Origin of the sequence: Thiovibrio frasassiensis, assembly GCF_029607905.1 — a bacterium.
Taxonomy (GTDB): domain Bacteria; phylum Desulfobacterota; class Desulfobulbia; order Desulfobulbales; family Desulfurivibrionaceae; genus Thiovibrio; species Thiovibrio frasassiensis.
Genome location: NZ_JAPHEH010000001.1, coordinates 2,050,142 through 2,511,514, shown reverse-complemented (window position 1 = coordinate 2,511,514; position 461,373 = coordinate 2,050,142). Strand labels below are relative to the sequence as shown.

Annotated in this window: 413 protein-coding genes, 5 tRNA genes, 1 pseudogene and 2 riboswitches (1 of these 421 running past the window's edge); of the genes and pseudogenes, 211 read left to right on the top strand and 208 right to left on the bottom strand. The window is 56.0% G+C overall.

Translation table 11 applies throughout. The annotated features are described in order from the left end of the window. Positions 1–191 precede the first annotated feature (191 nt). The 6 genes from uvrC (at position 192) to pilB (ending at position 9,693) form a co-directional block, all read left to right on the top strand. On the top strand, positions 192–2,045 hold the full coding sequence (gene uvrC / locus OLX77_RS11720; protein WP_307633790.1) for an excinuclease ABC subunit UvrC: 1,854 nt from the start codon (positions 192–194) through the stop codon (positions 2,043–2,045). 225 nt (positions 2,046–2,270) lie between these two features. Next, entirely contained in the window at positions 2,271–3,104 is an 834-nt protein-coding gene (gene nifU, locus OLX77_RS11715) for a Fe-S cluster assembly protein NifU (protein WP_307633789.1), read from the top strand. Then, on the top strand, positions 3,104–4,321 hold the full coding sequence (gene nifS, locus OLX77_RS11710) for a cysteine desulfurase NifS (protein WP_307633788.1): 1,218 nt from the start codon (positions 3,104–3,106) through the stop codon (positions 4,319–4,321). Before nifU ends, nifS begins: the two co-directional genes overlap by 1 nt. Positions 4,322–4,345: 24 nt before the next feature. Then, positions 4,346–5,302, top strand: a complete 957-nt coding sequence (locus OLX77_RS11705) for an FAD-dependent thymidylate synthase (RefSeq protein ID WP_307633787.1) — start codon at positions 4,346–4,348, stop codon at positions 5,300–5,302. Between the two features lie 101 nt (positions 5,303–5,403). Next, positions 5,404–7,167: a formate--tetrahydrofolate ligase gene (locus OLX77_RS11700; RefSeq protein ID WP_307633786.1), complete on the top strand. Its 1,764-nt coding sequence runs from the start codon at positions 5,404–5,406 to the stop codon at positions 7,165–7,167. A gap of 309 nt (positions 7,168–7,476) precedes the next feature. Continuing rightward, complete coding sequence (gene pilB, locus OLX77_RS11695) at positions 7,477–9,693, top strand: type IV-A pilus assembly ATPase PilB (protein WP_307633785.1); 2,217 nt, start codon at positions 7,477–7,479, stop codon at positions 9,691–9,693. A 16-nt stretch (positions 9,694–9,709) separates the two neighbouring features. Here pilB and OLX77_RS11690 read toward each other — a convergent pair whose 3' ends face one another. After that, entirely contained in the window at positions 9,710–10,045 is a 336-nt protein-coding gene (locus tag OLX77_RS11690) for a hypothetical protein (protein ID WP_307633784.1), read from the bottom strand. Positions 10,046–10,102: 57 nt separating this feature from the next. Here OLX77_RS11690 and folD point away from each other — a divergent pair, with 57 nt between their 5' ends. The 8 genes from folD to OLX77_RS11650 all read left to right on the top strand — a co-directional run bounded on the left by folD (position 10,103) and on the right by OLX77_RS11650 (position 27,684). Continuing rightward, positions 10,103–10,990, top strand: a complete 888-nt coding sequence (folD, locus tag OLX77_RS11685; protein ID WP_307633783.1) for a bifunctional methylenetetrahydrofolate dehydrogenase/methenyltetrahydrofolate cyclohydrolase FolD — start codon at positions 10,103–10,105, stop codon at positions 10,988–10,990. Positions 10,991–11,179: 189 nt separating this feature from the next. Further along, positions 11,180–13,174: an anaerobic carbon-monoxide dehydrogenase catalytic subunit gene (gene cooS, locus OLX77_RS11680; protein ID WP_307633782.1), complete on the top strand. Its 1,995-nt coding sequence runs from the start codon at positions 11,180–11,182 to the stop codon at positions 13,172–13,174. A 59-nt stretch (positions 13,175–13,233) separates the two neighbouring features. Beyond that, positions 13,234–15,885, top strand: a complete 2,652-nt coding sequence (locus OLX77_RS11675; protein ID WP_307633781.1) for an acetyl-CoA decarbonylase/synthase complex subunit delta — start codon at positions 13,234–13,236, stop codon at positions 15,883–15,885. A gap of 71 nt (positions 15,886–15,956) precedes the next feature. After that, complete coding sequence (gene acsB / locus OLX77_RS11670) at positions 15,957–18,161, top strand: acetyl-CoA decarbonylase/synthase complex subunit alpha/beta (RefSeq protein WP_307633780.1); 2,205 nt, start codon at positions 15,957–15,959, stop codon at positions 18,159–18,161. Between the two features lie 121 nt (positions 18,162–18,282). Next, positions 18,283–19,638, top strand: coding sequence for an acetyl-CoA decarbonylase/synthase complex subunit gamma (acsC, locus tag OLX77_RS11665; protein WP_307633779.1), 1,356 nt, complete (start codon positions 18,283–18,285; stop codon positions 19,636–19,638). A gap of 73 nt (positions 19,639–19,711) precedes the next feature. Further along, positions 19,712–23,827, top strand: a complete 4,116-nt coding sequence (gene fdhF / locus OLX77_RS11660) for a formate dehydrogenase subunit alpha (protein WP_307634077.1) — start codon at positions 19,712–19,714, stop codon at positions 23,825–23,827. Positions 23,828–23,984: 157 nt separating this feature from the next. Next, positions 23,985–27,038 (top strand): FAD-dependent oxidoreductase, encoded by a 3,054-nt coding sequence (locus OLX77_RS11655; protein WP_307633778.1) that lies wholly within the window; start codon positions 23,985–23,987, stop codon positions 27,036–27,038. 13 nt (positions 27,039–27,051) lie between these two features. Next, entirely contained in the window at positions 27,052–27,684 is a 633-nt protein-coding gene (locus tag OLX77_RS11650) for a hydrogenase iron-sulfur subunit (protein ID WP_307633777.1), read from the top strand. A gap of 113 nt (positions 27,685–27,797) precedes the next feature. Here the strand turns inward: OLX77_RS11650 and OLX77_RS11645 are convergent, their stop codons facing one another. From OLX77_RS11645 to fdhF (OLX77_RS11625), 5 genes are all read right to left on the bottom strand, one after another. After that, positions 27,798–29,225, bottom strand: coding sequence for a methyl-accepting chemotaxis protein (locus tag OLX77_RS11645; protein WP_307633776.1), 1,428 nt, complete (start codon positions 29,223–29,225; stop codon positions 27,798–27,800). Positions 29,226–29,767: 542 nt separating this feature from the next. Continuing rightward, a complete protein-coding gene (locus OLX77_RS11640; protein ID WP_307633775.1) occupies positions 29,768–30,163 on the bottom strand; it encodes a hypothetical protein in 396 nt (131 codons plus the stop codon). Between the two features lie 83 nt (positions 30,164–30,246). Next, on the bottom strand, positions 30,247–31,092 hold the full coding sequence (locus OLX77_RS11635) for an FAD/NAD(P)-binding protein (protein WP_307633774.1): 846 nt from the start codon (positions 31,090–31,092) through the stop codon (positions 30,247–30,249). A 31-nt stretch (positions 31,093–31,123) separates the two neighbouring features. Beyond that, entirely contained in the window at positions 31,124–32,185 is a 1,062-nt protein-coding gene (locus tag OLX77_RS11630) for a 4Fe-4S dicluster domain-containing protein (protein WP_307633773.1), read from the bottom strand. Between the two features lie 14 nt (positions 32,186–32,199). Continuing rightward, positions 32,200–34,239 (bottom strand): formate dehydrogenase subunit alpha, encoded by a 2,040-nt coding sequence (gene fdhF / locus OLX77_RS11625; RefSeq protein WP_307633772.1) that lies wholly within the window; start codon positions 34,237–34,239, stop codon positions 32,200–32,202. A gap of 182 nt (positions 34,240–34,421) precedes the next feature. Here fdhF (OLX77_RS11625) and OLX77_RS11620 point away from each other — a divergent pair, with 182 nt between their 5' ends. After that, positions 34,422–35,288 carry a YitT family protein gene (locus OLX77_RS11620; protein WP_371877476.1) on the top strand — a complete coding sequence of 289 codons (867 nt, stop codon included), beginning with the start codon at positions 34,422–34,424 and terminating at the stop codon, positions 35,286–35,288. A gap of 35 nt (positions 35,289–35,323) precedes the next feature. On the opposite strand, the gene OLX77_RS11615 is transcribed toward OLX77_RS11620, so the two are convergent. Further along, on the bottom strand, positions 35,324–35,824 hold the full coding sequence (locus OLX77_RS11615; protein ID WP_307633770.1) for an MgtC/SapB family protein: 501 nt from the start codon (positions 35,822–35,824) through the stop codon (positions 35,324–35,326). A gap of 95 nt (positions 35,825–35,919) precedes the next feature. After that, positions 35,920–36,267 carry a transcriptional regulator gene (locus OLX77_RS11610; RefSeq protein ID WP_307633769.1) on the bottom strand — a complete coding sequence of 116 codons (348 nt, stop codon included), beginning with the start codon at positions 36,265–36,267 and terminating at the stop codon, positions 35,920–35,922. A 107-nt stretch (positions 36,268–36,374) separates the two neighbouring features. On the opposite strand from OLX77_RS11610, the gene OLX77_RS11605 reads away from it, so the two are divergent. Continuing rightward, entirely contained in the window at positions 36,375–36,833 is a 459-nt protein-coding gene (locus tag OLX77_RS11605; protein WP_371877510.1) for a hypothetical protein, read from the top strand. Between the two features lie 84 nt (positions 36,834–36,917). Continuing rightward, positions 36,918–38,171: an MFS transporter gene (locus OLX77_RS11600; protein ID WP_307633767.1), complete on the top strand. Its 1,254-nt coding sequence runs from the start codon at positions 36,918–36,920 to the stop codon at positions 38,169–38,171. Positions 38,172–38,221: 50 nt separating this feature from the next. On the opposite strand, the gene OLX77_RS11595 is transcribed toward OLX77_RS11600, so the two are convergent. The 6 genes from OLX77_RS11595 to OLX77_RS11570 all read right to left on the bottom strand — a co-directional run bounded on the left by OLX77_RS11595 (position 38,222) and on the right by OLX77_RS11570 (position 41,977). Further along, positions 38,222–38,665 carry a hypothetical protein gene (locus tag OLX77_RS11595; protein WP_307633766.1) on the bottom strand — a complete coding sequence of 148 codons (444 nt, stop codon included), beginning with the start codon at positions 38,663–38,665 and terminating at the stop codon, positions 38,222–38,224. A 109-nt stretch (positions 38,666–38,774) separates the two neighbouring features. Beyond that, complete coding sequence (locus OLX77_RS11590) at positions 38,775–39,563, bottom strand: SAM-dependent methyltransferase (protein ID WP_307633765.1); 789 nt, start codon at positions 39,561–39,563, stop codon at positions 38,775–38,777. 4 nt (positions 39,564–39,567) lie between these two features. Then, the gene (locus OLX77_RS11585; protein WP_307633764.1) at positions 39,568–39,942 is read right to left on the bottom strand and encodes a hypothetical protein; all 375 of its coding nucleotides are present in this window, start codon (positions 39,940–39,942) and stop codon (positions 39,568–39,570) included. 14 nt (positions 39,943–39,956) lie between these two features. Beyond that, positions 39,957–40,127 (bottom strand): helix-turn-helix domain-containing transcriptional regulator, encoded by a 171-nt coding sequence (locus OLX77_RS11580; protein WP_307633763.1) that lies wholly within the window; start codon positions 40,125–40,127, stop codon positions 39,957–39,959. Positions 40,128–40,247: 120 nt separating this feature from the next. Beyond that, complete coding sequence (locus tag OLX77_RS11575; RefSeq protein ID WP_307633762.1) at positions 40,248–41,135, bottom strand: hypothetical protein; 888 nt, start codon at positions 41,133–41,135, stop codon at positions 40,248–40,250. Positions 41,136–41,365: 230 nt separating this feature from the next. Further along, positions 41,366–41,977 (bottom strand): hypothetical protein, encoded by a 612-nt coding sequence (locus tag OLX77_RS11570; protein WP_307633761.1) that lies wholly within the window; start codon positions 41,975–41,977, stop codon positions 41,366–41,368. Here OLX77_RS11570 and OLX77_RS11565 point away from each other — a divergent pair. Continuing rightward, positions 41,969–42,403: a hypothetical protein gene (locus tag OLX77_RS11565; protein WP_307633760.1), complete on the top strand. Its 435-nt coding sequence runs from the start codon at positions 41,969–41,971 to the stop codon at positions 42,401–42,403. The genes OLX77_RS11570 and OLX77_RS11565 overlap by 9 nt on opposite strands. A gap of 64 nt (positions 42,404–42,467) precedes the next feature. Here the strand turns inward: OLX77_RS11565 and rlmN are convergent, their stop codons facing one another. The 3 genes from rlmN to serC form a co-directional block, all read right to left on the bottom strand. After that, on the bottom strand, positions 42,468–43,511 hold the full coding sequence (rlmN, locus tag OLX77_RS11560) for a dual-specificity RNA methyltransferase RlmN (RefSeq protein ID WP_307633759.1): 1,044 nt from the start codon (positions 43,509–43,511) through the stop codon (positions 42,468–42,470). Then, on the bottom strand, positions 43,511–44,383 hold the full coding sequence (locus tag OLX77_RS11555; protein ID WP_307633758.1) for a radical SAM protein: 873 nt from the start codon (positions 44,381–44,383) through the stop codon (positions 43,511–43,513). Before OLX77_RS11555 ends, rlmN begins: the two co-directional genes overlap by 1 nt. A 336-nt stretch (positions 44,384–44,719) precedes the next feature. After that, complete coding sequence (gene serC / locus OLX77_RS11550) at positions 44,720–45,802, bottom strand: 3-phosphoserine/phosphohydroxythreonine transaminase (protein WP_307633757.1); 1,083 nt, start codon at positions 45,800–45,802, stop codon at positions 44,720–44,722. A 348-nt stretch (positions 45,803–46,150) separates the two neighbouring features. Between serC and miaA the strand changes: the two genes are divergently transcribed. The 10 genes from miaA to OLX77_RS11500 all read left to right on the top strand — a co-directional run bounded on the left by miaA (position 46,151) and on the right by OLX77_RS11500 (position 57,166). Then, positions 46,151–47,107, top strand: a complete 957-nt coding sequence (gene miaA / locus OLX77_RS11545) for a tRNA (adenosine(37)-N6)-dimethylallyltransferase MiaA (protein ID WP_307633756.1) — start codon at positions 46,151–46,153, stop codon at positions 47,105–47,107. Positions 47,108–47,116: 9 nt separating this feature from the next. Beyond that, a complete protein-coding gene (gene pgsA / locus OLX77_RS11540; RefSeq protein WP_307633755.1) occupies positions 47,117–47,680 on the top strand; it encodes a CDP-diacylglycerol--glycerol-3-phosphate 3-phosphatidyltransferase in 564 nt (187 codons plus the stop codon). 60 nt (positions 47,681–47,740) lie between these two features. After that, on the top strand, positions 47,741–49,486 hold the full coding sequence (gene recJ, locus OLX77_RS11535) for a single-stranded-DNA-specific exonuclease RecJ (RefSeq protein ID WP_307633754.1): 1,746 nt from the start codon (positions 47,741–47,743) through the stop codon (positions 49,484–49,486). Between the two features lie 212 nt (positions 49,487–49,698). After that, the gene (purB, locus tag OLX77_RS11530; RefSeq protein WP_307633753.1) at positions 49,699–51,144 is read left to right on the top strand and encodes an adenylosuccinate lyase; all 1,446 of its coding nucleotides are present in this window, start codon (positions 49,699–49,701) and stop codon (positions 51,142–51,144) included. 8 nt (positions 51,145–51,152) lie between these two features. Beyond that, complete coding sequence (locus tag OLX77_RS11525) at positions 51,153–51,371, top strand: DUF4911 domain-containing protein (RefSeq protein ID WP_307633752.1); 219 nt, start codon at positions 51,153–51,155, stop codon at positions 51,369–51,371. A 152-nt stretch (positions 51,372–51,523) separates the two neighbouring features. After that, the gene (miaB, locus tag OLX77_RS11520; RefSeq protein ID WP_307633751.1) at positions 51,524–52,852 is read left to right on the top strand and encodes a tRNA (N6-isopentenyl adenosine(37)-C2)-methylthiotransferase MiaB; all 1,329 of its coding nucleotides are present in this window, start codon (positions 51,524–51,526) and stop codon (positions 52,850–52,852) included. Positions 52,853–53,028: 176 nt separating this feature from the next. Further along, positions 53,029–53,679, top strand: coding sequence for a histidinol phosphate phosphatase domain-containing protein (locus OLX77_RS11515; RefSeq protein ID WP_307633750.1), 651 nt, complete (start codon positions 53,029–53,031; stop codon positions 53,677–53,679). A 30-nt stretch (positions 53,680–53,709) separates the two neighbouring features. Next, positions 53,710–54,453: a C39 family peptidase gene (locus tag OLX77_RS11510; protein WP_307633749.1), complete on the top strand. Its 744-nt coding sequence runs from the start codon at positions 53,710–53,712 to the stop codon at positions 54,451–54,453. Further along, positions 54,450–55,931: a RimK family ATP-grasp domain-containing protein gene (locus tag OLX77_RS11505; RefSeq protein WP_307633748.1), complete on the top strand. Its 1,482-nt coding sequence runs from the start codon at positions 54,450–54,452 to the stop codon at positions 55,929–55,931. Before OLX77_RS11510 ends, OLX77_RS11505 begins: the two co-directional genes overlap by 4 nt. Then, entirely contained in the window at positions 55,928–57,166 is a 1,239-nt protein-coding gene (locus OLX77_RS11500) for a carboxylate-amine ligase (RefSeq protein ID WP_307633747.1), read from the top strand. Before OLX77_RS11505 ends, OLX77_RS11500 begins: the two co-directional genes overlap by 4 nt. 75 nt (positions 57,167–57,241) lie before the next feature. On the opposite strand, the gene OLX77_RS11495 is transcribed toward OLX77_RS11500, so the two are convergent. From OLX77_RS11495 to OLX77_RS11485, 3 genes are all read right to left on the bottom strand, one after another. After that, positions 57,242–57,703: a ComEA family DNA-binding protein gene (locus OLX77_RS11495; RefSeq protein ID WP_307633746.1), complete on the bottom strand. Its 462-nt coding sequence runs from the start codon at positions 57,701–57,703 to the stop codon at positions 57,242–57,244. Further along, positions 57,684–59,276, bottom strand: a complete 1,593-nt coding sequence (gene cimA, locus OLX77_RS11490; protein WP_307633745.1) for a citramalate synthase — start codon at positions 59,274–59,276, stop codon at positions 57,684–57,686. The genes OLX77_RS11495 and cimA overlap by 20 nt, the downstream gene beginning before the upstream one ends. 194 nt (positions 59,277–59,470) lie before the next feature. Continuing rightward, positions 59,471–60,787, bottom strand: coding sequence for an aspartate kinase (locus OLX77_RS11485; RefSeq protein WP_307633744.1), 1,317 nt, complete (start codon positions 60,785–60,787; stop codon positions 59,471–59,473). 421 nt (positions 60,788–61,208) lie between these two features. On the opposite strand from OLX77_RS11485, the gene OLX77_RS11480 reads away from it, so the two are divergent. Together OLX77_RS11480 and OLX77_RS11475 are read left to right on the top strand one after the other, a co-directional pair. Further along, positions 61,209–62,543 (top strand): M23 family metallopeptidase, encoded by a 1,335-nt coding sequence (locus tag OLX77_RS11480; protein ID WP_307633743.1) that lies wholly within the window; start codon positions 61,209–61,211, stop codon positions 62,541–62,543. Between the two features lies 1 nt (position 62,544). After that, complete coding sequence (locus tag OLX77_RS11475) at positions 62,545–63,012, top strand: tRNA (cytidine(34)-2'-O)-methyltransferase (RefSeq protein WP_307633742.1); 468 nt, start codon at positions 62,545–62,547, stop codon at positions 63,010–63,012. Here OLX77_RS11475 and gptM read toward each other — a convergent pair. Together gptM and OLX77_RS11465 are read right to left on the bottom strand one after the other, a co-directional pair. Next, the gene (gptM, locus tag OLX77_RS11470) at positions 62,993–64,321 is read right to left on the bottom strand and encodes a geopeptide radical SAM maturase (protein WP_307633741.1); all 1,329 of its coding nucleotides are present in this window, start codon (positions 64,319–64,321) and stop codon (positions 62,993–62,995) included. The genes OLX77_RS11475 and gptM overlap by 20 nt on opposite strands. 253 nt (positions 64,322–64,574) lie before the next feature. After that, a complete protein-coding gene (locus tag OLX77_RS11465; protein ID WP_307633740.1) occupies positions 64,575–66,494 on the bottom strand; it encodes a TonB-dependent receptor plug domain-containing protein in 1,920 nt (639 codons plus the stop codon). Between the two features lie 236 nt (positions 66,495–66,730). Here OLX77_RS11465 and OLX77_RS11460 point away from each other — a divergent pair, with 236 nt between their 5' ends. Genes OLX77_RS11460 through OLX77_RS11445 form a run of 4 tightly spaced genes read left to right on the top strand, consistent with a single transcriptional unit; the run spans position 66,731 to position 70,516 of the window. Beyond that, on the top strand, positions 66,731–67,672 hold the full coding sequence (locus OLX77_RS11460) for an ABC transporter substrate-binding protein (RefSeq protein ID WP_307633739.1): 942 nt from the start codon (positions 66,731–66,733) through the stop codon (positions 67,670–67,672). Then, the gene (locus tag OLX77_RS11455; protein ID WP_307633738.1) at positions 67,669–69,375 is read left to right on the top strand and encodes a sensor histidine kinase; all 1,707 of its coding nucleotides are present in this window, start codon (positions 67,669–67,671) and stop codon (positions 69,373–69,375) included. The genes OLX77_RS11460 and OLX77_RS11455 overlap by 4 nt, the downstream gene beginning before the upstream one ends. 17 nt (positions 69,376–69,392) lie before the next feature. Continuing rightward, entirely contained in the window at positions 69,393–69,857 is a 465-nt protein-coding gene (locus OLX77_RS11450; protein WP_307633737.1) for a response regulator, read from the top strand. Then, positions 69,854–70,516: a response regulator gene (locus OLX77_RS11445; RefSeq protein ID WP_307633736.1), complete on the top strand. Its 663-nt coding sequence runs from the start codon at positions 69,854–69,856 to the stop codon at positions 70,514–70,516. Before OLX77_RS11450 ends, OLX77_RS11445 begins: the two co-directional genes overlap by 4 nt. Positions 70,517–70,580: 64 nt before the next feature. On the opposite strand, the gene lpxB is transcribed toward OLX77_RS11445, so the two are convergent. After that, positions 70,581–71,750: a lipid-A-disaccharide synthase gene (lpxB, locus tag OLX77_RS11440; RefSeq protein ID WP_307633735.1), complete on the bottom strand. Its 1,170-nt coding sequence runs from the start codon at positions 71,748–71,750 to the stop codon at positions 70,581–70,583. A 13-nt stretch (positions 71,751–71,763) separates the two neighbouring features. Beyond that, positions 71,764–72,732: a Gfo/Idh/MocA family protein gene (locus OLX77_RS11435; RefSeq protein WP_307633734.1), complete on the bottom strand. Its 969-nt coding sequence runs from the start codon at positions 72,730–72,732 to the stop codon at positions 71,764–71,766. Positions 72,733–73,038: 306 nt separating this feature from the next. Here OLX77_RS11435 and OLX77_RS11430 point away from each other — a divergent pair, with 306 nt between their 5' ends. Both OLX77_RS11430 and OLX77_RS11425 read left to right on the top strand, forming a co-directional pair. Next, positions 73,039–76,767 (top strand): AsmA family protein, encoded by a 3,729-nt coding sequence (locus tag OLX77_RS11430; protein WP_307633733.1) that lies wholly within the window; start codon positions 73,039–73,041, stop codon positions 76,765–76,767. Between the two features lie 37 nt (positions 76,768–76,804). Beyond that, positions 76,805–77,146, top strand: a complete 342-nt coding sequence (locus OLX77_RS11425; RefSeq protein WP_307633732.1) for an ArsR/SmtB family transcription factor — start codon at positions 76,805–76,807, stop codon at positions 77,144–77,146. Here the strand turns inward: OLX77_RS11425 and OLX77_RS11420 are convergent. The 5 genes from OLX77_RS11420 to OLX77_RS11400 all read right to left on the bottom strand — a co-directional run bounded on the left by OLX77_RS11420 (position 77,108) and on the right by OLX77_RS11400 (position 84,020). Next, a complete protein-coding gene (locus tag OLX77_RS11420; RefSeq protein WP_307633731.1) occupies positions 77,108–77,581 on the bottom strand; it encodes a PilZ domain-containing protein in 474 nt (157 codons plus the stop codon). The two genes, OLX77_RS11425 and OLX77_RS11420, sit on opposite strands and share 39 nt — an antisense overlap. Positions 77,582–77,737: 156 nt before the next feature. Continuing rightward, a complete protein-coding gene (locus OLX77_RS11415) occupies positions 77,738–78,355 on the bottom strand; it encodes a tetratricopeptide repeat protein (protein ID WP_307633730.1) in 618 nt (205 codons plus the stop codon). Between the two features lie 146 nt (positions 78,356–78,501). Continuing rightward, on the bottom strand, positions 78,502–81,996 hold the full coding sequence (locus OLX77_RS11410; RefSeq protein ID WP_307633729.1) for a YhaN family protein: 3,495 nt from the start codon (positions 81,994–81,996) through the stop codon (positions 78,502–78,504). Then, positions 81,993–83,261, bottom strand: coding sequence for a metallophosphoesterase family protein (locus OLX77_RS11405; RefSeq protein WP_307633728.1), 1,269 nt, complete (start codon positions 83,259–83,261; stop codon positions 81,993–81,995). Before OLX77_RS11405 ends, OLX77_RS11410 begins: the two co-directional genes overlap by 4 nt. 3 nt (positions 83,262–83,264) lie before the next feature. Then, positions 83,265–84,020, bottom strand: coding sequence for a sulfite exporter TauE/SafE family protein (locus OLX77_RS11400; protein WP_307633727.1), 756 nt, complete (start codon positions 84,018–84,020; stop codon positions 83,265–83,267). 181 nt (positions 84,021–84,201) lie between these two features. On the opposite strand from OLX77_RS11400, the gene nadC reads away from it, so the two are divergent. Further along, a complete protein-coding gene (nadC, locus tag OLX77_RS11395) occupies positions 84,202–85,035 on the top strand; it encodes a carboxylating nicotinate-nucleotide diphosphorylase (protein ID WP_307633726.1) in 834 nt (277 codons plus the stop codon). A gap of 4 nt (positions 85,036–85,039) precedes the next feature. On the opposite strand, the gene OLX77_RS11390 is transcribed toward nadC, so the two are convergent. Both OLX77_RS11390 and OLX77_RS11385 read right to left on the bottom strand, forming a co-directional pair. Next, on the bottom strand, positions 85,040–87,664 hold the full coding sequence (locus tag OLX77_RS11390; protein ID WP_307633725.1) for a hybrid sensor histidine kinase/response regulator: 2,625 nt from the start codon (positions 87,662–87,664) through the stop codon (positions 85,040–85,042). After that, positions 87,664–88,470: a phosphate/phosphite/phosphonate ABC transporter substrate-binding protein gene (locus OLX77_RS11385; RefSeq protein ID WP_307633724.1), complete on the bottom strand. Its 807-nt coding sequence runs from the start codon at positions 88,468–88,470 to the stop codon at positions 87,664–87,666. Before OLX77_RS11385 ends, OLX77_RS11390 begins: the two co-directional genes overlap by 1 nt. Between OLX77_RS11385 and OLX77_RS11380 the strand changes: the two genes are divergently transcribed. From OLX77_RS11380 to cobA, 6 genes are all read left to right on the top strand, one after another. Further along, positions 88,469–88,783, top strand: coding sequence for a hypothetical protein (locus OLX77_RS11380; protein WP_307633723.1), 315 nt, complete (start codon positions 88,469–88,471; stop codon positions 88,781–88,783). The two genes, OLX77_RS11385 and OLX77_RS11380, sit on opposite strands and share 2 nt — an antisense overlap. Before the next feature lie 19 nt (positions 88,784–88,802). Then, complete coding sequence (locus tag OLX77_RS11375) at positions 88,803–89,387, top strand: D-sedoheptulose-7-phosphate isomerase (protein ID WP_307633722.1); 585 nt, start codon at positions 88,803–88,805, stop codon at positions 89,385–89,387. Positions 89,388–89,410: 23 nt separating this feature from the next. After that, on the top strand, positions 89,411–90,361 hold the full coding sequence (locus OLX77_RS11370) for a GSU2086 family protein (protein WP_307633721.1): 951 nt from the start codon (positions 89,411–89,413) through the stop codon (positions 90,359–90,361). Positions 90,362–90,424: 63 nt separating this feature from the next. Next, a complete protein-coding gene (locus tag OLX77_RS11365) occupies positions 90,425–90,643 on the top strand; it encodes an FmdB family zinc ribbon protein (protein WP_307633720.1) in 219 nt (72 codons plus the stop codon). Positions 90,644–90,701: 58 nt separating this feature from the next. Beyond that, positions 90,702–91,640 (top strand): hydroxymethylbilane synthase, encoded by a 939-nt coding sequence (gene hemC / locus OLX77_RS11360; protein ID WP_307633719.1) that lies wholly within the window; start codon positions 90,702–90,704, stop codon positions 91,638–91,640. Positions 91,641–91,704: 64 nt separating this feature from the next. After that, positions 91,705–93,252 (top strand): uroporphyrinogen-III C-methyltransferase, encoded by a 1,548-nt coding sequence (gene cobA, locus OLX77_RS11355; RefSeq protein WP_307633718.1) that lies wholly within the window; start codon positions 91,705–91,707, stop codon positions 93,250–93,252. A 6-nt stretch (positions 93,253–93,258) separates the two neighbouring features. On the opposite strand, the gene OLX77_RS11350 is transcribed toward cobA, so the two are convergent. Both OLX77_RS11350 and OLX77_RS11345 read right to left on the bottom strand, forming a co-directional pair. After that, on the bottom strand, positions 93,259–94,110 hold the full coding sequence (locus OLX77_RS11350) for an HDOD domain-containing protein (RefSeq protein ID WP_307633717.1): 852 nt from the start codon (positions 94,108–94,110) through the stop codon (positions 93,259–93,261). A gap of 5 nt (positions 94,111–94,115) precedes the next feature. Continuing rightward, positions 94,116–94,610 (bottom strand): rubrerythrin family protein, encoded by a 495-nt coding sequence (locus OLX77_RS11345; RefSeq protein ID WP_307633716.1) that lies wholly within the window; start codon positions 94,608–94,610, stop codon positions 94,116–94,118. Between the two features lie 205 nt (positions 94,611–94,815). Here OLX77_RS11345 and OLX77_RS11340 point away from each other — a divergent pair, with 205 nt between their 5' ends. Beyond that, positions 94,816–96,069 carry a D-alanyl-D-alanine carboxypeptidase/D-alanyl-D-alanine-endopeptidase gene (locus OLX77_RS11340; RefSeq protein WP_307633715.1) on the top strand — a complete coding sequence of 418 codons (1,254 nt, stop codon included), beginning with the start codon at positions 94,816–94,818 and terminating at the stop codon, positions 96,067–96,069. A 32-nt stretch (positions 96,070–96,101) separates the two neighbouring features. Here the strand turns inward: OLX77_RS11340 and OLX77_RS11335 are convergent, their stop codons facing one another. The 7 genes from OLX77_RS11335 to OLX77_RS11305 form a co-directional block, all read right to left on the bottom strand. Beyond that, positions 96,102–96,380 (bottom strand): hypothetical protein, encoded by a 279-nt coding sequence (locus OLX77_RS11335; protein ID WP_307633714.1) that lies wholly within the window; start codon positions 96,378–96,380, stop codon positions 96,102–96,104. A 145-nt stretch (positions 96,381–96,525) separates the two neighbouring features. Continuing rightward, the gene (locus OLX77_RS11330) at positions 96,526–97,125 is read right to left on the bottom strand and encodes a DNA-3-methyladenine glycosylase I (protein WP_307633713.1); all 600 of its coding nucleotides are present in this window, start codon (positions 97,123–97,125) and stop codon (positions 96,526–96,528) included. Positions 97,126–97,207: 82 nt separating this feature from the next. Continuing rightward, positions 97,208–97,642 carry an HNH endonuclease gene (locus tag OLX77_RS11325; protein WP_307633712.1) on the bottom strand — a complete coding sequence of 145 codons (435 nt, stop codon included), beginning with the start codon at positions 97,640–97,642 and terminating at the stop codon, positions 97,208–97,210. A gap of 52 nt (positions 97,643–97,694) precedes the next feature. Further along, positions 97,695–98,348 (bottom strand): hypothetical protein, encoded by a 654-nt coding sequence (locus tag OLX77_RS11320; protein ID WP_307633711.1) that lies wholly within the window; start codon positions 98,346–98,348, stop codon positions 97,695–97,697. Positions 98,349–98,458: 110 nt separating this feature from the next. Further along, on the bottom strand, positions 98,459–99,802 hold the full coding sequence (gene rlmD, locus OLX77_RS11315; RefSeq protein ID WP_307633710.1) for a 23S rRNA (uracil(1939)-C(5))-methyltransferase RlmD: 1,344 nt from the start codon (positions 99,800–99,802) through the stop codon (positions 98,459–98,461). A 505-nt stretch (positions 99,803–100,307) separates the two neighbouring features. Beyond that, positions 100,308–100,823, bottom strand: a complete 516-nt coding sequence (locus tag OLX77_RS11310) for a 3-isopropylmalate dehydratase small subunit (protein ID WP_307633709.1) — start codon at positions 100,821–100,823, stop codon at positions 100,308–100,310. A 36-nt stretch (positions 100,824–100,859) separates the two neighbouring features. Beyond that, on the bottom strand, positions 100,860–102,143 hold the full coding sequence (locus OLX77_RS11305; protein ID WP_307633708.1) for a 3-isopropylmalate dehydratase large subunit: 1,284 nt from the start codon (positions 102,141–102,143) through the stop codon (positions 100,860–100,862). Positions 102,144–102,461: 318 nt separating this feature from the next. Between OLX77_RS11305 and OLX77_RS11300 the strand changes: the two genes are divergently transcribed. The 17 genes from OLX77_RS11300 to OLX77_RS11220 all read left to right on the top strand — a co-directional run bounded on the left by OLX77_RS11300 (position 102,462) and on the right by OLX77_RS11220 (position 124,954). Beyond that, entirely contained in the window at positions 102,462–104,144 is a 1,683-nt protein-coding gene (locus OLX77_RS11300; protein WP_307633707.1) for a GAF domain-containing protein, read from the top strand. A 98-nt stretch (positions 104,145–104,242) separates the two neighbouring features. Further along, on the top strand, positions 104,243–106,039 hold the full coding sequence (locus OLX77_RS11295; RefSeq protein WP_307633706.1) for an extracellular solute-binding protein: 1,797 nt from the start codon (positions 104,243–104,245) through the stop codon (positions 106,037–106,039). 98 nt (positions 106,040–106,137) lie between these two features. Next, a complete protein-coding gene (locus OLX77_RS11290) occupies positions 106,138–106,983 on the top strand; it encodes a PstS family phosphate ABC transporter substrate-binding protein (RefSeq protein ID WP_307633705.1) in 846 nt (281 codons plus the stop codon). A gap of 3 nt (positions 106,984–106,986) precedes the next feature. Continuing rightward, entirely contained in the window at positions 106,987–109,305 is a 2,319-nt protein-coding gene (locus OLX77_RS11285; RefSeq protein WP_307633704.1) for a hybrid sensor histidine kinase/response regulator, read from the top strand. Between the two features lies 1 nt (position 109,306). Then, positions 109,307–110,368 carry a microcin C ABC transporter permease YejB gene (locus OLX77_RS11280; protein WP_307633703.1) on the top strand — a complete coding sequence of 354 codons (1,062 nt, stop codon included), beginning with the start codon at positions 109,307–109,309 and terminating at the stop codon, positions 110,366–110,368. Beyond that, a complete protein-coding gene (locus OLX77_RS11275) occupies positions 110,369–111,397 on the top strand; it encodes an ABC transporter permease (protein ID WP_307633702.1) in 1,029 nt (342 codons plus the stop codon). It abuts the gene before it with no gap. After that, on the top strand, positions 111,397–111,831 hold the full coding sequence (locus OLX77_RS11270; protein ID WP_307633701.1) for an endonuclease domain-containing protein: 435 nt from the start codon (positions 111,397–111,399) through the stop codon (positions 111,829–111,831). Before OLX77_RS11275 ends, OLX77_RS11270 begins: the two co-directional genes overlap by 1 nt. A 131-nt stretch (positions 111,832–111,962) precedes the next feature. Then, the gene (locus tag OLX77_RS11265; protein WP_307633700.1) at positions 111,963–113,552 is read left to right on the top strand and encodes an ABC transporter ATP-binding protein; all 1,590 of its coding nucleotides are present in this window, start codon (positions 111,963–111,965) and stop codon (positions 113,550–113,552) included. Between the two features lie 147 nt (positions 113,553–113,699). Then, entirely contained in the window at positions 113,700–116,522 is a 2,823-nt protein-coding gene (locus OLX77_RS11260) for an autotransporter outer membrane beta-barrel domain-containing protein (protein WP_307633699.1), read from the top strand. Positions 116,523–116,701: 179 nt separating this feature from the next. Then, a complete protein-coding gene (locus OLX77_RS11255) occupies positions 116,702–117,565 on the top strand; it encodes a TraB/GumN family protein (RefSeq protein ID WP_307633698.1) in 864 nt (287 codons plus the stop codon). 378 nt (positions 117,566–117,943) lie between these two features. After that, a complete protein-coding gene (locus OLX77_RS11250; protein WP_307633697.1) occupies positions 117,944–119,494 on the top strand; it encodes a nickel-dependent hydrogenase large subunit in 1,551 nt (516 codons plus the stop codon). A 166-nt stretch (positions 119,495–119,660) separates the two neighbouring features. Next, positions 119,661–120,614: a hydrogenase small subunit gene (locus tag OLX77_RS11245; RefSeq protein WP_307633696.1), complete on the top strand. Its 954-nt coding sequence runs from the start codon at positions 119,661–119,663 to the stop codon at positions 120,612–120,614. A 13-nt stretch (positions 120,615–120,627) separates the two neighbouring features. Then, positions 120,628–122,955, top strand: a complete 2,328-nt coding sequence (locus OLX77_RS11240) for an ATP-binding protein (protein ID WP_307633695.1) — start codon at positions 120,628–120,630, stop codon at positions 122,953–122,955. A gap of 118 nt (positions 122,956–123,073) precedes the next feature. Beyond that, the gene (locus OLX77_RS11235) at positions 123,074–123,604 is read left to right on the top strand and encodes a chemotaxis protein CheX (protein ID WP_307633694.1); all 531 of its coding nucleotides are present in this window, start codon (positions 123,074–123,076) and stop codon (positions 123,602–123,604) included. Next, a complete protein-coding gene (locus OLX77_RS11230; RefSeq protein ID WP_307633693.1) occupies positions 123,604–124,008 on the top strand; it encodes a response regulator in 405 nt (134 codons plus the stop codon). The genes OLX77_RS11235 and OLX77_RS11230 overlap by 1 nt, the downstream gene beginning before the upstream one ends. 131 nt (positions 124,009–124,139) lie before the next feature. Continuing rightward, positions 124,140–124,568 carry a hypothetical protein gene (locus OLX77_RS11225; protein WP_307633692.1) on the top strand — a complete coding sequence of 143 codons (429 nt, stop codon included), beginning with the start codon at positions 124,140–124,142 and terminating at the stop codon, positions 124,566–124,568. Positions 124,569–124,609: 41 nt separating this feature from the next. Beyond that, entirely contained in the window at positions 124,610–124,954 is a 345-nt protein-coding gene (locus tag OLX77_RS11220) for a cytochrome c3 family protein (RefSeq protein ID WP_307633691.1), read from the top strand. A 45-nt stretch (positions 124,955–124,999) separates the two neighbouring features. On the opposite strand, the gene OLX77_RS11215 is transcribed toward OLX77_RS11220, so the two are convergent. Next, the gene (locus OLX77_RS11215) at positions 125,000–126,460 is read right to left on the bottom strand and encodes a phospholipase D-like domain-containing protein (RefSeq protein ID WP_307633690.1); all 1,461 of its coding nucleotides are present in this window, start codon (positions 126,458–126,460) and stop codon (positions 125,000–125,002) included. A 301-nt stretch (positions 126,461–126,761) separates the two neighbouring features. Between OLX77_RS11215 and OLX77_RS11210 the strand changes: the two genes are divergently transcribed. Continuing rightward, positions 126,762–127,745, top strand: a complete 984-nt coding sequence (locus OLX77_RS11210) for an HD-GYP domain-containing protein (protein ID WP_307633689.1) — start codon at positions 126,762–126,764, stop codon at positions 127,743–127,745. Between the two features lie 79 nt (positions 127,746–127,824). On the opposite strand, the gene OLX77_RS11205 is transcribed toward OLX77_RS11210, so the two are convergent. From OLX77_RS11205 to OLX77_RS11175, 7 genes are read right to left on the bottom strand one after another with little or no spacing between them, the layout of a single operon-like run. Then, complete coding sequence (locus tag OLX77_RS11205; protein WP_307633688.1) at positions 127,825–128,832, bottom strand: hypothetical protein; 1,008 nt, start codon at positions 128,830–128,832, stop codon at positions 127,825–127,827. Further along, on the bottom strand, positions 128,822–129,499 hold the full coding sequence (locus tag OLX77_RS11200) for an ABC transporter ATP-binding protein (RefSeq protein ID WP_307633687.1): 678 nt from the start codon (positions 129,497–129,499) through the stop codon (positions 128,822–128,824). Before OLX77_RS11200 ends, OLX77_RS11205 begins: the two co-directional genes overlap by 11 nt. Positions 129,500–129,503: 4 nt before the next feature. Beyond that, positions 129,504–130,700, bottom strand: a complete 1,197-nt coding sequence (locus tag OLX77_RS11195) for an ABC transporter permease (RefSeq protein ID WP_307633686.1) — start codon at positions 130,698–130,700, stop codon at positions 129,504–129,506. 5 nt (positions 130,701–130,705) lie between these two features. Then, positions 130,706–130,984 carry a hypothetical protein gene (locus OLX77_RS11190; protein WP_307633685.1) on the bottom strand — a complete coding sequence of 93 codons (279 nt, stop codon included), beginning with the start codon at positions 130,982–130,984 and terminating at the stop codon, positions 130,706–130,708. A 4-nt stretch (positions 130,985–130,988) separates the two neighbouring features. Beyond that, on the bottom strand, positions 130,989–131,504 hold the full coding sequence (locus OLX77_RS11185) for a nitrous oxide reductase accessory protein NosL (RefSeq protein WP_307633684.1): 516 nt from the start codon (positions 131,502–131,504) through the stop codon (positions 130,989–130,991). 11 nt (positions 131,505–131,515) lie between these two features. Further along, positions 131,516–132,043 (bottom strand): TlpA family protein disulfide reductase, encoded by a 528-nt coding sequence (locus OLX77_RS11180; protein WP_307633683.1) that lies wholly within the window; start codon positions 132,041–132,043, stop codon positions 131,516–131,518. Positions 132,044–132,070: 27 nt separating this feature from the next. Beyond that, positions 132,071–132,757, bottom strand: a complete 687-nt coding sequence (locus OLX77_RS11175; RefSeq protein WP_307633682.1) for an ABC transporter ATP-binding protein — start codon at positions 132,755–132,757, stop codon at positions 132,071–132,073. A 324-nt stretch (positions 132,758–133,081) separates the two neighbouring features. On the opposite strand from OLX77_RS11175, the gene OLX77_RS11170 reads away from it, so the two are divergent. After that, positions 133,082–134,266: a hypothetical protein gene (locus tag OLX77_RS11170; protein ID WP_307633681.1), complete on the top strand. Its 1,185-nt coding sequence runs from the start codon at positions 133,082–133,084 to the stop codon at positions 134,264–134,266. 104 nt (positions 134,267–134,370) lie between these two features. Continuing rightward, the gene (locus tag OLX77_RS11165) at positions 134,371–135,564 is read left to right on the top strand and encodes an ABC transporter permease (RefSeq protein WP_307633680.1); all 1,194 of its coding nucleotides are present in this window, start codon (positions 134,371–134,373) and stop codon (positions 135,562–135,564) included. 24 nt (positions 135,565–135,588) lie between these two features. On the opposite strand, the gene cobJ is transcribed toward OLX77_RS11165, so the two are convergent. The 13 genes from cobJ to OLX77_RS11100 form a co-directional block, all read right to left on the bottom strand. Continuing rightward, on the bottom strand, positions 135,589–136,284 hold the full coding sequence (cobJ, locus tag OLX77_RS11160; RefSeq protein WP_307633679.1) for a precorrin-3B C(17)-methyltransferase: 696 nt from the start codon (positions 136,282–136,284) through the stop codon (positions 135,589–135,591). Then, on the bottom strand, positions 136,281–137,282 hold the full coding sequence (locus tag OLX77_RS11155) for a cobalt-precorrin 5A hydrolase (protein WP_307633678.1): 1,002 nt from the start codon (positions 137,280–137,282) through the stop codon (positions 136,281–136,283). Before OLX77_RS11155 ends, cobJ begins: the two co-directional genes overlap by 4 nt. Positions 137,283–137,285: 3 nt before the next feature. Continuing rightward, on the bottom strand, positions 137,286–138,065 hold the full coding sequence (gene cobM / locus OLX77_RS11150) for a precorrin-4 C(11)-methyltransferase (RefSeq protein WP_307633677.1): 780 nt from the start codon (positions 138,063–138,065) through the stop codon (positions 137,286–137,288). Further along, positions 138,062–138,787 (bottom strand): precorrin-2 C(20)-methyltransferase, encoded by a 726-nt coding sequence (gene cobI, locus OLX77_RS11145; RefSeq protein ID WP_307633676.1) that lies wholly within the window; start codon positions 138,785–138,787, stop codon positions 138,062–138,064. Before cobI ends, cobM begins: the two co-directional genes overlap by 4 nt. Further along, positions 138,784–140,022 carry a precorrin-6y C5,15-methyltransferase (decarboxylating) subunit CbiE gene (gene cbiE / locus OLX77_RS11140; protein ID WP_307633675.1) on the bottom strand — a complete coding sequence of 413 codons (1,239 nt, stop codon included), beginning with the start codon at positions 140,020–140,022 and terminating at the stop codon, positions 138,784–138,786. Before cbiE ends, cobI begins: the two co-directional genes overlap by 4 nt. Positions 140,023–140,094: 72 nt before the next feature. Then, positions 140,095–141,303: a cobalt-precorrin-5B (C(1))-methyltransferase CbiD gene (cbiD, locus tag OLX77_RS11135; protein ID WP_307633674.1), complete on the bottom strand. Its 1,209-nt coding sequence runs from the start codon at positions 141,301–141,303 to the stop codon at positions 140,095–140,097. A 6-nt stretch (positions 141,304–141,309) separates the two neighbouring features. After that, positions 141,310–141,948 carry a precorrin-8X methylmutase gene (locus OLX77_RS11130; protein ID WP_307633673.1) on the bottom strand — a complete coding sequence of 213 codons (639 nt, stop codon included), beginning with the start codon at positions 141,946–141,948 and terminating at the stop codon, positions 141,310–141,312. After that, positions 141,945–143,333 (bottom strand): cobyrinic acid a,c-diamide synthase CobB, encoded by a 1,389-nt coding sequence (locus OLX77_RS11125; RefSeq protein ID WP_307633672.1) that lies wholly within the window; start codon positions 143,331–143,333, stop codon positions 141,945–141,947. Before OLX77_RS11125 ends, OLX77_RS11130 begins: the two co-directional genes overlap by 4 nt. After that, positions 143,323–144,294: an ABC transporter substrate-binding protein gene (locus OLX77_RS11120; RefSeq protein ID WP_307633671.1), complete on the bottom strand. Its 972-nt coding sequence runs from the start codon at positions 144,292–144,294 to the stop codon at positions 143,323–143,325. Before OLX77_RS11120 ends, OLX77_RS11125 begins: the two co-directional genes overlap by 11 nt. Positions 144,295–144,298: 4 nt before the next feature. After that, the gene (locus OLX77_RS11115; RefSeq protein WP_307633670.1) at positions 144,299–145,090 is read right to left on the bottom strand and encodes an ABC transporter ATP-binding protein; all 792 of its coding nucleotides are present in this window, start codon (positions 145,088–145,090) and stop codon (positions 144,299–144,301) included. Beyond that, entirely contained in the window at positions 145,087–146,118 is a 1,032-nt protein-coding gene (locus tag OLX77_RS11110) for a FecCD family ABC transporter permease (RefSeq protein WP_307633669.1), read from the bottom strand. Before OLX77_RS11110 ends, OLX77_RS11115 begins: the two co-directional genes overlap by 4 nt. Before the next feature lie 6 nt (positions 146,119–146,124). After that, complete coding sequence (locus OLX77_RS11105) at positions 146,125–147,114, bottom strand: sirohydrochlorin cobaltochelatase (RefSeq protein WP_307633668.1); 990 nt, start codon at positions 147,112–147,114, stop codon at positions 146,125–146,127. A gap of 109 nt (positions 147,115–147,223) precedes the next feature. Then, positions 147,224–147,425: riboswitch (cobalamin riboswitch) on the bottom strand. A gap of 69 nt (positions 147,426–147,494) precedes the next feature. After that, a complete protein-coding gene (locus OLX77_RS11100) occupies positions 147,495–148,469 on the bottom strand; it encodes a hypothetical protein (protein ID WP_307633667.1) in 975 nt (324 codons plus the stop codon). Between the two features lie 93 nt (positions 148,470–148,562). Then, positions 148,563–148,744: riboswitch (cobalamin riboswitch) on the bottom strand. 168 nt (positions 148,745–148,912) lie between these two features. Here OLX77_RS11100 and OLX77_RS11095 point away from each other — a divergent pair. Together OLX77_RS11095 and OLX77_RS11090 are read left to right on the top strand one after the other, a co-directional pair. Beyond that, the gene (locus OLX77_RS11095) at positions 148,913–149,491 is read left to right on the top strand and encodes an FmdE family protein (RefSeq protein ID WP_307633666.1); all 579 of its coding nucleotides are present in this window, start codon (positions 148,913–148,915) and stop codon (positions 149,489–149,491) included. 28 nt (positions 149,492–149,519) lie between these two features. Next, on the top strand, positions 149,520–150,545 hold the full coding sequence (locus OLX77_RS11090) for a molybdopterin-binding protein (protein ID WP_307633665.1): 1,026 nt from the start codon (positions 149,520–149,522) through the stop codon (positions 150,543–150,545). Between the two features lie 3 nt (positions 150,546–150,548). Here the strand turns inward: OLX77_RS11090 and arfB are convergent, their stop codons facing one another. The 5 genes from arfB to OLX77_RS11065 form a co-directional block, all read right to left on the bottom strand. Continuing rightward, positions 150,549–150,962: an alternative ribosome rescue aminoacyl-tRNA hydrolase ArfB gene (gene arfB / locus OLX77_RS11085; RefSeq protein ID WP_307633664.1), complete on the bottom strand. Its 414-nt coding sequence runs from the start codon at positions 150,960–150,962 to the stop codon at positions 150,549–150,551. A gap of 53 nt (positions 150,963–151,015) precedes the next feature. Further along, the gene (locus OLX77_RS11080; protein ID WP_307633663.1) at positions 151,016–151,567 is read right to left on the bottom strand and encodes an HPF/RaiA family ribosome-associated protein; all 552 of its coding nucleotides are present in this window, start codon (positions 151,565–151,567) and stop codon (positions 151,016–151,018) included. Positions 151,568–151,653: 86 nt separating this feature from the next. Next, positions 151,654–152,139: a BCAM0308 family protein gene (locus tag OLX77_RS11075; RefSeq protein WP_307633662.1), complete on the bottom strand. Its 486-nt coding sequence runs from the start codon at positions 152,137–152,139 to the stop codon at positions 151,654–151,656. Positions 152,140–152,224: 85 nt separating this feature from the next. Beyond that, on the bottom strand, positions 152,225–152,593 hold the full coding sequence (locus OLX77_RS11070; RefSeq protein ID WP_307633661.1) for a TraR/DksA family transcriptional regulator: 369 nt from the start codon (positions 152,591–152,593) through the stop codon (positions 152,225–152,227). Positions 152,594–152,778: 185 nt separating this feature from the next. After that, on the bottom strand, positions 152,779–154,230 hold the full coding sequence (locus tag OLX77_RS11065; protein ID WP_307633660.1) for a tetratricopeptide repeat protein: 1,452 nt from the start codon (positions 154,228–154,230) through the stop codon (positions 152,779–152,781). A 145-nt stretch (positions 154,231–154,375) separates the two neighbouring features. Between OLX77_RS11065 and OLX77_RS11060 the strand changes: the two genes are divergently transcribed. Next, entirely contained in the window at positions 154,376–155,578 is a 1,203-nt protein-coding gene (locus tag OLX77_RS11060; protein ID WP_307633659.1) for a M20 metallopeptidase family protein, read from the top strand. 98 nt (positions 155,579–155,676) lie between these two features. After that, on the top strand, positions 155,677–156,255 hold the full coding sequence (locus OLX77_RS11055; RefSeq protein WP_307633658.1) for a class I SAM-dependent methyltransferase: 579 nt from the start codon (positions 155,677–155,679) through the stop codon (positions 156,253–156,255). Between the two features lie 3 nt (positions 156,256–156,258). Here OLX77_RS11055 and OLX77_RS11050 read toward each other — a convergent pair whose 3' ends face one another. The 7 genes from OLX77_RS11050 to OLX77_RS11020 form a co-directional block, all read right to left on the bottom strand. Next, on the bottom strand, positions 156,259–157,173 hold the full coding sequence (locus OLX77_RS11050; protein WP_307633657.1) for a GGDEF domain-containing protein: 915 nt from the start codon (positions 157,171–157,173) through the stop codon (positions 156,259–156,261). Positions 157,174–157,201: 28 nt separating this feature from the next. Beyond that, on the bottom strand, positions 157,202–157,732 hold the full coding sequence (locus OLX77_RS11045) for a V4R domain-containing protein (protein WP_307633656.1): 531 nt from the start codon (positions 157,730–157,732) through the stop codon (positions 157,202–157,204). A 117-nt stretch (positions 157,733–157,849) separates the two neighbouring features. Beyond that, the gene (locus OLX77_RS11040; RefSeq protein WP_307633655.1) at positions 157,850–158,065 is read right to left on the bottom strand and encodes a hypothetical protein; all 216 of its coding nucleotides are present in this window, start codon (positions 158,063–158,065) and stop codon (positions 157,850–157,852) included. A 100-nt stretch (positions 158,066–158,165) separates the two neighbouring features. After that, positions 158,166–159,230, bottom strand: coding sequence for a glucosaminidase domain-containing protein (locus tag OLX77_RS11035; protein ID WP_307633654.1), 1,065 nt, complete (start codon positions 159,228–159,230; stop codon positions 158,166–158,168). Positions 159,231–159,399: 169 nt separating this feature from the next. After that, the gene (locus OLX77_RS11030; RefSeq protein ID WP_307633653.1) at positions 159,400–159,732 is read right to left on the bottom strand and encodes a hypothetical protein; all 333 of its coding nucleotides are present in this window, start codon (positions 159,730–159,732) and stop codon (positions 159,400–159,402) included. Between the two features lie 75 nt (positions 159,733–159,807). Beyond that, entirely contained in the window at positions 159,808–161,871 is a 2,064-nt protein-coding gene (locus OLX77_RS11025; protein WP_307633652.1) for a DNA topoisomerase IV subunit A, read from the bottom strand. 2 nt (positions 161,872–161,873) lie between these two features. After that, positions 161,874–163,712 carry a DNA topoisomerase IV subunit B gene (locus OLX77_RS11020; RefSeq protein ID WP_307633651.1) on the bottom strand — a complete coding sequence of 613 codons (1,839 nt, stop codon included), beginning with the start codon at positions 163,710–163,712 and terminating at the stop codon, positions 161,874–161,876. Between the two features lie 290 nt (positions 163,713–164,002). On the opposite strand from OLX77_RS11020, the gene OLX77_RS11015 reads away from it, so the two are divergent. From OLX77_RS11015 to OLX77_RS11000, 4 genes are read left to right on the top strand one after another with little or no spacing between them, the layout of a single operon-like run. Continuing rightward, a complete protein-coding gene (locus OLX77_RS11015; protein WP_307633650.1) occupies positions 164,003–165,775 on the top strand; it encodes a M3 family oligoendopeptidase in 1,773 nt (590 codons plus the stop codon). Next, positions 165,775–166,146, top strand: a complete 372-nt coding sequence (locus OLX77_RS11010; protein WP_307633649.1) for a translation initiation factor Sui1 — start codon at positions 165,775–165,777, stop codon at positions 166,144–166,146. Before OLX77_RS11015 ends, OLX77_RS11010 begins: the two co-directional genes overlap by 1 nt. Then, the gene (locus OLX77_RS11005) at positions 166,143–166,439 is read left to right on the top strand and encodes a GIY-YIG nuclease family protein (protein WP_307633648.1); all 297 of its coding nucleotides are present in this window, start codon (positions 166,143–166,145) and stop codon (positions 166,437–166,439) included. Before OLX77_RS11010 ends, OLX77_RS11005 begins: the two co-directional genes overlap by 4 nt. Positions 166,440–166,457: 18 nt before the next feature. After that, positions 166,458–167,366 (top strand): TIGR01777 family oxidoreductase, encoded by a 909-nt coding sequence (locus OLX77_RS11000; protein WP_307633647.1) that lies wholly within the window; start codon positions 166,458–166,460, stop codon positions 167,364–167,366. A gap of 42 nt (positions 167,367–167,408) precedes the next feature. On the opposite strand, the gene OLX77_RS10995 is transcribed toward OLX77_RS11000, so the two are convergent. The 4 genes from OLX77_RS10995 to OLX77_RS10980 form a co-directional block, all read right to left on the bottom strand. After that, a complete protein-coding gene (locus OLX77_RS10995) occupies positions 167,409–167,879 on the bottom strand; it encodes a chemotaxis protein CheX (protein WP_307633646.1) in 471 nt (156 codons plus the stop codon). Between the two features lie 229 nt (positions 167,880–168,108). Then, positions 168,109–169,839 carry a thioredoxin domain-containing protein gene (locus tag OLX77_RS10990; protein ID WP_307633645.1) on the bottom strand — a complete coding sequence of 577 codons (1,731 nt, stop codon included), beginning with the start codon at positions 169,837–169,839 and terminating at the stop codon, positions 168,109–168,111. Then, positions 169,814–170,287 (bottom strand): thioredoxin domain-containing protein, encoded by a 474-nt coding sequence (locus OLX77_RS10985; protein WP_307633644.1) that lies wholly within the window; start codon positions 170,285–170,287, stop codon positions 169,814–169,816. Before OLX77_RS10985 ends, OLX77_RS10990 begins: the two co-directional genes overlap by 26 nt. A gap of 195 nt (positions 170,288–170,482) precedes the next feature. After that, on the bottom strand, positions 170,483–172,591 hold the full coding sequence (locus OLX77_RS10980; RefSeq protein WP_307633643.1) for a hypothetical protein: 2,109 nt from the start codon (positions 172,589–172,591) through the stop codon (positions 170,483–170,485). A 214-nt stretch (positions 172,592–172,805) separates the two neighbouring features. On the opposite strand from OLX77_RS10980, the gene OLX77_RS10975 reads away from it, so the two are divergent. Genes OLX77_RS10975 through OLX77_RS10960 form a run of 4 tightly spaced genes read left to right on the top strand, consistent with a single transcriptional unit; the run spans position 172,806 to position 175,347 of the window. Continuing rightward, positions 172,806–173,465, top strand: coding sequence for a class I SAM-dependent methyltransferase (locus tag OLX77_RS10975; RefSeq protein ID WP_307633642.1), 660 nt, complete (start codon positions 172,806–172,808; stop codon positions 173,463–173,465). A gap of 31 nt (positions 173,466–173,496) precedes the next feature. Beyond that, positions 173,497–174,243, top strand: coding sequence for a pirin family protein (locus OLX77_RS10970; protein WP_307633641.1), 747 nt, complete (start codon positions 173,497–173,499; stop codon positions 174,241–174,243). A 28-nt stretch (positions 174,244–174,271) separates the two neighbouring features. Next, positions 174,272–174,664, top strand: coding sequence for a hypothetical protein (locus tag OLX77_RS10965; protein ID WP_307633640.1), 393 nt, complete (start codon positions 174,272–174,274; stop codon positions 174,662–174,664). Positions 174,665–174,690: 26 nt separating this feature from the next. After that, a complete protein-coding gene (locus tag OLX77_RS10960; RefSeq protein ID WP_307633639.1) occupies positions 174,691–175,347 on the top strand; it encodes a metallophosphoesterase in 657 nt (218 codons plus the stop codon). 12 nt (positions 175,348–175,359) lie between these two features. On the opposite strand, the gene OLX77_RS10955 is transcribed toward OLX77_RS10960, so the two are convergent. The 18 genes from OLX77_RS10955 to OLX77_RS10870 form a co-directional block, all read right to left on the bottom strand. After that, complete coding sequence (locus OLX77_RS10955; protein WP_307633638.1) at positions 175,360–177,930, bottom strand: PEP/pyruvate-binding domain-containing protein; 2,571 nt, start codon at positions 177,928–177,930, stop codon at positions 175,360–175,362. Between the two features lie 36 nt (positions 177,931–177,966). Further along, positions 177,967–178,335 carry a response regulator gene (locus tag OLX77_RS10950; protein ID WP_307633637.1) on the bottom strand — a complete coding sequence of 123 codons (369 nt, stop codon included), beginning with the start codon at positions 178,333–178,335 and terminating at the stop codon, positions 177,967–177,969. Next, complete coding sequence (locus OLX77_RS10945) at positions 178,322–179,743, bottom strand: sensor histidine kinase (protein WP_307633636.1); 1,422 nt, start codon at positions 179,741–179,743, stop codon at positions 178,322–178,324. The genes OLX77_RS10950 and OLX77_RS10945 overlap by 14 nt, the downstream gene beginning before the upstream one ends. A 6-nt stretch (positions 179,744–179,749) precedes the next feature. Then, a complete protein-coding gene (locus OLX77_RS10940; protein WP_307633635.1) occupies positions 179,750–180,964 on the bottom strand; it encodes a GspE/PulE/PilB domain-containing protein in 1,215 nt (404 codons plus the stop codon). Then, a complete protein-coding gene (locus OLX77_RS10935) occupies positions 180,951–182,492 on the bottom strand; it encodes a DUF202 domain-containing protein (RefSeq protein ID WP_307633634.1) in 1,542 nt (513 codons plus the stop codon). Before OLX77_RS10935 ends, OLX77_RS10940 begins: the two co-directional genes overlap by 14 nt. Next, positions 182,489–185,104, bottom strand: coding sequence for a PEP/pyruvate-binding domain-containing protein (locus OLX77_RS10930; protein WP_307633633.1), 2,616 nt, complete (start codon positions 185,102–185,104; stop codon positions 182,489–182,491). Before OLX77_RS10930 ends, OLX77_RS10935 begins: the two co-directional genes overlap by 4 nt. A gap of 1 nt (position 185,105) precedes the next feature. Then, a complete protein-coding gene (locus OLX77_RS10925; protein WP_307633632.1) occupies positions 185,106–187,652 on the bottom strand; it encodes a PEP/pyruvate-binding domain-containing protein in 2,547 nt (848 codons plus the stop codon). Between the two features lies 1 nt (position 187,653). Next, positions 187,654–189,165: an ATP-binding protein gene (locus tag OLX77_RS10920; RefSeq protein ID WP_307633631.1), complete on the bottom strand. Its 1,512-nt coding sequence runs from the start codon at positions 189,163–189,165 to the stop codon at positions 187,654–187,656. Then, the gene (locus OLX77_RS10915) at positions 189,165–189,548 is read right to left on the bottom strand and encodes a response regulator (RefSeq protein WP_307633630.1); all 384 of its coding nucleotides are present in this window, start codon (positions 189,546–189,548) and stop codon (positions 189,165–189,167) included. The genes OLX77_RS10920 and OLX77_RS10915 overlap by 1 nt, the downstream gene beginning before the upstream one ends. A 15-nt stretch (positions 189,549–189,563) precedes the next feature. Then, a complete protein-coding gene (locus OLX77_RS10910) occupies positions 189,564–192,155 on the bottom strand; it encodes a PEP/pyruvate-binding domain-containing protein (RefSeq protein ID WP_307633629.1) in 2,592 nt (863 codons plus the stop codon). 88 nt (positions 192,156–192,243) lie between these two features. After that, positions 192,244–193,038 (bottom strand): TIGR02186 family protein, encoded by a 795-nt coding sequence (locus OLX77_RS10905; protein WP_307633628.1) that lies wholly within the window; start codon positions 193,036–193,038, stop codon positions 192,244–192,246. A 1-nt stretch (position 193,039) separates the two neighbouring features. Further along, the gene (locus tag OLX77_RS10900; protein WP_307633627.1) at positions 193,040–193,969 is read right to left on the bottom strand and encodes a sulfite exporter TauE/SafE family protein; all 930 of its coding nucleotides are present in this window, start codon (positions 193,967–193,969) and stop codon (positions 193,040–193,042) included. A gap of 12 nt (positions 193,970–193,981) precedes the next feature. Next, entirely contained in the window at positions 193,982–194,542 is a 561-nt protein-coding gene (locus OLX77_RS10895; RefSeq protein WP_307633626.1) for a putative universal stress family protein, read from the bottom strand. A 251-nt stretch (positions 194,543–194,793) separates the two neighbouring features. Next, positions 194,794–196,158 (bottom strand): sigma-54-dependent transcriptional regulator, encoded by a 1,365-nt coding sequence (locus OLX77_RS10890; protein WP_307633625.1) that lies wholly within the window; start codon positions 196,156–196,158, stop codon positions 194,794–194,796. Between the two features lie 940 nt (positions 196,159–197,098). Then, positions 197,099–197,710 carry a sigma-54-dependent transcriptional regulator gene (locus tag OLX77_RS10885; RefSeq protein WP_307633624.1) on the bottom strand — a complete coding sequence of 204 codons (612 nt, stop codon included), beginning with the start codon at positions 197,708–197,710 and terminating at the stop codon, positions 197,099–197,101. After that, complete coding sequence (locus tag OLX77_RS10880; protein WP_307633623.1) at positions 197,707–199,764, bottom strand: hybrid sensor histidine kinase/response regulator; 2,058 nt, start codon at positions 199,762–199,764, stop codon at positions 197,707–197,709. Before OLX77_RS10880 ends, OLX77_RS10885 begins: the two co-directional genes overlap by 4 nt. Before the next feature lie 132 nt (positions 199,765–199,896). After that, complete coding sequence (locus tag OLX77_RS10875; RefSeq protein WP_307633622.1) at positions 199,897–201,678, bottom strand: chloride channel protein; 1,782 nt, start codon at positions 201,676–201,678, stop codon at positions 199,897–199,899. Beyond that, positions 201,675–202,844 (bottom strand): deoxyguanosinetriphosphate triphosphohydrolase family protein, encoded by a 1,170-nt coding sequence (locus OLX77_RS10870; RefSeq protein WP_307634076.1) that lies wholly within the window; start codon positions 202,842–202,844, stop codon positions 201,675–201,677. Before OLX77_RS10870 ends, OLX77_RS10875 begins: the two co-directional genes overlap by 4 nt. Positions 202,845–203,125: 281 nt before the next feature. On the opposite strand from OLX77_RS10870, the gene OLX77_RS10865 reads away from it, so the two are divergent. The 8 genes from OLX77_RS10865 (at position 203,126) to OLX77_RS10830 (ending at position 211,987) form a co-directional block, all read left to right on the top strand. Next, positions 203,126–204,097 carry a histone deacetylase family protein gene (locus OLX77_RS10865; protein WP_307633621.1) on the top strand — a complete coding sequence of 324 codons (972 nt, stop codon included), beginning with the start codon at positions 203,126–203,128 and terminating at the stop codon, positions 204,095–204,097. Between the two features lie 2 nt (positions 204,098–204,099). Continuing rightward, entirely contained in the window at positions 204,100–204,765 is a 666-nt protein-coding gene (locus tag OLX77_RS10860) for a CBS domain-containing protein (RefSeq protein WP_307633620.1), read from the top strand. A 29-nt stretch (positions 204,766–204,794) separates the two neighbouring features. Next, on the top strand, positions 204,795–206,900 hold the full coding sequence (locus OLX77_RS10855; protein WP_307633619.1) for an acetate--CoA ligase family protein: 2,106 nt from the start codon (positions 204,795–204,797) through the stop codon (positions 206,898–206,900). After that, entirely contained in the window at positions 206,897–208,768 is a 1,872-nt protein-coding gene (locus tag OLX77_RS10850; RefSeq protein WP_307633618.1) for a bifunctional acetyl-CoA hydrolase/transferase family protein/GNAT family N-acetyltransferase, read from the top strand. The genes OLX77_RS10855 and OLX77_RS10850 overlap by 4 nt, the downstream gene beginning before the upstream one ends. A 50-nt stretch (positions 208,769–208,818) precedes the next feature. Further along, positions 208,819–209,616, top strand: coding sequence for a response regulator (locus tag OLX77_RS10845; protein ID WP_307633617.1), 798 nt, complete (start codon positions 208,819–208,821; stop codon positions 209,614–209,616). A 7-nt stretch (positions 209,617–209,623) separates the two neighbouring features. Continuing rightward, positions 209,624–210,049, top strand: a complete 426-nt coding sequence (locus tag OLX77_RS10840) for a response regulator (RefSeq protein WP_307633616.1) — start codon at positions 209,624–209,626, stop codon at positions 210,047–210,049. A gap of 114 nt (positions 210,050–210,163) precedes the next feature. Then, positions 210,164–210,538 carry a response regulator gene (locus OLX77_RS10835; RefSeq protein ID WP_307633615.1) on the top strand — a complete coding sequence of 125 codons (375 nt, stop codon included), beginning with the start codon at positions 210,164–210,166 and terminating at the stop codon, positions 210,536–210,538. Between the two features lie 165 nt (positions 210,539–210,703). Further along, entirely contained in the window at positions 210,704–211,987 is a 1,284-nt protein-coding gene (locus OLX77_RS10830; protein WP_307633614.1) for a class II fructose-bisphosphate aldolase, read from the top strand. Between the two features lie 109 nt (positions 211,988–212,096). On the opposite strand, the gene OLX77_RS10825 is transcribed toward OLX77_RS10830, so the two are convergent. Further along, on the bottom strand, positions 212,097–212,570 hold the full coding sequence (locus OLX77_RS10825) for a hypothetical protein (RefSeq protein WP_307633613.1): 474 nt from the start codon (positions 212,568–212,570) through the stop codon (positions 212,097–212,099). 41 nt (positions 212,571–212,611) lie between these two features. Further along, complete coding sequence (locus OLX77_RS10820) at positions 212,612–212,929, bottom strand: P-II family nitrogen regulator (protein WP_307633612.1); 318 nt, start codon at positions 212,927–212,929, stop codon at positions 212,612–212,614. A 208-nt stretch (positions 212,930–213,137) separates the two neighbouring features. Between OLX77_RS10820 and OLX77_RS10815 the strand changes: the two genes are divergently transcribed. Further along, positions 213,138–214,034, top strand: a complete 897-nt coding sequence (locus OLX77_RS10815) for an AEC family transporter (RefSeq protein WP_307633611.1) — start codon at positions 213,138–213,140, stop codon at positions 214,032–214,034. On the opposite strand, the gene OLX77_RS10810 is transcribed toward OLX77_RS10815, so the two are convergent. Then, positions 213,930–215,828: a YgiQ family radical SAM protein gene (locus OLX77_RS10810; protein ID WP_307633610.1), complete on the bottom strand. Its 1,899-nt coding sequence runs from the start codon at positions 215,826–215,828 to the stop codon at positions 213,930–213,932. The genes OLX77_RS10815 and OLX77_RS10810 overlap by 105 nt on opposite strands. Positions 215,829–215,978: 150 nt before the next feature. On the opposite strand from OLX77_RS10810, the gene OLX77_RS10805 reads away from it, so the two are divergent. The 6 genes from OLX77_RS10805 (at position 215,979) to OLX77_RS10780 (ending at position 220,501) form a co-directional block, all read left to right on the top strand. Further along, positions 215,979–216,482, top strand: a complete 504-nt coding sequence (locus OLX77_RS10805) for a Crp/Fnr family transcriptional regulator (RefSeq protein WP_307633609.1) — start codon at positions 215,979–215,981, stop codon at positions 216,480–216,482. A gap of 155 nt (positions 216,483–216,637) precedes the next feature. Continuing rightward, entirely contained in the window at positions 216,638–217,660 is a 1,023-nt protein-coding gene (locus tag OLX77_RS10800) for a helix-turn-helix transcriptional regulator (RefSeq protein ID WP_307633608.1), read from the top strand. A 23-nt stretch (positions 217,661–217,683) separates the two neighbouring features. Beyond that, positions 217,684–218,100 carry a hypothetical protein gene (locus OLX77_RS10795; protein WP_307633607.1) on the top strand — a complete coding sequence of 139 codons (417 nt, stop codon included), beginning with the start codon at positions 217,684–217,686 and terminating at the stop codon, positions 218,098–218,100. Positions 218,101–218,186: 86 nt separating this feature from the next. Then, positions 218,187–218,672 carry a QcrA and Rieske domain-containing protein gene (locus tag OLX77_RS10790; RefSeq protein WP_307633606.1) on the top strand — a complete coding sequence of 162 codons (486 nt, stop codon included), beginning with the start codon at positions 218,187–218,189 and terminating at the stop codon, positions 218,670–218,672. A gap of 135 nt (positions 218,673–218,807) precedes the next feature. After that, complete coding sequence (gene leuB / locus OLX77_RS10785; RefSeq protein ID WP_307633605.1) at positions 218,808–219,887, top strand: 3-isopropylmalate dehydrogenase; 1,080 nt, start codon at positions 218,808–218,810, stop codon at positions 219,885–219,887. Positions 219,888–219,967: 80 nt separating this feature from the next. Then, positions 219,968–220,501: a peptidylprolyl isomerase gene (locus OLX77_RS10780; RefSeq protein WP_307633604.1), complete on the top strand. Its 534-nt coding sequence runs from the start codon at positions 219,968–219,970 to the stop codon at positions 220,499–220,501. Positions 220,502–220,590: 89 nt separating this feature from the next. Here the strand turns inward: OLX77_RS10780 and OLX77_RS10775 are convergent, their stop codons facing one another. From OLX77_RS10775 to tatA, 3 genes are all read right to left on the bottom strand, one after another. After that, positions 220,591–222,372, bottom strand: a complete 1,782-nt coding sequence (locus tag OLX77_RS10775; RefSeq protein WP_307633603.1) for an eIF2A-related protein — start codon at positions 222,370–222,372, stop codon at positions 220,591–220,593. A 252-nt stretch (positions 222,373–222,624) separates the two neighbouring features. Next, entirely contained in the window at positions 222,625–222,840 is a 216-nt protein-coding gene (locus OLX77_RS10770; protein WP_307633602.1) for a Sec-independent protein translocase subunit TatA/TatB, read from the bottom strand. 50 nt (positions 222,841–222,890) lie between these two features. Further along, positions 222,891–223,085, bottom strand: a complete 195-nt coding sequence (tatA, locus tag OLX77_RS10765) for a twin-arginine translocase TatA/TatE family subunit (RefSeq protein WP_307633601.1) — start codon at positions 223,083–223,085, stop codon at positions 222,891–222,893. Between the two features lie 221 nt (positions 223,086–223,306). Between tatA and OLX77_RS10760 the strand changes: the two genes are divergently transcribed. Genes OLX77_RS10760 through OLX77_RS10745 form a run of 4 tightly spaced genes read left to right on the top strand, consistent with a single transcriptional unit; the run spans position 223,307 to position 226,143 of the window. Further along, complete coding sequence (locus OLX77_RS10760) at positions 223,307–223,582, top strand: ribbon-helix-helix domain-containing protein (protein ID WP_307633600.1); 276 nt, start codon at positions 223,307–223,309, stop codon at positions 223,580–223,582. Continuing rightward, complete coding sequence (locus OLX77_RS10755) at positions 223,570–224,493, top strand: metal ABC transporter solute-binding protein, Zn/Mn family (protein WP_307633599.1); 924 nt, start codon at positions 223,570–223,572, stop codon at positions 224,491–224,493. The genes OLX77_RS10760 and OLX77_RS10755 overlap by 13 nt, the downstream gene beginning before the upstream one ends. Positions 224,494–224,531: 38 nt before the next feature. Continuing rightward, positions 224,532–225,311 (top strand): metal ABC transporter ATP-binding protein, encoded by a 780-nt coding sequence (locus OLX77_RS10750; RefSeq protein WP_307633598.1) that lies wholly within the window; start codon positions 224,532–224,534, stop codon positions 225,309–225,311. Beyond that, entirely contained in the window at positions 225,298–226,143 is an 846-nt protein-coding gene (locus OLX77_RS10745; RefSeq protein ID WP_307633597.1) for a metal ABC transporter permease, read from the top strand. Before OLX77_RS10750 ends, OLX77_RS10745 begins: the two co-directional genes overlap by 14 nt. A gap of 41 nt (positions 226,144–226,184) precedes the next feature. Here the strand turns inward: OLX77_RS10745 and OLX77_RS10740 are convergent, their stop codons facing one another. The 6 genes from OLX77_RS10740 to rsfS all read right to left on the bottom strand — a co-directional run bounded on the left by OLX77_RS10740 (position 226,185) and on the right by rsfS (position 233,202). Beyond that, positions 226,185–227,516 carry an amidohydrolase family protein gene (locus tag OLX77_RS10740; protein WP_307633596.1) on the bottom strand — a complete coding sequence of 444 codons (1,332 nt, stop codon included), beginning with the start codon at positions 227,514–227,516 and terminating at the stop codon, positions 226,185–226,187. An 11-nt stretch (positions 227,517–227,527) separates the two neighbouring features. Next, positions 227,528–228,352 carry a purine-nucleoside phosphorylase gene (locus OLX77_RS10735; protein WP_307633595.1) on the bottom strand — a complete coding sequence of 275 codons (825 nt, stop codon included), beginning with the start codon at positions 228,350–228,352 and terminating at the stop codon, positions 227,528–227,530. A gap of 216 nt (positions 228,353–228,568) precedes the next feature. Continuing rightward, positions 228,569–229,648: an ATP-binding protein gene (locus tag OLX77_RS10730; RefSeq protein WP_307633594.1), complete on the bottom strand. Its 1,080-nt coding sequence runs from the start codon at positions 229,646–229,648 to the stop codon at positions 228,569–228,571. Positions 229,649–229,790: 142 nt separating this feature from the next. Continuing rightward, positions 229,791–231,182 (bottom strand): threonine synthase, encoded by a 1,392-nt coding sequence (thrC, locus tag OLX77_RS10725; protein ID WP_307633593.1) that lies wholly within the window; start codon positions 231,180–231,182, stop codon positions 229,791–229,793. Positions 231,183–231,235: 53 nt separating this feature from the next. Continuing rightward, positions 231,236–232,792, bottom strand: coding sequence for a 2,3-bisphosphoglycerate-independent phosphoglycerate mutase (gene gpmI, locus OLX77_RS10720; protein WP_307633592.1), 1,557 nt, complete (start codon positions 232,790–232,792; stop codon positions 231,236–231,238). A 26-nt stretch (positions 232,793–232,818) separates the two neighbouring features. Beyond that, complete coding sequence (gene rsfS, locus OLX77_RS10715; RefSeq protein ID WP_307633591.1) at positions 232,819–233,202, bottom strand: ribosome silencing factor; 384 nt, start codon at positions 233,200–233,202, stop codon at positions 232,819–232,821. Positions 233,203–233,387: 185 nt separating this feature from the next. On the opposite strand from rsfS, the gene OLX77_RS10710 reads away from it, so the two are divergent. Next, positions 233,388–233,609, top strand: a complete 222-nt coding sequence (locus OLX77_RS10710; protein WP_307633590.1) for a NifU family protein — start codon at positions 233,388–233,390, stop codon at positions 233,607–233,609. 16 nt (positions 233,610–233,625) lie between these two features. Here the strand turns inward: OLX77_RS10710 and OLX77_RS10705 are convergent, their stop codons facing one another. The 4 genes from OLX77_RS10705 to OLX77_RS10690 all read right to left on the bottom strand — a co-directional run bounded on the left by OLX77_RS10705 (position 233,626) and on the right by OLX77_RS10690 (position 236,062). Further along, on the bottom strand, positions 233,626–234,096 hold the full coding sequence (locus OLX77_RS10705) for a 23S rRNA (pseudouridine(1915)-N(3))-methyltransferase RlmH (RefSeq protein ID WP_307633589.1): 471 nt from the start codon (positions 234,094–234,096) through the stop codon (positions 233,626–233,628). A gap of 15 nt (positions 234,097–234,111) precedes the next feature. Further along, a complete protein-coding gene (locus OLX77_RS10700) occupies positions 234,112–234,513 on the bottom strand; it encodes a YkgJ family cysteine cluster protein (RefSeq protein WP_307633588.1) in 402 nt (133 codons plus the stop codon). Positions 234,514–234,577: 64 nt separating this feature from the next. Next, entirely contained in the window at positions 234,578–235,435 is an 858-nt protein-coding gene (gene speB / locus OLX77_RS10695) for an agmatinase (RefSeq protein ID WP_307633587.1), read from the bottom strand. Between the two features lie 54 nt (positions 235,436–235,489). Further along, entirely contained in the window at positions 235,490–236,062 is a 573-nt protein-coding gene (locus OLX77_RS10690) for a YqgE/AlgH family protein (RefSeq protein ID WP_307633586.1), read from the bottom strand. A gap of 225 nt (positions 236,063–236,287) precedes the next feature. Here OLX77_RS10690 and glgB point away from each other — a divergent pair, with 225 nt between their 5' ends. After that, positions 236,288–238,483: a 1,4-alpha-glucan branching protein GlgB gene (gene glgB / locus OLX77_RS10685; protein ID WP_307633585.1), complete on the top strand. Its 2,196-nt coding sequence runs from the start codon at positions 236,288–236,290 to the stop codon at positions 238,481–238,483. 11 nt (positions 238,484–238,494) lie between these two features. Then, the gene (locus tag OLX77_RS10680) at positions 238,495–238,689 is read left to right on the top strand and encodes a hypothetical protein (protein WP_307633584.1); all 195 of its coding nucleotides are present in this window, start codon (positions 238,495–238,497) and stop codon (positions 238,687–238,689) included. Between the two features lie 9 nt (positions 238,690–238,698). On the opposite strand, the gene OLX77_RS10675 is transcribed toward OLX77_RS10680, so the two are convergent. From OLX77_RS10675 to ispH, 4 genes are all read right to left on the bottom strand, one after another. Then, positions 238,699–239,784 carry a tRNA-queuosine alpha-mannosyltransferase domain-containing protein gene (locus tag OLX77_RS10675; protein WP_307633583.1) on the bottom strand — a complete coding sequence of 362 codons (1,086 nt, stop codon included), beginning with the start codon at positions 239,782–239,784 and terminating at the stop codon, positions 238,699–238,701. A 154-nt stretch (positions 239,785–239,938) separates the two neighbouring features. Further along, the gene (locus tag OLX77_RS10670; RefSeq protein ID WP_307633582.1) at positions 239,939–240,772 is read right to left on the bottom strand and encodes a J domain-containing protein; all 834 of its coding nucleotides are present in this window, start codon (positions 240,770–240,772) and stop codon (positions 239,939–239,941) included. A gap of 39 nt (positions 240,773–240,811) precedes the next feature. Beyond that, positions 240,812–241,864 (bottom strand): signal recognition particle-docking protein FtsY, encoded by a 1,053-nt coding sequence (ftsY, locus tag OLX77_RS10665; RefSeq protein WP_307633581.1) that lies wholly within the window; start codon positions 241,862–241,864, stop codon positions 240,812–240,814. 12 nt (positions 241,865–241,876) lie between these two features. Continuing rightward, the gene (ispH, locus tag OLX77_RS10660; protein ID WP_307633580.1) at positions 241,877–242,725 is read right to left on the bottom strand and encodes a 4-hydroxy-3-methylbut-2-enyl diphosphate reductase; all 849 of its coding nucleotides are present in this window, start codon (positions 242,723–242,725) and stop codon (positions 241,877–241,879) included. Positions 242,726–242,917: 192 nt separating this feature from the next. Here ispH and OLX77_RS10655 point away from each other — a divergent pair, with 192 nt between their 5' ends. Together OLX77_RS10655 and OLX77_RS10650 are read left to right on the top strand one after the other, a co-directional pair. Next, the gene (locus OLX77_RS10655) at positions 242,918–243,823 is read left to right on the top strand and encodes a DUF2156 domain-containing protein (protein WP_307633579.1); all 906 of its coding nucleotides are present in this window, start codon (positions 242,918–242,920) and stop codon (positions 243,821–243,823) included. A 164-nt stretch (positions 243,824–243,987) separates the two neighbouring features. Next, the gene (locus tag OLX77_RS10650) at positions 243,988–245,994 is read left to right on the top strand and encodes a tetratricopeptide repeat protein (RefSeq protein ID WP_307633578.1); all 2,007 of its coding nucleotides are present in this window, start codon (positions 243,988–243,990) and stop codon (positions 245,992–245,994) included. Between the two features lie 132 nt (positions 245,995–246,126). On the opposite strand, the gene lon is transcribed toward OLX77_RS10650, so the two are convergent. The 6 genes from lon to OLX77_RS10620 all read right to left on the bottom strand — a co-directional run bounded on the left by lon (position 246,127) and on the right by OLX77_RS10620 (position 252,209). Beyond that, positions 246,127–248,517, bottom strand: coding sequence for an endopeptidase La (gene lon / locus OLX77_RS10645; RefSeq protein ID WP_307633577.1), 2,391 nt, complete (start codon positions 248,515–248,517; stop codon positions 246,127–246,129). Between the two features lie 56 nt (positions 248,518–248,573). After that, positions 248,574–248,996 carry an Hsp20/alpha crystallin family protein gene (locus tag OLX77_RS10640; protein ID WP_307633576.1) on the bottom strand — a complete coding sequence of 141 codons (423 nt, stop codon included), beginning with the start codon at positions 248,994–248,996 and terminating at the stop codon, positions 248,574–248,576. A 41-nt stretch (positions 248,997–249,037) separates the two neighbouring features. Further along, positions 249,038–249,223, bottom strand: coding sequence for an ankyrin (locus OLX77_RS10635; RefSeq protein WP_307633575.1), 186 nt, complete (start codon positions 249,221–249,223; stop codon positions 249,038–249,040). Between the two features lie 129 nt (positions 249,224–249,352). After that, complete coding sequence (locus tag OLX77_RS10630) at positions 249,353–250,120, bottom strand: transcriptional repressor (RefSeq protein ID WP_307633574.1); 768 nt, start codon at positions 250,118–250,120, stop codon at positions 249,353–249,355. 25 nt (positions 250,121–250,145) lie between these two features. Beyond that, the gene (locus OLX77_RS10625; protein WP_307633573.1) at positions 250,146–250,865 is read right to left on the bottom strand and encodes an arginyltransferase; all 720 of its coding nucleotides are present in this window, start codon (positions 250,863–250,865) and stop codon (positions 250,146–250,148) included. A gap of 174 nt (positions 250,866–251,039) precedes the next feature. Continuing rightward, positions 251,040–252,209: an exo-beta-N-acetylmuramidase NamZ family protein gene (locus tag OLX77_RS10620; protein WP_307633572.1), complete on the bottom strand. Its 1,170-nt coding sequence runs from the start codon at positions 252,207–252,209 to the stop codon at positions 251,040–251,042. 191 nt (positions 252,210–252,400) lie between these two features. Here OLX77_RS10620 and OLX77_RS10615 point away from each other — a divergent pair, with 191 nt between their 5' ends. After that, positions 252,401–253,165, top strand: a complete 765-nt coding sequence (locus tag OLX77_RS10615) for an ATP-binding protein (protein ID WP_307633571.1) — start codon at positions 252,401–252,403, stop codon at positions 253,163–253,165. Positions 253,166–253,167: 2 nt separating this feature from the next. Then, a complete protein-coding gene (locus OLX77_RS10610) occupies positions 253,168–253,869 on the top strand; it encodes a class I SAM-dependent methyltransferase (protein ID WP_307633570.1) in 702 nt (233 codons plus the stop codon). Between the two features lie 4 nt (positions 253,870–253,873). Here the strand turns inward: OLX77_RS10610 and OLX77_RS10605 are convergent, their stop codons facing one another. The 4 genes from OLX77_RS10605 to xerA are packed head-to-tail and all read right to left on the bottom strand — an operon-like array spanning position 253,874 to position 257,339. After that, positions 253,874–254,392: a zinc ribbon-containing (seleno)protein DG gene (locus tag OLX77_RS10605; RefSeq protein ID WP_307633569.1), complete on the bottom strand. Its 519-nt coding sequence runs from the start codon at positions 254,390–254,392 to the stop codon at positions 253,874–253,876. 47 nt (positions 254,393–254,439) lie between these two features. After that, the gene (gene hslU / locus OLX77_RS10600; RefSeq protein WP_307633568.1) at positions 254,440–255,831 is read right to left on the bottom strand and encodes an ATP-dependent protease ATPase subunit HslU; all 1,392 of its coding nucleotides are present in this window, start codon (positions 255,829–255,831) and stop codon (positions 254,440–254,442) included. A 17-nt stretch (positions 255,832–255,848) separates the two neighbouring features. After that, a complete protein-coding gene (gene hslV, locus OLX77_RS10595) occupies positions 255,849–256,388 on the bottom strand; it encodes an ATP-dependent protease subunit HslV (RefSeq protein ID WP_307633567.1) in 540 nt (179 codons plus the stop codon). Between the two features lie 36 nt (positions 256,389–256,424). Then, positions 256,425–257,339 (bottom strand): site-specific tyrosine recombinase/integron integrase, encoded by a 915-nt coding sequence (gene xerA / locus OLX77_RS10590; protein WP_307633566.1) that lies wholly within the window; start codon positions 257,337–257,339, stop codon positions 256,425–256,427. Between the two features lie 192 nt (positions 257,340–257,531). On the opposite strand from xerA, the gene OLX77_RS10585 reads away from it, so the two are divergent. From OLX77_RS10585 to dxs, 3 genes are read left to right on the top strand one after another with little or no spacing between them, the layout of a single operon-like run. Next, a complete protein-coding gene (locus OLX77_RS10585) occupies positions 257,532–257,777 on the top strand; it encodes an exodeoxyribonuclease VII small subunit (protein ID WP_307633565.1) in 246 nt (81 codons plus the stop codon). A gap of 38 nt (positions 257,778–257,815) precedes the next feature. Next, on the top strand, positions 257,816–258,706 hold the full coding sequence (locus OLX77_RS10580) for a polyprenyl synthetase family protein (RefSeq protein ID WP_307633564.1): 891 nt from the start codon (positions 257,816–257,818) through the stop codon (positions 258,704–258,706). Positions 258,707–258,747: 41 nt separating this feature from the next. Further along, positions 258,748–260,640 (top strand): 1-deoxy-D-xylulose-5-phosphate synthase, encoded by a 1,893-nt coding sequence (gene dxs / locus OLX77_RS10575; protein ID WP_307633563.1) that lies wholly within the window; start codon positions 258,748–258,750, stop codon positions 260,638–260,640. Here dxs and OLX77_RS10570 read toward each other — a convergent pair. Next, a complete protein-coding gene (locus tag OLX77_RS10570; RefSeq protein ID WP_307633562.1) occupies positions 260,637–261,392 on the bottom strand; it encodes a PilZ domain-containing protein in 756 nt (251 codons plus the stop codon). The two genes, dxs and OLX77_RS10570, sit on opposite strands and share 4 nt — an antisense overlap. 202 nt (positions 261,393–261,594) lie before the next feature. Between OLX77_RS10570 and OLX77_RS10565 the strand changes: the two genes are divergently transcribed. Continuing rightward, a complete protein-coding gene (locus OLX77_RS10565) occupies positions 261,595–263,115 on the top strand; it encodes an MFS transporter (protein ID WP_307633561.1) in 1,521 nt (506 codons plus the stop codon). A gap of 42 nt (positions 263,116–263,157) precedes the next feature. Here OLX77_RS10565 and OLX77_RS10560 read toward each other — a convergent pair whose 3' ends face one another. Continuing rightward, positions 263,158–263,712, bottom strand: a complete 555-nt coding sequence (locus OLX77_RS10560) for an OmpH/Skp family outer membrane protein (protein WP_307633560.1) — start codon at positions 263,710–263,712, stop codon at positions 263,158–263,160. Positions 263,713–263,845: 133 nt separating this feature from the next. Beyond that, on the bottom strand, positions 263,846–264,379 hold the full coding sequence (pal, locus tag OLX77_RS10555; protein ID WP_307633559.1) for a peptidoglycan-associated lipoprotein Pal: 534 nt from the start codon (positions 264,377–264,379) through the stop codon (positions 263,846–263,848). 356 nt (positions 264,380–264,735) lie between these two features. Between pal and glgP the strand changes: the two genes are divergently transcribed. Next, positions 264,736–266,997: an alpha-glucan family phosphorylase gene (gene glgP / locus OLX77_RS10550; protein ID WP_307633558.1), complete on the top strand. Its 2,262-nt coding sequence runs from the start codon at positions 264,736–264,738 to the stop codon at positions 266,995–266,997. Between the two features lie 144 nt (positions 266,998–267,141). Here the strand turns inward: glgP and OLX77_RS13275 are convergent, their stop codons facing one another. The 9 genes from OLX77_RS13275 to OLX77_RS10500 are packed head-to-tail and all read right to left on the bottom strand — an operon-like array spanning position 267,142 to position 275,247. Next, positions 267,142–268,143: a peptidylprolyl isomerase gene (locus tag OLX77_RS13275; protein ID WP_371877475.1), complete on the bottom strand. Its 1,002-nt coding sequence runs from the start codon at positions 268,141–268,143 to the stop codon at positions 267,142–267,144. A gap of 31 nt (positions 268,144–268,174) precedes the next feature. Then, a complete protein-coding gene (locus tag OLX77_RS10535; protein ID WP_307633557.1) occupies positions 268,175–269,029 on the bottom strand; it encodes a UbiA-like polyprenyltransferase in 855 nt (284 codons plus the stop codon). Positions 269,030–269,066: 37 nt separating this feature from the next. Further along, positions 269,067–269,645 (bottom strand): UbiX family flavin prenyltransferase, encoded by a 579-nt coding sequence (locus OLX77_RS10530; protein ID WP_307633556.1) that lies wholly within the window; start codon positions 269,643–269,645, stop codon positions 269,067–269,069. After that, a complete protein-coding gene (gene ubiE / locus OLX77_RS10525; RefSeq protein WP_307633555.1) occupies positions 269,642–270,349 on the bottom strand; it encodes a bifunctional demethylmenaquinone methyltransferase/2-methoxy-6-polyprenyl-1,4-benzoquinol methylase UbiE in 708 nt (235 codons plus the stop codon). The genes OLX77_RS10530 and ubiE overlap by 4 nt, the downstream gene beginning before the upstream one ends. 4 nt (positions 270,350–270,353) lie before the next feature. After that, complete coding sequence (locus OLX77_RS10520; protein ID WP_307633554.1) at positions 270,354–271,214, bottom strand: menaquinone biosynthetic enzyme MqnA/MqnD family protein; 861 nt, start codon at positions 271,212–271,214, stop codon at positions 270,354–270,356. Continuing rightward, positions 271,198–272,415 carry an amidohydrolase family protein gene (locus OLX77_RS10515; protein WP_307633553.1) on the bottom strand — a complete coding sequence of 406 codons (1,218 nt, stop codon included), beginning with the start codon at positions 272,413–272,415 and terminating at the stop codon, positions 271,198–271,200. Before OLX77_RS10515 ends, OLX77_RS10520 begins: the two co-directional genes overlap by 17 nt. Before the next feature lies 1 nt (position 272,416). Then, entirely contained in the window at positions 272,417–273,472 is a 1,056-nt protein-coding gene (gene mqnC / locus OLX77_RS10510; RefSeq protein WP_307633552.1) for a cyclic dehypoxanthinyl futalosine synthase, read from the bottom strand. Positions 273,473–273,477: 5 nt separating this feature from the next. After that, complete coding sequence (gene mqnE, locus OLX77_RS10505) at positions 273,478–274,572, bottom strand: aminofutalosine synthase MqnE (protein ID WP_307633551.1); 1,095 nt, start codon at positions 274,570–274,572, stop codon at positions 273,478–273,480. A 3-nt stretch (positions 274,573–274,575) separates the two neighbouring features. Continuing rightward, the gene (locus OLX77_RS10500; RefSeq protein ID WP_307633550.1) at positions 274,576–275,247 is read right to left on the bottom strand and encodes a TetR/AcrR family transcriptional regulator; all 672 of its coding nucleotides are present in this window, start codon (positions 275,245–275,247) and stop codon (positions 274,576–274,578) included. Between the two features lie 374 nt (positions 275,248–275,621). Here OLX77_RS10500 and OLX77_RS10495 point away from each other — a divergent pair. Further along, positions 275,622–277,303: pseudogene (locus OLX77_RS10495) on the top strand (AMP-binding protein). A 61-nt stretch (positions 277,304–277,364) separates the two neighbouring features. Continuing rightward, complete coding sequence (locus OLX77_RS10485) at positions 277,365–280,187, top strand: AMP-binding protein (RefSeq protein WP_307633549.1); 2,823 nt, start codon at positions 277,365–277,367, stop codon at positions 280,185–280,187. A 94-nt stretch (positions 280,188–280,281) separates the two neighbouring features. Here OLX77_RS10485 and OLX77_RS10480 read toward each other — a convergent pair whose 3' ends face one another. Next, positions 280,282–281,280: an NAD-dependent epimerase/dehydratase family protein gene (locus tag OLX77_RS10480; RefSeq protein WP_307633548.1), complete on the bottom strand. Its 999-nt coding sequence runs from the start codon at positions 281,278–281,280 to the stop codon at positions 280,282–280,284. A 203-nt stretch (positions 281,281–281,483) separates the two neighbouring features. Beyond that, the gene (locus OLX77_RS10475; RefSeq protein ID WP_307633547.1) at positions 281,484–282,911 is read right to left on the bottom strand and encodes a mannose-1-phosphate guanylyltransferase/mannose-6-phosphate isomerase; all 1,428 of its coding nucleotides are present in this window, start codon (positions 282,909–282,911) and stop codon (positions 281,484–281,486) included. Positions 282,912–283,277: 366 nt separating this feature from the next. Between OLX77_RS10475 and OLX77_RS10470 the strand changes: the two genes are divergently transcribed. The 6 genes from OLX77_RS10470 (at position 283,278) to OLX77_RS10445 (ending at position 291,715) form a co-directional block, all read left to right on the top strand. Continuing rightward, positions 283,278–285,212: a DUF294 nucleotidyltransferase-like domain-containing protein gene (locus OLX77_RS10470; RefSeq protein WP_307633546.1), complete on the top strand. Its 1,935-nt coding sequence runs from the start codon at positions 283,278–283,280 to the stop codon at positions 285,210–285,212. After that, the gene (locus OLX77_RS10465; RefSeq protein ID WP_307633545.1) at positions 285,212–285,910 is read left to right on the top strand and encodes a 3'-5' exonuclease; all 699 of its coding nucleotides are present in this window, start codon (positions 285,212–285,214) and stop codon (positions 285,908–285,910) included. Before OLX77_RS10470 ends, OLX77_RS10465 begins: the two co-directional genes overlap by 1 nt. 282 nt (positions 285,911–286,192) lie before the next feature. Further along, on the top strand, positions 286,193–286,444 hold the full coding sequence (locus tag OLX77_RS10460) for a DUF4212 domain-containing protein (RefSeq protein WP_307633544.1): 252 nt from the start codon (positions 286,193–286,195) through the stop codon (positions 286,442–286,444). 12 nt (positions 286,445–286,456) lie between these two features. Beyond that, entirely contained in the window at positions 286,457–288,331 is a 1,875-nt protein-coding gene (locus OLX77_RS10455) for a sodium:solute symporter family protein (RefSeq protein ID WP_307633543.1), read from the top strand. 255 nt (positions 288,332–288,586) lie between these two features. Further along, complete coding sequence (locus OLX77_RS10450; protein ID WP_371877509.1) at positions 288,587–289,954, top strand: sigma-54-dependent transcriptional regulator; 1,368 nt, start codon at positions 288,587–288,589, stop codon at positions 289,952–289,954. 81 nt (positions 289,955–290,035) lie between these two features. Continuing rightward, complete coding sequence (locus OLX77_RS10445) at positions 290,036–291,715, top strand: two-component system sensor histidine kinase NtrB (protein WP_307633541.1); 1,680 nt, start codon at positions 290,036–290,038, stop codon at positions 291,713–291,715. A gap of 50 nt (positions 291,716–291,765) precedes the next feature. On the opposite strand, the gene OLX77_RS10440 is transcribed toward OLX77_RS10445, so the two are convergent. The 15 genes from OLX77_RS10440 to OLX77_RS10370 form a co-directional block, all read right to left on the bottom strand. Continuing rightward, positions 291,766–292,623, bottom strand: coding sequence for a cytochrome b N-terminal domain-containing protein (locus OLX77_RS10440; protein WP_307633540.1), 858 nt, complete (start codon positions 292,621–292,623; stop codon positions 291,766–291,768). Continuing rightward, positions 292,610–293,047, bottom strand: a complete 438-nt coding sequence (locus OLX77_RS10435; RefSeq protein ID WP_307633539.1) for a Rieske (2Fe-2S) protein — start codon at positions 293,045–293,047, stop codon at positions 292,610–292,612. Before OLX77_RS10435 ends, OLX77_RS10440 begins: the two co-directional genes overlap by 14 nt. A gap of 81 nt (positions 293,048–293,128) precedes the next feature. Continuing rightward, the gene (gene coaD, locus OLX77_RS10430) at positions 293,129–293,653 is read right to left on the bottom strand and encodes a pantetheine-phosphate adenylyltransferase (RefSeq protein ID WP_307633538.1); all 525 of its coding nucleotides are present in this window, start codon (positions 293,651–293,653) and stop codon (positions 293,129–293,131) included. After that, positions 293,646–294,230, bottom strand: a complete 585-nt coding sequence (gene rsmD / locus OLX77_RS10425; protein ID WP_307633537.1) for a 16S rRNA (guanine(966)-N(2))-methyltransferase RsmD — start codon at positions 294,228–294,230, stop codon at positions 293,646–293,648. The genes coaD and rsmD overlap by 8 nt, the downstream gene beginning before the upstream one ends. A gap of 2 nt (positions 294,231–294,232) precedes the next feature. Continuing rightward, positions 294,233–295,261 (bottom strand): aspartate-semialdehyde dehydrogenase, encoded by a 1,029-nt coding sequence (locus OLX77_RS10420; protein ID WP_307633536.1) that lies wholly within the window; start codon positions 295,259–295,261, stop codon positions 294,233–294,235. An 86-nt stretch (positions 295,262–295,347) separates the two neighbouring features. Continuing rightward, complete coding sequence (locus OLX77_RS10415) at positions 295,348–296,880, bottom strand: 2-isopropylmalate synthase (protein ID WP_307633535.1); 1,533 nt, start codon at positions 296,878–296,880, stop codon at positions 295,348–295,350. 57 nt (positions 296,881–296,937) lie between these two features. Next, positions 296,938–297,711, bottom strand: coding sequence for a CDP-diacylglycerol--serine O-phosphatidyltransferase (gene pssA, locus OLX77_RS10410; RefSeq protein WP_307633534.1), 774 nt, complete (start codon positions 297,709–297,711; stop codon positions 296,938–296,940). A 94-nt stretch (positions 297,712–297,805) separates the two neighbouring features. After that, entirely contained in the window at positions 297,806–298,450 is a 645-nt protein-coding gene (locus OLX77_RS10405; protein ID WP_307633533.1) for a phosphatidylserine decarboxylase family protein, read from the bottom strand. A gap of 129 nt (positions 298,451–298,579) precedes the next feature. After that, positions 298,580–299,062: an acetolactate synthase small subunit gene (gene ilvN, locus OLX77_RS10400; RefSeq protein ID WP_307633532.1), complete on the bottom strand. Its 483-nt coding sequence runs from the start codon at positions 299,060–299,062 to the stop codon at positions 298,580–298,582. Between the two features lie 128 nt (positions 299,063–299,190). Continuing rightward, a complete protein-coding gene (gene ilvB / locus OLX77_RS10395; protein ID WP_307633531.1) occupies positions 299,191–300,891 on the bottom strand; it encodes a biosynthetic-type acetolactate synthase large subunit in 1,701 nt (566 codons plus the stop codon). Positions 300,892–301,113: 222 nt separating this feature from the next. Next, the gene (locus tag OLX77_RS10390) at positions 301,114–301,980 is read right to left on the bottom strand and encodes a 1,4-dihydroxy-6-naphtoate synthase (RefSeq protein WP_307633530.1); all 867 of its coding nucleotides are present in this window, start codon (positions 301,978–301,980) and stop codon (positions 301,114–301,116) included. A 16-nt stretch (positions 301,981–301,996) separates the two neighbouring features. Next, positions 301,997–302,644 carry a futalosine hydrolase gene (gene mqnB / locus OLX77_RS10385; RefSeq protein WP_307633529.1) on the bottom strand — a complete coding sequence of 216 codons (648 nt, stop codon included), beginning with the start codon at positions 302,642–302,644 and terminating at the stop codon, positions 301,997–301,999. Between the two features lie 75 nt (positions 302,645–302,719). Continuing rightward, positions 302,720–303,109 (bottom strand): aspartate 1-decarboxylase, encoded by a 390-nt coding sequence (panD, locus tag OLX77_RS10380; RefSeq protein WP_307633528.1) that lies wholly within the window; start codon positions 303,107–303,109, stop codon positions 302,720–302,722. 10 nt (positions 303,110–303,119) lie between these two features. Next, positions 303,120–303,968 carry a pantoate--beta-alanine ligase gene (gene panC / locus OLX77_RS10375; RefSeq protein WP_307633527.1) on the bottom strand — a complete coding sequence of 283 codons (849 nt, stop codon included), beginning with the start codon at positions 303,966–303,968 and terminating at the stop codon, positions 303,120–303,122. Positions 303,969–304,023: 55 nt separating this feature from the next. Beyond that, complete coding sequence (locus OLX77_RS10370; protein ID WP_307633526.1) at positions 304,024–304,698, bottom strand: YfgM family protein; 675 nt, start codon at positions 304,696–304,698, stop codon at positions 304,024–304,026. A gap of 205 nt (positions 304,699–304,903) precedes the next feature. Between OLX77_RS10370 and xseA the strand changes: the two genes are divergently transcribed. Then, the gene (gene xseA / locus OLX77_RS10365; RefSeq protein ID WP_307633525.1) at positions 304,904–306,235 is read left to right on the top strand and encodes an exodeoxyribonuclease VII large subunit; all 1,332 of its coding nucleotides are present in this window, start codon (positions 304,904–304,906) and stop codon (positions 306,233–306,235) included. Between the two features lie 78 nt (positions 306,236–306,313). On the opposite strand, the gene OLX77_RS10360 is transcribed toward xseA, so the two are convergent. The 5 genes from OLX77_RS10360 to OLX77_RS10340 form a co-directional block, all read right to left on the bottom strand. Beyond that, a tRNA-Pro gene (locus tag OLX77_RS10360) sits at positions 306,314–306,390 on the bottom strand. Between the two features lie 168 nt (positions 306,391–306,558). Next, positions 306,559–306,831 (bottom strand): HU family DNA-binding protein, encoded by a 273-nt coding sequence (locus OLX77_RS10355; RefSeq protein WP_307633524.1) that lies wholly within the window; start codon positions 306,829–306,831, stop codon positions 306,559–306,561. Between the two features lie 204 nt (positions 306,832–307,035). Then, entirely contained in the window at positions 307,036–307,827 is a 792-nt protein-coding gene (gene larE / locus OLX77_RS10350; RefSeq protein ID WP_307633523.1) for an ATP-dependent sacrificial sulfur transferase LarE, read from the bottom strand. Between the two features lie 11 nt (positions 307,828–307,838). Further along, positions 307,839–309,008 carry a homocysteine biosynthesis protein gene (locus OLX77_RS10345; protein WP_307633522.1) on the bottom strand — a complete coding sequence of 390 codons (1,170 nt, stop codon included), beginning with the start codon at positions 309,006–309,008 and terminating at the stop codon, positions 307,839–307,841. Between the two features lie 44 nt (positions 309,009–309,052). Beyond that, a complete protein-coding gene (locus OLX77_RS10340; RefSeq protein ID WP_307633521.1) occupies positions 309,053–309,652 on the bottom strand; it encodes a CBS and ACT domain-containing protein in 600 nt (199 codons plus the stop codon). Positions 309,653–309,993: 341 nt separating this feature from the next. Between OLX77_RS10340 and pheA the strand changes: the two genes are divergently transcribed. Then, positions 309,994–311,079 (top strand): prephenate dehydratase, encoded by a 1,086-nt coding sequence (gene pheA, locus OLX77_RS10335; RefSeq protein ID WP_307633520.1) that lies wholly within the window; start codon positions 309,994–309,996, stop codon positions 311,077–311,079. Between the two features lie 47 nt (positions 311,080–311,126). Here pheA and moaA read toward each other — a convergent pair whose 3' ends face one another. Further along, positions 311,127–312,212, bottom strand: a complete 1,086-nt coding sequence (gene moaA / locus OLX77_RS10330; RefSeq protein WP_307633519.1) for a GTP 3',8-cyclase MoaA — start codon at positions 312,210–312,212, stop codon at positions 311,127–311,129. Between the two features lie 329 nt (positions 312,213–312,541). Here moaA and tsaD point away from each other — a divergent pair, with 329 nt between their 5' ends. The 4 genes from tsaD to OLX77_RS10310 are packed head-to-tail and all read left to right on the top strand — an operon-like array spanning position 312,542 to position 316,148. Beyond that, the gene (tsaD, locus tag OLX77_RS10325; protein ID WP_371877508.1) at positions 312,542–313,606 is read left to right on the top strand and encodes a tRNA (adenosine(37)-N6)-threonylcarbamoyltransferase complex transferase subunit TsaD; all 1,065 of its coding nucleotides are present in this window, start codon (positions 312,542–312,544) and stop codon (positions 313,604–313,606) included. Beyond that, positions 313,603–314,103 carry a DUF2062 domain-containing protein gene (locus OLX77_RS10320; RefSeq protein WP_307633517.1) on the top strand — a complete coding sequence of 167 codons (501 nt, stop codon included), beginning with the start codon at positions 313,603–313,605 and terminating at the stop codon, positions 314,101–314,103. The genes tsaD and OLX77_RS10320 overlap by 4 nt, the downstream gene beginning before the upstream one ends. Continuing rightward, a complete protein-coding gene (rsmA, locus tag OLX77_RS10315) occupies positions 314,100–314,978 on the top strand; it encodes a 16S rRNA (adenine(1518)-N(6)/adenine(1519)-N(6))-dimethyltransferase RsmA (protein ID WP_307633516.1) in 879 nt (292 codons plus the stop codon). Before OLX77_RS10320 ends, rsmA begins: the two co-directional genes overlap by 4 nt. Before the next feature lie 6 nt (positions 314,979–314,984). Beyond that, positions 314,985–316,148: an iron-containing alcohol dehydrogenase gene (locus OLX77_RS10310; protein ID WP_307633515.1), complete on the top strand. Its 1,164-nt coding sequence runs from the start codon at positions 314,985–314,987 to the stop codon at positions 316,146–316,148. Here the strand turns inward: OLX77_RS10310 and OLX77_RS10305 are convergent. Then, positions 316,117–317,019, bottom strand: coding sequence for a DUF3108 domain-containing protein (locus OLX77_RS10305; RefSeq protein ID WP_307633514.1), 903 nt, complete (start codon positions 317,017–317,019; stop codon positions 316,117–316,119). The two genes, OLX77_RS10310 and OLX77_RS10305, sit on opposite strands and share 32 nt — an antisense overlap. A gap of 180 nt (positions 317,020–317,199) precedes the next feature. Here OLX77_RS10305 and OLX77_RS10300 point away from each other — a divergent pair, with 180 nt between their 5' ends. Continuing rightward, positions 317,200–317,550, top strand: a complete 351-nt coding sequence (locus tag OLX77_RS10300) for a hypothetical protein (protein WP_307633513.1) — start codon at positions 317,200–317,202, stop codon at positions 317,548–317,550. 137 nt (positions 317,551–317,687) lie between these two features. Here the strand turns inward: OLX77_RS10300 and OLX77_RS10295 are convergent, their stop codons facing one another. Further along, on the bottom strand, positions 317,688–318,125 hold the full coding sequence (locus OLX77_RS10295; protein WP_307633512.1) for a periplasmic heavy metal sensor: 438 nt from the start codon (positions 318,123–318,125) through the stop codon (positions 317,688–317,690). A 392-nt stretch (positions 318,126–318,517) separates the two neighbouring features. Between OLX77_RS10295 and OLX77_RS10290 the strand changes: the two genes are divergently transcribed. Next, a complete protein-coding gene (locus tag OLX77_RS10290) occupies positions 318,518–320,323 on the top strand; it encodes an ATP-binding protein (RefSeq protein ID WP_307633511.1) in 1,806 nt (601 codons plus the stop codon). An 81-nt stretch (positions 320,324–320,404) separates the two neighbouring features. Here OLX77_RS10290 and murA read toward each other — a convergent pair whose 3' ends face one another. The 5 genes from murA to rho all read right to left on the bottom strand — a co-directional run bounded on the left by murA (position 320,405) and on the right by rho (position 325,499). Further along, positions 320,405–321,661 (bottom strand): UDP-N-acetylglucosamine 1-carboxyvinyltransferase, encoded by a 1,257-nt coding sequence (gene murA / locus OLX77_RS10285; protein WP_307633510.1) that lies wholly within the window; start codon positions 321,659–321,661, stop codon positions 320,405–320,407. A gap of 47 nt (positions 321,662–321,708) precedes the next feature. Next, entirely contained in the window at positions 321,709–322,566 is an 858-nt protein-coding gene (gene prmC, locus OLX77_RS10280) for a peptide chain release factor N(5)-glutamine methyltransferase (protein ID WP_307633509.1), read from the bottom strand. A 54-nt stretch (positions 322,567–322,620) separates the two neighbouring features. After that, positions 322,621–323,688 carry a peptide chain release factor 1 gene (prfA, locus tag OLX77_RS10275; RefSeq protein WP_307633508.1) on the bottom strand — a complete coding sequence of 356 codons (1,068 nt, stop codon included), beginning with the start codon at positions 323,686–323,688 and terminating at the stop codon, positions 322,621–322,623. Between the two features lie 198 nt (positions 323,689–323,886). After that, positions 323,887–324,096, bottom strand: a complete 210-nt coding sequence (rpmE, locus tag OLX77_RS10270) for a 50S ribosomal protein L31 (protein ID WP_307633507.1) — start codon at positions 324,094–324,096, stop codon at positions 323,887–323,889. 143 nt (positions 324,097–324,239) lie between these two features. Further along, positions 324,240–325,499 carry a transcription termination factor Rho gene (gene rho / locus OLX77_RS10265; RefSeq protein ID WP_307633506.1) on the bottom strand — a complete coding sequence of 420 codons (1,260 nt, stop codon included), beginning with the start codon at positions 325,497–325,499 and terminating at the stop codon, positions 324,240–324,242. Positions 325,500–326,121: 622 nt separating this feature from the next. On the opposite strand from rho, the gene OLX77_RS10260 reads away from it, so the two are divergent. Continuing rightward, on the top strand, positions 326,122–327,474 hold the full coding sequence (locus OLX77_RS10260) for a sigma-70 family RNA polymerase sigma factor (protein WP_307633505.1): 1,353 nt from the start codon (positions 326,122–326,124) through the stop codon (positions 327,472–327,474). A 107-nt stretch (positions 327,475–327,581) separates the two neighbouring features. Next, complete coding sequence (locus OLX77_RS10255; protein WP_307633504.1) at positions 327,582–330,077, top strand: DNA internalization-related competence protein ComEC/Rec2; 2,496 nt, start codon at positions 327,582–327,584, stop codon at positions 330,075–330,077. A gap of 64 nt (positions 330,078–330,141) precedes the next feature. Here OLX77_RS10255 and OLX77_RS10250 read toward each other — a convergent pair whose 3' ends face one another. Then, positions 330,142–331,224: a type IV pilus twitching motility protein PilT gene (locus OLX77_RS10250; protein ID WP_307633503.1), complete on the bottom strand. Its 1,083-nt coding sequence runs from the start codon at positions 331,222–331,224 to the stop codon at positions 330,142–330,144. A gap of 166 nt (positions 331,225–331,390) precedes the next feature. Here OLX77_RS10250 and OLX77_RS10245 point away from each other — a divergent pair, with 166 nt between their 5' ends. The 32 genes from OLX77_RS10245 (at position 331,391) to OLX77_RS10090 (ending at position 364,344) form a co-directional block, all read left to right on the top strand. Continuing rightward, a complete protein-coding gene (locus OLX77_RS10245; protein ID WP_307633502.1) occupies positions 331,391–332,254 on the top strand; it encodes a PHP domain-containing protein in 864 nt (287 codons plus the stop codon). Between the two features lie 292 nt (positions 332,255–332,546). Then, a complete protein-coding gene (locus OLX77_RS10240; protein ID WP_307633501.1) occupies positions 332,547–333,308 on the top strand; it encodes a nucleotidyltransferase family protein in 762 nt (253 codons plus the stop codon). Between the two features lie 251 nt (positions 333,309–333,559). Then, positions 333,560–333,982, top strand: a complete 423-nt coding sequence (locus tag OLX77_RS10235) for a response regulator (RefSeq protein ID WP_307633500.1) — start codon at positions 333,560–333,562, stop codon at positions 333,980–333,982. Between the two features lies 1 nt (position 333,983). Next, positions 333,984–336,278 carry a chemotaxis protein CheA gene (locus OLX77_RS10230; protein WP_307633499.1) on the top strand — a complete coding sequence of 765 codons (2,295 nt, stop codon included), beginning with the start codon at positions 333,984–333,986 and terminating at the stop codon, positions 336,276–336,278. 73 nt (positions 336,279–336,351) lie between these two features. Continuing rightward, complete coding sequence (locus tag OLX77_RS10225; RefSeq protein WP_307633498.1) at positions 336,352–337,734, top strand: sigma-54-dependent transcriptional regulator; 1,383 nt, start codon at positions 336,352–336,354, stop codon at positions 337,732–337,734. Positions 337,735–337,805: 71 nt separating this feature from the next. Next, entirely contained in the window at positions 337,806–337,988 is a 183-nt protein-coding gene (locus OLX77_RS10220) for a hypothetical protein (protein ID WP_307633497.1), read from the top strand. 276 nt (positions 337,989–338,264) lie between these two features. After that, positions 338,265–339,494 carry a BaiN/RdsA family NAD(P)/FAD-dependent oxidoreductase gene (locus tag OLX77_RS10215; protein WP_307633496.1) on the top strand — a complete coding sequence of 410 codons (1,230 nt, stop codon included), beginning with the start codon at positions 338,265–338,267 and terminating at the stop codon, positions 339,492–339,494. Positions 339,495–339,736: 242 nt separating this feature from the next. Next, positions 339,737–339,961, top strand: coding sequence for a SelT/SelW/SelH family (seleno)protein (locus tag OLX77_RS10210; protein ID WP_307633495.1), 225 nt, complete (start codon positions 339,737–339,739; stop codon positions 339,959–339,961). 21 nt (positions 339,962–339,982) lie between these two features. Next, positions 339,983–340,969, top strand: coding sequence for an adenylate/guanylate cyclase domain-containing protein (locus tag OLX77_RS10205; RefSeq protein ID WP_307633494.1), 987 nt, complete (start codon positions 339,983–339,985; stop codon positions 340,967–340,969). A 91-nt stretch (positions 340,970–341,060) separates the two neighbouring features. Beyond that, entirely contained in the window at positions 341,061–342,020 is a 960-nt protein-coding gene (locus tag OLX77_RS10200; RefSeq protein WP_307633493.1) for an HD-GYP domain-containing protein, read from the top strand. Positions 342,021–342,063: 43 nt separating this feature from the next. Further along, positions 342,064–342,897, top strand: a complete 834-nt coding sequence (gene ppsR / locus OLX77_RS10195; RefSeq protein ID WP_307633492.1) for a pyruvate, phosphate dikinase/phosphoenolpyruvate synthase regulator — start codon at positions 342,064–342,066, stop codon at positions 342,895–342,897. Between the two features lie 163 nt (positions 342,898–343,060). Next, a complete protein-coding gene (locus OLX77_RS10190) occupies positions 343,061–343,522 on the top strand; it encodes a hypothetical protein (protein WP_307633491.1) in 462 nt (153 codons plus the stop codon). After that, on the top strand, positions 343,519–344,634 hold the full coding sequence (locus tag OLX77_RS10185) for a sensor histidine kinase (RefSeq protein WP_307633490.1): 1,116 nt from the start codon (positions 343,519–343,521) through the stop codon (positions 344,632–344,634). Before OLX77_RS10190 ends, OLX77_RS10185 begins: the two co-directional genes overlap by 4 nt. 230 nt (positions 344,635–344,864) lie before the next feature. Then, positions 344,865–346,856 (top strand): ABC-F family ATP-binding cassette domain-containing protein, encoded by a 1,992-nt coding sequence (locus OLX77_RS10180; RefSeq protein WP_307633489.1) that lies wholly within the window; start codon positions 344,865–344,867, stop codon positions 346,854–346,856. A gap of 161 nt (positions 346,857–347,017) precedes the next feature. Then, positions 347,018–347,815: a carbonic anhydrase gene (locus OLX77_RS10175; RefSeq protein WP_307633488.1), complete on the top strand. Its 798-nt coding sequence runs from the start codon at positions 347,018–347,020 to the stop codon at positions 347,813–347,815. 4 nt (positions 347,816–347,819) lie between these two features. Further along, on the top strand, positions 347,820–348,863 hold the full coding sequence (locus tag OLX77_RS10170; RefSeq protein WP_307633487.1) for a deoxyguanosinetriphosphate triphosphohydrolase: 1,044 nt from the start codon (positions 347,820–347,822) through the stop codon (positions 348,861–348,863). 3 nt (positions 348,864–348,866) lie between these two features. Beyond that, positions 348,867–351,548, top strand: a complete 2,682-nt coding sequence (locus tag OLX77_RS10165; protein ID WP_307633486.1) for a valine--tRNA ligase — start codon at positions 348,867–348,869, stop codon at positions 351,546–351,548. A 334-nt stretch (positions 351,549–351,882) separates the two neighbouring features. Continuing rightward, positions 351,883–354,087 (top strand): AsmA family protein, encoded by a 2,205-nt coding sequence (locus tag OLX77_RS10160; protein ID WP_307633485.1) that lies wholly within the window; start codon positions 351,883–351,885, stop codon positions 354,085–354,087. A gap of 60 nt (positions 354,088–354,147) precedes the next feature. After that, positions 354,148–356,871 carry a cation-translocating P-type ATPase gene (locus OLX77_RS10155; protein ID WP_307633484.1) on the top strand — a complete coding sequence of 908 codons (2,724 nt, stop codon included), beginning with the start codon at positions 354,148–354,150 and terminating at the stop codon, positions 356,869–356,871. 210 nt (positions 356,872–357,081) lie between these two features. Continuing rightward, positions 357,082–357,423 carry a hypothetical protein gene (locus OLX77_RS10150; protein WP_307633483.1) on the top strand — a complete coding sequence of 114 codons (342 nt, stop codon included), beginning with the start codon at positions 357,082–357,084 and terminating at the stop codon, positions 357,421–357,423. Between the two features lie 83 nt (positions 357,424–357,506). Then, on the top strand, positions 357,507–357,995 hold the full coding sequence (locus tag OLX77_RS10145; RefSeq protein ID WP_307633482.1) for a hypothetical protein: 489 nt from the start codon (positions 357,507–357,509) through the stop codon (positions 357,993–357,995). 98 nt (positions 357,996–358,093) lie between these two features. Then, positions 358,094–358,693, top strand: coding sequence for a DUF6988 family protein (locus OLX77_RS10140; RefSeq protein ID WP_307633481.1), 600 nt, complete (start codon positions 358,094–358,096; stop codon positions 358,691–358,693). A 101-nt stretch (positions 358,694–358,794) separates the two neighbouring features. Further along, positions 358,795–359,514, top strand: coding sequence for a methyltransferase family protein (locus OLX77_RS10135; protein WP_307633480.1), 720 nt, complete (start codon positions 358,795–358,797; stop codon positions 359,512–359,514). Between the two features lie 218 nt (positions 359,515–359,732). Then, positions 359,733–359,951 (top strand): ParD-like family protein, encoded by a 219-nt coding sequence (locus tag OLX77_RS10130; RefSeq protein WP_307633479.1) that lies wholly within the window; start codon positions 359,733–359,735, stop codon positions 359,949–359,951. A 5-nt stretch (positions 359,952–359,956) separates the two neighbouring features. Further along, positions 359,957–360,238 carry a type II toxin-antitoxin system RelE/ParE family toxin gene (locus tag OLX77_RS10125; protein WP_307633478.1) on the top strand — a complete coding sequence of 94 codons (282 nt, stop codon included), beginning with the start codon at positions 359,957–359,959 and terminating at the stop codon, positions 360,236–360,238. Between the two features lie 50 nt (positions 360,239–360,288). Continuing rightward, a complete protein-coding gene (locus tag OLX77_RS10120; protein WP_307633477.1) occupies positions 360,289–360,846 on the top strand; it encodes a methylated-DNA--[protein]-cysteine S-methyltransferase in 558 nt (185 codons plus the stop codon). 85 nt (positions 360,847–360,931) lie between these two features. Beyond that, positions 360,932–361,216, top strand: coding sequence for an excalibur calcium-binding domain-containing protein (locus OLX77_RS10115; protein WP_307633476.1), 285 nt, complete (start codon positions 360,932–360,934; stop codon positions 361,214–361,216). Between the two features lie 111 nt (positions 361,217–361,327). Further along, complete coding sequence (locus tag OLX77_RS10110) at positions 361,328–362,200, top strand: NAD(P)-dependent oxidoreductase (RefSeq protein WP_307634073.1); 873 nt, start codon at positions 361,328–361,330, stop codon at positions 362,198–362,200. A 72-nt stretch (positions 362,201–362,272) separates the two neighbouring features. Then, the gene (locus OLX77_RS10105) at positions 362,273–362,809 is read left to right on the top strand and encodes a flavin reductase family protein (RefSeq protein WP_307633475.1); all 537 of its coding nucleotides are present in this window, start codon (positions 362,273–362,275) and stop codon (positions 362,807–362,809) included. A gap of 71 nt (positions 362,810–362,880) precedes the next feature. Beyond that, positions 362,881–363,429: a DUF1439 domain-containing protein gene (locus OLX77_RS10100; protein ID WP_307633474.1), complete on the top strand. Its 549-nt coding sequence runs from the start codon at positions 362,881–362,883 to the stop codon at positions 363,427–363,429. A gap of 125 nt (positions 363,430–363,554) precedes the next feature. Next, complete coding sequence (locus OLX77_RS10095) at positions 363,555–363,953, top strand: DUF948 domain-containing protein (protein WP_307633473.1); 399 nt, start codon at positions 363,555–363,557, stop codon at positions 363,951–363,953. Position 363,954: 1 nt separating this feature from the next. Further along, on the top strand, positions 363,955–364,344 hold the full coding sequence (locus tag OLX77_RS10090) for a YtxH domain-containing protein (protein ID WP_307633472.1): 390 nt from the start codon (positions 363,955–363,957) through the stop codon (positions 364,342–364,344). Between the two features lie 87 nt (positions 364,345–364,431). Here OLX77_RS10090 and OLX77_RS10085 read toward each other — a convergent pair whose 3' ends face one another. The 5 genes from OLX77_RS10085 to OLX77_RS10065 all read right to left on the bottom strand — a co-directional run bounded on the left by OLX77_RS10085 (position 364,432) and on the right by OLX77_RS10065 (position 369,982). Next, positions 364,432–365,271: an NAD(+)/NADH kinase gene (locus OLX77_RS10085; protein ID WP_307633471.1), complete on the bottom strand. Its 840-nt coding sequence runs from the start codon at positions 365,269–365,271 to the stop codon at positions 364,432–364,434. 56 nt (positions 365,272–365,327) lie between these two features. Further along, positions 365,328–366,173: a pyrroline-5-carboxylate reductase gene (proC, locus tag OLX77_RS10080; RefSeq protein WP_307633470.1), complete on the bottom strand. Its 846-nt coding sequence runs from the start codon at positions 366,171–366,173 to the stop codon at positions 365,328–365,330. A gap of 227 nt (positions 366,174–366,400) precedes the next feature. Continuing rightward, positions 366,401–367,384: a UDP-3-O-acyl-N-acetylglucosamine deacetylase gene (lpxC, locus tag OLX77_RS10075; RefSeq protein ID WP_307633469.1), complete on the bottom strand. Its 984-nt coding sequence runs from the start codon at positions 367,382–367,384 to the stop codon at positions 366,401–366,403. A gap of 235 nt (positions 367,385–367,619) precedes the next feature. Continuing rightward, positions 367,620–368,681, bottom strand: coding sequence for a tetraacyldisaccharide 4'-kinase (gene lpxK / locus OLX77_RS10070; protein WP_307633468.1), 1,062 nt, complete (start codon positions 368,679–368,681; stop codon positions 367,620–367,622). After that, on the bottom strand, positions 368,678–369,982 hold the full coding sequence (locus OLX77_RS10065; protein WP_307633467.1) for a 3-deoxy-D-manno-octulosonic acid transferase: 1,305 nt from the start codon (positions 369,980–369,982) through the stop codon (positions 368,678–368,680). The genes lpxK and OLX77_RS10065 overlap by 4 nt, the downstream gene beginning before the upstream one ends. 1 nt (position 369,983) lies before the next feature. Here OLX77_RS10065 and OLX77_RS10060 point away from each other — a divergent pair, with 1 nt between their 5' ends. Beyond that, positions 369,984–370,721: a 16S rRNA (uracil(1498)-N(3))-methyltransferase gene (locus tag OLX77_RS10060; protein ID WP_307633466.1), complete on the top strand. Its 738-nt coding sequence runs from the start codon at positions 369,984–369,986 to the stop codon at positions 370,719–370,721. A gap of 12 nt (positions 370,722–370,733) precedes the next feature. On the opposite strand, the gene murJ is transcribed toward OLX77_RS10060, so the two are convergent. Next, entirely contained in the window at positions 370,734–372,326 is a 1,593-nt protein-coding gene (murJ, locus tag OLX77_RS10055; RefSeq protein WP_307633465.1) for a murein biosynthesis integral membrane protein MurJ, read from the bottom strand. A 202-nt stretch (positions 372,327–372,528) separates the two neighbouring features. Here murJ and OLX77_RS10050 point away from each other — a divergent pair, with 202 nt between their 5' ends. Next, a complete protein-coding gene (locus OLX77_RS10050) occupies positions 372,529–373,023 on the top strand; it encodes a MogA/MoaB family molybdenum cofactor biosynthesis protein (protein ID WP_307633464.1) in 495 nt (164 codons plus the stop codon). A 66-nt stretch (positions 373,024–373,089) separates the two neighbouring features. On the opposite strand, the gene purM is transcribed toward OLX77_RS10050, so the two are convergent. Then, entirely contained in the window at positions 373,090–374,148 is a 1,059-nt protein-coding gene (gene purM / locus OLX77_RS10045; protein WP_307633463.1) for a phosphoribosylformylglycinamidine cyclo-ligase, read from the bottom strand. A gap of 125 nt (positions 374,149–374,273) precedes the next feature. Then, positions 374,274–374,543: a hypothetical protein gene (locus OLX77_RS10040; protein WP_307633462.1), complete on the bottom strand. Its 270-nt coding sequence runs from the start codon at positions 374,541–374,543 to the stop codon at positions 374,274–374,276. A 210-nt stretch (positions 374,544–374,753) separates the two neighbouring features. Here OLX77_RS10040 and OLX77_RS10035 point away from each other — a divergent pair, with 210 nt between their 5' ends. Both OLX77_RS10035 and OLX77_RS10030 read left to right on the top strand, forming a co-directional pair. Then, on the top strand, positions 374,754–375,407 hold the full coding sequence (locus OLX77_RS10035) for a zinc ribbon domain-containing protein (protein ID WP_307633461.1): 654 nt from the start codon (positions 374,754–374,756) through the stop codon (positions 375,405–375,407). Positions 375,408–375,496: 89 nt separating this feature from the next. Further along, positions 375,497–375,573 (top strand) — tRNA-His (locus tag OLX77_RS10030). A 106-nt stretch (positions 375,574–375,679) separates the two neighbouring features. Here OLX77_RS10030 and OLX77_RS10025 read toward each other — a convergent pair. Continuing rightward, on the bottom strand, positions 375,680–376,420 hold the full coding sequence (locus OLX77_RS10025) for an RNA methyltransferase (RefSeq protein ID WP_307633460.1): 741 nt from the start codon (positions 376,418–376,420) through the stop codon (positions 375,680–375,682). A gap of 81 nt (positions 376,421–376,501) precedes the next feature. After that, positions 376,502–377,080, bottom strand: a complete 579-nt coding sequence (locus OLX77_RS10020; protein WP_307633459.1) for a BON domain-containing protein — start codon at positions 377,078–377,080, stop codon at positions 376,502–376,504. 621 nt (positions 377,081–377,701) lie between these two features. Here OLX77_RS10020 and OLX77_RS10015 point away from each other — a divergent pair. The 3 genes from OLX77_RS10015 (at position 377,702) to OLX77_RS10005 (ending at position 379,576) form a co-directional block, all read left to right on the top strand. Beyond that, positions 377,702–378,964: a DEAD/DEAH box helicase gene (locus OLX77_RS10015; protein WP_307633458.1), complete on the top strand. Its 1,263-nt coding sequence runs from the start codon at positions 377,702–377,704 to the stop codon at positions 378,962–378,964. Between the two features lie 103 nt (positions 378,965–379,067). Then, positions 379,068–379,268, top strand: a complete 201-nt coding sequence (locus OLX77_RS10010; RefSeq protein ID WP_307633457.1) for a cold-shock protein — start codon at positions 379,068–379,070, stop codon at positions 379,266–379,268. A gap of 107 nt (positions 379,269–379,375) precedes the next feature. Further along, positions 379,376–379,576, top strand: coding sequence for a cold-shock protein (locus tag OLX77_RS10005; RefSeq protein WP_307633456.1), 201 nt, complete (start codon positions 379,376–379,378; stop codon positions 379,574–379,576). Positions 379,577–379,697: 121 nt separating this feature from the next. On the opposite strand, the gene OLX77_RS10000 is transcribed toward OLX77_RS10005, so the two are convergent. Beyond that, positions 379,698–379,773 (bottom strand) — tRNA-Thr (locus OLX77_RS10000). Positions 379,774–379,914: 141 nt separating this feature from the next. Here OLX77_RS10000 and OLX77_RS09995 point away from each other — a divergent pair. Then, positions 379,915–381,285 (top strand): sigma-54-dependent transcriptional regulator, encoded by a 1,371-nt coding sequence (locus tag OLX77_RS09995; RefSeq protein WP_307633455.1) that lies wholly within the window; start codon positions 379,915–379,917, stop codon positions 381,283–381,285. An 11-nt stretch (positions 381,286–381,296) separates the two neighbouring features. Here the strand turns inward: OLX77_RS09995 and OLX77_RS09990 are convergent, their stop codons facing one another. Then, positions 381,297–382,298, bottom strand: a complete 1,002-nt coding sequence (locus OLX77_RS09990) for a thiamine biosynthesis protein (RefSeq protein ID WP_307633454.1) — start codon at positions 382,296–382,298, stop codon at positions 381,297–381,299. Further along, entirely contained in the window at positions 382,295–383,971 is a 1,677-nt protein-coding gene (recN, locus tag OLX77_RS09985; protein WP_307633453.1) for a DNA repair protein RecN, read from the bottom strand. Before recN ends, OLX77_RS09990 begins: the two co-directional genes overlap by 4 nt. 165 nt (positions 383,972–384,136) lie before the next feature. Here recN and OLX77_RS09980 point away from each other — a divergent pair, with 165 nt between their 5' ends. After that, on the top strand, positions 384,137–385,567 hold the full coding sequence (locus tag OLX77_RS09980) for a M48 family metallopeptidase (protein WP_307633452.1): 1,431 nt from the start codon (positions 384,137–384,139) through the stop codon (positions 385,565–385,567). Positions 385,568–385,617: 50 nt separating this feature from the next. Here the strand turns inward: OLX77_RS09980 and OLX77_RS09975 are convergent, their stop codons facing one another. Beyond that, the gene (locus OLX77_RS09975) at positions 385,618–387,180 is read right to left on the bottom strand and encodes an HDOD domain-containing protein (protein ID WP_307633451.1); all 1,563 of its coding nucleotides are present in this window, start codon (positions 387,178–387,180) and stop codon (positions 385,618–385,620) included. A gap of 305 nt (positions 387,181–387,485) precedes the next feature. Between OLX77_RS09975 and OLX77_RS09970 the strand changes: the two genes are divergently transcribed. From OLX77_RS09970 to OLX77_RS09940, 7 genes are all read left to right on the top strand, one after another. Then, on the top strand, positions 387,486–388,235 hold the full coding sequence (locus OLX77_RS09970; RefSeq protein ID WP_307633450.1) for an FHA domain-containing protein: 750 nt from the start codon (positions 387,486–387,488) through the stop codon (positions 388,233–388,235). An 8-nt stretch (positions 388,236–388,243) separates the two neighbouring features. Further along, entirely contained in the window at positions 388,244–390,682 is a 2,439-nt protein-coding gene (locus tag OLX77_RS09965; RefSeq protein ID WP_307633449.1) for a WD40 repeat domain-containing serine/threonine protein kinase, read from the top strand. 31 nt (positions 390,683–390,713) lie between these two features. Continuing rightward, positions 390,714–391,481, top strand: coding sequence for a PP2C family protein-serine/threonine phosphatase (locus tag OLX77_RS09960; protein ID WP_307633448.1), 768 nt, complete (start codon positions 390,714–390,716; stop codon positions 391,479–391,481). 10 nt (positions 391,482–391,491) lie between these two features. Next, positions 391,492–392,082: a hypothetical protein gene (locus OLX77_RS09955; protein WP_307633447.1), complete on the top strand. Its 591-nt coding sequence runs from the start codon at positions 391,492–391,494 to the stop codon at positions 392,080–392,082. A gap of 9 nt (positions 392,083–392,091) precedes the next feature. Then, positions 392,092–392,892, top strand: a complete 801-nt coding sequence (locus OLX77_RS09950) for a DUF3786 domain-containing protein (RefSeq protein WP_307633446.1) — start codon at positions 392,092–392,094, stop codon at positions 392,890–392,892. 139 nt (positions 392,893–393,031) lie between these two features. Further along, positions 393,032–394,369, top strand: coding sequence for a replication-associated recombination protein A (locus OLX77_RS09945; RefSeq protein WP_307633445.1), 1,338 nt, complete (start codon positions 393,032–393,034; stop codon positions 394,367–394,369). A 112-nt stretch (positions 394,370–394,481) separates the two neighbouring features. Beyond that, positions 394,482–396,119: a UshA-like (seleno)protein gene (locus OLX77_RS09940; RefSeq protein ID WP_307633444.1), complete on the top strand. Its 1,638-nt coding sequence runs from the start codon at positions 394,482–394,484 to the stop codon at positions 396,117–396,119. 70 nt (positions 396,120–396,189) lie between these two features. Here OLX77_RS09940 and dnaK read toward each other — a convergent pair whose 3' ends face one another. After that, positions 396,190–398,097: a molecular chaperone DnaK gene (gene dnaK, locus OLX77_RS09935; protein ID WP_307633443.1), complete on the bottom strand. Its 1,908-nt coding sequence runs from the start codon at positions 398,095–398,097 to the stop codon at positions 396,190–396,192. 39 nt (positions 398,098–398,136) lie between these two features. Continuing rightward, positions 398,137–398,688, bottom strand: coding sequence for a nucleotide exchange factor GrpE (gene grpE / locus OLX77_RS09930; protein WP_307633442.1), 552 nt, complete (start codon positions 398,686–398,688; stop codon positions 398,137–398,139). Between the two features lie 353 nt (positions 398,689–399,041). On the opposite strand from grpE, the gene OLX77_RS09925 reads away from it, so the two are divergent. Next, positions 399,042–399,896 (top strand): carbonic anhydrase, encoded by an 855-nt coding sequence (locus tag OLX77_RS09925; protein WP_307633441.1) that lies wholly within the window; start codon positions 399,042–399,044, stop codon positions 399,894–399,896. A 109-nt stretch (positions 399,897–400,005) separates the two neighbouring features. On the opposite strand, the gene OLX77_RS09920 is transcribed toward OLX77_RS09925, so the two are convergent. Next, entirely contained in the window at positions 400,006–400,935 is a 930-nt protein-coding gene (locus OLX77_RS09920) for a manganese-dependent inorganic pyrophosphatase (RefSeq protein ID WP_307633440.1), read from the bottom strand. A 362-nt stretch (positions 400,936–401,297) separates the two neighbouring features. Between OLX77_RS09920 and OLX77_RS09915 the strand changes: the two genes are divergently transcribed. Further along, positions 401,298–401,768, top strand: a complete 471-nt coding sequence (locus tag OLX77_RS09915) for a response regulator (RefSeq protein WP_307633439.1) — start codon at positions 401,298–401,300, stop codon at positions 401,766–401,768. Between the two features lie 9 nt (positions 401,769–401,777). Then, positions 401,778–402,452, top strand: a complete 675-nt coding sequence (locus OLX77_RS09910; protein ID WP_307633438.1) for an HAD family hydrolase — start codon at positions 401,778–401,780, stop codon at positions 402,450–402,452. A gap of 51 nt (positions 402,453–402,503) precedes the next feature. Here OLX77_RS09910 and OLX77_RS09905 read toward each other — a convergent pair whose 3' ends face one another. Then, entirely contained in the window at positions 402,504–402,932 is a 429-nt protein-coding gene (locus tag OLX77_RS09905; protein ID WP_307633437.1) for an AP2 domain-containing protein, read from the bottom strand. Positions 402,933–403,426: 494 nt separating this feature from the next. Between OLX77_RS09905 and mazG the strand changes: the two genes are divergently transcribed. The 29 genes from mazG (at position 403,427) to OLX77_RS09760 (ending at position 434,913) form a co-directional block, all read left to right on the top strand. Then, entirely contained in the window at positions 403,427–404,236 is an 810-nt protein-coding gene (mazG, locus tag OLX77_RS09900) for a nucleoside triphosphate pyrophosphohydrolase (protein WP_307633436.1), read from the top strand. A 120-nt stretch (positions 404,237–404,356) separates the two neighbouring features. Next, on the top strand, positions 404,357–404,719 hold the full coding sequence (gene rpsF, locus OLX77_RS09895) for a 30S ribosomal protein S6 (RefSeq protein WP_307633435.1): 363 nt from the start codon (positions 404,357–404,359) through the stop codon (positions 404,717–404,719). A 59-nt stretch (positions 404,720–404,778) separates the two neighbouring features. Continuing rightward, positions 404,779–405,021 (top strand): 30S ribosomal protein S18, encoded by a 243-nt coding sequence (gene rpsR / locus OLX77_RS09890; protein ID WP_307633434.1) that lies wholly within the window; start codon positions 404,779–404,781, stop codon positions 405,019–405,021. Between the two features lie 20 nt (positions 405,022–405,041). Continuing rightward, complete coding sequence (locus tag OLX77_RS09885; RefSeq protein ID WP_307633433.1) at positions 405,042–406,019, top strand: DUF2232 domain-containing protein; 978 nt, start codon at positions 405,042–405,044, stop codon at positions 406,017–406,019. A 186-nt stretch (positions 406,020–406,205) separates the two neighbouring features. After that, a complete protein-coding gene (rplI, locus tag OLX77_RS09880) occupies positions 406,206–406,658 on the top strand; it encodes a 50S ribosomal protein L9 (RefSeq protein WP_307633432.1) in 453 nt (150 codons plus the stop codon). Between the two features lie 138 nt (positions 406,659–406,796). Then, positions 406,797–408,164 carry a replicative DNA helicase gene (dnaB, locus tag OLX77_RS09875; protein WP_307633431.1) on the top strand — a complete coding sequence of 456 codons (1,368 nt, stop codon included), beginning with the start codon at positions 406,797–406,799 and terminating at the stop codon, positions 408,162–408,164. A 95-nt stretch (positions 408,165–408,259) separates the two neighbouring features. Beyond that, positions 408,260–410,734 carry a leucine--tRNA ligase gene (gene leuS / locus OLX77_RS09870; RefSeq protein ID WP_307633430.1) on the top strand — a complete coding sequence of 825 codons (2,475 nt, stop codon included), beginning with the start codon at positions 408,260–408,262 and terminating at the stop codon, positions 410,732–410,734. A 30-nt stretch (positions 410,735–410,764) separates the two neighbouring features. After that, positions 410,765–411,310: an LPS assembly lipoprotein LptE gene (gene lptE, locus OLX77_RS09865; protein WP_307633429.1), complete on the top strand. Its 546-nt coding sequence runs from the start codon at positions 410,765–410,767 to the stop codon at positions 411,308–411,310. A 245-nt stretch (positions 411,311–411,555) separates the two neighbouring features. Next, positions 411,556–413,550, top strand: a complete 1,995-nt coding sequence (gene tkt, locus OLX77_RS09860) for a transketolase (RefSeq protein WP_307633428.1) — start codon at positions 411,556–411,558, stop codon at positions 413,548–413,550. 91 nt (positions 413,551–413,641) lie between these two features. Then, positions 413,642–414,661 (top strand): tRNA dihydrouridine synthase DusB, encoded by a 1,020-nt coding sequence (dusB, locus tag OLX77_RS09855; protein ID WP_307633427.1) that lies wholly within the window; start codon positions 413,642–413,644, stop codon positions 414,659–414,661. 127 nt (positions 414,662–414,788) lie between these two features. Then, positions 414,789–418,982 carry a DUF8613 domain-containing protein gene (locus tag OLX77_RS09850; RefSeq protein WP_307633426.1) on the top strand — a complete coding sequence of 1,398 codons (4,194 nt, stop codon included), beginning with the start codon at positions 414,789–414,791 and terminating at the stop codon, positions 418,980–418,982. Positions 418,983–418,984: 2 nt separating this feature from the next. Then, positions 418,985–419,470 (top strand): pilus assembly FimT family protein, encoded by a 486-nt coding sequence (locus tag OLX77_RS09845; RefSeq protein ID WP_307634072.1) that lies wholly within the window; start codon positions 418,985–418,987, stop codon positions 419,468–419,470. A gap of 2 nt (positions 419,471–419,472) precedes the next feature. Continuing rightward, positions 419,473–420,090 carry a type II secretion system protein gene (locus OLX77_RS09840; protein ID WP_307633425.1) on the top strand — a complete coding sequence of 206 codons (618 nt, stop codon included), beginning with the start codon at positions 419,473–419,475 and terminating at the stop codon, positions 420,088–420,090. Positions 420,091–420,107: 17 nt separating this feature from the next. Beyond that, positions 420,108–420,905 (top strand): prepilin-type N-terminal cleavage/methylation domain-containing protein, encoded by a 798-nt coding sequence (locus OLX77_RS09835; protein ID WP_307633424.1) that lies wholly within the window; start codon positions 420,108–420,110, stop codon positions 420,903–420,905. Then, positions 420,895–421,281 carry a hypothetical protein gene (locus OLX77_RS09830; RefSeq protein ID WP_307633423.1) on the top strand — a complete coding sequence of 129 codons (387 nt, stop codon included), beginning with the start codon at positions 420,895–420,897 and terminating at the stop codon, positions 421,279–421,281. Before OLX77_RS09835 ends, OLX77_RS09830 begins: the two co-directional genes overlap by 11 nt. A 304-nt stretch (positions 421,282–421,585) precedes the next feature. Continuing rightward, positions 421,586–422,182, top strand: a complete 597-nt coding sequence (locus OLX77_RS09825; protein ID WP_307633422.1) for a prepilin-type N-terminal cleavage/methylation domain-containing protein — start codon at positions 421,586–421,588, stop codon at positions 422,180–422,182. A gap of 8 nt (positions 422,183–422,190) precedes the next feature. Next, complete coding sequence (locus OLX77_RS09820; RefSeq protein WP_307633421.1) at positions 422,191–422,850, top strand: hypothetical protein; 660 nt, start codon at positions 422,191–422,193, stop codon at positions 422,848–422,850. A 25-nt stretch (positions 422,851–422,875) separates the two neighbouring features. Continuing rightward, positions 422,876–423,985: a hypothetical protein gene (locus OLX77_RS09815; RefSeq protein WP_307633420.1), complete on the top strand. Its 1,110-nt coding sequence runs from the start codon at positions 422,876–422,878 to the stop codon at positions 423,983–423,985. Between the two features lie 3 nt (positions 423,986–423,988). Next, positions 423,989–424,564 (top strand): PilN domain-containing protein, encoded by a 576-nt coding sequence (locus OLX77_RS09810; protein ID WP_307633419.1) that lies wholly within the window; start codon positions 423,989–423,991, stop codon positions 424,562–424,564. Next, a complete protein-coding gene (locus tag OLX77_RS09805; protein WP_307633418.1) occupies positions 424,561–425,223 on the top strand; it encodes a hypothetical protein in 663 nt (220 codons plus the stop codon). The genes OLX77_RS09810 and OLX77_RS09805 overlap by 4 nt, the downstream gene beginning before the upstream one ends. After that, the gene (locus OLX77_RS09800) at positions 425,220–425,714 is read left to right on the top strand and encodes a hypothetical protein (protein ID WP_307633417.1); all 495 of its coding nucleotides are present in this window, start codon (positions 425,220–425,222) and stop codon (positions 425,712–425,714) included. The genes OLX77_RS09805 and OLX77_RS09800 overlap by 4 nt, the downstream gene beginning before the upstream one ends. Next, positions 425,714–427,153, top strand: coding sequence for a secretin GspD/PilQ domain-containing protein (locus OLX77_RS09795; RefSeq protein WP_307633416.1), 1,440 nt, complete (start codon positions 425,714–425,716; stop codon positions 427,151–427,153). The genes OLX77_RS09800 and OLX77_RS09795 overlap by 1 nt, the downstream gene beginning before the upstream one ends. 41 nt (positions 427,154–427,194) lie before the next feature. Beyond that, positions 427,195–428,394 (top strand): ExeA family protein, encoded by a 1,200-nt coding sequence (locus OLX77_RS09790; RefSeq protein ID WP_307633415.1) that lies wholly within the window; start codon positions 427,195–427,197, stop codon positions 428,392–428,394. A 70-nt stretch (positions 428,395–428,464) separates the two neighbouring features. Beyond that, entirely contained in the window at positions 428,465–430,105 is a 1,641-nt protein-coding gene (locus OLX77_RS09785; RefSeq protein WP_307633414.1) for a GspE/PulE family protein, read from the top strand. 3 nt (positions 430,106–430,108) lie between these two features. After that, positions 430,109–431,362 (top strand): type II secretion system F family protein, encoded by a 1,254-nt coding sequence (locus OLX77_RS09780; RefSeq protein WP_307633413.1) that lies wholly within the window; start codon positions 430,109–430,111, stop codon positions 431,360–431,362. Between the two features lie 126 nt (positions 431,363–431,488). After that, positions 431,489–431,911 (top strand): pilin, encoded by a 423-nt coding sequence (locus tag OLX77_RS09775; protein WP_307633412.1) that lies wholly within the window; start codon positions 431,489–431,491, stop codon positions 431,909–431,911. A 347-nt stretch (positions 431,912–432,258) separates the two neighbouring features. Next, the gene (locus OLX77_RS09770) at positions 432,259–434,028 is read left to right on the top strand and encodes an O-antigen ligase family protein (RefSeq protein WP_307633411.1); all 1,770 of its coding nucleotides are present in this window, start codon (positions 432,259–432,261) and stop codon (positions 434,026–434,028) included. A gap of 143 nt (positions 434,029–434,171) precedes the next feature. Continuing rightward, complete coding sequence (locus tag OLX77_RS09765; protein WP_307633410.1) at positions 434,172–434,663, top strand: metal-dependent transcriptional regulator; 492 nt, start codon at positions 434,172–434,174, stop codon at positions 434,661–434,663. 55 nt (positions 434,664–434,718) lie between these two features. After that, on the top strand, positions 434,719–434,913 hold the full coding sequence (locus OLX77_RS09760; protein ID WP_307633409.1) for a hypothetical protein: 195 nt from the start codon (positions 434,719–434,721) through the stop codon (positions 434,911–434,913). 104 nt (positions 434,914–435,017) lie between these two features. On the opposite strand, the gene OLX77_RS09755 is transcribed toward OLX77_RS09760, so the two are convergent. From OLX77_RS09755 to OLX77_RS09730, 6 genes are all read right to left on the bottom strand, one after another. Then, positions 435,018–436,226, bottom strand: a complete 1,209-nt coding sequence (locus OLX77_RS09755) for a pyridoxal phosphate-dependent aminotransferase (protein WP_307633408.1) — start codon at positions 436,224–436,226, stop codon at positions 435,018–435,020. Between the two features lie 113 nt (positions 436,227–436,339). Next, complete coding sequence (gene truA / locus OLX77_RS09750; RefSeq protein WP_307633407.1) at positions 436,340–437,101, bottom strand: tRNA pseudouridine(38-40) synthase TruA; 762 nt, start codon at positions 437,099–437,101, stop codon at positions 436,340–436,342. A gap of 4 nt (positions 437,102–437,105) precedes the next feature. Next, the gene (gene argC, locus OLX77_RS09745; RefSeq protein WP_307633406.1) at positions 437,106–438,137 is read right to left on the bottom strand and encodes an N-acetyl-gamma-glutamyl-phosphate reductase; all 1,032 of its coding nucleotides are present in this window, start codon (positions 438,135–438,137) and stop codon (positions 437,106–437,108) included. A gap of 138 nt (positions 438,138–438,275) precedes the next feature. Further along, the gene (gene rpsI / locus OLX77_RS09740; protein WP_307633405.1) at positions 438,276–438,671 is read right to left on the bottom strand and encodes a 30S ribosomal protein S9; all 396 of its coding nucleotides are present in this window, start codon (positions 438,669–438,671) and stop codon (positions 438,276–438,278) included. 93 nt (positions 438,672–438,764) lie between these two features. Then, positions 438,765–439,193 carry a 50S ribosomal protein L13 gene (rplM, locus tag OLX77_RS09735; RefSeq protein WP_307633404.1) on the bottom strand — a complete coding sequence of 143 codons (429 nt, stop codon included), beginning with the start codon at positions 439,191–439,193 and terminating at the stop codon, positions 438,765–438,767. 133 nt (positions 439,194–439,326) lie between these two features. Further along, a tRNA-Gly gene (locus OLX77_RS09730) sits at positions 439,327–439,401 on the bottom strand. Positions 439,402–439,697: 296 nt separating this feature from the next. Here OLX77_RS09730 and hisB point away from each other — a divergent pair. The 4 genes from hisB to OLX77_RS09710 all read left to right on the top strand — a co-directional run bounded on the left by hisB (position 439,698) and on the right by OLX77_RS09710 (position 442,194). Then, positions 439,698–440,297, top strand: a complete 600-nt coding sequence (gene hisB / locus OLX77_RS09725) for an imidazoleglycerol-phosphate dehydratase HisB (protein ID WP_307633403.1) — start codon at positions 439,698–439,700, stop codon at positions 440,295–440,297. Between the two features lie 22 nt (positions 440,298–440,319). Beyond that, the gene (locus OLX77_RS09720; RefSeq protein WP_307633402.1) at positions 440,320–440,955 is read left to right on the top strand and encodes a hypothetical protein; all 636 of its coding nucleotides are present in this window, start codon (positions 440,320–440,322) and stop codon (positions 440,953–440,955) included. Positions 440,956–440,963: 8 nt separating this feature from the next. After that, on the top strand, positions 440,964–441,725 hold the full coding sequence (locus OLX77_RS09715) for a tRNA lysidine(34) synthetase (protein WP_307633401.1): 762 nt from the start codon (positions 440,964–440,966) through the stop codon (positions 441,723–441,725). Positions 441,726–441,936: 211 nt separating this feature from the next. Further along, a complete protein-coding gene (locus OLX77_RS09710; protein WP_307633400.1) occupies positions 441,937–442,194 on the top strand; it encodes a ComEA family DNA-binding protein in 258 nt (85 codons plus the stop codon). 64 nt (positions 442,195–442,258) lie between these two features. Here OLX77_RS09710 and hemB read toward each other — a convergent pair whose 3' ends face one another. The 12 genes from hemB to amrA form a co-directional block, all read right to left on the bottom strand. Next, the gene (hemB, locus tag OLX77_RS09705; RefSeq protein WP_307633399.1) at positions 442,259–443,233 is read right to left on the bottom strand and encodes a porphobilinogen synthase; all 975 of its coding nucleotides are present in this window, start codon (positions 443,231–443,233) and stop codon (positions 442,259–442,261) included. A gap of 47 nt (positions 443,234–443,280) precedes the next feature. After that, positions 443,281–445,038, bottom strand: a complete 1,758-nt coding sequence (locus OLX77_RS09700) for an AAA family ATPase (RefSeq protein ID WP_307633398.1) — start codon at positions 445,036–445,038, stop codon at positions 443,281–443,283. Between the two features lie 32 nt (positions 445,039–445,070). Further along, positions 445,071–446,441 (bottom strand): sigma-54-dependent transcriptional regulator, encoded by a 1,371-nt coding sequence (locus OLX77_RS09695; protein WP_307633397.1) that lies wholly within the window; start codon positions 446,439–446,441, stop codon positions 445,071–445,073. Positions 446,442–446,538: 97 nt separating this feature from the next. Continuing rightward, positions 446,539–448,773 (bottom strand): sensor histidine kinase, encoded by a 2,235-nt coding sequence (locus OLX77_RS09690; RefSeq protein ID WP_307633396.1) that lies wholly within the window; start codon positions 448,771–448,773, stop codon positions 446,539–446,541. Between the two features lies 1 nt (position 448,774). Further along, positions 448,775–449,347, bottom strand: a complete 573-nt coding sequence (locus tag OLX77_RS09685; RefSeq protein WP_307633395.1) for a DUF4390 domain-containing protein — start codon at positions 449,345–449,347, stop codon at positions 448,775–448,777. A gap of 156 nt (positions 449,348–449,503) precedes the next feature. Then, positions 449,504–451,144: a GTPase HflX gene (hflX, locus tag OLX77_RS09680; RefSeq protein ID WP_307633394.1), complete on the bottom strand. Its 1,641-nt coding sequence runs from the start codon at positions 451,142–451,144 to the stop codon at positions 449,504–449,506. 17 nt (positions 451,145–451,161) lie between these two features. Further along, the gene (gene selB / locus OLX77_RS09675) at positions 451,162–453,090 is read right to left on the bottom strand and encodes a selenocysteine-specific translation elongation factor (protein WP_307633393.1); all 1,929 of its coding nucleotides are present in this window, start codon (positions 453,088–453,090) and stop codon (positions 451,162–451,164) included. 3 nt (positions 453,091–453,093) lie between these two features. Then, entirely contained in the window at positions 453,094–453,732 is a 639-nt protein-coding gene (locus tag OLX77_RS09670; protein WP_307633392.1) for an MBL fold metallo-hydrolase, read from the bottom strand. Positions 453,733–453,743: 11 nt separating this feature from the next. Continuing rightward, positions 453,744–454,706 (bottom strand): Mrp/NBP35 family ATP-binding protein, encoded by a 963-nt coding sequence (locus OLX77_RS09665; protein ID WP_307633391.1) that lies wholly within the window; start codon positions 454,704–454,706, stop codon positions 453,744–453,746. Positions 454,707–454,901: 195 nt separating this feature from the next. Beyond that, positions 454,902–455,438 (bottom strand): DUF3334 family protein, encoded by a 537-nt coding sequence (locus tag OLX77_RS09660; RefSeq protein WP_307633390.1) that lies wholly within the window; start codon positions 455,436–455,438, stop codon positions 454,902–454,904. Positions 455,439–455,611: 173 nt separating this feature from the next. Then, positions 455,612–455,698, bottom strand: a tRNA-Leu gene (locus OLX77_RS09655). Between the two features lie 105 nt (positions 455,699–455,803). Further along, positions 455,804–456,403, bottom strand: coding sequence for an AmmeMemoRadiSam system protein A (amrA, locus tag OLX77_RS09650; protein ID WP_307633389.1), 600 nt, complete (start codon positions 456,401–456,403; stop codon positions 455,804–455,806). A gap of 130 nt (positions 456,404–456,533) precedes the next feature. Here amrA and OLX77_RS09645 point away from each other — a divergent pair, with 130 nt between their 5' ends. Beyond that, positions 456,534–456,902, top strand: a complete 369-nt coding sequence (locus OLX77_RS09645; protein WP_307633388.1) for a hypothetical protein — start codon at positions 456,534–456,536, stop codon at positions 456,900–456,902. 52 nt (positions 456,903–456,954) lie between these two features. Here OLX77_RS09645 and OLX77_RS09640 read toward each other — a convergent pair whose 3' ends face one another. After that, positions 456,955–457,302 (bottom strand): IscA/HesB family protein, encoded by a 348-nt coding sequence (locus OLX77_RS09640; protein WP_371877474.1) that lies wholly within the window; start codon positions 457,300–457,302, stop codon positions 456,955–456,957. A 228-nt stretch (positions 457,303–457,530) separates the two neighbouring features. On the opposite strand from OLX77_RS09640, the gene OLX77_RS09630 reads away from it, so the two are divergent. Further along, positions 457,531–458,625, top strand: coding sequence for a 6-phosphofructokinase (locus tag OLX77_RS09630; RefSeq protein ID WP_307633385.1), 1,095 nt, complete (start codon positions 457,531–457,533; stop codon positions 458,623–458,625). 92 nt (positions 458,626–458,717) lie between these two features. On the opposite strand, the gene OLX77_RS09625 is transcribed toward OLX77_RS09630, so the two are convergent. The 3 genes in view from OLX77_RS09625 to OLX77_RS09615 are tightly spaced (each overlapping or abutting the next) and all read right to left on the bottom strand, a layout consistent with a single transcriptional unit that may run on beyond the window. Then, entirely contained in the window at positions 458,718–459,032 is a 315-nt protein-coding gene (locus tag OLX77_RS09625; protein ID WP_307633384.1) for an HNH endonuclease, read from the bottom strand. Next, positions 459,029–460,366 carry a bifunctional folylpolyglutamate synthase/dihydrofolate synthase gene (locus OLX77_RS09620; RefSeq protein ID WP_307633383.1) on the bottom strand — a complete coding sequence of 446 codons (1,338 nt, stop codon included), beginning with the start codon at positions 460,364–460,366 and terminating at the stop codon, positions 459,029–459,031. The genes OLX77_RS09625 and OLX77_RS09620 overlap by 4 nt, the downstream gene beginning before the upstream one ends. After that, on the bottom strand, positions 460,363–461,373 hold the end of the coding sequence (locus tag OLX77_RS09615; protein ID WP_307633382.1) for an ATP-dependent helicase. Its footprint extends 1,230 nt past the window's final position; the window shows 1,011 of its 2,241 coding nt (coding positions 1,231–2,241); the start codon falls outside the window, past its right edge — the gene reads right to left on this strand; its stop codon occupies positions 460,363–460,365. The genes OLX77_RS09620 and OLX77_RS09615 overlap by 4 nt, the downstream gene beginning before the upstream one ends.

The window sequence follows — 461,373 nt, the reverse complement described above, 5'->3', positions numbered from 1 at the left end:
TTGTTACCAGAATACCAACCTGTAGGCAATCCCGAAAAAATACGGGGTATTAAGAGGATGCGGCAGGGCGATAACGGGTGCAACCAACACAATGAGGCCCGTCCTGTTTGACAAAATCGTCCGGGAAGGGTAGTCATATCGCAAAGTCCTTGGTGTATCTCCCACAAGAACAGCGCCAAATTGCGGTGATCATGCCCCCATTTGATTTCAAAGAATTTCTCCCCACCGTTCCCTTGCAGCCCGGCGTCTATCTGATGAAGAGCCGGGCGGGCGAGGTGCTTTATGTGGGCAAGGCCAGGGAGCTGCGCAAGCGGCTCTCCTCTTATGGTCGCATCGATCAGACCCAGCACGGCAAAACCGCGATGCTGCTCTCCCAGGTGCGCTTAATTGAGACCATCGTCACCAATACGGAAAAAGAGGCCCTGATCCTTGAATCCTCGCTGATCAAGCAGCACCGGCCCAAGTACAATGTCATTCTCCGCGACGACAAAAGCTACCCGCTCCTCAAGGTGACGGTGCAGGAGCAGTGGCCCAGGCTGGTGATGACTCGGCGGCGTGTCAAGGACGGGGCCCGGTATTTCGGCCCCTTTTCCTCCCCCTCGGCCATGTGGGAGACCATCCGCTACCTCAACTCGCTCTTTCCCCTGCGCCGTTGCAAGGAAAAGAGCCTCAAGCCCAAGTCCCGGCCCTGCCTCAACCACCAGATGGGCCGTTGTCTTGCCCCCTGTGCGGACAAGGTCAGCCGCGAGGAGTACCGGGAGCTGGTCAACAATGTGCTCCTGGTGCTGGAGGGGAAGAACCAGCAACTGGTCAAGGAGCTCTCCAGAAAGATGGCGCTGGCTGCGGAAGCCCTGCGTTTTGAGGAGGCGGCTCAGTTGCGGGACCGGATCAATTCCTTGAACAAGACCCTGGAAAAGCAGCAGGTGGTGGCGGCGCACACCAGGGATCAGGATGTGCTGGGCTTTGCCCGCCAGGACGCTTCCGTGGCCGTGGCCTTGCTCTTTATCCGCAAGGGGGTGATCACCGGCCAGCAATCCTTCTTCCTTGCCGAGCCGGTGGGCACGGACCCCGAGGTGCTGACCGAGGTGCTTTCCCGGTTTTACGGCGAGGAGGGGCGCTATCTTCCCCAGGAGATTCTGCTGCCCTTTGCGGGCACCGATGATCCTTTGCTGGCGGAATGGCTGAGCGAAGAGAAGGGCACCACCGTGACCATTGCCTGCCCGCAGCGGGGCGACAGGGTGCGGCTGTTGGAGATGGCCGCCACCAATGCCCAACAGGTCTTGGTGGCGAGAAAAACCCGGCAGACCTCCTGGCAGGCTTTGGCCGAGGGGGTGCAAAAAGCCCTCGGCCTGGCAAGGCTGCCGGAACGGATCGAGTGCCTGGATATCTCCAATCTGGGCGGCCAGCAGGCAGTGGGCTCTCTGGTCTGTTTTGTTGCTGGAGAGATGGCCAAGCATCGTTACCGCCATTATGGAATCCATACGGTGGCAGGGCCGGATGATTACGCCATGATGGGAGAGGTGTTGAGACGGCGTTTTGCCAAGGGGCTCGCGGAAAATGATCTGCCCGATCTCCTTCTGGTTGACGGCGGCAAGGGCCAACTCGGCGTGGCCCTCCAGGCCTTGGCGGATGCTGGTATTGCCGGTACGCTTGAGCTTGCCGGTATTGCCAAGGAGAAAGCAGGGGAGGGGGAAAAACTCTACCGGCCAGGGCGGAAAAATCCGCTGCTTTTGAACAACCATTCCCCGGTACTTCTCTATCTCATGCGGATCAGGGATGAAGCGCATCGCTACGGCATAACCTTGCACCGGAAATTGCGGGCCAAGGAGAGTCTGACCTCTTCCCTTGAGCAGATTCCCGGAGTGGGCAAGGGGCGCAGGGAGTTGTTGCTGCGGGAGCTCGGCAGTATGCATCGTCTTGCCCGGGCAAGTGTTGCGGAAATCGCGGCGGTGCCCGGGATAGGCTCGGCACTGGCTGCCCAGATCTGGCACGCCCTGCATGCTGAGGATGGTTCTGCTTTGGTAGGGGAGGGTGGGGAAGAATAAGCCGAAAGGGTCCAGCTGAAGGGGGTAAGGCAGAAGATCGCGGATTATTGTTGCTTTTTGCACCCTGAAAAACTAAATTACCTAGTTCCGTAATGGAGAGCTTTCGCGCTGTTTGTAGCGGCTGCCCTTGCTGGATGAACGATGAACTTGGATGGCGAGTGTGTGCGGGTTGTTTGGCCGACACACGATCCGCCTCTTTTGCTTTGATTGCCTGGAGACGAGACTATGTGGGAATATACGGATAAGGTTCGGGATCATTTCATGAATCCCCGGAATGTGGGCGAGATTGAGAATGCGGACGGGATCGGCGAGGTCGGCTCTCTTGCCTGCGGCGATGCCTTGACCCTCTACTTTAAACTGGACGAAACCGAACGGATTATCGATGCCAAGTTCAAAACCTTTGGCTGTGCCAGTGCCATTGCCTCTTCTTCCGCCCTCACCGAGATGATCAAGGGGCTCCCCCTTGTGGAGGCGGAAAAGATTACCAACGAGGATATCGCCGAGTATCTTGGCGGTCTGCCTAAAGAGAAGATGCACTGCTCGGTCATGGGCCGTGAGGCGCTGGAAGCGGCAATTGCCTACTACCGCGGAATCCCTCTCCCCATGGCGGAAGGGGAGGTGGTCTGCGAATGCTTCGGGGTCACGGATCTTGAGGTGAAGCGGGCAATTGCCGAGAGCAATCTGCGTTCGGTTGAGGAGATCACCAATTTCACCAAGGCCGGCGGCGGCTGCGGCAAGTGCCATGATCGTTTGGAAGAACTTCTCCGCGAGGCCCGGCATGAGGTGCAGCAAATCATCCCGGACAAACGCCCGACCCGCTTGACCAATATCCAGAAGATCAAGCTCATCGAGGAGGTTCTCGAGCGCGAAGTGCGGCCGACCCTGCGCAAGGATGGCGGCGATATCGAGCTGATCGATGTGGATGGCGATTTTGTCATTGTTTCCCTGCGCGGGGCCTGCGGTTCCTGCAAAAAATCGCAGACCACTCTCAAGGAGTATGTGGAAAAGAAGCTGCGCGAACAGGTGTTGGATACCCTGATCGTTGAGGAGGGTAAATAATGAACGCTCCTGTCTATATGGACAATAACGCCACCACCCGGGTTGCTCCGGAGGTAGTCGAGGTCATGCTCCCCTATTATTCCGATCTGTACGGCAATCCTTCCAGCATGCACACCTTCGGCGGTCAGGTAGGCCGCGCCGTTGAGGAGGCGCGGGGGAAAATCGCCTCGCTCCTTGGCGCCCGGCCCGACGAGCTTATCTTTACCAGTTGCGGCACGGAGTCCGACTCCACCGCCATCCTCTCAGCCTTGCAGTCTTTCCCGGAAAAACGGCATATCGTTACCACCCGGGTCGAACATCCGGCGGTAAAAAACCTTTGTGAGAGCTTGGATAAACTCACCGGTCATAAGCATAAGATAACCCAGTTGCCGGTGAACAGCGACGGCACCCTGGATCTGGGGCTCTACGAAGAGAGCTTGACGGATGAAACCGCCATTGTCAGCGCCATGTGGGCAAACAACGAGACCGGGGTCATCTTTCCCATAAAAGAGATGGCGGAGATCGCTAAGAGTCGGGGCATCTTGTTTCACACCGATGCGGTGCAGGCGGTGGGAAAAATTCCCATCAACCTGTCACAAGTACCGATTGATTTCCTCTCGCTTTCCGGGCATAAATTACATGCTCCAAAGGGAATAGGGGTTCTCTATGTTCGTAAGGGTACGCCTTTTGTCCCCTTTATTATCGGCGGGCATCAGGAACACGGGCGTCGGGGGGGCACGGAAAACGTGGCCGCCATCGTCGGTTTGGGCAAGGCCTGTGAGATGGCGGCCAACCAGATGCAGGAAGAAAACACCCGGGTGAAGGCGCTGCGGGACAAGCTGGAGGATGGCTTGCTGGCCTCCATTCCAAGCTCGCTGCTCAATGGACACAAGACCCTGCGTCTGCCCAATACGACCAATATCAGTTTTGAGTATGTGGAGGGAGAGGCGATACTCCTGCATCTCGACCGCTTTGGGATCTGCGCTTCCTCCGGTTCCGCATGCACCTCCGGTTCCCTTGAGCCGTCGCATGTCATGCGGGCCATGGGCGTGCCTTTTACCGCGGCGCACGGCTCGATTCGCTTGAGTCTCAGCGTGTACAACACCGAGGCCGAGGTTGATTTTGTGTTGGAAAAATTGCCCCCGGTCATTGCCCAGCTCCGCGAGATGTCGCCGTTTTGGCAGAGCGAACACAAGGGCAAAGTCGGCTCCAGCCAGTGCAAGTGCAGTTGCTCCTAATAGAAACGTGATAAGGATAACACCATGAAAGTTATACCGGCTTCGTTTCAGATACTTGAGGAACTGGACCACCAGAGCTTGGCTGTGCGCATCGAGGCCTGCGGGCGTTTGTGCTACAAATCCGAGGACAAGATCACCGAGGCCTCGGCTGAGCCGTTTATACAGGGGATTGTCAAGCATGGCCATAATTCGGTCATGGAGATGGCGGCTTTGACCCTGCGGGTTGAGATTGACAGTGAATCGCTTGCTACCCAGTTTTTGAGCGTGATCCCTAAATACGTCCAGTTTGACCGGCTTGAGAAGAAAGTACTGCTCATCACCGGGACGATCCGGGCGTTCCGGGAACTGGCCCGGGATTACGGCAAGGTCAAGGTGATCAAGGGGATAGCCGGGCACCTTGCCGAACTGTATCCGCTCTTCTTTTCGGACCTGGCGCCGAAACGCGGCTGGCTTCCCCAGGACGGGGTTGTCGTCACCCGGCTGCCGCTGGCCGAGGTGGAGGCTCTGTCCGCGGATCTGCTGGCAAAACACCGTTATGTTGCGGTGCGTTTTATAACCAATCGGGCGGTGACCCATGAACTGGTTCGCCACCGCCCCTGTTCTTTTTTGCAGGAAAGCCAGCGCTATTGCCGGTATGCCGATGACAAGTTCGGCAACGAGATAACCTTTATCAAACCTATGTTTTTTGCCGAGGGAAGCAGCGAATATAAGCTCTGGGAAAAGGCGATGCTGGAGACGGAGAAGATTTACCTCAAGCTCCTTGGCACCTCGTCGCCCCAAGCCGCGCGGACGGTATTGCCCAACTCCTGCAAGACCGAGATCATTGTCTTTGCCAATCTGCTGGAGTGGCTGCATATCTTCCGGCTACGCACCCCCAAGAATGCCGAGCCTTCCATGCGCGAGGTGATGATCCCGCTGGCCAAGGCCTTTCAGGGGCGATATCCGGCGGTTTTCGCGGATGTTACCTTTGCTGCGGAATAGAAAATGCTAGGAAAATCCGGGGGGCGGGCGAGAGCCTGACGCCCCATGTTTTTGTTGCTACAGAGAAATCGAGAACAACTTATTTTAAGAAGGAGAGAGAGATGGCTTTTGATGCGGTGAATATGGCGGATTGGCAGATTTCCGAGGCTGCCGAAAAGAACATGCCCACCCCTGAGGAGTGGAGAGACAAATTAGGGCTTGAGAAAGACGAAATTCTTCCCATGGGCAGGTTGGCCAAGCTCGATTTCCTTAAAATCATGAATCGCCTCAAAAACAAGCCGGACGGCAAGTACATCGAGGTAACGGCGATTACCCCGACGCCTCTGGGCGAGGGGAAAAGTACTACTTCCTGCGGCCTGATGGAAGGTCTGGGCAAGCGCGGCATGAATGTCGGCGGCGCCCTGCGCCAGCCTTCCGGCGGCCCGACCATGAACGTCAAGGGAACCGCGGCAGGCGGTGGCAACTCCCTCCTGATCCCGATGACCGAGTTCTCTCTCGGGCTCACCGGGGACATCAACGACATCATGAACGCCCACAACCTGGGCATGGTGGCCATGACCGCCCGCATGCAGCATGAGCGCAACTACAACGACGAGCAGCTGGCCAGATTGACCGGCATGCGGCGGCTCGACATCGACCCCACCCGGGTGGAGTTCGGCTGGATCATCGACTTCTGCGCCCAGGCCCTGCGCAACATCGTCATCGGCCTCGGTGGCCGTACGGACGGCTACACCATGCAGTCCAAATTCGGCATTGCCGTGGGCTCCGAGCTCATGGCCATCCTGTCCATTGCCACCGATCTGGCTGACCTGAAGGAACGGATCAACAATATCACCGTGGCCTTTGACAAGAGCGGTAAGCCGGTCACCTGCCGCGACCTGGAAGTGGGCAACGCCATGGCCGCTTTCATGCGCAACACCATCAACCCGACCCTGATGTGCACCGCCGAGTACAACCCCTGCCTGGTCCATGCCGGACCTTTCGCCAACATCGCCGTCGGCCAGTCTTCCATCATCGCCGACCGGGTTGCCCTGAAACTTTTTGATTACAACATCACCGAGTCCGGCTTTGCCGCCGACATCGGTTTCGAGAAATTCTGGAACGTGAAATGCCGCTACTCCGGTCTCAAGCCGCATGTTTCGGTTCTTACCGCCACGATCCGCGCCCTGAAGATGCATGGCGGCGGACCCAAGGTCGTTCCGGGCAAGCCCCTTGATGACGCCTATACCAAGGAGAACGTCGGGCTGGTGGAGAAGGGTTGCGAGAACATGGTTCATCTGATCAATGTTATCCGCAAGGCCGGCATCAACCCGGTGGTCTGCATCAACCGCTTCTATTCCGACACCGACGAAGAGTGCAGGGTTGTTCGTCGGATCGCCGAGGCTGCCGGTGCCCGTTGCGCCGAGTCCAAGCATTGGGAACTGGGCGGCGACGGAGCGCTGGAATTCGCCGATACGGTTATCGATGCCTGTAACGAAGAGAATGATTTCAAGTTCCTCTATCCTCTGGAGATGAAACTGCGCGACCGGGTTGAGATGATCACCAAGGAAGTGTATGGCGGTGACGGTGTCGATTGGTCACCAGAGGCTAATGCCAAGGCTGAGATGCTGGAAAAAGATCCCCAGTATGCCGATTATGCCACCATGATGGTCAAGAGCCACCTGAGCCTGAGTCATGATCCGACCCTCAAGGGTGTGCCCAAGGGCTGGCGTTTGCCGGTTCGGGACATCTTGATCTATTCCGGCGCCAAGTTCCTCTGCCCGTGTGCGGGATCAATCAGCCTGATGCCCGGCACCAGTTCGAATCCGGCCTTCCGCCGTATTGATGTCGACACGGAATCAGGTAAGGTTTCAGGGCTGTTCTAAAGCTGAGTTGCGCAGCTAGGCTGCTCCAGCGAAACGTATGCCCTTTGGGTAGACATTTCGTTTACACATCTTTTCATCTAAAACTGGTCAAATGACGTATGTCTTTTGACCAGTTTTTTTTTGCAGAGTAGGCAGAAAAATTGTAATTGCTGGCAGGTGGTCTTTGACTGCCATGGCAGCGTCCCGATCCCGGGACCCTTTTTTGTTTGTTCGGGACAGATATGCTTGTCAGTAGTAGCCAGGATATAGTATCTAAATATTAGGTGATTTTTTCCGTGTATAATAACATCTCGGGGTTGTCTCATATCCATGGCCGAAGCAGACAGTAAATCAAATTTGCGTTCCACGGTAAAAGATCAATCCGGAGCCGGAAAGATCAAGATAGGCGAACTGCTGCGCAAGGCCGGGCAGATCAGCAGCTACCAGCTCGATGAGGCCCTGGCCGCCCAGAAAAAATCGGGGGGTCGTCTGTCCAGTATTCTTCTGCGTCTTGGCCATATCGAAGAATCAACCATCCTCAATTTTTTAAGCCGCCTGCACAATTACCAGCCCGTTGTCATCAGCAGGGAACCGCCCAAGCCTGAGGTCCTGAAGGTTCTCCCCTACGAGATTGCCAAGAAATATCTGGCCTTTCCGTTGCGGCAGGTCGGTAAATCGCTGCATGTCGCCATGTCCGAGCCCACCGATACCGGGGCGGTGGAAAACCTGCAGGCCGCGGTCAAAATGCCGTTGACCGTCTGTGTCGCCACCGAAAAGGACATCGTTGACGCATACAAGACCTATTACAAGATCAGTGAGGAGGAATATCAATCTTTTTTCACCTCGGTCGGCGGGGAGGATAAAGATGAGGAGCCCATTACCCAGATCGACGATTTCGGCACCCTGGCGTCCGAGGCGGCCGAAGGTATGGAGATTGCCTCGTTTGAAGATGATGCGGGCGGCGATCAGTATTCCGCCTCGGACGCTCCCATCATCAAGCTGGTGAACGGTATCCTGGTCAAGGCGGTTAATGATGGGGTGAGCGATATCCACATCGAGCCTTACGAAAAAACGCTTCAGGTGCGTTACCGCATGGATGGCTCCCTGTACAAGTCCATGAATCTGCCCCTCTCGATCAAAAATGCTCTGAATTCGCGGATAAAAATCATGTCCCAGCTCGATATCACCGAGCGGAGGGTGCCCCAGGACGGCCGGATCCGGATCAAGATGGGGCGGACCAGGGCTGTTGACTTCCGCGTTTCCACCCTGCCCACCCTGTTTGGGGAGAGTATCGTTCTGCGTATCCTTGACAAGGGCAGCCTCAATGTCGATCTCACCAAGCTCGGTTTTGAGAAGGAGACCTTTGCCACCCTCCAGCGCTGCATCGACCGGCCCCAAGGGCTGCTGCTCGTTACCGGCCCTACCGGCAGCGGTAAAACGGTAACCCTCTATTCGGTGCTCAATTCGCTCAACAGCGAAGACACCAAGATCCTCACCGCCGAAGATCCGGTTGAGTTCAACTTCAAGGGGATCAACCAGGTCAATGTCAAAAAAGAAGTGGGGATGACCTTTCCCGCTGCGCTCAAGGCTTTTCTCCGCCAGGATCCCGACATCATCATGGTCGGCGAGATCCGGGATATGGAAACCGCGGAAATTGCCATCAAGGCGGCCATGACCGGCCATCTTGTTTTTTCTACCCTCCATACCAATGACTGTCCCGCCACCATCGGCCGTCTGGTCGATATCGGCATTCCCCCCTTCATGCTGGCCTCGGCCGTTACCATGGTTCTTTCCCAGCGGCTGGCGAGAAAGCTCTGCGTCCATTGTAAGGAGGAGGTTCCTCGCCCGCCCAAGGAAGAGCTTATTGCCCTGGGTTTCAAAGAGAAGGATTTTGAGAAGGATTTTGTTGTCTATGGCCCCAAGGGATGCCAGAAATGTAACGGCGGCGGCTATAAGGGCCGGGTCGGCCTTTTTGAGCTGATGGAGATCACCGATGAGGTGGCCAAGGCGATCAGCGCCGAGGTGCCGGAGGACCAGCTGCGAAAGATTGCCATGCAAGAGGGGATGACCCCTCTCAGACGGGCCGGAGTGAAAAAGGTCATCGAAGGGGCCACCAGCATCGAAGAGATTTTACGGCGAACGGTTATCACCGAAGAGAGTCTGCCCGCCTACCTGGTCCATCCGGATATCGAAGAGTACGATGACGGGGATTTCATCATCCGGCAGAACAACAACGACATTGATTTCTTTAAACTGGTTACCGGTGCTGTATCCGTAATCAAGGATGGCAAGAAGATCGCCGAGATCACCGAACCGGGCGAGTATTTCGGCGAGATGAGCGCCATTTCCGGCGAGCCTCGTTCCGCCTCCATCACCTCGAAGGGACGCTCCAAGATTAAGCGGTTTCCCGGCGATAAGCTGCAGGAGGTTATTCAAAAATATCCCGATGTGGCCAACCATCTTTTTAAAACCGTGGTCAACCGCTTGGGCCAGGCGAACAATATCATTGTCAAACTGGCAGGTGATCGGGCGAAAAGACCGGAATGATGAGGCGATAGCCTTTTCATTTTTTATCTCCCAGGCAATTATTCATTTCCCCTCGTTTTTTTCTTCTATTTTCCTTCGAAAAATGTATAGTACGGGGCTTTTTGCAAGTATATCTACCTATTGAAATATCGTGTTTAATTGGGTAGTTTTGTGAGCTCTGATCACCATTTTGCCATGCCGGGGCCATCATTCGAGATGTCGTCTGTCTGGGAGATGAGGCGGCAGGTTTTTTTCTGGCGAGACGCGCACCGAGAGAGATATCTATAACTTTTTGTTGAAATTGCAAAGAAGCCGCGATTACAACGGTTATCGCTTCGCTGCTGTAAACATTTTCAGGTTGTGCCACGGACATGTGACTGGTGTCCCTTTTTTTGCGAGTCCATCACTTTTTGATATAAGGAGAAAATGAATGAGTGCCAAGATTATCAGCGGGACGGAAGTTGCAAAGGCTATTCGTGAAGAGTTAAAGACCGAGGTCACGGAGCTTAAGGAAAAGCATGATATTGTTCCCGGTCTTGTCACGATTCTGGTGGGAGAAGATCCGGCCTCTCAATCGTATGTGAGCGCAAAAAATAAGACCGCCCATGCCCTCGGCATCCATTCCGAGCAGGTAACCCTTGCCGCCGACACCACGGAACAGGATCTGCTGGCCACGGTGGAGAAATACAACAAAGACAAGAATATCCACGGCATTCTCGTGCAGTTGCCTCTGCCCAAGCATATCAATGAGACCAATATCCTCTATGCCATTGATCCGGACAAGGACGTGGATGGTTTTCATCCGGTGAACGTGGGCAAGATGGTCTTGGGCGAGGAGTGTTTCCTGCCTTGCACGCCCCACGGTATCCTCGAGTTGCTTACCCGCAGTGGCGTGGAGACCAGCGGCGCCGAGGTGGTGATCATCGGCCGCAGCAACATCGTCGGTAAGCCCATCGCCAATCTCATGCTCCAGAAAAGAAAAGGCGGCAACGCTACGATCACCCTGTGCCATACCCGCACCAAGGATATGGCCGCCCATTGTAAGCGGGCCGATATCATCATCGCCGCTGTCGGTGTGCCGAAAATGGTAACCGCCGATATGGTGAAAGACGGGGTGGTGGTCATCGATGTCGGTGTGAACCGGATCGGCAAGACCGCGGAAGGCAAGGCCATTCTCGCCGGTGATGTGGATTTTGATGCGGTAAAGGAAAAAGCTTCGTATATTACCCCTGTTCCGGGTGGAGTCGGCCCCATGACCATCACCATGCTCATGAAAAATACCGTACAGGCGGCCAAGCAGATCGCAGGCGTGAAATAAAATAGTTTCGCAATAAAAGAACAAAAATAGCAAGGTCCGCAACACGAAATCAAAGAGCACAAGGCAATAACCGATGTAATCGCGTCTTTGTGCGATTTCATCAAATAAGCGGCTGCCGCAAACAAAAAAGTAATCAGAAGGTATCTGCTTTTCTGTTACATAGCGAACCCAAGATGCTGAGGACACAAGATGGCGATCAAACGAAATGGATGTGAGGGATGCACGGATATTACCTGCGTTTCCACGCAACAGGTTCTCTCTCAGGATGTGGCCAAGAACGTCAAGACTGCCTATGACCGGGTAAAAGCGCGGGGGATGTCGGCCTGTCTTTTCGGCTCCAGCGGGACCTGCTGCCGCAACTGCAATATGGGGCCTTGTCAGATCATCGACGGCGTTGATGACATGCTCGGTATCTGTGGCGCCACCGCCGACACCGTGGCGGCCAGGAATTTCGCCCGTACCGTGGCTGCCGGGTCTGCCGCGCACACCGACCATGCCCGGGAGATGGTCAAAGGTTTCATTGAGGCTGCCAAAGGGGAAGGGCTGCATCAGATCAAGGATGTGGATAAGCTGAAAAAGCTGGCTGCGGACTTTGGTATCGTCACCGAAGAGCGTGAGGTGAAGGATATCGCCCTTGAGCTCGGGGAAAAAGCCCTGGCCGAATTCGGCAAGCAGGATGATGCGCCGCTTTCCATGCTGAAACGGGCTACGCCGAAACGGCAGGCCCTCTGGCAGAAATTGGGCATCGCCCCCCGCGGCATCGACCGTGAGGTGGTGGAGATGATGCACCGTACCCACATGGGTGTTGACCAGGAATACCATAACCTCATGCTCCAGGCCTCCCGCACCGCCTTGTCCGACGGCTGGGGCGCTTCCATGCTTTCCACCGAGTTGACCGACATCATGTTCGGCACTCCGGTGCCCCGTCGCGCCATTGTTGATCTTGGCGTACTGAAACTCGATCAGGTTAATATCACCGTGCACGGGCATGAGCCTTTGCTGGCGGAGGCCTTGTGCATCGCGGCCCAGGATCCGGAAATGCTGGAGCTGGCCAAGAAGCAGGGCGCCAAGGGGATCAACCTTGCCGGCGTCTGCTGCACCGGTAACGAGATCCTCATGCGCCGCGGGATTCCGGTGGCCGGTGGTTTTGTCCAGCAGGAGATCGTCCTGGCCACCGGGGCGGTGGAGGCGATGGTGGTTGATGTGCAGTGCGTCATGCAGTCCGTGGCCGAGGTGGCAAAGAATTTCCACACCGACATCATTACCACCAACTATCGGGCCAAGATGCCCGGCGGTATCCATATCCAGTTTGAGGAACACGAGGCGCTCAATTCCGCCAAGCAGATCCTGACCCATGCCATCAAAAATTTCAAGAAGCGCGGCAAGTGTTTTATTCCCAAGGAAACTAAGATGGACGTGGTTGTGGGTTTCAGCCATGAAACCATCAACACCATGTTGGGCGGCCGTTTCCGCGCCAGTTACCGGCCGCTGAACGACAATATCATCAATGGCCGCATCCGCGGGGTGGCAGCCATTGTCGGTTGTGACAATTTCAAGCTTGCGGACGACACCCATGAAACCATTGTCCGGGAGTTGTTGAAAAACAATATCCTCGTCCTGGCCACGGGTTGCGCCGCAACCTCACTGGGCAAGGCCGGCCTGCTGAATCCCGAGGCGGCCCGTTTCTGCGGCGACTCCCTGCGGGAGGTGTGTGAGACCGTGGGCATGCCGCCGGTTCTCCATATGGGTTCTTGCGTTGACAACTCCCGGATCCTTATCGCAGCCACCGAAATGGTCCGGCAAGGGGGCTTGGGCGACGATATCTCCGACCTGCCCGCCATCGGTACCGCTCCTCTCTGGATGAGCGAAAAGGCCGTGGCCATTGGTCAGTATTTCGTGGCCAGCGGGGCCCAGGTTGTTTTCCAGAATCTGCCCATCTCCGGGGCCAAGAATTTCAATAAATACCTCACCGAAGGCTTGATGGGCGAGGTGGGTGCCCACTGGAATATCGCTTCGGAGCCCTTGGAAATCGCCAGGATCATGATCGAGAAGATCGAGGCAAAGCGCGACGCCCTAGGCATCAACAAGAAGAAAGAGCGTGTTCTTTTCGATATGGACATGCGTCGTGACCTTGGTGGCGGTCCGTTGAAGGACGTTGGCTGTCATGGCCCGACCGCTTCTTGATTTTTTTTTTGAGAGAACGTGCTGTTACCAAGCAAGAATAAGGATAAGGATTATAACCGATGAAATCGGGAAGCCGTTTAGAACGGATTTTAACATCAGGAGAGTTCGCAGTTACCGGTGAGTTGGGACCACCCAAGAACGGTAACGCCGAACATGTTCGGGAAAAGGCCCGTCTGCTCAAAGGCAGTGTTGACGCCGTCAATATCACCGACTGTCAGACCGCCATCGTCCGCATGTCCAGTATCAGTGCTGGCTTGTTGACCTTGGCCGAGGGGGTGGAGCCGGTCATTCAGATGACCTGCCGCGACCGGAACCGGATCGGGATGCAGAGTGATATTCTCGGGGCTGCCGCTCTGGGGCTCAAGAATCTCCTCTGTCTTACCGGCGATCATCAGAAGTTCGGCAATCATCCCGGTTCCAAGGGCGTCTTTGATATGGATTCCATCCAGTTGCTCGGTATGGTGAAGACCATGCGGGATGAGAAGAAATTTCAATGTGGCGAACTGATCAAGTCCCATGAGCCCAAGCTTTTTCTCGGTGCCGCGGCAAACCCCTTTGCCGGACCATCGGAACAGTTCCGGGCTGCCCGGTTGGCAAAAAAGGTCGCCAATGGCGCTGATTTTGTCCAGACCCAGATCATTTACAATGTTGAGCGCTTTGCCAAATTCATGCAGGCGGTCCGTGATCTCGGTCTCCACAAAAAGGTGCATATCCTCGCAGGGGTAACCCCACCGAAATCCGTGGGCATGGCGCGTTACATGAAGAGTTCCGTCCCCGGCATGGATGTCACCGATGAGGTGATCAAGCGGATGCAAGGGGCCAAGGACAAGGAAGACGAGGGTATCAACATCTGCGTTGATATCATCCGGCAGGTTCGGGAGATAGAAGGGGTGGCCGGCGTACATATCATGGCCATCGAATGGGAGAGCGCTGTGCCGGAGATCGTCAGCCGGGCAGGACTTGCTACCCGGCCGGTGTTTGCCGACGAGCCTGTCGCTTTGGCGGCGGCAAGACCGGAGGCACCCATCGAGGTTCGGTCCGCGGTGGCCGCAGAGAAGGAAAGTGATGTTGTCCTGGCGGCAGCCAAGGCTGAGGCAGAAAAGATTGTTGCCGCGGCTCAGGCGGAAGCTGCTCAGTTCCGGGCATCGGCCAGCAGCGTCAGCGGCGCTGGGGCGGTTGATCAGGCAAGGATTGAAATAGATCAAGCAGGAGAGGATGCGATGAACGAAAAAGAACGGCAAATGGCGCTGGAGTCGGTACGCCTCGGTCTTGATGCGCTGAAAAAGGCCTATGGCTTGTCGGACGATCAATTTGATGCACTGACGAAATTCGCCGGCGCTGAGGCTATTCTCAAGCGCGAGCCGGTACTCGCTGCTCCTGCTGCTCCTGCTGCTCCGGCGGCAGCGTCGGTTGCCCCGGTTGCTCCTGCTCCGGTTACGGATGAGGGCGCAGCCAAGAAAGCTGCCGAGGCTGCGGCGCTCGAAGATGCCAAAAAGGGTGAGGCCGCGAAGAAAGCTGCTGAGTCTAAGGCTGCGGAAGAGGCCAAGCAGGCCGAAGTTGCAAAGAAGGCAGCTGAGGCGGCAGCCGCTGAAGAGGCCAAGAAGATTGAGGCATCTAAGAAAGCCGCCGAGGCCAAGGCTGCGGAAGCGACGAAGAAACCGGCCGCCCCCGCAGAAAAGAAAGCGCCGGCCGCTGCCGCTCCGGTCTCTGCGGCCGTTGGCGCGGCTGCACTTGCCCTGGAGAAGGCCCCGTTGTCTGAACGGGCAGCCAAGGTGCCCGAGGCCTCTTACAAACAGGCATACACCGGCGCCATCCGCCAGACCGTATTGGGCGATGCGGCGAGCGGCATCAAGGTGGGCGGCGAAAGCACCCTGCCGTTCCATCTCTTTGAAGGGGCGATGCCCAACAAGCCCATGATCGCCTTTGATATCCTCGATGTCAAACCCGACGAGTGGCCCGATTCTCTGGCCCGCCATTATCAGGACGTCATGGACAATCCCGTGGCCTGGGCTCAGAAATGTGTCAAGGAATACGGCGCCGAAGCTATCTGTATCTCCATGGTCAGCACCGACCCCAACGGCTTGAACCGGCCTTCCGGCGAGGCTGCGAAAGCAGCGGCCGAGGTGGTGAAAAATATCGAAGTACCGGTGATTGTCTGGGGCTGCGGCAACGGGGAAAAGGATACCGAGACCCTGCGGGAGATCACCTCCCTGATCGGCGACAAGAAGGTGTGTCTGGCGCCGCTCTCCGACAGCAACTACCGGGCCATCGGCGCCACCGCCATGGCCTTCCAGTATCCCATGGTTGCAGCGTCGCCCATCGACGTCAACCTGGCCAAGCAGCTCAATATTCTCCTTGAGAATCTCGGGGTCTCCCTGGAGTCCGTTTTGATCGATCCCTCCATCGGCGCTCTTGGCTACGGGATCGAATATACCTACTCGGTTATGGAGCGGATCCGTCTTGCCGCCCTGACCCAGAAAGACGAGAAGCTTCAGGTGCCCTTTATCTGCAACCTGGGCCGCGAGGTTTGGAAGGCCAAGGAATGCCGGTTGCCGTCCGACGAGATGATTGGTGATCAGGAAACCCGCGGTATCCTCATGGAGGCCATTACCGCTTCCTGCATGTTGATGGCGGGTGGCGAGTTGATGATCATGCGGCATCCGAGGGCTGTTTCTTTGACCAAGTCGCTGATCAGCGGGCTCATGGATTAACGTACTGAAATTGTCCATTATTACTGTCGTAATACTGAAAAGCCTCACAGAGTAAAGAGGAGAAAAACACAATGTCTAAGATCATCTGTTCGGCCGCCATCCGTGGGGCTCACAAAATAGTTGATATGGCGGAAGCGAAGTTCGAGGAAGCCATCAAGAAATACGGCCCCGAACATGAGGTTTCTTACCCCAACACCGCTTACTTCCTGCCGATTATTTACAGTATGCTGGGTGCCAAGGTGGAGAAGCTTGGCGATATGAAGGATATCTTTCAGGAATGCCGCACCCTGCTGCCGGCGCAGGTGAGTGAGAATATCTGGCTGCCGTACCTCGCCCCGGCTCTCGATGCCGGCATGGCCACCTTTTTTGCCGAAGAGATGTACGAGGCCATCCGGTATCTTGAGACCCCGGATTTCTATACGAAAACCGAGGACCCGCTGGAGAACAATATCTGGCTGGGTGCCGCCGACGACGTTATCTTCCGCAAACGCGGCGTTGAGTTCGTTGACGGCACGGCCCCCGGCTTTGCCGCCATCATGGGCACCCCGGATGACAATGCGGTTGCTTCGCGCATCGCCCTTGAGCTGCAGGAGAAAAACCTTTATATCTTCATGCACGACCAGACCAACGGCAAGAACATGGCCGAGCGTCTGGTGGAAAATAAGGTCCAGGTCGGCTGGAATACCCGTCTGGTTCCCTTTGGCAAGAGTTACACCTCCGCGGTCTTCGCCATCGGTTTTGCCTGCCGGGTGGCCATGGCCTTCGGCGGCATCAAGCCCGGCGATTACAAGGGCAATCTGATTTACAACAAAGATCGGACCTTCGCTTTTATTATGGCCTTTGGTCCGGTATCCGACGAGTGGTACGCCAACGCGGCCGGCGCCATCAACTGGGGTTTCCCCACCATCTCCGACTACGACATCCCCGAGATCCTGCCCACCGGGATCTGTACCTACGAGCACGTGGTCAGCCGGGTGCCTCACGACGAGATCGTGCAGAAGGCCATCGAGGTGCGCGGCCTCAAGGTCAACGTCACCAAGATCGATATTCCCCTGTCCTTTGGCCCTGCCTTTGAGGGCGAGCGTATCCGTAAGGACGATCTCTTCATGGAATGCGGCGGCGGCCGGACTTCTGGGGTTGAGGTGCTCGTTTCCAAGGATATGTCCGAGGTTGAGGACGGCAAGGTCACCATCGAAGGGCCGGACATCAAGGATCTTCAGGTGGGCCAAAACGTGCCCCTCGGCATCCTGGTTGAGGTTGCCGGACGTGGCATGCAGTCGGATTTCGAGCCCATCCTCGAGCGTCAGTTCCATCACCTGATCAACTATATCCAGGGCATCATGCACATGGGCCAGCGGAACATCATGTGGCTCCGGATTGGCAAGGCTGCGGTGGAAAAGGGCTTTTCCTTCACCCATATCGGCAAGGTGCTGCACGGCAAACTCCATCAGGAATTCGGCGCCATTGTCGACAAGATCCAGGTCAAGCTCTACACCGAGTTGGACAAGGTGGAAGAGGTGCAGGAGCTTGCCCGCAAGGTGTACGCAGAGCGCGATGAGCGTTTGGGCTCCATGACCGACGAGACCGAAGAGGTCTTCTATTCCTGCACCCTGTGCCAGTCCTTTGCTCCGAGTCATGTCTGTGTTATCACCCCGGAGCGGATCGGGATGTGCGGCGCCTATAACTGGCTGGATGGCAAGGCCTCCTTCCAGATCAACCCCACCGGCCCCAACCAGCCGATTCAGAAAGGCGACTGTCTGGATGAAAAGCTCGGCCGTTTCAAGGGGATCAACGATTTTGTCGATCAGACCTCCCGCGGGGCCGTGACCGATCTTGCCTTGTATTCCCTGATGAACAGCCCGATGACCGCTTGCGGCTGTTTTGAGGCCATTGCCGCCATGCTCCCCCAGTGCAACGGGATCATGGTGGTCAACCGCGACTACAGCGGCATGACCCCTTCCGGGATGAAGTTCACCTCCTTGGCCGGCATGGCCGGCGGTGGGGCGCAGACTCCTGGTTTTATCGGGGTTTCCAAGCATTTCATGACCAGCCCCAAGCTCTTTGTCGCCGAAGGCGGGCTCACCCGGATGGTTTGGCTGCCCAAGATGATGAAAGAGGAGATCAAGGACAAACTCATGGAGCGCTGCAAGGAAATCGGCAGGCCGGAGTTTTACGATATGATCGCCACCGAGGAGAACGGTACCACGGAAGAGGAAATCCTCGCCTTCATGAAAAAGGTCGGTCACCCGGCCCTTGAAATGGAAGCGCTTGTTTAAGGTCCGAAAGAAATAAAGGGATCAGGTTAAAGGACTAAGACACACAAAAAAAGCATTTTGATTTAACCTTTTCACCTTTACTAATAATTGTGAGTTTTCGATCTACGGGAGGAACAGACAGATGGCTTTAACAGGTATTCAAATCCTCAAAATGCTTCCCAAGAAGAACTGTGGGGAGTGCGGTATTCCTACCTGTCTTGCCTTTGCCATGAAGGTGGCAGCCGGACAGACGGAGATCGGCGAATGTCCGTATGTGAGTGAGGAGGTCAAGGAGCAGATCGGCGAGGCCTCTGCTCCTCCGATCCGGACTATTAAACTCGGCTCCGGGGACAGTGCCTATACCACCGGCGGCGAGACCTGTCTGTTTCGCCATGAGAAACGTTTTGAGAATCCCACCGGTATTGCGGTGCTGGTCACCACCGAGATGAACGAAGCCGATGTCGATGGTCGTATCACTCGGTTCAAGAATCTTCGTTACGAGCGGGTTGGGGTGCTCCTCAAGGCCGACCTGATCGCGATCAAAGACACCAAGGGCGACAGTGCTGCCTTCACCGCGCTGACCAAGAAGGTATTGGACGGCGCAGCCGATGCAGGCATTATTTTGATGAGCGACAAGGCAGACAACCTCAAGGCTGCCGCTGGTGTCTGCGGTGAGCGCAAGCCTTTGCTCTATGGTGCCACCGCAGAGAATGCCGAGGCCATGGCTGCTCTTGCCAAGGAGACCGGCTGCCCTCTGGTTGCCAAGGGAACAAACCTTGACGACACCGTGGCGATTTCTGAAAAACTTATTGCCGCGGGCCTCAAGGATTTGATGCTCGATTCCGGTGCCCGCACGGTCCGTGCCGCCCTGGAAGACAGTGTGGTTGGTCGGCGTTCCGCCATTCGGGCCAAATTCAAGCCCCTGGGCTTTCCGACCATCACCTTTCCCTGCGAGATCTCCGCCGATCCGCTGATGGAGGCCATGGTCGCCTCGGTGCTGATTGCCAAATACGCAGGCATTGTCGTCCTTTCCGACCTGCAGGGCGATATTCTCTTCCCGCTCTTGCTGGAGCGGTTGAATATCTTCACCGATCCGCAACGCCCCATGGTGGTTCAGGAAGATGTTTATAACATCAATGGCCCGACCGAGGATTCGCCGGTACTCATTACCTGTAACTTCTCGCTCACCTACTTCATCGTTTCCGGCGAGATCGAAGGGAGCAAGGTGCCTTCCTGGTTGTTGATCAAGGACACGGAAGGTCTTTCGGTTCTCACCGCTTGGGCTGCCGGCAAGTTCGGCGCGGATATGATCGCGGCGTTTATGAAAAAATCCGGGATCGAGTCCAAGGTCAAGCATCGGGAGTTGATTATTCCCGGTTACCTCGCCTCCATGAAGGGTGAACTTGAAGAAGAACTGGCCGGTTGGACTATTACCATCGGTCCCCGTGAAGCCGGACATCTGCCTGCCTTCCTGAAGGAATGGAAGCCCGCGGCATAAGAAGAAAAGGATCGAGGGGAAAATCTTTCATCTCGATCCTGACCTTATACCTTCAACACCGACTGAACCGGCTATGAATATCACAATCAACGGTCATGAAATTGTTGCCGAAGAAGGGATCACCATCCTCGAAGCGGCAAAGCGGGCGGATATCCATATCCCGACCCTGTGCTACGTGAACAAGGGGACCTCGGATATTCCGTGCGAACTCTGCGTGGTCAGCGTGGATGGGATCGATGCGCCGGTGCGTTCCTGTATAACCCCGATTGGCGAAGGGATGCAGATCACCACCGAATCCAAGGAGCTCCAGGCCAAGCGCGCCGAGCGCATGACCCTCCTGATGGAGACCCATTTCGGTGACTGCAAGGCGCCCTGCAATCTCACCTGTCCAGGGCAGATCAATGTCCAGGGGTACATCGCCCATGTGGCCAAAGGCCAGTATGAAGAGGCTCTGCGCCTGGTCATGGAGCGCAATCCTTTTCCCTTTTCCGTAGGTCGGGTCTGTCCCCGTTTTTGTGAGACCCGCTGCCGCCGTATTTTGGTGGATGAGCCGGTCTCCATCAACCATCTGAAGCGTTTTGTCGCCGATTGGTGCATGGCGCACAAGATTGACCTGCGTATTCCCCGTGATGCCTCCACCGGCAAAAAGATCGCCGTTATCGGCGGCGGGCCTTCCGGTCTGACCGGCGCGTACTATTTGGCGCGCAAAGGCCATGATGTCACGGTGTTCGAGTCAGCCTCCAAGCTTGGCGGCATGCTGCGCTACGGTATCCCCGACTACAAGATTCCCCAGGATGTGCTTGATTACGAAATCAGCACCATCCTGCGCATGGGGATCAATGTCCGCTTGAGCCAGAAATGGGGCGAGGATTTCACCCTGCAATCCCTCAAGGACCAAGGGTACGAGGCGATCCTCATTGCCACCGGCACCCCGGTGGATGAAAGCCTTGATGTGCCTGGCTGTGCTCTGCCCAAGGTTATCCCGGCCACGAAATTCCTGCGCGACTTGGCCGAAGGCAAGGGCGGCAATTACGGCCGTTCCGCCGTGGTCTTCGGCGGCAACAATGTGGCCATGGAGGTTGCCCGCTCCCTGCTGCGTAAGGAAGTCGGCCAGGTAACGATCATTTATCCCCGGGCCCAGACCGAGATGCCCGCCAACCAGCGCAACATCCGGGTGGCGGAAAAAGAGGGCGTGCAGTTTCTCCTCATGGCCGCACCGGTGAATTTCAGCGATACCGACAACGGCATCAGCGTCCAGTTGATCCGGACGAAGCTCGGCGAGCCCGATGAAAAGGGTATCCGTTATCCGGAGGCGATCCCCGGCTCCACAGTGAACATCAAGGCGGATACGGTCATTGTTGCCCAAGGCTTGAGTGCTTGTAGCGAGAAGTTCGAGGGCGGCGAGCTCGAAGCCACTCTGGAATTGACCCCGAAATGTAATGTGAAGGCCAACCCGCGAACCTCGTTGACCAATCATCCCGGCATCTATGCGGCCGGGGATGTGACCAGCGGTCCCCGCTCGGTGATCCAGGCCGTGGTTGCGGCCCGGCGGGCGGCGGATAATATCCATGCCCAGGTCATGTCCATCACCAAGACCGTGGCTGAGAGCCGTTTCAACTTCAGCCGGGGGAAGGGGTTTGATGATGTGGATCTGCGGAACTTCGAGGGGATCAACATCAAGCTGCGGGAGAAGATGCCCACCCGTCCGCCCCAGATCGCGACCCAGGATTTCAGCGAGATCAAACTCGGCTTTTCGGAACAGATGGCGATCACCGAGGCCAAGCGTTGTCTATCCTGCGGCTGTCGTGCCTTTGACCGTTGTGATTTGAAGCAATTGGCCATGGATTTCGGCCTCGATCCCAGCCGGACCGGGATGGCGGCACAGCCGACCTATACGGAAAAGATCAACCATCCCATGATTCTGGTGGATCTGAACAAGTGCATCTACTGCAAGCGCTGCGAGAACAGCTGTGAATACAATGCCCTGGAAATCAGCGCCGATGATGTCGATGACAAGGGCCGTCCCAAGGGGCTGCGCTTTAAATTCAAGGAAAACTGTGTCAACTGCGGAGCCTGTGTGGACAACTGTTCCACCGGAGCGCTGAACAAGAAAGACGTCCTGGTGCCGGTGGTCAATGAGGCCATCCGCGAGGTGCGCTCCACCTGCCCTTACTGCGGCGCCGGCTGTCAGATCATCCTCAAGGTCAAGGGCAATACCCTGATGGAGGTCACCGCGGATCCGGATCTGGCCCCGAATTATGGCGCCCTCTGCGTCAAGGGGAGATTTGGCCATAATTTTGTTCAGCACAAGGAGCGTCTGACCCAACCCCTGGTGCGTCGGGGCTCCCAGTTGGTGGAGACCAGCTGGGAAGATGCCCTCAATGTGGTGGCGAAGCGTTTCTTCGACCTCAAGGCCATGTACGGACCGGATTCCATTTCCGGTTTCAGTTGCGCCCGGGCCAGTAACGAAGAAAATTATCTGATGCAAAAATTCATGCGGACAGCGATCGGAACGAATAATATCGATCACTGTGCCCGACTCTGACACGCTCCCACGGTGGCCAGTTTGGCCCTCACATTCGGCAGCGGCGCAATGACCAACTCCATTGCGGATACAAAGAAAACAGATCTCTTCTTCATGGTCGGCAGCAACCCGGACACCAGCCATCCGACCATCGGGCTGCGGATTCACCAGGCCGTTGACCGCGGTGCTAAATTGGTGGTGGTTGATCCCCGGCGTACCAAATTGGCCGAGCGGGCCGATCTCTGGCTGCGAATCGTGCCGGGGACCGACGTCGCCTTTTTAAACGGGATGATGCAGGTCATTCTCGAGGAAGGGCTCTGGGATAAGAAGTTTGTCGAGGAGCGGACCGAGGATTTTGACGAACTCAGCCGCTTGGTCAAGAAATATACGCCTGAGGTGGTGGAAAAAATCACCGGCATCAACGAAGCCCAGTTGCGTCAGGTTGCCCGCATGTATGCGGCGGAAGGCAGGCATGCTGCTTTCTGGGGGATGGGTATCACCCACTATGTTACCGGTACGGACCGGGTGAAATCTATTGCCAACCTGGCCATGCTCTGCGGCAAGATCGGTAAGGAAGGTATGGGCTGCAATCCGCTCCGCGGTCAGAACAATGTCCAAGGCGCCTGCGACATGGGCGCCCTGTTCAATACCCTGCCGGGCTATGGCGGTCTTGAGGGTGACGATCTTTTTGCCAAGTATGAAAAACATTGGGGCATCAAGCTGCCACGGCGCCCAGGAAAACCGGCCACCGAGGTGTGGGAAAATGTCTTTAAGGGCGATATCCGCGGCCTCTATATCTTCGGGGAAGACCCGGCCGTGGCCGACGCCAATATCGCCCATGTCCAGTCCGCCCTGGAAAAGGTTGATTTTCTGGTGGTTCAGGATCTCTTCCTGACCGATACCGCGAAGATGGCGGATGTGGTTTTGCCCGCTGCCTGTTATGCGGAAAAGGACGGCACCTTCACCTGTACCGAGCGCAGGGTCCAGCGGATTCGCAAGGCGGTTGAGCCGCCGGGCGAGGCCAAGCCGGACTGGCAGATCATCTCCCTGCTTTCCCAGCGGATGGGCTATCCCATGCATTATAATTCCGCTTCGGAGATCTTTGACGAGATCTGCCAGTTGCTGCCCCAGTACAAGGGATTGTCCTACGAGCGCTTGGAAAAGGTCGGCCTGCAGTGGCCGGTACCGGACCAGCATCATCCCGGCACCGCGGTGCTGCATACGGAGAAGTTTACCCGCGGCAAGGGGCTTTTTATCCCCGAGGATTACATCCCCCCGGTGGAGCTGCCCGATGAGGAATATCCGCTGCTCTTTACCACCGGCCGCGATATTGCCCGCTATAACTTCAGCAGCATGACCGGCAAGACCCCGGAGATCGACGAGATCAGCCCGGAATGCTTTGCCGAGGTCCATCCTGGCGATGCCCAACGTTTGGGCCTGAAAGAGAAGAATTGGGTGCGGCTCACCTCGCGGCGCGGTTCAGTGCAGATGCGGGCCATCATCACCGACAAGACCCAGGAGGGCACGGTCTTCAGCACCTATAACCATTTGCAGGCGCTGGTGAATATGTTGACCCTGGACGCTCTGGATCGTCTTTCCAGAACGCCTGAGTATAAGCTGTGCGCCATAAAGGTTGAAGTGTTGGGCGACGAGTTGCCGGACTGATTTTTTAAAACGGTCCGATGCGGCAAGCAAGCTGAAATTTGAAAATAAACGTAACATTGGAATGCCTTGATCGGCATAAGGATCCGTAAGGGAATGGCCACGGTATTGGCTTTTTCGTAACGGACCCTAACTTTTTTAATTTGAGTGGAGTTACACGATGGGACAAGCAAAAGATAAAAAATCAGGGACAGTCATGGTCGTCGGCGGCGGTATTGCCGGGGTCCAGGCGGCCCTTGATTTAACCGAGCTTGGCTACTATGTCTATCTGGTAGAAAAGTCTGCAGCCATTGGCGGTGCCATGGCCCAGCTGGATAAAACCTTTCCTACCAATGACTGCTCGCTTTGAATACTCGCGCCTAAGCTGGTAGAGGCCGGTCGGTCTCCCAATATCGAAATTCTGAGCAACGCTGATTTCCTTTCCCTCGACGGAAAGCCGGGCAGTTTTACCGCCAAGCTGCGGATGCGTCCGCGCTATATCGATGCGGACAAGTGTACGGCCTGCGGCTTGTGCACCAAGTATTGCCCCAAGCATCTGGTTGATGGATACAATGAGGGCTTAGCGGTTACGCGGCCGATCCACATCGACTATGCCCAGGCCGTGCCCGCCACCTATTTCATTGATCCGGAGGCGTGTCTGTACCTCAAGCACGGGACCTGCCAGATCTGCGTCTGCACCTGTCAGAGCAAGGCCATTGATTTCAGCCAGAAGCCGGAGGAAAAAGAGCTGCAGATCGGTGCGGTGATCATGGCCCCGGGCTTTGGCCGGATCCCTGATGCAACCCTGGCCAAGTACAGTTATGGCCAGCACCCCGACGTGATGACCAGTCTGGAGTTCGAGCGGCTGCTCTGCGCCTCCGGCCCCTTCGAGGGCGAGGTCAAATGCCTCTCCGACCGCAGGCATCCCAAGAAAATCGCCTTTATCCAGTGCGTGGGTTCCCGGGATCTCGGCTGCAACAACGGCTATTGCTCTTCGGTGTGCTGCATGTATGCCATCAAGGAGGCCATGGTTGCCAAGGAACATGACCCCGAGGTGGAGATCACCATCTACTACATGGATATGCGGACCCAGGGTAAGGGGTTCGATGCCGCCCAGAAGAAGGCGGAGGCCATGGGGATCAGGTTTGTCCGGGCCCGGGTGGCGGATGTCATGCCCTGGGAGAAGAATCTCAAGCTTACCTTCTCCACCATGGACGGGACCCACTCCTTTGAGCCCTACGATATCGTCGTGCTCTCCGTGGGCCTCGATGCGCCGGCCGATGCCAAAAACCTGAGCGAGATTGCCGGTTTTGCCTTGAACCATTACGATTTCTGCAAGACCGAGACCTTTGCTCCCTTGCTCACCACCAAGCCGGGCGTTTTTGTCGCCGGCGCCTTCCAGGGTCCCAAGGATATTCCGGAAAGCGTCACCCAGTCCAGCGCGGCCGCCGGCTTAGCCGCCGGGCTTATCGCCAAGGATCGCGGCAAGGCGTTGGTGCACAAGACCTATCCCAAGGAACAGAAAACCGGCAAGGACGAAGAGGTCCGGATCGGCGTCTTTGTCTGCCATTGCGGGATCAACATCTCCAGCGTGGTGGATGTCGCCTCGGTCGAGCAGTACACCGAGGGCATGGAAGGCGTGGTCTACCATGCCCAGAGCCTGTACAGCTGTTCCCAGGATGCCCAGGAGGTGCTTAAGGCCAAGATCAAGGAGCATAACCTGAACCGGGTGGTCATTGCCGCCTGTTCCCCGAGAACCCATGAGCCGCTCTTCCAGGAAACCCTGAAGGACGCTGGCCTGAACCGTTGTCTTTTTGAGATGGTCAATATCCGCGACCACTGCTCCTGGGTCCATGCCAACGAGCCCGTGGCCGCGACGCAAAAATCCAAGGATTTGGTGCGGATGGGCATTGCCAAGGCCCGTCACATCCAGCCCCTCCCCGAGCAGACCGTGCCGGTCACCAACAAGGCCCTGATTCTCGGCGGCGGGGTGGCAGGACTTACCGCCGCTTTGACCATCGCCGAGCAAGGGTTCCATTCCTATGTGATCGAAAAGGAAGAGAAGCTTGGCGGCCATCTCCAGCATCTCTCCTACACCTTGCAGGGCGATACGGTGTCCACGGTCTTGAGCGATCTCACCGATAAGGTGAAAAAGAGCAAGTTGATCGAGGTGCTGACCAGTACGGAAATGACCTTGGTCAACGGCTTTGTCGGCAATTTCAGCTCGGTGCTTACCACCACCAAGGGCAAGAAAGCCACGGAAACCACCATCGATCACGGGGTGATCATCATCGCCACCGGCGGCCGCGAACATCGGCCGGAAGTGGTGCTGGGTAACCCGGTGAAGTATTCCGAAACGGTGGTTACCCAGCGTGAGCTGGAGCAGCGGCTCTCCGGCAAGGGCAAGAATCCGGCGCCCAAATCGGTGGTCATGGTGCAGTGCGCCGGTTCCCGGGGTGATGATCTCAACTATTGCAGCAAGGTCTGCTGTAACCATGCGGTCAAAAACGCCCTCAAGATCAAAGCGCTTGATCCCGCTTCCCAGGTGGTGGTGCTCTACCGCGATATGCGCACCTACGGCTTTGCCGAAGACGCTTACCGCGAGGCCAGGGAAAAAGGGGTGGTCTTCATCCCCTACACCATGGACAACAAGCCCAAATTCAAGTCCAGCGGCAAGAAGATGAGCGTCACCTTCCAGGATCCGATCCTCCGCGACGAGGTCACCATGACCCCCGAGGTACTGGCCTTGAGTGTCGGTATTGTTTCCGAAGGGACCGAGGATCTCAGCAAGCTCTTGAAGATTCCGGTGAACGAAGACAAGTTCTTCCTTGAGGCCCATGTCAAGCTGCGCCCGGTGGAACTGCCGGTGAGCGGGGTCTATGTCTGCGGCCTGGCCCATTCGCCCAAGCCGGTTGAGGAGATCATCGTTCAGGCGCAGGCGGCGGCGGCCAAGGCCTCCATTCCGCTCTGCAAGGGATTTGTTTCGGTGGAGCCCACCATCTCCTGCGTGGACAAGGATGCCTGCATCGGCTGCGGCTTGTGCGAGTCGCTCTGCCCGTATCAGTCCATCCGGATCGGCAAGGACGAAAACGGCAAGCGCAAGGCCGAAACCATCACCGCCTCATGCAAGGGCTGCGGCATCTGCGCCTCGCACTGCCCGGTATTTGCCATCTCCATGGGCGGATACACCGATGAACAGATAAACGCGCAAATCACCGCCTTTGGTGCACAATAGAGGAGTAGTGGTTATGAGTCAGAAAGATTTCAACCCGAAGATCCTGGGTTTTCTCTGCAACTGGTGCTGCTATGCCGCAGCGGACAGTGCCGGGGTTTCCCGTTACCAGTATCCGCCGAATTTGCGGACTATCCGGGTGATGTGTACCGGACGTCTCGATCCGGCCTTTGTTCTGCGGGGCTTTGCCGAAGGTGCCGACGCCATCTTCTCCGGTGGCTGACAACTCGGGGAATGCCATTACCAGGTTGGTAATTACGACGCGATGGGTGTGAGTGCATTGGTGAAAAAGGTTCTGGCCGAGGTCGGGATCAATCCGGACAGGTTTGGTCTGCAGTGGGCTTCCGCGGCGGAGGCGCCGCGTTTTGTCAAACTGATCACCGATTTTACCATGAAGACCAAGGAGCTTGGTCCGATCGGCCAGGCCGAAGGCTTGAGCCCCGAGGAGTTGAAGGTGCGGATCGACAAGGCCCTTGCCCTGGTGAGCGACCGCAAGCTGCGGATTGCCCTGGGCAACGCCACCAAGACCATCCGCAAGGAGGCGATTTTTACCCAGGAGGGGATCACCGCCGTTATCGAAGACAAGCTGGCGAAAACCATCACTGCCGGATTGCAAGGCGGTGGGGCGGAGGTTGCGGCCAAGAAGTAAACGCGGTAATGAGTAGAAAAGATGGGATGCCAACGGGAGGTGCGAGCAGAGTGCGCACCTCCCGTTTTTTTGTCGTGGCACAGAGAAAACCGGCCGCAGCAGGCCAACGACTCTCAGTTGCTGAAGTCAATCCCCACTACGCCGAGAATATCCCCGGCCACAGTCTTGATGGGGGCGGAAAGGGTCCGGCACGGCTTGTCCGTAATGGCGGAAATGTAGAGGGGAGAGAGATAGACCTCGTCCTCCATGGCTTTTTGCCACCAGGGCCGTACCCGCGCATCCTTGATTCCGGCTGCCGGTTTGGAAAAGATGAAAGATCCGTCATGGCGGCAGCTGTAGACGGCCTGGACCCTCTCGTGGCCGGCCATAAATCTGGTGAGTGCGGCGGTGTGCTGCGGCCCGGCGTTGAGCAGGGCGGAGGAGTTGGCTAGGGCAACAAGCTCCCCACGAATCAGAGAGAGTTGTCCTGCATCCTCGGTGCCTCCTCCTTCCGCCTGCTGGATAAGTTCGCCGATGAAGTGGCGCATGGCCTCGCTTTGATTGCTGATCTCCTCGGAGGCTTGGGCGGTTGTGGAGGCGCTTGTTTCATTTTCCGCGGTGAGGCTTTCCATCTCCAGGGCAGCTTGGTTGACCTGCTCTATGTCGGCGGCTTGTTCTTCGCAGGCTCGGGCAATTTCGCTGATCTTTCCTTTGGCCGAGGCCATCCGGGTAAACACTTCCGCAAAGATATTCGCCACGTGAATGGCCGTTTCTTCTCCTGTCTTGACCCGGACGGCATTGGTCTCCAGGATTTCCTGTGTTCTCCGGGAAGATTCGGTCGCCTCCAAGGCCAGATTGCGCACTTCGTTCGCCACCACCGCAAATCCTGCCCCTGCTTCTCCGGCCCGGGCAGACTCGACCGCAGCATTCAGGGCAAGCAGGTTGGTCTTGAAGGCTATGGAATTTATCTCCCTGATCACCAGGCTTGCTTCGCTGCTTGCCAAGGATATGTCATGCATGGATTGGCTCAATCTGCCCATGACCGACTGGGCAAGTTCAATTTCTGAAGTCACATCCTGAATCTGGCTGTCCGCCTGCTGGGCGTCTCCTGCATTGCTTGTGGTTTTGGCCGCGATCTCTTGAAGGGAAGAAACCATCTGGGTTAGAGCGGTGGCTTTTCGAGAAACCACATCCGCGAGGGAATAGCTCGTGGTTCGGACGTGGTAGGTCGTGCCATCCATTTTGCCGGCAATGTCGTCCAAGGTGCTGGAGGTTTCGCGGAGAAATTTTTTCAGGGGGTTCCTGATGCCCACGAACGCTGCTGTGCCGGTCAGCAGGGTTATCCCGAGGCCAAGCAGGAGAGAGAATTGCATTTGTAAAAGCCCTGCGGAAATGGTGGGCGAGCCAGCAGTCAAGGATGGCAAGGCGTTGGCGTCATTCGGCAGCCAAAAGATATCGGCGCCGATGATAGAAGAAAATTGCAGATAGTGGATCACTTGCATGAGCAGGACAGTCCCGAAAAAAAAGAGATAATTTGTAAAGGTTTTATGCGTTATGGTCATGGCGGTTCCTGATGAAAGGGTTATGGTGCTCTCCCCAAACGGAGTGCTGGTTTTAGGGTATTTAACTGTTAGCTGAAAAAACAAAATGTGTGCCAACCCCTAACACGTTGTTTTTGTGATTTTTGACGGTCTGTGACCTTTTTGGATATTTCAATAATGTAGGTTTTTGAAAGGAAAAGATTTCTGAAATGTAATTTTTAAATTTTGGCTGGGTTTCCGTATCCGCTATCGGCACGGGAAAACACGCTCCGCGATCGAGATGGAGAATCGACACGGTTGCGTGTGCGGCGTTGCCTGGGTGGAGATGGATGGCCAGCGCGTGCGCCGTGGCGTTACCCCCCCTTTTTGGAACGGGACCTGGTAACACCTCGGTTGCGATCAGAATGGGAACGTTAGAAGGGACGAGTCAGTAGATGAAATCCAGCAAGAACACGGCGCCGCATCTTGAGCAACATCCAGGTCCTGGCCGTAAAATAAGGGAATCTTGCGAATTGGGCAGGCGCGCTCTCAAGGACGAACTGTCAAAAGCGGATGGGGAAGGTTTATTCAGTCTTGGAATCATGGGCAAGAAGCCAGTTTTCCCCTTCCTCAAAGTCCCTGAACACCATGATCTTCTGGGGAGTTGCTGCGTCTTGCGATAACGCTTCAAACATGCGGCCCATGCCGTATGCCAGATCACTGGAGGCAATGAGAGACACCTTCGCATGCATTCGTTCGCCATACTCCTTGCGGGTGCGGAGAATTTTTTTTAAAAAAGTTTGATCCCAGCCCTGGATGTCGGTTTCTCGTAGATCCCACAGGGTTGGGATGTCAGGCGGATACTCATCCGAGTGGCTAATTTGTTCCATTGCCGCAAAAAAGTCCTCGAATAACAAAGGACCAATCACGGTGATATACAGGATCTTTTTCTGAGGGTTGTGGCTGAGAGTAACAGGCATGCCGACCTCTGTGTTCGATGGTGTTACGCGTTTACTGGCTTACTTTTTATTGTAGCAACCTGATTTTATTGGGGGAAGTATTTTCATTCGGCCAGTTCCAGGATCTTCAGCTTCCGTAGCTCTGCCAGGCTGAAGACCGGTCCGTCCACGCAGGCCAGCTTGCCGTCCATGTGGCAGTGGCGGCAGATGCCCACTCCGCATTTCATCTGGCGCTCCATGGTGGTGAGCACCTGTTCGTCGCTAAAGCCCATGGTGGCCAGTTTGCCGAGCACCGCCCGAAACATCAGGGGCGGGCCGCAGAGCAAGGCGGTGCTTCGGCTCAGCTCCGGGGGCACGGTGTCCAGCAGGGCGGTGACCAATCCCACCGAGCCACTCCAGCCAGCCTCCGTCGCATCCACGGTGAGGCGGCAATCCACCCCTTTTTCCCGCCACAGTTCAAGGTCAGCCTGAAAGGCGATGTCCGAGGGGGTGCGGCTGCCGTAGAGCACGGTGAGGGCGCCGTATCGCTCCCGCTGATCCAGACAGGTGTTGAGCACACCCCGCAGCGGCGCCAGGCCGATGCCGCCGGCCACGAACAACAGATCCTGGCCCGCAAGCTGCTCCATGGGAAAGGGGCGTCCATACGGGCCGCGCAAGCCGAGGGTGTCGCCCAGCCTGAGCCCGTGCATGGCAGTGGTGAGTGTGCCGGCCCTGCGGACGCTCAAGTGGATGGTTCCGGGTCGGGTAGAAGGGGAGGAGATCGAAATGGGCGCCTCCCCGCAATGGGGCATGGAGACAAGGACGAACTGGCCTGGCCGGTGGCGGAAACCGTTGTTGTAAGCCCGGTCGCTGAAGGAGAGGACAAAGGTGGAGATCTGGGAATTCTCGACAATGATTTCCTCCACCCTGGCCTGTTGGGGCAGATAGATATCGATGCTGGTCTGAGGCATGGTTTTTTCCCGCTTGGGTTGAGGGTAAGTGCTAGAGGCTGCCCTGACAGGCGCGCTCCACAAAACGAACGATGTCGGTGCCGCCGAAGCAGATGGACACGCAGCGGCCGCAGCCCACACAGCTCGGGCGGCCATTTTGGCGCACATCGTCGCGGAGCTTGTGGGTAAAGCGCTGGCGGATGGCCCCGGTTTTCGCCTCCACCGGGTTGTGGCCCCCGGCCATCCCGGTGAAGCCGGCAAAGGTGCAGGCGTCCCAGCTCCGCAACCGCTGGCCGCTCGTGGCGTCGAACGGCTGGTCGCTGATGGTGAAGCAGGTGCAGGTGGGGCAGAGATAGGCGCAGCCGCCGCAGTCCTGGCAGCGTAGCGACAGTTCTGCCCAGACCGCCTCCGGCACTGTGTCCGCCTCCAGCCGTCGGATGGCCTGTTCCACATGGACCTGGCGGCTGAAGCGGCCGCGCGCCTCAAGAAAGGCCTGATACCGGCCGCTGTGGTCCTTGTCGGTGGAGGGGGAGAAAAAACGCTCCCAGCGCTGCAGCAGGGTATGGCCCGGAGCCCGGCCGACTTCCACCAGGAAGCGGTCGCCGAGATCGGTGAGTTGCAGGTCGCTGCCCAGCTCAAGAAAGGGCCCGGAGCCGGTGGCGTTGCAAAAGCAGTTCGGAGAAGGGGTGTTGCAGTTGATGCCGATCAGCACCGAACTCTGGCGGCGCCGGAGATAGAAGGGATCGCGCTGCCGGCGGGAGAAGACCACATCCATGTAGAGCACTGCGGAGAGATCGCAGGAATGCACCCCGAAGTAGACCGTGGGCGGGATGGTTTCCTGGGTGGTGTGGAACGCATAGCCCTTGGCGGTGAGGCTATAGGTGGAGAGCTGTTCCTGTTGGGGGAAGAAGAACTGCTTGAGCGAATTCTGGGGCGGTTCGTTCAGTTCGATCTCCGCCGCGTCCAGGTCGTTGATCACGGTGAAGAGCACATCGCCATGGCGATTGCGCACCGGCGCCACCAGGCGGTACTCCTTGCTCAGCTTGCGCAGGAAGCCCTTCATGTGATCTTTTTTTATCAGATGGCTGTTGGCATTGTCGGATACGTGGGGCATGGGCTTTCCTTGGGTTACAGGAGCTGCGATTTTTCCACCCGCACCGCGCAGACCTTGTACTCCGGGCAGCGGGAGCCGGTGTCAAAGGCGTCGTTGGTGAGCCGATTGATGGGCGCCTCGGAAAAGTGGAAGGTGGTGTAGACCATCCCGGCAGCCACCTGTTCGGTGATGGAGACCCTGAGGGTTATCTCGCCCCGCCGGGAGATGAGCCGCACCATTTCGCCCTGGCGCAGGCTGAGGGTTTTGGCGTCCGCCGGGTTGAGCTGGAGTTCGGCCTGGCCGCACTCCCTGCTCAACCGTTCGCTTTTACGGCTCATGGTGCCGGTGTGGTACTGGTGGTAGATCCGGCCGGTCATCAGCAGGAGGGGATATTCCCGGTCCGGCAGCTCGCTGGGCGCAGTGTGGCTGGCGGGCATAAAATGACCCCGACCCCGGGTAAAATAGTACTTGTGCAGAAAAGGGGTGCCCGGATGTTCGCGGTCCCAGCAGGGCCATTGCAACCCCCAGCTCCGGTCCAAACGGTCATGGTAGATGCCGCCGTAGATGGGGGAGAGCAGGGCGATCTCTTCCATCACTTCAGCGCTGGAGTCGTATTCCATCGCATAGCCCAAGCGGGTGGAAAGCGCCATGATGATCGCGCTGTCAGCCCGGCATTCTCCCGGCGGCTCGGTTGCCTGGCGCACCATCTGCACCCTGCGTTCGGAGTTGGTGAAGGTGCCGCTTTTTTCGGCAAAGCAGGCGGCCGGGAAAACAACGTGGGCAAGCTGCGCCGTTTCGGTGAGGAAGATGTCGCTCACCGCCAGAAAATCCAAGCCCCGCAGGGTTTCCTCCACCTTGTTCAGGGTGGGGTCGCTGAGCATGGGGTTTTCGCCCATGATGTACATCCCCCGGATCGGTCCCTGCGGCCCGCCGTGGGTCATTTCCACCAGGGTCAGGCCGGGGTCTGTCGGCAGGGTTGCTCCCCAGGCGCGTTCGAACTTGTCGCGGAAATCATCGTGGTGTACGCCCTGGTAGCTGGGGAGCATGTTGGGCAGCGCCCCCATGTCGCAGGCGCCCTGGACGTTGTTCTGGCCGCGGAGCGGGTCGACCCCGGTGTCTTCCTTTTCGATGTGTCCGGCGAGCATGGCCAGGTTGGCGATGGTCTGCACGTTTTCGGTGCCGCAGACATGCTGGGTGATGCCCAGGCAGTAGCAGATCACCGCCTTGCGGGCTCTCCCGTAGAGCTCGGCCGCCTGGCGGATCAGGGGCAGCTCCACCCCGGTGAGTTCGGCGGTTTCCTCAAGGTCCAGGCGGTGGAGCATGTCGCGCAGGGCGAGGAAGTTTTCGGTGCGCATCTCGATGAAGAGATCGTCGGCCAGCCCCTCGTCCAATAGAACCCGCATCATCGCATTGATGAGCGGGATATCGGTGCCGGGCTTTAGCGCCAGATGGAGATGGGCGCACTCGGCCAAGCGGGTGCGGCGCGGATCGATCACAATCAGCCGGGCGCCCCGGTCCACCGCGTCCAGCATCCGTCGGGCCACCTGGGGATGGGCCTCGGTGGTGTTGGAGCCGGAAACCAGGATCACCTCGGCGTTTTCGATCTCGTTGATCGAGTTGGTCATGGCCCCGCTGCCGAAGGTGGTGGCAAGACCTGCCACCGTGGGGGCGTGTCAGAGTCGGGCGCAGTGGTCCACGTTGTTGGTGCCAAGCGCGGTGCGGGCGAACTTTTGCAGCAGATAGTTCTCCTCGTTGGTACACTTGGCCGAGGCCAGCACGCCGATGGCGGTGCCGGTATGCTGCTCGCGGATCCGGCCGAGCTGCTGGGCGGTAAAATCCAGGGCCTCTTCCCAGGTGGCCGGGGTGAGTACGTTGTTTTTACGGATCAGCGGGGTGGTGAGCCGATCGGGATGGTTGACGGATTCATGGATGTGCCAGCCCTTGACGCAGAGGTTGCCCCGGGAGACCGGGTGGTACCGGCTGGGCTGGCTGCCGCAGACCTTGTCCTTCTCCACGTGCAGGTAAAGACCGCAGCCGCAGCCGCAGTAAACACAGGTGGTCAGCACATCATCCATCAGCGTTTCTCCTGTTTGTTCCAGGCAGGGACACGGATGCGTCCACATAGCCTGCACTCAGTGTAGCAGAGAAACAGCAGCGGAACCAAAGGGATAATTGGCTTTCGGTTGACAGGGGCAGGGAGGTATGGTTTGCCTGTAGCCTCAATTTATCGGCAACGCAGGCAGGTTGTCCAAGGAGGATGAAGGTGGCGGTAAAACGTGATTTTAGTTATTCAGTGACCTGGAATCTGATCCTGATCATCGTCGGCTCTCTCGTGCAGACCGTTGGTTTCAAGGCCATTGCCGCGGCGCACGGCTTTGTGCCCAGCGGCTTGTTCGGGGTGGCCGCGCTCATCGAGTACAAGACCGGCCTGCTGAACGCCGGAGGCTGGTATCTGTTGCTCAACGTGCCCATGTTCATTCTCGGCTATCTCCTCATCGGCCGGCGCTTTCTCGCTTACAGCTTCGTCTCCATGCTGGTGATTTCCCTGGGCTATATGGTGATCGATTTTCAGCTCCATATCCAGAATCAGCTCTATGCCGCGGTCTGTTTTGGGGTCATCGTCGGCACCGGCGCCGGGATCGTGCTGCGTTCGCTGGGTTCCAACGGCGGCCTGGACGTGGTCGCGGTCATTCTCAACCAGCGCTATAACATCGGGGTCGGCAAAACCTATTTTGGTTTCAATCTGGTGCTCTTTTCCTTCAGCTTCGCCAGTCTGGACAACGACCTGGTGATCGCCTCGCTGATCGCCGCCTTTGTCGCGGCGAGCGCCGTTGAGTACAGCCTGTCGCTGTTCAACCAGCGCAAACTCTGCCTCATCATCTCCAGCCAAAATTCCGACATTGCCGACAAGGTGATGGAAAAACTTAAGGTCGGGGCCACCTTTCTCGAAGGGGTGGGGGCGTACAAAAAGGAACCGCGCCGGGTCCTGATGGTGGTGACCAATAACATTCAGCTCAAGCGTCTGGAGGAGATCGCCTTCACCATCGATCCCCACGCGCTGTTCATCGTGGAAAACACCTTCAACGTGATCGGCTCGACCTTCTCGCGGCGCAAGATATATTGAACCGGGAAGGGGAGTGATTTCTGCCGGGATGCGTTTTATTGCTGGTCGGATTCGTCGTCTTTTCGGCGGCGTTTAAAAGGCAGATGCGGTGGGTGTATTCCCTCCCGCAGCATGGTGAAGCTGGTTTCCAGCAGTTCGACCCCGGTCAGGACCCCGACCGTGAGCACGGCCAGGACCACCGCCCCATGTTCATAGCCCAAGCCGATAACCGCGCCAATGGCTGCGAGCATCCAGATCACCGCCGCCGAGGTCACCCCCTGCAGCAACCCTTCCTTGGCCATGATAACCCCGGCGCCGAGAAAGCCGATGCCGGTGACCACCTGGCCCACCACCCGGCTTGGGTCGCCGCCGGGTTCCGTGGTGAGCAGGGCGCCTAAGGCGACAAAGACCTCGGTGCCGAGGCAGATCAGGATGCTGGTGCGGATACCCGCCGGTTTGCCGCGCAGCTGGCGCTCCAAGCCGATGATGCCGCCGCAGAGCAGGGCAACGAAGATGCGTTGCCAGAAGATCGGGGTGAATGGGTCGAACACGGGCATGGTCTATGGCTCCAGGGGGAGTGTTTTGCTGTGTTGCTTTGGCCAGGGGAAAGTTGTTTCTCTTGCTGGCACTCTATTCCCGAAACCGCATGCTGTCAATCCGGCGGATTTCCCTGCGCGCCCCGCAGGGAAAAAAGCGGATCGTTAATCGCTTCGCTCCGGCAGACCGGGCATCTGCCCGGCGGGGTCAGCCGTTCCCGTTTGGCAAAAACAAACCCACAGCTTCGGCACTCGGCCGGGACAATTTCAAGCACCCCGCCGCTGGCGTGCAGGCTGCGGCGGATATGCTCGAGATGGGAGCAGACCTCCTTTTCCGCGAGATGGAGCGCCACGGAAATATCCTTGGCCGAGACTGGTCCCTCACCGAGAAGGGCCATAATACCATGACGGGTCGTCTCTTGGGCCGTGCGGGGAACCATTGGGGCTCGTATTTTTTTCTTCATGACGCTTCTCCTGAATTTGAGTGTACGTCAGGCAAACAACAACGTCCTCTTTTTTTTGAAAGTGGTATACTAACATTTTAGCAAACCCCAACCCGAGGAGATTCATGATGAAACGTTTTCTCATTGTTGCGGCGATAGCCGCAGCCACTTTCTCCACCCCGGCACTTGCTGCCGACGTTGGCGTTTCGGTCAGCATCGGCCAACCCGGTTTCTATGGGCATATTGACATCGGCGATTTCCCGCAGCCCCGAGTGATCTACGCCCAACCGAGAATCATTCTCCGTGGGGCCCGGTTGGACCGCCCGCCCATCTATCTCCGCGTTCCGCCGGGTCACATCAAAAATTGGAGAAAGCACTGTCGCGAATACAACGCCTGCGGCGAGCGGGTCTTTTTTGTTCATGACGACTGGTACGAGCAGGAGTATGTTCCCCGTTATCAGGAAAGACATCGCGAGCGCCACGATGACCGTCGCGATGACCGTCGTGACGATGGTCGGAATGATGGCCATGGAAACGGCAAAGGGCATGGGAATGGTAAGGATAAAGGGCACGGCGGTGGTCGTTAATCCCCTGGCGTAATCCCTTTCCCTGTTCATATGAGTACTCTCTCTTGCTGCGGCCTTGAGCGGGGAATTCACGAAGCCGCCAGTATGGATTGCCCAGTGAATTCGCCCGCTGCAAGTGCCCAGCCGCCCGCTGAAAAAACAGCCTTCATCATCCTGATCATCATCAGTGTCTGTCATCTGCTCAACGACATGATGCAGACCCTGTTGTCCGCGATCTATCCGCTGCTCCAGAGCAACTATGGCCTGAGCTTCGCCCAGATCGGCATGATCACCCTCACCTTCCAGGGCACCGCCTCGATCCTCCAGCCCCTGGTCGGTTTTTTCATCGACCGGAACCCCAGGCCCTATTCCCTGGCCGTGGGCATGACCCTGACCTTGGTGGGGCTGGTGCTCTTTTCCCAGGCCGGCAGCTATCCGGTGCTCCTGCTGGCCGCGGCCCTGGTGGGGACCGGCTCCTCGGTGTTTCATCCCGAATCCTCCCGGGTGGCGCGGATGGCTTCCGGCGGCAGGCACGGCTTGGCCCAGTCGTTGTTTCAGGTGGGGGGCAATGCCGGTTCGGCTATCGGCCCCCTGCTGGCCGCGCTCATCGTCTTGCGCCACGGGCAAACAAGCCTGGCCTGGTTTTCCCTCGCCGCTCTGTTGGGCATCTATCTCCTGATCCGGGTCGGTCACTGGTACAAGGTCCACGGGCTGATGCGGCTTATCTCCAGCGCCGGCGCCGCAGTGCCCCAGATGGAGCTGCCCCGCGGCAGGGTGGCCCTTACCCTGGCGGTGCTCCTGGCCCTGATGTTCTCCAAGTTTTTCTACATGGCCAGCATCTCCAGCTACTATATCTTTTATCTGATGGAGAGGTTCCAGCTCCCGGTGCAGAGCGCGCAGCTCCATCTCTTTGCCTTTTTCGGCGCGGTGGCCACCGGCACCCTGGTCGGCGGCCCGATCGGCGACCGCTTTGGCCGCAAGGTCGTGATCTGGGTCTCGATTTTGGGGGTGCTGCCCTTTACCCTGGCCCTGCCCTATGCCAATTTGTTCTGGACCGGGGTGCTCAGTGTCTTCATCGGGGTGATCCTCGCCTCCGCCTTCCCGGCCATAGTGGTCTATGCCCAGGAGCTGCTTCCGGCCAGGGTCGGCACGGTGGCCGGGATGTCTTTTGGTTTTGCCTTTGGCATGGGTGGGATCGGGGCGGCGGTGCTCGGGCATCTCGCCGATGTAACCAGCCTTGGCTACGTGTATCACCTCTGCTCGTATCTGCCCGCGATCGGGCTGCTGGCTATTTTCCTGCCGCCGTTGGAAACGGAAACCAGGCAGCGGCGGCGATTGGCGAGTGGTGGGGCGCAGTGATTAGTGCGGGGTGGGGCTTTGTTGAGACAGGGACTGCGCTGGCAAGAGGATTAGAGGTTGTTGCGCAGGTCGGGCATCTGAAAGGGGCGGGGTTCCGCTTGGCCTTGGCTTGATGCGCTGGTGAAATTTGCTTCCAGCCCGGCCTTTAACGTGGCCAGGAGCGCCTGTGTCGCTTCAATAAATTCGGCATCGTGCGCAAGCCTGTTGATGGTCCCATGCAGGACGATCTTCTCGGGGTAGGGCGGATAGCCGGTGGTTACGGTCCAGGCCAGGGCATTGGGGCAGTCCGGCACGGAAAAACGCACCCCGCCCATGATATCTTCCTGCCGGAGGTGAAAGCGGCCCCAGTGGCGGAAGTAAATGACCCGGCCCAACTCCTCCGCTGCATCCACCTCATCAATCTCTTCGCAAAAGAAGGGCAGGGTGTCTATGGCTACCTTGTTTCTGATTTCTTCCTGGGTGGTCAGAATGTCGGCGTATTCGAAAAATTCCATGATTTATTCCGATAACAAAAAAAGGAACGGGTTGTTTTTTTTGATTGATGAGTTCAAGGTGAGGGGCGTGGAGCCGCTTGTCGGCGGAGCGTCCTTCACGACAGCAATGTTAGAATTTTTTTGTGGTCACCCAGCCACCAAACAAATAGGTTTGGTAGAAACGCAAAGGGCTGGCGAATCCCGCTGCACTCAAGAGGGCAATTAGCTCGTTCTCTGGGATGAAGTCCACATCTCTTTCGATATGGGCGCGGTCTTGAGCCAACTCTTCGGCAGAAATGCCGTGAGATGCATAAGACAGCAGCCAGGTGTGCAACAATCGGGAAAAGGCAGGTGAGCTTTTGTCACCGAAAAGATCGGCGAGGACAAGCAGGCCGCCGGGTTTGAGACTTGCGGCAATTGAACGGAAGTAAGCGAGCTTCTCTTCTCGGCCCTTGATGAAGTGGGCTACGAAGACAGAGGATGCAGCATCAAACGGGGCGGGCGATTGATACTCCTGCAACCGACCGTTAAAGAATGTAACTCGGTTTGCCATCCCGGCTTCGGCCGCTCTGTGCCGACAAGCGTTGAGCATGTCCGGTGAGGCATCCACAGCGACAAAGCGCCAAGATGGAAAGCATTTGCCGAGGGTGACTATTTCAGCGCCAGTGCCTGCGCCTGCCGCAAGAAAAGTAGAACCTTCCGGCAACCCTTGAAGCCAGGGCACAATCATTTGGTGCAAGGCGTCGTAGTTTTGACAAAACAGACGAATCCTGCGGTCGTACTTCGCCGCAAGACTTTCGTCAAAGTGTGATGTTACATCGAATTGTTCAGATGGCTGTGTCATGTGATGTCTAACTTTTTGGGTGAGACGCGGCAAACCGCAGGTTTGACCGTCGAACTCAACCCACTGGTTATGCATGCTTTTATTTTTCTGTAAGTCTCTTCAGCTCTTTTCGGGCAAAATTTAATTCTTTTTTGGTTTGTTTATATTCTTCACTAATCAGCTCGTCAGTGACGGTAATATTAATTCCCATTCTTTCCATTTTTTTCTGTTCAAGTTGCTTATAACCTGAGGTTTCAATGTCTTTTATTTTTTGCTCAGAAACTTTTATTGCTACGCGCCAAAAGGTTGGGTCATCTTGATTAAAAAAGCCATCTGGAAGACGTGAGGAAAACTTTTCATACATTTCCTGTTTGTGGGAATAATTGAAATACGAAACTAGGCAAAGAACTGAAATTAATGCTAATGCAATTATGGTAATTGTTTTTTGGGGTAGGTTTTTCATTGCATTAAGCATGTTCCCTGTTTTTTTTATGCTGTATCCTGTTCTGGTCCGCTATTGGCTTCAGCGACGTTGCGTAAAGCCAACAGAAGGGTTTCCCTGTCTACCTCTTCAAGGGCCGCATTCAGATATGCCGCCGCTTCTTTCGGATTTGTCAACGCCTCTATCAGATCTTTTTGGTATTCGGTTATTTCTGTCATGTTAGACACCTTTCTTTACTGCTCCAGATTGGCAACGATATCCGGGAAAGACAACAGGGTCAGGTTTGACATTTTGACTTTCAACGCAATCCGTAATTGTATGGTTTTTCATTGTGTAGTTCAGCAATTAATGCTGCATGGGTTCATTGCTAAACTGTCAAGCTTCTCTCTTTTAACCTCATTTCCGGAATTATCCCTGTATACCAGCTCGTCCGTATCAAAATCGTATTCCGGGATATTTGAATCGCGCCATCTCGAAAGAAAAAATTGATAGAGGGGATGGAACAGGCTGCCGTGGTTTGAAGAATGTCTAAATATGTATTCCGGCATCTCCTTGACGTTCAGTCCCGCGTGATAATACTTCATAAAGACATAATCCCCGAGGACGGTAAGCTTAAACAATGGTGTTTCCTTGTACAGTTTCAGTGTTATGTCTTTTTCGCAAACCTTAAGACTTTTCAGGAAATCGACACTTTTTGCTATCTGCTCCCTGAAATGTTCAAGCGTGATGTCAGGATCAGGAATGCTCTTTGCCCGGAGGAAAGCCCCTTCACCGAAGGGGTTGAGAAGCATTATCTTTGCTGCCCGGCAATTCTGGATTATATGGTGCAGGTCGCTTTCCGGGTCGACAAAGGTATTGAAGCCCGTTGAGCCGATCAACATCACATCTTTTTCCATCCCCTCTTGTTCCTTGAACTTTCTGATTCGTTTTTTTATGCGAAAACTTTTTGGGTGCGCTGCACGGACAAGGCCCAGATCATTGCGCGCCATTTTAGCGAATTTTCTGTTTTGCCAATTACTCAGCAAATAGTTGAAAAGCAGGATGAGAAATACCGCAACCGCAATTTCCACGGAGATGAGGAATGGTTTTTCGCTTTCGATGAGCGTCCAGTAGGTCAGGTAATTGTCTGCAATGAGTTTGCCGGTGTATGGCAGCGAGAGAGCAATGGTTGCGCTCAAGACAAGTATTAAAATGTGGTAAATAAGGTCTTTTATACTTTTAAACATATCTACCTTTTAATTATTAGTTTGTGTTCGTACCGATCAATAGCAGGAGAAAAAAGAACCGGATAATCTGGTATTGCCGGTTAACGCATTGAGGAAAACTACTTAAAGTAAAGAGGTATACAACTTCTGTACTATTATTGCCTTTGTCCTCTGTGTGGCCATATTATCTCACCATACAGAGGACAAGGACCGGCCTGCTTTCGCACACCGGTCCTGTCTCGAACTTTTCGTTACTGCTCCAGATTAGAAACAATATCCGGAATAGCCTGCTTCATCAGATCCTGCATGGTGGTACGGAGCATGGTTTCCGCCAACCGGTCGCGATCCTTGATCGCCAGATCGCTGCCCTTTGCTTCGTAGTGCAGCTTACGCACCGGGGTGCCGTTCTTCAGCACCGTCAGGGAAACGCTGACGGTGCAGGTGGCGTCGACCTGGGGAATCTTGGTGATCTGGTCAACATTCACCGTGGCCTCGGTGATCTCCACTACCTTGCTGTACATATCCGGGGCTTTCTTGGCCGGGATCACCGCATAACCGGTCTGGCTCAACTCGCGGTGCAAGGCGCTCTGCACCAGGCCGGCGGGGGAGACGCCGCTCCACAGGGTATCGACCATCACGCCGTCACCGTTCTTGGTGTTGCCGATGGCCCAGGCCCCGGAAGCGGTTGGCGGCTGCAACTCGGCATTGATGAGATAGAGGTCGCCGCCGCCGAAGCGGCTGGTGGTGATGGGATCGTAGCGCAGCACCACCTGACGGGTGTAGGTTGCGCAGCCCCCGAGGATAAGCAGGGCCATCAGGGAAAGGGCCAACAGGTTGCGACGGCGAGGGGTGAAGTGCAGCATGGTGTTCTCCTTAGGTTCTTCTCTTATTCTTTGCGCCGGAAGAGCCCGGCATTGCGTATTTTTAGGGTTTGGATAGATGAGGCGCTTGGAGCCTTCTTCATCGGAATGTTATGCCCAATGCTGGTGGGAAGTCAATGGAAAAACCTGAAAAGGATATTTGTGGTCTATCGAATTTCAGTCATGTTTTTCGGTAAACTTGCTTCTGTTCATTTCTTTGCGGAACTTTATGCCCTTCAGGGTACAAAGAAACGAACCAAAGAAATGGCACCCCGTGTCTCTTGTCCCGCCGAAAGCGGGATGCCCGGAGTTTATCCCCTGCGGGAACTCCTCGATGCTGCCGGGGCTTTGCAAACTCGCGGAGTTTATGCCCGCAAGGGTACCTCAAACAGTCGGAGTCTCCGCCACTGCGTGGCTTCGCTTACCTAAATCCCTTTTCGGCAGCCTCTCCGGTGCTCGGCTGCGTGCCAATGGGGGAAAATATTAAGAGGGACTATTCTTCTTCGTCCGCTTCCGCCGCAAGCTGGCCGCAGGCCGCAGAGATATCACCGCCTCGGGACTCGCGGATCAGGGCGGTGATCCCGGAATCGCGCAGGGTTTTTTGGAACAGTTCCACCTGTTCGCGGGCGGGGCTCTGGTAGGGGAAGGTTTTGTTTTCGTTGTAGGGCAGAAGGTTGACCTTGCAGCTTAGGCCGTGCAGCTTTTTGATCAGCAGCCGGGCGTGGCGGACGGAATCGTTGAGATCCTTGATCATGATGTACTCGATCATGACCTTGCGGCGGCTGGGCAGGGGAAAGGCACGGCAGGCGGCCAACAACTCGTCCACCGGGTAGGTCTTGTTGATGGGCATCAGCTGGGTGCGGGTTTCGTCGTCCGCCGCGTGCAGGGAGATGGCGAGATTGACCGTCACCGCTTCGCCCAATTCTTTAAGTTTGGGGATGATGCCGCAGGTGGAGATGGTGATCCTCCGGCTGGAAAAATCGAGGCCGGTTTGTTCCATGAGGATGTTGAGTGCGTCGATCAGGTTGTCGAAGTTGGCCAGCGGCTCGCCCATGCCCATGAAGACCAGGTTGTTGATCCGGTTCTTTCCTAAAGCCTGGACAATCTCGGTGATCGCCTGGACCTGGCCGACAATCTCGGCCGGACTCAGGTTGCGGACAAAGCCCATGGTGCCGGTGAGGCAGAAGTTGCAGCCCATGGCGCAGCCCACCTGGGAGGAGACACATAAGGTCAAGCGGTCTCCCTCGGGGATGAGCACGGATTCGATGACTGCCCCGTCTGCCAAGCGGAAGCCGTATTTGACGCTGCCGTCCTGGGAGCGCTCCTCCATGGCCGGGGTGATCCGGCTGATCGTGGCGATTGCCGCCAGCTTTGCCCGAACCTCCTTGGAGATGTCGGTCATCTGGGAGAATTCGCTGATCCCGGTGCGGTAGAGCCAGGCAAAGATCTGCTGGGCCCGGAAGGCGGGCCAGCCCTGGGCTTTGACCCAATCGCGCATCTGGAGCAGGGTAAGGTTTTTCAGTTCGATTTTATCCATTATAAGGCTCGCAGATATTCGGGTTTGAGTCGGGTCTTTCCGGCCAGGGCCTGGTCGATGGCAGCAAGCACCGCCTCTTTGTCCCGGGGCATTCTGGCGTTGATCGCCAGGTAGTTGGAGGCGTGGTTGCTCTGGAGCTGGCCTTTTTTCAGGTCAAGATGCTCCACCATGGTGCGCAGTTCACTCAGCATCCCCTGCTGGGTTGGGAGTTTGAATTCCCCCGCTTGTTCAAGGCGATAGAGCTTGGTGTTCTCAAGAAGCATCAGGGTGAGGATGCCGATTTGGTTGGGCTCCATGCCGGACAACACTTGGCCGGTGGCCTTGGCATGCTCAAGGGAGAGCGCACTGCCAGCGATGCCGAGCAGGGCGGTGACCGAGAGAAAAAGATTGGCCGCCTTCACCCGCTGGCCCGCCTCGATCATCGCCACGGCATCGGCGCCCTTGTCGATGGCAAGAAGGACCGGATCGTAGCCGCTTTCCAGCCCCATGTACACCCGGTGCAAGCCGAGCCCTTTCAGTTCCAGGAGCTGCTCCACGCTTTTATTGCGGATGGCCTTGGCATTGCCGTAGAGGCTGACCCGGTTCACCCAGGGCAGACGCTGCTTGATCTTGCTGAGCAGTTCCACCAGAGGGCGCTGGCTCAGGGACAGGACATCGCCGTCGGCCAGGAAAACCCGGGATTGCTTGAGGCAGTACTGGGCGGCAAAATCAAGATCCGCCTCGACAACGGCTTGATCCTTGATGCGGAAGCGCTCTTCCTTATAGGTGCCGCAGAAGGTGCACCGGTTGTGCGAACAGCCCACCGTTACCTGGAGGATGATGCTGTCCGCCTCGCTGGGCGGGCGGATGATGTGGGCGCCTTCGTAATGCATTTTTTTGATCCGTTAGCTTCTGCGTACCATCGAACTTCAGTTATGTTTCAAGGTAACTTTGCTTCTGTTCATTTCTTTGCGTGCCCAAAGAAACGAACCAAAGAAAGGGCACCCTGTGTCTCTTGTCCCGCCTTTGGCGGGATTCCCGGCGCTCCTCAAAGCTGCCGGGACGTTGCAAACTCGCTGCGCTCAAACAGTGCAACCTCCCTTTTCGGCAGCTTTTCCGGTGCTCGGCTGCGTGCCAATGGGGGAGATACTGGAACGGCGTTTAAAATAAAAAATGGTCAGCGGTTTCAGAGGAAACCAGCTGACCATAGGGTTTACAGTTAAGAAAAATCAGCTGTTTTTCTTTTCAAATTCCTTCATAAAAGCAACCAGCGCCTCTACCCCGGCCTTGGGGAAGGCGTTGTAGATCGAGGCCCGGCAGCCGCCGACCGAGCGGTGACCCTTGAGGCCGTCCATCCCAAGGGCAGCAGCCTCTTTGATGAACTGGGCCTCCAGCTCCGGGGTTGGGAGGTTGAAGGTGATGTTCATGTTGGAGCGGGAGCCTGGCTGGGCATGGCCCCGGTAGAAATCGGAGGAGTCGATGGCGTTGTATAGAAGGGCTGCTTTTTCCTTATTGATCTTCTCCATGGCCGCAACGCCGCCCAATTTTTTGAGCCATTTAAGAACCAAGCCCACCACGTAGATGGAAAAGCAGGGCGGGGTGTTGAACATGGAGCCGTTGTCGGCGTGGGTTTTGTACTTGAACATGGTGGGCAGGTTTTCCGGGGACCGATCCAGCAGATCTTCGCGGATGATGACCACCGTAACCCCGGCAGGGCCCATGTTCTTCTGGGCTCCGGCATAGACGATGCCGAAGGGGGTGATGTCGAATTCGCGGGAGAGGATGTCCGAGGACATATCGGCGATCAGCATCTTCTCGCACTTGGGCATGGCCGGGAACTGGGTGCCGTAGATGGTGTTGTTGGTCACGAAGTAGAGGTATTCCGACGCCGGATCAACGGTATAGTCGCTATCCTTGGGCACGTGGTTGAAGGTGGACTCCTCGCTGGTGTAGGCGACCTGCACCTTGCCGAAGAGCTTGGCCTCCTTGATCGCCTTCTTGGCCCAGACCCCGGTGTTGAGGTAGGTGGCACTCTTGCCCTCGCCCAGCAGGTTCATGGGGATCATGGCGAATTGGGTGGAAGCGCCGCCTTGGAGAAAGAGGACCTTGTAGTTGGCCGGGATCTTCATCAGTTCGCGCAGGTTCGCCTCGCACTCGTCGGCCACGGCGATGAAATCCTTGGAGCGGTGGCTCATCTCGATGAGGCCCATGCCCTTGTTGTTGAAGTTGACGATGTCCTTGGCGGCCTGGGCGAGCACCTCCTCGGGGAGGGTGGACGGTCCGGCGCTGAAGTTGTAAATTCTCTCGGGCATGATCTTCTCCTTTATTAAATATAGGTAACTGTTCAGCAGCACCACATCTGCTTCGCCGCTGCGCTGCTGTTATCGGCCTGTTTGCATACCGATGTATAGCACTCAGGCCTCTGTCGCGCATCTGCGGCCCTGATAAACAGTTACAGTTCTGGGTTATTAGATTTTTGTTCGCCTTAAGTTGGATAGTTGCAAATATATGGTATATAGATGTCTTATTCGTTGATAATGCTGGTTTTTCCGGCCCGGACCCGTTGGGGTTTCGGCCGGATTGCAAACTTGTATTTGTACCGGAAACCAGCTCGAAGAACAATTCTTTTCTTTGTCACATATAAGGATACGCCGCAAGACATGGCTGGCTCTGTTATAGAAACGCCCCTCTCCGCACCGGTGCTTATTCTCATCGGACCCACCGCCGTGGGCAAGACCGCGCTCTCCCTCGCCCTGGCCGAGCGGTTTTCCTGCGAGATTGTTGGGTTGGATTCCATGCAGATCTACCGGCACATGGATATCGGCACTGCCAAGGCCACCCCCGAGGAGCGGGCGCGGGTACCCCATCATCTCCTCGATGTGGTCGATCCCGACGAGGAGTACCATGTGGCCCGCTATGTTGCGGACGCCACCGAGGCGTGCCGGCAGATTATCGGTCGGGGCAATCGCCCTCTGTTGGTTGGCGGTACGGGATTGTATCTTAAGGGATTACTGGAGGGGCTGTTCGAGATCCCGCCGGTGCCGGAGACGATACGGGCCTCCTTGAACCAGCGCTTGGCGGAAGAGGGCAGGGCGCTGCTTTTTGCGGAACTCTCCCGCTGCGACCCGGAATCCGCCGGACGCATCCATCCCAACGATACCCACCGGCTGCTGCGGGCCCTGGAGATTTTTCAGGCCACCGGTCGTCCTTGGAGCGAGCATCTCCGCGCGCAAAAAGCGCAGCCCGCCTTGACCAATGTGCTGCAGCTTGGTTTGTTGTGCGAGCGGAGCGTGCTTTACGAGCGGATCAACCTGCGGGTGGAGCAGATGGTTAGCGAGGGGTTGCTGGGGGAGGTGGAAAAATTACTGGGTATGGGGTATGATCCTGGTTTGAAATCCATGCAGTCCATCGGCTACCGGCACATGGTCCAGTTTCTCAAGGGGGAGTGGGATTGGGAGGAAACCCTTTTCCTCCTGGCCCGGGATACCCGGCGTTATGCCAAGCGGCAGATGACCTGGTTTGGCAACGATCCCGCTATCCGTTGGTTTGCGCCCGCCGATACGGGACCGATTTTTGGTTGCGTTGAGGGGTTTCTTGCTGGGGCAAAAGGAGAGTAACAGGTTCGCATGAACATTCCAAATCTTCTCACCATCGGCAGAATTCTGCTCGTCCCCCTCTTGGTTATCTTCCTATTGGACGGCAAGGAACTTGCCGCCTTTTGGGTTTTTGTCCTAGCCGGGGTGACCGATGCCCTGGACGGATTCCTGGCCCGGGTGCTGAAACAGAAAACCGATTTCGGCGCGTTTATCGATCCCATCGCCGACAAGCTGCTGCTGATCACCTCGTACATCACCCTGGCCGTCCTGGGTATCTTGCCGCAATGGCTGGCCGTGCTGGTGGTGAGCAGGGATGTCATCATCTGCGGCGGCATCGGCATTCTCATGCTCTATGACCGGGAGTTCAAGTTTAAGCCTTCCCTGGTCAGCAAGGTGACCACCTTCCTGCAGCTGCTCACCGTGGTTTTTTATCTTGGCCATGAGTTCCTGCAGCCAATTTTCCCCTTGGGAATCTATCTGGTTTATCCCACCGCCGGTTTCACCATCCTTTCGGGAATCCATTACATCCTTCGGGGATTGCGCATTCTCGGCGACCCGGAGGCCATTGTTCATCAGAAGACAACCGATCAGTAAAAAGCACAGCCTTTCGGGTCAATCCACTTAAAACATAAAGTAAACAGTAAGGAGTTATCGTTGTCCAGAATAGCAAAAATCTGGGAGAGAGCTCCCATTGATCCGGCGCGCGTAACTCTCTTGGCGACCGAACTTGACCTGCCCAAGCCGCTCGCGGCGATTCTTCTGGCAAGAGGCGTGGAAAACAGGGAGCAGGCGGAACGGTTTTTTTCGCCCTCACTCAGTGATCTGCCCTCGCCCTTTTTGATGAAGGGGATGACGGAGGCGGTGTACGTGGTTTTGCAGGCACTTGGGAGGCAGGCTCCGGTGATTGTCTATGGCGACTACGACGTGGACGGCACCACCGGCACAGCCCTGCTGTATCTTTTTTTGAAAAAGATCGGTTTTTCAGAGGTCTACACCTGTCAACCGCATCGGATACATGAAGGATACGGGCTGCATCTGGAGGCGATTCGCCGGATTGTGGCCAAGGGTATTTTGGCCTTAGCCCCCCTGGTGATCACCGCGGATTGCGGGATTTCAAACGATGAAGAGGTCCGACAGCTGCAGGAACTTGGCTGCCGGGTCATTATTACGGATCACCATCAAGCGCCCGAGGTGTTGCCCCGAGCCGAGGCGGTGCTGAACCCATGGCAAAAAGGGTGTGCATTTCCGGAAAAGTATCTGGCCGGAGTCGGGGTGGCATTTTATCTGGCCATGGGGATCAGGAAATCGCTCCATGAGCAGGGGCAGTATGGGGCAGGGCAAGAGATGCCCAACCTGAAATCATATCTTGACTTGGTGGCCGTTGGCACTGTGGCGGATATGGTCCCGATTACAGGGGTAAACCGTATTTTTGTTAAGGCTGGACTTGAGGTTTTAGGGGCTACTATTCGGCCGGGACTTGCTGCCTTGAACAGGGTGTCCGGCATTGACGGCTCCGCGGTGACCTGCGAGGATATCGGGTATCGGCTCGGCCCCCGGCTCAATGCCGCGGGGCGTATGGGGGATGCCGGCCGTGCCTTGGCGCTGCTGGTGACGGAGGATGATGCGAGCGCCAGGGCGCTGGCCCAGGAATTGAACAGCGAGAACGAACTGCGAAAATCCGTGCTGGAGGAAATCTGCCTTGAGGCCGCGGTTATGGCCGAAGCAGCTGTGGATGCAGGGAAAAACGGCCTCATTATCAGCGGCGAAGGGTGGCATCCCGGGGTGATCGGCATCGGTGCGGCCAGAATGGTGGAGCGGTTTAACCGGCCAACCTTGCTTTTTGCTGTGCAGGATGGGGTGGCGAAGGGGTCCGGCCGCTCGCTGCCCGGGGTGAATCTGTACGGAATACTTCAGGAACGTCCTGAGCTTTTTCTCGCTTTTGGCGGGCATGAGGCGGCAGTTGGGCTGACCCTGTTGGCGGAGAATCTCCCCGAACTGGAAATGCATTTCCAAAAAAGAGTCGATGCAATCGTAACGGAAACGATGCTTGCCCCCAAGATTGGTATCGACTGGCACGAAGAAGGCGGCGCTATCTTTACAAAGGAGTTCCTGCGGAACTATGAACGGCTCGGGCCGTTCGGCATGGGAAATCCGGAGCCGGTTTTTAGCGCCCAGGGTCTCCCGGAGAACCCCCGTGAGGTTGGCACCAATCATCTGAAGTTCACCGCGCGATTCAACGGCGCGATTCTCGACGGCATTGGTTTCGGTTTGGGGGAATTTCACAGCCTCCTTGACAGTGGTCAGCCGCTCAAAATCGCCTTTAAGATCCGTCGTAATACTTTTCGCAATAAAACCAGTTGGCAGGTGGAAGCGGTGGATTTTAAGCAGTTATCCATATGATTTTATACTATTTTATTTTACTATACATAATATACATTATGCGACGTTGTATATTGAGGCGAAACTTGAGGCTGGCCGAGCCCCCCTTTCACGAGCATTTTTTCTTTTTTTTTGGTAAAGAATCCCCTGGTGTTGAACCGTATATTTGAGCCGATATTTTCGGGTGAATTTGTCTCGAACCGAATCACTTTATTCTGCAGATGGAGAGTGTCATGAATCGTGATATCTATCAGGAGCCCCTGGTCAGCCGCTACACCAGCCGCGAGATGCAGGAGCTTTTTTCCGAGCGCACCAAGTTTGAAACCTGGCGCCGTTGCTGGATCGCCCTGGCCGAGGCCCAGCATGAATTGGGCCTTACCGATCTCGTTACCCCGGCCATGCTTGATGAACTGCGGGCCCATGCCACGGATATCGATTTTGAGGTGGCCGCGGCCAAGGAGAAAGAGATCCGTCATGATGTTATGGCCCATGTCTATGCCTATGGCCTCAAGTGCCCTACTGCCGAGCCGATTATCCATCTTGGCGCCACCTCCCAGTTTGTTGGCTGCAACACCGATCTGCTTCTCCAAAAAAAGGGGCTGCAACTGGTTAAGAAGAGCTTGGTGAATGTCATTGCCAATCTCGCCGGGTTCTGTCGCCAGCACAAAGATCTGGCAACCCTGGGCTATACCCATTATCAGGCCGCCCAGCCCACTACGGTCGGCAAGCGTAACACCCTGTATATTCAGGACCTTCTCATGGATCTTGACTATATTGAACATCTTGAATCGCAGGTCAAGGCCCGGGGAGCCAAGGGCACCGTGGGCACCCAGGCCACCTTTATCGAGCTCTTTAAGGGGGATCACGATAAGGTGCGGAAGATGGATGAGCTTGTCGCGGCAAAGCTTGGATTTGGCGAGGTTTTTGCCGTTACCGGCCAGACCTACACCCGCAAGCTCGACATGAAAACCGTGGAAACCCTGGCCGGCATCGGCGCTTCTGCCCACAAGTTTGCCGTGGACCTGCGGTTGCTCAGTAACCTCAAGGTTCAGGAAGAACCTTTTGAAAAGAATCAGGTGGGCAGCTCGGCCATGGCCTATAAGCGCAACCCCATGCGTTCCGAGCGGATGACCGGCTTGGCTAGAAAGCTCATGGGTCTGGTAGGCAATTTCGGCGCAACCTACGCCAATCAATGGTTTGAGCGCACCCTGGACGATTCGGCCATCCGGCGCATGGATATCCCCCAGGCCTTTTTGCTCACCGATGCAATCTTAAAGTTGTTTCTTAATGTTTCCCAGGGAATGGTTGTCTATCCGAAACAAATTGCTCGCCATTTGGCTCAGGAGCTCCCCTTCATGGCCACGGAAAAGATTCTCATGGCCTGTGTAGAGAAAGGAAGGAGCCGTCAGGAGATGCATGAGGTGGTCAAGGTGCATTCTGTCGCCGCCGGCAAGGTGGTTAAAGAAGAAGGCATGGAAAACGACCTGCTTACTCGGCTGGCCAATGATCCGGCGGTGCCCTTCTCTGTGCAGGAGCTCAAGGAGCTGGTTGGAGACGGCAGCGAGTTTGTCGGTCGGGCTCCCCAGCAGACCGATGAATTCCTCGATGAAGTTGTTATGCCCCGGCTTGCCCAGTATAAAGATATCCTCGGCGGCATCGATTCCGCTCTTTCGGTGTGATTGGTACCATGGAAACTTCCCTGGCCAAGCTTCAGTTTCGCATCGACCCGGAACAGATCTATTTCCTCAAATTCATTCTCGAGGCGTATGACAATCTGACCATCATGTCCACCGTGGATCAGCGTGAGGGGGTGGTTGAGCTGAAATATCCCTCGGAACTTGAGGAGGATGTTCTCGGAGTGGTGCGGAGCATGGCCCAGCGTCTCAGGTTGGAAGAATTTGTTTAGGGAACAACTGTGCTTCGACAAGGCTCTTCTGAACTTGTCGAAGTGCTCAGCACGATCGTAATGACATACGTTAAGAAAATATCCGTTCGCCCTGAGCCTGTCGAAGGGCTGGTGTTGCAGCTTTCATTTATAGTTAAGGTAATACATTAAGCATGACCCAGCGTCTTTACATAGAAACCTTTGGCTGTCAGATGAATGAGCGTGATTCCGAGATCATGGCCCAGCTTCTTGGCGAGCACTCTTATGTCCAGACCAATAAGCCCGAACTGGCCGACGTGGTTGTGGTCAACACCTGTAGTATCCGGGGCAAGGCCGCGCACAAGGCGTACAGCTGTTTCGGGCGCTACAAGAAGCTCAAGGAAAAGCACCACGATTTTATCCTGGCCGTGACCGGTTGCGTGGCCCAGCAGGATGGCACGGCCCTTCTGGAGCGGATGCCCTACATCGATATCGTCATGGGGCCGCAGTCGATCTACACCCTGCCCTCTTTGGTTGCCGAGGCCCGTCGGAGCAAAAAGCCCCAGGTGGCCACGGAGCTTTCCGCCGATTTCGTTATCCCCCCCTTTCTTCCCAATCTGGCGGAGTCCACCCCGCATAAACGGTTTATCACCATCATGCAGGGATGTGATAATTTCTGCACCTACTGTGTGGTTCCCTATACCCGGGGCCGCGAGATCAGCCGGAGCTTTACGGATATCCTTGGGGAGGCGACCCATCTTGTTGCTCAGGGGGTCAAGGAGATCACCCTCATCGGCCAGAACGTCAATTCCTACGGTAAAAAAGGGGACGCCGCCCAGAACAAGAGTTTTCCCGAACTCCTGCGGGCGGTCGCCGGCATTGACGGCTTGCAGCGGCTGCGTTTCACCTCTTCCCATCCCAAGGATCTTTCCGAAGAGCTGATGCGTTGTTTTGCCGAGATTCCCGTGCTTTGCCCCCATTTCCATCTCCCGGTGCAGTCCGGCTCAAACAGGATACTGGAGCGGATGAACCGCAAGTACACCATCGAAGCCTATCTCGACAAGGCGGCCAGGCTGCGGGAATACCGGCCGGACATCGCCCTGACCACCGATATTATCGTGGGTTTTCCGGGCGAAACGGAGGAGGACTTTGCCGCCACCATGCAGGTGGTGGAGACTGTGCGCTACCATGGCTCCTATTCCTTCAAGTATTCCGACCGTCCCAATGCCAAGGCCGCTGATTTTCCCGACAAGGTCGCGGAAGCGGTCAAGAGTGAACGGCTCGCCCGCTTGCAGGTGCGGCAGGAGGAGATTGCCCTGGAGCTCAAGCAGGCTGAGATCGGCAAAAGTGTGGAGGTTATGGTGGAAGGGGCAAGCAAGGCGCCGGCCAATCAATGGAGCGGCCGCACCGGTGGTAATCAGATCGTGAATTTTTCCTGCGATCGCAAGTTGGTGCCCGGGGATTTGCTTATGGTGGAGATCGAGAGTGCCTGCCAGAATTCCTTGCGGGGGAAAATGATTTAGGGCGCGAAAGTCAGGAAATATTCGGGCAACGTTGTGTTATGATGAAGATAATTTCAACCTGTGTTTCGGTAAGGAAAATGTCGGGTTTCGCTGTGCTCTACCCGACCTACTCTACTGCCTTATTTTGTGGATTTCGTGGCAAAAAAAATCGTGGCTAAAAAAAATGGAGACCTCCCATGATCGATCTGCATACCCATTCCCTGTTCAGCGATGGTGAACTTGTTCCGGCCGAGCACCTGCGGAGGGTGGAAATCCTCGGATATTCCGCCATCGCCATCACCGATCACGCCGATTCCTCCAATCTGGATTTCATTATCCCGCGCATTGTGCAGGCGGCAGCTGATTTGAACAAGTATTCCAAGACCCAGCTCCTGCCAGGCATCGAACTGACCCATGTGCCGCCGGAGCAATTTGCTGAACTCACCCGCAGGGCGAGAAAGCTTGGGGCTCTGATCGTGGTCGGCCACGGGGAAACCCCGGTGGAGCCGGTGCGGCCCGGGACCAATCGCGCTTCCCTTGAGGCTGGCGTCGATGTTCTCGCCCACCCAGGCTTCATTACCCTGGAAGAGGCCAAGCTTGCCGCGGACAAGGGCATCCTGTTAGAACTTTCCGGCCGCCGTGGGCATTCGCTCACCAACGGGCATGTGGCCAAGATGGCCCTGGCCGCCGGGGCTGGCATGGCGGTGAACGCCGATGCCCATGGCCCAGGCGATTTCCTCACCGCCAAGATGGCGGAAACGGTGGCGCTTGGCGCCGGACTCTCCCTTGAGGAGTACGGACGGATTCGTACAGGTATGGCGGCGCTGGTTGCAAGAGTAGCCGGCTGATCCTCTTGCGTTATTGACAGAAGGACCCCTATGGAAGCCTTCCTTGACGTCACCATCCTGCCGCAGCCCGACGACACCACCTGCGGCCCGACCTGTCTCCATGCCGTGTACCAGTATTACGGCGATACCATCCACCTGGCGCAAGTGATCGACGAGGTGAAAAGCCTGGAAACCGGCGGCACCCTGGATGTCTTCCTCGCCTGCCACGCCCTGCGCCGGGGTTACAAAGCGCGGATCTACACCTACAATCTCCAGGTTTTCGACCCCACCTGGTTTTCTCATGGCCCGGAGTATATCGAGGAACGGCTCCTGGCCCAGATGGCGGCCAAGGAGGACCAGAAACTCCACCTTGCCACCCGGGGCTATCTCGATTTTCTCAACCTCGGCGGGGAGCTGCGCTTTGCCGACCTCACCCCTGCCCTGCTCCGCAAATACCTGAAACGCTCCATCCCGGTGCTCACCGGCTTGAGTTCCACCTATCTGTACCGGAGCATGCGGGAATACGGCGATCTCTGCGCGGATGACGATGTGCGCGGCAACCCCTCCGGCCATTTTGTCCTGCTCTGCGGCTACAACCGGCCCGACCGGCTGGTGGCCATCGCCGATCCCCACATGGATAACCCCATGGCCGAAGGCCAGAAATACGAGGTGTCCATCGACCGGGTCATCTGCTCGATCCTCCTGGGCATCGTCACCTATGACGCCAATCTGCTCATCATCGAGCCCGCTAAGAAAAAAAACCATGGCCAGCCCGCCCGCCCGGTGATTGCATGAAGGTGCTGATCGTGGTCAACGATCCCAAGGACTGGCCCCTGGCCATCAGCGATGTCCAGATCGTCCCGGCCCGCGCCTACCTGACCGATGCCGCCTACGCGGAGATGACCTCGGCCAGGGTCTTCAACCTCTGTAAATCCTACCGCTACCAGAGCACGGGTTATTATGTCTCCCTGCTCGCTGCGGCTCGTGGCCATAAGCCCTTGCCGGATGTGGCCACCATCCAGGATTTCAAGACCCAGGCCATTATCCGCATCGCCTCCGACGACTTGGACCAGATCATCCAGCAGAGCCTGGCTCAGATCAAATCACCGGAGTTTGTGGTGAGTATCTATTTCGGCCATAATGTTGCGAAACGGCACGAAAAGCTGGCCCAACAGCTCTTTAAGATCTTCCAGGCCCCCTTCCTGCGCGCCGGCTTCAGCCATAACGAGAAAGAAGGGAAATGGCAGCTGGCCGGGATCACCCCCATGGCGGCCAGCGATATCCCCGAGGACCACCGCGATTTCGCGGTGGAAATGGCCCGTGAGTATTTCAAGGGGCGGCATCGCATCTTTCATCGGCGGCGCACCGCTCGCTACGATCTCGCCATTCTCCACGATCCTGCCGAGGCGGAAGCGCCTTCCAACGCCAAGGCCTTGCAGCGCATAGTCAAGGGCGCCGAGGCGGTTGGCTTTGGCGTCGAGTTCATCCAGAAGGACGATTACGGCAGGCTTGCCGAGTTTGACGCTCTGTTTATCCGGGAAACCACCAGCGTCCTCCACCATACCTACCGCTTTGCCAGAAGGGGTGTGGCCGAAGGGCTGGTGGTGATCGATGATCCGGAATCCATCCTGCGCTGCACCAATAAGGTGTTTTTGGCCGAGATTTTCACCCGGCACCGGATTCCCATCCCCAAGACCCGTATTCTCCACCAAGGCAACTGGCAGCAGTTCAGTGTGGAGCTGGGCTTTCCCTGCGTGCTCAAGAAACCGGACAGCTCTTTTTCCCAAGGGGTGGTTAAGGTTGAGAATGAAGCCGAGCTGGCCCGTGAGGTTTCGGCCCTACTGCAGAAATCCGAGCTGGTCATCGCCCAGGAATTCATGCCCACCACCTATGACTGGCGGATCGGCGTTTTTGACCGCCAGCCGCTCTTTGCCTGCAAATATTTCATGGCCCGGAAGCATTGGCAGATCATCAAGCGTGATCAGGACGGGTGCAAGCTCACCGACGGCGAGGCGGAAACCCTGCCGGTGGAGCATTGCCCCCCCGGCCTGATCAAGCTGGCTCTCAAGGCCTCGGCCCTCATCGGTGACGGCCTTTACGGTGTGGACATCAAACAGGTGGGCAACCGCTTCTATCTCATCGAGATCAACGACAATCCCAATATCGACGCGGGAGTGGAGGACAAGGTGCTGAAAGACGAGCTTTACTTGCGCTTGATGCGGGTGTTCGCCCGCAGGGTGGACGAGCGTAAGGGCGGAGGGCTCTGGGCATGAGTGGGGACGAATTGTTCCGAAAATTCGGCATCGAACTGGAGTACATGCTGGTTGGCGCGGATACTCTGGATATTGCCCCCATTGCCGACCGTGTTTTGGCGCAGGCTGCGGGCACCATCACCAACGAGGTGGAACGGGGCATCATGGCCTGGTCCAACGAACTGGCCCTGCATGTGATTGAGATCAAGAACAGCAGTCCGGTTGCAAGCCTGCCGATGCTGGCGGAAAAACTTCAGAAAGAGGTTGAGGAGCTGAGCCGATGCGCAGCGCAAGCGGGGGCGATGCTCCTGCCCACCGCCATGCATCCCTGGATGGATCCGCATCGCGAAACCATTCTGTGGCCCCACGGCAACAAAGCTATCTACAATACTTACAACCGGATCTTCAACTGCCAGGGCCATGGCTGGTCCAATGTGCAGTCCACCCATCTCAACCTGGGCTTTACCACCGACGCGGGGTTTGCCCGCTTGCACGCGGCGATCCGGCTGTTGCTCCCGATCCTGCCCGCCATTGCGGCCAGCTCGCCGGCGGCGGACGGTGCGCTCACCGGCTGGCTGGATACGAGGCTTGAGTATTACCGAAAGAACCAAAAGCGCATTCCCTTCATCACCGGCCAGGTGATCCCGGAGCCGGTGTTCAGCGAATCCGCGTATGAGCGGGAGATTTACCAGCCCCTGCGCCGCGCCATTGCCCCCCATGATCCGGAAGGGGTGCTGGCAGCGGAATGGCTCAACTCCCGGGGGGCCATCGCCCGTTTCGACCGCAACGCCATCGAGATCCGGGTGTTGGACATCCAAGAGTGCCCGTTGGCGGATGTTTCCCTGGCTGTACTGATCTGTGCGGTGCTCAAGGGATTGACTGAAGGGCGTTGGTCCGGATTGGAGGAGCAGATGACGGCAGCAACCGCGCCTCTGGCGGAGATCTTTGTCCAAACCATCAGGGACGGCGAAGAGACGGTGCTTGATGACCGTGGGTATCTGGCCCTCTTTGGCAGAGGGGAAAACGTGGCCATGACTGCGGGCGAGCTTTGGCAGGAACTGGCTGCGGATTGCGCTCAGGATTTGGCCGAAGCCGGGCATGCCATCAGGCACTGTGTCGAGAGTCTGCTTGCGCAGGGGCCCTTGTCCCGGCGGATTATCCGGGCGCTTGGCGAGAAGCCTGAGCGGGAGCGGTTTCGGGAGGTGTACCGGGAGTTGGGTAAATGTCTGGCCCAGGACCGGCTCTTTCTCCCGTAGAAGATTATTGTTGTTTCATTCCCTTATCAGCGAAGCGTGGCAGGACAAATGGGGGAGTGAAATTCCAAGGGGCAACTAATCAACAACCAGGTTAGCCTTGAGTATCTTCAACTTGGCCGGCCCTACCCCCTCCACCGAATCCAGTTCCTCTATGGCGTTGATCCTCCCCTGCTGGTTGCGAAAGGCAATGATTCTCCGGGCAAAGACCGGCCCGATGCCGGAAATGGTGGTGAGCAGCTCTTCATCGGCTTGATTGATGGGGATGGGCTTGAAAAACAGGGGGGCCAGTCTGGCCGGGGTTGGTGCGGTGGGGAGCGGTTCCTCGCCTGAGGGGGAGTGGGCTTCCACCCGATACAGACCTGGGGTGCCAGGACCAGTCCGCCAGGCAAGGCTTTGCGGCGCAGGTGCTGGTTCTTCGCACCGGTTGGCAAGCCAGCCGGTGCGAAGCGCGGTAACGCTCAGGATTCCCACGGCGAAAAGGACCAGCACCATTGGGCGCAGGTCCTTTCGCTTGGGATCATTTTCTGTTCTGTTCATCCTTCATGAGCTTGTAGGTGATGGAGTCCACCAGCGCCTGCCAGCTTGCCTCGATGATGTCCGGTGAAACCCCCACCGTGCCCCACATGGAGTCCTGATCGCGGGATTCGATCAGCACCCGCACCCTCGCCTCGGTGCCGTGCTCGCTGGCCAGGACCCGCACCTTGTAATCCCGCAGCTCCATCTCCTTGAGATTGGGGTAGAAGCGGGTCAGGGCCTTGCGCAGCGACTTGTCCAGGGCGTTGACCGGCCCGTTGCCAAGGGCAGCGGTATGCACCTCTTCTCCGCCCACGGCCAGCCGGATGGTGGCCTCTTCCTGGAGCACCCCGTCCGGGGTCTTTTGACTCATCACCCGAAAACCGTGCAGGTCGAAGTACTTCTTCGGGGTTCCCATGGCGCGGCGCATGAGGAGCTCGAAGGAGGCCTCGGCCCCTTCGTACTGAAAGCCCTGATTTTCCAGGTCCTTCAGCTCCTTGACGATGGCGCTGACCACCGGATCCTTGCTGTCCAGGTCCAAGCCCATTTTCTTCGCCTTGACCAGCACGTTGCTTTTGCCGGAAAGATCGGAGATCAGCACCCGCCGGACGTTGCCGACCTTTTCCGGCACCATGTGCTCGTAGGTCAGGGGGTTGCGCTGCACGGCGCTGACATGGATCCCGCCCTTGTGGGCAAAGGCCGACTGTCCCACGTAGGGCTGGTACTTGTTGGGCGAGAGGTTGGCCAGTTCGGAAACAAAGTGGGAAACCTCGGTGAGCCGATGCAGGTTGGGAGCGGCTGTAAAACCGTAGCCCATCTTCAGGGCCAGGGCCGGCATGATCGAGGTGAGGTTGGCGTTGCCGCACCGCTCGCCGAAGCCGTTGGCCGTGCCCTGCACCTGGGTGGCGCCCATGGAAACGGCGATCAGGGAGTTGGCCACGGCGCATTCGGAATCGTTGTGGGCATGGATGCCGAATTGGATCGTGGATTTTTTCGCCTTCAGATGTGCTTTCACCGCATCGATGATCGCGGAAAGCTCGGTGGGCAGGGTGCCGCCGTTGGTCTCGCAAAGCGCCAGACAGTCGGCGCCGCCGGCGATGGCCCGATCCAAGGTGGCATAAGCGTATTCCGGGTTGGCTTTGAAGCCGTCGAAAAAATGCTCGGCATCGTAGGTAAGATACTGAACATGGGGCCGCAGATACTTGAGCGATTCCTCGATGATCAGCAGGTTGTCCGCCAGTTCGATGCGCAGGGCATCGTGGACATGGATGTCCCAAGTCTTGCCGAAGATGGTGATCCCAGGGGTTTTCGCGGCGATCAGGGCATTAAGGTTGCCATCCTGCTCCGCCGGGTTGGCAAAGAGTCGGGTTGAGCCAAAGGCCGTCACCTTGGTATGTTTGAGCTCGTACTTCCGGATCTCCTTGAAGTACTCCACATCCTTGGGGTTGGAGCCCGGCCAGCCGCCTTCGACAAAGTCGATCCCCAGTTCGTCGAACTTGAGGGTGATGCGCAGCTTGTCCTCCAGCGAGAGATTGAAATTCTCGGCCTGGGTTCCGTCCCGCAGGGTGGTGTCGTAGATGGCGACGTTTTGAGCCATTCTCATTCCTTACTTTTTGTAACTGCCAGCAGCACCACATCTGCGTTGTCATCGGCCAGCTCATGTGCAATAGCACACTTCGCTGACCTCTTTGTCGGCACTTCTGCCGACAATTGACACGCGCATCTCCAGCAGTGCTGAACAGTTACATTCCGTGGTTTCCGTTCAATCCCGGCATCAAATTGGATAGTTTCTTACTTTTTGCTTTTGGCTTTCGGCTTTGTTGCCGCCTTGGCCTTAGGGGCGACCTTGGCTTTCGCCGGGGCAGCACTCTTGGCCGGCTTTTTCTTGGCAGGCCCCTTATCCAGGTGGAAGGCGTCATGCAGAGCCCTAATTGCCAGCTCCGTGTATTTTTCCTCGATGACGCAGGAAACCTTGATCTCCGAGGTGGAGATCATCAAGATGTTGATCCCCTCGTCGGAGAGCACCTTGAACATGGTGGAGGCAATGCCGGCGTGGTTGCGCATCCCGACCCCGACAATGGAAACCTTGGCGATGTTGTCCGATCCGGTCACCCCTTCGGCCCCGATATCCGCCACCACCTTCTTCATGATCTGCATGGTTTTCTTGTAGTCGGTGCGCGGCACCGTAAAGGTCATGTCGGTCAGTTTACCTTCCCGGGTGTTCTGGATGATCATGTCCACCACGATCCCCTGGCTGGTGATCGGGGTGAAAATTTTCGAGGCGGTGCCGGGCACATCGGGCACCTTGCTGATGGTGATGCGGGCCTCGTTTTTGTTGCAGGTAACTCCGGATACGGGATTCGATTCCATTTCTTTATCCTCCTCTACCACCCATGTTCCTTCGGTTTCCGTGAAGGTGGAACGAACATGGACAGGAACTTTATATCGTTTGGCAAAACCGACCGAGCGGATGTCCAGAACCTTGGCACCGAGACTGGCCAGTTCGAGCATTTCATCATAGGAGATGCGGTCGATCTTGCGGGCATTCTTGCAGACGTTGGGATCGGTGGTGTACACCCCTTCCACATCGGTGTAGATTTCGCATTCGTCCGCCTTCAGCGCCGCGGCCAAGGCAACCGCCGTGGTATCGGAGCCGCCCCGACCCAGGGTGGTCAGGTCGCCGTCTTCGGTGACCCCTTGAAACCCGGCCACCACCACGATCTTGCCCGCGTCGAGGTGGCGGTTGATCAGCGCCGCATCGATGGTCTGAATCCTGGCCTTGGTGTGCATCCGGTCGGTGGTGATCTTCACCTGATCGCCCAAAAGCGAGATGGCATCAAGCCCGGCCTCCTTGACCGCCATGGCGAAAAGGGCGATGGTCGCCTGCTCGCCGGTGGCCAGGAGCACGTCCATTTCCCGGGGGTCGGGGATGGCCTGCATCTGGTTGGCCAGATCGACAAAACGGTTGGTCTCGCCGGCCATGGCCGAGAGGACGACAACCATCCTGTGTCCCTTGCGGCTGTAGCCCATGACCCGTTCGGCCACCGCCTTGATTTTTTGCGGATTCGCCACCGAGGTCCCGCCAAATTTCTGCACGATTAACGCCATTGCTGCCTGCTGCTCCTGATAAGTAAAGTTAAGAAAAATCCGCGGGAAGCCGACCCGTGTTGAGAGGACCCGGATCCCGTTTATCGATGCCGGGAAAAACCGAAATCGCAGTGTGCAACAATTTTATTATTTTTTCAACCGAACAAATTGTTTGGCGCAGGTTTTTCCAAAAGGTGGGGGCAAGATCTCTATCTATGTGAAAAAAAAGAAAAATAAACTTGTAATAGTGGCCTGATCTTGCTAAACAAAGGAAGTTTATCCACGGTCGGCATCCAGGCGGAGGCATGTTTGTCCGCTGAAATCCCTATGGAAGAGCGTAGTTATGGTTAATAAAATCAGCAGATTCTCCCTTCTTTACAAGATGTTCACAGAGTTTGTGTTTCGAAGATTTCCGACCTGCCTCGCCGCCTTCTCTAGAGGTTTGTTCCGCTTCCTCGGCTACACCAAAAGACAACTGGTCGTTTTCCTGAATACCTCCCATTTTCTCACCGTTGGTGTTTCCTTCGCCCTGATCACGGCATTCTTTCTCTATGCCGTGGATGGAGAATCCACTCTGTTGCGCTCCATGACCAATTCTACCGTTACTGTTGAGACGGAAGAATTCCTGCCCAATGTCCGGGAGATTGTCGGTGAGATCCAACCCGGGGATTCGCTCACTTCCTCCTTCCGTTCCAACGGGGTTGATGAAGATATCAGGCAGTCGGTGATCTCCGCCTTTGACGGGGTGATGGATTTCAGGGAGATGAAGCCCAATGATCGCTATACCCTGACCCTTGACAACGACGGAACTTTGGTCAAATGTCTCTACGAGTCAGGCCCGCTGGATGTCCATGCCATCGAGCGCACGCCCCAGGGTTCCTTGGCGGCCAAGAAGCTCGACGTCTCGCTTGATTGCCGGACCGTGAAGTTGCAGGGCAAGATCGAATCCTCCCTTTTTGCCGCGCTGGCCGCCTTTAAGGAAGATGCCAAACTGGTCTACACCTTTGCCGACATCTTTGCCTCAAAGATCGATTTCAACACCGAGACCCGGTTTGGCGATACCTTTGAGCTGGTTGTCGAGAAATATTACAAAAGCAACGAGTTTGTCGGCTACGGCAAGATTCTGGTGGCGCGTTACAACAGCAAGGAAGTCGGTCCCCTCGAAGGGTATTATTTTGACCAGGACGGCAAGTCCGCGTATTTCGACCACCGGGGCTACGAGCTTGGCGAATCGTTTATCCGCTCCCCCGTGCCCATGGCCAGGGTTTCTTCCGGTTTCACCTATAACCGCCGCCATCCGGTCCTGGATATTGTCCGCCCCCACTTGGGGGTTGACCTCGCAGCGCCCATGGGCACTCCGATCATGGCCACCTCCGATGGTCGGGTGAAATTTGCCGGCTGGAAAGGGGGCTACGGCAAGCAGATCATCCTTGAGCATGGCGGCGGCAACCAGACCTACTACGGGCATCTTTCCGGTTTCGCCAAGAACATTACGGCCGGGGCCAAGGTGCATCAAAAGCAGATCATCGGCTATGTCGGTTCCACCGGCATCTCCACCGGTCCCCATCTGGATTACCGGATGGCGCAGAACGGAGTCTTCACCAACCCATTTAATGTCAAGTTTCGCCCGCGCTCCCAGCTGACGGGAACCCAGTTGGTGCTTTTCCGTCAGGACCTGCAGTCGCTCACCCAGTTGGCCAAAAGTCTTGATGATCCCAAGATTGTGGTGGTGAAAAACGTGGTGGTGACCTCGAAAAACCCGATCTCCATGCTGTAACTTGCCCTCCCCTGCCCCTTTTCATATCGTCCTGGTCGAGCCGGAGATCCCCCCCAACACCGGGAGCATTTCCCGGCTGTGCGGAGCCACGGACACCATCCTGCACCTGGTTCGCCCCCTGGGCTTTTCCACCGATGACAAGCATCTGAAGCGTGCCGGCCTTGACTACTGGAAGTTTGTCGACATCCGCTACTGGGAGAGTTTCGAGGAATTTCTCGCAGCCCAGGACGAGCTACGGTTGCACTTCTTCACCACCAAGGTGGAGCGAGCCTACACCGAGGTAGCCTACCAGCCCGGTGACTATCTGGTCTTCGGCCGCGAAACCAAGGGGCTGCCCGAGGAGATCATCGCTCTCTACCGGGAACGTTGCGCCACCATCCCCATGTCCAACCCCAACATCCGCAGCATCAACCTGGGCATGGCCGCTGCGGTGGTGCTCTACGAGGCGATCAGGCAGCGGGATCTGTAGGCGCGGTCTCGGTCCCGTAACGGTATTTTAAATCCTGCATCAGCATCTTCTCCAGAGTTGTCTTGAAGAATGGCTTGCGGCAATCGACCTTAGCCATGCTCCCGTCCCGCTGGTAGGCCATGTAGCGGCAGCCTCCGAAGCAGAGCGGCAGGTATTCGCACTCCCGGCATTTTTCTTCCCTTTGCCAGTGGCCCAGGTGATGGGTTGCTTGGTATCCCTCGTCTATCCCCTGCCAGATATCGCCGATTTTGAACTGTTCATGGCCGACTAAGGTTATGCACTTGTACAGGCTGCCGTCGTAATTCACGCTGAAGGCGTCGTCCACTTCCACTGCACAGGGTTCCGGACCCAGTTCGCCAAGGGGGTAGCCCCGCTTGAACACCTCTTCCCGAATATGCAGGGAGGCCTCTTGCAACCATGGTTCGTTGATGGTGCAGCAGCCGCCATGGTAGTCATTGTTGGCGACGGTATCGTTGATTTGCATGACGATATTGAAGTTGACCAGTTCCAACCGACCCGGGGTAATACCGCGGGCGGCAAGGGTATCGAGGATGGGCGGAAAGCTCCGAAAGTTGTCGGAGGTATAGTTGCCGCCTAATCGGATCTTGGTTTTGGTGCAGACCTTGGCCAAATTGTTGACGATGGTCTCGAAGCTCGGTGCGCCGTTTTTGAAGGGGCGAAAATGGTTGTGGTTATCCGGAGGGCCGTCCAACGTAACTTTGACCCCGTCCAGCCCCCATCGGTTCAATTCGTCTACCACCTGCGGGGTGAGGAGCGAGCCGTTGGAAACCAGGTCGATGGTAAGATCGCCGCCCCGGGATTCGACAAAGGGCTTGAGCTGTGCAGCCAGGCCGATGATGCGTTGCCTGTAGAGGAGCGGCTCGCCGCCGTAAAGCTGGAGCTGGAGTCTTTTCTTGCCCGGGGTGAAACGCTTTTTGATGTAGGCGACGAGCTGCTCTGCCGTCTCATCGGTCATGGCTTTTTTGCCCTTTTGTTCGCCCTGAAAGCAGTATCTGCAGGCAAAGTTGCAAGCAAGACCCAGGATGATCGCCACGGTCAGGTTGGGGTTGAGTCGGTTGATCTCGTCCAGATAGCTGGATATTGCCTGGCGTTCTTGGACAATATTTTCAACGAGAAAGCCCATTCCCCTGAGAGGCTCGATATTTTCCTTATCCACCCTGCCCTGTTGCAGGTCGGCAAAATCCTCCTGCGGCAAGACAATGAGGGCGCCGGTTTTGGTGGCGAACAGCATCACATGGCTAGGGACATCCGGATGGGAAAAGGAAACCAGATATGGCGTGAGCTCCATGACAGACCCCTTGGGGTATCGCAAAAAAAAAGGAGGGCCGAGGCCCTCCTTTTTTCCGGATAAGATGCTGAAGACTATTTTGAGGCTGATGGCCCGCTGGTACAGCATGCCATGGTTGCGGCAACAGTCTTGCTGTCTTTCCCTTTAGCCAAAATCGTGATCTTCTTCATGTGTCCTCCGTTGTTGAAAAGTCTCGTTCGCCTCATAAAAAAAGCGGTAAGGCAAATATATCACAGGCACAAAGGGTATTCTATTAAAATTTAAACATCGCCCCAACCTCCACCCAGCGGTCCGGGTTGGGATAGTCAACATCCCACATCTGGTTGCCGTTGAAGATATTGTGCGCTTTGAGAAAAAGATCGCCACGGCATGCAGGCAGGGAAAAATCCTTGCTGAGTATGGCGTCCCAGAGGATGTCGTCGCTGTCGTGGGTGTCCATCTGCATATTTGCATTGTACCAGATGTAGTTGCCGGCCAGCTCGGCCCGAATGCCGGAAGGCTTGTGTCGGTAACCAAAAATGAGGTTTGCGGTGTAAGTCTCGTCGCCTTCAATATTTGTCGAGCCGTCGCCCATGCTGTCTTCCGTGGAATAGGTGAAGTTGCTGCGTAGCGACAGGCCGTGGAATTCCTGGGTTCGGAGGTCGAGATCAATTCCGTGTCGGCGAACCTTTCCCTCGTTGGTATTTGGACTTGATGTTGTTTGCCAGGCATCGTCGATATTGAAATAGAAGGCGGTGAGTTTAGAGGTGAGAAACGGGATGCGGTAAGTTTCGATCCCGGCCTGATAGGCCGTGATGATCTCCGGTTTCAGCCCGGGATAGTCCTTTGCCATAACCAGGTACGGTGCGGAAAAGCCACGGGCCACCGAGGCGCGGAGCAGGGTGTCGTCGGCCACCTGATAGGTGGCGCCAAGGGAGGGGCTGGTAATCTCGTTTGAGTTGGAATGATAGTCGTATCGCAGGCCAGGGGTGATGGAGAATTTGCCAAGCACGTAGGTGGCATTGGCATAGACCCCACGTCTCTCTTCCTTGAGCGGATCGTTGATCGTGGTTGAGGGCCCCAATAAAACCCCCAATGTTGTTTTGGAATCGATTTCGCTCCGGCTGGTCTCCGCGCCGAGGTTGGCGGTAACATTTTCTCCTGCCCAGTTTAGGGCGCCGCTGACGCTGGTATTGATATCTTTCCAGTTGTCGAGCCAGACCATTTCCCCTTTTGGCCCGCCCACACCTGTGCCCAAGGAACGACGTTCATTGGTGAAATCATTTTCATAGCGCTGAAGGGCAAGATGCAGATTGAACCGGTCAGCAAAGGGGCGATCAAAGTAAAGGGTGCCCCAGACATTATCGTTGCTGACATCGTCATAAATATCGAGATCAGTATTCCAGGAAGGCGACCATTCAAGAGCCTTATAGGCAGGGTCGCTGTAGCCGCCGCTGGCTACCAGGGTAGAACTATGAGGTAGGTTGAGCTGCATCTTGCCGTAGACTGCGTTTCGTTCGGAATAGCGGTCATTCTTCAGACCGTCAGAATCGACATTGCCGGCATAGGCATAATAGCCAACCTTATCGTTGCCACCGGCCAGATCAGCAGTCAGCTCCCGGGTGTTGGCCTCGCCGTAGCTCATGCTTGCAGTGCCTGTCGGAATGCTGGATTTACCCGCATCCTTGGTGATGATATTCACCACCCCGCCAAGGGCCGAACCCCAAACCGAGGAAGCTGGGCCTTTGATGATCTCGATGCGCTTGATGATGCCCACCGGAATAAAGTTGGGTACGACAACGCCGTTTGAGTTGAGATTGATCCGGACCCCGTCCAGGAGCATCAATGCCTGTTGCCTCTGGGTGCCGAGCAGATACAAGGGCTCATCGCCGAGTATTTCGCGGCCGCTGAAAGGGACAAACACCCCGGATTCACGGCTGAGGATCTCGGCCACCGAATGCGGATGCATGGCTTCGATCTCTTCGGCGGTGATGATGGAAACGTTTTCGGCAACCTGCCGCAGGGGCTTGGGCGCGCGGGTAGCGACCTCCACCATCTGGGAATCGTCGAAGTACATGGACATGGGGGCTGCGGCGGGTTCGCTTGCTGCCTGGCACAGGCACGGTGCCAGGACGAGGGAAAGGAGCATCCCTCCGGAAAGTTGCCTGCTACGGAAAAAATACGGATACTTCATGTGGGTCTCCCAAGGAAAAATTGCAAATAGCACACAATAACAAGCTCTTATGTGCGTCATCCCCCCCCCGGGGTACTGCTCCGGTCTCCGGTACCGCTCGCAAGACCATGATTGTTGCTTGCAGAACAGCGTGCAAGGCTCTACCATGGTGACGGTAGAAACTCCTTGGCCCGGCCTCGACCTGAAGAAGACGCAGGCCGCTTGCTTCTCCCCTATCCTAAGGGCTCGTATCGCCGGTGAATAGAATCATTTTCTGCATAGCATTGCTGCTGCTTCTTGCCGTGTCCGCTCCGGCCTGGGCACTGGACTGCGTTCTGCTCCAGTCTTCAGCGCTCAAGCCCTACGAGGAGGCCCGCCAGGGTTTTGAAAAGACCTGGCTTGCCCAGCGTCCGGTTTCGGGCCCGAAAAGCATCGGCGGCAGCACCGTAACACAGATTATTCTTTCCGAGCAACCGTCAAACGATGGTTTTGCCCTGAAAAATCAGCTGCAGAGTGCCCGGCTGATCGTGGCCATCGGCGATCAGGCCCTGGAGTTTGCCAGGGATCTTCGGGAGGTGCCGGTGGTCTACTTGCTGGCTCCCTCGGCCAGAGGGCTGGCCAAAAACTTTCTCGGCATCGATATGCGCATCCAGCCATCCCGTCAGCTGGCCGCGATCAGCAAGGCGCTGCCCAAGGTTCATTCCATCGGGGTTTTGTACAACCCGTCCCAGTCCGGCCAGTGGGTGCAGGAGGCGTTGCTCTCGCCGGTGGGTTCGATCCAGACCCTGCTCTTTAAGAAGTTCGACAGCCAGACCAGTCTGCCCGGTGCACTTCAGGAGCTGGCCGGTAAGGTAGATGCCTATTGGCTGCTACCCGATTCCCTGCTCACTGCGCCGCAGGTGTTTGCCGGCCTGCTGGAGTTCTCCATGAAAAACCGGATTCCCATCATCAGCTTTTCGGAAAAATACCTGGCACAGGGTGCGGCTGTGGCTGTCACCTTCGACACTCTCGACTTGGGAGCCCAGGCGGCCGAGCTTGGCGCCCAAGTCCTTCTCGATGGGTTGGGGGGCGATGTCCCTATTACTACCTCGCCCCGCAAAGTTCGAGTAGTGGCCAACCCTACGGTGCTTGAACGGCTGGGCATTACCTATTCCGCCAAGGGTATCGACGCCATCTTTTCCCCGGAGGCTGGACGATGACCCTCTTTGATCAGCATTGGATTGGCAGAAAGTTTTGGCGGCCGCAGGGTTACCGGTTGAAGCTGTTTCTCACCTTTTTACTGGTTCTGGTTGTCTGCGGCGGCGCTCTGATCTTGCTCTTTGGCCAGATCCAGAGACAGACCCTGCGGGATCAGACGCACAACAAAGGGAAATTTGTCTCCTCGATGCTGGCCCGCAACCTGGAAACCCCGCTTTTTTTCATGAATATGGACCAGATCGATGAAAAGGTGGAAGCTATCCTCGCTGCAAGTGGTGTTGCCGCCGTTTTTATCTACGACAAGGACACCAACCTGATTTTTTCCAGGATTGTCCCCCAAGACGGAGAGGGTGTCATCCGGCCGGAGGAAATGGGGAGACTTGCCAAAATCATGGTGGAGCACCGAACGGGTAGCGAGGTGAGGCGCAATTCCCTGTGGCGCCAGGCTCGCTACTTTGTGTTCTGCAAAGAGGTCATCGCCGCCGGTCAGTCCCAAGATAAGACCTCCCTCTATTTCGACACGGGCAAGGTGGAAGCGCGCGCGACCACCGATCTTGGCGGCGTGCAGATTATTTTTAGTCAGCTCCAGTACGAAAGGGGCATGGAGCGGATCATTCGCCACGCGGTGCTGCTCTTTCTCTCCTTTCTCCCCATCTCTCTGTTTGTCTCCCTCAAGTTGGCGCGGGATGTGGTCAGCCCCTTGAGCACCCTGGTGGCTTCCCTGCAACACCGTTTGGGGAAGACAGAAGAAGAGGAAGAAGAGGAAGAAGAAGAAAAGGCCGGCGATGAACTCGGTCAGCTCGAAAGCAACTTCAAACAGCTGGTGAACAAGCTCGACCTCGCCTTTGCCACCATCGGCCAGATGAACGAAAAGCTTGAGGAAACGGTGGCTGCCCGCACCGCCGAACTCACTTCCGCCATCCATGAACTCAAGGAGGCGCAGGCCCAATTGGTGCAGTCGGAGAAGATGAGCGCCGTGGGACAGCTGGTAGCAGGTGTTGCTCACGAGGTGAACAACACCACCAATTTTATCACCGGTGCCCTGCCCCCCCTGGGAAAACGCTTGGAGGAACTGCGCGGGATTTTGGAAGGACATGGGGAGCAGAGCTGTCCCGATTCGGGTCGGGTGGCTGAGTTGATGCAGAGTATCAACCTGCTCATGGGCAATGTTCAGGAAGGGGCGCGGCGCACCAGCAAAATCGTCACCGATCTCAAGAATTTTTCCCGGCCCGATACGGATCTTGCCCATCCCATAGACATCAATCAATGCCTGGAAAGCACCCTGACCCTAACCCTGCCCGAGTACCGGCACAGGATGGAGGTGGTGCGGGAGTTTGCGCCGGAACTCCCAATGGTGTCCGGATCCCAGGGGCAGTTGAATCAGGTGTTCATGAACCTGATCATTAACGCAATCCATGCCCAGTCGAACAAGGGCTCCTTGCTGATCCGCACCTTTTGTTCCGAGGATGGGGTGCATGTGGTATTTGCCGATAAGGGGGTGGGCATTCCAAAAAATATCCAGGAGCGGATCTTCGATCCTTTTTTCACCACCAAGGAGGTTGGCAAGGGGACGGGATTGGGATTGAGCGTCTCTTTCGGCATCATCAATAAACACCAAGGCAGGATTCTGGTTCGCAGCGAACCCGGACAAGGGGCGGAGTTCGAGGTGATCCTGCCGGCAGGGCAAAAATCGAGCGTATCATAAAGAGAAGGAGAGAGAATATGAGTAGGAAGAAAGGACGGGTCCTCTATGTGGACGACGAGGAGATCAATCTGGTCAATTTCCGCGAGACCTTGAGTGACGAGTTTGAGATCTTCCTTGCCGGGTCCGGCAAGGAGGCGATGGCCCTTCTTGCGCGGGAGGGGGAGATGGCCCTGGTCGTTTCCGACCAACGGATGCCGGGGATGAGCGGCATCGAACTGCTGACCGAGGTCCGGGAGATGTATCCGGACACCATCCGGATGATCATCAGCGCCTACACCGAGATCCACGAGCTGATCGAGGCCATCAACAAGGCGGAGGTGTACCGCTATTTCGTCAAGCCCTGGAAGGAAGACCAATTGCGGTTCAGCATCGGCAACGCGGTGGGCACCTATGCCCTGGGCCAGGAGATCAAGCAGTTTGTGGAACAGGGGAGAAAGCAGATGGCCGAGCGCATGCGGAGCCTGGAGGGAGAGAAAAGATGAACCGGCCCCGCTTGCTGTTCATCGACGACGAGGAGATAAACCGGAGCAACTTCCTGGAGACCTTTGGGGATGAGTATGAAATCCTGCTGGCCGGTTCCGGGGAGGAGGCCTTGGAGATCATGGCCCGGGAAGGCACCCTCGCCTTGATCCTTTCCGACCAGCGGATGCCGGGGATTTCCGGAGCCGAGGTACTGGCCCAAGCCCGTGAGCTGGCGCCCAAGGCGGAACGGATTATGATCACCGGCTATTCCGAGCCGGAGGATATGATGGCCGCCATCAACCAGGGGCAGGTGTACCGGTACATCCTCAAGCCCTGGACCAGCGGAGAGCTGCGCATCGCCATCATCCAGGCGGTGGAACGGCATCAGCTCAAAGAGGAAAACCTGGTCCTGCTCTTAGCCCTGGAGAAAAAAAACGTCGAACTGGAAGAGCTGGTCCGGGCCCGGACCCTGGAGTTGAAAAATCTCCAGGGCCTGCTGCCCATCTGCTCCTATTGCCGAAAGATCCGGGACGACAAGAATGCCTGGCACGGGCTGGAGGACTATCTGCACCAGCATTCCGACATCCTCTTTACCCACGGCATCTGTCCGCACTGCTACGACAAGGTGGTAGCGGAAAATATGCTTCTGCTCGGGGAGTTGAAGAGCAAGGGGGAATAAGAACTTTGGGTGTGTTCTTTTCCCACTCCAATGCGGGAGGGGAAAAAGAGCATGCTTTTCCCTCTTAGGTTCTCCTCTGCCCCGTCCGAGCCAGGTCCAAGGCCAACCGTGCGGTCCGGGCCGAGGCTCCTTCCCCGCCCAATTTTTGCCGGACCTCGGCCAAACCCGCCAACATGCGGCTGCGTTCCGGTTGGTTCACAATGAGACGCATGGTGGCGGTGGCGATTTTTTCCGGCACCGCCTCATCCTGCAGCAGCTCCTCCACCACCTCCCGGTTGGCCACCAGATTGACCAACGAGGCGTATTGCACCTTGATCAGCCGCCGTCCCAAAAAATAGGTGAGCGGCGAAACCCGGTAGGAAATGACCATGGGCACATCCAGGATGGCCAGCTCCAAGGAAACCGTGCCCGAGGCCGCCATCACCGCGCTGCAGGCACCCATAAGGTCGTAGCGGTTCTCCCGCACCACCCGCACCTCGACCCCCGCATCCGCCAAGCCGTTGGCCAGAAGATCCTCCTCGCTCAGGGTAGGGGCCAGGGGCAGGACAAAGACCGGTTTGGGCGTCATCTGTTCCTGCATCCGTTTTGCCGCCGCCAAAAATATTGGGAGCATCCCGGCTATCTCCCGTTTCCGGCTGCCGGGCAAAATGCCGATCAACGTACTTTCCGGGGCAATGCCCAGGGAGTGCAAAAACTCCGTCCGGGGCATGGCGGTGCGCACCGTGTCCATGAGAGGGTGTCCCACATACTCAACCTCCATCCCATGTGTGTGGTAGAAATCCTTTTCAAAAGAGAGGATCACGGCCAGCCGGTTCACCCGTTCCTGAATGGTTTTCACCCTGCCGGAGCGCCAGGCCCAGACCTGCGGGCTGATGTAGTAGAACACCGGGATGCCGAGTCGCTTGGCTTTTTTGGCCAGGATCAGGTTGAAGTCGGGGTAGTCGATGAGGATCAACAGGTCGGGAGGCTGCTCCCGCAGCCGTTTTTCAAGGGCGCGCATGGCCTCGCGGATGAAGCGGAAATGGCTGATGACCTCGACAATGCCCACCACGGCCAACCGGGAGGCGTCGTACAGAATTTCCACGCCCTGGCGCATAAGTTCCGGGCCGCCGATGCCGCAGATCTGCGCCCCGGGAGCCTGCTCCTTAAGGGCGGCGATGAGCCGGGCCCCGTGCATGTCGCCGGAGGCCTCGCCGGCAACGATCATGATCCGGGGCGAGTTTGGGGCCGGCATGTTTTTGTTTGTCTCAGACATTGAAGAGCTGGGGATGGGCGGCGACATGTTCCGTGATCCTGGCCATGATCTCCTGGGCCACGGCCAGGGCCAAGCGCCCTTCCCTGCCCGAGACCATCGGCTGGGTCCGGTTGCGGACATTCTTGACAAAATCCGTCAGCTCCATTTCCAGGGCATCCTGATGGAGATAGCAGGAAGAGATGACCTCCTCCTGGGGCATGTTGTTTGCGTCCAACTCCTTTTTGGGCTTGATCACGGTGATTTCCTTTTTGCCGAAATCAACTGCCAGGAAGGAATGGGGTTGGAAGATGCGAAGCCGTCGGATATTTTCCCGGGAAACGCGACTCACCGTGAGATTGGCGGTGCAGCCGTTTTCAAAGATCAAGCGAACATTGGCAATATCGGTGGTCTGGGTGAAAACCTCCATGCCCACCGCATGCATGGAGGCGATGGGGGATTTGACCAGACTGAGAATGATGTCGATGTCGTGGATCATCAGATCGAGGACCACGTTAACATCCAACCCCCGGGGTTTGAAGACATGGATCCGGTGCGACTCGATGAAGAGCGGTTGGGTCAGATGTTTCTGCATGGCCAGGAGGGCCGGGTTGTAGCGCTCGATATGGCCGACCTGGAGGATGCGTTGCTTCTCATCGGCCAGGGCGATGAGCTCGTCCGCCTCGGCCAGGGTTGTGGTCATAGGTTTTTCCAGCATCACATCGACGCCGGCGAGAAGACATCTTCTTGCCACCTCATGGTGCAGGCTGGTGGGCACCACCACGCTCACGGCATCGACCTTGTCGAGCAGTTGCTGATAATCCGCAAAGGCGGTGGTGTTGCAAAATTGAGCCACCTCGGCAGCACTGGCAGGATTGGCATCCGCCACCCCCACCAGCTCCACCTCCGGGTTTGCCATGTATTTTTGGGCATGAAATTTGCCGAGATACCCTACGCCGATAACCCCGATGCGTGTCTGTGTCATATGCTCTGTCTGCCTGTAGTCTGGAATTTCCTGAGAAATTACGCCATTGCGCCGGAACTGACAAGGTAAAAGGTGAAAGGCGTAACGCCAGGGAGGTAAAAACCAGGCGTTGCTCCTTGATGAATCTTATATTGTAAGGGGTATAAGATAAGTTGGGCAAATCCGAGGAAATCAATTTATAGGAGCGCTCAGTTATGCTACTATTCCCTTTGATGTTTTTGTGAACCGTTTTGTTCTTCGTGTATCACGGTTCGCCTTGAGTTTAAGTCTTCCGCAGGTCGTTCGCGGCCCAGCCTTCGATACTTTATGAATCTGCCCAAAATCACCAATCTCCGCCTCAGAAGCAGGATCCTCCTTGCCTGCGCCGTTTTTGTCCTTTTGGGAGTAATCACCCCAGCCTTGCTGCTCCCGCACCTTATCGATCTCGACGCGCTTAAAGCGCAGATGAGTAATCAGGTAAACGCCAAACTGAATGGCACCTTGCAGACCGAACGTCTGGAGTGGGCCTGGCTGCCCCTGCCGCATCTCAATCTCCGCAATACCCGTTTTACCAGCGAGGATAGTGCTCTGGTGGCGCCCATGGTCAAGGTGTATCCAGACTGGTTGTCTTTATTCCGGGGCAAGGCCCGCATTGGCAAGATAGTGCTGACGAATCCCGAGATGCGGGTGAGCCGCTTTCCCGCGACCCTGTCCGAGCCGCCCGACCCTGAACTTGCCGGGTTGAAAGTGGTGATCCGCAACGGGACCTTGCAGGTTGCCGCGAACAGTCAATGGCCTGTTCTGCGCAGCAGGGATTTCACCATGAAAGGACTCAGCGGCAGCGTGGGTATCGGTCTTGCCGCCGTTGAGTTCAAGCTTTCCGGTAAACCCGCGGAGGGTGAGGACTTGGCCTTCTCCGGAGAGTATCTGCGGGAGGATGGTTCCTACCGTTTGAAGTTTTCCTGCCGCAACTTCAATCTTCGCAAGATATTCCATTCCTTTGCTGAAGGTGCCCTGATCCCCGAGGATTCCCCGCTCAATCTCAAGGGCAGCCTTGAGGGCCGCGGAGTTGAAAAGATCCGGGGCAAAATCGTTGGCGATGCCCCCTGCCTGCTTGCCTTTCCCAAGGATAAAAAAATTGTGATGGACTGCGGCTTCGTTGATCTCTCTTTTGCTAAGGATGGAGACAACCTGCTCGTGACCCTCAATGAATTTGAAATGCGTGATCCGGGGTTGAAACTCGCCGGAACGGTTCGGCGTACTGCCGGCAGCACGCCGGAGTCCGCGCCGGTGTGGCAGATCGATCTCAAGGGCGAGGATTTTGATCTGACCAAGATCCGGGCTGCGGTTCTCGGTATGTGGGGGGAGCATGAGGTTGCCAGAAGGCTTGGGGAGATCGTGCAGTCCGGCAAAGCCGGTAAAGCCACGTACAAATTTAAAGGGACCACGGCTGATTTTGAATATGTGCGCAACATGCACCTTACCGCCGAGGGTATTGAAGACGCCACGGTCGTGATCCCGGAAGGAGGGCTGCGCTTGACCGACACCAAGGGCAAACTCCGTATTGAAAAAGGGCTGCTGGTGGTGGATGCCGAGCAAGGGGAGATGGGCAACAGCCGGGGCAAGAATTGCCACCTGATCCTGGGGTTGCCGGATGATGATTTCACTTTCAAGCTCGATGTTGATCTCGACGCAGATCTTGCCGAGCTTCCGGCGGTTTTGCGGCGGCTTGTCGACCACCAGCCCTTTCAGGAGGAATTGGCAAAATTCAGCGGGGTATCGGGTCGGGCGAGCGGACATCTCCATCTCGGCGATCATCTCAGGGATTTCCAGGTCGCCCTTGAAGTTGCCTCCATGCAGGGCAAGGGGCGTTACGCTCCCTTGGCCTGGGATTTTGCCGTTGACGGCGGGGAAATGACCATTGCCCCGCCGTTGGTGCAATGGCGGAACGTGCGGGGGGATTATGGCCCCCATGTGGTGAAAAAAAGCGCTGGGCAGGTTCGTTTCCCGGATGATATTTTCCTGGAGGTCACCCAGCTTGACGCGGTGCTCGCCGCCAAGGAGCTGGAAAAGGAAGACCTTTCCTATTTCAAGGAAATCACCGGCGCCTTGCAGGAACATATCACCCGGGCGGATGGCAGGATTGAACTGCGCAATACCACCATTTCCGGCAAGGCTTCGGAGCCGAAGCTGTGGAAAGCGGACGCGGATGTTCTGGTGCAAAATCTTGCCGTGACAACGCCTTCCTGCCCGGAACCGATTCGGATCAAGCAAGGAAAGGGACATCTGTCTGACAAGGAGATTACGGTTTCCGAAGCCAGCGGTTCTGTTTTTGGCGACCCTTTCACTCTGACCGCCGCATTGTCCCATAAGGCTTTTGCTGCGCTACGCGGGAAAATATCCCTGCAAGGCAAGGTCGGACAAGGCTTTGGGCAATGGCTCAAGGAGCGTCAGCTCGTTTCCCCAGCCCTGTTTCCGCACCTGCCATTTCGCATGGAATCCTTGCAGGTCGATTTGCAGGAAGAGAAAACTCTTGTCAAGGGAGTGATCCGGCCGGAGAATGTGTTGTTCAGCCCGGCCAAGGCCGATTTCGCCGTGGAATTTAGCGTAAACGATCCGCTAAAGATGTCGGCCCATGTTTATGGTGCGAAAGAAGAAGCCGTGATCAACGTAGATTTTCTCGATAACACTAAGGAAATCTTTCTTTTCTCTTGGAAGGGGGAGCTCTCCAGGAAAACGGTTGATCAGCTGTTGGATCGGAAAAATCTGCTGCGGGGCAAGATTGCCGGCGATTTTCAACTTTATCTCCCCCGGGACCCCAACAAGGTTGCCTGTACCGGCCAGATCGAGGTTAAGGATCTGCGCTGGTACCTGGAAGAGCAGGAAGAACGGTTTGTCGATATCCAGGAGCTTCGCCTCGCCGGGGCAGGCAAAGACCTCAAGGTGCGGCGGTTGGCCTGTGCCTTGAATGCGCAGGAGTCCGTGGAGCTCTATGGTTTGGTCTCGCGGGTCGGCAACGGGCTTGCCGTAAAACTTGATCTCACCTCTCCCGCCCTTTCCAGGAAGACCTTGCTGGAATTACGGGACACCTTCAAACGGCTGAAGGACAACGGGGCCACCGCTGCTTCCGGAGAGCCTCGGCAGGAGTCTCTCCGGAATATCACCGGCACCGTGGTCTTTGACGTGGAGAAGTTCAGCTCCGGCCCGAAAGCCGGGGAGAGCGGTTCCCCCACTTTGGTCTGGCAGCCGCTCAAGGGGGAAATCCGAATTCATCCCCAGTGGAGGATGTCCGCGCTCATTAGTAATGGCCGCCTTTGCTGTCTGGACACCACCGGCGAGTGGTTTTCAACCCCCGCGCTGGGCATGAGCCATTTTTCCTTGAACAGCGCCTGCCCCACCCCGCCGCGCTTTGAAGTCGTCCTGCCCTGTCTGGGCTATCCCCAGGATCTCATTGAAGGAGAGTTCTCCCTCAACGGTCGCCTGGAAGGGGTGTTGGACAACTGGCAGGACGGACATCTCCAGATTGAGTCCCACCAGGGGCGGATTCTGCGCATGAAGCTGCTTTCGAAGATCTTCAGTGTGGTCAATATCACGGATCTTTTTAGTGTCAACCCGGTGGGGGATGGGTCCCAGGCATCCACCAAGGGGTTCCCTTACACGGATCTTCTTTTGAAGGCCCATGTGAAAGACAACGAGCTGATTATCGATGAGGCGGTGGTGCGCGGAGAAGGATTGAATCTCTTTGCCAGGGGGAAGATGAATCTTGCCACCTTTGAGCTGGATATCGTGGTCATGATCTCCCCGTTTAAAACCCTTGACGCCATTGTCAGCAAGGTGCCCTTGGTTGGCAGGGTCATCGGCGGGGAAACCGCGACCCTTGTCACCATCCCGGTCGGGGTTACCGGCAAGGCCAGCGACCCCGAGGTGACCCTGCTGCCTCCCAGTGCGGTGGGTGAGGGGTTGTTGAATATCGTCAAACGAACATTGCTACTGCCCTTTCATATTCTTTCGCCGATTTTGCCCGATGCGGCAACGGAGCCGGAAAAGAAGCCATAGTTACGAGCGGTCTGCTCTCTATTAAGATGGGATAGCCATGAAGGAATTTGTTCGGCTGATGAAGGCGCTCTCCGACCCAAACCGGGTTAAGATTATCACCATGCTGGGGGTGCGGGAGCTGTGTGTCTGCGAGCTGACTGCGCTGCTGGAGGTGGCCCAGCCCACAGTGTCCAAGCATCTGCGGATTCTTGAAGATGTCGGGCTCGTTTCTTTTCGCAAGGAGGGGAACTGGATTATTTACCGGCTGAACGATGCGTGCGAGGGACACGCCCGGACCATGCTTGATCTTGTTGACCAGTGGCTGGATAAGGTTCCGGAGGTGCAAGGGTTACGGCAGAGATTACCGGAGGTGGACCATCTGCGAAAATGTCTGTCCTAGCTGGAGGAGCTTTTTCAGCCAGCCACCTTGTAGAGGGGCTGGCTGGAGGGCGACAAATGCGTGCAGTCTCGTTATGTTGGGATCTTCCGGGGGGACAAGAAATTCCACCCCGAGTTCGAAGTGTTTGCTGGCCGGATCGACAAGGACATGGTCGAACCAGACTGGATGGGCAGGAACAACAAGCAAGTCTTCCCCTTCCTTGTCGAGGACCTCAAGATGGATAACCTTGGCCGGATCGTCGTTGCAGGCATAAAAGAGATGGTTGTTGCCGGTTCGGATGTGGGGAATGGAGAGACGGGCTCCGTAGAGCGAGATGTCTATCAATTTGCCCCGCACCGGGTTGGCAAGAACCAACCTGTGCTTCGTGTCATGCAGGACAAGCGTGACCGCTATGCTGAGATTGAATCGTCTCGCCCGTCGATTTTCTTGGCCCATACAGATGACCCCCCGGGGGGGAAACTCACCCCATATCCTAATATTTCCGTTTATCCTCCTCCGAAATACTTTATATACGATATTCTTGTAACACGTTGATGTCAAAGAATTTTTTCCAGCGTGCCAACAACGGTTCCCGGAAAAAATCCTTTCTGCTTATTTTTTCTCCTGAATTTCCTTAATAAGTTCACTGACCAGCTGACCATTGGGCGCCGTGGCCATTGGGTTGAGGGTTACCAGTTCCTGCCAGGCAGCAATGGCTGCCGGCTGATTCTTGAGGTCATACAGAAGGACGATTCCCTTGTTGAACCGGGCTGTTTCATGTTTGGCGTTTACCTGGAGAGCCCGGTCAAAGGAAGCGACAGCCTGCTGTGCATTGCCGGCCCTTCGGTACATAACTCCGAGGTCGGTGAGGACATCGGCATTATTCGGGGCCAGGGCCAGGGATTTGTTGTAGGCGGTGATTGCCTTCTCCGCCTGATCCGAGTCAAAATAGAGATGGCCGAGGTTGGTCCAGGCTTCGATATTTTTAGGGTTCTGTTGCACCTCGAGCTCAAGCTGCAACAGATGCTGGGTCTGTTCGGCGGTGAGTTTGCCGGAAACCGCTTCCGTTTGCTCACCGGCAACCTTGTTTCCCGCGACCCCTGCCGGTGTTTTGTAAATACTGAAGACGATACCGGAGAGAAAGCCGATGATCAGGCAGCAGAGGCCGATGACAAGCACACTTTCTTTGCTGAAGGTGGTTGCCGGAGATTGCTCTGGTTGTGATGACATGGCGCGAAGCCTCCTTTTTTGAGTGGGGTTGAATTATGCGACAGGGTCAAACTGGTATCGACAACGAAATGGTACTTGCCGGAATTGCGCCACGCTTGTCAGACATGCGCGGGAGGATAAAAGTTCCGGGGAAATGCATGGAGTCCTCATGAGCCCAGCTCATGCACCAGGATTCCGCTGCCTGCGGCAAGCTGGAGTGCCTCATCAACGATCCTCCGGTGATGGGTAAAGAGAATCACCTGGGTTTTGCCTGCCATCTCCCCAAGAATCTTCAGGGCTGCCCGGGAACGGGCATCGTCGGCGTTGACCAGAATATCATCGAGGATAAAAGGCATGGGCTCATGACCGGCAAGGCGCCACTCCAGAGAGGCCAGGCGCAGGGCAAGGAACAGTTGATCCCGGGTGCCAGTACTCATCCGTTCCACTAAAACCCTGTCGCCGTTTGCCCTTGTGCCAACCAGTATCGGCTCTCCTTGATCATTTTCATCTGTCTGCAATCCGGCAAAGGAGCCCAGGGTAAGCTCCTTGAAATAGCGGGAGGTGATGGCCAGCACCGGGGTCTGGTTTTCGCGGCGAAACCGTTCGATCTCGCTTTTCAGGATATGCCCTGCCACCTTGAGTTCGATATAGCGCTCCGTCAACCGGCGGAGCTTGGCCAATATCCGGGCGCCCTCTTCCGCCGCTTCAGCGGCGGAGGCATTGCCGTCCATCTGGCGGAGCTGATTTCTCTTTTCGCCGATGCGCTCGGCGAGGCGCTTGCTTTCCGGGGCCAGGTCCTGTTCGATTTCCTGGGTCAGGCGGCTGATTTCGCCAGAAAGATCGTCCGGGTCGATTGTCGCGGCTTGACTCTCCAGTTCACCAAGGGGAAGGCCGTCTGCCCCTTCGATCAGGATTCGCTCGGTCTGGGCAAGGCGTTTCGAAAGGCTCTGGTACTGGGCCGAGCGTTTTTCCGCCGCCTCCAGTTCTTCGGGTAAAACCCTTCCGGCTTGGCGGCAGAGTTCTGCAAGCTGTTGCTCCAGGGCTTTACGTTCTTCTGCCAGGAGGCGGGCTTCCTCTTTCTCGCTTTTTTCTTTTTTGAGATACCCATCCCGCAGGGTTTTGTCGGTGCGGGCTTGCTTAAGAAGCGCCTTAAGCTGTGCCACGATTTCTTCCGGCGACTGGCTCACGTGTGCGGGGGCAAGCCTTTTGGCCAAGGTCAGTGCAGCTTCCACGAAGAGCTGGTTATCCCGGGAAATACCATCGATGCGCCGGCGCAGATCCTCACCTTCTTTCAACTTGGAAAAACAGCTGCGCAGATTTTCCAGAAGATCTCCGGCCTCGGCGGGGTGTATTTTTCTGTCGCCTCCAAGATCGGCAGCAACCTCCTGCCATTCCCGGCGCCAGGACTCGAGCTCTTGGGAGAAATCCGCCTGCTTGCTCTCTTCCAAAGCAGCATCCGTTAGAAGATCTGCCTTTTTCTCTATAAGCTTGCGCCGTTTTTCCACGATCTCCGTGAGCTGTGCAAAGACCGCCTCTCCCTGAAGGAGCAAGGGCTCAAGCTCGTCCGTTTCGGCAGGAATTTTTTCGGAAAGAGCCGCAAGTTCCTTGGCCAAAGTAGCGCACAGCTCCTGGCGTTCGGCGGACTTTTGTGCCAATTCGCGCTCGTTGGCCAAAAGATCTTCAGTTTTCTCCCTCAGGGTTGCGGCTTCGACAAGCCAGGCCAGCATCTCCTTTGGCGAGAGCGGGGTAATGGAGCAGGGCAGCCAAAGTGTCTGCCACTCCGTATGAATGGCCGTGAAGGCAAGAATGATCTGGCTCTCTTCTTTCTCCAACTCGGCCAGAGCCTCGGTCAGGCTCTGCTGCTCTGTGCGCAGGGATGCAAATGCTTGGACCCGGTCTGCCTCATGTCGGAGACGATCCGCCAGCGTATCCGCCAGAACCACCTTTTTTTCATAGGCCTCCGGCAGCGGCAGATCCTGAGCGAAGGCGAGATCTTCCCCTCCCAGCTCTTCCCCCCGGAGCCATTGTCTGCGAAGAAGCTGCCAACCCAGGTCGCGTTGAGTCCGGATTATGACAAGCTCTTCTTCCGAGGGGGTGCTTCCTGATTCCTCGTGCTGGTGGATGTCCCCCTGCAGTTTTGCCAGCCTGGTCCGTAGCCGTTCCCTTTCCTTTTGGATATCCCTCTGTTGTTCATCATGGACCTGAAAGGCAGACTCGTACTTGCGCACCGTTTCAGGCAGAGGCAAGCGCAGGGCTAAAAGATCTTCGAGCCCGCCGGACCAGAGGGGAAGCCGAGCCAGGGCGGCAAGGCAGCTGCGTTTTTTATCTTCGACCAGTCGCGCCCTGGCGGCCAGGTCTGCGTCGATTGCCCCGTATTTACGGGCAAGGCGGCAGGCCTGGCTCAAGGAGGAACCATCTTTTTCTTGGGGCAGCCGACCGATTTCTCCGTCGAGTACTGCGATTTCCCGTTGGATATCCCGTAACTCTTTTTCTGTCTGAGCAAGCCCCTGTTCCAAGCCTTTATGGTGGGCGGCCAAATCACTGATGATCTTTCTCCGGCCGGAAACAGCCCGAAGGGTCTCCGCCTCTTCCAGGGAGATATCTTGCCGCACCATGCGCAAGAACTCCGCCGCCTCTCTCTTGCAGCTGATCCGCATCCCTTCGAGGTTGGGTTGATCTTTCCTGGCCTTGTTGTAGCCGCCCAACCGTTGGTGCAGATCTTCAATGGCCTCCTCCGCATCGAGCACCGCTTGATAAGGGGAGATCACGTCCATTTTCTCCCGTTGGGCGAGCTTTTCGGCAAGATCAGCTTCACGGCGCATCAGGGTATGGAGCGCCTTTTCCGTCTCCTGACGTCGGGAGGGAAAATCATCCGGGACCACCTCCACCTTCCCTAATTCAGCAAGGTGAAGCTGGATTTCTTTCCGCAGAGCAAGCTGGGGGAAGAGCTGCCGTAATCGCTCCAACTGGCGCAGACGGCGATCCTTTGTTTTGCCTTTTTCTTCTATGGCTTGCAGGGCTTCCTGCGCCACGGCCAAGCCATTATTGAGTTCGTGCCAATCCCGACTGGAAAGGGAGTTGTCCCGCACGATCCGTTGCGTTTCCTTGTAAGCTGCCAGGGCCTCATTGATCTCCCTTTTTCCGCGGGCTAAAAAAAGGAGTTCGGACTCACTTTCAAGTCCGGCGAGAACCCCGCGCAGGGAAGAGATCCCTGTTCCCGCGGAAAACAGGGCCTGACCTACTTCGCCCTTCTGGGCCAGGATATCCTCACCGCCTCGGACAAGATCCTCATGGCTCAGGCCATAGAGAGACTCGAAAACCGCCTGCTCGGTTATGGGTAAAAAAGCGGCAAGCGCTCCCGGTTCAAGGGGCTTGCCTTCACAGTCAAGCACATCCGCCTTTCTCTTTTTGCGCCGGTAAAAGGCAAGCTCGCGGCCATCTTCGGCCCGGAGGCATCCGCCCACCAATAACTGGTCGTTGGCATGGCGGAAATTATCGTGGGTTCTCTCCGGGAAACCGAAGAGCCAGGCCTTGAGCGCCCTGAGGGTGCTGCTCTTCCCGGCCTCGTTGGGGCCGTAAACGATGTGCAGGCCGGGGCCCAGTTCCAGGGTGTGATCGCTGAACCGGGCAAAGGCCTTGAGTTCGAGCCTGGAAATCCTCATCGGCCTCCCCCCTGTCCGAGCAACTTGGCGATGAGCATCTCCTTGACCTCTTCGCGGAGGGAGGCAGCCCATTCCGAGGAATCATCACCAATAAGTCCGCCCTCATGGAGGAGCTCCGGGGGGAGTTTGTTGAGCATCTCCGCGATCTCCGGGATCTGTTCCTTGATGGAACCCGGTTGAAAAGCAAAGCGATCGACGGCCTGGACCAGATCCGCCAAGGGAGTTTCTGGGCCAAGTCCCATGGGGTCACCGGAAAGAGCCACGGGTCGGCGGGTGGCAAATTCCACCTTTTCCAGCCATATCTCACCGAGCCCTACGGCAAGACTACGGAATTCCTCGGTCAGGGGCACAGCATCCCGGTGCAACTCAGCATGGACCGGGCTTTCCCCTGTCAATTGCAGGCGGAGAGCCAAGGGGCGTCCATCGGCGCGCCCCTCTTCACTCTCCATACCCTGCCGGATCGCCTCGATGGCCAGATCCTTGGTGGCGCAGTTGGTGAGATCGACCTGACAGAGGGACCAGCGCAGGACATCAAGTTCACGGTGCTCCACCGCGGCGATGCGCCCCTCCTCCACCCGGACCAGGGTGGCCCCTTTGGCTCCGGTCTCATGGATGTGTCTGCCTTGGATATTGCCGGGAAAAACGATCCAGGGAGAGTCGGCCACCTCCTCCCGCTTATGGATGTGGCCAAGGGCCCAATAATCATAGCCTTTGGCCAAAAGATCATCAAGGGAACAGGGCGCATACGGTTCATGGCCCTGTCGGCCGGTGAGGGAGGTATGGAGCAAGCCGATGTTCAGGTAATGCGGGAGGGGTTGGGGAAAATTGCGGGCAATGTTCTCGACCAACCCTCTGGCATGGTAGCCCTGACCATGCAAGGCAACGCCGAGTGCTTCGATGGTCACGGTTCCGGGTTGTTTGGTGGAAAACAAGTGGACATTGTCGGGCAGCTGCAGGGCCTTGGTGATCTGGCTTGCCGCGTCATGGTTGCCCGAGACCATGAAGACCCGGATATTTGCCTTGCGCAGCCGGGAGACCCGGTTGATAAAGAAAAGCCCGGTATTGTAATCCTTCCAGTCACCGTCGTAGAGGTCCCCTGCCAGAAGGACAAAGGCGACCCGTTCCTCAATGGCCAGGTCGATCAGGTTGTCGAACGCCCTCCGCGTTGCCTGGCGGAGTTGTTCCACCGGCGCATCGGCGTAAGCTTCCAGGCCGCGCAAGGGGCTGTCGAGATGGATATCTGCGGCATGGAGAAAGGTAAACATGGCTTATGTCAGCATGAGCAGGATGGCGGAAAGGATCACCATGGCCACCACGAATTTTTGGATAAAGCCATTGCCCTTGGTGACCGTGACATGGGAGCCGATGAAGGCCCCCAGCATGCTGCCGCTGCCCAGGGCGAGGCCCGGCACCACCTGCACCTTGCCGCCGAACCAGAAGATCGCCAGGGAAACACAGGTGAGGAGAAAAATGACAAAGCTCTTGATGGCATTGCCCGCCACAAGATCGTAGCCGGTGAGGACCGTGGCCGCAATGATCAGAAAGCCGACCCCGGCCTGGATAAAGCCCCCATACAAACCGATGGTGAAGAAGAGAACCCAGAGTAAGGCCCAGCGCTTGAGGCTGTAAGTGGTCTCGGGCCGAGGCAACATGGCGGCGGGCTTGAAAAAAGTAACCAAGGTCATGAGCACCATGAAGACGGCCAGGTACTTTTTAAAGGCCGCATCGCTGATCACCATGGCGCCGTAGGTGCCGAGCACGCTGCCGAGTACGGCGGGAATGGCGATGATCAGGCTGAAGCGGACCGGAAATACCCCGTGGCTATGGAGCTGTCTGGTGGCGGTGAGGCTTTGGAGAAAGACGCCGATGCGGTTGGTGGCATTGGCTACGGTGGGCGGCAGACCCATGAAGATGAGCAGCGGGATGGTAAGAAACGAACCGCCTCCAGCCAGGGTATTGATAAAGCCGGCCAGGCCGCCGCCAAGGACCAGCAGAAAAATATTGAGCACGGAAAAATCCTGCATCTCAAACTCCCGAAGTCATTGACATTACTTAAGCAGATATCTCTGTACCACAGCGATGATCAAGTTGCCAGCAAACATTGACACGCCTTGTGTGCACCCTTTCTTCTTGACAGGGAGCGCATCGGGCAGATATCAAGAGGTTTCCGCGCAGAGATTACTCAGGCAGTTCGGGAGAGGGGTTATGGATACACAGTTGGCAAGGCAGTTACAGCAGTTTCTTGAGGAAGATATCGGCTTGGGCGACATCACCACCGATTCGGTTTTTCCGCCCGAGCAGCAGGGGCAAGCCGTATTTGTCGCCAAGGAGGATTTTGTGGCGGCCGGTCTCGACGAGGTCGCCCCCCTTGTTTTTGCCACCCGCAATCCCCGGATTGTCTGCACGGCGAGGCAGAAAGACGGCGACAGAGTCCTTGCCGGGGCAGAGATTTTTTCCGCCCAGGGACCGGTGCGGGACCTGCTCAGCGCCGAACGTCTGGCCCTGAATCTGGTCCAGCGGATGAGCGGCATCGCCACCCTGACCAGCGCCTTTGTCCAACAGGTCGAGGGGTTGCCGGTGCGGATCCTTGACACCCGCAAGACCACCCCCGGCCTCCGGGCTCTGGAGAAATACGCGGTCCGGGTCGGCGGGGGGCATAATCACCGGTTCAGCCTGGCCGACGGTATCCTGCTCAAGGACAACCATATCGCGGCCTGCGGCTCCATCACCAAAGCGGTCCAGACCCTGCGGGACAAGGCGCCCCATACCCTGAAGATCGAGGTGGAAACGGAAAATCTCGCCCAGGTCGAGGAATGCCTGGCTTGCGGGGTGGAGATCATCATGCTCGACAACATGGCCCCTGCCCTGATGCGCCAAGCCGTGGCCCTGATCGGCGGCCGCGCCCTGGTGGAGGCTTCCGGCGGGGTGAATCTGACCAATGTCCGCGAGATTGCGGAAACCGGGGTTGATCTCATCTCGGTGGGGGCGCTCACCCATTCGGCCAGGGCCATGGATATCAGCATGCGGTTGAGCGTGTAAGCGGTTACGCTTCGATCACTTTCTTGATGGCCGCGGCCAAGCTGGTAATGGTATAGGGCTTTTGCAGGAAATCCTTAACCCCAAGGAGAAGGATCTCCTCCACCCGGTTGTCCTTGCGAAATCCCGAGGCAAGAAGCACCTTTACCGCAGGATTGATTTTTTGCATCTCGATAAAGGCCTCCCTGCCGGACATGATCGGCATGGCCATGTCCAGAAGCACCGCCTGTATCTCTGCCTGATGCTGCCGGTAGATCTCCACCCCCTCCTGGCCGTTGCTTGCGGTGAGCACCGAATAGCCCACGGCCAGCAAAACATCCTCCGCCATACTCCGGACGAGTTCATCGTCATCCACCACCAGGATCAACCCTGCTCCCCGAATAATATCAAGGCTCTGCCCGTCTGCGAGCGAGTCTTCCGAGCGGACCAGGGAGGGGAGATAGACGTTGAAGGTGGAGCCAAGCCCCGGCTCCGAATAGACATCGATAAAGCCCAGTTGCTGGCGGACGATGTTGTAGACCATGGCCAGGCCAAGGCCGGTGCCCTTGCCTGGCTCCTTGGTGGTAAAGAAGGGATCGAAGATCTTGGCCGCTGTCTTGGTATCCATGCCCACTCCGGTGTCGCTCACCGAAATACGCCAATACGCATTCGCGATTGCCTCGGGGTGTTTTTTCTGAAACACCGGATCCACCGTGATCTTGTCAATGGCCACGGCGAGGGTGCCGCCCCATTGGGTATCTTCGCGCATGATGGTCATGGCGTGCACCGCATTGATGCAGAGGTTCAGCAGAACCTGCTCCATCTCGGTGGTGTCCGCCAGCACATAGGCCGGTTCCGCGGCAGGATGCTCCTCCACCTTCACCGACTTATCAAAGGTGTTCTCTCCAATCTTGCGCACATGCTTGAGGGAGAGGTTGAGGTCCACGGGTACCAGATCGGCCTGCTGCTTGCGAGACAGGGTGAGCAATTGCCGGACCATGTCCACGGCCCGCTGCCCCGCTGTTTCCATGCGCTCAAGATACTCGTTCAACTCCGTGGAGGAAAGTCCTTGGTGGTTTTTGATCTTGTACTGGAGCAGGGAGAGATTGCCCAGCATGGAGGCAAGAACATTGTTGAAATCATGGGCCAGGCCGCCGGCAAGGGTACCGATGGATTCCATCTTCTGAGCCTGCCGCAGTTGCTGTTCCTTGTGCTCAAGCTCGGTGATGTCATCAAGACGAATGGCCACGCCGGCGGTGCCGTTGGCGATCAGGGGAAAGAAGGTCAGATTGTAGAGATTTTCCGGGTTCTGGCTTACCTGTTCGCGGGGGAGGGTCACCGTGTTTTGGTTTCGCCCGGCATCGTCGACCTGCTGGGTATATTTGCAAAAAAATGGGGCAATATCATAGATCTTTCTGCCGATCGCCTCCTGGGAGGAGATGCCGGTAAGCTTGCAAGCCGCGGTGTTCCATTGGGTAACGGTGCAATCGACGTCCAGGGTAACCAGCATGGAGGGCATGGACTCGATGATATTGTTGAGGTAGTTGCGCATGCGGGCAATCTCCCGCTCCGCAGCCTTTTGCGCGGTGATGTCGCGGATCAATCCCTCGTATTTGTTCACCTTCCCGCCAAACCCCCGGACCGCATGGCAGGTCAAGGCGGCGATGATGGGAGTGCTGTTGTTGGCGATAAGGATGAGTTCGTAGTCCTTGACAAACCCCTGGGAGCCCATCAGCTCCTTGAATGTGGCGAATGACCCCTCGTTCTCGAAGATGTTGGCAAAGAGGTTTCTGCCGAGCATTTCCTTCAGTGACTCAGCGCCGAGGATGGAGATGAACGCGGGGTTTACATCGAGAAGCTCCCCTTTTTCGTCGGCCACGAAAATTCCTTCCATGGCCCGCTCGAACAGATGCCTGAATTTTTTTTCGGAGTTTTGCAGCGCCAGCTCCCGGGAGGCTATGGTGCTGGCCATGACATGCAGGGTCTGGGAAAAACGCTCCAGCTCCAGCACCCCCCTGGGCATGGGGATCTCCACATTGCAATTGCCTTGGGTAATGCTGTCGGTTGCCTGCATGAATCGCTGGACCGGTCCGCTCAAGCGCTGGGCCAGAAGCGAGCCGATTAAAACGGAGAGGATCCAAAAGCCAAGGCCGGTGAGCGCCGCGTTTCTCTGGATTTCATGCAGGTGCGCAAGGATCGGCTTCATGGACAGGGAAACCCTGGTTACGCCAAAGACCATTTCACCGATGGCGATGGGCGCGGCAACCACCAACTGATCATGGACGGGGTCGATCTTGACCCGTATCTCATTATCCGTGATCGCAAGGTCTTCCTCCAGCATGGTGCCGAGCAGCCGCACCTCGGAAGCAGCCAGGATGTTTCCCTGGCTGTTGGCGATCTGGATGGACTCGATGTCGACAAGGGTGGAAGATTCCCGGACGTATTCCTGGAGAGGCGCGTAATCTTCCGTGATCAGGTGATCGATCACGGCAAAGGCGGTGGTGCGGGCAATGGCCGTGCCATGGGCGGAAAGGTTGCTGATGGCATATTTTTTAAAGATATGGGAATACAGGATGACGAGCGAGGCAGTCAGCAGCAGGGTGATGGCTGTGCAGTAGACAATAAGATGGGTGCGCAGGCGGAAGGAAGTCATCAATGATGCGTGTAGAATGCGTGGTTTTTGATGACCTTGTAGAACGGATCGTAATCCTCCTTGGTTGCGGCGACGATCTTTTTGATCTGCAGGCTCTTTAAAATGGCCAGGTCCTCCGGCTTGTCCGGGGAAAGAGAGGTCAGGACCTCACGGATGACTGAGGCGGTCCGTTGGTCCATGCCGCTCTTGACCACAAAGGGAAACTGGGGGACCTCGGCGGAACGGGACACTATCCTGAACTGATCCTTGACCGGAGCGAAATCCTTCATCTCCAAGGTGTCGAGCCGGATAACCCCGCCATCGTATTTCTTGTTGAGCACCCCGTAGATGATGGTGTCGAGCTTGCCGACAAACTGGAGATCCAGATCCTTTTTCGAGTCGATCCTTTTTTCGTCAAGCTGGGCCTTAAAAAACATGTATCCGGCATAGGAATGCTCGCCAATGGCGGCGATCTTCTTCCCCTTGCACTGCTCGATGGTTTTGATCTCGCTGTCTTGCCGGACGATCACCCCGCCCCAGAAGGAGGGGATTCCTTTGGCGATCGCGGTGTATCCGGCGGGCAGCATTTTGTAGTAAACGGTAATGGAGGGCAGCGCCAGATCGTATTCCCCGGCCAGACTTTTTTTCAGAAAGGCCTCCGAATCCGTGGCGGAGACGAGCAGCACCTTTTTCCCGAGCCGTTTTTCAATCCTGGCGGCAAGGGGGCTGAAAACCTCGATCACGCTCTTGGGCGATTTGTAGGGAAACACGGCAAAACGGATGGTTTCGTTTGTTTCCTGGGCCGGGCAAGACAGGGGCAAGGCCATGCCCCATGCCGTCACACAAAGAAAAAACCAGAATGCCGGACTGGTAGATATGTTGCGCATGCTGGTTCTCCCTCAGGTGGTTGTTTCGCTCCGCGGTACACGGCCGTTAGATAATGATAGACGTTTGCATGCGCTGCTGTCAATTGAGGGTTTGCGGTTTTTTGCAGGCAGGAAAGAGGCCGATGAGAAATCAGCACCGCTCCGGCCTTGCCATCTTGCCCTGCTTGTATTGACAAAAAAACGGAGCTGGACTATTTTGCACAATTTAGGCGCCGTCACCAAAGAAGAATCGGTGTTCCCCTGCTGCTTTTGACTCTTGCCAAAGGATCCCCATGGACCAGCTCATCGAAGAAAGCCTGAAGCATTCCATTGCCGCCAAGCAAGCGCTGGTGGCCACCCAGATGGGCGGTATCAAGCAGCTGGCCCAGTGGATGATCGATACCATCAAGCGCGGCAACAAACTGATGATTTTCGGCAACGGGGGCAGCGCCGCCGATGCCCAGCACATGGCGGCCGAATTCGTCAACCGTTTCATGATCGACCGCCCTCCCCTGGCCGCCATCGCCCTGACCACGGACAGCTCTATTCTTACCAGTATCGGCAACGATTTTTCCTTTGACGATATCTTTCTTAAACAGATCCAGGCGCTGGGCAAGGAAGGCGATCTGGCCCTCGGGATCTCAACGAGCGGCAACTCGCCCAATGTCATCAAGGCGGTGGAAGCGGCCAAGGTGTTGGGCATGCAAACCGCGGTGCTCACCGGCAAGGATGGCGGCAGACTCATCGGCTTGGCCGACCTGACCATCAACGTGCCCTCGCAGGTGACTCCGGCCATCCAAGAGGCGCATGTCTGGGTGGAGCATATCCTCTGCCAGATCGTGGACGAGGCCCTGTATGGCCGCGGCGTTTCCGCCTGAATCCCCCAGGATAATTAACTCCCATGAAAAAATATCTCCCCCTGGATTTCTCCGGACTCAACACCTATTCGATCCACGGCCGTTACAGTAAGGTCACGGTGGAGAATTTCGCCAAGCCCCTTGCGCCCGGTTCCACCCTCAAGGAGTTCATCGCCTCCCTGCCGGAACAGCTTTTGGGGGTCGATTTTCCCGAGCTGGTCGGGCGGCTGGCGAAAAGCCATGTGAGCGAGCGTCCCATTATCGTCGGCATGGGCGCCCATGTGATCAAGGTTGGCTTGAACCCCATTCTCATCGATCTCATGGAGCGGGGAATCATCAGCGCCATCGCCTTAAACGGCGCGGGCATCGTCCATGACACCGAGATCGCCATGGTGGGGCGCACCTCGGAAGAGGTGGGGGATGTGTTGGGCAGCGGCGCTTTTGGCGCGGCCAAGGAAACCGGCGAGGTGGTGAATGCAGGGATCAATCAGGCAGCGGAGAAAGGGCTTGGCCTGGGCGATGGTTTGGGCGAATATCTGCTGGAACAGAACTTCCCTTACAACACCATGAGCCTGCTGGCCACGGCCAAGCGGCTGGGCATTCCTCTCACCGTGCATGTGGCCATGGGTACGGATATCGTCCATATCCACCCTTCCGCCAACGGCGCGGCCATCGGCCAGACCAGCCATCAGGATTTTCGCCTCTTTTGCGCCCTGGTTGCCGACCTGGAGGGCGGCGCCTACCTCAACTTCGGTTCCGCCGTGCTTCTGCCCGAGGTCTTTTTAAAGGCCCTCACCGTGACCCGCAATTTGGGGCATGTGGTGAACAACTTCACCACGGCCAATTTCGATTTCATCCGCCATTACCGGACCATGACCAACGTGGTGAACCGGCCGACCATGGGCGGCGGCAAGGGATACAACATCATCGGCCACCACGAGCTGCTGATCCCGCTCCTGGCCGCGACCCTGCTCGATCAGCTGCATGGAAAATGACCTTATTTGCCGACTTGTCTTGCGAAAACCGTGGAAAAAAGCTAAAGAACGGAGTCCTCTTCCATGCCATTGCATGATTTTATCTGCCGGGGTTGCGGACATGCTTTCGAGGCACTGCTGATCGGCAAGGAGCAGCCCCTCTGTCCGCAATGCGGCAGTCCGGATTTGCACAAGCAGATGTCCACCTTTGCCAGCCGCACGGCCAGCAAGGGGGATGGTTCCGGTTCGGGCGGTTCCAAGTGTGCCGGCTGCGCAGGCGGAAGCTGCAGTACCTGTCATTAAAGATGCGAGACCAGCACAATACGTCTCTCTCCTCCGGAGAGCCAACATAAAGGATCAGTTGATGCAGAAAACAATCAGAATCGGCACCCGGGCAAGCCTGCTGGCTCTGGCCCAATCCAACTGGATCAAAGGGCTGATCGAGGCCCGCTATCCGGAGACCACGGTTGAGCTGGTGAAGATCGTCACCAAGGGCGACAAGATTCTGGACGTGCCGCTGGCCAAGGTGGGCGGCAAGGGGCTGTTCGTCAAGGAGATCGAAGAGGCGTTGCTCGCCAATGCGGTTGATATCGCGGTGCACAGCATGAAGGATGTCCCGGCCGAACTGCCCGAGGGGCTGCACATCGGCATCATCACCAAGCGGGAAAACCCGCTGGACGCCTTCATCTCCAATAAATGCACCACCTGCCGCGATTTGCCCCCGGGCGCGACGGTGGGTACCAGCAGCCTGCGCCGCAAGTCTCAGCTGGCCAATATCCGTCCCGATCTGGTCATCCAGGATCTGCGGGGCAATCTCGATACCCGGCTGCGCAAGCTCGACGAAGGCCAGTACGATGCGATCATCCTGGCTGCCGCCGGGCTCAACCGCTTGTCGCTCAGCGACCGGGCCAAGTCTTTCTTCACGGTGGAAGAGATGCTGCCGGCCGTGGCCCAGGGCGCGGTGGGCATCGAATTGCGGACAAGCGATACGGAGCTCCTGGCCGGTTTGTTCTTTATGGATCACCAGGAAACCTCCTTGGCTGTTCGGGCGGAACGCGGCTTTCTCCACCGGCTCCAGGGCGGCTGTCAGGTGCCCATCGCCGGCTTTGCCAGATTGGTCGAAGGGGAGATCCAGATGACCGGCTTGGTCGCCTCGGTAACCGGAGAGCAAATAGTCCGCCTTGCTTTACAGGGGGAGATCACCGATCCCGAGGGTTTGGGGGTTCGCTTGGCGGAAAAACTGCTGAGCGAAGGCGGCAAAGAAATCCTTTCCGAGGTTTACGGCCACACCATGGAATAAGACGCTCCCAATACTCGGGCGCATAACCAAACCGGCCAGGCCGGTTTTTTTGTTGAGAAGAATCATGAAAACAGACAACGAGCCAAAGAAGACACGATCCAGAGGCAAGGTATATCTCATCGGCGCTGGTCCCGGCGATCCCACCCTGATTACGGTGAAGGGGCTGGAACTCCTTAAACGGGCCGAGGTTCTGGTCTACGACTATCTCGCCACCCCCAAACTGCTCAAGTTCGTACCCAAGGACGCCGAGCTGATCTACGCCGGCAAAAAAGGCGGTGAATGCCACGCCCACACCCAGGAGGAGATCAACCAGATGCTGGTGGATCATGCCACTGCCGGCAAGATTGTGGTGCGGCTGAAAGGCGGCGACCCCTTTATCTTCGGTCGGGGCGGAGAGGAGATCGAAGAGCTGGCCAAACACGGCGTCGCCTTTGAGGTGGTGCCGGGCGTTACCTCTGCCACTGCCGCCGCCACCTATGCGGGGGTGCCCATCACCCACCGGGATTACACCGCCTCGGTGGCCTTTGTCACCGGCCATGAGGACCCGACCAAGGAAACCTCCAATATCGCCTGGGACAAGATCGCCACCGGCATCGGCACCCTGGTTTTTTACATGGGGATCAAGAATCTTCCCTTTATCACCGAAAATCTGATCAAATATGGCCGCGATCCGGAGACCCCGGTGGTTGTGGTACGCTGGGCCTCCACCCCGATCCAGCGCTCGGTGGTCGGCACCCTGGCCACCATCGCCGAGGTGGTTAAAGCCGAAAAGATCAAGCCGCCCGCCCTCATCGTGGTGGGCGAGGTCGTCAAGCTGCGCGACACCATCAATTGGTTCGAGAAAAGGCCGCTGTTCGGCAAACGCATTCTTGTCACCCGGACCCGCGAACAGGCCAGCGAGCTGGTCCGCCTCCTGGAAGATCAGGGCGCCGACTGCGTGGAGGGAGCCACCATCGCCCTCGCCCCGCCGGACAGCTGGGAGCCGCTGGATGCAGAACTGAACCGGATTGGCGAGTACCAGTGGCTGGTATTCAGCAGCATCAACGCCATCCGCTTCTTCTTCAGCCGGCTTTTTGAACAGGGTTTGGATTGCCGCGCCCTGGCGGGGCCGAAGATCGCCGTGGTTGGCACAGCCACCGCCGAGATTTTGAAAGAGTACGGCCTCGTCGCCGATCTGATCCCCGAGGAATTCACCGGCGAGGGATTGGCGGCCGGCATGGTGGCGCAGGGGGTGCGGGGCTGCAAGGTCCTCCTGCCCCGGGCCAAGAAGGCCCGCGAGATCCTGCCGGAGATCCTCCAGGAGAACGGGGCCGAGGTTGCGATCGTGCCGGTTTATCAGAATGTCCGGCCTAAGGATTATGACCTGGTGCGCCAGGAACTGGCCGAAGGGGGGATCGACATGGTCACCTTCACCAGCTCGTCGACGGTGACCAATTTTCTTGAGATGCTGGGGCCGGAGCGTGATGCTTTGCTGTCCGGGGTCAAGATTGCGACCATTGGCCCGATCACCGCGAGAACCGCGGAAAAGGCGGGGCTGAGCATCGATGTGCAGCCAAAGACCTATACCATTCCGGAGCTGGTGGAAAGCATTCTCGATTTCTATGCCCGGTAGGAGAAGCTAACTGAAGAGGATCTGGCTCCATCTGGCAACCAGATCCTCTTTTTCTTCGTGCAACCGTTTGGCCGCCGCCTTGACCGCCTCGCTGCTGAGCCCCAGACATCGTGGCACCAGCAGTTTCTCGTTATCCACGGACAGATCCCAGCCCATTCCCAACTTTTTCGTAATGTTGTCCGCAAGAAAGACCAAAGCCGCAGCCTGCTCGTGATTCCCCGCCCCGACAGGGGCATGATGATAGCGGACCACACTGGCCAGAAGATCGCTGAACCCCCATTTGACGGCAAGAAAGGTTCCCACCTCGGCATGGGAAAGGCCAAGCTTCTGCTCCGCTTCCAGCATGGACACCCCTTCGTTTCTGCAGGTCTCGACAATCTCCCGCATCTCCTCCTGGAGATAGAGACAGGATAGAACCCGCCCCAGATCATGGATCAAGCCGGCGGTGAACATCTCGTCTGGTTTGAGGGTTGGAATCTGCTGGGCAAGAAGCTGGGCAACCCTGGCGGTGGCAACCAGATGCAGCCAGAGTTGCCGGATATTAAATCCATCCGCGCCCAGGTCAGAAGAAAATGAACCGGATAGGGATAAGGCCACCACCAGGTTGCGAACCTCATCAAAACCCAGCACGGTAACCGCCCTGGCCACACTGCTGATTTCTTTCGCGGAGCCGTAAGCCGGCGAATTCGCCACCCGAAGGATTCGCGCGGTGAGCAGCGGATCTTCGCCGATGATGCACTCCAAAGAGGCTGCGGTTGAGCCGTCCGCCTCGAGCTCACTTAAAACCTGATGCAGACTCTGGGGCAGAGAAGGCAGATCGTCCAGCTGCTCAAGCCGCTTGCCGAGGGAAATAGTCATTTCAGTTAGGCGATCTTCTCAAAAGCCCGCTGACTGGCACCGCACACCGGACATTTTTCCGGCGCTTCGCCCTCGCAGGTGTAGCCGCATACCGAACAGACATGGACGTCGGTCTCCTTCTCGTTGTCCAGGCTGTCGAGAGCCTTCTGGTACAGGGCGGCATGGATTTTTTCCACCTCGTTGGCATAGCTGAAACTGCGCTCGCCCGCCTTGTGTCCTTCTTCCTTGGCTGCGGCAATCATCCCCGGATACATGTTCTGGAATTCCTCGGTCTCGCCGCCGATGGCCTCTTTCAGGTTGGCGGCGGTATCGCCGATGGCTTTGAGGGCCCGGAGATGGGCGTGGGCGTGGATGGTTTCCGCGTGGGCCGCGGCACGAAAAAGTCTGGCGACTTGCTTGTGCCCTTCCTTGTCCGCTTTGTCGGCAAAGGCCAGATACTTGCGATTTGCCTGGGATTCTCCGGCAAAGGCCTCCCAAAGATTCTTCTCGGTCTTGCTCATGGGGTTTCTCCTTTTTCTGAGGGTTGAGGTTCTTTCCGCCGGGCCCATCAGGGTTGCGGCATAAAAAACAATGGTTGTGTTTGCGAGAAAAGGCTTTTAAATGAAGCGGATGCGAACCTGAACCCGCCACTGTTGTCCGATAATACCGGCCGGACGGTTATGCTGTCACTATTTTAATTCATTTGTCGAAGGCAGGGAAAACGGTATGAAAAAAAGGAGCATTTCCGCATTGTTGCTCTGGAAACAGGGGGCCACGCGGCGCGTTTTTTTTCTCAGCCTGGGGTTGTGTCTCGCCCTGCCCGGTTCGCTCTTTGCCGGAGGGGGGCAGAGTCTTGATACTTTGGTGGAGAACGGCGGGATTATCCTGACCAGAAACGGGGCCACTATATATGAGCGCAACCCGGACAGCCAGTTCATGCCGGCCAGCGTCCAGAAAATCGGCACGGCCCTAGCTGCCATCCGGATCTTGGGCAAGGAGTACCGCTTCACCACCCGCTTCTACCTCGATAATGATCAGGACCTCTATATCCAGGGGTTGGCTGACCCGTTGCTGGTTTCCGAAGAGGTGGCCCTGATTGTTGCCTCTCTCCGGGTCCGCGGGCTTACCGCAGTCCGAAATATCCATGTCGACGACAGCGGCTGCCGGCTTGGCAACGGGACCGAGGGGGCCAGCAATACCCTGAACCCCTATGATGCCCAGAACAGCTGCCTGGCGGTGAACTTCAACACCATCAATTTCATCAAGTCCGCGGATAGTGGGGTGCGTTCCGCAGAGGAGCAGACCCCTACCCTGCCGCTGATGCGCGAGTTGGCGCAGGGGCTGCCGCCCGGCACCCATCGGGTCAACGCCACAGCCAGCTCCAACCAAAGCCTGCGCTATGTTGGGGAGCTCTTCGCTGCCATGTGCAAGAAACAGGGGGTGACAATGCGCGGGGAGATCATCCCCGGCCCGGTGCCCGAGGGGCTCAAGCTGCTGTACGAGCACGCCTCAAGCAAGAGTCTGGACGAGGTGCTCACCGGGCTGCTCAAGTACTCCAACAACTTCATCGCCAACCAGCTTTTCCTGGCCATAGGCGCCAAAGAGTACGGCTGGCCCGCCACCTGGGACAAGGGGCAGCGGGCCATGACCGAATTTTACCGCAATGAGTTGGGACTTTCGGAAAAGGATATCGTGGTCCGCGAAGGCTCCGGCCTCTCTCGGCAGAACCGGGTGACGCCAAGGGGAATGCTCGCCATCCTGGAGGCATTCAAGCCCCATGCCGGGCTGCTGCCTTTTGAGAACAACTGCCAGCGCAAGTCCGGCACCATGACCGGGGTGTACGGGTATGCCGGATATTTTGCCGGAGCGCGCGGGCTGGACAGTTTTGTCCTCCTCCTCAACCAGCCGAAAAACACCAGGGATCAGGTGCTGGAGCTGCTTGGTGCCATGCACGGGGCCAAGGGGAGGCGCAAGAACTGAATTGTGCAAAGATTGGTTGTTACCGGCCGATTTCAGGGGAATTGCGAATCGTATCGCACCCTGATGACGTCTTTGTTAATACAGATGTCGTGGATGCCAACCAAGGCGGTTTTATTTTTGGTTTGATTTATTGCTTCAACCGGACCTTGGGATACTTTGACAAATTTAACGATATCGTTGAGATCGAAATCCGACCCAGTATCCATTGGCGAGAACACCACGTATTCATCAGTGCTTTTCTTGCCGATCTTGCCGAACAGGTAGCGGGGGGATTCACTTGACGGGAAGATTGATTCGATTTGGACTTTCATCTTGCTCCTTTTTTCTGGTTAACATTCAAAGGGGAGACAATAGGGTCCTTCGGATTATAATCTAAAATTCTCATCTGTAAAAAATATTTGGCGCAGTAAAGGCTTATAGCCTGAAATGCACCCACCTGTAGCTCCCCCGGAATACTCAGCTCCCCATCCCAGCATAGGCAGCAATAATCTCCTGCCTGCGGAAACAATCCACGCTGTGGTCGTTCACCATCCCAATGGCCTGCATATGGGCATAGCAAATCGTGGAGCCCACGAATTTAAACCCTCGCTGGCGCAGATCCTTGCTCATCGCCTCTGATTCCGGGCTGGTAGCCGGGTAATCGCTCAACGTTCTGATTTCATGCACAATCGGCCTGCCATCAACAAACCGCCACATATAGGTAGCGAAACTGCCGAATGCCTCCTGGACCTCAAGAAACCTTTGGGCGTTATTGATTGCGGCCAGTACCTTCAGCCGATTGCGGATAATCCCGGGATTGCCCAGAAGTGCTGCCACCTGCGACTCGTCATATCGCGCCACCTTTTCCGGGTCGAAGTGATCAAAGGCGAGGCGATAATTTCCCCGCTTGCGCAGCACGGTGTACCAACTCAACCCTGCCTGGGCGCCTTCTAGAGTGAGGAACTCGAACAAGCGGTGGTCGTCGTGAACAGGAACACCCCATTCTCGGTCGTGATAATCGAGGTAATCTTTTTTGGTGGGATCAACCCAAGGACACCGGCTAACCTGTTTTTGCATCGGTTCCCCTTATTCCTTGCAGAAAAAAATCAACGAATCACACAGCCCGGCCTATTAGCATGCAGTCCCTGGAATTCCCAGATCACCAATAATCATTTTCTTTCTCCTCAAACCAATCATCAAACGCCTCTCGGAGCCTTTCTTCGTCGTAGTCGTACCAGTATTCTCCGTAAACTTTATATGCCCACGTTTCAAATGCTGACCAATATTCACGGTCACCGTCTGCTACACGATGGCAAGAGACGCACAAGACCTCAATGTCTTCAAGTCTTTCGCGATATAAAGTGTCGTAATGTTTATGGTGGACTTGAAGAATTTTCGGGCTCTTACCGCATCTCTGACAACGATGGCCTGCCTTGTATATGGCATACTTTCGTTTGTTGTGCCATTCTTGGGATTGCAGATACTTTTCGTAGCCCATTTCTGGACTTGGAGATCCTAGGGAAGTGTCAAAAGCCCTTTTGTCTTTTTGAGGCTCTGGCTCATCATTGGATATATAGAGATGGAGCTGTTTCATTTTATAGCCCAACGTCGGTGTAAATTGCCAAATGAAACGGAGCGTAACGAGATCAATTTGATACCGGCATTACATTTTCTATTTTGTATGAAAAACTATTAAAACTAGGAAAGTAGTAAATTTCATTCGTGCCTTCCTCAATACCTGCGCAATTTCTTGTTCCACATTTGAGCAATTTTAAGATCCTTATTTTTTGGTTTAATTCAACTTTAATCATTTGAACTGGCTTGTTTTCATGTTTGATATGTGTCTCTATATCATCTTTAGCTTTCTGGCTTCCATTTCGCTCGAAGTATACGAGGCTAAAAATATAGGCAACCCCAAACAAAGTCAATAATGCAGCTTTGCTAAAAATTGATTTTGCCCTAAGCTCTATAGGAGGAGAATTTCTTTTCCCGGCCCAAAACCGTCGAACTTTTACAACTTTTCTTTTTATTTTAACACTACCTCGAATCCAATCAATGTAACTTGGTAACAAAGCATGTGAATACACATACAAGGCAATAGCAGATAGTATTGCGAGAAGTAAAATAGGACCAAAAGAGACTAATAATCCTCCATAAATCACTTGATGAAAGCTACGCTCCATCATGTCCGCATCAAGCTTCGCAACGTCTAAATATCCATTGTATGCTGCTGTACTCCATGTATACAAAATGGCCGTAAGTCCTGCCAAAAAGATCGCGCCATCTATGCTCCGTCTCACGCCCCCTCCCTTAAGATGTAACACTGTAATAAATTGTATTTTCGCTAGTTGATTTCCATATATTGCGATCCTATGGGATAGGACAAGGGAAGTCAAAAGAAAACATCCCCCTATTCCCGTTCCAACCGCACCATGGTTTCCTGATGGGCGGTTTGCGGGAACATGTCCACCAGACGGACTTCGGCCAGACGGTAGCCGGCCTGGATAAGCCCGGCCAGATCACGGGCCAGGGTGGCGGGGTCGCAGGAGATGTAGATGATCTGCCGGGCGTTAAGACCGGGCAGCAGGGGGATGAGGTCGGCGCAGCCGGAACGGGGCGGGTCGAGGAGGAGGCAATCAAAGGTGGACTTTTCGGCCAGCAGACGTCTGGCTGCCTTGGTGGCGCTTTCCTGGCTGAATTGGCAGCGGTCACCAAGCCCTGCGGCCTCGGCATTGCGCACACCGCTGCGGATGGTGGAGCGCTGCATGTCCATGCCGGTCACCTCCCAACCCTGCATGGACAGGGGAAGGGAGAAGTTGCCCATGCCGCAGAAAAGATCCAGCACCTTGGCAGGCTGCATCTCCCGGGTCCACTCCAGCAACAGCTTGATGCAGTTTTCGTTCTGGCCAAGATTCACCTGGCAGAACCCCCCTGGTTCCAGGCCAAGGGTCAAGGGCTGACCGCACAGCTCACCAGGCAGGGAAAACTCCACCCGCAGCTCGCTTGGCTGAACCTCTCCCCTCTCGGTGAAATACGGCCCCTTGGTCTGGCCTTCCACGCTGAAGATCACTGCCGCAAGCTTGGGCAACGTCTGGCATAAGAGTTTGGCGGCCTGGTGCTCGGCGGGCCGGGTTTTTCTGGTGTAATGGATGAGCAGGATAACCGAGTTGTGACCGGGGTTTTCGAGCAGCTCGATGGCCGAGGCCAAGACCATAAGGGACTGGAACGGTCTGCTCTTTAAAAGGTCGGCAAGTACCGAATTGATGCCCTCTCCGGCCAGGGGGCAGCGGGAAACAGGGACCAGGCTGTGGCTCTGGCGGCCGAAATATCCCACCACTCCCTGCGCCACCTGCAATCTGATCCGCTGCCGATAGCCAAAGGGCTGGGGCGAGGCCAGGGGGGCTCCCAAAAGAGCGGGAAGCTCTTCCTCCCGGCACAACCCGGCCCGGCAGAGGGTCTCCCCAAGGATTCCGTTTTTCAGGCGGAGCTGCTCTTCATAGGTGGCGTGCTGGAAATCGCAGCCGCCGCAGGTGTCGTACACCGAGCAAATGGGAGGTATCCGGTGCTCCGAGGGGGTAAGCACCTCCAAGAGGTCCGCTTCCTGGTACTGCTTGTGCTGACGGCGCAGTTGCACCCGCACCCTCTCTCCGGGCAGCACGCGCGGCACCATGACCACCTGGCCATCGGACAGACGCCCCAGGCCAAGGCCACCCTTGATTACCTTGTCAACCGTGAGTTCCACGGATTTGCTCATCGGCTACTCCGCACTGTTTTCTTTCTTCTTTTGCGTGCCCAAAAGAAGAAACAAGAAAAAGGCACCCCAGCCAGTCCTGGCCCTGCGGGCTTCCCTTGCTTCTCGTCGAGGGCGGGACGCGGAAAAACTCGGGCTTCGCCCTCAGACAGTCGGAGTCTTCGCTTACCTCCCGCGTCTTTTCCCGCCCTCGCCTGCGAGGCGCGGCAGGACAAATGGGGGAGGGAAGAGAATTCCCATTGGCACGCAGCCGAGCACCGGAGAGGCTGCCGAAAAGGGGATTTGCACTGTTTGAGCGCAGCGAGTTTGCAAAGCCCCGGCAGCATCGAGGAGCGCAGGGCATCCCGCCAACGGCGGGACAAGAGACACAGGGGGCCTTTTCTTTGGTTCGTTTCTTTGGGCAAGCAAAGAAATGAACAGGAAAATGATTGGTATTCGGATAAAAAATGCCGGTTACAGGACCAGAGCCCCATACCGGCATTTGAGGAGCAATCATCCCCGATAAAACCTAATAGTTTTTATCCGCATAGGCAAGCCAACCGCCTGCTTCCACGAGATTTTTGTCGAACTCGTTCAGATTAAAGGAGATCGCCACCTTCTTGCTGCCCTGGGCCGTAAGCGTGCAACCGGCCAGATCCACTTTAACCTCCACCGACTCCCCCAGACCAAAAAGGGTCTCGATATCCTTTTTCGGCAGCTCGATGGCCAGCATGCCGCAGTTGTACATGTTCTGCCGGAAGATGCGGGCAAAACTCTCGGCGATGACCACGTTGATGTCGTTGACCTCGAAAACCCAGACCGCATGCTCCCGTGAGGAACCGCAGCCGAAATTGGCCCGGGTGATGATAACCCCCTTGCCCGCGATATCCTTGCGCGGGTCAAAGCCCCCCAATTTCAGGTCTTCCAGGATATAGGGCTGCAGGGCCAGCTTGGTGTTTTCGGTCAGGTACTTGGCCGGGATGATCTCGTCGGTATTGATGTCGTTTCTGTCAAGAAACAGCGCTTTGCCGCCAAACTCTTTCATTATTATTCACTCCATTGATGTTGGAATTGGTTGCCCCTAGAGAAGCTTTCGCGGGTCGGTGATATGGCCGAGCACTGCGGTGGCCGCGGCGGTAAGCGGGCTCATCAGGTGAACGATGCCGCCCTTGCCCATCCGGCCGTTGAAATTCCGGTTGGTGGTGGAAGCGCAGATCTCGCCTTCGGCCAAAACCCCGTTGCTCATACCCAGACAGGCACCGCAGGTGGGGTTGGTCACACAAAAGCCGGCCTCCATGAAGATGGCGATCAGCCCCTCTTCCAGAGCCTGGGAATAGACCTTGGGCGTGGCCGGAGAGAGGATGCCGCGCACACTGGCGGCGATCGTTTTTCCTTTCAGAATCCGGGCCGCGGAACGCAAATCCTCGATGCGGCCGTTGGTGCAGGAACCGATGTACACCTGATCCACCGGGGTACCTTCCATCTCGGTGACGTCCTTCACCTCGTCGGGCTTGTAGCCGAAGGTCACCTGGGGCACGAGCTTGGAGACGTCCAGGGTCATTTCCTGAACATAGGTCGCGTCGGGGTCGGAATGCCACTTGGCAAAGTCTTCCACCGCCAGATCGATGGATTCGTACTGATCCTTGATAAACGGCCAGAGGTATTTGGCGGTCACCCGGTCGGGCAGGCAGATGCCGCAGGTACCCCCGGCCTCGATGGCCATGTTGCACAGGGTCATCCGCGCTTCCATACTCATGGAGTCCACCACCGGGCCGACAAACTCCATGATTTTGTCGGTGGCCCCGTTCACCGTCAGTTCCTTGATGATGAAGAGGATCACATCCTTGGCGGAGACGCCGTCCTGCAGAGTGCCGGTGATGGTGATCCGCATGGTTTCCGGGGTGCGGAAGGAGCAGACCCCCTTCAAGATGCCAACCTCCAGATCGGTGGTGCCCACCCCTGCGGCAAAGGCGCCGAAAGCCCCGTGGGTGCAGGTGTGCGAATCACCCATGATCACCGTGTAGCCGGGGCGGACAAAGCCCTTTTCCGGGAAGAGGGCATGGCAGACGCCGTTGGCCCCGATGTCGAAAAAATCTACAATCTTGTGGCGCCGTGCCCAATCGCGGAGGATTTTGCCCTGGGTGGCGGTCTTGGAATCCTTGGATGGGGTGACATGGTCGATGACCGCCTTGATCTTGGTGGTGTCAAAGACCCGGTCCATGCCGCGGGCCTCGAGATCGGTAATGGCGATGGGCGTAGTGATTTCATGACACATGACCACGTCGATATCGAGGATGACATTTTCAGCGGTTGGAGTATCACGCAGATGCGCGGCGAAAATCTTTTCAGCTATGGTTTTACCCATTGTTCATGAGCCTCCGTGCAGGGGAATTGTCTGAGTGTTTTTTTGCGGGATCGTACCCACGGTAAAGAAGGTTTTTACCACATACCCATGACCCTTAGCCACGATAAAGAGGGGAATAGGTTTAAAAAATAGCCCAAATCATAAGGAAACCAAGTTTTATCCTACTTTGCGTTTGACCGGAGTTCCCAGGCTGTATATCATGCTACGAAATTAAATATTTTCTAGTAGTCCACACTTCTTCTGGCTTCTGTTCGCCACAAGAAATCAGACACCCAGGGGATAATTATTCTGAGTGTATGAGGTTCTTCAGGATAACGCATGCATATGGCACGAAAGAAGACCAAAAAACCTGTCCGGAAATTGCCTGTTGCCCAGGTGGAAACCCTGCAGACCGTCGAGTTGATTCTGGCCATCGCTCGCGATCAATTTGGCGAAGTTGCCCCCAGGCTAGGCGATCTGTTCAGGGATGTGGCCGATCTCTATGCCGGCCATTGGCCCAGCCATGAAGCGTGCGCTGTTACCTATCATAATCTCAGCCACTCCCTCGATGTCTGCCTTGCCGCCGCCCGGATGCTCTCGGGCTGGAACAGGGTTGAATCGGCACGAGCCTTGGACCAGCGCTATTTCCTGCTGGGCATGGCCGCCGGCCTTTTTCATGACGCCGGGTATATCAAGGACAAGGGCGACCATGCCGGAGATGGCGGAAAATTCACCCTGGTCCATGTCCGGCGGAGCATGGAGATCGCCAAGAAATACCTCACGCAAAAAAAGTGGCCGCCCGAAGAGGTGGAGGCGGTTGTCCGGATAATCTCCATCACCGAATACTCGCATCATCCCGATCTTGCCACGCTGTTCCCCGACTCCAAACTGAAGACCATGGCCCAGATGGTGGCCACCGCCGATCTGGTCGCTCAAATGGCGGACACCGATTATGTCCAGCGCATCGATGACCTGTTTGCCGAGTTTAAAGAAGTCTACGAGTTTGAAAACAGTGAAACCTTGAGCCGACAAGGGACCAAGGTTTACAAGACCGTGCAGGAGATCAAGGACGGCACCATTGCTTTTTATGAGCAGTTCGTCCTCCCCACCCTGACAAATCTTGGCCGGATGGATCGTTATCTTGCGGATTTTTTTGCTGACGGGAGAAACCCCTACCAGGAAAACATCACCGCCAATCTTTCCGGCCATCTCATGGATGTCCGCTCCCAGTGGCGCCGTATCGGCGATGTCCTCACCGACCTCGGTTTGGCGTCCAGCGAGCAAATTGCCAGCGCCTTAGCCAAGCAGCAAAAACTTGTCGGGAAAAAGCCGGATCCCGGCAAAAGTTTTAACTCCCTGCTCCGCGAACATCTGCTGCCCTGGTTCACCGCCCGTTCCCAGGAAGGACGCTGTCTGGGCGATATCCTCATGGAAATGCAGGCGGTTGAGCCAAAATCCCTGGCCAAGGGGTTGCTCGCCCAGATGCTGCCCGATTCCCTGTATGCATCGCTTTCGCCCCGGGAACTCCACTTTCTGCTCCAGGCTTCCATCCTCTTGCAGAATATCTGTAAGGGGCCCTGGATTCTCGGGGTGGTGCTGGAAATGGCCAACGAAATTCTCGATTGCGAGGCAAGTTCGATCCTGATCGCGGATCTCGAAGAAAAAGAGATGCTGGTTGCCCTGCCCACCGGCCCCAAAAAAAACGTGGTCTACGGCAAAGGGATTGCCATGGACAAAGGGCTTTCCGGCTGGGTCTATCGCAACGGCCAACCGGCCCGGGTAAGCAATGTCAACGCCGATGTCCGCTTTGACGGCGGCATGGACAAGAATATCGATTTTATCACCCGCTCCATCCTTGCCGTGCCCCTGCATGTGAACGGAGAATGTATCGGTGCCGTTGAGGCGCTGAATAAAAGCGACGACAATTTCACCCAACACGACATGAATGTCCTTGCCATCCTTGCCAATATGCTTGCCAATGTCATGGTCGGTGTTTTATGTCTCCAGACCACAAACCCTTGAGCGGCTTTTTCTTGCCCGGTTTCGCATAATACATTGCCGCCGCGTGCACGGCGGCTTTGACCCCCGGATGACAACATTTTTTAATGACAACCCTGCCCATGAAAATTTTCTTCTCCGCCCTGCTGGCTTTGCTTTTCGCCCTGCCCTCTTCTGTTTTTGGCGCCCAAGGGATCAGCATCGACGGGATAGTGAAATATCCTCCCGGTTTCCACAAGTTCGACTACGCTTCCGACAAGGCGCGGAAGGGCGGTCAGCTGGTCCTCCATGATCTCGGCAGCTATGACAAGCTCAACCCTTTTACCCTGAAGGGCACTTCCCCCGCAGGGCTTGAGGATCTGGTTTTTGAAACCCTGGCCGTGCCCAGTCTGGATGAGCCTTTTGCCTCCTACGGCCTGATCGCCAAGGATATCGTGGTGGCGGAAGACCGCTTGTCGGTCACCTTCACCATCCATGAAGCGGCCCGCTTTTCCGATGGCACGCCCATCACCCCCGAAGATGTGAAATTTTCGCTGGATACCCTGAAAAGCCCGGCGGCCAGCCCCTCGTACCAAATCTATTTTCAGGACATCACCTCCGCCGAGGTGCTTGACCCTCACCGGGTCCGCTTCCATTTTTCCCAGCGCAACCGCGAACTGCACATGATCGCCAGCCAGCTGCCGGTGTTCTCCAAGAAATTCTATACCTCCCATCCCTTTGACGCGCCGGACATGACGCCCCCCGTTGCCTCCGGCCCCTATCTGATCAAAGAGGTCATCCCCGGCAAATCCATCACCTATGCGCGGAATCCGCATTACTGGGGCAAGGATCTCAATGTCCGGCGCGGGATGTTCAACTTCGACACCATCGTCTACAAATACTTCAAGGATCAGATTGTGGCGGTGGAGGCCTTCAAGGCCGGGGAATTCGATTTTATGCCGGTTAATATCGCCAAGCAATGGGCCCGCGATCTGGACGGCCCCAAGTTCAAACGCGGCGAGCTTGTCCGGGAGACCCTGTCCCACAAGAATAACGCGGGCATGCAGGGTTTTGTCTTCAACCTGCGCAAGCCGGTTTTCCAGGACCGCATGGTGCGCAAAGCCCTGTCCCTGGCCTTTGATTTCGAATGGACCAATGCGGCCCTCTTTTTTAACCAGTACACCCGCTGCGACAGCTTTTTCAGCAATTCGGCCATGAGCGCCAAGGGCCTCCCCGCGGGACTTGAGCTTTCCTATCTCGCCCCTTTTCGCGCCACCCTGCCGCCAGAGGTGTTCACCACTCCCCCAACCCCTTTCAGCACCACCCCCCCTGCCAGCCTTCGCGCCAACCTGATCCAGGCCAAGGATATCCTCAACCAGGCGGGCTGGCGGGTACAGAACGGGGTCCTCACCAACTCCGCCGGTCAGGTGCTGGAGTTTGAAATCCTTCTGGTCGGCGCCGGTTTTGAGCGGGTGATGGAGCCTTACATCAATAACCTGAAAAAGCTCGGAGTGGTTGTCCATTCACGGGTTATCGACCCGGCCCTGTACATCCGCCGCATGGACAACTTTGATTTTGACATGACGGTCTCCGTCTTCGGCCAGGCCCAATCCCCGGGCAACGAACAGCGCAATTACTGGCATTCGCTCGCGGCCGAGCGCAAGGGCTCACGCAATCTTATCGGCATCGCCGATCCGGCGGTGGATCAGCTGGTGGACAGGATCATCTACGCCGAGACCCAGGCGGAGCTTACCGCCGCCAGCAAGGCGTTGGACCGGGTCCTCTGGTACGGCTATTATGTGGTGCCCAACTGGTATCTGGCCAAGCACCGGATCGCCTACCGCAACATCTTCGCCCGGCCGCAGACACTGCCCCTCTATTACTCCCCTTCCCAGGCCCTGATGACCTGGTGGCTGGTCCCGACAAACCAGCGGCACTGAGCTTTTTTTTAAAAGCGTATTCACCGGTGCTGGGGTAAACTATTTTGGTAGTGTTATTCAATGATACTTACTCCTATCGAGCCTTGATTTTTCATTCTATGAAAAAAAATATCCTCATTGCGCTCCTTTTTCTTCTTGTCTTTTCTCCCTTCCCTGCCCTGGCTCTGCAGCCAGGTGCGCAGAAATCCCCGGAAAACCCAAGGGTCCTGGTTATTCCCGGCACCGGCGACAGCCAGAACCTGTTGCGCAAGCTCGCCCAGCTCTTCGGCAGAAACCGTCCCGGCTTTACCGTGGAAATCCCTGAGAGCATCGGCAGCGGCGGCGGGATCAGGTCGGTTCTTACCGGAAAAAACGAGATCGCCAGGGTGGCTCGGCCATTAACGGAAAAAGAGAGCGGTCAGACGCTTTCCTTTCGGGTTTTTGCCCATTCGCCCATCGTTTTTGCGGTCAGTTCCGAGATTGCCGGGGTAGAGAGCCTAACCCTTGCGCAACTTGTCGAGATCTATTCGGGCAAGATCCAGTATTGGGACAGTCTGGGCGGCAGTGGCAAGATCTATGTGATGAACAGAGAAGATGGCGATTCCTCCCGCACGGTGCTCGATCAACTCGTCCCCGGCTTTAAAGAGATTATTGTGCCTCCAGGCTCGGTAATCTATTCCACCCCGGAGGCTGTGCAGACGCTGTTGTCCTCGCCAAACACCATCGGTTATCTGCCCATGCCCGCGCTGATCGACACCGGACTCAAGGTGCTTAAGGTTCAGGATGTGGCCCCTTCCGCCGCCAACATCCGGGAGAAAAAATACCGGCTGGTTGTCCCCTTTGCCCTGGTGTGGAAAGAGCCTCTCTCGCCGCTGGCCCAGCATTTTCTTGATTTCCTCTCAAGTCCCGGGGCAAGAAAGCTTATGTTGGAAAATGGCGTCATCCCTGTAAACGAGAGTAACTGAGCGATGCGCATCTCACTCTTTAAGAAAATTTTCCTCAGCCAGCTTGCGCTGATCATCATCGCCTGCGGGGTAATTTCCCTGGCCAGTTATGCGTTCATGGTCCGACTGTACAACGATTCCCAGGACGATACGCTGCGCATTCTCTCCTCGTCAACGGCCATGAGGGTCTCAAACAGAATTGCACAGCAGAAGACCACCCTCAAGGAGATCGCCGAAGCCAGGGAGGTTGCGCTCTATGGGCAAAAATATCAGGAACTCCTGCTTGCCCGCCACCTGAGCCGGTATCAGCAACAGTTCCCGGTTCTCAGCTATGTGGACAAGGACGGCAATCAGGAGTTCCGGCTGGTCAATGGCCATGCCAGCGACCTTCCCGACACCCCCCTTGGTGAGCAGAAGGTGTTCCGAGCCGCCATGGCCGAGCCGAATCAGACAATTCTCGGCGAGGTTGTCCTCGACCCGGTCACGCAAAGTCCCACCCTCCTCTTTGCCTACGCCAGGGTTGACTATTTCGGCGACCAGTTTCTTGGCCTGATCCTGGGGGAAACGCCACTGGCACAGATTTTTGCCCCTGCCGGCAACACTCTTGCCAGAAAAAACGACTCCTGTCGAATTGTTGCCCCTGACGGCAAGATCCTCGCCGATCCCGAAGCAAAAAACATCATGCAGCCGCTGGTGGTTGCCCGGCAGCAGACCGGTCAGCTCTTCGCCAAGGCCGCGGCTCAGTCCAAGGGGGAGATTCAGCACGCCACGGTCAATGGCGTGGAGTGCTATTTTGCCCTCAGCCGGATCCCCGATACCCCCTGGCTGGCCATGGCACTACTCCCTGCCGATCAATACAGCGCGGTGCCCGACCTGTTTCGGAACTTCTCTCTTCTCCTTTTTCTCGGCCTTCTTTGCCTGGCGACCATCTTCACCTTCTTGCTCGCCCGGGCCATCAATGCCCCGATCCGGAAACTTGCTCTGGCCAGCACCGCCATGGCCAACGGCGATTTCGAGCAGCGGGTTGCTGCGGGCAATGATGAAATCGGTGATCTGGCCGAGTCTTTTAACACCATGGCGGAAAAACTCGGGCTTGCCACCACCCGGGAAAAACATTTGTTGGCGGCAGAAGCGTCCGCCCGGCTCAACGCCGAACTTGCCGACCAGCATAAGAGCGAATTCCTCGCCAAGGTCAGCCACGAGCTGCGCACCCCGCTCAATATCATCCTGGGCATGGCGCAACTGTTGGAGGAGGATGCGTCCTCCGCCAAGTCGCAGGAAAAGATTGCAACCATCAAGGAAGCCGGCCAGAACCTGCTCCAGCTCATCGACACCATCCTTGATTTTTCCCGGCTGGAAAGCGGGGCCATCGTCCTTACCCCTACCCCTTTTGATCTGTATGGGATCCTTACCAGGCTGAAGAAAAAATACGAGCCGATTGCCAAAGCAAAGGGGCTTACCCTTGTGTATGCGGAACCGGAGGCGATGCCCACCACGGTGGTAGGCGATGCAGCGAGGCTCTTTCAGATCCTCGAAAATCTGCTGGACAACGCAATCAAATTCACGGACCACGGCGAAGTCTCCCTGCGGGTTCGTCCTCTTGCCCTCAAGGCCCGAAGCGACCAGCACATTATGCATCTCCGGTTCGAGGTGAGCGATACGGGGTGCGGTATTCCTCCGGTGCAACAAAACGCCATGTTTGAGTCCTTCAAGCAGATTGAATCCTATACGACCAGAAAGGCCGGCGGCCTTGGGATCGGTCTTACCCTCTCCCAGCAGCTTATCGCACTCATGCATGGCGAAATCACCATGAAAAGCGAGCCCGGTAAGGGGAGCACCTTTTTTGTCGATCTGGATCTGCCGGTGGCCAAGGAAGTGGCTCCTCCCCCAGTCGAAGCGAATAAGCCGGAAATAAGCAGCAGGGAAATAACCGAACAACCCAGCAGGGGGCGCGTTATGCATATACTTGTCGCGGAAGATAATCCGGTAAACCAGAAGTTGCTGCGCCTCATGCTTGAGATGCACGACCACCTGGTCCAGGTGACCGGAGACGGCAAGGAGGCCGTTGCCGTTTATCAAAAAAACCATATCGACCTTATTCTCATGGATGTGCAGATGCCCGAGATGAACGGTTTCGAGGCCACCGCCGCCATCCGGGAGCTTGAGAAAGAAAGCGGTCGGCATGTGCCGATCATTGCCGTTACCGCCCATGTCATGCCGGGCTACAAGGAGGAATGCCTCAAGGGGGGCATGGATAATTATCTTTCCAAGCCATTTCGGATGCAGGAGCTGTTCGCAATCATCGAGGAAACCATGACCTCCTTAAACAATCCGGCGGCGTGAGATGGCAGCCTATATCATAAGACGGATCCTGCTCATGATCCCCACGATCTTCGGGATCATGCTGGTCACCTTCGCCGTCACCCAGTTCGTGCCGGGCGGACCGGTGGAGCGGATGCTCGCCCAGCTGCAGGGCGCGGACCGGGCCGGGGGCGAGGTTCGGGCCAGCCGCAGCGTGGATCTCTACCAGGGCGACAAGGGGCTCGACGAGGAGCGGGTCGCCCAACTCACCAAGCTCTACGGCTTCGACAAGCCGCCGGTGGAACGCTTCCTGACCATGATGAAAAACTATCTGGTCTTTGATTTCGGCCAGAGCTATTACCACCACAACAGCGTGGTCGCCCTGGTCATCTCCAAGCTGCCGGTCTCCATGTCCCTCGGCTTATGGTCGTTTCTCATCGTCTACGGGGTCTGTATCCCCCTGGGCATTGCCAAGGCGATGCGGGAAGGCTCCCGCTTCGATGTCATCACCAGCACCGCCATCTTGATCGGTTACGCCATCCCCGGCTTCGTTCTGGCCATCGTCCTCATCGTCCTCTTCGGCGGCGGCAGTTTTTTCAGCATCTTCCCCCTGCGCGGACTGGTCTCGGACAATTGGGCGGAGATGGGGCTTGCCGCCAAGGTGGCGGATTACCTTTGGCACATGGTTTTGCCGGTACTCTCCAGCGCGGTGGGCAGCCTGGCGGTGATGACCCTGCTGACCAAGAACTCCTTTTTGGAAGAGATCCGCAAGCAGTATGTGCTGACCGCCCGGGCCAAGGGGTTGAGCGAAAAGCAGGTTCTCTACCGGCATGTGTTCCGCAACGCCATCATCCCCATCATCACCGGCTTCCCCGGCTCCTTCATCACCGCCTTTTTCACCGGCTCCCTGCTCATTGAAACGATATTCTCCCTGGACGGCATGGGGCTGCTCGCCTACGAGTCCATTCTCAACCGCGATTATCCGGTGGTGCTGGGCACCCTCTACTTTTTCACCATCATCGGCTTGATCTCCCGGTTGCTCTCGGACCTCAGCTACGTAGTGGTGGACCCGCGCATCAGCTTTGAAAGTGTGGAGTCCCGCTAGATGGAGACGAAACCCCAGAAACTCTCCTCCCGGCGCTGGCGGCGGTTTAAGGCGAACAGGCGCGGCTATTACAGCCTGATCCTCTTCTCTCTCTGCTTTGTCCTGAGCCTGGGGGCGGAGATCCTCAGCAACGACAAGCCGATCCTGGTCTCCTACCAGGGGCAGTTCTATTTCCCGCTGCTCAAAGCGTATCCGGAAACCACCTTCGGCGGGGTGTTCGAGACCGAGACCGATTACCAGGACCCCTTTGTCCGTAAGCGGCTCACCAGCGACGGAAACCATGTCCTCTTTCCACCCAACCCCCACAGTTACGACTCCATCAACCTGCGGATCCGGCAGCCGGTCCCCTCCCCACCCGATGGAACCAATTACCTGGGCACCGATGACCGGGGCCGCGATGTTCTGGCCCGGCTGCTCTACGGCTTTCGCCTCTCGGTGATTTTCGCCTTTATCCTCACCTTCATCGGCACGGTCATCGGCATCATCACCGGCGCCTTGCAGGGATATCTCGGCGGCCGCACCGATCTTTTCATGCAGCGCTTCATCGAGATCTGGAGCGCCATGCCCGAGCTCTACCTGCTGATCATCTTCGCCTCGATCTTCAAGCCCAGCGTCCTGCTCCTCTTGATCCTGCTCTCGATCTTCGGCTGGATGGGGCTGGCCGATTACGTGCGGGCCGAGTTTCTCAAGGGCCGCAACCTCGATTATGTCAAGGCGGCCAAGGCGCTGGGGGTGGGCAACATCACCATCATGTTCCGCCACCTGCTCCCCAACGGGATGACCCCGGTGATCACCTTCCTGCCCTTCCGGGTGAGCGGCTCGATCCTGGCCCTCACCAGCCTAGATTTTCTCGGCTTGGGCGTGCCGCCCCCCACCCCGAGCCTCGGCGAGTTGCTGGCCCAGGGCAAGAACAACATCGAGGCGTGGTGGCTTTCCCTGACCACCTTCGGGGTGCTGGTCGGCACCCTGATCCTGCTGATCTTTATCGGGGAAGCGTTGCGGGAAACCTTCGATCCAAGAAAGGTGTGATGGGTTCGCAAAATGCTTGCGCCACGGTAAGGAAAGATCCCCTCTCCCCCCGGGAGAGGGACAGGGAGAGGGCACCCAAAAAGCTGCTGACACGGGCTCGCGCCTTACGCCGACAATCCAGCGAGGCTGAAAAAGCGCTCTGGCAGCACCTCCGGGCCCGTCGTCTCAACGGCTACAAGTTTCGTCGTCAAGTGGTCATTGAAACTTATATTGTTGATTTCATCTGTGTTGAGGCAAAGCTGGTCGTTGAAGCCGATGGAGGTCAGCACACGGAACAAAGGGCCTACGATGCCGTGCGGACGGCAAGACTGGAACAATTGGGATACAGGATTATCCGCTTCTGGAACCATGAAATACTGGGTGAGCTTGATGCTGTGCTTGCAGAGATTTCCGCTGCATTGCAGGACATTCCCTCACCCCAACCCTCTCCCTGAGGGAGAGGGGGTTAAGGGCCATGGCGTTTGCTGAGGAAGCGATTGTTAACTGAACACCGTCGCCGCTAACACTGCTGACCCTGAGCTTGTCGCAGGTTTTTTTTAAAGCTGTACCATGTCGGGAATACTCCATGCTGCTTGAGCTGAAAAATCTTTCCGCCGGTTTTTATTCGGACCGCGGCTTTGCCCCGGTATTGGACAAGGTCTCCTTTACCATTGCCGCAGGGGAAACCGCGGCTCTGGTGGGTGAATCCGGGTCCGGCAAATCGGTGACTGCCCTTTCCATTTTGGGGCTGTTGGAAAGGGACGCGGCCAAGATCGAGGGGCAGGTCCTTTTTAACGGCGAGGATCTGGTCGCCATGCCGGAAGACAAGCTGCGAAGGATTCGCGGCAACCGCATCGCCATGATCTTCCAGGAGCCCATGACCTCGCTCAACCCGGTTTACTCCATCGGCGCCCAGCTGGTGGAGCCGCTGATGCTCCACCAGAATCTCGACAAAAAAGCGGCGGCCCTAAAAGCGGAGAATCTCCTGGAGCGTTGCGGGATCTCCGATGCCCCCCAGCGGCTGAACAGCTTCCCCCATCAGCTCTCCGGCGGCCAGCGGCAACGGGTGATGATTGCCATGGCCCTGGCCTGTCGGCCGGACCTCTTGATCGCCGACGAGCCCACCACGGCGCTCGATGTCACCATCCAGGCGCAGATCCTCGCCCTGATCAAGGAGATCCAGCAGGAAATGGGCATGGCCCTATTGCTCATTACCCACGATCTCAACATGGTGGAGAAGATCGCCCAGCAGGTCCACATCATGCATCAGGGCAGGATCGTGGAAAGCGGCCCCACCGCCGAGGTGTTCCGCAAGCCGCAGGACCCTTACACCATCCATCTCCTCAACAGCGTGCCCCATGAACTCCCCACTCCTAAGGACAACCCGCCACCGCTCCTCACCGCCACCAACCTCTCCTGCCATTTCCCGATCAAGGCCGGGTTCTTGCGGCGCACGGTGAATACCATCAAGGCGGTGGACGAGGTGAGCCTCACCATCCGCCAGGGCACCACCTTCGGGGTGGTCGGCGAATCCGGCTCCGGGAAAAGCACCCTGGGCATGTGCCTGCTCAAGCTGGTCAACAGCCGGGGAACCCTGCTCTATGAGGGCCGCGATCTTTTAACCCTGTCCAACCGCCAGTGGCGACCCCTGCGCCGCGATCTCCAGGTGGTGTTTCAGGACCCCTTCTCCTCCCTCTCGCCGAGGCTCAATGTCGGCCAGATCGTGGGCGAAGGCTTGAGCGTGCATGGCTTGGGCAACCGCGAGGAGCGCAAGCAACGGGTGGCCGAGGCGCTGATCGAGGTCGGCCTGGAACCGGAGATGATCGAGCGCTATCCCCACGAGTTTTCCGGCGGCCAGCGGCAACGGATCGCCATTGCCAGGGCCGTGGTGCTCAAGCCCCGCTTCCTGGTGCTGGACGAACCCACCAGCGCCCTGGATATGACCATCCAGGCCCAGATCATCGAGCTGCTCAAAAACCTCCAGGCCAAGCACGGGATCACCTACTTCTTCATCTCCCACGATCTGCGGGTGATCAAGGCCATGGCCGACGAGGTGGCGGTGATGCAGAATGGGTGCATTGTCGAGTCCGGTCCAGCGGCGCAACTCTTTGCCAACCCTTCCCACCCCTATACAAGAAAGCTTTTTTCCGCAGCCTTTGATCTGGCTACCGCTTGACAGGCAGAGATGCTTTTTCTCCACTATCTTCGACCGATTTTTAGTAAAACAACTTCAGCGAAACAATAACTACTGGAAATATCACGTTTTCTCGACTGCACAGATGCTTGATAATTCCTTGTAACTAATAGAAAAAAGAGAAATACCATGTCTAAAGGATTCACATACGCCAAGACCCCTTCCCTCCAGCGTCTCGCTCTGATTGCGGTGACGATTGTGGCCAACACCGCCCTCTCCGCATCCATATCCCAGGCCGCCTCATTTGAGATTGTGGATGGCGAGACGGTAACTACCCAGCAAACCCTCAATGACAACGAAACCGGCACCATCCAAGCCGGAGGTCAGCTCAATACAGCGGCCACGGCTGTCACTGCATCCGGCATTAACAATATCGTGAATAATGATGGCTCCATCTCCACGACCGGTGGTAATAGCCTCGGCATTGTCTCTCAGGGTGTCAATGCCACCCTCTGCAACAGTGGCACCATTTCCACGACCGGTGATTATTCTTACGGCATTTACTCTCATGGAATCAGTGCAAGCATCACCACCAGTGGCACCATTTCCACGACCGGCGAATATTCTTACGGTATTTACTCTGATGGAATCAGTGCAAGCATCACCAACAGTGACACCATTTCCACGATCGGTGATGATTCTTACGGCATTTACTCTGAGGGAATCAGTGCAATCATCACCAACAGTGGCACCATTTCAACGACCGGTATTAATGGCCTCGGCATTTATTCTGATGGCGCCAATGCCGTCATCAGCAACAGCGGGAACATTTCTTCGTCCGGCAACTCCGGTTACGGCATTGCCTCTTACGCTGACAATGCCGTCATCAGCAACAGTGGCACTATTTCCACAACCGGTTTAGCTGCTTACGGTATTGCCTCTAGTGTTGGCGCTGACAATGCCGTCATCACCAACACTGGCTCCATTTCCACGATCGGGAGCAATGGTGACAGCATTCGCTCATTGGGCGACTTTGCCACCATCGTCAACAGTGGTCACATTTCCACGACTGGAGATAGTGCTCGCGGCATTGTCTCTCAGGGTGACAATGCCACCATCGTCAACAGTGGTCACATTTCCACAAGTGGCGTTAGTGCTCTCGGCATTTACTCTGACGGACTCAGTGCAAATATCATCAACAGCGGCAGCATTTTTACGTCCGGTAACGGTAGTTACGGCATTTCCTCATGGAGCAACTTTGCCACCATTGTCAACAGTGGCACCATTTCCACGACCGGCGATATTGCCTCCGGCATTTACTCTGAGGGTAACAATGCCGTTATCACCAACAGTGGCACCATTTCCACAACTGGCGACAATGCTCTCGGCTTTTACTCATCGGGTGACAATGCCGTCATCACCAACAGCGGCAGCATTTCCACCACTGGCGGATCAACCAGTGCTTTTCGAACTTACGGCGACAATACCAGTATCACCAACAGTGGCATCATTTCCACGACTGGCCCCCTTGCTCGAGTCATTGAAACATACGGGGACAATACCGCCATCAGCAACAGCGGCACCATCAGCACAGCAGGCTTGGCTTCTCTTGGCATTTTTGCGGATGGAGACACGAGCACCATCGCCAACAGCGGCAGCATCACCATAACAGGCGACAATGGGGTCGGGATTGCAACGGTGGGACCCAATATTACCATCAATAACAGCGGCAGCATCAGCACGACAGGCGACAATGGGGTCGGCATTGATGCGGCAGAGACCAACACCACCATCAACAACAGCGGGCTGATTGCATCAACAGGCGCAAACGGTTATGCTATCGATGGCGACACCGACACCACCTTAAACCTGCTTCCCGGCTCCCGGATCATCGGCCGCATCGACCTGGGTAATAACGGCGGCGACCTCGATACCGTCAATATCCACGGCATCTTCGGTTCGTCGGTGCTGAACTTCGAAAACACCGAGGTCATCAACCTCTATACCGATAACGCGGTGAAGATCGGCAATACCGTGGTTGTAGTTGAACCCACGGGCGAATCGGCCCGCGCTGCCAGCTTGAATACCTTGGCCACAGGGGTGCACCAGGTGATCGGTCAGCGGATGCAGCGCACTCCGGCCAAGCAACCCATTCAACTTGCCGCGCTGACTCTTAGCCCCGGCATGCTGCATCAGGATCGGCAGCCGGTGGCCTGGGGTCAGGTGTTTGGCAGCAAAGGCGAACGGGCACAGGAAGGCCAGATGCTGGCCTACGACTCCCACCTTGGCGGGGTGGTGATCGGCTACGAGCAGGATTTCGGCAAGTGCCGCGCGGGGGTGCTGGTTGGGGCTGCCACGGGGACAACAGAAACCGCGATGACTGACACCGATACCGACAGTGTTTTTCTTGGTGTTTACAACCATGTCTTTCTTGGCCCGGTCAATCTCACCGTTACCCTGATCGGCGGCAACGAGGCCCACGACACCCAGCGCCAGGTGCTGGACAACATGAACGGCTATGAAACCGCAACCAGCAATACCGACAGCTACTTCATCAGCCCCTCACTCACCCTGGGCAGCAGCTATGTGCTCACCCCCAAAATTGACTTGCGGCCATCCGCCACTGTGACCTACAGCGGAGGCCGCTATGATGGCTATGAAGAGACCGGCACCACCAACGCCAACCTGCAGGTGGACTCCCGCACCGTGCATGCGCTCTCGACCCGGCTGCAACTGGAGGCGGCGCAAAGGGTGGCCGCAGGCGAAATCAGCCTGCGGGCAGGCATCCAGACCCGACACACCGACAGCGGCACCATCGAGATGCACCTCGGCGGCAGCGATTTCCGCTTCAACGCGGCGGGCGACGAGAATGTGGCCGGCGGCTTTATCGGCTGCGGCACCCAGCTGCTGTTGAGCGACAGGCTGAGCTTGGTGGCTGATGCGGAATATGGCCAGATGAGCGGTAATGAAACGCAAGTGGCCGGACAGGTCACCCTGCAGTATCAGTTCTGAACAAAAAGGTTTTTTTGCGGGCACAGGAAAAGCCGAGACACTTTCCCGATTACCTTCTACACTCTTACTCATCCCCGCCTTCGCTTCTGAGAAAGGGGACCATTTTGTTTTTTTAAAGAGCAAATGGCAATAAACGCCAAAGCAAAAAAACAGCAAGGGCAAAAAAGAGCAATGAGTGTATGAAAAAGATCTTACTGAGTATAGCCCTGGTTTTCCTTATTTGCACCCAGGCCTGGGCAGAATCTTCCGTATGGAAAATCCAAAAAGACAACTCCGTCATGTATCTAGGCGGCACATTTCACTTGTTACGTCCGTCTGATTTCCCCCTGCCCCCCGAATTCGCAGAAGCGTATCGGGCCTCCGACCTCCTTGTTTTCGAAACCGATCTCGGCAAGTTAAATGAACCCTCTGTGCAAGAGAAGTTGCTGGCAAAAGCCGTGTATGCTGATGGCTCGACCATTGACCAGCATGTATCAGGCAAAACCTACCGTTTGCTCAACGAATATTGCGCCGTTCGCGGTATCCCCCTCGAAAATCTCAAGCATTTTAAACCGTCGATTATTGCAGTAACCTTGGCATCCGTTGAACTCGCCAAATTTGGCGTTGCCAAGGAGGGGGTTGACTCTTTTTTTCATAAATTAGCGACAGAGGAAAAGAAAAGAATCGAAGGGCTTGAGACTATCGACCAGCAAATCCAATACGTCGTAGAGATGGGCGCGGGGAATGAAGACGCCTATATCGCTCACACCTTGCGGGATCTCAAGTCAATCAAGCAGGATTATGAAACCATGGTGGAGGCTTGGCGAAAAGGGGACCTCAAGAAAATTGATGCGCTCTTTGTTGCCGAACTCAAAAAAACAATGCCGAAACTGTACAAGAAACTGCTGACAGACCGCAATAAGCTTTGGTTCCCTTTGCTTGAAGCCTATCACAGGACCCCCGAGAAAGAATTTATTCTTGTCGGTGCCGGCCATTTGGCGGGGACCGAGGGGATCATCGAAACTCTGAGACGAAAAGGCTACACCGTCGAAAAGCTCTTATAAGAAGACCTCGGGACTTGGCCGCGATCGGAAATGGGGACGGAGCCCGATATTTTGATTTCTTTCATCAACCCATCCACAGAAAACCTGGTTCCGTGCCCATTTTGTGCAAACGTTAGTACTCTCAAGCTCTTTTGTTTTCCACTTTCAGAAGGCTGGATACACTTTTGGGAGACCCGACCTCTGTTGACCCATTCTCGCGACCCTTTGCTACTGCTCCGAGAAATCGTCGTTTTATGTATCTTTACGATATGCCGCAATTCTCTATTGATTAAAACCTTGCTTTCTTTCACTCAGAAATCTGGTACCATTGCTCAGTGATGCACCGGACGCAGTGTATCAAAGGCACAACCGGGTGGAATTCGGCAAGGAGGCCGTGCAATGACCGCAACCAAAATAACCGTTGATCCCCTGACCAGGGTGGAAGGGCATCTCAAGTTCGAGACCCGGATCGAAAACGGGGTGGTTGCCTCGGCCCGGACTTCGGGCATGCTCTTTCGCGGCATTGAAAAGGCGCTCATCGGCTATGATCCCCGCACCGCCTTGCAGTTGACCCAGCGGGTCTGCGGGGTCTGTCCGTATGCCCACGCGGAAGCGGCGGCCCTGGCCCTGGAAAACGCCATGGGGATCCGCCCCAATGCCAACGGGCAACTGCTCCGCAACCTCATTGTCGGCGCGTATCAGGTGCAGGATTGCCTGTTTCATTTTTACCAGTTGAGCGCCCTGGATTTCATCGACGTCACCGCCGTGCTGGAGTACCGGGGCGCGGACCCCGGCTTGACTGCGATGCGCGATTGGGTGCGCGCCGAAACCCGCTCCCAGCGGATCTTTCCAGCCGCCCCCTTTCTCCCCCGGTATAAGGGCGATTTCCTCAAAGACAGGGAAGCCAATCTCTCGGCGGTGCATAATTATCTGGAATCCTTTACCGTCATGGCCTCCCTGCACAAGATGGTAGCCCTGTTCGGCGGCAAGTCCCCCCACCCCGTGGCCATTGAGGCCGGCGGGGTCACGACCCGGCCAACCATCAACAATCTCGCCCAATACCGCACCCTGCTCAATCAGGTGGAGCGGTTTGTCCATTCCTGTTACCGGGAAGATATCCTGGCGGTGGCCAAGGCTTTTCCAGGCTATTTCAAGGAAGGACGCGGTTACGGCAATTTCCTCTCGTTTCCCTATTTTCCCGACTCTTCCGGCAAAAATCATTTGTTTGCCGGAGGCGCGACCATCGTGGGCAGACACACAGCTCTCGACCTCAACGCGATCACCGAGGATCACACCTACAGCTACTACAAAAACAAATCCGGCGCCGTCAAGCCTCTGGGGGCAAATAGGCTGGAGCCCTTGGACTGGCAGGAATTCCAGCGCGAGGAACAGCTGCCGGACGGAAAATACAGCTGGAGCCGCGCCCCCCGCTACGGGGGCAAGGTCATGGAAACCGGGGCTGCGGCCCGGGTGGTGAACACCTATCATTCCGGCCGCAATCCGGCCCTGAACCGCCTGGTGGACCAGCTCAACCGGGATCTCGGCATCGGGCTAAAAGACTACAACTCTGTGCTGGGCCGCCATTTGAGCCGGTATATCACGGTCTCGTTGTTGCTCAAGCGGCTCAAGGAGCAGGTCGAGCAGGTCCAGCCGGGGGTTCTCGGTTTCAGCGAAAAGGAAATGCCCCGCAACGTAAAAGGCATCGGGATCACCGAGGCCTCGCGCGGCGCCCTCGGCCACTGGGTGGAAATCGACAATAAGGGGTTGATCAAGAATTATGAAATGGTGATGCCCACCACCTGGAACATGGGCCCGCGGGACGCCACCGGGCAACCGGGGGCGGTGGAGCAGATGCTGATCGGCACCCGGATCGCCGATCCGGCCAATCCTCTGGAATTGGCCCGCATCGTCCGCTCCGCCGATCCTTGCATTGCGTGCTCGGTGCATTAAACCGTACGGAACAAAAAAAGTCCCCTCGCCCCTTGCGGGAGAGGGCTAGGGTGAGGGGGAAGGTGCATGAGGTGATGCTGTTGGCGAGTTCACCCACCCCCCAGCCCCCTCCCGTCAAGGGCGGGGGAGTTATTGTAAAACTCTGACCTGGTACTGCTGACTGAAAATGACAATAACCTTGGATCGACGGAAATTTCTGCAAAGAATCTACCAGGTGGTGCTCGCGGCCGGGGCTGCGCCGCTGCTCTCCTTCGAAGAGTTGCTGGCTGCCGAGGCCAACCCTTCGTCCGTCGGCTGGTCGCGGCCCGATCTGGTCTGGCTGCAGGGGGCGTCCTGTTCCGGCTGCTCCACCTCGTTTCTCAATGTCGAGCAGATCACCATCCTGGATTTTCTCACCTATTTCAGCCGGGTGCTGTACCATCCCAATCTCTCTTCCGCCACCGGGACTCAGGTACCGCAGATTCTCAATAAACTGGCCGCTGCCAACAAGCCGTACATCCTAATTCTGGAGGGCGCCATCCCCGTGGCCATGCCGCACGCCTGCATGATGGCCCATAAGCCCATCAGCGAATGGGTAAACTTGCTGGCCGCGAAAGCATCCGCCTGTATTGCCGTCGGCACTTGTGCCGCCTCGGGCGGGGTGGCGAAAATGGCCGGCACCCTCACCGGCGCTGCATCCCTGGATGATTTTCTCAAGCAGCGGGGCATCAAGACGCCAACGGTCAACCTGCCCGCCTGCCCCATGCACCCCGAGCACCTGGTCTACACCCTCCTCCATTTCATTAAGAGCAAGGGGTTGCCTGATCTCGACGATGCCAGGCGTCCGCGGCAGTTCTTCACCCATTCGGTCCATGAGCGCTGCCCCCGCTACCCAGCCTTTCAGGCCCGCGATTTCGCCCTCCGCATCGGCGAGGAAGGATGCCTGCTGGAGTTGGGCTGCCAGGGACCGGTGACCTACAACGATTGCGTCGCCAGCGGCTACAACGGCAACACCAACAACTGCGTCCGGGCCGGGCACCCCTGCATCGGCTGCGCCGGCGAGCTGTTCCCCCGTGCCCGGCTCTACCACACCCATGATGATCCCGCGCCTGCGCCAGGGGTTATTGTGAAAAGATCATAGGAGGAGGCCGGAGATGGATAAACCGAAACCGGGCAACCGGGAGCCCAACCCAGACCGGGTGGTGCCGCGCTTTCTCCTGATCGCCTTTTCCTGCCTGCTGCTGATCTCGGTGGTGGCCGGAGTCATATTTTATTACTACCAAAAGCAGATGATGAACCACACCATCCGCGAGCAGGGCCGCGGCATCCTCTCCAGCTATGTCTCCCAGACCCGCGATTCCATCGAAAAAGGCCAGCGCAAAACCTTTCAATTGGTGATGGACAATATCGCCCAGCTGGAAGGGGTAACCGCCACCACCCTCTATCCCCGCGAAGGGTTGATGAACTACCGGTCCGGCACGGTGACCGTGGGGCTGCCCTTTGTCCACAGTCAACCGGCCGGGTTTGTCAGCACCAACCTCGTCCTGTACGAAAAAACCCGGGGGATGTTCCTGCGCAAGGACTGGCATCTGGCCGGCCGTTTCGATTCCGCCGCCGGACAGATCCACCTGGCGAAGGTCCAGGACAAAGATTGCGCCGAATGTCATTACGTTTTGGATAAAAATCTCCGCTTTAACAAACAGAACCGAGCCGAGATGCTCGACGCCCGCGAGGCCCATTTTTACGAGCGCATCCCGGTGGAGGATAAGTGCACCGTCTGCCATACTTACTGGCAGACCGGGGAGACCGCCGGGGTGCTGGGGGTGACCATCGACAAAGCCGCCTTTCTGCAGCAGACTGCGGACAGCACCCGGCAGCTCATCTACATCCTGCTGGCCAATGCCACGGTGGTGCTGCTGGTCACCTATCTCATCGCCACCATGTACCGGCGCATTCTCATCACCCGCCGCCAACTGGCCGACAAGAGCGACCGCCTGGCCGGGCTGCTCAACAACTCGGGCCAGGGCTTTCTCTCTTTTGGCCCGGATCTGGCGGTGGAACCGGAATACAGCCGGGAATGCCTGACCTTTTTCGGTAAGGAGGTGGCCGGTGCATCCGTGGCTGCCCTGCTCTTTCCCGAAGATAAGGAGGAACGGGACCGTTTCGGCGCCAATATCGAGCGGATCGTGCAGACCGCCGACGAATTTCAGCGCGACATCCTGCTCTCGCTGATGCCCAAGGAGCTGTTTCTTAACGACCGTTACCTGGATATCGCCTACCGCCTGCTGGGCGCGGAACGGCTGATGCTGATCATCACCGATATCACCGAACAGCGCCGCCTTGAGGCCCGGGTGGCGGAGGAGCAGACCCACCTGCGCTTCATCGTGGCCGCGGTCACCGAATCGGCCGAGCTGTTCGAGGTGCTTGACGATTACCGCAACTTTGCGGAAAACACCCTGCCCCGGCTGCTCGCCGCCCCGGACGAGGAGCTGGCCGCAGGGCTTGCCGAGATTTACCGCCAGGTGCATACCTTCAAGGGGCTTTTCGGTCAACTGGAGTTCTTTCACCTGCCGCGCTGTCTCCATCAATACGAATCCGCCCTCAACCGGCTGCGCCGCGACCTGGCCAAGCAGCAGCCGGACCGGGGTGTGCTGGAGAAAGAGCAGGCCTTGGCCGATCAGGCCCTGGCCCAGGAACTGGCCGTGCTCCGGGAAACCCTGGGCGACTCCTTCTTTGCCCGGCGGGGCCATCTTTCCCTGACCCCCGAGCAGACCGAGATGCTGGAGCGTTTGGCCGACCGGCTCTTGCAGGGAGGACCGGGCCTGGATTCCGAAGAGACCAGGGAGATGCTGCGCCGCATCAAGCGCTTGCGCTATGTCTCCTTGAGCGAGCTGCTGTCCGGACACGCCAAGGCAGCGGTGCGGCTGGCCGAGCGGCTGGAAAAGGAGCTGGCCCCGGTGGAGGTGGAGGACCATGGGGTGCGGGTCGCCCCGGAGATCTACGGCCCCTTTACCAAGTCGTTGATCCATCTCTTCCGCAACGCCGTGGATCACGGCCTCGAGAGCCCGGAGGAACGGCTGGAGCAGGGCAAGGAGGAAGAGGGCCACCTCCGCTGCCGTACCTTCTTGGAGGATGAGCAAATCGTCGTCGAGATCGACGACGACGGCCGCGGCCTTGATCTTGAGGCGCTCCGGCGCAAGGGGGTGGCCACGGGCCTTTTCACCCCGGAACAGGGTGCTGCTCTGGATGAGGCAACGCTGCGGCTGCTGATCTTTAAAGACGAGTTCTCCACCAAGGAGGAAGTAAGCGAGCTGTCCGGCCGCGGCGTGGGGCTGGCAGCGGTCCGCATGGAAACGGAAAGGCTGGGCGGCAGGATTGAGGTGGACTCGACCCTCGGTCAGGGGACCAGGTTCAGATTCATCCTGCCGTACCTTGAAGCATTGAAGGACTCGCAAACAGGGAAAAAGGCCACAGGTTCGTAACACAAGATCACAGGGTTGCAAAGCAACAATCTTTGTAATCGCGGCACTACGGAAACGGTTACAATTAGGGGACAACCGGAAATTTTATCGATCACCATACGGCCAGGGAGAAAAAGCAATGAACCATGCCCAAGACGACAGACACAGCCGGTTGGTCCAGGCCATCGGAGACCGGACCGTGGGCTATCTGAGAGATGAGCTGAAGATTCCGGTGCGGATAACCACGGTGCACATGCGGGATGTCAAGCGCATGCAATTGCTGCATCTGACCTCGATCCTGTCGGTGGAGGCGGACATCCGCATGCTCATCGCCTTCAGTTTCGACCGGGCGCTGACGGAGCGGGTTTTTATTGCCAGCACCGAAGGGTTGGAGATCGCGGACGATGAACAGGAAATGATGCGGGAGGAAACCGTGGCCGAACTGATCAACATTATCGTCGGCAACGCCATGGGTGATTTGGCCTCCGAGGGCACGATCATTCCCATCTCCCCGCCCATCATTATCAGCGAAGCCAAGAACATTACCCGCAACAAGGGGGCAACCTTTTACACCCTGGATATCGTTACCGACAGCGGCATGTTGAGCATTCATTTCATCGGCCCCAAGGAACTTTTTGATCTGAGCCTCAATTATGTGGAGAAACTATAATGAGTAAAACGAACATCATGGTGGTGGACGATTCGGCCCTGACCGCAAAACGGTTGGTGGTCATGCTGGAACAGCTTGGCTACGAAGTGGGCAAAATCTGCAAAACCGGCCTGGAAGCGGTTGATACCATCGAATATATGACCAACAAGGGCCTCTCCATCCCGGACCTTATCACCATGGATATCACCATGCCGGACATGGACGGCATTGCCGCGACCCGCCAGATTCTTGCCATGCAAAAGCAGGCCCTGATCATCATGGTGACCTCCCACGGCCAGGAACAGATGGTGATCGAGGCCATCGGCGCCGGGGCCAAGGGGTATGTGCTCAAGCCGATCAACATTGACAAGTTGCGGGACAGCATCAAGAATGTGTTGACCCGTTATGGCCAGAACCAAGTATGAATTTTTTTCTTGGAGGATTCCTCCGGCTATTGCAAGGAGGCGGCAAGATTACACGGTCGAAAAGCTATTACAAGAATACCTCGTGGTCTGGCCGGGAAATATAAGGCGGACAGCTGGAGTTCGGAGATATTATGGCTGACAAAGTCGTTATTCTAGAAGAAATTCCTGAGAATGCATTGATCAAGCGCGCGATAGAAAAAAAATTCCAGCAGGAGTGCGAAATTATCCCCTACCTTGTGAAGGGGCTCAACATTTTAAGGTCCACAAAATATGTTTTGATCATAATTAACGAAAGCTTTTCCGCCAAAGACACGCTACAAACCATGGCCAAAAAACAAAACGTTATTTTGAATGGCATCAAATTCATCAGGCAAGATTCCGTAAATCAAACAACTCCGATTATTATCACCTATAACAGCTTGGGTTGTCCAAGTCCCTTAGACAACAGCAGTTACATGGAAGGCCTTGACGACTATCTGCATGAAGGGGCCAGCCTCTGTTTATCTCTGCAAGATAATTTTAATCAAAAACTGGTTCGTGCCTTGAGTAGTTATTTGTGATTCAGTTCTTCCCCCTAGCCAATCATTATTGGAGCAAAAAAATGAAATCAGGAACATTGTTCGGGGCAATGCTTATCGGCGGTATTCTCTTGTCGGCAGGCAGCAGCATGGGTGCTGAGGCGAAAGGGGCTTCGTCGATTGTCCTCAACGGCGGCAGCCTGGGCTCGGTCACCTTTAACCATGGCCGTCACCAGGGGATGTTTCCCGATTGCCAGCCCTGCCACGCATTTTTCCCCAAGGAATCTCAGGTTGTCGACAAAATGAAGGGTGCAGGCAAATTACAGAGAAAAGATGTCATGAACATGTGTAAAAAATGCCACAAGGAGTTAGCCGACAAAGGCCGGAAAACAGGGCCGACCAATTGCAAGGAGTGTCATAAAAAATAAGCGGGTGCCTGGGGAAAATGGGCGGAAGCGGATATCCGCTTCCCCTTAAAGATACGGCGAAAACAAGCGGAAAAACCGGTTCCTCATGCGGGCTGCGATTTTTTTCGAATCCAGATCCGGGAGGGTCAGTTCCGTTGCCTGCCGCTCCTTTTCAGCGAGAATCTCTTCCATGATCCGGGCAAGATCGAGGTCGTAGCATTCCATATTGAATTCAAAATTAAGCCTCAGGCTGCGGGCATCCCAGTTCGCAGAACCAAGGAGCACCCATTCGCCGTCGACCACCATCATTTTTGAGTGATCAAACGGAGCGGCACTGTAATGGATCTGGCAGCCGGAGCGGAGCAACTCTTCCAGCAAAGCATCGGAGGCCCATTTGACCATGCGGAGGTTGCTGGTGCCGGGGAGCAGGATCTGGATCTTTATTCCGCGCAGCGCTGCAATCTGCAGGGCCGCCACCAGTTCGTTGTCCGGCAGGAAATATGGGGTCGCAATCCGTATGGAACGACGGGCGACTGCAATCGCCCCCATCATCACGAAACGGAGCTTGTTAAGGTCTTCATCCGGCCCGTCGGATATTCCCCGGGCGAGCACCCCCCCCCGGAGTTCCTGAACCGGAAACCAGGCGGGCCCTGCCAGCTTTTCCTCGGTACTGAAAGCCCAATCTTCGGCAAAGACTTGCTGCAGTTCGGCAACCACCGGGCCCTCGATCTTAAAATGGAGGTCCTGCAGCGGATAGGCCGGGTTATCCCCCAGAACGCAGCCCTCCCGGATATTCATCCCCCCGCTGAAACCGGTTCTGCCATCCGTGACCATAATTTTCCGGTGACTGCGTAAATTGAGATAGCGAAACCGCCAGGGGAGAATGGTTTTCATGAATGTGGCAACCCGGATCCCGTCACGCTCCAGCTCGCCAATGATGGAAGGAAACGAGTAACGGGCTCCCACCGCATCGATGAGTACCCGGACCTCGACTCCGCGCCGCACGGCAGTTCGCAGCGCATCCCTGAATTTCTTGCCCCAGGAATCGTCGTCAAAAATATAGGTGGCCAGGGTAATGGAAATCCGTGCTTCCGCAATGGCCGAAAGCATGGCCGGATAGGCCTGATCGCCGTTTTGCAAAGCCTCAATCCGATTGCCGTCAAGCAGCGGCCGGGTGGTTACCTGATCCGTCAGGCTGTGAAGGGCGGTCATTCCTGAATCATGCTTCCCAAAGATTGCGCCAATCTGATTCGCGGAAACCAAGACATCCAGCCGAGGCAAAGCAACGGATACCCGGTCGGCAAACTTTATTTTAGCTCGGCGCTGGATTCTGTTGATTCCGAAGAGCCAGTAGAGGCAGACTCCAAAAACCGGAGAAAACCAGGTCAATCCCAGCCAGCCGATGGCCGCCCGGGTATCGTGCTTATGCATGATGACATGCACGGCGGTCGCGACCATTGCCAGAACGGTAACGGTCGTCAAAAAATGGGGCCAGAAATCTTGAATGAATTGAAAAGAGGTCTCCATGCTTACGATCATAATACCGTGTTGTTGGGTTTCCTTGGTAAATAATCGGGCCATGTCCGGATTAAATGAAAGAAGTGAGCGAACCGAAAAGATCCCTTGCTGAGCAGCATGGTATTTGCTCACTTTTCAACCAGGTATTTTTTCCGTATTGTTTCTGAAGAGGGAATAACATATTCATATATGATTGAAGCGGTAATGGGCGATGTTTTTTTGTGTAACAAAGCCCGCTTTTGAACAGGAAATTTCCCGAGAAGCATTATCCCCGGGATATTCAAGGACAAGACCACTGGCCCCCGCACTTATGAAAATGTCCACTGTCATCACCGATGATGAGTATGTCGTCATCACCAAGGATTTTCTGCTCAAAGACGACCAATACCTCAATTTTGATATCTACGGCAGTAGCAGCTCCTTTTCTCAAGAGAAACCTGTCCTTCTCGCCAGCAAGGATTCCGAGATTGTTAACCTGAAACTGGCCATCGCCAACCTTCAGTTCGGCCAGCTCTATATCAAGAAGCAGGATGAGGGGCCGTTCAATCTCTTTCTCGAAAAAACCCTGCAAAGCGTCTTGGACAATACCGAAACCCCGGTGGAAAAAAAGGCGATTGTCCTATACTCCTGTGCCAAAAATGCCGTCACCGATGTATTCAACAATCCGAGAAGCGGCAAAAATGTTGCCCGAGTTCAGAATATTGCCGAGGGGCTGATCAAGTTGATCATGGACAACGCCTCCTCCGCCTCGATGTTGGCCAAGCTTTGCACCCACGATTTTTACACCTTCACCCACAGCGTCAATGTCTGCGTGTTCGGGATCAACTTCTGGCAGATGTTGGGTTTTGGCAACGCTGATCAAGAACTGCAGGATTTTGCCATCGGCTGCCTGCTCCACGACATCGGCAAAAGCCAGATCTCGAAAAACATTCTCAAGAAACCTGGACCGTTGAACAAGGAAGAAACCAAGGTCGTGCGCCAGCACCCCGAACTTGGTTACATTCTGATGAAAGAATATCTTGCCAAAAGCTCGCTGGACATCATCCTCTACCACCATGAGCGCTTTGACGGCTCAGGTTATCCAGATGGTCGGAACATGCAGAATATTCCAACAGAGGCGAAGATCGCCAGCATCGCGGATGTCTACGACGCCTTGACCACCAACCGCCCCTACGCCGGGGCGAGAAAACCATTTGATGCCCTCAAGGTGATGCTGGAACAGATGGATGGGCATTTCGACCAAGAACAATTGGTCGCCTTTATCCGTATTCTCGGTGGCGAAACGGTATCGTAAGCTGCAAACATTATAATCCATTCCCTCCCTCTCCGACCCCGCCGCGAACCGGTGCAAATTCCTTCGCCAACAGACCTCGCTACCCTTCCCCGCCGCCGATCAGATATTTGAGATAATGATAGAACGACAACCCTGAAAAAAGGAGCAACAAGAACAGGGAAAGCTTCATCGCCAGCTGTTGGTAGCGCTCCACCACCCCAGCCAATCCTCCCTTCCCCCTTACCAATCCGGCAAACGCGGCACTGGCCCCGAAAAAGGTCGCCGGAATCAAGGTGCCATAGAGGGCAAACCCAAAATAATGGTACTCCGGTTTGAGGATGCAGAACGGGCATTTATGGTAGGGCATGGCATAGACGTAGGATGAGATCACCGTGGTGATTACCACCAGGGATAGGCCGAAAAACCAGAGCCAGCCCGCGGCATAAAGCCCAGCCAGCCAAGGTTGCCAGCGCTCCAACAATCCCCTTCCCAGGATTACAAGGCCGATAATGGAAACGATAAAGGCAACGAGCAAACCCTGTGGCGAATAGCCGCTCAGCAGATTGGTCCCGCCCCCGGTGCTTTCGCTAAATACCACGGCGCAGCAGGAGGTGATGATGTCCGGCTTGATCCCGGCAATATAGAGGGTTTGCAGGGCGACATCGAGGATCAGCATGGGGAGAAGCAGGAGCAGGGTCAGATACTTGATCCGCACCAACGGGTACTGCTCCGAGCGGATGTCCAACTGGTGGAGGAGGATCCAAAGGCCGTAGAAGAAAACCCCGAACAGTTTGACCAGCAGGGCGGGCATGCCGTAGGGGTTTGCCAGCAGGGCGCCGGTGGCGCACATGGCCCCGACGATGACCTGACAGAACTGGTCGGCGGCAAGGACGAAAAGGATCAGGGTAATGATCTGTAACCCCAACCCGTAGGCCACCAGGGTGGAAGAGAGCCAGATCTCGTTTTCCAGCCGGATCTGTTGGTTGCTGTCGCTGCCTGGCTCCCAGAAACGGAGGACCCGCACCGCGGTTTTGCCGGCCACTGCGCCGAGCCCCAGCACCACCAGGCTGCAGAGGGTGAGGGCCAGGCTCCAGGGATTAAGAAACATGGATTCTGCCGTCCTGGATGGTGACGGTCCGGTCGATGGCCGGATGTTCGAAAACCAGGGGGTCGTGGGAGGCGATGACGATGGTCTTGCCCGTATCTTTCAACTGCTGCATGATCTCCATGAATTCCCGGCTCAGGACCGTATCGAGATGGGCCGTGGGCTCGTCGGCCAGGATGATGGGCTGGTTGTTGATCAACGCCCTGGCAATGGCCACCCGCTGCAGTTCGCCGCCGGAGATCTGCCCGGCCGGAAAGTTGGCCCGGTGGCTGATGGAAAAGCGTTCCAGCAGCTCCTGGGCCCGGAGCTTGCGTTCCTTGGGCGACACCCCCAGCGGCAGCAGAGGCAGGGCGATATTATCGAGCACCGTCAGCTCCGGGAGAATATTAAAACGCTGGAAGATAAAGCCGATGGTCTCCCGTCGGTGCAGGGTGAGGAACCGGTCCGGCAGCCGGGCCAGCTGCCGCGCACCAATAACGGCCCGGCCGCTGGTGGGCGGAAAGATGCAGCCGATGATGGCCAACAAGGTGGACTTGCCCGAGCCGCTCGGCCCCTTGAGGCAGACCATGCTCCCCTGCTCCACCTTGAGATCGATGTCGCTCAGCGCCCGCACCTCGTTGGCTCTGCCCTGGTTGTAAATCTTGCTCACCCCGGAAAGTTCGATCAGCATCGGCTCAGCCTCCCAGCGCCGAATCGGCGGGAACCGTGGCGCTGCGCCAGGCCGGAATCACCGTGGCCGCGAGATAGGGAATCACGGTAAAGGCGAGAATCAGCAGGATATCGCCCGCCGCCAATCTGGGCAAAAGATGCAACTCAGGCCGGAGCACGGACCAGCCCATGAGCACCGGGCGAAAAATAGAACCGGCAAAGTAGACCACATGGATATAAGCAGCGGTTATCCCCACCAGGCAGGCAAGACCGGAAACGATTACCGACTCCCAGAACCGCACCGCCAAAATGTCGCTGGTTTCCCAGCCCAGCACCTTGAGGATGGCGATCTCCCGCCGCTCCTCCGGGGAAAGGCCGGAGGCCTTGTCCCAGGCCAGGATAACAAAGGCGGCCAGGGCCGTGAGCAGGCAGATGGAGCCGAAGCCGCTGCGCCAGCCGAAGACCACCTGATAGGTTTTCTGGATCTGGGGCCGGGTCAGGACCCGGACCGCAGGCAGGGCAGCGGAGATCTTTTTGGCAATGGTTCCGATCTCCTTGGGGTTGGCCACGTAAACGCAGAGGTCGGTGACCTTGCCGGCGGGAATAGCGTACAGATCGCGGGCATCAGCGAGACTCATGACGATAAGGTCGTTGGTCAGGATATCGGTCTCTTGCGAGAACTCGCCGCTGATCGTAAAGGCTTTTAAGGAGAGATCGGGGCGGAACAGCGAGAAGGTGTCGCGCCCTCCAAGGGCCAGGGCTTTTTTGATAGAATGGCCGATAACCACCCTGCCCTGCTCGTCCGGCGCCGGCATGGTGCCGCTGGCCAAGGCGGTATCGAGGCGAGCGCCTTCCGGCATCTCGTTAAAATCCATGCCCATGACCGTGTAATTGGCCAAGCGGACCTCGTCAAAATAATAGCCCCAGATCCGGGGCACCACCCTGCGGATGCCGAAGACTCCGGCGAGTTGCTCCCGGTAAGCCAGGGGAATAGCTTCCTGGCGGCCGGCGGACATCTTCTGCAGGGTGATCTCCGGGGTGTAGGCCAGCACCTGCGCAGCCTTATCGGACAATGCCTGGGTCACCATCTGAAAAGAGGCCAAGAGGAAGATAACCGCAGCAAAGACCAGCAGGACGCTGAGGCTTTTCAGCCGACGCCGCCACAGGGAAGAAAGGGCGTAATCCAGGATATTGAGCTGTTTCTCGAGATTTTTGGAGGCCATGGCACTCAGCGCACCGGCAGCCAGAAGGCGCCGGTGGGAAAATGTTCGATGGCCCCGGGATGATCCATAAAGGGGGCCATCGGGTCGCTTACCGCCGGATGCCGCGTGTAGCGGGCCTCGGTGGACACGGCCAGATCGGTGAGACCGAGGCCGCTGGTGAGCACCTCCAGCTGGGCAAGGGTTGCGTTCTCATCATTACGCCTGCTCATGCCATCAAGCAGGAGCGCCCCGTCAAGGGCCAGCAGCAGAGAGAGGAATATGGAAAAAACCAGGGCGGGCCGCATCGGTTCAGCGCATCTTTTGGCCGTGGCGCATGGACTGCACCAGCGGCTCGCTGATTTCTTCAAAACGGAGCACCTTGGTCCCCTTGTGATCCTTGCGGAAATTTTCCGCCGCAGCCGCGGAGCTGAAGGGAATGAACTCGTGGCCCATGGGACCGTAAACATCGCTGCCGATCACATACCAGGCCGCACGGCCATCGAGCCAGGTAAGGGTGTAGTAGTCTTTGACCCAGATCTTCTGAAGTTTCTGCCCCGGCGTGCCGAAGGAATCGGGATTGAAGGAAAAGGCCAGCATATCCTTGACCCCGTCAAAATATTTCACAATACCGTTACTCAGTCGGACCTGGGTGAGCCAGTCAGGATACTTGGCGACAAACATCCCGCATACCGAACAGCGCTCCTGGGGAGAGATCTCCTGAACGGGTTGGGCCAACAAAGGATTTGCCAGCAAGAAAAAGGAGACGAAGAATGCGGCAAGGGCGCCCTTTCGGACAAAACCAATCGTAAGATTGCGCGTTGACATTTTCATGTAACCTATTGTTTTTCTGTTTTTTTACTAAAATATCCACCGAGGAGATTTTTCAGCTCCGGCTCGCTGACCCCGCCAAGAATGGCGGCAACAATCTTGTGATCCGGGCTGATAACAATGGTCTGCGGCTCCACCTTGATATTGTATCGAGAAGAAATCGCCCCGTCCTTGTCAAGGAGTACCGGAAAACCGATTTCCAGGTCGTCGACAAACTGATGCACCGTGGCCTCGTCGGAATTCCGGTTGATATAGACCACCCGCAGCCCGGCTTGTTTATACTTTTCAAAGTACTGGTTGAAGATCGGGGTGTCGGCCCGGCAGAACTTGCAATCCGTGGACCAGAACCGGAGAATAACCGGCTGTCCTTGGTAGTCGGCAAGGGAGAGAGGCTGGCCATCCAGATCGGTCCCGGCAAAGTCAGGAGCCTGATCGCCGATCTTAAGTTTTTTGGCAGCCGAATCGGTGCCGGAACAACCAGTCAGGACAAAGAGCAGGGTGCAGAGCAGAAATATGGGAAGGATCTTTTGTACCATAATAAGGGCCGGCTCAGTCTGGGGATTTTAAAAAACTCGGGCACCCTGACTGGAAAGAACGCCCTGCCGCATGGAAAAAACCCTGGCGCCCTTTTGGGTGGCGGCAAGATCGCTGTTATGGGTAACGACCACAAAGGTGGTGCCCTGTTCATTATACCTTCTAAACAGGCCAAGGATATCACTTTCTGTTTCTTCATCCAGATCGCCGGTGGGTTCATCGGCCAGGATGATGTCCGGACAGTTGATAAAGGAACGGGCGATGGCGACCCGCCGTTGCTGACCACCGGAGAGCTGGGAGGGAAAAGCCTTGCCCTTGTCCGCCAAGCCGACCTGAGCGAGGATATCCAGGGCCAGCGCACGGCTGCCTGCAGGGTTCTGGCCGAAGCTCAACGGGAGCAGGATGTTCTCCATCACCGAGAGGGTGGGAATCAGGCTGGCAAACTGAAAGATGAAACCGATCTTGCTGTTGCGCATGGTGGAAAGGGCCCGGTCGGATTGCTGCCAATTTTCCACGCCATCAATAAAGACCTGCCCGCTGTCCGGGGAGGTCAACCCCCCGATCAGACTCAAGAGGGTGGTTTTCCCGGAGCCGGAATGGCCCAGAATAACCAGGAAATCCCCTTTGTCCACGGAAAGATTCACCGCATTGACGGCGTGAACCAGGGTCCCTTCCACCGGGTAGGTCTTGGTGATTTCCTTGCATTCGATGATCATGTGTATCCCCATGAGGTAGGTCGGTATTCAGCCGGGAGCAGGGGCAAGAAAAGACAGGAAAATGGCGCCGGACTTGATCCCCTGCAAAATTATTTGCCTCCGCATAAAAATGAGGTTGCCAATATACCATCGAGTGGTAATATCGTAAACAACCATGTGGCATTTTGTCGCATGGCAATTTGTCGCAGTATGCGAAGTCTATCTTGGCCAACATCGCTCTTCGGCTCTGTTGTCCAAGGTCATTATAAGTGAATAGACAGTTACCAGCTGTCGGATGTCGGCATGAGTTAATGAACTGCGGACATTTACAACGAGGAGAGAACAATGCATTTTTCCAAAGCTACCTGGCGCAACTCCCTGATCACCGGCACCATCGCCCTTGGCATGATGGGCGCAGCTGCCACCGCCAATGCGGCAAACTATGCCGGCACCGCTTACATCGCAGGCATGGGCGGCCATTTTGCCAAGGCCGTATTCAAGATTGACCCCAAGGCCGAGACCCCCATTATCATTGAAGAACTGGACAAGATCGACATCGGCGATGGAAAAACCCATCCTTTCCATGATGCCCGCATCGACAATAAGGATCGCAACACCATTTACTGGTCCACCTACAAGCCGGATCATTCTGCCAACGATGTGTATCACTATGGCAAAACCGACCTCAAAACCGGTAAGGTTCTCGTAGACAAGACCTTTCCGGTTCCGGCCAAGGTCATGAGCACAAAGGCGGGTTACTGCGCTTCCGCTCAGACCAAGGACTATTTCATGCCCATCTCCATGAACAAGCCTGGCTATATCAGCATCATCGACAAGAAGACCATGGAGATGAAGCACAACATCTTTTTGGAAGGCACCGAGGCTGACATCAAGGGCGGCGTTAAGTACACCCACGGTATCAACTCTCCGGACATGAAGGAAATCTTCATCACCCTCAACGAGTCAAACTCCGCTCCGGACAACAAGGAACTTGGCGATGTCATCGGCAAGATGCACATGTTCGTGCTTGACGCAAAGTCGCTTGAGCAGGGCAAGGTAAAGGTTCTGCGTAAAGGCGTGGCAGACGGCAACTTCAAGTCCACCGTCAGCTTCCGTCAGTACTACTCACCGGACGGCAAGTACATTGCCAACGCCACCGGGGACATCCTTTTTATTGTTGACGCAAAAACCTTGAAGACCGTGTCTTCCGTGACCATGGCCAACCTGGAAGAGACCCACGACGCCATCTTCACCCCGGACAGCAAGTACGTAATGATCACCACCCGCACCAAGGCCATTCTCCCCGGCTGCAAGGATCCTGTTAAGCCGGCTGACGGCGAGTGGCGCATGGACGGCCAGATGCGTCTTTTTGACGTCGCTGCCAAGAAAATTGTCGGCAAGGCGAGCTCCACCTGCCTGAAATGCCATGACGAGCAACTCGGCACCGGCGAAGACGCCCCCCATGCCATTCTCTGCGGTCTTGATGTAAACTGGGCCGGAAAGGCAGCAAAGACCGCGAAAAAGAAATAAGTTCCTTTCAGTACTTATTTGTTCTATAGGAAAACCGGGGGGCTGCTGCCCTCCGGTTTTCCTGTTTCAACTCCCCCAACCTCCTCAGTGACAGCCAAAGCCCTATGACTCCCCGCAACGCATACTCCATCATTGCCATTGCCTGGAAAGGCGTCTCCCGGAAGATGTTCCGCAACCTGATCCTGATGTTGGCGGTTGGACTCCTGGTCGGGTTGCTGACCTTTGCCATGCTCTTCAACAAGGCGGTGGAAGAGGATATCGAGGCGGCGAGCCAGCGGCTTGGGGCAGACATTGTCATCGTACCCTCCGAGGCCAAGGGCACTGCCGAAGAGTTCATCCTGGACAGCAGGATCAAGAGTTTTTACATGGACAAGTTTGTCTTCGACGACATCAGCCAGTTGCCGGATATCAAGCAGGCAACCTACCATATCTATCTCAACACCCTTTCTTCCGGCTGTTGCAGCATCGATGAGGGGCAGGTCATTGTTTTTGATCAGGACAAGGATTTTGTGATCGCCCCCTGGCTGGAGGTCGGGCCCAAGCATTTGCAACCGGGTCAGGTCTACGTGGGGAGCTATGTCTATGAGTATCTCGGGTTGATCAACACCGCCAGTCTGTTCGGCAAGGGGGTCAAGGTGGTCGGTCATCTCCAGCAGACGCGCACCGGCCTGGACCATGGGGTGTTCATGCGCCTCGACGACCTGAACAAGATCTCTCCCGAGGCAACGGGGGGATATAAAGCCGGCAAGATTTCCATCATCTTCATCAAGGTAAAGGATGGGGTCTCCACCGACAAGGTGGTCGCTGATATTCGGAGAGTGAATCCCACTGTGGGGGTGATGACCAGGGGGGATATCGGCGCCGATGTCCGCAATACCTTGGGCGACATCATCCGGGTCTTTTCCATCACCATCCTGATCTCTTCGCTTCTCGCCCTGCTCCTTGCCTGGTCGACCTTCACCGTGCTCGCCAACGAACGGCGGCGCGAGGTCGGCATTTTGCGCGCCATCGGCGCCCACCAGATCCATATCATGAAGATCTTCCTGGCCGAGGCCTTGTTGATCAGCTCCATGGGCGGTCTTGCCGGTGTGCTTATCGGCCATTCCCTGATCCATTATCTGGCCAAGGACTTTTCCCTGCTCCGCACCCTTGGCGCAGTTTCGACCATAACCGCGGGCAATATTACCATCGGGCTCATCGCCATGGGGGTGGGCATCGTGATTTGCCTGGTCGGCGCAGCGATTCCCATTCTCCGTCTGGCCCGGATGGAACCGCTGCTGGCAATCAAGGACGCGTGAGCACCAGCAAGGGCTGATAGCTTCTTAGAGCGCGTACTTTGCCGCATATCCCCGGGGAGTCACCATAAACCCCTGCCAGGCAAAGGTCATGGAGTTGCCGACGATGATGGTGGTCTGCATGTCGATCTCGCTCTCCAGCATCTTCGCTAGGGTGGTGAGCACGATCCGTTCGTTCTCGCGGGTGGCGGCGGTAACAATACCCACCGGCGTCTCCGGATCGCGATGCGCCAGCAAAATCTCCCGGGCCTTAACGATATGCTCGGCCCGCTTCTTCGACTTCGGATTATAGATCACCACAACAAAATCAGCGGCGGCCGCAGCCTCAAGCCGTCGCTCGATCTTTTCCCAGGGGGTCAGCAGGTCGGAAAGGCTGATCGCTGCAAAATCATGCATGAGCGGTGCGCCCAAACGGGCGGCGCAGGCATTGAGCGCGGCGATGCCTGCAATCACCTCGATATCGACAGAAGCATTCTGCTCTCGGGCCATCTCAAAGACCAGACCGGCCATGGCATAGATCCCTGGGTCGCCTCCGGAAACCAGGGCCACTTTCTTGCCCTCGGCCGCCAGATCCAGCGCCTTGCGGCAGCGGTCAACCTCCTTCATCATCTGGGAGGCGATCACCTCCTTGCCCGCAAGAAATTCAGGGATCAAATCAAGGTAGGTCTGATAGCCGACGATTACCTCGGCTGCAGCAAGGGCCTCGCCCGCCGCAGGAGTCATATGTCTTGCAGAACCAGGTCCTGTTCCGACAACGTACAGTTTGCCCTGGCCACTGCCATGGTTACATTGTGCCATTTTCTTTTCCCAACCAGTAGATCGTTACTCTGTGCGCTGAGCAGGGCAGCAGGTTCGGCCACACCGACCGCACCGACATGGTGCAGCGCCGCTTCGGAAACCGCGACACCCGCAACCCTATTCAACTCGTCCTTATTAAAAAAATCTATGCCTACGCCCAACTCTTGCGCAAAGGCCAGCAATCCGATCTCGTCGTCTTTGAGATCGATGGAGGCCAGATTGCGGATACTCAACGTCGACAGCCCCTGTTCGCGAAACAACTCCCCGCAGGCCTGGTGGAGTTCGGCAACCGGAACCCCACGGTTGCACCCGACTCCGACCACCAGATTTTTAGGGCGGAAGACCACGGCGGAGCCATATTCTCCGAGACGACAAGTCACCACAATATCCGCCAGCTCCGGCCCGGCAACCGGTACCAATCCACGGGGCAGCGAAGCAATGTGCCCCTCGGCATACAGGGTCAGGCTGCCGGTATTGACCAGCCTGGCACTGGCCCGGGTCAGCCCCTGCTTGCTCTCGCAGACAAGATTCTGCGCCTTGGCCCAGAGATCCAGGGAAACAAGGCCCAAGGTGTCCGAGGCGGTGGTGATCACCGGCTCGCCGCCGCAGAGAGCCGCTACCCGACAAGCCAGGTCATTCCCCCCGCCCAGATGGCCGGAAAGCAGGCTGACGGCATGACGGCCCAACTCATCCACCACCACCACGCAGGGGTCGTGCTCCTTGCCTTGGAGAAGCGGAGCAATAGCCCGCACCACAATACCGGTGGCCATGATGCAAATAAACCCGTCCATCTCCCGCCAGTACCTGGCAAGGGTCTGCGCCACCCCCTCCTCCTGCACCAGCAGAGCGCCCTCCATTATGGCCGCCAAGTCAGCGGCCAGCCTCTTGCCGCCGGCGGTTATGGCGAGAATCCCGATCTTCATATCTTATTGAGCCGCATCCCGATAACCGTGACTGAAATGACGGTCATAGAGCTTGGAAAGCGCCGGGGGCGGGGCACTGGCCAGGACCTTGCCCACCGCGATGATCGCGGTCTTGGTGATCCCCGCTTCCGTTACCTGGGCCGCAATGGTCGCAAGGGTCCCGCGGAGAACCCGCTCCTCCGGCCAGCTCACCTTTTCGACCACGGCCACCGGGGTATCCTGCGGGTAACCGCCGCTGAGCAGATCAGCAACAACCTCTTTGATCATGCCGATACTGAGCAGGATCAGCATGGTGGCCTGATGACTTGCCAGGGAGGCGAGGGACTCCTGCTCCGGCACCGGGGTCCGCCCTGCCCTCCGGGTGATGATCACGGTCTGCGAGACCTCGGGCAAGGTCAGTTCGGTGGCCAGGGCTGCGGCGGTGGCCACGGTGGAACTCACGCCGGGGACCACCTGAAAGGAGATCTTGGCCGCAAGCAGACGGGCGATCTGCTCATTGATGGCCCCATAGATCGAGGGGTCGCCGGTATGGAGGCGAACCACCCTTTTCCCGTTCTGTTGCGCGGAGATCACCAGTGCCATAACCTCGTCCAGATTCAGGCCGGCAGAATTATGCACCTCCGCCTTTACCCCGACAAGAAGAGCCTCCGGCACCAGACTGCCGGTATAGACGATGCAATCCGCCTCCCGCAGCAACCGTTGTCCCTTGACCGTTATCAGTTCCGGATCGCCGGGTCCGGCCCCCACGAAAAAGACCGGGAAGCGCTCGTTGGCCGGACTCATGATTTTCTCACAATGATGGTGGAAAAGTAGTGGGGCTGCTCATGGAGGGCGGTGGTCAGATCGCGCCTGATCCGCTGGCCGGACTGGCTCGAGCGCTCGACCAGCACCGCCTTGTCGAGGAGATCCATCTCTTTTAACAGAGGCACCAGCCGGTCCATCACCCGGTGCACCTTCATGAGAACCACCGAATCGAACTGCTCCAGGATCTCCCGCAGGCGGCCATTTTCAAAGGTGGCCGGAATGACCACCAGTCGGTCATCCCCAAGGCAGAGGGGTTGGCCCGCCGCCGCCGCGGAAGCGCCGATGGCGGAGACGCCCGGAATGATCACCACCGGCAGGTCCGGAGCCAGCGCAAAAAGGGTTTCGCAGACATAGAAGCCGGTGCTGTAAATGGCCGGATCGCCGAGGGTGGGAAAGGCCACATCCCGGCCCGCCTGCAGATGGCCGACGATCTGGGCCGCTGCCGCATCCCAGGCCTTTTTCACCTCGGGATCCGGGCGTTTCCCCATGCGGATCTTTTTCATGGGAAAATGGTGGGTGACGATCTCCTTGTCGCCCCGATTCACCACCCCTTCTGCGATCCCCAAGGCCGTACTTTCTCCGTCCTTTTTCGCCGCCGGCGCGAGCCACACCGTGCAACGCTCCAAAATCCGAACCGCCTTGAGGGTCATCAGCTCCGGATCGCCCGGGCCCACCCCGACTACATATAATGTTCCCTTCATTTGCTTCCTGTCATAACGGTTATGGGATTTAAAACCTTTGCCGGGTTACTCTCCGGAAAAGTCGTTCGTTCAATCTGTACCTTGGTCAAGGCAACCTTCAAGCCGTGTGCCGCCATGCATGGCGGGGCCTCGGCCACGGTTTTGAGGATCACCCCGTTCACCACCATCCTGCCCCCGCAAGGCAACCGCTGGGCAGCCTGGCCGATGATCTCCGCCAATTTGCCACCGCTGCCGCCGATAAAGACCCGGTCCGGGTCCGGCAAGGTGCTTACAACGGCCGATGCCTCACCCTGAACGGGGATGATGTTGTAGCAGCCGAAGTCCCGGATATTGCGCTGCACATTAGCAAAGGCCTCGGGATGCTGGTCCACGGCAAAGACCGTCAAGCCCGGCTGCAGACGGGCAGCGGCCACGGAGATGGAACCGCTGCCGGCACCGAGGTCCCAGAGCACCCCGGTGCTCGGCAGCCTGAGGGCATGCAGGGTTACGGCCCGCACCTCATCCTTGGTGATCAGGCCCCGGCTGTGGGCAATCTCCTCTTCGGTAAGACCGAAAGCCAAAAATTCCGCTGCAGCAAGAGGCGGCCGGGTCACGATCAGCACATTCAGCGCAGCAAACTGCTCCGCCGCCGTCTCTGCCGGGGTGCCGGAAAAAAGACGCTCCTCGGCAGTGCCGAGATTTTCGGCAACATACATCCGGCACCCGTGCAACAGGGGTTGCTCCTCAATCAATTCCAGATAATCAATAAGCTCTTTGGCCAAATGGGCTGGGGTGTTGTGCCCATCGGTAAAAACAAAAGTCTTCTCCCGTTCCAGCAGCAGGCCGGGGGAATGCAGGGTTTTCCTCCCGTGGAGGCTGACCATCTGCATGTCGTCCCAGGGGAGATGAAACCGACCACACGCCTCCTGCATGGTGGAGAGGGCCGGAAGAATGAGCAGTTGATCCGAGCCGAATTCCTTGAGCAGCCTGCGACCGATCCCGAAAAACAAGGGGTCGCCGCTGGCCAATACCCCGACATCCCCGCTGTCCAGCCCCAAGCGGATTCCTTCCAGGGCCGAAGCCAAGGGGGAGATGACCAGTTTCTCCGCCGTCATCTCCGCCACCTGAACCAGATGGCGGGGATCGCCGACAATGAGTCCGCAGCGAGACAATACCGATGTCTGTTCACCGCTCAGCCCCTGGCAACCGACGCCGATTAGAATCAACCTAGGCCGTTGTGACAATTGACTCTTCATCTGGTCTGCCCCAACGGCATAAGGAGCCGTATGAAAACGATTAAGCATCTACAGGTATGCACGGAACGGCTCCTAAACATGCAACTCCACCCGGGTGTGGCTGTTCACCAGATAGACCCGCACCGGAAGCCCGGAAACCTTTTGGGCATAGCGTTGCGCCGCTTCGCAGACCCCTCGGATCAAATCGTCTCTCCCTGCTTCCACCAGCCTTTCATGGATCTCCCTGGCGGTATTGACCTCTCTGAGACTCTCAAGCAAAGGCGGTTCCGCCCCCAGCTGAGCGAGAAGCGCCAAGCCGTCCTGAACCTCCAGCGCGCCGTGTCGGACATGGGTCTGGGGGGTCTGCAATGCCGCCTTCATGATCTTGGCCCACATCCCGGCCAGATGGATCTTTGTAAAACCCCGTCGGGCCGCGGCCAGCAGGGAAAATTCCAGGTAATCTCCCATCATGGCATACGCCTCCTCCGGCAGGGTGAGCATGGTCTGCACCCCCTTTTCCGAGGTGCGGCCGGTGGAAAGCACCACCTCCGTGAGTCCACCCTCCTTGGCCACGGCCAGAGAGGCCTCGATCGTTGCGGTCCAGGCTTCGGCGGAAACGGGGTGGACAATGCCGGTGGTGCCGAGGATGGAAAGACCGCCCACTATGCCCAACCGATGGTTCAGGGTTTTCTCCGCCAGCTCTTCTCCCTTGACCACGGAAATCTCCACCAGAAGTTTCTTCCCCGGCTCCTTGCCCAACCCTTCGAGAACCGCAGCCAGTATCATCCGGCGCGGTACCGGGTTGATCGCCGGTTCCCCAACCGTTACCGCAAGACCTCGCTTGGTGACCCTGCCAACCCCCGCTCCGCCGCTAAGGAAAATAGAGGTCTGCTCCAGCCGAACACAGTTCAGCTCCCCCTCCCTCGATGGGAGGGGGTTGGGGGGCGGGTGAACTAGCAACCTGCCTGGTTCATCGCTGTTTCCCCCTTTTCCTAACCCTTCCCCGCCGGAGGGGAGGGAACTTTTGCAGGAGGCTCCTTCCGGAAAAAAAGAAACCGTGGCCACGATCTCCGCCCCGTTGGTCACATCCGGATCATCCCCGGCATCCTTGAGTATCGAGGCCCGGGCAAGACCGGCCTTGACTTGGCAATGATGCACGACAAAGGCATAACGACTGCCATCGGGAAAGGGAATTTCCACCCTCTCGGGCCGGCGGCGGCCAAGAAGCAACAGAACCGCCGCCTTAGCCGCCGCAGCCGCACAGGCACCGGTGGTATATCCGCTTCGCAGTCTGCGTCCCATGGGACTCTATGCCTCTTTTGCCAGGCGGATCAGGGCGTTGACGATGGCCACGGCCACCGGAGTGCCGCCCTTTCTCCCCCGGCAGGTGATAAAGGGATAATTCTTTTCGCTCAACAGCTCCTTGGATTCGGCGGCATTGACAAAGCCCACCGGCACTCCGACCACCAAGCCCGGGCGAAGGGACTTATCCATCTTCTGCCAGCACTCCATAACTTTCAACAGGGCGGTGGGTGCGTTGCCCACCGAAACGATACCGACATTTTCCAGCAATCCTTGCTCTATGGCGACCTCGGAACGGGTCAGACCCCGCTCTTTGGCAAGCCGAGTCACTTCCATCTCCGCCACCCTGCAAATCACCTTGCCTCCCCAATGCGCCAGCAACCCCTTGCTCACCCCGGCCGCGCCCATGTTGACGTCGGTCAGGATGTTGCGTCCCGCCCGGATCGCGGCAATGCCGGCGTCGATGGCCTGGGGATGGAAGATCAGGGATTCGGCAAAGGAGAAGTCTCCGGTGGCATGGATCACCCGCTGCACCACCTGAAAGGTCCTCGGCTCAAAATCATTGGGGCCAAGCTCCTCGGCGATGATCCGAAAGCTTTCCGCCTCGATCTCCTCGGGTCGAATCTGCATGATGGTGCTCTTCATTGTTCCTCTCCCAAGGGGCTGCCAGGTCGGCAGGCCCGGACAAATTCCACTGCCATCCGCGGGTTGAAGCCGAAGTGAAGATGCAGATAGCCGCCCAAGACATTGTTATAACGATACCCTTCACGGCTGTCTATGCGGTGAACACCGCGGTTCACCGCATAGATGCGTTCGATCTGCACAGGCATCTCGTCGATTACCGAGTAATGGAACTCATGGCCCCGAAACAGGCTGCCGGCCGGGCCGAAAAAACAATCCTGTTCGAGCCGGACCTCACGGTAGCCAAGGCTGGCCCGTTTTTTCTGCATCCGAGCCGTCACCGGAAATACCCCAACCATGGGCAAGACGCCAACATCATCTCCGGCAATTCCTTCGGTGAGATACATGAAGCCGCCGCATTCAGCATAGAGCGGACGGCCGGATTCACCCCAATCATACACCGCCTGCCGCATCCCAAGATTGGAGGAAAGCTCCCTGGCATACAGTTCCGGGTAGCCGCCGCCCAGATAGAGGCCGTCCAGCCCCTCGGGCAGCTGATCGTCTGCCAGGGGGCTGAAAAAAACCAGCTCCGCGCCCGCAGCCCGCAAGAGATCGAGATTATCCTCGTAATAAAAACAAAAGGCCCTGTCCCGGGCCACCCCGATCCGTGCCTGCACCACCACACTTGCTTGCCGGGCCGGGGCATGATCAAGCGCGGGCACGGTGGCGGTTGCCGCCAGCTCCAGTAACCGCTCCAGGTTGATCTGGGCCTGAATCGTCTCGGCCAACCTGGCCAATGCCTCGGGGCTGATGGGCTGTTCCTCTCCGGTAAAGAGACCAAGATGCCGGGCGGGCATGGCAAAATCGAGGCTCTGGGGCAGATGCCCCAATATCTCGGCCCGGCAATGGGCGCGGATGGCCCCGCTCACCAGTTCAAGATGCCTGGGGCTGGCAACCCGGTTGAGGATCACCGCCACCGGGGCCACCTCGGGATCGAGGGTTTCAAAGCCTTTGAGCACCGCAGCCACGCTCTCCGCCGCAGAACGCACATCAAGGATCAGCACCACCGGCACACCCAGCCCTTTGGCCAGGGCGGCGCTGGAAGAAAGCTGGCCGTCGAACATGCCCATGACCCCTTCGATCACCGAGATCTCCGCTTCGGCAGCACCGGCGGCGAAGGTCTCCCGCACCTGTTCCGCCCCCATCATCCACAGATCCAGATTCCGGGAAATGCGGCCGCAGGCCAGCCGATGCAGACCCGGATCGATAAAATCCGGGCCGCACTTGAAGGGCTGCACCGTATGCCCCAGCATGCGCAGGGCGGCCAGCAGACCCAGGGTGATGGTGGTCTTGCCGGAGCCGCTGCTGGTGCCGGCAATCAGGAAGGCGGAGCGACGGTCAGCGTCCATCGGCAGCCGCTTTTTTTTGTCCCCCACCAGGAAACAGCTCGGGATACAGCAGACCAGCGATGGTTTTTATGCCCTCAATGATCCGCAAGGTTGGCCGGGCAACCAGGTGTTCGTCAACCAGATAGACCCGGTTGTTCCGCACCGCCTTGATCGCCTGGAATCCTGGTTCCTGGATGATAGTCTCGATGGACACCGGATTCATCCGTCCCAGCTGGGCGAGAAAAACCTCGATCTCCGCACCCTTGGCCAGGATCTGCTCCTTGCCGTAGGCAGCGATATTGGTTTCCCGAACCTGGCTGGCATCCGCGGCCACGTTAATGCCCCCGGCCTGTTGCAGCGCATAGCTGGCAATGCTTTCCTGGGCAAAGGTCTTCATCTTGGTGTGGATCGCCTCAAAATAGACCTTGGTTCGCTTCTTTTCCGGCACCTTGCTTATGATCCTGCGGATTGCCGCAAGCTCCGTCTGAAAGGTGGCAACCATCTCCTCGGCCTGGCGCGTTTTGCCGGTGAGCACCCCAAGGGCACGCCAATAATCGAAGATCTCCTCCACCGTGTTGGGCTGGAGGGAAACCACTGTGATCCCGGCCCGACGCAGGGTGGCCAGCAGCTGCGGCGCGGTGCGTTCGATCATCGGCCGGACCAGCACCAGGTCGGGCCTAGCCCCGATGATTTTCTCCGCATCTTCCCGGTAGCTGAAATGCTTTTTGTCTTTGAGCTGGGGCAGATCTTCATCCGCGCCTTCAATGCCGATGATCTCTCTGTCAAGCCCCAGGCTGACCAGATTCTCGGTATGGGCCGGGTAAAGCGAGATGATTCGGGTATATGGTTTACTGACCGTAACCGTCTTGCCTTCGCTGTCCCGAAAGGTAGCGGGAACTGTACCAGCACTGGCGGGTGGGTTGAAACCTGCCAGCAGAGCGACAAGAACAAGAAAAAGCAGACGCATCGTTATTGCAGGCACAATGTTAACTCCAGTAGCGAAAAGAAATCTGTTGGGTATTACTGAACTGGTCAAACCCCACCCTGCTCTCCACCCCGAAAACCTTTTTGATCAGAGCCGCTTCCAGTACCGTTTCGGTGGGGCCGCAGGCCGCAACCTTGCCACCCTGCATGAAGATAATCTCGTCGCAGTAAGCCGCAGCCAGGTTCAGGTTGTGGATCACCGCGATCACCGTTCGCCCTTCTTCTTTGACCAGGTTGCGCGCCACGTTGAAGATCTGCATGGTGTAGCGCACATCCAGGCTGGAGGTCGCCTCGTCGAAAAGCAGATACGGGGTCTGCTGGGCCAGGGCCCGGGCCACGACGACCCGCTGTTTTTCCCCGCCGGAAAGCTCATTGACAAAACGGTCCTTAAAATGGCTGATGCCGATGGCCGCCATGGCCGCCTCAACCTGGCGCCAATCTTCCACTGCCGGGGAGGCGAAACGGCCGATATGCGGATGGCGTCCCATGAGCACCACCTCCTGCACGGTAAAGGCAAAATCGATGCCAAAATCCTGGGGGACCAGGGCAACAAGCCGGGCCAGATCGCGGCGGCGGTACGCAGCCACCGGCCGATCCATAAAGCTGACCCTTCCCCGGTCGGGGCTCTTGCCGCCGGTGAGCAGATCGAGGAAGGTGGTCTTGCCGCAGCCGTTGGGGCCGACAATGCCGTAGAACCTGCCCGGCTTAAGAGTGATATCCAGACCGACCAGGGCCGGAGTCGTACCGTAGGAAAAACTGACCCCGGACAGGGCAAAACCGTTGTCCGGTGTCATGCCGCCCTCCTTTGCCGTCTGCGGAAGATCACGCAAAAAAACGGGCCGCCGATCAGGGCGGTGAGCACACCGATTGGCACCTCCACCGGCAGGACCGCACGGGTCACGGTATCGGCCACTAGAAGAAGCAAGGCGCCGGCCAGGATGGAAACCGGCAGCAGCTTCCGGTTATCCGGCCCCACCAGAAAACGCATCAGGTGCGGGACAATGAGGCCGATAAAACCGATGATCCCGGAAACCGAAACACAGACCGCAGTCACCAGGGAGGCCCCCAGGAGCAGAATCCAGCGCACCCTGGTGCTCTCTACCCCCAAGGTATCCGCCGACCTGCTGCCCAGACTGAGGATATTGAGATCCCTGGCGTAATACAGGGACAGAACCAGACCGCAGAGCACCGCCCCCGCCACCACCCACACATCCAGCCAGGTGCGGGAGGCGAAGCTGCCCATGAGCCAAAAGATAATCACCGCCACCTGCTCGTCCGCCAGATATTTTAAAAAGCTGATCCCGGCCGCCAGAATGGCCCCGACAATGACGCCGGAAAGAATCAGGGTGTTGGCCGAGATCTGCCCGTTGAAGCTGGAAAGATAAAGGACCACCAGCAGGGTTATGGCCGCACCGACAAAGGCAAAAAGAGGCACGGAAAAATGACCCATCATGCTCAGGTTGGCCAACAAAGCCAGGGCCGCGCCGAAGGCCGCGCCGGAGGAAACCCCGAGGGTATACGGGTCCGCCAGCGGATTCAGCAGGATACCCTGGTAGATGACGCCGCTCATGGCCAGGCCTCCCCCGACCAGGGTGGCGGTGAGAATTCTCGGCAGCCGCACCTCGAAAACCACAAAGGGAAACACCGGATCCATCCCGCCAAGCAGCGCGGGATTGGCGGTGAGCCGAGCCGCAATCACCCGGACAATATCCCCACCGGGCACAGCGATATGCCCCATGCCGGTGGCATAGATGATGGCGCCAAGAGTGGCTGCCGCCAAAGAGAGGCTGAGCAGCCATATTTGGTATCCACTGCGGGTCATTGGTTTTTATATCCCTTCATCGGTCATGGCATCCTTGATATGCTGGGCAAAGATGGCGGCAAAGGTATCGGACTCACCCAAGCCGGTGAGGGAGGCGGCCACATCGATGCCGCGACCCTCAAGCAGGCTTTTCAGGGAATCCGGCTCCGAACCGGCCATATCATTCTTGGCATGGTCGCCGGCCACGGTCATGAAGGGTTTGAGCAGCACCTTTTTCGTTTTATCCGCCTTCAGTTCCGCGAAAAGGACAGCGTTGTCCGGAAAACCCTCAACCATGGTAACATAGATGCGCACCCCGGGATAGCGCTGGCGCATCACCTGTTCGAACTCCATATAGGCCCCGGTGGAATAATGCTCGTTGCCATGGGCGAAATAAACCAACGCCCGCCCGGCTTTTCTGGCCAGCTCCACATCCGGGGCCACAACAGCCGCCATCTTTTCGATGTCGTGGCGATACTCGTGCTCAATGCCGAAGGTTCCCAGGGCAGGACGTCCAAGGAGGATCTTTTTAAAGGGCATGTTCCGCTTCTTCACGGTCTTAATGCTGTTCAATCCCGCGACATAACCGGCCAGATCGGCAAACTCCTCGCTGCTTGAGATATGGGTCGGTTGCACCACGATATAGCCATAGCCTTCGTCCTGCAAGTCGGCGATGGTGGCCAACGGCCCTTTGACATTAAGGACTTCCCCCGGCACTTCTAGATGCTGAGCCGCATAAGTTGGGTCTTGACGCCGCTCCTGCCAGATCCTCCGGATGATGTTCGAGGTAAAGGCCAAGCGGACCGGGATCCCGGGCAGCTCTTTCTGGATCTGCTCCCGGATGTTGAGGATGCCGTCCAGCCCGCTTTCATGGCTGGTGCCGAACACCGCCAGCACCACCGCCGTTTTTTTCTCAGCCTTGGCAGCCTGGGAAGCCTGGACAGCCGTGGCGCCAAGCACCAAAAACAGGGCGACCAGCAACGCAACACCATTGTGCACCATTCTTTGCAAACGCATCTTTTTTCTCCATCTTTCAAAAGGTTAATACATTTCCTTCAAAAAAAGACGGCATCCCCCTGCTGTGGTAATTTTCGCGCAAGGCCGGAAACCTTTCCTCGAAGGCGGCAGCAAAACAATCAACGAGGCAGGTTTCCTGACTTTTCCCAAAACCGGTTCGCCTTCCCGCCCCATGACAGAGGACAGTGGCCTGAGAACCGACTTTCCCGCTTCCCGGTGGAAGCAGGAGGAAATTACAGTGGCGGGACCGTTCCCGATTTGCACGGGATTCCCTTTTAAGCCCAATGGGCGCCTTATTGACACAACACGTGTACAACTAAGTTGAAAACTTAAAAACCGGCAATTTCCCTCCAACTCCAGAGTAATTCCTCGTTCCACCCTCAGCCAAGCGGCAGAAAATAATATCCCAGGCCAACAGCGATCACCGAGGCCAACCGCAAGACCTGACTCACCCCTACAAGCTCAAGGGCAAGCTTCGGGGAAAAGATGCCGACATAGTAAGGGAATTGGTGCCGCACCGCCCGAATCGGGGTGGAGAGGATATTGCCGACCAGGAGAGCAAGAACCACCTCTTTATAGCTGAGGCTTTTCGCTGCCAGCAGGGCTCCGGCCGCCGCCAGACCAGCGGAAAACTCCACGGTGACATGGGCCATGACAATGCCAAGGCTTTGCGGCTGGAGCCAAGCAAGAAACCAGACCTTGGTGGCAAATACTTGCTCCAGCCAGTCAAACACCCCGTGTTTACCCAGGTAGAAGAAGAGGATGTACACGGGCACGGTAAAATAGATGAGCCCCTTGATCCGCTTACGAAATCGCTGCACGCTTTTTTTCAGGGCCTGGTGCCAGTCGATTTTCTCGCGGACCAGGGGGGCTACCTCTCCCAGCTCTCCCTGCAGGGGGGGGAGCAAGATCCTGCCACCGATAACCACCACAACGGTTTGCAGCATTGCCGCGGCAAAAGTCAGGGCCAGGTACAGCAGGGCAGCCATTTTTATCAGCGGTGCGGTCAGGAAAAAAACCGTAGGGAGATGGAGAAAAAAACGGGGCAGACCGTTAAAAAGGTTGGCAAGTACCAGCTCTTTTTTGCTCAGCTGGCCCTTATCAAAGGCCTCGGCCAACATGGTATTTGCCGTTACCCCGGAGAAAAAAGCCATGGAAAAGCTGGCCCCGGAGACGGGGGAAAGTCTGCCCAAACGCACCAGGGGTCGGGTCAGGGAGGCCAAGCGGTGCGTCCAGTTGAGGGCCTCGATGAAATTCGCGGCGATCAAACCCACGGACATCCAAAAGAGGATCTTCGTCAGCGGCCAGATGAGATGGGCCCAAAGCGAGGTGATAAAATGAAGATCCAGCACCATAAAAAAAAATCCCCGGACCGATTTTCTCGATCCGGGGAGGCCCTGTTTCATCCACGGCAGATCATAACACGACCACTTGTCCACGGCGATCATGCAGTATTATTTGTCAAGGCAGGTCTTCTGACTTCCGGTTCATCCTTGTTTCGCGCCTTCCCATTCTAAAAACAGTGGCGTGATTGCGAAACGCGTCCCCGGTTACAGCGGCGGGCCCGTCCCCGATTTACACGGGGTTCCCGTTTAAGCTCCCATGGAGCACCTTGGAAAGGATTATTTAGCATATTCAACGAAACTTTGCATCATTCTTCTTTCTTGCCCGCGATGTCACTTGACAACGCACTCCCTGGCGGGTTTCACTGGCAAAATTCGACACGATCACCTAAAGTGAACCTCTGTGCTTATCAAGCACCCTAAAAAGTCCACCCTGCACATGGCGGAGATACCGTATGGAAAACTTTGAGACATTACTTGAACGATCAACCAAGATCCACGGCCACATCTGCGCGGGCCAGGTCATCGGGGTACGCATGTCCATGATCGGCCTGCGGGAGATCGGCATCGAAGATCCCAAGGCCCAGCGTAAGGAGTTTTATGTGCTGGTGGAGATCGACCGCTGCGCCACCGACGCCATCCAGACCGTCACCGGCTGCTCTCTGGGCAAACGCTCCCTCAAATGGCTCGATTACGGAATCATGGCCGCAACCTTTGTCAACCTTAAGTCTGGCAAGGCAGTGCGGATCACCGCGCTGGAGGAATCGAGAGAGACCTCGAAAAAATACTGCCCGGAAATCGGCGACAAATACAAGCAGCAGCTTGAGGCCTACCGGATCATGCCCGAAGAGGAGCTTTTCAAGGTGCAGTCGGTTGCGATCACCGTGCCCGAAGAGGATATGCCCGGCCGTCCTATGCGGCGGGTGCAATGCGAACAATGCGGCGATTGGGTGCAGGATTGTCGGGAGGTCATCAAGGACGGCAAAGCGTTGTGCAAACCCTGCGCCTTTGGCCGTTATTACGAAATAATGTAAACCCGTTTGGGTTCTTGGAGTATCGCAGATGACAAAAACAATCCCGGTTGAGCAGGCCGTCGGCATGGTCCTGCCCCACGACATCACAGAGATCCGCACCGAGGAGTTCAAAGGCCGTGCCTTCAAGAAGGGTCACATCATTCAGCCTGAGGATATCGAACGTCTGAAACGGCTCGGCAAGGACAACATCTATGTGCTGGAGCTCGGGCCCGACGATATCCATGAAAACGAGGCGGCCGAACTGATGGCCGGAGCCCTTGCCGGACCGGGAACCCTGGTATCCGGCGAGCCGGTGGAAGGCAAGCTCAACCTCGTGGCAGCCCATGACGGGTTGCTCAAGGTCGATGTCGATTCCCTCTACCGCTTCAACCTGCTGGGAGAGGTCATGTGTGCCACCCTGCACAACAACACCCCGGTTAAAAAAGGCGACCAACTCGCCGGAACCAGGCTCATCCCCTTGGTTTCCAAACGGGAGATCGTCAACACCGCCGTGGAGTTAGGGGAAAAGGACGGAGGAATCATCACGGTCGCCACCCTAAAAAAGGCCAAGGCCGGGCTGATCATCACTGGCAACGAGGTCTTTCACGGGAGGATCAAGGATGCCTTCGAACCGGTCCTGCGCAAGAAACTGGAAAAGCTCGGTTCGGAAGTGGTTGCGGTCCGCTTCGCCCCGGACAATATCGAGACCATTGCCGCGGAGATAAAATCCTGTTTAGAGGCGGGGGCGGATATCATCATCACCAGCGGCGGCATGTCCGTGGATCCGGATGACGTGACCCGGCAAGGCATTGCCAGGGCCGGTGCCAAGGATATCGTTTACGGCACCCCGGTGCTGCCTGGGGCCATGTTTCTCGTTGGCTATATCGGCGAGGTGCCGGTCCTGGGCTTACCTGCTTGCGGCATGTTCCACAAGATTACCGTTTTTGATCTGGTTCTGCCCAGAGTGTTGTGCGGGGAGAAAATCAGCCGCCATGACATGGCAATGCTGGGACATGGCGGCCTGTGCAGACAATGCAAAACCTGCGCCTATCCGATCTGCGGCTTCGGCAAGTGACCGTTACTCCGAGACCTTGCCGCGCATGGCTTTCACCTTGCCCCGCTTCTCCTTGCCTTCCAAACGCCTTTCCTTGGCGCCGCGGGAGGGTTTGGTGGGCCTGCGTTTCCGCTCCTGCTTGACCGCGCCTCTGATCAGTTCTCCCAGCCGTTCCAGGGCATCGGCCCGGTTCTTTTCCAGACTGCGAAACTGCTGCGCCTTGATGATGATCTCGCCGTCCTTGGTGAGGCGCTGATCGCTTAAGGCCAGCAGCCGCTCCTTGTAGAAATCAGGCAGCGACGAGGCGCGGATATCAAAACGCAGGTGCACGGCGGAAGAGACCTTGTTGACATTCTGGCCACCGGCACCCTGGGCCCGAATGGCGGTAAGCTCTATTTCATTTTCCGGGATATCAACCGTATCTGAGACCTGCACCATCTCTTCTCCGCACCATCATGCTGCTTTTTTCTCGTTTCACACCCTTTGCCGGGCTAAGGCTTAACCACACGCACACTGCTTGCCTGGGGGCCATCGTTCCCCTGCTCTTCGACAAACCGCACCTCCGCCCCGAGCACAAGATCCCCAAAGTCCGCATTGATGAGACTGTTACGGTGGAAGTAGATATCGTCACCCGCCCCGGTGAGAATTCGGCCGTAATCCTCATAGGGATAGAGTTCGCTGATTGTGCCTTGGGGCATCTCCTCATGGGCCTTCACCTCGCCTTTTTGCCGGCTGACAAAATCCCGCAATTTCCGTTGGGCGGTGTCAAAAACGTCCCGCACCACCACATGCGCATCATGATAAGATTTGTGCAGATCAGGCTCCCGATTGATCACAATGGTTTCATGGGGCAGGCTGATATCGATGGAGGCATGAAAAAGCCCTCCCTTGCGCTGATGCTTGGGCGGTGCCTCAACCACGACCCGGCAGCTGACAATGGTGTCACAGATATGGTCCAGCTTCTCCGCTCTCTCCCGGATATAAGACTCCAGAGCCTCGGAGGTGGTCATGTTCCGGAAGGTAATCTGTAAGGGTACTTGCATAGTTTCTCTCCCCGCTGAAAAATGTTTTCATTTATAAATCTATTCCGCCGAAAGTAAACACTGTTCACCAATGGCAACACCACCGGTCAATCGCGCAACCAGGTCACCCGGATGCTCTGTTCACCATCACCGTAGGCAAGTTCCAGCTCGCCCTGATAGGAATGTTTCAAGACCTCCCCGATCCGGCGCGCCAAATGGATGCCGGTGGTGGTCAACTCCTTATGCTCGGGAGTATCGACAATACCCATGAGCCGTTCCATGGGATGTTCTCCCTGTTCCTGTTTTTCCGTATTGCGGATCAGGTTATGGATCTCCGGCCAATGGTGTCGAGAAAAACTTCCCTTGATCATAAGGATGCCGGCGGGAAAATCATCGGCAATACGCTGACAGGCAGGACAGATCTTTTCTTTCGCCTCGGGGGGAGCGGTATCCCAGGACCATCTGCCGCCGTGAAATAAAGCCCTGCACTCTTTGCAGACCGTTGGTTCCGGCCACTTTTCCCAGGCTCGATAAGCATCGTGCCTTTTTTCCTGAATCAGACGATCCCTTCTTCCATATTGACTCTTTTCCATGTTTTCCCTCCTCAACAATCTGATATCCACAGAGAAAGATCATCGATCCAGACAAAAGAATTTTGGGAATTAGTTATTGTTCCAGTCATGGAAGTGCGGGCGGGACCCTTTTTTTCTCCTCAGCCCTGGCACTGCAGGCAAGACACAGGGGAGTGGCAGGCAAAGCCTGCAGCCGCGACAGGGGAATCTCCTTGGCACACCCTTCGCATTTTCCATACTGCAGGGTATCCATCTTATCAAGAGCATGATCGATTGCCTCAATCTCCTCCTTTTCCCGCGCATCAAGCTGTCCATACAACTCGGAGAGCTCAGCCTTTTGCGCCTCCTCCTCAAACTCGATATCCTTCTCGGCAAGGCTTTGCCAGCCATTATCGAGATGCTGTAAGCGTTGAAAGATTTCCCGGCGCATGGCGATGAGTTTTTCTTTCAGCAGATCCATTTCCTGAACAGACATGGCAGCCCTCCTTCTCTAAAATCAACCTGCAGACAGAGTCATTTTTTTAATTATACAGCCAAGGGGGGACTGAAACTCAAGGGATTTATTGATAGCCGTCCGAAATGAGCGCAGGGCAGAGAAGCCCCGGTAGTGCGGACAAGCAGGGAATCAGGGAGAAAGCGGGGAGAAAATGACAAGGAAACTCAGAAACCTAGGAGAAAAAGCTCCCCCGTGATCCAAGTGCCCTTTTCCTTACGGATGTTCGCGGACTGGGTGCTGAGTATGCGAAAACCATGACGGGCGGCCAGCGTTTCGATGTAGGAAAAGGCGTGCGCATAGCGTCCGGATTGGCACAACTGATAGCCCTGCCCCGCCAGCTGCTCGGTGGAGAAGAGGAATCTTCCGTTTCTGGCAAGAGCTTGTGCCAGGGTGGCAAAAATCCTGTCCAGCTCGCCCACATAAATCAGGACATCCGCCGCGACAATCAGGTCGAAGGGATCGTGGTTCTGTTCCAGAAAGGTGACGATCTCCTCTACCACCAGTTCATCGTACACCTTCTTGGCTGCAGCAGAGGCGACCATCTTCGGGGAAAGATCCACCCCGACCCGGTACGCACTGATATCCTGAAAAATCTGCCCGACCAACCCTGTGCCGCAGCCAAGATCCAGGAGACGCTTACAATGGGTTACCCCCCCAGAGTCAGCAAGCAACAGGCTTTTGAGTTCCCATGGGGTCCGGTATTCCAAGTCAACCAGCAGCCGCTCTTCAAAATGGCTGGAAAAGCTGTCAAAGAGTTCGGCAATATAGGCTGAAGGAGCGACCGGGGTTGTTACTCCGGTGAGGGCGGCAAGGATATGACGGGCCGAGACCGCATTATGATCCAGCTCGATAAGCCGGCTATAACAACCAATGGCGGCATCCACCCTGTCCTGGTCAAGATAAAGAACCCCGAGGTTGCCGTGGGCCGCGCCATATTCAGGGCGCAGGGCAACGGCGATCTCCAGTGAGGCAATGGCGTCATCTTTGCACCCGAGCGCTTTATAAACCAGGGCTAGGTTATAATGCACCTCCGCATCATCCGGGGCAATCTCCATGGCGCAGAGATAGGATTGCACGGCCTCTTCCAGCCGCCCTGCCTTTTTGCAGGCCAAGCCAAGATTAAAATGGATATCGGCATCCTGGGGATTGAGTTGCGCCGCCCGATGATAGGCATTGATGGCCTCACTCATTCGGCCCTGCGCCAGGTGGGCGGTGCCGAGATTATAGGCCGCCTGCCAGTGCATCTCATCCAGGGCGAGAACCTTTTGGAACTGCTCGATGGCCATCTGGTGCTGTCCCAGGGAGTAATGGGTTATGCCAAGCTCATAGGCGATTACCGGTTCCATTGGCACCAAGGAATGGGCGCGACCAAACCAGTGGACAGCCTCTTCCGGCGCCCCCGTGGCCCGATGGAGAATGGCCAGATAAAAACAGGCATCGACATGCTCAGGGCATAGGGAAATGGCCTGACGATAGAGGGAAATCGCCGAGTCTGCCGCTTCCTGCCGGTGCAGGTCAAGGCCTCGGTGAAAAAAATCGTCCGCGGTGCTGGGGCATGGCCGGCTATTTTCGCCGGCCTGCTCGTTTGTCTGCACAGGGCGTGAGTCTGTGGTCATCGGCATCAGAAAGATGAATTTTAATGATGTAGTGCTATCAAGTTCGAATTATGATGATTGTGTGACGAAGAGAAAAAATAACCCAATAACGCAAAGTCGCAAGTAAAATTGTCTAAAAAAAAACAAGCGATGGGACACTCCGCCTATGAAAATCCTGCCACCCCCCAGCAATCAGCAGATCGCCAGGATGCAAGAGATTCGCCGCCAGCTCCACCGGCATCCGGAACTTGCCTTTGCTGAATTTGCCACGGGACGTCTTATCGCCGAGCAACTGGGAAACCTGGGGATTCAGTGCCGGGAGCAGGTGGGGCGGACAGGCATTGTCGCCAACCTGGGTCATATGGAACCGGGCACCCCCTGCGTTGCCCTGCGGGCGGACATGGACGCCCTGCCCATTACCGAGGAGACCGGCCTGCCCTTTGCCTCGGAAACTCCCGGGGTGATGCATGCCTGCGGCCACGACGGCCATGTGGCCATGCTTCTCGGCGCAGCCGCACTGCTCAAGGGGATCGAACTTCCAGGCCGGGTAGCCCTCATCTTCCAGCCCGCCGAGGAAGGCGACGGCGGGGCGCAGGGCATGATTGCCGATGGGGCTTTGGACGGGGTCGAAGCCATCTTTGCCGGCCATATCGACCGCAATTACGAACTGGGCGAGATTGTCGTGCAGCCCGGCTTGATCTCCGCCTTTACCGATGAATTCACCATCGAAATATACGGCCCAGGGGGGCATGCGGCCAAGCCCCACGAAACCGCGGACTCCATCTTGGCGGCAGGTCAACTCATCACCAGCATCCAGGGGATTGTCGCCCGTGAGGTGCATCCCTGTTTCCCCGCCGTAATCACCATCGGCACCATCCATGGCGGCAGCGCCGCCAATGTCATCGCCTCACAGGTGACCCTTACCGGGACCATTCGCACCACCAGCTCGGAGACCCGCGCTCTCTGCATCGCCAGTCTGCAACGGATGACCCTGGCCCTGGAGCAGTTGCACAGGGTTACAACCTCTTTTCGTTTTGTGGAGGGATATCCGCCGGTGGTCAACGACCCTGCCGCAACCCGCATCGCCGCAGAGGTGGCTGCCGGAATCGTAGGCCAAGCCAAATTGAAAGGGCAACCCCTGCCCAGCCTGGGCGGCGAGGATTTTTCCTTTTTCCTGCAAAAGGTTCCCGGTTGCCTGGTGCGTTTTGGCGCGAAACATACTGAGTTGCACGATGGACCAGCGCATAGCCCGCGTTTCGACTTTGACGAAGAAGTACTGCCCATAGGCGCCCGGTTTCTGGCGCAAACCGCACTCAGCGCCTTAGAGCGTATGGGAGAACTCCCTCCTCCATCACAAGAGAGCGCATAGTCCCCCGGCAGAGAACTTTCCGAAGAATTTATGCCCAATCCGTGGTATAGACCTTTTTTGTCCGTCCCTTCTCCTGCAACCCTCTTTTTTGAAAAGATATGGATAACGAAGAAAACGATATTTTTTTCAACATCATCAACCGATTCGTCGGCTTTTACAGTCGGGATGCTGTCAAGGAAACACGCAACGACCCCGATTGCGAATATCCCTTTGTGGCCATGGACACCAGGCAGATCTTTGCCCAGTTTTCCTTTGTCAGTACCTTCCTCGGACTTGACCATGCTGGACAGACCGCCCGGCAGCCGCGCATCCTTGATGTGGGCTGCGGAATCGGCAATGTGCTCCTCGTTGCCGAACAGTTTGGTTTTGAGGTCTACGGGATCGAAAAGGATGCGTATCCTTTCCGGATTGCCGCCCGGCTCATCGGCGAGGAACGGATTGCCCAGGCTGATATCTGGAGCTATGAAGGCTACGGCAATTACGAGGTGGTCTATTACTACCGGCCCTTTTCCGGACGCGATCAGCAACTGCGCTTTGAAAAACTCATTGAAGAGAGCATGCAGACCGGGGCGATTCTCATCGCGAACCACAAAAACAGCGATGCCATCGACCGGGACCATCGTTTCAAAAAGCTCAGCCCCTCCCTGCCGATCTGGCAAAAAATCAGGGAGACCTAACACCTATTCGGCAAAAAAAACCTTGTTGCGCCCCCCGTTTTTGGCAAGGTAGAGGGCTTCATCCCCCCTTCGCAGCACAGCCTCAATTCCGCGATCGTCTGGCCGAAGATTGGTGACCCCGCTGCTGACCGTAAAATGGATGCGTTGATCATTCTCATCCACCTTCAGCTCGGCGATACTCCGGCGAATCCGTTCCGCAACGATCAAGGCCCCCTCTTTTTCGGTTTCCGGCAGGATAATGGAGAATTCTTCTCCACCGATACGTCCCAAGACATCGCTTTCCCGAAGCGCCTCCTGACACGTGAGGGTAAAGGCCTTGAGCACCTCATCGCCAACCGCGTGACCATGTGTATCGTTTATTTTCTTGAAATGATCGATATCCATCTGGATCACCGAAAAAAGATGGGCATAGCGCTGGGAGCGCAGATACTCCTTCGTCGCGAAATCCATAAAATAACGGCGGTTATAGACCCCGGTCAGCGGATCGGTGGTGGCAAGGCGTTCCAGTTCCCGATTCTGGCCGAGAATCCTCTGCCGATAGGCCTCAAGCTGTTCCACCATCCAGTTGAACGATTGGGAAAAATCCCCTAGAAATTCCACCCGCTGGGAAAAATCCCCCTTGGCTATCTGCCCGGTTTGCCAGGTGAGATGCCGGAGGGTTGCTTGCAGATTCTTGAGATGATGCGAGGCGGGAAGTTTGGCGATGATCGGCACATCCATGTCGCCGATGGAAAGATGGTGGGCGGCATGGGTCAGACCGGACAAGGCTTCCGCAAGGGAGTTGACAAATTCCCCCACCTGGCGGATCTCATCCTCTGGTTCTCCGGCAAGGTCGAGCAGACCGGATTGGCCTTGATGCAGCAGCGCATGCAGATGGGCGCTGATCCTGTCCAGTCTTTCGACCTCTGTTTGCTCCATGTAGATTACCAGGGGGTGTTTTTTGAACTCACGCTTCCGCAACCACGACCTCGAAACGGCAGACCCGGTCGCCGGTGCACCAACAGTCAGTTTCCCTTGCCGTAAACTGCCTGCCGAAATGGGAGGAGAAGAGCGCAGCGATAAAGCCTTCGTCAAAGGTGCAAACCAACTCATCGCTCATGGGCAGGCCAGAGCAGTCAAGGTCTTCCGCCACCGTAAGGACAAAACGCTGCTTCTGCAGATCCGACGCCTCTAGCCGTACAATACCAATGGAAAGGGTGCGCAAGGTTTCCTGAAGCTCGGCGATGAACCCGTCAAAATCCTGGGTACTCTTAAGCAGATGTCCATAGATCGCCTTACCGGCACTCTGTCCGGCCGAGTAAAATATCCGGTTGGCAGTGGCCACATCGGTATGGGAGATGATTGCATCCCGCAGGGTGAACTGCATCAGGCGATAGACCGCGACCGTGGTTTGGGGACCAAGATTGGGGCGGCCCCATTCGATGTCGCCAAGAAGTGACCAGTCAAACTGCAAGGACTTCCGTTCTGCCTTGAACATCGTTGTGCCTCTTTGCCTCTGGTTATAATTGCTAGAATTGCATGAAACAATGCTAGCATATCCGCCAAAGAAAAGGCAATGGGCCAACGAACGAAAAAGAAGGACTCCGGGGAAAGGCTAGAGATAGAAAGCGCTGGGGAAAAGGTCTTCAGGGATGCTGCCAAAGCCATGTTGTTTGGCATAGGCATATCGGGCGCAGTCGGCGAAACCGGCGAGACAGTATTTGTTCTGGATCTTGCTGGAAAACTGCGGCACACTTGCCATGATCTTTACACAAAAATCACAGGTAACAAAAAATTCACAGGTGGTATTCTGTTCATATCTGCCTGCCACGGCGATCTCCAAGCTTTACTGGGTGTTTATCCAACAATATAGCCTGAGTCTTACCCCTGCACAATACGGAAAAAATACGGACCTAACGTTGAATCTTTCTTTAACGAAGATTTTCCAGGCTCGCAAACCGAACCCGTGACTGCAACCCAGTCTTATTCGCAAGCACACACTGGTCGTAGTCCTGCAAATCATTGCTTGTGATAAGCTGAGCAACATCAGCTATGTAATTGCTTCCACGATTGGAATACAAGTGCAAACCCTTGGCCAAAACAAGAGGATCCATGGTATCTTCCCTGAGCTGCCGCAATTCTTTGTAGGCGGGAGCCCTGTTGATCATGAGAATATATCCACGAACGGAATCGAGCAGAGAAGCGTAGGACTTCCCGTAGTAGGCCTTGCCATCCTCCAGTCCATCAGGCTCACGCCCTTCCATGTTCCAGCGCAAGACACCAAAGAGGTTGTTCTTCTCCAAAGCAAATCGGGAACCACCCCATGATGATTCCAGTGCCCCTTGGGCCATGATCAGGCTCACTGGCACCGGGTTGATGCGACGGCGCAGGTCGGCGACCTCGCAAGTCCTGTATTTGTGGCAAAGATTACGTAGAAAAAAAAGTTCGTTTTGTGATAATCCTGCAAGATGGCTAGAATCTTCTGCCTTCCGATTAAGGTCCAAACGGTGAAAAGGCTGCGATAATTTAGCGAGAATTTTCTCAAAGTTAATCCTTTCTTCTTGCACCTCGGAAAGGGCGATCATCGCCGCAGGAAGGAGGACGTGGAGAAAAGCCTTTTTTTGGGTTGGCGCATCAAGGGTAGGCATGTCTCCAGGAAACTGGCGGACCAAAACAGCGGGTACTTCTGAATATGCCTGAACCTCCCACAGATCATTTGCCACGAGTTGTTTCAGCAGATCCTGTGCGGAATGGACTTCGATGGTGGGAACAGACTGAAATCGTTGGGGAAAACGAATAAATACCGAAGAGGGCTGGGTCAATAGAGCGACAAGAAAGAAGAGTAGGACCAGGGATATTCCGGAAACCATCCGTACCATCCCGGAATCTACTGGTCTTTTGCCAAAATAGATCGGGGTTTCATCATGTTTTGCTGCCACATCTTTTTCCTGCTCTTGGGTTACGTCCGGGGGACGGTTTGATGCAAGGGAGTCCATAGCTACCTCCTCCTGTGCAACACATAACGAGAGTGCAAACGCTCGTCCTTGACCGCTGCCGTAATATCCCCTCTTCCTGTTTCTAAGAGGTGGGCGAAGATACCAGATGTGTCTTAAAAAGGCAAGCGAAACATCCCGAAAACGAACCCAACCGCTCTACAACTATACTTTATGATGTATACAAAAAAAAGAAAAACACAACTGCTAGTTTTAATGAAGCATTCAAAGAAATACCTAAATGACCGGGATTACCCAACAATATCCAGAGGTTTTCTCCGAGAGTTTTTTTATTTTTTTTATTATCGCCAGGGAAATGGCAAGTGGAAATTCCCGGATGTTTCCTTTTGCCGAGACCATTTAGCTGCGGATTACTTGCGCGACCAAAATGCAGGTAACACACTGGAATAAAATTGTTTTTTACTTTTTTGCTGCGGATCCGGGCAAGAACAAGGATTTCACTAAAACCTGTGAGGAAAAATATAAAAAGATTTCTGGGGGGCACTGATTGTTGGAGTTTTCCTCAGGGCGCACGGGAGGAAAAATTCCCAGGCTACGCCCTGTTGCACATCAGGGAGAATTATTTTTCCTGCGACGGGAGATCAGTTCTTTCAGCCTCGGGAGCATCGCCTATCCCACCGGCGGCCTGTGGACCGACCTCGCCTTCTTTGGTCGTCGGGAAAAGAGGTGGTTGCACCCCAGTCGTCTCGGAAGACTCTTTTTCGGAAGGCAGTTCGGCAATCCGCCGCACCGGACGGTCGGAAACCCTTTTGCCTAAGGCCGAGGCACCCTTGATCAAAATATCGCTGAAGCTGCAGTCCACATAGTTGTGGCGAGCGCGTTTGGACGGAGCCAGATGCACCCGCACCCTGCCACCTTCCCCGGTGCCCAGAAAGAGGATGGTGGAACTCTTATGCTCAGGAAAGAGGCGGTATTCTTTGTCCAGAATGAATTTCGGACTCTGGAACCGTTTGATATAACAGAAATTCTTGCTTCCCTCTCGGTAGAGGATATTGAAGACCCGTTTCCCCTCGACCTTGCCGAACCAGAGCACGTCATGGCCGACAAAGAGCTTGTCGATCACGTTGATCACCTTGTACATGCCGTTCTGATACACAAGCAGCAGCTTGTCATATTCGGAACAGGAAAATGAATCCTCGGGCTTGGCCTTGACCTGGTGCCCGAGAAAGCCGGTTTCCCGGTCATATCCCATGGTCAGGTTGGAAAGGGCGACCTTGCGCACCTCCACCTCGCCGAAGGTGGCGATCTCGGTGCGGCGCGGGTAAAGATGGCCATAGCGATTGAGAAGATCGTCCAGATAATTGATGGTGTAGACCACCATGTCCTTAAGATGATTCTCCACCGCCTTGATCTTGTCCCGAACCTCCTTGATATCCTTTTTCTTCTTGTCCAGATCGTAGCGGGAGATGCGTTTGATCCGGATCTCCAGCAGCCGTTCGATATCATCGGGGGTCACTTCGCGGACCAACTTATCCCGGTAGGGCAGCAAGGCAGCACCAATGGTTTCGACCACCGCCTTGTAGGTTTTGCACTCCTCGATCTCTTTATAGAGCCGTTCTTCGATGAAGATCTGCTCCAAGAGGTGGGCATGGAGTTTTTCCTTGAGCCGTCCATGCTCGATGGTCAGCTCCTTTTCCAGATCGAGTACCAGCTTCTTGGTATTCTGGCGCAGCACCTCGCTCACCGTGAGCACCGCCGGGTTGTTGTCGAGAATCACCGTCAGGTTGGGGCTGATCGGCATTTCACAGTCGGTAAAGGCGTACAGGGCCTTGATGGTGTCGGCCGCATAGATGCCGCGCACCAGCTTGATCTCGATCTCCACCTCTTCGGCGGTGTAGTCGTTGATGCTTAAAATCTTGAGCTTGTTGGACCGGGCCGCCTTTTCCACACTCTCGATCAGGGACTGGGTGGTGGTGCCGTAGGGAATATCCTTGATGGTGATGGTCTTTTCGTTCTTCTCCTCGATTCTGGCCCGGCAGCGCAAACGACCGTTGCCGTCTTCGTAGCCGGAAACGTCTAAGGTGCCGCCGAGGAGAAAATCCGGATACAGGGTAAACGGCTCATCCCGGAGAATCTTCTTCTGGGCTTCGAGCAGCTCGCAGAAATTATGGGGCATGATCTTGGTGGCCATGCCTACGGCGATCCCTTCCGCCCCCTGCATCAACAACAAGGGAATCTTGGCGGGCAGGGCAACGGGTTCGAGCATCCTGCCATCGTAGGAGTCGGCAAACTCGGTGAGATCCTTGTTGAACATGGTCTCCCGGGCCAGGGGGGAGAGGCGGCATTCGATGTACCGGGCCGCGGAGGCCTGATCGCCGGTGAAGATGTTGCCGAAATTGCCCTGCCGGTCGATGAGATACCCTTTGTTGGCCAGATTGACCAGGGCGGAAAAGATGGAGGCGTCGCCATGGGGGTGGAGCTTCATGCAGTCGCCCACCACATTGGCCACCTTGTGGTAACGGCCGTCGTCCATATTGAACAGGGTCTGGAGGATACGGCGCTGTACGGGCTTTAAGCCATCGGCCACATCGGGAATCGCACGCTCCCGGATGACATAGGAGGTGTAGTCCAGAAAATTGGTATCAAAAAGCTTGTGCAGCTCGCCATAATGGGAGGTATCCATGATTACACGACCACCAGATGATCCATGATATATTCTTTCCGCTCGGGCGTATTCTTGCCCATGTAAAAGGAGAGCAGCTTGGGTACTTCACTTAAGGTATCGATATTTACCTGCTGCAACCGCATGTCCGGACCGATGAACTGCTTGAACTCCTTGGGGGAGATCTCGCCCAATCCCTTGAAGCGGGTGATCTCCACCGCTTTTTTGCCTTTGGAGCCCAACTTCTTTTCCGCCGCCGCCCGCTCCTTGTCCGAATAGCAGTAGATGGTCTCTTCCTTGGTGCGCACCCGGAAGATGGGGGTCTCAAGGATATAGACATGCCCGCGCCTAACCAGGGCCTCGAAGAACTGGAGAAAATAGGTGAGCAACAGGTTGCGGATATGCAGCCCGTCCACATCGGCATCGGTGGCCAGGATCACCTTGTCGTACCGCAGGCTTTCCACCGAATCCTCGATATCGAGGGTACGCATCATATTGTACATCTCGTCATTTTTATACAACAGGGTCATGGGCTGGCCGTAAACGTTCATCGGCTTGCCCTTGAGGGAAAAAACCGCCTGGGTCATGGGATCGCGGGAGCTGACAATGGAGCCGGAGGCAGACTGACCCTCGGTGAGAAAAAGCATGTTCTCACGCTCCTGGCTGGACGGCTTGTCCGCGCTCGGATGGTACTTGCAATCCTTGAGCTGGGGGATCTTGAGCGCGACCTTCTTGGCCTTGGCCTTGGCCTCCTTGCGCACGTGCTGCAGTTCCTTGCGGATCTTGGCGCTCTGCTGGATCTTGTCGATGATGATCTCGGCCAGCTCGGTATTCTTGTAGAAGAAATCGCAGACAAAATCCTTGACCGTGTTGACGATATCTCCCCGGACATCGGTGTTGCCCAGCTTGTTCTTGGTCTGCGACTCGAAGATCGGGTCCTTCACCTTGACCGCGATGGCCCCCACCACCCCTTCCCGGACATCCTCGCCGGAAAACTTCTTGCCGGAGAAATCGTTGATCCCCTTGAGGATTCCCTCGCGGAAGGCGGAAAGATGGGTGCCGCCCTCGTTGGTGTAGGTGCCGTTGACAAAAGAAAAATAACTCTCGCCATAGCCGTCCGTGTGGGAAAAAGCGAACTCCAGGGTGGCGTCCTTGGCGTGGATGGGCGGGTAGAGCTGGGTGTCGGCGATCTCCTTGTCCAGCAGGTCGAGAAGGCCGTTGGCCGAATGAAAGCACTCGCCTTCATAGTAGATCTTGAGCCCGGCATTGAGGTAGGCATAGCGCCAGAACCGCTTGCGTACGAACTCGCCCATGAAGTAAAAGCCTTCAAAGGCATTGGGATCCGGATGAAAAGAGACCAGGGTGCCGTTCTTTTCCGTAGTCTCGCCCTGCTCTTCCCCAACCAGCTCGCCGTTGACAAAGGTGGCCCTGGCAAATTTGCCGTCCCTAAAGGAGGTCACCTCAAAGCGATCGGACAGGGCGTTGACCGCCTTGGTGCCCACCCCGTTGAGCCCCACGGAAAACTGGAACACCTCGGTGTTGTACTTGGCCCCGGTGTTGATCACGCTCACGCATTCGACCAGCTTGCCCAGGGGGATGCCGCGGCCGAAATCCCGCACCTTGACCACGCCGTCCGCCCCGATATCCACATTGATCCGCTTGCCCACCCCCATGATGAACTCATCCACCGCGTTATCCACCACCTCTTTGAGGAGGATGTAGATCCCGTCGTCCGGATGACTCCCGTTGCCGAGCCGGCCGATGTACATGCCGGGCCGCAGCCGGATATGCTCGAGAGAGCTGAGGGTTTTGATCTTGCTTTCGTCGTAGACGGCTGCGGAATCGGAATTCTGTACACTCATCGTTTAATTGGCTGCAAGGGTATAAGTTTTGATTGGTCTTACGCAAAGGGGAAAATTGATTCCCATTTGTATATCGTTCTTTCAGCTCTGCCGCAATGATATTTTACGGAAAGCCCGTCCCACTCTGGCTCTGAAGGATAATCTCTTGAAAAGAGAAGGGGTGTCGGGGTATGAAGTAGGTTGCAAATGAGGATATCAGGTCACCGTTTTTAAAATTAAAACGGAAGGGCCGGAGGAATAAAAATAATTCCGGCTGGACATGCTGGAGAATGCATAACGGAGAGTAAATAATGAGTGACACCTTGAACGAACAGCTCGGCACTTCTGAAATTTTCTGGCAGCTGGGCGATTTGTACCAGTCCATTGAGGACCCAAAAATCGAGGCGGACATCGCCTGGTGTGAAAAAGAAGCCCAATCCATCAACAAGCAATGTGGAGGCAAGGTCGCAAGCCTTGGAGCGAGTGAACTTCTCGATCTGGTCATGCGCCTGGAACAGCTCGAAACCGTGATGGGCAAGCTTGCCACCTATGCTTTTCTCAACTTCACCACCCAGATCGGCAACGCTGCGGCCGGAGCCTTTTTACAAAAGATCAAGGAGGCTGGCAGCCGGATCGGCCGAGAGACCGTGTTCTTTGAGCTGGAATGGAGCAAGCTGGAGAATTCCTTAGCCACCACCCTGCTGGCCGGAAAGGAGTTGGCCAAGTACCGCCACTACCTGGAAAGCATGCGCCGCTATGCGAAACATCTGCTCTCCATGGCCGAGGAAACCCTGCTCATCGAAAAGGCGCCGGTGGGCCGCTCCAGCTGGACCAATCTTTTTGAAAAGGTCATGGGGCATCTCAAGTTCGGGGAAAAGCAGCGCAGCGAAGAGGAGGTGCTGACCGATCTCTACAGCCCGGAGCGGACGGTGCGGGCCCAGGCCGCGGATGAGCTCACCGCCGGACTGAACAGCCAGCTCCATGTGCTGACCCATATCTTCAACACCCTGCTGGCGGAAAAGATGATCGACGACCGGCTCCGCAAGTACCAATCATGGGTCAGCTCCATGAACCTGTACAACGAGCTGGAGGACCACACGGTGGAGGTGCTGGTGGGTGCGGTCACTTCCCGGTACGATATTGTCCAGCGCTACTACCGGCTCAAAAAGGAGATTATCGGGCTCGACGAGCTGTGCGACTATGACCGTTACGCTCCCCTGCCCCATCTGCCCACAGCCTTGGTGGATTGGAACACCAGCAAAGAAATGGTGCTCACGGCGTTTCACGACTTTGCCCCGGAGATGGGGGAAATCGCCGGGATGTTCTTTGACAGGCAATGGATTCATGCCCCGATCCTCGAAGGCAAACGGGGCGGGGCCTTTGCCCACCCTTGTGTGCCGGAGGTGCATCCCTACGTGATGGTCAACTACACCGGCAGCCTGCGCGATATCTCCACCGTGGCCCACGAACTGGGGCATGGGGTGCATCAATATCTCGCGGCCAAAAACGGCTACTACAACTCCTCCACCACCCTGGTTTTGGCCGAGACCGCCTCGGTGTTTGCCGAGCTGCTCCTGTTCAACTCCCAGGTCAAGCTCTTAACCAACCCGGAAGAACGCAGAGCCTTCATCTGCCAAAAACTGGAGTCCATCTTCGCCACGGTATTCCGCCAGGTCTCCATGAACCGCTTCGAACATGCGGTGCACAATGCCAGACGCGAAAGCGGCGAACTCTCCCAGGAGCAGTTGGCCAGCAACTGGCTGAATACCCAGCGGACCATGTTCGCGGATTCCGTCACTCTGCGGGAAGACTATGGAATCTGGTGGTCGTACATCCCCCATTTCCTCAATACCCCGGGCTATGTCTATTCCTACGCCTTTGGCGAGCTCTTGGTCTTGGCCCTGTACAACCTCTACCAGGAAGACGGGGCCGGATTTGTCCCGAAATACCTCGACCTGCTGCGCGCCGGCGGCAGTAATACCCCGGCGGAGTTGCTAAAGCCCTTTGGCGTCAATTTGGATGATCCGGCTTTCTGGCTTGGCGGGCTCACCACCATTGACGGGATGCTCAAGTTGGTGGAATGATGGCCATACATAAAAACACAACCAGCGGTTCCGGCCTGGTCTACTCGACGGAACATGGGAGAACCTGTCCGAATTGCGCAAAGCCCGTGGCTCAATGTTGCTGTGGCCAGAAGAAAGGCTCAGCCAAGGGCGACGGTGTCATCCGGGTCTCGCGGGAAACCAAGGGCCGCAAGGGCAGCGGCGTAACCCTCATTACCGGGCTGCCCCTCGCCGAACTCGAACTGGCCGCCCTGGCCAAACAGCTCAAACAGCGCTGCGGCAGCGGCGGCACCGTCAAAAACCGGATTATTGAGGTCCAGGGCGACCAGCGGGAGGTAGTGCTGGCAGAACTCCTCCGCCTTGGCTACCAGGCAAAAAAGGCGGGCGGATGACACGGGTCCCTCCTCCTGCCTGCCAGAGTGCCTGGTTTGTCTATCTGGTCCGCTGCAAAGACGAGACCCTCTATTGCGGCATCGCCAAAAACCTCTCCCGGAGATTGGCAGAACACAACTCTGCGGACAAAGGGGCAAAATACACCAGGGGGCGGCGGCCCGTACAGCTGGTATACTCTGAAACTGCCTCCTCGAGAACGCACGCGACCCAGAGAGAAGCCCAGATCAAGAGACTCAGTCGAAAAGAAAAAATGGTATTGATCCAGAGCGTTGTTGCCTTTGTGCAACGCTAAGCCAAACAGGGAGGAACCATGAAGGTCTTCATCGCAGGCGGCACGGGCTTTCTCGGACAGGCGATCATCCGGAAACTTCTCCAGGAAGGGCATTCCGTAACCGCTCTGGCAAGAAGCCCCGACAAACTCGGGGCTCTCTCGTCCCGGATTCGCCTGGTCCCTGGTTCCCCGCTTATTTCCGGACCCTGGCAAGAAGAGGCGCCGGCCCATGATGTGATTATCAACCTAACCGGCACAGACATCTTCACTCGCTGGACCAGCAAGAAAAAACAACAGATCCTGGCAAGCAGAATTGTCTCAACGCGCAATATTGTCGCTGCAATTCCCGCGCATTCGCCCCACCCCATAACCTTTATCAATACAAGCGCTTCTGGGTTCTATGGCTTTTGCGGAGATGAGGAGAAACTTGAAGATGGTTTGCCTGGCCGCGACTTTCTCGCCACAGTCTGCACGGCCTGGGAGCAAGAGGCAAACAAGGCGAAAGAAAAAGCCAGGGTGATATGCATGCGCATCGGCATAGTCTTGGGCAAAAACGGCGGCGCCCTGGCCAAAATGCTGCCTGGTTTTCGTCTGGGGGTAGCGGGAAAACTGGGGCACGGCCGCCAGTGGTTTCCCTGGATTCACCTGGATGATCTCACCAGAGCCATCCTTTTTTGCATGCAAAACAGCGCGATTCAAGGGCCGGTGAACCTGAGCGCCCCGACCCCGGTACGCAACAGCGAATTCACCGGCATTCTGGGCAGGATTCTGCATCGGCCAACGTTTCTGGCAGTTCCTGGCTTTTCCGTTCGTCTTGTTTTAGGGGAACTGAGTGGGGTGGTGCTTGAGGGATGCAGGATGCTCCCGGGAGTGCTGCTTAAAAACGGCTTCCGCTTCAATTTTCCGGAAGCACAAGCAGCCATTGAGGATATAGTCGGAAAAAGCTAGCGGAGACCATGTATTCCTGCCCCCAGTTAGCTTAGCACCTTCTTATTTACTGGCCAAATTTGCTTCCAGGACAAAGGTCCCGCAATCCGTCTCAAAGGGAAGCACGATGATCGGCACGTCGGAGTGATGGTGGATTTCCACCCCCTTGCCGGTAACCATGGTCGGGGTGGCAAGGTTGAAACTCAGGCCCAATTTACCGAATTCCGCCTTGGCGCCGCCGCAGATCATGTTGGTGATTTCACCAACCGCATCGACAATGTCATTATCGATTGTGGTTTTCGCCTCTTCCATGAGCATCCTGGAGACAATCGTTAGAATACAGGCCGACGGAAAGCTGATGGTCATACTGCCTTCGACGGAATCGGAAGCCATGCCGATGATGCCGGTCACATCGCCGTAAGTGCTCACGCCTTCCTTGAGATGCGGCTTTTTTCCGGTCAATTTGGTCTGGGCCATGGTCTCCAAGACATTTTTGGTGGCGTGCACAAAAGGATTCAGATATTCAGCCTTCATAAGTCCCCTGTAAGTCTCGTTCAAACATCCGAAAAAAAACGGCGCATATATCCAACACCAAGAGAAATGGCTTTGATACCAGCCATCTGTATAACATCCTACACCATTATTAGGTGTGCGCCTAAAAAAAAGTCAAGAAAAACGGCAGGATTTTCGCCGGGTTGCAGGACCAGAGCATTTTGGACTGGGTGTTGGCCTGATTTTACTCCCTGCAGAAACCGCTCTGAACCTATCGGGGCGCATTTCCCATCGCCTCAAGTCGGTTAGCCAATTCCGCCAGATCTGAAGTGGGCAGCTGGCAACTGAAGTTCTCACAGAGATAGACTGCGGTTCTGTTCTCCTGCGCAGACAATTCGGCCAAAAACGGCTGATAGCGGCCGAGAAATTCCTGGCCTGCCCCGCCATCGGCCAAGAGAACAATCTTTTCGGGTAAAAACCGTTTGCGGATCATGGACAGCATGATCTCGGTATCGGGTCGTCCCAGCTTGCCGGCAACCACGAGCTGACGATGCATACTCCCTTGAAAGCCATAAGCCACAAGCATCTGCGGCAGGATGGGAGGATAATCGTTCAGCCGCTCGCCAAAGGCCTCGATGGTCGCCCCGGCTCGCTTCAGCCACGCTTCATTGCCGGTTATCCAGGCAAGGCGAAGAAGATTGAGGGCACTGACCGAGTTGCCCGTGGGCTCGGCCCCGTCATAATCACCCTTGAGGCGGACCAGGACGGAATGATCCGCCCCGGAGGTTTCAAAAAAGCCGCCCTGCTCCCCATCGGCAAACAACGCAATCTGCTTTTCCGTCAAGGCAATGGCACGTTGCAGCCAGACAATGTCGAAGGAAGCCTCATAGAGGTCGAGCAACCCGTTGACCAAGAAGGCATAATCATCGAGCTGTCCGGCCAGGGCAGCCTCCCCGTCACGATAGCGGCGGAAAAGCGTGCCTGACTCGGACTGATACAGTCTGTCCCGGATAAAGGTCGCCGCCCGTTCGGCTGCAGCCAGGTAACGCTTTTCGCCCAACACCTGGGAAGCACGGGCAAGGGCACTGATCATGTGGCCGTTCCAGGAGGTGATAACCTTGTCGTCCCGATGGGGCCTTGGTCTTTGCTCGCGTACTGCCTGGAGTTTATTCCGGGCGCGTTCAAGCAGCCGGGATAATTCCTCCTCCGGCATGCGGAAACGGGCAGCGGTTTCGGCTAGAGGGTGCGCGACATAGAGAATATTTTTTCCGTTGAACTCCTCCTGAGGGTCGTTCAGCGCATTGCCTGCCTCAAGAACTCCGTAATGGTAAGCAAAAATCTCCCCATGCTCCTTGCCGAGGATGGAAACGATCTCGTCTTGTGTCCAGAGATAAAACAACCCTTCACCGTGGATCTTTGGGTTGCCCGCCTGGATGCTGTCGGCATCCTCCGCCGAATAAAAACCCCCTTCCGGGCTGGTCATGTCCCTCAGGACATAATCAAGAATATCCTGGGCGACATTGGCATAAAAAGGATCCTGTCCCACCTGGAAGGCCTCGAGATAACTGACCGCGAGCTGGGCCTGATCGTAGAGCATCTTTTCAAAATGGGGCACCCGCCATTGAGCATCCACCGAATAACGATGAAAGCCGCCGCCCAGATGGTCGTACATTCCGCCCGCCGCCATCTTGCGCAGGGTTACCAGAGTCATGTCCAGGGCCTGGGACTCGCCGGTACGGGCGGCATGACGCAACAAAAAGTTAAACAGCACGGGTCGGGGGAACTTGGGCGCCCGGCCAAACCCGCCAAACTCGGCATCGTACTCCGAGGCAATCTGCTGGAACCCCTTGGTGAAAACCCCCGCCTCGATCCTTGCCGATCCGGAATCGGCGGCCTTGTGCCGGAGATGGTCGGTGATATTGGCCGCGGACTCAAGAATCTTCTCAGGCCGGATGCGCCAGGCATCGTTGACCGCCTCAACCACCTGAACAAAACCGGGCATGCCTTGCCGCGCCTCGGGGGGGGAAATAGGTCCCGCCGTAAAAAGGGTGCAGATCAGGGGTAAGAAACACCGACATCGGCCAGCCGCCATGACCGGTCAAAGCCTGGACGGCCGCCATGTAGATCTGATCAAGATCAGGCCGCTCCTCGCGATCCACCTTAATGCAGACAAAATATTCGTTGAGCAGCCGGGCCACATCCGGGTCTTCAAAGGATTCATGGGCCATGACGTGGCACCAGTGACAGGTGGAATAGCCAATGGAAAGAAAAATCGGCTTGTTTTCTGTGCGGGCCAGGGCAAAGGCCTCCTCTCCCCAGGGAAACCAGGCAACCGGGTTGAAGGCATGCTGGAGAAGGTAGGGGCTTTTTTCCGTGATGAGCCGGTTGGGCTTTTTGCCCAAAGCCGCTTGTTGATCGATAACATCCTGGATCGTGGTAGTTGTTGCCATTGGTCCCCCTCCGTGCCGAACAAGAAGCTCCTGTCTGGAACAGGCGCTTAAGAGAAGCAGCAGAAAAACAAGACAGATCATCCCCGCATGTTTTCTGGAGCCCCTGCCCCGCCCGGCAGAAAGAAATTCTTGCCTCCGTGGATGCATTTTTTTGTGAGCACTCCCGGCTTGGCCGCCTAGCGGAAAAACAGGCAGTTACCGTTCCGACATCGAACGAATGGTCAGGGCCAAAGCGGAAAACGGCGCCAGAAAGAGGGTCAGCAACACCATACAACCCTTCTGGGTCTGAGGATTTTTCGCCAACCGAACAATATCCGGATCGATTATCCCGGAGAGCACAATAGTGATCAGAGGCAGGGTAAGGAAAGCAAGCACGCTGAATACCAGTTCCGCCACAATCAGTTTTTTAAAAAAGATCATCAGTGTATCGAGAGCAATTTTTAACTTGAGCATACGTTCAACCTGGCCCGTCAAGAGTTCGACCTTGGCCTGACCTGTCTGCAACCGTTCCCTGCCCTTTGCCAGATTTTCTCCGGCAATGCTTCTGGCCTCGACAAATTTTCTCTTGCCGGCATACAGCAGCTCTTTGAAATCCCGAAAAAAGGATTGGTAGGGATATTCCTTCCAGAATGCGTTGTAATCCGCCCAGACTAAAGCCGCCGCATCCACCTGATCATTCAGCGCCTCAAGTCTTGCCTCACGCAACCGGGGGCAAAGCATGCTTAATGGTTTGGCCCGCTCCGCGATATCAAGAACATCATAGACCGCACTGCGCCGGAATTGTTCTTCCAGGTTGGCCAAGGCCGTGAGATTGGTCTGCAATTCCTCATCTTGTTCCTCTCCGAACCAGGTCTGCAGCACAGCCAAAGCCTCTTGCGCCTCGGCCAGATATTCAGCGGCCTCCTTGGTTTTCTGCTCAAGCAATCCGGAAAGCACGTTTTCCACCATGCTGTTGGCGGGCAGCAGAGCCGGGTCCATGAGGGAGATCATAAAATATCGGCGATCTCCCGTGACCAGCTTGCGGAGAAGCTGCATCTGCTGTTGCCCCTGTCCTTCATGAACCCGGATCTGGATAAGACTGTATTGGAGCTCCGAGCAATCGACATAGAGATTGGCGACCGAACTCATCAGCTGTTCCGCTTTCCAGGGGTGGCCCGCCAACCTATGAAATCTGGCATACAAAAGATTGATATAGATCTTCTCTTTTTCACTGCTGGCCGTACTATGCGCTATTTGCAGGAATTGGGCCATATCCCCCAAGCCCCCGCGTTCCAGGGCGACAAAAGCCAAGCCAATGGTGGCATAGAACTGCTTCCCCCCCAAGGCCTGATTTTCCACCTTCATAAAATCAATGGCCTGCTTGTATTGGCCCAGCCGCAGACAATCAAAACCGGCCTGGAGATTACGGCTGTCGATCTTGACCCTATCAATCCGCATTTTGTCGGTTTTTCCCCCTCCGTCCCAGGAAGAGAGCAGAGAAAAAGTGGAGTTCGCCAGAAAACGAGGCTGGTAGATGAGATACAAGTCGAAATACGCGACATAAACCTGCAAGAGCAGATCGCTCCGGATCTGGGCAGTATCTATGTTGGTGGTCAGCAGCTCGGCCATTTTTTTCTGTTCGGCCATGACCTGTTTAAACAGGGAGTCAATTTTGGGAAGCGGCAGGTAACCCACCCGATTAAGACTGCGGGTCTCCATGGTCAGATGTTTGCTGGGGCAATGCGCCGGAACATGGTTGGACAACCCGCAGTAAAAACACTCGGAACACGTCCCCTTGGCCGCGAGAACCTTACCGGTAAAAAGCCGCTCCCGTCTCAGCGTACTGAGATCCCCGGAAAAAACGAGTTGAAACAACCCGTCACCGGCATCAACAAATTGATGGGCAGGCATTTTTTTGCCGGCAAAAATCTGCTCCCACTGAAGCTTCAAGGCCCGGGTTATATATGGAGTTTCCGGTTGCAGCAAACCCCATACCGGGGCCGAGGTCTCGGCAAAATCAATGGGCGGATCTTTTTTTCGATGCAGATGGAGAATAACCTGAATGGAAACCGCACCCTTGTCCGCGTGCCAATGCTGTTTTTTAAGGGACTCCAGGCTTTCGATCAAGGTGCTCAGGGCGGTAAAGGGCTCATCATAATAAATGAGCAGGAGATCTGGTGTGCTCTCCGCCGACTCTACCCCAACCTGAACAAGAAGTTTGCGCAAGGTTTGTATAAATGCAGGCCACAGGTTCTGAAGCGCCTGACTCCCCTGTTGTGACAAAGGATGAATGGCCAGCAAACAGGAATGATCGATCTCTTTCATGCTATTTCTTTACCCAAGCGATTTCCCCCCATAATTACGGCATTGTCGCTATGCTGCCATTGTACGTTTTTTCCAATCCCGACACCACCCCAGTTTTTCCATTACCAGAAAAAAGCTGGCCGAGATTTCAAACAATGATTACTTTGCTAACAAAATCAGACACCGGAAAGCCGTTCATTCTCCATTTCTCATACACATACAGGGAATCACCGCAATGCCCCCAGATCCTAAAAATCCGCACACCGACAATATTAAGCGATTCGATGACGCCGCCGCACAATGGGAAGAGAAACCGCAACGCGTACTTCTTGCCCGCAAGGTTGCCGAGGCGATACGCCGCGCTATCCCGCTGACCGAGACCATGCGGATCCTCGAATACGGCTGCGGCACCGGGATGCTCTCCAGATCCTTGAGTCCGCAGGTGAAGAACATCCTTGCCGTTGACACCTCGCCGCAGATGCTCGAAGTCCTTCGCCAGAAAGCCGGAGAAGAAAAGATCAGCAACATTAAAACCCTTTCCCATGACCTGAGCGCAACCCCCTTGCCGGACAACGGGTTTGACCTGGTCATGAGCAGCATGACCCTGCACCATATACCCGATATCGAAACCGTTCTTGAGCGACTTTTTACAAGTCTCAACCCTGGAGGATTTCTCGCCGTTGCCGATCTGGTCACGGAAGATGGCTCTTTTCATGAAGATAACACCGGCGTTGCCCATCACGGAATCAATCCGGAGACAATCCGCGCCATCCTGACAAAAAACGGCGGCCAGGATATCACAGTGCAAGAAATCCACGCCATTGAAAAGCCCCAGGGAACCGGAGGCAAACACCGTACATACCCCATATTTCTTGCCTGGTGCAAAAAAGGATGAAACACCTACACCTGACAATTATGGGCAAACGATGATTGCAACCATTGCCGGGGATTCCCGTCATTTCAGTGATTTCGGCTGGCTTAAAACCTACTGGCTCTTTTCCTTTGCCGACTATTACGCCCCGGACAATATTCAGTTTGGGCCTCTCCGGGTGTTCAACGATGACGTGGTTGTTACCGGCACCGGATTTCCCACCCATTCCCACGAGGAAATGGAGATCATCACCCTTGTCCTTGAAGGCGAGATGACCCACAAGGACAGCATGAATAACACCACCGTCATCAAGGCGGGCGATGTTCAACGCATGTCCGCGGGCAGCGGCATTAGCCACTCGGAATACAATGGCGGCAAGTCGCCGGTCCATTTTTATCAGATCTGGCTCTATCCGGAGAAACACGGCTTGCGCCCATCCTATGACCAGCGCAGTTTCAAAAAAGAAGAATGGCAAAACCAACTGTTGCCCATTGCCTCGGGACAACGGCACAAAAATGTGGTGCGTTTTCATGGCGACGCCACGATCTACCGTGGTGAATTGGATCCTGGCCGGGCCATCAGTTATAAGACCACGGAAGACCGGCGCATTTTCATCTATCTCACCTCCGGCGATCTGGTGGTCAACCGGACCCGCTTGCTGCCGAAATACCAGGCCAGAATAGACATGGAAAACAATCTTGTCCTGCAGGCGGAAAAAAAATCGGATTTCATTCTCATTGACCTGCCCACCAACCGCGGTTGGGGCTACGACAAAAAAACCCTGAGAGGCAGTCGCTTCTAAAGGACCAAAGCCCAAAGGAGATCTTTGCATGATACGTAAAATCAGCGGTGCCTTCACCGGCGGAGCCCTCGGGGCATTCATCGACAGCGTCAATATCTGGATCCTGGGCCAGGTCGGGATAACGGCCTGGCTGGGCATTAAGATCCACCCTCAATTCACCGGTTCCTGGCTCTATCCCCGTCTGGTCTGGGGCGGAATCTGGGCTCTTCTGCTGATCCTGCCTTTTTACCGACAAAGAACCGCCCTGCGTGGCATTCTCATGAGCCTGGTACCCACCACCATGATGTTTGTCATGGTCTTTCCGGAAATGGGCTTGGGGATTCTGGGACTCAAAGCCGGTCTCCTGACCCCGCTTCTCGTGCTGCTGCTGAACTTCATCTATGGCCTGGTGGCTTCTTTCTGGCACAAGAGCTGTGCCTGAAGATCATTCCGACAAGGGAAGAACACATGAGCGGTAAGATTTTCGCCATCGGCGACATCCACGGCTGCGCAGCCAAGCTTGCACTGCTAATGAACCGACTCCCTTTCGACCGTGCCCACGACACCCTGGTCTTTCTCGGCGATTACCTGGATCGCGGCCCCGACAGCAAGGGAGTGCTTGAGCAGCTCTGCGCATTGCGGGGTGACGGGGTGCGGGTGATCCCGCTCATGGGGAACCACGAATATTTACTGCTGGAATACCACCGGAGCGGTGATCAGGCCCTGCTCCCCTACCTGCGGCGGCTCGGTTTGGAAAACACCTTGGAAAGTTACGGGGGAGCCAGTCTCAGCGCCCTTGCCTCCCTCGCTTTCATGCCGAAAGAACACCGGGACTTTCTTGCCTCGCTGCTGCCCCATTGGCAGACGGAGGAGTACATCTTCGTGCATGCCGGCTTGCGCCACGACCAGCCCCTGGCCGAACAGGACATCTCCGACCTCTGCGAGGTGCGGGAACCCTTTCTTTCCCAGGAACGGGATTACGGCAAAAGGGTCATCTTCGGTCATACCCCCTTTGCCACCCCGCTGCTCACCCCATTCCGCATTGGTATTGACACCGGGGCGGTCTACGGCAACCTGCTCACCGCCGTTGAGTTGCCGGGACTGCACTTCCATCACGCAGCCTGACCGTTCGCCAACTCACGGAGCGACTCGGTAATCTCCCTGTAAAAATCGTTGGGCCAAGATGTGCACCATCTCGTCGGAATCGAGGCGGGCATCGAGTTGTCGGGTATAGCCGATCAGTCGGCCGATCTGTTCGAGAATCCCCTCAAGCTCCTCCCTGCTCCGGCCGGAAAGGCGGCCGACGAGAAGATCCCCCTTGGCTTTCAGGGCAAAGCCGTGCTCAGCCAGGACCTCGGCCATAAGGGCAATCCTCCGGGAGCGGTTGGTGATGGCCGCGGCCCCACCCACGAAACGGAAATAGATATGATTGTTGCGCGGGGTGTCGCTGCAGTAACAATCGAGCATGTTAAAGTGATAGCCAAAACGCAGGCTCATGTTCACATATACCGCACTCGCCAGGGCCACGTTTTCCAAAACAGCCGCCCCCTCACGGGTAAGATCCTCTGCTCTGGTCATGCCGGAAAGCAGATCGGCGCCGCGCAGGGGTGCTGCCTCATTCTGCCAGACCCCAGGGAAAAGCATCCCGGCAAGCACAGCCCGCAAAGGCACCGACCCTACCTCTGCAAACCCTATCTCCTTGCCCACCACCTTTCCGGACAAGCCGCCTCCCAGATCAATCACCTGGATCTGCACTGGAATGGGCAAAACAAGCCGGTGCACAGCGCTCTGTCTGCTGAAAAAACCGCCTATCCCCTTTGTCCGGCTCGCATTGGCAACCAGGGCCTGCACCGATTTCTCATGCATGAAACGGACAAGATCATGCACGGTTTTGCATTTTTCCGGGGTGTACTCCTGCTCAAGGGGATTCACCAGATTGAGCGGCGCGATATAGCGCATGATGTACTTTTGCCGCCGGACCTCATAGAGTTCCCGCAGCTTAGCCCCTTTCTGCCGCTCCTCCCGGAGCAGGCTCTGGACAAACCCCTCATAGACAACCATGTCCCCTTCCTCGCCGGCCTGCAGAGTGATGGCCTGACCATGCGGGAGGATTTGGCTGGCGGAGCCGGTATTGACCACGGTGGGGATATTGAACTCCCGACAAATCGAAGCCATATGGCTGGTGGGCACACCGATGTCGGTGATGATGGCATTGAGGATGGGAATGGCCTGGACAAAATGTGGAGAATCATGTCTGGCGACCAGGATGCTGCCCTTGGGGATATGCTCCAGTTCATCGAGATGGCGGAGGATATAAACCTTGCCCGCACTGATGCCCCGTTGCACCACAATCCCTTTATTCTTGAGCAGTACCGGATAGCTCCCCGCCACTGCCGCCATTCCTTTGTCCGGAACATCGTCTGCTGGCTCGTCCATCCGGAGGCTCCGGGCCTGGAGAAAGTAGCAGCGCCCGGTGTTGTCCATGGCCCATTCGATATCCTGGGGGATCTTGTAGTACCGTTCAATGGCCAGGGCATGCCTGGCCAAGTCCATTACCTCCACTTCACGGAGACACGCTTGCCCCCGCAACGCAGCCGGGGTTTCTTGCGTCTTAACGCCGCTCGCCCCGGAGTTCACCACCATCTGCGCCTTGGCCCCGATACGTTGCTCCACCAGGCGGGGATCTTCCTCCTTGGCCACGGTATACAGATCGGCATCGGTCAGACCATCTACCACCCCCGGGCCCAGGCCCCAGGCAGCGCTGATCGCCATACTGCTCCGGTCCTTGCCTGCCGCCGCCGTATAGATGACTCCGCTAGCCCTCGCTTCGATCATGGCCACACAGCCAACCGCCATCTTCAATTTCCCCAGATCATAGCCCAATTGACGCTGGTAGCTGATGGCGTTGGCTTGGAAAAGACTAGCCAGGACCTTTTTATAGGCCCCCTGCACCGCCGCAACGGTACAATCCACATTGAGGACCGTCTCAAACTGACCGGCAAAGGAAAAATCGCCGTCCTCCTCATCTGCGCTGCTGCGGACCGCCAATTTCCCTTTTTTGCCGAGTCGGTTTCGCATCTTGTCTACAGCAGCCGTAAGCGAGGTGCAGAAATCCTCGGGAAAGGTGCCGGCGAGGATTTCCGTTCGCAGTTTCTCCAGAGTGGTTTTATCCGCCGAACTAAGCCCTGCGAGCCTTTCGGTCAAGCCGTTATGGCGGATAAAATCGCGGAAGGCCGCGGTGGTGATGGCAAAAGCCTCGGGCACCCTGAGCTGCAGGATGTTCGCCAGTTCGGCCAGGTGATAGTTCTTGCCGCCCACCTCTTCGGCCAGATCCCAGGTGATCTCCGGATAAAATACCACCTGCCCCTGAAACAAGGAGTCGCTGCCGGTCAGCATCCGCTGCACCAACCTGTCGATCCGGGTCAGAATTTCCCCAAGTTGGGGATATTGCTGGTCGGTGAGGAGATTAAAATTGCGCAGGGAATCGGAGACCGCGGCAAACAATTCAGCGTAGGCGCTTCGGGTGTAATTGACATCAAAAAGATAGTCGCCGCCGAGCTTTTCCCCCATCTCGGTCATGGCTTCCAGGGTGCGGTTGTTGCCGTCAAGCACCGCTTGGAAGGCGCGGAACCGCGTGGCCAGATCGGAGGCCGCACCATGGTTGCGGCCGAACAGCTCTCGAACCCTGCGGAAAAAATTTTTTTGCATGGTCAGCGATTCCGCAGGGGCATTACCCGACCGGGCTCATGCCTCCCCCAAAGCTCTTTGCACGGAGGCCTTCAGCTCTTTGATCTTGACCGGCTTGGGGAAGAAGTCGTGCACATCGTCCCGCAGGGCCTCAATGGCCACATCCAGGTTGGCGAAGGCGGTGATCATGATCACCTTGATGCCGGGATAGAGCTTCTTGACGGTACGCAACACCTCAAGGCCATCCACCCCCTTCATCTTCAGATCGGTGACCACCACGTCGAACCGTTTCTCCTGCAACCGTTCCAGGGCAGACTCGCCGTTGAGGAAGGTCTCCACCTCGTAACCGTCCTGTTCGAAGGAGAGTTTTGCCATATCGCCGACGATCTTCTCATCATCAATAACCATAATGCTATGCTTCGCCATCCGTACACCTCTTTAACTTTTTGCAACTGGGCAAGGTTATAATAAATGTTGTCCCGACGCCGACCTGACTTGCCACCCGGATGTTCCCCTGGTGGTTTTTGATAATCCCGTAGCTCACCCACAGGCCCAAGCCGGTGCCGCTTTCTTCCTTGGTGGTAAAAAAAGGATCAAAGATATGATCGAGAAACTCCGGGGCAATGCCCTTCCCGTTGTCGCCGATCTCGATCTCGATCTCCTCATTCTCCGGCAGATAACGGGAGGCGATGCGCAACTCGCCCCCCTTGCCCATTGCCTGGATGGCATTGGTGGCCATGTTGACCAGCACCTGCTGGATCTGGTGTTCATCGATGTAGATATCCGGGAGATCCTCGGCCAGGCTCAGCTTGATCCTGATATTGGAGATATCGAGCATATTCTGAACCAGGGCAAGGATCTTCTGAATCACCTGATTGGTGGTCGCCTTGGCCAGATGCTGTTCCTTGGGTTTGGCATAATCAAGGAGATTGCGGATGATCACCCGCAAACGCTCAACCTCCTCATCGACCCGCTCCATAAAGCCGATCCGGTCCTCCTTGCCCAGCCCGTCGTATACCTCGGCATAGGTCTGGGCGAGCATGGAGATATTGTTCAGGGGGTTGTTGAGCTCATGGGCCACCCCGGCTACCAGGATGCCGATGGAGGCGAGGCGTTTGGACTGGACCAGCTCCTTTTCCCGATTGTGGAGTTCATCGGCCATGGTGCTGATGGCGCTGATCACCGCGCCCATCTCGTCGTTGGAGGGTTTTTCCTCAATCTTCGGGTAGTTGCCCCTGGAAATCGCCCGGGTCAGATCGACAACCTTGCGCAACGACTGACCGATATTGCGAACAATGAGATTGCTGAAGAGAAAGGCGAAGAGGACCACCGCCCAAAAAGAGTAGAGGAGAATGTTCTTGGAACGGACAATGATCGCCTCGATCCGATCGCTTTCCAGGGTGGTTATGTTTTCGGAAAAGGTTTTCAGTTTCTGCCCAGCTTCGCGCAGCTTTTTCTGGGCCGCGGCATCCCGATGGCGGGCCTTGCTGATGGAGTCAACCAACTGGGTATACACATGGAGATTCCCCTGGAGTTCCGAGTACTTCTCCGCTCCCACGGCGCGGGTAATATCCCCCCGGACCTGGAGCAGGGTGTCGCTGGTCTGCTCGATCCTGGCTCTGATATTGTCCAGGGCCGTATCATCGCCATAGAGGAAATAATTCTTTTCCGCCAGCCGCATCTCCAAGAAATTGGCATTGAGCCCCTCGGCGATCACGGTAAAACGGAACTTGGTCAGGATCTGATTGAGATTCTGCAGGGCGAAGATCCCGATCAGGACGATGAGCAGGATATGGACCGCGTTGGAAAGATATATCTTATGTTCTATTTTCATTGCTCTTCACCCCGCCAGTGCGGCACTCCGGGTTCTCGGCAGCTCTGCCTGTTCTTTGCGTACCGGCAGATACCAGAGCCCGCCATCGATGATCATCAGCAAGCCGATCAGGATCAGGATTGCGTCAAAAAGCGTCTTGAACCCCAGGCCGAAATAGCCGATCAAACCGATCCCGATACTCATAAAAGCGACACCGGTGCGGATGAAGGCCAGACCGGTACGGGCCCGGGCATAGATGGTCCGGTAACAGCCGGCAATGGTGCGCTGGGCGGCAAGGACATTGCGTTCCCGCGCCAGGTGCGTGCGTTCCCGACTGGGAGGCGAAGGGTACAATATGGTGCAGTAGTTGCCGAGCAGATCGCCGAGCCGCGCCAGCATGGTTTCCTTGCTTCGCTTTCCCTGCCCGCCCTGCGCAAGGCTCTGGTAATTTTCCAGGAAACTCAAGGTGGCACCGGTCACCTCGACCAAGGTCTGATCCCTGGGCGGGGTCAACCGGGAACGCCGCACCCGGAGATAGGTGGGCAGGGAGGCGACAAGAAGCAGCAGGCCAATGGTCAAGGCAACAGAGGCAAACATGGGATGCTCGGCATATCTTGGGCTGCTCGAGAGGGTCCGGGAGATGGCGGCCAGGGCGAGTCCCGCTCGGACAAAAGCCAGGGCGGTGCGAGCACGGGCCAGATCGGTTCGGTAGCAGGCCAGCCGGGTCCGCCATTGGGCCATGGTATTGCGCCAGAAGGCCAGGCCGGTGCGTTCGGTGCCGATGAGCAGACCCGGCTTGGCATGGAGAAAATCCTGGAGATACCAGGAGATGTCATCCGGCAGAGCCACCCGGAATTCGTAGGGGGCCGGCCCAAAAACCCGCTCGACCTCCGAGCGCATGGCAGGATCCGTTGGGTTGCAAGCGGCAATAACGATGGTTCCGTCAGCATCCTTAATCACCGGAAACCAGTCGCTGATGCCAAGTTGGCTGGCCGTCAGAGTGTTGAGCAATTCAGGAGGGATGGGAAGACGCTCGTCATATTCGATGGAACCACAGCGGTAATGCTCTCGCAGGGCAGAAAGAAGCGCCTCCCGCGTCACCCCGTATTCGGCATGAAGAATACGGGCCAACGGCACTCCGCGCAATACCGCCGCTTGCGCCGCTTCCGTAAGCATCCCCGGTCCGGAGAAGGCAAGCCCGGAGAAGGGCTGCATCAATGTCTGGGGATCAAGCGGCATCATTGCTGAACACCACGGTTTTCCAGAATCGGGCTGGGATGCCGTAATCGGGAAGGGGAAGCTCCATGTCACCGTAACAATAGGGAAACTGGCGGCGGGTCCGCTCGGCCGGAATACTCCAGACAAAGCCGTCTGTCACCAAAAGGAGGCCGCTTGCGATCATCAGATAGTTGAAAACCTCCCAACCGGAGCCGCCGCTGTCGTTAAAGAAAAGCATAAAGGCAACGCCGATGGAAAAGAGGCTGAGTCCGGTGCGGATAAAGGCAAAACCGGTCCGAGCCCGAGCCATGACTGTCCGCAAACGGGCCATAACATTGCGGCGCTCGGCCAAGACGGTCCGCTCCAAGGCAACCCCGGTGGTCGCCCAGATCCCTGGAGCATGAGAGCTTTTTACCGGCAGGGTCATGGGGTTTATGACAACGCCGGGCATGGCATGGCTGTGGGGGAAAAAATAATCCCAGATGGTGGGCATGCCGGTTTTTTGCCGCACCGACCTCTGCCCTTCCACCCCTGCCCGCCGGCCGCGCAGATACCAGAAAAAGCCTTCCAGACCCATAACCGCGCCGATGCCGATGAAGCCGAGATCCAAGACCAGCCAACGGCTAGCCTGAAATTGGCGCAAGAGACCTAGGCCAAGGCTGATAAAAGCAAAGCCGGTGCGGGTAAAGGCCAATCCGGTACGGACCTTGGCCATCCTGGTCCGAAAACAGGCAAGCAGCGTCCGCTCTTCGGCCAGATCGGTCCGGTCGCTGGCCAGATAACGGCGCCGCATCACCGGCGAGAGAGAGGTCCACCCTTGCCGTTGCGCCTCGGCTCCTTCCACTACCTGGCTGCGGCGAAACTCCGGGGCAATGTACTCGTTATATGCCTCAAGCACGCTGGTTCCCCCGGTGGCGCCGGTATCGACGCAGGGAGGCAGGGCGGCATAAATCGCCCGGGCCGGCAGATACCACTTGAGGCCGTCATAGACCATGATCAGGCCGCTTATCAGAAGGGGTATCTCCAAAAACAGGTAATACCCGCCGCCAGCCAAACGGAGAAAGAGCAGCCCGATGGTGACAAAGGAAAGACCGGTGCGGATAAAAGCCAGGCCGGTACGGCTCTTGGCCAGCAGAGTCCGGTAATGGGTAAACAGGGAACGCCGCCCTGCCAGATAGGTACGGACCTTGGCCAGCGGGGTCCGTCCGGCTGTAGCGGGAAAGCCGGGGTTGAGATCCTGATTATGCTCGAAGATCCGAGTGAGATCTCCGGGCAGGGTGACCTGAAACTCGACCTCCTGCACGCCGAGCGTCTTACGGACCTTGTCGGCCAGGGCGGGGCTGGGCACATCGGCAATTATCGTGGCCCGACCATCACTGACAATGCGCGGAAACCAGCCCTCCGCCCGGAGCTGTGCCATGTCGAGTTTCCACAAAAGCAACTGGGGACCGGTCACCGATTCCTGATACTCCACCCATGGGCAGCCATAGCGATCGCCCAGTGCTTTCAGGGCTTGCATTTTCTCTAAACCTACCAACATCTCCTTGCTCATCCGGCCACCTGCGCGGTTTCTTCGTTGTCGGTCAGGCCGACAAGCGCATAATTTCCTTCCATAAAGGCGCGGGCCACCGCCGGGATCATCGCGTCGGTACCCATGGCCGCGTCAAGCAAGCGGGTGAAGCCGAGAATCCTCCCAACCATGACAAGCTTTTCCTCGATGGCCTCCCTGGAGGCCCCCTGCAACGAGGCGTTGACCAGATCCTCCTTGACATCAACAAAGAAACCATGCTGTTCAAAGATCTCGCCAATGCACAGGGCGCGACGGCGTCGCCGCTCAAGAGAAGTGCCGCCGCCCTTGAAACGGAATTTGATATGGTTGCTCCGCGGCTCAAGCGATGCCACCGCATCGATCATGATGAAATGAAAATCCATCCGGGCGTTCATATTGCAGTAATCGCGGCTGACCATGGCATAATTCGGCATGCCGATGGGCCGTTCCGACTTCTGGTCGGTGAGGAAGGAGGACATCACCGAACCCATGGGCGCTCCGCCTGGCGGCGGCCCCCAGTGCAGGCCTGGGGTGGTGATCCCTTGCCAAAGGGCCTGAAAGGGCCGGGAGACCACCGCTTCCGGCGGGATGCGTCTCCGGAGCGGACCGGTAAGGGCCAGTCCTCCGCCCATGTCGATAACGCTGACAAAGAAGGGCACCGGTGCATCGATGGCATGTACGGCGCCGAAATTTTCCTCCAGCAACTCGTCGCCGGCGTGGAACATGGCCAGCACCGCCTTTTCATGAACAAAGCGGACGATATCGTGGAGCGATTTGCATTCAAGAATGGAAAAAGTGGGGCCGTAAGCATCGGTGAGATGCAGGACCGTCACCAATTCCTGCAACTCCCGGTGCAACGGGGGCAGGGGCACCCGCATCCTGTGTGGCTGCGGCGGACCATTTTGCCAGCGCTTTTCCGTGGCAGCGATCTCATCGGCGGTGGCCTTGTAGACCCTGCCGTGACTGCCGTCCACCGTGAGCCACTGTCCCTCGCTCAAGACGGCGGACGCCTCTTGCATCCCGCAGAGCATGGGGGTTTCCTGCTCCCGGGCCACGCAGGCCAGATGGTCTGCCGGACTGCCCAACTCCACCAGCACCGCCGCCACCTGTCCCAGGAGATTGGCCGCTTCGACAAAGCTCTGGTGCATGACCAAGACCACCGGTTCCTGGGGAAGATGCTCAAAATCCCTTCGGCTCTTCACCAAGAGCACCCGGCCGCTGGCCCGCCCGCCCGAGGAGATTACCCCCTGCAGCAGCGGAGAGGATTTTTCCTCCCGGTTGTCGCCAGTCTGGATACCCATGGTGGTCATGGGACGCACCTGGAGGATGACCACAGCGCCCTCCGGATTCACCGCCCACTCCAGATCCAGGGGCATGCCTTCGCGCTTTTCCAGTTCTCTGCCCCAGCCGGCCAAAGACCGCAGTTCCCCTTCACCGAGGACCGGCTGGTTTCTCGCCTCCACAGCCAGCTCTTGCCAGACCACGCCGCCTGCCTTTTCGCAGACAAGCAAGCGCTCCTTGTCGGCGATGGTAGAGCGAGTCCAATCCACCTGGCCGTCAGCATTCACCAGATAAAGATCCGTAGCGGCGCTGCCGGAGACCGCAGCCTCTCCCAAGCCCGGCACCGCGCTGATCAGCATCTGCCCGCTTTCCGGCTCTTGCGGGGAACGGGTCAACAAAACCCCGGCGGCGCGGGCCTCCACCATCTCCAGACAGAGAACGGCCATGTCGAAACGGAGGGGGTCCAGGCCGGCATTGAGGCGGTAGGCCAGACTGCGCGCATTGAAGTTGCTGGCCACCACCTGTTTGAATGCCTCAAGAAACTGCGCTGCATCACAGACATTGAGCACGGAACTGAACTGGCCGGCGAAGGAATGATGACGGCCATCCTCGCTGATACTGCTGCTGCGCACCGCCAAGGGTTTCCCGTTTTCAAAAAATACCCGGGCCGCCTCCGTGATTTCCTCGGCCAAGACCGGCGGGATCACCGCCCCGGTAATCAACCCCTTTACCTGCGCTGCGGTGGCACTGGAGACATTTTTTTCTTTGTCCGCCCCTTGCGTGGCCAAAAGATGGACCAGCTCCATCGAGAGTCCACCATGTTCCAGGAAAAAACGGCACCCCGCCAGGGTAATCACAAAGCCATCCGGCACCGGCAGACCGTTCTTGCGCAGTTCGGCCAGAGCCGCAGCCTTGTTGCCGGTTTGGTCCTTCAGACCTGAATGGATCTGGGCAAGGGGGAGGACAGAGGGGACATTCCCGCTGGAGGTGAGACCGGCAAGGGTTGCCTGCAACCGTTGGGCAACGGCGTGGTGGGCGACCTGCAGCCCCCGGTACCGGCCACTGGCCAGGTTTTCCAACCGGGCGATCATTTCGGCGGTTTCTTCGATCAGGCGGTGGATCAATTGGGCAAGGCCCAAGGAATCCCCCTGCAGGCGGAGATGGATACTGATTTCGGTAAGGCAGTCCACGGCCCGGTTGTTGCTGGCCAAGAGGGCGCGGAACACATGATAGCGCGCCTTGAGAAGCTGTTGCGAATCCGTTTTCCGCTGTTGCCGAGCCTGGCGCAGTTTGCCGAGCTGTCGATCGAGCTGTTTCCTGAGCCAGCGACGCACCTTACCCCTCCCCCCCATCCTGCTCCTGCTTGATGCTTACGAGAAAACGCTGAAAAAACTCTTCGATGGCCGCTTCGTCGCGCATCCGCACATCAAGCTGCCGGGTGAAAGAAATCAGCTCCCCGAGACGAACCAGCACCCGTTCCATCCTCGGAATATCGAGATTTCTGGCCTTGGCGATCACCAGGTCGCCCTTGCGTTCCACCTTAAAGTAGAGGCCGGAGAGGATGGCGCTGATCAAGCGGGCCCGCCACTCGCGCTTGGCCTTCTCGGCCATGCCGCCGGCAAACCGGAAGTAGATGTAATTGTTGTCCGGGTCGGGCGACATGTAGGCGTCCACCACATTGAGGTGGTAGCCCAGGCGCAGGCAGAGGTTGCAGTAATGCTCGGCAATGATCCCCAGGTTGTCGCCGGGATAGGCAGGGCCGGTAAGCAGGGCCAACGGTTTGCTGATCCCGGCCAGGATATCTCTCAACCCGAGAGGCGCCGGTTCCCTGCCACCTTGGTCATCCTTGAGAAAACCATGGAGGATGGCGTTCAGGGGCCTGCTGTTCAGCATTTCCATACTGATTGCGCCAGTTGCCGGTGCCTCCGGCCGCAGCCCCGAACCCAGATCGATGACCCGCAGCTTGAGCGGGATCGGCAGCCGCACCGACCGGCTCAACTCCTCCTGGGAGCCGCTCCGGTCGGCATGAAAATGGATCAGCGCGTCAATGGCCTTTTCGTGGGCAAAACGGAGGATATCGTGGAAGGTGCGGCAGTTTTCCGCCTTGAAATCACGGGAGGTTGGGTCGGACAGGGTGATGGGTGCCACCCAGCGCAGGATCCGGCGCAGAATCCGCAGCTCCTGGGAGGCGCGGTAGTCATCCTGCTCTGCAGCATGCAGACGGACCAGCCCCTCGATGATCCCCTGATAGACCTGTTTGTTTTCCACATCCACCGTCACCTCAGCGCCCTCGGCAAGGAGGTTGATCGCCTCGCCGGTTCCGAACAGGGCCGGAGTCCGGTATTCCCGGGCAATGGTGGCCAGATGTCCGGTGGGGCCGCCGATCTCGGTAATCATGGCGGCGGCCCGCCAGACAATGGGGCTCAGTTGCGGGCTGGGGAAACGGGCCACGGCAATGGCCCCCACCGGGAATTGCTCCGGATCGGTGTTCTGATCCACATGCACCACCCTTCCTGCCGCGATACCGAGCTGGGCGACCTGCCCTTTGCCGGACATGAGCGGGGTGGCGGCAGCCAGCTCGGCGGCCAGCTCCCCGGGCCGAGGCGGTGGTTTGGCGGGCAAGGAGAGAGCGCGGCTCTGAAGAATCACCGGTTCATCCGCCAAGGCCCACTCGATATCCTGCGCTTCGCCGAAGGTTTTTTCCAACAAAAGCGCCTGTTCGGCAAGCTTGGCCAGCTCCTTGGGGGTAAGGGTTGCCGAGCCACGGCGTAGGCCGCTGGGCAGCATATCGAGCGCTTTCCTGGTTGAGGGAAAATCCTCCTCCACAACAAGCTCGCTGCTCAAGGGGGTAAAAGGCCACAATCGGCTCAAGACAAAACGTTCCGCCTGCCTCCGTCCTGATACCAGGTCGTGGGCCGAACCGCGCAGGGCGGTGATGAGCAGTTGATTTTTCTCCGGCGACTCCGGGACGCGGCTGTATGTCACTCCTGCAATCCTGCCCTGGATCATCGGCTGCACCCCTGCAGCCATGGGAAGATCCCGGCTGGTGGCCGCTGGTCCAAGATACTCCAGGGCCGCAACCGAAAAGCGGGAGGTGATCACCGCACGGTACGCTTCGAGCACCGAAGAGAGTTCGGGCCGCACTGCAAGCACCGAATGAAATTGTCCGGCAAAGCTTCGGGTTTCGGCATCCTCCCCCAACCCGCTTGAGCGGACCGCCAAGGGAGCCGGACCGCCAGCCCGATTGAGCAATTCTTTCAACCCGTCTTTCACCGCCGCAACCAGCACCTCCGGGAAACGGGCCTGATCGATAAGACGGCTGATAGCCGCCGAACGATCGCGACTGGAGGCCGTGCCCGCAGAGATAGAATCAATGGCCGCAAAAAGTCCGTTTGCCTCCATGAACCCACGGTAAGCAGCAGCAGTGATGGCAAAACCGTCCGGGGTCCGCAGGTGCAGTCGGTTGCGGATCTCGCTTAAGACCGCGTTCTTCCCCCCAACCAGCTCCTCGAAATCGCTGTTCAGCAGCGGATAGGCCAAGGTAAGGCTCCGGTCATAGGGTCCGGCATATTCCAAAGCCAGGCCGGAAAGTTTCCCGGCAATCTCCTCATAACAATCATAGAGCACCAGATAGCGGTTGTTGGTCAGACTGCCCAGGCAGGAGACCACCTCCCGCACCAGTTCATTCAACTCGGCCACAGCCTCGCTTAAAAATTTCCGGTCAAAGACATATTCTCCGGCCAGGGCCCCCTCCATGCGGCCGATCTTTTCAAGCACCGTGTTGTTCAGGGAAAGCAACCGCCGGAAAAGACGAAACGAGGAAGCAAATGAGGCGGTTTCGCCTTTTGTCGTGCTCAAGAAGGGATTGGCGGGGAGCTTCATTTCAGGCTTCCGAGGACAATTGGGGGAAGGTGAGCCTGAAGGTCGTTCCCTTGCCGGGTTCACTCTCCACCACGATGTCACCGCCATGGTCCTTGACAATGGCGTAGCTCAAGGAGAGACCGAGTCCGGTTCCCTCGTTCTTGGTGGTGAAAAACGGATCAAAGATATGGCTCAAGGCCTCGGGGGCGATGCCCGCCCCGGTGTCACGCACTACGATCAGGGCCACTTTTTGCTCAGCCCCCACGATCAGATCGAGACGGCCGTTGGGTTGCATGGCCTGGACCGCGTTGAGCATCAGGTTTACCAGGACCTGTTGCAAGTGGTTGGAATTGCCGCTGACCAGCACCGGCTGCTCGGGATGGTCGTAATGGTAAATAATGCCACCCAACCGAAACTGGTTTTTGACCAAGGCAATAGAACTTTCCACCAGCGCCACCAGATCAACCGGCTCCAAGACATTACTCTTGCGGGTGCGGGAAAACTCAAGCAGATGGTGTACCACCTCCCGGGCCCGATCGGATTGCACCAGGATATCGCGGACCATATCCATCCGTTCGCTGCACGCCAGGTTGGGCAGATCCTCTAAAAGTACCTCGGCGGTGAGCGAGATATTGTTCAGCGGGTTGTTGATCTCATGGGCGATGCCCGCGGTTACCTTGCCGATGGCCGCAAGCTTTTCCGACTGCACCAGCTGGTTCTGTTTCGTATTCAGGGCCTGGAGCATAAGATTGAGGGAATTGACCAGCTCGATCCCTTCCACCGAGCAAAGGACTTCATCATCCATCGGGATGGAGTTCATCTCTCCCTGCATGATCCTGGCCGAAGCCTCGCGGATGGCGGTAAGCGGGCGCATGATCCAACGCATCATGTAAAAAACCAATACGGTGCCAAGCCCCACCGCCAGGGCAAGAATGAGTACCGCGGATTTCTGGTAGCCGGCAACCTCTCGCTCCACCCGAACCCGCGCCCGGGCATCCATATCAAAAATAGCCTTGGTGATGTCCTGGCCGTGCTTGCGCAAAGAGTTTTCCAGTGCTTGTTTATTCTGCGGAGAAATCCGATCACTTAAAATATGGCGGGAAATGGCTTCGTATTGACCAAGTTCCTTGTCATACAACGTTTCCAGATCATTTTTATTCTCAAGGAGAACCGCCTTCACCGCGACAATGGAGGCCCTGACCTGATCCACATAGTCAAGGGCGCTCAACAGATCCTTCCGATCGTTGAACAGAAAATAATTTTTCTCGTAGCGTCTGATCTCGAGCACCTTCTGATTCAACTCATAGAAGGACTCGATGATCCGGATCTTGTCCTCCATGCGCCAGAGGGCATAGGTGGCGGTGGCCGTGGCGATGATGCCGAGGCCGGCGACAATGCAGATCGTAAAGAGGAGCTTTCCCCGGAGAGAACGGATGCCGGGAAAAAGGAACCGACAAGGCCGCTGTTTCGCAGGGGGGGCCGCCTGAATGACCGGGCTCTGCGTTGACGGAGGTAAGTTGAAGCTGGGGCTCATTATTTCGCTCTGTCGGTTTCCATGGCCCGGTAAATGACCTGTTTCAATTCATCCAATCGGAAAGGCTTGGCGAGAAAGGCAAAAACGCCATGCTCCTGTGCCAGTTCCGCGGTGTCCGCCGAGGCGTAGCCGGTAATGATGATCACCCGGGTCTCGGGATTCATGGCCCGGACCCGTTTCAGCACCTCGATCCCGTCAATTCCCTCCATCTTAAGGTCGGTCACCACGATGTCAAAGGGTTTTTCCGCCACTGCCGCAAGGGCGGTGGCCGAATCGGTATAGGTCTCGATCTCGAAGCCGATCTTACCGAACACCTGTTTGAGCCGCTTGCCGACGATGGGTTCGTCATCCACCACCAGCAGACGCATATTTGTTTCGCTCATTGTTCCATCTCCAAGCTATCGTTTTTCGGCAACAACGCCGTAATCTCCCATGAGAAATGCCTCGGCATAGCGGGCCACGACCTGATCGTCGGTCATCTGCACATCCAACTGCCGGGTGAAGCCGATCAGCCGGCCAAGAATATCCAGGGTCCGCTCCATTTCACTCTGCACCAGGTTGCCGGTCCGGGCAATGACCAGATCCCCCCTGGTTTTAACGCTGAAGTCAAAGGCTTCCAGGATGGTGGCGATGAGGGTCGCCCGCCGCGAACGCTTGGCAATATCGGTGGCTCCGCCCAAGAAGCGAAAATAGATATGATTGTCGCGTTCCACGTCGTGGCAGAAGGCGTCGATGATATTAAAATGATAGCCGAAGCGGAAGCAGAGGTTCACATAGGTTTCACTGATGATGGCGATATTATGCCCGGTGTACTGTCCGGAAAGGGTATCCTGCGGGGTAGTCATCATGCTGTGCATCATGTCCCTGAAGCTTACCGGCATGGTTTCCTGATGCCAGGCCCCGGGAAAAAGCATCCCCTGGAGGATGGCCCGGAAGGGGATCGAACGGATGGCGGAAAAAGGAATCTGATCGCGCGGGGCGTCCGGGGCAATACCGCCGCCGATGTCGATGGCAAGGATCCCGGCCTGAATAGGCAGGTCCAGTCGTCGTGCCAGACCGCCGGGAAAACAGTGATCATCCCTCCCCAGATCCACCAGATGCAGCACCGCGGTTTCATGAATGAAGCGCAGCACATCGTGGAAGGTCTTGCACCCTTCCGGCTTAAAATCCTGCATCAACGGGTCAACCAGATTCAATCGGGAAACCTCCCGAAGAATACGGCGCAGCATGCGGAATTCGGGGGCCATGTTCAGGTCCATGGTGGTGGTCGCCTGATAGGTGAGAAGCTCCACTGCCCTGCCCCGGTAAATCCGGCGATCCTCTGCGTCCACAGTGATTTCCTCGCCGGGAGTCACCTTGCTCATGATATCCGGAACTCCGACCAAGCACGGAACCCGAAACTCGCGGCAGAGGGTGGCCATATGGCTCGCCGGGGTGCCCACTTCGGTAACAATGGCTGCGGCCCGCTGCATAACCTGAACAAATTGGGAGGAGTCACGATGGCTGATAAGTACCGCACCCTCGGGAAAATCCTTGAGATCGGCCAAGGTTTCCACCCAATAGACCGGCCCGGCGCCAATACCCTGCTGGGCGACCCGGCCAACATCGGCCGCGATAAGTTCATAACCTTCTAGTTTTTCGGAAAGACGGGGGGCTCCCTGGGCACTCTCCGTGATCAGCAGAGGACGGGATTGGAGGATATAAAGAATGCCTTGGGGGTCAAGAGTCCATTCGATATCCTGGGGGCGCTTAAAAAAGGTCTCCAGATGCAGGGCCAGTCCACCAAGCTCCAAAAGAATATGGTCCTCAAGACAGGGGGCCTCAACCTGTGCCTCCGGAATCGCGTGCATCTCCAAACCGCCGTCCGCATCCCCGGTTGGGAGCAGAGCTTCGTGCTTTGCGGCGATCACCCGCTCAAGAACCTGCACCACCTCCCCTTTACTGATCCGGAAAAAATCCGTGGGAACCTGCCCCTCAACCACCGCTTGCCCCTGCCCCAAAGCGCCGACCACGACCATGCTCTGCGAACCAGGCTCCATGGGATCAACGGAATAGATAATGCCGCTGGCCTGGGCCATAATCATGCGCTGGCAGCAGGCAGCAATGGACATGGTGCCGCCTTCGGGAAAGACCTGACGCCGGTAGAGGATGGCCTTGGCACCAAAAAGGCTGGCCGCCACCTGCAGATAGGCATAATAGACGGTCTCGGCCTGGGGCGGAACCTGCAGAACGGAATGAAACTGCCCGGCAAAAGAGAAATCCATATCCTCTTCCTGAGCACTGCTGCGAACGGCAAGAAAAAGAGGAGAAGGACAACTTTCCCCAAGTTTCTTGAGGGAGTCGGACAAGGCAGCAAGAAAACCGGCTGGAGGCACAGCATGCAACACTTTTTCATGGAGAAGAAGACGTAAAGCCTCGAGCGCCTCTTCGTCGGGAAGATGCTCGGAAAGCAGCTGTTCAAACCGGTCAAACTCCGGTCTGATCCCGTTCAGGTCGAGGAGCTCGTGGAACAGACTGGCAGTGATCACAAAACCTTCAGGCACCCGAACCTTGGGGTTATGGAGCAGTTCGGAAAGATGCGCGGCCTTGCCACCCACCAAAGGCCAGTGTCGGGTCTCGACCTCGGCAAGCCAGAGTAGAGACAAGCCGTCCCTGTCGTCGCGTTTGTTAAGGATCGCCCGGACCCTTGTCTCCATGGGAGTAAAAACCTCATTGAGTGCGACGAACTGGTCCTCGGTCAAAATATTGATTGCATCAATGGCACGACGCATGGCCGTAATCATCTCTTCAACCGTGGATTCCACATAGCGGAGATCAAAAAGATATTCGCCGCTCAGTTTCTCGCCCATATCGGCGATTATCTCAAGGGCCGAATTGTTTGCTTTGAGTACTTCACGAAACTGGGAGAATACGAGAGGGAGTGGCCGACAGGTCTTGGGAGTGAGCCAACGTGGGGCGGAAAATCCTTTCAGGAAGTCACGGAGGGGCATGCTGTGCGGTCCTGAAAAAATCAGCATGGGAACAGGTCAGGCACCCCTTTCCCGCCCCATGCTGATTAAAAATAGTTACGAAATTAGATCAGTGACTGCCGCCACCCTTCTTGAAAATGGCACCAACTGCCAAACCTGCGATCAAGGCAATGATAACAGCCATTATGCCATACAAGCCGGCTTGGTCAAAGGCCATTTTTGAAAGGGCTGCAACCATCCCGGTACTCTTGACCTCAAAATGGGTCGTGGCCCGATCAACAAGCTTGCCGTTTCTGGCGGCAAGAACCTCAACCGTATAGATCCCCGGAGGGGCCTGATAGGGCCAGGCAACATTCACTTGATAGGTGTTACCGTCCACTCCATGCTGGCGGACAACAGTTCCTTCCTGAACGTCATAGACCTTTTCCTGCTTCTTGAACTTAAGGTATTCATCGAACCATTTCCCGTCCGCCGGTTTCCCCGTACTGTCTTCAATCCGGATGTGTCCGCGCAGGGCGTCGTAGCCGAGCATATTCTGATTGAGTTCGGCAGCGCCCAGAATACGGCTCAGATCTGCGGTACTGTGCAGCATATAGATGCGTGGCGCATCCTTGAACTCCAAGGTGCCCTTTTTCATCCAGACCAAACCACCGACCTTTTCCTTGTATTTCAAAGCGGTATCAGCCGGTTCGCTGGTAATGGTGACAATCAGGTCATCGGCACTGGCGCTCTGACCGGTGATCGAGAGCTGCGCACCATGATAGGTGAAGGTGATGGGAATGTTATCGGGAGTAACCGAGCAGGTCAAGGCCTGGGCTGCGGGTACGGACAGGACGGCAAGCCCGAAGAAAGCAACGGCCGCGGCAACAAGATGGTGCGAAAAATTCTTGAGTGTGCGTTTCATATTAGTGGCCTCCCGCATAGGAAAGAAGAATGGAAGGCTCCATAACCAGCTCCAGAACAATCTTGACCGTAACCGCAAGAACGATGATGGAAAGCAAAATCTTCAACTGGTCGCCATGGAGCTTCTTCCCGAGCACGGTCCCGATCTGGGCGCCAAAAACCGAACCTATAAGGAGAAGCAGGGCAAGCATAAAATCAACCGTATGGTTGGAGTACGCCTGGAGATAGGTGACCTCGATGCAGGTGAAAAGGATCTGAAAGAGGCTGGTTCCCACGACCACATGCATGGGCATCCGCAACATGTAGATCATTACGGGCACCATAAGGAATCCGCCGCCAACCCCCATGATCGCGGCAAGAACACCGACAAAGGTACCAAGAACGAGAGGCACCAGAGCCGAGTGGGTGACCCCGGATTTCTCAAAGTAAACCTGTAAAGGCAGGGACGCAAAAAAGCCAACCTTCTTCGCTTTCACCGCAGTTGCCGAGGCGGCAGCGGCCGGAGCCTGCTTGGGCTTGCGCATGGCATTGAGGCTTTCAACAAACATGAAGCTGCCCACCCCACCCAACATGATCACATAGGTCATTTTGATCATGAAATCCGCGCCGCCGGTGGCACGCAAAATCTTGATCACCTGAACGCCCGCTGCGCCGCCGGCAAAACCGCCGATCAAAAGATAAAGCCCCATCTTGAAATCAACGTTACCGAGACGCCAGTGGGAAAAGGTTCCGGAAGCGGAAGCAGCCACGATCTGGTTGGCATCCGTTGCCGCGGCAATTGTCGGCGGAATGCCGATCATCATCAGGAGCGGGGTCATGAGAAACCCCCCGCCCACCCCAAAGAGGCCGGACAACAGGCCGACCCCCAGTCCCAGGCCCATTACCACCAAATAATTCACACTGGTGAGGGCTATTGGCAAATACATGTACATCTTCTTCCTCCCTTACTCATTCTTATTGTGTTGCAATACATTAAAGAAAATGTCGGTCTTTTCACTGTCCGCCGGGGAAATTTCTCCCGGCGACGAAGCATGGGACCGGCTGTTAACCTCGGAAATAGCTCGTTCAAGCGTTGATGCGTCCCATGGAGTCATGATAGCAGACCACAGGTCGGGCAGATACCAATTTTCGCTGCTCTGCAACTGCTTGCGCAACAGGTTCAGCCAAAGGGTTTTACGCTCCCAGCCCTTCCGGTCATTGACCCCGAGGACAAGGCAGAAGATTCGGTGCGCGCACAAAAACCTGATGAGCGGCTCACCGGTCAGCCTTTCCAGAATATGCGTATGAATCTTTACCCCTTCCTGGCTGCCGAGCCTGGTTGCGAGAGAAACCAATTGCTCCTGTTTCTCCCTGGCCGCAGAACTCTTTCTGTCCGCGCTCCTCCGGTCCTCCTTGCAAACAGCATGCAGAATTCCGGTGGTTCGCCGGGCAAGCGCAACGGCATGGATGGTGGCGGAAAGATCGACACTGGCGCCAGTCAGGAGGAGTGCAATACCAGCTTCCATGGACGCTCCTCGGATGCCTTGTTTGGGCAATCTTTGCCGGAGCTAAATGCACTAACCATGCCACTAGATCTATCTTGTTGTTTGCGTGTTGTTTTGTATGATTGCCAGAAAGTAGAATGGGGGGAATACTGTTCACTTTTGAAACGGTAACCATGCAACTAATTGTAATAATGGTATTTTTTGGAGTTGAAACAGTTGTTCCATACTGGAACAACAACGGGGAAATCGCCGGAAAACAAGGGGGGTGGCGACTATTTCTCGGAAAAAAAGTTAAGATCCTTGAGCCGCCGCCACAGGGTGGTGCGGGAAATACCAAGCAGACGAGCAGTCTCCGTCTGGTTGAAGCCGGTACGCCGGTATACCTCGCTGATATGCTCCTGCTCCAGAGCCTTCAGGTGGCTGGCGTTTTTTTCCGGTACCGGGGGCTGAATTTCCCCAAAAAAGATATCCGGGGGAAGATCCCTGGCCGTGAGAACCGACTCACGGGAAAGGGCCACTGCCCGCTCCACGATATTCTGCAGTTCCCTGACGTTTCCGGGGAAGGTATACGAGGAAAGCGCATCCAGAAAATCCGAGGCGATTTCCGGCACGGGTTTACCGAACTGCGTAGCAATTTGCGCGACAAAATATTCAACAAGCAGCGGGATATCCTCCCGCCGTTTGCGAAGCGGCGGGATATTAATCATCACCACCTTAAGGCGGTAAAAAAGATCCTGACGGAACTCGCCGGCGGCGATCATCTTCTCGATATCCCGATTGGTCGCGGCAATGAGCCGCACATTGATACTGACCGGGGCGACGCCGCCCACCCGGAGCAAGGTCCGCTCCTGGATAACCCGCAGCAGTTTGATCTGCATGGGGATGGGCATCTCGCCAACCTCATCGAGAAAAACGGTGCCGCCATTGGCCGCCTCAAGCAACCCCAGCTTGGTGCTCACCGCGCCGGTAAAGGCGCCCTTCTCATGGCCGAAAAGCTCGTTGGCCACCAATTCTTCACTGAATGCCCCGCAATTAAATGGGATAAAGGGATGCTGACCGCGACCGCTGGTACTGTGGAGAGCCTTGGCCACCAATTCCTTGCCGGTGCCGCTTTCCCCCTGAATAAGCACGTTACAGTTCAGCGGCGCGATCTGGCGGATGGTTTTGAAGATTTCGAGCATGGCAGGGGAACGGCCGATTATGCCGGCGAAACGATCGGCAAGTCCGGACTCGGACTCAAGGGTGCCGGACAGCCCGCCGCCTTGCAGAGCATCGCGTACAGCGTTGCGCAGCTCCTCAAGCCGAAAAGGCTTGGCAAGGTAGTGATAGGCTCCAGCCTTCATGGCCCGGACAGCATGATCGACCGAGGCATAGCCGGTCATCAAGATAACCTTGGTTGCCGGGGCCAATGCGGTAACCCGCAGCAAGATATCAAGGCCGTCGGCATCGTTGAGACGCACATCCGTAACCAGAACATCCGCCGGAACTTCGGAAAAACGCGCCATCGCCTCCGAGGCGGTGACAAAACCCTCCACCTCGTAGCCATCCTTGCCCAGGGCCTGGACAAGGCGCCGAACTGTAACGATTTCATCGTCGAGGATATAGATGCGAATTTTTTGCGAAGTATTTTCTGTCATCTCAGATTTTTCTCAGGAAAATGGCGGCAGCGGGCTTGAGCCTCTCATCCATCGGAGGCATTGCCAGACTAGCACGCTCCCTGCACCTTGCAAAGTGATTTTTCACTTTAGGGGTTGCGTCCTCGCTCTTGCAGCATCAGAGAAAAACAGATAGGCTTTTTCAAGAACCTGACGTATTTTCAGCTCCAGACACCACCAATCAGACACCCCCCAAAAAACAGAGAGCAGCGTGGAGCCATGTCTCAAGCCAAGCACACCAAACCAGCCGCAGCAGATTGCCCGCAACTGCAGCTTGTCTGCATTTTCTGCGGGGGCGAGGCGCTCCTTTCCGGACGCTGACATAACGGGTCGGTACTCTGCACGGTGTGCGGAATGGAATCTCCGGTAGAACCGTATCGGGAGCAGATCGAACAGTGGCAGGAGAAGGTCTGCGACTGCCTTTACCAGGAACAGGCTTCTTAATCATTCCCCATACAGGCTGACACTTTTCTTGATTGCACAGATAAAGAGACGAGAGAAAAAGACGGAAAGGGATGGTCAGATTTTATACCGCTTGTAGATTTCCAGACGAACCGGACACGCACAGGTGTGAAGGCTCCCATACCTTTTCCGGTAGGAGCAATCCTCATCCCCCCGGCCAGCAAAATAAAAAGTATCGCCATCTATGGGATATGCCGGGCGACAATAGATAGTTTTCTCCCTGCAGACATGGGCCTTTGTGCAGAGAGGGGCACTGATCTCTTCCTTCATCTCATCATTCATCTATCTTTCCCGGCGTTGGGTTGTAAGGATTAAGCACCCTAGCACACTGAAAATACAACGCACAATACGGAAAAAATACGGGTCAGCACACAGTCACTGTCCGTTTCAATGGGAGGCAGGCAAAAAGGTGTTGCGGGAACAATATCCGCAATCTCCCAGACAAAGAGAGAAAGTTGCTTTATTTTTTATGCACTGAGACGTAGGAATGGAGCTCCTGCATAGCCTCTTTATAACAGTCAGGACAATAGGAATGCGATGGCAACACCCCTGCTTCTTTTTGCAGGTATTCTTCGACACTCTGCCACTGCCCGCTACCCGGCTCTTTTCCCTTGTCGTTTCTGATTTTTTTACACACTGAACAAATGGGAAGAAAGTCCTCATACACCTTCAGCCGTTTTTTCATCTCTTGCTTTTCAAGGCAATTCCCAAGGCGCAGAGCCAGATCCGCATACACATAAGGTTTGAGCAAATAATCATCGGCTCCGTTTCGCAAAGCCTCAATGGCCGAAGTGATATCCCCAAATCCCGTAAGGATAATTACTCCTATATCAGAGCTCCTCTCTTTTGCCCCCTTCAGTACTTCTATCCCCGACATCCCTTCCATACAGAGATCGGTCAGCACCAGATCGTAATAATGCTCCTGCAGGGCTGCAATCGCAGCTTTGCCGTCGGCAACCGCAGTGACGGCATAGCCCATTTCCTCAACATCCCGGCACAGGGTGCGGCGAATGATCTCTTCATCATCAACCACCAGTATATTCTTTCGCCACCGGCTCGCTTTTTCGGTCATGTCCGCCCCTCCACCGGCAAAAAAACAGTAAAGGTGGAGCCGATACCGGAAGAGCTCTCAACCTCGATTGTCCCACCGTGCCTGGTCACGATACCGTAACTGACTGCCAGGCCAAGCCCGGTGCCCTTGACCGCTGATTTTGTGGAAAAAAAAGGCTCAAAAATCTTGGGCTGATCCTCCGCGGCAATCCCATGTCCGGTGTCTTGAAACTGCACCGCGACATATCCATCCCGGCACTCCGTCCGCACGGTTATGGTGCCTTTTCCCCCGACAATCGCCTCTTCGGCGTTGGTGAGAAGATTGAGAAACACCTGCTTGAGCTGGTCCTCCACCGCTTGGATCCGTGGCAAGGAGAGCGCAAATTCCTTGATCAAGGAGATGCCATTATTCTTGAGATTCTTTCGACACAGGAGGAGAATATCCTCCAGGGCGGCATGCACATCCACCGACGCCTCTATGCCGCTGGTCGGACGATTAAAACTCTGCAGATCCTTGGTAAGCTTGGCTATGCGCTCGCACTCCCGGATGGCCAGCTGCACCATCAAGACATTCTCCCCCTCAAGCTTGCTATGTCGCTGCAAGCCGTCCAGAACATTGCGGATGCCGCAGATGGGATTATTGAATTCATGGGCAATGGAAGCGGCCAGCTTACCAACCGCACCTAATTTTTCCGCATGCAGCAGCTGCCGGTAGGTCTTTTCCAGTTCGGCCGTGCGCTCTCCTACCCGTAATTCAAGAAGTTCCCGTGCCTCCCGCTCCCGGTTTTCTTCGTTTTTTCGTTCGGTAATATCCGTGCCGATACTGAGTTTTGCCCGAATATCTCCCATCCATTTAATAGCCCGATCATGATGCTCATACCAACGGCCGGTGACGGTATTCTGATTTTCCCAGACATAGACCCCGCTCCGACCTTGTTTGGAGTCATTGACGGCCTTCACCTTTTCGCTGCTGCAGAAAGCACAGGGGCCATCCTGTCCGCACTGCATGACCGTCCAGCAAATCCGGCCGGCACCTTCCCCGAAAATCTCCCGAGCATAACGATTCATAAAGAGAATCTCATGGCTGGTCATATTGACCACATAAATAATCGCGTCTAGGCTGTCGAGCACCGTGAGCAGACGCCGATGCGCCCGGGCCAGACTCTTTTCAACCTTTGACCGTTCGGCGATTTCCTTATGCAGTTGTTCGTTTGTCTGGGTCAGGCTGTGGGTCCGTTCCGCAACGAGCCTGGAAAGATGATCGCTATACTGCTGCATCCGCGATTCATCCTCCTTGCGCTTGGTGATATCACGAAGCAAGGCCAGGATCGCTCCGTTCTCCTCTTCCGGGATGGCGAGAAAATTAAGCAACAGCCGCTTTGCGCCGAGAAGAATTTCTTCATCCTCCCCCGCGCACACGGGCTGCTGGCTCGCCGCCTCGACAAAAAGGCGCACGGCAGAGGCATATGGTTCGGTAAAAAGGTCGGGAAAGTTTGCGCCAAGAAGTTTCTCTTCGGGCTGACCAAACAAGGCAAGAGCGCTGGCATTGACATAGATGATTTTCTGGGCGTGGGTAAAATGGACCACACCTTCCGACATGTGGTCAAGAACCAACTCGAGATGTTTTTGCGAGTACAACAGCTCCTTGGTGACTTCTCGCTGGTAGATACCCTCAATCCCGATGATTATTGGCTCACGGGATGGCTGCTTGTCGGAATTGGCAATGAGTTCTTGCACATGGAGGAAGAGATTCTTGGTTGCCCCCTTGGCAATGCAGGCATCGGCGCCGTAAGACAGAAAATCGGTTTCCCCTTCTCTGGCGATGGCGGAGAGGATGACAATAAATACCCCGTGCAGATGCGGCATGCTGCGAACAATGCGACAGAGCTTGTCTCCGCTGATATTGGGCATAACCAGATCGACAAACATGATATCCGGAACAAACGCATCAAGGACATCCAGGGCCGAAAGACCATCCTGGGCAACACGCACCTCATGGCCATCCTTTTCCAGAAAGTTGGACATGATTTCAAGGATCAATGGATGGTTGTCCACCACCAAAATCTTTTTGGGCATGGGCGATCCCCTTAGAGAAAAAGACCGAAAATGACGCATCCTTTACTGGAAGATAAAAACGAGAACGGCTTTCTTTTCTTATATACCAACCGGATGTAAAAATCAAAAACGCTGACTGCGTTTTTCAGGTCTTCACTGTCTGGGGGAAACAGAAAAAACCTGAGCGCTCCGCTCACTGATTCCCCGCCGGATAACCTCCTTATTATAGGCGGCAAGCGCGTCACGGCGCTTAAGCATCCCCACCACCCAGCGGTTGTCCGTGTCCTCCACCACCGGAATCTCTTCCAGCCCCTTTGCATCAAAAAGGCTCATGGCGGTATGCAGGTTGTCTTCGGGCGTAAGGACAACTACCTTGCGGGTGCAGATATTCCCCACCCGGGCGGAAAGCCGCAGCTCTTCGTCGTGGAGAATACTTTTCACGTCCTGCAGCGAGACAACCCCAATCATCCTGCCGCTTTCATCGATTACCGGAAAATAAAAACTGTCCCGGGTCATGCTGAAGATGGTCAACAACTGGTCCACGTTGGCCTGCTCGCTGATAAAATCCACATCCTCGCTGACCACCCTGCCGACCTTGATGGACTTCATCACCGAAATTTCTCTTCCCTCATGGAGATCAATGCCATCCCGGCTGAAATCCACGGTATCAATGGAATCAGGATTCAAACGGGCGGCCACCACCGTCCCGATAATACTGGAAAGCATGATGGGGATAATAATGAGATAATTGCCCGTCATTTCAAAGAGAAGAAAGATGGCGGTGAGCGGCGCATGGGTGGCGGCGGCTAGAAAAGCGCCGATGCCCACCGCGGCATAGGCCCCGGAATTGGCGGTATACTGGGGCAAGAGATAATGGGCGATGGCACCGAATGAGCCGCCGGTAACCCCGCCGATAAAAAGGGCCGGGGCAAAAACACCGCCCGCGCCGCCGGAACCCAAGGTAAGCGCGGTTGCCGCGATCTTAAGAAAAATCAGCAACCCCATCACCCAGAGCACCCCCTGCCCACTCAACACCACTTCCAGGTAATGATAGCCGTCTCCCATGACCTGCGGAAAGCCAATGGCCAACAAGCCGACGGCAAGGGCACCGAGCAGGGGCTTGAGCTGGGGATGCAGGCCGAGCGCGGCAAAACGGTCACGGATCGTATAAAATACATTGATATGCAAAACCGCCACCAACCCCATGACCACGCCCATCAGCGAATAAAGCGGGATTTCGACAAAGGAATTGACAATCTCGTAGGCAGGGATGGGGAAGGCCGGGGAACCGCCATAGTAGCCGCGGGAAACAACGGTCGCCATGGCCGAAGAGATTACCAGGGCGGCGAAGGAACCAATTTCGTAAGTGCCCAACAGGACGATCTCGGCGGCGAAAAAGACCCCGGCAATGGGGGCGTTGAACATGGCCGCCACCCCGCCGGCGCACCCGGCGGCGATAAAAACCTTCATCCGACTGCCGGAAACCCGAAAGAACTGCCCGACCTGCGAGCCCACCGCCCCGCCCACCTGGGCAATGGGCCCCTCGACCCCGGCCGAGCCGCCGGTGCCAATGGTCAGAGCGCAGGAAAGAATCTTGATAACGATGGTCCGAAACCGGACAATACCGCCTTCGAGATTGACCTGGCGCAAAAATTTAGGGAACCCGTAGCCGTTCACCTCCCCGGGAAACAACAGGGAAAGAGGGATGAGCAACACCATGCCGCAGACGGGGATCAACGGCAAGAGCAGCAGGTACAGCCCCCCATTTGCCAGCCCGAGAAGTGCTGAGCCGCCAACAAAGATATGCTCATGAACCAGGGCAACAGTGGTGCGAAACAAAATATTTACCGCCCCGGCCGCCAAGCCGATACAGGCGGCGATGGCGGTCACCCGGAAATTCTCACCCGGCAATATTCTTCTGATCTTTGTTTTCATATTTTCCCCGGAGTCTCACAACCCAACACCCTTGCCTGACGCAAGAAATACGCATCGGTCATCCCGGCGATAAAATCGCGCGCCATCTCCGCAGGCTGTCGTCCGGCAAAATACTCCTGACCCTGCTCCTGCAAAAAAATTGCATACATTTCCGCCTGACGCTCCTGTTTGGCAAACTGCTCAAGGCAGGAAGCGAAGAGCACTCGGTAACAATCGGTAATCTTGCCAAGCCCCTGCTTGATGGCCGGGTTCAGATAGATCCGCTCGTAGTTGAACCCCTTCAGCTCCTTCAGCCCGGCGGCAACCTCCTCGCTGAAGGCGATGGCCCCATCCTGCAGACCATTGGCGATCAAATCGGTCACCAAGCGGTAGACCATGCTGCCGTTGGTCCGGCCAAAGATCTCCTGGCAACGAGCGGGGATATCATTACGGCTGACAAGAGCAAGCTCGATGGCATCTTCAATGTCCCGGCCGATATAGGCGATGGTGTCGGCAAAACGGACAACACATCCCTCCATGGTCATGGGGATCAGCTCCAGGCGGCGATCAAGCCCTTTGGCTGCAGCCTCCCGGTCAAAGTCGGCAAAGCTCTTGCCGCGCACGGGGGCAAGGCGTCGATTGTGGATCTCCCCATCATGGCACATAATGCCGTCCAGGGTTTGCAGGGTCAGATTCCAGCCCCTCCCCTGCCGTTCGATGCGTTCTAAAAACTGGACACTTTGCAGATTATGCTGAAAGGAGGGCAATCCGTGTTCACGACAGAGGGCGTCGAGAACCTTCTCCCCATCATGGCCAAAGGGCGGATGCCCGATATCATGGCCCAGGGCGATGGCCTCGATGAGATCCTCATTGAGGCGCAGATAGCGGCCGATGGTCCGGGCGATCTTTGCCACCAGCTGCACATGCAGAACCCGGTGGGTGATATGGTCGTTTTTCACCATATAAAACACCTGGGTTTTATCGATGTAGCGCGTATAGGCCCGCGAGTGCAGAACCCGGTCGCCATCAACGGCAAAGGACTGCCGGTGATCCTCTTCCTGCCCTTCCTCAGGCCGCCGCCTGATTCCCTCGCTGCTTAAACTGGCAAACGGCGACAACCGTTCGGCCTCAAGAGCGTTCAGCTGTTTTTTCAAGGCAAGCAAATGGGGGGTGGTCATGTGACGCATATTTTTCAAGGTCCGTTTCTCTCGTGGGCAAGGCAAAAACAAACTATATCCCAACAAACCCATCCGCACAATGCCTTGTCGTCTTATGGTCCCTTACCGAATATGCATCCCGGCGAGTAAGGCTATTCAAGGCATTGCCTGAGCCCCGGCATCCACAACAATCATGCTGCCGATTTCACTGTATCATTTTCCCCGTGCGATTTTCAGATAATTAGGTAACAATACCTAGAAAGAAGCCGATAAAAACCGTGCACTCTTCTTTTCCGACAAGGATACCACCGGTGCCTCTCCCACGCCCGCTAGCCATTATCAGCCATCCCCACTATCTTGCCCACGATACCGGCGGCGGCGAGCATCCGGAAACACCGAGCCGGATCAGCTCCTTGCTGGCGAAACTTAAGGCCTCGCCGTTTAGAGAGCAGCTCACTTTTTTTGAACCCCGCAGGGCGGAACGGCACTGGCTAACAACCTTTCATGACGAGCATTACCTCTTCCGTCTCGAAGAGAGCGCCCTTTCCGGGAAAACCTATCTTGACCATCCGGATAACCAGCTCTGCTTTGATTCCTACGAGGCAGCCCTGCTTTCGGCTGGGGCGGGACTTACCGGTATCGACCTGTTGGAAGACAAGGAAAATCTGGTTTTCTGCGCGGTCCGGCCGCCTGGGCATCACGCCGAAGCCAACCTGGCCCTGGGTTTTTGCTTCCTGAACAACTGCGTGCTGGCCGCCCGCTACTGGCAGCAGCAGTATGGCCGCAAAAGAATTCTCATCCTCGACTTCGACGCCCATCACGGCAACGGCATCCAAAGCGGTTTTGAGGAAGACCCGGAGGTGTTCTACCTCAGCCTGCACGAGCATCCCACCTTCAGTTTTCCCGGCAGCGGCTATGCGGAAGAAACCGGCACAGGCCCAGGGAGAGGAGCCACCCTGAATATCCCCTTGCCACCCGGGGCCGATGATCAAATGGTGCTCAATGCCATTACCCGAAGGATTGAACCAGCCCTGGCCGCCTTTGGGCCGGAACGGATCATTGTCGCGGCGGGCTTTGACGGCCACCGCGCTGACGACATGTCCGGCCTTGCCTATTCAACCGCACTCTACGGCAAGCTTGGCGAATACCTCGCTGACTGGGCGCAGCGATACTGCCAGGGCAAGCTGTTGTCCATTCTCGAAGGCGGCTACCACCTGGAAAGTCTGGGCGAGAGTGCGGCCAGCTATCTCAACGCCTTAAGCAACCACAGTACAGAGGAATAACCATGTTCATTACCCAATACATGACGAGAAACCCGGTGACCATTTCGCCGGAGACCACCCTCACCGAGGTGCGGGAAATTCTTAAAAACGGCAAGTTCCGCCACCTGCCGGTGGTGGACAAAGAAAACCATTTGGTCGGTGTCGTCACCGATCGGGATCTGCGCTCGGCCTCCCCTTCCTCGGTGCTTTCCGAAGAGCGGATCAAGGCCTGTCTTTCGGAGCTCGACCCGACCCCGGTCAGCGCCATCATGAGCCGCACTTTTTTCACCTTAAACCCCGTATCCACCCTGGATGACGCCCTGATCCTCCTCGACCGGGAGAAAATCGGAGCCCTGCCCGTGGTGGATCAGGAGCAGCGGGTCATCGGCATGTTTTCCATGCGCGATCTCATGGGTGCCTACCGTCGCCTTTTCGGCCTCGGCGAACGGGGCAGCGCCATGATTGTGGTGGAGCATGACGGGAAGCGCAAACCGCTTTCCCGCATCGCCAAGGTGCTCGAAGAGCACAGCATTCGCTTCACTCGCCTCATTCGCACCGAGGCGGAGGACGAGGTGCCGGAACGCATCTATCTGCGGGTCAACACCTACAATGTCAGCGCCGTACACCATGCCCTTGCCGAGGCGGGTTTTTCCGTGGTCCTGCCGAAATTCCCAGATTTTATTGGCTAGCACACCACAATTTCCTATAGGATGACATTATGCTCCAGCCGCTTTTTTACCCGGAATCCATCGCTGTTCTCGGCGCTTCCCGCACCCCGGGCAAGGTCGGCCACGATATTATCGCCAACCTGCTGGCCAGCGGCTACGGAGGGAGGATTATCCCGGTAAATCCGGCGGCATCGGAGGTGCTGGGGTTGCCCTGTTTGCGCGAGATCAAACAAGCCGAGCAAAAGACAGATCTGTGCATCATCGCGCTTCCCAGTGCTTTAGTGCTGGAGGCGGTGCGTGCTTGCCTCGATGCCCAAGCCGGGGCAATCACCGTTATCAGCTCCGGGTTTAAGGAAACAGGGGTGGAGGGGGCTGAACTCGAACACCGGATCGCCGAACTCTGCCAAAGCCACAAGGTACCTCTTCTTGGCCCCAACTGCCTGGGGCTGATCAATACCGAAAACCGGATGAATGCCTCCTTTGCCAGCCGCATGCCGCAACCGGGTTGCATCTCGGTCATCTCCCAGTCCGGCGCCATTTGTACCGCCCTGCTTGATCTGGCCGCTGCACGCCACACCGGGATCGCCAAGATGGTGAGCATCGGCAACAAGGCGGATCTCAACGAGGGCGATCTCCTCATCGCCCTGGCTGGTGACGCACAGACCAAGGTGATTATCGCCTATCTGGAAGACATCACCTGCGGGGACGAGTTTGTCAAAGCGGCAACCGAGGCCTCCAGCAAAAAGCCGGTGATCATCCTGAAATCCGGCACCACCGTGGCCGGGCAAAAAGCCGCCTCCTCCCACACCGGGGTTCTGGCCGGGGCGGAAATCGCTTACGGCGCGGCCTTCATGCGCTCGGGCGTCATCCGGGCCGACAACTTCGAGGCCCTGGCCGACTATGGAGCCCTCTTTGCCATGCAGCCCCTGCCCAAAGGCAAACGGGTGCTGATCATCACCAATGCGGGCGGCCCAGGCACCATGGCCGCCGATGCCGTGGAAAAATCCGGGATGACCGTGGCAACCCTGGACCGCAACACGGCCTCGGCCCTGCGCCAAAAACTGCCCCTTGCGGCCAGCATCGGCAACCCCATCGACGTGCTGGGCGATGCCGAACCGGACCGCTATGTTGCCGCCCTGGAAGCTGCCCAAGAAGACGAGGCGGTGGATGCCGTTATCGTTATTCTCACCCCCCAGGCCATGACCAAACCAGCGGAAACAGCCCGGGCCATTGCCGGTTGTCATAAAGGCGACAAGCCGGTGGTGGTCGCCTTTATGGGCGGGGCCGATGTCATGCCAGGCCGCGAGGAACTGGTCGCCGCAGGCTTGCCCGATTATCCCTCCCCGGAACGGGCCGTGGCCGCGCTCAAGGCCATGGTGGAATATGCCGCCTGGCGCAAACGGCCGCCCCGGATGGTGGCCCGTTTCCCTGTAAACCGGAGACGGGTGGAACGCATCATCACCCGCCGACAGCGGACCAACCGCTTGCAGATCGGCGAGGTCAAGGCGAAAAGCATCCTCCAGGCCTACGGTTTCCAGATTCCCCAGGGATATTTGGCCAGCAATGTCGGCGAGGCCATGGAAATAGCCGAACGCATCGGCTATCCGGTGGCCATGAAGATCGTCTCCCCAGACATCATCCACAAATCCGATCTGGGCGGAGTCCGGCTCAATGTGACCAGTTCCGAGGCAGTGGCAGACGCCTACGATCTCATGATGCTCCGCATCAGCCAACGTGCGCCGGAAGCCTGGATTGAGGGAATCTACGTGGAAAAGATGCTGAGCCGCGGCCTTGAGGTGATCATCGGCATGAGCCGCGATCCGCAGTTTGGCCCCATGCTCATGTTCGGCCTGGGCGGCATCTTTGTCGAGGTGATGAAGGATGTCACCTTCTACCTGGCGCCGATCACCAATGAGGAAGCGATCCAGATGCTGATGAGTACCCGCTCCTACGAAATCCTTAAAGGGAAACGCGGCCACAAGGGCGTTGACCTTGCGGGCATTGCCAACGGCCTCCAGCGGATCAGCCAGTTGACCACCGATTTTCCGCAGATTGCCGAACTGGACATCAACCCGTTCATTGTCGGCGAATCAGGGACCGAGCCGGTGGTGGCGGACGCGAGAATGACCCTGCAGGCTCCGGGGGTGACGCGATGAGCAGTCCAAATACTTACGATCCTGACTGGCAGAAGAAATACAGCGACATGATCGCCACCCCATACCAGGCGGCGGCAAAAATCAAACCGGGCCAGCGGGTCTTTATCGGCACCGCCTGCGCCGAACCGGTTTTGCTGGTCAAAGCCCTGACCGAGCGGTCCGCCGAACTGGCCGACGTGGAGATCATCCAGCTGCTCACCAAGGGGGACGCACCGTATGCCAGCTTGAGCCTGGCCGACTGCTTCACGGTAAACAGTTTTTTTATCGGCGCCAATATCCGGGAGCATATCCAGCAAGGGCTCGGCAACTATACGCCCACCCTGCTCTCCGACATTCCCAAGTTGTTCAATTCCGGCCAGCTCCCCATCGACGTGGCCCTCATCCAGGTAACACCGCCGGACGAACGCGGCAAGGTGAGCTTGGGCGTTTCGGTGGACATCATCAAAAGCGCGGCGGAAAACGCCTCGCTGGTTATCGCCCAGGTAAACCCGATGATGCCCAAAACCCTTGGCGACAGCTTTCTTGACATCTACGATCTCGACCTTCTGGTGCCGGCGGCAACCCCCATCATCGAACGGGAATCCACGCCGGTCTCCGAGGATACCCGCCGCATCGGCGAGCACATCGCCGCCCTGATCGAAGACGGGTCAACGATCGAATTCGGCATCGGCCGCATCCCCCACGCCCTGGTGGAATTCCTGCACAACAAAAAAGACCTTGGCATCCATACGGAGATGCTCACCGACTCCATCATCGACCTGGTGGAATCCGGCGCAGTGACCGGCAACCGAAAGTCCACCGACAAGGGACGGATCGTGGCCAGCTTCTGCATGGGCACCCAGCGACTTTACGACTACATCGACAACAATCCCCTCTTCTGCTTCCGGCCCACGGAGTATGTCAACGATATCCACATCATCGGCAGACAGCACAAGATGGTCTCCATCAACATGGCCCTTGAAATCGACCTCACCGGCCAGGTCTGCGCCGACTCCCTGGGCTCCCTTTTTTATTCCGGCATCGGCGGCCAGGTGGATTTCAACCGGGGCGCGGCCCGCTCCATCGGGGGCAAAGCCATTATCGCCATGGAATCAACGGCCAAGGAGAAAACCATCTCCCGCATCGTCACCCGGTTGACTCCGGGCGCCGGGGTGGTCACCACCAGGGGTGAGGTCCATTACGTGGCCACCGAGTACGGCATCGCCTACCTGCACGGCAAAAGTGTGCAGGAACGGGCCTTGGCCCTGATCAGCATCGCTCACCCAAGTTTTCGGGAACAGCTGTTCAAGGAAGCCATCGAGGCGCGCTATCTCCGCCAGGATCTCGGCGAGGTGGAGGGCCGCTTCATGATCGCCTCCAAAGAGATGAACACCACCATGCTGCTGGAAGACGGCACCCAGATCAATTTCCGGCCCGTTCATCTCACCGATGAACCCCGGATGCGGGACATCCTCTATGCCCTTTCCCAGGAAACCCTCTATTACCGGTTCATGACCCACAGCCAGCGCTTCGGCCACAAGCAGATCCAAAACTTCGTTTACATCGACCACCGCAAGGACGCGGCCATCGTCGGCACCCTACCGGAAGTGCACGGCGAGGAGATCATCGCTATCGGCCGCTACTACCTGGACGAAAAAACCAATCGGGCCGAGGTGGCCTTTATTGTCCGCGACGAATGGCAGAACAAGCAGATCGGCACCTTTCTTTTCCGACATCTGGTGACCATTGCCAAGAAAAACGGCATTGGCGGCTTTTCCGCCGAGGTGCTCCGGGAGAACAAACGGATGCAGGCCATCTTTCTCCATTGCGGCTTCACGGTTAAAAGCAGCCTGGAGGAAGACGTTTACAGCTTCCAGATTGATTTCTAATCGGCTATCATCTCCCCGGGGGGGGTAAAAATCTGGCTACGGAGGGAGAGATGGTTTCCCCAGTCACAAACGATGTTGCCCAAGAAAATATTCGAATCATGGTTGTGGAAGACGTGGATTTCAACCTGGACATCCTTGCCAGTATTCTGGCAGAGCGGGGCTGGCAGGTTGTTGGTGCCACCAGCGGGGAAGCAGCCCTTGCCATTCTGGCCCAGGACCTTGATTTTCAGGTCATCCTGATGGATATCGGCTTGCCCGGCATTGACGGCATTGAGGCAACGCGCAGGATCAAGGAAAACCCGGCGACCAGAGCAATTCCGGTTATCGCCCTTACGGCCGAGACCGCCAGCGAACGGGATCGATTTTTAGCCGCAGGCCTTGATGGATATGCGGAAAAAAACTTCGAGCCGGCACAGCTTTTTGCCGTAATTGAAAGGCTGTGCCCTGCCTGCGGCAATCAACAAGATCAGGGCCCAGCCTTGACGAGCCCGGCAGAGCATCTTGCCTTGGATTTCAAGGCACTGCTTGCCACTTACGGAGACAAGACGATCCTCGCCCGGATAGCCAAGGCCTTCTTTGCCGACACCGACAAAGAACTTCTCCTGCTTGGCAAGGCAATGGCCGAGAGCGACCAGACAACGATACTTGCCTGCTGCCACAGCCTTAAAGGGGCTTGCTCTCTCTTCACCGCACAAGAACTGGCCACGGCAGTGACAGAGCTTGACTCTTGCATCCGAGCAGGGAAAAGAAAAGAGGCCTTCACGGTCTGGGACAAGGTGGTTTCTGCCCAAGAGTCGTTGCGCGAACATGCGACAAGCCAACTCAACCTGACGCGACAAAACGCATAAACCGTTTATGGATCAAGACTATTCAAACATCCTGATTGTCGATAATGCGGAATTTATCCGAATGGTTGTCCGGTTGCGCCTGGAAGGCGCCGGAGTCCCACCCAAAAATATTTACGAGGCGGAAAACGGACAAGAAGCTTACGACCTTATGGACGAAAAAGGGATATGCAACATCCTCTGCGATTATGAAATGGCGGTGATGGATGGGATTCAACTTGCAACCAGACTGCTCATTACCGAACAGCGCCAAGGTCTACGCTTTGTTCTGTTCAGCGGCACCCCCCCGGCGAAGATCACCGCGGCTCTGGCCGACAGCAGGTTAAACATTCCGGTCATCCCCAAAACCCAACTCAGGGAAAACTGGCTGCAAACAGATTTTATCAGGATCTGGTTTCCAGAACTTGCCAGCAATCTGTTGTTGCAACAAAAATAAAGTGGTTCATTCCAAAACCTGCCGATATGTTCTATAATATTTGCACAGGATGAAATGCTTCCTATTTAAGCGGAGGCACCACAGTAAATCTTGATTTCCGGAGGAGGGTGATGGATGAAGATACTCATTGTCGATGATGAAATTACAGCCAGAACCATTCTCCGGAATCATCTGGAGCAGAGCATCCCGGGGTGTGAGCTCTTTGAGGCGGCAAATGGCACCGAGGCAATATTCCGTTACCTGAAATACAAGCCGGATGTCGTTCTCCTTGATCTTATAATGCCGGTGGTGGATGGAGAGACCTTTCTTGCCATCATTGAGGATGCCTTCCAGAAAGGGTTTCTCAAAAAAGCTCCAAAGGTCATCGTCATTACCAGCTTTGACGATCCGGGCAAACTGCTTGAGGTTTCAGGCAGGCCATCGGTGGAAACGGTTATCCCCAAGCCCATTACCCACGCCACCATCGAACGGCTCAAAACCCTGCTCTAAGACTGCCGGCTGCTACCTTTTCTTCTCAGGCAAGAGGCGAGATGGTGCACGATCTTCTTTCCCTGGGCCCTCTCTTGATTTTTTTGATGACGCTTTCCCTGGATCCACTATAATAGCGCCAGACACAACCCCAACCGATTCCCCGTACCCCAAGGAGGTTCCCTTATGTCTGTCTCCCAGGCAGATTTTAACCAGGCTCTCGCCGTAGGCCGACCGCCCAATATCACCAAGCTGTTCCCCAATTCTCGTGCCCTGATCGTCAGCGGCAAGGTGATCGACCGAGCCTTACGGAGTAAAGGCAAAGCGATGACCATCGCCGCCAACGGTCGCAACAACTTCATTATCCGCGGCGCATTGCTTGCCGCGCAACGGGCCAACGCCGCGATCATTATCGAGATCGCCCGCTCCGAGGGCGGGGCCAACGCCTATTGCCCGGTGAATTACTGGAACATGGCCATGCAGGTGGATCAGGCCATGAACGAATTGGGGATCACCGTGCCGGTGGCTATCCATGCCGATCATTACGGGATCAAAAAAGAAACGGATCTTGATTTTGCCAAGGTGGAAATCCCCACCATCTTCGAGGCGGGGATCACCTCCATCGCCATCGACGCCTCGCATCTGCCGGACGACAAAAATCTCCTGACCAATCTTGCCCTGGCCCAGCTGGTACCCACTTGGGCCGGGCTGGAAACGGAGATCGGCGAGATCAAGGGCTCCCAAGGGCTTTCCACTGCCGCGGAGGCGCTCTTCCTGATTCAGGGGTTGAATGCCCACAACATCTTCCCCGACTGGATCGCCTTAAACAACGGCACCACCCACGGCATTGAAGAAAGCGGCCAGGGGATTCAGGTGGGACTCACCGCCGAAATCCATGCCGGCTTGGCACCGTACCATATCTCCGGCGCCCAGCACGGCACCTCGGGCAACAGTTCGGAACGGCTGCGAGAGATCGCAGCAAAAACCACCACCACCAAGGCCAATGTTGCCACGGCTCTGCAGATGGTCTCCTGGGGATTGCAAGTGAACGATTACGGCAATGCCATCCTTGACGAGAACGGAAACTTCATCAAGGTAAAGGATGCCGGAGTCACCGAAAACATGTGGCAACAAATGGTCGCCCATGCCGAGGCAAACGGCTGGAAAAAAGGAAATTACAAAAGCCTGAACCTGCCCTTTGAACCAAAACTGATGGGCCAGCCCAAGGCGATCCGGGAACGGATGGCAAAACGGGTGGAAGATTTTGTCTACAATCTGCTGACCAACGTCTTCAACGCTCAGGACAGTGCGCCCCTGGCGATCCAGGCCATCCTGGAAAAAGGATCCTACGATATGGGAGCCAAGGTTGAGCGCATCGAGGATCCTGCCAACTGGACAGGAGAGAAGATCACCCGAAGGGCGGCCAGCCTCGGAAGCGACAAAGGCCCGGCAGGTGATTTCGACGATTGAACAATCAAAAGGAGGGGGGGAAAATTGCCGTCCCATTGATATCTGCCATTGCCCATACGTAACAAGCGCCGCTGGTCCCCATACCGGCGGTGTTTTTTTTGCAGTTCGGTTAGAGGATCAGACCACTGACCCAGATCACTGCCAGGCAGACAAAGGGAAGCACCGTATAGGAAAAGAGAACATCCTTCAACGGATAGTTGAAATCAAAGACCCGCAGACTGAAGGCCGCACCATAGAGCCAGGCGTAGAGGATAATCGCCAGGGTTCCGCCGCCCTCCAACCAGAGATTCGCTCCGAGATCAAACCAGAAAATCATGGCGCCCAGGGCCATGGCGCAGAGAAGAAGCTGGACCAGCTCATAAATCCCCTTGGCCACCACATAGAGGATGTTAAAAAACCCAATCCCGCCAAAAAGCAAAGAACCGCTACAGAGGCCGAGCACCCCGAGCAATCCCGAAGCCAAAAGCGCAACCCGGTTGCCGGCGAGATAACCAGCCACCCAGGCCAGCACCTCACCGGAGGTGAGCCCACCAAAATGGAAGGCCACTACCGCGCAGCCGGCTATGAGAAAATATCGGCCCATCTAAGCACGTACCATATGCGTTGATTCCGCCATCCAGGGGTTCATTTGCTCACAAAACCGATGGCCCGGTCAAGTTTATGAAGAAAGGCGAAGCCCTGCCCTTTTTGCTCAAGTCCGGCCGCCTTGACCACTGCATCAAACACCGCATCGGTCTGTTCATTCTTGGTAATGAGCAGAATGATCTCTTTTTCCGGCTTGATGAACATCCCGGCAAAACCAAGCTTTTCCCGGATGCCGGTACCCCGGCCATAATACACCGTCGCCCCTTGCGCACCGGCTTGCATAGCCGCCTGCACCACCCGGTCGGCTTCGCCGCGCTGGACGATACAGGTTATCAGGTTCGGATTCACATTTTCCATACATCTCCCCCTTCTCAACTGGAATGATGAAGCGGCACCCAAGATCGGAATTGACACCAACCAATTTCCAAAATATGTTTATCATCTAAGATTCGATTATCGAGTGCCCACAAGTCGATGTCAAGAAAACTTGGACTCGGCGCATAAATAACTTCCCCGGAAAAAAAGAACCTTTCCTTAATTTTCCCAAGAGACGCACGCCCGAGCCATGGAAAATTTCATCCTCACCATCTCCTTTCTCCTCATGGGCATGGGCTTGCGTCGACTGCCCAATTTCCCCAAAGAAACCCCGCAGGTCCTCAACCTGTTTGCCATAACCCTTTCCTTGCCGGCCCTCATCCTGCTCAAGGTACCCCAGCTGGCCTTTTCCACGGACATTCTGGTGCCGGTGCTCATGCCTTGGGCCATGCTCACGATTTCCGCCCTGATGATCCTGCTCCTGGCCAAGCGCTTCTCCTGGGAAAAAGAGGTGGTCGGCGTCCTCCTGCTCCTGATTCCCCTGGGCAATACTTCCTTTTTCGGCATCCCCATGGTGCAGGCATTTTTCGGAGACACGGGCATCCCCTACGCTGTCCTCTATGACCAGCTTGGCTCCTTTGTCGCCCTGGCCACCTATGGCACCATCGTCCTTGCCTTCTATGGCAGCGGGGGCAAACCGACGCCGACCTCGGTGCTCACCAGGGTTATCAGCTTTCCCCCCTTCATCGCCTTGCTTCTCGCCCTGGCCTGTCGGGGGATACTCTTTCCCCAGCCATTGCTAACCCTGCTCAATGCCCTGGCCACAACCCTTGTCCCGGTGGTCATGGTCGCCATTGGTTTTCAGCTTACCCTGCGCCTCACTCCCGACACGCTCAAGCCTCTGGGCATTGGGCTGGTTATCAAGCTGGCCGTTGCTCCGCTGCTTGCCCTGCTCTTATGCCGCATTCTTGGCCTCAACACCCTGGCCGCTCAGGTGGCCATCTTCGAAGCAGGGATGCCGCCCATGGTTTCCGCCGGGGCCTTAGCCATCATGGCCGGTCTTTCTCCGAAGCTTACCGCGGCCCTGATTGGCCTGGGAATTATTTTTTCCTTTCTTACCTTGCCGCTGCTCTACCAACTTCTCTGAGCGGCTGCGGACCGCTCCTTTCCGCACCCCTCCCGCCCCTTGGCTCTTGCCTTTTCGCCCCGCCGCCTCAGCCCCTCCCGCCTGGGCGTCCAAGGCCAGACGCTGAGCACGCCGTTCGCCGTCCTTTTTGGCCACAAAAAGAGGGTTTCGATTCACGCTATCCAGTTCCGTAACATACATGGCAGTGGAGATCGTTCCCGGGGTGGGGGTAAAATCCTGAAACTGGCGGGGGGCGAGACCGAGGGCGGTGAGGCGCGAAGCCATCTTTTCCATATCGGCAACGGTGCAGCCAGGATGCGAGGCTATCAGATAGGGGGTGAAATGAAATTTCCGCCCTTCCTTTCCGCCAATCTCCCGGCAGAGGGCGAGAAATTCCTCAAGCACCGCCGCCCCGGGCTTATGCATGAGCTGCAACACCTTGTCCTCGGTGTGTTCCGGCGCAATCTTCATCACCCCGGGAGTATGGTGCAGCAGTAGTTTCCGCAAGAGCTGCGGCGTTTGAGTCAACAACTCCATGCGCAGACCGGAAGAAACGAAGAGATGTTTGATCCCACCACACCCTGAGACCGCCTCGAGCAGGGAAAGCATTGCCTGCTCGTCGATCTTCATAAATCGGCAGACTTTGGGATAGAGGCAATCATGGCGTTTGCACGGTTGGGGACTAGCGCAACTCGTCCCGTATAGGTTGGCGGTGGGGCCGCCAAGGTCGCTGATGGTGCCGGAAAAATCCTGCTGCCCGGCCAGCCGGTGCGCCTCCTCTACTACGGAATCTCGGCTCCGGCTGATGATCTTAGGTCCTTGGTGCCTGGAGATGGCACAAAAAGAACAATTGCCGCAGCAGCCGCGGACGATGGTGATCGAATCCTTGATCATCCGACAGGCGGGGACATCGCCGGAGGCGGGGTGTGGCTTGCGGGAAAAAGGGAGACAGTACAGCCCATCGAGTTCTTCCGTGCTCAGAGGAGCGGCCGGTGGATGCTGCACTACCCAGGCTGCCTGCTGATACTGTAGCAAAATCTCCTTGCCGTACGACCTGGCCAGCCGGTCTACGGTGAGTTCCGCCTCAAGAAACAGGGGCAGGTCCGCGCGGATTTCCGCCCAGGATGGCAAAACCATGGACGTTGCAATACCACGCGCGGCCATCTCTTTTTCCGTCAGTCGTTCACAGGTCCCGGCGATTCCAGCCAACCCCTCGCCCCGAGTAAGCCGGGCCGCCGCTTCCAGCACCGCCCGCTCACCCATGCCATAGATCAAAAGATCCGCCTTGGCATCGGTCAGCACCGAGCCGCGGAGCCGCTGCTGCTGGTAATCATAATGCACAAACCGACGCAGGGATGCCTCGATCCCCCCCAGAATAACCGGAACATCCAGGTAGGCGGCCTGGGCGAGATTGCTGTAGAGGATGGTGGCGCGATCCGGCCGCCGCCGCATCTTTTTTTCCGCCTGAGCGCCGAAATAAGGATTGCCGCCGGGCGAATAGTCGTCACGGTCACGGACCTTGGCGTTGCCGCTGTAATTGGCGACAATGGAGTCCAGATTACCCGCGGTAATCCCGAAAAACAGGCGAGGGGCGCCAAACTGGCGAAAATCATCAGCAATATGATGGCGGGGTTGGGAAAGGATGGCCACCCGGTAACCGTTGGCCTCGAGCAGACGGCCGATCAGGGCCACGCCAAAGGAAGGATGATCGACATAGGCATCCCCGGTGACCAGCACCACATCAACGTATTTCCAGCCCCGTGCTGCCATCTCCGCGCGGGAGGCGGGCAAAAAATGTCCTGTTTTTTCATGCACCAAGGGTGTTTCTCCTCATTTCCCGGGAATAAAAGGCACCGGGCGTCCTTCTGTTTATAATCCACTTCCGTTATGGTATAAAGAAGACACTGCAGGGCAAAGGGATTTCATCTTCCTATTCAGCCAGAAACGTCAACCGGAGACTTCCCCATGCATGAATCGCCATACTTGGAAGGCCGCGGTTTTCTTGTAGACAAGCTGCTTCGCCTCCCTTTTCTCGGCTCGTTAAGCGAAAAATATATCAAACAGATCCTGCGCCTCAGCAAGATCCGCACCTTTGAGCACGGCGAAATCATCACCCCGGAAGGGGCTTATGACCCCTGGGTCTACATCCTTTTTTCCGGGGGGGTGCGGATTGTCAAAAAAGGCAAGGAGATCGCCAGAATCGAAGAGATCGGCGCTGCTTTCGGAGAGCTTGCCGCCATCGACGGCAAGGCCCGCTCCGCCTCCGTTGAAGCCATCGGCGCCACGGTCTGCCTGGCCATCGATGCCTCCTTCATGAACGAAGCCACCGAACCCTTGGAACAGGCGCTTTTTGTTTCCGTCCTCTACCGCCTCTTCGCCGAGGTGATCGCCCAACGGTTGCGCGATTCAAACGTGGAGCTGATCAGGCTGCGCTCCGAACTCGACCGCTTGCAGCGAAGCCAGAGGTAGCCCCCCCTGCCAAGAGTGGGCCACGGAGAGCATCTCCTTGTGGAGTTTCCGTGATATTTCCACCCAGCCGACAAGGACCTTTTGCTTCATGAGAGTATTTGGTAGTATGCCGCTTTATTCTTAATACCAGAAAATTAACCTGCAGGATACGTTGTATGGATTCAGCAAAGCCTCTGGCCGGCGGCATCCCCATGGTCAACATAGACGGCGCCAGAATTCGCCGGATCAGGGAAGAAAAAGGGCTGACCCAGCTCTATGTCGCCACGGTGGTTGGAGTCACCACCGATACTATTTCCCGATGGGAAAACCGCCGCTATCCCAACATCAAGAAAGAAAACGCCGTCAAACTGGCCGAGGCTCTGGAAATCCAGCTGGCGGAGATTATTGACCACGGGCAACCCGCAGCCCCGGCAGAGCCGCCGCCTCAGAGTTTTACCCCTGCCCCGCAGGAAGAAGCCCCTCTACACACCACCCCCCCGGAGCCCAAGCCTGCCCTTGAACCAGCGGCAGCAGCAGCCGAACCGCGCAAGCCCCGCTTTGCCCCGCGTCCAACCATCATCCTGCTTGGTGCCTTTGCCCTGCTCGCTCTTGGCGGGATCACCCTGTTCTGGTGGTACAGCGCAAACGATGGAGAAAACCAGGTTGAGGCCTTTAGAATCCTGCCCACGCACGCAACCCCCGGTCTTTCCTTTCCGGTGCTCATTGAGGTAACAACCACTGCATCACGTCCGTTTTCCCTGATCCTCAAAGAAACCCTACCCCCGGATTGCATTCCGACCCAGGGCAAACCCCAATTTGCCTCCCAGGAAAGCGCTCCCCCGGTTCTCAAGTGGATCGGCAAGATCTCCGGCGAGCGTGCGGTGTACAGCTATCTCGCCAAGCTCCGGCCCGAAACAAAGATGGAATCCGCCCATCAATTCACGGGTGGGGTTACGGTCCGCTCCGACGACAACCCAAGCATCCCCTTATCCGGCAATGACTCCCTGCAGGCAACCCCGTTCCATTGGGCAGACAGCAACAGCGATGGCCGCATCGACGATGAAGAGCTGCTTACCGTGTACGAAACCTACGGTGGCATTGACGGGCTGCAGTTCGGCAGAAAACTGATCGAGGAAATCTGGACGGCCAAGGGGTATCGCTGGAATCCGGAAACGCGCAGCTACGAGATTCTCCAGTAACCATCCACGAGGAGGAACACACAATGACGGTTAAAAAATTCCATTCCCGCGCGCCGGGCATACTCTTCCTGGCGCTGCTCCTGCTTCTTTCCTTGCCGTTCCCTCTGCGTGCCGGCAATGCTCTGGTCAATGGCCAATATCTGCGCGGTGCCGGCCAGGACATCCAGCTGCGGATCACCGTTGCCAGCCCTGCCCCCAGCACCCTGATTGTCATTCAAAACCTGCCGGTCGGCACGCTAATCGACTCCGCTTCGCCCGCTTTTAACCAGTACAATGCCGGCACCGGCGAGGTGAAATGGCTGCTGACCCGGATCAGCCCGGGCAGTTACACTTTGAGTCTGCGTCTGTCGCAGCCTGTATCGTCCGGGGGGATCAGCGGAGAGATCCGCTACAAGGACCCGGCCAGCGGCCGCCTGACCAATCTCCCGGTGAGGCCATAGATCGCTGCCTGGGCAAAGCCCTCACTACACAAAGAAAGCACTCCATTGCAAGGACGAAACAGCCAGCACCGGGAGTTCAAGACAAAATGGGGCATATACCGACGGACGATTTGTTGAACCGGAGGAGATTTCTCTCCGACTCCGGGAGACTGCTGGTTATGCTCTCCTCCTTCACCACCTTGGTCTGCGCCTGCACCGGGGAGAAAAAGGAGGAAAAGATTCTTGCCGATCTGGTGCTTGAAGAGAACAAACTTGTGCTTGATCTCAAAGATAACCGTTTCCGTGCCCTCAACACCATTGGCAACGGCCTGAAGCTTGAGATTACCCGAAACGAAAAGCCGCTTCTCGTCACCAGGGTTTCAAAGACACAGGTCGCAGCCTTTTCCTCGCTATGCTCCCATGCCGGATACGAAGTTATGGCCCCGGAACATGGGGTTCTGGTTTGCGCAAGCGGGCACGGCGGCTCCTTTGACTTGGAGGGAAGGGTGCTGACAGGCCCACCCCGGAGCAATCTGCACAGTTATCCGACCCAGCTAATCGACAACCGGGTGCTGATCTCCTTGTTTCTCTGAGCAATGCGGCAAGGGTTTCATGGGAACAACCACATTGATCTTGCGCATCTTTACCCGGATCAGGTATGGTGTTGCCCCGTACCTTCCCTCTCGAGGAAGTTGCCTTTACAACCAAAAACACCAAGGATACGCCAGATGAAAAAGATAGCAATATTGGCCGGTGACGGCATCGGCCCGGAAGTGATGCAGGAAGCGATCAAGGTTCTGGACGCGGTCCAGGAGAAATTCGGGTTCAGCCTCTCTTATGAGCATGCGGATGTGGGCGGCTGCGCCATCGACCACCACGGTGAGGCGTTGCCCGCTTCGACCCTCGCCCTGTGCGAGGCCAGCGATGCCATCCTCTTTGGTTCGGTGGGCGGCCCCAAGTGGGAATCGCTGCCTCCGGCCCAGCAGCCGGAACGCGCCGCCCTCTTGCCGCTTCGGAAACATTTTGAGCTCTTCTGCAACTTCCGCCCGGCCAAGATCTTCAAATCCCTGGCCGCATCCAGCCCCCTGCGGGCCGATATCGTGGGAGAGGGTTTTGATATCCTCTGTGTGCGCGAACTCACCGGCGACATCTATTTCGGCCAGCCCAAGGGCAGGGAAGGTTCCGGGGCCGACGAAAAGGCCTTCGACACCATGGTCTACCACCGCTGGGAGATCGAGCGCATCGCGCGCCGCGCCTTTGAGGCCGCCCGGTTACGCCGCAAAATCGTCACCTCGGTGGATAAGGCCAACGTTCTTACCACCATGGTGCTCTGGCGGGAGGTCGTCATCGAGATCGCCAAGGAATACCCCGATGTCAGCCTGAACCATATCTACGTGGACAATGCCACCATGCAGCTGGTCAAAAATCCCCACCAGTTCGACGTCATGCTCTGCGGCAACATGTTCGGCGACATCATCTCCGACGAATGCGCCATGATCACCGGCTCCATGGGGCTGTTGGCCTCGGCCAGCCTCAACGAAAAGGGCTTTGGCCTCTATGAGCCCGCAGGCGGCTCCGCCCCGGATATTGCCGGCAAGGGCATCGCCAACCCCATTGCCCAGATCCTCTCCGCGGCAATGATGCTGCGTTTCAGCCTGGATCAGACCGCTGCCGCGGACGCCATTGAAAAAGCGGTCGCCGCAGTACTCGACAAGGGCGTGCTGACCCCGGACATTGCCGTGGATCAGAGCAAGGCCATCGGTACGGCAGCCATGGGCGACGCCATTGTCAGAGAGTTACAGCAGTAAAACAGCGTAAACACCACTGGCCCGACATTCAGGGCCTCCACATTTTCCATGAATTTTGCCATTACCTAAAGAGGATCATCATGAGCGATTTGACCGCCACAATGACAACGAGCAAGGGCACCATCACCCTGAAGCTGTTCGCCGATAAAACCCCCGTAACCGTGGCAAACTTTGCCAATCTTGCCCGGCGCGGCTTTTACAACGGCCTCAAATTCCACCGGGTCATCCCTGATTTCATGGTGCAGGGCGGCTGCCCCAAGGGCACCGGCACCGCTGGCCCGGGTTATGATTTTGAAGACGAATTCGACGCAAGCCTCGGTCACACCAAGCCGGGCATTCTCTCCATGGCCAACGCCGGCCCGGGCACCAATGGCAGCCAGTTCTTCATCACCCATGTCGCCTGCCCCTGGCTGGACGGCAAACACACGGTTTTCGGTGAAGTCGCCAGCGACAAGGACCAGGAAGTAATCGACAGCATCAAACAGGGAGACACCATTACCACGGTAACCATCGAAGGGGATGTGGCCGACCTTTTTGAAAAGACCAAGGAGAAGCTCAAGGCCTGGAATCTCGCGATCAGCATGCGGTTTCCCCAACTTCCTCCGGCGGAATAAGCCAGAGTAGCGGGAATATTTTTCCCGACCAGAGGCATAAAAAAAGGCGGGGTTTCCCCCGCCTTTTTTTATGCTGCACCAATCTTAAATCAGGGCAGCATCTTTAAACTTTGGGCGGCATTGACATTGCCGTTGGCAGCCGCCTTCTGATACCACTTCTTGGCCTCGCCCATATCCTGCTTCACCCCGCCGCCGATCTCATACATGTAGCCAAGATAATACTGGGCGTCCGCATCATTCTGCTTGGCTGCCTTCTGCCACCAACTCACCGCTTCATGGTCACTCTTCTTCACGCCCTTGCCAAGGCTGTACATGAAACCCAGCCGGTACTGCGCCTTGGCCTGGCCCATCTCCGCAGCCTCGACAAAGAGCTTATGGGCCTGACCATAATCCTTAGGCACCCCGTCGCCTTTGAAAAACCGCAACCCTTCCTCGTACAGGCTGTTTTTATCCTTGGCAACCGGTTTAGGCGCGGGCGGGGGAGGTACAATCTTGGCAACCAGCTCCGGCTTTGGCGTCTCCTTCACTGATGGCTTGCTCTTTTTATCCTCAGGCGGCAAGGTCTTGGGCTCCGGTTGGCTGTGCACCTCTTCAACCTTTGCCTGAGGCGGCGAAACCGCCAAGGCGATCTTCTGGCCGGACTGCAACTGCATCCTGGCTGCGGCATGCCCCTTTTCCGCCGCAAGAGCCCACCATTTCCTGGCCTCATCCGAATTTCGGACAACGCCCTTGCCCTGACTGTACATCCCGCCTAGCCGGAACATGGCATCAACCTGGCCATTTTCCGCTGCTTGCTGATAGAGCTTGGCGGCTTGAACCAGATCTTGCTCCATGGGATCTATCCCTGCCTCAAATTTCACCCCCTGAGCATACAAAGAATCCGGTCCGCCCTGACCGGGGGTGCTCCAGACCCGAATCGTACCATCCAAACCTGCGGAAACCAGATTTTTTCCGGAAACGGAAAAAGCCAGCGAGGTCACGGAAAGATCGTGCCCTTCATAAAAGTTGAAGAGCTTGCCCCCGCTTTTCTGCCAGGACAAGATCTGCCTGCTTTGAGTAGCAGCCACAACAAAACGTCCATCAGGGGTATAAGCCACGCTGTTCACCGGGTCCAGTTCCGGATCCCGCAACACGCGCAAGCGCGTCCCGGTCTCGCCGTCCCAAACATACACCGAGCCATCCCGGCTGCCGGTGACAAATTCCTTGCCGTCGGGGGAATAGGCGACGCACAGCACCCAGTCGGCATGTCCTTGGATCGAGCGGATCAAGCGGACATTGACCGCATCCCACATCTCGATCTTCCCTTCCCAATTCTCGGTGGCGACAATCTGTTTGCCGTCCGGAGAATAGGCAAGGGCCAGGAGATTATTCTTGGTTTCCTTCTGGGTGGTCTCCAGGGTGCCATACCGCACATTCCAGATCCGCAGGGTATTATCGTTGCCCACCGAGGCAATGCGATTGCCGTCCGGAGAAAAAGCCAAGTCCGTGATCAGCTGGGTGTGCTCCCGCATGTCCTGCACAAGTTGTCCGCTTGCCAGGTCCCAGACCTGCACGGCATTGCCGCGACGCCCACCGGCGTTTACCGCAGCGGCCAGAAATTTCCCATCGGGGGAGAAGGCAACGGCATCGGTGCTTTGCAGCTCCTTGCCCAGGGTGTATAAGAGCTTGCCCGTATTTACCTCCCAAACTTTGACCGTCCCCCCATCTCCGGCAGAGGAAACGAGTTTGCCATCCGGAGAACAGGCAATACCATTGATGATATCTCCCTTTGCTCCCTGGATGGTCTTGAGAAGATCAGGATTTCCCGTGGCGCCGGAAGGTGTGACCCCGACTGCGAGAAAAAAACAGCTCAACAAAAAAACAAAACCCATAGCCTTAAAACCAGGATTTCCATTCCGACACGAAAAAATGCGATGCACCACGGTCATGCCACCTCCATCGAGTTTTTATGTGAAACCAGTCTCCGAAAAAGAAACGAATTGTTGCCAGGGCTTGTCAACTCAGCCAGCAATGGTCATTTTATATACAGAACCCGCAGGAACACAAGCAGGATATTACGCATAAAAAAAGGCAGACAGATACAAAGGTATCCGCCTGCCTTATACGCTCAAAAATCGACCCGGTTATTTTACCAGGTCCTTAACCTTGCCGACTTCCTCCTTGAAAGAAGCGACCTCTTTCATCCCTGGCACGGATTCTTCCGCCTCGTGCAGTCCTTTTTTGAAGGAGGAGATGGCCTTACCGAGGCCGGAGCCGAGTTCAGGCAACTTCTTCCCGCCAAAGACCAAAAAGGCGATCCCCAAGATAACAACCAATTCCGGAGTTCCCAAGCCAAACATAGTCATTCTCCTTAGTATGAAATCGTTCCCAACAAACCTACAGTATCCTATCAGGCAGGGCCGGAGCCCCCTTCCTTATCTTTTTCGTCGAGCTTTTCCTGCTTGTCAGCATCCTTGGTGGCTTTTTTGAAATTCTTAATCCCCTGCCCGATTCCCGCGCCGATCTCGGGCAGCTTGCCCGCGCCAAAAATTATGACGATGATCACCAGAATTACAATGAGCTCCGGCATTCCAAGTCCAAACATGAGAAACCCCTTTCAGCTAACGGCGGTTATGATGGTTGTCACGGCAATATAACGAAGAAAAAACCATACTATGTATACCACACAAGGGCGAAGAAGCAAGACCCTTTTCAATCTTGATATTTAGCCAGACCGAGTGGGGCCGGACGGATATACACGTTTACACGGGTAATACTTTGTATTACGATTGAATAATACTTCTTCCCGAAGACAAGGATAAAGAGATGCGCAACAAGAAACAGGAAACCATTACCTTCAAGGCCGACGAAGCACTGGCTGAAGCCTTGCACAAGGTCCCCAACAGATCGGAATTCATCCGAAACGCCATCCTGAACGCGCTGGAAAACGGCTGCCCGCTCTGCCAAGGTACCGGTATTCTCACCACGGAACAACGCACCCACTGGGCAAAATTCCTCAACACCCATTCCCTGCAAAAATGCGACGCATGCAAAGCCGTGCATCTGGTGTGCGGGAGCAACGACAGCCCATGCCAGCATTAAACTTTTTCAGGCTCCTGAGCGGTGCTCTTTTTCTGCTTTTCAGCTGTGGGGCAACCTTCGGTCTCGCCGTAGCAGCAACGCCGATTAGCCTCCGGCCAACGGAGAAGGTGCGGATCTTTGTCACCGTTGCCCCCCAGGCTTTTCTCGCCGAACGGATCGGGGGAAATGCCGTTGCGGTGCATACCTTGGTGGGCAAAGGTCAAGACCCCCATACCTTTGAACCAACCCCGCGCCAGGCAACCGCCCTGGCCGGGGCCAACCTCTTTTTCACCGTGGATGTCCCCTTTGAAAAACAATTGCTGGCCAAGATCACGGGCAGCAATCCGAATCTGCAGATCGCGGACTCCACCAGGGGTATCAGCAGGTTGCCGATTACGGAATTCCACCACGAAGGCGACGCCCATGATAAGCACTCAGCCAATGGCGCGGACCCCCATATCTGGCTGGCCCCGGATAATCTCCGGATCATGGCCGACAACATGGCAACCGAGCTCTGCATCGCCCTGCCGGAGCAAAAAGAGACCTTCCACAGAAATCTCCTCTCCCTGCAAAACGAGATCAGCGTTGTGGACAAACAATTGCGCACAACCCTGGCCCCACACCGCGGAAAAACCTTTTACGTTTTCCACCCGGCTTTTGGCTATTTTGCGCATGCCTACGGGCTGAAACAGAAAAGTGTGGAAATCAACGGCAAGTCCCCCACCCCGAGGCAGCTGAGCGCTCTTATCCGCCAGGCCAGAGAGGATCGGGTGCGAACCATCTTTGTGCAGCCGCAATTTGACAGCAAAAGCGCCGATACCGTGGCCCAGGCCATCAACGGGACAGTAGTGTCTATCGACCCCATGGCTCGGGAGGTATTGCGCAATCTCGCCACCATCGCTGCCGCCATTGCACCATCCCTGAAACAATAAGTAAGCCGGCAAGAAATTTCTTCGCTTAGGAACAGCCCATGACCGCCAGCCGCGAACAGGAAACAGCCATCCGTATCCGGGATCTTGATTTCGCCTACAACGGGACGCCCGTTTTGGAAGGGGTCAACCTGGAGATCATGGCCCGGGATTCCCTCTGCATCGTGGGCCCCAACGGCGGCGGCAAGACCACCCTGCTCAAGCTCATCCTCGGCCTGCTCAAACCGAACCGGGGCGAGATCCAGGTGCTGGGGCAAACGCCGGAAAAAAGCAGGTTGCGCATCGGCTATGTGCCGCAGTATGCCCGCTTTGACCAGCAGTTCCCGGTAACGGTATTAAATGTCGTGCTCATGGGCCGCCTGGACCGGATCTTTTGCGGCCCCTACGCCAAGGCAGACCGAGAGGCCGCCCTGGCAGCCCTTGAAGAAATGGGGCTGGCGGATCTCGGCGGGCGATTGTTTGCCGAAATCTCCGGGGGGCAACGGCAGCGGGTCCTCATTGCCAGGGCATTGGCCGCCGAAGGCGAGCTGCTGATTCTTGACGAGCCCACGGCCAACATCGATGCCGCTTCCGAAGAGCATCTCTTTGAACTGCTCACCAAACTCAATGAGCGTCTCACCGTCATGCTGGTCACCCACGATGTCGGTTTTGCCTCAAAATTCTTTAAAAGCATTGTCTGCGTCAACCGCCAGGTCGTGCTCCACCCAACCAGCGAACTGACCGGCGACCTGATCCGCAACATGTACGGCGGAGACATCCGCATGATCCGTCACGATCACCGCTGCTCACCGGAAGGACACTGCGCCCATGGAATTTCTTAACGCCCTGGCCGACCCGGCCATTCCCTTCCTGCGCTATGCCTTTGTTGCCGGCATCCTGGCCAGCCTCTCCTTCGGCATCATCGGCACCTATGTGGTGGCCCGCCGGATCACCTACATCGCCGGGGCCATCGCCCATTGCGTGCTCGGCGGTATCGGGGCTGGGCTTTACTGCCAGCACAAACTCGGCGTCACCTGGTTCGGTCCCCTTACCGGCGCCATCGTCGCGGCGCTCCTGGCGGCCATCATCATCGGTCTGGTGAGCCTGCACGCCAACCAACGGGAAGATACGGCCATCGGCGCCCTCTGGGCAATCGGCATGGCCATCGGCCTGCTGTTCATCGCCAAAACCCCGGGCTACATCGAACCGATGAGTTACCTGTTCGGCAATATTCTCCTGATTTCGAAGTATGATCTCTGGATGGTGCTGTTGCTGGACGGTCTGGTGGTGGGAACAGCCACCCTGTTCTACCATAAGTTTCTGGCCGTCTGTTTTGACGAGGAGTATGCCCGGCTGCGCGGGGTGCGCACCGACCTGTATTACCTGCTGCTCCTCTGCCTGACGGCCTTGACCGTGGTCCTGCTGGTCCGGGTGGTGGGGATTGTCATGGTTATTGCCCTGCTGACCCTGCCGGCGGCGGTGGCGAGTAACTTTGCCAAGGGACTCTGGCAGATGATGGTGCTGGCCACCCTGTTCTGCATCGCCTTCATCGGCTCGGGGCTGGCAATCAGTTACAACTTTGACCTGCCCAGCGGCCCGACCATTATTGTGATCGCGGGGCTGGTATATCTGGGGGCCAGTGGACTGCGCCACTTTGCTCCCAGAAAGAACTAACAATTACAAAAAAGGTTCTTCCCCTTTCCCGGAACAAGGATCTATCTCCGCCCCGGCCCGACCATCCCGGAGATCTGGGCCCCGATTTCGCGCAGCCTGTCGAGAACCGCATCCTCATCCATGGTGAGCAGTTGCTTGTCCCGCATTACCACCAGGCCATTGATAACGGAATGCACCACATCGCTCCCCTTGGCCGCATAGACCAAGTGTGAGGGAATGTTGTACATCGGGGTCAGGTGCGGCTTGTTCATGTCCAGCACGATGAGGTCAGCCTTTTTCCCCGGCTCCAAGCTGCCGATCAGGGTCTCCGCCCCCAAAAGCTGCGCCCCGCCTTGGGTCGCCATCCGCAGGGTGGTTTCGGCGCTCATCACCGTAGGGTCATGGCGATGCACCTTGTGCAGCTTGGCAGCGGTGTCCATCTCGCCGAACATGTCCACATCGTTGTTGCTGGCCGCGCCGTCGGTGCCCAAGCCGACGATAACCCCGGCCGCCAGCATCTCCACCACCGGGGCCACGCCCGAGGCAAGCTTCATATTGCTTTCCGGACAATGGGCCACCTTAACACCCCGCTCGGCAAGGAGATCAATCTCCTGCTCGCTCAGCACCACACAATGATTCGCCACCACCTGACTGTCGAGAAGCCCCAGGGAATCGAGATGCATAACCGGGGTTTTTCCATATTTGGCAAGGCAAGCCTTCACCTCGTCCCTGGTTTCGGAAAGATGGATCACATAAGCGACCCCATGCTTTTCCGCCACGCCCTTTAAACGTTTGAGCAGGTCCGGGGAACAGGTGTACACGGCATGCGGGTCAACGGTGATGGAGATGAGCGGATGAGTGCGGTATTCCGCCAGCAACTCCTCCAGATAGGCAATGCCGTTTTCCGGCACACCGTAGTTGGGCGAGGGGAAATCGTACAGCACCTCGCCCAGCCAGCCGCGCATCCCGGAGTCCGCCGTGGCTCTGGCCACCTCCTTGGCAAAAAGATACATGTCGCAGAAGCTGGTGGTGCCGGACTTGATCATCTCGGCCATGGAGAGCAGGGAGGATTGGTAGACCATCTCGCCATTGAGATTGGCCTCCACCGGAAAGATATACTCGGTGAGCCAGGTCATCAGAGGCAGATCATCGGCCAGCCCCAGAAAGCAGCCCATGGCCGCATGGGTATGGGTATTGACCAGACCCGGCATGACCAGGCCATGGGGCTGGGTGAGCTGCGCAACCCCCGGATATTTGGCGACCAGAGCTGCCCGCTCCCCCACCTCAAGAATAGTGTCTCCGGCAATGGCAACGGCGCCGTCTTCGATCACGGTGTTGTTCCGGTCCAGGGTCAGGATCTGGCCGCAAACCAGCAGGGTTGCTTTGGCGTTCATGCGTTCCTCTTCTATATCTCAGGAAGCACCGCGAGGAGCAGCCGCGAAAACCGCTCTTCCGCTCTTCTGGTTTCCTCGATAATGTCTTCCAGGATGATGGGGTTGAGATTATCCGGGTCATTGACATTTGCTATCACCGACACCGCCAGCACCCGCATTCCGGCATGTCTGGCCACAATCACCTCCGGTACGGTGGACATCCCCACGGCATCTGCGCCGCATTGCCGAAGATACCGGGTCTCCGCCGGGGTTTCCATGCTGGGACCGGGGATGGCCACATAAACGCCGGTGGCGACCTTATCGATCTGCTCCTTGGCCGCGCAAGCCAGGGTCGCCTCTCGCAAACGCAGGTCATAGGGGGCGGAAAGATCGGGAAAGCGAGGCCCCCATTCATCAACATTGGGACCGCGCAAGGAATTGTCCGGGATGAAATCCAGATGGTCGCGCAACACCATCAGGGTACCAGTGGCGAAAGATGGATTAAGACCGCCAGCCGAATTGGAAATGATGATATTTTTTATACCGAGCAGGGCAAGCACCCGGATCGGCATGGTCAACTCACGGGTGGAATATCCTTCATAAAAATGGAATCTGCCCTGCAACACGGCAACCGGCCGCCCGGAAAGCCGGCCAAAAATAAAATTCCCGGCATGGCTGACCACCGTTGAGGTGGGAAAGTTGGGGATCTCTTCATAGGGCAAAACAACCGGCGCTTCGATCAACTCAGCCAAGCCGCTCAGGCCGGTGCCGAGCACCAGGGCAACCTCCGGCACCTCCACCATCTTCTTCCGCAAAAACCTGACAGCCTCTTCAACCCTCTGTTTGTATCTTTCCATCACCATCCAACCTTATTGACCGATTCCGTGTTCAATGCAAACTTAGTAAGATCTAAGCCCAGAAAAAATAGCCGCCCAAGAGCGCCGCTTCACTGCTCCCGCAGATGCGCGTGGCAATCGTCGGCAGATGCGCCGGCAAAGAGGCCGATTCGCAGCGAAGCGAGCGCAAAGAAAAACGGCGCAGCAGAGGCAGTACTAAAACTGATAGACAATTATTTACCCGATACGGGCAGAGAAGGGAAGACGGATGGTGAAGGTCGTTCCTTGGCCGGGAATTGACTCAAAGCGAAGGCTGCCGCCGTGGGTTTCTTCAATGATCTGCTTGCAGGAGATAAGACCGATCCCGTTCCCATTGGCCTTGGTGGTAAAATGAGGCTGGAAGATCTCCTCCCGCAACTCCTCGGGGATGCCCTGCCCCTGATCAATGACCTTAACCACCGCCTCGTCATCCTGGCGGGAAAGAGCAAGGGTAATGCACCCCCCTGCCTCACTGGCCTGGGCGGCATTGACGACCAGGTTAGAAAGAACCCGGCAGAGACCGAGAGCGGAAAAGGGGAATTCCGGCAAAGAGCCGACAATCTCCACCCGAATACCGCGCCCGCCAATCTCCGGATGCACCGTCCAGGAAGATTCTTGCAGATCACCGATCAGATTGTCCAGGGAATCGACATGGATCGGGGTGTCTATTTGAAGCCGCCGGGACTGAGCCAGGGCATTTTCCATGAGGATCAGCAAATCACCCCGCGCCTTGACCATACATTCAAGATATCTGTTGCCGGCCAACCCCGGCACGGTTCTCTCGAGAACCTCCAGCAAATGGAAAGGGGTGAGCAGATTTTTCATATCATGGACCATGATATTGATCTGCTCAAAATCGTGCCCGAGAATGGCAAGATCGCGCCGGACCCGTTGGCTCAGAGTCCGCATCATAGCGACCAGCGATTTGGGTTGGCGAGAAAAATACTCCTGAAACACTGCGAAGGGAACCTGAAGGAGGAGAGAATCTTCCAGAGCGGATACGGAGGCGGAGCGGGGCTGGCTTTCGATGATGGCCATTTCGCCGAAATAGTCCCCCGGCTTGATGACATCAATCACCCGACTGCCACGAAAGATCTTGATCAACCCCCGCAGCACCAGATACATCTCCTGGCCGGAATCGCCCTCGTGAAAGAGGGTGGTGCCCTTGGCAACCTCTATTTCCGTAGCCTTTTCCAAAAAAGCCGCCAACTCTTCTTGGGAAAAGAAACAAAACAGATCAATCCTGCTCAAGAAATGCAGAAGTTCGGTTTGGTTCACAGAGGCGTCCTTCGGCAGACTTTACGCATTTGTTCTTTCGATCTCCACTCCATCTATAGCGCAGTGTAGCAGAGAAAACAGGCTGCGTACCAAGAAAAACACCCCGATTCCAATCCCGGCAAAAACATCTGCCGCAGGAAGACTACAGGGCATGCCGCTCCACATAGGCTTTAACCGCCGCAACCTCGGCCGCCATCACCTCACAGCGAGACTCCTTATCGGCAAGCGCGGCAAGGCTTTCGGGCAACTCCGGCTCGTGACCAATAGCGCTTTGCACCGCAGCCCCGAACTTGGCCGGATGAGCAGTGGCCAGACAGATCATCGGCACTCCCGCCTCCCTGCCTGCCAGGCCAGCCTTGACGCCCACCGCGGTATGCGGGTCAAGGACATAGCCATGCTTCTGGTAAAAATCGCGGATGGTGGCAATGGTTTCCGCTTCGTTCACGCTGCGCGAGGCAAAATCCGCCCGCACCCGTTCCTGGGCAAGTTCGTCGAACTGAAGGCTGCCGCTGGCGCCGAAGCTGTCCATGTCCTTGCGGGTTCGTCCGGCATCCTCCCCGTTCAGGTAGTAGAGGTAGCGCTCGAAATTGCTTGCCACCTGGATATCCATGGAAGGGCTTGAGGTTTGCGCCACCGGCCCCAGGGAATAATCGCCATTGAGGATAAAACGGGTCAAGAGATTATTCTCGTTGGTGGCCAGAATCAGATTGCGGATCTGCTTGGGCAGCATGCGGCGGGCCACATAACCGGCGAAGATATCGCCGAAATTTCCGGTGGGCACCGAAAAATCAACCTGTTCCGCGCCTTCGCTCTTGGTAACCCTGAGCGCAGCATAGATGTAGTACACCACCTGGGCCACAATCCGGGCCCAGTTGATGGAATTGACCGCGCCCAACTGGTGTTTTTCCTTGAACGCCAGATCGTTGAAGATCGCCTTGACAATGGATTGCCCGTCGTCAAAGGTGCCGCGTATCGCGAGATTAAAGACGTTGGCGTCGGTCACCGTGGTCATCTGCAGTTCCTGGATGGGGCTCACCCGCTTGTGGGGATGGAGGATGAAGATGTTGATCCGTTCCTTGCCGCGCACCCCGTAGATCGCCGCGCTCCCGGTATCGCCGGAGGTGGCGCCGAGGATGTTCATTTTGCCGCCGGATTCCTTGAGCAGATACTCAAAGACATTGCCGAGAAACTGCAGGGCCACGTCCTTAAAGGCCAGGGTCGGGCCGTGGAACAGCTCCATAATAAAGCAATCGCCCTGTTTGACCAGCGGGGTGATCTCCCGGTGGTTAAACGTCCGATACGATTTTTCCACCAGCTCCCGCAGGTCGGCCGGAGGAATATCGTCAATGAACAGGCTCAGTACGGCCGTTGCCAGCTCCGGATAGGATAGACCCCGCCACTGGCCCAAGGTTTCCGCGGAAATCTCAGGAATTGCAGTGGGCAGCAACAGGCCGCCATCGGTGGCAAGCCCCATCATCACGGCCTGCTTGAAGGATACGGGGGCAATACCGCCCCTGGTGCTGATGTATTGCATGGGAGATTCTCTCTTCTTATTCTTGTTATCCGTTGCCCTGCCGGGATTGCTTGTTATGCATCCTTGCCGGTAAGCAGGCTTGCGCTTTCCATCTCGGCGGGGACGGGCAACCCCATCAGCTCGAGGATGGTGGGGGCGATGTTGGTCAGGGTGCCGCCAGCACGGAGGCTCAGACCCGGCCGGGCACCGAGCATGACCAGGGGCACCGGGTTGGTGGAGTGGGCCGTCACCGGACCGCCGGTTTCTTTATTGCTCATAACCTCGGCATTGCCATGGTCCGCGGTGATGAGCACCACCCCGCCGAGTTCCGTGAAGCGCTCAACCACCCGGCCGATGCAGCGGTCCACGGTCTCGACCGCGGTAATGGCCGCGGCCATGATCCCGCTATGGCCAACCATGTCGCAGTTGGCGAAATTGAGCACCACCAGGCTGTAGGGGTTGTCCGCAAGGCGGCGCAGCAACTCCTCGGTCACCGCCTCCGCGCTCATTTCCGGCTTCAGATCGTAGGTCGCCACCTCGCGGGGGGATGGAAGCAGAGCCCTGTCTTCCAAGGCAAATGGGGCTTCGCGGCCGCCATTGAAAAAATAGGTGACATGGGCGTATTTTTCCGTTTCAGCGATGCGCAGCTGTTGCAACCCATGGCTGCTGACCTCTTCCCCCAGAATATGGGTAAGGGGTACCGGCGGAAAGGCAACGGGAAGGTCAAAATCCTTCTCATACACCGTGAAGGTAAGGTAATCGGCAAGTTCGGGGCGGTGCCGCACAGGAAAACCGGTAAATTCCCGGTCGATAAAGGCATGGGTTATCTGCCGAGCCCGGTCGGCCCGAAAATTAAAGAAAATAAGCGAATCACCATCGTTGATCGTGCCCACCGGCTCGCCGTTGCCCATGATCACGGTAGGCTTGATAAACTCATCGTTTTCCCCGCGGTCGTAGGCTTGGGTCACGGCTTCGCCTGGGTCCTTGGCCGAATACTGGCCCTTACCATCCACCATGGCCTGCCAGGCCATGGAAACCCGATCCCAGCGGTTGTCGCGGTCCATGGCATAATAACGGCCGCAGACCGAAGCGACCTGACCCACGCCGATTCTGGCAATGGCGTCGACCAGCTCGGCCATGTAACCCTCTCCGCTCTGGGGCGGGGTGTCGCGGCCATCCATAAAAGCGTGGATATACACCTTGGCAAGGCCAATGTTCTTGGCCATTTCCAGCAGGGCGATGAGATGCCGGATATGGCTGTGCACCCCGCCGTCGGAGACAAGCCCCAACAGATGCACCGCTGTTCCCTGCTCGGCCGCGCGATGCATAACCTGAACCAGCGCTTGGTTTTCAAAGAAAGCCCCGGTTTCAATATCCCGGTTGATCCGGGTGAAATCCTGGTAGACAATGCGGCCGGCGCCGATATTGAGATGCCCCACCTCGGAATTGCCCATCTGCCCTTCCGGGAGACCGACCGCGCCATTGTGGGCAACCAGGGTCGTGGCGGGCTCAGTTGCCTGCCAGCGATCCATATTGGGGGTTTGGGCAAGATGGATCGCATTGCCCTCCCACGGCTCCCCAACCCCCCAGCCATCGAGAATAGCCAACAATACCGGCGTGATCTTTTTCATCGTTTCTCCAGAGCCTTAGAAACTGTTCAGGATGGGTCCGGGGCAATCTCCACCCTGGGGGCGTCGTGCCACAACCCTTCGATGTCGTAAAAATTGCGATCTTCGCTGTAAAAGATATGCACGATCACATCGTTGTAATCGAGCAGAACCCAATGTCCTTCGCTGAATCCCTCGGTATTGCCGTCCTTGACGTTTTTATGACGCAAGGCCTCATCCACCGCCTGAGACAACCCCTGGACGTGCCGGGTGGAACGTCCGCTCATGATGACAAAAAAATCGGTAAAAGAAGACAGGCCACGCACATCAAGAACGACCAGGTCCTCCGCTTTTTTATCCAGGGCTGCAAGGGCGGCCAAACGGGCCAGCTCCAGACTTGACGCATCCTGAAAATCCTTATGGACCTTTTTCATTTTTACTCCTTGTTGGGATAAGACCCCTTGTTCGGCATGAACAAAATGGGAGAGCTATCATAATCCGGCAACGGGTAATCGGCAACCGGATAGTTCTGGCGGTTGCGGCAAAGGTTGTCGATCCAGCAGAGCTGTGTTAGATTGTTTCACGTTTACACCCTGACAACACAGCTTGAGGAATAACAATGCGAGACAGGATTCTGGCGGCTCTGGCAAAGATCCGCCCAACGCTCCAGGCAGATGGCGGCGATGTAGCCCTGGTTGACGTGAGCAAGGACGGGGTGGTCACGGTCCAGCTGACCGGCGCCTGCAAGGAATGCCCCATGTCGAGAAATACGCTGAAAAACGGGATTGAAAAATTCTTAAAAGGCGAGGTTCCCGAAGTCCGTTCCGTGGAGTCCGTCTAACCCCCGTTTCTCTTTTTTACTTATGGTATCCGGTCCCGGCCTTGATGGAAAAAGCCCGGTACAATTGCTCAAGCATCAGCAAACGGGCCATCTCGTGGGTAAAGGTCATCCGCGAAAGCGACAAGACATAATCCGCCTTCCGGAGCAACTCGGTTGCAAGCCCGGTGGGGCCGCCGATCAGAAAGGCAATCTCCCGCACCCCCTGATCCTCCCAGCGGCAGAGCATCTCGGCCAGCTCTTCCGAGCTGAGCTGCTGGCCTGCCGGCGCCAGAGCTACCATCCTGGCAGCTTGCGGAACACTGCCAAGAAGGATCTGCCCCTCCTCGTTTTGCTGCCGAGCCGCATCTTCCTTGGCCGTGCCTTTTTTCTCCTTCAGGACCGGCAACTCAAGCTGGGCATATCGCCTGAGCCGGACGGCAAAATCATCGATTCCGGCGGCGAGATACTGCTCCTTGGTTTTTCCCAGGAACGGCAGAATGATCTTCACCGCCTCTCCCTCAATTTATTTGTCTTCGCCCTGCTCTTTTTTGAGAACCTTGGCAAAACGGGAGCGGAATTCTTCATAGCCGAGCTCCCCCTTAATCCCGGGGCAGGATTGGCGGATGGCCTCGAAATTGTTTTGGTCATCAAGCATGCTCGGATGCAGAGGCCATTGCCGGCACCGCCAGGGCTTGCCGGAATGCACCGTACAGCCTTCGTTAAAAAAGATGCAATGGCCGTCCACGATCTTCATCTGCACCACATTGCCGGTGATGCGCAGATATTTCTGCTGCACCTCGGCAAGGGGCAGATGCAGATAGGCGACCAAGCGCGAAACATCCACGGGATCCAACGAGACGGTGGTTTCACCTTGGCAGCAATGGCCGCATTGCCGACACTGAAATATTTCTTCTTCCTCAGACATTTTCACTCACCTAGCAGTAACATATTTATAAATATAAAATACTCGTTCACGCTTTGCCGCACACCTAGCGGAAGATATAGCCCAGGGTGCGGTAGATCAGCTTGGCCACGGTAAAGGCGGCATGTTCCGCCCCGGGATGCGGAGAAAATTCAACAAAATCCATGCCGACAATGCGATGGTTGCTGGCAATCCCCCGCAGCAGATCAATGGTCTGCCGCCAGGTCAGGCCGTCCGGCTCGGGGGTACCGGTGCCGGGCATAATCGCCGGGTCCAGGCCGTCCACATCGCAGGTGAGATAGACCGGCCCCTTGATCTCCCGACAGACCTGTTCGATCCAGTCCTGTTCCGCGTGGATCCGCGACATGAAAAATGGCTGCAGCCCCCTGGACCGGACAAGTTCATACTCCTCCTTAGAAAAGGAGCGGATGCCGATCTGGGTAAAGGGAATGCCCAGATCATCCAGCCGACGCATGACGCAGGCATGGCTGTTTTCGTTGCCTTCATACTCCTGCCGCAGATCAAGGTGGGCATCGATCTGCACCACATGCAGATCCGGGTATTGTGCCAGACAGGCCTGTACTGCGGGCACGGTCACGGTATGCTCGCCGCCGAGCAAAACCGGGAACATGCCTTTGGCCAGCTCCCCGGCAACACTCTGTTCGATCTGCCGACAGGCCTCGGCCGTGGAAAGAGCGGAAAAATCGGGCACCGGTCTGGTCCCGATACCGAGCCGCACCGTCTCGAGCAAAAGCTCATCATCAAACACCTCCAAGGCCGGGGAGGCATCAATGATCGCCTGGGGCCCACGCTCCGTGCCACCCAGCCAACTCACCGAGGAGGCCAAAGGAGCCGAGAGAATAGTGATGCGTTTTTCCGGCCCGAGATCGGCCTCTTCGCCTAGAAACTGAGATACATGCGTCATTGTCTGTCCTGTAAGAATAAGGGGGGCACCCCCCGTACTTATCCAAGTAAATACTCAGGCCGAGCCCACCACATCCCCGAACAGGGTGATATCAATCCCGTGCCGCTGGGCCGCCTTCTGCCAGCGCAACCTGTCCGGCGTATGAAAAATGATGTCGTCATCGGCAGGCAGAGTAAGCCAACCGTCCACGGTCAGCTCTGTTTCCAGCTGTCCCGGCCCCCAACCGGAATACCCCACGGCCACCAGGAGATTCTGCGGCCCCTGGCCTGCGGCGAGATCATAGAGCAACTGCGGGTCGCTCGTCAGATGCACGGTTTTGCTCACTTCAAGAAAATTCTCGGTCCTGTACTCCGAGCTATAGAGGAAAAAGGCATTGGCCACCTCCACCGGCCCTCCCAGGTATACCGTGGGCATGGGTCCTGGGGGAAGCGGGATATCGGCACTGGTGAAAACATCCGCCAGGCTGACCTCGGAAATCGGCTCGTTCACCACCAGACCCATGGCTCCATCTTCGTTATGGGCGCAAAGATAGATGACCTTGCCGGCAAAACGGGGATCCGGCATCTGGGGAGTGGCAATGAGAAAATAGCCTTGCAGGGTTTCGATCATCCGGGAGAAATGCCCCATGTTTGCGTTCTGTGCCGTTGATCACCACAGGCGATCGAGTTACAATGCGTCTGCAACTTAGCATTTCTCTGTACTATCAGTCAAGAAAACCTGCACAGACAACAATTTTACTCCCCCCCAGAAAAGAGTTGGAGTTTCCCCTCCCATCCGTGCTAGTATTTCCTTACGATCCTCGCGGTAACGGGCAAAACACTCAACAACCCTCTCCAGACAGAAACCACGCATATGAGCTCTGATATAAATTCCGAAATCAACCGGATTATTGCATCCGAACACCACGACCCCTTTCAGGTTTTGGGCTTCCACGTTCTTGAGCTCGAAACCCCCTCCTCGGTTATCAGGACTTTTCAGCCCAACGCCAACACCTGCTGGCTCATTGCCAACGGGGAAAAAAAGGAGATGTACAAGACTCGGCCGGAAGGTTTTTTCGAAATTGTCATCCCTCATTGCAGTGAACCGTTTCCCTATGAGTACGAAGCATCCTTTTACGATGAAAACCTGCATACCTTCAAGGACCCGTACCGCTTCCTGCCCCAGATGACCGAGTACGACCGTTACCTCTTCAACAACGGCACCAACTACGAAATTTATAATAGCCTTGGCGCACAGCTCGTCACCATCGACGGAGTCAGCGGGACCATCTTTCGGGTTTGGGCACCGAGCGCCAAGCGAGTCAGCATCCTGGGCAACTTTAATTACTGGGACGGCCGAGTGCATCAGATGCGGGTCCTGGGCCATTCCGGCATCTGGGAACTGTTTCTCCCGGACATCGGCCAGGGAGAACCGTACAAATACGAGATCAAGACCCAACACGACGCGCTTCTCGAAAAGGCAGACCCCTTTCAGTTCTTCTCGGAGATCCGGCCGAAAACCGCCTCAATCGTCTGGGGGTTGGACGGCTATACCTGGAATGACGCCCCCTGGCTTAAGGAACGGCAAGAACGAAGAAGCTACGAGCAGCCCATGTCCACCTATGAGGTCCACCTGGCCTCCTGGCGGCGCGATCCGGCAGACCCCTCGCGGATCCTTTCCTATCAGGAGCTGGCTGGCTCCCTGATCCCCTATGTCAAGGAAATGGGCTTCACCCATATCGAGCTGATGCCCATCATGGAGCATCCCCTGGATGAATCCTGGGGCTATCAGGTGACCGGCTATTATGCGGTGACCAGCCGCCACGGTACGCCCCAGGACTTCATGTACTTCGTGGACCAGTGCCACCAGCATGGGATCGGGGTTATCCTCGACTGGGTACCCTCCCATTTCCCCTCCGACGGCCATGCCTTGAGCCGCTTCGACGGCACCGCCCTCTACGAACACGAAGACCCCAGGCAGGGCGCGCATCCCGAATGGGGCACCCTGATCTTCAACTACGGCCGCAAAGAGGTGCAGAACTTCCTCATTGCCAACGCCCTCTTCTGGATGGACAAATTCCACATCGACGGGTTGCGGGTCGATGCGGTGGCCTCCATGCTCTACCTCGACTATGCCCGCAATGAAGGGGACTGGGTCCCGAACATCTATGGCGGCAAGGAAAACATCGACGCCATCGAGTTCATCAAACACATGAACGCCATCATCCACAGCCGCTATCCCGACATCCTGATGATCGCCGAGGAGTCAACCAGCTTCTACGGGGTTTCCAAGCCCCTGGACTGGGGCGGCCTGGGCTTTGGCTACAAATGGAACATGGGCTGGATGAACGACATCCTGGGCTATTTCAGCAAGGAACCGATCTTCCGCAAATACCACCACAATGCCCTCACCTTTTCCCTGCTCTACGCCTTCACCGAGAACTTCATCCTGCCCATGTCCCATGACGAGGTGGTGCACGGCAAGCGCTCCCTGCTCTTCAAGATGCCCGGCGACATGTGGCAGAAATTCGCCAACCTGCGGCTGCTCTTCTTCTTCCTCTGGACCCATCCGGGCAAGAAGCTTCTCTTCATGGGGGCGGAATTCGGCCAGATCTCCGAGTGGTACTGCAAGGTAAGCCTGGACTGGCATCTGACCGAACAGAACACCATGCACCAGCAGCTGCAGAAATACGTTCAGCAGTTGAATGCGGTCTACAAGGAGACCCGCCCCCTCTGGGAGATCGATTTCTCCTTCGACGGCTTTCGCTGGATGGATTTCAAGGATGTGGACAACAGCATCGTTGCTTTCTGCCGTCAGGGCAAAAACCCGAAGGACCATGTGGTCTGCCTGCTCAACTTCACCCCCCAGGTGCTGCACGACTATAAGCTCGGGGTGCCTGGACCGGGTTGGTACCAGGAGATCCTCTCCACGGATACCGCCGAATTCGGGGGCAGCAATGTCTTCAATCCGGATCGCAAGCAGGCCATTGCCGAGCCCTTCGGCGAGGCCCCCTGCCATATCCTGGTCTCGGTTCCGCCTCTGGGCGGCATCATGGTAAAACCGGTGTAAAGGAGAGAAAAATGGGCTGCAAGAGTGGACTGCCGACCAGCAGCGACAAGGTAAAAAAGGCCATCTGCTGGATGAGCGAAGAGTTGCTCTCCAACCCACAGAAAAAGCGGGACGCGGTGCTCAAGGAAGCAGAGGTTCGCTTTGATCTCTCCCCTGCCGAATGTGAATTTCTGACAAAAAATTTTAGCGAATCGGCTCCCTGCTGACCCGTTCCTCTATAAATCCTCCTCTTCAAACCATTGCTGGTATTTGCCGAGCAACTCCGGCCAGGAAAAACAATCGGTGAGGGTATGCGCCTCCTGCTCTTCCAGCCTTCCTGCCTCTAAGGCAAGACGAAGCTTCCGGCTAAAATCAGCCTCGTCATAGCGAAAGGCTGGGGCAAAGAGCTCCCGATACGACAAACGATCCGGCACCAAGGGTCGGCAGCCGGCACGCACCGCTTCCAACATCGCAATCCCATAAAATTCGTGGTTGGCGGTGGAAACGGCAATGTCCCCCTGGCAAAGCAAACGACAATACTCCCGGCGATCTGCCGCATAGCCGAAATGGATAATCCGCTCGGCAAGGATTTCCGCGGCCTGGGCAAAGACCGGAGGACGATTCCTAAAGGATTCGCCCAGCACCATCAGAGCAAAGGGAACCCCTTTCTCGGCAAGCCCATACAGGGTGCGAAAAAACAATTCCGGGTTCTTGTCATGCTCCCAGCGGTGATTCCAGACCAGAACCGGCGGCCTGACAGCTTTCCTTTCCCTTGAGCAGGTGTCAATGGTGCTGAAATCCAGTCCCGGATGGAGGATAGTCGCCTTGGCCCGAATCGCCTCCCCGTAGCCTGCCAGAGACATGTCCGGCATCTTTGCCAGAAGGTTCCGGCAACCGGAAAGAAAAGAATCCAGATTATAGCGCGAGTTAAAGGCAAGGCGGTCCGAGGCCAGAGCCGAGGTGAGATTGGTCAGGCCGAAATGGACATCCCGAGCCTCGGACACCTGCATTGGATAGGCGAACTGGTTTTCGTGAAAATAGGTCAGGAGCGGAATGTTGCGCAAGTGTGACGGCAGCATCCCGCGCAGGACAGCAACATCTACCAGGGAGGAACAGAGAATCCGGTCATAGGTCTGACCGTGGTAACGCCGATCTGCGGCGAGAAGCCCGGCAAAATGCGGGGCAGCAAGACGCATCCGCCATTTCCAGCTATGCGGGGGCAGGGTCAACAGATCAAAAGTATAAGGGAGATGTCGGGTCAGTCCGGCAAGAAACGCCTTGTGTGATCCGCCGTAATAGGGCTCAAAGACAAGGATGTTCACGCCTGTCCAACCCTTCTCAAACCGCCTTTTATAATCACACTCAATCTCGCATATAAACGTTCACCAGTGTCGCAGATGCGAGGAAGAGGTCTGCGAAGTGTGCTGTTGCACATGAGCAGGCCGATGACACAGCAGATGCGGTGCTGCTGAACGTTTAGATCTTTTTCAGGTGCTGATACGCCTCATTCAGTTCCTTCATCTTCTCCTCCGCCACCCGCCGAAACTCCTCGCCCAGATGCGCCACCTTGTCCGGATGATACTGCATGCTCAGTTTCCGGTAGGCACTTTTGATCTCCGCGGCTGTAGCCCCCGGCGACAACCCGAGGATTTCATAGTACTGGGTCTCGCTCCTCCCCTGGCCGGCAAAAGTCCGACCCCGGCTGCCGCCCACATATTTGCTGCGAATGGCGTGATGGTCATAGGCGGAAATCTCAAGAAAATCGGCAATGGTCTGCACCATGGCCAGTTCCTGGGTGGAAACCTGGTCATTGGTGTAGAGGACCTGATAGATGAGCTCCATCAGAATCAGCCGAGGCTCATAAGCGAAATGATTTTTGAACTCGCTCAGCATGGCCTCGAGGGAATCCTTGGAGGCGAGGGCATCCTGGATCAGGTCGCGCACCCAGTACATCTGGCTTTGATTGTACCGAAGATGGGTCCGAAAAAAATTCTCGATAGGGCCGAGCTCAGCCTTGGTGACGACCCCGTCCGCCTGGGCGATGCGGATCAGGATATTGATCAAAAGAAAGACAAATTGGTTATGGCTTTCCGTCTGGGATTGTTCATACCGACTCGCCATCCGCCGGATATACTGGGAAAAACCCCAGATCCCGACAAACACCATGAGAACAAGAAATACCCCGGTAAAAAAGAGAAACCCCAGCACATCAAGGAGCAGGGGGGCGCCGCCCAGGGCGAAGAGGAGCAGGGCAACGACGAGAAGAAAGCCGCCACAGCCCGGCGGCTTATGCGAACGATAGACGATCATGACTGCCTCACGCCATTTTCAGAGCAAAATGCCATCCCTTTATGCCTCACCTTCGGCAAACAACGCCTCGACAAACTCGTTTGGCTCAAAATCACGCAGATCCTCCATCTGTTCGCCGATGCCGATGAAACGGATGGGGATGTTGAACTCGTGACTGATATTGATGACAATCCCTCCCTTGGCAGTGCCGTCCAGCTTGGTCAGGGCCAGGCCGGTAACCTCTACGGCCTCGTTGAAGAGGCGCGCCTGAGAAATGGCGTTCTGGCCGGTGGTGGCGTCGAGTACCAGGAGGATTTCATGGGGGGCGCCGGGGATCTTCTTATCCATGACCCGTTTGATCTTTTTCAGCTCTTCCATGAGGTTGACCTTAGTGTGCAAGCGGCCTGCGGTATCGACCAGCACCACGTCGAAGTTGCGCGGCCGGGCATAATCCAGGGCATCGTAGACCACGGAGGATGGGTCTGCCCCGGCCTGCTGGGCGACAACCTCCACTCCGACCCGTTTGCCCCAGATCTGCAGCTGTTCGCTGGCCGCGGCCCGGAAGGTGTCGGCGGCCACCAGGAGAACCTTCTGCCCGGCCTGGGTGAACTTGTGGGCCAGCTTGCCGATGGTCGTGGTCTTGCCCACCCCGTTGACGCCAAGGACCATGACGACAAAGGGCCCCTGGGTCGGCAGGGCGAGGTCCGCGGGCCGGTCCGCATTGCGCAGATAGCCGAGGATCATCTCCTTGAGTGCTTTTTTGAGCGCCTGGCCATCGCTTAATTCGTTCCGCCGCACCTGTTCCCGGGTTTTCCCAAGGAGTTCCTGGGTCGTATTGGCGCCGATATCCGCCATGATCAGAATCTCTTCCAGATCCTCAAGCAGTTCGGCGTCAATCTTCCTCTTGCCGAGAAAGAGCGCGTCAATCTGGCGAACAAAGGTTTTCCGGGTGCGGGACAGCCCTTCCTTGAGCCGGAGAAAAAACTTTGGTCCATTCTCCTGCGGCTCCGAAGTTTCGGCAACAGGAAGGGCTGCCTCTGCTTCAGCGCCCTGCGCCTGTTCGGGCGGGATATCCTGGGCAGACCCAAGTTTCTTCTTAAACCAGCTCAGCATCTTTCTTCCCTCTCACGGCTTTGTTGCCGATATATTTTCCAATACTTCCACAATCCGGCTGATCACCCAGTTCGGGGTGGAGGCCCCGGCCGTAACCCCTACCCGCCCATAGCGGGCCAAAGCCCGCGGCTCCAAATCCTGTTCCGACTCCACCATGAACACCGGGCAGCCCAGGCTTTCGGCAATCTCTCCCAGCCGCTTGGTGTTGGCGCTGGTGCGGCCGCCCACCACCACCAGGGCTTCCACCTCCTGGCAGAGCTGGCGGACCTCTTCCTGCCGTTTGTGGGTGGAATCGCAGATGGTGTTGAACACCTCGCCTGCGGGATATTTTTGCAGAATCAGTTCTTTCAATCTTTCGAAAAGATGCTCGTCCTGGGTGGTCTGGCTGACGATGATGTAGGGCCCGACAAGTTGCAGATTGGCAACATCCGCTTCACTGTTCACCACCTGCCCGGTATCACCGGCATAGCCCATGAGCCCTTCCACCTCGGCATGGTCCCGGTCGCCGATAATCACCGTGGCATAGCCCTCTTTTTTATAGCGGGCAATAATGGCCTGCACCTTGAGCACCCGGGGGCAGGTGGCATCCTCCACCCTGGCGCCGGTGGCTTCAAGCTTTTTTTTCTGCTCAGGGGGAATGCCGTGGGCCCGGATGATGATGGCCCCGGTGGCCTGAGCGGGAATCTCGGTGAGAATTTTCACCCCCTGCTCCTCAATAAGCTTCAAAACCTGGGGATTATGGATCAGGGGACCAAAGGTGGCAATGGCGGTTTCACCCTTCTGGACCATGCCGAGGGTGGTCTCAACCGCCCGCCGCACCCCCATGCAAAAGCCTGCATTCTTGGCAAGCACCACTTCCATGACTTCACCTTTCGTAAGGAGGGATGCCCTCCGGATATTCTGCGCTTGTCGCAATCGATACCAAACCTGATAATCTATACAGATTTCTCCGTATTTGCAAGTAAAGCAACACGAGCTGGCAACGGAATCCATTGCGGGAATAAGGCCCCGCCTTTATACTGAGCCTAACATGTACACCATCACAGGAATCTTATGACCATGCGCCCTCTTACCCTCGATGACCGACTGTCCGTAACAAAACAGCTCCGGCGGTTTCCTCCGGAGATCTCGGAGCTGACCTTCACCAATCTCTATGCCTGGCGGCAGAGTCGCCCGATCTGGCTGGACGAGTTCAGGGAATCGCTCCTCTTCTTTGCCGAAACGAAAACGGGCTTGGCGCTGCTGGGAAATCCCGTCGGCCCGGTGTCCCTAGCCGAGGTGCTCAAGGAATACTCCAGCCGGATAACGGGAGCGGAACGCTACCCTCAGGATACAATTCCGGCTGAATCTCTGCTGCCCGGAGCCATGGTTATAGAGGACCGGGACAATGCCGACTATGTCTATCGCCGGGAAGACCTTGCCACCCTGGCTGGCAGACAATTCACCAAGAAACGCAACCACATCAACCAGTGCCTGGCTGCCTACGACTGCCGGTACGAGAGCATCACCCCGGAAACTGTTGGCGAATGCCTTGCCATGCAGGACCGCTGGTGCGCGGCCCGGGACTGCAAGACCGAACCAGGGCTCTGCGGGGAGTATCGGGCGATAGAGGAAACCCTGCGGCACTATGGAGATTTCCCCCTGACCGGAGGGACCATCCGCATTGCGGGGAACATCGAGGCGTTCACCGTGGGAGAGGAACTCAATCCCTCAACCGCGGTCTGCCATTTCGAGAAGGCCATGCCCCAGTTTCAGGGGTTGGGCCAATTGATCAACCAGTGGTTTGCCAAGAACAACCTGGCCGATTTCACCTATATCAACCGGGAACAGGATCTGGGGATTCCCGGGTTGCGCCAGGCCAAGGAAAGCTACTCTCCGGATCATCTGGTGGCAAAGGTTCAGATTGTTCTGGGTGGGTCGAACAGGGAAACATCAGACAAACAGCAGTGTTGCGGCTGAAAATTATCCAGACTCTTTTTATCCGCCTGCGTAACTTTATAGCATCTACAAACTCAGACTACGCACCCTTTACAATTGACAGGCTCAATTGGCACGCATAAAACATGCTACTGACAACTACCCCATATTTTGCTGTAAATTAAAATAAGAATCGAGCAAACCACATGGCAACGGAAGAAAAACTTAGAAAAATCAGCCAAAAAGTTGACGAGCTATTTGCTGCCGGCCAGGAAAATGAGGGGCGAAAGCTACTCGAATCAGCCCTTACAGAGGCAAAGGATAATGATGCATACCGGTTATTTTTTGAAGCTGAACTAGCCCATTATTCCGAAGACAAAGAAACCGCTCGGACGAAAAGTGCCCAAGCGGTAGCCCTTAAACCGCATGACCATTTTCTGCTTACAAACTACGGCGTAGCTTTATTGTTCCTTGAAAAACCAGAAGAGGCTATCTCCCTTTTCGACCAAGCCCTCAAAATAAAGCCGGACGACTATGAATGTTTACGCAATAAAGGCGTTGCGCTGTCGAAGCTTGGCCTAAAAAATGAAGCCATTGCCCTTTACGACCAAGCCCTCAAAATAAAGCCAGACGACTATCACAGCCTACGCCACAAAGGTGTTGTCCTATCCAGGCTTGGCCGAGAAAAAGAGGCTTTCGCCCTTTACGACCAAGCCCTCAAAATAAAACCAGACGACTATCACAGCCTACGCGAAAAAAGCGTTACAATGTTCAATCTTGACAATGTTTCCGCAGCCTACAAACTAATCCAGCAGGCACTGGAGAAAAACCCAGATTCTGCGCAGTTGCAAAAGGACGCCTCCTTCGTATTCTCACAACTCAGCGATGCGGAGAAGGCAAAATTTCACAAGACTACCGATAATCCCGACTCTACTAATGTCGGTGGCTTGAGAGGCTTTATCCAAACGGTGCGCGAAGAATTTGAGAGTGCAATCACAGAATTTGAAAAGAAAAAAGAAGAAAACGAACAACATCTGCGTGAATTCATAAACGCCGACTCCAAACTGGCCTCTGACTCTTCCGTCTTCCTCGTCTTAAGGAAATGGAATTCATTTACTCCGGCGTTACCTCTGGATGGCGGAGAAAAAAGCGTCGGTGGTGGTTATTTTATCCACCACCTCGGCAAAGGGACGGTGATTGATCCCGGTTACAATTTCATCGAGAATTTTCACAAAGCTGGATGTCGGTTACTTGACATCGACAACATCGTCATTACCCATGCCCACAATGATCACACCATTGACTTTGAATCCCTTCTAACCCTGCTCTATCAGGCCCATAAGGAGAAAATCAGACCCGGGAAAAAGGTGAATCTCTACCTGAATCAAGGCGCCATGTTGAAATTTGCCAGCCTGATTGACTGGCGGGCCAGGATATTTATCGGAGAGATTTCCACAATCAATCCCGGCGACACTTACCGCATGACCGACAAGAGCACGGTGATGACCGTGCTACCTGCCTACCACGACGAAATTGTGACCAGATATTATGCAGTGGGCTTGCATTTCACATTCTCTTTCGGTGAAGCTGAAAAGCGGAGCTTGTTGCTTACATCTGACACGGGGCTGTATCCCCCCAGCGAAAAAGGGGAGTCCGACCAAAACCAGCAATCCTCCAAGATGGAAATCCATGAGCGTTACAAGCTGGTCAGTGAGGATTTAGTTCGTGACGTTGATATCCTCGTACCTCATCTCGGTTCTATAGGGAAAAAAGAATTGAGTAAGGTAGAGGACATGAATTGGCAGCCCGAAGACATACTCTATGGAAATCATCTTGGTGTGTTGGGTGTGCTTCGACTTATTTCCGCAATCAAGCCCAAGCTGGCATTAGTAAGCGAATTTGGCGAGGAACTTAAAACCTTCCGCCAAGATCTCTTATTACTCATGCAAAAAGTCATGGGAAAAGTAATGCCTGTTGATTCCATTAATATTCTGCCTGCCGACCTGCCCTTTATCTACGACATTCAGGAAAGAACAGTTTTTTGCGTAGATACTGAAGAAATGACAGGAGCCTCAAATATCAAATTCGAAGAAGAGGACGGAACTTTCTACTATTACTGCGATAATGCAAAAAGAAAGAAATTTAAGAGTTTGAAAGAGCGTTTTGAAAATACCACGCAAAGGCCATATCTGAAAAAAGATGCCACGAGGTGAGCTAGATGGTGACGGGGTTAACCCCAACATATCCATAGGGGGCCCATTTTTTTTAAGGGGTCTGAATATGCCCCCATAATCAACCCGACCTTGCCCCGCTTCCTTTTTCCAGAAACTTAAAAGACGAGACTGTCATTCCTTGTCCAGCAACAGGCCAAGCGCCTCCTTAATATCCTGGACCAGATGGAAGCGGACCCCCTCTTTCACGTTATCCGGGATCTCCACCACATCTTTCTCATTGAGGGCGGGGAGAACAATCTCCTTGATCCCGGCCCGCACCGCGGCCAGCACCTTTTCCTTGACCCCGCCCACCGGCAACACATCGCCGCGCAGGGTGATCTCCCCGGTCATGGCCATGTCCTTGCTCACCGTCCGCCCGGTAAGCAGCGAAACCAGCGCGGTGACCATGGCCACCCCGGCCGAAGGCCCGTCCTTGGGGATGGCGCCCTCCGGCACATGGATGTGCAGGTCGATCTTGGCAAACATCCCTTCTTCGACCCCCAAATCCTTGGCATGGGAGCGAATGTAGGTCAGGGCGGCAGTGGCCGACTCCTTCATCACCTCGCCCAGCTTGCCGGTCAGGGTGAGGTTGCCCTTGCCCTTCATTTTCGCAGCCTCGATAAAGAGCAGCTCGCCGCCCACCGGCGTCCAGGCCAGCCCGGTCGCCAGCCCCGGCCCCCAGGTTCGGGCCTTGGTTTCGGGAAAAAATTGGATAGGCCCGAGATAGGTGACCAGATTGTCCGCATCAACCACGGTGGTACCGGTCTTGCCGGTGACGATCTCCTTGGCAACCCCGCGGCAGATCGCGGCCAGCTTCCGTTCCAGATTTCTGACCCCGGCCTCCCTGGTGTATGAGCGGATGATCATCCGTATCCCCTGATCTTCGATCTTCAGATCGTCATCGCTCAGGGCATGGGCCTCCAGCTGCTTGGGCAGGAGGTGCCGCTTGGCAATATTGAGTTTTTCTTCGTGGGTATAGCCGGAGAGCTCAATCACCTCCATCCGGTCGCGCAACGGCCCGGGGATATTGTCGATGATATTGGCGGTGGTAATGAACATCACCCTGGAGAGATCAAAGGGGATCTCCAGATAATGGTCGGCAAAGCTGAAGTTCTGTTCGGGATCCAGCACCTCCAGCAAGGCCGAGGAAGGGTCGCCCCGGAAATCCATGCCCAGCTTGTCGATCTCGTCCAGCATGAAGAGCGGGTTGTTGGCCCCGGCCTTGCGCAGGCTCTGGATAATGCGGCCCGGCAGGGCGCCGATGTAGGTGCGGCGGTGGCCGCGGATTTCCGCCTCGTCCCGCACCCCGCCTAAGGAGATGCGGATGAATTTCCGGTCCATGGAGCGGGCGATGGATTGGCCGAGCGAGGTCTTGCCCACGCCCGGCGGGCCGACAAAACAGAGGATCGGCCCGTGCATGTCCTGCTTGAGTTTGCGCACCGCGAGAAACTCGATGATCCGTTTTTTGATCTCGTCCAAGCCGTAATGGTCTTCGTCCATCACCTGCTGCGCCTTGACGATATCCAGGGAATCAGGGGTGGATTTTAGCCAGGGCAGGTCAAACAGCCAGTCAAGGTAGGTCCGGGAAACCGTATATTCCGGTGAGGATGGCGAGATGCGGGCCAAGCGATCGAGTTCTTTTTCCGCAGTCTTCTTCGCCTCTTCCGGGAGCTCGGTCTCGGCAAGCTTTTCGCGTAGCTCCTTGAGATCGAGATTTTCCTCTTCCTCGCCAAGCTCCTTGCGGATGGCCTTGAGCTGCTGGCGGAGAAAAAATTCCCGCTGCTTATCATCCGTATCTTCCTTGATGCTTTTCTGGATTTCCTGGCTCATTTCCGCCGTCTCAATACGTTTATTGAGTTCCCGGGCGGTTCGGTGCATCAACTCCTTGCCAGGACCAATCTCAAGAAGCGCCTGTTCCTCCACCGGCGTAAGATTGAGCTGGGAAATCACCAAGTAGGAAATATAGAAAGGATCGGAAAGGGAATCGATGGTGGTGACCAATTCAGAGGGAAGCAAAACCAAATCGGCCAGTTTTTTAAACTGGGTCCGCAGATTGAGCTCCAGTGCCTCAACCTCTTTATCCTCTTCGATCGCCATGGGGACAATGGCGACCCGCGCTTTCAGATAGGGCTCTTCTTGAACATATTCGACCAGTTCCAATTTCTTGATGGCGCTGATCAAAACATGGTAGCCGCCCTCCCTGACCTTGACCAGCTTGTGGATATAGCCCAGCACCCCGACCCGGTACAGATGCTGAGGCTCAACCCGCTCCTGTTTCTCTTCCCCGGCTTTCTTATGGCTGACAATGGCAAGCAGCCGATCTTTAAGAATTGCATCATCAATGAGCTGCTGGGAGGCGGGATGCAAAATATTCATCGGAAAGCCCATGCCAGGGAAAAAAACGAATCCGTGCAGGGGCAGCACCGGCAGGATCTCAGGCACCGGCAATGTGGCAGGGTCACTATGATGTTCCGCCTTTTTTGCCGCACCTTCCGTGTCTTGTAGCCTGTCGTCCTCACTCATAGGTATCTACCCGCATCGTTATATTTTCAGAATACAGAAATCCGTCGATTTCACCCTTATCTCACGGGAATCTTGATCTTGCCGGGATTGCGCCGTAGCGGCAGGGTAATCTGGAGAAAACCGTTTTTGGTCTCCGAAACCGCCTTGGCAACATCAACTGCTTTGGGCAAAGAGATTGAGCGTTCAAAAAAACCGTGCTCGATCTCCAGCTGATGAATAGCCGACACCATCTCCTGAGGAGAATATCCCCGCTCTCCGGAAACGGTGATCTTTGTCCCGTCTGCCAACACGGAAAGTGCCTGCGGGTTCATTCCGGAAATGTCGATCTGGACAATGATCGCCGAAGCGGTTTCATACACATCGGCGGCGGGAAACCAGTTTCCGCCCTGCCCCACGGAAAACATCCGGTGCCGGAGAATGTTTCGTGGTATTGCGGCGACAGACTGGCTTGGAACGGTTTTCTTTTTGGAGTGATCCATGGCGTTTATTCCTGCACGCGCTTTCGCGAAAAGCAATCCGGCTAAAGATTTTCAACAAACCCGGTCCCCTTGCACATGGGGCAGGTCACTTGCGGCACACACTGGCAATCATTCCAATCATCGCCGGTTTTGGACCCACGCCACTCGCTGTTGCATTCGCAGGTTCCCTGAATCACCTTCTCGCCGTTGCATTCCGGGCACACCTTTTTATCCGAATTGCTCATCATCCCCCTCCCTGTTGTCAAATGAGAGACTGCCGGCCAGGCTCCCCGGCCCATGCTTCTTCACACTCCATTAAAAGTATGGGACAGGTTCGGGTGGATGTCAAGGGATGGAGAAAACCGGCCGGGAAATCCTTACGATTCCTCGCCATGGCGGCAGGCATGGGCGACCATGATCTTTTTGGCCAAACCGGCATTGATGGCCAAGCGCGTGCCCTTGCTTGCCACGATCAAAGGACCGGAGGAATGGTTGCTGACAATCTCGAGACATGCCCCCACCGTAAGGCCCATATCGTGCAATCTGGCCTGCACTTCCCGGCCGCCCAGGATGGTGACGATCCGCACCCGTTCGCCATTGGCGGCATATTGCAAAGAAAGGGCCGGTTCCCGCTGCGCCATGCAGGCAGCGCAGAGGCCGTAGATCTCCATCTTGTGCTGCAGGGGGTGAAACTGGAATTGGCGGGCGATTTCGTGCTGCAGCCTTTCCAGATTCTGGTTGGCAAACTCCTGGATCTTGCCGCAGCGGGTGCAGATAAAATGGTCGTGGTGCATGCCGAGGTGGTGATGTTCGTAGACCGGTTCCTGGGTTTCGAACAGCTGTTTCTGGGCAAAGCCGAACTGGCAGAACATCTCCATGGTTTCCTTGAGAAACTCCCGGTCCAGCAGCTCCGGTCTTGTCCCCTTGATGATCCCCTCCAGCCCGGTCAGAGTAAGATGCTCTTCCACCGAGAGGAAAATATCCAGCACCTGCAAACGCTCTTCGATCCGCGAAGCGTTGAAGGATGCGAGCACCTCCTGGAACTGTTCCCGCTCCTGCTGGTGCTGGGTCTGGGGATCGACCTCTTCCCGGCCTGTCCCTAGCCCACCCTTGCTTTTTGTGGACCAAAACGGAAACCCGAACATGCTCACCTGCTCCTTGTAATCTGTCTCAATCGACCTGCCGCCACTCGTTGTTGCGCAGCACGGAGTGGGGCCGAAATCGGGCCTTATAGGTCATGGCCGCAACCTCCTCTATCCAATAGCCAAGATAGAGATAGTCACAGTGTTCCCGCTTGGCAAGTTCGTTGAGGTACAAAATATTAAAAGTCCCCAGACTTCTTTTCTCACAATCCGGATCAAAATAGAAATACACCGCGCTCAGACTGCGCTCAGCCAGATCGACAATGGAGACCCCGAGCAGCTGCCCGGAAAGCCGGAAAGAAATTTCCATGGTCGGGGCCAGGGAATTAAAAAAGAACCCCGAATAATAATCCGAGGCCGTACTCGCCCTCCCAGGATAGCGACTGTTAAAAAAACGGTCCAGCAACTGCAGTTTTTCCGGGGTTACCTCAAGCGGGCCCACGCTGATCTCGATGTCCTGATTCCGCTGCCAGACGCGGCGCATGTTCCGGGATGGGCGAAAGGCGGCCGTCTCAAGCCGAATGGGCACGCAGGCCGTACAATCCGGACAGCGCATACCATAGATAGTGTTGCCGTTGCGCCGGTATCCGGCGGCGAGAAACTCCTCCAGCACAGCCGGGGGCAAAAAACTGAAACCCGCCTGGTGGTAGACCGCAGTGCGGTCGAGGGTGTACGGGCACTCCGCAGGGGTGTCCACAAAATATGGGGAGAGCTTGGCGATGAACCGGCTGGTATCACTTACATCCACGGAGGTCATGTCTCACGCTGGCAGGTCGCTTCGTATTGTTGGACTCGTAACAACTTAGAACTTGTTGCAAACAGGTGCTTCGACAGGCTCAGCACGAACGGAAGATCAAGACATTACATCAATAACAGCCGTTCGTGCTGAGCCTGTCGAAGCACCGCTGTTATAAGGCAATCCTTACTGATAGAGAAAATATTTTTGCCGGATCTCGCTGAACCCGTCAATCTCCGGTTGCCAAGCCGACTCAAGCTCCCGGATATCCGCGCCCGCAGCCAACTGATGCCTGAGAGTGCTGTCGCCCAGGATCAGATCAAGGGGGGTACGCTCGAACTCGTACTCATAGGGCGGCGCTTTGAGGGCGAACTGCTCGGGATAACAGCGCATAAATGCTTGAAGCAGGGCCAACGAGGTACGATAGGGTTTAAAGGTCTGCGGGTCCGTGACATGGAGCTGAAACCCCTTGCAGGGCTGGCCGGCCCATTTATTGGCCGTGGGCTCAAAGGCCAGGGGCCGCAGAGAGCAACCGGGCAAATCCACCCCCTGCATGCTGGTCAGCACCTGCTGCCACTCAAGAAACGGAGCGCCAAAGAGTTCAAAAGGCAGGGAGGTCCCTCTCCCCTCGGAGATATTGGTGCCCTCAAAGATCACCTGCCCGGGATAGACCAGGGCCGTAGTGGGATTGGGCATATTGGGCGAGGGGAAGACCCACGGCAATCCGGTATCGGCAAAGAGCATCCTCCGCTGCCAGCCTGGCATGGTCACCACCTCGAGATCCGCACCTATTCCATACTCACCGTTGAGCAGCCGGGCCAGCTCGCCAAAAGTAAGGCCGTGGCGCATGGGCAAAGGATAGAGCCCGACAAAGGAACGGCAATCATCCTGCAGCAGATTGCCTTCCACCGCCTCGCCGCCCACGGGGTTGGGCCGGTCCAGGACCACCACCTTTTTGCCGTGACGGGCCGCCTCCTCCATGCAGTAGGCCAAGGTGTAGAGAAAGGTGTAGACCCTGGTGCCCACATCGACGATATCAACAAGCAACACATCGAAATGCTCGTACATGGCAGCGGTGGGCCGACGCACCTCGCCGTAGAGGCTGAACACCGGCAGACCGCTGACCGGATCGGTCATGTGGTCCGATTCGATCATATTGTCTTGCTTCTCCGCAAAAAAACCGTGCTGGGGGGTAAAGAGACAGGTGAGTTGGCCCGGAAAAGCTGCCATGATCAAATCCCGGCTGTGACGCAGATGCCGGTCGGTTGAGGCCTGATTGCAGAGCAGAGCCAGCCGTTTGCCGGCAAGAGAGGCAGGAGGGGAAGCTAAAAGGTGCTCAATTCCGAGGGTAACCATTAATTCACCAGTATAAGACTTAGGATGGAATGACCGGCAGCCGCAGCGGACGGTATTTTTTTTCTTTGCACTTTGCCTCCGGCTGATTAATTTAGCAATCATGGAAGCCAGTGGAATATAATCGAACCAGCCGCCTTCTTGCATAAAAAAAGACCGGCGCACAACATGATCGGAAGCACAAAGGAATCTCTATGAAAATTGCCATCAGCGGCAAGGGCGGGGTCGGCAAAACCACGATCATGGCCATGCTGGCCAAATATCTGCAAAAGCAAGGGAAAGAGGTGCTGGTCATCGACGCGGACCCCAGCCCGCACATGGCCCAGAGCCTCGGCCTGGCCGAGGACGAAAAAATCACCCCCATCGCCGAGATGAAGGATCTGCTGGTGGAGCGCTCCGGCAAGGTGGATGGCTCGCCCTTTTACAACATCAACCCCCAGGTGGACGACCTGCTTTCCCGCTTCATCGTGGAAAAAGACGGGATCAAGCTCATGGTCTTGGGCGCCATCCAGACCGCCAAGGGCGGCTGCGCCTGCCCGGAAAGCAACGTGCTGAAAAGGATGCTCACCAAGCTGCTGCTCGCCCCCTCCCAGGTGGTGCTGCTCGACATGGAGGCAGGGGTGGAACACCTGGGGAGGGGCACCATCGCCGGGGTGGACCAACTGCTGATCGTGGTGATTCCCTCAAAATCCGGGGTGCGCACCGCACTCAAGATCAAGAAGCTCGCCGAGGAATCGGGCATCCCCCGCATCTCCTATGTGGGCAATCTGGTGGCGGATGACGACGACCGGGCCTTTCTGGCCGAAGCCCTCGGCGAGCCGCCCCTGGCCTGCTTCCCAGACTCAGCCGCGATCCGAAAAACGGAACGGGCGGGGTTGGCGATTACCGGGGCGTTGGGAGAGGTGGAAGAGGCGGCCGGGCAACTCATCAACAGTATCCTCGCCCAAGCGAAACAATGAGCATGACTGCGGTCAAAACCGCTTTCGACGAGGGAGCCCAGACCTACGACCGAGCCCGCAGGCAGCTGATTCCCTGCTTCGATGACTTTTACGGGACGGCGCTGGCGCTGATTCCGCACCAACCCCAGGCCACCTTCCGGGTCCTGGACCTCGGCGCAGGCACGGGAATGCTCTCGTCCCTTGTCGCCAAGAAGTTTGCCCAAACTAGAATCACCCTGCTGGACATCTCCCAAGAGATGCTGGACAAAGCCAAAGAACGGTTCGCCGGGATGGAGGAGCGTCTGGAGTTTATCGCAGGAGATTATGCAAACGGTCTTGAGGGACAATTCGACGTGATTCTCTCCGCCCTCTCCATCCACCACCTCACAGACACACAGAAGATCAAGCTGTTCAAGAATATCCATAATGCCTTGCCCGAGGGAGGCATTTTCATCAACGCCGATCAGATCCTCGGCCCGACACCGGACATCGAACAGGTGTACCAGGAAACCTGGCTCCGGCAGGCGCGGGATCTCGGGGTCTCCGAGGTCGACCTCAATGCGGCCCTGGAACGGATGCAGGCGGACCGGATGGCCCCCCTAAGCTCTCAGTTGGAATGGTTACGGCAGGCAGGTTTCAGTTCGGTGCATTGCTGGTACCAACAGTTCCGTTTTGCTGTCTTTTCCGGGCAAAAGGGCAAGGGCTGCACAAATCTGCCCACATAATTCCTCAGCCGAAACAGAGCCCGCAGTCCGGGCAGGTCGTGGTGGTGGTGGCAAAGGCAAAGCCGCAGGCCGGACATACCGCCTCCCCGGCCTCCGGGTTGAAAACCGCTCCGGCATGGGTGGCGTCGTGCTCGGCCAGGGCGGTTGCCCGGCGATGCTCTTGGGCAAGTACCTCCAACCCATCCCGCACCTCTTCCTGCCGGACCTGGAGCTGAAACTTGGGGGCACAGCCGCCACTGGCGCACCCCCCGGCTTCCTTGCTGATCATGGCGCCGATCTGTTCCGCCTCAAGCAGGTCCTTGAGGTGTTTGAGGTCGCCAAGCGCTCCCTGAAAAACAACGACCAATTGGTCGTCGGGGGTCAACGGTCCTTTCCGGTTCCGCCGGGAAGCGCCATTATTACTTTCCATGACAACCAGCTCCGCCCCCCAGATAAGGGCAATGGCGCAGGTCGCGCAGGTTTCCGCTTCCGCCCGGTACTCGTCCCGGCACTTGGGACAGTATTTCAAATCGCGTTCTATCATTTTAGTTCCCTCTCAAAGCTGTAAACCATACGCTGTCCGCTGACAGCTTACAAAATAAACCGGCTCAAATCCTCGTCTTCCGAGATATCCTGCAGCTGTTTTTTCACATATTCGGCGGTAACAAGAAACTTTTTTTCCTCGCGGTCGGTGGCGTCAAAGGAAAGCTCCTCCAGCAGCCGCTCCATTATGGTATGCAGCCGCCTGGCCCCGATATTTTCGGTTTTCCGGTTCACCGTGGCGGCGATTCTGGCCATACCCCGGATGGCGTCCTCGGCAAATTCCAGGGCGATCCCTTCGGTGGCCATGAGGGCGATGTACTGTTTGATCAGGGCGTTCTGCGGCTCGGTGAGAATCCGGTAGAATTCCTCCTCCCCCAGAGGGTTGAGTTCAACCCGGATGGGGAAGCGCCCCTGCAGCTCCGGCACCAGATCCGAGGGCTTACAGAGATGGAAGGCACCGCTGGCGATAAAGAGGATATGGTCGGTCTTGACCATGCCGTGCTTGGTGGTCACGGTGGAGCCCTCGACAATGGGCAACAGGTCGCGCTGCACCCCCTCGCGGGAAACCTCGGGCCCGTGGCCTGAGCCGCCCTGGCGCGAGGCGATCTTGTCGATCTCATCGAGAAAGATGATCCCGGACTGCTCGGTGCGCTGGATGGCAAGCCGGGTAACGCTCTCCATGTCGATCAGCCTTTCGGCCTCCCGTTTTTTGAGCACCTCCATGGCGTCCTTTACCAGCATCTGCTGCCGCTGGGTTTTCTTGGGAAACATCTTGCCGAACACATCCTTGAGCCCGGATTCCATATCGTCCAGGCCGCTATTGCCGTGGGAAAGGATCTCGAGCATGGGCATCGACTGGGACTGATCAAGTTCCATCTCCACCTGTTTTGCATCAAGCTTGCCATCCCGGAGCATCTGCCGGAATTTTTCCCGGGTGGAATCCGACAAATCCCCTGCCCTGCTGCCATCTTCGCTTCTTTCCGCCATTGGCGTTACCTGCCCCAAGGGGGCCGGACGCGGCGGCACCAGCAGGTCGAGCATCCGCTCTTCCGCCTGCTCCGCAGCCTTCTGCGTCACCTCCTCCCGCGCTTCCTCACGCACCATATTGATGGCCAGATCAAGGAGATCGCGAATCATGGACTCCACATCCCTTCCCACGTAGCCGACTTCGGTGAACTTCGAGGCCTCCACCTTGAGAAAGGGCGACTGGGCCAGACTGGCCAAGCGACGGGCGATCTCGGTTTTCCCGACCCCGGTGGGACCGATCATGATGATATTTTTGGGCGCGATCTCCTCGCGCAGGGGCATGGGCACCTGCTGGCGCCGCCAGCGGTTGCGCAGGGCAATGGCCACGGATTTCTTGGCTGCGTCCTGGCCGATGATATAGCGGTCGAGTTCGGCCACGGTTTGCTTGGGAGTCAGGGTGTTCATGGGTTCCATCTTAAAATGTCCTTTCTTTACTCTGCCGCCATTTTCTCAACAGTAATATGGTCATTGGTATAGATGCAGATGGAAGCGGCAATCCGCATCGCCTCCCGACAGATCTCCTCGGCGGAAAGCTCACTGTGCGCCACCAACGCCTTGGCTGCGGCCTGAGCATAAGGCCCGCCCGAGCCGATGGCCAGGATGCCGTCGTCCGGCTCGATCACGTCACCGGTGCCGGAAAGGAGCAGGGAATGGTGCTTATCCACCGCGACCAGGAAAGCCTCCAGTTTCCTGAGCATCTTGTCCGTGCGCCAATCCTTGGCCAATTCCACCGCCGAGCGCATCAGGTTGCCGTCATACTGCTCAAGCTTCTGCTCCAGCCGGTCGAACAGGGTAAAGGCATCGGCCGTGGCCCCGGCAAAACCGGTGATGACCTTGCCTTCGTAGAGGCGGCGGACCTTGCGCGCCTCATGCTTCATGATGGTATTGCCCAGCGATACCTGGCCATCCCCGGCCAGGGCCACTTCACCCCTGTGCCGGACGGCAATGATTGTGGTCGATCTGATTTTCACAGTTACTCCTCCCGATGGAGATTGTCATCTAACGGTTTATCTTCTCGCCTTTGGATGGGCCCGGTCATAGACCTCGTTCAGATGATCCATGTTCAAGTGGGTGTAGCGTTGGGTGGTTGAGAGGCTGACATGCCCCAGCAGTTCCTGCACCACCCGCAGATCCGCCCCCATTTCCAAAAGATGGGTGGCAAAGGAATGGCGCAGGGCATGGGGCGTTACCCGGGCGGCGATTCCGGCCCGCATGGCATAGAGTTTCACCAGCCGTTCGATACTGCGGGTGGTGAGCCGTAAGCCGCGGTGGTTCAAAAAGACCGCCTTGTTTTCCGGTGCATCCCCACGGGCGATGCGTTCACGGATCAACAGGGTCCGCTGGGGAAGGTATTGCCCCAGGGCTTCCAGAGCCGGACTGCCCACCGGCACCAACCGTTCCCGGTTGCCCTTGCCGGTAACCCGCAGCATACCCTCCTCCGCATCAAGCCGCTCAAGATCCAGGGCCGCCAGTTCGGCAACCCGCACCCCGGTGGAATACAGCATCTCAAGAATCGCCCGGTCACGGAAGGCAAAGGCATCCCCGCTGCCCGGCATCTCCAGCAGGGTAAAGACCTCGTCCACCGTGAGAAAAACAGGCATATGCTTTTCCTGTTTCGGCGTGGCAATGGGGGCGACAGGGTCATGGGTTACCACCCCTTCGCGGAGAAGATGGCGGAAGAAGGTACGCAGGGCGGAAAGCTTCCTGGCCACGGAGCTGCCCTTGTTTTTCCCGTTGAGGCTGTACACATAGGCGCGGAGTGTACGGGGTTCGATCTGGCGGACATCCTGAGCAGGGTCGACAAACAGGGCAAATTCGGCAAGATCACGGCCATAGCTCTCAACGGTTTTGGGGGAATACCCCTTTTCCACGGAAAGCCAGCGACTGAATTGGGGGAGCAGATCCTGCAGGGAATATGGCATGAAGATTTTTCTTAAAATGAATCGTTTAAGCCACGCACATAGAGTGATTTCAGAATCCGAACAACCTACCATACTCATGTTTTTTTGGAAAGACATTGCCCATAACCGCAACTTCATTTATTTTAGAAGATTCTACGCATTCTTGCCGTCAGACGAGGACCATTCTTTTTTTGAAAACCCTCGGGAGGAGACATGTCCAAAAAATCGTTCGAAGAAGCCCTGGAGGCCCTTGAGCAGATCACACAGGAGCTGGAAGACGGCGACCTGAGCCTTGAGAAATCCCTGAAGAAATTTGACGAGGGGATCAAGCTTGCAGAGTTGTGCAACCACAAACTTGAGGAAGCGCAGCAAAAAGTGGACCTTCTCTTGAAAAAAGACGGCAAGCTGATCAGTGTTCCCTTTAACAATTCCGACTCGGTTTCAGATGACGAAGCCTAGTCTCTACCTTGCTTGAGAGCAGCGGGAATTTCTCTGCCATGGAATTCAAACAATATCTGAGCCAACAATGCGCGGTTGTCGAACAGGCCCTGACGCGTTATATGCTTCCCGAAGAAGGGCCTCTGGCCACCCACATCAAAGCCATGCGCTACAGCCTTTTCGCAGGCGGCAAAAGGATCCGCCCCATCCTGGCCCTGGCCGCGGCAGAGGCCTTGCATGCCGACACCCAACACCTTTTCCCCGTGGCCTGCGCCCTGGAATGCATCCACACCTATTCCCTGATCCATGACGATCTGCCGGCCATGGATGATGATGATCTCCGGCGCGGCAAACCCACCTGTCATGTGGTCTTCGGGGAAGCGGAGGCCATCCTGGCCGGGGACGGGCTGCTCAGTTTCGCCTTTGAGCTCTTGAGCCATCCCGATGCCCTCCAGGGGATCTCCCCGGAGGCCCAGCTCCGGTTGATCAACCTCATCGCCAAGGCCATCGGCCCCGTGGGCATGGTCGGCGGTCAGTCCCTGGACCTTGCCGCGGAAGGGCAGGCAATCTCCTTTGAGCATCTCCGGTTGATCCATGGCTATAAAACAGGAGCGCTTATTACCGCCTCCGTGCAGGCCGGGGCGATTTTCGGCCAGGGTGACGAGGAGCAATTTGCCGCCCTCAGCCGCTACGGTGTGCAGATTGGCCTTGCCTTCCAGATAGTGGACGACCTCTTGGATGTTGAAGGAACCACGGAAGATCTCGGTAAGACCGCCGGAGCCGATGCACAACGGAACAAGGCGACTTACCCAGCCTTTTTCGGCGTTGCCAAAACAAAGGTCATGGCCCGTGAGGCTGTTGATAAAGCAATCGCTGCCCTGGAAAATTTTGACGCCAAAGCCGAGCCGCTTCGAGACCTTGCCCGGTATATTTACGAACGGAACAAATAACCGGAACCCCGTCAGGGGAACACCCGGAGGAAAAGGCCACGATGAGCCATACCCCAATTTTAGACACCATCAATTCCCCAACCGACCTCAGGAAGCTCTCGGTGGAGCAACTTGAGACCCTGGCTGCGGAAATAAGAGAGACAATCATCCAGACCGTTTCCCGGACCGGTGGGCACCTTGCGCCCTGCCTGGGGGTGGTCGAACTCACCCTGGCCATCCATTATGTCTTCGATACCCCGGAAGACAAACTGGTCTGGGACGTGGGCCACCAGGCCTATGCCCACAAGCTGATCACCGGCCGCAGAGAGCAGTTCCATACCCTGCGCCAGTACCAGGGAATGAGCGGTTTTCCGAAAAGAGCGGAAAGCCCCTATGACGCCTTTGATACCGGACACAGCAGCACCTCGATCTCGGCCAGCCTGGGCATTGCCACGGGCAAGGATCTGAAAGGCGACCCCCACAAAAGCATCGCCGTGATCGGCGACGGCTCCATGACCGGAGGGATGGCCTTTGAGGCGCTCAATCAGGCAGGACACCTCCATAAAAATCTCATTGTCATCCTCAATGACAACGAAATGTCCATTTCCCCCAATGTGGGCGCGCTCTCCAGCTTCTTAAGCCGAAAACTGACCAGCAAAACAGCGGTGCGGCTCAAAAAGGAAATGGAGCACTTCCTCAAATCCTTCTCCAACGTGGGGGAGAATATCCTCTCGGTGCTCAAGAAAAGCGAGGAGAGCCTCAAGGGCTTCTTTACCCCGGGGATGCTCTTCGAGGCGCTCAAGTTCGAGTACATCGGCCCCCTGCCCGGCCACAAGCTGGAAAACCTCATCGAGGCCCTGCGCAATGTCCGCGATTTCAGCACCGGCCCCACGCTCATCCATGTCCTGACCACCAAGGGCAAGGGCTACGAACCGGCGGAGAAAAACCCGGGCGATTTTCACGGGGTTGGCCCATTCTGCATCGAGACCGGCCTGCCCCTCCCCTCTCCTCCTGCCCCGCCCAGCTACACCAAGATTTTTGGCGAAACCTTGGTGCAGATCGCGGAACAGGACCCCCGCGTGGTCGCCATCACCGCCGCCATGCCGGCAGGCACAGGCTTAACCGATTTCTCCCAACGCTTTCCCGAACGTTTCTTTGATGTGGGGATTGCCGAACAACATGCCGTTACCTACGCGGCTGGCATGGCCACGGAAGGATTGCTGCCGGTGGTGGCCATCTACTCCACCTTCTTCCAACGCGCCCTTGACCAGATCATCCACGATGTCTGCCTGCCCAATCTTCCCGTTACCCTGGCCATTGACCGCGGCGGTCTGGTCGGCGACGATGGGCCGACCCACCATGGGGTGTTTGACCTCTCCTTCCTGCGCTTCATCCCCAACCTGGTAATCATGGCCCCCAAGGATGAGAACGAGCTGCGGCACATGCTGCACACGGCCATTCTCCACCCAGGCCCGGCAGCGGTACGCTATCCGCGCGGCAACGGGGAAGGCGTTGCCATGGACAAGGGGCTGCAACGTATCCCCCTGGGGACTGGCGAACTTCTGCGGGAAGGGAAGGATCTCCTTTTGCTCCCCATCGGCAATCGGGTCCCTGCTGCCTTGGAGGCGGCAAACGGACTAAAAAAACTCGGGCTGGAGGCGGCGGTAATCAACCCGCGCTTTGTCAGACCTCTGGATGATGCGCTGATCTGTGAGTGGGCCAGTCGGACCGGCAAGGTGATAACCATTGAGGACAACGTGAAAAAAGGCGGCTTTGGCAGCGCCATTCTTGAGCTTTTTGCCCAGAGGAATCTCTGGGGGATTCAGACAAAAGTCTTGGGGTTACCGGATAAATTCATGGAACATGGCACCCAGGCCCAGCTCCGGCATAAGGCAAATATCGATACCCCGGCGATCATCGTCGAGGCCCTTGCCCTCTGCGGGAAACAACACTAGGCCTCGTGCCCGAGCTGATTTTCCTGCTTCTCTATCACTTGAAAAACTACACCCAGTTGATTTTTGCTCTCTTCCGGGATACTGATAAATCTGCAGGCAAGACGAATGGTTCTTGGCGAGTAATCAGGATTTGCGTCAACCACCATCAAACGCCTGGCCACGGAATACAACCCTGGTATTTCCAGGGTGACGCCATCGAGACAAAACTCCATATTGATCATTACTGGCATAGACCAGTTAAATAAGGCCGGAGCATCAAGCTCGCACAATACCCCCCCCTCACTGAAATTGACGACCTCGGCAGGAAAACTGTTGCTCCCTTGCTCCAGACTGGCGATAGCATCGGGAAAACTGTAACGCCTGGTTTTACGCATGGAAAACGGGGTACAGAGCCTGGTAATCAGCTCTCCGAGAGTGTTGGGAGCGCAGGGAATAGTAAGATATTCCTTGAGCCCATGCCGCTTCAGCTCTTCAATATAATCCTGCTTTCTCGTGGAGGAAAAAGGGATAAAATTTGTTCTCTGTCCTTCAGGCAGGGCAAGTTGTTTTTGAGCAAATTCCAACCAGTTTTTATCAGAGGATTCCTTGGAAAAAATTACCAGATGGTAATGGGCATCTGCGAGGAGGCCTTCTGCCTCCTCGACATCGACGGCCTCGGAGACAACGGCATCGTTTACCGTGGCCTGAATCATGGTTCTGATTATGCGGCGCATACTGGCCGAGCTGTCCATAATAATAATATTTCTCGCCATAATTCACCCTTTGGGAAACTTAAAATCCAAATAAAGACCGGAAGAATCAGCCAACTTTTTGCGCATCTCTTTCCGGCGTTACCAACAATGCAAAAAGGATCCGAAGCAATTGCGCATATGGGCACATTAGCCCTTAAAAAATTATATACTGAAATCAATCTCCATAACAGAAAATATTTCCCATTCAATTAATTGCTCATCCATGACAACCACCGAAAACAAAAACCCGGGGCCACAACCTGCCAGTCCCAGAGTATGGGCCTTTACCACTTATTTTTGCGAGGGATTGCCCTACTCCATCATCCGCACCGTTTCCGCGGTCTTCTTTCGTGACAACGGTGTGGGTCTTGAAGGTATAGGGCTCACCTCACTTTTTGGCTTACCCTGGGCTTTGAAATTTTTTTGGGCACCGCATCTTGATCGGTATGGCAGCAAACGTCAGTGGCTTCTCATAATGCAGATTTTATTGGCGGGCTTACTGCTGATTGCGGCTGCCCTTGCGCCCCTGCCTCAGGCAACGCCCCTGATAGGTCTAGCCTTTGGGGTCGGAAGTTTCCTGGCCGCCACCCATGACATCGCCATTGACGGCTACTATCTGGAAACCCTGGACGCAGCTGGACAGTCACGTTTTATCGGCTATCGGGTCATGGCGTATCGCATCGCCATGATGGCCGGCGCCGGGATCATCGCAACCATCGGAACAACCATGGGATGGTCCGTGGCCTTTGGCGGATCGGCACTCATCCTGACACTTTTTTTCGCATACCATCACCGCTATTTGCCCGAGAGCGAAACGGTCCGCCTACCCCTGACCTTATTAATCCCGAGGCCAAAAACCGGTCGCCTGCTCAGGCTTGCCCTTATTGCCGCCCTTGCCATAGTTGCGATACGGCTGCACGACCAATCAATCACCAGACATGGCTTGCTGCTGCTTGCAGAATTATTATCCAAGATCAACCTGGCCGCCATGACCAGCATGATTCTGGCCGGCGGGCTTATAATTGTCGGCTTAAAGCGTAGGAAGATTGAACAATGGCTGCGCAACAAGGGCAACGCCTTCTTCAGCGAAGCCTTTTTCACCTTTATGGCGCGGGAAAAAATCGGGCCCATCCTGGCATTTATCGTCCTGATCAGGACAGGTGAATACATGCTCTCCAGCATGGTGGCGCCGTTCATGGTCGATCTGGGCATAAAAAAACATTACGGCTGGATCTCAGGCGGGGTCGGGCTGCCCTTCTCCATAATCGGCGCGATGCTCGGCGGCTGGCTTATTTCGAAATATTCGCTTAAAAAAATGATCTGGCCCTTATTACTTGCCCAGAATTTCACCAATCTGGCCTATATGTTTCTGGCACTGAAACTCAATGGTTTTATCCTGCTCAACACCGGCAATCCCATCCCTGCTGTCCTCGGCACAAACAATCTCCTGGCGGTTGTCTGTGTCCATGCCTTTGATCAACTTGCCGGTGGCCTTGGCACCGCAGTGCTCATGGTCTTTCTCATGCAGTTATGCCAACCGAGATTCAAGGCAGCGCATTACGCCATCGGCACCGGACTTATGAGTTTCAGTGGCATGTATGCCGGAGTGTTGAGCGGCTTTCTCGCTTCCTGGGCAGGATATGGGTATTTCTTCGGCATCAGCTTCCTCCTCTCTCTGCCGGGCATGGGCTTGATCTTCTTCATTCCCTTAGCAGAGCACCAACAAAAAGAGGCGTTGCGGTAACTCCCGCAACGCCTCTTTTTGTTGGTCTTTTTTAAAAAGAAATTATTTTTTCAGGCGGCTATCAAGCTCCTTTTGAACCTGATCACTGATATCGAGGGTGTCGTCGGCATAGAGTAACCCTGTGCGGTTCCGCAACCCTTTCATGGTATTTTCAAGAATCAGGGAATAGCCATTTTTCTTGCCGATATCGGCGATAACATCGTGCAGCTGTTTCAAGATCGGCTCCATATACCTTTTCTCCAGCTGCTGCATCTCTTGTTTCGCATCCTCGGTTTTCATGCCATAGTCACGAAGTCTCTTCTGATACTCACGTTCTTTTTCCGCACGGACCTCATCGCTCCAGGCAGAACCTTTCTTTTCAATCTCGTTTTTCATAGCGGTCAAAGCATCTTCATCAGCCTTGAACTTTGACTGAAACTTATCAACCTCTGCCTGCAAAATCTTTTGCGCATCCAGGGCTGCTTTGGACTTGCCAAGAATTTGCTGGATACTGATGGTGGCAATCTTCCCACGCTCTGGAGCCGCTAAGGCAACCACCGAAGAGACGCACAACGCCACACAGACACACAACACCCCGCCAAGGACTTTAATCTTCATACATATCTCCGGTTTGTTATCAGCAGAAAAACTTCACGTGTTGCATTATACCCCGCACGACGACAAAAAAAAAGAGATGGGAACATAAAAATGCTCCCATCTCAGATCACAACAATCTTCTTAGAAAAGAAGCTTACTTAACAATAACAAAGTCATCACGGCGATTCTGCGACCAAGCCATCTCATCATGACCAAGGTTGAGGGGCTTCTCCTCACCAAAGCTGAGGGTGTCAATCCGGCTTTCCGCAACGCCCATATTGACGAGATACTTCACTGCGGTCACGGCACGTCTTTCACCGAGAGCCATATTGTACTCGTTGGTGCCACGCTCATCGGTGTTGCCTTCAACGCGAACACGTGCCTGGGCAGAACCGATCAAAAGCTCGCCATTTTTCTTGATCCGGTCATTCTGGTCAGCACGGATATCGGATTTGTCAAAGTCAAAATAGATGGGCAACATGGGGGCGGTGGTCCGTCCTTCCAAAACCGCACCGCTATCGCCACCAACCCATTTTGACGCAAGAGACTCTTCCTGTCCCATGCCAGCCTTACCGCCAGCCATGTCCTTATCGCTCTGCACCTTTTGCTTGGCGCAACCGCCAGCCAAAAGGGAAAGCGAAGCAACAACACATGCCATTGCCAGATACTGCATAATTCCTCTTTTCATTTTTTCCTTCCTCCAGATACATCTTGTGACTGATTTTTATATGAAAACAACTCCTTATAGAACCCTATATAATTCACTCAACATAAAAAGCATACAGAATTCTTTATCAATTTTCAATCTGTTTTTTGGAACCTTTCCTCATTGCAAAAAAGCATAACTCACCAATAGCATACATTTTTTTGAGTTACGAAAAAATCATACGCCTAGCCGCACACATAATTCACTTGCATGGTTCAGAGAACACGTGATAATTAATGAGATGACTAAACACCTAAGAATGATTGTTTTACTTCTGTTTTCCGTGCGTTCCAGACCATAAATTTGAGCCATTTATACTGGCGAGCCCTTGCGAACCTATGAAACCGCCTCCTCAATCTCTCAGTAAAACCAGCACCAAAAAAACTGCCGCAGCCAAGGTCCCGATTTCACCAGAGGACAAACAGATTGTCCGTGACATGCTCGCCACAAACAGGTTCGGCACTTTTTTCGGTGTTTCCCAAAAAGTTCTTGATTCGGTCTGGCAGGCTCTCAGCGCACCGACCGGGGAATCCGTCACCTACATCTCCATGGAGATAGGGGCTGATCTGGATGTTTTTCATCCGGTACGCAACAAACTCCAGCAACTTGCAATAACAGAGCATCCGGACGAAACCATCAACCGTTTTCTCCAGCTTTTTTTGCAGGGTCCGGTCAAGATCCCCAACTACAGCGGTGGCCTCGGTATCCTTGCCGGAGACACCTTGAAAAGTTTTGCAGACTGCAAAATTCCGGTGGTCGGAGTTTCTCTGCTGTACCGGAAGGGTTATTTTTCCCAGATGGTCGATTCAAAAATCGGCCAGATAGCCTGGGCCTCCGAATGGGAACCAGAAAAAACGCCCGGGCTTTACCTTCTCCAAGACCCGGAATCCCCCACCCAGCCTCTTACCATTAAGATTCCTTTTTATGATCTCAAGGGGACACAATCCGTTGCCTGTGCCCATCTCTGGCTCAAAATGGAGATCAACGAAACCCTCGACTTTTTCGTCCCGGAAATCCTTCTTGATTACCAGACCCCTGAATCCCCTCTCTGGATTCAGGATGCCGCACAGCACCTGTACGACAGCAGCTCGGAAAAGGTTAAAGCAACCCAGCGAAGGCTTCTTGGCCTCGGCGTTATTCCTGCCATGGAGGCGTTGGGTATTACCTCCCGGACCATCCACTTAAACGAACAGCACGGCGTGGGGGTCGTTCTCTCTCTCATCACCCAGCTCCTAGAGAAAAAGCATGGCTCCAAATACGAAAATAAGGCGACCGATCACCATATCCTCACTGCTGCGGCAGAAGTCGCCAAACGCCTGGTCTTTACCATCCACACCCCGGTTATAGCCGGGCATGACCGCTTCCACACCTCCGTGTATGAGGATTTGATCAACCCGTTCTGCAAGCGCGTTCTGAACCTCCTGGCCCTGGACGAGCACAACCACTCCGTCTACAATTTCACCTCCATGGCCATGAAGCTCAACCGGGCCACCAACAGCGTAAGCCGTCTCCATAAAGAGGTAACCCAGAAACAGTTTCCGCAGTATGCTGACAAAATTACGGCAATCACCAACGGGGTGCATCATCTCACCTGGACAAGCGATGCCAAGGCTGAACTGTACGACACCTTTCCCGAGTTACACAACTGGAGAAGAGATCCCAGCGTTTTTGCCGGGGCCGAGGCCCTGCACCGGAACAAAAAGTTCCGCACGTATTTTGAACAAGCCTGGCGCACGGACACAAAAACACTGGTGGATTATGTGAACCGGATGCTCATCACCCATCGCAACCAGCGCCTTGCGACCTGGATTGATCCGCCCAACTACCTTTCCTATCGAAGCGGGGGAGAAGCCCCCCTCAAGCACACGACCTTCACTCTGGGTTTTGCCCGGCGTTTTTCCACTTACAAGCGGGCAGATCTGATTTTTGAAGATCTGGACCGTTTGGCGGCAATGATCACGGAAAACAACTGGCCGGTAAATTTTATTTACGCTGGCAAGGCCCACCCCTCGGATGAACCGGGACAAGACTTAATCAGAAACGTCCTGGCTGTTCAGGAAGAACTGTATGTGAAAAGTAATGGCCTGGCCAAGCTGGTCTTTATCCCTGGCTATGACATGCATCTGGCCAAAATGATGGTTGCAGGCTCCCATGCCTGGCTGAACAGCCCAAAAAGACCCTTGGAGGCCAGCGGCACCAGCGGGATGAAAGCCGCCATGAACGGGGTACCCAACGTCAGCATCATGGATGGCTGGTGGGTTGAAGGGTATCACGATGGCCGGACAGGCTGGAAATTCGGCTACGAAGAATCCGTTTCCTCCGAACATTTCAGCGAGCAGCCTTCAGCCCTCCTCTACAATGAAGACTCTGCCTCTTTCTATACTGTTTTCCCGGAAATGCTGCGGCTGTTTTATGACCCAGCCCTCCATGATCAATATATTGATAAATCCATCGCCAATCTCACCCTCAACTGCCCCATTTTTAACACCCATCGCATGGCGGCGGAATATGTGGCCCGCTACGACCTCAATCTTACGCCAGCAGTCCAGCGGGAAATGGTAAAATTCCGCAAGCTTTACTGCAGCGACCCATCTTTCTAAACGGTTTGCCCTATTATGGACAACGCCGACTGAGCATCACCAGCAGGTACAATCTCCTCCTTTATGCTCAGTTAAAAAGCACAAAAAAATGGACATGGTTTGTATAAACCATGTCCATTTTTTTAAAGGAACTTCGCAGTAATACTATTTTTTCGCTGTGGGTGTCAGGATCTTGATCGTCGCCTTGCTTTTCACTTGGGCAAGAAAGGTCTCTATATTGCTGGTGACCTTTTCCTGCGTAAGATAAGCGGTAATCTTGGCCTTTGCCTCATCAAAGCTCACCGTCTTCGCCGGTTTTTTCTCTTCAAGCTTGATCAGGTGGTAGCCGAATTCCGTTTCCACAATGTCGCTGGTGTCGCCGGGCATCATTTTAAACACAGCCTGATCAAACGGTTTCACCATCTGGCCTCTAGGGAAAAAGCCAAGATCCCCGCCCCGCTCTTTACTCGGACAATCGGAATACTGCTTGGCCAATTCAGCAAAATCAGCGCCGCCCTTCAACTGTTTTTGGATCTGCACCAGTTTTGCGCGCTTACGGTCCTTATCTGCCTTGGACTCTGTTTCTTTTGCGTTAATAAGGATATGACGGGCATGCGCCATTTCCGGCTGGACAAACTTATCCTGATTGTTGTTATAGAAATCCTTGGCTTCAGCCTCTGTAACCTGAGCCTTGCCCTTAAACTTGGTGTCGATAAATTTCTGGATGGTCAGATTTTTACCCACCTGCTTGCGCAACTCCACCTCGGTAAGCCCTGCTTCGCTCAAAGCCTTGGCAAAGGCTTTATCATCGGCGAAACCCTTTTTGTATCCTTTCATCTCAGTGTCAATCTCGGTGCTGCCGACCGTTACTCCGGCCTTTTTGCTCTCCTGACTCAACAACTCGAGCTTGATCATCTTGTCGAGAACCGACTCCCGCAGCGTGGCCATCTCGGTTTCGCTGGGTTTACGGCCCTGTGCCTGGAAGCGACCCAAAATCCCATTGATCTCCCCCTGCACCGCAGCGGCAACAATGGGTTCACCGTTTACAAGAGCCGCGACTTCCTGCGCCTTCTTTTCCGGCTTGGCCCAAAGGGTGGTTGCAAAAACAACGGTGGCCCCAAGAGCGAACGAAACGAGAACGGCTTTATGAATTTTTCCAAATTGCATGACAGTTCCTTTTATAATGAGATTTTTCTGCTCAAACTACCAACGAAAGCCAGGTTGCGACAAACAGGGTAAGACTGATAAGACCGTTCATGGTAAAAAATGAAAGCTGGATACGGGACAGGTCCCTCGGATTCACAGCGATATGCTGATAAAAAAGAGCCCCGGCCGTAAGAGCGATTCCCATATAATAATAAATATTCAAGCGAGATACTATACCTGTGCAAATAAACAAAAGAAAGGCCAACCCATGAAAAAAAACCGCTAGTTTGAAGGCTTTTTCCCGACCGAACCGTGAAGGCAGGGAATAGAGCCCTGCTTGGCGGTCAAAATCAGCATCAAGGCAGGCGTACACCGTATCAAAACCAGCAACCCAGAAGAGCACTCCAAGAGAGAGGACAAAGGGGAAATCAAAAAGGTTCCCTTTAACTGCAACCCAACCGCCCAAGGGAGAAAAAGCCAGGGCGATACCGAGAACCACATGGCAGAGCCAGGTGAAACGTTTGGTCAGGGAATAGAGGAAGGTAAGACCCAGGGCAAAAGGGGAAAGCAGCAAGGTGAGCGGATTGAGTTGAGAGCAGGCAACAAAATAGAGCAGGGCAAAGAGTACAACCATTCCCCAGGCTTCCGCCAGCCGTACGGCACCACTGGGGATAGCCCGATCCGCAGTGCGGGGGTTGGCGGCGTCAAACTTCCGGTCGGCAATGCGGTTGAAGCCCATGGCCGCAGTCCGGGCACCGACCATGGCCAAAATGATCCAGACAAAGGTGGCGGCTTCAGGAACTCCGCGTTTTGCCAGAAACGCCCCGATCAGAGCAAAGGGCAGGGCAAAAATGGTATGCCCGAACTTGATCATCTCAAGCAGGTCCTTCACCTTGCGCAACATCATCGGCCCTCTCTGGCAACAGATTGGTTGCGACCCGCCATCATGCCTCTTCCTCCGGGGGTATGCCCTGCCATCTGGGCAGGTCCGCAACCTCGATGCCGAGCAGTCCCGCAACCCTCCCCGCAAACAGACGGGCCATCTCTTCGATACTCCGGGGCCGGTGGTACAAGGCGGGCATAGGCGGACAGATGATCCCCCCAGCCTCGTGCGCCTTTAACATATTCGTGAGGTGGGTCTTATTCAAGGGTGTTTCCCGGACCGCCAGAACCAGTGGGCGACGCTCCTTGAGCATGACATCCGCGGCCCGATGGATGAGATTGCCGCAAATACCGTTGGCAATGGCGGCAAGACTCCCCATGGTGCAGGGCAGGACCGCCATGCCGCTGAAATCGCTGGAGCCGCTGGACATGGGCGCGGCAAAATCGTGCACATCATGCCAGCGGGCAACAAAAGGGTCGAGATCCCGGCGGGACATGCCAAGCTCAAGCCCGAGCACCTGTTCTCCCGCCTCGGACAGCAGCCCATGCACCTCAACCCCAAGGGGCTGGCAGAGCTTGAGAAACTCCAGGGCGTAAACCGCGCCGGTTGCTCCGGTTATGGCCAGGACAACTTTTTTCATTTTACCCCCACATAGACCGTCACCACCCCAAAGGTCAACGGTCGATGGTAGGTTGTGGCAAATCCTGCCTGTTGCATCATGCCCAGCAATTGTTCCGGCGTATAAAATTCGGCAATGGAGCTGGCAAGATACTCGTAGGCCTCGGTGTCGCCGGATACAAGTCCGGCAATCTTCGGCAATACCCGGTTGAGATAGAAATTATAGAGGGGCTTGACCACAGGATTCTGCGGCCGGGAAAATTCGAGGATCAACAGCTTGCCCCCCGGCTTCAACACCCGATACATTTCATTCAATCCCTGTTGGGTTCTCGCCAGATTCCTAACCCCGAAGGCCACGGTAACTCCCCAGACCGTCCCGCTTTTCACGGGGATCTGCTCTCCATCCCCGCACACCGGCCCTATCCTCCCTTTCCGCTCATCGGCGGGAAGGTGCTGCATCCCGGCCCGCAGCATGTCTTCACAAAAATCCACGGACAGAACCTGACGGTGCTTGGCCTGCCGGGTCAACTCCAGGGAAAGAGGCAGGGTGCCGGCACAAAGGTCGAGAACCGCGCCCTCGGGGAACTCCTTCAACTCCCGGGTGGTGACCCAGCGCCAATAACGGTCGATCTGAAAACTCAACACCGAATTGAGGAAATCATATTTCCCGCTGATCGAGGAGAACTTTTCCTGAACAAATTTCTTCTTTTCGTCTGGATTCTTCATATGCTCAATGATTTCCGCAAACCTTTATGGGAAGCGCCGTGGCCGGAACCTCCCCACGCGAGACAAGATACTCGAAAAATAGCGTCAACGCCTCCTGCTTTTCACTGCCCAGATCATATTCAATCCCCTGAAGATAGCGGTAGCAGGCATTTTCGTCCATGGGAACCCGCCCGGCCACAGCGGCACTGATCTCCCGCAGCCGTTTCTTGCCCTCCCGCAGGCAACGGAGCAGCTCCTGATGGATAGCCAGGACCGTGTCCGGAGCGGAACGACAAAAGTCCTCCCGCACCGCCCAAACCGCAAAAACAAAGGGCAGACCGGTGCGGGCCTGCCATGCTTCGCCAAGATCGAGTCGGTGGGGATACCTTTCTCCGGCCGCCAGACGCAAAGCCTCGTCGCCTATAGCCAATACCGCCATGGGCCTTTCCCGTGAAACGGCAAGATCAGTGGCCATCCCAGCGCAATATCTGGGCCGAACCTGATAGAAATCCTCAAGGATAATCTTGACCAGGCTCACCGAGGTTTGGGACTGGGAGCTGAGCAGGACAAGTTGTTCTTCTAACTGGGTAAAAGGCACTTCCGAAAAGAGAAAAACACTGCCCACCTGCCCGGTGGCAGAAATGGAGAGATCGCTCAGAATCCTATACTCCCCGGGGTGCAGCGCATATTCCTGGGAGGAGACAAAACCCAGGTCCAGTTCCTTTTCGTGGAGCATCCGGTTAAGCTGAGAGGGCGGCGCCTCGGTAACCAGCCAGTCTGGACGGTGAACGGTTTGCTGCCACACCTCATAGAGAGGAGCGGTGTTGATATAATTCACCATCCCGATTCTGGCCGTGATCTTCATCCTGTTATTCGAGCCACTCAAGCTTAATATCCGTGCCGGTGGAGGTAAGATACTCCAAAACATCACCCTCGTTCTTCGCCTGGCAGCGCACCGCCAACAGAGAGGAGGAAACCCCGGGGGCCACGGTGCCCAGGCGTCCGCCAAGGCCGAGTAGGCGGGAGCCATTGACCGAGGCCATGGCAAAGACCGCCTCGGGGGCGAGAGCAGGATGGTCTTGCCGTAATACCTGCATCTCTTGCCAGAGATTCAGCTGCGGGTTGCTGGCCAGACTATCGGTACCCAAAACCAGGGGAATGCCCTGGGCGAGCATTTTTTCCACCGGCGCTGTGCCTACCCCCATGTAACGATTACTGGCAGGACAGAGACAGACTGCACCCCCGCGTGCGGCCAAAAGCGAGATCTCTTCCTCATCGACATGCACAGCATGAACACAGAGGGTCTGCGCATCCAGCACGCCCAGGGAATCCAGATACCGGACCGCCCCCATGCCGGGCGGGGTGAAGGAGTCAACCGCCACCCCCCGCTCGAGCAGAAAATCCCGAAACGGTCCGGAGCCGGTACGCAAAAATTCAATCTCTTGCGCCGATTCGGCCACATGCATGGGAAAGAGACTCCTCTCTCTGCCTGCCCTCTTTTTTAATGCCTGGATCAACCTTGCTCCGGTGGAATAGGGGGCATGCGCCGTACAGCGGACATCAGCAGCAAATCCAGACAAGGCGGCCAGCGCCGATTCCTCGGATTCGCCGCACAGTCCAAACATTTCGAGAAAAAAGAGCACCTCGGTCTTGAACCCCTCCGCCAAAAAAGAACTTTCCGGACGATTACCGATATCGGCCACCCCCCGGCATCCCCCGGCATACAATGTGGCCAGCGCCATCAGCGCGGCATCATGCACGGTGTCCTGCTCTATATTCTCCGCCCGGGCGGCGAGCAGGGAACGGATCCAACCGGTCATGTCGCCGGGCGAGGGAGAATCGCTCCCGGCAGTAGCCAGCCCGGAGAGATACGAGAGTTCAAGATGGGCATGGCAGTTGACCAAGGGTGGAGTAATGACGTGCCCCTCATAGTCTTCCAGTTGCGCATCGAGGTCTTTCAGCTCAGCATACCGCCCCACCGCCACAACCAGGCCGTCTTCGGTGAGTACCGCACCATCGGCAATAATCGGGCCATTGCCCTGGACTACAAAGGGTGCACGGTAGAGATAACGGGGGTATTCCTGCATGTCACACCAAGGTGTAATCCATTGTGCGCTGCCTGGGGACACGGCCAGCGCCTTGCACTAAGGTGCGGATCTCCTGTTCGGAGAGACGGAAGCCCACCCCGGCCGCGGCCACCACATTCTCCTCAATCATGGTACTGCCGAAATCATTGGCCCCGAAAAAAAGCGAGAGCTGGGCAATCTTCGGCCCCTGGGTCACCCAGGAGGCCTGAATATTGTCGATATTGTCCAGAAAGATCCGGGAAAGCGCCAGCATCTTCAAGTAGCCGCAGGCGGTAGTCTTGGGAAGATGGGAAAGCACGGTGTTGTCCGGCTGAAACGGCCAGGGGATGAAAGCGGTGAAACCGCCGGTTTTATCCTGCAGCTCACGCACTCGGGCCAGATGTTCGATCCGCTCCGCCGTGGTTTCCAGATGCCCGAACATCATTGTCGCGGTGGTGCGCATCCCGAGACGGTGCGCCTCTTCCATGACCCCGAGCCAGGCATCGGTGGAACATTTCCGCGGCGCGGTTTCCTGCCGCACCCGATCGCAGAGAATCTCCGCGCCGCCGCCGGGAATGGAATCAAGCCCCGCCTGCTGAAGACGGATCAAGACCTCCCGCACCGGCAGACCGGACAAGGTGGCAAAATGACAGACCTCGGGCGGGGAAAAACCGTGGATATGAATACCGTGCCCCTTGATGAAGCGGAGCATTTCCTCGTAGAACTCTAAAGGCTTGTCCGGATGGAGTCCGCCCTGCAGGAGGATCTGGGTCCCGCCAAGACGCTTGGTTTCTTCGATCTTCTCGCCGAGCTCGGCAAAGGACAACACCGACCCATCCGGGTCTTCCGGCGATTTGAAAAACGCACAGAACTTGCAGGCGGAGACACAGATGTCGGTATAGTTGATGTTGCGGTCGATCACATAAGTGACCATGGGCTCGGGGTGCTTTCGCCGGCGGATGGCGTCGGCCAGAAACCCCAGTTGGTAAAGATCGGCGTGTTCAGCAAGGCTCAACCCCTCGTCAATCGTAAGCCGCTTACCGGCCAAAACCTTTTCCGTGATCCGCTGCATATCCATGGGACTCAGTACTCCCTGATCACGTTGTAGAGGGTGTCCCGTTCCACCGGTTTTCTGCCCGCATCCAGGATCAAGCGGATCAACTCGGTGTCGGCCATAGTCCCGCCGGTTTCCCCGCCGGCCATATGGGTAATCAGTTCCTCTTTGACCGTCCCGTCCACATCGTCCGCGCCAAAGGAAAGGGCAACCTGGGCCAGCTTGGGGCCGATCATCACCCAGTAGGCCTTGATGTGGGCAAAGTTGTCAAGAAAACAGCGGGCCACCGCGATGTTTTTCAGATCGTCAAGGCCGCTGGTCTTGGCCAAATCGTGCATCTCGGTATTCTTGGGATGGAAAGCCAAGGGAATGAAGGTAAGAAAGCCGCCGGTTTCATCCTGCGCCTCGCGCAGCGCCGCAAGATGCTCGACCCGCTCCTCCATGGTCTCGATATGCCCGTAGAGCATGGTGGCGTTGCTTTTCAGCCCGAGCCGATGCGCAGCCTTGGCGACCTCGAGCCACCCCTCGCCGGAGAGTTTCTTCTCACAGGTCCGCTGCCGGATCCGGGGGCTGAAAACCTCCGCCCCACCGCCAGGGATCGAGCCAAGCCCCGCGGCAACCAATTCCTTGAGGGTCTCGGTCACGGACTTTCCGGCAAGCTCTGCCAGATGGGCGATCTCCACACAGGTAAAGGCCTGGATATGGATCTCCGGCCGCACCTCTTTGATGCCGCGCAACATGTCCAGATAGTACTGATAGGGAAGATCGGGGTGAATGCCGCCCACCACATGCACCTCGGTAATGGGCTCGGCCAGACGCTCGCGCACCTTGGCCTTGACCTGATCCACCGTCATCTCATAGGCCTGCGGCGACTCCTTGTCCTTGCCAAAGGCGCAAAACTTGCAGAGATTGGTGCAGATGTTGGAATAGTTGACGTGCTGGTTGTAGATGAAATAGGCGCGATCGCCGTTGAGCCGCTCCCGCACCAGATTGGCCAGGTAGCCAAGCGCCAGGATATCGTTCGTTTTATAGAGCCGGACCCCGTCTTCGTTGCTGAGACGCTCCCCTGCCTTGACCTTGTCCAGGATATCTCCAAGCCCTGCCGCAACCACCATCTGTTCCATTGTTCAATCTCCCGTAACAAAAGGCTGCAAGCCGGTACGCAGGACCGCAACCATACTGTCAATCTCATCATGCAATCGATCGGCAGACATCCCGGCAAGCGCCAGCCCCCCGTCGAGGTAGGGCTGGGCGTATCCTTGCAGGAAGCGGTCGAGCATGGCGTCCAAAATAAATACCACCTTCTGGGCCGGGATGTCACTGCGCAACACGCCCTGGGCCATGGCCCGCTCCGCCAGGGGACCAAAATATTCCAAGGAAAAAAGGCGAACCCTGGCCACCAGTTCCTCCCGCCGGGGGACATCCCGCTCGAACAACACCTTGAGGTAGACCTGAAAATACTCCGGGTGGCTATCGATGAAGGCTATGCCTGCCAGTAATACCTGTCGGGCCACAACAAAAAAATCATCCTGGCCATTGCCCATGACCGACACCTTGACATACCGCTTCACCTGCTGGGTGAAGTGGTCAAACACATGCAGGAACAGGGCTTCCTTGTTGTCAAAATACTGGTAGAGCGAGCCCTTGGATATCCCCAACTGCTTGACGATATTATTGAGACTTGCCCGCTGGTACCCGTGCTCGGCAAACTCGACAACCGCCGCACGCAGGATATTTTCGCGCTTTTCCGGCGGCAGATTCACGAAGGTTTGTTTTGGCTGCGCAAGTTGGGTATCCATAATATGACCAGGCGGTCACATTATGAAAATAATAAATTATCTGCAAGATATTTTTTGTTGTTTTCCAGATTCATCCCGGGAAAAATCACAGAAACGAAATGCAAAAAAAGGTTCTCTGGAATAACGCCCCCACCATAATATCTTGCGGAACTTCGCTCTTTTATCTGCTTGACAGTGATTGTCATCTCCCGATAAAAAGAAGGTAAGCGTTCCAATTCATAAGCCTCATGGTTTTTCCCCAATCGTTTCTCTCCACCTGCAAAGGTGATTTCGTTTCATCCTCCATCCCTTGCCAAAAGGCCTGGACAAAACAGCCTCCTGTTTAATTAGCGTCCATAGGCAGCAGCAGAAGCCGTCTGAAAAGGGGGAACCCCATGGAACCAGTCTGGCTGAAGCACTACCCACAAGGTATTCCGGCCGAGGTCGATATTTTCCGCTTCAGCTCACTGAGGGACCTGTTCGAACAGAGTTGCGCACGATTTCACCATCATCCCGCCTTCACCAACATGGACGTTGCCATGACCTATGGCGAACTCGACCGCCTATCCGGTAATTTTGCTGCTTACCTGCAACACGTTGTCGGGCTGAACAAAGGCGATCGCTTGGCCATCATGCTGCCCAACCTGCTGCAATATCCGGTGCGCTCTTCGGTGCGCTCCGCGCAGGCATAGTGCTGGTCAATGTCAATCCGCTTTCCACCCCCCGCGAACTGCAACACCAATTGGCCGACTCCGGGGCTTTGGCCGTCGTGGTGCTGGAGAATTTCGCCCACACGCTGCAGGAGGTCATCGCCACAACTGCGGTGCGTCATGTGATCACCACCGAAATAGGAGACCTCTTCCCACCCCTGCAGGCATATATGGTGAATTTCGTCATCAAATGGATCAAAGGCATGGTGCCGCGCTGGGATCTGCCGGACGCAATCGATTTTAACTCCGCGCTGAAACTTGGCGCACACCACACACGCACCGAGGTGCCGATCGATCATACGGACATCGCCTTCCTTCAATATACCGGCGGAACAACCGGTCTGGCCAAGGGCGCGATCCTGAGCCACGGCAACATGGTGGCCAACGTGGAGCAAACCTCGGCCTGGATCGGCTCCACCCTCAAGGAAGGCGAAGAGCTGATCGTCACCCCGCTGCCCCTCTACCATATCTTCGCCCTCACCGCCAATCTGCTCACCTTCGTAAAGTGGGGGGCAAACAATATCCTGATCACCAATCCCCGCGACATCCATAGCTTCGTGCAAGAATTAAAAAAGACCCGCTTCACCGCCATAACCGGCGTCAACACCCTGTTCAATCTTCTCCTGCATGAACCCAGCTTTGAGGCCGTAAAAAAAGCCAACGCCGGGGCACTCAAGGTTTCGGTGGCCGGCGGCATGGCAGTGCAGCGCGCAGTGGCGGAAGGATGGCAACAAATGATGGGAATGCCGCTCATCGAGGGCTATGGACTGACCGAGGCCTCACCCATCGTCTGCGTCAATCCGCTGAACGCCAAGACATTCAGCGGCAAAATCGGCGTCCCGATTCCCTCCACCCGGGTAGCAATCCGGGACGAAAATGGCTGCGAGCTGCCCCTGAACGAACAGGGTGAGATCTGCGTGCAAGGGCCCCAAGTAATGCGGGGTTACTGGAACATGCCTGAAGAAACCGACCGCGTCCTCAGCGCCGATGGCTGGTTACGCACCGGAGACATTGGCGTGATGGACGAGCGCGGCTACATCCAATTCATCGACCGCCACAAGGACATGATCGTGGTCTCCGGCTTCAAGGCCTACCCCACCGAGATTGAGGACGTGGTGATGATGCTCCCGGGGGTCAAGGAGGTGTGCGTTGTGGGAATCCCTGATGAAAAAAGCGGCGAGGCGGTCAAGGTGTATCTGGTGAAAAAAGATACCTCTCTCACGGCCGAAGCGGTGATTGCACACTGCAGGGTTTATCTGAGCGCATACAAGATCCCAAAGCATGTCGAATTCCGCAAAACGCTTCCCAAATCCGCCATAGGCAAGATTCTACGCCGGAAATTAAAAGAAGAGCAGCAACCGAGATAAAAAAGAGACACCACGCCCTGCACATCGGGTTTCGCAGGAGGTTTTGCCGGGACATGCGAGCATGCCTATAAAAACATCCCCCTCCTCCCATCAAGAGATTCCTGCCGCCGATCTTTTGCTCGGCATCGTGCGCAGGCTCTCCGGCGAACTGCGCCCAACTTCTAAAGCCATGGCGCACCTTGGGCTGGATCATGCGCTGGACAGCGATTTCGGATTGGACAGCCTGGCACGCATGGAACTGCTTGTCCGCATCCAGCGCGAGACGGGGGTGAGGCTGAGCGAGACGGCATTGGCCGAGGCAGACACCCCACGCGATCTGCTGGCACTGATGGAGAGCCAGCCCCTGGCCACCATACCCGCCTCGCCCCACTTTGCCACGCAGACGCTATGCGAAATCGGACATCCCCCGGAAACCATAGCCACGCTGAACGAAATGCTTGACTGGCATGTTGCGCAACACGGAGAACGGACGCATATCACGTTCTATGTCGATGAGGAGCGGACAGAAGAAATTACCTATCGCATGCTGCAGACAGAGTCCCGGGAACTGGCAGCCGGCTTACGCACCCAGGGTTTAGGCAATGGTGACAGAATCGCCATCATGCTGCCCACCGGGCGCGAATTTTTCACCGCTTTTTACGGCGCGCTCTATTCTGGCTGCGTGCCGGTGCCCCTTTACCCACCAACACGCCCATCGCAAATCGAAGATCACATGCGGCGCATCGCTGGAATTATCACCAATGCCGAGGCCAGCATCCTCGTCACCGACGAACGAGCCAAGGCGCTCGGCCACCTGTTGCGCGCACAATGCTCCTCGCTACGCAGCGTTGTGACAGTTTCGGAACTGTCCGGTCCCATCATCCCGCAACCCTTGCCACGACCTAACGCGCAGGACATCGCTTTATTGCAATACACCTCCGGCAGCACCGGCAACCCAAAGGGCGTCGTGCTGACCCACACCAACCTACTCGCCAACCTGCGCGCAATGGAGCAAGCTTCGGGCATCACCTCGGCAGACATTTTTGTCTCCTGGCTACCGCTCTACCACGACATGGGACTCATCGGCGCCTGCATGGGCAGCCTCAGCGTCGGCTTCCTGCTGGTGCTGATGTCGCCGCTTGCCTTCCTCGCCCGGCCCAGTCGTTGGCTGTGGACCATCCACCGACATCGTGCCACCGTATCGGCGGCCCCCAATTTCGCTTATGAACTCTGTGCCAACAAGCTCGATGACCGCGATCTCGACGGCCTGGATCTGAGCTGCTGGCGGCTGGCCTACAACGGCGCCGAACCGGTCAGTTCAGACACCCTGAGTCATTTTGCCGCCCGACTCGCTCCCTATGGTTTCGGTCCAAAGGCCATGACTCCGGTTTATGGCCTGGCGGAATCTTCTGTCGGCCTTGCCTTTCCGCCCCTTGGACGCGGGCCGCTCATTGACCGCGTGGATCGCGAGGCGCTTTCCGGAACGGGAATCGCCCTTGTCGCGTCAATGGAAGATCCCAACCCACGGCATATCGTCTCATGCGGGAGGCCATTGCCGGAGCACGCTATCCGCATTGTTGACGCCACTGGCCAAGTATTGCCGGAACGCAGGCAAGGAATGGTGCAGTTTCAGGGCCCATCCGCGACCCGCGGCTATTTCCGCAACCCCGAAGCCACCAAGCTCCTGTTCGATGGGCCCTGGCTCAATACCGGTGATCTGGGATATCTCGCGACAGAGGATCTCTACCTCACCGGGCGCGAGAAGGATATCATCATCCGCGGCGGGCACAATATTCATCCCCAGGAGTTGGAAGAAGCAGTGAATCAGGTGCGCGGCGTTCACAAAGGCGGGGTGGCGGTGTTTCCCGCGACTGCCCCCCAGACCGGCACGGAACGGCTGGTGGTCCTCGCCGAAATAAAGGAATTCGCCAGGAATAAAGAGCGCAGCCGCATCCAGAGCGAAATCAATCGACTCGCCATAGATTTGCTGGGACTCCCCGTCGACGACATCGTCCTTGTCCCCCCGCGCACTGTACTGAAAACCTCCAGCGGCAAAATTCGCCGCTCCGCCTGCCGCGAACGTTACGAACGCGGCGTGCTCATCAATGCGCACCACAAACCTTGGCGGCAAATACTACACCTGGTTTACTCCGGCATAAAGACGCAGACAAAGCGTTGGCAACACCGATGCGTCGGGTGCGCGTGGAGCGCCTGGGCCTGGACGGTCTTTGCCGCCATCGTCCCCTTCGCCTGGTGCCTGATCGTCCTTGCCCCCGCGCTCACCTTGCGCCGAAACATTGCCAGGACAAGCGCACGCCTTGTTTTGTCGCTGACCGGACTGACACCGCGGGTGGAGGGATTGCAACACCTTACCGAGAGCACCCCGACAATTGTCGTCGCCAATCACGCCAGCTATCTGGACGCACTCATCCTTACGGCGGTGTTGCCGCCACGGTTCACCTACGTCGCCAAGCAGGAGTTACTCAACAAAACGCTTGCCGCTCTCCCCTTACGCCGGCTGGACAGCGCATTCGTTGAACGTTTCGACAGCACGCGCGGCGCGGAGGACACCAACGGCATGGCTGACCTGACTCGGGCAGGCGCTTCCCTGGTGTTCTTTCCAGAAGGGACCTTCCAAAGCGAGTCGGGCCTGCTGCCCTTTCGTTTGGGGGCATTTGTCATTGCCGCACGCTGTGGCATCCCTGTGGTGCCGATTGCCCTGATCGGCACCCGGACACTGCTTCGCGGCGAAAGGCGTCGGCCACATTACAGCGTGCTCCAAGTACTGATCGGTGAACCGTTATACGGAAAAGGGGATGATGAGTGGCAAGTGGCGCTGAAACTTCGGGACACGGCACGCACTCGGATTCTGGCGCGACTGGGGGAGCCCGATACTGCCACCTGAGGGGAAGAAAGAACTCGGGTTATGGACTACAGTACAGTTGTAACAAGAAAACAATCAGAGACACGAGGGTGCTAAAAACAAACCAATCAGAATCCTACAGCTGGCTCTTATTCACCCACTGCAGAATGGTGTTGATTCCCTCACCTGTCGAAACCTTGGGGAAATACCCCAGATCACGGTTGGCGTTTTCGATGGAGAACCAATGGGATTTCGCCAGTTGCACGGCAAGGAACCGCGTCATGCATGGCTCTTTTTTTCTCTTGGAAAGGGTACAAAAAGCTTCCATGACCACCCCGGCCAAATAGGCCTTGTGGAAGGAAATGCTCTCCTCGACAATGGGGATATCAAGTCGGCGGAAAAATTTGTTGAGCCAGTTCCAGAGATTTACCGGTTCCCCCTGGGAGATGAAGTAGGGCTTCCCGGCACCGGTTGCCTGCCCATGCAAGTTTTTTGCTGCCAACACAAAGGCATCCACGGCATTATCGATATAGGTGACATCAACAAGATTATGCCCATCCCCCACCCGCTTCAACTGCCGGCATCTGGCCTGACCCAAAAGACGGGGAATAAGATCGGTGTCTCCCGGCCCCCAGATAAGATGCGGTCGCAAGGCGATGGTTTTCAGGCCCTCTGCATTGGCATCAAGAACCATTTTCTCGGCAATCGCCTTGCTTCGCGCGTAGTCACTGAGAAAATTCCTGGCATACGGGGTGCGTTCATTCACGCCGCACAGATCGTCTTTCTGATAGACAACCCCGGGCGTACTGGCATAAACGAGTACAGAAATCGCATTTGCCCGACAGGCATCTATAACATTTTGGGTGCCGGAGACATTGGTTTGGTAATATTCATTTTTATCCCCCCAGATTCCGGCTTTCGAGGCAAGATGGATTACGGTATCATACCCGGCCAGTGAATTTGTCAGGAAATCCAGATCGCAAATATCACCGGAAAAGACCCGTACGCCCAACACCTCTGCTTCGGGAAAAGCCCGCCGCGCGAGAACAGCTGTCTCAACACCATCAGCCACAAGGCGTTGCACCAGCGCCCTGCCAACAAAGCCACTCCCGCCAAGCACCAAAACACGCTGCATCCGCTCTCACCTTTTCGCAGAGATGAATACTCCCCCTACACGGTTCCCCAACCACCCCTCATGCAACACATTTGTTGATATACCCATTAAATATAAAGTGCAAATAAAATTCGGCAGATTGTATTAGAAAGGCATGGCAACCAGCTGTTTTTTAAATTCTTTTTCCAAGGAAGATCGCCAGGAGACAACCCAAAAGACTCAAATTAACGGCCATACAAATCCTCAAGTCTCTCAATGTCGTCCTCCCCGAGATAGCTGCCGGTCTGGATCTCGACAATTTCAAGGGGGATCGTGCCGGGATTTTTCAGCCGGTGTTTTGCTCCTAGCGGGATATAGGTGGATTGATTTTCCGTTAAAATAATAGTCTGCTCGCTATTGGTGATATGGGCCGTGCCTTTTACCACCACCCAGTGCTCAGCCCTGTGAAAATGCCGCTGCAGCGACAGGGTGGCGCCGGGATTCACCATGATCCGTTTCACCTGAAATCGATCCCCGGAATCAACGCATTCATAAGACCCCCAAGGACGGAAGACCTTTTTATGCAGCCGGACCTCATCGCGCTTCTCCAACGTAAGGCGCTTGACAATGGCCTTCACCTCCTGGGTCCGATCCTTTGCTGCGACCAGCAGCGCATCTTTGGTCTCGACGATAATATGATTGCTGAGCCCGATTGCCGCGACAAGTTTGTCTCCGGCGTGGATATAACACCCACTCACCCCTTCGGCCAGAACATTGCCGATAAAGACATTGCCCTGAGCATCCTGTTCGCCGATCTCCCAAAGTGCTTCCCAGGAACCCACATCACTCCAGGAACAATCCAAGGGCACGACCACCGTATCCCGAACCCGCTCCATCACCGCATAGTCAACCGAGTTGGCGGGGCTTTCGGAAAAAGCCAGCGAATCAAGCCGGGTGAAATCCAGGTCATGGGTGCGGGCAACATAGGCCCGCGCCACGCAATCGGCCATTGTCGGCTCAAACTCCTTGAGGGTGGCGAGAAATCCTGCCGCCGGAAAAAGAAACATCCCGCTGTTCCAGAGATACCCTTCTGCCAAATACTCCCGGGCTTTTTCCAAAGAAGGCTTTTCCACAAAGCCGTCCACCGCAAAAACAGGCGGCTCCGCCCCGCTAATCTCGCTTCCTTTTTTAATGTAGCCATAACCGGTATGTGGACTCTGCGGGACAATACCAAAGGTGACCGGTTGCCCGTGCGAGGCGAAAGAAACGCCCCGGGCCACAGCTTCGGCAAAATTCATCTCGTTATCGATTACATGGTCTGCGGGAAGGACAAGAATAATCGCCTCTTCGTTTTGCCCGACTGCCTCAAGGGCGGCCACGGCAACAGCCGGGGCCGTATCCCGCCCCACAGGCTCGATGATAATCGTCGCAGCACAACCGATGGCACGGACCTGCTCGGCCACCAAGAACCGATGTTCTTCCGTGCAGACAACGATAGGCAAGGAAACCCCTTTCAACCCCTGGACCCGGAGCAAGGTATTCTGAAGCATGGTCTTGTCATTGACCAAGGGAAGAAGCTGTTTGGGATGACATTCCCGGGATAACGGCCACAATCGGGTGCCGGAGCCTCCGGCAAGAATAACCGGAATAATAACCGGGTGATCTTTCTGCATGAAATTGGTTTCCCCTTCAAATCCTGTTTATAAGCGTAAAGAATTTCTCAAGATTTTTTACTCTGTTACAGTCTTCAATGTCAAGAGCGCCAGAAGATAAGCATTTCGCCCGATCATTGATCAGGTGCTGGGCAGAAGGATCTTTTCAACGACGGGATTATGAGATAAGCTTTGAATGCACCGACAATGAAACGTCTTGTCATTTTATTGGTATCCCGGGATACGGGGCAGAAACATTCACCAGAAAAGCTGAGCCACCATCGCCACAACAAGACCAGATACGGTGAGACCTGAAAGATCTCCCCGCGAGAAGAGAGAAAAATCCAGGGGATCTCTACCCTGCAACTTGAGCAGCGTAAAACGACAATGACAACCTTCAAGGAAAACGATGTCCATGTGGTCGCCCCTGAAGTGGCGATCTCTTTTTTCAAGGGGATAATGCCCTTTAGCACCCTTGAAGAGAAAACCCTGCGCTCCCTTGCCCACCATTGTCGAATTGATTTTTTCCCCAAGGGAACCAGGATTCTTACTGCGGACACCACCGAACTGACCCATCTTTATCTGATCCAGCGCGGCGGGGTCAAAGCCTTTCTGGAAGATGACAACGGCGAGGTCACCCTCAAGGACTTTCGGGGGGAAGGGGCCTATATCGGAGCCCTGGCCATAATCCGCAACACCCCTGCCAATCTCAACATCGAGACCGTGGAGGACACCTTCTGTTTCCTCCTGCCCCGGGAAATATTTCTTGACCTCATTGAAAATCAAGCATCCTTTGCCCACTTTTACCTGAAGAGTTTTTCAGAAAAGATTGTCTCCACCGCCTATAATGAACTGCGCCACCATAAGATAGCGCGGCGGAGCAACGAGGATCTCTACCTTTTTTCCATCAAGGTTGGCGATTTGGTGAAGACCATCCGCAAGGTTGTCTCCAGCGCCACCATTCAAGAGGCCGCCGCCTTGATGTCCGAACATCACGTGGGCTGCCTGCTGGTCCATGCGGTGGATGATCCGGAAAAGATTATCGGCATTATCACCGACCGGGATCTCCGAAAAAAAGTGGTTGCTGCCGGGCTGGATTTTCAGCAACCGGTTCAGAGCATCATGAGCGGTCCGGTACAGACCGTCTTGTCCCAAGCACTCTGTTTTGACGTTCTCTTGAAGATGATGGCCACCGGGGTCCATCATCTGGCGGTGGAGCGCACCGGGCGGATCATCGGGGTGATCACCTCCCACGACATCATGCTCCTGCAGGGCCACTCGCCCTATTATCTGCTCAAGGAGATCCGGGGCCAGCAGCAGATTACCGACCTGTATCCCTTGGCAAAAAAGATCCCGGAGGTGATTCGGGGGCTAATCGGAGAAGGGGCAAAGGCCGGAAATATCACCCAGATGATCGCCATCCTCAACGATCATATCCTGGAACGGATGTTGACCTTGCTGGAAAAAGAATTGGGCATACCGCCGGTTCCTTACTGCTGGTTGCTCATGGGCAGTGAAGGTCGCCGGGAGCAAACCTTCAAAACCGACCAGGATAATGCCATCCTCTATGCTGATCCGGCAGATGAGGCGCAAAGAGAGGCGGCAGAGACGTATTTCAAAGCCTTTGCCGCCAAGGCTATTGAACATCTGGTCAACTGCGGCTATCCGCTCTGTCCCGGTGAGGTTATGGCCATTAATCCGCGCTGGTGCCAACCTCTTTCGGCCTGGAAACACTATTTTGAACGCTGGGTTGCCGATCCTGACCCGCAAGAGCTGCGCTATGCCACGATTTTTTTTGATTTCCGGGCCGGTTTCGGTGAGGCTCTGCTTGCCGAGGAGCTGCGAAACCACCTCAACAAGCAGATAGCGGGCCGCGAACTGTTTTTGTTCCATCTCTCCCGTCAGTGTACTGAAATCCGTGTTCCCCTCTCCTTTTTCAAGAATTTCATTGTGGAAAAAGATGGGGAACATAAGAACCGCCTGGATATTAAACGGCAGGGATTGACTCCTTTTGTTAATTTTGCCCGGGTGCTGGCCTTGAAATTCGGGATAAAAGAGACCAATACCCTGGCCCGCTTGAAGGCCCTGATGGAAGGAGAATTGATTCTGGGTGAGTTATGGTCCGCAGCCAGTGAGGCTTACGAACTCCAGATGCAGCAACGCTTGGTGCATCAATTGCGGCAGATTGAGGCCGGGATCAATCCAGACAATTATATCGACCCGGCGGATCTTTCCGATCTGGAACGCAGGATGCTCAAGGAAGCCTTCACGGTCATTGAAAGGCTCTATGGTGTGCTGGATCAGATGTATCCGGTGACATAATGGTTAATCTGCTGAAGCCAAGCTCTTGGTTTGCCTCACCCGATCCGCTCATTATCCAGAACCGAGAGATCTTTTCCCGTTTTGATCAATCCCGGCCCCTTACCGAGTATACCTTTGTGGTCTGCGACACCGAGCTTACCGGTTTTGATCTGAAACACGATGAAATCATCTCCATCGGTGCTGTCCTGATCCGGGACCTGCAAATCGATCTTGGCGCCACCTTCCATCGCTATATCAAGCCAAAAAATACCCAGCATACTCCGGCCACCCTGATCCACCGCATTACCCCGCAACAGTTGGCGGAATCTCCCCCTTTGGAGGAGGTTCTCCCGGCCTTTGTCGAATTTGCAGGAAGCAGCCTCGTGGTGGGGCATTGTGTCTCGCTCGACATGGCTTTTTTGAATCGTGCCGCCCGCAAGGTTCTGGGTGGCACCCTCTCCAATCCGGGAATTGACACCATTCGCATGGCTCGTGGCTATAGGCGGGTGCTGTCCGGACATTTTCATGGAGAAGAAGATTGGTCACGCAGCTATGCCCTGGAGGCCCTGGCCAAAGAATATCACCTCCCCACGTTCAAGTCCCATGATGCCTTTGAAGATGCAATGCAAACGGCCTATCTTTTCCTCTTTCTCCTCAAAAAATTCAGAAAAGGCGGGTTGCTGACCCTGAAGGAGATCTATCAGGCCGGCAGGATTTAAAATTTTGTATATGGATCAGCCATTAACCGGAAATCCGCAGGCGATGACGATCGTGCCTTGCAGAGAGTTTTCCGCCAACTTAAGTGCGCCAAAAAACACTCTGCGGGGATTTTCCCGCCGATACTCGCCGGTTGTGCGCAATAACGCCTCAAGTCGCCTTGATCACGGTGGAAAATCCCGTTGACATCATTACCATGTGCGTATATATACTCATTCGATCATCCCCGTGAGTAAAATTGATGCGTAGATAAAAGAGAACTTTTTAACTATGAGGAGAAACGCATGAATAATGCACAGAAGTACTGGCAGGCAAATATCCGGCTTGTAATCGGTTGCCTAATTGTCTGGTTCTTTGTCTCGTTCGGCTGCGGTATCTTGTTTGTCAATCAGTTGAATGCTATCCGACTGGGCGGTTATCAACTTGGCTTCTGGTTTGCCCAGCAGGGATCGATCTATATCTTCGTGGCACTGATCTTTTTCTACGCCTGGCGTATGAATCAGCTTGACCGTAAATTCAACGTCGAAGAAGCGTAAGGAGAACTGAATATGTCTGATCTGATGATTACCACCTACATCGTGGTTGGGGCTACCTTCGCTCTCTACCTCTATATTGCTTTAAAGAGCCGCGCCAAAAACACCGGCGAGTTCTATGTGGCCGGCAAGGGTATCCACCCGGTCCTGAACGGCATGGCCACCGGCGCCGACTGGATGTCCGCTGCCTCCTTCATTTCCATGGCCGGAATGCTTGCCATGGGCGGCTATGACGCCTCCGCATACCTGATGGGCTGGACCGGCGGCTACTGCCTGTTGGCCATGCTTCTTGCCCCGTATTTGCGCAAATACGGCAAGTTCACGGTCCCGGAGTTTATCGGCGACCGCTTCTATTCCCAGACTGCCCGTCTGGTGGCCATCGTTTGCTTGATCGTCGCCTCATTGACCTATGTTATCGGCCAGATGAAGGGCATCGGTGTGGCCTTCTCCCGTTTCCTTGAAATCCCATTTGAGATGGGTCTTTTCATTGGCATGGCCATCGTCTTTGTGTATGCCGTTCTTGGTGGGATGAAGGGCGTCACCTACACCCAGATCGCTCAGTACGTGGTCCTGATCTTTGCCTACACCGTCCCCGCCGTTTTCATCTCCATTCAGCTCACCGGCAATCCCTTTCCCCAGCTTGGACTGGGATCGACCATGAGCGGCAGCGAAAGTATCTACCTTCTTGACAAGCTTGACAAAATGGTGGTTGAACTTGGGTTTAACGCCTATACGGCACAAAAAGGGAGTACGCTGAATATCTTTCTGCTGACCATGTCCCTGATGATCGGCACCGCTGGTCTGCCCCACGTAATCACTCGGTTCTTCACGGTGCCCAAGGTTAAGGATGCTCGTTCTTCCGCAGGTTGGGCGCTGGTCTTTATTGCTATCCTTTACACCACGGCCCCTGCAGTTGGTGCGATGGCCCGTTTAAACCTGATGAATACCATTCAGCCCGGGGAGGTTGGTTCACCGGAGGGAAACCTGGCGATGGATTCCCGGCCGCAGTGGATGCACAACTGGGAAAAAACCGGTCTCCTTGGCTTTGAAGACAAAAACGGTGACGGCAAGATCCAGTATTACAGCGACAACGGCCTGAGTGCTGCGGAAGCTGATCTTGCCAAGGCTCAGAAGGAAGGCGGCGATGTGACCGCTGCTCAGACCAAGGTGGACGAAGCCGCAACAAAACACGCCGAAAGTAAATTCGCAGGCTTTGGTTGGAAAGGAAACGAACTGACCAAGGTGGACAACGACATCATGGTGCTCGCCAACCCCGAGATCGCCAAGTTGCCCAACTGGGTCATCGCCCTGGTGGCGGCTGGTGGTATCGCGGCGGCCCTTTCCACTGCGGCCGGCCTGCTTCTTGCCATCTCTTCCTCCATCTCCCATGACCTCTTGAAGGGCATGCTCGCCAAAAACATCGATGACAAGACTGAGTTAAAAGCAGGACGTATCGCCATGGCCGGCGCCATCCTCGTTGCCGGTTATCTGGGCCTCAATCCTCCGGGATTTGCCGCCCAGGTTGTCGCCCTGGCCTTTGGCCTTGCCGCCTCGTCAATCTTCCCCGCCATTATGATGGGAATCTTTGTCAAGCGGATGAACAGTGCCGGCGCCATCTGCGGCATGCTTGCCGGTCTTGGTTCCACCCTGCTCTATATCTTCTGGTATAAAGGGTTCATGTTTATCGCTTCAACCGCCATGGCCCCGGATAATGCAGCAAACTGGATGTTTGGCATCTCCCCTGGCTCTTTTGGGGCAGTGGGCGCGCTGATCAACTTTATCGTCGCCTTTGCGGTTTCGAGCTTCACAAAGCCGCCGCCAGAACATATTCAGCATCTGGTCGAAGATATTCGGGTACCTATGGGTTCGGGCGCTGCCCAGAATCACTAAGCCTGTAAACTAGTCAGTTCCTGCTTCCGGCAGGGGAAAGGCATCCGTACTTGGTACGGATGCCTTTTTTTACGTTTAAAAAACCAAAACCACTGGCAACCCATCGGCCTCCCCGTCCTGATTCGCGGCTCACAGGCATGGCTTAAACGCTTTCGGCGTTTTTGTTATTTCAGGGGGCAGATTTTCTGTTAAGATAACATCAATTGAACACCTTCTGAAAACGACCTCCAGCCTTGAGCACTCACCATGGCCGAAATAGCCAAGATACTTGTTGTTGACGATGAACCCAGTATGCGGGAGTTTCTCACCATCCTCCTGAACAAAAGCGGCTATGCAACCCGTGTTGCCGCCAGCGGGGCCGAGGCCCTGGGACTCCTTCAACAACACTCTTTCGACCTGATCATCTCAGACATCCGCATGCCGGATTTGAGCGGTCTCGCCCTCCTGGAAAACGTCAAGCAACAGGACCTCTCCATTCCGGTGGTGCTGATCACCGCCTACGCCTCACCGGAAGATGCGGTGCTGGCCATGAAAAACGGGGCCTACGACTACATTACCAAGCCGTTTAAGGTGGATGACATCCTCTCGGTTATCAAGGCAGCCCTTGGGAGCCGGCAGGAGAAACCTCCGGTCAAGGACCGAGATTCTTTCGCGGGCATCATCGGCAACAGCCCGGAGATGCTCAAAATTTATGACCTTGTCCAACGCATTGGCCCAACCCAGGCCAACGTCCTCATCTATGGCGAATCCGGAACCGGCAAAGAACTGGTGGCGCAGGCCATTCACCAACACAGCAAGGTTGCGGCGAACGCCTTTGTTCCCATCACCTGCAGCGCCATTCCGGAAAACCTTATCGAGTCCGAGTTGTTCGGCCATGCCAAGGGCTCCTTTACCGGAGCAATTGCCAATAAAATTGGGCTGTTCGAGCTGGCCAACAATGGCAGCGCCTTTCTTGATGAAATCGGCGAACTCGCTCCGCTTATCCAGACCAAACTTCTCAGGGTCCTGCAGGAACGGGAATTTAAAAAAGTCGGCGGCACCGAAACCATCAAGGTCAATGTCCGGATCATTTCTGCCACCAACAAAAATCTGGAAGAGGAGGTCATGGCCGGTCGCTTCCGGGAGGACCTCTTTTACCGTCTGGCCGTTGTCCCCATCCGCATGCCGCCGCTACGCGAAAGGAAGGGGGATGTGCCGCTTTTGGTCGACCATTTCCTGAAGAAATATTCCGCTCTTTTCGGCAAGGAGGTGCAACAGGTCTCGTCCTATGCCCTGAAGGTTCTTATGGACTATGATTTTCCGGGCAATGTCCGCGAGCTTGAGAATATCGTCGAGCGTGGGGTCGCCCTCGAATCTTCCAATATCATTCTGCCGGAAAGCCTTACCCTGTCGGGACACCGGCTTGGCCGCACCCTTGGCCCCGATCGAACCGAAGAAGGTGCCACCGAAACAACGGATCACGTAGCCTTTGACCTTGGGCTTGAGCAGTATGTCACCGATATTGAAAAAAATCTGATCAGAAAAGCGCTGTCCAGAACAAATAATTCCAGAATGAAAGCGGCCGATCTCCTCAAAATGAGCTTCCGTTCCTTCCGTTACAAAGCGAAGAAATATAACATCTGAGGCTTGCCCCATGTCGCCCAGGTCCAGAAAGATACAAAAAAGACAGGGATCTTTCCTTGCGCCCCTGCTTCAAAAGGCCATATGAGACTTTCCAGCTTCTGCCCGCATACCGGCTCCCCTGCCGCCAATGATCATCTCAAGAAACAGATCCAGTGGCTGCTGTTTTTCAGGGTGCTTTTTCTTTCCCTGATGCTGGGGATCAGCATCCTGCTGCAAACAAAAGCGCCGTCCATCTTTCTTCCGCCCTTACATTATATTGCCTATTTCATTGCCGGGCTGTACCTCTTCACCATTCTTTCCGCGCTGGTTGTCCGGATAATCCACTGCTATTCCCGCTTCGGTTATCTGCAGATCACCCTTGACACCCTCCTGGTGACACTTCTCGTTTTTTCCACCGGCGGCAGTCAGTCTGTTTTCACCGTGGTGTATTTTTTCCCCATTGTCATGGGGGCCTTTATGCTTTTTCGGCGAGGCAGTCTTCTCTTTGCCTCCCTCAGCACTTTGCTTTTCGGGACTCTTCTTTTGGTAGAGTATGGCGGATATGCCTCACGCTTTGTCCCCTCCTACTCTGGGCAACTGGCCAATTTCCAGATGCTCCTCCACTATTTCACCATTTACAGCCTCACCTTTTTTCTGGTTGCCATCTTAAGCTCCATGCTCTCAACCAGACTGCAAAAAACAGAAGCGGAACTGTTTCAGACCGCAAGCGACTATGACCGCCTTTCTTTTCTCTACAAGCAGATCTTTGATGACATCAATACCGGCATTATTACCGTCGATGCCGAAAACAGGGTGACATCCTTCAACCGTGCGGCAGAACTCATAACCGGTTACAGAGCCGACGAAATCATCGCCCGGGAATTAGCCCAAGCGTTTCCGGGGATGAAAACGAACCTGCTTCAGGATGAACGACGCCACATGGCCACCATTCCACGCAAAAGCGGAGAATCGATCCCGGTGGGATATTCCTGCTCCCGGCTTACCGCCCATGACGACAAAGAAAACGGAAACGTATATACTCTGCAGGATTTGAGTCAGATAAAAAAGATGGAGGCCCAGGTACAACAGGCCGAAAAGATGGCAACCATCGGGGAAATGGCCGCTGGTATTGCCCATGAACTCAGAAACCCCTTGGCCGCAATCTCAGGGGCGGTACAGCTTTTGGACAGGGAAGCCCGAGAGACCTCCATCAACAAGCGGCTGTTCAGCATCATCATGCGGGAATCAGACAGACTCGATGCAACAATTAATGAATTTCTCCTCTTCTCCAAGCCGGTGAACCCGGAAAAAGAATGGTTTTCTCTCCGGGCTCTGGCACTGGAGGCTGTGGAGACCCTGGGACAAGACTCAGACTGGAACCCGGCCCTGACCATTGAGCTGCAGATCACACCGGAACTTGAATGCTGGGGTGACCCACAGCTGGTCAGACAGGTGCTTCTCAATCTGATCACAAATGGCGCCAATGCCTGCCGGAATATTGAGCAAGGCAGGATTGTCCTCCGGGCAGAAGAAACCAGCGCCGGGGAGCAAGAGGAAGCACAAGAAGGGGCTATTGTCTTCGAGATCTCCGACAACGGCCACGGCATCCCGCAAAGTATCCGGGAAAGAATATTCGAACCTTTTTTTACAACCCGGGAAACAGGGACAGGGCTGGGGTTAGCCATTGTCCATCAGATCGTGCACAGTCATGGCGGCGAAATCTCTGTGCGCGATTGCCTACCGCAGGGCACGGTTTTTTCCGTCCGCCTCCCCCTCCCCTAAAAAATCGAAAAAATTATCCATCTTCCATCTCAACTTATTTTGCATTTTCGCTATCGCAACGCCGCGATTATGGACAGAAGAAGATAGAGGAAGAACCAAGCCGCCATGAAGAGCAACGCTCGCCGTCGGCCTGGATTCTCGGTGCCGACGCAGACCAGGGCAACAACCACGGTACTCGGGATGATAACCCCGGCCCAAAAGGGCTGGACATATCGCAGCAGCTCTTGCAGGCCGAGAAGAAACCATGGCCCCTGGATATGAAACAGTCCGAGTCGGGCTGGCTCCATGGGTGCAGCCAGAAAGAGGCTCAGCAACAGGGTACCGAACAGCAAGAGAGGGTGCTGGCCAAGACCAACCCGGTAGCGGCGCAGATGATCCCAGCAACAGACGCCCCAGACAAGGCCCAGGCCGATGAGATGATTGGCGTAAACACGCTTCATTCCTTCAGCCTCAATGGAAAAAAGTAACGAGTTCAGCGTCGTACCCAGAAGGGGAATCGAGAGGGTAATATTTTCAGCAATGACGCCCGCAGCCTCACCGGTTGCATCCGCCCTTAGGACATAGCCGGTAAAGAGCAGCAACAGCGAGGCAGGGACGGAACCGATCAGGAGAAGCCATTTACTAAAACGCAGCTGCTGATCGCTCCTTGCCAGGATAACCGCAGCCAGATGGCAGAGGGAAAAAAGAAAAAACAACTGACTGGAATAAAAATGACAGGCCCGGAAGAATTGGCCAAAAGGCGCCAAGAGATCAAGGGCACTGGCGGAAAAAAATGGCGTTGCGGGGTCGTACTGCAGGGCTACCACCATCCCGGATAAGACCGAGAGATAGAGGGAAACAAGGCTTTTCGCCCCCCATTTCGTCTCAATGATAAAGGTGCGGATGCGCATACCCTTAATAGGTAACAAGGTACCCTTTCCCGTCCTTGTCCTCCCGTACCGTAGCGACCTGAAAACGGGGAAGATCTTTTTTGGCAGGTCCGCTGATCCGAACCCCATCCTTGCTGAAGCGGCTATGATGACAGGGACAGACGAGAAGTCCTTCCTTTTCCTGAAAATTGAGCCGACAACCCAAATGGGTGCATTTTCTCGACACAGCCCACGGCCCGCTTTCCCCGACAAACAGGACAAAGTCATGCTCCAGCACAAACCCGCCCACCGGCACGATCTTATGCACTTTCACGATTCGCGGCTGCTTGGGAGTCCGGTAGCCAAGAAAGCGAAACAAGGGATACACAAGCATCCCCCCTGCGGCCCAACGCAACCATGACCAGGAACCGGCAAGAAACATCCGTCGGGAGAAGGGCTCATTTTCTTGCGGCGCATCAGCCATGCGACAAAACCACCCTGAGCTGAAGCAGCGTTTGTGCCTTACAAACGGATCTCCCCTCCCGGCCAATACCCCCTCCGGCAATCATGGCTGGAGGTACCGCGCCCGCAGTTTCTCGCAGACATGGTCCGGCACCAGGCCGCTTACATCCCCGCCATGTCGTGCCGCGTCCTTGATGATGCTGGAGCTGATAAAGATCCAGCGGAAGCCGGTCATCAAAAAAACCGTTTCCACCTCCCGCTCAATCCTCCGGTTCATCAAGGCCAACTGGAACTCATAATCAAAATCAGACACAGCCCGCAAACCGCGAATGATTGCTTTGGCTCCGCGTTTGTAAGCAAAATCCACGAGGAGCCCAGAGACATCCACCACCTCGACCCGGGTTTCTTTGCCGGAAAAACAATCCTCAATCATCTTTTTTCTTTCGGCCAGGGAGAAAAGCGGCTGCTTGCCCGGATTGCTCGCGACAGCAATGATAACCCGATCAAACAGAGTCAGCCCCCGGTGAATAATATCGAGATGGCCATTGGTTATGGGATCAAAGGTGCCGGGATACACGGCGACGGATTCGGATGTGGCTTCAGAGACAAACGGCTCATAGTCAGTCATTGCTCCCTGCCTCCGTGTGGTGGTAAAGCCAAAAACCCGCCTCTCCGTAACGGCGGCGGTCGAAACAAGTAAGAACCCCCAAGGTTTGAGGGTATTGCGCTTCCGCCGCGTCTTCGAGCACAACAATCGCCTTGGCGCCAAGAAAAGATCCGGCCGCCAGACACTCAAGGACGCGCAGAGCCAGGATACTCCCATAGGGAGGGTCAAGAAAAACCAGATCAAAGCCATTGACCGGCTGCTTTGCGGCCAAAAAATCAAGCCCCCTGCCCAGATCTCGCTGCAAAACCGTAGCACGGTCAGTAAAAGCGCAGAGCGCTACATTGCGCTCAATAAGCTCGGTCACCGAGCGCTGACCATCGACAAAAAGAGCCAGCAGAGCCCCCCGGCTCAAGGCTTCCAGGCCGAGGGCTCCGGTGCCGGCAAAAAGATCCAAAACCCGGGCACCGACAACCTTGGCCGCCAAAATACTAAAAATCGCTTCCCTTGCCCTGTCGGAGGTGGGCCGAATCAAAGCGCCAAATCGCGGGCCCGGCGCAAGCAGCTTGCGCCCACGGGCGCTGCCGCTGATGATCCGCACAATTACAGGTAATCCCGAATAAGAACCTCGGCGATCTGCACCGCGTTGAGCGCAGCTCCCTTGAGGATATTGTCGGACACCACCCAGAGGTTGATCCCGTTGGCGATGGATTCATCCTCGCGAATCCGGCCAACCATGGTCTCGAATTTCCCTGCACAATCAATGGCCATGGGATACTGGCCCAGGGTCGGTTCATCAACCAACTGCACACCTGGAGCATTCTTCAGCAGAGCTTTAACCTCAGCGGCGGTGATCTTCTTCTCGGTCTCAATGTTGACCGATTCGGAATGACCGTAAAAAACCGGGACCCGCACCGTGGTGGCGGTGACCCCGATGGTCGGGTCTTCAAACATCTTGCGGGTTTCGTTGACCATCTTCATCTCTTCCTTGGTGTATCCGTTATCAAGGAAGCTGTCGATCTGCGGCAGGCAGTTGAAGGCGATCTGGTGGGGGTAGACGGCATGGGTCATGGGCTTGCCCGCCGCATAGTCGAGAATCTGCTGATTGAGCTCGTCAATGGCCTTGGCACCGGTCCCGGATACCGCCTGATAGGTGGAAACCACGATGCGCTTGATCCGCACCTTGTCGTGGATGGGCTTCAACGCCACCAGCATCTGGATGGTGGAACAGTTCGGGTTGGCAATGATCCCCCGCCTTTTATACTGGGCAATGGCATGGGAATTGACCTCGGGAACCACCAAGGGGATTTCCGGGTCCATGCGGTAGGCGCTGGAGTTGTCGACAACTACCGCCCCTGCCGCTGCGGCAGCTGGGGCAAAATCGAAGGAACGGGTTGCGCCCGCTGAAAAAAGTGCGATATCGATCCCGACAAAAGCGTCCTTGCTCAGGAGCTGAACAGGGATCTCCTTGCCCTTGAAGTTGATAATTTTCCCCACGGAGCGCTCCGAGGCAAGCAACCGCAGTTCGTCCAAGGGAAAATCCCTCCGTGCCAGGACATCGAGCATGGCCCCACCAACAGCCCCAGTAGCGCCGGCAATAGCAACATTGAATTTCTTTTTCGTAGCAGTCATTGTCGAAAATTCCTTACAGACAGCAGCCGAGCATTACCCGGCAATTGTATAAAATATCAGCAGGCTGGCAACACAACACTGTCGCGTTAGCAGCCCTGCCGCATGGTTTCGCGTTTCAAAAAGACCAACCGGTTCAAGCCATTGAGATATGCCTTGGCTGCGGCGGTGATGATATCCGGATCCGCTCCCTGCCCTACGACAACCTTGCCTTCGTCTTCGATCCGGACAAGGACCTCGCCCTGGGCATCGGTCCCGCCGGTGATTGAACTGACCGAAAAATAGAGGAGCTTGCTCTTGGTCTGGGTCAGCTCGGCAATGGCCCGAAAACAGGCATCGATGGGACCGATCCCGATACAGGCCTTCTCTTGCTCCTTCCCGTCGATAAGCAAACGCACCGCCGCAGTGGGCAGGCTCTTGTTGCCGCTCATCGCCCCGAGATGCACCAGAGAGAAGGTTTCGGTGATCCGCAGCACCTCGTCCATGAGGATGGCTTCCAGATCCTCGTCAAACATCTCCTTCTTGACGTCGGCCACCTCCTTGAAGCGGGCAAAGACCCGATCCAATTCATCGTCCTTGAGGGTGTATCCCATGGCCGCAATCCGATCCTTCAAGGCATGCCGGCCGGAATGTTTCCCCAAGACAATGTTGCCGGTGGAAATACCGACATCGGCCGGATTCATGATCTCGTAGGTGGTCCGCTCCTTGAGCACCCCGTCCTGATGGATCCCGGATTCATGGGCAAAGGCGTTGGCTCCGACAATGGCCTTGTTGGCCTGTACCGACATCCCGGTGATGGTGCTGACCAAACGGCTCGTGGGGTAGATGTGCTCGGTGACGATGTCGGTATGCACCAGCATCTGGTCGGCCCGGGTACGGACAACCATGACCAGCTCTTCCATCGCCGTATTACCGGCCCGTTCCCCAAGACCATTGATGGTCGACTCAACCTGCCTGGCCCCATGGTTGATAGCAGCCAGGGAATTGGCCACGGCCAGGCCAAGATCATTATGGCAATGGACGCTGAGGACAGCCTTGTGAATATTGGGGATGTTCTCGATAAGATACGCGATCTTGCGGCCAAATTCATCGGGCAAGGCATAGCCGGTCGTATCCGGAAAGTTCAGGGTGGTAGCGCCGGCATCGATCACCGCAGCAAAAACCTTGCAGACAAAATCAAGGTCACTACGCGAGGCATCCTCGGCGGAAAATTCCACATTGCTCGTATATTTTGCGGCATGCCGAACCGAAGCCACAGCCAATTCAAGCACCTGATCCCGGTTCATCTTCAGCTTGTGCTGCAGATGGATGTCCGAGGTAGCCAAAAAGGTGTGGATCCGAGGATTTTCACCAGCTTTAAGTGCCTCCCAGGCCCGATCAATATCCTTGACGTTGCATCGGGCAAGAGCCGCAATCTGCGCACCGCGGACATGCTCGGCGATGTTGCGCACACACTCGAAGTCTCCGGGCGAGGCCACGGGAAAACCCGCTTCAATCACGTCGACCTTCAGCTTGACCAACTGCTGGGCCAAGCGGAATTTCTCCTGCATATTCATGCTTGCGCCGGGCGACTGCTCGCCATCACGCAAGGTGGTATCAAAAATAATTATTTTTTCCGACATCGTATCTTCACTCCTCTCTGCCTAGGCAGCACAAGAAGAATGCCACCCCGGCCAAGCTTATCGCGAATTTTCCTGCTCTTCCACCGCAGGCTTCCTGCCCTTCACCACCAAACGGTACCCCGCCGCCAGCGGTCCGGATAGTACATAGGACGCCCCGAGAACAAAAAGGGTAACCTGCGGTTCGGTAGCCAGCACCATGATAAGAACCACCAGCCCAACCAGAACCTGAAATTTTTTGGCCCGATCGGTTTCCGCATGCTTGAAGCTCTGATATTTCACGGAACTGACCATGAGATAGGAAAGACCGTAGACGGTTCCCAGGACAATAAAATTCCGCAAGGTGCCGCTGATCTCAAAAAAAGTACAAAACATAACGGCGGCGGCAATCATCCCGCCTGCGGCAGGACACGGCAGACCGGTGAATTCGTTTTTGGTCGAAGAGGTGTCCTGGGAATTGAACCGGGCGAGACGCAAAGCGGTGGTCGCCACGTAAAGAAAGGCGGCCAACCAGCCATAACGCCCATAGGGACGTAACACCCATTCATAGGCCAACAAAGCCGGAGCAACGCCAAAGGCAACCAGATCGCAAAGGGAGTCATACTCCATGCCGAACTTACTGGTCGTACCGGTAAGTCGAGCCACCCTGCCGTCCAGGCCATCAAAAACCGCGGAAATAATAATTGCAACGGCGGCATGGAAAAACTGCCCGTTGATTGCCGCAACTATGGCATAGAATCCGCTAAAAAGACTGGCCGTGGTAATGACGCTCGGCAACAGGCAGATTTTGCCCTTTGCGGAGATTCCATCTTCGGCCTTACGGTGCGTGTTCATGTGCTGCTCCTTCCTCTCGTGTTTGCAAACAGCGCAATGTTCATACTCTTATCCCGGCTAGTATATTGAAAAAATACTTTTCTGCATAGGAGTATCAAGGAAGATAGCCGAGAACCGTCTCCCCGGCCCTTACTTTCTGGCCGAGCGAGACTTCCAGTTGAATCTGTTGGGGAAGATAAAGATCAACCCTGGAACCGAAACGAATCAGGCCAAAACGCTCTCCGCGCATCAATCTGTCCCCCTTCCCGGCCCAACAGACAATACGCCGGGCAATAAGACCAGCCACCTGCACCACCGCGATCTTCCGATTGCTTCTTGTTTCAATGGTTAGGGCGCAGGCCTCGTTTTCCAAGGCTCCACGTTCGGTATTGGCCGAAAAAAACATCCCCGGGAAATACTGCACCTGCGTCACGGTGCCCGGACAAGGGGACCTGTTGACATGCACATTGAAAACATTCATGAAGATGCTCACCTTGTACACATGCTCTTTGACGAATTTATCGTCAAAGACCTTCTCGATGAGGATGACCTTGCCGTCTGCCGGCGAAACCAGTACATCCTCATCCTCCGGGGTTATCCGTTCCGGATCCCGAAAAAAGTAGAGCACAAAAGCTGTAACGAACAGGGCAAAGAGCGCACTGCAGTCATAATCCAGAATGGCAAGGACCAAGGTCGTCAAGGCCGCAAAACCGATAAACGGGTATCCTTCCAGGGCCACAGGAACTTGTGGTTTTTTCATGCGTTTCCGGTCTCATTGCAAAATGATTTTCTTGAGGACCGAATTGTTTCGGCCCATATAAAAATGAACTGACAGACCGTAGTAACAGTCTGCCAGTTCATCTGCGAACCCTGTTCTGCCAGAAAACGATTACGACTTATGCGCCCGAGTCATGGCAATGGTCCCGGAACGGACAATCTCCTGGATGCCAATGGGCCGCAGGATATCAATCACCGCCTGGAGCTTGCTTGCCTTGCCGGTAATTTCCACCACGTAGCTCTTGGGTCCGACATCAATAACCTTACCGCGGAAGATATCGACTATCCGAAGAACCTCGGCCCTGGTGTGCGCCTCGGCCTTTACCCGGATCAGGGCCATCTCGCGCTCCACATTATCATGCTCACACATATCGGTGACCTTGATAATATCGATGAGCTTGTGCAGCTGCTTGGTGATCTGCTCAATGATGGTATCCTCACCGGAGGTCACCAGGGTCAGACATGAGACATCCGGCTCAAGGGTCTGGGCCACGGAGAGGCTTTCGATATTGAAGCCCCGGCCACTGAAAAGACCAGTCACTCGGGACAAAACTCCGGGTTTATTTTGCAAGAGTACGGAAATGGTATGTTTCATCGCGCTATCCTTATTAAGCCGTTGTAAGCAAATAAGATGGCCAGTTGCATAACCGAAACGGCAGCAGTGTCAACGGCGTAAAGAGCCGTAACGAAATGGCCATAATAATCATGTGTTCGTAACGGCTCCTAAACCAACAGCATCTCTGTTGTGGCCTTACCGGCAGGAACCATGGGGTAGACACCTTCTTCCCTGGCAATAACGAAATCCATGAACACAGTATTCTTAGTCTTCAAGGCCTCCTTGATAACCGGCTCGACATCACTGGGCTTCAACGCCCGCAAGCCCACCGCACCATAGGCCTCAGCCACCTTGACAAAATCCGGGGCAACTTCCATAACCGTGGAGGAATACTGCTTGTTATAAAACAGCTCCTGCCACTGGCGAACCATACCCAGGTAACCATTATTCAAGATGGCGACCTTGACCGGCAATTTTTCCTGCCTGCAGGTGGCCAGCTCCTGGATGTTCATCTGGATAGAGCCATCGCCGGCAATGTCGATAACAACCTTGTCCGGTGCGGCCATCTGGGCGCCGATTGCCGCAGGGAAGCCATAGCCCATGACCCCAAGGCCACCTGAGGTGGCCCACTGGCGGGGCTTGTTGAAATGATAGAACTGGGCGGTCCACATCTGGTGCTGGCCGACCTCGGTGGTGATGATTGCATCGCCACCGGTCAATTCATGGAGCTTCTGAATAACAAACTGGGGCTTGATGATATCGGTTTCTTCAATATAGCCCAGAGGATGCTTGTTTTTCCACTCCCGAATCTGCTCATGCCATGGACGGTTCTTTTCCACGCATTCCTCGACGTTAAACTCCTTGCTCCGGCCAAACCAGGCATTGATCGCGTCAAGTGCATGTTTGCAATCGGCCACGATGGGAATATCCACCCGGACATTCTTGCTGATGGAGGAAGGATCGATATCAATATGAATGATCTGGGCGTGGGGGGCAAAGGCGTCAACCCGACCGGTCACCCGGTCATCAAAACGCGCACCCACCGCAATCAACAAATCACAGTTGGCCACGGCCATGTTGGCAAAGTAGGTTCCATGCATGCCCAGCATACCCATGGACAACGGATCCGTTCCCGGAAAACCGCCCAGCCCCATGAGGGTCATGGTGACCGGGATGTTCAACTTTCTGGCAAGCTCGGTCAGCTCCTCATTGGAGTCGGAGAGAATAACCCCGCCACCTGCGTAGATCACCGGTTTTTTGGCCTTGAGCATTGCCTGGCAGGCCTTCTCAATCTGACCGGGATGCGGCTCGTAGGTGGGCTTATAGGTCCGCATACTGATGGGTTTCAGCTCGGGATAGGTGATCCGGGTGGCCAGGACATCCTTGGGCAGATCAACCAGCACGGGACCCGGACGACCGGTATTGGCAAGATGGAAAGCCTCCCGAATAATCGGAATCAACTCCTCGGCGTCTTTGACCAGATAGTTATGCTTGGTGATCGGACGGGTAATCCCGACAATATCCACCTCCTGGAAGGCATCGTTGCCAATCAGCTTGGTCGGCACCTGCCCGGTAAAAACAACGAGGGGGATGGAGTCCAGATAGGCCGAGGCAATGCCGGTAACCGCATTGGTGGCACCGGGACCGGAGGTCACCAGGGCAACCCCCACGCTTCCCTTAATCCGCCCGTAGGCATCGGCGGCATGGACCGCGGCCTGCTCGTGCCGGGTCAAAACATGATGAATGTTATCATTTTTCATCAACTCGTCGTAGACATCAATGAGTGCCCCGCCGGGATAGCCGAAGATAAGATCGACTCCATGTTCTTCCAGACACTTGAGGAATGCCTGTGCTCCTGTGAGTTTCATGCTGTATTCCTTACCTTTAAATTCAACGCATCCACCGATGAAGATCGGTTTCTAAACCAGAAATATACCATGCCTAGCCATGCATAGGCCAAGACCTTATAAAACAGGGAATTTTGAAATATATTCTGAATATCATTCTTGTCAAGCACGTTTCTGGCATAAGACCGAAAGAGCGCAACAAAAAGAAAATTCTCCAGACAATTTCCCGGCAAGATACCGGCGTTATAATTCTTTACTGGTTAAGGACAATCCGGGAAAATCTCGCGGAAAAACCCCGAGTTGTCTCCCGCGCTCCAGAAACTCCCGCACCGCACCAACCCCCTCTCCTCCCAGATCAAGAGAAAAAGGATTCACATAGAGCCCGATATGATTCTTGATGACCTTGTCGTCAAGCTCTTGGGCGTGTTTCCGGATATAGCCCATGGACGCCTCCGGGCTGGCAAAGGCGGAAGAAACACTGGCGCGGATACACCGATCAATGGCCTGGATTTTCTCCTTCCCCAAGGAGCGCTTTGCCACGATGCCGCCCAACGGGATCGGAAAACCGGTCGCCCGTTCCCACCAGGCACCAAGATCCTGGAGCAAGAGCAACCCATGTGCCTGAAAGGTGAAACGGCTCTCGTGGATAATCACGCCGGCATCGACCTCGCCGGCAACAATGGCGGGCATGATCTCGTCAAAGCGCATCACTTTGGTCTGCAGAGGAACAGGGGAATACATCTGCAGCAACATGGCCGCCGTGGTGTATGCCCCCGGAATGGCAATGGTCAGACGGGCCAACTCGCCTGGAGAAAAATTTTTCCCCGCCACCAACAATGGCCCGCAGCCTCGGCCAAGAGCACTGCCGGCCATGAGCAGGACATATTGGGCCAGGACATGCCCCAAGGCTTGAAAGGAAAGCTTGGTTACATCAAGCCGGCCGGCAAGTGCCCACCCATTCAAGGTTTCGACATCGGCAAGGATCGGGTCGGCAAAGTGCAGGGAGTCGCCGCACACCTGGCCATGCACCAGGGCATTGAAGATAAAGGTATCGTTGGGGCAGGGAGAAAAGCCCAGGCTGAGCGGGATTGTATCTGCAAGAAATGACACGGATTTTCCGCCTGGTTCAAATGGGGACGAGATGATCGACAAGCAGAGAAACGGCCTGCCCACATTTTTGCATCGCTTCACCAAGCTGCCAGTTAGCAGGATTGCGCGCTTCCACCATATTGCTGATGCAGCGCACCTCAAGACAGGGGATAGCAAACTCCGCACATACCCTGGCCACTGCCCCCCCTTCCATGTTCTCGCAAAGACCGTTATGGGCAGCGTGCAACATGGCGCCACGCCTGGCCGTTGCGGTTGCCCCGTTTACCGTAACGAAGGCGCCCTGCTTACAGTCGTAGTTGTGGTTGTCGAGAATTTCCCCGGCCTGGGCAAGATACTCCGGAACCAACGGAAACACGGCCCTCGGTGCCAATTGCCCCTCAAAGAAGGCAATGCTTTCTTCATAACAGATCCCGAAATCCCCCAGAACCTCGCTCTCGGCCAGACAGAGATCAAGCAACCCTGCACCGGAACCTTCATAGGCTCCAGCCACGCCGAAATTAAGCACCAGGGAGACCTTCTCCTCAGCCTCGCACAGCCGCCGGGTGAGCCGGACCGCTGTTTCCAGCGGCCCCACCCCCGTAACAAAAAGGGCATGGGGCTGGCCGGTCGTTTTCCCGACCAGGGGCAAGGCTTCCATCTCTGTGGCGGCAACAAGAAGAATCATGGACATCTAGCGGAAAAGAAATTACCCAGACCGGCAACACGGGAAGGCACAGCGAAACAGCAGTCAAGGGGAAGACTACCCACGATACGGATGTTGCGCCTCTTCAACATGCATCACCGTCTTGATCTGGTTGCCCTTGTCGAGCACCACAATCCTCGGCTTGTATCCGGCCAACTCCTCCGGCGCATATAAGGCATAACTGACAATGATAATCAGATCGCCGGCCAGCCCCTTGCGGGCCGCCGCACCGTTTAAGCCAATCATCCCGCTGCCGGCCTTGCCCTCAATCACATAGGTATCAAATCGCTCGCCGTTGTTGATATTATAGATATTCACCCGCTCAAAAGGGGACAGGCCAACGGCATCCATCAGATTCCGGTCAATGGAAAGGCTGCCCTCGTAGTTGAGATCGGCCTCAATCACCGTGGCGCGGTGAATCTTGGATTTTAACATGTATTGCAGCATTGTCGTTCTCTCAGTATTCTTCAAAAAGGTTATCGTTGTCGATCAAGCGGGTCGCGCCGACCGTTATGGCCATGGCCAACACCGCCCCATTCTGCAATACGGCTTGCGGCCGCAAAGTCGCCTGGTCAACAAGGCTCACATACTCTATGGTCACGGGTTCCTGCTGCAACACCCACTCAACCTCCCGCAGGAGGACCTCTGCCTCAACAAGCCCGTCCCGCACCCGTCTGCGCGCATGTGCTATGGCCCGTGAAAGGCATAAGGCCGCCTGTCGCTCCGGGCCGGAAAGATAGGTGTTCCGAGAGCTCATGGCAAGGCCGTCGGGTTCCCGGACAATGGGATGCCCGATGATCTCCACATCCCAGTTGAGATCCGCCACCATCCTCGCAATCACCGCAAGCTGCTGAAAATCCTTTCTGCCAAACACAGCGCAATGCGGCTTGATGAGGTGAAAAAGCTTGGCGACCACGGTGGTCACCCCGGCAAAATGCCCCGGACGACTCGCCCCACACAACCCGTCCGTTAAGCCGGAGACAATCACGCGGGTACTGGCCTCCTCCGGATACATCTCCCGGGGCTCAGGGGCAAAAAGCACATCCACCCCTTCACCCGCCGCAAGCTGGCAATCCCGCGAAAAATCACGGGGATATCTGGACAGATCTTCGTTGGCCCCAAACTGAATCGGGTTGACAAACAGGCTCACCACCGTGCGGCCGGCGTTCTCTTTGGCCTTGCGCATCAGAGACAAATGCCCCTCATGGAAAAACCCCATGGTGGGCACCAGGCCGATGGTCTGACCTCCAGCAAGAACCTGATTGGCCCAGGCCGTCATCTCGGCAGGGGTGCGGATAATCTCCATGACTCGATCTCTACCGTCTCAACCTTTCCCGGCTTATCCTACACGGGGCCAAAAGCTACAGGCGGTCCAGCTTGGCCTGCACCTTTTCCTTGACCGCAGGAGATACCCCTTCCTCGGCAACCACCTTGCCATACATCTCTTTTGCCCTGGGCAGATCTTTTTGCAGCTCATAGATCCTCCCCATGGCCAGATCGGCCTCTCCGGCAAAACCCTTGCTTTCTGCCAACCGTTGATAGGCGGCAAGCGCCTCGGGCAAAACATTTTTATTTTCATAGGCCTGGGCCAGATTCAGCTGCACCAAGGGATACAACGGACTTGACTTACCAAGGTCATCACGAACCCCGAGATACACCTTGATTGCCTCATCATACTGCTGCGCATCAAAGGCCATATGCCCCATCTCAACCTTTGCCCACAGAGCGGCACCGGTCCGCCCGTACTCGTCGAGCACCTTTTGCAAAAGCACTTTGCGCTGTGCAGGCTCCCCTTGGCTAATGGCCTCAGACAACAAAACGGCAGCGCGATCATTTTGCTTGGCAAGGTAGTAACCCAAAGAGGACCAACCGATAATTGCCAGCGCGCAACACACCAGAGCGATGATCAGGTTCCGCTTGTTGTTGCGAATAAACACGATCGCCTTGTGGGGCAGGTTGAGTTCTTCGAGCAAGCCATGTTTCTGTAAGGGCTTGTTCAATATCTCTTGTTGCAAATAAGTATTCTCTTCAGACATGCCTCAACCCCTCGCCGTTACGTTGCTCACGCTTTTTTTCTGGAAACTACAAAAATTCTTGCCAATATACCTTTTCCGCCCAAAAAAAGCATCCGTCATTTTATGGAGCTTCTCGCTCCTTCTCTTCAGATGTGCAGGCGACGGGCAACAAACAAAATACTTGTCCCTGGCATATCGACCATGCTAGGAAGTGAACATGCACTCCATGCCCAGAGATCAGATCCAAACCGTCAGCGAACTCACCCAATCGATCCGTGGGGTGCTTGAGGTTTCTTTCCCCTTTGTCACCGTGGCCGGCGAGATCTCCAACCTGCGCTGTCCTTACTCAGGGCACCTCTATTTCACCCTCAAGGATGAAACGGCCCAGATAAAAGCAGTCCTCTTCAAACCCCAGCAGCGCTATCTCGCCTGCACCCCGACCGACGGCATGGAGGTGGTCTGCCGGGGTCGCATCTCGCTCTATGAAGCCCGCGGCGAATACCAGCTTATTGTGGATGTTCTGGCGACAAAAGGCGCGGGAGCATTACAGCTTGCCTTCGATCTGCTCAAGCGCAAGTTGGCGGAGGAAGGTCTTTTTGCTGCGGAGCGGAAACGGACCCTCCCCCTGCTGCCGGAAAAAATTGCCCTTATCACCTCGCCAAGCGGGGCCGCGGTGCATGATTTTCTCACCATGGCCCAAAAAAGATGCGGGGCGATCCCCATTGAGATCTTCCCGGTCCGGGTCCAGGGCGCCGGGGCCATGGACGATATCATCGAGGCCATCACCTTATGCAACCAACGGGGGGAAAACGATGTAATCGTGCTCTGCCGAGGCGGCGGCTCCCTGGAAGACCTGTGGACCTTTAACGAGGAAAAACTGGCCCGAGCCATTGGTGATTCACGCATTCCGATTGTCTCGGCAATCGGCCATGAGGTTGATTTCACCATTGCCGACCTGGTTGCCGATTTCCGGGCCCCCACCCCGACGGCCGCCGCAGAAGCAGTTCTCCCCAGCCGCATCCAGTTGTCCGCCCATCTGCATCAACTCCGCATCCGGCTGGCAAAAACGGTCATGGACAGGCTTGCTTTCTTCCGCCGCACCATTGAGGACCAGAAAAAAATCCTGGGCGACCCCACCACCCTCCTTGACCAGTTCCGCCTGACAACGGACCACGCCCTGACCTCACTGCAATTCGCCTTTTCCAGCACCATCCATCGACGCCAGCTGGCTCTTGCCAGAGTCAGCCAAATCCTTGCCCGCCATAACCCGCAACAACGGTTGGCATATCAGCACCAATGGGTCCATGAACTGCACCGACGCTTGATTTTGGCCATGGTTCGCCAACTGGAGCGCAAACGCGCTGCCTTCGGCAAAAACGCGGGCCTCCTGCACGCCATAAGTCCGCTAGCGGTTCTGGGCAGAGGATACAGTATTGTTCAGCGGAAAAACGGAGAGGTCATTCGAAGCGGCGCGGAGGTGCATCTGGGGGAAACTATCAATATTACCCTTGCCCGGGGCGGGATTGACTGCGAAGTAACAAAAATATTGCCCGAATGATTCTGCCCGTAACAGAGCGACAAACCCAGACAAAAAAAAACGGCTTACAGATAATTCTGCAAACCGTTGCGCTATTACTGGTCGGGATGAGAGGATTCGAACCTCCGACCCCGTGCTCCCGAAGCACGTGCTCTACCAGGCTGAGCCACATCCCGACATTATAAGTATCTCACCAGTTTCTCGCCGGTGGTGCCGACGGAAAAATTGTGGACCATATGTACCCAGAGTTTGTTGAGGCGTCAACAAAAAAGAAGGCAGGGTCTCCTTTCTCAAGGAGTCCCTGCCTTGTCTGTTACACAGATACAACGATTGATGAATTCAGTTTACTTTACTGATTCAGCAAGCTTGCTGCCGGGCTTAAAACGAGCAACCTTCCTAGCCTTAATGGTGATGGCCTTTCCGGTCTGAGGATTGCGGCCCTGACGGGCAGCCCTCTTGGTCACAGAAAATGTGCCAAAGCCGACCAAGGTTACCTTGTCGCCCTTTTTCAAAGCGGTGGTAACTGCTGCCAGCATGCCACCAAGGGTTTTCTCAGCTGCAGCTTTGCTGATACCGCCAGCCTTTGCCATGTTCTCGACTAATTCACTTTTGTTCATTCCTCTCCTTCCTCCTCGTGAATTTAGAGATTCTCTGCCTTCTACAAGCACCGTATTCAGTTGCCTTAGGGGCGATTTAAACTTACGTGTGCTGATTGTCAAACAAAAAAAAGCGTCTGTCAAACAAAAAATGCGATGAACAAAGAAAAAAACGGGCTATCGAGACATTTTTTCCTGCTGATCTCAGCAGGAAAATCGGCCCATTCAATCCGGCCGCCCTTGTTGATTAATCGAAACCTTATGCAGTCCCAGCGACAAAAAATCTCTTTTAATTCCTGAATATACGCACTTATCTTCAATTCCAGGCAAGTCTTTTTTTAAAACAAAAATAGTCGCAGTATCCCCTGAAAGGCGCACCCGCACACCCATAAACCCTTTTCTTTGCAACACCGCCTCACACTGGGCCACCAATAAAATTTTTTCCCTGCTCAGGGGCTCCCCTTGCGATATTCTGGTTGCCAGGCATGAAGAGGCAGGGGCATCCCAGGTTGAGAGAGACAATTCTCGACTGAGCAACCGAATTTCTTTTTTGCTAAAACCAAGATCAGCCAAAGGAGTCTGCACGCTCAATTCAACAACTGCCTGTAAACCAGGACGGTCTTGGTCGAGATCGTCATGATTGGTACCATCAAACAGAGCGCTAGCCACAGGAAAGGACGGATCGACCAAGAAGGTTTGATAGATTTTTTTCTTGCAGTGATAACAGCGGTCGTCTCCATTGGCCACAAAATCCGGCCAAGTCAGGGGCTTGATCGGGATGGGGTGAAAAACGCACCCTTGCTCCTGAATAACGCGTTCAACCCGCTCTGTCTCCAGGTAAGGCAACAGCTCAGAAGTAGCATGGAAGGCATGAACCAACGAGGGTCCTAAGGTTGCACAGGCCGCATGCAGGAGAAAAGTACTGTCAACCCCACCGGAAAAGGCGATCGCGACCTTCTTGTGTTGCGAAAACAGCTTTTGCAGCTCCCGGTACTTGCCGGGAAGAGAACTTTCCACCCTGCCTGCAATTACTCTGAAGGCAAGGTCTGGATGGGTTTTTCGAGTAAAAACTTTCCGCTTGTAATCCAGCCCTTAAGGGTCTCGGCAATTTCCCGAGCCCGGACCATGCTGGAAAGGGGGGCCGTGGGAACCATCTTGCCGTTCACCTCAATCTGGCCGCTTTTGAGCTGCGCATAGCTGACCTCGCCATAGTTGCGCGCCACGCCATGGGAATAGTCGTAGGAGTAATCAACAATCTGGGTAAAGATCTCGGCATCGGAGACCCCGGTGTAAGCGGCCATCTCCTCGTTGAGGATCGGGATCGGTATCCCGATCCCCACGGCCATGGTGCTTCCGTAGCCCTGCATGCTCACGCCCTTGAGCCAGCGAGCAGACATCTGCTTCAGGTCGCCCTGCACCATCAAGGTACCGGCCGCTCTTCGGGTGGTGCCATTTTCCGAACGAAGGGCTTTCGGGTTATGCTGACTGCCATGCCAGGTCACATAACCGACGCCGCCACCGAGAAAGATCCTCGTCCCCAACCCAATGGTCTTATAATATGGATCGTTCAGCAACGGGCTCAACTCGCCGGCGCTGCAATACGTCGCATTTTTCACCTGGGGTTTCAGGGTGCCCATGTAACAATAGACGGTCCGGTCGGAAAGATTGATCGCACAGTTATAATTCTGGTAACAGTTGCGGGGATTCACCAAAAGGGCATAGGGCAAATCGGCAAGCGTCACCTCTTTCTCTATATTTTTATTGGGATAACAGTCGGTCCCGTAGCCAACAGCCTTCAGCAACACCTTTTTCCCAGCCACCAGATCTTCAAGCACATGTCCGCCGCCATAGAGGAATTCACCGGGGAAAACCTTGTTCAAGGGATCATCCTCAGTGGGTTCGGTCGCCCCGATATAAACATCAACTGCGGCAATCCCGGCATAGGCGGGAACATTGTTCAGCCAAACCTTGAGCGCCTTGGTGGTTGGATTGGAGTGGCCGAAATTAATAAAGGCGCCGGAAGAACACATGGGAGAGAAGGTGCCGGTGGTGACCACATCCACCTTTCTGGCCGCCTCAACCGGACCATGCTTTTTGACAATGCCGACCATCTCTTCGGCGGTGACCACCACAGCCTGCCCCGCCTTGATTTTGGCATTAATTTCTTCGTATGTTTTCTGGACCTTAAACTCGCTCATACAACCCGCTCCTTCATGGGAAACAATCAGACGATGGCAAAAAGTTAATCCACCACCGAAACAACTTTGTGACCGGCTTCTTCCAGGGCGTCAATCGCCTTGTCCAACTCACCCTTCTCCAGCCTGAAGCAATATAATTTCCGCCGGGAAGAATGACTTTCAGTTGCCACGCTGATTATCTCACACCCGTGTGCTTTAATGATTCTCGTTACATCCTCGACCCCGCCAACCTTGCCGACCAGAACATCCAGCCGCGAGGAATCCCGTAACAAACCCATCATGTTGATGAAGGCCGAGAGCAAATCAATGGCGGTGATGATCCCCACCAGTTTTTTCTTGTCAAGAACCGGCAAGCCGCCGATCTTGTAATCGTGAATGAGGCGGGCAGCCTTTTCAATGCTGGCATTGAGGTTGACGGTAATGGGATTCAGCACCATCACCTCGTGGACATAGATGTCCTTTTCCTGCGAGGGAAAAGAATACTGGCGCAAATCGCTTTCCGTTATAAAGCCGAGCAGCTGATCATCCTCCACCACCGGCAGATGGCGGATGGAATGTTTTTTCATCAACGCCCCCGCCTCTTGCAGCAAGGTTTTTTTGCCGATGGTGATCAGGTCTTTTTGCATGCAATTTTTAACTTTCATGATCCATCCGGCCCGGGAAGCAATTGTTCGTATTTCTCACTCAAACTGAGGCGATATGGGTTGCGGTTCCTGCAAAGACAAGAAAATAATACTAACAAGTTTATACATGATCCACCAAGAGAAGCAAACAGATAATCCCCATCCCTGGCGACTTTCCAGAAAGCAAACCGGCCCCTGGCGAGGGGGGAGAACTTTTCCCTTTTATTTTTCACTGGATACGATTAAGAAAGTCACTGTACCCAGGGCTATTGACTGATGAAAGCACCATGGCCTTGCTCCGGTATGAAACATTAACCAAACTTCTTAGACAAACACGGCTCGCAAAAACCAGCACGCTCATTATGAAAAACAAGAAAGACCTCACCCTGGCCGATGTCCGCCAGCAGATCGATGCCATCGACAGCCAGTTTTTGGAGCTTCTCAAAAACCGGCTGCTCTGCGCCAAAAAAATCGGCGAACTCAAGGACCAGAACAACAAGGCCAAATGGGATCCCTTGCGGGAACGTCAGATCTTTGAACGGTTGCTGGCGGAAAACAACGGGATCTTTCCCGAGCAGCCCCTGCTGAGCATCTTTCACGAAATCATCACCACCTGCCGGCTCTCGCAAAAAAAGGCAGAAGTCGCGTATCTTGGCCCGGAAGCGACCTTTTCCCATCTGGCTGGAGTGAAATACTTCGGACACGCCGCCAAGTATCTCCCCATGGAAACCATTGAGGATATCTTTGACGAGGTAGAACGGGGCAGAACCCAATACGGCATTGTCCCGGTGGAAAACTCCATCGAAGGCGCAGTCACCTCGACCCTGGACTCCTTTATCAAGTACAATGTCAAGATCTGCGGGGAATTGAACCTCGGCATCATCCACAATCTGGTCAACAAGTCCGGAAATCTGGAGGACATCAAGCTGGTGGTTTCCCACCCGCAACCCATTGCCCAGTGTCGGCAATGGCTGAAAAAACATCTGCCCAACGTCACGATCAAGGATGTTTTCAGCACAAGCGTCGCGGCAAAAATGGCGGCGGAAGACCCAACGGTGGCAGCGATCGCCAGCTCACTGGCCATTACCACCTACCAGTTACAGAGTGTGGTGAAAGGAATCGAGGATTACCGGGGGAACACCACCCGTTTTCTGCTCATCGGCAAGGAGTCGCCCTCAAGAAGCGGCAAGGACAAGACCTCTCTGCTGGTCAGTCTCCTGGACCGACCGGGCGCCCTGAATGATGCCTTGAGCATCCTGGCCCAACGCTCCATCAACCTGACCCGGATCGAGTCCCGTCCGGTCAAGGATGAACCCGGGCGCTATCTATTCTTCATCGACCTGCTGGGGCATATCGAGGAGAAGATTGTCCGGGATGGCTGTGAAAAACTGAAGGAAATCTGCTCGTATTTCGAATGGCTGGGGTCCTACCCCCGGGTGGGAGAGTAAGCCGGGCAACGCCTTACTCTGCGCACCATTTTCTTTAAGCCTCGTCTTTATCCCCCGATCCGCGACATCTGCCCGTGGCAGCTCCCCCCGCCGTCCGGCGAAATGGTATGCCCCTTCGGCTTATTCAGAATAGCCGCGACAATAAGCTCCCTGATCTCTGCATCGCTTGCCGCGCTGCGCAGGCTTTCCCGAAGATCGGTCTCCTGGTCGGACAAGAGACAGGAACGCAGCCTGCCTTCCGAGGTGAGCCGCAAGCGGTTGCACCGGTCGCAGAAATGATGGCTGATGGGACTGATAAAACCGACACTGCCGACAGCCCCTGGTAACCGGAAAATACGGGCAGGGCCGTCCATACGCTTCGCCTCCACCGGCGCAAGCACCCCCAAGGGCTTGAGGAGTTCCATGATTCCCTGGGAGCTGATGTATTTCTCTTTATCCCAGAGAGACGACCCGCCAATGGGCATGAACTCGATAAAACGAATCTGTAGCGGCTCCGTGAGGGTCATCCTGGCAAAGTCAATGAACTCGTCATCGTTTACCCCCTTCAGGGCAACGATATTCAATTTGATCGGCGAAAAGCCAAGCTCTCTGGCCTTAGTGATCCCGGCCCAAACCCGAGCAAAGGCATCAACCCCGGTAATCTGATGAAAACGCTCCGGGCGCAGGGTATCAAGACTGATATTCAGCTTGCTGATCCCGGCGGCTTGCAAGGCCTCGGCATGGTCGGCCAATAAAACGCCGTTGGTGGTAAGGCGGATATCCGTAAGCCCCGGAATCTCGGCCAACGCCTTGATAAAGGGGAGCACCTCCCGCCGGACCAAGGGTTCGCCGCCGGTCAAGCGAACCTTTTCAATGCCAAGGGAAACGGCCAGACGCACAACCCGGAGAATCTCCTCGTAACGCAGCAACTCCTCGTTTGCCAACTTGATCTGCCCTTCCTGCGGCGTACAGTACTGACAACGGAGATTACAGTGGTCGGTGAGGGAGATCCGCAAATAACTGATAGAACGGGCAAACATGTCCGTCAGTCGCTCTCCCCGGGGTTGCGAGGAAAGAGTCTCTTCAGCCAGGGGCCCAGGGGTTGCTGCTTGCTTCACTGCATATTGTCCGTGGTTGGTTGTCATGCTCGTCATGGGTAATATCTTAAATAAGGCCGGCGGTAAACGGAAACGATCCCTGGCCGGGAGTCCGAACTCGTCTGTCCGGGGGCAATCTTCTGCGCCGCCTGCATCAATTTTTGATTTTTTCCGACTTTCCTGCTACATAATGGAGTACGTAAGACTACGATGCCTGGGAGCATTCGTCAATCGTCATTTTGCAACTTTCACGCCCACTTTTAAAATTTAGGAGCCATTGCGGAATAATTATTGTTTTTTTTACCATTCCGTTACGACTTCTTATGCCGTTCTTGCCACTGAAGTGGCAATTTCTCTTCCAACGGCTTACCAGGGAAACACGATTCATGCTCATCCTCGGCATTGAAAGCTCCTGCGATGAAACTGCCGCCGCAGTTCTTCGCGACGGCCACACCCTGTTGAGCAATGTCATCAACTCCCAGATCGCGGTCCATAGCCCATACGGAGGCGTGGTGCCGGAGCTTGCCTCCCGGAATCATCTGGAAAACATCTATCCGGTGGTGGCGGCGGCCCTCAGCCAAGCAGGGGTAACGCTTGACGACCTTGACGGCCTGGCGGTCACCCAGGGGCCTGGGCTTGTCGGCTCACTACTCATCGGTCTCTCCTTCGCCAAAGCCATTTCCGCCGTCAAAGGCATCCCCTATGTGGGGGTTGACCATATTGTCGGGCACCTCCTCTCTCCTTTTCTGGAGAAAGAACAGCCGGAATTCCCCTATATCGCCTTGGTCGCTTCCGGAGGACATTCCAGTATTTTCCTGGTCCAGGACCACACCACCATCCAGACCCTGGGAAGAACCCGTGACGATGCGGCAGGCGAGGCCTTTGACAAGGTGGGCAAGATTCTTGGCCTCCAATACCCGGGCGGCCCGGTTATCAGCCGCCTGGCCGAGCAAGGAAACCCTGCGGCGATCCCCTTCCCCCGCGCCTGGCTTGGACCGGACAGTCTCGATTTCAGCTTCAGCGGCCTGAAAACCTCGGTGGCAAACTATGTCCACCAGCACCAGCAAAAAGACGAACCGGTCAACATCCCCGATGTCTGCGCTTCTTTTCAGGAGGCCGTGGTGGAGGTCCTGTGCAAAAAAGCGCTCAAGGCCGCACAAAGCCACGGGATATCCACCGTCGTCCTGGCCGGAGGAGTGGCGGCCAATTCCAGGTTGCGCTCCGTACTGCAAACCCTTGGCGCCGAACGAAGCATCAAGATTTTCATGCCCTCCCTGGAGCTCTGTACGGATAATGCCGCGATGATCGCCCTGGCGGGCTTTTATCATTTTGCCGAAAAAGCCACGACCTCCTTTGAGACCGATGCCTATTCCCGCTCGCCTGTTCTCCATCCAGGCCCAGTTCCTGGTGCAACTTCGCCCATTGCCCAGCAGGTCCCCTCAGAGCCATGAAGCCGAGCCGCGCCGCAAAATACTATTACCTGAAATTTCTCCGTTTACAGGGAGACCCGCACTCCCTGGCGCTGGGCGTATCCATTGGCCTTTTTGTCGGCACTACCCCGACCCTTCCCCTGCACACCGCGCTCATCATCATCCTTGCCTGGCCCCTTAGGGGCAACATCCTTGCTGCCCTTATTGCCGCGACAGCGATCAGCAACCCCCTTACCTGGCTGCCACAATATTATTTCTCCTGGCGGCTTGGAAGCTGGTTGCTTCCCGGACTGCTTTCCTGGGAGCGGATACAAACCCTTTTGGCCCTGTTTACCTCCGGGGCGGGCTTCAGACAAACCCTCAGCCTCCTCAAACAACTGGGCCTTGAAGCTACGGCGGTCATGCTTTTGGGTGGCGTTTTGATGGCAATCCCGGTTGCCTGCGGCGGGTATATTCTTTCCTTCAAATTCTTCAGTACGCTCCGCAAGAAGCGGCTGGAAAAACATATTCTGACATGAGCGCCATGACCAACGATCTGCCCATAAAAAAAATCCTCTCCGAGCACCAGCTGGCCCCCAGTAAAAAACTGGGGCAAAATTTCCTGGTCCACCGACAAACTGCGGAGCGCATTGTCGAGCTTTCCGGCGTTACCCCGGACGATTCGGTCCTGGAGCTTGGGGTTGGCCTGGGCTCCCTGACCCTCCCCCTGTCCGAACGGGTCAAGGAGGTCATCGGACTGGAACTCGATGCCGGGATCATTGCCTACCACCGCGAGCAGCAGGATCTGCCCGCCAACGTCACCCTCATCCACCAGGATCTTCTCAAGGCCGATTTTCCTGGGCTTGCGGCACAGACCAATGGCCCGCTGAAAATCCTGGCCAATCTTCCGTATTCCATCTCCAACCTGCTGCTGTTTAAACTCATTGAGAACTACGAATCCCTCGATTTTGCGGTCCTCATGTTGCAAAAAGAGGTAGGGCAACGGCTTACCGCAGCGGTGGGCACCAAGGAATACGGGGTTCTTTCCGTACTCCTTGCCGGTTGCGCCTCGGTGAAAATCATCATGCAGGTTGGCCCAGGCAATTTTCACCCGCGCCCCAAGGTCGACTCGGTGGTGGTGCGGATCACCTTTCAGCCTGTGCCCACCAGGGTGGCACAGCTCCCTCCCCATGACCGGAAACTGCTCCGGCGCATCGTCAATGCCGCCTTTGGGCAAAGAAGAAAGACCCTGCGCAACTCCCTGAGTGCGGGGATGATCAACGGCTTGTCGCGGGAACAGGTATCTACCCTGCTCAGCCAATCTGGGATCAATCCGGAAACTCGCGCCGAACGGCTGACCATTGAGGATTTTGTCCGCCTGACCAACAGTGTGGCCGACTGCTCACCAAGCTGATCCGGTATGCACGATTTTGTTTATCACAACCCAACCCAGATCATTTTCGGCCGGCACGCCCTTGACCAGACCGGCGAACGCACCCGTTCCGTAGCGTGCAAGGCCTTGCTCGTCTCCGGCCGCGAGAGCCTGAAAAATCTGGGGGTTTACCAGGCTGTCCACCATTCCTTGCGCCAGGCAGGAATTGAAGTGACCGAGCATGCAGGGGTGCAACCGAATCCCATCCTGGGCCATGTCCGACAAGGCGTTGCCCTTGCACAAAAAAACAGGGTAGAGGTCATTGTCGCCCTGGGCGGGGGCAGTGTCATCGACAGCGCCAAGGCCATTGCAGCCGGAGCCCTGGCAGCTCACGATGTCTGGGGTTTTTTCAAGGGAAAGAAAAGCATCAAGAATGCCCTGCCGATTATCGCCCTGCCCACAGTCGCGGGCTCAGGCTCTGAAACAAACAACGGCATGGTCCTCACCAATGAAACAACCCGGCAAAAGATCGGGATCGGCAACCGCTATCTTTTTCCCAAGATCGCCATTCTGGACCCGACGGTCACCTTCAGCGTTCCGCCTGCCGCCACCGCCTTCGGGGCAGTGGACGGTTTCAGCCATCTGCTGGAATTTTACCTGAGCCGGGAAGAAACCTTTGCACCCTTGCAGGATCATTACAGCACCGGACTCATGCAAACCTTGATGGCTGCCTGCGAGACCGCCTTGGCCAACCCCAGGGATTACCAGAGCCGGGCCGAACTCATGTGGGCAAGCGCTCTGGCCTTAAACGGCATCAGCGCCGCGGGACTGGGCCGGGTCGGATTTCCCTTCCACCTGATCGAACACTCCCTCAGCGCCCTGCACGATATTCCCCACGGCGCCGGGCTCGCGGCAATCCTCCCTGGGGCCATGGGGTTTGCCGCCAGAAAAAACCCGGCCCGCCTAGCCCTCTTTGCCGCCCAGGTTTTTGGAGTAACCGAGGCAACCCCACAGCTCCTCGCCCAGGAGGGCATCCGCCTCTTTCGCGAATGGCTGAAAAAAATTGCCGCCCCCACCTCGCTTGGAGACCTGGGCCTTTCGCAGAAAGATATCCCGACCCTGGCCGCCAACACCAAAGCACAGGCGAGGTTGTGGCGACTCAACGAGTATCCGCCGGAGATTATCGAGGCAATTCTTTGGGAGTGCCTGTAAGGGTAAAATCTCCGGCCGGTCCTGTGTATTCTACCAACTCCGCGGTCAGAGAACCGATAACAATCTTCGCCTGTATCTTTGTCGGAATTCGCCAAGGGTCATCGGTAAACCAGATCAGTGGATCCCCAACCTTTTCATACTGCCCCTTGAATTGCAGATGCGGTTGCACCCGGAGGGTCTTTTTCTTCCCCAGCAAGCAATCCTGCTCTTCCTTTCCTTCCAGGGTAACAACCACCTCATGCCGTTTTTTATCGGCAAAGGTCGGAACAATCACCGGGCTCTCACCAGCAAACGACACAGCCCGCATGAAGAAAAACGAGGAAAACTCGTTCTGCATCGTCCCCTCCAACTGATACTCATCAGGGGGGTCATTATTTTTACGATGGCTCACCCGAAACCGCTCCTGATCATAGAGGGTAAGCTTGCTATTGACCCGGCGCCCCTCCTTCTGCTGCATTTCATGACGGCGTGGCAACCGCATCCGCCCCTGGACGATGGTAAGAAAATGGTCCTCTACCGGATAAAATACCGCAAGCACCCCCGCACTCCTGGCTGTGACATCAATGGAAAAGTCTTCCTGACTGCCGGCAATCTTGTTGAGATGCATAACGAGCTCCCCAGCCTTTATGCCATACCAGCTGACCGTATAGCGCAAGGTCTCTCCCCCACCATAGGCGGTTTGCAACAACGCATCATCCGGCGGGATACTGGGCTTTATCATCACTGTTGCACGGGGAGGAACACGCACCACCAGAAAACCATCGGCGTCAATAATGCCCTCCGCCCAAGCAAAGGAAAAGGCGGAAAAGCAACAGAGTAAAAAGAAAAACAGCATGATTGCCAGGAGATGCGCCCTACTCTTCGTCGCCATTATCTACACGCACGCCTCCTTTAAAAAATTTCCCTGCAGCGCCAACCCAGCAAATTCATTTTCTTCCATATTTTTTTTGCTGTTTTCGCCTAACTATCTTATGATACTCGTCAATGCCGTTTCCCAGGCAATCCCACAACGCAGATACATGTCTCGACCCGAAAAAACAGAGAGAACATCATGTCCTTTTCCAATAGTAAACAGTATGACCAATTTACTGCCATCATGCACAATGAATACGAACGCGCTGTGAAAAAAATTCGTGAAGCACTGTCACAGGGACGGACTTACGACCATGCCTGCGATACCTTGGCCGATGTCAGTCAGGAGATAAAGACTTTTATTAAAGATGATTTCCTCAAGATCATCATCGCGGAAGAACATTTCGGTGCCGGTCTCGAAATCTCCGACATCGCCCTGTTTCTTGAGCTTCCATACGAACAAGTCGAAACAGCACGATTGGCCCTGCTCAACGACATGGTGCAGGAAACAAAATGCCACCAGGAGCGACAGTTAAAAAAAAATAACTGACCCCCATTTTTTCGAAAGTCCATCCAGCTGCACCTTCACCCCACATCTACTCGCTTAAAATGTTGCCAAAAAAATAGGTGGACTTCAACAATGAAGTCCACCCGGAGAAGAAGAAAAATCTCAACACACGCTACAAACTACCGCCAAGAGCGATGGTGGGGACCATAGCCCATGCCCTGTCCACCACCAGGGCCACCACACAGACCTGGGCCAAAGCCTGCCCCGGCCAACCCTGCTTCCTGAGCCTTCTTGTGCATCTCGTTTCGGATGTCAAACAACTCCTCAGAGAGCTTGGCCGCCTTTTTCTCATCGGGCTTTTCCCCGCTCAAGACCGCATCCAGTTCCGTCCTCTTGGAAAACATCTTTTTGCGCAGTTCCGTGGTTTCGCTAAAAAATTTCTCCCTGGCCTTTAAAGCCTCTTCACTCATCTGCACCTGACCTTGGCCCTGACCAGCCATCATCCCAACGCCAGGCCCCATGCCTGCGCCAGCCCCCATGGGTTGCGCCTCGGCAAACTGATAGCCGGCCAGACCGATCGTAGCTATTGCGGCAACGGTAAGTAATGTCTTTTTCATTTTGAGCCTCCTAAACATCTGGGTTGAATAAATGGGTTGTAACAATTTCTCTGTGTATCCTGTCTCATTACAACATCCATGCCACCAGTATTCAAAAAAGCTAACATCTTGAAATAACGGATTAAAAATATAAACCTCCACCATGGGCAGTCAACCAACCAGAACAAGGACAAGGAACTGGATAGTATTTATCCAAATGCCAGGGTGCTGCTTGGTTATTTTTTACCCAACCGGAAGATTGCAAACGAAAAGAGAAGAAAGAGATAGGCTTGTAGCGGGATTTTTCAAGCAGGTGAGACGGAACAATAATTGCTTGTACGTCATAATAATGGTTTCATAACAAGGAACATCTTCCCTATACCGAGACAGATAACCCTTTGGGATTAAACATAATGAGAAAAAAGACCAAGATAGTTACCTCTCCCTTTGCCTATGCCTCTCCCTGGATTCTGGCCACCGCCATAGGCATGCTCATTGGTATTGTTATTTTCTTTGCGGTCAATAATCTTCAGCGGGAAAAAAGGATCATGACCGAAAGTCTTTTCAACAAAGGACAGGCCATAATCCGTTTTATCGGCGCAGGCACCAGGGCCTCGATGATGATGATGGGCTCCCCGAACACCCAACAATTCCAGCACCTGATCGAACAGGCCGCCGGGGAATCAAACATCATCTATATCGCGGTTGCCAACAGCGAAGGCAAAATCGTAGCCCACAGCACCCCGACTCGGGTGGGCACCACCTTTGACCATCCCCTGCCTGGCGAGACGGAGCTTCCGCCCGTGGGCAAATACCAAATCATCAACGTCCAGGGAACGAAACAAAAGGTCTTCGAAATCGTGGCGCCGTTCAAACCTTTCATGCGCGGCGGTGGTTATTTTTTCAAACGGCATCGGCAAGCCATGCTGCAGGGAGAAAAAAGGCCTCCCCCACACCAAATGGAGGGAAACCCTGCATCCTGCCAATTTCCGCCAGGAGCTGGCACCTGGCTGCCCGGAGAAAATCTCGCCATTATTGTCGGCCTGGACATGACAGAACAGGATAAGATTATCCAACAGGACCGATTCCACATGCTGTACATGTCCGTCGCCCTGCTGCTGGTGGCGATTGGCGGCTGGATCGCGTTGCTCACCGCGCAAAGCTACCGCTCATCGCAAAAAACCCTGATGAACATGCAGGCCTTTACCGACCTGCTTATTTCCCGGCTGCCCGTGGGAATCATCGCAACCAATGCCGAAGGATATATCCAGACCTTCAACAGTACGGCGGCAAGGTTTACCGGAAAGCCCCCGGAACAGACCATTGGTCAGCTGCAAGCCTCAGCTTTGCCGCAGATCCAGCAACTCTTCCCGCCGGAAGAACATGTTGGGGAGGTCATCGACAGAGAGATTCTCCTGCCGCCGGATTCCTCAGCGCCCTATCACCTGCAGATCAGCTCCGTTCCCATTACTGATGGCCAGGGCAACACCATCGGCAAGGTCATGCTCATGTACGATCTTACCGAGATCAAAAAACTCGAAGCCCAGGTCCGGCGGCATGACCGCCTTGTCTCCTTGGGCAAGATGGCCGCCGGCGTTGCCCATGAGGTACGAAACCCGTTGAGCTCCATCAAAGGGTTTGCCACCCTGCTGGGCTCCCGTTTTCCCACCGCCAGCGAGGAAGGAGAGGCGGCCAGATTGTTGATCGACGAAGTGGAACGGCTCAACCGCAGCATCACCGAACTGCTCACCTATGCCCGCCCGCTCCCCTTGGCCATCGCCGAGGTTGAGATCGAACCGTTTATTGAAGCGTCGCTCAAGCTCATCCAGAGTGACGCAAAGGAACTGGGCGTTGCCGTGCACCACGAAATTGCGCTGAAACGCAAACAGGTGCGGTTGGACAAGGACCGTCTCAATCAGGTTCTGCTGAACCTCTATCTCAACAGCTTGCAGGCCATGGAGCACGGCGGGGAATTACAGGTGTCGGCGCATGCGGGAACCCGGCCGGGCACCGTGGAAATAAGCGTACGGGATACGGGCTGCGGAATCGCTGAGGATATTATGGAACGGGTCATGGACCCGTATTTTACTACCAAAGCGGAAGGCACCGGTCTGGGGCTGGCCATGGTCTACAAAATCATCGACGAACACGGGGGAACAATTCGCATCGCGAGCAAAAAAGGGGAAGGCACCACCGTAACCATTATCCTGCCGGGGTAAGCGGTCACCGGGGAGAAAAAACCGTGGCGCAATCCCTGCAATATAACCGCGCAGCAGCGCCGCTTCGCTGCTGCCGCACGCTTACTCTTTTTCGCGCCTGATCCGGGCCCCGGCCTGGGTGAGTTTACCAACCAGATCGTCATAGCCCCGGTCCAGATGATAGACTCGGGAGATATGCGTCTCTCCCTCGGCGGCAAGAGCGGCAATGACCAGGGAGGCACTGGCCCGAAGATCCGTGGCCATCACCGGTGCCCCGCTCAACCGACCCGTGCCGGTGACGATGGCACTGTGGCCGTCCACCTTGATGTCCGCCCCCATGCGTCGCAGCTCGGCAACATGCATGAAGCGATTCTCGAAGATGGTTTCGGCAATCACGCTTAAGCCATCGCTCAAGGTCATCAGTGCCATGATCTGAGCCTGCAAATCCGTGGGGAAGCCAGGATAGGGCATGGTCTTGATGTCCACACTTTTAATGGGCCCCTTGCGAGCGACATGGATGCGATCCTTGCCCTCCTCGATGGAAAGCCCGGCACCCCGTAATTTTTCAAGAAGGGAGGGCAGATGCTGGGGGTTGCACTGGGTCACCGTGGCCTCGCCGCCCACGGCACCAACGGCGAGAAGATAGGTTCCTGCCTCGATCCGGTCCGGGATGACCTCCTGTTCGGCCCCATGCAGTTTCTTTACCCCCTCAACCACCAGGGTATCGGAATTCTTCCCCTTGATCCGCGCCCCCATGCCGACGAGCAGATCGACAAGATTGCCGATTTCCGGCTCCCGGGCCGCGTTCTTGATTATGGTAACGCCTTCGGCCAGGGTTGCGGCCATGAGGATATTCTCGGTGCCGGTGACGGAAGGAATATCAAAACAGACGGTCCCCCCCTGCAACCTTCCTTCGACCTTGGCATCGACATACCCCTGGGCCAATTCATACTTAGAACCGAGTTTTTCCAACCCCTGCAGATGAAAATTGATGGGCCGGGCACCGATGGCGCAGCCGCCGGGCAGGGAAACCCGCGCCGTGCCGTGGCGGGCGAGAAGCGGCCCTAAAACCAAGACCGAGGCCCGCATGGTCTTCACCATCTCGTAGGAAGCCTCGCAGTTGGTTATGCTTGAGGCATCAAGCACCAGCACCGTACCGTCTTTCTGCCAGGTAACCCCGAAAGATTCGAGCAGGGTAAGAAAGGTCCGGGTATCACGAAGATCCGGCATATTGCGCAGGGTTATCGGCTCACCGCTCAGCAGACAGGCGGCCATCAGAGGCAGGGCTGCATTTTTAGCGCCGCTCACCGCAATTTCACCGTGCAGGGGATACCCGCCTTCTATAACTATCTTGTCCATGAAGTTCTCTCTTATAAAAAAAATCGCAAAAAAGGCAGCGACATAATTCAGCAGCGACGGGCCTGGAAAATACGCGGCAAACCAGCCAGATCAGAATGGACCTGCAACCTATCATATTCGGGAAAAGAAGAAAAGATTTTCAGCACCGCCTCCCGCTGATCCGCACCGATCTCCATAAAAAACAACCCCCCGGCCACCATTACCGGATGAACCTGCGCCGCCAAAGCGCGAATATCGGAAAGGCCATCACTGCCTCCGTGCAAAGCGCGATGCGGCTCGAAATCCTTTACCTCCGGCTGCAGCGTCTCCATTGCCGTGGCGTCTATATAAGGCGGATTGGAGACCACCAGGGCAAAGTTTCTTTCCTGCCGGAAGGCGGTCAACCAGTCAGCGTTGACTAAAAAGACCCTTGGCTGCACCTGATGGCGCCCGATATTTCCCCTGGCAACTGTCAAAGCATCCAGAGAAAGGTCGACCCCAAAAACCTGACGATCCGCAAGCTCACGGGCAAGGACCACGGTAATCGCCCCACTGCCGACCCCCAAATCCAGGAGCGGGCCAGGTGGCAGGCCATCCTGACGCACCGTGGCAAAAACCTTTTCCAGAAGCTCCTCGGTTTCAGGACGGGGAATGAGAACGTTGCGGGAAACCGTGAAAGGAAGCGACCAGAATTCCTGCTCACCGGTGATGTAGGCCAATGGTTCCCGGAGAAGACGTCGGGAAAGGAGCTTCTCAAAAAGAGAATGCTGATTCGAGGGGATTTCTTGCTCCAGGGCAAGAAAAAATTGGCTGCGGGTATAGTTCAGCACATGCCCCAGCAAAAGCGCGGCTTCGATTTCCGGCTCGGAAACACCGGCATCGGCAAGACGTTGGACGCTCTCTAAATATAGCTGCTTGAGAATCATGGACGGATCTACCGATTCGGGAAAAGCGGGGAGGCCGCCTGAACGGAGCACGCTTTATTGCATGATCTGCAAGGCTTCTGTCTGAAAATGAACCGTGAGGGGATCGATGATATCGTCAAGTTTTCCCATCAAAATATCATCGAGTTGATACAGGGTAAGATTGATCCGATGGTCGCTGACCCTGCCCTGGGGAAAATTATAGGTCCGGATGCGTTCGCTCCGGTCACCGCTGCCCACCTGACTCCTGCGGTCCGCGGACATCAACTCGTCCTGCTCGCGCTGCATCTTGTCGAGGAGCCGGGCGCGAAGAACCTGCAAGGCCTTGGCCTTATTTTTATGCTGTGATTTTTCATCCTGGCAGGTCACCACCAACCCGGTGGGCAAATGGGTAACGCGAACCGCCGAATCGGTAGTATTGACGCTCTGCCCGCCGGAACCGGTGGAGCGGTACACATCGAACCGCAGTTCGTTGGGGCTGATATCAAGCTCAACCTCTTCCGCCTCGGGCAAAACCGCAACGGTTACAGCAGAGGTATGGATCCGCCCTTGTGTTTCCGTCTCGGGAACACGCTGTACCCGATGGGCGCCGGACTCATATTTTAATTTACTGTAGACATGATCTCCGCTGATCAAGGCGATGATTTCCTTGAACCCCCCGATTCCGGTGGGATTGCTGGTCATCACCTCAACCTTCCACCCCTGCTGCTCGGCAAAACGACTGTACATCCTAAAGAGATCGCTGACAAAAAGGGCGGCCTCATCCCCGCCGGTACCGGCCCTGATCTCAAGAAGAGTGTTTTTATCATCATTGGGATCTTTAGGAAGCAGAGCCACCCGAAGTTCCTTAATCAATTCTTCCTGGCGGAGTTCCAGTTCACCAAGATCGGCCCGGACAAGATCCCGGAGCTCGCTGTCGTCTTCTTCCTGAAGCAGAAGTCGATTCTCGGCAATCTCCTTGTTTACCTTCTTGTAGTTGCTGTACAGCTCATCAAGTTTTGCCAGATGGGCATGCTCTTTGGCCACCCGACGGAATTCGGCCTGGTCACTTGCCAACTGTGGCTCTGAAAGTCTGGCCTCAAGGGCCAGCTTGCGTTCTGCAACATTTTCAAGTTGGGCAAACATGATGAACTCGCAATAAAGGGGAAAAGGCCACAGGTCCGTTGCACAAAATCAAATGGCACAAAAGGCAACCGTTGTAATCGCGGCTTTTGGCGATTTCAACAAACATGATCATCCCGCCAAAAAAGGAACGCCCCTGACCCATCTCCCCTAACAGGGATGGCCCAAAGGCGTCATCAACACAGAAAAAACAAGTTTTTCTTATTCGGCGGATGTCTTGCCGTATTTTTTATTGAACTTCTCAATCCGACCAGCAGAGTCAATCAGCTTCTGCTTACCGGTAAAGAACGGATGGCAGGCTGAACAGATTTCCACTTTTATTTCAGAGAGAACCGAACCAAGTTCAACTGCATTGCCACAAGCGCAGAGAGCATTGATTTTATTATATTCGGGATGCACGCCTTCTTTCATGGACAGAAACCTCCATTAAATTAACAAAAAATCCATTCTACACAGCCCAGACGGGCAATCGTAATAAACCAGACAAACAAAAACAGTGATATATATCTCTAAATTCTTTTTTTTGCAAGCCAGGAATTACAGCTCCGGCAAAATCAACCGCCTTTCATTGAATCAAAAAATTCGGCATTGGAACGGGTCCCCTTCATCTTGGCCAGGAAAAACTCCATGGCATCGATGGGGTTCATCGAACCCAGGAGTTTTCGCAAGATCCAGACCTTGTTCAACTCTTCCGGCGTGAGCAAGAGCTCCTCCTTCCTGGTCCCGGAACGGTTCATGTCGATGGCCGGAAAGATTCTCCGGTCCGCGATCTTCCGGTCGAGAACCAGTTCCATATTGCCGGTGCCCTTGAACTCTTCGAAAATAACCTCATCCATCCGACTGCCGGTCTCGATCAAGGCGGAGGCAAGAATGGTCAGACTGCCGCCCTCTTCGATGTTCCGCGCCGCGCCGAAAAAACGCTTCGGACGATGCAGGGCGTTGGAATCAACACCGCCGGAAAGAATCTTGCCACTGGGCGGCACCACCGTGTTATAGGCCCTGGCCAGACGGGTTATGCTGTCTAGCAGGATCACGACATCCTTCTTGTGCTCCACCAGACGACGGGCCTTATCGAGCACCATCTCAGCCACCTGGATATGGCGCTGGGGCGGCTCATCAAAGGTGGAACTGATCACCTCGGCATCGACTCCCCTGGCCATGTCGGTGACTTCTTCGGGCCGCTCGTCGATCAAGAGGACAATGAGAATGATCTCTTTATGGTTCTTGGTGATACTGTTGGCGATATCCTTGATCAAGACGGTTTTGCCGGTTCTGGGCGGCGCAACGATCAGGCCGCGCTGACCCTTGCCGATGGGAGACATGATATCCATGATCCGCATGGAGTAATTGTCCGATTCCCGCTCAAGATTTATCCGCTCCTGGGGGTGCAAGGGGGTAAGGTTTGAGAAGAGCGTTTTATCCCGGGCCTTTTCCGGCGGATCGAAGTTGACGCTGTCAACCTTGAGCAAGGCAAAATAGCGCTCCCCTTCCTTGGGCGTGCGCACCGGACCCTCGATGGTATCGCCGGTACGGAGATTGAGCCGCCGGATCTGCGAGGGGGAAACATAGATATCGTCTGGACCCGGGAGATAATTGTAATACGGAGCCCGGAGAAAACCGAAGCCATCGGGGAGCACTTCGAGTACCCCGCTGCCCCAGTTTTCTCCGTTTTTTTCAGCTTGCCCGCCAGCAGCCTGCAGGATAGCAAAAATCAGCTCCTGTTTGCGCATGGCACTGTATTCTTCGATACGGTGCTCTTTGGCAAGCTTAGTAAGCTCGGTGATTTTCATCAATTTCAGTTCAGATAAGTTCATGCAATCCCTTTCTCCATCTCACGGAAACTCTCTCAATAATGTATAGTTAAAAAATATTGTATAGTTTGAACCGCGGCGAACCCCGGCAATATAAAAAAGTCAGACCTCAACGTGGCAAACAACGGTGCCGCAGAATATCTGGGGCCCGGCTCCGTCACGACAGAAAAATTCTGAAATAAAAATTTTTTGAATTGTTTTCGCAGGACCACGAAAAAACCAGAAAAACCACCACCAGCAACCTGACGGAATACCTGATTATCTTCGCTGAAACGAAAATTTTACAGAGAGCAATATGTGAAATTGAACAGGTTTTTTTCGAGAATTTGGGTCAGAGGATGATGTATATTCTCGGATTATCTTGGCCTTAGTAAATAAACAGGAAGGGTATGTGCATGAATTACTCGTATGCGATGCGGAATACTATTGACTAATCTGCCAAGTGTCAACATTTTTTTCACAAACCCCAGAACACCGCAAAAAAAATATTATTATTTTTTCACTCACTTTCTCTTGCCATCACCTGATACTATTTGTATAGTATCAAGTTTTCTGCCCCGGTCAAATAATACCCAGTATTTGCTCGCAAGAGGAAGAATACTTTGAAACCAGGAGAGGTTAGCCCGTGCCTGCCGATATAAAAGCCAGACTACTCGAAGCCGGAAAAGATGAAGGATGTGTAACCCTCTCTTTCCTGAACGACCTGATTCCCGAGGGCAAGGATGCTGAATCCATTGACGGAATTTTCGATTTTCTCAACGAGAACAATATCGAAATAGTCAGCCAGGAGAAATCCGGCAAGAAAAAAACCCTCGACGGAAAAACCTGGGAAGGGAGCGGGGACGGTCAGCACGACGATGTTCCTCTGGACGATGACGACGACAAACTCATGGATGCCGCCGCCCTTGTTTCCAAAGAGGATAGCCCCGAGCCGGAAGAAACCACCACCACCTATCTCAGGGAAATGGGCAAGTTCGAACTGCTCACCCCGCAGGAAGAAGAAAAATACAGCAAGAGTATCCGCGAGGGATTTGATGCGATTATCCGCTCGGTTCGTCAGGACCAGCACGGAACCGAGGAACTGGCCCAACTGGTTGAACGCATTGACCTCTGGGAAAAACGCGATCCAACCCTGAAGCCAAAAAAACAGCACCTCAACTTCATGATGCGCGCCATTGTCAAGGCCTGCGAGATGCATCCGCGCAACAAGAAGCTGCAGGAGATGCATTGCAAGCTGGAAATGTTCCACCGCTCCATCGAGATTGCCAAGGATGCCATGATCAAGGCCAATCTTCGCCTTGTCGTCAGCATCGCCAAACGCTACATGCATCAGGGCCTTACTCTGGCCGACCTTATCCAGGAAGGCAATCTCGGCTTGATGCGGGCCGTGTTCCGTTTTGACTATACCAAGGGCAATAAATTCAGCACCTATGCCAGCTGGTGGATCAGACAAGCGATCACCCGCGCCATCCTGGACAAGACCAGAACCATCCGGCTGCCCGTGCATTTTCTCGAACTCAGGAGTCAGTTTTTCAAGGCGTTTTACTCGCTCCTCAAGGAACTGGGCCGCGAGCCGACCCCCATTGAGATTTCCGAGAAAACCGGCTTGCCGATGGACAAGATCCTCGCGATCCTGGAAGCCTCCCGGGAACCCATCTCCTTGGAAACCCCGGTGGGCGACGACGACTCCACCCTGGGAGATTTTCTGGAAAACCAGGAATCGGTTTCACCTTACGAGGCTGTGCAAAATCAGCAGCTCTCCGACCGGGTTACCAGCATCCTCAACACCCTCAGCACCCGGGAAGAAAAAATCATCCGTCTTCGCTTCGGCATTGGCGAGGATGCGGAATACACCCTGGAAGAAATCGGCAAACGGTTCAACGTATCGCGGGAACGCATCCGGCAGATCGAGAAAAAAGCGCTCAATCGGTTGCGCCATTCAAGCAGACGGGAAAAGCTCAAACATTTTCTCGACTAGCAGCCCGATCGTTTTCCCAGCCCTGCACAGGCAGCAACATGCCCCAATAAAATGATCAGCTCCCGCCGGCTGAGCATTTTCCAGCCGGGAGTTAGCAGACAAACCAGATGCTGCCCCAGACAGACCGCAATCCGCTCCTTCCCTTGCTCCTGCCCTTTGCTGCCGGAGCAATGGCCGCAGGAGGCGACTGGCTAACGACCACTGCCTTTCTCTGGTGGTCTGCCCTCTTGTCCACCAGCCTGGCCGTTCTTGCCCTGCTCCGACAGCGGCAACCACGCCTCTTGCTCCCTGCCCTGTTCCCGCCCCTCTTCTTTCTCTGCGGCCTACTGTACACCCAATCCTTCCTAAACCCAAATCTACCACCCCACCATCTTGTCCGCCTTATGAGCGAACAACAGGAGATGAGCCTAACCGGAAAATTGATCGAGAAACCTATCTTCCGGCACGAGAAAACCCAGATCATCCTTGAGACAGACAGCGCTCTACTCCCTACAAGCGAAGCCCCCATTGCGACAACAGGCCGCGCCACCCTTACGATCAACGCCCCACTGCTGAAGGGGCTGGTCCCCGGCCAAGACTATCTGGTACGCGCCAGGCTTTCGCTGCCGGAAAAGCCGGCAACCCCAGGCGTGTTTGACTATGCCGGCTATCTTGCCGCCAAAGAGATCATGGTCAAAGGGTGGGTCGCCAGCCCCATTTTTATCCAACCCATCTCCCCTCGTGCCGAGAGGAGATTCCCCCTACTAAGCCCTTATTTTCTTGAGCGATTCCGCCAACAGTTTGCGGCCTTTCTCTATGCCAATCTTACCCCGAACACCGCCGCATTGTATCAAGCCCTCCTCCTTGGCGACAGCAGCACCCTTTCCCCGGAAGTCTTGGAGATGTACCGGGCCACCGGCATCATGCACCTTCTTGCCATTTCCGGCAGCCATCTTGCGGTTGTCGCCTTCCTGAGCACGCTTTTTTTTCGCTTTTTGGCCGGTCGATTCCCTTGGTTGCTGCTGCGATTGCCTGCGGCCAAGATCGCCCTGGCCTGCTCCTTTCCCGTACTCTTGCTCTATGCCGGTCTTGCCGGTTTTCACCCCCCGGTAGTACGGGCCCTTATCATGATCGGGGTATTCATGACCGCCATGCTCCTGGATCGCCAGTGGTCAAGCCTGAACAACCTTGCCATTGCCGCTTTTTGTATCCTTCTCTACAACCCACTCTCCATCCACACCGCCTCTTTTCAGCTCACCTTTGCCGCCACTGCAGCAATAATCCTCACCCTGCCGCGGCTCGCAGCCTGGCATCCCCAGCCGGATCGCCACTCTGCCCGGCAGCGCATGCAACACCTCATCATCTCCGGGCTTTTCATCTCCAGCGCCGCCTTTCTTGCCACTGCCCCGCTCGCCCTCTTCCATTTCAACAGAATTTCCATGCTGGGGCCCATTACCACTCTGCTGAGCACACCCCTTCTCTGCTTTTGGACCCTGCCCCTCGGCCTGATCGCCATACTCATTCAGCCGCTTTCCTCAACGATCGCGCTACTTCTCTTGCAGCTCGGCGGTCTTGGCATCCAGGGCTCCCACGCGCTGACCGGCTTGCTTGCCGGACTGCCTTTCTCCTCCTTCTGGCTCCCCACGCCGACCATTCCCATGCTGATCGGTGCCTACGCGCTCCTCCTTCTCCTCTTCCGTACCAACCGCCCACTTTCCATCCTCTCCCTGCTTGCCTGCTTCGCCCTGCTGCTTTCCGGTCACACACCCCTGCCGCAATGGCAGAACAACTCAAGCCATCTCACCTTCCTGGCTGTAGGAAACGGCAGTGCCACGGTGGTGGAGCAACCCGACAACCGCGTCATCCTCATCGACGGCGGCGGCCCGCCCGACGATCTTTTCAATGTGGGCGAACGGGTGATCGCGCCATTTTTATGGCACCGACAGATCAAACGGGTGGAAGCAATCATTCTTACCCATCCCCATGCCGATCATTTTAACGGACTGCCCTTTATCATCAAAAGATTTCAGCCAGAAGTTCTCTGGCTCAGCGAAACCACCGCGCAGGAACCCGGCTATAGTGCTGTACTTCGAGAGGCTGCACAGTCAGGTTGTCAAATCCGGATTGCCAGGCCAAACCAGGTGCTGGCCGTGGGAAAAAATGACTTTGCCCTCACCTGCCTGGCCAATCTGGCCCTTGCAGGGAAACATGAGCCAATTGGTGACGAAAAAAAATCCACGGCTAACCCGAACAACAGGGGGCTGGTCCTGCGCCTGGACTATGGGCACAGTACCTTTCTTTTTCCAGGGGATATCGAGAAGGATTACGAAGAATACATCTTGGACAAGGAAGAACTGCTCAAGGCCGACGTCCTGCTGATGCCCCACCATGGGCTGAGATCGTCAGGCAGCGCCCGGTTCATGGAGAATGTCTCCCCAAGATACTGCGTCGTTTCGACGGGCAGAAAAGTGCCATTTCCTCCGCCACAGGTCTCGGGCTCCGGGACCGAGATATTCTCAACGGCCCACCACGGGACTGTTTTTTTCCACACTGACGGAAAAACCATAACCGCCCAACCCTATCGGCCCACCAATGGTTCAGAAAAAGGAGTGGCAGCCAATTAACCGGTTGCGGCATGCGCTACTGGCTGCAGCCCCCCCGGCCCGAACAAGGGGTTACGATCCCCCTTTAGGCATCGGTGAAATCCGTGGGCGGCTTCTTGAGAAACTGGACAAATTTGCTCTTATCAATGCAGTTTATGTACGCATCATCCCCGGAAATCCAGCCTTTCTTGATCAACTCCATGATCGCGTCATCCAGGGTCTGCATCCCGAATTTTTTCCCGGTCTGCATGGCGGAAGGGATCTGATAGGTCTTGCCTTCCCGGATCAGGTTGCGCACCGCCGGGGTGCAGATCAGAATCTCCAGCGCGGCGCAGCGCCCCTTGATATCCACCCGCTTGAAAAGGGTTTGGGAAACCACGGCCTTCAGGGCATCCGCCAAAGTGGAACGGACCTGGGCCTGCTGACTGGAAGGGAATATCTCGATGATCCTGTCCACGGTCTTGTTGGCGTTTAAGGTGTGCAGGGTTCCGAAGACCAGATGCCCGGTCATGGCCGCTTCCATGGCAAGGGAAATGGTTTCCAGGTCGCGCATTTCGCCGACCATGATGATGTCCGGGTCTTCACGGAGCGCGCCGCGCAGAGCCGCGGAAAAGGACTGGGTATGCAGCCCCACCTCCCGGTGGTTCACGATGCAGTTCTGGCTCTTGTGCACGAACTCGATGGGATCTTCGATGGTCAGGATATGGTCTTTCCGGAGCTTGTTGGCCTGATCGACAATGGCGGCCAGGGTGGTTGATTTACCACTGCCGGTGGGGCCGGTGACCAGCACCATTCCCTTTGGCAGGGTGGCGAGCTGCGAAACCACCTGGGGCAGACCCAACTGCTCACAACCCAGGATATTGCTGGGAATCTCACGAAATACCGCGCCGATTCCATATTTCTGCATGAAGAGATTGCCGCGGTAGCGGGCAAGTCCGGGGATTTCATAGCCGAAATCCACATCCCCGGTCTCTTCAAAAACCTTCACCTTTTCCTCGGAAACGATCTCATAGAGCATCGCCTTGAGCTCATCGTTGTCAAGCACCTTGAACTTGACCCGCTCCATCTCGCCGCGGATACGGAGGATCGGCTGTTGGCCGGAAACCATATGCAAATCCGAGGCGCCCTGTTCGTTCATCAATTTAAAAAAAGCATCGATCTGAGCCATGCAAAAATCTCCTGTAATCAGCAGGTTGAATATCTAAGCAATGACAAGCCCGGGAAAGAGGGGCTCATCCATACAGCAATTATGCACCGGTAATGCTAGTATATAGAGCTGAGTAAAATTACTCCACGCAAAAAAATAAAGCCACGGGCAAATAACTTCTTTAAAAATGACGCCCTTCATCGATCTGCATACCCACTCAACCTGTTCTGATGGACTGCTCACGCCGACCGGGTTGCTGAACCTTGCCGCCCGCCGGGGACTTGCGGCCATCGCCCTCACCGATCACGACACGGTCACCGGCCTTGCCGAAGCCCTTATCCAAAGCACCGTCACCGGCGTGGAGGTTATCACCGGCATCGAGATCAGCAGCGACCTCGATGGAGCCTCACTCCATATACTCGGCTACGGCTTCGACCATAAACATCCCGAGCTCCTCGCCTTTGTTGCCCGGCTGCAAGAGGCCCGACGCAACCGCAACCAGGGGATCATCGACCGTCTCCAATCTCTCGGGATTGCCATAAGCAACGAGGAACTGAGCCAGATTGCCGGAGAGCAGATAGGCCGCCCCCACTTCGCCCGGCTGCTCACGCAAAAACGTCTGGTCAAGAACACCCAGGATGCCTTCAGCCGTTACCTCAAGCGCGGCGCTCCGGCCTATGTCGAACATGACAAACCCCGGGCGGAGGAAGTGATCCGCCAGATTTCCGCAGCCAACGGCTTGGCGGTGCTCGCCCATCCGCTCTACCTGGACCCGAGCTTTGAAAAAATCCCCGCCCTTGTAGCGCAACTCTCAAGTTACGGGCTGGCCGGGCTTGAAGCCATCTACCCCACCCATTCCCAAAAGGTCTGCCGCTTCCTGCAAAAACTCGCGGCACAACACGGGTTGCTCCTCAGCGGCGGCACGGATTATCACGGCGACAAACATTCCGTCACCCCCTTGGGCGGGAACAGCAAAACCATCCGCGTCCCTTACCAGCTTCTGCAGGAGATCAAACAGCGAATGGCTGCCAACGCTCTCGTCTCCAGGTAGACCGCACCAATTCCGCCAGGGGAAACGGCGAGAGAGATGCTGCGAAGAAAACCCTTACCCGTTTCAGTCAGCATCTCTTTTTCAAACTCAACCTCCCCCTCTTTTCCTAAAAAAACCTGGATGGATGGGCATCTTCGTATGTGATTGCCAAAAAGCGGGATTGACATCCTGCCCAGCCGACAGTACTACAAATAAGTTTCGGGAGTAACCCGCCGGCCGAAAAGAATTTCTTTAAAAAAGATGTTCGCCCAATCTACCGAGGGCGATACCAACAACCAACACGGGAAATCGCATGACGGGCGACGATTACATCCTCTCCATCCTCAAAAAATATGAAGTGCTGCGTGGGCCGGAATCTTCTGCCGAACAGGCGGCGAAACGCATTGCCCCGAAAATACAGCGCTGGGCAGGCGGCTGGTTGTCCGACCTCTCGTATTCCGGCGCTTACGCAAAACAGACCGCCGTGCATGGGATCACCGACGTTGACCTCTTTATCTCCTTAAAACCCGAGATGCCCGGGACATTGAAAAAAATTTATGACGAGCTTTTCACCCTGGCCGCGCTGCATGGCTGGAATCCCCGCCGTAAGAATGTCGCCATTGCTATCTCCATCCACGGCATGGACCTCGATTTGATCCCCGGCCGGGCCCAAGCCGGCTTCGACAACTATCATGACCTCTATTGGCTGCAGTCCGATTCCTGCCGACAAACCGACCTGGCTCTTCACGTGGAGACTGTCGCCAAATCAGATCGGTTTCGCGAGATCCAAGCAATCAAGATCTGGCAGCACGTCCATCAGCTTGCCTGGCCCTCTTTTTACCTTGAGCTTTTTGTAATCAATGCCCTGACAGGAAGAAGCACGGATTCCCTTGCCCATAACGTTCTCCATGTCCTGGATACAATTGGGGCCGCACTGGAAACCGCCTGCCTCCTTGATCCGGCCAATCCCGACAACATCCTTTCCCTCGATCTGACCCCGCAAGAAAAGAAAACCATCGCCGAGCAGGCACAAAGGTCCGCAACCGAACAGCACTGGGAAGACATCCTCTGGTAGGGCCGCTGTCCGGCACGGCAAGGATTCGTTTGCCCCATACCCCACTTCCCCCGAAGCTTTTTTCCCTTGCTCCATTTTCCCAAATACCCCTATGATGTCCCTATGGCTTGCCTGTTTTTCAAAACACAAGCTGCCGCCCCGGGCCTCTTTACAGTTGTTTGCCCAATCGCCACGGGAAAGCAAGCCATATGGGGCACCCATTTTTTTTGAGCTGATTTTTCAAAATGATATCCAGCAAGGACGCACAGCAGATGGCCAGAAAATACAAAGTCCTCATCGTCGATGATTCGACCAGCATCCTCAAGGCCCTTGCCAGGGCATTCGCCGAAACCCCCTATGAGGTGACGACCTGCAACGATTCGGTCAAATCCTACGAGATGATCGAGGACGAACATTTCGACATCGTGATCAGCGACATCATGATGCCGGAGCTGGACGGCCTCTCCCTACTGCGAAAAATCAAAAACTACAACGGCACCATCCAGGTCATCATGATCACCGGCTACATCACAATCAACAACACCCTCAACGCTTTCCGCTATGGGGCAAACGATATCTTTTTCAAGCCCTTCAAGGACATACAGGAACTTATTGACGCCGTGGATAGTGCCGCCCGGAAACTGAACCGCATCAACGAGATTCTCAAAATGCTGGCCAGCGAAAAAGGACACTGACATGCAGTATGACGTTGACCTGGATGCACTCCAAGGCTTTATCGATGAATCCAATGATTCACTCCAGGGAATCGAGGCGGATTTCATTGCTCTGGAAGACGATCCCGGCAACAGTGAGATCATCAACAGGATCTTCCGCCCGGTCCATAGCCTCAAAGGCAATTCCGGCTTCTTCGGCCTCACCAACATCAACAAGTTTTCCCACCGCCTGGAAAATCTCCTCGATGCCTGCCGCAAAGGAGATATCCTCATCAATAAAAAAATCATCGACATCCTGCTCAAGGGGGTCGAATACCTGCAAGCCATGCTCACCCGGGCCCAAAAAGACCCCAGCCAAGTGGCTTTTCTCCCGGAAGAGAAGGAATTCCTCTCCCGGGTGGAGGCGGTTCAGCCCATTTCGGCAACCGGCTCCGTCCAAAGTGTTATCACCCTGGAACATCTCCTCCATGAATTCCTTGATCTTGGCCAGAACATCTACACCCATCCCTTGATTCCAGGTCTGCTGGATAAAATTGAAAAAGCGAATATCGATCTCCAGACCATTATCGAGGCAAAAAAACAAAAAGGTCCGTCCAGTGCTTACTCCTCAGACAACCAATACTTTTTGCACGATAAGGATTTCAGCAGCCAGATTGCCCAGTTTGGCCTGGTTCTTGATCTTCTTAACAACAAAAAAGCTGCGGACAAGGAGTTGCTCCTCACCTTTGCCCAGGCCCTTGCCGAGGTAAGCGAGGCTCTCAAGGGCAACAGCAGTATTGCCGGGACGCTGGACGAGCTCTTTGGCATGCGAAACTTCCTGGATGATACCCTGATGGTCTCCAGCGATGAATACAACATTCTCTGCCGGAACCTCCTCAACTCGGTAATCGGCTGTTTTGAGGCCAGAACAAGAAGTGGCAGCACCCGGTTGGGCGAGATTCTGATTGAACAGCATCTTGTCAGCAACGCCCAGATTTCCGCAGCCTTGGGCCAGCAAAAAAAAATCGGGGAGCTGCTCATTGAACAGGGGGTTCTCCAAGAAAACGACCTAAAAAAAGCCTTGGCCATTCAGGACAAACGCGCCCTTGACGCCCATATCAAAGAAAACAAAAGCGTCGAGCAGACCAAAACCATCCGCATCGATCAGGCTCGACTCGACAACTTCGCCGATTCCGTGGGGGGGCTTTACATCAGCCTTGATTCCCTCAATTTCGTCAAAAAACAGCTGGAGGCAGCGGACCTGACAAATTTCGGTCTCGTTGCCAGATTTGACGGCATCATCCATGCGCTGGACGAACAGCTTGAAAAACTGCATCTCAACATCATGAGCATCCGCAGGGTGCCGGTCAAATCACTCTTCCAACGGTTTCCCAAGGTGGTTCGCCAGCTTTCCACCTCGCTGAACAAGGAGGTCCGCTTCACCATCACCGGCGAAGAAACCGTCATCGACAAGGACCTGTTGGAGAAGATCGAGAACCCCCTGGTCCACATCCTGCGCAACTCCCTGGACCACGGTCTCGAAGCGCCGGGAGCAAGAAAAAAATCGGGCAAGTCCGAGCAGGGCAACCTCACCCTGCATGCACGGGCGGATGAAAACAATGTCTATCTGGTTATTGAAGACGACGGCCTGGGCATCGATCCGCAAAAAATGAAGACAGTCGCCCTGCGCAAGGGGTTCATGCCCGCGGAAGAGCTGGAACAATTGAGTGACCGGGAGCTGATCAACCTTGTCTTCAGGCCCGGCTTCAGTTCGGCCGAAAAGGTCAGCGAGGTTTCGGGCCGCGGGGTGGGCATGGATGTGGTCATGTCCGGCCTCAAGGAATGCAACGGCACCATCCAGCTCGATTCCACCATCGGCAAAGGCACCACCGTTTCCCTCACCGTGCCGCTCACCAAAACTCTGGTCACGAAGGATGCCATGCTCGCGGAATCAGGAGAGGAGACCTATGCCATTCCTTCGGACGAAATCACCACGGTCATCGAAACAGGAAACATCATCCCGCTCCTTGCGGAAAACAACTGCATCGCATATGATGGAACAATTCTGCGGCTTGTTGAACTCAACACCTTCTTTTATCCGAAAGCCTCCTCGATCTTGTCCGACCCGAGCGATAAAGTTGTTGTGATTTGCAAGCCTTACGGCATCGGCCTGCTTGTTGACCGCATCCTCTCGCACCAGAAGATTGTGGCCAAAGAGTTTGGCAACGGCTACAAAAAACTGCAAAAAATAAATGGGGTCTGCGGATACACCATCATGGGCAACGACGACATTATTCTCATCGCCGACATCAAGGAAATTGCCGAGCATGCCGCATAGCAAGCAGCATGCTTCTTGCCCGGGTCGCTGCCAACATTCTTTCCAAAATCCTCTGCTGTAAGGCTGTTTTCATATGAACACCGTATTAGTTGTAGACGATGAACCAAACTATCTGATAGTCCTCTCCGAACTGCTCCGCGAAGAAGGGTTCGGCGTTTTTACCGCCGGAAACGGCGAAGAGGCTCTCAAAATCCTGGGCGAAACCGACATTGACCTGGTGATTACCGATATGCGCATGCCGGGGCTTGACGGCCTGGGGCTGCTCAAGGCAGCGAAAGCCCTCAACCCTGATCTGCCCATGATCATGGTCACCGCTTTCGGCGAGGTGGAGATGGCCGTGGCCGCCATGAAAGCCGGGGCCTTCAATTATCTTACCAAGCCTTTCAACAACGATGAACTGGTGCTGAACACCAACAAGGCGTTGGAGCATTACGCCGTGCTCCGGGAAAACATGCGACTGAGGGAGGAAATGCGCTCCCGGACCTCGTATGCCAGCATGGTCGGTAAGAACCAAAAGATGCAGGCGATCTTCAACCTCATCGAAAAAGTCGCTCCGACCTCGACCTCGGTCCTGATCACCGGCGAGTCGGGCACCGGCAAGGAGCTGGTGGCCCGAGCGATCCATTGCAACAGCCCCCGGGAAAAAGCGCCCTTCATCTCCCTCAACTGCGCGGGCTTACCGGAAAATCTCCTGGAAAGCGAACTCTTCGGCCATGAAAAAGGCGCCTTTACCGGGGCCATCGCCTTGCGTAAAGGGAGGTTCGAGTTGGCCGATACCGGCAGCCTGTTCCTCGACGAGGTGGGAGAGATGCCCATGCCGCTTCAGGCCAAACTCCTGCGCGTTCTCCAAGAGCGGTGCTTTGAACGGGTTGGCGGCAGCCAAACCTTGCGAGTTGATGTCCGGATCATTGCCGCCACCAACAGGGATCTCAAGGATGAGGTCGACAAAGGACATTTTCGGGAAGATCTCTATTACCGGCTCAATGTACTCCACATCCACCTCCCGCCCCTGCGGGAGCGCACCGACGATATCCCCATGCTGGTCGCCCACTTCGTCAACAAATACGCCCAACAGTTGAACAAGCCCAAACTGGAGATTGCCACGGAAACCGTCCGCTTTCTCATGACCCTCCCCTGGGAAGGCAACATCCGGGAGCTGGAAAATACCATCGAACGGGCTGCCATTCTCTGCTCCAAAAACCTGATTCGTCCTGAAGATGTGCAGCCCGAGAGCATGACCACCAAACAGCCGCTGCAGTGGCTGGGCGGCTTTGACCTGGATATGATTCCGGAGCATACCCCTTTGCCCGATGTCCTTGACGGCATTGAAAAGAAAATGGTCCTCTCCGCCTTGGACAAAGCCGACTATGTTCAAACCAAAGCGGCCGATGCCTTGGGGATCACCAAGAGTCTGCTCCAGTACAAAATGAAAAAACACGCCATTGCAAAACGCTGAAGCTTCCCGCCCTCGGAGAACCGAGGCGGACCGTTCGGACGCTAAGCCAGCAATACATCAAGGTTACACCGATGAGTTTTTCCTGCAAAAATTACGACTACAATGACGACCAATGCCTGATGCTCAAGCAGGATTGTATTCCCGGCCGACCGGGGTGCGTGCTTGAAGGAAGGGTCGCCTTAAGTGAAGCGCTCATTGAGCGCATCAAGGAGCTGGAGCCCAAAAAAGCTTCCACCAAGCCAGGAAAAAAATAAGTATTCCCCGATGCAACCGAAAAAATATTTTTTGGGCTTGCCCACAGACAACACTCTCCCTTCCCATGCCTGCCATGAAAAAGCCTTGTGATTACTGCGGCGGCTCCGGCCAGATACATTTTTTTGCCGGCGTGAGCAGATTCTTCCTCTCCTGCGAAGAATGTCCGGCCTGTGCCGGGTTTGGCTTCGAACTCCCGGCAGAAGAAAATTCGGCAAAAAAAGAAACCCCGCTCCTGAAAAAGAAATCCCCGCGCAAGCGTTCCCGATGAGCTGCCCATGAAAGACGAGAGCAAAGTGGCGATTGTCGGCTGCGGTCCGGCGGGGATGATGGCCGCCACTGTCCTCAGCGAAGCTGGCTTGGCGGTGGATATTTTCGAGGCAAAGGCTACGGCTGGCCGCAAATTCCTGGTCGCCGGGCGTGGCGGCCTCAACCTCACGCATTCGGAAGAGGCCGGGAGATTTGCCGCCCGCTATGGCAGCAAGGCCGAGATCTTCAGCAAACTCCTTGGGGTTTTTTCCCCCGACGACCTTCGCGCCTGGCTACAAACCCTCGGGATCGAAACCTTTATCGGCACCAGCGGCCGGGTCTTTCCCAAGGACGCCAAGGCCCAGGATATTCTCAAGATCTGGCTCGAAGCTCTGGGCAGACGCGGGGTGACATTCCATTACCAACACCGTTGGCAGGGATTCAGCAAAACGGGCGGACCGCTCTTTCTTGGGGCAAACGACGAACTCCTCGAATTCAGCTCCCAAGCCATACTCCTTGCCCTGGGTGGGGCAAGCTGGCCTCAAACCGGCTCCGATGGGAGCTGGACCTCTCTTCTCACCGCGAAAGAGGTCCGGATTGAACCATTCCGCCCGGCGAACTGCGGGCTTGAAGTCGAGTGGTCCGATTATTTCCGTACCCACTTCAGCGGCAAACCTCTCAAGAATGTCCTGCTCCGCTGCGGCGACCAGCAAGCGACCGGCGATGTGATGATGACCGACCATGGCCTGGAAGGGGGGCCGGTCTATGCCCTGAGTGGTTCCCTCCGCGACCTGCTGGAAAAGAGCAGCCCGGTTCCCCTCTTGCTTGATCTCAAGCGTGATCTTCCCCTGCCACGCCTTCAAGAAAAGCTCCAACAGCATCGCAGCAAGGAAAGCCTGGCCAATTTTCTCCGTAAGACCATTCACCTCACCGGTCCTGCCTATTCGCTGCTCCGTGAGATCTGTTCCCCGGAAGAGCTGCAAAATACGGCGCTGCTTGCCGAACGGATCAAGAATCTCCCCATCCCCATCACCAGGACCAGACCTCTTGCCGAGGCAATTTCTTCCGCCGGAGGCATTGCCTTTGCCGAGGTAAACGAAGATCTCATGCTCCGGAAGCTTCCGGGCGTATTCGTGGCCGGGGAAATGTTGGACTGGGAAGCACCCACCGGCGGCTACCTGTTGCAGGGGGCTTTCAGCTCCGGATACCAGGCAGCCCTCGGGATTCTCAAATGGCTGGGGCAACAACCCCAGCCATAATTGTCCAATGGTGGCATAATCGACCAAAAAATTCGAGCGACAAGAAGATCACCCTCTCCAACATTGCGCAAGAAAGACCCCCCAGGAGTATGTCCCATCTTTCGACCATTTCTCCGCTTGCAAATAAAACGAATGTATCGAACAATCCATCCTGTTCCAATCAGCTTTGCTTGTGGTATAAAGAGCGAGCACCCATGCATATTCCGGCAACTGCCAGCTAAATATTCCTACGGAAACCTGCCATGAAGATCACCATCACCTACTGCTCCCAATGAAACTATCTGCCGCGTGCTTCCAGGCTGGAAGCCGAACTCAAGAAACAATTCGCTGCCGAAGTTGAGCTTATCCCCAGTTCCGGTGGCATCTACGAGATCATGGCCGATGGGTGTCTGGTCTTTTCAAAACACGCATCCGGTCGTTTTGCCGAACCCGAGGAAATCATCAGCCTCATCCAGAGTCACGGGTAACAGGAAGGCGCTCTGACAACCATGACCGCGTCACCGGAAATATCTGCCACCCTCACTCTTCTTGATGCCCAGGAAGACAATGCCCCGCGCTGGCTGCTCGGTACAGACACCACCTACACCTTGGGCCGGGTAGCCAACACCGATATCACCCTTCCCTATTCATGGGTCTCCCGGAAGCACGCCATGATCCAGAAAGAGGAAAATGGCCGTTTCAATCTCATTGACCTGGGAAGCTCCAACGGCACCTTTATCAACGGCAGGAAGATCCACACCCCGGTATCTCTGCAAGACGGCGACTGCATCGGCATCGGCAGCACCCGCCTCCTCTTCCATCAGGATACGAGCCCAAACAGAGCAGCGGCGACAAACGGTCCGGATCTCGACGAAATGACCGTGGCCTTTGTCCAGAAACAGATCATCACCATCCTGATCTGCGACATCCATGACTACACCAAGCTCTCCGAAACCATGGGCGACCAGTGGGTTTCCCAACTCCTCCAGCATTGGACCGGGCGAGTCACCAAGCTGGTCAACAAACATAACGGGACGGTCGATAAATTCATCGGGGACGCGGTCATGGCCCTGTGGTCCGGAGCAAATCTCCAGGACAACATTCACCAGGCCCTGAAAACAGCCATTGCCATCAACACCTTCACCAGCAATCTCGGCAAGAAGATTCCAGACCTTCCCTGGGCTTTACAGATCGGGGCAGCCCTCAATACCGGAGAGGCGATGATGGGGAACCTTACCCAGAACGGCAGTTACACCGTGGTGGGAGATGTGGTGAATGTGGCGTTTCGCCTGGAAAGCTTGACCAACAGGCAAGAGGACCTGGATATCGTGATGGGCTGCGATGCTGCCATGCACCTTCTTGCACCTGAAACATTTTTCAAGAAATACTCCTTCCGGGTGAAGGGAAAGCAGGAGGAGGTTGAGGCCTATGGCTGCAGTTTTCCTCAACTTTCCACCTATCTCGAGCACAAGCTCAACCAGCCTGGAACCGGGTAATTTAGTTACATAGTAGAGCAAAAACCACCACCCAGCCGGACGTTCGGCTGCGCTGCGCCATCCTTACAAGGCAGGAGAACCTGAAAAGCACATGATCACCGAATCCAGAAAACTTATCCGCATTGTCTCCGACTATCTTCTCGCGGAAGACCGGATAATCGATTTCAATATCTATACCAAGCCTCCCAAAAGCAACAAACCCATCCTGCTGATCGCGGCCAACACCAATATCGCCGACATCAAGGAGACCCTCGCCAAAAAAAGTCACGGCCCCCTCTTTATCACCCAGGAATCCGCCAAAAAGTTTGAAAATTTCATGGAGGAGTCCCTCGACTCCATTATCAAGAACAGGAACATTCCCCTTGACCAGAAATCATCGCTTGTGCATACCTGTGCCAAAAACATCATCCGGGATGTCTTTGACGACCCCCGAAGCGGCAGACACATCTCCCGCGCCAAAAACATCACCAGCAACATCATCGACCTTACCCTGGAGGACACCCAGTCCATTCGCCACCTGCTCCGCCTGGGCTCCAAAGATTATTACACCTTTTCCCACTGCGTGAATGTCGCGGTTTTTGGCATCGGCCTCTGGATGATGATCCGCAAGGGCGACGAGACGGAACTCCACGATTTTGCCCTCGGCTGTATCCTGCACGATGTGGGAAAAAGCCAGATCGTTGACTCTATCCTCAACAAGCAGGGCAAGCTCGACTACGAGGAGTTCGAAATCATCAAAAAACACCCCGGCCAGGGGCATTGGCTCATGGCCAAACATACCTCGGAAATAACCCTGGATGTGATCATCCACCACCATGAGAAAATCAACGGTCAGGGCTACCCCCACGGTCTTAAGGGAGACCAGATTTCCGACAATGCCAAAATCGCCACCATTGCCGACGTCTACGATGCCCTGACAACCAACCGTCCATACGCCGGGGCTCGACTTCCCATCAGCGCCCTGACCCTGATGAAGGAAGAGATGGTTGGCCACTTTGAGCAAAAAAGATTTGAGGATTTCATCCTGTTTTTAGGAGGAAGGGGGGCCTGAGAGAGGCCCCCCTTCTCCTTCCACCGCCAAGGAGCAAGCCCCCATGTGGTCATCGAAAGACGTATACTATATCTCGGACAGCACCGGAATTCTCGCAACCAACCTGGGGCAAGCCCTGATCTGCCAGTTTCCGGAAATCAATTTTCATGAAGAAAAATTCCCCTTTGTCCTCAACATCGAAGAAGCAAAAAAAATTCTCAACTATATCCTGAAAAAATCCGCCGGCCGGCGGCCCCTTATTTTCAGCACCATCATGACCAAAGAGATCCGCGCTGTTTTCGACGCCCCGGAGGTCGAACTTTTTGATGCCTTTGAATTTTTCATGACCCGGCTCGAAGGGTGCCTGGAGGCGAAGGCCCTGGGGGTCCCCGGCTTTTCCCGGCATATCGACAACCTGACCATGGCCAAACGGGTCGAAGCGATCCACTTTTGCCTGGAACATGATGACGGGGTCAATATGCATGAACTCGACGAGGCGGAGGTCATCCTCCTTGGGGTTTCCCGCTCCGGCAAAACCCCGGTCAGCGTCTATCTGGCAACGCAGATGGGAATGAAATCGGCCAATTTCCCCCTCACCTCGGAGTATCTCAAGGAGTACCTCCTGCCGGAAGAAATAATAAAAAACAAAAAACGCGCCATTGGCCTCACCACCACCCCGGAAGTCCTCCACAATGTCCGGGAAAAACGGTATGCAGACAGCAATTATGCCAAGCGCTCCACCTGTAGCGAAGAGATCCAGACCGCCGAAACCATCTTTCACAACCACCAGATTCCCATTGTCTCCACGGCGGGAAAATCCATAGAGGAGATCGCCACCCAGGTTTCCCAGGAGCTTGGCCTCTCCAGAAAACCTACCTCGCTGAACGAACGGAGCTGATATTGAGCCGGCGGCAAACCTTCCGTTTTCGCAGTTTTTTCCATGGGGTGTTTTTTTCATATGTTGTCCGTTCAGCCAACATGGTATGCTTCTCTTAACAAAAAGAATGTTCAATTGTTCCACCCCGCGCTTCACCTTACAATCAGCCATTTGAGGTTTTTTATTGAGGCCACTATTCTTCACCGTGCTGCTGTCGGGCTTTTTCCTGCCGGAAAGCGCCTTGGCCTTTCAGCCCCATGCCTATTCAGGGCTGTACATCCATCAACTGGCCCACTTTTTCCTGATCGTCTCCCTTTTCTTTTTCGCCGTAAAAGCGCGCCAGACTCGTCTTGCTGCCCTCAAGGCCTGGCAATACATCATCGCCGGGACCTGGATCCTTATGCTGTGGAGCGGGGCCACCATGCTGGGACATTTTCTTGATCTGGAAATCGAAGACGCTCTCTTCCTGCCGCCAGGGGCTGATATCCCCCTCCTCCACCTTGCTGGCTGGCAAGAGGGGTTGTACTATCTCCTGAAACTGGACCACCTCCTGGCCGTGCCGGCCATGTTTCTTTTTTATCGGGGCCTCAAGCTGCTGAGGCAGGGCGCATCTCCGCCCTCTTCCTCCGGGCAGGACCACGCATGATCACCATTTCCATGCTCCCGGTCTGGCTCCTTGATTTCGGAGGCGCCTTGGCACTGATCGTACTTTCTGGCCTCTGCCTCCACCATGCCTTGGCCATGGCCCGCGCCGATCGCGAAAGCCCCCTGGCCATCTTTCTCCTCTGGTTCTGCGGAGCGCTGTTCGCCCTTGCCCTGTCCCGCTCCAGCGGTCACATCCTCAAACACCTCCTCACCTTTTTCGGCAAAAAAGATCTCTGGCTCTTGCTGGCCCCGTACAGCGGCTCCATCAACAGCATGGCCTTCATTGTCATCGCCTCGGTAACCCTGTTTTTCAACCGGATCGAAACCATCACGGAACGCATGGTTCGGGACCGCGAAAAGATCGAAAAAAACAGCCAGGAGCTCTTCCGCCTGAACAAGGAGATCGAGGCGGTCATCGCGGAGCGGACCCGCACAGGCATGGCCCTGCGGATCGCCCATGAGGTGCGCAACCCCGCCACCATCATCGGCGGCATGGTACGCCGCCTCCTCAACTCCTATCCCCCGGAAGAAGAGGGGCGGCTGAAACTGATCCATATCCTAGACCAAGCCCGTAAACTTGAAAATCTGGTGAGCAAATTCGAGTCGGTCCGACCGGAAGCAAAAAAAATCTTCGCGCCGCTTGACCTCAATCCCATTGTCGCTGAGGCGGTGGAATCGCTGCAAAAAGATGCCCGCGCCAAAGATATCACTCTGGTGTCCGAGCTGAGCCAGGCCCCGCTTTTCTTCCATGGCAACAGCTCGCTGATCAAGATTGCTCTCGCCCACCTGCTCCGCAACGCAGTGAATGCCTGCAGCAAAAAGAGCCGGATCCGCATCACCACCGAGATGACCCCAGCCGGCAGCCAGGTGCGTATTGCCGATAATGGCCCTGGAATCTCCCCGGAAATGCTCGAGATTATCTTCGACCCCTACCAACACATCAACCGCCAGAGCTCCGGCCTGGGGCTGCCCTATGTCAAACAGATCATTAACGAGCACATGGGGACGGTCACCATCACCAGTGAGCTGGGCAAGGGCACCACTATCCTGATCGTTCTCCCCACCCACCTGGGCGAACTTACCGGCGTTGCCGGCGGCACCTATTCCATCTGACACTTCTTTTCCGCGCCCCTGCATCTCTCCCTGCTCTCGAAAAACACCGTTTACCCCCCTGCGCCCAGTAAGACTTGACAACGCCGAATGCTTCTCCCTGGCAACCGGAGGGCTTTTGCCAACGACTTGCACCCCATTTGCAACATCTATGTGAAATACTCGACGCAATGTGCTATGGTGTGCGATTGTTCTTTCTCTTAACTGACAATCAATGCGGATAGTGTTCAACCATGCTTGCCATCAACCAACTTTCCATCCAGTTCGGCTCCAAACAACTTTTCAAAAATGTCTCGGTCAGGGTCCATCCCGGCGAAAAAATCGGCCTGGTCGGGGTGAACGGCGCGGGGAAATCTACGCTGCTCAAGATCATGGCGGGGGTTAAACATGTGGATGACGGCATTCTTGCCCGATCCAAAAACATCTCCGTCGGCTACCTGCCCCAGGAGATTACCGCCTTTCCTCCCGGCCGCACCCTGTTTCAAGAAGCGGAAACCGCCTTTGCCGAAGCTTTGTCGCTGCAAAAGGAGCTCGATCAGGTCAACCAGGATCTTGGCCGAATACCGCCGGAAGACCCTGGCTTCGCCGACCTATTACACCGCCAGGGAGATCTCCAACACCGACTGGACCAATCCGACATTTTCACCATGGAGTCCCAGATTGAAAGAATTCTTCTTGGCCTAGGTTTCTCCCAGAGCGATTTCAGCAAAGACAGCATCTCTTTTTCCGGCGGCTGGCTCATGCGCTTGATGCTGGCCAAGATCCTCCTTGCCAAGCCGGACCTCCTGCTGCTGGACGAACCAACCAACCATCTCGATATCGAGTCGCTCACCTGGCTCGAAGAGTTCCTGCAAAATCACCGGGGGGCCATGGTGATGATCTCCCATGACCGCTCCTTTCTCGACAACCTCACCACCGTAACCTGGGAAATATCCCTGGGGGAGCTCACGGTCTACAAGGGGAATTACTCAAAATACCTGGTCGATAAAGCAAACCGGATGATCATCAAACGGGCGGCCTATGAAAATCAACAGGCCATGATCGATCAGACCATGAAGTTCGTTGACCGTTTCCGCTCCAAAGCCTCCAAGGCCACCCAGGTCCAGAGCCGCCTCAAGCAGCTGGAGAAGATCGAGCTCATCGAATTGGACGAGACGGAAAACTCCATCGCCTTCCGCTTTCCGCCCTCCCCGCCCTCCGGCAGAACCATGCTGGAGATAGAAGGGTTGCACAAACAGTTCGGCGAACAGCCGGTTTTCAACAACCTCTCCTTTTCATTACAGCGCGGCGAGAAGCTGGCGGTACTCGGGGTCAACGGCGCGGGCAAATCCACCCTGGTAAAAATCCTCGCCGGCCTCATCCCCCCGGACAGCGGCACCATCCGCAAGGGCCATAACGTGGCCATCTCCTACTTCGGCCAGCATCAGGCCCAGGAACTCGACCCCCGCTTCACCGTGCTGGAAACCCTGAGCCATGTGAACAACGAAATGAGCGTCACCCAGACCCGCTCCCTGCTGGGGGCCTTCCTCTTTCGCGGCGATGACGTGGACAAGAAGGTGGCGGTGCTCTCGGGCGGCGAAAAAAGCCGGGTGGCCCTGGCCAAGATGATCGCCACCCCGGCCAACCTGCTGATCCTGGACGAGCCCACCAACCATCTGGATATCCAATCCCAGGAGGTGCTCCAGGAGGCGATGCGCCAATACGACGGCTCCATCATCGTGGTTTCCCATAACCGCTATTTTGCCAATTCCTTTGTCTCCAAGGTCCTGGAGATCAAAAACAGCCACGGCACCATTTTTGACGGCAATATCGACTACTATCTCCACAAGACCCATGCCGAATCGGCCGCTGCCCCACCAAAGTCCGCGGTTGCGCCCAAAAGCAAGCCAGGGGCCCCGGTCCAGGAAAAACAGACAAAAAAAGGCAAGGAATCGCGCAAGCTGCAGGCGGAAATGCGGCAGCAGAAGAACCGCGAGATCGGACCGCTGAAAAAGAACGTGGAACGCTACGAACAGGAGATCGATCAGCTCGAACCCAGGAAGAGCCAGCTCGAACAGGCCATGGCCGATCCTGAGCTGTACAAGGACCAGGACCGCTTTGCCGAACTCAACAATGAATACACCGCACTCGGCCGCAAGTTGAAAAAAACCTACGCCGACTGGGAGCAGGATCAGGCCAAGATAGAGGCAATCGAGGCCCGCTTCGCCGAAGAATGTGAAGAATAATTTTTCGCCGCTGGGCAAAGCGCATCGCACTTGACCACCGACGCATTTCCCGGTATCTTCAGCGCTTGTTTCCGCTTTGCTGCACAAGACTGAATTATTGTAATAACAAACAGTTAACCATATTTCCCTTTGTATCCATTCCATTCTTCTGGAGCCCCCCCATGAAAAAAATCTCCCCGGTTACCAAGCTCGCCTCTACCCTCGCCTGCGCAGCCATGCTGGCCTGCGTCCCCGCAGCCTTTGCTTCCGGCAGCGGCCACGATGCCCCGGCCGTTGCGGTCAAGAGCGCAGAAGGGACGATCAAGGCCGCAGTCAGCGGCAACGACCAGTTCACCAGCCACAATGACAGCCATCATTTCGATGGCTTCCAGACCGGCCAGACCCCCACCCTCACCGTGGTCACCTGCTCCGATTCCCGGGTACACACCCACCTGTTCGGCATGGAGCCCGACAACAACATCTTCGTCATCCGCAATATCGGCAATCAGGTCAAAAATGCCGAGGGCTCGGTTGACTACGGGGTGCGCCATCTGCCCACCAATATTCTGATGATCATGGGCCACTCCAGCTGCGGTGCGGTCAAAGCGGCCATGGGCGATTACTCCGGCGAGACCAAGGGCATCAAAGCCGAGCTGGACACCTTGAAACCGGTTATTGCTGCAGGAGACAACAGCGGCGACATCAATGCCCGCTGGAGCAAGAACGTGGAGCGCAATGTCGACTACCAGGTCAAGAGCGCCCTGGAGCTGTACAAGGAAAAGGTCCAGGCCAAGGAGCTCACCGTGGTCGGCGCGGTCTATGATTTCAACGACCTCTACGGCAAAGGCCGCGGCAGGCTGGTAATCACCAATATCAACGGCGAAACCAACCCGGCAAAGATCATGGCCCATCCGGTCCTCAAAGAGCTGAACCGGGGCGAGATCGTCAACCATGTGGGCAGCCTGGCTCCGGCCCTCTAAGCCAATGGACCATTCCATCCGCCTGCAGATCGAAGGGCGCGAGGCCGCAAGCCTCGCGCCCTACGCCGCTTTGAGCCGCAACTCCAAAGGCAGACTCAAAGCCGAAGAGGAATGTCCCATCCGGGGCGCCTACCAGCGCGACCGGGACCGGATCATCCACTGCAAGTCCTTCCGGCGCCTCAAACATAAAACCCAGGTCTTCCTGGCCCCCACCGGCGACCATTACCGGACCCGGCTCACCCATGTGCTCGAGGTCAGCCAGATCGCCCGGACCATCTCCGTGGCCCTGCGCCTCAACGGGCATCTCACCGAGGCCATCGCCCTGGGCCATGATCTCGGCCACACCCCCTTTGGCCATGCCGGGGAAGCGGTGCTGGACGAACTCTATCCCACCGGCTTTCGCCACTACGACCAGAGTCTGCGCGTCGTAAACATCCTGGAAAAAAAAGGCGAGGGACTCAACCTGACCGCTGAGGTCCTGGACGGGATCGCCAAACATTCCAAGGGGAGACGCGAGATTCTGCCCTTGGATCTATCCGAACTCCCCGCCACCATGGAAGGACGGGTGGTGCGCATCGCCGATATCATCGCCTATGTGAACCACGATCTTGACGATGCCGCCCGGGCCGGAATTATCCAGGAATCGCAGATACCAAGCCATCTTCAGAAGCTTTTCGGCGCCAATCACTCCGGGCGGATCGGCACCATGGTCCATGATCTTGTGGCCCAAAGCCTGAAAAACGGCGGAGAAACCCTGACCATGACCCCGCAGCTGCTTGAGGGCATCGGCGAACTGCGCTCCTTTCTCTTTGAAAACGTCTACGAAACCAACCGGGTGCACGACGACTTCATCAAGGCCAAAAAGGTGCTGCGGGAGCTCTACGAGTACTTCATCAACCACGACGACCACTGGGAAAAGGTCATCGACTATGATGCCGCGACCCCGCGGGAACAGATGGTCTGCGACTTCATCGCCGGCATGACCGACCGCTATGCCCTGGATCTTTATACCAACATCTTTCTTCCCAAACCCTGGAGTGTAATGTAACCGATGAGCGAAAACGCTTCCGTCCAACCCGCCGAACATGAACTGGCCAAGGGATACGAATTCAAAGAAGTCGAGGCCCGCTGGTACCGGAAATGGCTTGAGCAGAAAAACTTTCAGGCCACCATGGACGAAGGGAAGCCCTCTTTTTCCATCGTCATCCCGCCGCCCAATGTCACCGGCGTGCTCCATGTGGGACACGCCCTGAACAACACCATGCAGGATGTCCTGGTCCGCTACAAGCGGATGTGCGGCTACAACACTCTTTGGGTGCCGGGCACCGACCACGCCGGCATCGCCACCCAGAACGTGGTGGAGCGGCAGCTTGCCAACGAGGGAAAAACCCGCCACGATTTCGGCCGCGAGAAGTTCATCGAGCGGGTCTGGCAATGGCGCGAGGAAAAAGGCGGCACCATCATCAACCAGCTCAAGCATCTGGGCTGCTCCTGCGACTGGGACCGGGAACGCTTCACCATGGACGAGGGGTTGTCCAAGGCGGTGCGCACCGTTTTTGTCCGCCTCTACAAGGAAGGGTTGATCTACAAAGGCGACTACATCGTCAACTGGTGCCCCCGCTGCCACACCGCCCTCTCCGACGATGAGGTGGAGCATGAGGACAAGGCGGGCAAGCTCTACCACATCCGCTACCCCTATGCCGACGGCTCGGGGCACGTGGTGGTCGCCACCACCCGGCCCGAGACCATGCTGGGCGACACCGCCGTAGCAGTGCACCCCGACGATGAGCGATACAAACACCTGAAAGAGATCGGCATCAAACTGCCCCTAACCGACCGCACCATTCCGGTGGTGTATGACCACCACGTGCAGCGGGAATTCGGCACCGGCGCGCTCAAGGTCACCCCGGCCCATGACCGCAACGACTACGAGATCGGCTTGCGCCATAATCTCGAACGCATCAAGACCATGGACGACTCCGGGATCATGAACCAGGCCGCCGGCCCCTATGCCGGGCTGGACCGTTTCGCCTGCAGGAAGCAGATCGTCGCCGACCTCGAAGAGCAGGGGTTCCTGGAAAAAATCGAGGATTACGAGCATGCGGTGGGCCAGTGCTACCGCTGCAAAACCGTGGTCGAGCCCGCCACCTCATTGCAGTGGTTCGTCTCCGTTCGGCCCCTGGCCGACAAGGCCGTGGCCGCGGTACGGGACGGGCGGATCAACATCCACCCCAAGACCTGGTACAACACCTTCTACGCCTGGATGGACAACATCCGCGACTGGTGCATCTCCCGCCAGATCTGGTGGGGACATCAGATCCCGGCCTGGACCTGCGACGACTGCGGCCAGCTCATGGTTGAGGAGCATGCCCCGGCCGCTTGCGATAAATGCGGCTCCAGCAAACTCACCCAGGAAACCGACGTGCTGGACACCTGGTTTAGCTCGGCCCTCTGGCCCTTTTCCACCCTGGGCTGGCCCGAGAACACCAAAGAGCTGAAGTTCTTCTACCCAACCTCGGTGCTGATCACCTCTTTCGATATCCTTTTCTTCTGGGTGGCCCGGATGATGATGATGGGCATCCACATCATGGAGGAGGTGCCGTTTAAGGACGTCTATCTCCACGCCCTGGTCCGCGACAAGCACGGCAAGAAGATGAGCAAATCCACGGGCAACGTCATCGACCCGCTGGTGGTCATGGATGAGTATGGCACCGATGCCCTGCGCTTCACCCTCACCGCCTTTGCCGCCCAGGGCCGCGAAATCAAACTCGCCGAGGAACGCATCGAGGGGTACCGCCACTTCATCAACAAGATCTGGAACGCCTCCCGCTTTGCCCTCATGCACATCAATACCTGCGATCCCGCGATCAGCAAGGATATCGACCCGTCCACCCTGCCCCTGGCCCACCGCTGGATCCTGCACCGGCTCAACCAGGCGATCACCGAGGTGCGTCAGGCCCTGGACGACTACCGCTTCAACGATGCGGCCTCCTCCATCTACCAGTTTGTCTGGAGCGAGTTCTGCGACTGGTACCTGGAGTGGATCAAGTCCGATCTCTACGGCGACAACGCCATAGCCAAAGCGCAGTCCCAGGCGGTGCTCCTGGCGGTGCTGGAAAACACGCTCAAGCTCCTGCACCCGATCACTCCCTTTGTCACCGAGGAGATCTGGCATGTGCTGCCCGGAGAGCGCACCAGCATCATGGTCGAACCCTTCCCCGCACCGAACCCGGCCTGGGATGATGATGAAGCCGCCGAGCTGGCCGCGCTCTTCATGGGGATTGTCGGCGGGATCCGCAACATCCGCAGCGAGGCCATGATCCACCCCTCCGCCGAGATCGAGGTGCAGATCGTCTGCCACGACGAGCGCAAACACGCGGGGCTGACCTCCCTTGCCTCTTCCCTCAAGACCCTGACCCGCACCTCCACCATGGCCGTGCAGAAGGAAGGCACCCGCCCCAAGGGCGCGGCCTCCTATCTCTATTCCGACATCGAGATCTTCGTGCCGCTGGCCGGATTGGTGGATGTGGACAAGGAACAGGCCAAGCTCAAGAAGGATCAGGACAAGACCGAAGCCGAACTGGCCCGCTGCCAGGGCAAGCTGAGCAACGAAAAGTTCATGGCCAACGCCCCGGAAGAAGTGAAGGCCAAGGAGCGGGAGAAGGTCGGGGAAATGCAGGCCAAGCTGGAGAAGATCAAAGCGGGCATGGAGCGGCTGGCCGAGCTGCGCTAGATTTCTCCCCTTGTTTTTGCACCCATCCGACAGGACCCACCCCTGCCGGAGGTCCCGGGCCATGCCAGGAGCACCGCTCTTGCCTCCGCACGGCCGGGGCTGCCCGGCAACCTCGGAAACATCCCCGTTTTCCGGCAGATGCCTTGCTTTCCTGCCGGAAAACGGGCGAAATTCCGGTTTACTTTTCTTTTTCTTTTCCCTACCCTAATCCTATCTCCCACGATCGCAAGCAGTGGAAATCCCGTCCCCTTCCATGCGTTGACAAGGCGGGCACTTGGCTGCTGCCGCCGCGTTACCTTTCCTTGACCTTTCTCCTCAATAAGAGGCGCACCCCATGAACAAGTATCTCAAATACCTCCTTGCAGCGCTTGCCGGCACGGCAACCCTCTGTATCCTGCTGATTGTGATTGCCTCCCTGCTGCTCAATCCCAACGATTACAAGCCGCAGATCGTGCAGATGGTCAAGGAGCAGAAACAGCGCAACCTCTCCCTGGCCGGGGATATCAAGCTCGCTTTTTTCCCCAAGCTGGGGCTGGATCTGGGCCAGGCAACGCTCAGCGAATTCCGGGGCGACAAGGAATTCGCGTCCGTGGAAAGCGCCCGCTTATACCTCTCCTGGTGGCCGCTGCTCAAGCAGGAGCTGGTCGTCGATCAGGTGCGGATTGAAGGGTTACGCGCCAATCTGGTCCGGTTCAAGAACGGCGCCACCAATTTCGACGATCTGCTCAAAAAGGAAGCGGAAGAGGACAGCAAGCAGCTCAGCTTCGACATCAAAAGCGTCCTGGTCGAGAAGAGCACCCTTTCCTACCACGACAAAATGGCGGGTCGCCAGTTCAGCGCAAGCGAGATCAACCTCAAGACCGGCCGCCTCGCCAATACCATCCCCACCGAGGCGGTCGCCGAGTTCAGCCTCAAAAGCGAGACCCCGCAGATCGACGCCCAGATCCATCTGAGCACCGGGTTGACCTTCGACCTTGAGGCCAAGCACTATGGGGTCAAAGGCCTGAATCTAGCAATCACCGGCGAAGCGGCCGGGATAAGCAAGCTCACCGCCGGACTCAAGGGCGACCTGGAGCTGGACCGGACCGCCGACACGCTCCTGGTGGAGAATCTCTCCCTGGCCGTGGCCGGAAAAAAGGGCACGGACGATATCGATTGCACACTCACCGTGCCCAGATTCCAGTGGCTGGCAAACAAGATCGCCAGCGACGCCATCGCTCTGGTGGCAAAGATAGAGCCAAGCGAGGGTGGCAAGAGTGCACTGAATCTGACGGCGCGCATCCCTTCCCTGGCCGGCGACCGCCAGTCGTTCAAGGCGAGCAAGCTCACCGTCGAACTGAACGGCAAACAGCCAGAAGGCAAATACCAGGGGCAACTCACCTCGCAGCTGAGCGGCAGTCTCGATGACAAGCAGTTTGCCCTCGCCAATCTGAAAGGCAACCTGACGGCGAGCAATAAGAAGATGCTTGCCGGCGCTCTCAAGCTCGATATCAACGGCTCGGCCCAACTCGACCTCAAGCGCGAGAGTGTGGCCCTGAACCTGACCTCGCTTCTTGACGAGAGCACGATCAAGCTACGAGCTGGGGCCATTCCCTTCAGCAAACCGCACCTCACCCTGGACCTTGACATCGACCGGATCGACGCCGACCGTTATCTGCCCAAAAAATCGAAAAAAAGCGAAGAGCAAGCGGAGAAGCCCCTCGATTTCAACATCTTGAAAACCCTCAACGCCGGCGGCAAGGTGCGGATCGGCTCCCTCAAGCTCTACAACCTCAAGACCAGCAATCTGCGCCTGGATTTCAAGGCAGGCTCGGGGCAGTTGGATGTCAAGCCCCTTGCGGCCGAGCTCTATGGGGGAACGATGAACGGCTCCATCTCGCTGCAGGCCGAGGGGCCAAGGATCATTGCGCAGCAGACCATCAGCGGGGTAAACATCGGCCCGTTGCTGCAGGATGGCTTGGACAAGGACATTCTTGAGGGCAGAGGCAGCCTGAATTTTGATCTGCGGGCGGCGGGAGGTACCGTCGGGGAGATGAAAAAATCCATGCAGGGCAAGGGCAACCTCAATCTCCGCGACGGGGCGGTGAAAGGGTTCAATATCGCAGGCAAATTGCGGGAGGCCAAGGTTATGCTCGGGAAATTGACCGGAGAAAAAACCCAGGCTGCCGACATGCAGGAAAAAACTGATTTCTCCGAGCTTACCGCCAGCTTCGATATCAAACAGGGCGTGGCCCATAACAAGGATCTGGCGGCCAAGTCTCCCCTGCTGCGCCTCTCCGGCAACGGCGATATCGATATCGGCGCGGATATGGTCAATTATCTTGTCCGGGCCACGGTGGTGGCCAGCCTGGAGGGGCAGGGGGGGAAAGAGCTGGTGTCCCTCAAAGGGTTGACGGTGCCGGTGCGCATCGCCGGGCCAATGGGGGCAACCAAGGTAACCCTCGACTTCAATGCCCTGGTCGGGGAAAGCGTGCAGCAGGGGATCAAGACCCGCGTTACCGATCCGTTGAAGGAAGGGATCAAGGGGCTGTTCCGCTAACCCTTCCCTGGTTTTGCCCAATCAGGGTTTCCCGCTTCCCCAGCACAGAAAGGACGGACCGTGCCCCATTTAAGCAAAGCCCCAGCCCCATTTTTTCCGCAAACCCCCTGGGCGCAACCCTGGGAGGAGATCATTCGCGAACTGCGGGTCTCCCCCGAGTCGGGGCTGACACAGAGCGAAATCCCCCAACTCCGAAAGCGCTACGACCCCAATCTGCTGCGCAAGACCAAAACCGTCAGCGCTTGGGATATCTGGGTCAATCAATTCAAGAATCTCATCGTCGTCTTCCTGGTGGCTGCCGCCCTGCTCTCTTTCGCCTTTGGCGAGCATGTGGAAGGCATTGCCATTGGTATGGTCATCGTCATCAACGCCGTCATCGGCTTTGTCACCGAGATCAAGGGGGTGCGTTCGGTGGAGGCGCTGCGCCAGCTCGGGCGGGTACACTGTAGGGTGCGGCGCGACGGCCAGGCCCAGGAGATCTCCGCCGAGCAACTGCTGCCCGGAGACATTGTCCTTCTCGAAGTCGGCGATGTCATCACCGCTGATCTGCGGATCATCACCAGCTCCAAACTGGAGGCGGACGAATCGGTACTCACCGGCGAATCCCTGCCGGTGACCAAGAACCCCCTGGAGCTGCCGCCCGACACCCCGCTGGCCGAGCGGAGCAACATGCTCTTCAAGGGCACCGCCCTCAGCCGCGGCTCCGGCGAGGGGGTGGTGGTCGGCACCGGCATGCACACCGAATTGGGCACCATTTCGCAACTCGTTGCCGAAACCGAGGACGAGACCACCCCCCTGGAAAAACGGCTCAACCAACTGGGCCACTGGCTGGTCTGGGCCAGCCTGGGGATCGGTTTTCTCGTGGCCCTCTCCGGCATCCTCACCGGCAAGGACGTGTTTCTGATGATCGAAACCGCCATCGCCCTGGCCGTGGCCTCCATCCCCGAGGGGCTGCCCATCGTGGCCACCATCGCCCTGGCCCGAGGCGTTTGGCGCATGGCCCGCCACAATGCCCTGATCAAGGAGCTTTCCGCCGTGGAAACCCTGGGCGCCACCAGCATCATCTGCACGGACAAGACCGGCACCCTCACGGAAAACAAGCTGACCCTCACCACCCTTTTTCTCCCCGATGGGAGAGTCACGGTGCCCCAGGACCCTGCCACCCCTTTCCTGTTGGGCCTCATCCCGCTTACGCCGGAAACCCATCCCCAACTCCGCGCCGGACTGATGATCGGCGCCTTGTGCAACAACGCCTCGCTGAGCCGCAACAGTCAATCCGGCAAGCCGGTGGGCGATCCTTTGGAGGTGGCGCTGCTGGAAGGCGCGGCCAAGGGTGGCCTGCACCTGCCCGAACTGCTGGCCCAAATGCCCGAAGCACGGGAAGAGGCCTTTGACCCCACGGCCATGATGATGGCCACCCTGCACCGCCAAGAGGATGGATTTTTGGTGGCGGTAAAAGGGTCGCCGGAAGCGGTGCTGGAGGTATGCACTACTGTCATGGAGGATGGGAAAGCGGCCCCATTCACCGCCGCGGCCAAGGACGAATGGTTGCGGCGCAACGAAGCCCTCGCCAGCCAAGGGCTCCGGGTGCTGGCCCTGGCCAGCGGCAGGACGCAAAACGTTGCAGCCAACCCCTATGAAAACCTGCAGCTCGTCGGCCTGGCCGGCTTTCTCGACCCGCCGCGCGCCGATGTCAAGGAAGCGCTCGCCCTCTGCCGCCAGGCCGGGATCAGGGTGGTGATGGTCACCGGGGATCAACCGGTCACCGCAAGAATCATCGGCAAGGCGGTGGGCCTGACCGAGCAAGACGACGCCCCGGTGATGATCGGCAAGGAACTCAAGCACGTGCCCCATCTCACCGCCATGGAGAAGTCCCGCATCCTGGCCACCCCGCTGTTTGCCAGGGTCAGCCCCCAGCAGAAGCTCGATCTCATCGAGGTGCACCAGCAGGCCGGGGCCATCGTCGCCATGACCGGCGACGGGGTCAACGACGCCCCGGCCCTCAAAAAAGCGGACATCGGCATCGCCATGGGCAAGCACGGCACCGAGGTGGCGCGGGAAGCAGCCGACATGATCCTGAAAGACGACGCCTTCGGCACCATTGTCCACGCCATCGAGCAGGGGCGGATCATCTTCAACAACATCCGCAAATTCGTGCTCTACCTGCTCTCCTGCAACCTGAGCGAGATGTTCGCCGTCACCCTGGCCGCCATCTTCATCCTGCCGCTGCCGATCCTGCCCCTGCAGATTCTCTTTCTCAACATCGTCACCGATGTTTTCCCCGCCCTGGCCCTGGCCGCAGGGGAAAGCAACCCCACCATCATGACCAATCCGCCCCGGAACAAAAGCGAGCCCATCATGACCCGAAGCCATTGGCTGCTGGTCCTGGCCTACGGGTTGCTCATCGCCTTGTCCGTGCTCGGCGCCCTGGCCCTGGCCCAAAACTGGCTCGCCATGGATACCCAACAGGCGGTAACCGTCTCCTTTCTCACCCTGGCCTTCGCCCAGATCTGGCATGTCCTGAACATGCGCGACCACGGGGCATCCTTTTTCAACAACGTCATCACCCGCAACCCCTTCATCTGGGGCGCGGCAGCGCTCTGTTCCGCAATGCTGGTCGCCACCATCTACCTCCCCGGCCTCTCCGATATTCTCAAGGTTTCCGACCCGGGGCTTAAAGGCTGGGGGCTGGTGCTGATGATGAGCGTGGTCCCGGTACTGGCCGGGGTGCCGATCTCCATGCTGTTGGCCAAAAGGCGTCCGGGAACAATGAAGCAGCCGTAACCAACCGTCTTGAAAGAATAAATTGCTTGTATTGCTCCATATTGTCAGGTAGACAGATAACACCCCCTACGGGGTGGATATGTTGCTATTTAAGGAAAAAATACGCAAAATCCTCACACATTAGATCGATTTAAGAGTTAGGAATCAAACGGAAAATTTCATATCGCGCTAGCTCGACAATAAATATGTTAGGCGCAAAAAGGTAAATTCATGATTAAGAAACGTATATCTTCAGGTGAATTTAATTTAGATCTATTTATTAATATAATGAAACATGATGGGTATATAACCGAAATCGATGCTCCAGAAGGAGCTGGTATGTGCTCTTCTGATATGGAGAAGACGCATCTACTCCAAGAAGAGTTTAACTCTATATTTTCTTTCTTCTATCCAAACATCATTCAAGATATAGAATTTGGCTGTGTTGCAACAAGCAAAGGATTCAAAATTGAAAGTGGGGGGTACTCATATGCTCTTTATAATAGAAGTATCATTTCACGTGAAGAAGTTGAAAAAATTTTAATAAAAGAAAATCAACTTAGTGGGGAATAGGGCGCCTAACACTCATCTGGCTGGCTCAGCAAGAGACGCCAGCCTGCTAGGCGTGTGTTAGGCGCACAAAAAAGGAGAATTCAATGGATTGGCTGCATAAAACCATAGATGAATACGAAAAAGACGAAAAAGACAAAGAGAAAAGAGCCGCTGTCGAAAAAGCAAAGCTTGAAAAAGAGTTAAATGAAACAAGAAGGAATGCGACACAAAAACTCAGCGAAATATACAAAGTATTCGTATCTATAAAAAAAGAACTGCAAAAAAGGAAGTACCCCTGCGAAGCGGTGTTGGGAGGGGCACGAGATGCTCACTCGGATGAACAAATAAACACTTCAGTCTCACTGGTTGTAGACCGACAAACAAGATTTCAGGGCAATAAACTTTCTCCAGAAATTGATCCATCTATAACTTTCAAACATGATGGTCGGTCAAAATATCTTACGATTAAGAGCCGTTTGTCTGGCTCATCAGAGTTTGACGAATCAAAGGTGGAACTTTCGATGGTTACAAATGAATATCTATCTGAAATAACAGAAAAATTTATTAAATCATTTTTTTCTATCAACCAATAGCGCCTAACCAGGCGCTTAACCTGATCGCGAGGACGTTGGCGGCGCTAACGCGGCAAACACAGGTGGCGCGGTCAGGTTAGCTTAAACGCTAGGACCATATGGACATCGACGCACAGTTCAGATCTCTTCGGGATCTCATTCGGTGGATTGATGAAAACACCAAAGGAATCGAGATTTCTGGAGGGCACAGGGAGCAAATAGCATCCGCCTGCTTTGATGTGGCAATAGAGCATCAGGCTGCTATTGCGATTCTCTGTGATTCAAAATTGTTTGGCTCAATGCACGCTCTGATGCGAGTTCTTATTGAGTCGCTGGTAAGGGGACTGTGGCTTCTGCACTGCGCAACCGATGCTGAACTGGAGCGTTTCGAGAAACGCGGCATTGAAAAACACTTCGGAGACATGACGGAAGAAATTGAAGCTGCAATTGGCGCATATCAACCTACCCTGTCGCAGATGAAGAAAAATGCATGGGGTCCGCTTAACGACTTCACGCACACTGGATACATTCAAGTTACCCGCCGGCACGGCAACGGAGCGCTTGGGTCTAACTACCCCGTGGCGGACGTAATCAAATGCCTCAACGCCTCTGGTGCCTACGGATTGATCGCCTCGGCGCAACTAGCCGCAATGGCCAAGAATAATGACCTAGTGCAGGCACATCTCATCAAGATGCAGGAGTATGCGAGTGTGCCCTAACGTCGCCCGTCAAGCCGACGCTCTCTTCGCTGCGCTTCGTTCGCGCGGCTTACGGGCGACGTTAGACACACACTCAAATCCTTTTTATTCTGGGGAATGGCATGTCTTCGAAGACGGTTAGAGAAGAGGCCGCTCAAACAGTATCCCCTCGCCAGTGGATAAGATTAGTTTTGGTGTATCTCCTTATCCCGCTGATTTTATTGGTATGCGGTGGAGACCTCGGTTGGTGGCAGGCGTGGCTCTATTCCCTCCTGATCTTTGCCGCTGGTGTTGGGGGACGCATCTGGGCGGAACAACGACATCCCGGATTGTTGGCCGAAAGGCAAAATATTGAAAATATCCGAAACGCGAAAGCCTGGGACAAAGTGCTTGCTCCGCTGATGGCGGTGAGTGTCGCTTTCCCTATGGTAATTGTGGCAGGATTGGACCATCGCTACAACTGGTCTCCCGAATTTCCGCCATGGCTCATCGTGATTGGCTTTATTTTGATCTCGCTAGGATACGCCTTCGCTGCATGGGCCTTGGCAGAGAACCGCTTTTTCTCCAGCGTGGTGCGGATTCAGACGGACCGAGGGCATGTGGTGTGTGATACCGGCCCGTACCGGTTTGTGCGGCATCCGGGTTATGCCGGAAATATTCCCCCGCTGTTCGGTATTGTTTTGGCTCTGGGCTCGGGATGGACCCTGATACCTGCGGCAGTGGCATTAATCATTACGGTGATCAGGACCATCCTTGAAGACCAGACGTTACAGGAAGAGTTGCCGGGCTATCGAGACTATGCACAACGCGTGCGTTATCGGTTGATTCCTGGAATATACTGAGCGGGACTTATGGGCTCAAACTTAACATTTTGACATATGCGTCTTGAAAGTCAAAATATCAAACCCGCCCCCTTCCTCGTTCCCAAAAGGAGATGGGCTTAAAATTTATGTGAGCCTCACCCAAGACCTTAGCCCTTAAAAAATATCGCATTGCAAATTGCTACGTTATGAATTAAATTAATACGCAAACTCACTCATAATGTAATGGAGGCAATAAAATGGCAACCGCAGTGCGAATCTCTGAAAATCTCCTCACTGACGCAAGAAAATATAGCAAAGTAGATCACAGATCTATAACTGGGCAAATTGAACACTGGGCACGTATTGGAAAATGCGTGGAAGAAAACCCAGATTTAACCTATGACCTTATAAAAGAAATACTCATTGGTATTAACGAGTTAGATCATGGCGAAAAAACTGAATATACCTTCGGTTAACCAAGATGAAAATCTACCAATCGAGGTCATTCGCCCAAAAAGTTAAGAAATTGAACAAAACAGAAAAAACAACGCTAGATAATGAAATTAAAACCATTATCAGCAACCCCAAAATCGGAATCGAGAAAAAAGGGGATTTGCGTGGCATATTTGTCCACAAATTCAAAATCCAATCAACGCAACATCTCCTTGCCTATAGATTTACCGAAACGACACTAGAGCTCATCATGCTTGGACAGCATGAAAATTATTACAGAGACCTCAAGAATTACACAAAACAGGGCTGACAATTTGCCCAACCTCCGCGAGGCGCGCCTCTTTGCTTTGCGTTCCACACATGAATACAAAGATCATCAAGCCAACTCCCTTTGGCTCTGTTGGGGTCATCTGGACCGTAGCCACTCAGAAGCCAAAGATCATCCGGGTCTTACTTGCAAGGCCCGGCTTATCCGCGGAAGACCAGGCTTCCGGGCTGTACCCGAATGCCCGGTCCTCCTCCTGTGCGGAGATCGAGGCTGTAGCTGCCGGCATCAAAGGATTGCTTGCAGGAGAGGCTATCGACTTCTCGCTTGCGCTTGCGGACCTCAACTTGTGCGGTGCCTTTCAGCAGCGGGTTCTGCGTGCGGAGTACCGGATTCCCCGGGGGAGCGTCAGCACCTATCAGCTCATCGCCGGGCATCTGGGGAAAAGAAATGGCGCGCGGGCCGTGGGCAATGCCCTGGCTAGCAACCCGTTCCCCCTCATCGTCCCCTGTCACCGGGCCATCCGTACCGACCGCACTCTTGGCGGCTACCAGGGCGGCCTCGACATGAAGCGGGCCTTGCTGGAGCATGAAGGAATACGCTTCGACGCTGCGGGTAGGGTGGAGTGTCTTACCCTTCATTACACGAGCTAAGATCGAACAAGTCGCGCCAACGGACGGCTCATTGCCGCCCGCAGAGACCAACCTTTAAAACTTCGCATACAAAGACATCTCATCTATGAAAAAAATACTATTATTTGCCATTGCCATCGCAATAGGTTGGTCCATTTATCATAACGATATTGGGCCAAAAAATGCCTATATGGGTGCAGAAGGTACACCCACAGTAGCCAAAAGCTCTCAACACCCTTCAAAGAAAGAGTCGTTTACCTGTGATGGCAGGCAGCATTGCAGTCAAATGACGTCTCGGGCGGAGGCGAAATTCTTTGTGCAGAACTGTCCAGACACAAAAATGGATGGCGATCACGATGGGATCCCCTGTGAAAACGATTCCCGTTTCTAAAGGCAAATTATACGCTATAATAAGTCAGTCAACTGAGTTCCAGCCCTAACAGGCCTCCGCCCGACCCACTGACCCGCACGGCCTGCCCCTGCGTTCTCCAGCAAACACACAATTCCCGAGGTAAAGACAATGCATTTAGGATTTATTGGACTTGGACACCTTGGCAAAGCCATCGCCGGACGACTCCTGGACTGCGGCCACACCCTCACCGTCTGGAACCGAACCCCCGCCAAAGCAGAAGGGCTGCAGGGTGAAGTCGCTCCCTCCCCCCGGCTGGTGGCGGAAAAGGCAGAGATTATCTTTGTCTGCATGTTCGACAGCGCGGCGGTCCATGCCATCCTCAGCCAGGAGGGCGGACTGTTGTCCGCCGATCTCGCAGGCAAGGTGATCGTGGATCTCTCCACCAACCATTTCAAAGAGGTCCCCCACTTCCATGCCCTGTGCGCAAAAGCCGGGGGAATCTATCTTGAGGCCCCTGTCCTGGGCAGCGTCGTGCCCGCTTCGCAGGGAGCCCTCACCGTTTTGGTCAGCGGCAAGGAGGCAGGGTACGACAAGGTCAGGCCGGTGCTGGAAAACATCGGTAAGAATCTTTTCTTTCTGAAGGTTCCGGGGCTGGCCACCAAGATGAAACTGATCAACAACCTGACCCTGGGCAGCTTCATGGCCACCATCGCCGAGGCGCTCTCGCTGGGGGAAACCATCGGGATGCAGAAGGAAGAGATCCTGGATATCCTTTCCGTAGGGGGCGGCAACTCGCTGGTGCTCAATGCCAAGCGAAACAAGTTGCTCCAGGAGGATTTCTCCACCCATTTTTCCAGCGCCCTGATCTACAAAGATCTCCATTGCCTCCAGGATCTGGCCTATGAAGAGAAAACTTCCCTCTTCACCGCTGCGGTGGTCAAAGAGCTGTACGGGAGAACCTTTGAAGAGGGCATCGACCAGGAAGACTTTTCCGCCATCTATAAATTGTTCAAGAAGGGGTGACAGACTGAGGAGCCGGACGGATTATCCGGCTCCGGTGGGTGACTGATCTTGCCGCCTAAGGGGGATACGACAATGGCCAAAAAATCCTTTCCGCTCTCCAAGGTGTACACCTTGCTGGAACCGGGGCCGGTGGTGCTGCTCACCACCGCTGGCGACCAGCACCCCAACATCATGGCCATGTCCTGGCACACCATGCTCGAATTTACGCCGCCCCTGGTGGGGTGCGTGATCGGCGATCGCAGCCTTTCCTTTCGCTTGTTGACGGCAAGCAACGAATGCGTCATAAACATACCCACCGTGGAAATCGCCGAAAAGGTGGTGGGGTGCGGGAATACCTCGGGGGCAAAGATCGACAAGTTCACCGCCTTTGGCCTCACCCCCAAACCGGCAAAGAAAGTGGGCGCGCCGCTCATCGCGGAATGCTATGCCAATCTCGAATGCAGGGTAGTAGACACCGAGATGGTTGCCCGGTACGGATTTTTTGTCCTTGAGGTGCTTAAAGGTTGGATCGACCCGGCCGTGCAGGAGCCGCGCACCATCCACCACCGGGGCTGCGGCAGTTTCATGGTGGCCGGGGAAACAATCAGACTGAAGTCAAAGATGCAGTAGCAGCGGACAGCTCCCGTATCAAACCCGCCCGGGCCGAGCTGCCGGGGCTTGCCAAGAACAAGGACCATCCCGTGAACAGACAGCGCTCAAAACTTTGCTTGCTCCTGGCCCTTGCCCTTCTTGCCACCATGGTTGCCTGCAATGCGCGCGAAGTGGTGGTGAGCCTGAGCCGCGATGAGATCCAGGCCCGCGTGGCGCCCCTGTTCCCCCTCACCAAGAACTGGCTGATCCTCAAGGTCGCCCTGAGTGAGCCGGAAATTTTCCTCTCCGAGGGCGCCAATCAGATCGGGATCAATACGCTGGTCGAGCTGAACATCCCTTTTATGAAGCCAATCTCCGGCCATCTGGGAGTGTCGGCGGTCCCGCGTTACGATGCGGCATCGAAGTCGCTCTATCTTGAGCAGGCCACGGTGGAACGGCTGGAGCTGCCTGGGCTCATGCCCGAGCTGCAGGACAAGGCCCGAGAGGCCATCGAAAACCTCGCCCGCCAAGAACTCGCAAAACGACCGATCTACGAGCTCAAGGGGAGAAACCTCAAGGAAATCACCGCCGCCTATACCCTGCGGGAAGTGCGGGTGCATAACGGCAAACTCCAGGCAATCTTCGATCTGCCGCTGTAACCAGGAGAGTGCCAGCGCGGCCCTGACCGCCCCTTGGCTTTTCCCCTTGCAGGGCGGAGGAAACCTCTCTATTATAAGAACAGACTATTTCACCTTTATCCTTGGCCCACACAGGAGTAATGGAAGTGACCTCTTCAGAATTTTTCACCCTACTGAGTGCCGTAAGCCTTTTTGCCATTGCCATCGCCCTGGTGCCGACCTTCCTCCAGTTTCGCCGCACCTTGCAGAAGTTGGAGATCTGCATCGACAACCTCAACAGGCATATCGACCCGCTCTGCCTCTCCCTGACCGAGGCGGCCAACGAGATCCAGATCCTCTCCATTTCTTTAAGCGACAAGATCGAAAAGACGGACAGGGTCATCTACACCGCCCAGAAATCGGCGGAAACCCTGCTTACCACCGCCACCATGCTCAAGGACACGGCAAGCCCCTTCATCACTCATCTTGGCGGGTTCAGCGCCGGGGTCTTGGCCTTCTCGCATTTCCTCAACCGATCTTGGAAAAAACACAAACAAGGAGAATGATATGAGCAGAGACAATTGCGACAATTCCAGCACCGCAGTATTGGCCTTCCTGGCAGGCACCGTTGTCGGCGCGGCCATTGCCCTGCTGACCACCCCGAAGACCGGCCAGGAAACCAGAGAAATGCTGGCCGACTACGGGGCCGAATTGAAGGAGCGGGCCAAGACCCTGCCCGATGATTTCGAGGAGTACAAGGAGACCGCCTTAGAGCGGAGCAAGGAGATGATCGCCAAAGGCAAGGAACTCATCAGCCGCGGCACGGATCTGGCCGCCCAGGGCAAGGATTTTCTCGACGAGAAGAAAAGAACCCTGAGCGATGCCATCGAGGCCGGGAAAGTGGCCATGCAGGAAGAGCGGGAAGCCCTGTCCCACAAGCTGGAAGAAAACGATTAGCTCCAAGCGAAATTCAGTCAAAGCAAAGCGGCGGTCTCATTGTGATGAGGCCGCCGCTTTTTTATTTGTTTCGCAACCCACCTACTGCTAGAGCGGATGTTTCCGAGCTTCGCCTGCTCTTCCGCCCCAGTTCAGCTTGTTGCGCAGGATTTCAAAATAATCCTTTTGCGGAGAGCAGATGAGCCGCAGGGGCCTTTCCGAAGCCACCACCTCCAGGGTCTCGCCGGGGGACATCTCCCAGGCGGGCTGGCCATCGACAATGACCTTCACCTCGTTACCCTGCTCGGCAAGTCTGGTGGTGAGACAAACCGCGGCCGGGAGCAGCACCGGGCGGCTTTCCAGCATGAAGGGACAGATCGGCGTCACCAGGATGGACTGCAGGGCCGGGTTGACGATGGGCCCTCCGGCGGAGAGGTTGTAGGCCGTTGAGCCGGTGGGAGTGGAAAAGATCAAGCCATCCGCCCGGTAGGTGGTGATGTATTTCTGGTCGGCCCAGGTGCTCAACTGCACCAACTGGTCCGCGCTGCCCTTGCTCACCACCACGTCGTTGAGGGCATGGCGCCAGCCGGAGGTCTCATTGGCACGGCGGATTCGGGCCTTGAGCATCAACCGTTCCTCAATAACCATCTCCCCGGCCAGAATCCCTTCCAGCACCTCATACCGTTCGCTGACCGCCACTTCGGTCAGGAAGCCGAGATCGCCGAGATTGACCCCCACCACCGGCACCTCGAGTCGGCTTGCCTGCTCGGCGACATGGAGCAGGGTCCCGTCTCCGCCGAGGATAATCAACAGGTCCATCCCGTCAACAATGGTATCCACCTCGGCAGCGATGGAGCGCTCGCCAAGCCAGGAAAGCAGTTCCCTGCTCATCGCCAGGGCGGCAGGCGAATCTTTTCGACAGATGATCCCAACCTTACGGATGTTCATTACACTCCCAATTTATTGAGGCGCTGTTCTTTACAAGCTAACGCACGGGTCTTCTCTTACGATTTTTTACCGGCCCCGGCAACCACCTGTCGGCCCAGTTCACTGGAACGGTTGGTCGCCGCCTCCACCGCGTTGGTGACCAACGCTCGAAAGGCGCCCTTTTCAAGCTCATGCAATCCGGCAATGGTGGTGCCGCCGGGAGAGGTCACCATGGCCCGCAACTCTGCGGGGTGCTTGGTGCCATCCAAGGCCAGCAGCACAGAGCCAAGTACGGTCTGCAGGGCAAGGGTCTGGGCCACGGGACGGGCCAGACCCACCTTGACCCCGGCATCGATCAGGGATTCGATAAAGGTGAAGACATAGGCCGGACCGCTGCCGCTCAAGCCGGTAACCGCATCGAGATAGGACTCCTCCAAGACAAAGCTTACCCCCACCGCATCGAAGATGCTGGTGGCAACGGCCAGATCCTCGGGGGTTACACCCTGGCCGGGGCTGAGGGCGGAGGCGCCCTTAAGCACGATGGCCGGGGTATTGGGCATCACCCGGATAACCCGGCAACCGCGCCCGGCAACCGCACCTTCCAGCACGGCGAGCGGGATTCCTGCGGCAATGGAGATAAGCAGATGGCCGGCGTTTATTTGTTCCCGGGCATCGCTGAGGACAGCGGTGAGCACCTGCGGTTTAACGGCAAGAACAACCACCTTGCACTCCGCCCAGACCGCAGTGGCCTCTGAAACCGCGGTTACATTATAATCCTTCTCCAACAAAGCCCGTCGGGCACTGCTGGGATCTGCGACCAGAATCTCTTCACCCTTGACCAGCCCGGCCCCTGTAATGCCCTTGATCAGGGCTTCGGCCATCAAACCCCCGCCGACAAAGCCTAGTTTCCCGGAAAACCCCATAGCCTGCTCCTCTTGGTTAATCAGGCCGGACAGAAAAAACGGCCATAGTGAATCAATAATAATCCTGGTGCATGGTACCAATTTCCCCCACCATTGCAAGGAGGATTCGCGGCCGCATCATCAGCCAGAATAAGAGCAATTCGAACAGGGCCAAACGGTGGGCGTAAAAAAACCCGCAGAGTTTTGCAACATCCGCGGGTCGTTCCTCTTAAGCGAGGCTTGCTCGTTTAAGCAAAGCAGGGTTGCCCGACAAGAGCGAGACTGGGCGGCAAGAGATAGGAGAGCAATTTGTCGCCAGCCTCCTTGGTGCTCACGACCACCTTTTCAAGGACCCGGCTCTCCCCTTCTCCCTTATAGGCAATCAGGTCCCAACGCTCGGGCTGGGCAGCAAGCTGCTTCATCAGGGAAAAATGGTGGCCATGTCCGGATTTGCGGGTCACGACATGACCAAGCAGGGGGAAGCCCAACAAGGCAAGATCGCCGATCACGTCCAGGGTCTTGTGCCGGGCGAACTCATCGGCGAAACGGAGCCCTTCGACATTGACGATGCCATCATCATCGATAACCACGGCGTTTTCCAGGGAGCCGCCCAGGGCGAGACCGCTCTGCCTCAGCTTCTCAACCTGATCGAGAAAGCCGAAGGTTCTGGCGCCGGCGATCTCCTTGGCAAATTTCTGGGGGTTGAGATCACTGGAGAAGGTCTGCTTTCTGATCAGGTGGTGATTGAACTCAATCTCGCAGGTGACCTTGAAGCCGTCATAGGGCAGGATCTTCACATAGGAATCGCCCTCGACAAAGGAGATTTCCTGGTTCACCTTGAGCATCCATTTGCAGGCGTTCTGCCGACGGCGCCCCACCCTTTTAAGCACATGCACAAAGGGACCGGCGCTGCCATCCATGATGGGCACCTCGGGACCATCCAACTCGACCACCGCATTGTCGATGCCCATGCCAAACAGGGCGGCGAGCAGATGCTCGGTGGTGGAGATCAAAGCCTCATCCTCGGTGGCGATGGTGGTGGCAAGGCGGGTGTCGATGATCCGATCCATAAAGGCGGGTGTCGGGGCGGCCTGCGGCAAATCACTGCGGACAAAGCGGATCCCGCTGTTCTTCTCGCCGGGGAGAATGGAGAGGGTGGCAACCTTGCCGGAATGCAGGCCGATGCCCGCGAAGCTTACCGGACGTTTGATGGTGTGCTGTAATGAATCCATATGTTCAACACTCTTGAGTGGTCTGTGTGTATTTTGCAACGCTCATTGAAACCAAATACTAGTAATGCAAAAAACAGACCACCGCGAGCCGCACAAGACAACAAACAAAAAAATATTACAATTACAGCATGTTACACAAACAAACCGGAACATGCTTTGCGCAAGGGGCTCCCTGGGTGTGGCAAAAAAGACACACCCGCAACCCCCTGCCATGCTAGGAAAAGTTTTTTTGCTGCTACAGCGAAAAACCGGAGAGCTGCTCCGCCATGAAACGATCAAAATTTAGATCCATGCGAAGCTCGATGGTCAGGGCCAGAATAGGAAATTCCCCGAAATAGGGGCGGAGCTTGACAAAATCCTTTTCCGTGGCGATCAGCGCTTGAGCACCGCTGGCCCGGGCGGCAGCCACGAGATCCGCGACATCCTGCGCGGTATAGCCATGATGATCCCGATACTCCTTAAAGCCGGTAAGCGAAAATTCCTCCTGCCGCAAGGTCTGCCGGAAGGAGTCAGGGTTGGCGATGCCGGCAAAGGCAAAAAGTTGCATGTTCCGGGCCTCGGCCAGGGTACAGACTTGACCCTGGCCGCTGTGCCAGATTCCGGCGGGAAGGTATTCCCCCAAAAACACGGGCGTCTGCGGAAATTTTCCCTGCAGCCAACGTTGAAAATTATCCACCCCGGAACGGTTGCTCCGGTCAACCCCGGTCACGACAAAAGCATGGGCCCTGCCCAGGGCCGAGAGCGGCTCCCGCAATTCCCCGCCGGGAAAAACCTGGCCATTGCCGAGGAGCGTTCCGGCACTGAAGAGGACCAGGTCAAGATCACGCCGGACAGCAAGATGCTGAAAACCATCGTCCATGACGATGATATGCACCCCGAACACATCGATGGCCTGTCTTGCCACCCGCGCTCTTTCCGAACCGGTGAGGACCGGGACCCCGGGCAGCGCCTCGGCAAGCATGAACGGTTCATCCCCGGCCATCTCCGGCGCAAGCAGGATCTTGCCGCCATCGGCAACGATATTCACCTTACCTCCGGCCTTTCCGCCATAGCCGCGGCTGACAATGGCCGGTCGCACCCCCCTGTCCAAGAGCAGGCGGGCGACATAGCGCACCATGGGCGTTTTCCCGGTGCCTCCCAGGGTGAGGTTGCCTACGCTGATAACCGGCCGCTGCAGCTGCTGGGATTTTAAAAAGATATTGTTTCGGTACAAAAAGGAGCGCAGCAGCATGACCAGGCTGTATGGTGGCGAAAAAATCCGCCCGACCAGAAAAAGTACGCTAAGCAGCGGTTTCATCCTTTTCCCTCCCGGGGCAACAACCTGCGGATTAAGGCGATATACGCTTCGGTGACCCCGCGCCGGGAGGCGATCAGCCCCTGGGCCCGGTGCCCTGCCCGCGCCCGCTCCGCCGGATCACTCAAGAAAAAAGAAAGCGCGGAGAAGAGCTCCTCCTCATCGTGCACCTCTCTGGCCCCGCCCACCGCAAGGAGATCGCGACTGATTTCGGCAAAATCCTCCATAAACGGCCCAAACATAACCACCTTGCCATGAACCGCCGGCTCCAATGGGTTGTGACCCCGCTGGGGAACCAGACTGCCGCCGACAAAGGCCAGATCGCACACTCCGTATACCGAAGACAATTCCCCGAGGGTGTCGAGGATCAGCACCCCCCCTCCCCCTGCCCCGCCCAGCGCTCGGCGGGAGGCCGAAAGGCCGCGCGCGCTGGCCATGGCGGCAAGCTCACCGCCCCGCTCCACATTGCGCGGCGCCACGACGAGAAAGAGATTAGAGAAGGAGCGGGCCGCCCGTTGAAAGGTATTAAAAATAATCGCCTCCTCTCCCCGATGGGTGCTGCCCGCCACCCAGACCACGGCGTCTTCCGGGATCTGCAGCGCCTCCCGGTCAAGCCCTGGCTTGGTATCGCCTCCGGGAAGGGCCGCATCGTATTTCAGGTTGCCCAGAACAACCAGGCGCGCAGGATCAACCCCCATCCGTCGCAGGCTGGCAGCATCCTGCTCGGTTTGCATGGCCAGGCTCTGGAAACCATTAAAAAGCGGCCTGAAGAGCCAGCGCAGATTGCGGTATCCGGCCAGGGAACTCTCCGAGACCCGGCCATTGACCAGAAGCGCGGGGATCTTCCGCCGCTTGAGCTCCCTCAGGAAATTCGGCCAAAAATCCGTCTCGACCAAGATAAAGAGATCGGGCTTTGCCCAGGAAACCAACCGCTTTACGCTGATGAGCAGATCAAAGGGAAAGGGGACGAACCAATCGACCTCCTCCGTGAGGATGCTCCTGGCAAAAGTCTCCCCGGCCCGGGTGGAGGCGGAGAAAAGAATGATCCCCTGGGGATAGCTGCGCCGCAGCTCCTGCACGAGATTGCGGGCGGAAGCCACCTCGCCGACGGACAGGGCATGCACCCAGATGCGGGGGTGACGGGCCGCACCACCGGGTTGTGCCCCGAGGCCGAAGCCCAGCCGCTTGCCGGTACGGCTTCGGTACTTGGGGGTCAGTATAACTTTGACGAAAAGAAGCGGAGCGAATACAATCACCGCCATTGTCATGAACAGATTATAAAAAAAAGCCGATACCATATCCATTATGAACCTGATCCTACTCGATCCGAAGGAACTGACCGATCACCATGTCACCCTGAGCGATCGCCGTGCCGAACACATCCGCAAAATTCTCCGCGCCTCTGTCGGGGACACCCTCCGGGTCGGAGTGCTGGGCGGCCTGCTCGGCACCGGCTGCATCCGGGAGATGACCGGCAAGAACGTTGTCCTCGCGGTGCACCTCACCAGCGAACCGCCGCCCTGCCCGCCCACCGACCTGATTCTGGCCGTACCCCGCCCCATCATGCTAAAACGGGTCCTCGCCCAGGCGGTCTCCATGGGGGTAACCCGGATATTTCTCATCAACGCCAACCGGGTGGAGAAAAGTTTTTTCAGCTCCACCCTCATCCAAAACAACGATTTCAGGGAACCGCTCTGCCTCGGGCTTGAGCAGGCCATGGACACCAGGATGCCGGAGATCTCCGTCCATCCCAGATTCCGGCCCTTTGTGGAAGACTTCCTGCCCGAACAGCTCAGCGATTGTCTGACCCGGCTTCTCGCCCATCCGGATGGCGACCGCACCCTTGCCCAGGCGGCAGGAGGTCTGCGGGAGCAACGGGCACTCCTTGCCATCGGCCCCGAAGGGGGCTGGGTTGATTTTGAAGTAGAACACCTCAAGAAGCAAGGCTTTATCCCCTTCAGCCTCGGCGCCCGCATCCTCCGGGTCGATACCGCGGTTCCGGCCCTGCTTGGCCAACTCAGCCTCCTGCGCCAGCTCCCCTAACGCTCAGCATCCTCACCAGCCAAAGCGCTGGCGGAACCGATCCACCAGCATGGTCAGCTCCTTAAAGCCCAGGGCATAGAGGGCAACCCCGTAAACCGCCCCCCCCGTCCCCACAGCCAGCGCGAGCGCGGCAACACTTCCCAGGAAACTTGCCAGGGCAAGAGGGGCGAGGAGATAATGCACCCCGGTCAACCAAAGGCCCATAGCCAGCGAGGCCCCCAAAACCTTGGCCAAACCGGAAAACAGATAACGCAGGGAATACCCCCCCAGCTTTCGGTACAACACCATGGAGAGGAAGAGAAAATTCAGGATCATGGCGCAGGAGATGGAAAGAGCCAGGGCCTTGTGCTGCAAGAAACCGATGGTAAGCCAGACCAGGAGCACGTTGACCGCCATGGTCAGAAAGCTGCCCACCACCGGATAGCGGGTCTCATCCAGGGCGTAGAACACCGGGACCATGATCTTGACCGAGGAATAGGCGAAAAGCCCCACGGCATAGCAGGAGAGCGCCTCGGCGGTTTTTACGGTGGCAAGACTGTCAAAACTGCCATGCTGGAAAATGACCCGGGTGATGGGCTCGCCCAGCAGGATCAGCCCCACCGATGCGGGAATGGTCAGCGAAAAAGCCAGGGTGAGCGAAGAGGCGTAAGTCTCCCGCAGGTTATGCATGTCACGCAGCGCGGCATAGCGGGCAATCACCGGCAGGGTCGCGGTGGAAAGGGCCACCCCGAAAAGGCCAACCGGCAGCCAGAACAGGCGAAAGGCGTAACTGAGCCAGGAAAGGCTCCCCTCTGCCAGGGAAGATGCAAAATAGGTGTTGATCAACACATTGATCTGTAAGGGGGCAAGGCCGATCACCGCCGGAGCCATGAGCCTCAGGATGCGGCGCAGACCGGGATGGCCGAGGTCGAGCCGCGGGACAAAGACAAAGCCGGCCTTGAACAGGGCGGGGATTTGGCACCCCAGCTGGAGCATCCCGCCGATCAGGGTCCCGATGGCCATACCGACAATGGGCGGCTGACCAAAGCGGGGCATGAGCAGGGCAAAGCCAACCCCGCCGACGATGGAACCGAGGTTAAAAAAGCCCGAGGCCAGAGCGGGGATAAAAAAACGGCCCCGGGTGTTGAGAATCCCCATCACCACCGAGGAAAGGGAGATAAAAATGAGAAAAGGAAACATGATCATGGAAAGCAGGGTGGTGAGCTCGACCTTCCCGGGAATGGACTCAAACCCGGCCTCGACCATGAAGCCGACAATCTGATTTGAAAAAAAGACGCCCACCAGGGTCAGGCAACTGAGCAGAATCGCAACAAAGACCAGGACATTGCCCGCCAGAGCCCAGGTCGCCTTTTCGCCCTTATTGGTTTCATAATCGGAAAAAACCGCGACAAAAGCAGCGCTCAAGGCGCCTTCGCCAAAAAGATCGCGCAAGAGATTGGGGATACGAAAGGCCACCACAAATGCATCGAAGGCAAAACCCGCCCCGAAAAAACTGGCGAAAACCTGCTCCCGGGCCAGTCCCAGGACCCGGCTGCACATCACCGCCACCCCGACCGTGCCGGCGGACCTGGCTATTTTTCCTGTATCCTGTGCGGGTTTTTTCATGAAAAGTAACCGGAAAGGGTGGAGATCCTGCAGCAACCCCGGAATATCGACAAACGAGAGTCCGGTTGCATCCCTATTTTCACCGACCAAAATAGCAGGTTGCCGGAGAGAAGACAACAGACATTACGATTAGCTGCTTGACTTCATTGGATTTTTCTTACTAAGATGCAGACGCATATCACTCGCTTGAAGGAGACCACACATGACAGCATACACCGGCGGCATACTGACCATCAGCGACAAGGGCTCGCGCGGGGAACGGGAAGACACCAGCGGTCCGCAACTGCAGGAAATGCTCCGCGAACAAGGATATTCTCTGGTGGCCTACGCAATAGTTCCGGACGAAATCACCATTATCGAGGAAACCCTCCGGACCTGGGTGGATGAAAAGAAAATCGACCTGATTCTCAGTACCGGCGGCACCGGCGTTTCCCCCAGCGACCTGACCCCCGAGGCGACCCGCAAGGTTCTTGACCGGGAAATCCCGGGCATCGGCGAGGCCATGCGCCTGGCCAGCCTGCAAAAAACCCCCAATGCCATTCTTTCCCGGGGCATCGCCGGCATCAGGAAAGAAAGCCTGATCATCAATCTCCCCGGGAGCAAAAAAGCGGCACAAGAAAATCTGGCGGCAGTGCTCCCCGCGTTACAGCATGCCATTTACAAGATCAAAGGCGGAAGCAAAGACTGCGGCAGCTGAATCTGCGACAAAAAAAGGCCCACGGAAACCGTGAGCCTTGAGCAAACATCATACAACGTCAAGCAATCAGCCGCAATCTACCTCAACAGCCATGGTATCCTTTTTCTTCATGGCATCAATCTCGCCGATCAGATATGGGGTCTCACCCAGGGCTATCAATTGCTGCATGCAATCATCCACCTGTTTCGCATCAACCACCACAACCATGCCGATTCCGCAGTTGAAGGTGCGGCACATCTCATAGGATGAGATCTTGCCGTTTTTCTGTAGGAACTCAAAAACCGGAAGAACATCCCAACCCTTCTTGTTGATCACCGCCTTGCAGCCATTGGGCAGAACCCGCGGGATATTATCAATAATGCCACCGCCGGTTATGTGCACCAGCCCTTTCACCTTGAAATTTTTCACCAGATTCAACAAGGTTTCGCTGTAGATCCTGGTCGGTCGCAGCAGCTCTTCGCCCAAGGTACAACCGAATTCCTCAATATTATCGTTGACGCTGAGACCCATCTCTTCGAAACAGATCTTGCGCACCAGGGAATAACCGTTGCTATGCACCCCGCTTGAAGCAAGACCGATCAGCTTATCGCCGACACTGATTTCGGAGCCGTCAATCAGCTTGTCCCGCTCGCAGATTCCGACCACGAACCCGGCGATATCATAGTCCCCGGCCTGATAGAGTCCGGGCATCTCCGCCGTTTCTCCGCCGATCAACGAGCATTTGGCAATCTCGCACCCCTTGGCAATCCCCTTGACCACATCGGTGGCAACGCCGACATCAAGCCCGCCGGTGGCGAAATAATCCAAAAAGAAAAGAGGATGCGCCCCGCAGACAATAATATCGTTCACGCACATGGCCACCAGATCGATGCCAATGGTATCATGCTTGTTGCACATCTCGGCAATCTTCAGCTTGGTGCCGACCCCGTCGGTTGACGAGACCAAAACCGGATCCTGAAACTTACCGCTCCCCAGGGCGAAGAGTCCGCCAAAGCCACCGATGCCGGTAAGCACCCCGGGCCGAAAAGTAGAAGCGACTATCGGCTTGATGTTATCGACAAAAGCGTTGCCCTTATCGATATCAACTCCGGCTTCCGCGTAACGAGAAATCTCTTTCTTAGCCATAATCCTCTTCGGTAACCCCAAATTCTCAATCGTGTATAAAAAAAGCAACAGACGAAAAATCCGTGCTGTTCATTCGTGACTCTATCGGGAAGAATTTTACCCCATAGGCCAACGGTGCTGATTCCTCATTTTTTCACGAGACCATCTTTAATTGCCAGCCCGTAAAAAGTCAACCAGTTTTCCGGTAAGCCACTGAGAATACAAGGGGTTGCGCAACAACCGGGCAAAAGGTGCTTTCCCGCATCCCCCTTACCTTTAGAGAAAGTGTACTCTGTTCGGCCGGATAAACTCAAGCGCATTTCATCACCGGCAGACAAATTGCCCGGAACCGCCCAACCAACACCGATTTGTCGCGAAAATTCACTTGCGTAGTTGACCTCCATCGCTTTGTGCATTATTTTACGCTGATGAAGTGTTTAATGAAATACCGAGTTTCTTGTATTGTCTTCCTGCTGCTCTTGGGCGTGTGCTTTTTCGTTTTCCCTTTTGAAAACACGTCCCCAGCTTCGTGAGCTGACACAGCAATAGCGCCCCGAAAGGAGCGCCGGCAATTCGGTTCCCTCTCCCTGAAGACCAAAGGCCATGCGCCTACGGAGGATATCACCATGGACATCGATCGATGCATCAAGCTTGCCAACGAAGAACATTTCTGCCCCTATTGCAAGGAGCGCCTTTCCTGCTGCGAGGCCCCGCCCTTTCACATCGGCGACGGCCTGGGGTGGGGATCGGACATCCTGTTCATCTGCCTCAACAATGACTGCTCCATTTTCGCCAACAGTTGGGAGCAATTTGAGGAACGATACGGCCATAAGGCTTCCTGCCGCTACATGCTGCTGCCGGGAGAGGATACAGGCATGACTATTATGGTCGGCGGCGCCGATGCCTTTACCGGATCGATCATTGATATCGAGGCCATCCAGAAACAGAACGAACGCCATCGAAACCAAAAATCACACACCACCGATCTGGAAACCTGTGTAGCAGAAAACAATCTCAACCCTGTCCTCTGTCTTATCCTTGACAACAGTGCGGAGCTGGCGGTACGTAAACGCGCCTGCGAACTTCTGGTAGACCTGAACAACCTCGACTGCATCGATCCGATCCGCAATCACAACTTCATCCATGGCGACATCGAGATGCAGGCCAACATGTCCATAAAACAGCTGCTGGAGAACAACCACCGTAAGGAATGCCCTTACTGTATGGAGATTATCAAATCCCAGGCCAAGATGTGCAAGCACTGCAGTAAAGAAGTTTAAGGCTCTCCACAACCGACTTTGCCCTTGCGAAAGAGAACACGATTGATTATATAGGGTGCGTTGGTTCCGGGGAGGATATCCCCCATATGGTGAGCGTAGCTCAGCTGGTGGTAGCACCGGGTTGTGGCCTCGGAGGTCGTGGGTTCAAGTCCCATCGCTCACCCCACGAAAGAGATAAGGGTTTCGCATAATTGCGAAACCCTTTTTTTATTGCCCCAGAGCCCCCCGAGCCAGAACGATTATACCGATCCGGGGTGTATCGCTCTTCTCTTTCAGGATCTATTTTTCCCCCGATGCAGCCAGGCAATTTTATCCCAGAGGCCGCGGAGAATCTGCACCTCATGTTCGCTCAAGCCCTGGCGGGCAAACATCCGTCGAAAAGCGCGGAGCAGATGTTCCGGATTCTGCGGGTTAAGAAACCCCACCTCAAGAAGCACCTGACGCATCTGGACAAACATGGCCTCCAGATTCTTCCCCAAGGCCGGCCGCTTGCCCCGGGCCTTGTCCTCGACAGGAGCGGCAAACCGCAGGGAGGCTTCATAGAGACAGACCGCGACAGCCTGGGCCAGATTCATGGAGGGCAGCTCGGGATGGGTGGGGATGGTCACGCAGTATTGGCAGAGATCCAGATCCTCGGTTTTAAGCCCCGTGTCCTCAGGACCGAAAACCAATGCCGCCCTGGCAGTTTTTGCCAAAGTCGCAACGGTTGTCCCCGCCTCTGCCGGAGACAGCAGTTCCTCGCGGTATTTACCGAAGCGACGGGTCGTACCCAGGGCAAGGTTCCTGTCGGCCAGAGCGAGAGCGAGATCTTCATACACCTTGGCCCGTTCCAGGATATCGATGGCAGTTACCGCCATATTACGGGCTTCCGCCCCGAGATGGCTTGCCCGCGGCTGCACCAAACGCAACTCACCGAAGCCGAAATTTTTCATGACCCTTGCCACAGAGCCGATATTCCCAGCTCCTTTTGGCTCGACGAGCACGACACAGAGATGATCACAAGACATAGCCATTGATGAGAACCTTGTTGAGCTTGACAAAAAATAGCATTGTTCCGGCAAAACAGTGGGCGAGCGGAACAAATCTTCTACAACTCAGTGAACCTGTAGGTTGTCGACCACTCCCTTGACTCCCTCTACGGAACGAATCAGGTTGAGCACCTTCCGCTTCTGTTCCTGACTGGGAACAGTACCGGTAACGCTAACAGAACCAGAATAGACATCCACATCGACATTAAACGATCTGACCCCGGGCTCTTCCACGAGTCTGGCTTTGATCTTGGCGCCAAGCACCTTATCGTCAAACCCCTGGCCAAGGGTGCGGGAACCGACCTGGAGTTCATTTCGTACCCGCACAACCCCAGACACCGATTTAGCCAAGAACGCCGCCCGGTTCGACTCATGTTGCGAATCGACATAACCGGAAAGGACCACCACCCCCGAGACGGTATCAACATCGATATTCCGGGCCTTGACGTTTTTATCGCCAATGAGTTCTGTTTTGACCTTGGCAGTGATCGCACCATCATCGACCATCGTCCCGGTAGACCGCTCGTCCGAGCCCACGGCGTAGCCGCCTGCTGCTGTTCCGCCCACAACGGCGGCGGAACAGCCAAAACTGACCAAGACACATCCATAACAGGCCATCCCGACAAAAAAATTCAGTGTTTTCATTCGACTACTTCATCTCCCGTCTTGTTTTTCATCTTTTGCGCCATGCGTTGCACCAAGCAATCCCTTGCCCCAGAATATCCACTGTCAGCAAAACCATCCCCCAAAGAAACGCAGCATGATGTTCAACTATACAACTATACTTAAAGAAACCCTCCAACCCCACACCTTTATTTCCCTCTCTTGCCCATACCCACCTACTGTTTCCTGCCCAGCCTCCATTATTTTTTCCGTTTTTCCTTCCGCCTTGCATTTATTTGCTTGCACAAAGAGAAAAGGCAGAGTATGTTGACATAACGAATATGAATTTTAATAGAAGTAATACCTCTTTATGATATCCATCCAGCTGTGTTATTTCCTCCCTGCTTCGTCAGTCTCCCGCAAAGTTTCTGTCGACCACATACTTCGTTAACAATACAGAAAATTGAGCGGAATATCCCCCGGACGGAAACATTGTTGATTTTACCCACCATTGACTCACTCAAGTTCCGTCCCTGACACCTTCCAGCATGCCTATCACACTATTAAAAAATATCTTGGTGCTTTCACAAAAGACACCGTTTACGCAATGCAGCTCCCCTTTATCCCATTACGCCGCATTGCCACTCGAACAAAGGAGTTCTAATGAGTTTTGATGAGTTTCAGTTCCACCCCCAAATAATTGCCGGCATAAAAGCCTGCGGTTATACTTCCCCAACCCCCATCCAGCGCGAGGCCATGCCTCCCATTCTCGCTGGCCGCGATATGCTGGGCCTCGCCCAGACAGGCACCGGCAAAACCGCCGCCTTTGTGCTTCCGCTTTTGCAACGTCTCCAGGACGGACCCCGTAAAAAAGTACGCGCCCTTATCGTTGCTCCCACCAGGGAGCTTGCTGAACAGATCCACGAAAATATCGGCAAAATGGCCGGCCAGACCAGACTCCGCAGTGTTGTCGTCTATGGCGGCGTCGGCAAGCCTGGCCAGATCAAAAAGATCAGAGAAGGCGCGGAGATCATCGTTGCCTGTCCCGGACGGTTGCTTGATCACTTGAATGACAAAGCCATCAACCTCCGTGAGGTTGAGATTCTGGTTCTCGACGAAGCCGACCATATGTTTGACAAGGGCTTTTTGCCGGATATCAAACGGATCATCAAGCATCTGCCGACCCAGCGTCAGAACCTGGTCTTTTCCGCCACCATGCCTGCGGAAATTCGTCACTTGGCCGAAGATATCCTGAATAACCCGGCGACTGTCCAGATCAATCACACCCAGGCCGTGACGACCATCTCCCATGTGCTCTTCCAGGTCGCAAAAGAGAATAAAACCTCCTTACTGAAAAGCATCATGGCCCAGGAAGAGATGGCCACCACTCTGATTTTCACCAAGACCAAACACAAGGCGAAAAGCCTTGCTCTGGCCTTGGAGAAATCCGGCTACAGTGCAACCTCTCTCCAGGGCAACTTGTCCCAACAGAAACGCCAACAGGCCCTGGATGGCTTCAAGAACGGAACCTTCAAGGTTCTGGTTGCCACAGACATCGCTGCCCGCGGGATTGACGTCTCCGGCATTTCTCATGTTATCAACTATGATGTCCCGGACACGGTCGAAGCATATACGCATCGCACTGGTCGCACCGGCCGTGCCACCCGAACCGGCGAAGCCCTTACCTTGGCTGCCGGAGAAGATGGCAAGATGATCCAGGCCATCGAGCGCACTCTGGGCAAAAAGATGGTCCTTAAGAGCATCGTTGGTTTTGTTGCCGACGTTCAGGACCGTGACGAACCAATCAAGTATCGGCGTCAAATGCCGATGAGAAAAAAACCTACCCCTGCTGGATCGGGGAGAAACAAGCGCGCCAGGGCCTCGTCCTTTGATTTTGGCATCCCGGTTCCCGCTCAACGACAGTAAACCGGTTTGGGCAACCAAACCACCAGCCGTGAGATCAAACGATAGCTCGGCTTTATAACAAAGTGGTTCCTACGTGGAACCGAGTTCAAAGGAGTAGTACAAGATGGCAGAAGGCACAGTTAAATGGTTTAATGATTCGAAGGGTTTCGGTTTTATTGAGCAGGACGGCGGCAAGGATGTATTCGTACATCATTCCGCGATTCAGGCTCAGGGTTTTAAATCTTTGCAGGAAGGCGCACGGGTTACCTTCGACGTAGTCGACGGTCCCAAGGGTCCCTCCGCAGCAAACGTAGTACAACAGTAAAACCTCAGGTTTGGGCAACCAAACCTCCAGTCGGGATATCAAACGGTATTTCGGCTTTATAACAAAGTGGTTCTTACGTGGAACCGAGTTCAAAGGAGTAGTACAAGATGGCAGAAGGCACAGTTAAATGGTTTAATGATTCGAAGGGTTTTGGTTTTATTGAGCAGGACGGCGGCAAGGATGTATTCGTACATCATTCCGCGATTCAGGCTCAGGGCTTCAAATCTTTGCAGGAAGGCGCACGCGTTACCTTCGACGTAGTCGACGGTCCCAAGGGTCCCTCTGCAGCCAATGTTGTTCAACTCTAAGATCAGTTGAATGATGTTTTAAAGCCCCGCTTCGGCGGGGCTTTTTTTTTAGTTATTTTCTGGGGATTTAATTGGAAGAAAAAAAAGGCTTACGGATAACTCCGCAAGCCTTTACATTTACTGGAGCCAACGAGGAGAGTCGAACTCCTGACCTACTGATTACGAATCAGTTGCTCTACCAACTGAGCTACGATGGCATTATATCTTGCAGAATAACGATATATTTCGTATTCATAAATGATGCTTTGCATCTATCAACTTTACCCGCAAGTGTCAAGCTCTTCCCATTTACCAATCGGCAAAAAACCTAAAAATTCGCCCCAGGTCAACTGGCAGCAATGAAAAAAAACCACCCGGTTTCCATTCTCGTCGTCGATGACGACAAAACCCACCGCATCATGCTGAAAACCATGCTGAAGCAATGGGGCTGGCAGACTGAAGAAGCGGATGACGGCACAACCGCCATCGAGGCGGTGCACAGCACGCCTTTTGATGCCATTCTCATGGATGTCCGCATGACCAAGCTGGATGGCATAGAAGCTCTGCGGCGCATCCATGCATACAACCCGGCCATTCCCGTGATCATTATGACCGCATACTCTTCGGTGGATGCCGCCGTTGAGGCCATCAAGATCGGAGCCCACGACTACCTGACCAAGCCCCTTGACTTTGACCGCCTCAAGCTCACCATGGCCCGTGCCTTGGACCATCGCCAGGTTCAGGAAAACAAGAATGCTTCCCCAAAAAATAACTCCCTGAGCATGGAGACCGGGGGCATTATCGGCAACTCCGCACCGATGCGCGAACTTCTCGAAATGGTCTCCTACGTCGCGCCAAGCGAAGCAACCGTACTTATTTCCGGAGAATCGGGCACGGGCAAGGAGTTGATCGCTGCGGCCCTGCACCACAACAGCGCCAGAAAAAATGGCCCCTTCATCAAGGTCAACTGTGCGGCTCTTGTTGAGAATCTTCTCGAATCGGAACTGTTCGGGCATGAAAAAGGCGCCTTTACCGGGGCAGATCGCCGCCGGGAGGGGAAATTCGTCCAGGCCAATGGCGGCACCATCTTTCTTGACGAAATAAGCGAAACCTCCCCGGGCATGCAGGCAAAACTGCTGCGCGTCTTACAGGAACACGAGGTCCAGCGGGTTGGGGGGCAGGAAACCCTTGGGGTTGATGTGCGCGTTTTGGCGGCCAGCAACCGAAACCTGGAGGAAGAGGTCGCACGGGGTGAGTTCCGGGAAGATCTCTACTACAGGCTCAACGTGGTCCCCCTGCACGTTCCCCCGCTCAAAGAGCGCCGAGAGGATATCCCGATCCTGGCCGAACACTTCGTGGAAAAATTTGCCAAGAAAAACAACCGCCAGGTTGCGGGCATTACGCCACGCTGCATGGCGCTGCTTATCAACTACCCATGGCCCGGAAATGTGCGGGAACTTGAAAACGCCATCGAACGGGGGATCATCCTCATGCGCGGCGACTACCTCGATGAGGAGTCCCTGCCCATCCCGGTGCGGCGTTTCACCACGAACAACGACACCGCAGAGGCCTCTGCCGCAGCTCCTCCTGGATCGCTTGAAGAAGCGGAACAACTGGTAATCAAAAACATCCTGGCGGAGACAGGCGGCAACAAAAGTGAAGCCTCCCGCCGCCTGAATATCACCCGAAAAACCCTGCTCAGCAAGATGCACAAGTACGGCCTGACCTAACCTCCCTCCGCCTACAGAGACCACTCCTGAAAGATTAGGTCGGCAAGAGGCTCCGCCACCAGAGTCCGCTCTTCCCCAGCACAAGCAAACAACACCGTCGCCGCAGCCGAGGCAGCATCCATTTTTTTCCCGAAGCGAACCACCAACCCGGCTGCCGCGGCAAGATCATCCGGGTGCCCGGCATCATGCAAGACCCCCATCGGCCCGGGGCGCTCCGGCATATAAACAAGATAATCGCCCGGATCATGGAGCTCCTCAAGTCGCGCATTCTCAGCCGCATCGCGCCCCAGGACAAGCCATCCCCCATGCGGCAGCTGAAAATGCCGGCCAAAAAGGAGAATCCGGATGTCATTCAGCCTGACCGTGGGATAGTGCCCGTAATACCAGGCAATCCGTTTTGCTTGGTCCGACTCGGTAAGGACACAGCCTCCGGCAGGACGGGGATAGTCCCGGAGGCCGAACTCTTCAGCCAGCTGCATCTGCGGCTGCCGCCCCCTGCCGCTGAAATCCAGAAGCCGTTCCCGATCCACCAACCCCTCGCGCTCGGCAAAAGTCGGTTCCTGCGTTTTGGCGCACAACGGGCGCAGAAGGATGCCGGTGCAACCACTGTCCCGCTCAATCACCCGCAGGGTATCACGGCGCTGGGACATTGGTCGCTGGCCGATAACCTCCCCGGTAATCAAAAAAGAGGCGGAATATTTCGCCATCAATCTTTTTGCCTCCCGGAGCAGGAGGATCTTGCAATCAATGCAGGGGTTGAAATTTTTCCCGTATCCATGGGGAGGGTTGCGCAGCATGGCAAAATAGGGTTCGCTCAGGTCATGGAGGACAACATCAATCCCGTAAAGCTCTCGAACCTTTTCCGCATATTCCTGCTCCTCGGCGAGCAGCTCATAGCCAAAAAAGGGAGTAACAAACTTGACCGCCAGCACCGTAATCCCCTGCTCCGCCACCACGCGACAGGCAAGGATACTGTCCAGACCGCCGGAAAAAAGAGCCAGGGCACAGGTCACAAGGCAACCTTCCGCTCCATGAGCGTGCGCACATAGGCGAGGGTCTGCTCGCTGACCGAGTCTCCATCGAGCATCCTGGCAAGTTCCTGCTCTCGTTTTTCAACGGCCAGCGGGATAATGGTGGTTTGGGTCCGTGCATCTACCACGGATTTTTGCACCAGAAAATGCTCGTCAGCCAGGGAGGCAATCTGCGGGAGATGGGTAATGCAAAAAACCTGATGATGGGCTGACAGCTCCCGGATTTTCCTGGCCACCGCCTCTGCCGCCTTGCCGCTGATTCCGGCATCGATCTCATCGAAGATAACCGTATCCACTTGATCCTTCTGGGCCAGAAGGGTCTTCAAGGCCAACATCAAGCGCGACAATTCGCCGCCCGAGGCAACCTTGGCCAAGGGCTTGGGCTCCTCGCCCTGATTGGCGGAAAACATGAATTCCGGACGATCCCAGCCCAACCGGGAGATGCTGCCCAACTGCTGCCCGGGCTCTCCTTTAAAACAGATCTCGAAAACCGCCTGTTCAAAGCAGAGCGCGGCAAGAGCAGCACGAATCTTACCGGCCAACTCCTGAGCCGCAGCCTGACGTGACTGGGACAGCAACGCCGCCGCCTCGCGCAGGTCGGCTTCGTGCCCACGCATTTCTTTCTCCAAGGCAGCCAGCCGTTCATCCAGCGCCTCGATTTCCGCAAGTTCCTGCCTGGCCTCGCGCCCGAAAACGATGACCGCGTCCAATTCCCCGCCATATTTTCTTTTGAGCCGCTGCAACAGATCAAGACGGGCCGTAACCACATCGAGACGCGCCGGATCACTGGCAAGGGTCTCCACATAGTTGCGGATGGCAAGGACATGGTCTTCCAGCTGAAAACAATTCCCGGCCACCTCTTCGGCAAGCCCGGCAAGGCCCGGGTCAAAGGCGGCCATCTGAGCCAGGTTTTTACGCACCGCCGAAAGCGGGGTATTGACCGCATCGGCCAAAAGATGCCAGCTTTTCTTCCCCAGACCGATCAGGTCGTCGGAGGCACGCAGCCGGTCACGCTCAAGAATCAGGGCTGCATCTTCGCCAGGGCTGGGTCCGGCCTCTTCAATCTCCCCGACCTGAAAGGCGAGAAAATCCCGGCGCTGCTCCTTATCCCGTTCCTTTGCCACGAGCGCCTGATGGAGATGCTTGCACTCCTGCCATTTGTCATAAAACTGGGCAACGACGAGCCGCTGCGGCCAGAGGCCGCCAACCGCGTCAATACAATCAAGATGACTGCGGGGCTGCAAGAGTTGCTGATGATCATGTTGACTGGCGACGCTGAGCAGATTTTCCATCACCTCACCCACCGCCTTGGCCGTGGCAAGACTCCCGTTCATGAAATAACGGCTCGCCCCCTTCAAGGAAACAACCCGCTTGACCACCAGCTCGGGTTCGGGGTCATATCCCATCTCGGCCAGCTTCTCCAGAATGATCTCATGCTGGGGGTTCAGTTCAAACAGGGCTTCCACCGTTGCCGTCTCCGCCCCGCCTCTTATCCAGGTGGCCGCGGCCTTTCCCCCCTCGAGCAGATGGATGGCCTGCAAGATGATGGATTTCCCGGCGCCGGTCTCGCCGGTAAGAACCGTCAGCCCTTCGGCAAAAGAAACATGCAGTTTCTCGATGAGGGCAAGATTGGTGATGATAAGTTCCTTCAGCATAAGATTCTCTATACAGGATTATGGGGAGATTGCAAAGGTTGACCTGTTTGGCGTGGCGGAGCGGAACAAATGGTGGCGCAAATGCCCGATCATCACTATATTAACTAAAATACCTAAAGCTGGAACCAAACAATTCCCCTAGCCCAGGTTCTCAGAATATTTACCATGAATCACAAGACAACGGTACGACGCTTCATCGCCTGCATTCTCTGTGCTGTTTTCATCCTCGGAAACGGAACCGCACCGCGCTTTTCCCCAGCACCGGCCCAGGCTTTCACCATTGGCGAGGAACGGGAGGTTGGCGAAAAACTCCTCTCCATCATCCGCAAGGAATTTACCCTGCTTGATGATCCCGACCTCACCGAATATGTAACCACCCTCGGGAGAGAGACCCTGCAGCTCGCGGGGCCGCAGTTCTTTGATTATCATTTCTTCATCATCGACAACAAGGAATTCAATGCCTTCGCCGCCCCGTCCGGCCTGATTTTTTTCCATTCAGGCCTCATTGACCTCTGCGACACGGAGGGCGAACTGGTCAGCGTCCTCTCCCACGAAATCGGCCATGCCGCAAGCCGCCATATCGCCGACCGGATCAGCAAATCAGGCAAGGTCAACGCTACCACCACGGCCCTGATGCTGGCCGGCCTGCTCCTTGGCCAAGGAGGAGCCCTTTCCCAGGCCGTTGTCACCGGCTCCATGGCCGGGGGGCTGACCGCAAACCTTAATTTCAGCCGCCAGGACGAAGAAGAGGCCGACCGCTTGTCCTACAAATGGATGCAAGAGGAAAAGCGTGATCCGGCGGACATGGTGAATATGCTCAAAAAAATGCGGCGGGTCAGCCGCTATCACCGGAAACAGGTCCCCACCTACCTCCTTACCCATCCAGAACCGGAAAACAGGATCGGCTACATTGAAGACCTCATCCTACAGGATCCGCCCAAAAAAATCCAAGCCCAGGATGAGTTCGCTTACCAGAGATTCAAATACCGGGTCCAGGCCCTTACCCGGGACACGCAATCGATCCTGCCTATCCTGAAAAACAAGGCGGAGGAGCCAACCACCCTCCAGAATGACCCCATGGTTTTCTTTGGCCTCTCCCAAGCCTATCTGGCCAACCGTGATTATCCCAAGGCAGAAGAGGCACTCCAGAAAGTTATCCGCCGCTTTCCAGACAAGCAGATTCTCAAAACAGATCTCGGCAGGATAAAACTTGAGGCGGGAGAAACAAAGGGTGCCCTGGAAATCTTCCAGGAAATATATAAATTGGATCCCAACGGGGTATACAACGCCTACTATCTTGCCAAAGCCCTGCAGCAAGACGGAGAGGCTGCCAAGGCGGTCCTGATCTATGAAAACCTGAGCGAACGTCTGCCGACCTATGCAAAACTCTATCAGGAGATCGGCAGAATCAGAGCCGCCCTTGGCAACAAAGCACTCGGCCACTACAACCTCGGCCTGTACCATTACTATGAAGGATCAAGCCTCACCGCCCGTTACCACATCGAGGAGGCGCTGAAAGGCCTCACCGAAAAAGACCCTCTTTTCGCCAAGGTAAAAGACCTGAAAAACAAGATCATTCGCATAGACAAGATGTGAGCAGGGGAAAATAGCCCTGCATGGTTCTGAAAAGGGCAGGGGAAATACTGCTACTTGCGGCTGCGGAGCTTACGGATCGCCATCACCGCAAAATCACGGAATAATCGAGTCGCCTTGATCCGGTTTGAATCAAGTTTCGGCCTGCCTTTTTTCCGGTCAAGGTAGATAAGCCCGATGGGTTTGTCGTCAAGACAGATTGGAAAAAGATACACCGTCCGGTCCTTCACAAAGAACTTGAGGCTCTCAGGAAAGGCGCCTGGGGCATTCGGCGGGACGGCCATGTCCTTGCATGCCTTGAGGGACTTGGGGATGACGTAGTCACTCGGAGCAAGATCGTGCTCGAATTTAGCGATTCCGGCGGGGTCAATATCGCCCAGGCCAAAACGCCCGACTAAAACCCGACGCGTTGGCTGCACGCTGATCACCGCCAGGAGCACCCGATCAAAACCAATGCCCCGGTACAAACCTTCCAGCAAATTGATGTAAAAGTCATTGAGGTTGAAAGGCCCCATTAACGTCTCGGTAATATCGTGGATAAAATCGTTGATGGATTTATCCGGACTGGTGGGCAACTCTTCCAGCTCCTGAATGCCGAGTTCTTCCAAAACGTTGTCTTTTTCTCGGACAGCCTCCTCCCCCCCCGAAACCTTTTCGCTTTTATCCTTTTTCTTCCGCGCAGTTTTTGGCGCCTTGACGGCCTCCTCAAGCCCCCGCAAACGGCTGCGCATCTTCAACTTGGCAAGCCCGTAACGGATGGACTCGGAGATGTCCTCCGAAGCGTCGACCGTCTTGTTGACCCGCTCAACAGCCTCTTCCAAATTCATTGACAGCATTTCGCCATATTGACGCAAAAGACCGTCGATATCCTTTTCCTCACAGACATGCTCAATGAGTTTATTGGAGAAATTTGCTACATTCTTCAAATAGCCGAGGGCATCGTAAGTATTTTGAGGCTCCGGGGGATTGGGATTCATGGAAGCGCAGACCTTGTCGGACAAATTCCAGAAGGTTGCCACTTCAACCCCTATTTGCTCAAAGGTCAACCCCTCGAGAACCTGCCGGGTAGCGGCATCCTCGGACATGCCGCCGGCAACCTTCTCTTCGATCTCCCGAGAGATTTCCGGCATGTAGATGCAGACAATAATCTTCCCGAGATTATGCAGCAGTGCACAAATAAACGCCTCTTCCGGCACGATGTTGAGATTTTTCTCAACCGCCAGATCACGGGCCTGCAGCGCGCTGAGAAAGGAACGGGTGAGCAGCTTACTGATCCCCTCTTTCTCAACGCCGTTTTTAACGAAATCCTCGAACAGGGCAATGCCGGTGGCAAGGTCACGCACCGCATCAAAGCCGATAATGGTCACAGCCCTGGAGATGGAATTGACCGGGCGGCCAAGGGAATAAAAGGCGGAATTGACCACCTGCAATACTTTATTGGTAAGGGAATAATCTTTAAGGATGACCTTGGAAAGCTCGTAGCCCGCACTTTGACTGCTGTGGGTCAGGGCGATCAATTCCTGGACATTATGGGACATGGCCGGGAGTTCGCCCATGTTCATTTTTGTGAATATTTCCGCTAGTTTACCGCTTGAAGGCGGTGAGGTCTCAGTCATATCTTCCTGTACCAACCCAAAATTCGAACAACCAATCCCCCATCATTTTTTGGCCCCTAACCTACGATTATAACTATGTAATATTAAGAAAAAAATCTACAATAGGAACGTTTTTTTATTACACCCTTATGTGATATATGATACGTTCATAACAGGCAAGTAAATTTCATGCAACTTTCTGATATAGTATGATAAATATTTCAATGAGACGCTTCAGCGGAAAGAGGAAGTATCCTCTTGTTCTGTTTCTGCGGATGCAGATCCAAACAACCAACTAAAAAAAATGAAGTCCCCGGGAAACGCTGATGATGCAGGACGGAACGATCAATCTCGAAGATTACACCAAATCAGATTGGACCATTATGCTGAATGACCGGGTTATCACAAGCTTTACGACCCATGAAGGCAGCAAGCTCATTATTGGCCGCAGCCCCGATGCGGATGTGACCATCGATAACACGGCCATATCCAGACACCACTCTTCCCTTGAGCTTCGCGATGGCCGACATTACCTGGCCGATTTGAAAAGCACCAACGGCACCACCGTCAATGGAAAAAAGATTGCCTCAAAGGTCCCGGTAACAAATAAAGACGTCATTTTCATCGGAAAATTTCGTTTGCTTCAGGCTGCGGCAGATGAACAGCATACTTCTTCATCATACGCCACAGCCATGGATATTGACGACGAAGCAACTGTCTTTGTCAGCTCTCCCCGACAACAGAACCTCACCCAGCCCAGTCAAGCCATGCCGTCTTCCTCTAACGAGACTTACAGACTCACGGTAATTGAAGGCAACGCTTCGCCAAGCACGCTCTCCCTTGACGGGAAGAGCAGCGCAAAAATCGGCAAGGATCCTTCCTGCGACATACTAATTCCCGGCTGGCTTGTCAGCAAGACCCAGTGCTATGTGGTGAGCAAAAAAGACAAATATTACATTGTACCCCAGCGTTCATGGGCGAATACCAAACTCAACGATGTCATCATCAAAGAGGAACGCCTCCTACGCAAAGGCGATATCATCCAGATCAAGAGTGTGAAAATCAGGTTCAATTAACCTCCCGGATGCTTGCGAGACTCTTTGACCAAATAAACAAGTGGAAAAAAGGCGCCTCTTCCGGCATCCCAGGGGAGCCGTCCGCCAGAGCCATCGAACCCAAACTCTCTCCTGAAATCCCGCAGGTGCCTGTCTGGGCCCCTGGAGACACCATTCTTAACCGGTATCATATCGAACAGGTTATGTCTGGCTCCATGGGCAATGTTTACATTTCCGAACATCTCGGCTGGAAAATAAAGGTCGCCATTAAAGCCCCCCGGCCGGAAGTCCTTGCCGACCGTGAAGGCATGCGCCGCATACTCAAGGAGGCCAACAGCTGGGTCAGGATGGGCATGCATCCCAATGTCGCGTCCTGTTTCTATGTGCTTTCCGTCAACAAAATCCCCTATCTTTTCATTGAATTCATCGATGGCGGAAATCTTTCCGACTGGATCAAGGCAGGCCGGTGCCGAAACCTCCGGACCGCCTTGTCACTGGCCATCCAGTTCTGTCACGGCATGGAATTTACCCACCAGCGCGGGATCATCCATCGCGACATCAAACCCCAGAATGTCCTGATCACCAAAAACTCCTTGTTAAAAATAACCGATTTCGGCATCCTCCTTGCCCATGGAGAGATCGAAACAGGCGATGGCCAGGTTCCCGGCGCGAGCACTACGGATCACGAGGCAACCATCGGGTTCCGGGGCACCCTGGGCTACGCCTCCCCGGAACAGTTGCGCAATGCCCATACTGTTGACCTGCGAACGGATATTTTTTCATTCGGCCTCTGCCTCTGGATGATGCTCTGCGGCAAGAAGCCCTTTATCAACAATGCGCTGAAGCATAAAATACCCACCCCGACTCCGGTGACGCCGGACGTCAAATTCCCGAAAGTGCTTAAAGATATTTTACGCAAAAGCGTGGCCTACAACCCTGAAGAGCGTTATCAAAATTTCGCCGAAATGCGCACGGCCTTGAACGAAGCATATACCGCCGCCTTTAACACCGCCTGCCCCTATGCCGAACTCAGCAATATCGACCTCAGAGCGGACAGTCTCAACAACAGGGCTGTTTCCCTGTTTGAGCTGGGGGAAAGCAAGGAGGCTTCCGCCTGCCTGAGCAAAACCCTTGAAATCAACGAGATGCTCCCCGAAGCTGTATACAATATGATTCTGCTCAATTGGCGCTCGGGGACAAAGGCGACAAAAATTATTCGCCAGATCGAAACCGCCAAGAAACGCGGAGCCACAGCGCCCTGGCTCACCGAAATGGAGGCGGCGGTAAAACGCAGCATGGTTTCCGACAAGGTCGAACCAAACAAACAGCAGTTCCCGGAATTTCGCCTGTGCCTTCCGAAAAACTCTCTAGAAATATTCCGGGAAGGACAACTCCACCTCTCGGTACAGCGCAACATCCTCGACCATTTGGATAATAAACGCTATGGCCCCTGCCATGATATCCTGATGACCGCATGGAAAAACAGCAGCTTCAAAAAAGACAAAATTTTCAACATGGTCTATCACCGGCTCTTGCTGGTTGGCACCAAAAAGAAAGTGCTGGGAGTGCAGCGCTTTCTGACCCTAAAAGGAGATGAAGGGCCGACAAAGCATCTTGCCCATATCCCCAACACGAAGAAATTTGTTGCCGCCGGTCCCGAAGGAAAAATAATCCTTCACGACCTGGGCGCTACCGCCCACCAAAGCTTTGTCTTGGGAAAAGGCGGCAGTGCCATCACCGCGTTGGCCATCTGCCCAATGGGAAAATATATCGCCGTAGGCGCTCAGGATGGAACCGTCTGCCTTTTTTCCACAAAGACCGGCAAGCAGGAATCAAAAGAAACTGCCCATAAAGGCCAGGTGCACGCCTTGGCCTTTAACGAAAATGGCCGCCACCTCGCCTCCGGTGGTGCAGACGGGATCATGAAGATCCGCAAACTTGGCACCGGCCCGGAAATGAGCACCTCCATTCAGGAAGGCGGCTCTGTCCGCGCCATTATCTATACCGGTAAAGGGTTGAGCCTGGTAACAGGAAGCGAAGACGGCTCTGTGCGTTTCTGGGACGCCAACGGCAAAGAATGCACGAGAATTATCGAAGCGCATGCCATGCCGGTCATCTCTCTGGCAAATTCCCTTGATGGCCAGCGCTTTATCTCTGCCAGCACCGACCGGCACCTTAAGGTTTGGGAACACACGACCGGACGCTGCCTCAAATCGATCAAGGCCCATGACGAAACCATTTCTTCCGCCTTGTTTCTCCAGGACAATCAGACCCTGATCTCCGGCTGTGAAGATGACATCATCAAGCTTTGGGATGCGAGCAGCGGTGAATGCCTGGCCATTCTTGACGGCAGAGGCGACGGCATTTACAGTTTAGCGCACGGACCCAAGCCCCACACCTTTCTTTCCGGAAGAAAAGATGGGGCTATTGTCTTCTGGATGGTCATTTACCAACTGCACTTTGAGTAATTTCCCCGCTCGGGAAAACAATGGAATATTCATGATCTTCGGGTTCTTAAAGAAACTCTGTAAAAGCAAGCCCAGAGCCATTTCCTTTTATGGCCGCACGGATACGGGAATGGTCCGCGGCCATAACGAAGACAGCTTCTGCTCCCTCCGCAACCGGCGGCTTTTCGTGGTCGCCGATGGCATGGGCGGCCATAATGCCGGCGAGATTGCCAGCCGGTTGGCCATCGAAGCCCTGCTCGAATCTCTTTCTGAAGAAAAAATCCGGGAAATCCGGGGCAACGATGAAAAGATCCACCAGAGTATGTTGGAGGCCTTCCATCATGCCAATCAGGCTGTAATGAACAAGGCCTCCGCGGATGAGACCATGAAAGGGATGGGCTGCACCATGGTCGCCTGCCTCCTTGACGAAAACCGCCTCCACACCTGCCACGTTGGGGATGCCCGCTGTTATCTCTCCGAAAAGGGCGTCCTGAAGCAGATCACCACGGACCATACCGCTGTTACGTACGTCCAGAGAATCGATGCCAACAACAAAGAGATTCAGGTTCCTCGCCATGTGGTTACCAGGGCCATCGGCTTCAACTCCCCGGAGGGTCCGGAATACCACAAAAACATTGTGCTCCCTGGCACCAGGGTACTGCTCTGTTCCGACGGGTTATGGAATATGATTGACCACACCCACATCGAGCAGATCCTCCTCAATGCCTCCTCCCCGGAAAAAGCCAGCGAAACGCTGGTCAAGGCAGCCAACGACCAAGGCGGACGCGACAACATCACCGCCCTGGTAATTTTTTACTAGAGGCAAAACAATGTCCGTCCAACACTGTAACCAGAATACCCTTGAAAACATCGCCGCCGATCTTTTGGCCCTGGCCAACGATCTTGCCCAGGGAAAACTTCGGGTTGGCAATCGGCTCGTCGCTATCGGCAACCCTCTGTTCCTCAAGACCAAGCAGAAAATCACCGGCGACACCGCGTATTGCACCCTTTCTTTTCAAGTGCCCCTCCTTGCTTCAGACAAAGAGACCCGGGTGACAGTCGACCAACAGCATGCTCCCCCAAAAAACGCGGCGGGCAGCGACAGCAAAGAGTTTCGCTTAAAGGGGCGGCCACCGGAGGGGAAAAAAACAAAAAAAGAGCTCTCACGCCTCTGGAAAACCGTTACCCATAACCTGGAACAGGGGCAACCACCCACCCCTGCCGAAGAGAAAGCCCTTGTTGCCGCCTTTGAAAGCTACACCGTTTTCTCCGAACCGGCATGGCACGAAGAGTGGCTTCGCTGTTTTGCCCAATTGCGAGAATGCCTGGCCTGTGCCCGCAAGGGAGAGATTCCCAATGCCCTGGAATATGCCGAGGAAGTAAACCGCCTCACCAAAGTCTGCCACAAACTCCATAAGTAGCCTCTTACCATGACTCCCATCGAGATTGTCAAACGCACCCCAAAGAACAATTGCGGACAATGTGGCTATCCCAGCTGTCTTGCCTTTTCCGCGGCAGTCGCCAAAAGTGGAGAGGACTTCGGCAAATGTCCCTATCTTGACACCACAGGCCTGAACGTTGTGCAACAACAAGGGGCCGCCCTTGAGGAGCTTTCCGAGCAACGCGATCTTGCCCTGATCGAATACCTGAAAGGCAAGATTTCCACCCTGGACTTTACCCGGATCGCCGCCCCATTGGGTGCCACCCTCTGCGGCAAGGACAATCAGACCCTGTCTTTTTCGTTTCTGGGACAGACTGTTCTCCTGAACAGAGAAGGGATCCTCCTTGATGGGCACGTACCGGATGATCCCAGGGATCAAATCCTCCTCTATAACTATATCCACTCCCAGGGGGGAGTGGACCCTACCCAGGACTGGATCGGCCTGGAAACCCTGCCAAACTCGATTTCAAAGGTGCGGACCCTCGCCACTTACTGCGAAAAGAGATTGGCCGAACTCTTTTCCCCTCTTCCTGCTGCAACAATCATCGCTGCCTGCCATCGCCTGGGTGGCGTTGAGGCTCCCACTCTCTCGGCAACGCTCGGCTGCATCATCCCTGTGCTGCCCAAGATTCCCCAATATCTTGTCTATTGGGAGGCTGAGCCGGAAGACGGCTTTGCCCCAAAGGTCAAGATTCTTTTCGATCGTCAGGTTCTCAATTTTCTCGATCTGGAATCCTTGATTTTTTCGGCGGAACGACTGGCAGAACGTCTTGCCGTTTTGCTTGCCTAAAGAGCCCTTTTCCCTCACCTCAACTAAAACACCGCTCGCACCTTGCCCGTTATCTGCTGATGACATTCAGACCAATTCCTGTCATACTGGTTTCTGTACAATGAAAAGACCTCCCCTTACAACCGCCAGATAAAGAGTTATGGCCCGACAACCTGCCCCACACACCGCCCCTTTAGCAGAACGACTCCGCCCGCAAACAATAGATGATTTTGTCGGGCAAAAACAACTGCTTGGCGAGGATAAGCTCCTGCGCCGCCTCATCCAGCAAAACTACCTGCCCTCCCTCCTTCTCTGGGGTCCGCCCGGCACTGGCAAAACCACCCTGGCCCGGATCTTATCGCGGACAACCGGCGCCGAATTTACTTTCTTTTCCGCAGTCCTTTCCGGGGTCAAGGATATTCGGGAAATAGTGGTGCAAGCCCAAACCGCAAAAGATGAGCGGAACGGTGCCACCATACTTTTCGTGGACGAAATCCATCGCTTCAACAAAAGCCAGCAAGACGCCTTTCTCCCCCACGTGGAGAGCGGCCTCCTGACCCTCATCGGCGCAACCACCGAAAACCCCTCTTTCCATGTGATCGCGCCCCTGCTCTCCCGTTGTCGGGTTCTGGTCCTTGAACCCTTGAGCCCGGAGAATTTGCAGACCATCCTCCAGCGGGCCATCACGGACCAGGAACAGGGCTTGGGCTCCTGGCAGATCTCCGTAGAGCCGGAAGCGGCCGCACACCTGGCAAGGATTGCCGACGGAGATGGCCGCAGCCTGCTGAACAGTCTGGAAATCGCCGCCAATCTCGCCGAAGCCGATGCCAAAGGGCAGCGGCAGATTACTCTGGCCACGGTGGAAGAAGCCATCCAGCGCAAAAGCCTGCGCTATGATGCAGACGGCGAAGAACACTACAATCTGATCTCAGCCCTGCACAAGAGCCTGCGGGACAGCGATCCGGACGGCGCCCTGTACTGGTTGTGCCGGATGCTCGCCTCCGGCGAGGAGCCCTTATACGTGGTCCGCCGGCTTATCCGTTTTGCCTCGGAAGACATCGGCAATGCGGACCCGCAGGCCCTCATGATTGCCATCAACGCGAGAAACTCCTATCAGACCCTGGGCACTCCGGAGGGAGAACTGGCCCTGGCCCAGGCTGTCACCTACCTTGCCACCGCCCCCAAGAGCAATGCCGTTTATGCTGCCTACAACGCGGTGATGCAGGACATACGGCGCACGGGCAGCCTGCCGGTGCCGCTCCATCTCCGGAACGCGCCAACCTCGCTGATGAAGGACCTCGGCTATGGTCAGGGCTACCAGTATGCCCACGATGACCCACATGCCCTGGTGGATCAACATCATTTACCGACCCAACTTGAGGGGAAAACCTATTATCAACCCGCCAATCGGGGCTATGAAGCAATCATCCGTGACCGGCTGGGCAAATGGCGGCAGCTGCTGCGAGACCGGAAAAAAACAGGAGCCGTCACAAAGTAATCTCCGTTTTTTTTACGCAATTTCCTCCGGCTTTCCATGGTGTTTTGACTATCAAGATGACGACCTTATTTCCCTACAACAGCGAATTGCCAACCTGAGGCGCACGACCCCCATGAACAAATCATTTTTTTTGCTCCTGCTCGCCCTTCTCATCGCACTCACCTCTGCCATCACCGCGGGGGGTGCGGAAAAAAAGTCGAACCCACCCAAACCGCCAGCGGATCTGCACGACATAACAATCTTTTTCTCCAATGATGTCAGAGGTGAAACCGAACCGTGCGGCTGAAAAAGTAACCAGTTGGGCGGTCTGCCCAAGAAAGCACAGCAACTTGAAGAATTGCGAAAAGGAAAAAAAGCAGTGCTGGCCCTGGACAGCGGCGCCCTGCTGTTCAAGGAGGAAAAAATACCGCCGGACCAGCAGCAACAGCTCACCACCACGGCCCAGGGCATTGTCTCGGCCTACAACAGGATGTCTTTTGCTGCGGTCGGCGTTGCCAGACAAGACCTTGCCGCAGGCTTAGCCTTTCTCCTTTCCCTGCAGCAGAAATCGGATTTCCCCTGGTTGAGCGCAAACCTTGTCAGCCGTAGCCAAGCCAAGCCATATTTCAAACCGCACCTCGTGCTCCGCAAGGGTGGGATAAGGATCGGGGTTATCGGTCTCACCGGCCCGGGTCCTGATGCAATTTTGCCGCAAAAAGACAATGCTGTCATTCTCCCCTGGGACGATGTCCTGCCCAAGGAGATCGCCGTGCTGAAAGGGCAAACTGATATGCTGGTTTTGCTCTCCAATCTTCCTGCGCCAATAAACAGAAAAATTGCGGAAACGCACCCGGAAATCCAACTCATCGTGCAAGCGGGAACTGGCTCCGGCAACCTGGTACCGGAACGGGTCAACAACACCCTGATTACCCAGGTGGAACAGCAGGGGAAATCCATCGGCATTCTGGAAGTGCGCTGGAACCGGCACAGCAGAAAATGGGAAGATCCTGGGGCAAAGAATCTGCTGCTGGACAAAAAAAACGAGTTGGATCGGCTGGGTTGGCAGATAAACCGCTACCGCAAGCATGGAGATCCGAAACTTGCCTTCAAGGGTCAAGCCGAGGTTCTCGCCGCCTATGAGGAATTACTCGCCCAACGCGAAAGGCTGGACCAGGAACTATGCCGCCTCACGAAGGAGGAGAACAGCAGGAATGCTCAAGGTGCCCAGTTCTCTTCCTTCAGCCATCACTTTGAGGCCATGCGGAAAGAGCTGCCGGACAACCCGGCGGTTCGGGCCATCGTGAATGCAACCACCAGCGAGGTGAACCGGATCGGCAAGAATGCGGCAAAAGCGAGAATCGCAGACAGTTCTGGCGAGAACCAGAAAGGGAGTTCGGGAAATTACGCCGGGAGCACCGCCTGCACCGGCTGCCATGCCCCGCAGTTTGCGAAATGGAGGGGCACCCAACACGCCATGGCCTATGACACCTTGGAGGCAAAGGGGCAGCAGTTCAATGTGCAGTGCCTACCCTGCCACATCACTGGCCCCGCCGCCCAGACAGGACAGGAAATGCTTGCCCTTGCCCATGACCTGCGCCAGGTCGGCTGCGAATCGTGCCATGGCCCAGCCCGTGCGCATACCCTGCAGCCGGCGGTGGCCAAAGCAGGCCGACCGACCATGGACACCTGCCTTCGCTGCCACAGCGGCGAACATGACGACCGATTCGTTTTTGCCGAGGCGCTTTCCCGCCTTCGCTGCGGCGCCGACTGATCACCGGGCATAAAAAAAGGCCAGGAGGCATCTGCCTCCTGGCCTAAAATCATTGCACTGCACGCGGAAGTTATTTCACTTCTTCAAAATCCGCATCCACCACATCATCATCATCCTTCTTTGCCTCACTACCCGGACCTGCGCCTTCGCCGCCTTCCGCCGCCTTATCCTTGGTGGCCTGGGCATACATCATCTCAGCCAGCTTATGAGAGGCCTGGGTCAAAGACTCAAGACCCTTCTTGATCGCCTCCACATCATCGGACTCCATGAGCTTTTTGAGGCTGTCGATCTCGACCTGGACCTTGTTCTTGGTCTCGCTGTCAACCTTATCGCCCAGATCCTTCATGCTTTTTTCCGTGGCATAAATCATGGAGTCGGCCTGATTCTTGGTCTCAACCAGCTCCTTGCGCTTACGGTCCTCGTCGGCATGGGCCTCGGCATCCTTCTGCATCCGCTTGATCTCATCCTCGGAAAGGCCGCTGGAAGCGGTAATCCGGATGGATTGCTCCTTGCCGGTGCCAAGATCCTTGGCGGAAACATGGAGAATGCCGTTGGCGTCCAAATCAAAGGTGACCTCGATCTGCGGCACCCCGCGAGGAGCCGGGGGAAGGTCGGTCAACTCGAAGCGACCGATGGTCTTGTTGTTGGCCGCCATCTCGCGCTCACCCTGGAGCACATGGATGGAAACCGCGGGCTGACTGTCCGCCGCCGTGGAAAACACCTGGCTCTTCTTGGTCGGGATGGTGGTATTCTTTTCAATGAGCTTGGTCATTACTCCGCCCAGGGTCTCGATCCCGAGAGAAAGCGGGGTAACGTCGAGCAGCAAGACATCTTTGACATCGCCCTTGAGGACTCCGCCCTGCACCGCAGCGCCGATGGCCACAACCTCATCCGGATTCACCCCCTTGTGGGGCTCCTTGCCGAAGATCTCTTTGACCTTTTCCTGCACCTTGGGCATCCGGGTCATACCGCCGACCAGGATTACCTCGTCGATGTCCGCCGCGCTGATCCCGGCATCCTTCATGGCGATCTGACAGGGCTTGATGGTCCGCTCGATCAGATCCTCCACCAACCCTTCCAACTTGGCCCGGGAAAGCTTCATCTGCAGATGCTTGGGTCCGGAGGCGTCCGCCGTGATAAAGGGCAGATTGATGTCGGTCTCCATGGTGGTGGAAAGCTCCATCTTCGCTTTCTCCGCCTCTTCCCGCAGACGCTGCAAGGCCATCTTGTCGGTGCGCAGATCAATGCCCTGATCGCGCTTGAACTCATCGGCAATCCAGTTGACGATGCGCATGTCGAAGTCTTCGCCGCCGAGAAAGGTATCGCCGTTGGTGGATTTTACCTCGAAGACGCCATCGCCGATCTCCAGGACCGAGATATCAAAGGTACCGCCGCCGAGATCAAAGACAGCGATCTTTTCCTCGCCCTTCTTGTCCAAGCCATAGGCCAGGGCCGCTGCCGTGGGCTCGTTGATGATCCGCTGCACGTTGAGGCCGGCAATCCGGCCGGCATCCTTAGTCGCCTGGCGTTGGGAATCGTTAAAATAAGCGGGCACGGTGATGACCGCCTCGGTCACTTCCTCGCCCAGATATTCCTCCGCGGTCTGTTTCATCTTGATAAGGATCATGGCGGAGATCTCGGCAGGGGTCATCACCTTGCCGTCAACCTCGACCGCCGCATCGCCATCCTTGCCGTTCACGATCTTGAACGGGCTGATCTCGATGCTTTTTTTCACTTCCGCATCGGTAAACTTACGACCGATAAGGCGCTTGATGGCGTGCAGGGTATGGACCGGATTGGTAACCGCCTGCCGTCTCGCTACCTGACCCACCAATCGCTCCCCGCTGCTGGAAAAAGCAACGACCGAAGGGGTTGTCCTGTTCCCTTCCACGTTGGTGATAACCTTGGGCTCGCCGCCTTCCATCACAGCGACACATGAATTTGTTGTTCCCAAATCAATACCAATAATTTTACCCATCTCAATATTCTCCTTACCTAACGGGATGAAGCATCCTTGTTATTCTTCAACATTACCCTTTGAAACCACAACCTTGGCCGCCCGGATAAGTCTGTCCTTAAACATGTACCCTTTCTGATATTCCTGAATAATCTGGTTTTCCGGCACGTCCGCACTGGCTTCCATGGCTACGGCTTCATGGAAATTCGGATCAAAGGGTTGCCCCTCACCGGCAAGAGGTTTTACCCCGAATTTTTCCAAGGTGGAAAGTAGCCCCTTGCAGGTCATTTCCACCCCGGCCAAAAGGGTATCGGCATCAGGGGAGGCATGGCACTGGCCAACGGCGCGTTCCAGATTATCAAGGAAGGGAAGCAGCTCCCGCAGGATATTTTCTTCTGCATACTTGAACGCGGATTCCCGCTCACGCTGCATTCTTTTCCTGAAATTATCCTGTTCAGCCGCCAAGCGCAGCAGCTTATCCTCAAGCTCCCGGTTTCTTTCCAACGCCTTTTCCAACTGAACCGAGAGATCTTCCGCCTCGGTCGTGATCTGTTCTTCTCCTGAGCTGGGCTGCTCAAGAACCTCTTCATTTTTTTCTTCTTGCTCCGTCACCTGTATCTCCTTTCCTGCGCAATGACCCCATCCGGGGGTTCTCTGCGAATCGGGCTGTATCCATTTGCAATAACTTGATTTTTCCAAGCAATTTCAAGTTGGTGACCAACAATAAGTATGCTCTTTTTCATTGTCAAGACAACAGCCGGGAATTGTCGAATGACGAAAAAATCGGGTCACCGACAGAAATTTCATCTAACTGGTTGTTTTTGCGTTATGCCGAGGGGCATTGTCCTGTATTCCCCCGAGGACATGGATTCGTCATTAATAAAAAATTTTAGACATCCACGAAATCACCGATAATGAGAGTAGCAGATACTCGGTACTCTTTTGAAACAGCAGGATCAATGCCAATGCGCCTCAGAATAACTCTTCCTCTCTCGTTGCTCGTTTTTCTTATTGCTGCAGCCAGCAGCGCGGATATGCGCCCGATCAAAAAACTTCGCCCCGGAATCCCCCCCTATGCCGTGGCTGAAAAGATTGCCCGGCACAACGATCAGGTCGTGGCCAGCAGGCTTGCGGACGAGCCCCTTAAGTTACCGGGCACCCCGCACATGACCTGGCTGGCGGATTGCGATGCCCGGGTGCAGGCAACCCTGTTCTATCCTGACCCGGTTGACACCATTTATGCGGTGAGAAATCCGGGCAATCAATTCTCGCTCTCCGCCGGCGCCATTGATTACGGAGTCAACGAACTCCATACCCCGGTGCTGCTTATCACCGGCAACACCAACAGCGACAGCCTCCGCCTTTTCGCAAAAGGGTATACCCATCTGGGCGCAGACCTGCGCCATGACCTGGACTCCCTGCGACTTTCCCTGGGGACAAATGCGCCAGGCTCTGGAGCAATGGCAAGACCAGAAACCGTACTGGTGGAAAAGAATGTCGATTTCCAAGTAGCCACGGCCATGAAGCGCTACGCCCAACGAATAGAAAGCGGCAGGCTGGTGGTGATCGGGGCAGTGATCGATCTGAACAATCGTTACGGATACGGACTCAATCGCCTGATCATTATCAATATCAACAGTGAAATCGACCCGGAACGATTACGGGCCATGCACCACCTCATCCGGCTGGACAAACGACTGCTCGGCCTGGTTGGCCGGAAACCTTGGGCAGAGGAAAACACCGAGTCCTTGGCCACCCCTCCCTCGCGCAAAGCACCTTCCAAGAAATCGAGCAAAAAGAAATCCGCTCTAAAGAAATAACCCCAAGAGGCTTCGGCCTTGCCTGCGTCCCAGAACCCACCACAAAAAAACCCCCTGGACGGGATTTCCGTCCAAGGGGCCTTAAGACAACAACGAAATATTCAGCGTCTTAGCAGCCGAAAGCCTTCTGCAACGGCGGAACGGTCTGTTTCTTGCGGCTCATCATGCCGTTTACCCACATGGCGTTGTTTGCAATCTTGCCACCGAAAGCCTGCTCGATAACTGCGGGCTCCTCGGAAACAACCAGCAGATCGGTGCCCTCTTTCACAACATCGGTGAGCATGAACAGTACGGAATGACGGCCATCCTTCTTGAGATCCTCGAGAGCCTTGTACAGGTCGGCACGAATGCCGGCAACCTGCTCAAGGGTGGCGAGCTCGAGCTGGCCAATACCAACCTTCTTGCCGTTCATGTCAAAATCCTTGTAGTCACGGAAAACGAGATCCTTCATGGGGATACCGTCGATGGAAGACTTCGCCTTCAACATCTCCATGAACAGCGCATCGGTGTCGGCAACGCCGGCGATGTCTTTCAGGGCAGCAACCGCAGCCTTGTCAGGAGCGGTACAGGTGGGGGACTTGAAATTTACGGTATCGCTCAGGATGGCGGAAAGCATGGCACCGGCAATATCCTTGGGCAGAGCGACATTGTTGTTTTTGTACATTTCGTACAATACGGTGCAGGTGCAACCAACCGGCTGGGCATTGAATACAATCGGATTGTTGGTGGTGATATCACCAATCTTGTGATGATCAACAATGGCAACAACCTCGGCATCCTTGATGTTTGCCGGAGCCTGACCGATATCACTGAAATCCACCAAGGCAACCTTCTTGCCAGCAGCATCCATCATGGTCTGGGGCGCGGCAAGACCGAAATTCTTGAGGACGGTGGTGCTCTCGGGGTTCAGCTTATCTGCCTCAATCTGCATGCAGGCAATGGCGTCAGTGCCGGTTGCCTTCAGATAATGTGCATAAGAAATGGCGGCGGCAATGGAATCGGTATCGGGATTTGAATGGCCAACAACACATACTGACATGGTGATCCTCCTTAAAATTTTTTATTGAACCAAAAACATCCTGGTCTGACTCCAGAACAATGATCTCTCTGGAACCAGAAAAAATATGCTCTCTTCTTACAAAATATGCAAAAACTAAAGACAATTAAAACTCGGCAAGAATAGTGCTATTAGAATAGAGAGTCAAGAGGAAAGACACAGGGGTAACGACAATCCGACCGAGACTACCCATGACGACCTAACACCTTAATATAACGATAAAATTGCAACAAAAAATACCCCAGCAGGGTTTTGTCTTGCCCCTCAACCCCTTTTTATGTAACTATTTAAAAAAGAACTGATTTCTCCTGAAGGCAAACACTGACACCGGCAGAACTAACACCATGGAAGAAAAAGAAGCTTATTTCAAAAAAACAGAAGAGCCGAAGCCAGCCAAAGCCCAAAAACCGCACAAAATCTTGGTCGCAGAGGATAATCCCGTGGTGCGCAAGGGCTTGAACAACTTCCTGGTGAAATGGGGATACGAACCGATTGAGGCGGATAATGGCGATACCGCATGGAACGCTCTAGAAACCGACCCCGCCATAAGAATTGCCATCCTGGACTGGAACATCCCCGGCCTCAGCGGTATGCAGGTCTGCCAACGCATCCGGACGCGCACGGATGGCCCCTATGTCTACACGGTCATCTTCAGCGCCCGCAGCTCCATTGAGGAACAGGTTCTTGCCCTGGAAGGCGGGGCCGATGACTATCTGGTCAAACCCGCCAAACCATCATTGCTTCGAGCAAGGCTTGGGGTTGGCCTGCGGATTCTGAACCTACTGGATGCCTCCAAACCCGCCTCGGCCAAATAAAAAACGTCCATGACCCATCATAAGGATGTGGTACTGTTCGATTTGGACGGCACACTCGTTGACAGCCTCACCGACCTGGCCGATTCCATGAATCGTGTTCTGACACAACAGGGGCTTCCCCCTCATCCGACACAATCCTACCGCTATTTTGTCGGAGACGGGATAGGCAATCTTGTCCAGCGTGCCCTGCCTGAAAAGGCCCGACTACCGGAAATTATTGAAGAGTGTGTTCGAAAGATGCGGCAGGAATATGCCTCGCACTGGGGTGACACAACAAAACCCTATCCCGGCATTGCGGAGTTGCTCGACACGCTTTCAACCCGGGGGATAGCCTTGGCAATCCTGTCCAACAAGCCTGACGAGTTAACCCAGGAGGTCGTCAGGACACTTCTGCCGGGCTGGCATTTTGCTGCAGTTGCAGGAGCCAGGGATTCAATCCCCAGAAAACCAGACCCTGCAGGGGCATTGCGCATCGCCAGCCTGCTGCATCGTGATCCCGCAAATTTTCTTTATCTGGGTGACACCAACACCGACATGCAAACAGCCCGGGCTGCCCGAATGTATGCCGTTGGGGCGCTTTGGGGTTTTCGCACTGCGGCCGAGCTGAAAGAGAATGGCGCCCAGTCCTTGCTTTCCGTTCCCCTTGAGCTGTGTCCTTTACTGGAACACCGCCCCCTAATTTAAAAAAATCCCCAGGCCGAAGCAATGCTCGTGCCCGGCACAAGGGAATGGACGTTAGGCGTTGAGCCGCTCTGCTTCTTTTGTCTTGCGAATCTCACAGGCAATCTGGAACGCTTTTTCTTTGCCGTTTTTATTCACGGAAACGGAGGTCTTGCCCTGCTTGCCAAGACGATTTACCCAGCTCACTTCATAACGATTCAGTTTCTCGTTAAAACGGACCCCGACAACACCGGTGGTGGTATTACTCACAGTGACAAGATGTTTGTCGGTGCGGACTTTCCCCAGCTTTATTTCCATGGTATCCCGCCAGGTAAGCGCCGCCAGCAGACTTGAATAGCGGCCGCCGCATTTGCCATCGGAAAAAAACTTGGAATGCGTTGTTCCTTGAAAACGAACCCGCACATACCAGCCGTGTGTGCGCTTATCTTCCTGATCTATCCGTGCCACATCCTTGTGTTTTTCAAGCATAACCTTCTTCGCCATAACTACTCACCTCGCACAGGTTCAAAACCAATGAAATACCATGGCCAACGTTTCCATTGACAACACGGCCCCCCCTGCGCCAAATACTCTTTTTTTTACAGATGCCTTGATAAGAACAAAGAAACAACAAGATTCTTCAACGAAGCCTCTGTTTATATCCAATTCAGTATTTTTTTGCAAGTCGTAGCAGAGGGCTGTTTTTCACCACGCCCCATTTATTAAATATATCCTTTAAAAACAACTTGTTAAATTATGACTGCATTGACTGCGCTCTTTCTCACGCACTCTTTTCGATACAATTCCGAACGGACCATGCAACCGACTTCTTCTTTTTCCCCCCACAAGCTGGTATATAAAAACCTCCTGGTGCTCAGCCAGTCGGGGCAAAAAAACAACCAGCCCTTCATGGTGCTGCAATTGACTCGGGCAAACGCACGAACCGGGAACATTTGCCGTCGTGCCCATCTTCCCCCCATAATAATCAAAGGCCACCCATGACACCCACTGCGGAAAAATTTATCGCCCTCATTGAGATTATCACCCGACTCAGGGCCCCGAATGGCTGCCCTTGGGATAGAAAGCAGACCCCCCAAAGCTTCAAGCAGTACCTGGTCGAAGAAACCCACGAACTGCTTGAGGCAATCAACGACGACGACCCCAGCCACATCTGCGAGGAACTCGGGGATCTCCTTTTCCAGGTCATCTTTCTCAACAATCTCTACCAGGAAAAAAACCTCTTCACCCTGCTCGATGTCATTGACTCCATCACAACCAAGATGGTCCGCCGCCACCCCCATGTATTCGGTAATCAAACCATCGAATCGGAACAGGAGTTGCGTCAGCAATGGCAGACAATAAAAAACCAGGAAAATGAGCGAAAGGGACACCCCCGCCATCCTCTGGACTCCATCCCCAAAAGCCTTCCGGCCCTGCGCAGGGCGCAACGCGTCGCAGACCGGGTTGCCCGGGAGGGTTTTGACTGGCCGGACCTTGCCTCCGCTTTAGGTAAAGTTGACGAGGAATTCGCGGAATTGCATCACGCCTTTGCCCATGGCTCACGGACAGACATTAGAGAGGAGTTGGGCGATCTCCTCTTTGCCCTCACGGTTCTGGCGAGAAAGGCTGATATCGATGGGGAAGATGCCCTCCACGAGGCAACGACCAAGTTCTCGCGCCGTTTTCTTACCCTGGAAAAGATCATGAGTAAACAAGGACAACAGTTTGTTGACCTTGCCCCGGAGGCGCTTCTTCTGATCTGGCAGCAGGCCAAATCAGAAGCGGACACAGCCCCAGAAAACAATTGACAAACAAACGGTTAATTGCTATCAATCGCGATTGTTTTTTTAATATTTTTTCCCACATACCTTCTTGCTCTTCGCATGAAACGCAAAAAGCAAGGGCCAAATGACCACAAGGAGGAATCAATGCGCAGGTACGAGACAATTATCATTGTCAAGCCGGGGGCCGGAGAAACGGAATTCTCTGCGGTATCCGACAAAGTAACAGGAACAGTCGAAAGTTTTGGCGGACTCATTGTCAGAACCGACAGATGGGGCCTGAAAAAATTGGCATACCCCATCAAGAAAGAAGTCCAGGGCGACTTTCTCTATGTTGAATACGCCGGAGTGCCCGATGGCGTCAAGGAAATGGAACGTCTCCTCCGGATTGATGACCGGGTGCTGAAGTTCATGACCGTAAAAACCCAGGACGTATTCACCCCTGATGCCCCTAAGGCAGAAGAGCCGGAAGCCACCCCTGCGGATACAGACGAAGAAGCCTCTGAGTAGTTTTTCCGCCTGTCGCGATTAAACTATACATATATCGAACCAGAAAAGAGGAAAAGAACATGGTTATCAAGAAAAAGAAGATTTTCAACCGTCGCAAGGTCTGCCGCTTCTGCACGGACAAGAGCCTGATGATTGACTATAAGGATGTTAAAACCCTTCGCAATTTTGTGACGGAACGCGGCAAGATTATCCCGCGTCGCATCTATGGCAACTGCGCTCACCACCAGAGGCAGCTCACCGAGGCAATCAAGCGTGCGCGCCAGATTGCCCTGTTGCCGTATGCCGGTCAGGCCCAACAGTAAGTAGGAACCAGTCAGGAATCGTGTTTTTACGCGCAGGAGCAAACAGACAGACAGAGACCATCGGGGCTATCGCTATCACCGCCCTCATTTTCACGGTGCCGGCAATTATTCCCGGCCTTGAATGGCTCCACTGCCTGATGCCTTTGCCCGTATACTACTTCCTGGCCCTGTATGGCCAGAAACAAGGGACAGTTATTCTTGCCTGGGCTCTTGGCATTGCCGGCAGCTTCTCTTTATGGGCCGGCACCATCTCGGGGCTGATTTTTTCACTCTCCCTCCTGCCTGTTGGCTTTATTCTTGCCAAGGCAGACAGGGAAAACGAGCCCGTTCAGCGTGCAGGGATAAAGAGTGTTGGCTATCTCGTCCTGGCCTGGCTCGTCTCTGGCTGGCTGCTCAGTTTGGCAACCCAGAGCAATACCTATCTTGACTTGCGGCAAAGTCTGGATGAGGGTTTTGAAGCAACCTTTACCTTGTATAGGGACTCAGGACATTTCCCAGCTGGCGACCTTGAAGAAATCAAGGTGTTTATTGGCCAGCTCAGGGAACAGGTGGCTCGGCTTTTTCCGGCCCTGCTCCTGACCTCGATCATCTGCACCGTCTGGTTGAACATCGTTGTCGGCCAATGGTTGCTGAAGAAAAAAGACTCTTCCCGGACAAAGCGGGAAGATTTAAAAAACTGGCGGCTCCCGGAATTACTGGTCTGGCCGGTTATAGTAGCAGGTATCGCACTTCTTGTTCCGGAAGAACGGTTCAATACCCTGGGCTTAAATCTGGGGTTGGTGCTCCTGGTCCTGTATCTCTCGCAAGGGTTGGCGATTATCTCAAGCATGATGCGGAGATGGTCTCTGCCGCTGGCGATCAGGGCGATAACATACACTTTGCTGTTCCTGCAGGTTTACGGCATCGCATTTGTTGCCGCCCTCGGACTGGCTGATGTTTGGCTTGATTTCAGAAAGCCGCGGCTCAAAAAAGACGCGGATGACACCTCGGTGTCCTAGCCGTTGCAACACGATAATGTCGGCATCTGGATGGCCAGACGACATAAGGAACCGTTACAAAAACGCATTGGCTTTTTCGTAACGTCCCCTAAAAATAAACACTATGAAACTGGAGCCTTTTTCAGGGTCTTCATTTTTCAGAAATAATGAATCCCGGCAAGGCCTGGATTCAACCGGAGGTACACCATGGAACTCATTTTAAAAGAAACCATTGACACTCTTGGCGAGGAAGGCGATGTTGTTAAGGTGAAGAACGGCTATGGCCGCAACTTCCTAATTCCTCGTCGTCTTGCAGTGCCTGCCACAAAGTCAAACCTTACCATCCTGGAGAAGGAAAAGGCTGCCATCGTGGCAAGAAAGAAAAAACAGCGTGACGAAGCGGAAGCTCTGGCCAAGAAGGTCGCCGGTGCTACGGTGGTTATTGCCCATCGTTCCGGGGACGACAACAAGCTCTTCGGCTCCATTACCTCCGCTGAGATTGCAGAAAAACTCGCCGCTCTGGGTATCGAGATCGACAAGAAAAGGATCATTCTTGACGAACCCATCAAGACCTTGGGCGTCACCATGGTTCCGGTGAAGATCGGCTACCAGATTTCTGCGGAAATCACGGTTGAAATCGTTCCCCTGGCCGCGGAATAATCCATAGTCCCGCACACAGAAGGCAGACCAGGGCTCCGGCATGTATTCCGGATAGTCCCGGACTTTGTCCCTGGAATAACGCAGGATAACCGAAGGGGGGCGTAACCCGCCCCCCTCCATTACAGCCAACGATACTCCATGGAATCCGGACCAGGCCCTTCCAGCACCCACCGTCTACCCCCGCAGAATCTTGAAGCCGAGCAATGCGTTCTCGGCTCAATCATGCTGCAACAAGGCGCCATGCCCAAGGCGGCAGAAATTCTCACCGAAGAAGATTTCTACCGCGACGCGCACAAGCACATCTTTTCCGCCATGATCTCCCTATTTGATCGCGGCGAACCCCTTGATCTCATCACCATTTCCAACGTCCTGAGAGACAACAACCGGTTGGAGGCAATCGGCGGCCCCAGCTACCTTGCCAGCCTCACCGACATTGTCCCGGTCGCAGCAAACATCGGACATTACGCGAGAATAGTGCGGGAAAAAGCCATTCTCCGCAGGCTCATCCAGACCGGCACCGAGATCGCCGGCCGCTGCTACGAAGAACAGGATGATATCGACGGCCTCCTGGATGACGTGGAAACCACCGTTTTTGAGATCTCCCGGGCCAAGAGCGGCCAGTCCTACCACTCGCTCAAGACCGTCATTTCCAGCACCTTCAAATACATCGAACAGCTCTACGAACGCAAGGAGCACATCACCGGCGTTCCCACCGAATACCATGATTTCGACAAGATGACCGCAGGCTTGCAACGCTCGGATCTCATCATCCTGGCCGGCCGTCCCAGTATGGGCAAAACCGCCCTGGCCGTCAACATGGTGCAGAACGCCGCTCTGCTCCACAAGGTACCGGTGGCGCTGTTCAGCCTGGAGATGTCAAAGGAGCAGCTGGGCATGCGGATGCTCTGCTCCATCAGCCGGGTTGACGCCCAGCGGTTGCGGACCGGCTTTCTCAAGGAACAGGACTGGCCCAAGCTTACCCGGGCGGTGGGGATGCTTTCCGAAGCCCCTATCTATATCGACGACACCCCGGCCATCACGGTGCTGGAGATGCGGGCCAAGTGCCGGCGGCTGAAAACCGAACACAACATCGGCATGGTGGTGGTCGATTACCTGCAGTTGATGCGGGGCAAAGCAAACTCCCAATCCCGCGAACAAGAAATCAGCGACATCTCCCGCTCGCTCAAGGCCATGGCCAAGGAGCTCAGCATTCCGGTCATCGCCCTTTCCCAGCTCAACCGCAGCCTGGAAAGCCGCCCCAACAAACGGCCCCAGCTTTCCGATCTGCGCGAATCGGGCGCCATCGAGCAGGATGCCGACCTGATCATCTTCATCTATCGGGATGAGGTGTACAATAAGGCGGAAGACAACCCGAGAAAGGGCATTGCCGAGGTCATCATCGGCAAGCAGCGTAATGGCCCCACCGGCACCGTGGAGCTGGCCTTTCTTGACCGCTTCACCACCTTTGAAAATCTTGCCCAACATAATTTTCCCCCAACAGAATAAACAAACAGGGCTAAAAACTTATTGCCGACCACGGAGCAACACACCCCAGGGCGAAGCAATCAGGGCTTAAGCACTGAAAAATCGGATCTACGAACATGAAATACGATTTTAAGGCCATTGAAGACAAATGGCGCTCCCATTGGCTTGACAACTCCACCTACCGGGCAAGCGAAGATCCAACCCGGCCCAAATATTATCTCCTGGAGATGTTCCCCTACCCCTCCGGCCGCATCCACATGGGCCATGTCCGCAACTACACCATCGGCGACGTGGTCGCCCGCTACAAACGGATGAAGGGCTTCAACGTCCTCCACCCCATGGGTTGGGACGCCTTCGGATTGCCCGCCGAGAATGCGGCGATCAAGCACAATACCCATCCTGCCAAGTGGACCTACGAAAACATCGACTACATGAAGAAACAGCTGCAGCGCATGGGCTTCAGCTACGACTGGGACCGCGAGATAGCCACCTGCAACGACAAATACTACCGCTGGGAACAGCTGCTCTTCATCAAGATGTACGAAAAGGGGTTGGTTTACCAGAAGGTGACCACGGTCAACTGGTGCGAGACCTGCCAGACGGTGCTTGCCAACGAGCAGGTTATCGACGGCGCTTGCTGGCGCTGCGACAATGCCGTGCTGCCTCGTGAGATGAACAGCTGGTTTTTCAAGATCACCGATTATGCCGAGGAACTGCTGTCTGGATGCGACACGCTTACGGGTTGGCCGGAAAAGGTCCTCACCATGCAGCGCAACTGGATCGGCAAGAGCGTGGGGGCCGAGGTCAACTTTCCCATCGAAAACTCCGCAAACACCCTCACCATCTTCACCACCCGACCGGATACGATCTTCGGCGCAACCTTCATGTCCATCGCCCCTGAGCATCCCCTGGCAGCTGAGTTGAGCGCAGGCACTCCCCAGGAAGAGGCGGTCAAAGAATTCGTTGCCCGGATCAAGATTGAAAAACAGCGGCAGAAACCGGAAGACGAGATAGAAAAGAAGGGGGTCTTCACCGGCGGCTACTGCCTCAATCCCTTCACCGGCACAAGGCTGCCGGTGTATGTTGCAAACTTCGTCCTCATGGAATACGGGACCGGCGCGGTTATGGCGGTGCCCGCCCATGACCAGCGCGATTTCGAGTTCGCTCGCAAATACGGGATCGAGATCAAGGTCGTCATTCAGCCGGAAGGCGGATCCCTTGTGGCTTCAGCCATGAGCGAGGCCCATGACGGGGCAGGCACCCTGGTCGAATCCGGCGAATTCACCGGCCTGGATTCGGAAAAGGCCAAAGAAGCTATCACGGCGGCGGCGGCAGCAAAGGGCTTCGGCTGCCAGCGCACCACCTTCCGCTTACGCGACTGGGGCATCTCCCGCCAGCGTTACTGGGGCGCACCCATTCCCATGCTCCACTGCGCCCATTGCGGGATAGTGCCGGTCCCGGAAAAAGATCTTCCCGTCAGCCTGCCCACCGATGTCCAGTTCGACAAATCCGGCAAATCGCCGCTCCACACCCTGGAAAGCTTCTACCAGACCAGCTGTCCTCTCTGCAACGGTCCGGCCCGACGCGAAACAGACACCATGGACACCTTTGTCGAGTCCTCCTGGTATTTTGCCCGCTACGTTTCCCCCCGCTGCACCGACGGCGTCCTGGATAAGGCAAAGGGTGACTACTGGCTACCGGTGGATCAGTACATCGGCGGGGTGGAACATGCGATCCTCCACCTGTTGTACTCCCGTTTTTTCACCAAGGTTCTGCGCGATCTCGGCTACCTTTCCATCGACGAGCCTTTCACCAACCTGCTCACCCAGGGGATGGTCATCAAGGACGGCACCAAGATGTCCAAGTCCAAGGGCAACGTGGTGGATCCCAATGATCTCGTGGAAAAATACGGGGCCGACACGGTCCGCTTGTTCAGCCTCTTCGCCGCCCCACCGGAACGGGATCTTGAATGGAGCGATCAGGGGGTGGAAGGGGCCTACCGCTTTTTGAACCGGATCTTTCGCTTGGTCGACGAAAACCTCGAGGTCTTTGCAAAACCAGCTGCTGGACTGCCGCAGGAGATGAACGCAGCCAGTACCGCCCTGCACCGGAAAACCCATCAGACCATCCGCAAATTCGGGGCCGATATCGAGGCAAAATTCCATTTCAACACCGCCATCAGCGCGGTGATGGAACTCACCAACACCCTGTACAGCCTTGTCGGAGACGAGACCAGCGCCCCCCCCGATCCCGCGGTAATCCGCGCAGCCATCGAAGCGATGCTTGCCCTGCTCTCCCCCATGGTCCCGCACCTTACCGCCGAGCTCTGGGAAATGACAAAACATCCCACCCCCCTTGCCGAAGTGCTCTGGCCGGAGTACGATGACGAAGCGATCAGGGAGGAGACGGTCACCATCGTCGTTCAGGTCAAGGGCAAGGTGCGCAGCCAACTCCAGGTTGCCCCGGGCACCAGCGACGGGGACTTGGAACAGATGGCCCTGGCCGATGAAAAGGTGCAAAAATTCCTGGAAGGAAAACCGGTGCGCAAGGTGATTGTTGTGCAAAACAAGCTGATCAATATTGTAATCTAGAGTGACGCCAGACATCCACGGAACCAGCCCATGAAAATGTTTAGCCTAAAAAACTTGAGCCTGCTGCTTCTCCTGTTGATTGTTGCCGGATGCGGCTACCACAATCCCAACATGCTGCCGCCGGACAAACAGGGCAGGATCGTCAAGCTCTATGTCCCTCTCTGGGCAAACCCGACCAATGAACTCCGGCTTGCCTCCGACATCCACAATGGTTTGCAGGACTGGCTCGGGCAAAGCAAGCAGTTCACCCTGGTGAACAGCTCCGGAGAGGCGGATTATGTCTTAAACGGCAAGATCAACTCGGTGAGTTATACCGGTCGTGCCTACGACGCCAAAGACCGTGCCCTGGCGCTCATTGCCACCCTGAGCACTGGCTACACCCTTACCGATACCCGCACCGGCAAATCCGCCTGGCAGTCCGGCTTTGCCTTAACGGAAACCTATTCGCTCCAGACCGATGCCCACAAAAAACAGGCTCTGGACACCCTGGTGGACAAACTGGCCGAGGATATTTATATCCGCCTTTACAGCGCCATCAGCCGGTATGAAAAGAACAAGGCCCGGTTGAAAAACTAAACGCTGTGCGCTGTCTATCGTCTGCATAATTTTAATGAGCAATCTCACGCCAGGAAAGGTATATAGGCCGTGGCAATAAAATAACCGTGCCCTTCAAAATTGCTTGGACGGCATAAGGAGCCGTAAGACCTCACAGTCAACGGTGATGGTTATTCCGCAACGGCTCCTAAAAAAGTTTTGTAATCGTCCTTACCCCCGTAATCACATCACCCTACAATCAGCAGCATCAGAACCTGGAGGTCCCCATGCCATCCCGCAGAGAACTTGCCAATGCCATCCGCGCCCTGAGCATGGATGCCATCCAGAAAGCCAAATCAGGTCATCCCGGCGCGCCCATGGGCATGGCCGACATTGCCGAAGTATTATGGAACGATTTTCTGAGCCATAATCCCGCCAACCCCAAATGGGCCAACCGCGACCGTTTTGTCCTTTCAAACGGCCACGGCTCCATGCTGCTCTATTCCCTGCTCCACCTCACCGGCTACGACCTGCCCATCGAGGAGATCAAAAACTTTCGCCAACTCCACGCCAAAACCCCGGGCCACCCGGAATACGGCTACGCCCCTGGGATCGAAACCACCACCGGCCCCCTGGGCCAAGGCATAGCCAATGCGGTGGGCATGGCCATCTCCGAAAGAACCCTGGCAGGTCAGTTCAACCGCCCGGGCCATACGGTAATCGACCACCACACCTATGTCTTTCTGGGCGATGGCTGCATGATGGAGGGGATTTCCCACGAAGCCTGCTCCCTGGCCGGCACCCTGGGCCTGGGCAAACTTACCGCCCTGTACGATGACAACGGCATCTCCATCGACGGCGAGGTTGAGGGGTGGTTCACCGACAACACCCCCATGCGCTTTCGCGCCTACGGCTGGCATGTGATCGAAGACGTGGACGGCCATGACGGCGAGGCGGTCAAAAAAGCCCTTGGTGAGGCAAAGGCTGTCACCGACAAACCATCGCTCATCTGCTGCAAGACCGTGATCGGCTGGGGCTCCCCCAACAAGCAGGGCAAGGAAGACTGCCATGGCGCGCCCCTGGGTGACGCGGAGATCGCCCTGGTCCGTGAGACCATCGGCTGGCCCCACCCCGCCTTTGAGGTTCCGGCCGAGATCTATGGTGGCTGGAACGCCAAAGACAAGGGCGCTGCCCGTGAGGCGGAATGGAACAGCCGTTTCACTGCTTACAAAGCAGCGCACCCAGAACTGGCCGCAGAACTTGATCGGCGTCTTTCCGGCAAGCTCCCGGCCGATTGGCAGGCGAAGGCCGGGGCATATATCGACTCCGTCAACGCCAAGGGAGAGAAGGTCGCCACCCGCAAGGCCTCCCAGAACTGCCTCAACGGCTATGGCCCGTTGCTCCCTGAATTCCTCGGCGGCTCGGCGGATCTGGCCGGCTCCAATCTGACCATCTGGTCCGGCAGCAAGGGCATCCAGAAAGATGTCGGCGGCAATTACATCTATTACGGGGTCCGCGAATTCGGCATGGCGGCGATCGCCAACGGCATCGCCCTGCACGGCGGCTTCATCCCCTACACCGCCACCTTTCTGATCTTTTCCGAATACGCCCGCAATGCCCTGCGCATGGCGGCGCTCATGAAACAGCGCTCTATCTACGTCTTCACCCACGACTCCATCGGTCTGGGCGAGGACGGCCCCACCCACCAACCGGTGGAGCAAGCGGCAACCCTGCGGATGATCCCGAACATGGGAGTCTGGCGCCCTTGTGACGCGGTAGAAACGGCAATAGCCTGGAAGGTCGCGATCGAGCGGGGCACCGGCCCCACCTGTCTGCTGCTTTCCCGGCAGAACCTCCCCCACCAGCCCCGCTCCGCCGAACAGCTGGCCGATATCGCCAAGGGCGGCTATGTCCTGCTCGATTGCGGCGGCTCCACACCGGATGCCATCCTCATCGGTACCGGCTCCGAGGTCGAGCTTGCGGTAGCGGCAGCCAAGGAGCTTACCGCCAAGGGCAAGAAGATCCGGGTTGTATCCATGCCCAGCACCGATTGCTTTGAAAGCCAGAGCAAGGAATACCGGCAATCCGTGCTGCCGGATTCAGTCGAGGCCCGGGTCGCCATCGAGGCCGGAGTCACCGGCGGTTGGTACCGCTATGTCGGCACCAAGGGCAAGGTCATCGGTATCGACCGCTTCGGCGAATCCGCCCCGGCAGAGCAACTGTTCCCCTACTTCGGCTTTACCACGGAACATGTGGTGCAGGCCGTCGAAGAGGTTTTATAAAACCAGGCCGGAAAACGGCACGGTTCCAGAAACAGGTGCTTCGACAAGCTCAACACGAACGGAAATCAATGCGTCAAGATTTTCTGCGTTCGTGTTGAGCTTGTCGAAGCACTTTTCTTATGAGTCCATCAATCTTGCCCCTTTTATCTTGAGTCTCACCTCCATGTTTTCCATCGGCCCCCTCCGCCTCGACAACCCTTTCATCGCCGCCCCTCTGGCCGGATACAGCGATCTCGCCTTCCGCCTGCTCTGTCGGGAATTCGGCGCGTCCTTATGCTTTTCGGAGATGATCAGCTGCCACGGCCTCCATTACCGGCAGCAGAACACCCTGGACTTGCTCAGAACCGTACCGACTGAGCGTCCCGTGGCCATGCAGCTTTTTGGCAGTGAGCCGGAGCTCATGGGTGAGGCGGCGGCCATCCTTGCTGAATACCCCATTGACTGCATCGACATCAACATGGGCTGCCCGGCAAGGAAGGTCATCAAAAAAGGGGCGGGCTGTTACCTCATGAAACTCCCTTCCCTGGCGGCGAAGATCATTCGGGCTGTAGTGCAGGGTTCTTCTCTGCCGGTGACGGTCAAGTTCCGCTCCGGCTGGGACCACAAGACCATCACCGCCTGCGATTTCGCCAAAATGGCCGAGGACAACGGGGCCGCAGCGATCACGGTCCACGCCCGGACCTGGAGCGACGGTTTCAGCGGCACCGCGGACTGGCGGATCATCCACCAAGTGAAAGAGGCGGTTTCCATCCCGGTGATCGGCAACGGCGATGTCCAGTCCCATGGTGATGGGCTACGGATGCTGGCGGAAACCGGCTGCGACGGGGTGATGATCGGCCGGGCTGCCCTGGGTGCGCCCTGGATCTTTTCCGCCGATGCGCCGGAAATCCCCTCCCTGGCCTTCAGGATTGCAGCCCTGAACCGCCACCTGGCCCTCATCGCAAAGCATCAGCCCAACACCCCGCCCTCCCAGATCAAAAACCATGCTGGGAGGTATTTCAAGGGGGTGGTGGGCGGAGCTGAAATCAGACGCCAAATATTCAACCAGACCTCCTATGCCGCCCTGAAAGAGCTCATTGCCTCTTTTGCCAACCTCCCGCCCACCGAATAACATTCCGCATTTCTCACCTCAGCCTTCCGTTGACGCGGACATATCCTTTATGTACACTGGCCTCAGTCAAGTATCAGCAGAACACGAACCAACCCCAACGGCATAACAATGGTGGAATGGAATAAACATGAGCGGACCTTCCCCCAGCCTCACGCCTGAATGCTCTTCTTCTCAAGTGCTCCCCAAAAGGTTACTGGCCGGATTGCTCTTCTCTGTCGTTGTTCTGTTCTTTGCCCAATCGGCTCTTGCCGCCATCTCCTTCCGTGCCGCTAGTTCAGCCAGCGCAGTCTCCAGCATCACCTATGTGGGCTCCGGCAACGCAGCAACTTCAAACAATGGCAGTGTGACCGCATCATTACCAACCGGCCTACAGGCCAACGACCTGCTTCTCTGTCTGGTGGAGTCCCACGATACAGTGGCGCACAGTATCACCGGCTGGCAGACGCTTTATTCCCTAACCGGTACAGCCCATCGCGCTTCGCTCTTTTACAAGATTGCCACAGCCTCGGAATCAAACCCAACCATCACTCACAGCAATGGGAATAGCATTATTGCTCAATGTGCCGCTTTTCGCGGGGTGGACACGGCAAACCCCTTCGATGTGCCATATGCCGCACAATATTCCGCCTCGGATCTCACCGTGGAAACCGGCAACATCACCACCGCTTCTTCTGGTGATCTGATCCTCTTTTCTGCCCATATCGCCAATAACCCCAGCAGTTTGAACATATCGACCGATGGCGGACTCAGCTGGACACAGTCCTTTTATTCAAGAACCAGTGCCGGCAATGACTCCGCCATCGGTCTTTTCTCTGCAACCCAGCCTGCGCCCGCTTCTCTCGGCCCATTGCAGGCAACCGCCCAAAACCAGGCGGGGGAAAGCCACGGCGCCTTACTCGCCCTCAAGTCCATCACCAGCCTGACGATCAATAAACCCACCGGCACCATCACCGACGATGTGATGATCGCCTCGATCACCACCACTCCCAGCACCATTACCGTCTCTGCTCCCGCAGGATGGACTCTGATCCGCAAAGTCACCCAGACCAATGCGACCTCCAGTGTGCTCTCCACCTACTACAAGGTGGTTGGAGCCAGCGACCCGGCAAACTACACCTGGACCTTTTCCAGCGGTGCACAAGGAGGCCCAATTGGCGGCATTGCCAGCTTCAGCGGCGTGGACACCACCTCTCCCGTCGATGCCGAAGCCGGCAATGCCACGGCCAGCTCCCTCACCCATACGGCACCGAGCATCACCACCACCGTGGCCAACGACATGCTCGTCACTCTTCACGAATTTGCCAGCGCCTCGACCTGGAGCCCGCCGGTCGGCATGACTGAAGCGATTGATTTTGCCTCACAGGCAACGCCCAATGCCAATGGGATCTCCATGGAGTTGAATTATGAAGCCCGGTCCGCTGTCGGCCCGACCGGCACGCGCAGCGCTACTACCTCCGCCAATGCCGACTCCGGGGCAACACAATCCATCGCATTAAAAGCCTCTCTGCTAACCTGCTTCACCGATGACTTCGAGCGGGCCGATGTCACCTCCACCGGCTACTGGATCGTGGCAAACGAAGGCGGCACCTTCGGCGACCCCAGAATCGTCAACGGTCGCCTGCGTCTTACCGATAATACCGGCGGGGCCTCGACCATGGCCGCCCTGCGCCAGCTCTTTCCCGCCGCCGGCAACAAAATCGTGATAGAGTTCGACCACTATGCCTACAACGGTTCCGGCGCAGACGGGATGTGCGTTGTGTTCTCCGACGCCTCCTTTGCCCCGGTGCCCGGCGCTTTTGGCGGTTCTCTGGGCTACGCACCCAAACAGGCCAGCGCCGGGGGCGACACCACCCATCCCGGCTTCACCGGGGGCTGGCTGGGCGTGGCCCTGGACGAATACGGCAACTTTTCCAATCCCACCGAAGGCCGCACCGGCGGACCGGGACAGCGCCCTGACTCGGTGGCCATTCGCGGCTCCGGGGCTCTCTATACCGGATACACCTACCTGGCAGGCACCACCACGCTCAGTCCGGGCATAGACAACACGGGGTCGTCTGCGCCTGCTCCGGGATATCGCTACCGGATTACCATCGACCATCTCGACGCCATCCATGCCTACACCTCGGTGGAACGCAACACCGGCAGCGGCTACACCTCACTCATTGCCCCCTTCGACGCAAAGGGGGCGGCAGGACAAGCCGCGGTCCCGATTAACTGGTATCTCTCTTTCACCGGCTCCACCGGCGGAGCCACCAATATCCATGACTTTGACAATCTCCGGGTTTGTTCTGCCCAACCCCAGCACGTGCCAACTTTGGATCATGTCCGCATCCTGCATGACGGCCAGGCGCTCACCTGCGCCGCAGAAGACATCATTCTGAAGGCCTGTGCCGATTCCAGCTGCTCTACCCTTTTTACCGGGGCGGTTACCGTAAACTTAGCCAATATCGGCGGGGCAAGCTGGTCATCCGATCCGGTCACCTTCAGCGGCGGACAAACCACGGTCACCCTCAGAAAAACGACCGCCGGAACCGTAACCCTCGGCGGCACCGTAACCTCCCCCGCCGCCGCCAATGCCACAGCGGTCTGCTACAATAGCGCGACCCAGAGCTGTTCTCTCACCTACACCGCCAGCTCCGCCTGTTTTGACGCAGTTGAGGTGGGCAGATCCGCCTCGACCCCCATCTACACCAAATTGGCAGGCACCGCTTTTTCCCTGGATGTTCTGTCCCTGGCCTCAGGTTTTCCCGATCAGGTTTCCGTTGCCCTGGTCGATCCAACTGCACCCAGCGGCAATTGCAGCGACTTCAATACCGGCCTGACACCGGAAGCGCCATACTCTTTCACCTTCTGGGATAACGGGCGGCACACCTTCAACTTCAACTACCCCTATGCGGCCCCCAACGCCAGGGTCCGCATCCGCAACACCAACACCAACCAATCGACCTGTTCTTCGGACAACTTTGCCATCCGTCCGCGACAACTGACGCTCTCCACCACAACCCCTCTGAACCCCGCCGCAAATACCCTCAAAGCAGGGGCAAACTTCAATCTCACCGCCAATTCCGGGGTCACCGCTGGCTACACCGGCACCCCGACCACCGATCCCAGCAAGGTCGTGGACCACAACAATGCAGCCATCGGGGCAAACACCCTGACCGGCGCTTTTGCTGCGGCAACCGGGGTCAGTGCCATCGGCACCTTTCAGTATCTGGATGTGGGGACCATTACTCTAAATGCCAACGCCGTCGTCGATGAGACCTTTACCGCCGTCGATCAGGTAACGGGCTTGGTCGGCTCCGTTGACCATGGATCCGGAGACTGCATCGCCAATAGCGCTTCTAACACCCCAGCGGTGGGAGTTTACGGCTGCAATATCGGAGGGACTGCCCTGGGGCCCCTAGGCCGCTTTTACCCCGACCACTACGAGGTTACGGCAGTCCTGAGCGGTGCCTGCAACCCTGAAACAGCCAATGAATTCACCTACATGGGCCAACCAGCCTTGGGCATAAACCTCGCTATCCAGGCCATGGCCAGCGCCGGGATAACCCCACTGTCCCGCTACACCAACGGCTATGCATCCTTGGCCGCCTTCAGCGTCAACGGCGACAACAACGGCACACCCATTGCCCCGCTCAACAACCGGCTGACCCCTGACCTGCCCGCCTTTCAATGGACCAGCGGCACCTATACCGGCTCCGGCACATACAGCTTCGACCGGGCCGCAAATCCGGATGGCCCTTTCGAAAACTTCACACTCCAAGTCACGGTCGCTGACGCCGATGGCGCACAAATTACCAGACGAAACGAAGTCGCTATTCCTGGAGCCACCACCGTACTGTCTCCCAACACCAAAATTCGCTATGGGCGGTTGCGACTCCCCAATGCCTTTGGTCCGGAAACCGCACCGCTCATCATGGCGCTCCGAGCCGAATATTTCAATGGTACCGGATTCGTCATCAATACTCTGGATAACTGCACCAGCCTGCCCCTGAACACCACGATATTCCTCAACAACCCGGCCACCGCCGGTGGGGCAGAACAGCCAGGGACCACCGCTATGATCGTTGGCGCCGCGACCACCTCGGCAGTCATGACCAACGCTCCCTTTGTAAGCGGCAATGCAGGCCTCTCGTTTACTGCGCCCGGCGCTACCAATGTTGGTTTTGTGAATATACGCGCCGATGTATCAGCCTACCCCTGGCTGCAAATCGACTGGGACAACAACGGCAGCCTTGACCCCGACCTTAACGCCCGGGTCAATTTTGGCATCTATCGCGGCAACGACCGGATCATCAACTGGCGGGAGATCATCCGTTGACCATGGCCACGATTCTTTACCCAGACCAAACAAACCGCCAGCGCGGCTTCACCCTGATCGAGTTGATCATGATCATTGTCATCCTCGGCATTCTTTCCGCTGTGGTCTATGTGCGGTGGCCCGTCGGCTTGGAGGAAGAGGCTGCGACAAAAGAATTCAAACGGGCAGTACGCTATGCCCAGCACAAGGCCATGACCAGACAGTTTACCAACAATGCCGCCGCATGGGGAATTGTGGTGAACAACGATTCCACCTACACGGTAAGACGGGCAGGGGCGGCCCCCGCCGGTGAACCTCCGGCTGAACCCGCTTACATTAACAAATGCCTTAACTCCGAAAATCCCCCTCCATGCACCATCCCTATTACCATTGGGTCAGTCTTTTTTAACGGTCTTGGAGAACCAACGGCAGCAACGACTTTCACTATTGGCGTTGTACCAAATAACCATGACGTTACGATAAGTGCGGAAACCGGGTATGTGAACTAAAAATGGAAGCCGAAATTTTCACAAAGAAAACATCGCACCACAGCCGGGGCTTTACCCTGATCGAGATTGTCATCACCATCGTCATTCTCGGTACGGTTGCCGGAATCCTGGTGCCATTCTTCAGCGCCATTACCCATAGCCCCGACCCGGTGATCCGGGAACGGGCCATCTCTCTGGGGCAGGCCATGATGGATGAGATCATGGCCAAGCGCTGGGATGAAAACTCCCCCATGGGCGGGGGGCCGATCTGTACCGGCGAGAGCCCTAATCAGGTCACGCGTCCGACCCTCATTGATGCCTGCGTTACTACTGCGACTCCGACGGCTAACCTCGGCCCGAATGAAACAATTCCCGAAATTAGAATCAACTTTGATGATGTGGACGACTACAACGGCATCGATGAGACCGATAACTTCACGGACCAAAACGGTGCGGCATCCAATCTCCCCGGCTACCGTCGGCAGGTGGCGGTGCGTTACATCGCCAGTACCACCAACACCATCGACCAAACCACCGACAATGCCGGAGGTAATACCACCGACACCAAACTGGTGGTGGTGACTATCACCTCCCCCTTGTCTGAGATTTTCCGTTTTGTCGCGGTTTCCTGCAATATCTAGGAAAAAATAGAAATTATATGGCTCCATTCGAAAGAAAACAACACGGATTCACCCTGGTCGAATTGATCATCATCATTGTCCTGCTCGGCATCCTGGGGGCAATGGGGGCCGGTTTCATCAGCGAGGCGTTCAGGGGGTTCTTTGCCACCGATGCCCGTATGGAGATGTATGAGGAAGGCAAATCCGCTCTGGTGCGGATGGAACGGGAGATCCATATCGCCGTGCCCAATGCAGTGCAAGAACCGTTTGATTCAAATGGGGATGCCATTGATGACACCATCAGCTTCGGCGTGATCGATGAAAACAGCATGGCCGGGGTCTTTGGTCAGTACACGGAAGTTTATCCCACCGGCACCACAACCATCACCGACAGGACCGCCATCGCAGCAGCAGGCCTGCCGCTTGGCACCTTGGTTTCCATTTACAATACCTCCTGGGATGTCTTCGCCGGTGGGAGCAGCGTATACACAGTGACGAGCAACGGGACCAATCCCATGACCTTGGCACCGGCTATCGGTATTGCCTCGCCCTACAATCGCTACTATGCGGTGCGCGCACTAGCCGTCCGTTTCGATGTGACAGGCACAACCCTCTCACGATCAACCGCCGCAAGGGATGCCGGAGGTGCCTTGGCCGCTTTTGCCAACCCACAACCCCTCGCCCAGAATGTAGTGCCAAGCAATGGATTGCCCTATTTCACTTACGATCCCGGGACCTCAACCCGAAACAGTGTGGTGAGCATCCATTTCGCCATCTTGCGTAACGGGGAAACCGTAAACTTCCACAAGGAGGTCCAGATCCGTAATGTGCCCTGAATATCTTGCCCCCCTTGCCAACCGGCGCGGCATCGCCCTGGTCACTGCCATTTTTGCCATTGTCATCCTCGCCCTCTTCGGCCTGTTGATCACCCGATACACCATAACCACCCAGACCTCCTCGGCTGAGGATTACCTCTGGGGCCAAGCCCTGTACAGTGCCGAGTCCACCCTGCGGTTGAATATTCTCGGGGATGATGGTGGCGGTGGAATTGCGGCACCTGTAATCCCCACGGTAGGAGGACTTACAACAGAATTCCCTCCCGATGGACCCGCCTTTGCTTTTTCTGCTCCAGGCACAAACGTAACCATCCGGGTCCGTGGCTTTCATGGCACAGGTATCAGCCGCACGGTTGAAGCCAACTACAAACTGTAACCCTCCCTCCGTCATCTTCAAAAAATACAGAGTCCTCCTTATTGCTAGCCACTTATTACAATGGTAAGCACTCCCAAACGTTCTCTAACTATCTAAAAATATTGTTTTTTTACTAGGCAAAAAAACATTATTTAACCCGCCCATCATTAAAAATGATGCTTATTTATTATTTTTCCCTAATAAAACAATAAGTTATTTGTTTGTGTGTCACAAAAAGATATGATAAAAGGTAATAATTCCACTGATAATTCGTTGGGAAGCGATGTTGTCCCTGAACAAACACCATGGAACAGGAGGTTTTCCATTGCTTAGGCTTAACAACAAAGGCTTTACCCTCATTGAGCTCATCATCGTCATCATCCTCCTCGGGCTCATTTCCGCCACGGCGATTCCTTACTATCTCAACATCCAGAAGGAAGCCAAGATCGCGGTGGTCAAAGGCAAGCTCGCCGCTATCCGGGGCGGACTCGAATTGGCCCATGCCAAGATCCTTGCCTCCGGTGTCAACACCGGGCCAACCGGCGACAATCCTGACTGGCCCACCCTGGAAGAGCTGCAATTCAACGAATTGCGCCTTTCCACCCGTCCCGCTTCCTTGATCGGGTTACGCATTGTCCGCAGCGATTTTTACTCCACCGAACAAAACAAGGCCCTGCCGCTCTGCAACCTCCCGGACCAACCCCCGGGCATATATGCCAGCCCTTCCGGTGTTTCCGAAAAAAGCATGACCGATGCCCTGGCAAACCCCAGACTGGCTGATGAATCCGCCGGCTGGGCCTACTATCCTGGCAATGCGCGTGATGCCAATGGCCGGGGGGTTGATGCAATCTTCTATGTGAATGACGACCGACAACTCACCGACAACGTAGATTCCGCCGACAGACGGCCTTCTGAGTGGTAAGCTGACGCGTGAGCAGACTCTACAATACCCTGGAAAAGATCCGCACCGGCGAAAAGGGCGTTTTTTCCGAGAAAAAAGCAGCGCCTGCCGCGGGAATTGAACTGACCGCAAACAAAAGCAGGACACGACGGATTGTCCTGCTCAGTGGCTCGGCCTTACTGTGCCTCGCCTTGCTCTTATTTCTTACCCTGCCAAAGCACAAAGATGTTCGGCCCATTGCCAGCCCTGACACAGAGAGTGCTCCATCGACCACGGCGCCAACTTCCCTGACGGAGCAATCCCCAAAGCTGCCTCCGACCCCGGCGGTTTCGGTTGCACCGTTGCCGTCAGACACGGACAAAGACCTGTACCGGCAACTCAACGACACCGGAATTGCGCTTATCCAGGAAAACCAGCACTGGCGGGGGATCTACTCTCTCGATCAGGCCCGCAGGCAACGGCCCGACCGGCCAGAGGCCCTGATCAACATGGCGGTGGCCCTTGCCGAGTTAGGATTGCGCGCCCCGGCCAAAAGGCTCTTCCGCGAGGCCCACGCCCTGGCACCAAACCACCCCCTGCTTCGCAAGAATCTCGACCTTCTCGGGCAGGCAGATTTTTTTGATGACCAATGGGTCGCCTCCCTGTTTGCGGGGCCGACTCAATTTGGACAGACACCGGAACCGCAATGACAAAGAGGATGAATCCATCTTTTTTATGAAGCTGCCCTTCAACAACAAAAGGTATCTCGCTCTGACCGGCGACAGCGAGAGCACCATGCTGGCCGAGGTCTCCAAAGGGCCGTCAGGCATGGCGCAGCTGCATGTGCTTGCCACAACGGACAGCGCTATCACTGCGGATGTCACTATTCCCCGCTTACTCGCCGGCGTCGGGAGTCTCCATGGGCTGGTCTCCATGGCTCTCCCCCTCACCTTTTTTGAAGTGCTCACCACCACCATCCCGGCCATGCCGGATGGCGCGGTGGGCAAAGCCCTGCCCTACCACCTTGCCAAAGCCCTGCATCAGCCGCTCAATGAGTTCATTTATGATTGGCAGATCACGGGCCGTTTCAAAGACCGTCTCCAGATCACGGTCTATCTTTTCCCTGCCGGTCTGTTTCATAAGATCCGCAGGGAATTTATGAGAAAACAGATCAAGGTCTCTTTTTTGGAACCGGACGTCTTCGCCGCTTTCACCTTTCTTTTCCAAGAAAAAATGGTGCCTCCACACGAGGCCTCCCTCTGCGTTTTACTCTGGCAAGACAGCATCTCCCTTGCCGTATACGAAAAAGGCAAGCTTCCCCTCATCCGCACGGTAAAAGCTCTGCAGCCACAGGGAGAGATCTGCTTTCAATCACCAATGGACATAGAACTGCCTTCAGCAACCGATTTGCCGAAATTAACCGACGATCTGCTCATTCTCGTTGAAGAGCCGCCGCAATTTGAAGAACAGGTGGACACCGCCTCCATTCTTGCTGACTTTTCCATTCTTTCTTCCAAAGAGTCCTCTGGTGGCAAGGGTGACCCCACTCCTGCAGCCGCCTTTGCCGCTTCCCAGGAAGAAACGGACACCGCCTCTTGGACGGATTATCTGCATAAAATCCCCCTGGAAATTCTCCGCACCCGTGATTATTACGCCTCCATTCAAAAGGGTGCTGCCATCAGAAACATCTTTGTCGGAGGGGCCGACGGTTTCTGGCCTGAACTATTGGAAAGCAGTAACAATCTCCTCGGGGCCCAGTGCAAATCCTTGACCTCCACAGCCGGAGGCCCGGATTGTTCCCCTCTGTTGCATGTCCTGGCCCTCGGTACAGGGGCGAGGTGGTGAACCATGCTTGAACGAATCAACCTTGTTCCGCAACTGCCCCTTGACGAAAGGATCAGGAAAACAACCCTGCCCGTGGTCGGCATTCTTCTTGCCCTTGTCATTCTTTTTCTTGCCGCCAGCGACCGGATCCTTAAATCCAGGATCAGCACGTTGAGCCAAGAGATTGCCGTGGCCCAGCAACGGGCCGGGGAAATAACCGCAACCCAGGCAAAGATCGTCTTGCTGACCAACAACATCAAACAGCAGAAAGACGAAAAGGAACGGTTGAACGGTCAGGCGACTAAACTCACCACTATCCAGGAACGGAAGAAATATTTCTCCAGAATGCTTGCAGCCATCAGCACGACAATGCCTTCTTCGGTTCGTTGCGAAAAAATTATCTTCCAGAAGGATAGCGGCCAGATTTTCGGTACCGCCGTCCAGTACCGGGAGCTTCCCGCTTTTGTAAAAGCACTGGGCAACACCCCGCTTTTTAGCAATGTTATGCTTCGCGACCTTGATCGCAGCTCCGATGCAAAAAAAACAGACTTTACCTTTACCATCGCCTTTCAACTGAAACGAGAACCTGATCCATCGTGAACAGCCAACAACTCATCATTCTCGGGAACAAACTGAAAGAGTGGTTTTTCCTGTTAAAAAGCGATCCGGAGGCCTTTGTTGAGCTGCGAAAACTGCTCCTGGGGGTTCTGGCCTGCGCAGCCATTCTCTATGGGGGTTCAACCCTGCTCCTGGCTCCGCAGAAAATGGTGCTCCAGCAGAAACTCGCCCAAAAAATTGAGGTCGAGAGCACCGCTCCCGCCCAGCTGGGCAAGGTCCTCGCCGCGCAGGTTTCCCAACTTGAGACCGAACAAAAGGGACTGCGGGAACAGACAGAGACCTTGGCCCTGCAGATCCGCCTTATCGAGGAAAATTGGCAATTGATGACAGACCGCGAGCAGTTTTCCAAGACTCTTTTTACTCTGCATGCCAATGCTCCGATCAACATGGAAAACCATTTGCAACAGATGAGTCAATTGGAAGACCGTTCCCTGAACGGATTCACCCTGAACTCAGTGACTTTGGCCGGGGAGGTTCCCTTTCCCTTGCTCTACAAATACCTGCAATATATTGAAGGGAGACCCGAGATAGGCATCATCGAAGATCTTTCCGTGCTCCGTCTCACCAACGCAGGCTATGATCAGCAGGCCAAGGTTAAATTCAGTATGGTTGTCGGCAGAACAACCCTGGACAAGCCATGATAAAAAAACGACAGATTCCCCTGCTGGTGGTGCGAGGAAAGAGATTGTCGTGCCGACAGACGGGCAGAATCATCCTTTTTACAGTCCTGCTCCTTGGGTACGCGCTCCCTCTTCTGTCGGCAGAGCCACAGGTGCTCACGGTACGGCCTGAAAAGATCGAGGCCCATCGGGGCCAAAAAACCACCAACCCAACCCTGGAAAGAGATCCTTTCAATTGGAGCCGCGAGCAGATCAGCTTTTTCAAAAGCCAGGAGCCCCGGGAGAAAAGCAATTCCATTGGCGGCTTGACCCTCTCTGGTATAATCTGGGACAAGAACAATCCCCAGGCCGTTATCAATGACCACTTGGTCACCAAGGGAGAGAGGGTCAACGACTCGGTTATCCAACAGATCCTCAAGGATCTGGTTATTTTTGAACAAAATGGCGCCGCCTATACACTGTGGCTCGAGGCCTCACCCAGGCCTCTGCCCATGAAGGATAAAAAACACTGATGCGAACCTCCTGCCTGCACGCCATCTTCTTGTCTGCCCTGCTTGTTTTGGCGCAAGGACTCCTCCCGGAAAGCAGTCTGACCGCCGCCCCGCTGGGGCCAGAAAATGATGCCCCCTTGCTCTCCGGGCTGAAAAATTTTCCCGCCTCCCTCCGGACGGAAAACCTCTCGGTCTCCCTCCTTTTGCGCGGCATGGGGCGCCAAGCCGGGATCAATATCCTGGTGGCGGACAATATCACCGACACCATCAACCTCGACGTTGAAAAGCTGAATCTCTATGAGGCCTTTCAGGTGATCATGGACGCCAAGCAGCTGCGGTACTACCAGAAAAACAACGTCATCTTCGTGGAGAAAAAAGCCGATTTTCAAGGACAACAGCGCGACCTTGCCAGCGAACGGCTCTGCACCAAGTTCGGCAACGCCGCCGCCTATCTTGACCAGCTGAAACCTCTCCTGGGCCCGAATGGCACGATCACCCTGACCAACCGCGGCAACTGCCTGATTATCCAAGATCGGGCCGGGAACATCCCCCTACTGCGCGACATGCTCACCGAGCTTGACCAGCCCATCCCCCAGGTGCATATCGAGGCCCGCATCGTCTCCATCTCCAACGAGGCCAAGAAACAGCTGGGCATCATCTGGGGCTACAACAACTATATGGATGCCGCTGCCCTTGCCAGCAAGATCAACCCGATCACCTCCAGCGTTGACCTGCATGCCCCTGATCCCACCACCAGCTTGGCCTTCGGCTTTATCCGCCAGAACGTCAATCTCAACGTGGAACTCCAGGCCATGCAGTCCGACAGCCTGCTGGAAATCCTTTCCTCGCCCAGCGTTCTTGTCCTCGACGGCAAGGAAGCAGAGATCAAACAAGGCAAGGAAGTTCCCTACGTGACCCAGACCGCCAACACCGTCAACACCACCTTTCGGGAGGCAAACCTTGGCCTCAAGGTCAAACCCACCGTCTTGCAGGGTGGTTATATCATTCTGGATGTCGGGGTCACCAACGACAGTGTTGACCAGTCAACCACCGGGGCCAGTGGGCTTCTCATCAACAAACAGGCGATCACCACCAATCTTTTTCTCGAAGACAATGTCACCGTGGTCATCGGCGGCATTGTCCAACAGAACAAGAGCAATTCGAACAGCAAGGTGCCGGGGCTGGGAGACATCCCGATCATTGGCAACCTCTTCAAGAACTCAAACAAACGTAACGACCAGTCGGAACTCATGGTCTTTATCACCCCCCACATTGTCAATATGAGCCGCCCACAAACCGCCGAGGCAACGCCCCCCTCCCCCCTTAAGGAAGGAACTGGCAATGCGCCGATTAAAGAATCCGTGCCTTCAGGCTCTCCCAAGGACAACCATAAGGAAGAGGCACTTCCCGCTGACGATTCGGCAAAAACAAACCAGGGAAAAACACTACCGCCACAATGAGTCATCTTGAGTTTTTCGGCCTACAGGACGACCCGTTCCGGATGACACCGGACAGGAATTATTACTTCCCCACCAAGGGACATGCCGCCCTACGTGAGGTGATCCGTTACGGCCTCGCAGGAGACGAGGGATTCATCATCATCACCGGCGAGATCGGCACCGGCAAAACCCTGATGCTCCGTTTGATGATGGATGATCTGCCCGACCGGTTTGAAACCGCCGTGATCCTCTCGCCTCACCTTTCCCGCCTTGAACTGCTTCTCGCCATTTTTCAGGATATCGGCCTGGCCGGCCCGCCGGAACATCCGGCCAGCCTCGACTCGCTCCTGCGCATCTTAAACGACCATCTGTACGCTCTGGCACAACAGGGCAAGAAGCTGCTTATCGTTATCGACGAAGCACAAAATCTTCCCGACGAAAGCCTGGAGCAGCTCCGGTTGCTCTCCAATTTTGAAACCGATACCCAGAAACTCTTGCAAATCGTGCTCTTCGGTCAGCCGGAGCTGCGCGGCAAGCTTTCCCAAACCAACATGCGCCAGCTTGTCCAGCGGGTCTCCATCATGGAGACCCTCGCCCCCCTTTCAAAGCAGGAAATGGTCAACTATATCCTCCACCGTTTCAAGAAAAGCGGCGTCTATGAAATGCCGCGCTCCTTTGCCACCACTGACCTTATCTGGCGCTACACCAAAGGGTATCCCCGCCTGATCAACAAAATCATGAGCAGGGCGTTGCTGGTTGCCTATGCCGAAAAGAAAACCAAAATCTCCCGAAAAATCGTCAACGAGGCAATAGCCTCCTTCAATACCCCGAAGCAGCGGGGCCTGCTTGCCTCCCGTGTGCTCCGGTGGGGGACGGGATTTTGCCTCCTGATCCTCCTCTTCTGGGCAACCGCCTTTGCTCCGCCCTGGCTTGCACAGACCATCTCCTACGATAGGGATGCCATGCCCCAATGGTATCTGCAAACAACGGCTTGGTTTACGCAACTGGCCGATGATGGCAGACAATCCATGGAACTCTGGCAGGAAAAAGTGATTGTCTGGATCAACGGTCAGACCAATACCCCGAAGCAACCGCCCAGCCAGCCGAGCAAGGTGGTGCAGACCATGCCGCTGCCCGCCCCACTCCCTACAGCAACCCCTCCTTTGGAGGGAGAAGCAGATACACCTTTGCCCGCAGGGGAACCAACGGCGGAAAACTTGAGGCCCGTGTATCCCTCTCCTTTTATGCGAGGGTCACAATGAAAACCAAACTCTTGGGCCTCTGGCACGCTGACAATCCCCTCCGGCCCAACCATCATCCTTGGCTTTGCCGATGACAATAGCACCAAAACGCAGAAAATTTGGCGACATTCTTGTGGAAGGCGGGTTGATCACGGCAACCCAGCTGCAACAGGCCCTTGCCTATGGCACCGACCGCGACATAAAACTGGGCGAGGCCCTGCGCGAACTCGGCTTTGTCAACGACACCGCCGTCGCCAATACCATTGCCCGACAGCTGAAGATCCCCTTCATCGACTTCCGCAAAATCGTGGTGGATCCTGAGGTGGCTCAGATCATTCCGGAAGCCGTCTCCAGAAAATACAAGGTCATCGCCCTTGGCAAACGTCCCGGCGAGGTCCTGGTCGCTTTTGCCGACCCGCTCAACATCTTCGCCATCGACGAGGTTGGCCGTTATATTCTGGACAAGACCGTGGTCTGCGTGGGGATCGAATCGGAAATCATCGCCACCATGGACCGTCTGTACGCCTCGTCTATCAAAATCGAACAACGGTTTGATGACTCAGGGGAAGAATCCGCCACCGTCAGCGCCATCAATGATATCCTGCTTAAGGCCGTGCGCCAGCGAGCCAGCGACATCCACATCGAGCCGGACCATGAACGGGTCCGGGTGCGCACCCGGGTGGACGGCATCCTCCGTGAAGGCAACACCTTTCCCTTGGAAATGCACCCCAACCTCATCTCCCGCATCAAGATCCTGGCCCATCTTGATATCGGCGAGCGCCGTAAACCCCAGGACGGTCGCTTTGAAATGCCCATCACCGGCAAGGAATTTGACGTGCGGGTTTCCATCCTGCCCCTAAACGCCGGGGAAAAGGTGGTGATGCGGTTGCTGGACAAGGGCACCATGCGTTTCAACCTGCAGGAGCTTGGCTTTGAGCCCTACCAGCGCGCCCTGTTTATGGAGCATCTCTCCCGACCCCACGAGATCATCCTGGTCACCGGCCCCACCGGCAGCGGCAAAACCACCACCCTCTACGGCGCCCTCAATTACCTCAACTCGGTGGAGAAGAACATCGTCACCGTGGAAGACCCGGTGGAGTACGAACTGGCCGGAATCAATCAGGTGCAGGTCAATGTCCGGGCCGACCTCACCTTTGCCAACTCCCTGCGCTCCATCCTCCGCCAGGATCCGGACATCATCATGATCGGTGAGATCCGCGATGCGGAAACCGCCGAGATCGCCATCCAGTCTGCCCTCACCGGCCACCTGGTGCTTTCCACCCTGCACACCAACGATGCGGCGGGGGCGATCACCCGGCTCATCGACATGGGCATCCCTCCCTTTCTTATCGCCTCGGCCGTTGGTATTGTAGTGGCTCAGCGGCTCCTGCGGTTGCTTTGCCCCAACTGCAAAGCAACATTCACCCCGCCGGAAGAACTTCAACTTGCCCTGGGGCTCACCTATGACCAGACCCGGAGGTTTTACAAACCGGTGGGCTGCGACAAATGCGAAGGATCCGGCTACAAAGGACGAATCGCCATCTACGAAACCATGGTCATTTCCCAGGCCATCGAGGATCTTATCCTCAAGAAATCCTCCAGCCAGGATATCTTCCGACAAGCGCTCAAAGAAGACCTCACCTCCCTGCGTCAATCCGGCATTGCCAAGGTGGTCAGCGGCCACACCTCGGTTGACGAAGCATTCCGCGTCACCATGGAGCTGAAGGAGTAACCGGTGCCGATCTTTCGTTACGAGGCCATCAACTCCGCCGGCCGGATTGTTTCCGGCACCCATGCTGCCGAGATCATGCCGGAAGTGGAAGCTTGGCTGCAAAAAGGAGGCTTGAGCCCGGTCAACATCCAGGTTCTCTCCGAACAGCAATCCGCAGGACTAAAAAACACCTCCCAGGCCACGACCTCGCCCACGCTCAGTGAACGGCTTTTCGGAGTCACCCTGGAAGACAAGATCCTTTTTTGCCGGCAACTGGCCACCCTGCTGGCCGCAGGGGTCAGCATCATCGAGTCCTTCGGTATCCTGGCCCTCCAGGTGAGCAACCCCATCCTCCGTGATATCATTCACTCCATGACCGCCGAGGTGGAAAGCGGCGCCAGCCTGAGCGATGCCGTAAGCCGCCAGCCAAGGACCTTTAACGTCCTATTCTACAATATCGTCAAGGTGGGCGAGGAAACCGGCTCCCTGGACAAGGCCTTTGCCTACCTGGCCTCGCTCTATGAAAACGAAAAAGCCATCAAGGAACGGATCAAGTCCGCCACCCGCTACCCGAAGATCGTCATCTTCGCCATCACCGGCGCGGTTTTTTTCCTGATGAGCTTCGTGGTGCCCAAATTCGCCAAGCTCTTTGCCGCAGCCAAGGTTGAGCTGCCCCTGGCCACCCGGATTCTCATGGGGGTCAGTACCTTTTTTGCCGACAATACTCTGGGCATTGTCGGCGCTGCCCTGGCCCTGTTCATCGCCTACCGTCTGGCCTTGGGCTCCCGCGATTTCGTCCTCTTCCGCGACGGGCTGCTGCTGAGGGTGCCGATCTTTGGCCCCCTGGCCACCAAGATCTACATGGCCAGATTCTGCAGGGTCTTCGCCGTACTCACCCAAAGCGGGATCAACATCATCAAAACCCTGCAACTCTCGGCCAACGCCTTGGAAAATCTGGTCCTCTTCCAGATGGTCGAGGAGATCACCGGCGAGGTCGAAGAGGGCGTCAACCTCCACGAGGCCATGGCCAGACACCACGCCATCCCGCCCATGGTTCCGCAGATGATCGCGATTGGAGAGCAGTCCGGCAAGCTCGATGAGATGATGGAGAAGGTGGCCGATTATTACGATCTGGAAAGCGATTACACCATCAGAAACCTCTCCACCCTGATCGAGCCGATCCTTCTGCTGGTTTTGGGCGTGATGGTTGGGCTCATCGCCCTGGCCATTTTCACACCCATGTGGGACATGCTCAAGGTGGTTCGAGGAGGAGGCTGACCCTGACAAATTCAGGCTGTGTAAGGCACAAACCAGTAGAAAGCATCAAACTTCTACAAAAATGATTTGACCGGAGATAGGCAAAAAGAGTAATGGAAACCAATAACCATTCACAAGGAGAACGGTATGAAGACGAATCTGGTGGGAAATGAAAAAGGCTTTACCCTGATCGAATTGATTGTTGTCATTGTTATTTTGGGCATTCTTGCTGCAGTTGCTGTTCCTAAATATCAGGATCTAACAACTGAAGCTTCAAATGCTGCAGCAGAGGGTGTTCTGGGCGCAGCCCGCGGTGGTGCCACCATCAATTTTGCTAAAAATCTTGCTGGTGGTTCTGTGACCCCAGTTCTGGATAGTAGTGCCGGAGCAACCCGCTTAGAGGAACTTATTGACACAGATTACGAAACCACCCCGTCAGCAACAGTTGGAGAAGTTTCAGTTTCAATAAATAACAAAACGTACGTCATTGAAATTACAACTCCAGAAAATACAACCACTGCTCCGACACCAGCAATCCTTGGTAAAAAAACAGGATCTTGGGGAAACTAAATTCTTTTCTGCAACTTGAGTCTTTATTTCTACACACAAAAAAAAGCGGCCCCTATGGAAGCCGCTTTTTTTGTGTGTGTATTAATCATTAATGGGCTTACTACCCCATGACTTTCTCCCTTCGTAAACAAATTTTCTTTTTTTTCCTGTTCATTGTTTTTACTGTACCTCTTACTTTTTATCCTGGCATCAGTGACTATACCAATCTCCCTCAACACTTATTTTTAAAGACCAGCGGACTTATTCTAACCCTTTCCTGGCTGGCCAACCAAACCTCCTATAAGCCCTTTTCTCTCCACAAACTACCATTTTTCACCTGGCCCCTTCTTTTCTTTCTCGGCTGGGCGTTGTTCACCTCCACCTTTGCCCACAATTCCTACGAGACTTGGATAATTGGCCGCCAATGGCTGGTGGGCCTTCTCTTTTTTTTCCTAATCTCACAGGTCGCTGGCTCCTCATTCCAACGGCGCCAAGTACTGGTATCCCTGTTCGGTGCCGCCCTCCTGGTCGCGGTGCTGGGCATCAGCCAATATCTCTTTGGCTTCTCTAGTATCCCCCAGCTTGCTCCGCCTGCAGCAAACTATGCCAACAAAAACATGGCCGTACACTTCATTGTCCTGCTCTTTCCAGTGGGCGGCTTCCTTTTTCTAACCACGCAAAAAAATAGTACCACCTGGGCCTTTGGCCTCATGCTCAGCCCGATTACGACCTATCTCATCTATACCCAAACCCGAGCCGGATGGCTGGCAGTTATCTGCCAATGCCTGCTGTTCGCTGTCCTGCGCAAGACAACCCGGCTGAACCTCGCCCCTTTCTGGTCCAAACAAAAAAAATGGGCCGGACTCGCTGGCCTGCTTGTTGTCTTGACCATGATGAACATCGGCCCTGCCGGCTTCACCCCCGGCTATGAAGCCGTGGGCCTCCGGGCCGCCTCCATCGCCTCCATCCAGGGAAATCATGCCCGCTTCGCCATCTGGTCAGACACCATCACCCTGATCCGTCAGCATCCATTCATCGGGGTTGGGCTGGGAAACCTGAAGGTTCATTTTCCATCGGTCCAAAAAGAGTCACTCTTTCTCTATACCCAATACCTCAAAGACGCCCATAACGATTACCTGCAATTTTGGGCGGAACTTGGCCTTGTCGGCCTAGCCCTCTTCGCCGGACTCATCGGATCGCTGGGTTTGTTTTTTTTCAGAACCCACCAAGAGTGCAGAGGGAATCTCACAAAATCCCTCGAACTCCAAGCCATAGGGTTGTCTCTGATGGGAATCGGTATCAACGCCTTGTTCTGCTTTCCCTTTGAGAGGATGATCCCGCTTTTTACCATCATGGTTTTACTCGGGCTTCTCGCCTCCCTGGCGCAGGAAGGAAGAATCTACAACCCTATCCACATCCCCAAACGTTTTGCTGCCTATGCTGGGATAATTTTACTCGTGTTTGCGCCGATCATTATGGTGGACAACCTTAAGGCTATTGCCGCGGACCATTTTTATCTCAAGACCTGCGTGGCAACGGTGGAAGAGAACTGGCCGGAGGTCATTACCAGCGGCAACAAAAGCCTGCACTATCAACCCAACGATGTGACTCCGCATGCCTATATCGGCCCAGCCTATCTGGCTCAGGAGCAATACAGCGAAGCATTGCCCCACCTCTTGACCATGCTGGAAAAATTTCCCTACCACTATATTACCCTGCTCAATACCGGGACTGCCTATTACGGCTTAGGCGACTACCAAAATGCACATAAGTACTTCGCCAAGGCGGTACAGGTCGCACCCATAGCCGGGGCGGCTCACGGCCAGCTTGGCAAGGCCTATTGGAAACTCAAAGAATACCACAAGGCGCGCGGGGAATTTAACGAAGCCATCCGGCTGGACCCCCAGAAAAAATCAGTCTATCTTTACAACCTTGGCTTGGTTGAGCGGGAACTAAGAAAAGTTCCCGCAGCGATAGCCGCATTTGAAGAATCCATTGCCGCCGACGACAATTTTGCCTTGCCCCATAAAGAACTCGCCGCAATCTACCTCCACCTCAAACCAGACCAAAGACGCGCCGGCTATCACACCAGAATGTTTAAGGAACTTTCCCAAACTCCCTCCAGTTTCGACCAATAAAACTTGACAACCACTCCAGTCCTTAATACTGTTAGTCCGTCCTAATAATATTTCCAAAAGACGAACAGAGGGATTTTATCGCTTCCTGACCTTGCAAAACCCTTTTTTCCCCTCCGCGCACAGAGGACAACCGCCCAAAGCCAATGACCACTCCGAAACGACTCAGCGCCAGCCTGGAAGACTATCTGGAGACCATCTTCCACATCATCGCCGAAAAGCAGGTGGCCCGGGCTAAAGAGATCGCCAGCACCCTCAAGGTGAGCCGTTCCTCCGTGACCGAAGCCTTTCGCTCCCTGTCCCAAAAGGGTCTGATCAATTATGCACCCTATGAGGTTATCACCCTCACCCCAGCCGGGCAGGAAATGGCCAAGGATGTTATCCTCCGGCATCGGGCACTCAAGGATTTTTTTATCAAGGTCCTCGCCGTTGGGGAACAAGTAGCGGAAGAAGGGGCCTGCAAGATTGAACATGCCGCGCCCAAGGAGATCATCGACCGGCTGACCCAGTTCGTCAGCTTCATCGAACAATGCCCACGAGGCGGCAGCGATCTCATCTCAGGATTCAGCAAGTACTGCCAGACCGGAAAAACCGAGAAGAAATGCAAGGAATGTATTGCCCATTGTCTTGAAAAATAGAAATGTGGCAGGCGGGATTATAAAGAGATAACCATCAGGAAAGAGAGAGGGGCACATGGACGGAACATATTCTGAAGGGTGGTTCACACACGCCAATCATGGACTTATCAGGGTTTTCAATAAAGGTGGGGAGTGGGTCTACCAGTGTTACTCCCAGAACGGCCAAAAGGCGGTCTCGAAAGAGCGCCCTCTGGACAGCTGGACCTGGGCCTTGAGCGAAGCAGCACCCAATGATTACGGCCCAGGCTGAGTCAACCCGTCACAGGGGGGCATCTGCCCCCCCGTGGAATCGCCTACAGTTTACAAAAAACCGTACAGCGATGAAAAACTCCCCAGCTGATCCTTACCAGTCTTCTACGAGAGTTTCCCCAACGCCTCAGCCAACCGCCTCATCCCTTCTTCAATGGTCCCCATTGCCGTGGCAAAGGAGAAACGGATGAAATTATCCGCCCCAAATGCCGCACCCGGCACCGTGGCCAGCAAGGCCTCATCCAGCAAATAATCCGCCAGATCAACCGAGTTCGCCATTACCTTCCCATTGAAACTCCGGCCCAAATAAGCGGAGATGTTGGGGAACACGTAAAATGCGCCCTTGGGCCGTACGCAGGTCACACCTGGAATATCAGCCAAAGCCCCCATGATGAAATCAAGCCGCGGAACAAAGGCATCCCGCATCATGATCGGAAAATCCTGAGGCCCGCTCACCGCGGCCAACGCCGCCTTCTGGGAGATGGAGGTCGGATTGGAAGTACTCTGGCTCTGGATCTTGTTCATGGCCGCGATAATGTGCTTGGGTCCGGCGGTATAGCCGATGCGCCAGCCGGTCATGGCAAAGGATTTGGACACGCCGTTGAGCACCAGGGTCTGGGCCGCGAGACGCTTGTCCACATCCAGGATATGGGGAAGCGTACCGTCGCCATAAACGATGGTATCGTAGATATCGTCGGAGATGATCAGCCATTTATTGGCCAGAGCCAACTTGGCCACCGCCTCAAGGGCCTTGGCGGAAAAGACAGCGCCGGTGGGGTTGGAAGGGCTATTGAGGATAATGGCCTTGGTCTTCGGGGTAGCGTAGCGACTGAGCAGTTCCTCGCTCAAGTCGAAACCGTTTTCCTCCGAGAGCGGCACCTCAACCGGGGTGGCGCCTGCCAACAAGACAATGGGCGGATAGGACACCCAGTACGGGGTCGGGATCAGCACCTCATCGCCGGGACCGAACAGGGCCTGGGCCATATTGTAAAGCCCGTGCTTGCCGCCGCAACAGACCTGAATCTGCTCGGGCGTATAGCTCCAACCCTTGTCCTGGGCCAACCGTTGGCTGATGGCCTCGCGCAGCTCCGGGATGCCCGGCACTGCGGTGTAACGGGTGAACCCTTCGTCAATGGCTTTTTTCCCTGCCTCGCAGACATGGGGCGGAGTATCGAAATCCGGCTCACCCACGCTGAAATTGAGGATATCAGCCCCAGCCGCTTTCAAGGCCTTGGCCTTGGCGTTCACGGCAAGGGTAGGCGAAGGCTTGATCTGCTTGACTCGTGCCGCAAGAGTAATAATTTCCGCTTCCATTTTCGTTCCTTGTCATGGCGTTTGAAAAAAGGCTCCGGCAGTCACCCCACGAAGCCAACAAAACTTAGGAGCCGTTACAACATAAGCAAGTTACTTGGCAAAACAACACGGCCTTAGTACAAAACCCTCTTCAAGGTCAATCCCTTGGCTGGCGCTGTTGGACCGGCCAGGCTTCGATCGCGGGCCGCAACAATCTCTTGAAAATCAAGGGGGGTTAACCGCCCACGCCCCACAGCAAAGAGGGTGCCGACAATGTTGCGCACCATGTGCCGCAAAAAGCCATCCCCGGAGATAATCAGTCGACAGACCGGCATGGCTTCTTCCTGCTCAGCCAAAGAAGCGGCAAAGATGGTCCGTACCGCACCTCTGCAACCGGCGCGAGAGAGATCGCGAGAGCCGACAGCCTCAAAGCTGCTAAAATCATGGGTGCCGACCAGCATCGGCAGACAGAGACGAACGGCATCGCAGGCAAAAGGGTCGCGAACCTGAGCGGCATAGAGCCGCAAGCACGGCGGCATGATCTCCGTGGCCATAAAGGTGTATGTATACACCTTGCCCGTGGCGTTATAGCGCGCATGAAAATCATTGGCAACCTTTTCAGCGCTCAGCACCCGAATTGCCTCGGGCAGCATGCTGTTCAACCCCTTCACCAAGCCAAGGAGAGGGATAGACGCCTCTGTCTGAAAATTGGCCACCATCCCCTCAGCATGCACCCCGGCATCGGTACGCCCAGCCCCGTGGAGCAGTACCGGACCCTGGGTCAAACGGACAATAGCTTCTTCCAGGGTTTGCTGGATGGAGGGCTGACCCGACTGTCTCTGCCAGCCGGCATAGCCGGTCCCGTCATAGGCAAGGACAAGCTTGATGTTTCGCACTGCGTTATGGAAAAAGGGGCACAATTCTCAGCCCGGTATTTTCCGGAAAGCCGCACATGAGGTTCATGTTCTGCACAGCTTGGCCGGAGGCACCCTTGACCACGTTATCAATGGCGGAGAGGATGATCACCCTGCCGGTGCGCGGATCAAACTTGGTCCCGATATCACAATAGTTGCTGCCCCTAATGTACTGGGTCGCCGGATACTGACCAGTTGGACAGACGCGGACAAATTCCTCGTCCCGGTAATAATCCTGATACAACTCGCTCAACCCGGAAAGCGGCTTGACCGCCTTGGCGTAGATCGTGCTGAGAATGCCCCGCGACATCGGCACCAGATGGGGGGTAAAGGATACCGTCACCGGCTTACCGCACAATCCGCCCAACTCCTGCTCGATCTCCGGGGTATGGCGATGCTCGCCCACCTTGTACGCCTTGAAGCCATCGGCCACCTCGCAGAAGAGCGCCCCTGTTTGCGCCGCCCGGCCTGCCCCGGAAACCCCGGATTTAGAGTCGATAATAATGGTTTCAGGATCAACAAGCCCGGACTTGAGCAACGGGGCCAGCCCCAGAATAACGCTGGTTGGGTAACAGCCGGGGTTGGCAACCAGCTGCGATTTGCAAATCGCGTCCCGATGCAGTTCTGGCAGGCCATACACCGCGCTAGCAAGCAGATCCTTGGCACTGTGGGCCTGATACCACTGCTCATAGACCTGCGCGTCATGGATGCGAAAATCAGCGGAGAGATCGACAACTTTTTTCCCTGCGGCTATCAACTGCGGCACGATATCCATGGCGGTCTGATGGGGTACTGCGGTAAAGAAAAAATCCGCCCGGTCGACAAGCGCCTCAACCTGGAGATCTTCACAGAGAATGTCCACCCGTCCCTGCAGGCTGGGAAACACATGGGAAAGGGGTTTTCCCGCGTATTGCCGGGAGGTCGCCACCGTCAGCTCCACCTCGGGATGATTGCACAGTATCCGGGCAAGTTCCGCCCCGGTATAGCCGGATGCACCGACAATGCCGACTTTTAGCATCTTCTTCTCCACTCAGTCTCGAACCTAAAAGAGGCCTGACACAGGCCAAAAAAAATCAGGGGAAGAGCGATGAGCGCCTTCCCCTGATGAGATACACAATAGTGTCGGTGATATTGAAAATCCAATACCAGACAACGATTAACGCTTGGAGAACTGGAACCTCGCCCTGGCCCCCTTCTGACCGTATTTTTTCCGCTCTTTCGCGCGCTGATCGCGGGTCAGAAAGCCTGCTTTTTTCAAGGGTGCACGATGCTCGGGATCAACAATCAGCAGAGCCCGGGAGATACCATGGCGCAAGGCCTCGGTCTGGGCGATCTTGCCGCCGCCGGTCAAGGTGGCGAGAATATCAAATTTTGCTGCGGTGTCGGTCAAAGCCAAAGGCTTGGAAATTTTCTGCATGTAGTCAAAACCACCGCCGAAATAATCTTCCACAGTCATCTTGTTGACTTGGACTTTACCGGAACCCGGTCTCAACCATACCCTGGCCACAGCGGTCTTTCTTTTTCCGGTCGCGTAAAAACTATTATCTGCCATGTTCAAGCTCCAATATCCTGTTGTATACAGTGCAGGATTTTATACCCAGAGGGCATAAGTTTCGTTTAAGCAGGCAAGCTGCTCAACTCAGCTTTATAATTCCAGAGACTCAGGCTGCTGGGCGGTATGGGGATGCTCCGTTCCGGCATATACCTTTAATTTCTTCAATTGATGCCGCCCCAAGGTGTTTTTGGGCAACATGCCACGAACAGCCTTGCGCAAGAGTTCTTCCGGCTTTTGCTCCAGAAGGACCTTGGCGGTCTTTTCCTTCAAACCACCCATAAAACCGGAGTGATGACGATAGATCTTGTCATCCCACTTCTTTCCGGTCAGACGGACCTTGTCCGCATTGACTACGATGACAAAATCACCGACATCTTGAAAGGTGCAGTAATTTGCCTTGTGCTTGCCGCGCAAACGCGTCGCAATCTCGGAAGCAAGACGTCCAAGTACCTTATCTTGAGCATCAACGATCAACCACTTACGCTCAATATCTTTGACCGGGGTCAAATAAGTCTTCATTTCAAAGCCCTCGCAAAACCATAAAAGAATACAACAATATAAGTCAAAATGGCCCGCTCTGCCATGAAAAAATGCAGGACGGGCTGTCGGTCAATGCAAATAGGCCCACAAAAAAGGAGCCTCAATCAAAATGTGGAGCGGGAAACGAGATTCGAACTCGCGACTTCAACCTTGGCAAGGTTGCACTCTACCACTGAGTTATTCCCGCTCATTGTTTACACTGTGAAAAACGCAAGATGTATAACAATGCGGGAAGAGGTTGTCAACAAAAAACCTGAACGCCCGGGATAAATATATCCATTGCAGCACCATCTCCCCCTAGCCCCGGAAAGATCGATAATATTTTGTTATTACAATCTTTTCCCTGAGAAAGATGGGGATTCCTATTGCCGGAAGCAGCTTCATCTTGGTATATACTATCATTCTTCTTTTTTTACTTATCTTTTCTTTAACTGACGTTCCCGGCTTCAGTGCAAACAGCCGGATACTTGCAGGAGCGACCCCATGGCAGCACAGAGAGCCCGGCAAAGCGAAGTGCAACGCAAAACCAAAGAAACCGACATAGTCCTTTCTTTCGCCCTTGACGGCACAGGCCAAGCCCAGTGCAACTCGGGAGTGCCTTTCATGGATCACATGCTCACCCTTTTTACCGTCCATGGTTTTTTTGATCTTACCATCCAAGCCACCGGCGACACCGAGGTTGACGCACATCACACTGTGGAAGATCTCGGGATCTGCTTGGGACAGGCCCTGAAAAAAGCATTGCGGGATTTTTCCGGGATCAAACGTTACGGCTTCAGTGCCCTACCCATGGATGAAACCCTGGTCCGGGTGACCCTGGATTGCTCCAATAGGCCGCATCTTCATTATGGCGTGCCCTATCTTGAACAGAAGGTCGGCGACTTTGACACCCAGCTGGCCAAAGAGTTTCTCCGCGCCTTTTCATTGCATGGCGGGCTGACCCTGCATGTGGAAATGGCCCATGGCGAAAATACCCATCATATTCTCGAAGCAATCTTTAAGGCTCTGGGCCGGGCCCTTGACGAGGCAACGACTATTGATCCCCGCGCCCAAGGCCCCGTCTCATCCAAGGGCTCCTTATAATTTTTACACTGGAGAAACCATCGTGACACTCTGCAAACCGTATACCGTTTTTCTGGCAAGCCTGACCGTACTCACCCTGCTTTCCGGCTGCGCACAAAAAACCGTTCAGATCCAGGCCGAGGAATTGGCGCCAATTAAAACAATCGTTGTGCTTCCTGTGGAAATCAGCATGGATGGCCAGAGCAATCGTCCGGCCAAAGAGATGCAACAACTTGAAAAAGGACAGATACTCCTAGACACAATGCTGGCGGAATATTTCTCTAACCGCGAAGATATCGCCCTCCTCACGCCGGGACAACGCGATGCCCTTGAAAAGGACATGGCCCGTTGCCGAACGAGTGCGGTCGTTACCATCTGCAAGACCAAGGTTGCTGATGCGGTCCTTCTCTGCACCCTGCAACGCTTTACCGAGCGGGAAGGGTCTGAATATTCCATTGTCAGCCCGGCCTCTGTCTCCTTTACCTACAAACTCATCCAGGCAGAAACCGGAAAAACCTTATGTTCCGGTGCGTTCGACGAGACCCAGCAACCCCTGCTTGCCGACATGTTCCAGTTTTTCAAAAAGGCAAAGCGCGGCGTAAAATGGCTCAGTGCCGAGCAACTTGCCCGAGAAGGCTTCAAACAAAAAATTGCCGACTGCCCCTATCTGAAAAAATAATCCTGCCCGTGTTCGCCCTCCCCAAGCAATTCAATCACCTTGTTGGCCGGGCCATGCATCTCTACCAGATGCTGGCCGATGGCGACAGGGTGATGATTGCGGTTTCCGGCGGTATCGACAGTCTGGTCCTTGCCTGGCTGTTGAAGGAATGGCGTCACAAGGCCCCGATCCGCTATGAGCTTCTGGCGGTCCATCTCGACATGGGCTTCGGCGGCGTGGAATACGATCTGGTCAAGGAACAACTCCGCCGCATCGACCTGCCCATGCTGCTTGAGCGGACCGAATTCGGGCACAAGGCGCTCCTTGCCGAAAATGGCAAAAGCGGCTGCTATCATTGCGCCCGCCAACGCCGCAGCCGGCTTTTCTCGCTGGCGGATGAACATCACTGCAACAAACTCGCCTTCGGTCACCATCAGGAGGACATCATCGAGACGTTTTTCCTCAATCTGTTTTACGGCGGCAATCTCAGTGCCATGGCGCCAAAGCAGGAGCTGTTTGCTGGCAAGCTGGCCCTGATCCGTCCCTTGGCCATGGTGGGAAAAAAACAAATCGTCGAACTTGGACAAAGCTTGGGCATAACCCCTGTGACCAACCCCTGTCCTCTTGCCGCGGACTCGCGCAGGGAAACGATCCGGACTTGGCTCACCCCCCTCTATGAAAAGGACCCCGCCCTCAAAGCCACCATCTTCGCAAGCCTTGGCAATGTGCGAACCGACTACCTGCTTACTCCTCTCGCACCCCTGAATATCACCCCCCCCGCAACCAAGTAATCCTTCCCCGGGCTGCCAGTGAGGGCAAAAGCGGATTCCGCCCTCTTCCACGGAATACGCTTTTCCGTACTCCCCCCCTTGACATCCGCCTAACATCCAGATACCATCAATAAGGCATCCGTGTGTTAGGCGACAACTGTCTTCTTCGCGGACAACAGAACCATGCCGGGGTGCATGGTGCACTCTGCATTATTCTTTCAGGAGGAAACCCATGCTGAAAATTTTTCTTTCAACGCTGTGCGGATGTTTATGCTGGGCAACGGTCGCTTTTGGCGCCGTGGATATCAACAAAGCAACCCCTCAGGAACTCACCAACCTGCAGGGCATTGGCCCGGCCAAGGCGCAAGCCATTGTCCAGTACCGACAAAAAAATGGCCAGTTCAAATCAACAAAAGAACTGGCCAAGGTGAAAGGTATCGGCCCCAAGATCGTGGAAAAACTTGGCAGCGAGATTACGGTAACAAAGTAAGGGACAGAACGAGAGTCAATGCACCCCGGCATGCTCCAGAAAAAACATCTCTAGCCCCCCTGGCCTATCCGTTGAGCAATCGAGCCATCTCCTTGGCAAAGTAGGTGATGATGATATCCGCGCCTGCCCGCCTGATGCTGAGCAGGCTTTCATGCATAACCTTTTCCCCATCGAGCCAGCCATTGGCCGCGGCCGCCTTGATCATGGCATACTCGCCGCTCACTTGATAGGCGGCGATGGGCAGGTCGAATTCATCACGCAACCGGCTGATGATGTCCAGATATGCCATGGCCGGCTTAACCATCAGGATATCCGCCCCCTCTTCCACATCCAGAGTTGCCTCCCGCAGGGCCTCCCGCACATTTGCCGGGTCCATCTGATAGCTCTTGCGGTCGCCATGCTGGGGAGCGCATTCAGCCGCATCCCTGAAGGGTCCGTAAAATGCGGAGGCATATTTTACGGCATAGGACATGATCGGCAGCATGTGAAAATTGTTCTCATCAAGAATACCCCTGATCTCGGCAACCCGACCATCCATCATGTCCGAAGGCGCCACCATGTCGGCCCCGGCCTGAGCGTGGGAGAGCGCAATCCTGGCCAACACCTCAAGAGTAGAGTCATTATCCACCACCTTATCAATAATGATCCCGCAATGGCCATGGCTGGTGTATTCGCACAGACACACATCCGTACAGACCGTAAGCGCAGGCGCCGTGTTTTTCAGCTCCCTGATGGCCCGCTGGATGATGCCGTCCTTGGCGTGCGCGCCTGAACCTTTCGAATCCTTCTTCTCCGGCAGACCGAAGAGAAGAACCGAGTTCACCCCCAACCCCATGCACTCTTTGGCTTCCTTGGCCAACTGATCAACGGATATCCGAAACACCCCCGGCATGGAGGATACTTCTTCGCGAATACCCTTGCCGGGCATGACAAAAAGCGGATAGACCAGATTGGCCGGAGATATAGTGGTCTCACGGACAAGCGCCCGAAAGGTTTCGTTCTGTCTGAGCCTGCGGGCTCGGTATTCAGGAAAAATCATGGTTTATGCTCTCCTTGGTTCAGCCGGCGAAGATCTTCCCCCGGCTCCTATTCAACTTTAAAGGTTTCTCCCACCAGGGTATTGATATACCGCTCCGGCGCATCGACTCCTTCCTTGGGTACAACCACCTGCGCAACCCCTTTTTTCTGTCCCATGAGGCGCAGGCCATATTCCATGGCCTGCAGAATTTGGGCGCATGCGGCCTGAATGGCCTCAAGGGTCCGCGGTTCGCGGGTCAAAAGCCGATCAACCGCCTCTTCGCTGAAGAGCACTTTGACCCCGCATTTTTCGCTGATCTCCATCTCCGAATCATGGATGGCCTGAACGAAACGAATAAAGGTGTCACAGACCTCGCGGGGGTCCACATCCTGATCCTGACTCTCCTTGGCCATGAGCTGCAGTCGCGTTGGCGTGGTCAGCACCTGATGGTCTTCGAGATAACTCCCCATCCGCTTGAGAATAAAAGCGGTCAACCGCTCAAATTCCGCAGCCTGCAACGCCTCAAAACGGGTACGATGCTCCGCCTGCACCCCCTCGTCCCGCAGCAGCCTTTCCAGTACCGCGGCCGGAGAATGCACCATTTCCACACCCACCACCAGATGGCGGATGCTGGTGGAGGGGAGCTTTTTCTCGTAATGGAGGAGAACCTTTTCCATGACGCTTACCAGCCCCCGGGCTCCGGTTCGTTCCTGCTTGGCCAGTCTGGCGAGTTCATGCAGTGCTTCCTCTTCAAACTGCAGACTGATCCCGTATACCCGGAAATCCTGTTTCTTGGCAACCACGATGGAGCTGTTAGGATTCGCCAGAATCTCGTAAAAATCATCTTCACTCAGTTCATCGAGCACGGCGATAACAGGCAGACGCCCGACAAACTCACTTTCAAAGCCGAACTCGACAAGATCCTCCGCCTTGACCTGTTTGAGAAAACGCCCACCGGTTTTCACCGAGGAGACGGAGCTCTCAAAGCCCATGGATTGCTGCTGTACCCGCTTCTTAATGATATCTTCAAGCCCGGCAAAGGCGCCGCTCGTGATAAAAAGAATATTTTTGGTATTGACCACCTGCCGCTCGCGCTTGCCCGTAGCCCGGTACTGTTCGATGGCTTCGATCTGCGAGACCGGATCGTGGGGCACCTTGAGCTCGACCTCGGTTTCCTCCATGGGTTTGAGCAGCGCGCGCTGCACCCCGGTCCGGGAAACATCGGCCCCGATTCTGTACGGGCTTGAGGCTATCTTGTCGATCTCGTCCAGATAGATAATGCCGAACTGAGCCCGATCAATATCCCCGTCCGCCTCGCGAACGAGATCGCGGACCAGATCCTCCACATCCCCGCCCACATACCCAGTTTCACTGAACTTGGTGGCGTCGCCCTTGATAAAAGGCACCCCAAGGTGCCGGGCAATAAGCTTGATCAGAAAGGTCTTGCCCACCCCGGTCGGCCCCATCAACAGAACATTGCTTTTGATCTGCCCCATGCTGCGCCTGGCCTGCCGCGGTTTCGCCAGGGCGTAGCTGATCCGGTTGAAATGGGTACAGATCTTGGTGGCAAGAATGGCCTTGGCCTCATCCTGCCGCACCACATATTCGTCGAGATAGGCAATGAGCTCTTCCGGATTGGTATCGAAATGAAAATCCGCCGCCCCAGCCTTGCTGGGCTTACCCGAGTCGCTCTCCTCGCTCTGGGACATGGGCAGCAGACCGCTGGAGATGATCTTCACCTTCTGCCCGTACTTCTTGCTGAGATACTCCCCGATTTCCTTTTCCAACTCCTTCTGGTCGGGAAGGGTGGCGTCGTATTCGCTCATGGCATCCTCTCTGGTTTCGGGACAATCAACACTTACTCTTCGTCCAGGGACAAGGATTTCATCTTCCTGTGCAGATGACTCCGCTCCAGGCCAATTTGTTCCGCAGTCTGGGAAATATTGCCGTCATGCGCGGCAAGACGGGTCTTGAGAAAATCCCGCTCAAAAATCCTTTTGGCCTCTTTGTAGCTCACGGTTTGGTACTGGACATCAAGTCCGGCAACAAAGGGCGCACCTTCTCCCGGCGCAATACCGAGCAGCCGCCCGACCATACCCTCATCCACCGTTTCCGCCGGGCACATGATCATGACCCGTTCGACAAAATTGCGCAATTCGCGGACATTGCCCGGCCAGCCGTGATGCATCATGGCCTGCAGCGCCTCTGGGCTGAACTTCTTATCCCCCAACCCCTTCCTCGCGTTGTCTGCCAAAAAATCAGCGACCAGCAGGGGAATATCCTCGCGGCGCTCCCGCAACGGCGGCACCTGAATGGGCACCACATTGAGCCGGTAAAAAAGATCCGCCCGAAACGTGCCGTTTTCGATTTCCTGCTCCAGATCCTTATTCGTCGCGGCCAGGACCCGAACCTCGACCTGGATGGTTTTCGAGCCGCCCACCCGCTCAAATTTCTGTTCCTGGAGAATGCGCAGCACCTTGGCCTGGGTTTTGAGGCTCATATCGCCGATTTCATCCAGAAAGAGGGTCCCGCCGTCCGCCAGATCAAACTTCCCCCGCCGACTGGCGGTGGCTCCGGTAAACGACCCCTTCTCGTGGCCGAACAGCTCGGACTCGATCAGCTCTTCAGGAATGGCGGCGCAGTTCAGTTCGATCATCGGCTTGGCCGCGTTTTTCGACAAGCGGTGGATACTCTGGGCCACCAGCTCCTTGCCGGTGCCATGCTCCCCCCGGATCAAGACCCAGGCCTCGGTGGGAGCCACCCGCTCCACCAACTGCCGGAGCTCCGCCATGGCCGGTGATTTGCCGGTGAGCTGCGTGGCGCGCTGACTCTGCTGGCGCAGGATGAGATTCTCTTTTTTGAGGCGGGCGAGATCCAGGGCATTGTTGATGGAAAGAATGATCTTGTCGTAGGAGGGCGGCTTTTCAATAAAATCATAGGCCCCCATCTTGGTTGCCTGCACCGCCGTCTCTATGGTGCCGTGGCCGGAGATCATGATCACCGGCAATTCGGCATGGGACTCCTTGATTCGTTTCAATACCTCGAGCCCGTCAAGCCCAGGCATCCAGATATCGAGAAGCACCAGATCCACCCGCTCCTCCTCCAAGAGGGAAAGGCCGTGCTGGCCATCCTCCGCGGAGAGCGCGTGGAACCCCTCGTCCGTGAGAATCCCGGACAGGGAATCACGGATACTTGCTTCGTCGTCTATGATAAGGATTTTCTTTGCCATCGTCGCTTCGCTACCGTCGCTTCGCTACTGTCGTTTCACTAAAATTTGCCAGCTATGCCCAATATACCATGCCCTGCATGGCATGGGGGACGGTTTTCTAGCCATTGTCCAGGGGCAACTCGATAATGAACCGGGCTCCCTGGGGCTCGTTGTCCTTGACCCGGATATAGCCGTGATGGTCCGCGACCACCGTGCTGGCTATGGCCAGCCCCAAGCCGGTGCCGGTCTTTTTTCTTGAAAAATACGGCTCAAAAAGCCGCAACTTGTCCTCATCGCTCACCCCGGAGCCATTATCGCGCACCTCGAGAATGACCACATTGCGCTCTTTCTCGCAGGCGAGAACAATTTCGATCACCCCGTTCTCAACGGTGGCAGCCACGGCATTGTTGAGAAGATTCACGAGCACCCGCTTCATCTGTTTGACGTCAAAGGAAAAGAGCGGAATCGGCCCCTCCACCCGCAAGCGAAACTGCCGGTTTTTATGGGCCTCCTGATAGAGAACGAAGGCCTCATTGGCCATCTCGGCAATATTGCCCATGGCTTTATGCACTGCGGGCATGCGGGCAAAACTGGAGAATTCGCTCACCAGTTTTTTCAGCTCGTCAACCTGATTGACAATGGTTTTGGTGCAGACATCAAACACCTCCTGATCCCCGGCCAGCCGATCAAGATAGCGCTTGCGAAGCCGCTGGGCGGAAAGCTGGATGGGAGTGAGCGGGTTTTTCACCTCATGGGCGATCCGCCGCGCCACCTCACGCCAGGCCGCCATCCGCTGCGCCTTTTCCAGCTCGGTGAGGTTATCAAACACCAGAACCACGCCAAGGGGCTGATTGTTTTCATCTTCCAGTCGGGTGAGATTCACCCGCAGCGAAAAGGTCTCATCACCCACCGTGAGGCGCAGCGGTCTTTCCAGGGACGACTTGCCGCTTTTGGCCAGTTCGAAAAGGAACCCTTCCAGAACCGCCCGATGCTCCGGCCTGAGTACCGTGCGATATTCCTTGCCTTCAAAACCACCGCGGTCAATACGGAGAAGTTCCTCGGCAAAGCGGTTGATCGTGGTGATCCGGCCGTGCTCATCGAGAGAGATAACCCCGGCCGCCACATTCTGCAGGACAATCTCCATGTAACGCCGTCTGGTCTCGGCATCAAGATTGCCCTGGCGCAGGGCACCATTTGCCTCTTCGAGCTGCCGCTTGCTGGCGGAGAGATCGCTGGTCATCCGATTGAAGGAATCAACAAGGGTTCCCATCTCGTCGCCAGAGGTCTTTTCCAGAACAAAGTCCAGCTCCCCTTCTGCCACCCGCCGCGTCGCCTCAGCCAATCTGCCGATGGGCCCGGTCAGGCCGCCGGCCACATAAAAGGCAAACCAGATTGCGCAAAAGACAATCAGCAGGGTGACAATCAGCAGCATGACCAGCAAACTGGTTTTAATCGGGGCCTTGAGAATCATCAACTGCTTGTAGCCCTCATACCCGGCGGAGATGGTCTGCATCCGCCTGACCCGTTCCTGGGGAATGAGCAGCGAAACAATCAGCACCCCCGAACGACCATCGGTACCGCCAATCCGTACCGGGCTGACCCCGCGCACCAATTCCCCGGCCGCCACCGGCTGAATGGTTAACTGTTCCTTACTGTCGGCCAGCGCGTTCCGCAGCATGTTCAGCGGAATTTCCGGGACACCTTCGCTGATGATCTCCGGCCGGTAGGCACGGGCCAAGACCTCTCTTTGTCCTGAGACCACCTCGATTCCGGCCAGGCCATGGCTTTTCATGATCTCTTGCAGCACAGGGCTCAGATTTTCCACACCAATATCGCCGTACCGCTTCGCTTCCAACCGTTCCGCGATAAGACGCGCCTGGCGGTCAACCTGGTCCTGCGCCTCCTGGTAAACATTCTTGGCGATGGAGATGGATTCTTCAAGGGACTGGGCAACATTGATATTGAACCAGTAATCCATGCTGGTGGAAACAAACTGCAGGGCGATAAAAAAAAGCAGACCGGTAGGAAAAAAGGACATGGAAACAAAGGCGATCACCAGTTTGGAACGAAGCTTTGTCCCCAAAAAACGGCGCCGCCGCTCAAAAACGAGCTGGGCCAGATTGCGGAGCACCAGAAAAACCATTAACAGCAGCAGGAGGATATTGAAATTGATGAGGACGAAGATCAGAACATTGCCGCTGACCGGAAAGGGGATGGCTCCCAGTTGTACGATCCTGGTTTCAAAATAGGTCAGCAGAGGGATCAGAACGAGGCAGGAAAGGATGATCAGACGAATGCGCTTTTTTCGGCGCAACCGGTCTTTCGTGAGGACCTCCTCCTGGGTGGCATCCATGCTAATACCTGAATTCCACGGTGTACCATTCTGTTTCAAAATCCCAGAGGCTCCAGAAGGGAATCACATGGTGAAAATAGAGCGGCAGGGTTTTTTCCGCCAGCCGGGCCTTCACCCTGAGCAGGTATCCCGCCTCCGGCTGCAGTAGCTTCAGCGGCGATATCGGAGGGCCATTGAGCTGGGCCATGGCTTTTTTCGCCTCACCCAGGGTTTTGGTGCGGAATGTCTGTCCCGGCAGCTCCGAACGGACAATACTGTACTCCTCTTTCAGCGTATCGTAGCTCAGGGTATGGTCAAACTGCAGGGAAACGAACTCCTGATTCATCCACATCCGTTTATGTTCCAGCTTCACATAAAAGCTGAAGGTCACCGGGATACCGTTTCTGATCCCCTCCTCCATCTGTTTGGTAAAGGCATTATTGACCGTGAGAAACAAAAGCAGGTCCGTACTGGAGTTGGTAACAATCAACTCCTCGATGGTCGCATTCTGGGCAAGCGCGGACTCCCCGCCCCCAAAGAAAATGGCCAGAGCGAGCAGCAGAGAAGCAACACCGCGCAGATATCGTTTACTCAAGAGTGTGCACATAATCCATTAGCCGTTGTTGCAACATAATATCATCGTTATCGAGATGACCGCTCAGCAGAAGAGACAGCACGGAAAGGCCCCGGAAAGGCAGGGGGCTCATACCAGCTTTTCCTCATGCGGGGGGCTTACCCCTTCAGCCATGCTTCAGCTTTCCGCTAAATCCTCAACCCCAACCCCTTCTTCCCTGCGCACCTGCCATTTTTTCAGCACCATGCTCCTGGCCCTGTCCAAAAAAGGACCAAAGCTTTTGGCATCCCGAGCACTTAGGGCAACCCCCTCGTGGAGCCGCAGCTGCTCGGCCACTCCCTCCGGCGCCACCAGATCAATCTTGTTAAAAACCTTGAGGCAGGGGAGATTGTCCAGCTCAAGCTCCCGCAGCAACTCCTCCACCACCCGGATATGGTCGCCGCAGCGCGGATTGCTAAGATCGATAACATGCACGAGCACATCAGCCTCGTGCAGTTCCTCCAAGGTCGCCTTGAAGGCCTTGAGCAGCTCCTCCGGAAGATTGCGGATAAAGCCCACCGTATCCGTGATGATGACCTCCACGTCCTCGGGGAAGCGTAGCCTCCGGCTGGTCGGATCCAGGGTGGCAAACAACTTGTCCTCGGCGACAATGGTGCTCTTGGTCAGGGTGTTGAGCAGGGTTGACTTTCCGGCATTGGTATAGCCGACCAGCGAGAGAACCGGCAAGTCCTTTTTGCGGCGCCGGCTCCGCCGCTGTTCCCGCTCACGGCTGACCTCTTTCAATTTTTTGCCCAGCTTTCCCAGCCGATCATTGATACGGCGGCGGTCCACCTCAAGGCGGGTTTCCCCTGGGCCCCGTCCGCCGATGCCGCCGGTAAGCCGGGACAAGGCGTCGTCACGGGTGGTCAGTCTGGGCAACATGTATTTGAGCTGCGCCATCTCGATCTGCAGCTTGCCTTCCCGGCTCAAGGCCCGCCGGGCAAAGATATCGAGAATCAGCTGGGTGCGATCGATAACCCGCAGTTCGGTGTGGTCGGTTATCGATCGCACCTGGGAAGGATTCAGCTCCTGGTCAAAGATCAGCAGATTGGCATTGAGCCGTAGCGCAGTCAGCATGATCTCGCCGAGCTTGCCCTTGCCCAAGATCAAGCGGGGATTGATCTTTTCCCTCCGCTGCACCACGGTGTCGAGCACGATTACCTCAGCGGAGCGCGCCAGCTCGACAAGCTCGTCCATGGACTCCTGGGCCTTGCCCTTGGAAAGCGGGGTCACGCTGATCAGAATTGCCCGGTCCCGCCCCAGATCAATCTCCCGCACCGGCCTGGCCTTGGCAAACTGATCCTCAAGCGAGGTAATGAAATCCCGGCAGCGGAACTGCTGGCTGGGAATCTCAGGCGGCAGCAAGAGCCAGTTGCGGCCCGCCACCGGTTGCGGCACCAGATGGGCGGAATAGAGCCGGGTTGCCCCGCCCTGATCCATCTTCACCACACTCATCATATCCAACCGCAGGAAAAGCAGATCCATCAAGTCGTCTTCGCTGAGATCCTCGCCAGAAAGATGGGTATGCACACAGCGCAAGCCCTTAAGACGCCCGCCGGAGGAGCGGAATTGCTTCAGGGACGGAATCATGATGGAGCGATGATCCCCGACCATGACCGCCTCGACCTGCCCGGATCGGCTGAGCAACACGCCAATCTGCCGTCCGAGCTCAAGGGCAACGGTCCAGATTTCTTTTGCCAGCTCCGGACTGATGATCATATCCGGAGAAACCCGACGACCGGCAATGCGCTCAAGCCCTTTCAGCTGGGCGGTTTTCAAGCCGCCGGTATTGCCGCTTATTGTGCCGATGACCGAGTCTCCCTCAACAGACGGCGATCGCCAACCCGAATGGTTACCTTGATTTTATCAAAATACTCCAGCAATGGGATAGAAAACTTCCTGGTCAAGCCGGTGAGATTTTTAAAGCGCGGGGCATCGATCTCGCCTTCCTTTTTGATGAAGGCCACCAATTTTTCCTGCAGTTCGGTGATGGCCCGGCCCAGAAAATAGAGATCCTCACTGATCTTGACCAGCACCTGCTCGCGGACCAGCAACTCAAGGACCTCACGCACCAAGGGGCCGGGATACTTGGCAAAACGCTCCTGCACCTCGCGCACGGTGGGCGGTGTCAGCCCCGCCTCGCCGTAAAAAGACTCCATTTCGGCACGGATATCCTGGGCGTCCGCCTTCAGCGATACCCGATGATCCGCCAGCCTGACCACGGACTCCTCGACCGCGATGGTCCCCTGCTTGACCAGGGTATTGAGCAAGAGCTGAAAAAGTCTCTGATCCAGGTCATGATGCAGCCTGGAACGCAGCTCCTCCTTGGAGAGGCCCGGCTTCATCGAATTGTCCCGGTGAAAATCGGCCAGGATCTTGGTCAACTTTGCACTCATCCCCTCGAAGGTTTCCGCCGCGATCATGCGCTGCCGATCGGAATCGACCATGATGATCTTCCGGCTGGAGATAGGCCCGTCGAGCAGCTTACGGAAACGCTTGCCGAACTGCCCCATTTTGACGCAGAGCGCATCGAAGGTGAGTCCGACAACCCCGGCCTCCTTCAAATGCAGGAGGGAGATATCCTCGGCGGATCCTTCCTGATACAGGGCAAAGATCTCGCTGTTCGCTTCCTTAAAGCGGCGCCGTTTGGGCGGGGAGCCGTTCCAGATCCCGCCGCCGCCGATGGTGGCCACCGGCGAATAGCTCCGCACCACATAGCGGTCCCCGGGCCAGGCGCCGAAGGGCTCCTCAAGCAGGAGCTGCACGTTGGCCCGATTGCCCGGGAGCAGCTCCTCATCCTCCAGGAGCACCACCCGACCCATGATCTCGGCGGTGCCGATGTGGATCCGCACCCTGCTTCGATTCTTGAGAGGTTTGGCGTTCCCGGAGAGATAGAAAAAATCTCCGTCCAGAAGAAAGGAGGGGGCAAGGGTTCCTGGGGTAGCGAGCATGTTGCCCCGACTGATCATCTCGGTGTCCAACCCCTGGATGTTGATGGCGGTACGCTTGCCCGCCTCGACCAGCTCCACATCCTGGCCGTGCACCTGAATGCCGCGGATCTTGGCGGTATGCCCTTGGGGATAGACAGTGATGTCTTCGCCCACTCCGATCCGGCCCGAGATGGAGGTGCCGGTAACCACTACGCCGAACCCCTTCATGCTGAAAACCCGATCCACCGGCAGCCGAAACGGGCCATGGGCCTCGGAAAACTCGCTGCCCCGCACCAGGGTGTCGAGAACCTCGCGGACCTCGTCGAGTCCCTCGCCGGTGGTGGAGGAAACCGCGACCATGGGGGCGTCTTCCAGGAAACTGCCAGCCAGAAACTGGCGGACATCCTCCCGCACCAGCTCCAGCCACTCCGCATCCACCATATCTTTCTTGGTGAGGATCACCAGCCCCCGTTTCACCCCGAGCAGACGGCAGATCTCGAAATGCTCTCGGGTCTGGGGCATGATCCCTTCGTCCGCCGCAATGACAAAGGCGAGCAGATCAATGCCGGTGGCGCCGGCCACCATGTTTTTCACAAAGCGTTCGTGCCCGGGCACATCGATGATGCCGAGGCGATGGCCGCAGGGCAGATCAAGAAAGGCGAAGCCGAGCTCGATGGTGATGCCCCGCTTCTTCTCTTCCTTGAGCCGGTCGGTGTCGATGCCGGTAAGGGCTCGGACCAGGCTGGTCTTGCCGTGGTCCACATGGCCGGCCGTGCCGAGGACAATCTCCCGCATCTGCTACCAGTTCCCTTTCAGGTACGGGTTGTGGCGAGCCTCTTCGCCCACGGTGGATTTGGCGCCGCCATAGCCATGCCCCGGCCAGACCACGGTCTCCTCGGGCAAAGCCAGGATCTTCTTGTGGATGGAAGTCAGCAGCTGATTGCTGTCGCCGCCGGGGAAATCGGTCCGCCCCAGCCCTTCGACAAAGAGGGTGTCGCCGGTAAACAGATGGGGCGCCCCGTAAAAACAGATCCCGCCCGGGGTATGCCCAGGGGTATGGAGAACGGTCAGGGTGAGTTTGCCGATGAGGATTTCCTCGCCATCGGTTACGGTCCGGTCCGCAGGCGGCGAAGGGGGCAGGCCGAGCATGGAGAAATAGTCAATGATCTCCGGCCGGGCAAAAAACTCGGCATCCGCCGCATGCATGAGGATGGGGGCGCCGGTGGCCTTCTGGATCACAGCGTTGCCGCAAACATGATCCGGATGGCCGTGGGTGCAGAGAATCATTTCAACGCTGAGCCCTTCAGCCCGACAGAGGGCGAGAATCTTCTCCTCGTTGCCGCCGGGATCAATGATCCCGCACTTCTTTGTCTCCTCGCAGCCCACCACATAGCAGCAGACTGCCATGGAACCCACGGTCAACTGTTTGACAATCATATTCAAAAACCTCAGCAGTCACAGGTGGTTGGGTTGCATGGCCCCCCGCCGCAGCCGCAGCTCGATCCAGCCTTGGCCATGGGAATGGAGGCGGCCGCAGTCCTGACCGGAAGCTCCTGCTCCACCTTGGCCAGAAAGGCTTCAAAGGCCTGAACAGCAGGGCTCGTCCCGCCGGAAGAGAGATAGGGCTTGCCGTCATCCCCGGCGATAACCACCCTGGGGTCAACAGGAATCCGGCCGAGAAAGGGCACGGAAAACTCCGTGGCCAAGACCTCGCCGCCGCCGGTCTTGAAGATATCCACCGTTTTGTCGCAGTGCGGACAGACAAAGCCGCTCATGTTCTCGACGATGCCGACGATCTGCATGGAAACGTGCTTGCAAAAATTGATGGACTTGCGCACATCGGCCAGGGCAATATTTTGGGGGGTGGTCACAACCAGGGCCTTGGCATCCTTGATGGTGTGGGCCACGGTCATGGGCTCATCCCCGGTGCCGGGGGGGGCATCGATGATCAAATAATCCAGATCGCCCCAGTTCACATCGGCGATAAACTGGCGGATCGCCTGATTCTTCAGGGGACCGCGCCAGATGATGGGATCGTCCCGGTTCTCCATCATGCTTTCAAGCGAGATGACCTTGAGCTTGTTGTTATATTCCAGGGGAGGCATCTTGCCGTCCTTGGTAAGCTCGCCGTCCATCCGGCCATGCATGCCGAGCATCCGGACGATATCCGGACCGTGGAGGTCAACGTCCATGAGGCCGACCTTGTATCCCTTGCCGGCAAGGCCCAAGGCCAGATTTACCGAGACGGTGGACTTCCCGACCCCGCCCTTGCCGCTCATCACCAGGATCTTATTCTTGATCCGATCCAGAGAGGCGGCGATTGCCGTATTCTGCTGGGCCACCGCCGCATCGGCGGAGCCGCAGCCACTCGCTTTTTTACTGCCACAGGTTCCACTGCTGCACTTCGACATGACGCACCTCCAAGTATATAAGAAAAGCAAAAATGAACGGATTCATAGGGGAACTTTATCTTATACTGTAAGACCGTCTGTTTTGAAAGGCAAAAGCCCGCCCGCACTCCCTGACGGCCAGGGGTCCTTTCGCGGCTGCCCACAAAAAAGGCTGCCCGCAGGCAGCCTTTTTTATGAATTGATTGAGGCACACGCTCAAAGAGCAATAAATTCCGTGCGCTCCAAGGCCATTTCCATATAAAATCGGTGGGTATCCAGACTGAATACCAGCCGCCGGTTATCCTGGAAATCCAGATCCGGGGTAAGGGTAATCGCGGTGTTCAAAGCCAAGGCCTTGGGCTGACCGATATAGGAGGTAAGATCGAACTTGCCTTCCACCATCTGCATGGCCTTGCCCATGAACTGGTTGGTCATCTCCCCCATGGTGTCAACCACCTCGGCGGAGGTCGAATCCTGGGCCAGATCGCTCTCCGGCATCCCCATGGCAAGCATGTAGCTCCGATAGAGCTCCATGGCGGCTCCGGCGGAAAAATTCACTACCACCAAGCCGTTATAATCCCCGGCAAACTGGACAAAACAGCCGATTTCCGGCCGCAGACTCACCTTGGGAATAACCTGAATCGTCTTGGAAAACTTGATGGACTTTTGCGTGCTCTTGTCCAGGGTTCTCTTCACGGCCTGACAGAAAATCTCGGCGATTATGTCAATGGTTGGCTGTTTTTCACTCATCATTCTTCCTCCCCAATGGCCAAAACTCCTGGCGCAGATTATTCCAGATTGCCCTCGAGCAAGCATTCTGCACGACATCATCCAGGTCCATTCCTATTCGATTTTTCCTCGAAGGGCAACGGAGAACCGAAAAAAAGGGCTTCCGGGCCAAGGCCCAAAAACCCTTATCATGATTATGGTGCCCAGGACGAGAATCGAACTCGTACGGGGTTGCCCCCGAGGGATTTTAAGTCCCTTGCGTCTACCAGTTCCGCCACCCAGGCATGGCACTCAAATCAAACGGCGGTGTACCATATCACCTTGCAAAAATCAACAGCCATCCGCCAAGCCAGCCGGGGAACGTTTCGTTTTTATCGCTCCGTTTCACCCTACTCCTCAAAATACTGCACCCGATAGGTCAACACCTCAAGAGTTCCAGAGCGCCAGACCTCGGCGGGCAAACCACCCTTCCGACAGAGGTGGCTCAAGAAATCCTCAGGCGCGGGCAGCTGCTCCCAGACCTGGGGCAGAAAGGTGGCACCCTGCCCCCCCTTTCGGATAATGACCCCATCAACCCCAACCTGCAAACGAGCAAGCAGCTCCTCCGGAGTCGCATAGATCAAGGGGGTCGGCTCGGTGAGGATGCTGACCTCCACCTCAATTGCGGCCAGCTCCTCTTCCTCAACCGGGCTGAAGCGGGAATCGTCAAAGGCGGCATGCAGGGCATTGCGTTTCACCCCCTCGACAATAGGGTCAATGCCGACAAGGGTGCCGATGCAGCCACGCAACTCCCCATGCTCTTTCAAGGTGACAAAGGTTCCCCTCTTCTCCTGAAGGGCTTGATCCCGCAAGCACGCCGCAATATCAGGGTCCGGTTCCCGCCCCTCTTTCCCAAGTTGCCGGGCAATGGTCTCGCGCGCCAACCAAAGTAGCGCTTTCCCCTGTTCCTCCGTCAGGCCTGCATCCCGTGCGCCTTTATCCAGTGCCATAAGCCACTCCTTTGATCTTTTTTCCCCACACCCTTTTCATAATACAGTATCTTTGAAATGAGGAAAAATCATAGGAGTTTTCTGCATACCGCTGTTCTACGGACAACACGATTCGGGAGGGGGAAGGAAAATGAAACGGATGAAAATGGCCATCACCCTTCTGGCAACATCCAGTGTCTTGCTCGCCGCCGGCAGCTGCCTTGGCGCAGATGGTGCGCACGGGAAACTGCTCTTTGAAAGCCCCGGACTCGGGGGAGGCACCTCGGGAAAAAGCTGCCTCACCTGTCATAGGGACGGAAGGGATTTCAGCCCGGAGACCCTGAGCAGGAAGCACTATCTTGTCATGGGCAACCCCGTTGCCGGTCTGGCCGAGGTGATCAATTTCTGCATCGAGGTGGCCCTCCGCGGGGAGGCAATTCCGGAAAACGGCGAGGAGATGCGCGATCTTATCGCCTACCTCTCCGTTTTCATCAAAGACAACCGCAAGCCGCCCCAATAAAAAACCCCGGCCGGAGCCAGGGTTTTTTTAAAACAAGGACAAAGCAAAACAATCAGCCCCCGCAGGAACCACCGCCGCTGCCGCACGAACTGCCGCAGCTCCCACCGCCACCGCCGCCGAGAGGCTTGGCCGAGGAGATGCCGAAACCGGAACGGGGTCCGGCCTCGATGAAGTCTACTTTGATGACCCCACACTGATTGCTGAGATTATTGTCGAGGAGGAATTTAATCCCGCCATGTTCAAACGTCGCATCATTTTCTTTTGGCTCATCCAGAGCCAATCCCAAAGAGGGGCCTGCTCAGCCACCCTGCATTAAGGCTACACGTACGGCAGAATCGATATTATTATCGGCCAGGTACGCTTTCAGTTTGACAACCGCCTGCTCTGTTACTTCAAGCATCCTATGATCTCCTCGTCAAAATGGTTCATAAAAAAATATCCGGCTTTAGGAGGCCGGCAAGAAAAATGGATTTTCAGCTTTTTCTTATGTAGTAAATTAAGAAATATAGACCCATAAGTCAAGGCTGGTTTTTTGTTTTACGCTCCGGGCGATTCACGCTATAAATAAAGAAAGAATTTCCCCCAAAGAACAGAACTCTTTTCTCCGTTGGTATACGAGGCCGAACAGATGAAAAAAATTGTCATATCCACCGGCGGCGGCGACGCCCCGGGCCTGAACGCTGTAATCTACGCCGTGACCAAATCCGCCCATTACCGGGGCTGGGAGGTATATGGCAGTCACGGCGGCTACAAAGGGCTGCTTGACCCGGACGAACTTGTCCGCCTCACTCCGGAGATGGTTGAGGACATCACCCCCACCGGGGGCACCATCCTCGGCTCTACCAATAAAGGCAACCCATTCGCCATGCCGGTGGAAAACCTGGCCGGCGAGGTGCAGCTCCGCGATGTTTCCGACCGGGTTATGCAGAATTTCACCAGGATGGGTTTTTCCTGCCATATTGCCGTGGGCGGCGACGGCAGCCTGGAGATCGCCCACCGTTTCGCCACGGAAAAAGGGATGCCGGTGATCGGGGTGCCCAAGACCATTGACAACGACCTGCAGGCCACCCACAGAACCTTCGGCTGCGACACCGCCGTGGCTACGGCGACCGATGCCCTTGACAAGCTCCATTCCACCGCCAAATCCCACGACCGGGTCATGGTGGTCGAGGTCATGGGACGAGATTCCGGCTGGATTGCCATCAACTCCGGGATCTCAGGCTGCGCCGATGTCATCCTCATCCCGGAGATTCCCTTCAACCTCGATTCGGTCTGCAACAAGATCAACGACAACGAGCTGCACCATAAACATTACGCCATTGTCGTGGTGGCCGAAGGGGCTCGGGCCAAAGACACCGAGGTCATCCATAAGGCCACGGAACAATGCGCGGTGGGTCGGCAGGAGGTGCTGCTGGGTGGGGTAGGCGAATGGGTGGCGCAACAGATCCGGGAAAAAACCGGCAAGGACACCCGTTCCCTGGTGCTGGGGCACCTGCAGCGCGGCGGCTCGCCCACCACCTTCGACCGGATGCTGGCCCTGCGTTTTGGCGGCGCGGCGGTGCGGCTGGCCGAGCAGGAGATCTTCGATCACATGGTGGCGCTGGCCGCCACGGATATTATCGCCGTACCCCTGGCCGAGGCGATCAAGGGCCGAAAAAAGGTGCCGCTGGACAGCGACAAGGTCCTCACCGCCCGGGAAATCGGGATATGCCTTGGGGATTGAAGAAAGTGAAAAATTAAAAATGCAAAATGAAAAATGTACAGCGAAAAGCCCAGGTATTAAAGCCCTGCCTTTAACTCTTCACTCTTAACTTTTCATTTTTCACTTTTCTCCAACCGCTCCATGTACAGATCCCACTCAATGGGCAGCATGGTTTTCTTCAGATTGTTGCACTCCTTGCAACAGGCCGCAAGATTCCCCTTGGAGCTTGTCCCTCCCCTGGCCAGGGGAACGATGTGGTCCATGGTGAGCTCCTTGGCCGGGGTCTTTTTGCCGCAATAGTAGCAGATACCCAGCGAGAGCTTGGTCTGCCACCATCTGCTTTTTCGAATCTCCCTCGCCTTGGCACGTTCGCGGCGGATATCCTCCTCAGCCACCCCCTCGCCGTAGCAATTTTCCTCCCCACTCATGGCGCCACCTCGCCCAAAAGGATCTTGCGCGCTGCCCCCACCAAATAGAGAGAGCCGGCCACGCAGATCAGATCACCGCTGTCCGCCAGATCAGCGGCCATGGCCAAGGATTCAGCGACCGTTGCCGCGCCCTGCGCCTTGGCGCGATCCTCTTCGGGCAGGATGGCGGTGAGCTGCGCCACCGTTGCCGAGCGCTCGCTTTCAGGACGGGTGAAGATGATGCGGTCCGCCAGCGGGGCAATGGCCGTAAGGGTGGCGGCAACATCCTTGTCCGCCATGCAACCCCAGACGAGAATGAGCCGGACGTAACTGAATTCGCTGACCAGGGCATCGAGAAGGCTTTCGACCCCGGCGGGATTATGGGCCCCATCCAGCAGATAACGACGCAGCGTGGGCGTCTGATCGGTTGCGGACTCTGCCGGACACTCCACCTGTTTGCCATCGGCAAGGCAGAAATACTCCAACCGCCCGGGCCAGGCCACGGAGAGCAGCCCTTGCCGGATCGCCTCGCCGTCCACCGGCAAAACCCCGGAGACCAATTCCAGCGCAGCCAGAGCCAGAGCCGCGTTGCCGATCTGGTAGCCCCCTTTCAGGCGGCACTGGAGCCCGGTCAGGGAATGGCTGGAGTCGATGCCTCGATATTCCCAACCTCCCTCTTCACCGCGAAGGGTAGCAAACTCCCTGCCCAGCAGAAACAAGGGGGCCTTGCGCTCCCGGCACACCTCCTCCACCACCGCCAGACTTTCATCCGCGGATACGCCGGCAACCACAGGCACGCCCGGCTTGATGACCCCGGCCTTTTCGTAGGCCACCGCAGCCAGGGTATTGCCGAGGTATTGCTCATGATCCATGCTGACATTGGTGATCACCGAGACCAACGGGGTGACCACATTGGTGGCGTCAAGCCTGCCCCCCATGCCCACTTCCAGAATGGCCACATCCACCTGCTCTTCGGCAAACCAGAGCAGGGCCAGGGCGGTGGCGAACTCAAAATAGGTAATCTGCCGCTCCCCCAGCACCTCGCGGATCACACCGGCCTGGCGGGCGAACTCCTCTTCGGAGATAAAGCGGTCATCGAGGCGAAACCGCTCCCGCACACAGCTCAGGTGCGGCGAGGTGTACAGCCCCACCCTGTAGCCCGCCCGGGTCAGAATCTCCCGCAGGGTGGTGGAGACGGAGCCCTTGCCGTTGGTGCCCGCCACATGCAGAAAACGCAGAGCACGGTGCGGATTGCCCACCGACTCAAGAAACTGGCTCATGCTCTCAAGGCCGAGCTTGATCTTAAAAAACTGCAGGTTATCGAGGAAGGTCCACGCCTCTTGATATTGCATCATTCCACCAACTCCAGCTTGGCATAATCAAGATGGAGGGTCTTGCGCCCGTGCCGGGCAAAGAGCACCTCCAGCGACTTGGGGCTGACGACCTTTTCCACCACCCCCTCCCCGAAAAACGGATGCCGCACCCGGTTGCCGAGCTTGATTTTCTGGGCCGGGGCAACCCCCGCCGAACTGGACAGCCCGGGCGGATAGGAAGACCGCAGCGGCGGGATGCTGTAATCGGGCCGCTCCTCCTGCTCCGCACCATAGGCCACAGACTGATGCTGCCAAGCAGTAGCAACAGGCGCCTGGGTCAGGGCATGGGGCAATTCCTGCAAAAAAGGAGAAGGGCCGCCCGCCGCCGAGGAGGAATCGTAGGACATGACCTCCTGGGGATAGACCAGATAGAGCTGTTTGCGGGCCCGGGTCGCGGCCACATAGAGCAAGCGCCGCTCCTCTTCCTTATGCGCGGGCAACACGGCCTGAGCCGAGGGAAAGCGCCCCTCGGCCAGGTTGATGATAAAGACCGTGTCCCATTCCAGCCCCTTGGCCGAATGAATGGTGGAGAGCACCAGTCGCTTGCCGCCATCCTCCTCCACCGCCCCGGCCTGGGGTGGATCAAGGGAGGCGTCGTCGAGAAAGGATTGCAATTCGACATAGCCGCCCATCACCCTTCCCAACTCGTCCAGGTCCCGCCGACGGCGGGGATAATCGTCGTGGTACAGCCGCTCAAAGATCGGCTCATAGTAGTCCATGATCCGCTCGAACATCTGGCCCATGCTCATGCCCTGCTGCCGGATCGATTCGAGCATCTCCAGCAGATCCGCCAAACCCTCCTTCCAGGTTTTGCCGGCCGGATACTCTTTAAGGGCCGCCAGGGGGTCTTCCGCGCTTTTGACCCGACTCAGGATGTTCTGGGCCGTCTTGGGCCCCACCTTGTCGAGTTGCAGCAGGAGCCGGTTCCAGGAGAGATGGTCATGGGGATTGGCCACCACCCGCAGATAGGAGATGACGTCCTTGTTATG

What these genes read in the sequence shown, in the direction of transcription:
- OLX77_RS09840 (WP_307633425.1), top strand. Translation starts at nt 419,473, where the DNA reads ATGGAAGCCGAAATTTTCACAAAGAAAACATCGCACCACAGCCGGGGC.
- OLX77_RS11065 (WP_307633660.1), bottom strand. Translation starts at nt 154,230, where the DNA reads ATGACCACAGACTCACGCCCTGTGCAGACAAACGAGCAGGCCGGCGAA.
- rsfS (WP_307633591.1), bottom strand. Translation starts at nt 233,202, where the DNA reads ATGAAAAAGGTCCATAAGGATTTTCAGGATGCGTCAAGTCTGGAGCTG.
- OLX77_RS11690 (WP_307633784.1), bottom strand. Translation starts at nt 10,045, where the DNA reads ATGTCCGTGGCACAACCTGAAAATGTTTACAGCAGCGAAGCGATAACC.
- OLX77_RS11275 (WP_307633702.1), top strand. Translation starts at nt 110,369, where the DNA reads ATGGAGACGAAACCCCAGAAACTCTCCTCCCGGCGCTGGCGGCGGTTT.
- proC (WP_307633470.1), bottom strand. Translation starts at nt 366,173, where the DNA reads ATGGGGTTTTCCGGGAAACTAGGCTTTGTCGGCGGGGGTTTGATGGCC.
- OLX77_RS11305 (WP_307633708.1), bottom strand. Translation starts at nt 102,143, where the DNA reads ATGGGTAAAACCATAGCTGAAAAGATTTTCGCCGCGCATCTGCGTGAT.
- OLX77_RS10355 (WP_307633524.1), bottom strand. Translation starts at nt 306,831, where the DNA reads ATGAACAAAAGTGAATTAGTCGAGAACATGGCAAAGGCTGGCGGTATC.
- OLX77_RS09850 (WP_307633426.1), top strand. Translation starts at nt 414,789, where the DNA reads ATGAGCGGACCTTCCCCCAGCCTCACGCCTGAATGCTCTTCTTCTCAA.
- OLX77_RS09845 (WP_307634072.1), top strand. Translation starts at nt 418,985, where the DNA reads ATGGCCACGATTCTTTACCCAGACCAAACAAACCGCCAGCGCGGCTTC.
- OLX77_RS09645 (WP_307633388.1), top strand. Translation starts at nt 456,534, where the DNA reads ATGAAACGGATGAAAATGGCCATCACCCTTCTGGCAACATCCAGTGTC.
- OLX77_RS09835 (WP_307633424.1), top strand. Translation starts at nt 420,108, where the DNA reads ATGGCTCCATTCGAAAGAAAACAACACGGATTCACCCTGGTCGAATTG.
- OLX77_RS10020 (WP_307633459.1), bottom strand. Translation starts at nt 377,080, where the DNA reads ATGAAAACACTGAATTTTTTTGTCGGGATGGCCTGTTATGGATGTGTC.
- selB (WP_307633393.1), bottom strand. Translation starts at nt 453,090, where the DNA reads ATGCGGGAGATTGTCCTCGGCACGGCCGGCCATGTGGACCACGGCAAG.
- OLX77_RS10175 (WP_307633488.1), top strand. Translation starts at nt 347,018, where the DNA reads ATGAAAAAAATCTCCCCGGTTACCAAGCTCGCCTCTACCCTCGCCTGC.
- OLX77_RS11570 (WP_307633761.1), bottom strand. Translation starts at nt 41,977, where the DNA reads ATGCTGCACTTCACCCCTCGCCGTCGCAACCTGTTGGCCCTTTCCCTG.
- OLX77_RS10670 (WP_307633582.1), bottom strand. Translation starts at nt 240,772, where the DNA reads ATGATCGTCTATCGTTCGCATAAGCCGCCGGGCTGTGGCGGCTTTCTT.
- OLX77_RS09920 (WP_307633440.1), bottom strand. Translation starts at nt 400,935, where the DNA reads ATGTCAGTATGTGTTGTTGGCCATTCAAATCCCGATACCGATTCCATT.
- miaB (WP_307633751.1), top strand. Translation starts at nt 51,524, where the DNA reads ATGACCCAGCGTCTTTACATAGAAACCTTTGGCTGTCAGATGAATGAG.
- OLX77_RS10465 (WP_307633545.1), top strand. Translation starts at nt 285,212, where the DNA reads ATGGTTAATCTGCTGAAGCCAAGCTCTTGGTTTGCCTCACCCGATCCG.
- OLX77_RS11215 (WP_307633690.1), bottom strand. Translation starts at nt 126,460, where the DNA reads ATGGAGACCTCTTTTCAATTCATTCAAGATTTCTGGCCCCATTTTTTG.
- OLX77_RS11325 (WP_307633712.1), bottom strand. Translation starts at nt 97,642, where the DNA reads ATGAAACAGCTCCATCTCTATATATCCAATGATGAGCCAGAGCCTCAA.
- OLX77_RS09965 (WP_307633449.1), top strand. Translation starts at nt 388,244, where the DNA reads ATGCTTGCGAGACTCTTTGACCAAATAAACAAGTGGAAAAAAGGCGCC.
- acsB (WP_307633780.1), top strand. Translation starts at nt 15,957, where the DNA reads ATGTCTAAGATCATCTGTTCGGCCGCCATCCGTGGGGCTCACAAAATA.
- OLX77_RS11180 (WP_307633683.1), bottom strand. Translation starts at nt 132,043, where the DNA reads ATGGTACAAAAGATCCTTCCCATATTTCTGCTCTGCACCCTGCTCTTT.
- OLX77_RS10780 (WP_307633604.1), top strand. Translation starts at nt 219,968, where the DNA reads ATGAGCGATTTGACCGCCACAATGACAACGAGCAAGGGCACCATCACC.
- OLX77_RS10475 (WP_307633547.1), bottom strand. Translation starts at nt 282,911, where the DNA reads ATGCAGAAAGATCACCCGGTTATTATTCCGGTTATTCTTGCCGGAGGC.
- OLX77_RS10610 (WP_307633570.1), top strand. Translation starts at nt 253,168, where the DNA reads ATGACTGCGGTCAAAACCGCTTTCGACGAGGGAGCCCAGACCTACGAC.
- OLX77_RS11000 (WP_307633647.1), top strand. Translation starts at nt 166,458, where the DNA reads ATGAAGGTCTTCATCGCAGGCGGCACGGGCTTTCTCGGACAGGCGATC.
- OLX77_RS10775 (WP_307633603.1), bottom strand. Translation starts at nt 222,372, where the DNA reads ATGGGTTTTGTTTTTTTGTTGAGCTGTTTTTTTCTCGCAGTCGGGGTC.
- rlmN (WP_307633759.1), bottom strand. Translation starts at nt 43,511, where the DNA reads ATGGATAAAATCGAACTGAAAAACCTTACCCTGCTCCAGATGCGCGAT.
- OLX77_RS10915 (WP_307633630.1), bottom strand. Translation starts at nt 189,548, where the DNA reads ATGAGCGAAACAAATATGCGTCTGCTGGTGGTGGATGACGAACCCATC.
- OLX77_RS11610 (WP_307633769.1), bottom strand. Translation starts at nt 36,267, where the DNA reads ATGAAGAAAAAAATACGAGCCCCAATGGTTCCCCGCACGGCCCAAGAG.
- OLX77_RS09950 (WP_307633446.1), top strand. Translation starts at nt 392,092, where the DNA reads ATGACTCCCATCGAGATTGTCAAACGCACCCCAAAGAACAATTGCGGA.
- OLX77_RS11155 (WP_307633678.1), bottom strand. Translation starts at nt 137,282, where the DNA reads ATGAAGATCGGGATTCTCGCCATAACCGCCGGCGGCAAGAGGCTGGCC.
- OLX77_RS10950 (WP_307633637.1), bottom strand. Translation starts at nt 178,335, where the DNA reads ATGGCGAAGCATAGCATTATGGTTATTGATGATGAGAAGATCGTCGGC.
- OLX77_RS10965 (WP_307633640.1), top strand. Translation starts at nt 174,272, where the DNA reads ATGATACGTAAAATCAGCGGTGCCTTCACCGGCGGAGCCCTCGGGGCA.
- OLX77_RS10445 (WP_307633541.1), top strand. Translation starts at nt 290,036, where the DNA reads ATGAGACTTTCCAGCTTCTGCCCGCATACCGGCTCCCCTGCCGCCAAT.
- dnaK (WP_307633443.1), bottom strand. Translation starts at nt 398,097, where the DNA reads ATGGGTAAAATTATTGGTATTGATTTGGGAACAACAAATTCATGTGTC.
- OLX77_RS11615 (WP_307633770.1), bottom strand. Translation starts at nt 35,824, where the DNA reads ATGCCCGTGTTCGACCCATTCACCCCGATCTTCTGGCAACGCATCTTC.
- OLX77_RS10150 (WP_307633483.1), top strand. Translation starts at nt 357,082, where the DNA reads ATGATTAAGAAACGTATATCTTCAGGTGAATTTAATTTAGATCTATTT.
- OLX77_RS10015 (WP_307633458.1), top strand. Translation starts at nt 377,702, where the DNA reads ATGAGTTTTGATGAGTTTCAGTTCCACCCCCAAATAATTGCCGGCATA.
- OLX77_RS10295 (WP_307633512.1), bottom strand. Translation starts at nt 318,125, where the DNA reads ATGAAAAAGACATTACTTACCGTTGCCGCAATAGCTACGATCGGTCTG.
- OLX77_RS09830 (WP_307633423.1), top strand. Translation starts at nt 420,895, where the DNA reads ATGTGCCCTGAATATCTTGCCCCCCTTGCCAACCGGCGCGGCATCGCC.
- OLX77_RS10090 (WP_307633472.1), top strand. Translation starts at nt 363,955, where the DNA reads ATGAGCAGAGACAATTGCGACAATTCCAGCACCGCAGTATTGGCCTTC.
- ispH (WP_307633580.1), bottom strand. Translation starts at nt 242,725, where the DNA reads ATGGAAGTGGTGCTTGCCAAGAATGCAGGCTTTTGCATGGGGGTGCGG.
- OLX77_RS10405 (WP_307633533.1), bottom strand. Translation starts at nt 298,450, where the DNA reads ATGAAAAAACCACAAGTTCCTGTGGCCCTGGAAGGATACCCGTTTATC.
- OLX77_RS10085 (WP_307633471.1), bottom strand. Translation starts at nt 365,271, where the DNA reads ATGAACATCCGTAAGGTTGGGATCATCTGTCGAAAAGATTCGCCTGCC.
- OLX77_RS11700 (WP_307633786.1), top strand. Translation starts at nt 5,404, where the DNA reads ATGGCTTTTGATGCGGTGAATATGGCGGATTGGCAGATTTCCGAGGCT.
- OLX77_RS10460 (WP_307633544.1), top strand. Translation starts at nt 286,193, where the DNA reads ATGAATAATGCACAGAAGTACTGGCAGGCAAATATCCGGCTTGTAATC.
- OLX77_RS10230 (WP_307633499.1), top strand. Translation starts at nt 333,984, where the DNA reads ATGCAGTATGACGTTGACCTGGATGCACTCCAAGGCTTTATCGATGAA.
- glgB (WP_307633585.1), top strand. Translation starts at nt 236,288, where the DNA reads ATGAGCTCTGATATAAATTCCGAAATCAACCGGATTATTGCATCCGAA.
- OLX77_RS10700 (WP_307633588.1), bottom strand. Translation starts at nt 234,513, where the DNA reads ATGTCTGAGGAAGAAGAAATATTTCAGTGTCGGCAATGCGGCCATTGC.
- OLX77_RS10825 (WP_307633613.1), bottom strand. Translation starts at nt 212,570, where the DNA reads ATGGGCCGATATTTTCTCATAGCCGGCTGCGCGGTAGTGGCCTTCCAT.
- argC (WP_307633406.1), bottom strand. Translation starts at nt 438,137, where the DNA reads ATGCTAAAAGTCGGCATTGTCGGTGCATCCGGCTATACCGGGGCGGAA.
- OLX77_RS11675 (WP_307633781.1), top strand. Translation starts at nt 13,234, where the DNA reads ATGAAATCGGGAAGCCGTTTAGAACGGATTTTAACATCAGGAGAGTTC.
- OLX77_RS09690 (WP_307633396.1), bottom strand. Translation starts at nt 448,773, where the DNA reads ATGGATGCCACCCAGGAGGAGGTCCTCACGAAAGACCGGTTGCGCCGA.
- OLX77_RS10120 (WP_307633477.1), top strand. Translation starts at nt 360,289, where the DNA reads ATGAATACAAAGATCATCAAGCCAACTCCCTTTGGCTCTGTTGGGGTC.
- mazG (WP_307633436.1), top strand. Translation starts at nt 403,427, where the DNA reads ATGACACCCACTGCGGAAAAATTTATCGCCCTCATTGAGATTATCACC.
- rpsR (WP_307633434.1), top strand. Translation starts at nt 404,779, where the DNA reads ATGGTTATCAAGAAAAAGAAGATTTTCAACCGTCGCAAGGTCTGCCGC.
- OLX77_RS10845 (WP_307633617.1), top strand. Translation starts at nt 208,819, where the DNA reads ATGGTTTCCCCAGTCACAAACGATGTTGCCCAAGAAAATATTCGAATC.
- OLX77_RS11590 (WP_307633765.1), bottom strand. Translation starts at nt 39,563, where the DNA reads ATGCATAACCAGTGGGTTGAGTTCGACGGTCAAACCTGCGGTTTGCCG.
- rplI (WP_307633432.1), top strand. Translation starts at nt 406,206, where the DNA reads ATGGAACTCATTTTAAAAGAAACCATTGACACTCTTGGCGAGGAAGGC.
- uvrC (WP_307633790.1), top strand. Translation starts at nt 192, where the DNA reads ATGCCCCCATTTGATTTCAAAGAATTTCTCCCCACCGTTCCCTTGCAG.
- OLX77_RS10980 (WP_307633643.1), bottom strand. Translation starts at nt 172,591, where the DNA reads ATGAAAGAGATCGATCATTCCTGTTTGCTGGCCATTCATCCTTTGTCA.
- OLX77_RS10615 (WP_307633571.1), top strand. Translation starts at nt 252,401, where the DNA reads ATGAAAATTGCCATCAGCGGCAAGGGCGGGGTCGGCAAAACCACGATC.
- OLX77_RS10180 (WP_307633489.1), top strand. Translation starts at nt 344,865, where the DNA reads ATGCTTGCCATCAACCAACTTTCCATCCAGTTCGGCTCCAAACAACTT.
- OLX77_RS11190 (WP_307633685.1), bottom strand. Translation starts at nt 130,984, where the DNA reads ATGCGGCCCGCCCTGGTTTTTTCCATATTCCTCTCTCTGCTGCTGGCC.
- OLX77_RS09710 (WP_307633400.1), top strand. Translation starts at nt 441,937, where the DNA reads ATGCTGAAAATTTTTCTTTCAACGCTGTGCGGATGTTTATGCTGGGCA.
- OLX77_RS10340 (WP_307633521.1), bottom strand. Translation starts at nt 309,652, where the DNA reads ATGAAAGTTAAAAATTGCATGCAAAAAGACCTGATCACCATCGGCAAA.
- OLX77_RS10480 (WP_307633548.1), bottom strand. Translation starts at nt 281,280, where the DNA reads ATGCAGCGTGTTTTGGTGCTTGGCGGGAGTGGCTTTGTTGGCAGGGCG.
- OLX77_RS09790 (WP_307633415.1), top strand. Translation starts at nt 427,195, where the DNA reads ATGACACCGGACAGGAATTATTACTTCCCCACCAAGGGACATGCCGCC.
- OLX77_RS10735 (WP_307633595.1), bottom strand. Translation starts at nt 228,352, where the DNA reads ATGGAAAGATACAAACAGAGGGTTGAAGAGGCTGTCAGGTTTTTGCGG.
- cimA (WP_307633745.1), bottom strand. Translation starts at nt 59,276, where the DNA reads ATGGCTCAAAACGTCGCCATCTACGACACCACCCTGCGGGACGGAACC.
- OLX77_RS10690 (WP_307633586.1), bottom strand. Translation starts at nt 236,062, where the DNA reads ATGGGGCATTTCTCCCGGATGATCGAAACCCTGCAAGGCTATTTTCTC.
- OLX77_RS10185 (WP_307633490.1), top strand. Translation starts at nt 343,519, where the DNA reads ATGATCACCATTTCCATGCTCCCGGTCTGGCTCCTTGATTTCGGAGGC.
- OLX77_RS11010 (WP_307633649.1), top strand. Translation starts at nt 165,775, where the DNA reads ATGGCCATACATAAAAACACAACCAGCGGTTCCGGCCTGGTCTACTCG.
- murJ (WP_307633465.1), bottom strand. Translation starts at nt 372,326, where the DNA reads ATGAAAAAACCCGCACAGGATACAGGAAAAATAGCCAGGTCCGCCGGC.
- gptM (WP_307633741.1), bottom strand. Translation starts at nt 64,321, where the DNA reads ATGGAGCTCACGCCATATCTGGTTTCCTTTTCCCATCCGGATGTCCCT.
- OLX77_RS10370 (WP_307633526.1), bottom strand. Translation starts at nt 304,698, where the DNA reads ATGTCTGAAGAGAATACTTATTTGCAACAAGAGATATTGAACAAGCCC.
- OLX77_RS09620 (WP_307633383.1), bottom strand. Translation starts at nt 460,366, where the DNA reads ATGATGCAATATCAAGAGGCGTGGACCTTCCTCGATAACCTGCAGTTT.
- OLX77_RS11125 (WP_307633672.1), bottom strand. Translation starts at nt 143,333, where the DNA reads ATGGACGCTGACCGTCGCTCCGCCTTCCTGATTGCCGGCACCAGCAGC.
- OLX77_RS11465 (WP_307633740.1), bottom strand. Translation starts at nt 66,494, where the DNA reads ATGAAGTATCCGTATTTTTTCCGTAGCAGGCAACTTTCCGGAGGGATG.
- acsC (WP_307633779.1), top strand. Translation starts at nt 18,283, where the DNA reads ATGGCTTTAACAGGTATTCAAATCCTCAAAATGCTTCCCAAGAAGAAC.
- OLX77_RS11555 (WP_307633758.1), bottom strand. Translation starts at nt 44,383, where the DNA reads ATGCATTACGAAGGCGCCCACATCATCCGCCCGCCCAGCGAGGCGGAC.
- recN (WP_307633453.1), bottom strand. Translation starts at nt 383,971, where the DNA reads ATGCTGAAGGAACTTATCATCACCAATCTTGCCCTCATCGAGAAACTG.
- OLX77_RS10750 (WP_307633598.1), top strand. Translation starts at nt 224,532, where the DNA reads ATGACCGCCAGCCGCGAACAGGAAACAGCCATCCGTATCCGGGATCTT.
- OLX77_RS10860 (WP_307633620.1), top strand. Translation starts at nt 204,100, where the DNA reads ATGTTCATTACCCAATACATGACGAGAAACCCGGTGACCATTTCGCCG.
- OLX77_RS10630 (WP_307633574.1), bottom strand. Translation starts at nt 250,120, where the DNA reads ATGTTCGGGTTTCCGTTTTGGTCCACAAAAAGCAAGGGTGGGCTAGGG.
- OLX77_RS10820 (WP_307633612.1), bottom strand. Translation starts at nt 212,929, where the DNA reads ATGGAAAATGTGAATCCGAACCTGATAACCTGTATCGTCCAGCGCGGC.
- OLX77_RS11005 (WP_307633648.1), top strand. Translation starts at nt 166,143, where the DNA reads ATGACACGGGTCCCTCCTCCTGCCTGCCAGAGTGCCTGGTTTGTCTAT.
- pgsA (WP_307633755.1), top strand. Translation starts at nt 47,117, where the DNA reads ATGAACATTCCAAATCTTCTCACCATCGGCAGAATTCTGCTCGTCCCC.
- OLX77_RS10290 (WP_307633511.1), top strand. Translation starts at nt 318,518, where the DNA reads ATGAGAAAAAAGACCAAGATAGTTACCTCTCCCTTTGCCTATGCCTCT.
- pssA (WP_307633534.1), bottom strand. Translation starts at nt 297,711, where the DNA reads ATGAACACGCACCGTAAGGCCGAAGATGGAATCTCCGCAAAGGGCAAA.
- OLX77_RS10345 (WP_307633522.1), bottom strand. Translation starts at nt 309,008, where the DNA reads ATGAGCGAGTTTAAGGTCCAGAAAACATACGAAGAAATTAATGCCAAA.
- coaD (WP_307633538.1), bottom strand. Translation starts at nt 293,653, where the DNA reads ATGACTGACTATGAGCCGTTTGTCTCTGAAGCCACATCCGAATCCGTC.
- miaA (WP_307633756.1), top strand. Translation starts at nt 46,151, where the DNA reads ATGGCTGGCTCTGTTATAGAAACGCCCCTCTCCGCACCGGTGCTTATT.
- OLX77_RS11495 (WP_307633746.1), bottom strand. Translation starts at nt 57,703, where the DNA reads ATGAACAGAACAGAAAATGATCCCAAGCGAAAGGACCTGCGCCCAATG.
- OLX77_RS11050 (WP_307633657.1), bottom strand. Translation starts at nt 157,173, where the DNA reads ATGGAGCAAACAGAGGTCGAAAGACTGGACAGGATCAGCGCCCATCTG.
- OLX77_RS10585 (WP_307633565.1), top strand. Translation starts at nt 257,532, where the DNA reads ATGTCCAAAAAATCGTTCGAAGAAGCCCTGGAGGCCCTTGAGCAGATC.
- OLX77_RS11115 (WP_307633670.1), bottom strand. Translation starts at nt 145,090, where the DNA reads ATGACACCGGACAACGGTTTTGCCCTGTCCGGGGTCAGTTTTTCCTAC.
- OLX77_RS11195 (WP_307633686.1), bottom strand. Translation starts at nt 130,700, where the DNA reads ATGGCCTCCAAAAATCTCGAGAAACAGCTCAATATCCTGGATTACGCC.
- rplM (WP_307633404.1), bottom strand. Translation starts at nt 439,193, where the DNA reads ATGAAGACTTATTTGACCCCGGTCAAAGATATTGAGCGTAAGTGGTTG.
- tsaD (WP_371877508.1), top strand. Translation starts at nt 312,542, where the DNA reads ATGCTCATCCTCGGCATTGAAAGCTCCTGCGATGAAACTGCCGCCGCA.
- OLX77_RS10945 (WP_307633636.1), bottom strand. Translation starts at nt 179,743, where the DNA reads ATGAAAATAGAACATAAGATATATCTTTCCAACGCGGTCCATATCCTG.
- OLX77_RS10830 (WP_307633614.1), top strand. Translation starts at nt 210,704, where the DNA reads ATGTCTGTCTCCCAGGCAGATTTTAACCAGGCTCTCGCCGTAGGCCGA.
- lon (WP_307633577.1), bottom strand. Translation starts at nt 248,517, where the DNA reads ATGAGTGAGGACGACAGGCTACAAGACACGGAAGGTGCGGCAAAAAAG.
- OLX77_RS11100 (WP_307633667.1), bottom strand. Translation starts at nt 148,469, where the DNA reads ATGGTGCTGGATCTTCATTTTATCACCTCGCTTTGGGCCCATCTCATC.
- xerA (WP_307633566.1), bottom strand. Translation starts at nt 257,339, where the DNA reads ATGCCATATTCCCTGCAGGATCTGCTCCCCCAATTCAGTCGCTGGCTT.
- OLX77_RS10320 (WP_307633517.1), top strand. Translation starts at nt 313,603, where the DNA reads ATGAAGCCGAGCCGCGCCGCAAAATACTATTACCTGAAATTTCTCCGT.
- OLX77_RS09625 (WP_307633384.1), bottom strand. Translation starts at nt 459,032, where the DNA reads ATGAGTGGGGAGGAAAATTGCTACGGCGAGGGGGTGGCTGAGGAGGAT.
- murA (WP_307633510.1), bottom strand. Translation starts at nt 321,661, where the DNA reads ATGGACAAGATAGTTATAGAAGGCGGGTATCCCCTGCACGGTGAAATT.
- OLX77_RS11205 (WP_307633688.1), bottom strand. Translation starts at nt 128,832, where the DNA reads ATGTTTCTTAATCCCTGGAGCCTGGCCCTCACCCTCTGCAGCCTGGTG.
- OLX77_RS10970 (WP_307633641.1), top strand. Translation starts at nt 173,497, where the DNA reads ATGATTGCAACCATTGCCGGGGATTCCCGTCATTTCAGTGATTTCGGC.
- OLX77_RS09785 (WP_307633414.1), top strand. Translation starts at nt 428,465, where the DNA reads ATGACAATAGCACCAAAACGCAGAAAATTTGGCGACATTCTTGTGGAA.
- OLX77_RS11235 (WP_307633694.1), top strand. Translation starts at nt 123,074, where the DNA reads ATGAACCATGCCCAAGACGACAGACACAGCCGGTTGGTCCAGGCCATC.
- rsmA (WP_307633516.1), top strand. Translation starts at nt 314,100, where the DNA reads ATGAGCGCCATGACCAACGATCTGCCCATAAAAAAAATCCTCTCCGAG.
- OLX77_RS11345 (WP_307633716.1), bottom strand. Translation starts at nt 94,610, where the DNA reads ATGAGCAAGACCGAGAAGAATCTTTGGGAGGCCTTTGCCGGAGAATCC.
- OLX77_RS10225 (WP_307633498.1), top strand. Translation starts at nt 336,352, where the DNA reads ATGAACACCGTATTAGTTGTAGACGATGAACCAAACTATCTGATAGTC.
- OLX77_RS10635 (WP_307633575.1), bottom strand. Translation starts at nt 249,223, where the DNA reads ATGATGAGCAATTCGGATAAAAAGGTGTGCCCGGAATGCAACGGCGAG.
- amrA (WP_307633389.1), bottom strand. Translation starts at nt 456,403, where the DNA reads ATGGCACTGGATAAAGGCGCACGGGATGCAGGCCTGACGGAGGAACAG.
- panD (WP_307633528.1), bottom strand. Translation starts at nt 303,109, where the DNA reads ATGCTGCAATACATGTTAAAATCCAAGATTCACCGCGCCACGGTGATT.
- OLX77_RS11310 (WP_307633709.1), bottom strand. Translation starts at nt 100,823, where the DNA reads ATGAAAGAGTTTGGCGGCAAAGCGCTGTTTCTTGACAGAAACGACATC.
- OLX77_RS10900 (WP_307633627.1), bottom strand. Translation starts at nt 193,969, where the DNA reads ATGTACATGTATTTGCCAATAGCCCTCACCAGTGTGAATTATTTGGTG.
- OLX77_RS10580 (WP_307633564.1), top strand. Translation starts at nt 257,816, where the DNA reads ATGGAATTCAAACAATATCTGAGCCAACAATGCGCGGTTGTCGAACAG.
- OLX77_RS11290 (WP_307633705.1), top strand. Translation starts at nt 106,138, where the DNA reads ATGAAAAAAAATATCCTCATTGCGCTCCTTTTTCTTCTTGTCTTTTCT.
- OLX77_RS09910 (WP_307633438.1), top strand. Translation starts at nt 401,778, where the DNA reads ATGACCCATCATAAGGATGTGGTACTGTTCGATTTGGACGGCACACTC.
- OLX77_RS09795 (WP_307633416.1), top strand. Translation starts at nt 425,714, where the DNA reads ATGCGAACCTCCTGCCTGCACGCCATCTTCTTGTCTGCCCTGCTTGTT.
- xseA (WP_307633525.1), top strand. Translation starts at nt 304,904, where the DNA reads ATGCCCAGAGATCAGATCCAAACCGTCAGCGAACTCACCCAATCGATC.
- leuB (WP_307633605.1), top strand. Translation starts at nt 218,808, where the DNA reads ATGAAAAAGATAGCAATATTGGCCGGTGACGGCATCGGCCCGGAAGTG.
- OLX77_RS11090 (WP_307633665.1), top strand. Translation starts at nt 149,520, where the DNA reads ATGACAAAAACAATCCCGGTTGAGCAGGCCGTCGGCATGGTCCTGCCC.
- OLX77_RS11260 (WP_307633699.1), top strand. Translation starts at nt 113,700, where the DNA reads ATGTCTAAAGGATTCACATACGCCAAGACCCCTTCCCTCCAGCGTCTC.
- dxs (WP_307633563.1), top strand. Translation starts at nt 258,748, where the DNA reads ATGAGCCATACCCCAATTTTAGACACCATCAATTCCCCAACCGACCTC.
- cobA (WP_307633718.1), top strand. Translation starts at nt 91,705, where the DNA reads ATGAAAACAGACAACGAGCCAAAGAAGACACGATCCAGAGGCAAGGTA.
- lpxK (WP_307633468.1), bottom strand. Translation starts at nt 368,681, where the DNA reads ATGAAACCGCTGCTTAGCGTACTTTTTCTGGTCGGGCGGATTTTTTCG.
- OLX77_RS11445 (WP_307633736.1), top strand. Translation starts at nt 69,854, where the DNA reads ATGAACCGGCCCCGCTTGCTGTTCATCGACGACGAGGAGATAAACCGG.
- prmC (WP_307633509.1), bottom strand. Translation starts at nt 322,566, where the DNA reads ATGATTCTCAAGCAGCTATATTTAGAGAGCGTCCAACGTCTTGCCGAT.
- OLX77_RS11250 (WP_307633697.1), top strand. Translation starts at nt 117,944, where the DNA reads ATGACCGCAACCAAAATAACCGTTGATCCCCTGACCAGGGTGGAAGGG.
- OLX77_RS11435 (WP_307633734.1), bottom strand. Translation starts at nt 72,732, where the DNA reads ATGACACAGACACGCATCGGGGTTATCGGCGTAGGGTATCTCGGCAAA.
- OLX77_RS10305 (WP_307633514.1), bottom strand. Translation starts at nt 317,019, where the DNA reads ATGGCGACGAAGAGTAGGGCGCATCTCCTGGCAATCATGCTGTTTTTC.
- OLX77_RS11635 (WP_307633774.1), bottom strand. Translation starts at nt 31,092, where the DNA reads ATGCCTCAGACCAGCATCGATATCTATCTGCCCCAACAGGCCAGGGTG.
- OLX77_RS09975 (WP_307633451.1), bottom strand. Translation starts at nt 387,180, where the DNA reads ATGACTGAGACCTCACCGCCTTCAAGCGGTAAACTAGCGGAAATATTC.
- purM (WP_307633463.1), bottom strand. Translation starts at nt 374,148, where the DNA reads ATGGCTAAGAAAGAGATTTCTCGTTACGCGGAAGCCGGAGTTGATATC.
- OLX77_RS11525 (WP_307633752.1), top strand. Translation starts at nt 51,153, where the DNA reads ATGGAAACTTCCCTGGCCAAGCTTCAGTTTCGCATCGACCCGGAACAG.
- OLX77_RS10565 (WP_307633561.1), top strand. Translation starts at nt 261,595, where the DNA reads ATGACAACCACCGAAAACAAAAACCCGGGGCCACAACCTGCCAGTCCC.
- purB (WP_307633753.1), top strand. Translation starts at nt 49,699, where the DNA reads ATGAATCGTGATATCTATCAGGAGCCCCTGGTCAGCCGCTACACCAGC.
- OLX77_RS10745 (WP_307633597.1), top strand. Translation starts at nt 225,298, where the DNA reads ATGGAATTTCTTAACGCCCTGGCCGACCCGGCCATTCCCTTCCTGCGC.
- OLX77_RS11020 (WP_307633651.1), bottom strand. Translation starts at nt 163,712, where the DNA reads ATGAGTGTACAGAATTCCGATTCCGCAGCCGTCTACGACGAAAGCAAG.
- mqnC (WP_307633552.1), bottom strand. Translation starts at nt 273,472, where the DNA reads ATGGATATGCAGCGGATCACGGAAAAGGTTTTGGCCGGTAAGCGGCTT.
- OLX77_RS10840 (WP_307633616.1), top strand. Translation starts at nt 209,624, where the DNA reads ATGGATCAAGACTATTCAAACATCCTGATTGTCGATAATGCGGAATTT.
- OLX77_RS10815 (WP_307633611.1), top strand. Translation starts at nt 213,138, where the DNA reads ATGGAAAATTTCATCCTCACCATCTCCTTTCTCCTCATGGGCATGGGC.
- glgP (WP_307633558.1), top strand. Translation starts at nt 264,736, where the DNA reads ATGAAACCGCCTCCTCAATCTCTCAGTAAAACCAGCACCAAAAAAACT.
- OLX77_RS10530 (WP_307633556.1), bottom strand. Translation starts at nt 269,645, where the DNA reads ATGAAAAAAGTTGTCCTGGCCATAACCGGAGCAACCGGCGCGGTTTAC.
- OLX77_RS10035 (WP_307633461.1), top strand. Translation starts at nt 374,754, where the DNA reads ATGGACATCGATCGATGCATCAAGCTTGCCAACGAAGAACATTTCTGC.
- OLX77_RS10955 (WP_307633638.1), bottom strand. Translation starts at nt 177,930, where the DNA reads ATGCAAAAAAATTTTTTCCGCAGGGTTCGAGAGCTGTTCGGCCGCAAC.
- OLX77_RS11245 (WP_307633696.1), top strand. Translation starts at nt 119,661, where the DNA reads ATGACAATAACCTTGGATCGACGGAAATTTCTGCAAAGAATCTACCAG.
- serC (WP_307633757.1), bottom strand. Translation starts at nt 45,802, where the DNA reads ATGCCCGAGAGAATTTACAACTTCAGCGCCGGACCGTCCACCCTCCCC.
- lpxB (WP_307633735.1), bottom strand. Translation starts at nt 71,750, where the DNA reads ATGCCGGCCCCAAACTCGCCCCGGATCATGATCGTTGCCGGCGAGGCC.
- hemB (WP_307633399.1), bottom strand. Translation starts at nt 443,233, where the DNA reads ATGATTTTTCCTGAATACCGAGCCCGCAGGCTCAGACAGAACGAAACC.
- OLX77_RS11045 (WP_307633656.1), bottom strand. Translation starts at nt 157,732, where the DNA reads ATGTTCAAGGCAGAACGGAAGTCCTTGCAGTTTGACTGGTCACTTCTT.
- arfB (WP_307633664.1), bottom strand. Translation starts at nt 150,962, where the DNA reads ATGGTGCAGGTCTCAGATACGGTTGATATCCCGGAAAATGAAATAGAG.
- OLX77_RS10060 (WP_307633466.1), top strand. Translation starts at nt 369,984, where the DNA reads ATGAACCTGATCCTACTCGATCCGAAGGAACTGACCGATCACCATGTC.
- OLX77_RS11165 (WP_307633680.1), top strand. Translation starts at nt 134,371, where the DNA reads ATGACTCCCCGCAACGCATACTCCATCATTGCCATTGCCTGGAAAGGC.
- OLX77_RS11225 (WP_307633692.1), top strand. Translation starts at nt 124,140, where the DNA reads ATGGCTGACAAAGTCGTTATTCTAGAAGAAATTCCTGAGAATGCATTG.
- OLX77_RS11620 (WP_371877476.1), top strand. Translation starts at nt 34,422, where the DNA reads ATGAAGGTGGCGGTAAAACGTGATTTTAGTTATTCAGTGACCTGGAAT.
- OLX77_RS10500 (WP_307633550.1), bottom strand. Translation starts at nt 275,247, where the DNA reads ATGGATACCCAACTTGCGCAGCCAAAACAAACCTTCGTGAATCTGCCG.
- moaA (WP_307633519.1), bottom strand. Translation starts at nt 312,212, where the DNA reads ATGACGAGCATGACAACCAACCACGGACAATATGCAGTGAAGCAAGCA.
- OLX77_RS10105 (WP_307633475.1), top strand. Translation starts at nt 362,273, where the DNA reads ATGGCCAAAAAATCCTTTCCGCTCTCCAAGGTGTACACCTTGCTGGAA.
- OLX77_RS10870 (WP_307634076.1), bottom strand. Translation starts at nt 202,844, where the DNA reads ATGCGTCACATGACCACCCCCCATTTGCTTGCCTTGAAAAAACAGCTG.
- OLX77_RS10770 (WP_307633602.1), bottom strand. Translation starts at nt 222,840, where the DNA reads ATGTTTGGCTTGGGAACTCCGGAATTGGTTGTTATCTTGGGGATCGCC.
- OLX77_RS10010 (WP_307633457.1), top strand. Translation starts at nt 379,068, where the DNA reads ATGGCAGAAGGCACAGTTAAATGGTTTAATGATTCGAAGGGTTTCGGT.
- OLX77_RS10895 (WP_307633626.1), bottom strand. Translation starts at nt 194,542, where the DNA reads ATGGAAGCTGGTATTGCACTCCTCCTGACTGGCGCCAGTGTCGATCTT.
- OLX77_RS09630 (WP_307633385.1), top strand. Translation starts at nt 457,531, where the DNA reads ATGAAAAAAATTGTCATATCCACCGGCGGCGGCGACGCCCCGGGCCTG.
- OLX77_RS11035 (WP_307633654.1), bottom strand. Translation starts at nt 159,230, where the DNA reads ATGGACTCCCTTGCATCAAACCGTCCCCCGGACGTAACCCAAGAGCAG.
- OLX77_RS11400 (WP_307633727.1), bottom strand. Translation starts at nt 84,020, where the DNA reads ATGCAGGATTTTTCCGTGCTCAATATTTTTCTGCTGGTCCTTGGCGGC.
- OLX77_RS10880 (WP_307633623.1), bottom strand. Translation starts at nt 199,764, where the DNA reads ATGCCCAAAAAGATTTTGGTGGTGGACAACCATCCATTGATCCTTGAA.
- OLX77_RS11410 (WP_307633729.1), bottom strand. Translation starts at nt 81,996, where the DNA reads ATGAGGATTTCCAGGCTCGAACTCAAGGCCTTTGCCCGGTTCAGCGAT.
- OLX77_RS10255 (WP_307633504.1), top strand. Translation starts at nt 327,582, where the DNA reads ATGCTGCCCCAGACAGACCGCAATCCGCTCCTTCCCTTGCTCCTGCCC.
- OLX77_RS11015 (WP_307633650.1), top strand. Translation starts at nt 164,003, where the DNA reads ATGAGTGACACCTTGAACGAACAGCTCGGCACTTCTGAAATTTTCTGG.
- hslU (WP_307633568.1), bottom strand. Translation starts at nt 255,831, where the DNA reads ATGGAACCCATGAACACCCTGACTCCCAAGCAAACCGTGGCCGAACTC.
- OLX77_RS11105 (WP_307633668.1), bottom strand. Translation starts at nt 147,114, where the DNA reads ATGCGTTTGCAAAGAATGGTGCACAATGGTGTTGCGTTGCTGGTCGCC.
- OLX77_RS10650 (WP_307633578.1), top strand. Translation starts at nt 243,988, where the DNA reads ATGGCAACGGAAGAAAAACTTAGAAAAATCAGCCAAAAAGTTGACGAG.
- OLX77_RS10855 (WP_307633619.1), top strand. Translation starts at nt 204,795, where the DNA reads ATGCTCCAGCCGCTTTTTTACCCGGAATCCATCGCTGTTCTCGGCGCT.
- OLX77_RS10025 (WP_307633460.1), bottom strand. Translation starts at nt 376,420, where the DNA reads ATGGCTATGTCTTGTGATCATCTCTGTGTCGTGCTCGTCGAGCCAAAA.
- prfA (WP_307633508.1), bottom strand. Translation starts at nt 323,688, where the DNA reads ATGTTTGCCCAACTTGAAAATGTTGCAGAACGCAAGCTGGCCCTTGAG.
- ilvN (WP_307633532.1), bottom strand. Translation starts at nt 299,062, where the DNA reads ATGAAACATACCATTTCCGTACTCTTGCAAAATAAACCCGGAGTTTTG.
- OLX77_RS09760 (WP_307633409.1), top strand. Translation starts at nt 434,719, where the DNA reads ATGGACGGAACATATTCTGAAGGGTGGTTCACACACGCCAATCATGGA.
- mqnE (WP_307633551.1), bottom strand. Translation starts at nt 274,572, where the DNA reads ATGGAACAGATGGTGGTTGCGGCAGGGCTTGGAGATATCCTGGACAAG.
- OLX77_RS11430 (WP_307633733.1), top strand. Translation starts at nt 73,039, where the DNA reads ATGAATCTGCCCAAAATCACCAATCTCCGCCTCAGAAGCAGGATCCTC.
- ppsR (WP_307633492.1), top strand. Translation starts at nt 342,064, where the DNA reads ATGTGGTCATCGAAAGACGTATACTATATCTCGGACAGCACCGGAATT.
- OLX77_RS10485 (WP_307633549.1), top strand. Translation starts at nt 277,365, where the DNA reads ATGCCTATAAAAACATCCCCCTCCTCCCATCAAGAGATTCCTGCCGCC.
- OLX77_RS10140 (WP_307633481.1), top strand. Translation starts at nt 358,094, where the DNA reads ATGGACATCGACGCACAGTTCAGATCTCTTCGGGATCTCATTCGGTGG.
- OLX77_RS10890 (WP_307633625.1), bottom strand. Translation starts at nt 196,158, where the DNA reads ATGACAGAAAATACTTCGCAAAAAATTCGCATCTATATCCTCGACGAT.
- OLX77_RS10420 (WP_307633536.1), bottom strand. Translation starts at nt 295,261, where the DNA reads ATGACTGCTACGAAAAAGAAATTCAATGTTGCTATTGCCGGCGCTACT.
- OLX77_RS09775 (WP_307633412.1), top strand. Translation starts at nt 431,489, where the DNA reads ATGAAGACGAATCTGGTGGGAAATGAAAAAGGCTTTACCCTGATCGAA.
- lpxC (WP_307633469.1), bottom strand. Translation starts at nt 367,384, where the DNA reads ATGGATTCATTACAGCACACCATCAAACGTCCGGTAAGCTTCGCGGGC.
- OLX77_RS11485 (WP_307633744.1), bottom strand. Translation starts at nt 60,787, where the DNA reads ATGGCGTTAATCGTGCAGAAATTTGGCGGGACCTCGGTGGCGAATCCG.
- OLX77_RS11110 (WP_307633669.1), bottom strand. Translation starts at nt 146,118, where the DNA reads ATGACCCGCAGTGGATACCAAATATGGCTGCTCAGCCTCTCTTTGGCG.
- rpmE (WP_307633507.1), bottom strand. Translation starts at nt 324,096, where the DNA reads ATGAAAGAAGGCGTGCATCCCGAATATAATAAAATCAATGCTCTCTGC.
- OLX77_RS10760 (WP_307633600.1), top strand. Translation starts at nt 223,307, where the DNA reads ATGCGCAACAAGAAACAGGAAACCATTACCTTCAAGGCCGACGAAGCA.
- cobM (WP_307633677.1), bottom strand. Translation starts at nt 138,065, where the DNA reads ATGAGTCCGGCCAACGAGCGCTTCCCGGTCTTTTTCGTGGGGGCCGGA.
- OLX77_RS11060 (WP_307633659.1), top strand. Translation starts at nt 154,376, where the DNA reads ATGAAAATCCTGCCACCCCCCAGCAATCAGCAGATCGCCAGGATGCAA.
- panC (WP_307633527.1), bottom strand. Translation starts at nt 303,968, where the DNA reads ATGGAGATTATCCGCACCCCTGCCGAGATGACGGCCTGGGCCAATCAG.
- OLX77_RS11425 (WP_307633732.1), top strand. Translation starts at nt 76,805, where the DNA reads ATGAAGGAATTTGTTCGGCTGATGAAGGCGCTCTCCGACCCAAACCGG.
- OLX77_RS10435 (WP_307633539.1), bottom strand. Translation starts at nt 293,047, where the DNA reads ATGGCTGATGCGCCGCAAGAAAATGAGCCCTTCTCCCGACGGATGTTT.
- rpsI (WP_307633405.1), bottom strand. Translation starts at nt 438,671, where the DNA reads ATGGCAGATAATAGTTTTTACGCGACCGGAAAAAGAAAGACCGCTGTG.
- OLX77_RS11500 (WP_307633747.1), top strand. Translation starts at nt 55,928, where the DNA reads ATGAGTGGGGACGAATTGTTCCGAAAATTCGGCATCGAACTGGAGTAC.
- OLX77_RS10135 (WP_307633480.1), top strand. Translation starts at nt 358,795, where the DNA reads ATGTCTTCGAAGACGGTTAGAGAAGAGGCCGCTCAAACAGTATCCCCT.
- OLX77_RS10940 (WP_307633635.1), bottom strand. Translation starts at nt 180,964, where the DNA reads ATGATGCCGCTTGATCCCCAGACATTGATGCAGCCCTTCTCCGGGCTT.
- OLX77_RS11370 (WP_307633721.1), top strand. Translation starts at nt 89,411, where the DNA reads ATGAAAAAATATCTCCCCCTGGATTTCTCCGGACTCAACACCTATTCG.
- OLX77_RS11405 (WP_307633728.1), bottom strand. Translation starts at nt 83,261, where the DNA reads ATGTTTACCTTTCTCCATGCCGCAGATATCCATCTCGACAGCCCCTTG.
- OLX77_RS11385 (WP_307633724.1), bottom strand. Translation starts at nt 88,470, where the DNA reads ATGGCCTTGCCCCTGTCTTGCCCGGCCCAGGAAACAAACGAAACCATC.
- lptE (WP_307633429.1), top strand. Translation starts at nt 410,765, where the DNA reads ATGAAAATGTTTAGCCTAAAAAACTTGAGCCTGCTGCTTCTCCTGTTG.
- ftsY (WP_307633581.1), bottom strand. Translation starts at nt 241,864, where the DNA reads ATGCTGAGCTGGTTTAAGAAGAAACTTGGGTCTGCCCAGGATATCCCG.
- OLX77_RS10455 (WP_307633543.1), top strand. Translation starts at nt 286,457, where the DNA reads ATGTCTGATCTGATGATTACCACCTACATCGTGGTTGGGGCTACCTTC.
- OLX77_RS10200 (WP_307633493.1), top strand. Translation starts at nt 341,061, where the DNA reads ATGATCACCGAATCCAGAAAACTTATCCGCATTGTCTCCGACTATCTT.
- ilvB (WP_307633531.1), bottom strand. Translation starts at nt 300,891, where the DNA reads ATGAAACTCACAGGAGCACAGGCATTCCTCAAGTGTCTGGAAGAACAT.
- OLX77_RS09815 (WP_307633420.1), top strand. Translation starts at nt 422,876, where the DNA reads ATGAAGCTGCCCTTCAACAACAAAAGGTATCTCGCTCTGACCGGCGAC.
- OLX77_RS10655 (WP_307633579.1), top strand. Translation starts at nt 242,918, where the DNA reads ATGACCATGCGCCCTCTTACCCTCGATGACCGACTGTCCGTAACAAAA.
- OLX77_RS10905 (WP_307633628.1), bottom strand. Translation starts at nt 193,038, where the DNA reads ATGAAACGCACACTCAAGAATTTTTCGCACCATCTTGTTGCCGCGGCC.
- OLX77_RS11575 (WP_307633762.1), bottom strand. Translation starts at nt 41,135, where the DNA reads ATGTTTAAAAGTATAAAAGACCTTATTTACCACATTTTAATACTTGTC.
- OLX77_RS09700 (WP_307633398.1), bottom strand. Translation starts at nt 445,038, where the DNA reads ATGAGCGAATACGACGCCACCCTTCCCGACCAGAAGGAGTTGGAAAAG.
- OLX77_RS09970 (WP_307633450.1), top strand. Translation starts at nt 387,486, where the DNA reads ATGATGCAGGACGGAACGATCAATCTCGAAGATTACACCAAATCAGAT.
- tatA (WP_307633601.1), bottom strand. Translation starts at nt 223,085, where the DNA reads ATGTTTGGACTTGGAATGCCGGAGCTCATTGTAATTCTGGTGATCATC.
- OLX77_RS10115 (WP_307633476.1), top strand. Translation starts at nt 360,932, where the DNA reads ATGAAAAAAATACTATTATTTGCCATTGCCATCGCAATAGGTTGGTCC.
- OLX77_RS11600 (WP_307633767.1), top strand. Translation starts at nt 36,918, where the DNA reads ATGGATTGCCCAGTGAATTCGCCCGCTGCAAGTGCCCAGCCGCCCGCT.
- OLX77_RS09665 (WP_307633391.1), bottom strand. Translation starts at nt 454,706, where the DNA reads ATGTCGAAGTGCAGCAGTGGAACCTGTGGCAGTAAAAAAGCGAGTGGC.
- pilB (WP_307633785.1), top strand. Translation starts at nt 7,477, where the DNA reads ATGGCCGAAGCAGACAGTAAATCAAATTTGCGTTCCACGGTAAAAGAT.
- OLX77_RS09755 (WP_307633408.1), bottom strand. Translation starts at nt 436,226, where the DNA reads ATGGAAGCGGAAATTATTACTCTTGCGGCACGAGTCAAGCAGATCAAG.
- OLX77_RS11185 (WP_307633684.1), bottom strand. Translation starts at nt 131,504, where the DNA reads ATGTCAACGCGCAATCTTACGATTGGTTTTGTCCGAAAGGGCGCCCTT.
- OLX77_RS10935 (WP_307633634.1), bottom strand. Translation starts at nt 182,492, where the DNA reads ATGAGCAAGGAGATGTTGGTAGGTTTAGAGAAAATGCAAGCCCTGAAA.
- gpmI (WP_307633592.1), bottom strand. Translation starts at nt 232,792, where the DNA reads ATGAAAAAGATCACGCCGGTATTGTTGGCTATTCTCGATGGCTGGGGG.
- OLX77_RS10975 (WP_307633642.1), top strand. Translation starts at nt 172,806, where the DNA reads ATGCCCCCAGATCCTAAAAATCCGCACACCGACAATATTAAGCGATTC.
- OLX77_RS10130 (WP_307633479.1), top strand. Translation starts at nt 359,733, where the DNA reads ATGGCAACCGCAGTGCGAATCTCTGAAAATCTCCTCACTGACGCAAGA.
- OLX77_RS11295 (WP_307633706.1), top strand. Translation starts at nt 104,243, where the DNA reads ATGAAAATTTTCTTCTCCGCCCTGCTGGCTTTGCTTTTCGCCCTGCCC.
- OLX77_RS11130 (WP_307633673.1), bottom strand. Translation starts at nt 141,948, where the DNA reads ATGAAGAGCACCATCATGCAGATTCGACCCGAGGAGATCGAGGCGGAA.
- OLX77_RS10050 (WP_307633464.1), top strand. Translation starts at nt 372,529, where the DNA reads ATGACAGCATACACCGGCGGCATACTGACCATCAGCGACAAGGGCTCG.
- rpsF (WP_307633435.1), top strand. Translation starts at nt 404,357, where the DNA reads ATGCGCAGGTACGAGACAATTATCATTGTCAAGCCGGGGGCCGGAGAA.
- OLX77_RS09915 (WP_307633439.1), top strand. Translation starts at nt 401,298, where the DNA reads ATGGAAGAAAAAGAAGCTTATTTCAAAAAAACAGAAGAGCCGAAGCCA.
- OLX77_RS10515 (WP_307633553.1), bottom strand. Translation starts at nt 272,415, where the DNA reads ATGCAGGAATACCCCCGTTATCTCTACCGTGCACCCTTTGTAGTCCAG.
- OLX77_RS10850 (WP_307633618.1), top strand. Translation starts at nt 206,897, where the DNA reads ATGAGCAGTCCAAATACTTACGATCCTGACTGGCAGAAGAAATACAGC.
- OLX77_RS11640 (WP_307633775.1), bottom strand. Translation starts at nt 30,163, where the DNA reads ATGCCTGTTACTCTCAGCCACAACCCTCAGAAAAAGATCCTGTATATC.
- OLX77_RS11330 (WP_307633713.1), bottom strand. Translation starts at nt 97,125, where the DNA reads ATGCAAAAACAGGTTAGCCGGTGTCCTTGGGTTGATCCCACCAAAAAA.
- OLX77_RS11365 (WP_307633720.1), top strand. Translation starts at nt 90,425, where the DNA reads ATGCCATTGCATGATTTTATCTGCCGGGGTTGCGGACATGCTTTCGAG.
- OLX77_RS10145 (WP_307633482.1), top strand. Translation starts at nt 357,507, where the DNA reads ATGGATTGGCTGCATAAAACCATAGATGAATACGAAAAAGACGAAAAA.
- OLX77_RS10065 (WP_307633467.1), bottom strand. Translation starts at nt 369,982, where the DNA reads ATGGATATGGTATCGGCTTTTTTTTATAATCTGTTCATGACAATGGCG.
- OLX77_RS11335 (WP_307633714.1), bottom strand. Translation starts at nt 96,380, where the DNA reads ATGAAAGTCCAAATCGAATCAATCTTCCCGTCAAGTGAATCCCCCCGC.
- OLX77_RS11605 (WP_371877510.1), top strand. Translation starts at nt 36,375, where the DNA reads ATGAAACGTTTTCTCATTGTTGCGGCGATAGCCGCAGCCACTTTCTCC.
- OLX77_RS10925 (WP_307633632.1), bottom strand. Translation starts at nt 187,652, where the DNA reads ATGAAGCTCCCCGCCAATCCCTTCTTGAGCACGACAAAAGGCGAAACC.
- OLX77_RS10005 (WP_307633456.1), top strand. Translation starts at nt 379,376, where the DNA reads ATGGCAGAAGGCACAGTTAAATGGTTTAATGATTCGAAGGGTTTTGGT.
- OLX77_RS10875 (WP_307633622.1), bottom strand. Translation starts at nt 201,678, where the DNA reads ATGAAAACAAAGATCAGAAGAATATTGCCGGGTGAGAATTTCCGGGTG.
- rlmD (WP_307633710.1), bottom strand. Translation starts at nt 99,802, where the DNA reads ATGAGCAAATCCGTGGAACTCACGGTTGACAAGGTAATCAAGGGTGGC.
- OLX77_RS11420 (WP_307633731.1), bottom strand. Translation starts at nt 77,581, where the DNA reads ATGGGCCAAGAAAATCGACGGGCGAGACGATTCAATCTCAGCATAGCG.
- OLX77_RS10805 (WP_307633609.1), top strand. Translation starts at nt 215,979, where the DNA reads ATGCATGAATCGCCATACTTGGAAGGCCGCGGTTTTCTTGTAGACAAG.
- OLX77_RS09925 (WP_307633441.1), top strand. Translation starts at nt 399,042, where the DNA reads ATGCGCCTCAGAATAACTCTTCCTCTCTCGTTGCTCGTTTTTCTTATT.
- OLX77_RS11075 (WP_307633662.1), bottom strand. Translation starts at nt 152,139, where the DNA reads ATGGAAAAGAGTCAATATGGAAGAAGGGATCGTCTGATTCAGGAAAAA.
- OLX77_RS09765 (WP_307633410.1), top strand. Translation starts at nt 434,172, where the DNA reads ATGACCACTCCGAAACGACTCAGCGCCAGCCTGGAAGACTATCTGGAG.
- OLX77_RS10310 (WP_307633515.1), top strand. Translation starts at nt 314,985, where the DNA reads ATGCACGATTTTGTTTATCACAACCCAACCCAGATCATTTTCGGCCGG.
- OLX77_RS11285 (WP_307633704.1), top strand. Translation starts at nt 106,987, where the DNA reads ATGCGCATCTCACTCTTTAAGAAAATTTTCCTCAGCCAGCTTGCGCTG.
- mqnB (WP_307633529.1), bottom strand. Translation starts at nt 302,644, where the DNA reads ATGATTCTTCTTGTTGCCGCCACAGAGATGGAAGCCTTGCCCCTGGTC.
- OLX77_RS11450 (WP_307633737.1), top strand. Translation starts at nt 69,393, where the DNA reads ATGAGTAGGAAGAAAGGACGGGTCCTCTATGTGGACGACGAGGAGATC.
- OLX77_RS11375 (WP_307633722.1), top strand. Translation starts at nt 88,803, where the DNA reads ATGGACCAGCTCATCGAAGAAAGCCTGAAGCATTCCATTGCCGCCAAG.
- OLX77_RS11025 (WP_307633652.1), bottom strand. Translation starts at nt 161,871, where the DNA reads ATGGATACCTCCCATTATGGCGAGCTGCACAAGCTTTTTGATACCAAT.
- folD (WP_307633783.1), top strand. Translation starts at nt 10,103, where the DNA reads ATGAGTGCCAAGATTATCAGCGGGACGGAAGTTGCAAAGGCTATTCGT.
- OLX77_RS11220 (WP_307633691.1), top strand. Translation starts at nt 124,610, where the DNA reads ATGAAATCAGGAACATTGTTCGGGGCAATGCTTATCGGCGGTATTCTC.
- leuS (WP_307633430.1), top strand. Translation starts at nt 408,260, where the DNA reads ATGAAATACGATTTTAAGGCCATTGAAGACAAATGGCGCTCCCATTGG.
- pheA (WP_307633520.1), top strand. Translation starts at nt 309,994, where the DNA reads ATGAAAAACAAGAAAGACCTCACCCTGGCCGATGTCCGCCAGCAGATC.
- OLX77_RS10170 (WP_307633487.1), top strand. Translation starts at nt 347,820, where the DNA reads ATGGACCATTCCATCCGCCTGCAGATCGAAGGGCGCGAGGCCGCAAGC.
- OLX77_RS11210 (WP_307633689.1), top strand. Translation starts at nt 126,762, where the DNA reads ATGAAAATGTCCACTGTCATCACCGATGATGAGTATGTCGTCATCACC.
- OLX77_RS11240 (WP_307633695.1), top strand. Translation starts at nt 120,628, where the DNA reads ATGGATAAACCGAAACCGGGCAACCGGGAGCCCAACCCAGACCGGGTG.
- OLX77_RS10910 (WP_307633629.1), bottom strand. Translation starts at nt 192,155, where the DNA reads ATGCCCCTCCGTGACTTCCTGAAAGGATTTTCCGCCCCACGTTGGCTC.
- cbiD (WP_307633674.1), bottom strand. Translation starts at nt 141,303, where the DNA reads ATGGGACGCAGACTGCGAAGCGGATATACCACCGGTGCCTGTGCGGCT.
- OLX77_RS10160 (WP_307633485.1), top strand. Translation starts at nt 351,883, where the DNA reads ATGAACAAGTATCTCAAATACCTCCTTGCAGCGCTTGCCGGCACGGCA.
- OLX77_RS09670 (WP_307633392.1), bottom strand. Translation starts at nt 453,732, where the DNA reads ATGATTGTCAAACAGTTGACCGTGGGTTCCATGGCAGTCTGCTGCTAT.
- nifS (WP_307633788.1), top strand. Translation starts at nt 3,104, where the DNA reads ATGAACGCTCCTGTCTATATGGACAATAACGCCACCACCCGGGTTGCT.
- OLX77_RS09800 (WP_307633417.1), top strand. Translation starts at nt 425,220, where the DNA reads ATGATAAAAAAACGACAGATTCCCCTGCTGGTGGTGCGAGGAAAGAGA.
- ubiE (WP_307633555.1), bottom strand. Translation starts at nt 270,349, where the DNA reads ATGAAGAATCCAGACGAAAAGAAGAAATTTGTTCAGGAAAAGTTCTCC.
- OLX77_RS10300 (WP_307633513.1), top strand. Translation starts at nt 317,200, where the DNA reads ATGTCCTTTTCCAATAGTAAACAGTATGACCAATTTACTGCCATCATG.
- OLX77_RS11380 (WP_307633723.1), top strand. Translation starts at nt 88,469, where the DNA reads ATGCCCCATGCCGTCACACAAAGAAAAAACCAGAATGCCGGACTGGTA.
- OLX77_RS10215 (WP_307633496.1), top strand. Translation starts at nt 338,265, where the DNA reads ATGAAAGACGAGAGCAAAGTGGCGATTGTCGGCTGCGGTCCGGCGGGG.
- OLX77_RS10740 (WP_307633596.1), bottom strand. Translation starts at nt 227,516, where the DNA reads ATGAACGCCAAAGCAACCCTGCTGGTTTGCGGCCAGATCCTGACCCTG.
- OLX77_RS11200 (WP_307633687.1), bottom strand. Translation starts at nt 129,499, where the DNA reads ATGCTGATCGAACTTTCCGGGGTGAGCAAGATTTACAACCAGGGCAGA.
- OLX77_RS11255 (WP_307633698.1), top strand. Translation starts at nt 116,702, where the DNA reads ATGAAAAAGATCTTACTGAGTATAGCCCTGGTTTTCCTTATTTGCACC.
- OLX77_RS09695 (WP_307633397.1), bottom strand. Translation starts at nt 446,441, where the DNA reads ATGGCAAAGAAAATCCTTATCATAGACGACGAAGCAAGTATCCGTGAT.
- OLX77_RS10535 (WP_307633557.1), bottom strand. Translation starts at nt 269,029, where the DNA reads ATGATGTTGCGCAAGGTGAAGGACCTGCTTGAGATGATCAAGTTCGGG.
- OLX77_RS11340 (WP_307633715.1), top strand. Translation starts at nt 94,816, where the DNA reads ATGAAAAAAAGGAGCATTTCCGCATTGTTGCTCTGGAAACAGGGGGCC.
- OLX77_RS09810 (WP_307633419.1), top strand. Translation starts at nt 423,989, where the DNA reads ATGCTTGAACGAATCAACCTTGTTCCGCAACTGCCCCTTGACGAAAGG.
- OLX77_RS10920 (WP_307633631.1), bottom strand. Translation starts at nt 189,165, where the DNA reads ATGAGCCCCAGCTTCAACTTACCTCCGTCAACGCAGAGCCCGGTCATT.
- nifU (WP_307633789.1), top strand. Translation starts at nt 2,271, where the DNA reads ATGTGGGAATATACGGATAAGGTTCGGGATCATTTCATGAATCCCCGG.
- OLX77_RS11510 (WP_307633749.1), top strand. Translation starts at nt 53,710, where the DNA reads ATGGAAGCCTTCCTTGACGTCACCATCCTGCCGCAGCCCGACGACACC.
- OLX77_RS11175 (WP_307633682.1), bottom strand. Translation starts at nt 132,757, where the DNA reads ATGATCATCGAATGCAAGGAAATCACCAAGACCTACCCGGTGGAAGGG.
- OLX77_RS09955 (WP_307633447.1), top strand. Translation starts at nt 391,492, where the DNA reads ATGTCCGTCCAACACTGTAACCAGAATACCCTTGAAAACATCGCCGCC.
- speB (WP_307633587.1), bottom strand. Translation starts at nt 235,435, where the DNA reads ATGACGCATGTATCTCAGTTTCTAGGCGAAGAGGCCGATCTCGGGCCG.
- OLX77_RS11095 (WP_307633666.1), top strand. Translation starts at nt 148,913, where the DNA reads ATGGAAAACTTTGAGACATTACTTGAACGATCAACCAAGATCCACGGC.
- OLX77_RS13275 (WP_371877475.1), bottom strand. Translation starts at nt 268,143, where the DNA reads ATGCAATTTGGAAAAATTCATAAAGCCGTTCTCGTTTCGTTCGCTCTT.
- pal (WP_307633559.1), bottom strand. Translation starts at nt 264,379, where the DNA reads ATGAAAAGAGGAATTATGCAGTATCTGGCAATGGCATGTGTTGTTGCT.
- rho (WP_307633506.1), bottom strand. Translation starts at nt 325,499, where the DNA reads ATGAACTTATCTGAACTGAAATTGATGAAAATCACCGAGCTTACTAAG.
- OLX77_RS11595 (WP_307633766.1), bottom strand. Translation starts at nt 38,665, where the DNA reads ATGGAATTTTTCGAATACGCCGACATTCTGACCACCCAGGAAGAAATC.
- OLX77_RS11580 (WP_307633763.1), bottom strand. Translation starts at nt 40,127, where the DNA reads ATGACAGAAATAACCGAATACCAAAAAGATCTGATAGAGGCGTTGACA.
- dnaB (WP_307633431.1), top strand. Translation starts at nt 406,797, where the DNA reads ATGGAATCCGGACCAGGCCCTTCCAGCACCCACCGTCTACCCCCGCAG.
- OLX77_RS10245 (WP_307633502.1), top strand. Translation starts at nt 331,391, where the DNA reads ATGACGCCCTTCATCGATCTGCATACCCACTCAACCTGTTCTGATGGA.
- OLX77_RS11230 (WP_307633693.1), top strand. Translation starts at nt 123,604, where the DNA reads ATGAGTAAAACGAACATCATGGTGGTGGACGATTCGGCCCTGACCGCA.
- OLX77_RS10835 (WP_307633615.1), top strand. Translation starts at nt 210,164, where the DNA reads ATGAAGATACTCATTGTCGATGATGAAATTACAGCCAGAACCATTCTC.
- cobJ (WP_307633679.1), bottom strand. Translation starts at nt 136,284, where the DNA reads ATGACTCCTGCGGCGGGCGAGGCCCTTGCTGCAGCCGAGGTAATCGTC.
- OLX77_RS10755 (WP_307633599.1), top strand. Translation starts at nt 223,570, where the DNA reads ATGCCAGCATTAAACTTTTTCAGGCTCCTGAGCGGTGCTCTTTTTCTG.
- OLX77_RS10985 (WP_307633644.1), bottom strand. Translation starts at nt 170,287, where the DNA reads ATGGCAACAACTACCACGATCCAGGATGTTATCGATCAACAAGCGGCT.
- OLX77_RS11455 (WP_307633738.1), top strand. Translation starts at nt 67,669, where the DNA reads ATGACCCTCTTTGATCAGCATTGGATTGGCAGAAAGTTTTGGCGGCCG.
- OLX77_RS09980 (WP_307633452.1), top strand. Translation starts at nt 384,137, where the DNA reads ATGAATCACAAGACAACGGTACGACGCTTCATCGCCTGCATTCTCTGT.
- OLX77_RS11055 (WP_307633658.1), top strand. Translation starts at nt 155,677, where the DNA reads ATGGATAACGAAGAAAACGATATTTTTTTCAACATCATCAACCGATTC.
- cooS (WP_307633782.1), top strand. Translation starts at nt 11,180, where the DNA reads ATGGCGATCAAACGAAATGGATGTGAGGGATGCACGGATATTACCTGC.
- OLX77_RS10235 (WP_307633500.1), top strand. Translation starts at nt 333,560, where the DNA reads ATGGCCAGAAAATACAAAGTCCTCATCGTCGATGATTCGACCAGCATC.
- OLX77_RS11070 (WP_307633661.1), bottom strand. Translation starts at nt 152,593, where the DNA reads ATGTCTGTTCAGGAAATGGATCTGCTGAAAGAAAAACTCATCGCCATG.
- OLX77_RS10250 (WP_307633503.1), bottom strand. Translation starts at nt 331,224, where the DNA reads ATGGCTCAGATCGATGCTTTTTTTAAATTGATGAACGAACAGGGCGCC.
- OLX77_RS10620 (WP_307633572.1), bottom strand. Translation starts at nt 252,209, where the DNA reads ATGGTTACCCTCGGAATTGAGCACCTTTTAGCTTCCCCTCCTGCCTCT.
- OLX77_RS10560 (WP_307633560.1), bottom strand. Translation starts at nt 263,712, where the DNA reads ATGAAGATTAAAGTCCTTGGCGGGGTGTTGTGTGTCTGTGTGGCGTTG.
- OLX77_RS11515 (WP_307633750.1), top strand. Translation starts at nt 53,029, where the DNA reads ATGATCGATCTGCATACCCATTCCCTGTTCAGCGATGGTGAACTTGTT.
- OLX77_RS10205 (WP_307633494.1), top strand. Translation starts at nt 339,983, where the DNA reads ATGACCGCGTCACCGGAAATATCTGCCACCCTCACTCTTCTTGATGCC.
- OLX77_RS10470 (WP_307633546.1), top strand. Translation starts at nt 283,278, where the DNA reads ATGACAACCTTCAAGGAAAACGATGTCCATGTGGTCGCCCCTGAAGTG.
- cobI (WP_307633676.1), bottom strand. Translation starts at nt 138,787, where the DNA reads ATGAAGGGAACATTATATGTAGTCGGGGTGGGCCCGGGCGATCCGGAG.
- OLX77_RS10710 (WP_307633590.1), top strand. Translation starts at nt 233,388, where the DNA reads ATGCGAGACAGGATTCTGGCGGCTCTGGCAAAGATCCGCCCAACGCTC.
- OLX77_RS10885 (WP_307633624.1), bottom strand. Translation starts at nt 197,710, where the DNA reads ATGACCGAAAAAGCGAGCCGGTGGCGAAAGAATATACTGGTGGTTGAT.
- OLX77_RS11270 (WP_307633701.1), top strand. Translation starts at nt 111,397, where the DNA reads ATGGGTTCGCAAAATGCTTGCGCCACGGTAAGGAAAGATCCCCTCTCC.
- OLX77_RS10990 (WP_307633645.1), bottom strand. Translation starts at nt 169,839, where the DNA reads ATGCCCGGTTTTGTTCAGGTGGTTGAGGCGGTCAACGATGCCTGGCGC.
- OLX77_RS11280 (WP_307633703.1), top strand. Translation starts at nt 109,307, where the DNA reads ATGGCAGCCTATATCATAAGACGGATCCTGCTCATGATCCCCACGATC.
- OLX77_RS10680 (WP_307633584.1), top strand. Translation starts at nt 238,495, where the DNA reads ATGGGCTGCAAGAGTGGACTGCCGACCAGCAGCGACAAGGTAAAAAAG.
- OLX77_RS10800 (WP_307633608.1), top strand. Translation starts at nt 216,638, where the DNA reads ATGGATTCAGCAAAGCCTCTGGCCGGCGGCATCCCCATGGTCAACATA.
- OLX77_RS10570 (WP_307633562.1), bottom strand. Translation starts at nt 261,392, where the DNA reads ATGGCGAGAAATATTATTATTATGGACAGCTCGGCCAGTATGCGCCGC.
- OLX77_RS09960 (WP_307633448.1), top strand. Translation starts at nt 390,714, where the DNA reads ATGATCTTCGGGTTCTTAAAGAAACTCTGTAAAAGCAAGCCCAGAGCC.
- OLX77_RS09945 (WP_307633445.1), top strand. Translation starts at nt 393,032, where the DNA reads ATGGCCCGACAACCTGCCCCACACACCGCCCCTTTAGCAGAACGACTC.
- OLX77_RS10640 (WP_307633576.1), bottom strand. Translation starts at nt 248,996, where the DNA reads ATGGATCACTCCAAAAAGAAAACCGTTCCAAGCCAGTCTGTCGCCGCA.
- OLX77_RS11645 (WP_307633776.1), bottom strand. Translation starts at nt 29,225, where the DNA reads ATGACCATAACGCATAAAACCTTTACAAATTATCTCTTTTTTTTCGGG.
- OLX77_RS11585 (WP_307633764.1), bottom strand. Translation starts at nt 39,942, where the DNA reads ATGCTTAATGCAATGAAAAACCTACCCCAAAAAACAATTACCATAATT.
- OLX77_RS10795 (WP_307633607.1), top strand. Translation starts at nt 217,684, where the DNA reads ATGACGGTTAAAAAATTCCATTCCCGCGCGCCGGGCATACTCTTCCTG.
- OLX77_RS11080 (WP_307633663.1), bottom strand. Translation starts at nt 151,567, where the DNA reads ATGCAAGTACCCTTACAGATTACCTTCCGGAACATGACCACCTCCGAG.
- OLX77_RS11300 (WP_307633707.1), top strand. Translation starts at nt 102,462, where the DNA reads ATGCATATGGCACGAAAGAAGACCAAAAAACCTGTCCGGAAATTGCCT.
- OLX77_RS11350 (WP_307633717.1), bottom strand. Translation starts at nt 94,110, where the DNA reads ATGACTATTTCCCTCGGCAAGCGGCTTGAGCAGCTGGACGATCTGCCT.
- OLX77_RS10240 (WP_307633501.1), top strand. Translation starts at nt 332,547, where the DNA reads ATGACGGGCGACGATTACATCCTCTCCATCCTCAAAAAATATGAAGTG.
- thrC (WP_307633593.1), bottom strand. Translation starts at nt 231,182, where the DNA reads ATGCAATACATCAGCACCAGGGGCGGTATTGCCCCCGTATCCTTCAAG.
- OLX77_RS11170 (WP_307633681.1), top strand. Translation starts at nt 133,082, where the DNA reads ATGCATTTTTCCAAAGCTACCTGGCGCAACTCCCTGATCACCGGCACC.
- OLX77_RS10040 (WP_307633462.1), bottom strand. Translation starts at nt 374,543, where the DNA reads ATGCACAAAGCGATGGAGGTCAACTACGCAAGTGAATTTTCGCGACAA.
- OLX77_RS10220 (WP_307633497.1), top strand. Translation starts at nt 337,806, where the DNA reads ATGAGTTTTTCCTGCAAAAATTACGACTACAATGACGACCAATGCCTG.
- OLX77_RS10605 (WP_307633569.1), bottom strand. Translation starts at nt 254,392, where the DNA reads ATGATAGAACGCGATTTGAAATACTGTCCCAAGTGCCGGGACGAGTAC.
- OLX77_RS11505 (WP_307633748.1), top strand. Translation starts at nt 54,450, where the DNA reads ATGAAGGTGCTGATCGTGGTCAACGATCCCAAGGACTGGCCCCTGGCC.
- OLX77_RS10960 (WP_307633639.1), top strand. Translation starts at nt 174,691, where the DNA reads ATGAGCGGTAAGATTTTCGCCATCGGCGACATCCACGGCTGCGCAGCC.
- OLX77_RS11705 (WP_307633787.1), top strand. Translation starts at nt 4,346, where the DNA reads ATGAAAGTTATACCGGCTTCGTTTCAGATACTTGAGGAACTGGACCAC.
- OLX77_RS09660 (WP_307633390.1), bottom strand. Translation starts at nt 455,438, where the DNA reads ATGATGAGTGAAAAACAGCCAACCATTGACATAATCGCCGAGATTTTC.
- tkt (WP_307633428.1), top strand. Translation starts at nt 411,556, where the DNA reads ATGCCATCCCGCAGAGAACTTGCCAATGCCATCCGCGCCCTGAGCATG.
- OLX77_RS09905 (WP_307633437.1), bottom strand. Translation starts at nt 402,932, where the DNA reads ATGGCGAAGAAGGTTATGCTTGAAAAACACAAGGATGTGGCACGGATA.
- OLX77_RS10165 (WP_307633486.1), top strand. Translation starts at nt 348,867, where the DNA reads ATGAGCGAAAACGCTTCCGTCCAACCCGCCGAACATGAACTGGCCAAG.
- OLX77_RS11390 (WP_307633725.1), bottom strand. Translation starts at nt 87,664, where the DNA reads ATGACTTCCTTCCGCCTGCGCACCCATCTTATTGTCTACTGCACAGCC.
- OLX77_RS11265 (WP_307633700.1), top strand. Translation starts at nt 111,963, where the DNA reads ATGCTGCTTGAGCTGAAAAATCTTTCCGCCGGTTTTTATTCGGACCGC.
- OLX77_RS10790 (WP_307633606.1), top strand. Translation starts at nt 218,187, where the DNA reads ATGGGGCATATACCGACGGACGATTTGTTGAACCGGAGGAGATTTCTC.
- hisB (WP_307633403.1), top strand. Translation starts at nt 439,698, where the DNA reads ATGGCAGCACAGAGAGCCCGGCAAAGCGAAGTGCAACGCAAAACCAAA.
- cbiE (WP_307633675.1), bottom strand. Translation starts at nt 140,022, where the DNA reads ATGAAGAGTCAATTGTCACAACGGCCTAGGTTGATTCTAATCGGCGTC.
- OLX77_RS10125 (WP_307633478.1), top strand. Translation starts at nt 359,957, where the DNA reads ATGAAAATCTACCAATCGAGGTCATTCGCCCAAAAAGTTAAGAAATTG.
- OLX77_RS10995 (WP_307633646.1), bottom strand. Translation starts at nt 167,879, where the DNA reads ATGAAGGCTGAATATCTGAATCCTTTTGTGCACGCCACCAAAAATGTC.
- OLX77_RS11630 (WP_307633773.1), bottom strand. Translation starts at nt 32,185, where the DNA reads ATGCCCCACGTATCCGACAATGCCAACAGCCATCTGATAAAAAAAGAT.
- OLX77_RS09995 (WP_307633455.1), top strand. Translation starts at nt 379,915, where the DNA reads ATGAAAAAAAACCACCCGGTTTCCATTCTCGTCGTCGATGACGACAAA.
- nadC (WP_307633726.1), top strand. Translation starts at nt 84,202, where the DNA reads ATGGATACACAGTTGGCAAGGCAGTTACAGCAGTTTCTTGAGGAAGAT.
- OLX77_RS10415 (WP_307633535.1), bottom strand. Translation starts at nt 296,880, where the DNA reads ATGTCGGAAAAAATAATTATTTTTGATACCACCTTGCGTGATGGCGAG.
- OLX77_RS11415 (WP_307633730.1), bottom strand. Translation starts at nt 78,355, where the DNA reads ATGTCATCACAACCAGAGCAATCTCCGGCAACCACCTTCAGCAAAGAA.